We start from the raw sequence: 413,448 nt of genomic DNA, 5'->3' as shown, positions 1-413,448 counted from the left end.
TTTGTGGCGGCGGGGGGCGCGGCGGTGGGGGGGGGGGGGGGGGGGGGGGGCCCGGGCGGCCCGGGCCCCGGCCCCCCCCCCCGGGGGGGCGCCCGCACCCCCCGCCCCGCCCCCACAGCCCGGGTGTCAGCCCTCGTCGGCGGCGGTGGCGGAGACCGTGGTGGTCTTCTTCGCCGTCGCCTTCGCGGCGGCCGTCTTGGCGGTCTTGGCCGCCTTCTTGGCCGTCGTCTTCTTCGCGGCCGTCTTCTTGGCCGCGGTCTTCTTGACGGCGGCCTTCTTCACCGCGGCCTTCTTGGCGGTCTTGCGGGCCGCCTTCTTGGCCGGAGCGGCCTCCTCGACCGGCTCCTCGGCGACCGGGGCCGGGGCCTCCTCCGCCGCGGCCGACGGGACGACCACGACGGCCGCCTCCTCGGACGCGGTCGGCGCGGTGGCCTTGCGCACGGCGCGCCGGCGCGGGCGGGCCGGGGCGGCGGCCTCGGCGGGCGCCTCCTCGACCGGCGCCGGCACCACGGCCTCCGGCTCGGGCCGGGCCACCGGCGCCTCTGCCGCGACCGCGGTCTCGGGCACCGTCACCACGGCCGTCTCGGCTCCCACCGGGGAACCGGCCGGCGCCGACACCTTCCGGGTCGCACGACGGCGTGTACGGCCCTTGGGCGCGGCCTCCTCGACGACCTCGGTCCCGGTCGGGGCCTCGACGACCGACGGCTCGGCGACGGGCACCTCGGCGACCGCCTCCTCAGCCGTGACCTCGGGGACGGCCGGCGCCACGACGGCCGGCTCTTCCACGGCCTCGACCTTCTCGGCCCTGGCAGCCGCCCTGGGGGCCTTCTCCGCCTTCGGCGCGCCCGCCGGAGCGGACGCCCGGCGGCTCGCCCGGCGCCGCGTACGGCCACGGGTGGCCGCCGCCTCCGCCTCGGCGACACTGCTGTACAGCTCCTCGTCGGGGGCGAAGTCGGGCGCGGCCAGCGCGACCGGCTCGGCGACCTCCGCGGCCACCTCGGCGACGGTCTCCGGCTCGACGGCCTCGCCGGTCTCCACGGCCACGGCAGCGGCCTCGTGCACGTGCTCAGCCGCGTGCTCGTGCACGTCAGCGGCCCGGCCGCGCTTCTTGCGCTTGCCGCCACCGCCGCCGGCGGCGACGCTCGGCTGCTCCATGTGCACGATGACACCGCGGCCGTTGCAGTGGACACAGGTCTCGGAGAAGGACTCCAGCAGGCCCTGGCCGACCCGCTTGCGGGTCATCTGGACCAGGCCCAGCGAGGTCACCTCGGCCACCTGGTGCTTCGTACGGTCGCGGCCCAGGCACTCCAGCAGGCGTCGCAGCACCAGGTCCCGGTTCGACTCGAGCACCATGTCGATGAAGTCGATGACGACGATGCCGCCCAGGTCGCGCAGCCGCAGCTGGCGCACGATCTCCTCGGCCGCCTCCAGGTTGTTCCTGGTGACGGTCTCCTCGAGGTTGCCGCCCTGGCCGGTGAACTTGCCGGTGTTGACGTCGACGACGACCATCGCCTCGGTCTTGTCGATCACCAGCGAACCGCCACTGGGCAGCCAGACCTTGCGGTCCAGCGCCTTGGCGAGCTGCTCGTCGATCCGGTACGTGGCGAAGACGTCGACCTCGGAGGTCCACCTCGACAGGCGTCCGGCGAGGTCCGGCGCGACGTGCGAGACGTACCCGTGGATCGTCTCCCAGGCGTCGTCACCGCTGACGATGACCTTGGAGAAGTCCTCGTTGAAGATGTCGCGCACGACCCGGACGGTCATGTCCGGCTCGCCGTACAGCAGCGTCGGCGCGTTGCCGTTCTTGGCCTTCTTCTGGATGTCCTCCCACTGCGCCTGCAGCCGCTCGACGTCCCGGCTCAGCTCCTCCTCGCTCGCGCCCTCGGCGGCGGTGCGCACGATGACGCCCGCATCCTCGGGGACGATCTTCTTGAGGATGGTCTTCAGCCGGGCCCGCTCGGTGTCGGGCAGCTTGCGGCTGATGCCGGTCATGGAGCCCTCGGGGACGTACACGAGGTAACGGCCCGGCAGCGAGACCTGGCTGGTCAGACGCGCGCCCTTGTGCCCGATCGGGTCCTTCGTCACCTGGACGAGCACGGACTGCCCGGACTTCAGGGCGGACTCGATGCGGCGCGGGCCGTTGGCCATGCCCAGCGCCTCGAAGTTGACCTCACCGGCGTACAGGACGGCGTTGCGGCCCTTGCCGATGTCGATGAACGCGGCCTCCATCGACGGCAGCACGTTCTGGACCTTGCCCAGGTAGACGTTGCCGACGTACGAGGTCGACTGCTCCTTGTTGACGTAGTGCTCGACGAGCACGCCGTCCTCGAGGACGCCGATCTGCGTGCGCTCGCCGTACTGGCGCACGACCATCACGCGCTCGACGGCCTCGCGGCGGGCCAGGAACTCGGCCTCGGTGATGATCGGGACGCGTCGGCGCCCCTGCTCACGGCCCTCCCGGCGGCGCTGCTTCTTGGCCTCCAGACGCGTCGAGCCCTTGATGGACTGCACCTCGTCGGACGGCTCGCTGGGCTTGCGCGGCTCGCGGACCTTGACGACCGTACGCTCCGGGTCGCCCTCGCCGGGCTCGGTGTCGACGGAGGTGTCACCGGCGCGACGGCGACGACGACGGCGTCGGCGGCTGCTGGTGCTGGAGCCGGCGGACTCGTCGCCGAAAGCCTCCTCGGCGTCCTCTTCCTCCTGCTCGGCGGTGTCCTCGGCGTCCTGCGCGGCCTGCTCGGCGGCCAGCTCCTCGGCCTCCACGCCCTCGCCCTCGGCGGCCTCACCGCGACGGCGGCGCCGACCGCCCCGACGGCGACGGCGACGGGAACCGGACTCCTCGAAGCCCTCGGCACCCTCGGCCTCTTCGAGATCCTCGACGGACTCGGCGGCCTCCTCGGCCTCCTCCTCCGGCTCCTCTTCCACGGCGGCGGTCTCGACGGCCTGCGGCTCCTCGGCAGCGCCCCGGCGGCGACGGCGGCGGCGCGCACCGGTCTCGGCGCGCTCCTCCGCGTACTCCTCGGTCGCCTCGGTCTCCTCGGCCCCGGCGGCCTCGGCAGCCGCCTCGGCGGCGGCGCGCTCCGGGGTCTGGAACTTCGGCTCGGCGAACACCGGCGCCTGGAACACGGCGACGGCGGGCCGGGCCGGGCGACGCGGCGCCTTGACCTCGGCCTCGGCCTCGGCGGCCTCGGGCTCCTCGGCCTGAGCGGGCCGCGCGGGCTCGGAGAACCCGGACGCGGCACGCACGACCCGACGCCGGGCACGACGCGGCGCGGCCTCCTCGGCGGGGGCCTGCGGCTCCTGGGCGGCGGTGGCGGGCGTGGTCGCGGGAACCTCGGGAGAGGCGCTCACAACAGCCTCCTCCGCCACGACGGCCGCCTCTTCCTGCGCGGCCGCACCGGCGGGCGCGGACACCCGGCGGGTGGCCCGGCGGCGGGTACGACGCGGAGCGGCCTCCTCGACGGCACCGCTCACCTCGGCGGCAGCGGCAGCCTCGGCGGCCGGAGCTTCGGCGGCGACTACGGGAGCCTCCGCGGGAGCGGACTCGGCGGCGGGCTCGATGGCGGCCTCGGTGGCCTGGGGCGCACCGGCGGGCGCGGACGCGCGGCGGGTCGCACGACGGCGCGGACGAGCAGCGGGCGCGGCTTCCTCCACGGCTTCCACGGCGGCGGGCGCCTCGACGACGGGCTGCTCCGGAGCCTTCTCGGCCTCGGCGGTGGCCGGGACCACGGGCTCGGCGACGACCTCGGCGGCCTCAGCGGTCGCGGGGGCACCGGCGGGCGCGGAGGCGCGGCGCGTGGCACGGCGACGCGGACGAGCGGCGGGCGCGGCCTCGGCGGGGACAGCTTCCTCGGCGGACGCGGTGGCCTCGGCCGCCTCCTCGGTCACCGGCACCTCAGCGGTACCGGAAGCAGCTGCGCTGGGCGCGGCGACGCTGCGCGTGGCCCGGCGGCGGGCGCGGCGCGGCGCGGCGTCCTCGCCGACGACGATCTCGCCACCCTCGGCGGCCACGGCGGCGGGCTGCTCGGTCTCGGCGACGGCGGCCGCGGCCGGTACGACGGCCTCGGCGGACGTCGGCGCCCCTGCGGGGGCGGACGCCCGGCGGGTGGCCCGGCGACGCGGACGACCGGCGGCCGGAGCCTCCTCGGCAGGCGGCTGAGCAGCGGCCTCTACGGCCTCAGCAGTCTCAATGGTCTCTTCGCCACCCACCGCGACAAGGGTCTCGTCGGCCTCGACGGCCTCGTCGGTCTCCTCGGCCGGTATGGCCGGAAGGGCCACCTCGGCGGGTGCCTCGCTCGCCGCGCCCGGCGGGCCCGCCGGGCGGGAGGCGGCACGGCGACGCCTGCGCGGCGGCAGGGTGTCGCTGGGAGTGTTCAGTTCGGAACCCTCTACGGGTTCGGTCGGCTCGAGCATGCGGGCGTTTCTCCCGTCAGGCTCCCGGGCGCCGCGCCTGGTCCGGCGACGGCCTCGAAGGGCCGTCCGCCGTTGACGTCCACGGCCCGCGCGATGCGCGATGGCCGCCGTCCGGGGCGCGGGCGCCGCACGGGAGCACTCTGTGTCTTGTCTCGCCGGTTCCGTACGCCTTGTCGGTACGGCCTGGCGAAAGTCTTCTGGTCGGTGCGCTGCCCGACCCAGGTGGCTCCCGAGTACGAGGGCGGCGCTACGACGTCCGTCCTTACGCGGAACCTTCCGGCGTCGGCGCCGTCGCGGCGGCAGCCGGTGCGGCCATCAGGGCCCCGGTTGCCTCGCGGTCGGGCGCGAGCGGGTCGGTCACCGTGCCGGTCTCTTCATCGAGCAGCCCCTGCGCCAGCCTGGTCACCGCTGCGGGGACCGGCGGCGCCAGGTCGGCCACGGCGCGGAGACCGGACAGGACGTCGTCGGGTCGTACGGCAGGCGTCACGTGCCGAACAACCAGCCGCAGTATCGCACAGGGCTGGTCGCTCGGCCTATCAGCCTGCGAACTGTGCGTTTCCAGGGATTCCTGGGATTCCAGGGATACCAGGGATACGACGGCCGGGCGGGCGTCGAAGGTGCGGACGCCGTTCTTGGTCATGCGCTGCACCTCGACGGTCTCGGCCTGGGTGAAGGCCTCGACCGCACGCCCGGCGTCGGCGGGGTCCACGCCGTCCAGCCGCAGCTCCCAGACGGAGGCCGTCAGCCGGTCGGCGAGACCCGAGATCCGCGCCTCGACCGCGTCGACGATGTCGAGCCCGACGGGCAGCGACTCGTCGAGCAGCGCTCTCAGCCGCTCCGGATCCCGCGCCTCGGTGAGCGCGATCTCCAGATACTCCGCCTCACTGCCCGTGCCGGTGGGTGCGGCATTGGCGTACGACACCTTCGGGTGCGGCGTGAATCCGGCCGAGTACGCCATGGGCACCTCGGCGCGGCGCAGCGCACGCTCGAAGGCGCGCTGGAAGTCTCGGTGGCTGGTGAACCTCAGGCGGCCGCGCTTGGTGTAGCGCAGTCGGATGCGCTGCACCGCGGGTGCGGGCGGCGGGCCTTCGGGCTGTCGCTTGCCCAGTGTCCTAGTCCTTCGTGAGAGCGGTCGTACTGCTACCAAGAGTACGTGCAGCGGGTCCCTCAGGTTCCCGCCGGTCCACCGCGGCCGGCTGCCGGGGCTCGCCGAACAGCATCCGCCGTACGTCGGCCCGGGCCTGCCGCACCACGTCCCGCGCGCTGGTCAACGCCCCGCCGACGACCCGCCCCACGGCACGCGCGGCCTGGGCGGCGGGCCGCAGGACGGCGTCCCGGACGACATGGCCGATCGGCGTGAGGACACTGCGGTACACCCAGCGCACGGGCTCCACGAAGATCCACCGGAAGAGGGTCCCGAGCACCCGCCCGACGGCCCGCGAGATCCGCCCGGCGACCCGCCACGCGTGCGTGAGGGCCTCCCCCACCTCCCGTGCCACGACGGCGAGCACCCGCCCGACGGGCACGAGCACCCAGCGCCACAGCGCGAGGGCGGGCAGCACGAACAGCACCCGCAGCACCCAGTACAGGGCGAGGCCGACGCCGGTGGCCAGCGGCGCGAGGACCCAGGTGTACAGCCACCGCGCGGGCACGACGAACAGATACCGCCCCAGCCAGGCGAGGGCGTGCCCGACGGGGGTGAGCACGTACCGGTAGAGCCACGCGGCCGGTACGGCGACGAGCACGCGCGCGAGCCAGCCGATCGCCCGGCCGACCGGCACGAGCACATACCGCCAGAGCCCCACCAGAGGCCAGACGAACAGGACCCGCCCCACCCACGCCAGCGCCCGCCCGAGCGGCCGCAGGAGGGTGTCCAGCAGAAACCGTCCGGCGACGACCAGCGCGTCCCACACCAACCGCACCGGTACGACCAGCACGAGGACGAAGATCCGCACCGGGATGCGGATCGCGACGACAAGACACCCTTCGGGCTGCCGGGGCTGAGGCGACGGCTTCTGCAGTTCCATACCTGTCATGACGCCCGGGCCCCTGCTGCGGATTCCGCTCCCGGGTTGCGATGACATCACGAGCGCCGAGTGCCTCCATGTCCCTTGTGAGCGACAAACCATGACGGAGAGTCAGGGGCGGCTGGGGGCCGAGTTCGGGGTGATCCCCGATGGCCGGGAAGCCGGGGTGCCGGATTCTCGTGGGCATGACCTTCGAGCCGATCACCACCCGCAGTACGACCCCGGCCCTGGAGCGCGGGCGGCGCCGACGGCGAGCATGGGCGGTGCTGTCGTGCGCCGCCGCCACGGCCGTGCTCGTCGGCGCGGCAGCACCGGCGCCGACCGCACCCACCACGCCCGCCAAGCATCCGGTTGCCGCACACCCGCATGCCGGCGCCTCCTCGCTGCCCGAGCTGAACCCGCAGGCGCTCCAGCAGGCGATCTCCAGCGCACCGAGCCGAGTAACGGGTGTCCTGGCCCGGGTGAGCGGACCGGCCGGGCACTGGACAGGGACGTACGGGGTCGCCGACACCACGACGCGACAGCCGGTTCCGGTCGACGGCCGTTTCCGTCTGGGCAGCGTCACCAAGACCTTCATCGCCACGGTGATGCTGCAACTGGCCGCCGAACACCGCGTCGACCTCGACCAGCCCGTCCAGCACTACCTCCCCGACACGCTCCCCGCCGACTACCCGCCGACCCCGGTGCGCACCCTGCTGAACTTCACCAGCGGCCTGCCCGAGCTGACGGCCGACGACCTGCCTTCGACGCCCGAGGCCATCGTCCGGCACCGCTTCGACGATCACCCCCTGTCCGAGCTGGTCGCCAAGGCCGTCCGGCACGACCGGCCTTTCACCGAACCGGGCAGCATGCAGGTCTACGGAGCCACCGGCTACTACGTGGCCGCGATGCTCGTCGAAAAGCTCACCGGACACAGCTACGAGCAGGAGATCACCCGACGCATCCTGCACCCGCTGCACCTGCGGGACACCACCGCTCCCGAAACCGACCCGACGATCCCCGGCCCCCACGCCCATGGCTACCTCGCGGTCCCGCGGCCCGACGGAGGCAGCGAACTGGCCGACGTCACCGAGCAGAATCCGGGCGCCGGCGGCATGATCTCCACCACCGCCGGCCTCGACCGCTTCCTGACCGCCCTGTTCCGGGGCCGGCTCCTGCCACCGGCCCAGATGAAGGAACTGCTCACCGTCCCCGACAAGCCCTACCTGGGCGGCTCCGACAACGACCCGGGCCATGGCCGGGCCTACTACGGCGCGGGCCTGATGCGCGTCACACTGCCCGGCCACGACGGCCGACCGGGCGTGACCGTGTGGGGCAAGACGGGCAGCACCTACGGCTACACAGACGGCCTGTTCACCACCCCTGACCTCCGCCGCCGCCTGACGTACTGCTTCAACCCCGTCACCGGCGGAGGCAACGACATAGCCCTGGTCAACCGGATCATCACGGCCGCCTACACCCCCTGACCGCAGTGGCGGACCAAGTCGATGAGCCGATCAGCCCGGCTCGGCTTGCGCCCCACCCGCACCCGCACGGCATCGGCTCCGCCTCTGAGGACGCTCGTCAGGTCTCGGCATGACTGAAGTCACATGGCGCTGAGTGTCGGCGGCCGCCTTCTCACCGGACCGGCGTTCTTGACCGTCAGAGGCCGCTGCTCTGCTGCAGTTCCTGCTCGGTCCAGATCGTCTTGCCGGCGCGGGTGTAGCGCGTGCCCCAGTGGTGGGTCATCTGGGCGATGATGAACAGGCCCCGTCCTCCCTCCTCATCGCTCGCGGCGTGCCGCAGATTGGGCGAGGTGTGGCCGGTGTCGGAGACCTCGCAGATCAGGGTCCGATCACGGATCAGGCGTACCTGGATCGGACCGCCGACATAGCGAATGGCGTTGGTGACCAGTTCACTGACGATCAGCTCAGTGGTGAACGCCAGGTCGTCCAGCCCCCAGTCGCCGAGCTGCTTGCCGACGGCGGCGCGGATGGTGGCCACCGCCGCCGGGTCCGAGACGACCGCCCACTCGGCGAACCGGTTCCGGTCGAGCAGGCGAGTGCGGACCAGGAGCAGCGTCGCGTCCACGTCCACCGCCCCGGGCAGCAAGGTGGTCACCGCCCCGTCGCACAGCGCCTCCAAGGACGCTCGGCCGTCGGCCAGGACGCGGGACAGCTGCGCGAGCCCGGCGTCACGGTCGTCGGCCGCCTGGAGAAGGCCGGCCGTGAAGAGCGCGAGGAGACTGCCCGGCGCGAGGTCCAGTTCCATGCTCTGGTAGGGCAGGCCATCGATTCCCAGCGGCGGCCCGATGGGCAGCTCCGGACGGTCGACGACGCCCGTGTGCGCCTGGACGACCAGCAACACCAACTCCCCTGCCCGCGCGAGGCTGCACTTCCCCGAGACAGGGTCGTACACCGCGTACAGGCAGCTCACGCCCAGGGCCGCGTCGGCGTGCGGCCTCAGGTGGGCCGGGCCTCGGCCGGCCCCGTCCTCGTGCACGGTCTGCTCGACCAGGTCGGCCAGGCGGGACAGGAGCTCGTCCGGGCTCAGGTCCAGCCGGGCCAGCACGCGCACCCCCGTACGCAGACGTCCCATGGTGGCCGCGGCACGCATTCCGTGACCGAGCACGTCCCCGACGACGAGGCCGACGCGGGTTCCCGACAGGGGAATGACGTCGTACCAGTCGCCGCCCACCCCGGACCCGCTGTCGGCAGGCAGGTAGCGGCTCGCCGAGTCGACGGCCGCGTGCCGCGGCAGGCGGCGCGGAAGCAGGCTCCGCTGGAGCCTGAGGGCCACGCCGTGGCCACGGGTGACCACCGGCATCAGCAGGAGACCGATCAGCAGGGCGCCCAGGCCCAGGACGGTGACCCCGCCCGTCCTGCCGATCAGCGGCAGGTCGACCGCGGTCGTGCCGTACTCGGGGTTCGCGTAGACGGCGAAGGCGGCGTAGAGGAACAGCGAGGCCATCATCAGCCCGCCCAGCCCTGGCAGTACGCCCTTGAAAACCAGGTCCCTGGTACTGCGGGTGAGGACCTTGCGGTGGTACCAGAGGCAGGCGAAGCCGGTCACTCCGTACTGGAACGCGATCGCGAGACCGACCGAGTCGATCGAGTCGGCCAGGATGTTGTGGCTGTACGACGCCAGCAGGACGAACAAGGCGATCGAGGCCGCTCCCATGCCGACCGTGCCCCAGGTCGGGGTAAGAAACCTGCGGTGAACCCGGGCCAACCGGGAGGGGAGCGCCTTGTGGACCGCCATGGAGAAGACGGTCCTGGCCAGAGGCAGGATGGTGGTCTCGGCGGAGGCCAGCGCGGAGCTCAGCACCATCAGGATCAGCAGTCTCGACAGGAACAGCCCGGTGTTCCCACTCCCGAACACGGCCTCGCCCAGTCCGGAGAACACATCGTCCGCGTTGCTGGTGTTGCCGAGTCCGATACCCGAGGTGCCGACTCCCGCGAACGCCTGCGCCGAGGTGGACACCAGGCCGTACATGACCAGGAGCAGCAGGGTGGAAGTGACCGCGGCGCGCCCGGGGATGCGCGTGCTGTCGATGGTTTCCTCATTGACCGAGAACGCGGTGTCCCAGCCCCAGTAGATGAAGACCCCCGCGAGGATGCCCGAGGTCAGGGCCCTCGCCGAGGGCACCTCGAACGGGTTGAACCAGGAGGCGGACACACGGATCGCCGTCGAGGGCGGGTCGGTGTAGACCCTGACCAGCGCCGCAACGGCAAAAAGGAGCAGCATCACCACTTCCAGGCACAGCAGCCAGCGCTGCACAGTCGCCGAGAACTCGATGCCGACGTAGCAGATCGCGGTCAGCACGGCGATCCAGACGATGCCCGCCACGGTGGTCCACAGCCGGTTCTCCGCGAGTCCGTCCAGGCCCACCAGCTGGAAGCCGTAGGCAGCGGCGATCGCGGCGAGGTTCGCCATGACGACGGTGTCGGCGACGATGAGGCCCCAGCCGCCCATCCAGCCCACGCGCGGTCCGAAGGCGCGGGTGGCCCACGTGAAGGTGGTCCCGCAGTCGGCGTTGCTCGCGTTGAGCTCCCGGAAGGCGTACGCGACCAGCAGCATCGGGATGAACGCCAGCATCGTGACGATCGGGGCCTGCAGTCCGACCCCGGCCACGATGACGCCCAGCGTGGCGGTCAGGCTGTACGCCGGGCCGGTGGAGGCAAGGCCCATGGCCACCGAGGAGAACATCCCCAGGGCGTCGGTCTTGAGCCCCTTCCGGCCGGCCCTCGTCCCGGGAGCGGGGCGGTCGGCGGACTCGGCGCCGCCAAAGTGCCTCACACTTGATTGCAACGCCGGGCCTGTGCCTCCGCAACAGCGCAGGGGCGGCCGGAGCGCCGCCGGTCACACCACCGGACAGCGAACCGCCTCGGACCCGGCCGGGAAGGTGCTCTCCCGGGGAGGCCGAAGCGCCTCGATCACCGGTCCACCCGTACCCGCGGTAAGAGCCGATCGGCCCATTGCACCAAGGACCTGCGGCACCCCACCGGGGGCCGACCGCCCCTGTCGACACCCCGCCGCGCGCATCAAGCTGCCCGTAAGGGGGTGAGTGGAGGTGCGCCATGGGCAGGGAAGGCCGGCAGGGGGATGGATATCCACAGGTGAGAGTGTCCGTGGTCCGCCTCGCCGGCTGGACGATCGCCAGCCTGGCGGGCCAGATCGACATCTTCACCGTCCCGACACTGCGTACGGACCTGGCAGCGCTCGTGGCCGACCATGGTGGGCGTCCCCAGGTGATCATCGACCTCGGCGACGTCACCTTCTGCGACGCGCACGGACTGGGCGCGCTCATCGGCGCCCACCAGACGGCCATCCGACGCGGAGGCACGGTGCGCATGGTGGTTCCCAAGGGGCGCGTGCGCAGGCTTCTGCGCATCGCGAGGCCGACCCACGCCCTCGAGGTGCACGAGACGCTGAGCGACGCGGTCGCAGTCGGCCCGCTGTGACGAAGCCATGCACGCTCGCTGGACAATGCCTTCGAAAGAGACGGCCTCAGCGGGTGAACAGGTCCTCGTTCTTACGGACGAAATCGGCCACCCCTGACGCGGACCGCCCGGTGACCTTGCGGTCGTACCGATTCTCCGCATGCAGGCGGGCCATGGCGGAGATGTGCTGGAAGACATGGTCCGGCAGCCCCACGGACCTGAGGTCGTTGTCGATCCATTCCTGCAGTGGGACGTCCGTGTGGCTGACCGGCCGGCCCAAGGCTGAGGAAACCTCCGCGGCCACAACGGTGACTGGGCCGACGAGGTCCGCGAGGTGGCCGACGGCCGTCCGGCGAGCGTGGCCCTCGACCCGATCGGCGGGAAGACTGCGGGGAGCCTCGTGGAACTCCCGGCGCCCGGCGGGAAGCTGGTCAGTTACGGAATGATCGCCGAGGAGCCGATCTCGGTGCATGCATCGACGCGAAGCAGATCGCGCTGGCGCTCACGGAGCAGTTCGACGTGGCCGCCACATACGGCCTCAGCGAGCTGGCTACGGCCGTGGAGCACGCGGTACGGCCCGGCAAGGTCGGCACCGTCCTCGTCCGCCCCTGGTAGCGGCCGCTACCGCGCGTGGTGTCCAGCTGGGACAGCCGGCCGCCCACACCGGCGGCGCTGTCACCACTCGTCGTGGTCGCCGATCACCCGGAAGCTGCCCACGACGCCATCGTCACCGAATACGCCCCCGTGGTCGGTACGGGTCACGACGCCAAAGGTGTCGCCGTGGGGACCCACGGTGGTGACCGGAGCACCGTCGTCGCAGCTAAAGCCCCTGAAGACCTCGACGGTCTTGCGGCTGTCATTGAAAACACTGAAGCTGCTGGAGCCGGTCGCAGCGATGCAGCCCTCGGCGGAGGCGGAGTACGTCCGTTCGTTGAAGTAGATCTTTCCGTCTCCACCATGGCCGTGGTCGCGTCCCTCGCCGTCGCGGCCCTCGTTCTTCTCTCCGCCTGCGCCCCTGCCGCCCACGGAAGCCGCGGGAGGAGCATGAGGAACGGGAGGAGCGGCTCGTTGCACAGGCCGGGCCGCCTGGTGGACAGCAGGGGACGCCGGGGTGGATCCGACGGCCGAGGCGTAGGTGATGCTGGCGGCCACAAGGGCGGTCACGCCCACTCCCGTGCCGACCACAGCAAAGGTACGCGGAGACATGTCACTTCTCTCTGTCGCACGGACGTCGGCCGGGCGACCGATCCTGCGACGAACGTACCGACAGCCCCGATAACCGGCATTTCAGGCAGGTCCCTGGTGTGACGGCATGAGCCCAAACGGGTATCCCGACGATGTGCCGGCCCGTGTGCTCCACGAAGTGGTAGATGGGCTCGTAGACAGGGCAGTTGATCACCCGTCCCAGTCCCACCGCTTCCGGGCGAACTCCGCCAACGCCTCGGCGTACGCGGTGCCGGCCGGGTAGCCGGTGTCGCCACGCGTGACCGCGTCCGTGATGGCCCGGGCCACCGGTTCGGCCAGCAGTACGTCCATCTCGGCCACGAACAGCGGCAGCACGTCGCGGGGATACACGTGCCATTTCTCGCTCGTGCGCAGCCGGAGCTGGTCCAGCGGGACGGCAGGCAGACAATCACGGAGCTGGCCGAACGCGTACGGGTCAGCGTGTCCCGCTGTCAGAGCCGGCTGCGGGATCTCGAACGCTCTGGTGTGATCAGCGGCTACCACGCCACCCTCAACGGCGCCGCCGTCGGGCTGGGCTTCGAGGTGCTGGTCTTCGCCCACCTGCGCCACGGTGACCGCGAGCAGCTCGCGGCTTTCGACGAAGGGCTCGCGGCCATCCCCGAGGTGATCCAGGCGGAGCGACTGTTCGGCACCCCCGACTACCTGCTGCGTGTGGTGACCGAAGACCTCGATGCCTACCAGCGCCTCTTCGAGGACAAGCCGGCCACGCTGCCCAACGTCAACCAGCTGTCCTCGACGATCGTCATGAAGCGGGTGATCGCCACCCGCCCCATGCCCATCTGACAACGCCGACCGAGAGCCAACGGGTCGCCAGGTGAAGCACCGGCCGCAGCCAGCACAGCAGCCGCCGCCTCCTCGCTCGCCCCCGCCAGCGCCTCAATCACCCGATCGAGTACCTAGCTCACCTCAGTGCGCGTGACCGCTCGAAGCCGGCGTCGGACCCGCGTTCTTGACCGTCAGAGGCAGCAACTTCTTGCCGGTCGGGCCGATTTGTATGGCCGTGTCCATCTGCGGGCACACGCCGCAGTCGAAGCACGGAGTCCAGCGGCAGTCCTCGACCTCTGTTTCGTCGAGGGCGTCCTGCCAGTCCTCCCAGAGCCAGTCCTTGTCCAGGCCGGAGTCGAGGTGGTCCCAGGGGAGGACCTCCTCGTAGCCGCGCTCGCGGGTGGTGTACCAGTCGACGTCCACGCCGAACGGGGCCAGGGCCTTGTCGGCGCAGGCCATCCAGCGGTCGTAGGAGAAGTGCTCACGCCAGCCGTCGAAGCGGCCGCCGTCGTCGTAGACCGCGCGGATCACGGCGCCGATGCGGCGGTCGCCCCGGGAGAGGAGGCCCTCGACGATGCCCGGCTTGCCGTCGTGGTAGCGGAAGCCGATCGAGCGGCCGTACTTCTTGTCGCCCCGGATCTTGTCCCTCAGCTTCGCCAGGCGGGTGTCCGTCTCCTCCGCCGAGAGCTGCGGGGCCCACTGGAAGGGGGTGTGGGGCTTGGGGACGAAGCCGCCGATCGAGACCGTGCAGCGGATGTCGTTCGAGCCCGAGACCTCGCGGCCCTTCTGGATCACGTGGGTCGCCATGTCGGCGATCTGGAGGACGTCGTCGTCCGTTTCCGTGGGCAGGCCGCACATGAAGTACAGCTTCACCTGGCGCCAGCCGTTGCCGTAGGCCGTGGCGACCGTCCGGATGAGGTCCTCTTCCGAGACCATCTTGTTGATGACCTTGCGCATGCGCTCCGAGCCGCCCTCGGGGGCGAAGGTCAGGCCGGAGCGGCGGCCGTTGCGGGTCAGCTCGTTCGCCAGGTCGACGTTGAAGGCGTCCACCCGGGTGGAGGGGAGGGACAGGCCGATCTTGTCGTCCTCGTACCTGTCCGCCAGGCCCTTCGCGATGTCGCCGATCTCCGAATGGTCCGCGGAGGACAGGGAGAGGAGGCCCACCTCCTCGAAGCCCGTCGCCTTCAGGCCCTTGTCGACCATCTCACCGATGCCCGTGATCGAGCGCTCGCGCACCGGGCGGGTGATCATGCCCGCCTGGCAGAAGCGGCAGCCGCGGGTGCAGCCGCGGAAGATCTCCACCGACATGCGCTCGTGGACCGTCTCGGCCAGGGGGACGAGGGGCTGCTTGGGGTACGGCCACTCGTCCAGGTCCATGACCGTGTGCTTCGACACGCGCCAGGGGACGCCGCTCTTGTTCGGGACCACACGGGCGATACGGCCGTCCGGGAGGTACTCGACGTCGTAGAACGCCGGGATGTAGACCCCGCCGGTCGTCGCCAGGCGGAAGAGGACCTCCTCGCGGCCGCCCGGGCGGCCCTCGGCCTTCCACTCGCGGATGATCCTCGTCATGTCGAGGACGGCCTGCTCGCCGTCGCCGATGATCGCCGCGTCGATGAAGTCCGCGATCGGCTCGGGGTTGAAGGCCGCGTGGCCGCCGGCCAGCACGATCGGGTCGTCCAGCCCACGGTCCTTCGACTCCAGCGGGATGCCCGCCAGGTCCAGCGCCGTCAGCATGTTCGTGTAGCCCAGCTCCGTGGAGAAGGACAGGCCGAACACATCGAAGGCCTTCACCGGGCGGTGGCTGTCGACCGTGAACTGCGGGACGCCGTGCTCACGCATCAGCGCCTCCAGGTCCGGCCACACGCTGTAGGTGCGCTCGGCGAGGACGCCCTCCTGCTCGTTGAGGACCTCGTAGAGGATCATGACGCCCTGGTTGGGCAGGCCGACCTCGTACGCGTCCGGGTACATGAGCGCCCAGCGGACGTCGCAGCTGTCCCACTCCTTGACGGTGGAGTTCAGCTCGCCGCCCACGTACTGGATCGGCTTCTGCACATGCGGGAGAAGGGCTTCGAGCTGCGGGAACACCGACTCGACAGACATCGGGGGAACCTTCGTGAGCTGACAGGGGTGACCATCAAGCCTAACCCGGCCACGGGCTTCCCCTGAACGCTCAGAAGGACACCCGGGAGCCGATCTCCTGCCACAGGTCCGGCAGCTCCGCCTCCGCCTGTGCCGCGCGCGCCTCCTCCCGCCCGTACAGCAGCCCGTACGTGAACGCGCTCTCCCCCGCCGCGTGCGCCACCGAGGACAGCTCGCGCAGGGTCCGGCGGGCCATCACGCTGTCCTGGTGGTCGCCGAGGAGTGTCGTCATGGACTTCATGTCCCTGGTGAGGCTGCGGGCCGGTTTCCCGAGGGCGTCGGTGGCCGCCTCGGCCGCGTACCGGGTGCGCTTGGCCTTCTTGCGGGCCTCGTGCACGGCGACGTCGCGCTCCTCGCCGGGCGGCCGCTCGAGCGCCTGCCCGACCAGGGCGGACAGGGTCGCCAGGTCCTTGCGTACGGCCTTGTCGAGCACCTTCTCCGGCCGCTTGCCGCCCGCTTTCCGCAGCGGCGGGTCGGCGAGGAGCCTGTCCAGTGTGTCCAGCAGGGTCAGATAGCGGCGGGAGTCCAGGACGCCGGTCACATGGGAGCGTGCGCCGCCCTGCCCGGCCTCGGCCCAGGACGCGAGGCGTTCGCGGACCGGGCCGGTGATCAGGTCGGGCAGGAGGGCGTCGAGGGCTTCCGTGAGGCGTTCGGCCAGCACCTCCCGGTCGCGGCTGACCCCCAGCTCGCCGGCGAGCCACTTCAGCTCCACGCCGATCGGGTCGGTGACGGCTCGGTCGAGGACCGAGCGGAAGCTGCGCAGCGTGCTGCGGGCGCGGCGGGTGGCGACCCGCATGCGGTGCACCGAGTCGGGCACGTCACGGCGGACGGCGGGGTCCAGCTCGATCAGCACGTCCCGCTGGGTGCGGAGGTAGGCGAGGACATGGTCTCCGGCCGTCACCGGTGCCTGCCCGGCCCTGCTCGTCTTACGGCGCTTGCGGCCGGCTGTCTGCTCCAGGGCTCTGGCCAGCTTCGACGGCGACTTCGAGGGGCGTACGCCCGCCTTGCGCAGCCGTTTCTCCACCAGGTCCAGGAAGGCGGGGTCGCCGCCGTCGGCCAGTTCCACCTCGATCTCGGTCCACTGGGCGGCACCGCCCTCGCCGCCGAGCCGCTCGGCGGTCACGGCGTCCACGCTCGCCTCGGCCAGCAGCACGCCGTCGGCGTCGACCAGGTGGCGGACGTCGCGGGCGGAGCGGAGGCGGACCAGCGGGATCAGCTCGGCGTCCCGGACGCGGGAGCGGACGAGGGCTGCGATCTCCTCGGGGACGGTGTCGGAGAGCGGGGCGCGGATCTCGTCGCGGACCCCGGGGGCGACCGGGAACTTCAGGTGCCAGCCGGCGTCCGAGCCTCCGGTGCGGCGGCGCAGGGTGAGCGCGTCGGCGGCCAGGCGTTCGTCGGCGGTGTCGTAGTAGGTGGCGTCGAGCTCGACCACGCCCTTGTCGAGGACGGTCATCACCCCGCCGACGCCGGTCAGGTCGGGCAACCCGCTCTCGTCGGATTCGTACTTGCGCTCGATCTCGCGTTTCTCATCCGCCATGAACCGAATCTAGTGCGACGCGGACCGGTGCGGCAGGGGCCGCTCCGGGTGAATGGCGAGAAAAACCCCGCCAGCCCCCCGGTGAACGACCTCACCATCCTCCCGGTGCACACCGTCACGCCCCACCACGGCCGAACCGTCGGAGGCCTACGCCGACAGGGGTCTCTGCACCTTGATCGACTGCAGCAGTCCCACAGCCACCCACACCACGAACATCGACGAGCCGCCGTACGACACGAACGGCAGGGGCAGGCCGGTGACCGGCATGATCCCGAGGGTCATGCCGATGTTCTCGAAGGCCTGGAAGACGAACCAGGCGACGATCCCGGCGGCCACCATCGTGCCGTACAGCTCGGTCGAGTCGCGGGCGATACGGCAGGCCCGCCACAGGATGATCCCGATCAGGGCGATGATCAGGCCCGCACCGAGGAAGCCCAGCTCCTCCCCCGCGACGGTGAAGACGAAGTCCGTCTGCTGCTCCGGCACGAACTGGCCGGTGGTCTGCGAGCCGTGGAAGAGTCCCGCTCCGGTCAGGCCACCGGAGCCGATGGCGATGCGGGCCTGGTTGGTGTTGTAGCCGACGCCCGACGGGTCCAGGGCCGGGTTGGCGAAGGCCGCGAAGCGGTTGATCTGGTACTGGTCCAGGATGTGCAGCTGCCAGATGGCCACGCAGCCGAGCACGCCGGCGGTGAGCAGGCCGAAGATCCAGCGGTTGGAGGCGCCGGAGGCGAGCAGGATGCCCAGGATGATGGCCACCATGGCCAGGACCGTGCCGAGGTCGGGCATCATCAGCACGATCAGGATCGGCACGGCCGCGAGGCCGAGCGACTGCAGGACCGTGCGGTGGTCGGGGTACGGCTTGTCGCCGGCGTCGACCCGGGCCGCCAGTATCATCGCCATGCCCAGGATGATCGTGATCTTCACGAACTCGGCGGGCTGGATCGAGAAGCCGCCGCCGAAGACGATCCAGTTGCGGCTGCCGTTGATGGTGGCGCCGAGTGGGGTGAGCACCAGCAGCACCCCGAACAGCGAGAGGCCGTACAGGATCGGCACGGCGTTGCGCAGGGCGCGGTGGCCGAGCCAGATCGTGCCGATCATCAGGGCGAACCCGATGCCGAGGTTCATCAGGTGCCGTTCCAGGAAGTAGTACGGGTCTCCCTGGTTGATCTCCGTGCGGTTGCGGGTGGCCGAGAACACCAGCAGCGAGCCCAGCAGGGACAGCGCGAGCGCGGCCAGCAGTATCGGCCAGTCGAGCCGGCGGGTCAGCGAGTCGCGGGCGAAGATCCTGGTCCAGCCCGCCCGCGCCGGGCCGTACCCGGAGACGGAGAAGCTGTTGCCGGTCATGAGGGCATCCTCCGGCTCCCCCGCCCGGGGATCCTGCGTGGCCTCCTGCGGGTGGTGCGGTTACGCGTGGTGGGCGAGGGCGAGGTGGCGGGCTGCTGGTCGGTGCCGTTGCTCGGGTTGTTCTGCTGCGAGGCCTCGGCGTCCTTGCCCGGGTCGCCGGTGACCTTCGGGGCGGCGATCGTGCCGTCCGTGCCGACCTTCGGCAGGGCCTTCTGCGGCTCGGGCAGCAGCGCCTTCTTGGCGTCGATGGAGCCGTCGCCCTGGACGCCGTAGAGCGCGCTGTAGATGTTGCGCACGGCCTCACCGGAGGAACCGGAACCGGTACCGGCCTGGGAGATCGTCATGATCACCGAGTAGTCCTTGGAGTACGTGGCCAGCCAGCCGGTGGTCTGCTTGCCGTAGACCTCGGCGGTACCGGTCTTGCCGTGCAGCGCGATCTTGTCCTGCGGCCAGCCGTTGAACTTCCAGGCCGCCGTACCGCGCGTGATGACGCCCGCGAAGGCGTCGTCCATGCCCTTGAGGGTGGCCTGGCTGACCGGGAGCCTGCGCGCCACCTTGGGCTTGATCTCCTGGACGCTCTTGCCGTCGGGGCTGATGATCGCCTTGCCGATGGTCGGGACGTACTCGGTGCCGCCGTTGGCGACGGCGCCGTAGATCATCGCCTCCTGGATCGGCGTGACGAGCGTGTCGCCCTGGCCGATGGAGTAGTTGATCTCGTCACCCTCGCGCATCTTGTTGCCCTCGAGGCAGTTCTCGTAGGCGATCCTCTCGACGTAACTTCCGTCCTTCTTGCCGGACTTGCACCAGGCGTCCTTGTTGGCCTTCCAGTAGTCCAGCTTCCACTGGCGGTCGGGGACGCGGCCGGTGACCTCGTTGGGCAGGTCGATGCCGGTCTCCTTGCCGAGGCCGAACTGGTGCGCGGTCTTGAAGAACCAGTCCTTCGGCTGGCCCTTCTTGGGGTTGATGCCGCCGTCCTTCTTCCATTCGTTGTCGCCGAGGCCGTAGAAGACGGTGTCGCAGGAGACCTCCAGGGCGCGGCCCAGGGAGATGTCGCCGAAGTTCTCGCCCTCGAAGTTCTTGAAGACCTGGCCGCCGACCGAGTAGGAGCTGGTGCAGGGGTAGCCGCCGTCCCAGGCGTAGCCGGCCTGGACCGCCGCCGCCGTGGAGACCACCTTGAACGTCGAACCGGGGGCCGCCTGACCCTGTATGGCCCTGTTGAGCAGCGGGTAGTCGGAGTCCTTGCCCGTGAGGGCCTTGTAGTCCTTGGCGGAGATGCCGCCCACCCAGACGTTGGGGTCGTAGGTCGGGGCCGAGGCCATCGCGACGATCCGGCCGGTCTTGGCCTCCATCACCACGACGGCGCCGGAGTCGGCCTTGTAGTTCTCGTTGGTGATCTTGTCGAACTGCTGGCGGGCGGCCTTCATGGCCTTGTCCAGCTCGTACTCGGCGACGCGCTGCACCCGGGAGTCGATGCTCGTGACCAGGTTGGAACCCGACTCGGAGGGGGTCGACTTGGCCTTGCCGATGACCCGGCCGAGGTTGTCCACCTCGTAGCGGGTCACGCCGGCCTTGCCGCGCAGCTCCTTGTCGTACTCCCGCTCCAGGCCTGAGCGGCCGACCATGTCGGAGCGCAGATAGGGCGAGTCGGTGTCCTTGGCCTTCTGGATCTCGGCATCGGTGACGGGCGAGAGATAGCCGAGCACCTGCGCGGTGTTGGACTTGCCCGGACCCGCGTAGCGGCGCACGGCCTCGGGCTCGGCGCTGATGCCGGGGAAGTCCTCGGAGGCCTCGCGGATCGTCAGGGCCTGCTTGGGCGTGGCCTTGTCGGTGATCGGGATCGGCTGGTACGGCGAGCCGTTCCAGCACGGCTGGGGCGTTTTCGCGTCGCACAGCCGGACCTTCTGCATGACCTCGTCGGGCTTCATGCCGAGGACACCGGCCAGCTTGGTGAGGACGGCCCTGCCGTCGTCCTTCTGCTTGAGCAGGTCGGTGCGGGAGGCGGAGACGACCAGGCGGGTCTCGTTGTCGGCGAGGGGCACGCCCCTGGCGTCCAGGATGTCGCCGCGCACGGCGGGGTCGACGACCTGCTGGACGTGGTTGCCGGACGCCTCCTTCTGGTACTGCGCGCCCTCGCGGATCTGCAGGTACCACAGGCGGCCGCCGAGCGTGCCGAGGAGGGAGAGGACGAGGATCTGGATCACGACGAGACGGATCTGGACCCGTGGGGTCCGACCGGTCTCGGGGATGTTGGTCACTGCGGCTGCCTCCCCCTCTCAGAGCGCGAATGTGGACGCGGATGCGCGTACGAATGATGAACGACCAGCCTGTGAACCCGCGTTCCTCGAAAGCTGACCCGTTCGGGTGAACTCTGCGCCCGTCACAGCCGCTTGACCCCCTTGATCCGGCCGACCCGGGCCGAGCGGGTGCGGGCCTTGGCCTTCAGGGCGCCGAGACCGCCGCGCTGGCTGCCGATGCGCAGGCCGGTGCCGGAGGAGAGCCAGCCGGACGAGATGTCCGCGGCCTTGGCGGCGGGGCCGGTCTCGGTCAGCGGGTCGTTGTCGGAGCGGCGGGCCAGCCACATGACCGCGGGGACCACGAACGGGGCGAGCAGCAGGTCGTACAGGGCGGCGGAGATGAGCAGGCCGGACAGGCCGACATGGCGGGCGGCGGTGTCGCCGACCAGGGCGCCCACGCCCGCGTACAGCAGCGTGGAGCCGATGGCGGCGGCGACCACGACGGCCATCGGGCCGGTCGCCGACTTCAGCCGGCCGTTCTCCGGTTTGATCAGCCCGGCGAAGTAGCCGGTGACGCACAGCACGAGGGCGTAGCGGCCGGCCGCGTGGTCGGCGGGCGGGGCGAGGTCGGCGAGCAGGCCGGCGCCGAAGCCGACGAGGGCGCCGCCGACATGGCCGTACACCATGGCGAGGCCGAGGACGGTGAGCAGCAGCAGGTCGGGGACGGCGCCCGGCAGATGCAGGCGGGCGAGGACGCTCACCTGGATCACCAGGGCCACGACGACCAGCGCGCTGGAGAGCAGGATCCGGTTGAAGCGCATGGGGAAGTCAGCTCCTAGTGCTGCTGGCCGGTCGAGTCGGTCGCGTTGGCCGAGGGGGTCACCGTGACGGTGACGGTCGGCGTCGGGGTCGGCTTGGACTGGGCCGGGAGCACGGTGTCCCGCGGGTCCTTCCTCGGGGCCTCGACGACCACTCCGACGATGTCGAGCTTGGTGAAGCTGACGTACGGGGTGACGTAGAGGGTGCGGGTCAGGCCGCCGCCGGAGGGGTCGACCCGGGAGACCACGCCGACCGGGACGCCCGGCACGAACGGGCGGTCGTTCTGCGAGCCGAAGGTGACGAGCCGGTCGCCCTTGTGCACCTCCGCCTTGCCGTTGAGCAGTTCCACGCGCAGCGGGCGGTCGCCCTGGCCGGAGGCGAAGCCGAGTTCGTCGCTGCCCTCCATGCGGGTGCCGACGGTGAAGTCGGGGTCGTTGGCCAGCAGCACGGTGGAGGTGTCCGGGCCGACGGTGGTGACACGGCCGACCAGTCCGTCGCCGTTGAGCACGGTCATGTCGCGCTTGATGCCATCGCTGGCGCCGACGTCGATGGTGACGGTCCAGGAGAAGCCCTGCGCCGACCCTATGGCGACGACCTGGGCGCCCTTGATGCCGTACTGGCCCTCGCCGGCCAGCTTCAGCATCGTGTCGAGCTGCTTCAGCCGGCTGCGGTTGCGGTCGTCGCTGCCGAGCTTCGCCTTGAGGGCCGCGTTCTCCTTCTCCAGCGCGGCCAGCCGGCTGTGCCGGCTGCCGGAGTCACGGATCGCGGAAACGGCGTTGCCGACGGGATCGACCGCCGAGGACAGCCCGTTCTCGACGGGGCCGAACACCGCGGCCGCGGCCTGCCGGGCACCGTCGACCGGGGAGTTCCGGCCCCCGCGGATATCCACCGTGATCAGCGCGAACGCGATGGCGACCAACAGGACCAGGAGCAGCCGGCTCTCTTTCGTGTCCCTCACGTGCGGCGGCCGTGCCCTTCCTCAGTAGGAATTCGGTGGCCCCTGTCCGGCGCGGCAGGCGAACTCGGCGCGGTCCGCGACACGCACACCGAAGGGACCCATTTGTGGGAGCTTATGCCTCTATATCAACGATCCGCCGCACGAGAGGAGAACGTCCCGTACGACGGAATCGAAGAGTTACGTCATCTGCGCGGCGCCGCGTCGAGGACCTGCTGGAGCGCCTCGAACTCCTCGACGCACTTTCCTGAGCCGAGCGCGACGCTGTCCAGCGGGTCCTCGGCGATGTGGATCGGCATACCGGTCTCCCGGCGCAGCCGCTCGTCGAGGCCACGCAGCAGGGCTCCACCGCCGGTCAGAACGATTCCTCGGTCCATGATGTCGCCGGACAGCTCCGGCGGGCACTTGTCGAGGGTCGTCTTGACCGCGTCCACGATCGCGTTGACCGGCTCCTCGATCGCCTTGCGGACCTCGGCGGCCGAGATGACGACGGTCTTGGGCAGCCCGGACACCAGGTCCCGGCCGCGCACTTCGGTGTGCTCGTCGGCGTCGAGTTCGTACGCCGAACCGATCGTGATCTTGATCTGCTCGGCCGTGCGCTCACCCAGCAGAAGGCTGTACTCCTTCTTGATGTACTGGATGATCGCGTTGTCCAGTTCGTCGCCCGCGACGCGGATGGACTGGGCGGTGACGATGCCGCCGAGCGAGATGACCGCGACCTCCGTGGTGCCACCGCCGATGTCCACCACCATGTTGCCCGTGGCCTCGTGGACCGGCAGGCCGGAGCCGATGGCGGCGGCCATGGGCTCCTCGATGATGTGCACCTGGCGGGCGCCGGCCTGGGTGGACGCCTCGATCACGGCGCGGCGCTCGACGCCCGTGATGCCCGAGGGCACACAGACGACGACCCGCGGCCGGGCGAGATACCGCCGCTTGTGGATCTTCAGGATGAAGTAGCGGAGCATCCGCTCGGTGATCTCGAAGTCGGCGATCACGCCGTCCTTCAGCGGACGGACGGCCACGATGTTGCCCGGCGTCCGGCCGATCATCTTCTTCGCTTCGGCACCGACCGCGAGGATCCCACCCGTGTTGGTGTTGATCGCGACGACGGACGGCTCGTTGAGTACGATCCCGCGACCCCTGACGTACACCAGCGTGTTGGCGGTCCCGAGGTCGACAGCCATGTCACGGCCGATGAACGACATTGAGTTCCCCATCCGGATTCATCGGGCCTTCCTGCGCTTTTGAGGGCATATCAGGTCGGCGAGGCGGGTGCTGTGACGTGAAGGCTTCCATCGTAAACGCGCCTGCACGGCCACAGCGCGAGGGTCTCCGCCATTGTCACCAGATGGCGGGCCGCCTCGCCCGTGGAGACGGTCCATCGGAGGCACGCGTTCCCCCGATCGGCAAGGCATATGCCAGGGGACGGCCGGAAATGTACGGCCGTCCCTGGTCAGGCGCCGCCGAACACAGCTGACGGCCCCTCAGAAAAATTGGCGAAACCTCCGCGCGCTGTTCAGCCGCGGCCGGGGAAGCAGGTCACGCCTGGCCCGGGAAGAAGATCTTCACCTCGCGCTCGGCGGACTCCTCCGAGTCGGAGGCGTGGATCAGGTTCTCCCGGACGATCACGCCGTAGTCGCCGCGGATGGAACCGGGCGCGGCGGCGATCGGGTCGGTCGGGCCGGCCAGCGCGCGCACGCCCTCGATGACCCGCTCGCCCTCCACGATCAGCGCGACGACGGGACCGGAGGACATGAACTCCACCAGCGGCTCGTAGAACGGCTTGCCGACGTGCTCGCCGTAGTGCTGCTCCAGCGTGGCGCGGTCCAGGGTGCGCAGCTCCAGCGCGGTGATCTGCCAGCCGGCCTTGCGCTCGATACGGCCGATGATCTCGCCGGTCAGGCCTCGACGGACGGCGTCGGGCTTGAGCAGGACGAGGGTGCGCTGGGTCACGAGGTGCTCCTTACGACTGACGTGTGCGGTGGCACGAGATTACAAGAGGCGTGCTCAGCCCTCTGCGGCGAATCTGGCCTTCGCCTCGTCCACCTTCCGGCCGAAGTGCACCGACGCCCACCACAGGCCCGCGAAGACCGCGCCCATGAAGTACATGGTCGGGACGAAGACACCGGAGGCGATCAGCGCGATCTGCAGCACCCAGCCGAGGGCCACCCCGCCCGGACGGGTCACCACCGCGCACATCAGCACGCACAGCAGCATGGCGACACCGCTGACCAGCCACACCGTCGACACCGACAGGCTCGGGTCCTTCATCGCGACCAGTCCGGCGAAGCCGATGATGAAGAACTCGCCGATCAAGGTCGAGGAGCACAGCGTACGCATCGTAGGAGCCTCTAGCCCTTCCCCAGCAGCAGCCGGGCCTCGCCGACAGTGATGACAGAACCGGTGACCAGCACGCCACCGCCCGCGAACTCGCCCTCCTCCTCGGCCAGTGTGATCGCGGCCTCCAGGGCATCCGGCAGCCGCGGCTCGACCTGCACCCGCTCCTCGCCGAACACCTCGACGGCGATCGCGGCCAGCTCGTCCGCGTCCATGGCCCGGTGGCTGGAGTTCTGGGTGACGACGACCTCCGCGAAGATCGGCTCGAAGGCCTCCAGCAGCCCCCGCACGTTCTTGTCGCTGCTCGCGCCCACCACGCCGATCAGCCGGGTGAAGTCGAACGCCTCCCCCACCGCCTCCGCGGTGGCCACGGCGCCCGCCGGGTTGTGCGCGGCGTCCAGCACGACGGTCGGGGAGCGCCGTACGACCTCCAGCCGGCCCGGGGAGGACACGGCCGCGAAGGCCTTGCGGACGGTGTCGATGTCCAGCGGCTCCGCGCGCACGGCGCCGACGCCGAAGAACGCCTCCACGGCGGCGAGCGCGACGGCCGCGTTGTGCGCCTGGTAGGCGCCGTGCAGCGGGAGATACACCTCGGGGTACTCACCGCCGAGGCCGCGCAGGGTGAGCAGCTGCCCGCCGACGGCGACCTGCCGCGCCACGACCCCGAACTCCAGCCCCTCGCGGGCCACGGTCGCGTCGACCTCCACGGCCCTCTTCAGCAGCACCTGCGCCGCCTCGACCGGCTGCTGGGACAGGATCACGGTCGCGCCCTGCTTGATGACCCCGCCCTTCTCGCCCGCGATCTCCGCCGGCGTCTCGCCCAGCCGGTCGGTGTGGTCCAAGGCGATGGGCGTGATCACGGCGACGTCGGCGTCGATGACGTTCGTGGCGTCCCAGGAGCCGCCCATGCCGACCTCGACGACGGCGACGTCGATCGGGGCGTCCGCGAAGGCGGCGTACGCCATGCCCGTGAGCACCTCGAAGAAGGACAGCCGGTACTCCTGAGCGGCGTCGACCATCTCCACGTACGGCTTGATGTCCTGGTACGTCTCGATGAACCGCTCGGCGGAGATCGGGGCGCCGTCCAGGCTGATGCGCTCGGTGATCGACTGCACATGAGGGCTGGTGTAGCGGCCGGTGCGCAGCTCGAAGGCGCCGAGGAGGGCCTCGATCATGCGGGCGGTGGAGGTCTTGCCGTTGGTCCCCGTGATGTGGAGGGACGGGTACGAGCGCTGCGGCTCGCCCAGGACGTCCATCAGCGCGGCGATCCGGCTGACCGACGGCTCCAGCTTGGTCTCGCCCCAGCGGGTGGCCAGCTCCGCCTCGACCTCGCGCAGGGCCTTGTCGACCTCCGGGTCCTCGGGCCGCCCGGGTACGTCGGCGTGCGGCTGCCCGCCCTGGGTGCGCAGGGTACGGCTGCCGGCCTCGATCACCGCGAGGTCGGGGTCGCGGGTGGTTTCCGCCTCGATGAGTTCGTCGAAGCTGTCGAGGGGGTCGGGCTGGTCGTTTTCGTGCGGGAGGTCGCTCACGGTGCCAGTCTACGGAGCCGCACCGACATGGGTGGGCGAAGGCCCCCGAAGCTGTGCAGTTCCGGGGGCCTTCGGCACGCCGTTCACGCCGACGGCAGCCTCTCCAGCTGGGACTGGATCCGCGCGATGTCCTCCTCGGCCTTGGCCAGGCGGGTGCGGATCTTGTCCACCACGTTCTCCGGGGCCTTGGCCAGGAAGGCCTCGTTGCCGAGCTTGGCCTCCGCCTGCTGGCGCTCCTTCTCCGCCGCCGCCAGGTCCTTCGCGAGGCGCTTGCGCTCGGCCGCCACGTCGATCGTGCCGGAGAGGTCCAGCGCCACCTCGGCGCCCGCGACCGGGAGGGTGGCCGTCGCCGTGAAGGTCTCGCCCTCCGGCTGGAGACGCAGGAGCTGACGGATGGCGGCCTCGTGCGGGGCGAGGGCCGTACCGTCCAGGGTCAGGCGGGCCGGGACGCGCTGGCCGGGCTGGAGGCCCTGGTCGGCGCGGAAGCGGCGGACCTCGGTGATGACCGACTGGAGGGACTCGATCTCCCGCTCGGCGGCCTGGTCGCGGAAGCGGCTGTCCTTCGGCCAGTCGGCGATGACGAGCGACTCGCCGCCCGTCAGCGTCGTCCACAGGGTCTCCGTGACGAACGGGACGACCGGGTGGAGGAGCTTCAGCGTGACGTCCAGGACCTCGCCCAGGACGCGCTTGCTGACCTCGGCCGGCTCGCCGCCCGCCTGGAACGTCGTCTTGGACAGCTCGACGTACCAGTCGAAGACCTCGTCCCACGCGAAGTGGAACAGGGCGTCGGACAGCTTGGCGAACTGGAAGTCCTCGTAGTACGCGTCGACTTCGGCGACGACCGAGTTCAGGCGCGAGAGGATCCAGCGGTCCGTCGCCGACATCCGCGACGCGTCCGGCAGTTCGCCCTCCACCGTCGCGCCGTTCATCAGCGCGAAGCGGGTGGCGTTCCAGATCTTGTTGGCGAAGTTGCGGGAGCCCTGGACCCAGTCCTCGCCGATCGGGACGTCGACACCGGGGTTCGCGCCACGGGCCAGAGTGAACCTGAGCGCGTCGCTGCCGTACTTGTCCATCCAGTCCAGCGGGTTGACCGCGTTGCCGAAGGACTTCGACATCTTCTTGCCGAACTGGTCGCGGACCATGCCGTGCAGGGCGATGGTGTGGAACGGCGGGGTGCCGTCCATCGCGTACAGGCCGAACATCATCATCCGGGCGACCCAGAAGAAGAGGATGTCGTAGCCGGTGACCAGGACGGAGTTCGGGTAGAACTTCGCGAGCGACTCGGTCTGTTCGGGCCAGCCGAGGGTGGAGAACGGCCACAGGCCGGAGGAGAACCAGGTGTCGAGGACGTCGGTGTCCTGGTGCCAGCCCTCGCCGCTCGGGGGCTCCTCGTTCGGGCCGACGCAGACGACCTCACCCTCCGGGCCGTACCAGACGGGGATCCGGTGGCCCCACCACAGCTGGCGCGAGATGCACCAGTCGTGGAGGTTGTCGACCCAGTCGAAGTACCGCTTCTCCATCTCCTGCGGGTGGATCTTGACCTTGCCCTCGCGGACGGCGTCACCGGCGGCCTTCGCGAGCGGGCCGACCTTGACCCACCACTGCATCGACAGGCGCGGCTCGATGGTGGTCTTGCAGCGCGAGCAGTGGCCGACGGAGTGGACGTACGGCCGCTTCTCCGCGACGATCCGGCCCTCGGCGCGCAGCGCGGCGACGATCGCCGAGCGGGCCTCGAGCCGGTCCAGGCCCTGGAAGGGGCCGTGGGCCGTGATGACCGCGTGCTCGTCCATGATCGTGATGGACGGCAGGTCGTGGCGCTGGCCGATCTCGAAGTCGTTCGGGTCGTGCGCCGGGGTGACCTTGACGGCGCCGGTGCCGAACTCGGGGTCGACGTGCTCGTCAGCGACGACCGGGATGGAGCGGTCGGTCAGCGGGAGCCGGATGAGCTTGCCGACCAGGTGCTTGTAGCGCTCGTCCTCGGGGTGGACGGCGACGGCGGTGTCACCGAGCATCGTCTCGGCGCGGGTGGTGGCGACGACGATGGTGTCGTCCCCCTCGCCGTACTTCATGGAGACGAGCTCGCCGTCGTCGTCCTGGTACTCGACCTCGATGTCCGAGATGGCCGTCAGACAGCGCGGGCACCAGTTGATGATGCGCTCGGCGCGGTAGATCAGCTCGTCGTCGTAGAGGCGCTTGAAGATGGTCTGGACGGCCTGGGAGAGGCCCTCGTCCATGGTGAAGCGCTCACGGGACCAGGCGACGCCGTCGCCGAGGCGGCGCATCTGGCCGCTGATCTGGCCGCCGGACTCGGCCTTCCACTGCCAGACGCGCTCGACGAACGCCTCACGGCCGAGGTCGTGCCGGGACTTGCCCTCCTTGCCCAGCTCGCGTTCGACGACGTTCTGCGTGGCGATACCGGCGTGGTCCATGCCGGGCTGCCACAGCGTCTCGTAGCCCTGCATGCGCTTACGGCGGGTCAGGGCGTCGATGAGCGTGTGCTCGAAGGCGTGGCCCAGGTGCAGGCTGCCCGTGACGTTCGGCGGCGGGATGACGATCGTGTACGGCGGCTTGTCGCTCTTGGCGTCCGCCTCGAAGTAACCGCGCTCTACCCAGCGCTCGTACAGCGGGCCCTCTACATCGGCCGGCGCGTACTGGGTCGGCAGTTCGGAGTCGGGCGCGGGTGGCTGCTGCTGAGCGTTCTCGGTCACGGGGGTCAGTTTAGAGGTGTTACGGCGCGGTCCCGAAACGCGTTTGTTGTGTAACGGTGCGGCCCCCGGTGCCGTGCGCTTCCCGTGCCTGGTCCAGGATGTCAGGAACACATAAGCGTCCTAGGGGGAACCCAGAAATGAGCAACAACCAGCCGGGCCCGTACGGCCAGCCGCCCCAGCAGCCGGGTCCCTACGGCCAGCCGGGGCAGCCGGGTCCGTACGGCCAGCCGGGAGGCTACGGCCAGCCTGGCCCGTACGGCCAGCAGCCGCAGGCTCCGCAGCCCGGCTACGGCTACCCCCAGCAGGCCCCGCCGGCGGCCCCGCCGCAGCCGGGTTACGGCTACCCGCAGCAGGGCGTGCCGCAGCAGCCGAACCCGTACGGGCAGCAGCCGCCCACCCCTTACGGCCAGCAGCCCTACGGCATGCCGCAGGCTCCGCAGGCGGGCGGCGGCAAGAAGAAGACGGGCCTAATCATCGGCGCGGTGGCCGTGGTGGCGGCCGTGGCGGTGGGCGCGTACTTCGTGATCGGCGGGGGCGGCGGCGGTGGCGTGGCGGACGACGGGCCGCACAAGCTGGTCGCGCCGCAGTCGGTGATCAACGGGACCTACACGAAGTCCGCCGACTCGGGCTCCTCAAGCGACATGACCGCCTCCGACCGCTCGGACTTCGAGAAGTGGGGGGTGAAGAACCCGACGCAGGTCCAGGCCGGCTACGAGAGTGGCACTGGGCTGACCAAGAAGGGGCTCTCCTTCAAGGGCGTCTACGGGACCATCAGCGATCCCGAGGCGGTGGTCGACGCCATGTTCGCCAAGGCCAAGGCGGGGTCCGAGAAGGACCAGAGCGACTCCGACTTCAAGGGCAAGCTGATCGGCAGCCCCCAGACCGTCAACCCGTCGGGCTTCTCCAACGGCATCATGAAGTGCCAGATTGCCCAACTCGACACCACCGGCTCCGGCGAATCCGGGGTGCCCAAGACCTTGAAGATGCCGGTGTGCATCTGGGGTGACCACAGCACCGTCGCCCTGGTCACGGCGTACAGCGTCGCCTCCCTCGCCTCGGGCGACGGCGGCACGGTCGACAACACGGCGGAGATCGCGGCCAAGCTGCGCAACGACGTGCGCGTGAAGATGTGACCTGTCTCCACCCGTAGCCGCCCGGCCGACTCCGCCGGGCGGCTGTGGCTGGGTGACGCTTCTAGGCGCGCTCACAAGCCGTAAATGCGTCTGACGTCTTGACGCCCGCCTTGACAAGCCCATTAACGCACAGGGGATTGGGCCCGGGAATCCACGGGACCCGCCGGTTTTCACACGCCGCAGTTACCTTGGGTCCAACGTAGTAACCCACCTCGGCCAAGTACGCCCGACAGTCCGGAGAGTCGGCTGAAGCTGGCGTGGCCGCCATCATCGGGACAGCTCCCGCTACTGCAATTACCCCGATCCCCGCCAGAGCTACCTTGATCTTGCGCAAATTCACGTTGGACACTCCCGTTTCACTTCCGGCAACGACTCGAACAAGTGGCCGATATGGTCAAACTCATTCGATCACGGGAGGGAGTGCGTCGACCAAGACTTGACGTGAACCTGGCGTGATTTGAGCGTTCTGCGACGCCCCGAGAAGACACTGACGTCTCAGGCATGCAACTCGTTCCACGAGTACAGCCGTCCGACCACAGCCGCCTCGGGCACCACCAACAGAGCCGTCGACGAGACCGGTTGGGGGCCCTCGCGCGCCGGCCAACGTACGCCAAACAGGCCCGGCACCACGTCTTGTCGCGCCGATAGCGGTCGGGCAATACACCCAACCCAACCGCCAGGGGGCCACTCATCACCATGCGCCGAGGCGGCGCAATTGAACAGATCTTGGGCCTCGTCGCCGTCATGGTCCATCGCGCACCCTCACGCCCGTATCTGCACTGCCATCCCCCGTACGCCAAGCGACTCGCCCGGTGCGGACCAACGAGCGGCTTCCGCAAGTCTTACGCGCCGGGCCCCCTGCCACCCGACCACGCCATGCGCGCCTTCATACTGAGCGTCGCCGCTGCCATATTGGCGTCCCACGCCGGACCGCAAGCAATCGTCTGGACGGCGACGGTCTCTCCTTCGTCGCCGAACTCACCTCGCCCTCCACTCGCGACGACGACCTCACCGACAAAGTCGAGCGTTATGGGAAGTCAGGTGTGCCGGTCTACCTCCTGCTCGACATGCAGGAGGAACTCGCCACTGTTTACTGGTCGCCGACCCCCAAGGGTTACGCGTTCCATCTCACCGTTCCGTTCGGCGAGAAGCTCCGCGTTCCGGCGCCGTTCGACTGCACTCTCGACACGACCGGATTCCGGGCGCCTGACGAGGATGACGAAGACCCCCGTACCTGATGGGAGCTGCAGGCGGCGGACACAGGAGAGGGGCTCCCGGCGTAGTTCTCGCCGGGAGCCCCTCGTACTCGTAGTACAGCCTACGCCGACTTCTGCTCGCCCGAGCCCCGCCCCCGCGAGTCCCTCGGGATCAGCGTCGGGTTGACGTTGGAGAGGACCACGTCGGCCGTGATGACCACGCGGGCCACGTCCTTGCGGGACGGGACCTCGTACATCACGCCCTGGAGGACTTCCTCCATGATGGCGCGCAGGCCGCGGGCGCCGGTCTGGCGGAGGATGGCCTGGTCGGCGATGGCCTCCAGGGCCTCGCGCTCGAAGTCGAGCTCCACACCGTCGAGTTCGAAGAGGCGCTGGTACTGCTTGACCAGGGCGTTGCGGGGCTCCACCAGGATCTTCAGGAGGGCCTCGCGGTCGAGGTTGTGGACCGAAGTGATCACCGGGAGGCGGCCGATGAACTCCGGGATCATGCCGAACTTGACCAGGTCCTCCGGCATGACGTCCTCGAAGACGTCCTTGGCCTCCAGCTCGCGCTTGGAGAGGATCGTGGCGCCGAAGCCGATGCCCTTGGCACCCGCGCGGGCCTCGATGATCTTCTCCAGGCCGGAGAAGGCACCGCCCACGATGAACAGGACGTTCGTCGTGTCGATCTGGATGAACTCCTGGTGCGGGTGCTTGCGGCCGCCCTGCGGCGGGACCGAGGCCGTGGTGCCTTCCAGGATCTTCAGCAGCGCCTGCTGGACACCTTCGCCCGAGACGTCTCGGGTGATCGACGGGTTCTCGCTCTTGCGGGCGACCTTGTCGATCTCGTCGATGTAGATGATGCCTGTTTCGGCTTTCTTGACGTCGTAGTCCGCCGCCTGGATCAGCTTCAGGAGGATGTTCTCGACGTCCTCGCCGACGTAGCCCGCCTCCGTGAGCGCCGTCGCGTCGGCGATCGCGAAGGGCACGTTCAGCATGCGTGCCAGGGTCTGCGCGAGGAGGGTCTTGCCGGAGCCCGTGGGGCCCAGCAGGAGGATGTTGGACTTCGCCAGCTCGATGGCGTCGTCACGGCCGCTCGCGCCGCCGTTCTCGCCCGCCTGGACCCGCTTGTAGTGGTTGTACACCGCGACGGAGAGGGCCTTCTTGGCGGCCTCCTGGCCGACCACGTAGCCCTCGAGGAACTCGTAGATCTCGCGGGGCTTGGGCAGCTCCTCCCAGCGCACCTCGCTGGTCTCCGCGAGCTCTTCCTCGATGATCTCGTTGCAGAGATCGATGCACTCGTCGCAGATGTACACACCGGGCCCTGCGATGAGCTTCTTGACCTGCTTCTGGCTCTTGCCGCAGAACGAGCACTTGAGCAGATCGCCGCCGTCACCGATGCGTGCCACGGTGTGCTTCCCCTTCGCCTGGGAGCCGCCTGGACGCTTTCGAATCCAGCGGCTCCTGGTGCTGCCTTATGTCCGACGGTACCTTGCCGGGCCCGGTGTTAGGGCCCCCCTTGGCAGGGTTCACTTTGACGTGCGCCCTGCCAAGGGGGGCCGGGAATCCTGCGCTCCGGGTCAGCGGACCGAGGAGTTGTTCAGCTTGCGGGTGGAGATGATCTGGTCGACGAGGCCGTACTCCAGCGCTTCCTCGGCCGTGAGGATCTTGTCGCGCTCGATGTCCTCGCGGACCTTCTCGATCGGCTGGTTCGAGTGCTTGGCCAGCATGTTCTCGAGCTGCTCACGCATCCGGGTGAACTCGTTGGCGATGATCTCCAGGTCGGAGAGCTGACCGCGGCCGGTGGAGCCGGCCGGCTGGTGGATCAGCACCCGGGAGTTGGGCAGCGCCATGCGCTTGCCCGGGGTGCCGGCGGCGAGCAGGATGGCCGCGGCGGAGGCCGCCTGGCCCATGCACACCGTCTGGATGTCGGGCTTCACGAACTGCATCGTGTCGTAGATCGCCGTCAGGGCGGTCATGTCGCCACCGGGGCTGTTGATGTAGATCGAGATGTCCCGGTCCGGGTCCATCGACTCCAGGCACAGCAGCTGCGCCATGACGTCGTTGGCGGAGGCGTCGTCGATCTGGACGCCCAGGAAGATCACGCGCTCCTCGAAGAGCTTGGCGTACGGGTCGTACTCGCGGATGCCCTGGGAGGTGCGCTCGACGAAGCGCGGGATGACGTAGCGGCTGTCGGGGCGAGGCCCTTCGTACATGCCGCTGGCGGCGCCGGGGAAGTTGCTCATGGGGTTCACCGTCCTGGTGGCGTTCGGGGGGCTGGGGTCTCGGCGGTGCGTGGCGTGGCCGGGCCGGTCAGGCACCGGTGCCGCCGCCTCCCGGAACACCCGAGGCGTGCGTGATGATCTCGTCAATGAGACCGTACTCCTTGGCCTCTTCCGGGGTGAACCAGCGGTCTCGGTCGGCGTCGCGGAGGATCGTCTCGACGCTCTGGCCGGAGTGCAGCGCGGTCAGCTCGGTCATGGTCTTCTTGGTGCGCAGCAGGTACTGGGCCTGGATCTTGATGTCCGAGACCGTACCGCCCAGGCCCGCGGAGCCCTGGTGCATCATGATGTCCGTGTGCGGCAGGGAGAACCGCTTGCCGGCGGTACCGCCGGTGAGCAGGAACTGGCCCATCGAGGCCGCCATGCCCATGCCGATCGTCACCACGTCGTTCGGGATGTACTGCATGGTGTCGTAGATCGCCATGCCGGCCGTCACCGAACCGCCGGGGCTGTTGATGTAGAGGTAGATGTCCTTGCCGGGGTCGGCCGCAAGGAGCAGCAGCTGCGCGGTGATCTTGTTGGCGATGTCGTCGTCAACCTGCTGGCCGAGGAAGATGATCCGCTCGCCGAGCAGCCGGTTGTAGACCTGGTCGCCGAGGCCACCACCGATGGAAGGCTCGCCGGCGGCGGAGGGCATCAGATTCGTCACGTATCCACCTGCTCGTCTACGACGGCGCCGGGCCGTCTCATTGTTCTGCCTTTCATGGACCCTAACGCGATGGTCCCTTCCGGGAATCCCGCAGATGACGGTGTTCGCCGGGGGCGTAGCGCCGTTCGACACCGGGTGCGTCGCCCCGCACCTCCAGGTTGGCCGATCCCCCTCGGTACTACAAACGGGCCCCGGGGAGAGTCCCCAGGGCCCGTCGTACGCGCTTCAGAGGCGCCGTAGGGCTGCTCAGCCCTCCGCGTTCTCCTCGGAGGTCTCCGACGCCTCAGCGGCCTCGGTCTCGTCCTCCTCCTCGTCGTCCAGGTCGACGATCTCGCCGTTGGTGTCCTTGACCGTGGCCTTCTCGACCACGACGGCCAGGGCCTTGCCGCGGGCGACCTCGCCGACCAGGAGCGGCACCTGGCCGCCCTCGACGACGGCCTGGGCGAACTGGTCAGGGGACATGCCGGAGGAGGCCGCGCGCCGCATGAGGTGCTCGGTGAGCTCCTCCTGGTTGACGTTGAGCTTCTCCTGCTTGACCAGCTCGTCGAGGACGAACTGGGTCTTGATGCCCTTGACCGCGGCCTCGCGGGTCTCGGTGTCGAACTCCTCGGCGGTCTTGCCCTGGATCTCCAGGTACTTCTCGAGGGTCAGGCCCATCTGGCCGAGCTGGTGGTGCTCCAGGTTGTGCTTGCGGGTGTTGATCTCGTCCTCGAGCAGCTTCTCGGGGACCGGGACCTCGACCAGCTCGAGGAGCTTCTCCAGGACGCGCTCCTGGGCCTGGGTGGCCTGGTCGAACTGCTTCATGTTGGCCAGGCGCTTGCGGCTGTCGGCCTTCAGCTCGTCCAGGGTGTCGAACTCGGAGGCGAGCTGCGCGAACTCGTCGTCCAGCGCGGGCAGTTCGCGGGCGGCGACCTGGGTGACCTTGACGGTGACCTCGGCCTCCTGGCCCGCGGCGGAGCCGCCCTTCAGCTCGGAGGTGAAGGTGGCCTCCTCGCCGGCGGACTTGCCCTTGACGGCGTCGTCGATGCCGTCGAGCAGCTCGCCGGAGCCGATGGTGTACGACACGCCGTTGGCGATGCCGTCCTCCAGCACCTCGCCGTCGACCTTGGCCTCCAGGTCGATGGTGACGACGTCGCCGTCCTCGGCGGCACGCTCGACCGGGGAGGTCGAGGCGAAGCGCTCGCGCAGCTGTTCGACCGACTTCTCGATGTCCTCGTCGGTGACCTCGACGGCGTCGACCTCGACCTCGATGCCGGAGTAGTCCGGGATCTCCAGGGCCGGGCGGACGTCGACCTCGGCGGTGAAGTTCAGCGTCTCGCCGTCCTTCAGCTCGGTGATGTCGACGTCGGGCTGGCCCAGCGGGTTGAGGTCGGCCTCGTTGACCGCCTCGGTGTAGAACTTCGGGAGCGCGTCGTTGACGGCCTCCTCCAGCACCGCACCGCGACCGAACCGCTGGTCGATGACGCGGGCCGGGATCTTGCCCTTACGGAAGCCCTTCACCGTGACCTGCTGGTTGATCTTCTTGTACGCCGCGTCGAGGCTGTCCTTGAGCTCCTCGAAGGGCACCTCGACAGTGAGCCGAACCCGGGTCGGGTTCAGGGTCTCCACGGCGCTCTTCACGGTTCGGTCTCCTTGTGGCTGACTTCTTGGTTTCTGCCGGAGCCAGACAGGTCCGGCGGATTCGCCGCCCGGAGGAGTACGTAGGCCGCGGGGGCCAGGACACACGGGCGCGCAGCTTGCATAGTAACCGCAGCCGCTCAGCGCCCCAAAAGGCGATCACCGAGGTGATCATCGCCGTGATCATCACAGTGACGTGAGCCGGTGGTCGGGGTGGCGGGATTTGAACCCACGGCCTTCCGCTCCCAAAGCGGACGCGCTACCAAGCTGCGCCACACCCCGTCTGGTGCGACACGTAGGGTACATGCCCGGGGCGTTCGCGGCGGCCGGATTCTTCCCGCGCCTTCCGCCTACGCCTTCTTTCCGGCGGCGCGTGCGGGCTCGCGCGCGACTCCCGGGACGAACTCGTTGGCCTCGGCGCGGGGCGACCCGCTACGATGCCTCCAGTGCCGCGGTCACCGACCTGCGGCGCGCTCCTGCGGGCGTAGCTCAATGGTAGAGCCCTAGTCTTCCAAACTAGCTACGCGGGTTCGATTCCCGTCGCCCGCTCTGATCGATCAGATCCCTCCAGAGGCCCGGCCTCCGCTTCGGCGGCGCCGGGCCTCCGGCGTGTCCGCAGGCCGCCGTCTTCGCCGGGTCAGAACTTGATCGAGTCGATGGAATGGGCTATCGAGTCCAGGAAGCGGGTGATCGAGGGGGCCATGCCGGTCGAGGCGAGGAAGAAGCCGAAGAGGACGGCGACGATGGCCGGGCCCGCCTTGATGTTGCCCCCCCGGATCAGGACCACCAGGATGATCGCCAACAGCAGCACCACAGACAGTGAAATGGCCACAACTGATCACACCCTAGGTCGGTCCGCTCTCCCGGCCCGGAGGTACGGTCCGCGCACCCCCCGCCAGAACCATCGTGCCACCAACCCGGCCGCCTCATGCGGCCCGTGACGCAACGTCGGGGATACGTCAGGGGTACGCCGTAGGGCACGGAACCGGCTCCGGCGGCGCTCCGTGCGGTAGTTCGGCCGGGCCGGTGGGTGATTTTCCATGGAATTGCGCCAGTTCGTTTCCGGTCCCAAACGCCTTACGTTCCTGGCTCACCTTGGCCGAGGCCGAGAAGTGCGCGCATTCCGGCGTACTTCTCGGTCAGTCGTTTCCGGGTCGGCTCGTTCAGGACCGCCAGCCGCCGCGGGTCGGCGTTGTGCGCGAGGTCGGCCTCCTTCACCAGCCGGGCGCCCGGGGTGGCGAGGATGCGCCGGGCGTACGCCGCCGGCTCCTCCCCCGTCCGCTTGGTGAGGGCGTCCACGATGGCCTTGGTGCGGGGGGTCAGGGCGGCGGCGGCCAGCCACTCCCGGGTGAGCGCGTCGTCCTCCACGGCGTCGTGCAGCCAGGCCGCCGCGATCTGCTCGGCGTCGCCGCCACGGGCACGCACGCCCGCGGCGACGGCGGCGAGGTGCTCGGCGTACGGCCGCCCCGCCTTGTCGGTCTGGCCCTCGTGGGCGGCGCGGGCGAGGGCCTCGACCTCGGCGAGCGTGAGCAGAGGCGTGGAGTCGGGCGTGGGCTGTGTCATCGCCCCAGTGTCTCCCGTGCCTGGCGACGCGGGGCCGCGTGGGCCGGGAGGCCGGGCACCAGCACCTCCAGGCCGATCTGCGTAATAATCACTCGCGGCATGCACTTATTACATTGACTGGGGGTTGCTGTGCCTTTCGAGAGCACCGAGGACGCCGTACGGGCCTGGGTCCACGGGTGGGTCGTATCCCGCGGGGCTGCCGAACCGTCGGACCGATCCTGGGGATTCACCGTTGACGTCGGGCATTCCAGGGAGGTCGCCCGGCATGTCCTGACCTCCGCCGACGAGGCGACCGTGCGGCGGCTGGCCGAGAGCAGCCCCGGCGGTGTCGCGCTGAAGGTGTTCGTACCGGCGCCGGTTCTGGAGGCGTGGCTGCCGCCCGGCTGGGGGCTGCTGGACGGTCACGACTCCCTCATGGCCGTCTCCCTCGGTCACGTCGGGGCCGCGCCCGTGCTTCCCGACGGTTACCGGCTGAGCAGCTGGCACCGGGGCGGGGTCACCCGGGTGCTGGTGCGGGCCGCCGACGGGGGCTTCGCGGCGCGTGGCCAGATCGCCGTCACCGGGACCACCGCGGCCGTCGACCAGGTGGAGACCGACCCCGCCCACCAGCGGCGGGGACTCGGACGCGTGGTGATGAGGACGCTCGCCAGGACCGGGGCCCAGCAGGGGGCAAGGGCCGCCGTACTGGGCGCCACCGCGGAAGGCCGGGCCCTGTACGAGAGCGTGGGCTGGCGGGTACTCGCTCCGCTGAGTGCCGCCGCCCTGCGGACACCGGAGGGGGGCACCGACTGAGGGCGGCTCGCGAGCAGGGGCACAGGCTGCGGGTGGCTCAGCGGGCCATGAACGCCGGCTGAGGCGGCCAGCGGGCCAAGGACGCCAGCCGTAGGCGGCCAACGGCCCAAGGCACCGGCCGCGGGCGGCCCAGCAAGCCCAGGGCCACCGGCCGAAGGCAGCCAGCGAGCCGGAGGCACCGGCCGAAGGCTGCTCAGCGCGCCGAGGCTGTCGACTGGCGGCAGATCAGGAGGAGGGCCCGGTCGTCGTTGACGTCCCTGGCCACCGCCTCGATCAGGTGCCAGGCGGCGCCGTGGAAGCCGCCGGCGACATAGCGGTCGGCCTCGCCGGTGAGGCGGTCCATGCCCTCGACGATGTCCCGGTCGGAGGTCTCCACCAGGCCGTCCGTGAAGAGCATCAGGACGTCACCCGGGCGCAGCGAACCCTTCACGGGGTCGAACTGGGCACCGTCGTACACCCCGAGCAGCGGGCCGTCGGCGGCCTTCTCCTCCCAGCGGCCGCTGCCGGCCGAGAGCTGGAGGCCTGGCGGGTGGCCGGCGGTGTACAGCTCGTAGTCCCCGGAGTCGAGGTCCAGGACGAGGTGGATGGAGGTCGCGAAGCCCTCGTCCCAGTCCTGGCGGATGAGGTAGCCGTTCGCGGCGGGGAGGAAGGCGTGCGGGGGCAGGGAGCCGAGCAGGCCGCCGAAGGCGCCCGACAGGAGCAGGGCGCGGGAGCCCGCGTCCATGCCCTTGCCGGAGACGTCCGTGAGGACCACCTCCAGCGTGCGTCCGCCGTTCGTCCTCGCGGCCACCACGAAGTCGCCGGAGAAGGACTGGCCGCCGGCCGGCCGCAGCGCCATCTCGTGGTGCCAGCCCTGCGGCAGCTTCGGCAGCTTGCTCTGCACCCGGATCCGCTCGCGCAGGTCGAACAGCATGGTGCCGCCGCGCCGCCAGGGCACGCCGACCCGGCTGCGGAACTGGGCCGTGAGCAGACCGAAGAAACCGCAGGCCGCCACGACCAGGACCACGCCGGGGGTCACGCGCGACGGCCCTTCCGTGTACGGGCCGAGCCGTACCGACTCCACGATCAGTGCCGTGGCCCCGGCCGCGTACAGCCCGAGCAGGCTCGACGGGCGCAGCAGCAGGCCGCCGGCGATGATCGGCAGCACCAGGGTGGCCGGTGAGCACCACACCGAGTCGGCCAGGGTCATGGCCATGAGGACCGGGATGGTCAGCAGCAGTCCGGCGAAGGCGATCCAGTCGGAGCCGTCGCCGCGGAAGTAGTCCACGGCGCTTTTGCGCAGGCCGGTGCGGACCCGGTGCCACTGCATCTTCCACCGGGCCGTGAACGTCTCGGCCTTCGCGCGCCGCTCTCGTCCTGCTGCCATTAGTTCGGGACCCTATCCATCGGACCGGCTGCTTGGCACGGGAGGTCCCACTTGTCCCCCCTGCGGGGCTCCACTTCTCAGGTGGTCCTCACAGTGAACGGCACGAGCGGCCGCCGCGTTGCCGCCCCGGACAAATTCACTGGCTCGTCCCGTACCGCCTTGATAGGCATGGCCCATGGGGACAGAGCAGACTGATCGCGTAACCGAGTTGACGGTGCTGCGGCCGGAGGACTTCGACCGCTGGTGGGACGGGCTGGTCCGGGCCTTCGGCGGGGTCGCCGCGGCCGATGAACGCGAACTGGACCGCTCCCTCACGGAGTTCGACCGCTCGCTGGCCGCCCGGGACGGGGACGAGATCGTCGGGACGGCCGGGGCGTTCAGCTTCCGGATGACCGTGCCGGGCGGGGCCGGGGTCCCGGCGGCCGGCGTGACCATGGTGAGCGTGGCGGCCACCCACCGCCGGCGCGGGGTGCTGACCTCGATGATGCGCCGGCAGCTGGACGACGTCCGCGCGCTGGGTGAGCCGCTGGCGGTGCTGTTCGCGTCCGAGCCGGCCATCTACGGCCGCTTCGGCTACGGTGCGGCGGCCTTCCAGCTGTCGGCCGAGATCGACACGAGCCGGGTCTCGCTCACGCTGCCGGCCGGCACGGAGGACGTGCGGGTGCGGTACGCGGAGCCCGCCGACGTCCTCGACGCGTGCGAGGCGGTGTACGCGGCCCTGGTGCCGGGCCGCCCCGGGATGCTGGCCCGGCAGCCCGGCTGGGAGCGGCAGGGTCTGCTGGACCCGGAGAGCGAGCGGGAGGGCGCGTCGGCGCTGCGGTGCGTGGTCGCGGAGCGGGACGGGCGGGTGACCGGGTACGCCCGCTACCGCACCAAGCTCGGCTGGGGGCCCAGCGGGCACGACGGCACGGTGACGCTGGAGGACCTGGCCGCGCTGGACCCCGCGACGGACGCGGCGCTGTGGCGCTTCCTGTTCGGCATCGACCTGATGTCGACGCTGAGCGTGCGCAGGCGCCCGGTGGACGACGCCTGGCAGTACCTGGTGAACGACATCCGCCGCTGCGGCACCCGCCTGCGGGACTCGGGTCACGTCCGCCTGGTCGACGTGGGTACGGCCCTGTCGGCCCGCACCTATCAGACGCCCGTGGACGTCGTGTTCGAGGTCGAGGACGCCTTCTGTCCCTGGAACACGGGCCGTTGGCGGCTCACGGGCGACACGAAGGGCGCGTCCTGCGAGCGGACGACGGACCCGGCCGATCTCGCGCTGTCGGTACGGGAGTTGGGGGCGGCCTATCTGGGCGGCGTGAGCCTGCTGTCGCTCGCGGCGGCCGGGCGGGTACGGGAGCTGCGGGCGGGGACGCTCACGGAGACGTCGGTGGCGTTCGGCTCACCGGTGCCGCCGTGGCTGCCGCACGGCTTCTGAAAGCGCTCAGCGCTTCTGGCAGGTGGGGCACCAGAAGAGGTTGCGGGCGGCGAGGTCGGCGGTGCGGATCTCGTCGCCGCAGATGTGGCAGGGCTGGGTGGCGCGGCGGTAGACGTACACCTCGCCGCCGTGGTCGTCCACGCGCGGCGGGCGCCCCATCGCCTCCGGAGTGTGCTCGGCCCGGACGGTGTCGATGCGGTTGTTCCGGACCCCTTCGCGCATCAGCGCGACGAGGTCGGCCCAGAGGGCGTCCCACTCGGCCGAGGTGATGTCCTTGCCCGCCCGGTATGGGTCGATGCCGTGCCGGAAGAGGACCTCGGCGCGGTAGACGTTGCCGACGCCGGCGACGATCTTCTGGTCCATCAGCAGGGCGGCGATCGTCGTACGGCTGCGGGAGACACGGCGGTACGCCGCGCTCGGCTCGGCGTCCTCGCGCAGCGGGTCGGGGCCGAGGCGGTCGTGTACGGCGCGCTTCTCGTCGTCCGTGATCAGTGCACAGGTGGTGGGGCCGCGCAGGTCGACGTGGGCGGCGTCGTTGACGAGCCGGAGCCGGACGGTGTCGGTCGGCGGGGGCGCGGGGGTGCCGCCGAAGCCGACCTTGCCGAAGAGGCCGAGGTGGATGTGGACCCAGTCGGTGTCCCGGAAGCGCAGGAAGAGGTGCTTGCCGTGGGCCTCGGTGGCCGTCAGCTCGGCACGGTCCAGCAGGGCGGCGGCGTCGGAGAACTTGCCCTGGGGGCTGGTCACCCGCGGGGCGGTGCCCCGGAAGCGCTCGGCGTAGTCCTGGGCCAGCCGATGAATGGTGTGCCCTTCCGGCAAGGCTGGGCTGTCCTTTCACTACGTCTGCCCACCCGCCCACCGGGTCCGGTGGAGGGGTGGGCGAAGGCGGGGGTCCGGGGCGGAGCCCCGGGCGGCTACTGCTGCGGGTGGTGGGCCGGGATCGGGGGGAGGTCGCCTGTCGTCTCGTAGGCCGACAGCATGTCGATGCGGCGGATGTGGCGCTCGTCACCCGAGAAGGGGGTGTTGAGGAAGGTCTCGATGAACTTCGTCGCCTCCTCCTGCGTGTGCATGCGCGCGCCCACCGCCACCACGTTGGCGTTGTTGTGCTGGCGGCCCAGCGACGCGGTCTCCTCGCTCCAGGCCAGCGCCGCCCGCACGCCCTTGACCTTGTTCGCGGCGATCTGCTCCCCGTTGCCGGAGCCGCCGATCACGATGCCGAGGGACTCGGGGTCCGCGGCCGTACGCTCCGCCGCGCGGAGGCAGAAGGGCGGGTAGTCGTCCTGGGCGTCGTAGATGTGCGGCCCGCAGTCGACGGGCTCGTGGCCCGCCTCCTTGAGCCACTCGACGAGGTGGTTCTTGAGTTCGTAGCCCGCATGGTCGGAGCCGAGATACACGCGCATGCCATGAGTGTGACACGGCCGATCCGGGGCAGCAGCCTCGGGTAGCGACGCCGGACCGACGGACCGCCAGGCCTCGGAAAATGTGAGTGAAACCATAGAACCTCAAGGAAACCTCAAGTAACGATCCCGTTTCGGAGGTTCCGCAATCCGTTCGCCTCCGTTTCACTGGACCGACTCGTACACCGCTCGTGCGAGCCGCTCCACCTGGCGTAAAGGAAACCGTCCATGACCCCTGGTTCGGGCCTCCAAGCAGGACTCAAGAACCGCCATCTGTCGATGATCGCGATCGGTGGTGTGATCGGCGCCGGTCTGTTCGTCGGCTCCAGTTCCGGTATCGCCACCGCGGGACCGGGCATCCTCCTGTCGTACGCGCTCGTCGGCACCCTCGTCGTCCTCGTGATGCGGATGCTGGGCGAGATGTCGGCCGCCAACCCCGCCTCCGGCTCCTTCTCCGCGCACGCCGACCGCGCGCTCGGCCGCTGGGCCGGGTTCTCCATCGGCTGGCTCTACTGGTTCTTCTGGGTCGTCGTGCTGGCCGTCGAGGCCACCGCCGGCGCCGGGATCCTCCACGGCTGGGTGCCGTCCGTGCCCCAGTGGGCCTGGGCGCTCATCGTGATGAGCGTGCTGACCGCGACCAACCTGGTCTCCGTCGGCTCCTACGGCGAGTTCGAGTTCTGGTTCGCCGGCATCAAGGTCGTGGCGATCGGCGCGTTCATCGTCATCGGTCTGCTCGCGGTGTTCGGCGTCCTGCCGGGCGTGCACGCCGACAAGGCGTCCTTCGGCAACCTGACCGACCACGGCGGCTTCCTGCCGCACGGACCCGGCACCATCCTCACCGGTGTGCTGCTCGTCGTCTTCTCCTTCATGGGCAGCGAGATCGCGACCCTGGCGGCCGGCGAGTCGGAGGACCCGCAGCGCGCGGTCACCAAGTCCACCAACAGCATCATCTGGCGGATCGGCGTCTTCTACCTCGGCTCGATCCTCGTCGTGGTCTCGCTGCTGCCGTGGAACGACCCCTCCATCAAGAAGGAGGGCTCGTACGTCGCCGCCCTGGACTCCCTCGGCATCGCGCACGCCGGCGAGATCATGAACGTGATCGTGCTGACGTCGGTGCTGTCCTGTCTCAACTCCGGTCTCTACACGGCCTCCCGTATGGCCTTCTCGCTCGGCCAGCGCGGTGACGCCCCGAAGGTGTTCGCCCGTACCACCTCCCGGGGTGTGCCGATGGCGGCGATCCTGGCGTCGGTCGTCTTCGGCTTCGTGGCGGTCTTCTTCAACTACGCCTACCCGAACACCGTCTTCCTCTTCCTCGTCAACTCCTCCGGCGCGGTTGCCCTGTTCGTGTGGCTGGTCATCTGCTTCTCACAGCTGCGGATGCGCAAGATCATCCAGCGGGAGGCGCCGGAGAAGCTCGTCGTGAAGATGTGGCTGTACCCGTACCTGACCTGGATCACGGCCGCCTTCATCGTCTTCGTCCTCGGCTACATGCTGACCGACACGAAGGGCGAGAGCAGCGGCCGTACGACCGTGCTGCTGTCGGTCGGGGTGGCGGCGGTCGTGGTCGTGATCGCCCTGGTGAAGCAGAAGGTCGAGTCGGGCCGTGCGGCGACCGTGCCCGCCGTCGAGGCGGCCGAGAAGGTCACCACCGGCTGACGCGACGCAGCGGACACCGGTACCGAACATCGGTATATGGCCGCACAATCCGACCGTACGTGTCGGGTTGTGCGGCCATACTGCGTCCCATGACCAACGTCACCGATGCCTTCCTCCGCCCTGGCGACCGGGGCTACGACGACGAACTCGCCGGCTTCCAGCTCGGTTTCACCCAGCGGCCCGCGCTGGTCGCGCCCGTCCGCTCGACGGCCGAGGTGGTGACCGCCGTACGCCACGCGGCCACCGAAGGGCTGCCGGTCGGGGTGCAGGCGAGCGGGCACGGGCTGCCCGGCGGCTACGAGGGCGGGCTGCTCATCAGCACCCGGCGGATGGACGGCGTCGGCGTCGACCCCGGGGCCCGTACCGTCCGGGTGCGGGCCGGGGCGCGCTGGGGGCAGGTGGCCGCGGCCGCCGAGCCGTACGGGCTGGCGCCGCTGAACGGCTCGGCGCCGGGTGTGGGCGCGGTGTCGTACACCCTGGGCGGCGGACTCGGCATCCTGGCACGGGAGTTCGGGTACGCGGCCGACCATGTGCGGTGGCTGGAGGTCGTCACGGCCGACGGCGAACCGCGCCGGGTCGGCCCGGACTCCGACCCCGAGCTGTACTGGGCGCTGCTCGGCGCGGGACACACCCTCGGTGTCGTCACCGAGCTGGAGATCGGACTCGTCCCGGTGCGCACGCTGTACGGCGGCTCGCTCGCCTTCGACGGGCGCGCGGTGGACCCGGCGGCCGTACTGCGGGCGTACGAGGCCTGGACGCGGACCGTGCCGGACGGGCTGACCTCGTCCTTCGCCGCCGTACCGTACCCGGACCAGCCCGCGCTGCCCCCGCCGCTGCGCGGTACGTACGTCGTCTCCATCCGGGTCGCCCACACGGGCGCCGACGGCGACGCGCTGGTCGCCCCGCTGCGGGAGATCGGGCCGGTGCTGTCGGACTCGCTGCGCGAGATGCCGTACGCCGAGAGCCACACCATCCACAGCGACCCGGACTTCCCGCACGCCTACTACGGCGACAGCGCGGTGCTGCGGGAGCTGGACCTCGAGCGGGCCGGGCAGCTGCTGCGGGCGACCGGGCCGGAGGCGCCCGCGATGTGCGTGCTCCAGATCAATCACCTGGGCGGGGCGCTCGCCCGGCCGGCACCGAACGCGGTGCCGTGGCGTGACGGGCGGTTCCTGGTACGGCTGTTGACCGTCGGGGAGCGGGAGCGGGCGCGGGCCGTACTGGACCCGGCGTTCGCGCTGCTGGCCGAGGACGCCCTCGGGCGGTCGCTCAACTTCGCGTTCGGGGCGGGCGACCGGAGTGCGGGGCTGTACGACCCCGATACGGCGAAGAGGCTCGCCCGGGTCAAGGAGGCGTACGACCCGGCGAACCTCTTCCGCAGGAACTACGGCGTCAGCGCTGCCGGTTGACCAGCTTCCAGGCGGTGGGCAGCGCGCCCATCGCCAGGGCGGCCTTGAGGGCGTCGCCGATCAGGTACGGGGTGAGGCCGGCGGCGACGGCCTGGGAGAGGGAGAGGTGGGCCGCCAGGGCCAGGTAGGGCACGCCGACCGCGTAGATGATCGCCTCGCCGAGGATCATCGCGCCCGCCGTGCGCCACGGGGAGCGGTCGGCGCCGCGCCGGGCCAGGGCACCGACGGCCGCCGAGGCGAGCAGCATGCCGATGATGTAACCGAAGGAGACCATGCCGGCACCGGAGGCGCCGTCGGCGAACCACGGCACACCGGCCACGCCGGCGAGCGCGTACAGGGCGAGGGAGAGGAAGCCGCGGCGCGCACCGAGGGTGGTGCCGACGAGCAGCGCGGCGAAGGTCTGGCCGGTCACCGGCACCGGGGAGTGGGGCACCGGGATCGCCACCTGGGCCGCGATGCCGGTGAGCACGGCGCCGCCGAGGACGAGGGCCGCGTCGCGGACGCGGGACGCGGGGAGCAGGTCGGCGAGGACTGCGCCGGGGCGAGCGGTGGCGGTGGCGGTGCTCATGGGGACTCCGCGGGGTGGTGTGGACACGTCGGGACACCGTGACGCTATACCGCGCCGCTCGCGTCGATCACCGTCACCGGTCGACAAAGGCTCGAGCCAGGGTTTGGTGGGCTCCGCACAAAGGGTGTGGGTTACACCCGGTACGACGTGATACCGGTCACTGAGGTGGAGTGGCCTGCGGTACCTCGTCGCCTGACGGCGCGTCTGTAGGTTCCCGCCAATGCCCGCCGGGTCCGTCTCGCCCGTCGGTCGCCTTCTGGGCAGCGCGGAGGCCTTTTGCTAGCTTCGAACGCATGGTTGCCCAGGCCCGGTACTTCACGTCGCGTCGCTATGTCGACCTGCGACGCCAGGGCACGGCCACCTGTCGCCGCCCCGGGTAGGGGCGCACCGCTCGGCACGCCTCTTCGATCGAGCCCATCGAACTCCGAGACGTGTCGGCCCCGTTCCCGAGGACGGTTCTCCATGCCCCGTACCGCGGCATCCATCCTTGCCTCGCCCGTTCCGCGTGCCACCGACAGCGACCGGCGGCGCACCAGCGCCAGTGCCGTGCTGCGGTCCGTGCTGGAGCACGGACCGGTGGCGCGCAGCACCATCGCCCGGCTGACCGGGCTGTCACCCGCGTCGGTGACCGAGCACTGCGCCCGGCTCACCGGTCTCGGCCTGATCCGGGAATCCACCGCGCCGCGCCGCTCGAACGGGGTCGGGCGGCCGCATGTCCCCGTCGATCTGGACGACACGGGGTTCCTGGTCGGCGGGGTGCATGTGGCCGTGCCGTACACCACGGTCGCGCTGCTGGATCTGCGCGGCCGGGTGGTGGCCCGGCGCGAGCTGAAGCACGAACGGACCGATCCCGGCTGGGTGCTGGCGCGCGCCGCCGAGGGGCTCGCGGGGTTGCTCGCCGCAACACCGGGCCGCCGGCCGCTGGGGGTCGGGGTGGCGGTCGGCGGCTGGGTGGACCGGGAGACGGGCAGCGTGGTCGAGCACGAGCTGCTGGGCTGGCGCGAGGTGCCGGTGCGGGAGCTGCTCGGCGCCCGCACCGGTCTGCCGGTCCATGTGGACGGACACGCGCGGGCGCTGGTGAACGGGGAGCGGCTGTTCGGGCGGGCCCGGGGCAGCCGGAGCGTGCTGCATCTGTTCGTGGGCAACGTGGTCGACGCGGCCTTCGCCACCCACGACGAGGTGCACCACGGACCGCGTTCGGCGGCCGGGGCGATCGCCCATCTGCCCGTGCCGGGCGGCACCGAACCCTGCCCGTGCGGCCGCACCGGCTGCCTGCAGGTGGAGCTGAGCGAGCGGACGCTGTGCCGGCGGGCCCGCGCGGCCGGGGTGACCGGCTCGGCCAATCCGATGCGCGTGGTGGCCGCGGCGACGGCCGGGGACGCGGCGGCCCGACGGCTGCTGGTGGAGCGGGCCCGCACGACCGGGCGGGCGGCCGGGCTGCTGCTGGACGTGCTCAATCCTGAGACCGTCGTGGTGACGGAGGTGGGCGTGATCCATGTCGAGGACTGCCTGAGCGCGCTGCGGGAAGCGGTCGGGATACGCCGTGCGGCAGCCGTACTGCCGACCAGTTTCCCGGATTCCGTGCTGGCGGTCGCGGGCGGATCGGTGGTTCTCGACGTGCTGTTCCGGGACCCGCTGAGTGCCTCACCTGAGGGTATTTAATTCAGAAACTCGGAATGTTGACATGGCTCGATGGATGGCCGGAACATGCTGGTCATGAGCCCGCTTATGAGCTGTCGCACCCTTTGTTGCTGACACGTTGCCGCGCGTGAAGCGCGCGTTTCCGGCTCCGTCTTCTCTTTTTCTTCCGGCTTCCCGCTCCGGAATTCCTCCTGCCTTCCCGCCTGTCTTTCCTCCTTCCTTCCGGGGAGTACTCGTATGCACCGTCGTGTCTTTCTCACCTCTCTGCTGGGCGCGTCCGCCGCCGTGGCGGGCCTCAGCGGCTGCGCCAAGGGGGACGCCTCCGCCGACGCGGCCGGCGCCGCCACCAAGCCGCTCGCCGACAAGGTCCCGGCGAACACCAGCCTGAAGATCGCCTCCTACCTGGGCCAGCAACAGCTGCAGTTCAGGCTGGCGAAGCTGCCCAGGCTGCCGTTCACCGTGTCGAGTTGGCTGAACATCGGGGCGGGCCCGGACGTCATCAACGCCTTCCGCGCCAAGTCCCTGGACCTCTCCAACAACGCGGGCATCCCGCCGATCCAGGCGCACTACCAGGGGTTCGCCGCGAAGATCGTGGCGATCGACCTCACCCGCAAGCCCAACTACCTCTTCGCCACCAAGCCCGGCAGCGACATCCGCACGACCGCCGATTTCAAGGGCAGGAGACTCGCCTTCTCGCAGGGCCAGGCGCAGGGTGTCGTTCTGCTGCGGGCGCTGAAGCGGGCGGGTCTGTCGTACGACGAGGTGAAGCTGGTGCCGCTGACCAGCAACCAGTTCTTCACGGCGCTTCAGTCCGGGCAGGTCGACGTGGCCCCGCTCGCCATCAGTCAGGCCCCCGCGTATCTGAAGCAGTACCAGGCGAAGGGCGCCCGCACCATCCCCACGGACGTCGTCGACCTGCTCAACCTGCTGTGGGCGCCGCAGTCCGTGCTGAACGACCCCGCGAAGGCCGCCGCGATCGCCGCCTACATCCCGCAGTGGGCCCAGGGCCTGGTGTGGCAGTACGAGCACCCGGACGCCTGGAACGAGGAGTTCTACGTCAAGACCCAGAACCTGACGCTGGAACAGGCCCAGGGCATCACGAAGCTCGCCAACAAGCCGCTGTTCCCGCCGAGCTGGGACGAGGCGATCACGTGGGAGCAGGAGACCGCCGATCTGCTCGCCGAGGGCGGCTTCGTGAAGAAGTTCGACGTCTCCTCGCTCTTCGACCACCGCTTCGAGGCGATCGCCGCCCGGGCCGTACCCGAGGAGTACCGGAAATGACCGCCATGACCACGACGACGGCCACCGCGGCGACGACCGGCGCGGAACGTCCCCAGGTCCGCCGGCGCCGCCGGCTCTCCCCCGGCCGCAGGCTGCCCGCCGCCCGGCTGATCGGCCCCCTCGTCGTCCTCGCCCTGTGGGCCGCCGCCTCGGCCGCGGGCACCCTCGACACAGGTGCCGTACCGGCGCCCTGGACGGTGCTGCGCACGGCCGGTCATCTGTGGACCGACGGCACCCTGTCCACCGACATCCTGACCTCCCTGAAGCGGGCCGGATACGGCTTCGCGATCGGCCTCGCCGGCGGCGTCCTGCTCGCGCTCGCCGCCGGGCTCAGCCGGACCGGGGAAGCGCTGATCGACGGGACCGTGCAGCTCAACCGGGCGATCCCGACCCTCGGCCTGATCCCGCTGTTCATCCTCTGGCTGGGCATCGGGGAGACGTTCAAGGTCGCGATCATCGCGATCGTCGTCTACGTCCCGGTGTATCTGAACACCCATGCGGCGCTGTCCGGCATCGACAGCCGCTACGTCGAACTCGCCGAGGTACAGGGCCTCACGCGGCTCGCCTTCGTCCGGCAGGTGGTGATCCCCGGCGCGCTGCCCGGATTCTTCGTGGGACTCCGGCTCGGGGTGACCGGCTCCTGGCTGGGTCTGGTGGTGCTGGAGCAGATCAACGCCACCAGCGGCCTCGGCTACCTGATGTTCCAGGCGCAGAACTACGGCCAGACCGACGTGATCCTGGTCGGCCTGCTGATCTACGGCGTCTTCGGCCTGGTCTCCGACAGCGCGGTCCGTCTGATCGAACGGAGGGTGCTGTCATGGCGCCGCACACTGAGCAGCTGACGTGGCCGGCCGTACGGCTGCGGGGCCTGACCCGGTCGTTCGACGGCCGTACGGTCCTCGACGGCATCGACCTCGATCTGCCCGCCGGCCAGTTCACGGCCCTGCTCGGGCACAGCGGCTCGGGCAAGAGCACCTTGCTGCGGGCGATCGCCGGGCTCGACCACGGGGTGGCGGGCGGCGGTCGGATCACCGCACCGGAGCGGGTGTCGGTGGTCTTCCAGGACTCCCGGCTGCTGCCCTGGCGCCGGGTGCTGGACAACGTCCTGCTGGGCACGGACGGCAAGGGCGCCGTCGAGCGCGGCCGGGCCGCTCTCGCGGAGGTCGGCCTGGAGGGCAGGGAGCGGGCCTGGCCGGGCGAGCTGTCCGGCGGCGAGGCCCAGCGGGCCGCGCTCGCCCGCTCCCTGGTCCGGCAGCCCGAACTCCTGCTGGCGGACGAGCCGTTCGGGGCGCTGGACGCGCTCACCCGGATCAGGATGCACCACCTGCTGCGCGACCTGTGGACACGCCACCGGCCGTCCGTGCTGCTGGTCACCCACGACGTGGACGAGGCGATCGTGCTCGCCGACCGGGTCCTCGTCCTGGACCAGGGCCGGATCGGCCTCGACCTGACCATCGACCGCCCCCACCCGCGCTCCTACCGGGAGCCGGTCCTGGGCGAGTACCGCGAGCGGCTGCTGGCCGCCCTGGGCGTCACGGAGGATCACCGGTGACACAGAGAAGACTCCATCTGAACGCGTTCCTGATGAACACCGGCCACCACGAGGCGTCGTGGCGGCTCCCGGAGAGTGATCCGTACGCCCATGTCGACCTGAGGCATTACGTGCGGCTCGCCCGGATCGCCGAGCGCGGCACCTTCGACTCCCTCTTCCTCGCCGACGGCCCCCAGCTGTGGGGCAACCTGGCCCAGCGGCCGGCCGGCGCCCTGGAACCGCTCACCCTGCTGACCGCGCTGGCGACGGCGACGGAGCGCATCGGGCTGATCGCCACCGCCTCCACCTCCTACAACTCCCCCTACAACCTGGCCCGCACGTTCGCCTCCCTGGACATCATCAGCGGCGGCCGGGCCGGCTGGAACATCGTCACCACGGCGGGAGCCGAGGCCGCCCGGAACTTCGGGCTCAGCGAAGAGCCCCCGCACGCCGAGCGCTACGCCCGCGCGGCCGACTTCCTCGACGTGGCGCTGAAGCTGTGGGACAGCTGGGAGGACGACGCGATCGTCGCCGACAAGGCGGCCGGCGTCTGGGGCGACGACAGCAAGATCCACCCGCCCCGGCACCGGGGCCCGTACTTCAGCGTCGCGGGCGCCCTCAACGTCCCCCGTACCCCCCAGGGCTACCCGCTTCTCGTACAGGCGGGCTCGAGCGAGGACGGCAGGGCCTTCGCCGCCCGTTACGCGGAGGCGGTCTTCACCGCCCAGCAGACCCTCGCCGACGCGCAGGCCTTCTACGCCGACCTCAAGTCGCGCACCGCGCAGGCGGGACGGAACCCCGAGCACATCAAGGTGCTGCCCGGGATCGTGCCCGTACTGGGCTCCACGGAGGCGGAGGCACGGGCGGCGGAGCGGCTGCTGGAGAACCACATCGTGTACGACCACGGGGTGGTCCGCCTGGAGAGCCTGTTGCAACTCCCGCCCGGAACACTGGAGTTGGGCTCGGAACTTCCCGCCGACCTGCCGCCCGAGTCCGCCGTCGAGGGCGCCAAGAGCCGCTACACGCTCGTGGTCGAGCTGGCCCGGCGCGAGCGGCTCACCGTGCGGCAGCTGATCGGCCGGCTCGGCGGCGGGCGCGGCCACCTCACCTTCGCCGGGACGCCCGAGCAGGTCGCCGACCAGATCGAGACCTGGTTCACCCGGGGCGCCGCCGACGGCTTCAACATCATGCCCGCCGTGCTGCCCTCCGGCCTGGACGCCTTCGTCGAGCACGTCGTCCCGCTGCTGCGCGCCCGCGGCCTGTTCCGCGAGGAGTACGGCCCCCACCAGACCCTCCGGGAGCGCTACGGCCTGCCCCGCCCCGCCAACCAGCACACCGCAGCCCTCGTCTGACCGCGTCCGAAAGGAACCGCCATGTCCATCGAGATCACCAAGGTCACCGCCCGCATCGGCGCCCGCGTCACCGGCGTCGACATCACCCGGCCGCTCGCCCCGGAGGAGGTCGCCGCGATCCGCGAGGCCCTCAACGTGCACAAGGCGCTCGTCTTCGCCGCCGACGGCCTGGACGACGCCGGCCAGCAGGCCTTCGCCCGGCACCTCGGCGACCTGACCACCGCCCACCCGACGGTCGGCGCGGTCGACGGCGCCCCGAACGTGCTGCCCGTCGACAGCGAGCGGGGCCGGGCCAACCACTGGCACACCGACGTCACCTTCGTCCTCAACCCGCCGCAGGCCAGCACCCTGCGCTCGCTCACGATCCCGCCGTACGGCGGCGAGACCCTGATCGCCAACGCGGCGGCCGCCTACCGTGATCTGCCCGAGCCGCTGCGCCGCTTCGCCGACACCCTGTGGGCCGAGCACACCAACGACTACGACTACGCCGTGCCGGACGAGGAGATCGACACGGAACGGGCCGCCCAGCGGGCCCAGTTCACCTCCATCACGTACCGCACCGCCCACCCGGTGGTCCGCGTCCACCCGCTGACCGGCGAACGCGGCCTGTTCATCGGCGGGTTCGCGCAGCGGATCGTGGGCCTGTCCGCCAACGAGTCCCGCAAGCTCCTGGACCTGCTCCAGGCGTACGTCACCCGCCCGGAGAACGTTCTGCGCCACCGCTGGGCGGAGAACGAGCTGGTGCTCTTCGACAACCGGATCACCCAGCACTACGCCATCGACAACTACGACGGCCTGCCGCGCCGGCTGCACCGGGTGACCGTCGCGGGTGACGTACCGGTCGGCATCGAGGACAAGGAGAGCTACTCGATCGAGGGCGACGCCTCGCACTACACACCGGTGCTCACCACCGCGCAACCGGCCGCGTAACCGACGGTTCACCCTGCGTAGGACCAGTGTCCGGATAGTGGGCGGCCCGTTCGCTGAGCGGACGGGCCGCCCAGACTGGCGGAGTTTTTGCCCGCCCATTGCAGGGGAGAGCCGCGCCCATGCCCAGCAGCACGACGACCGAGACGCCGCCACAGCGACAGAGCGGCGCCTCCCTCTCCCACGGCCTCAAGCAGCGCCATCTGTCGATGATCGCCCTCGGCGGTGTGATCGGCGCGGGCCTGTTCGTCGGCTCCGGTGCGGGCATCGCGGCCGCCGGCCCGTCCATCGTGATCGCCTACACGATCTCCGGCCTGCTGGTGATGCTGGTGATGCGGATGCTGGGCGAGATGTCGGCCGCGTACCCGTCCTCGGGCTCCTTCTCCGCGCACGCCGAGCGGGCGATCGGCCCCTGGGCGGGCTTCGCCGCCGGCTGGTCCTTCTGGATCCTGCTGTGCACGGCCGTCGGCCTGGAGGGCATCGGCGCCGCGCACATCGTCTCCGGCTGGCTGCCCGGCACGCCCGAGTGGATGTGGGTCGCGCTGTTCATGGTGGTCTTCTGCGGGACGAACCTGGCCGCCGTGAAGAACTTCGGCGAGTTCGAGTTCTGGTTCGCCGCGCTGAAGGTCGGCGCGATCTCCCTCTTCCTCATCCTCGGTGGGCTGGCCATCGCGGGCGTCCTGCCCGGCACGGAGGCCCCCGGCACCTCGAACCTGACCGACTTCCTGCCGCACGGCAGCAACGGCCTGATCATCGGCCTGCTCGCCTCCGTCTTCGCCTACGGCGGCCTGGAGACGGTCACCATCGCGGCGGCCGAGTCGGAGGACCCGGTGCGCGGGGTGGCCTCCGCCGTGCGCACCGCGATGTGGCGTATCGCCCTGTTCTACATCGGCTCCATGGCGGTCGTGGTCACCCTCGTCCCGTGGAACTCCGAGGACGTCGTGACGAAGGGCCCGTACGTCGCCACGCTCGACCACCTGGGCATCCCGGGCGCGGGCCGGGTCATGAGCGTGGTCGTCCTGGTCGCCCTGCTCTCCGCGATGAACGCCAACATCTACGGCTCCTCGCGCATCGCCTACTCCCTGGTCGAGCGCGGCCAGGGCCCGAAAGCGCTGTCCCGCCTGTCCGGCGGGGTGCCGCGCATCGCGGTGCTCACCTCCTGCGTGCTGGGCTTCGTCTGCGTCATGCTCAGCTACTGGCGGCCGGACGACGTCTTCAAGTGGCTGCTGAACATGATCGGCGCGGTCATCCTGGTCGTCTGGATCTTCATCGCCGTCTCCCAGCTCCTGCTCCGCCGCCGCATCGAACGCGAGACCCCCGAGAAGCTGGTCGTCCGCATGTGGGCCTTCCCGGTCCTCACCTGGGTCGCCCTGGCGGGCATGGCCGCGATCTTCGTCCTGATGGCCCGGGAGGCGGACACCCGGGTGCAGCTGTACTCGACGGGCGGCATGACCCTGGCCCTGGCGGCCATCGGCTACGCCTGGCAGCGGGCCCGCGCCAAGAGCTGACGCCCCCTTCGTTCCGGGCCCCGGCAGCAACGTCCCGGCATGCGAGGGACGGGCGTGAGGCGCACGATGAAGTCATGTCCGCCAACGACCTCGCGCCCGGCGGCAAGCGGCGACTCGCCCGGGCTGTGGCCACGATGGCGCTGGCCGCGTCCGCGCTCCTGACGAGCGCCGGTTCCGCACCGGCCGCGCCGCAGGACGACACGATCGCCCTGCGGACGCTCAACGACATCGTCAAGGGCGACTACGCCGCCGCCACCGTCCACTTCGACGCGACCGTGCGTGGTCAGCTGACGCCGGACGCGCTGAAGCAGGCGTGGACGAACTACCAGGAACAGTTCGGGCGTTACACGTCCCACCAGCAGCCCAGGGACGCCAAGGCCGGCGGGTTCACCGTGGTCAGCGTGCCCCTGCGCCTGGAGCGCGGGCCCGGTGAGTTCCGCGTGAGCTTCGACAACGGCGGTGCCATCTCCGGCCTGTTCTTCCTCAGGCCCGGCGTACCGCTCTCGTAGTCACCGGTCTCGAGTCCGGGCCCACCCACCACGGGCCCTACAGGTTGCTGAAGTCCGGCCCCTTGGTGCGGGTCCGCTTGATCTCGTAGAAGCCCGGTACCGAGGCCACGGCGATCGTGCCGTCCCACAGGCGGGCCGCTTCCTCGCCCTTCGGGGCGGGGGTGACGACCGGGCCGAAGAAGGCGATCTGCTCGCCGTCGGAGCCGGGGACCGCGATGACCGGGGTACCGACGTCCTGGCCGACCTTGTCGATGCCCTCCTTGTGGGAGGCGCGCAGCTCGGCGTCGTACTCGAAGTCCTGCTGGTCGGCGTAGTCGATCAGGTCGGCGGGCAGGCCGACGTCCGCGAGGGCGCCGGCGACGGCCTCCAGGGTCGGGCCCTCGCCGTTGTTGTGGATGCGGGTGCCGAGCGCGGTGTAGAGCGGGCCGAGGACGTCCTCGCCGTGCTTCTGCCAGGCCGCGGTGACCACGCGGACCGGCTGCCAGGCCTTGGTCGCGAGCATGTCCCGGTACTCCTCGGGCAGCTCGTCGAGCCTGTTCTCGTTGAGGACCGCGAGGCTCATGATGTGCCAGCGGACCTCGATGTCGCGGACCTTCTCGACCTCCAGCACCCAGCGGGAGGTCATCCAGGCCCAGGGGCACAGCGGGTCGAACCAGAAGTCGACGGGGGTCTTGCCGGAGGACGGCGCGGTCTCGGACATGGTTCTCCTCAGCGAAACGGTCTTTTGAAGCCTCAACAAGCGCCAACGACGTCGGTGCGACCAGGATTCCCCGCTGAACCCCTGATTCCCTGCTGACCCGTGTCAGGGGCACATGGCAGGATCGGCCCTGTCCACATACCGAACAGCAGCCAAGGAGTGCCGCCCGTGCCCGGTGAGAATCTGTCCCGCGACGAGGCCCGGGAGCGGGCCGCCCTGCTGTCGGTCGACGGGTACGACGTGTCCCTGGACCTGAGGTCCGCCGTCGGCGACGGGAACGGCGAGGTGCGCACGTTCCGCTCGGTGACCACGATCCGCTTCCGCTGCAACGAGCCGGGCGCCGCGAGCTTCGCGGATCTGATCGCACCGAGCGTGACGGCCGTCTCGCTCAACGGCCGGGATCTGGACCCGGGCGAGGTCTTCGACGGCGCGCGGATCGCGCTGGAGGACCTGGCCGCGGAGAACGAGCTGGTGGTGGACGCCCAGTGCGCCTACTCCCGCACCGGCGAGGGCATGCACCGCTTCGTCGACCCCGAGGACGGCGAGGTCTACCTCTACACCCAGTACGAGCCGGCCGACGCCCGCCGGGTGTTCGCGAACTTCGAGCAGCCGGACCTGAAAGCGCCGTACCGCTTCGAGGTCCAGGCTCCCGAGGGCTGGACGGTGTGGAGCAACGGCGCAGGCGAACTGGCCGACGGCGTCTGGAAGTTCGCGGAGACGAAGCCGATCTCGACGTACATCACGTGTGTGGTGGCCGGGCCGTACCACTACGTCACCGACTCCTACACCCGTACCTTCGAGGACGGCACGAAGCTGGAGATCCCGCTCGGCGCGATGTGCCGCAAGGGGCTCGCCCCGCACTTCGACGCCGACGACGTCTTCCTGATCACCAAGCAGGGCCTGGACTTCTTCCACGACCACTTCGACTACCCGTACCCGTTCGGGAAGTACGACCAGGCGTTCGTGCCGGAGTACAACCTGGGCGCGATGGAGAACCCTGGTCTGGTGACCTTCCGCGAGGAGTACATCTTCCGCGGGAAGGTGACGCAGGCGTCGTACGAGGCGCGGGCGAACGTCATCCTGCACGAGATGGCGCACATGTGGTTCGGCGACCTGGTCACCATGGAGTGGTGGGACGACCTGTGGCTGAAGGAGTCCTTCGCGGACTTCATGGGCTCGTTCGCCAACGTGGGCGCGACGCGCTTCACCGGCGCCTGGATCACCTTCGCCAACCGCCGCAAGGCGTGGGCGTACCGCGCGGACCAGCTGCCGTCCACGCATCCGATCACGGCGGACATCCGTGACCTGCAGGACGCCAAGCTGAACTTCGACGGCATCACCTACGCCAAGGGCGCCTCCGTGCTGAAACAGCTGGGGGCGTACGTCGGCCAGGAGGCGTTCCTGGAGGGCGCCCGCCGCTACTTCAAGCGGCACGCGTACGGCAACACGCGCCTCGGCGACCTGCTGTCGGTGCTGGGCGAGACCAGCGGCCGGGACATGTCGGCGTGGGCGCGCTCCTGGCTGCAGACGGCCGGGGTGAACTCGCTGACCCCGCAGGTGCTGCTGGACACCGACAGCGGCCGGATCGAGGAGCTGGCGGTCGTCCAGGAGGCCCCGGAGTCACACCCGGAGGAGCGTCCGCACCGGATCGCCGTCGGGCTGTACCGGCGTACGGACGAGGGCGCCCTCGAGCGGTACGCGCGCGTGGAGACGGACGTGGAGGGCCCGCGTACGGTCGTCGCGGAGCTGGCGGGCGCCGAGGCGCCGGAGCTGGTGCTGGTCAACGACGACGACCTGACGTACTGCAAGATCCGCTTCGACGCGACCTCGCTGGACACCCTGCGCGCGCACCTGGGCGAGCTGACGGATCCCCTCGCCCGGGCCCTGTGCTGGTCGGCGCTGTGGAACATGACGCGGGACGCGCTGCTGCCGGCCCGGGACTTCATCGCCCTGGTGCTGACGTTCGCGGGCCGGGAGTCGGACATCGGTGTGCTGCAGATGCTGCACGCGTGGGCGGAGTCGGCGCTGACGCACTATGCGGCGCCCGAGTGGCGGACGGCCGGCGGTGAGCTGCTGGCCGAGGGCGCGCTGCGGGAGCTGCGGGCGGCCGAGCCGGGCAGTGAGCACCAGCTGGCCTGGGCGCGGTTCTTCGCGCGCGTGGCCTGTGCCGAGCCGGACCTGAAGCTGCTGACGGACCTGCTGGACGGCACGTCGGCGATCGACGGGCTGGCGGTGGACCAGGAGCTGCGCTGGGCGTTCCTGGAGCCGCTGACGGCGCACGGCGCGGCGGACGAGTCGGTGCTGGCGGCCGAACTGGCCCGCGACGACACGGCGTCCGGCAAGCGCCACCAGGTCCGCTGCCTGGCCGCGCGCCCCTCGGCGGCGGTCAAGGCGCAGGCGTGGGCCCAGGTCGTGGAGTCCGACACGCTGTCGAACGCCCTCGTCGAGGCGACGATCTCCGGCTTCGACCAGGCCTCGCAGCGGGAGCTGACCGCGCCGTACGCCGAGAAGTACTTCGCGGTGATCGAGCGGGTGTGGGCGGAGCGGTCGATCCAGATCGGCATGGACGTCGTACGGGGGCTCTTCCCGGCGTACCAGGACCGGCCGGAGACGCTGGCGGCGACGGACGCGTGGCTGGCGGAGCACGAGGACGCGGCGCCGGCGCTGCGCCGGCTGGTGCTGGAGGCCCGGGACGACCTGGCGCGGGCGCTGCGCGCACAGGAGTGCGACGCGGCGGCGGGCGTGACGGCTGACGCCGGCTGAGCTTTGGCCTGAGCTTGCCCGGTAGGTGACCGTTACGAAATTCGGTCAAACATAGCCGTAACCCCTGGTCCACCCCGTTCGGACCAGGGGTTTTCGCTGCCTACTCGGCATCCGAACACCTGACCTTTAGTCCCGCCTTGTCCGCATTCCTCAACGGCCGTGTAACAGCGGTTAAAGGTGGGACGGGGCGCGGGAATCCCGACGCCATGACGCACAACACCCCGCTCTCCCCCCGCCCCCTCCGCGACCTCTCCGAGGTCCACCGCCGCGTCCTGACGACGGCTCAGCTGCGCGCCCATGGCGTGACGACGGCCGAGCTGAACGAGCAGTGCCGCCCTCGCGGCCCCTGGCAGACCCTGCTGCCGAACGTGGTCCTGCTGCACCCCGGCCCTCCGACGAGCGAGGAGCGTCTGCACGGGGCCCTGCTGTACGCGGCCCGCGAGTCGTCGGCGCCGGGCGTCCCGGCCCAGCCGACGGCGGAGGAACCGCACGGCCCGGTCTACGCGGAGGCGATGATCACCGGCCTCGCGGCCCTGACCCTCTACGGCTTCTCGGCCACCCCGCCGCTGCTCTCCCTGGACCACATCGACGTCCTGGTCCCCCGCCAGCGCCGCCTGCGCCCCGCGGGCTACGTCCGCGTCCTGCGCACCCCCGTCCTGCCCACGCCCCGGATGGTCACCGGCCTGCCCGTCGCCCCCGTACCCCGGGCACTGGCGGACGCGGTCGCGGAACTGACCGACGCGGAGGCGGTACGACGCCTGCTCACCGAGGCGGTGCGCGCAGGCCACTGCGAACCGGCCGCCGTGGTACGGGAGTTGACCCAGGCCAAGCTGCTGAACCGGCCGCACGTGGTGGACGCCGTGGACTCACTGCTGGCCGAGGGCCGCTCGATCGCCGAGGACCGGCTGTACCGGATGGTCCGCGAGTACGGCCTGCCCGACCCGGTCTGGAACGTGGACCTGCGCCTGCCCGGCGGCCCGCACCTCGGCGGCCTGGACGCCTACTGGCCCGAGCAGGCGGTGGCGGTCGAGCTGGACACCCGGGCCCCGCGCCAGGACGAGGACGCGCTGTGGTCCGAGTACGCCCGCAAGCGCGAACACCTGGAACGCCTCGGCATCACGGTCGTGTACATCACGCCGAAGAAGCTCCGGAAATCGCTCGAACAGCAGGCGGCGGTGGTCCGTACGGCCCTGATGGCGTCCGGCGACCGCGACCCGGCCGCCTATGTCGTGGTGCTCCCCAGGTAGTGACGGACCGGGAGGCATCAGGAGGGCAGCGGGGAGCCCTCAGGAGGGGAGAGGAGGGACCACCGGACCGATTCCGGTGGCCCCTCCTCGTGTCTCTTCGTCTCTCCGCGTCTTCGTGACGCCGCGCTTTCACCCGGGTGGAGGAAGCCGGTGGGCGGTGCCGATCGGGCCGCGATAGACCAAGACGTATGCGACACACCAGGACAGCCGCGTGCTCGTCCGCCCTCCTGCTCGCCACGGCCGGCCTCGTCGCCGCGCCCGAGACGGCACAAGCGGCGCCCCGGACGCCGGCCGTGGGCTATGTGGCCCTCGGCGACTCCTACTCCTCCGGTGTCGGCGCCGGCGACTACCTCCCCGGCCGGACGGACTGCAAGCGCAGCAGCAGGGCCTACCCCTCCCTGTGGGCGGCGGCGCACCAGACGGCGGCCTTCGCCTTCCCCGCGTGCAACGGCGCCCGGACGAACGACGTCCTGACCGACCAGCTCGCCCCGCTCGGCCCCCGTACCGAAATGGTCACCCTCACCGTCGGCGGCAGCGACGCGGGTTTCGGCACCGTCATGACGACCTGCGCGCTGGGCGGCACCACCCGCTGTCTGTCGGCCGTCTCCCGCGCCCGCTCCGTCATGGACGGAACCCTTCCCCGCGACCTGGACCGTCTCTACACGGCCATCGGGAACCGGGCTCCCGCCGCCCACGTCGTGGTGCTCGGCTATCCGCACCTGTACCAGCTCAAGGGCACCTGCCGAGCCGGCCTGGAGGACGCCGCCCGCGCCGCGATCAACAACGCCGTGGACCACCTCGACACGGTGATCGCCAAACGCGCGGCCGACCACGGGTTCACCTTCGCCGACGTCAGGTCCGCCTTCACGGGCCACGAGATCTGCTCCCGAATCCCCTGGCTGCACAGCGTCGACCTGCTCTCGCTGACCGAGTCGTACCACCCCACGGCCCCGGGACAGTCGCTCGGCTACCTTCCGGCCCTCAACCGGGCGTCCTGATCCGCCCGGTTCCCACACCGACCACAACAGAGCCGATAGGGTTCCTGGCCCATGACCGCTGAACCCGTGACCCTCCGCCCCATCGGCGAGGCAGACCTCCCCCTGCTGGAGCGTTTCGTCTCCGACTCCGACGCCGCCGGCCCCTTCCAGTGGTACGGCTTCGCCGACCCGCGGCGGTTCCGGCGGCGCTGGGAGGAGGACCGGCTGCTCGGCGCGGACGGCGGCCAGCTGGTCGTCACCGACGGCGGCGAGCCGCTCGGGTTCGTCGGCTGGCGCAAGGTCGTCGTGTCGCCGTCGACGTACTGCTGGAACGTCGGCGCCCAGCTGCTGCCCGAGGGCCGTGGGCGGGGCGTCGGCAGCCGGGCCCAGCTACAGCTCGTCCGCTACCTCTTCGCCCACACCCCCGTGATGCGGATCGAGGCCGACACCGAGGCCGAGAACATCGCCGAGCAGCGGGCCCTGGAGAAGGCCGGCTTCACTCGCGAGGGCGTACTGCGCGGCATCGTCTTCCGGGACGGGCAGTGGCGCGACGGCGTCGCCTACAGCGTGCTGCGCGACGACCCGCTGCCCGCCGACGTGTGAGGCGTACACCTCGTCGAGCAGCGTCGCGTACGCCGCGATCATCCTCGTACGGCTGAACCGCTCGCGGCTGAGCTCCAGCGCCGGGCCCAGGTCGGTGCGGGACGCGAGGGCGGCGGTCCAGCCGAGGGCGATCGCGGCCGGGTCCGGCGGGGTGACGAAGCCGAGGCCCTCGACGATGGACGCGCTGTCGCCGACGTCGGTGGTCACCGGGACCGCGCCGCACATCATGCCCTCGATCAGGCACAGCGGGGCCGCCTCGCCGGAGACGGAGGTCAGGGCGACGACGTCGGAGCCGGCGTACACGGCCTCCATGTCGTGCCGTACGCCGAGGAGCCTGATCCGCTCCGCCAGGTGCAGGTCCTCGCCGAACGCGACCTCGATGTCGGCCCACAGGGCCGGGTTCTCGTCGGTCATGCCGGCGCCGCACATCAGGACCTGGCCCTCGGGCTCGCGGGACAGCCAGGCGCGGGCCGCCCGGAGGAACAGCGGGACGTTCTTCATCTGGGCGTAGCGGGCCGCGAAGACGACCACGGGGGCCGTGGCGGCGATGCCGAGGGAGGCGCGGAAGGCGAGCCGTACGGCGGCGTCGGGGCGGAAGCGGAGGAGGTCCACCCCGTTGGGGATGACGTGCAGCACCTCGCCGGGGATGCCCGCCGCCTCGTACGCCGCCCGGGTCGACTCGGCGCAGCACACGCACGCCACCACCGTGCCGTCGGCGATGGCGGCCTTCAGCTCGTCCAGCGCGGGGCCCTGGTTCTCCGGGTCGGAGCGGTGCAGGCAGACCACGACCGGGCGGCGGGGCAGGCCGCCCTGGTTGAGCAGGGCGAGCGGCTGCTCCTTCAGGGAGAGGATCACATCCGCGCCGGCCATGGCCCGGGCCGTTTCGGCCAGCTCGGGGCCGCTGAAAACGTCCGCCGCGACCGTTCCGTCGACCAGCCCGGCGCTGCGGCCGAGCGAGGTGACACCGACCCTGGCGGCCGTCAGCGCCCGGTAGCAGGCGTCGTCCTCCATGCGCTGCGAGGTGGCCTCGCGGCGGACCTCGCCATGGATGCTGAGCACCCGGTGGGACTGGCCGCCCTCGGCCAGTCCCAGTACGACGTCGCTGTGCACGATCCGGGCCCCTCCGGAGAAGAAGCCCTCGTAGACCGACAGCACACGCAGTTCGTGCGAAGCGCGCACGCGACCACCCGCCTTGCATAAATGATCGAGAAGATCGAGCCATCCCCGTACACAGCGGGTTAGCCGATATGAGGCGGTACGGACATTGCGTGCGCGTTAACAGCGAATGACGCGGGTGAAACGGTGACTAACAGAATTCCCCTTCCACGATCGCCTGCGCGTCCCCGGTCCAGTCGCCGTTGAAATTGAAGGCCAGGGAATGCCGGCCGTCGGCCGTCGTCACCGCCGTCGACGCGGAACCGTGGATTCCGCCGTCATGCCCCCAGACCACAACCCCGCAGGTCAGCGGGGTCTCAAAGAGGCCGAGGCCATAGCGTTCCCCGTGCGGCGCATCCTTGACCGCCACCGTGGTCTTCATTTCCTTCAGCTGGTGCGGCGGAAGGAGCTTTCCGCCCAGCAGCGAGCCGTAGAAGCGGTCCAGGTCGGCGGAGTCCGAGATCATTTCACCGGCGGAGGAGGCGATGGAGGGGTTGAGGTTCGTGACGTCGTACGTCGGACCCTTCGGGTCGGTGAATTTCGAGTAAGAATTGCTGCTCGGCTGTGGCATGGTGACCGTCGTACCGGGCAGGGACGTGCCCGTCAGACGCAGCGGGCGGATGACGCGCCGCCTGATCTCGGCGGCGTACGAGTGTCCCGTCACCTTCTCGATCACCATGCCGGCGAGAACGTAGTTGGTGTTGGAGTAGTGCCAGGACGTGCCCGGCGCGAAGTCCGGCTCGTGCCGCATCGCGATCGCCACCAGTGCGCGCGGGGTGACGGTGTCGTAGCGATGCCGGTCGAAGCCGTCCTTGGTGAAGTAGTCGCGGTCGAAGTCCTCGTCCTCGGTGTAGTTGTGGATGCCGCTGGTGTGGTTGAGCAGCTGGCGGACGGTGATACGGCGGCCGTCGTGGCCGTGGCCGCTGACGACGCCCGGCAGCCACCGGTCCACGGTGTCGTCCAGCGACAGCCGGCCCTCTGCCTCCAGCTGGAGCAGGACGGTGGCGACGAAGGTCTTGGTGATGCTGCCGACCCGGTACCGGTCGGCGGTGGAGCGCGGCCTGCCCGTGCCGGTGTCGCCCACGCCGGCGGTCGTGGACCAGGTGCCGTGGCCGTCCTTCGCGGTGACGGTCACACCGGGCACCCCGGCCGCGACCGCCGCCTCGACCGCTTTGCGGGTCGCGGAGTGGGTGCCGGTGCCGGCCACGGCGGGTGCCGCCAGGGCCGCCGGGACGAGCAGGGCGGTGGCGCCCACCAGAGCCGTCCCCAGGGTCGTGCGTACGCGCATGTCTTCCCCCAACCTGTGATGGCACCTCTGATGCGGGTGCGGTCGGGGGAAGAAACCCGTGCCGGATGCGCGAAGGTTGCTTTCCTGTGGGCCAGTTGGGTGAGTTTCAGCCCTTCTTGAGCACCAGTTCCGTGTTCCGGTGGACCGCGGTGTTCGCCAGGGTCCTGCTCGCGCCGGGGGCGTTGAAGGCCAGCTCGCGGTAGAGGGCGGCGAGGCCGGTCTGGGAGAGGTCGGCGAAGTCGGTGCGATGCGGGGCGGCGGACTCGATCAGCGTGGTGAACAGGGAGATCGTGCCGTCCTTGTTGTCCACCAGCTCGATGATCCGGGCGAGGTGGGGGAAGTCGACGTGCGAGGCGGTGGAGATCTCCCAGAAGGAGCGACCGCCGGAGACCTTGTGCGGGGTGATGACGTTCTCGTGGACGTGGCCGTTCACCCAGGCCAGCACGTTCGCGTGGGCGGACAGGACCGAGAGCACCTCGGCGCCGGTGTGGCGCTTCTCGCCGGGGCGGGCCGGGTCGGGCCAGGTGTTGTTCATCGTCGTGCTGGTGTGGTGGCTGAAGACGACGGCGTGGGAGTCCTTGTTGTCCTTCAGCGTCTTGTCGAGCCACTTCAGCTGCGCGGTGCCGATGGAGCCGTTGGGCATGCCGCAGGCGTCGGTGGTGTCGAGGCTGATGCCGATGACGTCGGCGGAGATGCGGAAGGCGTAGTACTGGGTGCCCGCGTCGAGGTTCGCCGAGGAGTAGCCGTGCCCGGTCGGACCGTGGCCCCGGTAGGCGGGGTCCAGGTGGGCCTTGAGGTAGTCGGCCGGGGTGTAGGGGGCCCGCTTCTCGTCCGGGGTGACGGAGCGCATCTCGCGGGCGTGCGCCTTGAGCAGGTCCCGGTAGCCGACGCCGTGGGGGTCCTTGTTGTCCCTGATGGCGTCCTGGAGCTTCTTGCCCTCGGCGGCGGAGAGGCTCATCAGCTTCTTGCCGCCGATCGCGAACTCGGCGAGGTAGGGGTCGCCGTGGATGCCGAAGCAGCCGAGGGCGAGGGCGTCGTGGTTGCCGACGGTGGAGTACCAGGGCAGGTTCAGACCGGGGCTGTTCACCTCGCGGATCGCGGCGGCCAGGAAGCCGTTCAGGTGCGGAAGGCCCAGTGCCTTGTCGTTGTCGCGGGCGGTGGAGTCCGGCTGCCAGTACAGCTTCAGGCCGCTGTTCTGCACGCCCTCGTAGTGTCTCGGGTCCCCGGTGTTGGGGGTGATGCGGCCGCCGCTCATCACCTGCATGAACCATTCCAGTTCGGAGCCGGCGTTGTTGTCGGTGTTGTCGCCGGTGGTCATGACGAAGCCGAGCGGGGCGCCGGTGACGGGGGCGCCCTTCAGGGCGTTGACCCGCTCGACGAGCGAGATGGCGCCCTGCACGGTCAGCGCCTCGTGCGGGCGCCAGGCGTGGATGGAGTTGGAGCGCAGGAACTCCGCGCGCAGCGGGTTCTGGACGTCCTGCAGATGCAGGTCGGTGAACTGGACGAACGCGGCGAGCGTCCTACGACGGCTCGCGCGGCCGGACTTGGGGGTGGCCAGCTCGCTCCGCACGACCCGCTGCCAGCCGGGCCCGTCGCCGAGGCGCTGGTAGCCGGAGCTGTTCCGGGGCGTCGCGACGGAGGCGAGGGTGGTGCCCTTGGTGTAGGGGGCGAGGGCGGTGCCGGCGGCCTGCCGGGAGTGCGCGACGGGCGCCTCGGCGGGGGTGGCGGCCTCGCTGTCGGTGGGGCGGAGGACGTAGCCGATGCCCGCGGAGAGCGAGACTGCTCCGGCGGCGGCGAGGACGGAACGGCGGTTGACCTCCGGAGCGGAGGTGGCGACAGAGCGTGTGCGCGACATGGCGCGATCTCCCCGAGTGCGAACGCGTCGGCAGTGGTCGCGGGTCGATCGCAGGAGCGAACGCCCCGCTCGCTCTGGATGCTTGGCACCGGGAATGACCTGCGCGTGAACGCGGCCGCAACGCGCGGCGCCGATCACCGTACGTGGATCACGAGGGGGCACAGCCGCCGTGGAGTGGACCGGGAGTGGATCGCGGGCGGCCGGGGGCCGGTCACTCCTTGTTCATCTCGTTGGGTAGGGGAGGCTCCTCCAGCCGTCCGTGGAGCGGGCGTTCGCGCCAGAGCCGCAGCGCGGTGTCGACCAGGGGGATGCGGTTCAGTCCGGGGACGGCCTCCAGCGGCTGCCAGGCGGCGAAGTCGGTGGAGCCGTCGATCTCGTACCGGAGCTCGCCGCCGGTGATCTCGCCTTCGTAGACGAACCGCACGGCGTGGTGGTCGGTGCGCCCCACGGTCACCCGGTGCGAGTCCACGCCGAGGAGACCGGTCACCTCGATGTGGTAGCCGGTCTCCTCGGTGACCTCGCGGCGGACGGTGTCGTACGGATCCTCGCCGTGCTCCATGCCGCCGCCCGGCAGCACCCACTCGGGCGTGCCGTCGGGCCCCGGGGAGCGGGCGAGAAGGAGCTGTCCGTCGCGGACGCACACGGCGTAGGCCGCCACCCTCAAGTTCCGTCGCATGCGCGGACGTTAGCGCGCGATGTCCGGGTTCGCCGGTGAATATTCGGGCGCGGACCAGCGCAGGGGCAGGGCGGCCGGGGCCCACAGGGCCTCGGCGAGCGTGAAGCGGACCGTGCGGATGCCTCCGCCGGTGAACTCGGTGTGCGCCTCGCCGGTGAGCTGAAGGGTGGTGCCGGTGGTCCAGTCGAGGAGGAGCAGTCCGGCACGCGGATCGGTGCGGAGGTTGCCGAGGGTGAGGAACATGGCGTTGCCGGGGTAGTCGGGCCAGGTCAGTTCGCGCGGTGAAGTGACCTGCACGAAGCCGGGGTTGCCGCCGCGGTGACTGACGTCGGCTCCGCCGGGGTGCACGGTGGCCAGGAAGAAGGTGTCGGCCGCCTGGATGAACTCCCGTTGTACCGGGCCGAGTTCGGTGAGTCGGCGCGGGCTGTCCGGTGTGCGGTCGGGGACCGTCTCGTACGACTCCCTGCGCTGGATGTACTTGGGGCAGTTGGAGAAGACCTGGTCGGCCTCCACGGCGAAGCCTCCTGCCGTGGGCCGTAGCCGGCCGTTGAGGCGCATGCGCCGGCGGGTTCGGGGGTCCAGGGCGATGGTGCCCAGGTGGGTGCCGGGGGTCGTAAGGGCCGTGGTGAGCGGGTCAGCCGGAGAGGGTCCACTCACCACGGACATCTGCCTGGGGCCCGTCGCCCGGACGAACCCCGGTGTGCCCGTCAGCGCCGACGCCCACACCCGCCCCGTCGCCGGGTCCGCCGCGCCCGCGATCAGCAGGGGCTGCAGCTCCAGGAAGGCCGCCGCGACCGGCTTGATGTCCTGGCCCAGGGAGCGGCCCACGTGGTCAGCGCGGTCGCGGACGCCCATCAGTTCCTGTACGGCGAGCGAGCCCGCGTGATAGGCGCCCATGGTTAGAAGAAACCGCAGGTCGGAGCGGAGTCGTGCGGGGCGGGGGCGCCGTCCGGGCCGAGGGGGGCGTTGATCTCCAGGCGGATGCCGTCCGGGTCGTGGAAGAAGATCCCGCCCGAGGTGCCGCCCTCCCGGTGGGCGACCACGCCGTCGTAGGCGAAGTCGACACCGGCGGCCCGCAGCGCGGTCTCGTACGCGCGGACCTCATCGACCGAGTCCACGGTCAGGGCGAGGTGGTGCAGTCCGGGACGCCCGCTGTCGTACGACCCCCGCGCCTGCTGCCAGAGGGTGACGAGCGGGGCGCCGCCGGGCTCCCCCAGCATCGCCCAGCGCTGGTCGTCCTCCTTGCCCTCGGCGAGCACGGCGAAGCCGAGGAGGTCGCGGTAGAGGGCGAGGGAGCGGTCGAGGTCGGTGACGTTCAGGCCGGTGTGCGCGAGGCGCGGAGCCATGGCTGTTCTCCTTCGAAGTCTTCGGGGTGTCGTGCCTAACCTTCGTCAATCACATTAGGAGGTTAGATGCGCGAGAGTCAACCGGTCACGTACCCTTGAGTGGTTAGAGGAGAAGGAGAGCCCATGTCCGCCGCCCGCGACCCCCGCCCGCTCACCGGCGAGCCCCTCGCCCTCGACCTGCTCAACACCCGCTGGAACCGGGAGGGCGAGACCCAGGACCTGCTCGACGGCACCGAGGGGCTGGCGGCGTGGCTCGTCAGTAACGGGCTGGCCGGCGCGTACCCCGCCGACGCGGTCGTACTGCGTCATCTGCGCCAGGCCCGCGAGGCGCTCCGGGCCGCCGTGCACGGCTCACCGGACGAGGCGGCGCCGCTCGTGGACGCCGTACTGGCACACGGGCGGATCCGCGCCCGGCTGACCCCCGACGGCCCCGGCGAGGAGCCCGAGTTCGCCGACCCGGCGTGGGGCCCGGCCTGGCTCGCCGCCCGGAACTATCTGGAGCTGCTCACCCGCGCCCCGGAGCGGATCCGCACCTGTGCCGGCGGCGGCTGCATCCTGCACTTCTTCGACACGTCCCGGAACGGCACCCGTCGCTGGTGCTCGATGGCCGCGTGCGGCAACCGCGCGAAGGCGTCCCGGCATTACGCGCGCTCGAAGGAGGGCTGACCGGCCCCCTCACCGTGCGTCGCACGTGAGGTGCCCGGACGCGGGCAGCGCCTCGGTGATCCAGGCCCGGTTGACGGCGACGCGGGTGTCTCCGACGGCCCACAGCCTCGCGTTGCGCTGCTCCAGGCCGACCGTGACGAGCACGTGCTGTCCCGTGCGCGGGGCCGGTTTCGCGCCGCCGTCCAGCAGGAAGCTCACCTCGGCCGGGCCGTGCGCGGGCTTGTACGACCGGATGACGGTGAGGGTGATCCGGCTCCAGTGGGACGGCTTCTGCGGCTGCACCCCGGCCACGGTGCCCTCCACGACCAGCCGGGAGCAGGCGAGTGTGAGGGCCGGGCCGTCCGGGCGTCCGCTGTCGCCGGAGACCTTGGCCGGAGCCCGGCCCGCTGCCTTGCCGGCGGAGGCCGCGGTGGCACTGTTGTCCTCCGAGCCGGTCGTGTGCGTCACCATCCAGCCGAACCCGACGACCAGCGCGAACGCGGCGGCACCGGCGAGCGAACCGAGTGCGATGCGCAGGGCGCGGCGGCGGCGGGAGGGGCGGCCGGGGCGGAGCGGCCGAGCGGTATGTGCGCTGCCCTCCTCCTGCGCCTCGCTCGCCGCCTCCCCCGTCAACACCTCGGCCAGCAGAGCGAGTTGCTCCCTCAGCACCGCCACATCGGCCTCGGCCGCCCGGTGCTCGGCGCGGAATGCGGGGTCCCGGCGGGCCTCCTCCGGGACCGGTTCCCCGGTGATGGCGGCCATCAGGGCGTCCATACCGTCGTCGTCCGGAATGCTCTCGTGCCCGGCGGTCACGTCACACCACCTCGTCCTCGTGCAGCCGGTCGCGCAGTGCGCGGACCGCCGTGTGCAGCCTGCTCTTGACCGTGCCCTCGGGGATGCCCAGTTCCTCGGCGATGCCCCGCACGGGCAGATCGGCGAAGAAGCGCAGTACGAGCACCTGCCGCTGGGCGGCGGGCAGTTCGTCCAGGCCCCGGGCCACGGCGAGGGAGAGCAGGCTGGCCTCCTCGCCGGAGGGGAGCGCGGGTTCGCGCAGCGCGGCCAGCCGCTCCCCCAGCCGTTCCTGGCGGCGCTTGGCCCGGTGCCAGTCCATGGCGAGACGGGAGGCGACGACCGCCGCCCACGCCGACACGTCCCGCGGGGCCTCCCTGCCGCTCGCGGTCCGCTCCAGCAGCCGCAGCCGGACCTGCTGCACCCCGTCCGGCAGGTCCGACTGCGGCACCCCGCCGAGCGCGAGCACCGCCCGCACCCGGCGTTCCTGGGCCGCGTCCAGCGGGTCGTCGGCGGTACGGTCGTCCGTACCCGCCGCATACGACACCTGGTCGCGGCGCACCCCTCCGCGCAGCACAAGCCACCCCCTCACGCGTTTCCCCTATGACGCGGGAGCCGGTGAGAACGTTCGCTGCACGTGGGCGAGGCTGAACCGGCGCGCACGGTTCGAGGCGTACGTCACACCGGCGCACGGAGCTGCACGGCTTGCGGCGAAGGGCGATCGTGGAACGAATTTCTCCAGCTCAGAAGGGGTGCGGCGGGAGTTCCGGAACCGCCCGTCGCGCTCGGGTGTCCCAGTACTCGGGCATGACGCGCAAAGAATTGGACAGGCGGACCGGGGTCGGCCGCATGATGGAAAAGCCGCGGACACGCAGAGAGCACCTAGAGGGAGTCGCCGTGAAGGTCGGAATCGTCGGAGCCACCGGTCAGGTCGGCACGGTCATGCGCAGGATCCTCGCGGAGCGGAACTTCCCGGTCACGCAGCTGCGCCTGTTCGCCTCGTCGCGCTCGGCGGGCACCGTGCTGGACGGCGTGACGGTGGAGGACGCGGCGACCGCCGACTACACCGGCCTCGACATCGTGCTCTTCTCGGCGGGCGGCGCGACCTCCAGGGCGCTGGCCGAGAAGGTCGCCTCCCAGGGCGCCGTCGTGATCGACAACTCCTCCGCCTGGCGCAAGGACCCCGAGGTCCCGCTGGTGGTCTCCGAGGTGAACCCGCACGCGATCGCCGACCGCCCCAAGGGCATCATCGCCAACCCGAACTGCACCACCATGGCCGCGATGCCGGTCCTGAAGCCGCTGCACGAGGAGGCCGGGCTCGAGGCGCTGGTCGTCGCCACCTACCAGGCGGTGTCCGGCTCCGGTCTCGCGGGCGTGGCGGAGCTGCACGGCCAGGCCCAGAAGGTCGTCGCCGAGGCCGACAAGCTGACCCACGACGGTGCGGCGGTCGACTTCCCCGAGCCGCAGGTCTACAAGCGTCCGATCGCCTTCAACGTGCTCCCGCTGGCCGGCTCGATCGTCGACGACGGTCTGAACGAGACCGACGAGGAGCAGAAGCTGCGCAACGAGTCCCGCAAGATCCTGGAGATCCCGGGCCTGAAGGTCTCCGGCACCTGCGTACGCGTCCCGGTCTTCTCCGGCCACTCCCTCCAGGTCAACGCCCGCTTCGCCCGCCCGATCTCCCCGGAGCGCGCGACCGAGCTGCTGGCCGGGGCGCCGGGCGTCGCCCTCTCCGACATCCCGACCCCGCTGCAGGCGGCCGGTCAGGACCCGTCGTACGTCGGCCGCATCCGCCGCGACGAGACGGTGGACAACGGCCTCGCGCTGTTCGTCTCCAACGACAACCTCCGCAAGGGCGCCGCGCTGAACGCGGTCCAGATCGCGGAGCTGGTGGCGGCGGAGCTGTCCGCGAAGTAGGACACCTTTCCGGCGGGGGCGGTCACGAGCGCGTGGCCGCCCCTCGCATGTCCGCGACCGCCGCCGGCAGGGCGAGGACCGCGCCCGTGCCCAGGACGGCGGTCAGCCCCGGCCCGTCCGCGAGCCGCCCGCCGACGAGGGCGCCGAGTGCGACGGCGGTGTCGAACACCCCGGCGCAGAGCGCGCCGGCCACCTCTCGGACGCCGGACACGGCCACCGTGAGCCTGCTCTCCCGGCGGGGACCAGCAGCAGGACGACGGCGCCGGTGGGGGAGGCGGCCGAGCCCCGGCCTTGCGAGCCCTGAAAAGATCAGGGCATGACTCAGTCACCCATGCGGATCAATGCCCTCATCGTCGATGCCACCGACCCCGAGCGGCTTGCCGCGTTCTGGTCGGAGCTGCTCGGCCGGCCGGTCGTGGGCCGCACGGGACCGTACGTCTGGCTGCGCCGCGAGAACGGCCTGGGCCTGGGCTTCCAGCGGACTGCCGAGCCCACGTCGGGCAAGAACCGCCTGCACGTCGACATCTCCTCACCCGACCCGGCCGCGGAGCAGCGACGGGTCGAGACGCTCGGCGGGCGCAGGCTGGAGGAGTATGCCGAGGGCGGGTTTCTGGTGATGGCCGATCCCGAGGGCAACGAGTTCTGCATCATCCCCGAGGGCCCCTTCGAGCTCGACGACGAGGGACGCGCGAACTACCTCGGCTGACCGGCATTCCCGCACCCACGGCCCTTCGGGACCGCGCGCTGCAGAACCTGCGGGCCGTCCGTGTCGACCGGCACAAGGTGGTCAGGGACGGGAACGGCTCTCACGTGGACGTGCTGACGGGCGGCTCGTACTTCGTCGCGAGCCTCGCGCTGATCCTCGACGAGGTCGTACGCCGTCACACCAAGGACGCATCGGCGCCGGACGGCATCCTGGTCGCGCTGCCGCACCGGCACCAACTCGCCTTCCACGTCGTCCGCGGTGGGGACGTGACTCCCTCGCTGCACGCCATGGCCCGGTTCGCCGCCGCGGGCTTCGCGCAGTCACCGGGCGCCGGCCTGTCCTGATCACCGGCCCCGCCGCACCTCGTACAGAAAGCACCCGTACTCCACCGCCCGCACCTGCACCACCGCCACCTCCGGGTCGGTGAAGGCCTCCGTGAGGGCGGACGGGAAGTCGGCGTCCACCAGCCGGCCGCCCAGGATGTGGCCCTCGGCGGAGTAGCGGCGCAGGACGCGGTGGGCGTTGGTGAACGGCAGGGTGGCGGGGTCGGCCGGGCCGGGGCACTCCTCGGCGTGGACGAAGACCGGGCCCTGCTCGTCGTACGCCCCCGGATCGGCGCCCGTCTCGGCCGCCCAGCGGCGCAGGGGCGCGTACGCGACCAGGGCGATCCGCTCGCCGGGCGTGCTGGGGCGCAGGCAGCAGCGCAGCGGGGCGCCGCCCTCCTCGTCGGTGAAGGGGGCCAGGGGGCGGCCCGCGTCGTCGGTGGTCCGCAGCTCCTTCAGAACCCGGGCCGGGATCGGGCGTGCCGTGTATGTCGTCATGCGTTCAGCGTCCGCTTCCGGCGGCGCGCTCACCGGCGGGAACCGGACATCGCGTTCCCCACGGATCCCGTGGAAGGATGGCGCAACCGACACATAACGAGGAGATGACCGCGTGCCTGGCACAAACCTGACTCGCGATGAGGCGCAGCAGCGGGCCGACCTGCTCACCGTTGACTCGTACGAGATCGATCTCGACCTCTCCGGCGCGCAGGAGGGCGGTACCTACCGGTCCGTGACCACGGTGCGCTTCGACGCCGCCCGCGGCGGCGCCGAGTCCTTCATCGACCTGGTGGCGCCCACCGTCCACGAGGTCACCCTGAACGGTGACGCGCTCGACCCGGCCGAGGTCGTCGCGGACTCGCGGATCGCGCTGCCGGGCCTGCTGGAGGGCCGGAACGAGCTGCGCGTGGTCGCGGACTGCGCGTACACCAACACCGGCGAGGGCCTGCACCGCTTCGTCGACCCCGTGGACGAGCAGGCGTACCTCTACACCCAGTTCGAGGTGCCGGACGCCCGCCGGGTCTTCGCCTCGTTCGAGCAGCCCGACCTGAAGGCGACCTTCCGGTTCACCGTGAAGGCGCCCGAGGGCTGGACGGTGATCTCGAACTCGCCGACGCCCGAGCCGAAGGACAACATCTGGTCCTTCGAGCCGACCCCGCGCATCTCGACGTACATCACCGCGCTGATCGCCGGCCCGTACCACTCCGTGCACAGCGTGTACGAGAAGGACGGGCAGAGCGTGCCGCTGGGCATCTACTGCCGCCCCTCGCTCGCCGAGTTCCTCGACTCGGACGCGATCTTCGAGGTGACCCGGCAGGGCTTCGACTGGTTCCAGGAGAAGTTCGACTACGCGTACCCCTTCGCGAAGTACGACCAGCTCTTCGTGCCGGAGTTCAACGCGGGCGCGATGGAGAACGCGGGTGCCGTGACCATCCGCGACCAGTACGTCTTCCGGTCCAAGGTGACCGACGCGGCGTACGAGGTGCGGGCGGAGACGATCCTGCACGAGCTGGCCCACATGTGGTTCGGCGACCTCGTCACCATGGAGTGGTGGAACGACCTGTGGCTGAACGAGTCGTTCGCCACCTACACCTCCATCGCCTGCCAGGCAGTCGCCCCGGGCTCGCGCTGGCCGCACTCGTGGACCACGTTCGCCAACTCGATGAAGACCTGGGCGTACCGGCAGGACCAGCTGCCGTCCACGCACCCGATCATGGCCGACATCCGCGACCTGGACGACGTCCTCGTCAACTTCGACGGCATCACGTACGCCAAGGGGGCCTCCGTCCTCAAGCAGCTCGTCGCGTACGTCGGCGAGGATGAGTTCTTCAAGGGCGTGCAGGCGTACTTCAAGGCGCACGCGTACGGCAACACGCGCCTGTCCGACCTGCTCGGCGCGCTGGAGGAGACCTCCGGGCGTGACCTGAAGACCTGGTCGAAGAAATGGCTGGAGACGGCGGGCATCAACATTCTCCGCCCGGAGATCGCCACCGACGCCGACGGGGTCATCACCTCCTTCGCCGTCCGCCAGGAGGCCCCGGCGCTGCCCGCCGGCGCCAAGGGCGAGCCGGTCCTGCGCCCGCACCGCGTCGCGATCGGCCTGTACGACCTCGACGCCGACTCGGGCAAGCTGGTGCGCACCGAGCGGGTCGAGCTGGACGTCGACGGCGAACTGACGGCCGTACCGCAGCTGAGCGGCAAGCGCCGCCCGGCGGTGATCCTGCTCAACGACGACGACCTGTCGTACGCCAAGGTCCGCCTGGACGAGGAGTCGCTGGCGTTCGTCACCGAGCACCTCGGTGACTTCGACGCTTCCCTCCCGCGCGCCCTGTGCTGGGCGTCGGCCTGGGACATGACACGGGACGCCGAGCTGGCCACCCGTGACTACCTCTCTCTGGTCCTGTCGGGCATCGGCAAGGAGTCGGACATCGGTGTCGTGCAGTCGCTGCACCGCCAGGTGAAGTTGGCGATCGACCTGTACGCCGACCCCACCGCCCGCGAGTCCCTGCTGACCCGCTGGACCGACGCCACGCTGGCCCACCTGCGCGCCGCCGAGCCGGCGAGCGACCACCAGCTGGCCTGGGCCCGTGCCTTCGCGGCGACGGCCCGTACCCCGGAGCAGCTGGACCTGCTGGAGGCGCTGCTGGAGGGCACGCAGACCGTCGAGGGCCTGGCCGTGGACACCGAGCTGCGCTGGGCGTTCGTGGAGCGGCTGGCGGCGGTCGGCCGCTTCGACGAGGCGGAGATCGCGGCCGAGTACGAGCGGGACAAGACGGCTGCCGGTGAGCGCCACGCGGCGACGGCTCGCGCGGCCCGCCCGACGGAGGAGGCCAAGGCGGAGGCCTGGTCCTCGGTGATCGACTCCGACAAGCTGCCGAACGCCGTGCAGGAGGCCGTGATCGGCGGCTTCGTCCAGACCGACCAGCGCGAGCTGCTGGCGCCGTACGCGGACCGGTACTTCGACGTCCTCAAGGGCGTCTGGGACTCCCGTTCGCACGAGATCGCCCAGCAGATCGCCATCGGCCTCTACCCGACGGTCCAGATCTCCGAGGCGACCCTCGCCAAGACCGACACCTGGCTCTCCGCAGCCGACCCGAACGCGGCCCTGCGCCGCCTCGTCTCCGAGTCCCGCGCGGGCGTGGAACGAGCACTGCGGGCGCAGGCCGCGGACGCGGAGGCTGCCAAGTAGTACGGCTTGGCCGAGCAGTACGGCGGTGAGGGCGCCCGGACTTTGTGCCGGGCGCCCTTTCGCTGTGCTCGGCTACCGGTGACCTCGTATGCGTGCCGCGGCTTGACCCCCCGAGTGGCCACCGGTGCCCGCCGCACCCCTGAGCGCCTCCAGCACCCGGCTCACCGCCCGCCCCGCCTCCCCGCCCCTGCGGACCGCCGCCGTCACATGCCGTACCGGGCCGTCCGCTCCCAGGTCGCGCATCACCACCCCGGCCCGGCGGGCCGCCGCCATCCCTGGTACCAGGGCCACGCCCATGCCCGCCTCCACCATGGCGAGGATGGCGGTCCAGCCGGAGGCCGAGTGGCCCTGGTGGGGAGTGAAGCCGGCGGACTCGCAGGCGCGGCGGGTGATGTCCGACCAGGGGCCGCTGCCGCCGAAGATCCAGGGTTCGGCGGCCAGGTCGGTCAGGGTCAGGCTCTCCGCGCGGGCGAGGGGGTGGTCGGGGGGCAGAGCCAGGGCCAAGGGGTCGGCCAGCAGCGGGACTTGGGTGAAGCGGGGGTCGGTCGCGCTGGGGGCCGATGCCGCCAGGGACAGGGCCACGTCGACGTCGCCGGTGGCCAGGAGGTCGTAGGCCTCGGCCGCCTCCGCCTCCCGTACGTGGACGGTCACCCCGGGGTGCATCGCGCGCAGGGTGCGTACGGCCGGTACGACCAGGGCGGGGATCGATGTGGCGAAGGCGCCTATCCGGACCTCCCCTGCCTCCCCCTCGGTGTACGCCGCCAACGCCGCCTCCGCACGCTCCAGTTGCTCGAAGACCGGCTCCGTCTGCGCCAGCACCAGCCGGGCCGCGTCGGTGAGCCGCACCCGGCGCCCCCGCGCCTCCAGCAGGGGCACGCCGAGCTGCCGGGAGAGGTTGGTGAGCTGCTGGGAGACCGCGGACGGGGTCATGTGCAGGGCCTCGGCCGTCGCGGTGACCGTCTCCCGCTCGCGCAGGGTGCGCAGGATCTGCAGCTTGCGGATGTCCCAGTCGGCCATGCCGGAAAGCTACACGGCAGCCCGAAGGAGGCCACACGTCAACGCCGGGCACCTGCTCCCAGCACCACCCCGCCCAGGATCAGCGCCATGGACAGGAACTGGGGCAAGGTCGTCCGCTCGTTCAGGACGAGCCAGGACAGTACGGCCACGCAGACCGGCTGGAGGTAGTAGACGATGCCCGCGCGGGTGGCGCCGATCAGGGATATGGCCTTGTTCCAGGCGAAGAAGGCGACCGCGGAGGAGGCCACGCCCACGTAGAGGAGCGGGAGGACCGTGCCGGGGGTCGGGGTGAAGCCGCCCTGGACGGCGACGCTCGCGGCCTGGACGGGCAGGAGGAGGACCGTGCCGATCAGGAACGTGGTGAACAGGAAGGGAGCGCCCGTCAGTTCGGCCGGCTTGCGGCGCAGCAGCGCGCTGTAGCCCGCGAAGCAGCAGGCGGCGGCGATCATCCACAGGTCGCCGGCCGAGAAGCGGGCGGTTCCGCCGACCAGCAGTGCCACGCCCGCGCAGGCGGTCAGCAGTCCGGTGGTGCGCCGCGCGCCGAGCCGTACGCCGCCCAGCCGTTCGAAGACCGCCATGAGGACCGGCGAGGCGGCCATGATCATGCCCATGGTGGCGGCCGGGGTGGTCAGTCCGGCCTGGTTGACGAGGGTGTTGTAGACGGCGACGCCGAGGAACGAAGCGAGGAGGACGTAGCGGGCGTGGTGGCGGATCAGCGCGCGCCGGCGCCAGGCCTGCCGGGCGCCGAAGGGGGCCACGGCGATCAACGCGATCACCCAGCGCCAGAAGGCGTGCTGGACGGGCGGGACGCTGTCGTGCAGGCCGCGGGAGGTGACGAAGCTGCCGGACCAGACGACCGTCGCGAGCGCGGCGCAGGCCAGTCCGAGGAGAGGCGTAGGGGTGGTGGTGGCGGTCCGGGGCAGGACGGCTGACAAAGGGGTCCTTTCACGGTGCGGTCGGGGTGGTGTGCCCTACCGTCGCAGCGGCCGACCTGTCAGGTCTATCGAAACTTGACGACCGTTCTTTTCAGGAGAACTGAATGATTGGCCGCCGCGGCCACCGAGCTGTCCCGCCAGCGTCGCCCCGAACGCCAGCGCCATGCCCGCCACCTGGACCGGAGTCAGGGACTGCCCGAGCGCCGCCCAGCCGACGACGGCCGCGGTCAGCGGGGACAGCGGGCCGAGGAAGGCGACCTGGGTGGCCTGGAGCCGGCCGATGCCGCGGAACCAGAGCCAGTAGGCCACCGCCGTGTTGGCCAGCGCCAGGTAGAGGTAGCCGCCCACGGCTCGGGCGTCCAGGGCCGGCGGGGCGCCCTCCGCCAGGAGGGCGACCGGCGCGATGAGCAGGCCGCCCGCGGTGAGCTGCCAGCCGGTGAGGGCCAGCGGGCCGACGCCGTCCGGGCGGCCCCACCGCTTGGTCAGCACCGTCCCGGCGGCCATCGAGGCGGTGGAGGCCACGGCCGCGAGCACACCCGTCGCGTCGAGGGCGCCGGTTCCCTGGAGGACGACCAGGCTGACACCGAGTGCGGCCACGGCACCGGTGACCAGCGTGCGCGCGGCCGGGCGCCGGCTCAGCAGCAGAGCCGAGAGGCCTACGACGAACAGCGGCTGGACCGAGCCGACGACCGCGGCCATCCCGCCGGGCAGCCGGTACGCCGAGACGAACAGCAGCGGGAAGAAGGCGCCGATGTTCAGTGCGCCGAGCACCAGCGCCTTCCACCACCAGGCGCCCTTCGGCAGCACCCGGGTCAGGGCGAGCAGCAGCAGGCCGGCGGGCAGGGCGCGGGTCAGGGCCGTGAACAGCGGGCGGTCCGGCGGCAGGAACTCGGTGGTCACCGCGTAGGTGGTGCCCCAGGAGACGGGGGCGAGGGCGGTGAGCGCGATGGTGGCTGCGGAGCGTTTCACGGCCGGGATCCTTCGGGGACGGGGGTGAGTTCGACGGGGGTGAGTTCGACGGGGGTGACGTCGGGGGTTGTCGCGGGGGTGAGAGGAGCGCTGCCGCCGGTCACCGTCACCGGCAGTGGCCGTACCGCCTCCGCCGGGAGCCGGCGCTCCACCCGGACCAGGAGCATGGCGGCGAGCGCCGACGTCACGACGAGGACCGCCCACGGTGCCCGGCCGTCCAGCGCGAGCAGGGTCGTGAACAGGGACGGCGCCACCGCCTTCGCCAGCGACCAGGACATCTGGTACGCCGCCAGATACCGGCCGCGCACCGCCTCGGGCGCCGCCGAGACGGCCAGCACCTCGGCGGCGGGGCTGTGGATCAGCTCGCCGAGGGTGTAGACGACGACCACGGCGGCCATGGCGGTGCCGAGGACCGTGACCGAGCCCGGCCGCAGCGTGCCGAGCACGATCTGCGCGGCGAACGCGGCCGCGAACAGGGAGCCGCCCAGCGCCGCCGCCCGGGTGCGCCGGGCACCCGTACGCCGGACCCGCGCGCCGACGGCGACACCGGCCACCGCGCACAGCACGGTGTTGAGGGTGAACGCGGCGCCGGTGAGCACCGTGGGCCCGCGCAGCCACTCCACCATGAACAGCGGGAAGAGCACCGAGAGGGCCGAATAGTTCAGCGCGTTCAGGAAGTTGGCGCCGGTGACGACCAGGAAGGGCCGGTCGGCGAGGACGAGCCGGTAGCCCGCGCCCGACCGGCGCACAGCACCCGCCCGGTCCGCCGTGCGCACCGGCTTCAGCGGGCGCAGCAGCAGTGCCGCGAGGGCGAAGGTGAGGGCGTTGCCCCAGGCCGCGTAGGCGTAACCGGCGCTGCCCACAAGGGAGATGACTAGCGTGGCCAGCAGCGCGCCGGCGCCGTTGCCGGCGTTCTGCAGCGCGCGTGTCGCCGCCTGGAGCCGGTCCCGGTCGGACCCGCGCGCCACCTCGCCGATCAGGGACTGCTGGGCGGCGGGGAAGGCCCGGTCGGCGGCCGCGGTGACCAGGGCCACGGCGGCGAAGGCGGGGAGGGACTGGGCGAAGGGGTACAGGGCGAAGCCGGCGACCCGGACGCCGTAGATGACGTGGAGCACGCGCTTCGCGCCGTACCGGTCGACCGCCGTCCCGGCGAGCGGCAGTACGCCGATGCCCGCGAGGCCGGTGGCGGTGAGGACGGCGCCCACGACCGGGAAGGACAGCCCGGTCACGGTGTGGAAGAAGACCAGCGTGAACGGCACGTACATGCCGGTGCCGACGCCGTTGACGGCGGCGGTGACGGGCAGCACCCAGTCCGCCGGAAGCCTTCGTCTCATCGTGCCGACCCCCCGTGAGTAGCTCATGTAGCTTGATGGAAAGTAGCTTAGCACTAAGCTACTTTTCCGCAAGATACTTTTGGCTCAGCTACTTTCTGGCGAGCTACTTTCTTGCGGGTGATCAGCGGGCACGCGATACTCGGCCCATGACCGAAGACCGCCCGCAGCACCGGGATCCCGTCGACGCGATCATCGACCAGTGGGCGGCCGTCCGGCCCGACCTCGACACCAGGGCGATGGAGGTCTTCGGGCGGATCTACCGCCTCTCCCGCGCCATGGGCGACCGCATGGAGAAGGCGTACCAGCCGTACGGCATCTCGCGCGGCGAGTTCGACGTGCTGGCGACCCTGCGCCGCTCCGGCGAGCCGTACACCCTCGCGCCGCGCCGGCTCGCGGCCACCCTGATGCTCACCACCGGCGGCATGACCGGGCGCCTCGACAAACTGGAGAAGGCCGGCCTGCTCCGCCGCTCCCCCGACCCCCACGACCGCCGCGGCCTCCAGGTGACCCTCACCGACAAGGGCATGGACATCATCGACCAGGCGGTCGGCGCCGGCCTCGCGGTCCAGACGGAGGCCCTGACCTCCCTCGACGACCAGCAGGCCGACCAACTGGCCGACCTGCTACGGGAGTTGCTGGCGGGGACGCGGGAGGCGGAGCACTAGGCCCAGGGGAGCGGCAGATCCCTGGTGCCCTGCGTACGGACACGTACAGAAAAAACACCGGGGGCGCGCGCCTCACCCCGGTACGGCGGATGCGCGTACCGACGGGAGGGCGGGCGCCCCCGGTGGGAGAACCGGGGTGCGGTCAGGCCTTGGCGCCGGACTTCGCCTTGGCGGCGGCGGGCTTGACGGTCCTGATCTTGGACTTGTCCAGCGCCATGACCAGGCCGGCGATGACGGCGAACAGGGCGAGCGGGATCAGCACGTAGAGGCCCAGCGTCTGGGCGACGCTCAGGGGCTTGCCGGGGTCGTCACCGTCGTCGCGGGTCAGCGCGAGCGCGGGAGACGACATGAGCAGCATCATCAGCGTCGTACCGGCGGCCAGGGCGCCGGCGCGCAGGGCGTTCTTCTTGTCCACGTTCTCAAGTTAGCGAATCGCCCGGAAGGCCGCGCGGCCGGGGTCCCGTACCCGCGACTCACCCGTCCCTGACCTGCGCGAACACGGAGAGCAATGCCCACAGCCGGGGTGACGCCGTCAGTTCCTCCAGCGGCACCGGGCGGCCCTCGCGGTCGGCGATCGGCAGCCGCCAGTTGGGGTACTGGTCCCAGGTGCCCGGCAGGTTCTGCGGGCGCCGGTCGCCCACGCCGTCCGGGAGCCAGACGCCGATCAGCCGGGCCGGGGTGCGCAGCAGGAAGCGGTGCACGGCACGGATCTCCTCCTCCTCGTCGGAGCCGGGCGGTCCGGCCGCCGGCCGGTCCAGCAGGCCCAGGCTGCCGAGCAGGGCGAGCCACTCGGCGGTGTCGGCGTCGGCCTCCGCCCGCTCCTCGGCGGCCGGGCGGGCGAGGAGGCCCAGACGGTCGCGCAGGCCGACGTGGTCGCCGGTGAGACGGGCGGCGGTGGGCGGGAGGTCGTGGGTGGTGGCGGTGGCCAGGCAGTCGGCGCGCCAGCGCTCGGGCGGCAGCGGGCGGCCGTCGCCCTCCCAGTCCCGTTCGAACCACAGCACCGAGGTGCCGAGCACCCCGCGCCGCTGCAGGGTCTCGCGCACGCCCGGCTCGACGGTGCCCAGGTCCTCGCCGATGACGACGGCCCCGGCGCGAGCGGCCTCCAGGGCGAGGATCGCGAGCATGGCGTCGGCGTCGTAACGGACGTACGTGCCCTCCGTGGGCGCGCTGCCCCGTGGCACCCACCACAGCCGGAACAGGCCCATGACGTGGTCGATGCGCAGGGCGCCGGCGTAGCGGAAGAGGGCGCGCAGCAGGTCGCGGTAGGGGGCGAAGCCGCAGGCGGCGAGCCGGTCGGGGCGCCAGGGCGGCAGGCCCCAGTCCTGGCCGCGGGCGTTGAAGGCGTCGGGCGGGGCGCCGACGGACATGCCGGCGGCGAACACGTCCTGCTGCGCCCAGGCGTCGGCGCCCTGCGGATGCACGCCGACGGCGAGGTCGTGCACGATCCCGACCGCCATCCCGGCCTCCGCCGCGACCCGCTGGGCGGTGCGCAGCTGGCCGTCGGTGAGCCAGGCGAGGCGGGTGTGGAACTCGACGCGGTCGGCGAGGTCCGCCCGCGCCCCGGCGGTGGCGGGCGAGCGGGGGTCGCGCAACCCGTCCGGCCAGGTGTGCCAGTCGGAGCCGTGGATCTCGGCGAGGGCGTACCAGGTGGCGTGGTCGGCGAGTGCCTGGCCGTGGGCGGCGCGGAAGGCGTCGTAGGCGGCCCGGCGGCCGGGCCCGAGCGGGACGGCCGCCACGAGTTCCAGGGCCTCGCGCTTCAGCTCCCAGACGGCGTCCCGGTCGATGAGGGCGCCCTTGTCGAGGACGGCGGCACGCAGCCGCCCGGCCCGCTCCAGCACCCCGCCGAGCCGCTCACGGTCCTCGACGTACGCGTACTCGGGAATGTCCTCGATCCGCAGATGCACCGGGTCCGGGAAGCGGCGGGAGGACGGGCGGTACGGGGAGGGGTCGGTGGGGGCGCCCGGTACGGCCGCGTGCAACGGGTTGACCTGTACGAATCCGGCACCCGCCGTACGCCCGGCCCAGCCGGCCAGCTCGGCGAGGTCACCGAGGTCGCCCATGCCCCAGGAGCGGTGCGAGAGCAGGGAGTACAGCTGGACGAGGAGGCCGTGGGCGCGGCCGGCCGGGGTGGGCAGCCGGTCGGGGGCGACGACGAGGTGGGCGCGGCCGGTACGTCCGTCGGGGGCGACGGCGGTCAACCGATGCATGCCGAGCGGGAGTTCACCGATGCCGTACTGCTCCTCCCCCTGCTCGGTCTCGACGGTCAGCCGGGTGCCGGCGGGCAGTGCGGCGAGGGCGGCCGGGGGCGGGGCGCCGGTCCAGTGGACCAGGGTCGGCGGCAGCAGGCGCTCGCGCAGCTCGCGTTCCCGGGCGGCGAGCGCGGCCCGTACCGCGTCCGGTGCGCCCGCGCCGATGTCGACACCGAGGGCGGCCAGCGCGGCGGCCACGGCGGAGGCGGGGACCGGGACGGTACGGCCGGGGGCGGGGCTGTAGGAGGTCGCGACCCCGTACAGCTCGGCGAGCCGGGCCAGCGCGGCCATCTACACCCCCGCGCCGAAGGAGTCCGGGACCGGGTCGGACTCGCTGGTCAGCGGGGCGGCCTCGGCGAGCGGGGGCTCGCTGGTCAGGGGCTCGGCGTCGGGCAGCGGCGGTTCGCTGGTGAGCGGTGCCTGGGTGCAGGCGCTCTCCGCACTGAAGGCGCACACCGGCGCCTCGGGTTTCCACTGAGCCGGGATCGGGAGTCGGGCCGGTGCGGTCACGGGGGTCTCCTTCGTGTTCTGCAGGCCGGTCGCATGGTGCGGCTTTGAACGGGTTACGGCAGGCCTACCCCGCGACGGCGCCCGCACTCTCGACAGCCGCTCGAACGCCGGAGCACGTGAAGGGGCGGCCCGTGATCCGGCGCGGGACCGGTGCTCGACAGAGACGGCGTGAGACTGTTCCGGGTCTGGGCGCAGTGGAGCCTTGCCCTCACCCGCTGCGGTACGGATCCGCTCGCGCGGACAGAGGAGTGACGGGAATGGCGCCGTCGTGGGCCCGTGCCGGAATGGCGCTCGACGAAGGTCTTTCTGGAAGGGGCCGCCCACACGGGGCCCGGACCGTTCGGCTGAGCACGTCATGCCGTCCGGGCCGCATGTCCACGACATGCGGCCCGGCGAGGCGCGGGCATACGCAGAGGCCCGGATCTAGGCAGAGATGCCGTCGATCCGGGCCAGAGCATCGTCCGCGCCGTACGGCTGCAAGTAGGGCAGCCAGCGCGGGTCCCTATGGCCGGTGCCGATGATGCGCCAGGCCAGGCCGGTCGGCGGAGCCGGTTTGTGGCGCAGGCGCCAGCCCAGCTCCACGAGGTGGCGGTCGGCCTTGACGTGGTTGCAGCGACGGCAGGACGCCACCACGTTGTCCCAGACGTGCTTGCCCCCGCGGCTGCGCGGGATGACGTGGTCGACGCTGGTTGCGACGCCACCGCAGTACATGCACCGGCCCCCGTCGCGGGCGAAGAGCGCACGGCGGGTGAGAGGAACGGGCCCCCGGTAGGGAACCCGTACGAATCGCTTGAGCCGGACCACGCTGGGTGCGGGGACTGTGACGGTCGCGCTGTGCATATAGGCGCCGGATTCCTCGAGGGAGACTGCCTTGTTCTCCAGGACGAGGATGAGCGCGCGGCGGAGCGGTACGACGCCGAGCGGCTCGTACGACGCGTTGAGGACCAGGACATGCGGCACGGGTGCCTCCTTGGGCGTCGGCGGCGCGTGGCTCGCGCCGGGACGATCTGCAGTCAGTCTCCCCTCATGCCTGGTGAACGCGCCACCATGTCCCGGTAACGGGCTGGGAGTGTTTTCGACCACATCCCATACATCCCCCGGAACACGGCCTGTTCAAGCCAGGGTGAGTCCCGTCTCTCCTTCGCCGCTCCTCGGCGGATCCGCCCGGGGCACACGCGATGCCCCGTTAGTGTGGTGGTCATGTCCGTCCGGTGATCTTTTCGTGACCCCCGCCGGTACGGGACCCGCAGCACAGGAGGTACCTGCCGTGTCGTCCTTGCCCGTCGTCCTGCTGGCCGCCGGTGCGTCGCCGACCCCGAATCCGTCGCCCTCGGGCTCCACGGAGCCGGCCGTGCCGTCGCTCCAGGACGCCCAGCAGAGCGCGACGAACGCGGCGAGCTGGGTCGAGCAGAACTGGTCGACCTGGCTCGCGATGGGTCTGCAGATCCTGCTGATCATCGTGATCGCGGTCGCCCTCAGAGCGATGGTGCGGCGGGCGATCACCAAGCTGATCGAGCGGATGGGCCGCACCGCGGAGGCCGTGGACGGCACCGCGCTGGGCGGGCTGCTGGTCAACGCCGAGCGGCGGCGGCAGCGGTCGGCGGCGATAGGTTCCGTACTGCGCTCGGTGGCGAGCTTCCTGATCATGGGTACGGCGGCGCTGATGGTGCTGTCCACCTTCAAGATCAACCTGGCGCCGCTGCTGGCGTCGGCCGGGGTGGCCGGTGTGGCGATCGGTTTCGGCGCGCGGAACCTGGTCACGGACTTCCTGTCCGGCGTGTTCATGATCCTGGAGGACCAGTACGGCGTCGGTGACGTGATCGACGCGGGTGTGGCGACCGGCGAGGTCATCGAGGTCGGGCTGCGCGTGACCAAGCTGCGCGGTGCGGACGGTGAGATCTGGTACGTCCGCAACGGCGAGGTCAAGCGGATCGGCAACCTCTCGCAGGGCTGGGCGACGGCCGGGGTCGATGTGACCGTGCGCTCCGGTGAGGACCTGGACAAGGTCAAGGAGACCCTGGACGTGGTCGCCGAGCACATGAGCAAGCAAGAGCCCTGGAACGAGCTGCTGTGGGGCCCGATCGAGGTCCTCGGCCTGGACTCGATGCTGATCGACTCCATGGTGGTGCGGGTCTCGGCGAAGACGATGCCGGGCAAGTCGGTGTCGGTCGAGCGGGAGCTGCGCTGGCGGATCAAGCGGGCCTTCGACGCGGCGCACATCCGCATCGTGGGCGGCGACCCGACGGCCACGGAGGACCCGGACACCCCGGACCCGACCTCCGCGGTGGCGGCCCCGTCGGCCTTCTCCAACGCGGACTCCGCGCAGGCGAAGGCCACGACGCCGATTCCGCCGCAGTCGCCCACGGATACGGGCAAGTAGCCGAGCAGCGAGCGGAACGGTTCAGCACGCTCGTTCGAGTGAACAGATGGGGCATTCCGGCGCGAGGGCGCGTGGGGTGCCCCATCGTTCTGCGCGTGAGCATCGACCGTCCTGTCGAACTGGACCTCATGGCACGCATGGAACCCGTCCGGCTCCTGGCAGCGTACGAGGAGGTCTCGCCCATGCCCGTGTGGCCCGAGTTCCTCGAGGGTCAGGCCTGCATTCCGCAGTCACCGCCCGATCACGGGCACAGCGAGGCGGTCATGAGCCTGTTCCTCCAGTTCCGCTCTGCAGCGGTCCCGCACGTCGGCACGGGCAACGGCTACCGGTGCACCGACAGGACCGGAGCCACCACAGCGCTGCTCATCCCCGACCTGTACGTAAAGCGCCGCAAGCCGACCCGTGCGGATGAGGCGCACTACACCGCGCATCCGGGCTGGTACCCCATCGCCATGCTCGCCCTCGTCGGCGAAGTCACCTCCACCAACCACGAGACCGACACCGGCCCCAAGTTCCGCACCTACGCCGCCGGCATCCCCCTCTACGTCCTCATCGACCGCCACTCCAAAACGGCCCACTGCTACACCGACCCCGTCCTCCCCGGCGACGACCCCACCGAGGCCTACTACGCCACCGACACCAAAGTCACCCTCGGCGACCCCCTCCTGCTCCCGTCCCCCTACCCCACCCTCGACACCGCCCCCTTCGTCACCGGCTGACCGCTCACGCCACCCTCTGCCGCCGCGCCGCGAGGAGGGCGATGTCGTCGTCGCAGATGCCGCTGGTCAGCTGGGCCAGGACGGTGTCGAGCAGGTTCTCCAGCGAGTCGTCCGCCGACAGGCCCAGCTCGGTGAGGGCGCGCACGGAGTCGTCGATGTCCACGCCGCGTTGTTCCACCAGACCGTCGGTGTAGAGCAGCAGCACGGAGCCGGGCTCGAATGCGAACGTTGTCATCTCGTAGTCGCCGAGTTCCGTGCCGATGGGAGGCCCGGCCGGGAGGTGCATCAGGCCGGTGCTGCCGTTCGGGCGGATGACGAGGGGCGGCAGATGTCCGGCCGTGGCCGCGGTGCAGGTACCGGCCCCGGTGTCCAGGAGGACGAGCAGGCAGGTGGCGACACGGTCGAGGCCGATGCGTGCCGCCGTGCGGTCCGCCTCGGCGAGCATGGCGTCCACGGGCAGTCCGGCGGCGGCGACGGTGCGCAGGACGGAGCGGTAGTGGCTCATGGCCACCGCGGCCTGGAAGCCGTGCCCCATCACGTCGCCCATGACCAGCAGGGTGCGGCAGTCCGGGAGCGCGATGGAGTCGTACCAGTCGCCGCCGACGAGGACGCTGCGGCCGGACGGCAGATAGCGGGTGGCCACCTCGACGGTGGGGTGCGGACGGTCGGGTTCGGACAGCAGGGCCCGCTGGAGTTCCAGCGTCATCGCGTGCTCCTGGCTGTACCGGTGGGCGCTGTCGATGGAGACGGCGGCCCGTGCGGCCACTCCCTGGGCGGTCAGGACGTCGTCCTCGCTGAAGGGCGGTGACGCCCCGACGCGCATCAGCCAGACGATGCCGACGCAGCGTCCCGCCGTGGGCAGGGGAACGAGCAGCACCGAATGGACGCCGGCCGTGTGGAAGAGCCGTACCCGCTCGGGATGGACGATGATCTTCTGGAGGGTCTCGTCGGAGGCCAGGTTGCCCAGCCACGGCCGGCCGCTGTCGATGCAGCGCCGGGGCACCGAGTCGCGCGGGAAGTCCGCGTACGACTCCGCGCCGCCGAGTTCGCGCAGGGGCCGGAGGGTCTCGGGCGGTCCCGAGAGCTTCATCTTGCGCAGCCGAAGGATGCCGGGAGGCGGCGGGGGCACGCCGAAGAACTCCTCCTCCACGATCGCCACCCCGGCCACGTCCGCCAGGGCGGGCGCGAGGAAGTCGCCCAGCTCGGTGCAGGTGGCCTGCACGTCGAGGGTGGTGCCGACCCGGGTGGCGGCGGCATCCAGCAGGGCGAGCCGCTGGTGGGCGTTCTCCAGGTCGTCCAGGTACTGGCGCAGATTGCTGACCTCGACGGATATCCCGCACACCCCGACGACGCGGCCCTGCGCCTCGAGCCGGTGGAAGACCGCGCGCCAGAGTCTGCTGCCTACGGGCGAGGGGACGCGTGTGGTGCCGTTCAGGGTCACTTCCCTGGGCTGCCCGTCGGCGAGCACCTCGATCAGCACGTCGTCGGGCGCCTGTACGTCCGGCAGCACCTCTCCGATTGTCCTGCCGAGGAACATGTCGGCGGGGACCCCGGTGACCTGGGCCCAGGCCGGGTTGACGTAGAGGTAGCGCAGGCGACGGTCCAGGATGACCACGGGTGCGGAGGTGCCTTCGATGATCCCCCGCAGAAACCCGCACTCACAGGGCGCCGGACCGCCGTCGGCCGCCAGTGCCAGCGTGGCGGCCTCCCCGCTGTGCGGCGCCTGGGCCCGGGCCTGGGGAAAGAGCCACGACGGCGGGAGTTGTTCAGCGTTCACCGGCTTCTCCTGCTGTAGCGGCGAGGTCGGCCTCCTTCCCATCGTGGCGGGGCGGCAGATTCGACGCATCTTGGCCGACCAGCCGCACGATCTGGCACAGCGCGACGAACGCGCTCGCCCCGCGCAGGCCCGGGCGGCCCATCAGAGCCTTGTCGGCCTCCAGGCGGAGGCAGCCCTCTCCCGAGGTCTCGTCGAAGGTCACGGAGCCCATGACGGACCGCCGCCCCCGGAACGGGCGCCAGCGGAAGTGGAGTTGGTCGCCGCTCACCACGTCCCACGCCCGGTCGGACGTGGACAGGCCGGACCTCAGGCGCACGGCCCGGTCGGACGGGACGGTGTGTTCCTGGGTGGGCGCGAGGGCCTGTGCCGTGACCGGGATGCCGGTGCCGCGCGCCCGGCGGAGCAGGGTGCCATGGACATAGAGGGCGAGGAGGAGGCTGACGAAGGCCGTGACGAAGGGCTGCAGGGCGACCTCGCCGGCCGTCGCCCAGGACAGTCCGTCGTTCACCACGATCTTCAGGGGCATCAGCACCATCAGCGGCAGGAAGCCGGCCATCGTCGCCAGCCACAGCTTCCCCAGCAGTCTTCGGTCGAACACGGTGTGAATCTACGGCCCCGGCGCCCCGTACCGGCACGCGCCCAGGTAACGACTCCGTCTCCTCGGGTGCGTTGTCTATTGACGCCCCCTTCGTCCTGGGCTTACGTTCCTCCCACCCCAATAGGAAAGTTTCCTAACAGTGGTCTCCCGGCCGCCCAGCGATCAAGGCTGGACGTCCGGCCAGGTCGCTGAGAAGCTGGGCGGCTGGAAAGGCAGGTGTCGACGCCATGGCAGGAACCGCCGGTACGCCGGGCACCCCGCGCGTCCTGCGCGCCATGAACGACCGCGCCGCCCTGGACCTCCTGCTGGAGCACGGGCCGCTGTCGCGCACCCGGATCGGCAAGCTCACCGGCCTGTCCAAGCCCACCGCCTCCCAGTTGCTGGCCCGGCTGGAGGCGGCCGGACTGGTCCGGGTCACCGGCACCAGCGAGGGCCGTCCGGGCCCCAACGCCCAGCTGTACGCGGTCAACCCCGCTGCCGCCTACGCCGCCGGGCTCGACGTCGCCCCGCACCGCATCCGCGCCGCCGTCGCCGACCTCACCGGCCGGACCGTGGGCGAGTACGAGCTGCCCACCCCCGGTCGGCATCCCGCGCAGCCCGTCGTCCGGCAGGTCACCGACGCCCTCGACGGGGCCGTGAAGGCGGCCGGGCTCGCGCGGTCCGACGTACACCGGCTCGTCATCGGGACCCCCGGCGCCTTCGACCCGAACACCGGGCGGCTGCGCTACGCCTCCCACCTGCCCGGCTGGCACTCCCCCACCCTCCTGGACGAACTCGCCGCCGCCCTGCCGATGCCGGTGGAGTACGAGAACGACGTCAACCTCGTCGCCCTCGCCGAACAGCGGCTCGGCGCCGCCAAGGGCCACGGCGACTTCGTCCTGCTGTGGAGCGAGGGAGGACTCGGCGCCGCCCTGGTCCTGGGCGGCCGGCTGCACCGGGGCTGGACCGGCGGCGCCGGCGAGGTCGGCTTCCTGCCGGTGCCGGGCACGCCCCTGGTGCGCCAGGTGACCAAGGCCAACAGCGGCGGCTACCAGGAGCTGGCCGGCTCCCAGGCCGTACCGAAGCTGGCCCGGGAACTCGGCATCACCGACCTCCCCTCGGGGCCGTACGCCGAGGTCGCCGCCGAACTCGTCGCCCGCGCCGCCGATCACGCCTCCGGCCCCTACCGGGAGCTGCTGCAGGCCTACGCGACCCGGCTGGCCACCGGTCTCGCCTCGCTCGTCTCCGTCCTCGACCCCGAACTCGTCGTCCTCAGCGGCTCCGCCCTGACCGCCGGCGGCGAGGTGCTGCGCGGCCTCGTCCAGGCCGAGCTGGAGGAGCTGGCGGCGGCCCGGCCCCGGCTGGTCGTCGGCGACGTCCACGAACACCCCGTCCTGCGCGGCGCGCTCGAGTCCGCGCTGGTCACCACCCGCGACGAGGTCTTCGACACCTCGCGCTAGCCAGAGCGCCCCCCACTCCTCTTTCACCGACCCCGTCCCCCTGGGAGACCTCGCCATGCCCGAAGTCATACCCTCGGCTGTCCGAAAGACGGCTTTTGCCCTCACTGCCTCCCTCGCCCTGCTCGCCACCGCCTGTACGGGCCAGTCCGGCTCCGGCGCCACGGACGACGCCTCGAAGGACACGACGATCAACTTCTGGCACGCCTGGAGCGCGCAGAACGAGGTGCGGGCGGTCAAGAAGCTCATCGCCGGCTTCGAGAAGGCGCACCCCAACATCCACGTGCACATCGTCGGCGACATGACCGACGACAAGATCAACCAGGCGCTGCGGTCCGGCGGCAGCGACGCCCCGGACGTCATCTCCTCCTTCACCACCAACAACGTGGGCAAGTTCTGCTCCTCGGGCGCGCTGGTCGATCTCAACCCCTTCTTCAAGAAGTCCGGGATCGATCCCGACACGACCTTCCCGAAGACGATGAACGAGTACACCCAGTTCGAGGGCAACCGCTGCACGGTGCCCCTGCTGGGAGACGCGTACGGGCTCTACTACAACAAGACCGCCTTCAGGAAGGCCGGTATCGCCAACCCGCCCAAGACCTGGTCCGAGTTCGAGGCCGACGCCAAGAAGCTGACCGTTCCCGACGGGGACTCGTACAAACAGCTCGGGTTCATGCCGGATTACCACGGCTGGGAATCCACCACCGAGCACTACTTCGCGCAGTTCTCGCCGACGTACTTCGACAAGGACGGCACGTCGAACCTCGCCAAGGACCCCGCCTTCGAAAAGGGGTTCAGCCTGCAGAAGCGGCTCGTGGACGAACTCGGCGGATTCCAGAAGCTGGAGAAGTTCCGCGCCACGCTCGGTGACGAATGGGGTCCGAAGCACCCCTTCCACACCGGCCAGGTCGCCATGCAGCTCGACGGCGAGTGGCGGCTCGGCATGGCCCTGGCCGCCAAGCCCACCTTCGACATCGGCGTCGCCCCGCTGCCCGTGCCCGACGACCAGGCCGCCCAGTACGGCAAGGGCTACATCACCGGCACCATCGCGGGCATCGCCGCCGCCGGCCACAAGCAGAACGCGGCCTGGGAACTGGTGAAGTACATGACCACCGACACGGACGCGGTGGTCGGCTTCTCCAACGACCTGCACAACGTGCCGTCCACGCTCGCCGCGCTGAAGTCCCCGAAGCTGACCTACGACCCCCGCTTCAAGACCTTCCTGGACATCGCCGCCAACCCGAACTCCGCCACCAGCCCCGCCTCCATCAACGGCGGCCAGTACCTGGTGACGATCCAGCAGTTCGGCTACGACTACGAGAGCGGCAAGGTCACCGATCTGACGTCCGGCCTGAAGAAGACGGCCGCGCAGATCGACACCGACATCGCGCAGGCGAAGTAGCCCATGAGTACGGTCACGCTCGCCCCGAAGCGCCGCAGGGCCGGCCTCGCTGCGAAGCAGCGGAAACAAGCACTGCGTACGGCCGCCTTCATGTCGCCCTGGCTGATCGGCTTCGCGGTCTTCTTCGCGTACCCGCTGATCTCGACGGTCTACTTCTCCTTCATGCACTACGACGGCTTCAGGCCGCCGACGTGGAGCGGGGGCAAGAACTGGACCTACGTCTTCGAGCACTACCCCCTCTTCTGGCCCGCCCTGCGCAACACCCTGTGGCTGGTCGTGGTGATGGTGACCCTCCGGGTGGTCTTCGGCCTCGGCATCGGGCTGCTCATCACCAAGATCAAGACGGGTACGGGTGTCTTCCGCACCCTCTTCTACCTGCCGTACCTGGCCCCGCCGGTCGCCGCCACCATGGCCTTCGCCTTTCTACTCAACCCCGGTACCGGGCCGGTCAACTCGATCCTGGAGAAGATCGGCATCCCGGCCCCGGGCTGGTTCAACGACCCCACCTGGTCCAAGCCGGCCCTGACCCTGCTCGCGCTGTGGGGCGTCGGCGACCTGATGGTCATCTTCATGGCCGCGCTGCTCGACGTACCGGTGGAGCAGTACGAGGCGGCCGAGCTGGACGGCGCGTCGGCGTGGCAGCGCTTCCGGTACGTCACGCTGCCGAACATCTCGCCGATCGTGATGTTCGCCGTCGTCACGGGGGTCATCCAGACGATGCAGTACTACACCCAGCCGCTGATCGCCGGGAAGGTCGCCTCGGGCGTGATCCAGGGCGCAGGCACCCAGTTCGAGCCCGGCTACCCCGACAAGTCCACGCTCACCCTCCCCCAGCTCGTCTACAACCTCGGCTTCCAGCGCTTCGACTACGGCTCCGCGTGTGTCGTCGCCCTCGTCCTCTTCGCCCTGTCGATGGTGTTCACCGCGTTCCTGATGCGGCGCCGGGGCGGTCTCATCCAGGCAGGTGACTGACCATGACCCAAGTCCTCGACAAACTGGTCGAGTTGAGGCCGCGAGTGTCGGCCGCCGAGCGCACCGCCCGCCGCAGAGCACTGCTCGAATGGGTGGCGGTGCACTCCCTCGGCATCGCCGCCGCGCTGTTCTTCACGCTGCCCTTCGTGTTCGTGCTCCTCACCTCGCTGATGAGCGACAGCCAGGCCCTGAGCCGGGATCTGGTCCCGCACACGTGGGAGTGGGGCAACTACCGGAAGGTCTTCGACACGCCGGGCTTTCTGACGTGGTGGAAGAACACCCTGATCTACGCCGGCCTCGGCACGGTGCTGACCGTCGTCTCGTCGATCCCGGTGGCGTACGCGCTCGCCAAGTTCCGCTTCCGGGGCCGCAATCTGTCGCTGATGCTGGTCATCTCGATGATGATGCTGCCTCCGCAGGTGGTCATCATCCCGATGTACCTGTTCTGGGCGAAGCAGCTGGATCTGTCCGGCACGCTGTGGCCGTTGATCATCCCGATGGCGTTCGGTGACGCGTTCTCCATCTTCCTGCTGCGCCAGTTCCTGATGACGATCCCGAACGAGTACCTGGACGCGGCGAAGGTCGACGGCTGCGGGGACTTCAGGACACTGATCAGGGTGGTCCTGCCGATGGCCAGGCCGGGCATCTCCGCCGTGGCCCTCTTCCAGTTCTTCTACGCCTGGAACGACTACTTCGGCCCGCAGATCTACGCGTCCGAGAACCCCGGCGCCTGGACCCTGTCCTACGGCCTGGAGTCCTTCAAGGGCGCCCACCACACCGACTGGAACCTCACCATGGCCGCGACCGTGCTGGTCATGGCGCCCGTGATCCTCGTGTTCTTCTTCGCCCAGAAGGCGTTCGTCGAGGGCGTCACGCTCACCGGAGTGAAGGGTTAATCCCGATATGAAACTCACCGTGGTCGGCGGCGGCTCGACCTACACCCCCGAACTCATCGACGGCTTCGCACGCCTCAGGGACACCCTGCCCATCGAGGAACTGGTGCTGGTGGACCCGGCGGCCGAGCGCCTCGAACCGGTCGGCGGCCTGGCCCGCCGGATCTTCGCCAAGCAGGGCCACGACGGCCGTATCGTCACCACCTCCGACCTGGACGCGGGCGTCGACGGCGCCGACGCCGTGCTGCTCCAGTTGCGGATCGGCGGCCAGGCGGCCCGCGAGCAGGACGAGACCTGGCCGCTGGAGTGCGGCTGCGTCGGCCAGGAGACGACCGGCGCGGGCGGCCTGGCCAAGGCCCTGCGCACGGTCCCGGTGGTGCTGGACATCGCCGAACGGGTCCGCCGTACCAACCCGCGCGCGTGGATCATCGACTTCACCAACCCGGTCGGCATCGTCACCCGCGCCCTGCTCCAGGCCGGGCACCGGGCGGTCGGGCTGTGCAACGTGGCGATCGGCTTCCAGCGGAAGTTCGCGGCCCTGCTCGGCGTGGCTCCGGCGGACGTCCATCTCGGCCATGTCGGGCTCAACCACCTCACCTGGGAGACGGGCGTCCGGCTGGGCGGCCCGGAGGGCGAGAACGTGCTGCCCAAGCTGCTGGCCGAGCACGGCACGGCGATCGCCGACGACGTCCGCCTGCCCCGCCCCCTGCTGGACCGACTCGGCGTGGTCCCCTCCTACTACCTGCGCTACTACTACGCCCACGACGAGGTCGTACGAGAGCTGCGTACGAAGCCGTCCCGGGCGTCCGAAGTGGCGGCGATGGAGCGCGAGTTGCTGACGATGTACGGCGACCCGGCGCTGGACGAGAAGCCCGCGCTCCTCGCCAGACGCGGCGGTGCCTTCTACTCGGAGGCGGCCGTGGACCTGGCGGCGGCCCTGCTGGGCGGAGGGGGCAGCCCGTACCAGGTGGTGAACACGGTCAACAAGGGCACGCTGCCGTTCCTGCCCGACGACGCGGTGATCGAGGTCCAGGCGGCGGTGGGACCGACAGGCCCCGTTCCCTTGCCTGTCGGTGACGTGGATCCCCTCTTCTCGGGTCTGGTCGCGAACGTGACGGCGTACGAGGAGCTGGCCCTGGAGGCGGCGCTGCGCGGCGGCCGGGACCGGGTCTTCCGCGCGCTGCTCTCCCACCCCCTGATCGGCCAGTACGCGTACGCCGAACGCCTCACCGACCAGCTGATCGCACACAACCGGGAGCACCTCGCGTGGGCCTGACCTCACCTGTTCCCGCAGGGGTGCTCGCCATCGACGCGGGCAACAGCAAGACCGACGTGGCCGTGGTCACCACCACCGGGGAGGTCCTGGCCACGGCTCGCGGCGGCGGCTTCCGCCCGCCCGTGGTGGGGGTGCCGGCGGCGCTGGACGCGCTGGCCGACCCGGTCGCGCGGGCCTTCGCCGACGCGGGCGTGGCCTCCGTCGCGCATGTCTCGGCCTGCCTCGCCAACGCCGATCTCCCGGTGGAGGAGGAGCAGTTGGCGACCGCGCTGCACGCGCGCGCGTGGGGAACGTCGGTGGAGGTCCGCAACGACACCTTCGCGATCCTGCGGGCGGGCGTGGCCGAGCCACGGGGAGTGGCCGTGGTGTGCGGCGCGGGCATCAACTGCGTCGGCATGCGCCCCGACGGCCGTACCGCCCGCTTCCCGGCCCTCGGGCAGATCTCCGGGGACTGGGGCGGGGGTTGGGCCCTGGCCGGGGAGGCGCTGTGGCACGCGGCCCGCGCGGAGGACGGCCGGGGCGGGCCGACGGCCCTGGCCCGCACCCTTCCCGGCCACTTCGGCCTGCCGACCATGTACGCACTGATCGAGGCCCTGCACCTGGACCACATCGACCACGACCGCCGGCACGAACTGACGCCGGTCCTGTTCGCGACGGCCGCCGAGGGCGACCCGGCGGCCCGCGCGATCGTCGCCCGGCTCGCCGAGGAGGTGACGGCGATGGCCACGGTGGCCCTGACGCACCTGGACCTCCTCACCGAGCAGACGCCGGTCCTCCTCGGCGGCAGCGTCCTGACGGCCGGTCACGCCCTCCTCGACGACGCCGTCCGCGACCTGCTCTCCGCCCGCGCCCCCAAGGCCGAGGTCCGGGTGGTCACGGCAAGCCCGGTCCTGGGCGCGGCCCTGCTGGGGCTGGACCGGCTGGGGGCGGGGGCTGAGGCGCAGGAGCGGGCGCGGGGGTACTGGGAGCGGTAGCACAGCCGCTGGGGAACCGAACAGCTGCACAGGGCGTATTCATGGGGGGCGCACCCCACGATTCATGTGGGGCACACTGCGATCCAATCAAGATCCAGTGAAGGCCGGTGCGGATGCCGGTGCGGGCCGCGATACTGGGCGGCGACGTAAGGACCCTGGGGGAGGTCGAGTGACACACCCGCCGAGAAGCAGTACGGCACCGCCACCGGCGGGCCCCGGCATGCCCGCCGCCCCCGCCGCTCCCGGCATTCCCCCGCAGCCCGGCCGTCCCGCACCCGCGCCCGGCGCGCCCGCCCGGCGCACCGCCTTCGCCGAGGGTGTCGACCGGCTGAAGGCCGCGGCCACCACCGAGCCGGGCCGGCTGCGGATCATCGGCGCCGTACTGGCGCTGCTGGTCGTGGCGTTCGGGGCGGCCGCCGCCTGGCAGGCCGACGCACGCTCGGCCGCCGCCGACGACGTGCTGCACCGCAGCCAGCCGCTCAGTTCCGGCGCGGCCGACATCTACCGTTCGCTCGCCGACGCCAACACGGCCGCCTCCAGCGGGTTCCTGGCGGGAGGGCAGGAGACGGCCGCCTCCCGCGACCGGTACGAGAAGGACATCCGTACGGCTGCCGCGGGCCTGGTGACGGCCGCCGCCAACGCCGAGCCGGGATCGGCCTCCGAGGCGGCCATCGCCAAGCTGAACACGCTGCTGCCCGAGTACAAGGGGCTGGTGGAGCGGGCCCGGACCTACAACCGGCAGGGCTATCCGGTCGGCGGCGCCTATCTGCGCTACGCCAACGAGAAGATGCAGAAGGAGATGCTCCCGGCGGCGGAGGATCTCTACACCACGGAGAACGGCCGGCTCGACGCCGACTACGGCGACGCCACGCCGTACCCCTGGATCGCGATCGGGCTCGGCGTGCTCGCGCTGGCCGGGCTCGGCTGGGCCCAGCACCGCACCTACCGGCGCACCAACCGCGTCCTCAACCACGGCCTGGTCGCCGCCTCCGCCGCCACCACGGTCGCCCTGCTGTGGCTGGTCGTCGGGCACGCGGTGGCCCGCACGGAGCTGAACGGCTCCTACGACCACGGCGTCCGCTCGCTGACCGTGCTGCACGACGCCCGGATCGCCTCCCTGAAGGCGCGCGGCAACGAGAACCTGAGCCTGGTGGCGCGCGGCGCCGAGACGGTCACGGTCGACGGGCAGACGTACGACGCCTACTACTACGACTTCGACAAGGACATGACCAACCTCGGCACGAGCCTGACCCGGGCGAGCAAGCTCGCCGACGACGGCGGCGGCAGTACCCCGGTGAAGGCGGCCGAGAGCAACATGGCGGTGTGGAAGCAGCGGCACACCGCCGCCCGCACCGAGGACGAGAACGGCAACTACCAGCAGGCGCTGGACAAGGTCATCGGCGCCAAGGACAGCACCGGCGAGTGCTTCGACGGCGTCGACCGCGCTCTCGCCCAGGCGATCGGGCACGAGCAGGACGAGTTCGCGCGGGCCGCCGGTGACGGGCGGGACGCGCTGGCCGGGCTGCCGGCGGGCGCGGCCGTGCTCGCGGTGCTCGGCGCGGCCGGTGCGGTGGCCGGTATCGGGCGCAGACTCTCGGAGTACCGGTGACAGGGGGCAGGACGATGTACGCGAGCCGTGTACGGGCCTCCCTGCGGGGCTGGGGCGGGGTCGGCGCGATGGCGGTGCTGTGCGCGCTGGCGCTGGGCCTCGTCCTGCTGCTGCCGTGCACCCAGCGGGTCCCGGACCACGCGCCGCGCACCGGTCAGCCGGTCGCCGACGGCGTCCAGGCCCGCGCCGGAAGCTGCAAGGACTCCGAGGCACAGGACCAGACCCTGTCGCCGTCCGGCGCCGACGGGCCGACGATCGACGCGATCAAGTCCCGTACGGGCGAGCGGCGCAAGCTGATCGTCGGCGTCGACCAGAACAGCTACCACTGGGGCTACCGCAACCCGAACACCCAGGGCGCGGAGCTGGAGGGCTTCGACATCGACCTGGTGCACCGGATCGCGCAGGACATCCTCGGCGACCCGGACGCGGTGCAGTTCAAGGCGATCCCGACCAGCCAGCGCATCTCGGCGATCCAGGACGGCCGGGTGGACATGGTCGTCCGGACGATGACGATCACCTGCGGCCGGCTGTCCCAGGTCGCGTTCTCCGCGCCCTACTTCAAGACCGGCCAGCAGGTCCTCGCGCCCAAGTCGTCCTCGATCACCGGCTACAACTCCACGCTGGCGGGGAAGAAGGTCTGTACGGCGGCCGGTTCGACGGCGTACACCAAGCTGGACGCCGACAAGAAGGGCGGCACGCTGCCCGCCTCCACCGACATATCCACCACCGTCCCGAACCAGCTGGACTGCCTGGTGCGGCTGCAACTCGGCGAGGTGGACGCGGTGGTGACCGACGGTGCGCTCGCCGCCAGCCAGGCCGCGCAGGACCCGACCGTCGAGCTGAAGGGCGCGGCGTTCACCACCGAGTACTACGGCGTGGCGATGAAGCAGGACGCCACCGATCTGGTACGCCGGGTCAACCGCGTTCTCGTGGACTACCGGTCGAGCGGCTGGCAGAAGTCGTACGACACCTGGCTCTCGGCGACACTCGGAACGGACTCGGCGGCCTCCGAGCCCCCCGCACCGCGCTATCTGCGGGCCGGTTGAGCCATACACATCCCGAACAGACTCAAGCGCGAGAGGTGATCGATGGGCGTCACGGACCCCGCCGGGCCGGTGATGGACCGGGACGAGGTGGACCGTGCGCTGGCGCGGCTCGGCCAGGAGCACGAGGCGATCGAGACCTCGCTGCTGGCCCTGCAGGACCACGCGGGCCGCAGACTCCTCGAGGGCGCCGCCCTGACCGGTGTGACCAGGGAACGCTGGCAGGCCACCGAGGCGCGGATCACCCTGCTGTGGTCGTACTTCGACGCCTACACCGCCGTACTGCGGGGCGCCCGCGAGATCCGCGCCCGGCGCCGCTGGTCCAGCCGCGACGACCTGACGGAGCTGACCGAGGTGCTGCGCGGCGAGTCCGTCTCGGTCCCCGGTTCGGGGAAGCTCAGTGAGACGTTCTCGCTCAGCACCCTGGTCGACCGGATGAACGAGCTGTACGCGACGAGCCTGGACCTGGTCGTCGCCGCCGACGCCGTGTGGTCGGCGCTGCCCGCGCGGATCGATTTACTCGCCGCCGAGCTCCAGCGCACCCGCAAGCTCGCGCACTCCGTCGGCGTACGCCCCGGCGAGCACCCGGCGGGCGACGATCTGGAGCGGATCACGCGCATACTGACCAAGCTGCGCGAGGACGTCGTCTCCGACCCGCTCGCGTTCTGGGTGGCGGCCGAGGGCAGTTCGGCGCCCGGCGGCGGCCGCCCGGACACCACGGTGTACGACCGTGAGGCGCGCGCCCTGGAGGACGTGCGCCGGGAGATCGACGCCGTGCTGACGGTCCGGCAGGACGCCGAGCAGCGGCTGATCCGGCTGCGGGACGTGCTCTCGCGGGCCGACCGCACCCTCGCCGAGGCCCGCACGGCGCGCGGCGAGGTGCTGGCGAAGATCGCCGCGACCGAGGTGCCGGTGGTCAGCGGCCCGCCGACCGCGCTCCAGGAGCAGCTCGCGGCGGCCGCCGAGTACCGCAGGCAGGCGCAGTGGCACCGGCTCTCCCCGCTGCTGGAGTCGCTGGAGGAGAAGGCCGAGGACGAACTGCTGCGCGCCCGCGAGTCGTTGACCGCCGTCACCGCGCCGCTCGCGGTCCGCGCCGAGCTGCGCGGCCGGCTGGACGCGTACAAGGCGAAGGTGGCCCGGCACGGGCTCGCCGAGGACCCGTTCCTGGTCGAGCGGTACGACGCGGCCCGGCGCATGCTGTGGAGCGCGCCCTGCGATCTACGGGTGGCCGAGCAGGCCGTGCTGCGCTACCAGCAACTGGCGGCCGATCTGCTCGGGCAGCGGGGGACGCCTCAGGACCACAGGGGGGACCAGTCATGAGTCAGGCGGGGCAGCGCTGTCAGCGGCCGGGCTGCGAGGGGTCGTACGAGGACGTCGGCGGCGGTGAGCTGTACTGCGACACGTGCGGTCTCGCACCGGTCGTCTCGGCGAGCGGGATGGTCGGCTCGACACCGACCGGGATCACCAAGGGGTCGGTGGAGAGCGGCGGTTCGCGGTCCTCCTCCCAGTCGTCCAAGTCGCGCCGCTCGGTGTCCGGGCGGCTGTCGCGGTCCGCTTCGGGGCGGTCCACGAGCCGTTCGGTGTCGGTGCGCAGCTCCGGTTCGTCGTCGGGGGCGTCGGGGCGCGGGCGGCTCGGCGCCGGGCTGGTGAGCGTGCCGCAGGTGCCGCGGCCCGACCCGCGCGCGATGGTGCTGGAGAACCCGGAGGTGCCGGAGCGCAAGCGGTTCTGCTCGCGCTCGGACTGCGGGGCGCCGGTCGGGCGGGCCCGGGGTGAGCGGACGGGCCGTACGGAGGGTTTCTGCACCAAGTGCGGGCATCCGTACTCCTTCGTGCCGAAGCTGAAGGCCGGGGACGTGGTGCACGGCCAGTACGAGGTCGTCGGCTGTCTCGCGCACGGCGGTCTGGGCTGGGTCTACCTCGCCGTGGACCGGGCCGTCTCCGACCGCTGGGTGGTGCTGAAGGGCCTGCTGGACACCGGTGACCAGGACGCGATGGCGGCGGCGATCTCCGAGCGGCGCTTCCTCGCGGAGATCGAGCACGCCAACATCGTGCGGATCTACAACTTCGTGGAGCACCTGGACCAGCGCACCGGCTCCCTCGACGGCTACATCGTCATGGAGTACGTCGGCGGCAAGTCGCTGAAGGAGATCGCCAACGCCCGCCGTACGCCGGACGGCCGCCGGGACCCGCTGCCGGTGGAGCAGGCCTGTGCTTATGGCATCGAGGCCCTTGAGGCCCTCGGCCACCTGCACAGCCGTAACCTCCTGTACTGCGACTTCAAGGTCGACAACGCCATCCAGACCGAGGACCAGCTCAAGCTGATCGACATGGGCGCGGTGCGCAGGATGGACGACGACGAGTCGGCCATCTACGGCACGGTCGGCTACCAGGCGCCGGAGGTCGCGGAGGTCGGCCCGTCGGTGGCGAGCGACCTGTTCACGGTCGGCCGCACCCTCGCCGTCCTCGCCTTCGACTTCCAGGGCTACACCAACGTCTACGTCGACTCCCTGCCCGACCCGGACACCATCGAGGTCTTCCGCCGCTACGAGTCCTTCTACCGGCTCCTGGTCCGCGCCACCGACCCCGATCCGGCCCGCCGCTTCGGCTCCGCCCAGGAGATGGCCGAACAGCTGACGGGCGTGCTGCGCGAGGTCGTCTCCCTCCAGACCGGCCAGGCCCGGCCCGCCCTGTCGACCCTGTTCGGCCCCGAAACGAAGGTCACCGACCGGGAGTTGTTCCCCCGGCTGGACGGGGACGTGTCGCGGCTGGGGGCGCGGGAGGTGCGCAGGACCACGCCCCCTGTCCCGGCGCTGCCTCCGTCCGCCCTCGTCAAGCCCGTCGACGCCCCCGCCGCCGCGCTCGCCCTTCCCGTGCCGCTGGTCGACGCCGGTGACCCCGACGCCGGTTTCCTGGCGGGGCTGCTGGCCTCCGCGCCGGCCGAGCTGATCAGTGCGCTCGACGCGGCGCCGACGCGGAGCGTGGAGACGCGGCTGCGGCAGATCCGGGCCCGGCTGGAGAGCGGGGAGCGGGAGACCGCCCTGATGAGCCTGGCCAAGCTGGACGAGGAACGGCCGGACGACTGGCGGGTGGTGTGGTGCCGGGGCCTGGCCGCGCTGGTCACCGGTGACTTCGAGGGCGCCGCGCTCGCCTTCGACGCGATCTACGACGCCTTCCCCGGCGAGGCCGCGCCCAAGCTGGCGCTCGGTCTGTGCGCGGAGGTGCTGGGCCAGTTGGACAACGCGGCCGAGTACTACCGGCTGGTGTGGGCGACCGACCCGAGCTTCGTCAGCGCCGCCTTCGGGCTCGCCCGGGTGCGGCTCGCGGCCGGGGACCGGCACGGGGCCGTGCGCACCCTGGAGTCGGTGCCGGAGTCCTCCATCCACTTCACGGCCGCCCGCGTCGCCGCCGTACGGGCCCGGCTCAGACACCGTACGGCGGGCGCGGGCGACGTACCGTTCCTGGACGACCTGACCGCCGCCGCCGGGCAGGTCGAGGCACTCGAGGCGTACGGCCTGGACCCGGCGCGCCGCGAGCAGTTGGCGGCGGAAGTCCTCGGCTGTGCGCTGGACTGGATACTCTCCGTGGGCCAGGGCACTCAGCCCGCCGCCGGCGGACGGGTGCTGCTGGGCAGCGGTCTGGACGAGCGGGGCCTCCGCTTCGGCCTGGAGCGCGCCTACCGCACGCTGGCCCGGCTGGCGACCGGCGGCGAGGAGAGGATCGAACTGGTGGAACGGGCCAACCGTTACCGCCCCCGGACGTGGGTGTAGTTGATGTCGCAGATGCCCCAGCAGGCCGCACTGCCGAAGTGCCCGAGCTGCGCGGAACCCGTGGAGCCGGGTGACCTCTTCTGCGGAGTGTGCGGGTACGACCTCTCCGTCGTACCGGCGCCGCCGCAGGACCATCCGACGCTCACCATGACCGGCGCCGCCGCCGGCGACGACGGTCCGCCGGGCACGGACGCGGGAGAACCCGACGCGCACGCCTCGGCGCGGCCGGCCGGCTCCGGGGTGCGCTTCGACCGGCCCGCGGAGCCCGAGGAGTACCCGCTGCAGGCGCCCGACCCGCGGATCGCCGCCGAGGCCGTCGTACCGGAGGAGCCCGCGCAGGTGTGCGTGGCCTGCCGGGCGGGGCGGGTGGACAGCGACGGCTACTGCGAGAACTGCGGACACGCCCAGCCCCGCGAACGCGACCACGTGGAGCGGGAGTCGGGCCCGGTCGCCGCCGTCAGCGACCGCGGGCTGCGCCACCACCGCAACGAGGACGCCTTCGCCGTCGGCCACACCGCGCTGCCCGACGGCACCCCGGCGGTCGTCGCGATCGTCTGCGACGGCGTCTCCTCGGCGACCCGCCCCGACGACGCCTCGCTGGCCGCGGCCCGGACGGCCGGGGACACGGTGCTGGCGGCCCTGCCGCGCGGCACGCACCCACAGGCGGCCCTGCACGAGGCGATCGTCGCCGCCGCGCAGGCCGTCAACGCCCTGGCCGACGAGCCCGCCACGGCCCGCGAGCACGCCCCGCACCAGAACGCCCCGGCCTGCACGATCGTCGGCGCGGTGGTCACCGCCGGGCTGCTGGTGGTCGGCTGGGTCGGCGACAGCCGCGCCTACTGGGTGCCCGACGACCGTACGGCTCCCCCGGCCCGGCTCACCGAGGACGACTCCTGGGCCGCGCAGATGGTCGCCGCCGGGCTGATGAGCGAGGCCGAGGCGTACGCCGACGAGCGCGCCCACGCGATCACCGGGTGGCTCGGCGCGGACGCCTACGAACTGGAGCCGCACACCGCGTCCTTCAAGCCGGACCGGCCCGGAGTCGTCGTCGTGTGCACCGACGGCCTGTGGAACTACGCCGAGTCGGCCGGGGAGATGGCCGAGGCCGTGCCCGCCGACGCGGCCGAACGCCCGCTGCACAGCGCCCGGGTGCTGGTCGGTCATGCCCTGGACGGCGGGGGCCACGACAACGTAACAGTGGCGGTCGTGCCGTTCCCGGCGCCGCCCCAGGGGGCAGGATCGGCCTGAGGGCGCGGACCGGAGGGGACCGGTCGGGCCGCCGGGGGACGGTCTGTCCAGACAGCCATGCCCTGTGTCAGCAGGGCGGTCAAGGGGGATTTGAGTACCTATGGCGAATTTCGCGAAGTCGCACGTGCCGCAGTTCTCCATGGACGTCTACCAGAACGAGTACCTGCCGGAGGGCGGGCGTGAGGTCAACGCGATCGTCACCGTGACCGCGACCGGCGGCGGCACGATCGGCAGCGCCGCCGCCCCGGTGTACGCGCACGGCCGCGGCCCGTCCGCCGCCGTGGCGATCACGGTGGACTGCTCCGGCTCCATGGACTACCCGCCGACCAAGATGCGGGGCGCCCGCGACGCCACGGCCGCCGCCATCGACGCCCTGCGCGACGGCACGCACTTCGCGGTGATCGGCGGCACGCATGTCGCCCAGGAGGTCTATCCGGGCGGCGGGCGGCTCGCGGTGGCCGACCGCACCACCCGCGAGCAGGCCAAGCGGGCGCTGCGCAAGCTGACCGCGGGCGGCGGTACGGCGATCGGCACCTGGCTGCGGCTCGCCGACCGGCTGCTGTCCTCGGCGGACGTCACCATCCGGCACGGCATCCTGCTCACCGACGGCCGCAACGAACACGAGTCGCCGGAGGACCTGCGGGCGACGCTCCAGGCCTGTGCCGGACGGTTCACCTGTGACGCGCGCGGTGTCGGCACCGACTGGGAAGTGAAAGAAGTCACAGGCATCGCCTCCGCGCTGCTCGGCACCGCCGACATCGTCGCCGACCCGGCGGGCCTCGCGGCCGACTTCACGCGGATGATGGAGACGGCGATGGGCAAGGAGGTCGCCGACGTCGCCCTCAGGGTGTGGACGCCGCTCGGCACGACCATCCGGTACGTCAAGCAAGTCGCGCCCACCGTCGAGGACTTGACCGCCCGCCGCACCGAGGCCGGGCCGCGCGCCGGGGACTATCCGACCGGCTCCTGGGGCGACGAGTCCCGCGACTACCACCTGTGCGTGGAGGTCCCGGCGGCCGGGATCGGCCAGGAGATGCTCGCCGCACGGGTCTCGCTCGTGGTCCCCCAGCCGGACAGATCGGTACAGAACCTGGGCCCGCAGGGGCTCGTACGGGCGGTCTGGACCGACGACATGACGGCCTCCACCTCGATCAATCCCCAAGTCGCCCACTACACCGGACAGGCCGAACTGGCACAAGCCATCCAGCAAGGGCTCGACCTTCGCAAAGCGGGCGATTTCGACGGCGCAACGGCCAAACTGGGACGGGCCGTTCAGCTCGCCGGCGCCTCCGGGAACGCGGATACTGCGAAACTGCTTGCGAAGGTGGTGGACGTGGTCGACGCCGCGACAGGTACTGTGCGGTTGAAGACGAAGGTCGCGGAGGCGGACGAGATGACTCTGGAGACCCGGTCCACAAAGACTGTTCGTGTAAAGAAGTGACCCTGAACGCGTAGGAGAAGGGGAAGCGCCGACATGCCGACCTGCCCGAACGGACACCAGTCGGGTTCCGACGACTGGTGCGAGGTCTGCGGTCACCGCATGGCCGGTGCCGTACCTCCGCCCCCGCCGCCGCCCCCGCCCGCGGGTGGTTACGGCTTCCCGCCGCCCGGCGGTCCCGGTGCCCAGGCCGGCGCCGGACGCCCGCCGGCCGCGTCGGCCCCCGAGCCGGAGCTGTGCCCGCAGTGCCGCACGCCCCGCGAGGGCGGCGCGCCCTTCTGCGAGGAGTGCCGGTGGAACTTCCTGACCAACACGGCCACCTCGTACACCCCGGCCGCCCCGCGCCCGCCCCAGCCCCGCTTCCAGCCGCCGAGCGCGACCTACGGCGGCGGTGACGGGTACGAGTACCAGGGCTCGCGGCCCTCGCAGATGAACCGGCCCGCCGAGCCGATCCCGTCCTTCGGCAGCGAGCCGTCGGGGCCGACGCCGTTCGGCGGCGAGCGCCCGCCGACAGGGCCGCCGACGACTCCTGGGCCGTCCGGTGCGTCCGGCCCCTCCGGCTTCGGTGGTCCGTCCGGTCCTTCCGGCTTCGGTGGTCCTTCTGGTTCTTCCGGCTTCGGTGGGGGTCCGGGGCAGGGCCCGCAGGGTCCGGGGCAGGGTCAGGGTCCCGGTGGGCCCGCCGGTCCGCCGTCCTTCGGCCGGGAACCGTCGGCCGGTCCCGGTGCCGGTCCCCACAACCCCTTCGGCCGTGAGCCCTCCGCTCCCGGTGCCCCCTTCGGCGGCGACCCGTCGCGTCCGGTGCCTCCGCCGCCCGGGCCGACCCCGCCGGCCGGTCCCGGTGCGGGTCCCGGCGGTGCCCCGCAGGCGTTCCAGCAGTCCGGCCCGTCCGCTCCGCCCGCGCCGCCCGCGTTCCCGCGCGAGAGCGGCCGGCCCCCGGTGGGCGGTCCGCCCGGCGGCGGTCCCTCGTTCGGCGGCGGTGACGACGACTGGGTGATCTCCCCGCCGTCGTCCACCGGTCCCGCCGGAGGTCCCGGTGGGCCTGGTGGTCCCGGCGGCCCGGGCGGTGGCTACGGCTACCCGCAGCCCGGCTCGACCCAGGCCCCGCCCCCGCCGCCCGGCCCCGGTTTCCCGCAGCAGCCCGCGGGTCCGGTGACCTGGACGGCGACCATCGGCCCGGACCGCGAGTACTTCATGGCGATGATGCAGCGCTCGGGCCCCGAGGCCGCCGGGCTCAACCTGCCCGCCTACTCGCCCGAGCAGCAGCGCACGCTCAGCGGCAACCAGGTCACCATCGGCCGCCGCCGGCACTCCACCGGCGACACCCCCGACATCGACCTGGCGGTGCCGCCGGAGGACCCGGGCGTCTCGCACCAGCACGCGGTGCTGGTGCAGCAGCCGGACGGCAGCTGGGCGGTCGTCGACCAGAACTCGACCAACGGCACCACGGTGAACGGCTCCGACGAGCCGATCCAGCCGTTCGTGCCGGTCCCGCTGCAGGACGGCGACCGGGTGCACGTGGGCGCCTGGACGACGATCACCGTCCGCCGCGGCTGAGCCCGGTTCGGGGAGCGGTCAGGGGAGGGGCCAGACGTACGGCCCCTCCGGGTCGTCCAGCCACGCCCAGGCCGCCTCGCCGCCGACCGTGACGCCGTACCGCTCGCGCCCCGGCATGCCCTCGCGCTCCCACAGCGCGCAGGCCTCCCCGGGGTCGAGGGTGCGCCGGGTCAGGGCGAGCAGGAAGCGGAACGACTCCTCGTCACGGACTCGGCCCGGCAGCCCTGCCGGTGACACCCCCTGCGGCTCCGGCCGGCCCTCGCCGCGCAGCGGGACGAAGTAGGCGGCCGTCGCCAGGAAGCGGCCCTCGGCGTTGGCCGGGTCCCGGACCGTCAGCGCCAGCAGACCCGTGGCCAGCGGGGTGAGGATCCGGGCGCCGGGGCGGCACTGGGCGAGCCAGGCGCGCGGCACCGTGGGCAGCGCGCAGGTGGCGATGATCCGGTCGAAGGGGGCGCGTTCGGGCACCCCGCGCGCGCCGTCGCCGGTGACGACGACCGGGCGGTGACCGGCCGCCTCCAGATGCCGGCGGGCCGACTCGGCGATCTCCGGTTCCAGGTCGATCGTGGTGACGAGGCCGTCGTCGCCGAGCCGGTGGGCGAGCAGGGCCGCGTTCCAGCCGGTGCCGGCGCCCACCTCCAGCACCCGGTTCCCGTCCTCGACGCTCAGCGCGACCAGCATCCGGGCCATCAGGGACGGCTGGCTGCTGGAGGAGAGCAGCTCGCCGTCGCGCAGCCGGGTGACGAGCGCGGTGTCGTCGTAGGCGCCGCGCAGCCACTGCTCGCGGGCCCGCGGATCCGGACTCTCGCCCCAGCGGCGCTCATAGCCGCGTGGCCCGGCGACGTGGTAGTACGGCACGAACAGATGCCGGGGCACGGCGGCGAACGCCTCCCGCCACACCGGGTCCCCGTCCCAGACCCCGCCGGCGTCGATCTCCCGCACCAGCCCGGCCCGCGCGCCGGCGGCCAGAACGTCGGTCTCGGTGTCGTAGGCGCCCATGGACTCAGAGTAGGGGCGGGACGTCCGTGGGGGTCCTAAGCCTTGAGTCCTGGGTCACCCGGTCTGAGACGATGGACGCGTACTGCAATTCCCGGGGGACACCCCCCGGACCCCCGGCCGAACAGCCTCGGGGTGGACCGGCAAGAGAAGTGAGGCTATCCAACGTGACCGAGATTCGGCGCGGCACGCTTCAGGAGCAGACCTTCTACGAGCAGGTCGGCGGTGAGGAGACCTTCCGTCGGCTCGTCCACCGTTTCTACGAGGGAGTCGCCGAGGACCCGCTTCTTCGGCCGATGTACCCGGAGGAGGACCTGGGCCCCGCCGAGGAGCGGCTGGCCCTGTTCCTGATGCAGTACTGGGGCGGCCCCACGACGTACAGCGAGAACCGCGGCCACCCCCGGCTGCGCATGCGGCACGCGCCGTTCACGGTGGACCGGGCGGCGCACGACGCGTGGCTGAGGCACATGCGGGTGGCCGTCGACGAGCTCGGGCTGTCCGAGGAGCACGAGCGGACGCTGTGGAACTACCTGACGTACGCCGCCCAGTCGATGGTCAACACCCCGGACTGAACTCCGAGAGGACTCAGCGGACGCTGACGCCGAGCGGGCCGAGTCCGGCCCGCCGGACGGCGACGGAGCCGTACGGGGTACGCAGCCGCAGCCACGCCCCGGACGAGAACAGCCCGGTGTCGGCGGCCTCGGTCCCCGGCCGCAGGAAGCCCAGCGACTGGGCCGCGTGCACGGCCCGCACCGGGAGACCGGTCCGGCCGATCTCCCGGGACCAGATGTCCCGCCCGATCCGGTCCAGTTCGGCGCGGGTACGACCCTCCGGCGCCAACTCCTCGGTACGGGACCGGAATTCGCCGACCGCGGCGGCCACGGTCGCCCGCAGCGCGTCCGGGGCGGGCAGTCCCGGCTCGGGCTGCCAGCCGCCGCGCGGCGGCAGCACGCCGGCCCACGGCGGTCCGGTGACGGCGGCCGGGACGGCGGCGGTGGCCGCGCGCTCGTCCACGGACTCCAGCAGCTCACCGGCGGAGACGGTCACGTCGAGGGCGACGTCGAGCCCGTCCTCGTACGGCTTCGCCAGCCGCACCGCGCGCACGGCCAGCACCTCGAAGGACGGGGGCCGGCCGAACACGGCGAGCGCGGTGCCGGCCGCCTGCAGGCGCACCGCGGCTCCACGGTCGTAGTGGAGCAGCCGGGAGAGGAAGGCGGCGAGGTCGGCCGCCTCCGTCTCGTCGGCGAGGTGCAGCACGGTCATGCGGCGACGGCCTCCCCGGCGCCGTCCGTGTACTCCTGGAGGAACTCACGCTCCTCGGCGGTGATCCGGCGCGGCCGCTCGGCCTCGAAGTCGAACGGCACGACCACCGTCGAGGCCCGTACGTAGACCAGGTCGTCGTCCTTCACCTCGTAGGCGATGGTGAAGGACGCGGCCCTGATCTCGGTGATCCACAGCTCGATGTCCACCGGGTGGTGCCGGTGCACGAGCTGCCGCTTGTAGTCGATCTCGTGCCGCGCCACCACGGACCCCTGCTTGAAGTCCTTTTCCGGGCGGAACAGGAAGTCGATACGGGCTTCCTCCAGGTAGCGGATGAAGACCGCGTTGTTGACATGGCCGTACGCGTCCATGTCCGACCAGCGCAGGGGGCAGCGATAGATGTGGCGCAAGACCGATCAGCCCCGGGTCAGCTTCTTGTAGGTGGCGCGGTGCGGGCGAGCCGCGTCCGCACCGAGCCGCTCGACCTTGTTCTTCTCGTACGACTCGAAGTTGCCCTCGAACCAGAACCACTTCGACTCACCCTCATAGGCGAGGATGTGCGTGGCCACCCGGTCGAGGAACCACCGGTCGTGGGAGACGACCACGGCGCAGCCGGGGAAGTCCAGCAGCGCGTTCTCCAGGCTGGAGAGGGTCTCGACGTCGAGGTCGTTGGTGGGCTCGTCGAGGAGCAGCAGGTTGCCGCCCTGCTTCAGGGTCAGCGCCAGGTTGAGCCGGTTGCGCTCACCACCGGAGAGGACACCGGTCGGCTTCTGCTGGTCCGGGCCCTTGAACCCGAACGCGGAGACGTACGCCCGGCTCGGCATCTCGACCTGGCCGACGTTGATGTAGTCGAGCCCGTCGGACACGACCTCCCACAGCGTCTTCTTCGGGTCGAGGTTCTCGCGGCTCTGGTCGACGTAGGAGATCTTGACGGTCTCGCCGACCTTGATGTCGCCGGAGTCCGGCGTCTCCAGGCCCTGGATCATCTTGAAGAGGGTGGTCTTGCCGGCGCCGTTCGGGCCGATGACGCCGACGATGCCGTTCCGAGGCAGCGTGAAGGAGAGTCCGTCCACGAGGACCTTCTCACCGAAGGCCTTGTTGAGCTTGTCGACCTCGACGACGATGTTGCCGAGCCGCGGGCCCGGCGGGATCTGGATCTCCTCGAAGTCCAGCTTCCGCATCTTGTCGGCCTCGGCGGCCATCTCCTCGTAGCGGGCGAGGCGGGCCTTGGACTTGGCCTGGCGCCCCTTGGCGTTCGACCGCACCCACTCCAGCTCTTCCTTGAGCCGCTTCTGCCGCTTGGCGTCCTTCTGGCCCTCGACCTTGAGACGGGTGGCCTTGGTCTCCAGGTACGTGGAGTAGTTGCCCTCGTACGGGTAGGCACGCCCGCGGTCGAGTTCCAGGATCCACTCGGCGACGTTGTCGAGGAAGTACCGGTCGTGGGTGATGGCGACCACGGTGCCGGCGTACTTGGCGAGGTGCTGCTCCAGCCAGTTCACCGACTCGGCGTCGAGGTGGTTGGTGGGCTCGTCGAGGAGGAGCAGGTCAGGGGCCTCGAGCAGCAGCTTGCAGAGCGCGACACGGCGCTTCTCACCACCGGAGAGGTTGGTGACGGGCCAGTCGCCGGGCGGGCACCCGAGCGCGTCCATGGCCTGCTCGAGCTGAGCGTCGAGGTCCCACGCGTTGGCGTGGTCCAGCTCCTCCTGGAGCTTGCCCATCTCGTCGAGCAGCGCGTCGGAGTAGTCGGTCGCCATGAGCTCGGCGATCTCGTTGAACCGGTCGAGCTTGCCCTTGATCTCGGCGACACCCTCCTGGACGTTCTCCAGGACGGTCTTCTCCTCGTTCAGCGGGGGCTCCTGCAGCAGGATGCCGACGCTGTAACCGGGCGAGATGAAGGCGTCACCGTTGGACGGCTGCTCCAGCCCCGCCATGATCTTCAGAACGGTCGACTTACCGGCGCCGTTCGGACCGACGACGCCGATCTTCGCTCCCGGCAGGAAGTTCAGGGTGACATCATCGAGGATCACCTTGTCGCCGTGCGCCTTGCGCGTCTTGCGCATGGTGTAAATGAACTCAGCCAAGAGAAACCGTCCGGCAGCTTGAAATCTGGCAGTGGGCAGATACACCCCATCTTGCCTGAACGCCAGGCTTGGGTGTTAACCCGTTTGGTTGGGGGGCTGTGACCTGGGGTTTCGTGGCTGGGGGCTGCGGCTCGTCCGTCACTGTGGGTCGCCGTTGATCGGCCTCGGGTGCCCTAGCCCGGCCCGGGGACGGCCCAGGGGCGATCACTCGTGATCCGCGGGCCCGGCCCCTGACGTCAACGGCAGTCGTTGACCCAATCACCAGGCAGCGCGTCGCGGACCCGATTCAGTGCCTCCTCGCTGCGCGCGCGAACCGAGAGGCATTCCCCGCCCTCCTCCCGCAGGATCACATCCGATCCGGCGAACCAGCGTCCCCACTCCCCGGACTCTCCCGGGTAGGAGGGACACGGCAACAGCACAAAGCGGTTGTCCAACGGCTCGTCGAGGTCCGGCAAGAAGTCACTGAGCTCCTCCGGCGCGTGCAGCGACTCCGACAGGACGATCTCGACCCAGGCCAGGGAACACCGTTCCATCCACTCCCCCCAGCGCTCGGCCGCCTTGTCGGCCAAATCGAGCTTCATCACCACAGGAGGATCGGCCTTGTCGAGATCAGCGAGCCGGACGCCCCACGACGATGCCCCTTGGTTCTCATGCCGGAATACCAATACCTCGCCGCGATCATCGACGTACAGCTGATCCGGCCTGAGTAGGTGGTCGTGGTTGCTCGTCAGATCCTGTCGGCCACCTATGAGCTGGTATCCCTGACGAAGTGCCGCAGGCAGGGTGAGACCGAGTCTGGTCTCCGCACCTGCCAGCTCCGCATCGTCGCAGCCATCGCCCTCAGCCAGTGGCGTCACCCAGTGCGCGGCGAATCCGCGAATGAAGCGCCAGGCCTCGGCGGAGTCGGCCACACCCGGCCTCAGCTGGCTGACGAGGTCACATGATGAGGTCATGCGGCGGACGCTATAGCAGGGACCGCCAACCTGAGACCGGCGCGCCCTCCGCCACAGAACTGATGATCAGCCAGGAAGCCGCTGACCGCACGTCCAACTTCTCGCATGCCGCCCGCAGATCTGGCGTCCCCCAGGTGCGTGGGCTGACTCCCACGGTCACAGCTCCCACCACAGGTCCATGTTCTGGTGGACGCGCTCGCGCAGACAGCTTGAGTGGGAGTACACGAGCTGCCGCACGTTGCTGGAGTGCGCAGGACCAAGCCGGAGCTCATTCGCATCCTGGTCCTGCTCCAGATCGACGACGAGCCAGCAGAAGCAACAGGTGGGGTTCCGGTCCAACGGCGCGCTCCCTCGTAGTCCCGCCAACAGCACAGAGCATGGGACGGAAACTGTGTCGGACGGCTAGTCAGCAGTAGAAGTTTTTCTGGCTTTTCTCAGTGCCGGATCAGCGAACGCCGCTTCATGACCAGCGGCTGCCTAGGAGGCGAGGGGAGGGCTTCCCCTTCGAGTCCTCGTCTCGCTGGTGACCGTCAGAACTCGGCGGCATCACCTGGAGCCCCACCCTCCGCGCGGGGCGGGCGATGGTCACCCGCCGACGGTCATGAACCGTTTGGCTCTTCCCGCTTGCGCAGCACCACCAGCACCGCCCCGCCGATCACCACGAACCCGATGGCCGCGCCCGCGATCAGCGGAGTGACCGCCGAGCCGCCCGTCGCGGCGAGGTTGGTGTCGGGGGCCGTGGTGCCGCCCACTGTGGCGGGGCGGGGGTCGTTGTGGGGCTTGGCCTGCTCGGTTGTGATCGCGCCCTGGGTCTTGCAGTCCAGGACACCGGTGAAGCGCCGGCTGAAGCCGTTCGGGCCGGTGATCGTGAAGTCGTAGGCCTGGTCCTCCTGGAGGGGGACCGTGACCGTGCGGGTGGTGCGCGCGGGGATGGTGTGCTCGGTGTCCATCAGGGCGAAGGTGAAGGGCTTGTCGCCCTTGTTCGCCACGATGATGTCCACCGCGCCCTTGGCGCAGTCCTTGTGCGCCGAGACCGCCGGTATGGCGCCCTCGGCCGCCCAGGCGGCGCTCGCGGTCGCGGAGACCGTGGACTCGCTGGAACCGGCCAGGATCTGGGTCTGGCTGCGACTGTCGGAGGCGAAGGCACGGCCCACCGGGACGGTGGTCGACGCCTGTACGGTCAGCTGTGCCGTACCGTCCGAGGCGTCCTCGGGAATGTCGAAGTACAGCTTGCTGCCGTTCTTCGCGGTCGTCAGCACCTTGCCGGTCTTGTCGATGATCCGCACCCCGGTGGTCGCGGCGTCCGCCGGCCCGCTGACCGTGACACCGGCCGCGTTGGTGTGCACCGTCACCGGGCCCAGCAGGTCACCGGGCCGGCCGGAGACGGCGGGCGGGTCCAGGGTGAGCGAGGCCTGCGGCTCGGTGAGGTCGCGGGCGCTCTTCTCCAGGTAGTCGGCGAGCTTCTCGGCCTGCGGGTCGACGGCGTCGACCTTCGCGCCGTCGGAGTAGCGCCAGATCGCCACCTGGGTGCCGGCCGCCGCGTCCTGCTCGGTGAGGTTGCCGGCGCCGGCCTTGCGGGCGAGCGCGGCGAGGTTGTTGACCTGGGGGTAGGAGTTCTGCAGGATCCAACGGATCTTGCCGGCGTTCTTGTTGGTGCCCAGCGAGGTGCTGCTCCAGGAGGTCTCCTGGTAGTGGGCGTCGCGCTGGGTGGGGTTGTGCAGGTCGACGCAGTAGGTCTGCAGGGTGCCGCCGCCGTCGACGGACATCTCGAACAGGCCCGCGGCCACCCGCTGCTCGCCGCCGGCCTCGTGGACCACGGCCTCGCCATAGGTCTTCAGGCCGTTGATCGTGGCCGTCGCCCCGCCCTGGGCCTGTGGTGCCCCCTCGGCCACGGCCGTACCGGCGCCGGAGAGCACACCGGCCGCCGCGATGCCCGACACCGTCGCGGCGGTGGCCAGGCGGGCCGCGAGGGCGGACCGGCGGAACCCAGAGAACGCAGCAAGCACAGAATTCCCCTTCGAGCAGGACCCGTTGGACATGGGGGACGGTCCCACCAGCAGAATCGGCGGCCCCGAGGGGCATGCCCGGCATCCTATGGATCACTCGGAGCCTCTCCTGCCGGTCGGATGATCCGATGGCCGATCCGATCCGGAATCGTTATCGCCGGGACCGTCCATGAGCTGGGCATATCGACAAATCCACCGGTTCGTGTGGAGTGTTGGGCGCGTCCAGTGGCGCCACTTCGTGCCCATCCGCATCCGCTGACGTCACGTCACCAGCGCTGGTTCCTGGGTCGGTTGAGGCTGCTCCTGTTCCGTGTTTGCTTCGGGCGGGCGCGGTGTCTCCCAGTTCGGCTCCGGCCTCGTCGTCGTCAGCTGCGTCTCCGGCTTGGCCGCGCGCTGGAAGGCCGCCGTACCCCGCGCGAGGTCGTGGCCGATCGCCACGGCGTCGATGTCGGCGGACGCCCACTGCTGCTGTCCGTCGCGCACCTCCGTGCGCACCTTCAGCCGGCCCTGGACGACGACGGGCTGGCCCACCTCGACCGACGCCTTCACGTTGACCGCGAGCTGCCGATTGGCCCACACCGTGAAGAAGTTGGTGTGCCCGTCCGTCCAGGTGCTCTTCTCCCGGTCCCAGTAGCGCGCGGTCACCGCCAGCCGGAACCGGACCGAGGGACCTGCCGCCAGCTCCCGGTACACCGGCTGGGTCGCCACGTTGCCCACCACGCAGACGATGGTCTCGTTCATGTCCTCGCTCCCCTCCCCCGCCCGGCGTCCTCCGGCCGGCGGGCGGCACGCGTACGGGCCCGTCCCGTACGGCTGTGTCTGGTACGTCCCGGCGACCGCACCGCGATCGCCGCGACCCCCAGACTGCCGCCGCCGGGCCGGGCCCGCTCAGCTCTGTGGACGACCACCCCACCTGTGGAAAACTCCATCACCCGGACGAGTGAATCCCGTCCACAGCCCCCTCGCTCACACCCCGGAACAGGGGAAAACCCCGGTTTTCACCCCGCTCACACCCCGGCCCGCACCACCCTCCCGTACTGCTCCCGCACCTCGCGGTACCGCAACAGCTCCGCCGCCACCGGATCCAGCACCCGGGCCCGCCCGCAGCTTGCGGCCGCCTCCCGCAGGCGCCGTTCCGCGTCCTGGCCGTAGCGGCGGGCCGGGCCTCTCGCGGCCATCCGGCAGCCCCACTCCACGAGCGGCCCGCCGAGGATCCCGCACACCATCAGCAGCACCGGAATCCCCAGGTTGGGCGCCACGACGCCGACGATCTGCCCCACCAGCCACAGGCCGCCCACGACCTGCACCAGCGTCATCGCCGCCTGCGCGAGCACCGCCGCGGGCCACCATCCGGGCCGCGGCGGGCGCCCCGGCGGCAGACCGGCCCGCTCGGCGAGTTCGTCGAGTGCCTCGGACAGCCCCTGGGATCCGCGTACGGCCGCCTCGCGCACCGCCTGCGCCCAGGGCACGGGCAGTCCGGCCGAGGCCCGGTCGGCCACCGTACGGACCGCCTGTTCCACGCGCTGGCGGGCCGTGGACTCCTCGTCGGCCTGCTGGGTCCGGACGAGGTGCCGGCCGGTGCTGGACTCGCCGCGGTGCTGGTACCAGTTCCACAACCGCAGCCAGGGCGTGCCGCAGGCGCGGTTGGCGTTGCGCAGCCAGGCGCGCTCGGCAGCCTCGCCCGCCGCGGTGGCGCCCACGGCGTCCGCGAGCCGCACGGCGAACTCCTCGCGCGCCTCCTCGCTGAGGCCGACGCGCCGCCCCGCGGCGTAGACGGGCCGCAGTTCGGCCGCGGCGGCGTCCACGTCGGCCGCGACCCGGCGGGCCGCCGCGCCCCGCTCGGCCACGAACTGGCCCAGCGAGTCGCGCAGTTCGCCGACGCCCTCGCCGCTCAGCGCGGACAGTGCGAGCACGGTGGCGCCGGAATCGCCGTAGTCACCGAGTGCGACGCCGTCCTCGTCCAGCAGCCGCCGCAGGTCGTCCAGGACCTGGTCGGCGGCGTCGCCGGGCAGCCGGTCGACCTGGTTGAGGACGATGAACATGACCTCGGCATGGCCGGCCATGGGCCGCAGATAGCGCTCGTGCAGCACGGCGTCGGCGTACTTCTCCGGGTCGACCACCCAGATCACCGCGTCGACCAGTTTCAGGATGCGGTCGACCTGCTGGCGGTGCTCTACGGCGGCGGAGTCGTGGTCGGGCAGGTCGACCAGGACCAGCCCGCGCAGCTGCGCCTCGGCCTCCGGGGTCTGCAGCGGACGGCGGCGCAGCCGGCCCGGGATGCCGAGGCGGTCGATGAGGCTCGCGGCGCCGTCGCTCCAGCTGCACGCGATGGGCGCGGCCGTGGTCGGACGCCGTACCCCGGTCTCCGAAATGGCCACTCCGGCGAGGGCGTTGAACAGCTGCGACTTGCCGCTGCCGGTCGCGCCCGCGATGGCGACGACGGTGTGCCGGCCGGACAGCCTGCGGCGGGCGGCGGCCTCGTCCAGGACCCGGCCGGCCTCGGCGAGGGTATGGCTGTCCAGCCGGGTGCGGGAGAGCCCGACCAGCTCGCGCAGCGCGTCCAGGCGGGAGCGCAGCGGGCCTTCGTACGCCAGCGGGGCGGGGGTCGGGCTGCCCGGGCCGCGGACGCCGCTGTCCAGCACGGAGGCGCGTTCGGCGGCGAGGGCGGCGGCGGTGGCCTCCGTGACCCGCCGGGCGATGAGCCCGTCGTCCCAGGCCTCGGCCGACTCCGCCGAGTCCGTGGAGTCCGTCGGATCCGTCGGGTCCGGGTCCGTCGGTGCGGCCGAATTCGCCGGTTCGGCCGACCGCACCGGCTCGGGTCCGGGTTCGGCGGCCGCGGCGCGCTCGCGGGGGGTGAGACCGAAGGGGGTACGGGGGTGCGGGGGCGGGAGGTGGAACTGGAGTGACGGGACGGCGGCCGTATCCAGGGTCTTCTCCAGGTTCAGGCGCTGAGGCGGGTTCAGGTCGGCGCCTTCGCCGGTGTCCTGGCCCTCGTCCTCCTCGTAGGCGTCGTGGTCGTACACGGTGTCCACGCCGTCCCGTACGCGCGCGTACGGCTCGTCGTCCCGCACGCGCGCGTACGGCTCGCTCACCACGTCCTCGGCCTGGGTCTGGGTCTGGGCCTCGGTCTCGGTCTCCGCGCCGTCGCCGCCGATGCGGCCGTCCGCCGCGGCCACCGCGCCCTCTCCGTGCTCCACGCGCCCGCTGGTGTGGCTGTTGCTGTCGCGCTCCATGCGCCCCATGTGGTCGATGTGATCCATGTGGTCCTGGTCAGTGACGGCGGTCACCGGTCACCTCTCCTTCTGCAGTACGGACAGCGCGGCGATGAGTTCGGCCTGGGGCTCGGGGTGGACGTCCAGGGCGTCGAGCGGGGCGAGGCGCCGCTCGCGTTCGGCGTGCAGGACGCGGTCCACGTGGTCGCCCAGGAGCCGTCCGGCCCGGTCGCGCAGCCGCAGCGCGCCGTGGGCGCCGAGCCGCTCGGCGAGCCCCTCGCCGGCGGTGCGTGCCCGGCGGCCGCCCAGCAGCGCGGTGGCGACCAGCGCGGCGAGGGCCTCCGGATCGGGGGTGGTGGAGCGCTCCAGGTCGCGCGACTCCTCCTCGGCGTACTCCTCCAGCTCGCGCCGCCAGCGCCGTACGGCGAGGCCGATGCGGTGCTCGGCGCTCTCCACGGTGGACTCGCCGGCGGCGAGGGCCGGGTCGGCGCCGGCGGGCTCACGTCGCCAGGCGTCATCGACGCGTTCGTCCGCGGCGGTGACGGAACACAGCAGCAGGGCGACCAGGCTCTCCACGAGCGCGTCGAGGAGTTCCCCGGCGGTGCAGTCCAGCGGGAAGGCCCGCCAGCGTTTGAGGGCGTCCCCGGCGAGTACGGCGCCGGACTGGAGCCTGCCGCGTACGCGCGCGTGCTCGCTGTCGTAGGCGGTGTCGACGGCGGAGGTGAGGCGCAGGGCGGCGGCGTACTGGGCGGCGGCTGCGCCGGCCAGCTCGGGCATGCGGGAGTTGAGCGAGTCGAGCAGGCCGTAGGCGGTACGGGCCATGACCTGCCGGCGGGCGGCGGGCTCCTGGGCGTGCTGGACGAGCCAGTGCTTCAGGGGCGCGACGGCGGTGGCGGGCAGCAGTCCGGCGCCCCAGGCGGACTCGGGCAGTTCGGGCACGGTGAAGCGGGGTACGTCGCCGAGCCCGGCCTTGGTGAGCAGGGCGCCGTACTGCCGGGAGACCTCGGAGACGACCTGGTGGGGAACCCGGTCCAGGACGGTCACGAGGGCGGCGTCGTACTCCTTGGCAGTGCGCAGCAGGTGCCAGGGGACGGCGTCGGCGTAGCGGGCGGCCGTGGTGACCATGATCCAGATGTCGGCGGCGCAGATCAGTTCGGCGGCGAGGACCCGGTTGTCGGCGACGAGGGAGTCGATGTCGGGGGCGTCGAGGAGGGCGAGTCCGCGCGGGAGGGTCTCGGCGGTCTCGAGGCGCAGCACGCGCGCGGGGTTCTCACCGGGGAGCAGGAGGTCGTCCACGGCATCCGGCCGGGGCGACCACGCGCGCGCGAGGTCGGGCAGGACCCGCATCCGGCTGAACCAGTGCTGATCGTCGGGATGGCAGACGAGGACCGGTGTCCGGGTCGTCGGCCGCAGCACGCCGGCCTCGCTGACCTTGCGGCCGACGAGGGAGTTGACGAGCGTCGACTTGCCGGCGCCGGTGGAGCCGCCGACGACGGCCAGCAGGGGCGCCTCGGGTTCTCGTAGCCGGGGTACCAGGTAGTCGTCGAGCTGCGCGAGGAGTTCGTCGCGGTTGGCACGCGCGCGTGGGGCCCCGGCCAGGGGCAGCGGAAAGCGTGCGGCGGCGACACGGTCGCGCAGCGCGGAGAGTGTGTCGAGCAGTTGAGGCCGTACGTCCAAGGTCACCACATGCGAAGAATGCCCAATTTTGAGGGAATTCTGAAGCATATGGACATGTCTGCGCGCCGACGGAACAGAACAGACAGACGGGACTACTGGGGCGCGGGCACAGTCCAGGCATAACGAGTGCACAACACCCGGTGCGTCGGACGCCAAAAGCGGTGCACGATTCGTACCTGCCTGCGATTATCAGGACCGCTTCACCGAACCTCCACATCGAGCCACGGAGGCGAAGCGACAGGGTCGAGGAACAGGGAGCCTTTATCCTTGGTCCCGCCACCAGGCCCCCGTAGCTCAGTGGATAGAGCAGGCGCCTTCTAAGCGCTTGGCCGCAGGTTCGAGTCCTGCCGGGGGCGCCCGAGCCCTCCCTCGGGAGGGCTTTTTGCTGGTCAGAGACGGTTTCACGCGACACAGGTCAGCCCCGGAGACCCCCTTGGTGATCAAGGGCGCGGTCCGGGGCTGTCCGGCTGTCACCGGGTTTTCGCGGGTGGCCGTGTCGAATACGTGTCGAAGTTCTCGACCGGTGGAAGATCAGCCAGCGCCCGGCACCTCCGCCTCAGGAAGGTCGCCCGCGGCTTCCAGCCGCCGTTTGAGATCCGGCAGCTGCCCGTCGACGCATCGGGCGTAGGTCGCCAGGAGCACGGCGACGCTGTTCCCGGCCCACTCGGCCACCTGGGCGGGCGGGATGCCGTCGTTGAGCCACTTCGTCAGACGCGTGTTCCGGTCCCGCCGGACAGGCCGGTGACGCGCCTGCCTTCGCTGACGTGATGGCACGGCTGCGTGTTCCCCGACGGCGTGGACGGCCCCGGACCCGGCCAGCGGCAGTCCTCGCAGACAAGGCGCGTCCGGACGACCTACGAGTTCCTGGCCGACGGCCGGCCGGTGCAGCTGTCGACGAGTTGGGAGCCGTATGACCTCACCGCCGGCACTCTCGTCGTACTCCCCGAGGGAGGGCCGCACGCTGGGGCAGGTGTCGTGAACCGCATGGCCGCGATCGGCGTCACCGTCAGCCACGCCGTGGAGCAGCCGGAGCCGAGGCAGGCGACCGCCGAGGAGGCATCACTCCTGGGCATCCAGAAGGCCGCCCTCGTCACGCACACCCGGCGGACGTACTACAGCGACCAAGGGCGGCCCGTGGAGACGGCGGACATCGTGGTGCCCGCCGCCCACTGCGAGATCGTGTACGAGATCCCGATCAACCGCTAGGATTTGTCCCCGTTTTGACACCCCTTACCGTCGGAGAGACGCTGGAGGGCAGGGGCCGAAGGGGGACGAGCCACGTAGGAGCCTTCCTATGAACGGTCGATGCGTACGCCTGGCGGTGCTGGTCCCCCTGGTGGTGTCGTCGTTGACAGCGGGGGCAGTGGAGCTTGCCGCCTCGCCGGCTGCGGCGGCGTCGCCCACCTGCGGTGTCTCGCGGGCCGACGGTCGGGCGAGCCTGGCGGTCGTCGGCGAGGGCTTCGAGCCGGACAAGGCCGTATTCATCGAGTCCGCGCACGGGGCCCAGGGCACCGAGCGGACGGACGACGGCGGAAACTTCTCCGCGACGATCACCAATGCCAGCGGCACCATCACTGCCCAGCAGGTCGGCGGCCCCGAGGTCAGGTGCGGCACAGCCGAGCAAGGGGGACGCCAGAGCGCCCAGGAGCAGTACGCGGCAGGCTACAAGGCGGGTTACGCGGCCATGAAGAGCGACTGCGACGTGCAGCAGCTGCAGCGCGTCACGGTCAACGCGAACTTCCGGGAAGGGTTCAGGGACGGCGCGGCCGCGGCGGAGAAGAAGTTCTGCGGGGACTAGAGCATGTCTCAGCCGCTGCTCACAGAGCGACTTCTGACATCCACGTCTGACATCACCCCCCCGGGGAAGGGCTTCGTGCTGGTCAGGGCGGGTAGTACTGACCACGACGAAGCCCCGTACGCCCTCTTGATGATCAAGGGCGGAGTGCGGACGGGGGCCCGCTCCCCGTTACGCCTCCGCCTCGGCCTTCACCCCGGCCAGGGTCCGTTCGATGCCGGTGCGCAGCAGGGCGAGGCGGCCGTCGATGATCTGTTCCTCGCGGTCCGGGTACCGCTCGACCGCGTCGTGCATCGGGCCGCGGGCCGCGCCGAAGCGCATGCCGTGGCGAAGGCGGGTGCCGGAGCCGTCCGCGAGGGGTTCCAGGGTGTACGTCCAGACGGCCAGCGGCTCGCCGTGGCGCCGGTCGTTGTAGCGGACGACCTCCCACTCGAAGAGGCGCTGCTCCGACATCTGGGCGACCCGGCTGACGGTACGCCACTCCCCCATCCCGCTGTTGCGGTTGCGGCCGGAGAAGCAGGCGCCGACCGCGGGCCCCTCGGCTCCGTCGAGCCACTCCACCTCCTGCAGTTCCGGGCTGTGCCGGGCCGAGGTGGAGATGTCCGAGACCAGTTCCCACACCCGCTGCGGCGCGGCTTCGATCTCGGTCACGCACTCCACACGGGCATCGGCGAGACGCATCGTTTCTTCCTCCTGGACATGGTGGGTTGATGGGAAAACAGGGGTGGGTCGCGGGGCTCAGGCCGCGGGGTGTTCGCCGGGCGGTGCGGCGCGGGAGGGGTGCTGTCCGGACTTCCAGGCGGCGGCCGCCTCCGCCACGACCGCGGTCGCGATCACGCCATCGGCGACGCGCCACCGGCCCGAGACGGCGGCGAACGGGCCCGGCCGGCGCACCGCGGCCGTGACGCCCCCGGAGGAGCCGTCGCCGTCCACCTGGAAGGCCACCTCCGCCTCCAGGAAGCCGAGTTCGGTGTGGGCCAGCGGGTACCACGCCTTGAAGACCGCCTCCTTCACGCAGAACAGGACGGTCCCCCAGTGCACCCGCGGCCGGCCGCCGGCCAGCATCGCCACATGCGCGCGCTCGGCGGGGCTCGCGACCATCTCCAGCACGTCCGGCGAGAGCGGGGCGTGCGGCTCGGCGTCGATGCCGAGCCCGGCCAGGCCCGCCTCGGGGCGGGCGACCACCGCCGCCCGGTAGCCCGCGCAGTGCGTCATCGAGCCCACGACACCCGCCGGCCAGCGCGGTTCTCCGCGCGGGCCCGGCAGCACGGGCACCGGCGCGTAGCCGAGGACCCGCAGCGCGCGCCGGGCGCACACCCGTACCCCGGCGAAGTCCCGCCGCCGTTTGGCTCCCGCGCCCGCCATCAGCCGTGCCTCGGCGGGCAGCAGCGCTCCCCACCAGTCCTCGTCCCCGTGCCCGAACGTCTCCGCGGCCACCACCCGGGGCGGCAGCAGCGAGGCCATCAATCCCCCTCCCGTGCCTGCGAGTTCAGGAGCGGCGGACACCGGGCGCAGCAGCACGCCTGTCTGCTGGTACGTCGTCATCGCCTCACTCCTTGATCGCGCAGATCGCGGCGTCGGCGGTGAGCGCCACGCCGGGCCGGACCAGGAGATCGACGACCGTACCGGCCTTGTGGGCGGTGATGGGCTGCTCCATCTTCATCGCCTCCAGGACGACGACGAGGTCACCCGCGGCGACCGTCGCGCCCTCCGCCACGGCGACCTTGACGATCGTGCCCTGCATCGGGGACGTCAGCGTGTCGCCCGAGACGGCGGAGCCCGCCCTGCGGCCACCGGGGCGGCGCCTGACCTGGCGCGCGCCTCCTGGTGCCGTACGCGCCCTCGGCACGCCCAGCGACGCGGGGACCCGGACCTCGATCCGCCGGCCACCGACCTCGACCGCGAGGGTCTCGCGACCGTCCGGCCCTTCCTCCCCGCCCTCCGCCGCGGGGACGAAGGGCTCGATGTCGTTGCCGAACTCGGTCTCGATCCAGCGGGTGTGCACCGTGAACGGGCCGTCCGAGCCCGTGAGTTCGGGGGCGAACGCCGGGTCCTTCACCACCGCGCGGTGGAAGGGGAGCGCCGTCGCCATGCCCTCGACCCGGAACTCGGCGAGCGCCCGGCGGGCCCGCTCCAGGGCCTCCTTGCGGGTACGGCCCGTCACGATCAGCTTGGCCAGAAGCGAGTCCCACGCCGGACCGATGACGCTGCCGGACTCCACGCCCGCGTCCAGGCGGACACCGGGGCCCGTCGGCGGATCCCACCGGGTGACCGTGCCGGGAGCGGGCAGGAAGTTACGGCCCGGATCCTCGCCGTTGACGCGGAACTCGAAGGAGTGGCCGCGCAGGGGCGGATCGTCGTAGCCGAGTTCCTCGCCCGCGGCGATGCGCAGCTGCTCACGGACCAGGTCGATGCCCGCGACCTCCTCGGTCACCGGATGCTCCACCTGGAGCCGGGTGTTGACCTCCAGGAAGGAGATCGTGCCGTCCTGCCCGACCAGGAACTCACAGGTGCCGGCGCCGACGTAGCCGGCCTCGCGCAGGATCGCCTTGGAGGCGGCGTACAGCTGCTCGTTCTGCGCGTCGGTCAGGAACGGCGCCGGGGCCTCCTCCACCAGCTTCTGGTGCCGGCGTTGCAGCGAGCAGTCACGCGTCGACACGACGACCACGTTGCCGTACCGGTCCGCCAGGCACTGGGTCTCCACGTGCCGGGGGCGGTCCAGGTAGCGCTCCACGAAGCACTCGCCCCGGCCGAAGGCGGCCACCGCCTCACGCACCGCCGACTCGTACAGCTCCGGCACTTCCTCCAGGGTGCGGGCGACCTTCAGACCGCGTCCGCCACCTCCGAAGGCCGCCTTGATCGCGATCGGCAGACCGTGCTGCCCGGCGAACGCCACGACCTCCTCGGCGCCGCCCACCGGGTCCGGCGTACCGGCCACCAGCGGGGCACCGGCGCGTTGCGCGATGTGCCGGGCGGCGACCTTGTCACCCAGGGCGCGGATCGCCTGCGGGGGCGAGCCGATCCAGGTCAGGCCCGCATCCAGGACGGCCTGGGCGAACTCCGCGTTCTCGGAGAGGAAGCCGTAGCCGGGGTGGACCGCGTCCGCGCCGGACTCGCGTGCCACGCGCAGGACCTCGTCCATGCGGAGATAACTGGTCGCCGGGGTGTCACCGCCCAGGGCGAAGGCCTCGTCGGCCGCGCGGACGTGCAGCGCGTCCCGGTCGGGCTCGGCGTACACGGCGACGGAGGTGATCCCCGCGTCCCGGCAGGCCCGGGCGACCCGGACCGCGATCTCGCCGCGGTTGGCGATCAGTACCCTGCGTATCGCGCCGCCCCCGGTGAGCGTGGCCTCAGTCGATTCCGCGCTGGATGTGGGGCTCATCGCCACCGTCCTCCTCCCCTGCCAGCAGCGCCTGCGGCGGCGCGGGCCGCCCCGTGGGCTGGATCGGCGTTCCGGCCATGTCCATCTCCTCCAACTCCCCTTCCATGTCGGTCACTTGTCTCCTCCGGCTAGCGCCGCCAGCTGACCGGGCGGTACGACGCGTGGCGCTCCGGGCGGTCCCACAGGGGGACGGGCGGGGCGGCGGGGGTGCCCGCGCCGGCGATCACGGCCCGGGAGAGCAACGCCACGGTCAGGGCCGCGAGTTCGTCGTCGGAGGGCAGGCCGCGTTCCACGCGGACCAGAGGGGCCGGGGCGGTGTGCTCGATGGCTGTGGTCACCTGGATCAGCTCCGTTCGGGTGGGTGCGGGGTCACTGGGGCGGGTTGCCGTGCTTGCGCGAGGGCAGGTCGGCGTGCTTGGTCCGCAGCATCGCCAGGGACCGGATGAGCACCTCGCGGGTCTCGGCGGGGTCGATCACGTCGTCGACCAGGCCGCGCTCGGCCGCGTAGTAGGGGTGCATCAGCTCGGCCTTGTACTCCTTGACCATGCGGGCCCGCATGGCCTCGGGGTCGTCGGCGCCGGCGATCTGGCGCCGGAAGATCACGTTCGCGGCACCCTCGGCGCCCATCACCGCGATCTCGTTGGTGGGCCAGGCGTACGACAGGTCGGCGCCCACGGAACGGGAGTCCATGACGATGTACGCGCCGCCGTAGGCCTTGCGCAGGATGAGCTGGATGCGCGGGACGGTGGCGTTGCAGTACGCGTACAGCAGCTTGGCGCCGTGCCGGATGATGCCGCCGTGCTCCTGGTCGACGCCCGGCAGGAAGCCGGGGACGTCGAGGAGCGTCACGAGCGGGATGTTGAAGGCGTCGCACATCTGGACGAAGCGGGCGGCCTTCTCGGACGCGTTGATGTCGAGGACGCCGGCCAGCGACTGGGGCTGGTTGGCCACGATGCCGACGGTCTGGCCGTCGAGGCGGGCCAGGGCGACGATGACGTTGCCGGCCCAACGCTCGTGGATCTCGAGGTACTCGCCGTCGTCGACGAGCGACTCGATCACCGCGCGCATGTCGTAGGGGCGGTTGCCGTCGGCGGGCACCAGGTCGAGGAGTTCGTCGCAGCGGCGGTCGGCCGGATCGTCGGCCGTCGCGGCCGGGGGCCTCTCCCGGTTGTTCTGCGGGAGCAGCGACAGCAGATAGCGGACCTCGGCGAGACAGGTCTCCTCGTCGTCGTACGCGAAGTGGCACACGCCGGAGGTCTCCGCGTGGACGTCGGCCCCGCCGAGCCCGTTCTGGCTGATCTCCTCGCCGGTCACGGCCTTGACCACGTCCGGGCCGGTGATGAACATCTGGGACGTCTCACGGACCATGAACACGAAGTCCGTCAGGGCCGGCGAGTAGGCCGCACCGCCCGCGCACGGGCCCAGCATCACGCTGATCTGCGGGATCACTCCGGACGCCCTGGTGTTGCGCTGGAAGATGCCGCCGTACCCGGCGAGGGCGGTGACACCCTCCTGGATACGGGCGCCCGCACCGTCGTTCAGGGACACCAGGGGCGCGCCCGACGCGATGGCCATGTCCATGATCTTGTGGATCTTCTCGGCGTGCGCCTCACCGAGCGCGCCGCCGAAGATCCGGAAGTCGTGCGCGTACACGAAGACCGTACGGCCTTCCACCGTGCCCCAGCCGGTGATGACACCGTCCGTGTGCGGCTTCTTCGCCTCCAGGCCGAACCCGGTGGCCCGGTGCCGGCGCAGCTGCTCGACCTCCTGGAAGGACCCCGGGTCCAGCAGCAGCTCGATGCGCTCCCGCGCCGTCAACTTGCCCTTGTCACGCTGGCGTTGGGTGGCAGCCGGGTCCGGGCCCTCGGTGATCTCGCGCCTGAGGCTCGTCAGCTCCTCGACACCACTACGCATCAGGTCCTCCCCCGTCGTTCTTCTCCGTGGTCGTCATCGCGCGCCCACCAGCACGGGCTCAGCGGTCGTGGCGGCCTCGACCAGGACGCGGTCGAGGTCCTCCGGGACGCCCAGGGCGACGGCGCGTGCCTCGGGGCGGGCCCGCTGGAGCAGGCGGGTGAGCGGACCCGCCGGCGCCAGCTCGATGTGCAGCGCGTCGGGGGCATGGCGGGCGATCGCCCGCGCGCACAGGTCCCAGCGGACCGGCGAGGTGATCTGGGTGATCAGCCGGCGGCGCAGGTCCTCCGGGCCGGCGAGCAGCGCGCCGTCGCCGTTGCCCAGCAGCGCCGAGGCCGGTTCCGTGATCCGGACTCCCTCGATCGCGCGGGCGAACCGCGCCACCGCCGGCGCCATGGCCTCGGTGTGGAAGGCACCGGCGACGGCGAGCGGCGAGACCCGGGTGCCCGGCGGCGGGGCGTCGGCGAGGGCCTCGACCAGGTCGGCCGGTCCCGCCGCCACGAACTGGTGGCTGCCGTTGAAGTTGGCCACCGTCAGGCCCACCGCGGCGACCGCGGCGACGATCTCCTCGTCCGAGGCGGGGTTCCGCTTGGACGGCATCACCGCGGCCATGCCGGTCGGCGCCACCGCGCAGGCCGCCGACATCGCCGCGCCGCGCACCCGGGCGAGGGCGACCGCGTCCCGCGGGCTGAGGCAGCCCGCGCCCGCCGCGGCGGCCAGCTCGCCGACCGAGTGGCCCGCGAAGAGCACCTCGCCCGCGCCCGACGGCAGCCTGTCGCGGAGCAGTTGGTGCGCCAGCAGGGACGCGGCGACGATCAGGGGCTGGGCGTAGGCCGTGTCGGCCAGCAGGACCTCGTCACGGCCGGCCTCGACCAGGTCGAAGCCCGCGGCCCGCGACCAGTCGGCGACGAGGGCGGGTGCCCCGGGGACGGCGTCCAGCCAGGGATCGAGCATCCCGGGCCGCTGGACTCCCTGTCCCGGGGCGGTCACGACGTAGTGGTACACCACCGAATCCTCCGTTTCGCAGATCTCGTAGCTGTCAGCTGCCGCTGTCCGCTGGGCCCTCGAACGAGTCGGCGGGGCGCAGCAGGGTGATGGCACGTTCGACTTCGAGGACGGTGCGGCCGTCCCCGGCCCGGGACACTCCGGAGAACGTGGCCGTCTCCTCGTCCCGGTCGATCAACTCCACGGAGTGCACGAGCAGTTCACCGGCCTGTACGGCGTCGGTGACCCGCACCCCGCGCGCCGACCCGAAGATCAGCAGCTGGCGGTCGCCCGGGTCGGACTCGCGCATCAGGAGCAGCCCGCAGGCCTGGAGGAACGACTCCAGGGTGAGGCTGGCGGGGAACCGGCCCGGCCGGGAGCGGCCCAGGTGGGCGTCCAGCTCGTGGTAGGTCACGGCCTTCGTGGCCTCGAGGGCGCCCGGCGTGTGCCGGACGATCCGGTCGACCTGGAGGGCCGGGTAGCCGTAGGGCAGCAGGTCCCCGGGGTCGGGCAGCGCCGGGTTCTCGGTCCGCGTCGTCATGTCCGGCTCCTCCACGTCGCGGTGATGCGGGCGAGGCGCTGACCGCCGCTGCTGCACACCGCCTTGGTGACCAGGGCCGTACGGTCTCCGCTGACCGCGACCTCGAACACCACCGCGTCGCCGGCCAGCGCCGGGCGGCTGAAGCGGACCGAGCCGAGCTCCACCAGCTCGATACCTCCCAGGGCGCCGTCGAGGTGCAGTTCGAGCATCTGCTGGAGGCTCTCGATCAGGAACACACCGGGATACACCGTCAGGGACGGGAAGTGCCCGGCGAGATAGGGGTCGGCGGTGGTGACGGTCTTGCGGCCGATGAAGCCTCCCTCGACCGCCTCGACGTCGTCCACGGCCACCAGCGGCATCCGGCGCGCGTCGGACCGTACGGGAATCGTCGTCGCGCTCATCACACGCCCATGCCGACGCCGCCGCCGATCGGGATCGAGGCGCCGGTGATGAACCCGGCGTCCTCGGAGACGAGGAAGGAGACCAGGGCGGCCACCTCCTCGGGCCGGCCGGTGCGGCGCAGCGCCGTCTGGGAGACGATCTCCTTGCGCCGCCGGTCGGACAGCTCGGCGATCATGTCGGTCTCGATCAGGCCCGGCAGGACGACGTTGGAGGTGATCCCGGCGCGTCCGAGTTCCCAGGCGAGCGAGCGGGCGACGCCGATCAGGCCGCTCTTGGAGGCCGAGTAGTTGACCTGGCCGGGCGAGCCCCACAGCGCGACGATGGAGGAGACGAAGACCAGGCGGCCCCACTTGTTGGCCATCATGTCCGGCACGGTCTCGCGGGCCACGTTGATGGAGCCGGTGAGGTTGGTGTCGAGGACCTCCTGGACGCCCTCCTGGGTCTGGGTGAGCAGCAGGCCGTCGTTCATGATGCCGGCGCAGTTCACGACGATGTCGATCTCGCCGACGATCTCGCGGGCCTGCTCCACCGCCGTGCGCACCGACTCCGGGTCGCGGACGTCGCACTGGACGAAGGAGACGCCCTCGAGGTCGGGCCGGGTGGTGCGGGCGGTGCCGACGACGCGGTAGCCCTGCTTGTTCAGATCGCTCGCGATCGCCGCGCCGATGCCCCGGCTGGCTCCCGTGACGAACACCGATCGACTGGTCATCAGGCTGCTCCTTGGTGTGATACGAGGTGTTGGGGTGCGCCGGAGCGCACGATCGAGTCGATCCGCTCGATGGCGGCACGCGTGGACCCTCCGCCGCCGAGCACGCCCACCCAGCCCGCGCGCCGCGCGCCGGCGACGTTGTCGTCCAGGTCGTCGACGAGGACGTTGGACTCGGGGGGCACGCCGGAGCGGGACTCGGCGTGGCGGAACATCCCGGCGTCGGGTTTGCGGGCCTGGAGGTCGCAGGAGAGCAGGACCTCGTCGAACAGCCCGTCCCAGTCGAGGAAGTCCGCGAAGTGGTCCTTCCAGTCGACGGGGAGGTTGGAGATCACGCCCACGAAGGCGCCCGCCTGCCGCCATGAGCGCAGGGCGGCGAGCCACTCGGGGTCGATCCGGCGGTCGCTCCACCACTCGGTGCCGAGGCCGGACAGATCCGCCGCCACGCCGAACCGGGCGGACAGCTCCCGCTCGATCTGAGCCGTCCACTGGCGCTCGGAGAGGATCCCGGAGTCCAGTACGGCCATCCCGTCCGGGCTGCCGTGACGGTCGGCGAGGGCGCGCAGGCACTGCCCGAGCTGTTCGGGGGTGAACGGCTTGCCCTCGCAGTAGGCGCGCAGTCCCTCCCGCAGCGGCGGGGTCAGCACCCCGCGGAAGTCGGTCCAGATCGCGGTCCTCATCGCGCCCGCCCCTCACCGGCGGGGGCGGGGGCCAGCGCGAGAGACATCCGGGTGACGACCAGGTCGTCCTGGACGCAGTTCACGTCGACCCACCGCTCGCCGTGCCGGGCCACGAGCCGGATCGGCGCGTCGAGTTCGGCGAAGTTGTCGAAGGTGGCGCGCACCGCGGTGACCAGGTGCCCGGCGGGGTCCGGCGTGCCGGACAGCGCCAGCTGCCGGCCGGCCTCGATGAGCACCATCGCCGGATAGTGGTCGTAGTCGTGGTCGAAGAGGCTGGCGTTGGCGAAGTCCGGGGCGAGGTCCGCGACCAGGGTGCCTCCCTCGGACCGTACGCCGGCGATCGCCACGTTGGCGGCCTCGGTACGGCCCACGCTCTCCGGCGAGCCGAGGGCCGGCCGGGGGCCGGCGCCGGAGCGCAGGCCCGCGGTGGTCGGCGCGGCCGAGCCGCCCCGCTGGTAGGCCCGCAGCTCCGGGTAGCGGCCCTTGGGCAGGCCCTGCACCGCCATCGACGTACGTACGACGGTGCGGCCCGAACTGTCCGTGCCGCGCTGGTCGTACGTGATCTGCTTCGGCGAGCCGTCGCCGCGCAACCGGAGTTCCCCGAACTCCGACAGGATCGTCAACTCATCCTTGAGGAGCGCCAGTTGCTCGGCGTCGGTGATCTCCATCTCGATCGAGTTGAAGAAGAACGCGATGTCGGGCGAGAGGTCCTCGAACTCGTGCGCCGCGCTGAGCGCCGCCTGCCGGCAGGCCTCGATCAGCAGCAGGGCGTCCAGCCAGTGCGTTCCGGGGTGGTCGCGGTAGTACGGGCTGAGGGCCGTCGTGACCGTCGTACCGCCGTATCCGCCGTCCCCGGCCCGCCAGGGCGGCGAGACCAGGATCTCCTGCTCGTTGGCGCGGTGGACCAGCTCCCGGCGAACCCGGGCGGGGGCGGTCAGGGCGCTCATGCGCGCTCCTCGATGGTGAGCACGGCCGCGGCCACCGCCCCGGATTCGTCGATCCCGGTGAGGAGCACGCCGGTGCCGGGCCGGCCGAGGGCCACCGCGGCGGCGAGCTGCATGGCGCCGAGCGCGCCGCCGCACTCGCCGACCGCGGCCCGCACGTCCACGCGCTCGGCGTCGAAGCCGTCGAGGGCCGACTCCTCGGCGCTCTGCAGGGCCGTTCCGACGTTTCCGGGCAGGACCAGGCCGATGGTGGTGCCCGCGGCCTCGGCGGCCGTCCGCGCTCGGTCGGCCGCGCGGCGCAGCGCGGCGGTGTAGCCGGCCTGGGTGCGGTCCGGGGCGAACATCACCTCGCAGGCCGTCACCGTGGCCACGGCCGGCGGTGCGTCCGCTCCGGCGGGTTCGAGGGCGACCAGGGCGGCGCCCTCGCCGATGAGGACGGACTCCTGGACCTCCTTCTTCAGCCGGATCCCCCACGCGGTGTGCGGGGACAGCTCCTCGACACCGCCGACGAGCATCCGCCCGGCGTGCCCGCAGCGGATCAGCCGGGCCGCGTAGCGCAGCGCGGACAGGGCGCTGACCGTGCCGTTGGCCAGGGTGGAGTTCGGGCCGCGGAAGCTGTGCCAGATCGCTATCTGGCTGGCGCAGCAGTTCATCGTGGTGTTGGGGAAGACCGCCGGGTTGACGAGGTCGGTGCCCTTGCCCTCGATGATGTCGATGTCCAGGTCGACGCTGCTGCGCAGGCTGCCGACGACCGTGCCCATGGCGATCCCGGTGGACTCCCAGGAGGAGTCGGGGATCTCGGCCCGCTCGCTCAGCGACCGCTTGAGCAGGGTGGCGGCGGCGAGGCCGAGTTTCGTGGTGCGGTCGAGGTTCTTCGTGCCCTTGCGCGGCACATAGTCGGTGATCGTGAAGTCCGGCACGGCCGCGACCTGGCCGGGCAGGCCCTCGTAGGCGGCGGTGTCCTCGGCGGGGGCGCCGCCGGGGGCCGCGCCCGGCTCACGGAGCCGGGCGCGCAGGGCGTCCAGGCCGACACCGGCCGCGGACAGCACCGACACATCGGAGATCTGGAGTTCTGCTGCCGCGCTCATCGCGGTCCCTCCCCCGCACCGACGGGCTCGCCGTCGGCATAGGCGCCGAAAATGGTGATGGCGTTGTTGCCGCCGAAGGCGAAGCCGTGGTTCTGCGCGACGCGCACCGCGGCTCCCTTGGCACCGTTGCCGACGAAGTCGATGCCCTCGCCGAACGCCGGGTCGACGGTGCGCAGGTTGATGGTGGGCGGCAGGAAGGCGTCCTCGATCGCCTTGCAGCAGGCGATCGCGCCGAATCCGCTGGCCGCGCCCATCGTGTGGCCCAGCATCGACTTGATGGAGCTCATCGGCGGGTGCTCGTCGCCGAACACCAGCCGGGTCGCGGTGACCTCGGTGATGTCGTTGGTCGGCGTGCCGGTGCCGTGGGCGCAGATGTAGTCGACGTCCTCGGCGACGATGCCCGAGTTGGTGTGTGCCCGCCGGATGCAGGTGGCGATGGACTCCGCGTCCGGGTGGACGATGTGGTGGGCGTCGCAGCTGAGCCCGTAGCCGAGGAGTTCGGCGTAGATGTGGGCGCCGCGCCGCCGGGCGTGCTCCAGTTCCTCCAGGACCAGCACCGCGCCGCCCTCGGCGGTGACGATGCCCGAACGGTCCTGGTCGAACGGCCGGGGCACCCCGTCGGCCACCGCGCCGAGGCTGAGGAACCCGGCGTGGGTGAAGCGGTTCACGCTGTCCGCGCCGCCGGCCACCATCACGTCGGCCTCACCGGCGATGATCTTGTCGGCGGCGCTGCCGATGGCGTAGTTGGCGGCCGAGCACGCCGTCGGGATGACGACGGTCTCGCCGTACAGGCCGAGTTCCGTGGCCGCGGCGGCGGCGATGTTGCCGGCCGGGACCCGGCGGGCCACGTCGGCGGAGAGGGTGCTGGGGCCGCCGTCCAGCCACTGGTGGGTCAGGGTGTCGACGGAGGGCGCCTCGCCGTTGGTGGTGCCGATGATCGCGCCCGCCGTCGCCCTGGTCTCCTCGTCGAGGTCGAGTCCGGAGTCGTCCAGCGCGAGCCGGGCCGCGGCGGCCGCGAAGTGGGCCGTACGTCCCCAGTCGTCGAGGTCGATGTTCTTCACGATCGAGGCGGGGTCGAAGCCGTGCACCTCGCCGGCCAGCCGGACCGGGAAGTCACCGGCGTCGAAGGAGTCGATCTCGGAGACTCCGCTGAGACCGGCCTTGATGCCCTCGGTGAACTCCTCGACGCCGGTGCCGATGCTGCTCACACATCCCATGCCGGTGACGACGACCCGGCGTGCCGGGCGCGTCACTGGTCGCCGCCCTTGCCGTCACGGATGTCGATGACGCGCTGCACGAGCAGCTCGACGGTGCGCAGGTCGACGGCCTGCTCGCGGGGCACCCGGATGCCCAGCTGCTTGTTGACGCGGGCCAGGACCTGGATCAGGCCGAGGGAGTCGGCGCCGTAGAACTCGATCAGGTCGGCGGCGCCGTCGACCTCGTCGGCCTCGACGTCCAGCTCCAGCTCGTCGACGATGATGTCGAGGGTGGTCTCGCGGATGGTCTCGTCGGAAACAAAAGCAGTAGTCATTTTTCTTTTTCCTTCTGGGAGATGTGTCTTCTTCTTGGACGGGTGGGTCAGGCGACGGACTCCAGCACCAGGCAGGACCAGGTGTAGCCGCCGCCCGCGTTCACGACGACGGTGATGTCGCCGGGTTCCAGGGCGTGTTCGTCGCGGGTGTCCTCGATGTTCGCGCCGACGTCGGCGACGCCCAGGTGGGCGGTCCGGTCGCCCCACCAGACCAGCTTCTCCGCGCCGAAGAGCGGGGCGAGCTGGGCCCGGTAGACGGTCTCGAAGATCTTGCCGCTGAGCCGGGGCACCGAGACGACGCGGATACGGCTCTCGGTGCCGTCGAGTCCGGCGTCCTGAAGGGCCTGGCGCACGCATCCCGTGAGGGCCTCACGGGAGCGGCCCATGAACCCCTCCATGCCGTACTGCGTGAGGTACGCCTTCTTGGCCGCCTTCAGATCCACCCGGCCGCCGTCCCGCAGCGCGGGTCCGGGGGTCGCGGTGTATCCGGCCCGGTTCATCTCCTCGAGCTCGGGGGCCGCCTTGCTGGCGATGGAGACGATACGGAACGCGTTCCGCGCGGCCGGCTCCCGCGAGACCAGCATCGCGGTGCCCGCGTCGCCGTGCACGCAGCCGTAGTTGAGGTTCCAGCGGTCGACCTGCGGGAACTGCATGGCGTCGGCCGCCGTGACGGCGCCGGTCCGGATCGCGTCGTCGGCCCGCATCGCCCGGACGGTGAGTTCGAGCGCCGCCATGGGCGCGTTGCACCCCTGCGAGAGATTCATCGGGACGGCGCCCAGGGCGCCGGTCTGGTGCGCGACGTAGTGCGCCGCGCTCCAGATGTCGAAGCCCTGGTGCCACCAGCCGCAGTGGATCAGCAGGTCCACGTCCGAGGCGTCCGTGCCGGTCGACTTGAGCGACTGGCGCAGGGCTTCTACGGCCATGTCGGCGGCCGGCGCTTCCGCGTCGAACACGGGCACGTCCGGGTTGCCGATGGTCTCGTCGACGTCGCGGACCAGCCCTTGCGCCAGTGCCTCGGCCACCGGGACGCGCGTGGCGGGATAGGACACCGCGCAGCCGTTGAGGTACAGGTCGCCGATGAACATGTCAGTCCCCGGTCTTCTGGGTGAGGGCCGCGCCGCCGAAGAGGAGGAGCAGGGCGCCGACCACGAGGTAGGCCGCGGTCACGGTGACGAACCCGAGGTTCATGTCGCCGCCGGCGGCGAAGCTGATGAACACCTGGCCCAGGACCGCCGTGCCGACGGCGACCGAGGTCTGCTGGGTGGTCGACATGATCCCGCTGCCCGCGCCGGCCTGGTCCGGCGGCAGGGCGGTGAGGATCGTACGGAACACCGGCGGGATGAACAGCCCGTTGCCGACACCGATGAGGAACATCGCGACGACCAGCTCGTAGAAGTGCACGTGCGGCCACCACGCCTTGGCGGCGACGATCAGCAGGGCCAGACCGGCGACGAGGAAGCCGCCGCCGACGTTCACGGTGCGCATGCCGAACGTGCCCATGACCTTCGGCGCCCGTAGCGAGCCCAGGAAGGCGCCCACGGCCAGCGGGGCCACCGTCAGACCCGACTCCACCGCGCTCATGCCGTTGCCGTCCTGGAGCGCGAGCGGGACCGCGAAGGAGAAGCCGCTGAAGACCAGGAAGCCGGAGCCGAGGACGAGCAGACCGCGGTTGACCGGACGCAGCCGGACCAGGGACGGCGGGATCAGCGGGGTGCGCCCCTGCTGCTCCAGCTTGCGCTCGTAGCGCCACAGTACGACGCCGGCGACCACCGCGAGCGCGATCAGCGCCCAGCACCACACCGCCCAGTGCACCTGCCGGCCGATGCTCAGCGGGATCAGCAGCGCGAGCACGCCGACGCCGAGGAGGACCGTGCCGCCGAGGTCCATGGGCTGGTTGGCGGCGGCCTTGGTGTCGGGCACCTGGGCCTTGGCGCCGATCAGGGCCAGGATGCCCAGCGGCACGTTCACCAGGAAGATGGGCCGCCATTCCAGGCCCGCGATGTTCGCCCAGACGAGGACGCCGCCGAGCAGCTGGCCGGCCGCGGCCGACAGGCCGCCGATCGCGCCGTACAGGCCGATGGCGCGGGTCTTGGCCGAGTCGGCCAGGGAGGTCTGGATCGTGGAGAGCGCCTGCGGGAGCAGGAAGGCCGCCGATCCGCCCTGCAGGACCCGGGCCACGATCAGGGAGTCGATGTTCGGTGCCAGCCCGCAGGCCAGCGAGGTCAGGGTGAACGCCGTGACGCCGACCTGCAACAGGCGCCGGCGGCCGTAGCGGTCACCGAGTTTGCCGCCCAGCACCAGAAGGATGGCGTAGGCGATGACATAGCCGCTGACCACGAACTGCGACACCGAGGCGTCGGTGTGCAGGGTCGACTGGATCGACGGCAGGGCGACGTTGACGATCGACGCGTCGATCATCGTCAGGGCCGCGGCGACCAGGACGATGGTCAGTCCCAGCGTGCCCATGGTCGATTGCGTCTGGCGTGGGGGGGCTTTCGACACCACGGTCGACATGAGGAATTCCTTTTCTTGGGGGGATGAGAGCTAGAGACGGTCTCCGCTGGCGGCGGCGAGATGTTCGCGCAGCCGCGGACTCATGGCGTAGGCCTCCTGTTTGGCGAGGTCGAACATCACCATCCGGCTGACGGCCTTGACGCTCACCTGCCGGGAGTTGTCCAGGATCCGGAAATTGAACTCGAAGCTGGACCGCCGCACATTCGAGGTCCACACCTCGACGTTGACCGGGTCGAGCGAGTACTGGAGCGGACGCAGATATCCGATCTCATGCGCCGCGACGACCGCGGTCTCCCCGTCGAAGACCCCGCTCGACATGAGCCATCTCATGCGGGCTTCTTCGATGATCCGGACGACTTCACAGTTGTTGACGTGACCGTAGGAATCCATGTCGCCCCATCTGAGCGGGATCTCCACGGGCAGCGATTTCGTGCTCATCGGCAGGCCTGGTAGACGAACTGCCGCAGGCGGTTGGTGACCGGCAGCGTCCGGGACGGGAACAGCTGCGGGGAGACCAGGGCGGCGACACCGGACGCGGGGTCGACGAAGAAGTTGGCGCTGCTCATCGAGAGCCAGAAGTACTCGCCCTGACGGGTCAGCAGATGGGTCTCGCGCGGCGACTCGACCGTCATGAAGCCCAGTCCGAAGCCGGCGCCGGGCATCAGCTCGTTGACGGCGGGCACCGCCCAGTTGCCGAATCCGCCCAGCGTGATGTTCCCCGGCAGGTGGTTGCCGCGGATCGACTCGACGGTCAGCGGCGACAGGTAGAAGTCGGAGCCGCCGGCGATCCTGCCGCCCGCCGCCAGCATGCCGAGGAACTTCATGTAGTCGGCGACCGTGGTGTAGATACCGCCGCCGCCCGACAGGAAGACCGGCTCCTCGGTGGGGTAGGCGCTCGCCTGCGGGTTGTGCTCGATGCCGCCGTCGGCGGTGGGGCTGTAGATCTCGGCGTAACGGTCCTTGTTCCGCGGGTCCACGCGGAAGCCGGAGTCCTTCAGGCCCAGCGGCTCGAAGAACGACTCGCGCATGAAGACGTCGAGGCGCTTGCCGGAGACCACCTCGATGACCCGGCCCAGGACGTCGGTGCTCACGCCGTAGTTCCAGCCCGTGCCCGGCTGGAACCGCAGCGGGAAGGAGGCCCACGCGTCGACGGCCTCGGCGAGGCTCGTGCCGGCCGGGGGCTCGACCGTGTAGCCCTGGCCCACGTACAGGGTGTCCACGGCGTGCGACTGGTGGGCGCCGTAGCCCAGGCCCGCGGTGTGGGTCAGCAGGTGCCACATCCGGATGGGCTCCAGCAGGCCCTCGGTGACCGGGGCCGCGGGGAGTCCGGTGCGGTAGACGCGCTGGTCACGGAAGGCCGGCAGATAGTCCGCCAGCGGGTCGTTCAGACCCACCAGGCCGTCCTCCACGAGCTTCATGAAGGCCACCGAGGTCATCGGCTTGCTCAGCGACCAGGTACGGAAGATGCTGTCCGCCGTCATCGGAATTCCCTCGGCTATGTTCGCCATTCCGCCGGAGGACTCGTACTTCACCTCTCCGTGCTGTGAAACCATCGCCGAGTATCCGGGAATCCTTCCCTCGGCTGTCAGCCGGCCGAAGTACTTTCCCAGACCGTCCAGACGATCCGCCCTGAGTTCCATGTCTTCTCATTTCCTTTCCGTGGACCGGGAATTGTGTTCTCGACCGCGAGCTCTACATTACGAGGGGTTCGGGCCCCCTGGCCGGGAACTGCACCCTAGGGTGCAGTGGAAATCTCGTTGATCATTTCTGCTAGCCTTCCGGCCCGAACTCAACAGCTCTGGGGGGGAACATGCGGAACATGACCGAGACCCGTGCCGCGCTGATACTCGTCGACCTGCAGCACTGGATCCTGGGAATGCACCCGTGGGAACCGACGCCCGCCCCGGCGCTCGTCGATGCCTGTGCCCGGCTGCGGACGGGCTTCACCGATGTGGTGCTGGTCCGTCACCTGCATGCCGACGGCTCCGGCGGCGGGCCCGAGGCCCCCGCCAACCAGCTGCACGAGCTGATCGCACCGGGACCGGACGACCTGCTGGTCGTCAAGCACGGCCTCGACGCGTTCGAGGGGACGGATCTGGATGCGCGGCTGGCCGCGCTGGGGATCACCGACGTGGTGATCGCCGGCCTGTCGACGGCGCACGGCGTCGCCGCCACGGCCCGGACGGCGCTGGCATCGGGCTACCGGGTCACCCTGGTCTCCGATGCCACCGCCACGGTCTCGGCCGCCGAACAGGACCGGGTCCTCGGTCGGTTCGCCCGCGCGGGTGCCGCGGTGCGCACGACCGAGGAGGTCCTCGCCGGGCTCGTCACTGGTAGCTGACGGCGGTCGGCCGGACCACGTACACCACGCGGTCCCTGACGTCCGAGGGCAGCCGGCCGCCCAGCTCCCTGCTGTAGCGGTCGGCCAGTTCGACGAAGAACGCGCCGGAGGAGTCGTCGTCGACGCGCTCGACGACACCGCGGATCTCCAGATAGCGGTACGGCTCCTCCGGATCGTTGATGGACACCGCGACCCGCGGATCGGCCGTCACGTTCCGGTACTTGAAGCGGGTCCGGGTACTCGTGAACCGCAGATGGGTGCCGTCCCAGGAACACCACATCGGATTCACCTGCGGACCGCCCTGGCCCGCCCGCGTCGTCGCCAGGTGGGCGAAGAGCGGCCGCTCCAGCAGGTCGCGGTGACTTTCGGGTATGAGACTCATCAAGTGCCTTTGTTTCAGGGTGAGTTGGGAAAGCGATCCGGGGGCGGCATCAGCGCGCCGGGCCGAACCAGGTCGTCAGCGCGTGCGGCAGCTCCACGTCGGTCGGGGCGGCCCACGCCACATAGCCGTCGGGGCGCACCAGCACCGCGTCCACGCCGTCCAGGCGCGCGTCCGCGTGCCGCGCCGGTACGAGGTCCACGCGGTCGGCCCAGCCGGCCGCGGCGGTACGCAGCGCGGGGTCCTCGGTCAGGTCGAGCAGGACGCCCCGGCCGGAGTGCAGCAGCCGGGACACCCGGGTGTCGCCGTCGGAGGTCTTGAGGTCCGCGTCCGGCATCCGCGCCCCGGTCAGCGGGTGGGCGCCGGCGATGGGGTAGCGCACGTCGAGCGCGCTGACCAGGCCGGTCAGCCGGCGGTTGACCTCCTCGACGCGGATCAGCTCGGCGAACAGCTCCCGCAGCGCGTCCACCGCGTGCCCGGGGCGGCTCAGCGCGACCTGTGCGTGGGTGTTCTGCAGCACGCGCGCGCCGACCGGGTGGCGCTCGGTGTGGTAGCTGTCCAGCAGGTCCTCGCCCGTCTGTCCGCGGACGGCGGCGGCCAGCTTCCAGCCGAGGTTCACCGCGTCCTGCACCCCGAGGTTCAGGCCCTGTCCGCCGGACGGGTTGTGGATGTGCGCGGCGTCCCCGGCCAGGAACACCCGGCCCACCCGGTAGCGGTCGGCCTGCCGGGCGGCGTCACCGAACCGGGAGACCCAGATCGCGTCGCGCATGCCGTGGTCGGTGCCGGCGATCCGCCGGAAGGTGGCCCTGAACTCGTCGAAGGTCACCGGGACGTCCGGGTCGGCCACCGTGTCGTACTCGATGGTCATCGCCCGGTACATGCCCGGCTGGTACTCCAGCACCCCGGCCTGTCCGCCCGGGTGCCGGGCCAGCAGCGCCGGCGTGGCCGGGGGTTCGTCGAGGCTGACGTCGGCGATCGTCGCGGTGAGCGTGGCCGGGGTGCCGGGGAAGTCCACGCCGAGCAGCAGGCGCACGGTGCTGCGGCTGCCGTCGCAGCCGACCAGGTAGCGGGCCCGCAGCGGCGCCCCGCCGGCCACCTCGATGTCGACGCCGTCGGCGTCCTGGGCGAGGCCCGTGACCTCGGTGCCGTACCGGATCTCCACGCCCAGTTCGGCGGCGCGCTCGGCGAGCAGCCGTTCGGTGTGCGCCTGCGGGATGAGCAGCATGTACGGGTGCCGCGTGGCGGAGGCGTCGAACTCCAGTGGCCGCAGCCCGGCGAAGTGCGTGGTGGGCGCCCGCTTGTGCCCCTCCAGGAAGCGCTCCGCGATGCCGCGCTGGTCGAGCACCTCCAGGGTCCGCGCGTGCATGCCCAGCGCCTTCGAGTGCGGCACGCGCTCGGTGAGCCGTTCCAGCACCAGTACGTCCACTCCGGCCAGCCGCAGCTCGCACGCCAGCATCAGTCCCACCGGGCCGCCGCCCGCGATGACCACGTCCGTCATGGCCCACCTCCCCAAACCTTCGTCGGTCCAATGGCGTCAAGGCTTCGGTGCACGCCTCGGACGGTCATGGTGACGGCTTCCGGGGCCGGGACACGGCCGATACGGGGCCGACTGCAACCAAGGAACCATGCGGGGAATTCGGGGGGATGCACCCTAGGGTGCAGATGCCGCACCCGGCGCCGGAGAGCCTCGTAACGTGATCGTCGTGGCCGAGATAACCGACGGAATACTCATCTCCAAGGCGCGACCCAACCTCCTCATTCGCTACGCACGTCTTTCTCTGGTTGAGGCGCGCCCGACCGTTCAGATCGTCTTCCTTCTGCGGTACGCATTGGGCACCGCATTCACCTCGCGTCAACACGAGCCGAACCCCGGGCAGTTGGTCGTCGGCGCTCTCGCCTGGTGGCTGGCGGTGGTCGCCGCCTACCTCATCAATGGTGTCCTGGACGTCAAGGAGGACCGTGCCAATGGGTCCGTCCGGCCGATCGCGCGGGGGGATCTGCCGGAAAGGACGGCCGCTTTCATCACGGCGGGCGCGGCGGCGGGTTCGCTGCTCCTTTCGCAATTCGTTCCCGGACTCACGATCTGGACCGCCGCATTCCTCTTGCTGGGCTGGATCTATTCGGCGCCGCCTTTTCCCGCGAAGCGCTGGAGCAGTGCGTGCGCGGTGGTGGTGTTCGGTCTCGGCTGGACCTCGTTCGCGGGCGGTGCCGCCACCGCCGGCGGCGGGCTGGACACGGCCGGGCTCGTCTTCGCGACCGTCATGAGCGCCTGGATGGCCCTGGTGGGATCGGTGGTCAAGGACCTCAGCGACGTCGACGGGGACGCCACCGGCGGCCGCCGTACCGTGGCGGTGCGCCATGGCGCCTGGCTGGCGCGGGCGCTCGGTGCGGCGGGCGCGCTCGCCGTCGGTGCGGGCGGGATCCTGGCGGCGCTGCACTGGGCGCCGTTGACACTGGTGGCGATGGTGCCGGTGGCGGTCGGGGCGGTCTGCGTGGTGGCGCAGATCGTGCGTACGGCCCGCATCCAGGGCGCGGACAAGCACACGCGCCGCAGCGCCTACCGCGCCTTCATGCGCACCCAGTACACGGCGAACCTCGTCATGGTGGCGGCCCTGGTGCTGCACGCGACGACGATGCGGTGAGCCAAGGGCTCACGCCAGGGCCTGCTGCCGGGCCGGACACACCGAAGCCCCGGCCGGGGCGCGGGAGATGACCCGCCCGCCCGGCCGGGGCCCGGCCGTTCCGCACCCGGTACGGCCCGCCGGCACCTCGGAGCAGAGCGTCTCAGCGTCGTCCGTAGGCCTTGTTGATGGCGTCGATCCGGGAATCCGCCTGGAGCTTGGCGTAGATGTTGTTGAGGTGCCGCTTCACGGTCGCCGTCTCGATGCCGAGGTCACGGGCAATCTGACTGTTGGTCATGGCTCGCGCCACTCTCTCCAGCACCTGTCTCTCGCGCTGCGACAGCCCCGCGCAGGCGGCCGACTGCACCGGGGTCTCGCCGGGCGCGTCGGAGCCGGGCTCCTCCTCCTGCACCTCGTCGGGCAGCTGGGGCGGAGCGGCGTCGTACCCGACGGCACCGGCGTAGAGCCGGCTGCCCGAACTGGCCCGGAACACCGTGCTGATCAGCAGCAGCGCGGAGGTGCGCCGGGCCGCCGCCTCGCAACTCACGGCGCTGCGCACGGCGGGCTGCATCGCGCTCCACAGGATGTCCACGGCACGCACCGACTCCGCCACGGCGATCCCCTGCGTGGCCCGGTCGACGCCCACCCGATGCGAGTACCTGCGGGCCTCGGCGGGCGGCGACGGCTGCTCACCCATCAGCGCCGTGACACAGTCCTCGACGATCGCCTGGGCCTGGTCGCGGCACTTCGGCCACGCCTCCTTGCGCGTCGCCAGCGGGCTGCGGACCGCCCGCAGCGCGCTCTGATAGGAGCGGATGATGTCGGGAATCGCTGTGCGCAGAAACTGCGCTGCAGCCGGATAAGGCACGGGTCCCCCTGTCTCGATGCCGGAAGTGGCAACCTCCTAAGGTAGCGCCGCACAGATCGTCTTGATATTGCCTTGTGATCCGCCTCACGAACGAAATAGGGATGCAGGTTCCGCATCCGCACGAACCACCCATCCCCCGCATTGCCGCTTTCCCGCGCGTTACAGTCGCGGCGGGGAAAGGAGAGTCGACGTGCGACTTCGCTGTGCGGTACTGGACGACTTCCAGGGTGTGGCCACCCGGTTCGCGGACTGGTCGGTGATCGAGGACGAGGTCGAGGTCGTCCCGCTGCCCGAACACCTCGCCGCCGAGGACGACCTCGCCGCCGCCCTCGCCGACTACGACATCGTCGTCACCCTGCGCGAGCGGGTCCCCTTCCCCGGCACGCTGCTCGCGCGCCTGCCCCGGCTGAAGCTGCTCATCGCCTCCGGCATGCGCAACACCGTCATCGACTACGCCGCCGCCGAGCGGCACGGCGTCACCGTGTGCGGGACGCAGAGCTCGGGCATCCCGCCCGCCGAGCTGACCTGGGCGCTGCTGCTGGGGCTGGCCCGCGGGATCGTCCAGGAGAACACCGCGCTGCGCGAGGGCGGGCCCTGGCAGTCCACCGTCGGCGCCGATCTGCACGGCGCCCGGCTCGGCGTGCTCGGCCTCGGCCGGATCGGCGGCCGGGTGGCCCGGGTCGGCCTCGCCTTCGGCATGCGGGTCAGCGCCTGGAGTCCCCGCCTGACCAAGGAGCGCGCCGCCGAGCACGGTGTCGAACTGGCCGCGTCCAAGGAGGAGTTGCTGGCCGACAGCGACTTCGTCTCCGTACAGGTGCCCGGCGGGGACGCCACCCGCGGCCTCATCGGCGCCGCCGAACTGGCCCTGATGAAGCCGACCGCCTATCTGGTCAACACCTCCCGGGCGTCGGTCGTCGACCAGGACGCGCTGCTGGCCGCGCTGCGCGAGGGCCGGATCGCGGGCGCCGGCGTCGACGTCTTCGACATCGAGCCGCTGCCCGCCGACCACCCGATGCGCACCGCGCCCCGCCTGCTCGCCACGCCCCACCTCGGCTATGTCTCACGGTCCAACTACACGACGTACTACGGCCAGGCGGTGGAGAACATCCGCGCCTATCTGACGGGCTCCCCGGTACGGCTGCTGCCTTGAGGCCGGCCGGCCCTGCGGGGGCCGCGGAGTACGGGCGGCCAGGAGCCGTGCGCCACGGCCACCCGCGGGACCGGAACCATGCGCTGTGGCAGATGCCGGACAGCAACCTCACCCTGCGGTATCTGCCATCGCTCCGCCCCCGGTGAAACTGCCGTTAAAAAGGAGATCGCGTCCCCCATCACATGCCCCATGTGGCCCCCGCCCGTTTCCCTACCCGTGTCGCGCAGCCGTCGGCCGGGCCCGATGTCGCCCACCGCCGCCCTGGTCGCCTCCAGCGGCGCGCGGTACGACGTGTAGTGGTCCGCCTTGCTCGGCCAGGTGCCGTCGGTCCGCCGCATCAGGTGCAGCGGCCGTCCGTCGATGGTGATCCGCCAGTCGCCCCCGCTCGCCTCACGGCCCCCGACCGGCACCAGCACGCCCTGGATACGGCAGCCCCGGTAGGTCTCGTCGAAGCACGTGCCGTCGGTGCTCTGCGCATGGTGGCGCTGGCCGTGAGGCGGCAACGACGACGGGGCCAGGGCGGTGACGGAGGCCAGCAGCAGCCGCGCCGATGACCATCGCTCGTTCCTCCGTGCTCAGCAGTCTCTGATCACATGTTCGCGATCAGGCCTTTGTGACCAGATATTCGTTACCGGCTCACCGGCGCGGAGCGGAGGGGCACCGCCTGAGAGCCATCCGTGAGTACGGCGGCCCGGGCGCGGGGAGTCCACGGCCCCCGGCTCCGTGCTCTCCGGGTCTACAGTCCCGGCCCGCTGCTCAGGTTGGCGCCCGCGACCGTCTGGAGGGCCGGGGCGAGGACGCCGGCCTCGGGGAGCTTGAGGTCCGGGAGGCCGAAGTTGCGCGGGTCGGGCTGGGTCAGGGGCGCGTCGACGTTCATGCCGGGGCCGAGGGTGCGCAGGTCGGAGGCGGGGGCGTCGATGCCGACGTGGTCGAAGCGGTCATCGAGGAGCTGCGGCAGCGGTGCCCGCAGGCCGGCGCCGGGCAGCGCGCCCTTGACGGGCACCTGGGGCAGCGTCCGGTCGGGCAGGAGGTGCCCGGTGACATAGCGCGGACCGTCGGGCGTGCCCGGGGTCAGCAACGGCAGCTCCAGGCCGGCCTTGGGCACCTCCATGCCGAGGGACTGGGAGACGCCCTCCAGCGGCACAGGGACGGGGACCGTGCCGACCGCGGCGGCGGGGGTGGCCGCTGCCCCCGCGGCGGCCACGGCGCCCGTGATGACGGCAACAAGGGTTCCTCGGGTGGTCGACTTCATGTCAGGTACGGTCCCTTTCAGCATGCGGGGTTGCGGGAATTCGACGTCCGTACCGCGTAACGAGCCGGGAAACGGCTTCAGTTCACCATTCCCCCGACTGCCGTAACAGTCGGCTGGTCACTCTTCAGCTGGTCCAGAAGTCCCACCAGCGGGTCAGGACGAGCATGCCGATCACGCCGATGTGCAGCACCGGGAGCACCCAGGTGAACTCGGCGAAGAACCGCTTCAGCCAGCCGGGGGCGGGCACGTAACCGGTTCTGACGATCAGCGAGGTGGCGTACCAGAACATCAGGATCGTGGCGACCCATGCGAGACAGCACCACAGGCACAGCGCGTTGATCCGGTACAGGGACTCGAACTGGAGCCAGGACACGAACCCGACGCCGAACAGGCAGCCGGCCTCGAACGCCAGCCAGTACCAGCCAGGGAAGCGGGCCCCGGCCAGCAGGCTCATGCCGACGCACACGACGACGCCGTAGGTCACCAGGCCCAGCATCGGGTTGGGGAACCCGAACACCGAGGCCTGGGCGCTCTTCATCACGCTGCCGCAGGACACCACCGGGTTCAGGCTGCACCCGGGGACGAAGTTCGGGTTCTTCAGCAGCTTGAACTCGTCGAGGGTGATGACCCAGGAGGCGAGCAGGCCGGCCGCTCCGGCGAGCACCAGCAGCAGCCCGAACCCCCGGCCGCCGGCCAGGGCCCTGACCATCAGCGGCGCACGCTGCCGACCGGCAGGACGACGTGCGCGGCGGCCTTCAGGGTCTCGTCGGCACCGGCGAAGGCGGCCAGGTCGGCCGGCTCGACGGTCTTGCCGGGCTCGCCCTCGGGCCAGGCGCGGGTGGTGAACACGAGGTAGGCGTAGCCGCGCTCGGCGACGGCGGCGAGCCACTCCTTGGGCGCGTCGGCCTGGGCGACCAGCTGCGGCATCCGTACGACGGCCTGGCCGGCCTCGACCAGCAGGCTGACGGGGAGGCTGGGCCGGCCGTTGCCGTCGACCAGGTCGCCGCCGACCGGCAGTCCGTTGGCGGTCAGCAGCTTCTCGACGGCGGCCGCGGTGGTCTGCGGGCCGCCCTCGGCGTCACCGAGGGAGTAGGCCAGCAGGTAGGGCATGTCGGCGCCGTCGGGGGACTCGCCGCTCCAGGCCAGGAGGACGAGCGTGCCGAGGTCGGCCGGGCGGAGGTCGCTTGAGGTTGAGGTCACCGCGCGACCTTATCGACGCGTCCGCGCGCCACCGGGCGGCTTCTCACCCTTCCGGACCAGTGCCCGGCCCCGCTCCACACGAACGAGGGAAGCGGGGCCGGAACGTCGCGCGCGGGGGCGAACGGGGTGTCAGCTCTGCAGGGGCAGTCCGCCGAGCAGCGGGTTGTGCTGGTTCACCGCGCCGGTCACGCGCTTGACCGTGTTGAGCACGGAGTGCTTGTTCTCGGTGTTGAGCGCGTCCGACTGGTGCTGCAGCGGCATCGCGTCGTCGAGGGTGAGCGGAGCCTTGGTGAGCTGGTTGACGGCGCCGTTGAGGCTGGTGGGCGTCACGTCGGCGGCGTTGTAGGCGAACGCGGGCGCGGCGACGCCTGCGAGGGCCACGGAACCGGCAACGACAGCGGCAGCCTTCAGGGACTTCATCGTGTTCCTTTCTTCGGCAACTCAAGTCACCCCAGGGAGTTCTGGCGCCGTGCCTAACGAGACCCGGCCGGGCCGGAAACCCCGCGCCGAGAAGACATATGAGCGGGAAAAGCTCTCAGCCGCCGCGTCCGGACGGGGCACGGCGGCTGAGACGGTGGTGACGGCCGGGGGTCAGCTGGTCGCGGGCAGGGCCGGCAGCGACGGCGCGGACGGCAGCGAGGCCGGGGAGGTCAGGCTCGGGGAGGGCAGGCCGCTGCCGAGGAGCGTGTTCGTCAGAAGGTTGACCAGGCCGGACACCACGCCGGTGGCGGACGAGAGCACCGCGGACAGGTCGGAGGTGACCGCCTTCACCAAGTCGTCGACGGCCTTCTCCAGATTGGCCAGCGCGTCGGAGGTGAGGTCACGGAACGAGAGCGGTTTCCCGTCGTCGAGGTACTTCGCGGCCACCGGAACGGCCGGGGTCGCCGGGAGCTTGGAGGTGGCGGCGGAGGGGAGCGCCGACGTCCCGGCGGACGTCGAGGGGACGGCGGACGTCGAGGGGACGGCGGACGTCGAGAGAAGGGTGGACGGGACGGCGGACGTGGACGGGACGGCGGGGGTCGAGGGGACCGCCGCAGCGGTGGGCTTCGCAGGCTTCGATGGCTTCGCGGAAACCGACGGCACGGTGCTCGGGACGGCAGGAGCCGTGGGAGTCGCGGTCGCCGTGGGGACGGCCGGCTTGGACGCGGCCGATGCGGTCGGCTTGGACGCGGCCGGCGTGGTCGGCTTGGCGGCTTGGCGGCTTGGCGGCTGACGGTACGGCGGACGCCGACGGCTTGGCGGACGGGACCGTGGCCGCCGAAGGCTTGGCCGCGGCAGACGTGGTGGATGTCGATGGCTTGACCGCCGTCGGCACCGTCGAAGCCGACGGCTTGGACGCGGCAGGCGCCGTAGGCGTGGACACGGCCGGGGCGGTGGGGGTCGAGGGCGCGGTGGGTTTCGCGGTTGTCGTGGGGGTGGCGGGCGTCGTGGGCTTCGTCAGCGAGGCCGGGTCTGACGTCGCCGCCTCGGCGATGGCCTGGTGGGCCGCATCGCCGAGCTTCCTGCCCTCGTCGGGCGGCAGCTTGCCCTTCTGCAGGGACACTTCGAGCAGGTCGACGACCGGCTGGAGGACGGAACCGGTGTTGTCCACGTTCAGGGCTCTGACCTGGGCGAGCAGCTGCTCCGCGCCCGGCACGGCGGGTTGGGAGGAGCTGTGGGCTCGCTCTCTGGCCGAATCGGCGGCGACGGCTGCCGGGGGCCGGTGATACCGACCAGGACGGCGGCGCAGAGAGTGGTGGACGCAAGGCGCCGCGCGGGCAGACCACGCATGGGTGTTCCTTTCGGCGAACTTCGGGACATCAGCCCACCGTCGACTCGCTGGCAGCTCACCGCGACCACTCGAACACGCATCGTGATCCATCTGGGTGAGCGCAAAACCGGCCGCCCACCCCGAAGCGCTGACGCGGGGCAGGCGGCCGGCCGAAGGGTGGCGCCCGAACGTCAGTGGTTGACGCAGGTGTTGCCGAACGCCGGGTTCAGCAGACCGATGACGTCGACGGTGTTGCCGCAGACGTTGATCGGAACGTGGATCGGAACCTGGACGACGTTGCCCGACAGCACGCCCGGGGAGTTGGCGGCGGCGCCGAACGCGCCGGAGTCGGCGGAGGCCGCACCGGCACCGCCGGCGACGGCCGCGACGGCGGCGGAGGTCAGGACCAGACCCTTCGCGATACGCGACATGGAGAGGTGCTCCTTGGAATCGACACAAACATCCGGGCGGATGCCCGGCGCTGTGTCAACGCGCAACAGCGCCCGGAGTTGTGCCGCCAAAGGGGTGACGTACCAGAAGAGGAAGCTTTCACCATTTCAACACCTATATTCTGTTTCTCCAGATTAATGCGTATAGCCACTAGAGTTGCGGATCTCTCCAGCACGTGCGAAAGGGCCCGTCAGTCATGCGCAAGTTCCTCGGTCCGCCGCGCTCGCCTGTCGTTCGCCGAGCGTCATCACGCGCTGCAGTACGGTGGTTTCGTCCGACATGTTCGACGTCGACGTCGACAGCGACCCCCACGCCTACAACTCCTCCCGAGCCGAGGTCCGCGTCCCCGAGGGCGGCCGGGTGGCCTACGCGCGGCCGTACTGGGGCGGCAATCTGCGCGTCGGTCTTGCAGCCGTCACCACCGAACACTCCCTGGGCCACCCGCAGATGGAGGGTCGGTCGCTCACCCCGAGGGTGCGCGGGCTGTATCCGCTGGGCGAGCGGCTGGGCCGGTCCACAGTCGACGTCTCCCCCACGGTCGCCGCACGGCTCGCCCGCTGGGGGTGCCAGAGCCGCGGATCGCGGTCGTGCCCAACGACATCGGCCTGGTCCGGTTCGCCTTCGACCCGGCGGCCCGGGGGCGCACCCTCGACCGACTCGGGCTGCCCGCCGACGCGTTCGCCATCGGCGGCATCGGCCGGCTCGCCCCCGGCAAACGCTTCGACGTCCTGACCGCGCCCTACCCCAACTACCGCCCGACTCCCGGCTGTTGCCGGTTGGGGGCAGCCCAGAGGAGGGCCGCTGCGGCAGGCCGCCCGGGAGTCGGGGGGTCGCCGACCGGGTGCTGTTCGCCGGAGAGCGGCCGTACCTCGGCGACGACTCATCCGGCCCGGTCCTGCCCGCGCCGGCCTCGGCGATGGACATGCTCGCCGCGCCTTCCCCGGAGGAGACGTTCGGGCTCGCGGTCGGCGAGGCGCTCGCCGCCGGGCTGCCGGTGCGCTACACCTCCTGCCAGGCCCTGCAGGACCTCCCGCCCGAGGCGGCCCCGGACGCGGTGCGCCTCCCCTGCGACGCCGACGCCTACGCCCCCGCGCTCGCCGAAGTCCGCGCCGCCGGACCCGGCCCGCGCACCGCCCCCGAGGCGGCCCACCACTGCTGTATCACTCGCAGCGCCGCCCGCCTCATGGACGTCCACACGGCGGCGCTCACGACCCCGCAGGTCCCCTTCCGCGCCCCCGTCCAGCAGAGAGCGAAGTCCTCATGACCGACAACCACCGCAGCTCCCGTCCCTTCCGTCTCCGCGCGCTCCCGGCCTGGTCGCTGGTGGCGGCCGGGGTCGTCGCGGGCGGGCTGCTCGGCGTCGAGTACGGCGTCGTGAGGCCCCCGGCGTACACGGCGACCAGCTATGTCATCGCCGTCCACACCAGCAAGGCGGACACCGCCTCCGCCCTCGGCTTCGCACAGGCCTACGGCCGGGTCGCCACTCAGCTCGCGGTGCTCGCCGACGCCCAGGTGTGGGCCGGGGTGCCGGTGAACACCCTGCGTGACAACGTGCACAGCGAGACCTCGCCGGACGCCCCGATGGTCGCCGTCTCCGCCACCTCCGTACGGCCGGCCCTGGCCGCCGACATGGCCAACGCGGTGGCCCGCGCGCTCACCCGGCACGCTGACGACATCGCGGCCGAGACGCACGTCCAGCTCCTGCAGTTCTCCCGTGCGGTGCAGCCGACCGCGCCGAGCTCGGCCTCCGTCAAGGTGACCGCTCTGGTCGGAGCGAGCGCGGGCGGACTGCTCGGCACGCTCGGGCTGCTGGTGCGGCCGAGGCGCCGGCCGGAGGAGGAGCAGCCCGCACGCCCGGCCTCGGTGCCCGGCCCGGCCGTCGCAGCAGACGCACACGGCAAGGTGTGACAGCCACCGGGACGGTGCGCCCCGGCAGCACCACCGGACTCGTCACAGAACTCGTCACCGACGAGTTCTGGCTTCGCCGCGCCGGCACCGGCCTGGGCGGGGCTGTACGGGCGGTGCGCCGCCGCGACCCCGTTCCAGAGCCACGCCTGGCTGCACTCCTGGTGGCTGTCCTACGGCGGGCGCGGCCGGCTCCGGCTGCTGCTGGTCCGCTCCGGCGGCGAACTGGTGGCCGCAGCGCCGCTGATGCTGGTCCGTGGCCGCTGCCCGCGCTGGTGCCGCTCGGCGGCGCGATCTCCGGCTACGCGGACATCCTGCTGGACGACGCCGACAACGGGCGCGCGGCCGGCGCGCTCACCGAGGCACTGGAGGACGCGGCGCGCACCGCGCTGATCGACTTCCGCGAGGTACGGCCGGGCGGCGCGGTGGAGCGGATCTACGACCACGGGCGCGGCCCGCGCCGCACGGTGGCCGACTCCCTGTGCTGGAGCTGCCCACCATACCCATGGACGGGCTGGTGGCCCGGCTGCCCTCGAACAAGGCCCGGCAGTGGGTCCGCGCCACCCGGGACCGGCTGCGGCTGCGCTCCCCTGAGCTGCGGGCCCTGCTGGCCAAGGGCGCCGGAGGTGGGCCTGGAGTTCGAGTCGTCGTACCCCGGTCTGTTCCTGGCCTCCGGTCACGGCCGCGGGCTCCGGCCCGGCGATGCGGTTCGTGCACGGCGCGACCTTCACGGTGGGCACGCTCGCGCCGGGTGACGGCGGCTGCGCGCGGGGTCGGCGGGGCGGCGGATTCCGGTGGGCCGTTGCTTTGACGGGCCGTCGAGCGTCTGCGGGTCAGTTGTGGCTGGGCGTGCCCAGGCGGCGGTGGCCCCGCCTGTCAAACACAGCCCGCGCCCCTTCGGAGCGCGGGCTGTGTGCCGGACACTCGGGGTCCGGCACCCGGCACCCTATCGGCGGGCGGCGGCTCGGCCGCGACGGTACAGGACCGTTCCGGCCGCCATCAGCGCGGCGCCGGCGGCCGAGGCCGCGAGCATGGCCGGGCCCTCACCACCGGTGTGCGCAAGGGTCGGCGGCTGCGCTTGGTGGTGCTCGCCGGCCGGCGGAGTGGCCTCGCGCCCGCCGGTCGGGGTGGTGTGATCGCCGCTGGAGGGTGTGCTGTGACCACGGCGGGGGGGTGCCGACTTACCGCCGCCCGGAGGTGTGTTACTCCGGGGAGGCGTCGAGTCGCCACCGCGCGGGGTGGTCCCGCCACCGCGCGGGGTGGTCCCGCCACCGCCGCGGGGCGGTGAGGTGGTCTCGCCTCCGCGGTTCGGAGGTGGCGAGGTGTCACCGCCGTTCGAGGGCGGGGTGGTATTGCTTCCGGTACCCGGCTGGTCGCTTCCGCCTTGGCGCGTCGGTGAACCCTGTTCGTTGGCACAGGAGTTGCCGAACGCCGGGTTCAGTGCCCCGACCACGTCCACGGAGTTGCCGCAGACGTTGACCGGGACGTTCACCGGTGCCTGGACGCTGTTGCCGGACAGCACGCCGGCCGAACCCTGGGTGATGCCGTTCGCGTTGGAGTCGGCAAGCGCGGAGCTGCCGCCGTACAAGGACAGCATGCCGGTCGCGGCGGCGGCCACGACCATGCCCTTGCTGAGAGTCTGTCGCAATCTCGTTGTCTTCCTGCTCGAAGCAGATGGAAAGGCCGGCCCCGGGACGAACAGGATCGGAGGATCGACGATCCGGGGCCAGCCAGAACACAGCCGGTGGGCTGAGGGTTTGCTTACGCCGTCAGTGGGCGGTGCACACGTTGCCGAACGCCGGGTTCAGCAGCGCGATGACGTCCACCGTGTTACCGCAGACGTTGACCGGAACATGCACCGGAATCTGGAGCACGTTGCCGGAGAGGACGCCCGGGGAGTTGTTGGCAGCACCGTTGGCCCCGGCGTCGGCGAATGCCGGGGCGGCCCCGCCCAGCGCCAGGATCGCGCCGGCGATGACAGCAGTGCTCTTCTTCATGACATTTCCCTTCTCTGCGGTCATGCCCCTATGACGGCCGAAACCGAGCGAGCACAACTGGAACGGCTCGCACCATGACCGGCTGGTTGTAGAACGAGGGATAGACGGCCGAAGAAACTCTGGAACGTGCACCGTCCCGGAATTCACTCGAACGCCTCCACAGAATTGACACCCGGCGGAAGGCGTGCAGGCCGGGCAGAGAAACGCTTCTGCAGGAAGGCGGGCAAAAGCCGCCCGGGCGACGGCACGGAGAACCGGCGCGCCGCCCGGGCGGTGGGGGAAAGCGGCGTGGGTCAGCCGTTGCCGGTGCCGTTGCCCGCCAGGACGGAGATGTCGTCCACGATGTGCGAGAGGGGCTCGTCGCCCTTGGCCTGGGTGGAGTTCTCGGTGCACTGCTGGTTCTGCGGCGCGGACAGGACCGGCACGTCCTGGAGCACACCGACGGCGCCGACGCCCACCAGGCCCTGCAGGTTCGCCTTCGCTGGCAGGCCGACGCAGAGCTTGTTCAGCGAGCCCTGGACCAGCGTGGCCTGCGGGCTGAGGTCGCCCCCGGTCACGTTGTTGCCGAACGCCTCGCTGGCACCGTTGCCGCTGGACGACGTGGTGCCCGTGTCGTTGCCGATGGCAAGCGCCTGCGGGGCTGCCGCCGCCGACACACCGATGACGGACGCGGCGACCGCCGCCGCGGCCATTGCCTTCTTCAGCATTTCGCTTTCCTTTCCTGGATCCTCGCCAAGACGCACGTTCCTGCCCCCGCATCAACCGGCTCCCGGAGGTTTGGTTGCGGGGCATCACTCGATCGGATCGTTCGGTTCGACGGCATCGGTGGAATTCCTCGACCGGCGCACCGGGCGTGTTCACACGCCCCTACGTGGGCCATCGGAGTGAACCGGAGCAACCATTCACGGGATGGGCAGTTGAACCAGGCGCTCCGGTGGACGGGGTTTCTTCAGAAGGGAATGCGCAAGTGATCAAGAAGGTTCTGGCTACCGCCGCGGTAGCCGCCTCCGTCGTCGGTGCTTCGGCCGCCGTCGCGTCGCCGGCCCTGGCCATCGGCAACGACACGGGCACCACGTCGTCCAGCGGCAACGGCGCCGCGCAGGCGTTCGGCAACTCCACGACCTACGGCAACATGAGCCCGCAGATGGCACTCATCCAGGGCTCGCTGAACAAGCCGTGCATCGGCCTGCCGGCGAAGCTGAACCTCCAGGGCCTGGTCGGTGTCGCCGCCGTCGGCGTGCTCCAGGACGTGCCGATCCTGTCCGCGCCGCAGAACCAGCAGTGCACCGAGAACTCCACCCAGGCCAAGGGCGACGAGCCCCTCTCGCACATCCTGGACGACATCTCCGCCCTGTCCGGCAACGGCACCAACAACCACTGATCCGGACAATCCCCGAGCCCGCACGGGCCCGTCCCGAAGGGCCGTCGGCTTCCAGGCGGCCCTTTGGTCTATCTCCGGGGCACCCCTTGAATCAAGGGGCATTCATGAACTCACCGGACTGCACTGGTCCGATCGGGGCAAGGAACGCAACTCGGGGCGAGTCGGCAGCGTTGACGATCACGCAGCTCCTCCCCGGAGTCCGCCTTTCGAAAGGGAACGAACATGAAGAAGCTGTGGGCAACCGCGGCCGTCGCCGCCTCCGTCGCCGGGCTCGCCGGTGTGGCGGCCCCCCAGGCCCTCGCCATCGGTGACGACCACGGCACCACGTCGCTCAGCGGCAACGACGCGCAGCAGTCGTTCGGCAACTCGGCCACCTTCGGCAACATGAGCCCGCAGCTCTCGCTGGTCCAGGGCTCGCTGAACAAGCCCTGCGTCGGCCTGCCGGCGAAGGCGAACCTGCAGGGCCTGGTGGGCGTCGGCGCCGTCGGTGTGCTCCAGGACGTGCCGGTCCTGTCCGCGCCGCAGAACCAGCAGTGCACCGAGAACTCCACCCAGGCCAAGGGCGACGAGCCCCTCTCGCACATCCTGGACGACATCTCGGCGCTGTCCGGCAACGGCACCAACAACGGCTGATCGAGTCCCTCCGCGGCGGCGGGTCACCGGTTCCCCCGGTGGCCCGCCGCCGTTTCTGCTTCACCTTCAGCGAGCAGGACGTCCTCGTAGCCGGACCGCTAGGACACGATGTCCTTGCGGGCGAACCCCCGGAAGGCCAGGGCGAACAGCACCAGGGCGTACGACACGGAGAGCGCGGCGCCCTGGATCATGCCGGACCACTCGGCGTGCGGCTGGACGGCGTCGGCCCAGGCGAACTGCCAGTGCGCGGGCAGGAAGTCGCGCCAGTGACCGAGGGCGGTGACGGCGTCCAGGACATTGCCGACGATGGTCAGGCCGACCGCGCCGCCGACCGCGCCGAGCGGGGCGTCCGTCTTCGTGGACAGCCAGAACGCGAGTCCGGCGGTGACCAGTTGGGAGACGAAGACGTACGCCACGACCACCACGAGCCGCTGGGCCGCCGTGCCGGTGTCCAGCGCGCCGCCGGTGGGGATCTGCAGCGGGCCCCAGCCGTAGGCCGCCGTGCCGACGGCGAGCGCCACGACCGGGAGCAGCACCATCGCGCCGAGGCTGAGCCCGAGCGCCACGGCGAGCTTGGACCACAGCAGCCGGGCCCGGGGCACGGGCGCGGCCAGCAGATAGCGCAGCGAGGACCAGCTGGCCTCGGAGGCGACCGTGTCCCCGCAGAACAGGGCGACCGGGATCACCAGCAGGAAGCCCACCGACACGAACAGGTTGACCGCGGCGAAGTTGGCGCCGGACGCGGTGGCCGTGTCCATCAGGGTGATCCGGCCGCCCCGGTCGTGCGGGGTGCCGATCGCGAAGGCGATCGCCAGCACGAACGGCAGCAGGAAGAGGACCGCGCCCATGACGAGCGTGCGGCGCCGCTTGAGCTGGCGGACCAGCTCGACCCGCAGGGGCAGCGTGTGCCGGGTCTGATAGCCGGAGGCGACCTCGGTGAGCGTGCTCATGCGGAACCTCCTATCAGGGTCAGGAACGCGTCTTCCAGGCGGCGGTGCGGGCCGACCGAGGCCACCGGCACATCGAGGCGGACCAGCTCCACGACCAGCCGCTCGGCCGTGCCGCCCGGCTCCAGCCGGACCAGCAGTCCGTCGTCGGTGCGCACGGCGGAGGCGACGCCGGGCAGCGCGCCGACCTTCTCCACGACCGGCTCCTGCACGGGCACGGCGGTGCCGACCAGCAGGGTGTCGCCGGAGCCGACGATCTCCCGCACGGGGCCGGCCTGGACGAGCCGGCCGCGGTCCATCACCACCAGGTGGGTGCAGGACTGCTCGACCTCGGCGAGGAGATGGCTGGAGACGATCACTGTGCGGCCGCCGGCCGCGTAGCGGATCATCACCTCGCGCATCTCGCGGATCTGCGGCGGGTCGAGGCCGTTGGTGGGTTCGTCGAGGATGAGCAGGTCGGGCAGGCCGAGCATGGCCTGGGCGATGGCGAGGCGCTGGCGCATGCCCTGGGAGTAGGTGCGCACCGCGCGGGCGAGGGCGTCGCCGAGTCCGGCGATCTCCAGCGCCTCGTCCAGGTGGGCGTCCTCCGGCGGGCGGCCGGTGGCCCGCCAGTACAGCTCCAGGTTCTCCCGGCCGGACAGATGCGGCAGGAAGCCCGCGCCCTCCACGAAGGCGCCGACTCTCGACAGCACGGGCGCGCCGGGCCGGATGGCGTGGCCGAAGACCCTGATCTCGCCGTCGTCCGGGGTGATCAGGCCCATCAGCATGCGCAGGGTGGTGGTCTTGCCCGCGCCGTTGGGTCCGAGCAGGCCGAGCACCTGGCCGCGCTCCACCCGGAAGGAAAGCTCGCGCACCGCGTACCGGTCGGTGGACTTCGCGTACCGCTTGCTCAGGTCCTTGATGACGAGCGGGACGTCGGCCAGCTCCGGGTCGGGTGCGACGGCGGTCGTCCGGCGGCGGCCGGTGAACAGCAGGGCGAGCGCGAGGGCCGCGCCGGCCGCGGGCAGCCACCACACCCAGGCGGGCAGAGCCGCGGCGGCGGTGGTGACGGCGGGGGCCGTCGGCACGCTCAGGGCGCCCTTGAGGGAGACGGTGTAGGTGGCGGGGGCGGCCGGGGAGGCGTAGCCGAGGTCGGTGGAGGCGAGGACCAGGCGCAGCCGGTGGCCCTTCTGCACCTTGTGGTCGATCGCCGGAAGGGTGACGGTGACGTCCCTGCCGGCCTTGGCGCCGGTCACCCGGAAGGGGGCGACCAGCTGGGACGGCAGCACCTGCTGGGTGCCGTCGGGACCGACGTCGTAGACCTTGCCGAACAGGACGGCGTCGTCGCTGGTCGAGGTGATGTGGACGGTCGCCGTCGGCGCGCCGGTGATCTGGAGGTCGCGGGTGAGCCGGGCGGAGTCGAACCTGGCGTACTGGCCGGGGAAGTCGAGGGAGATGCCGACGCCGAGCGCGGACAGCTGGGACAGGCCGCCGGAGCCGCCGAGGCCGGGCAGCGCGGAGACGCCGGGCGGGCTGGCGCCGGCCGGGTTGGCGACGTGCTGGGTGCCGCCGGTCAGGGCGACGGACCGCTGGTCGTCGTGCAGTCCGGGGTAGGCGGAGGCGCCGGCGCCGCGCAGCTGGGCGGTGCCGTCGTTGGAGTTCACGCCGCCGGTGCGGGTGACCCGGAAGGCCGGGCCGGTACCGACGTTCTTGTCGCCCTTCAGATAGCGGTCGAACCACGCGCGTACGCGTGCCTGGACGCGGCCGCTCTCCATGTCGCCGCCGTCATGGCCGCCCGCGATCCAGTCGACGTCCACGGGGGCGCCGTTGGCCCGGATCGCCTGCTGGGCGGCGTCGGCCTGGCCGAGGGGGAACAGGGAGTCCGTCTGGCCCTGCACCAGCAGTGTCGGCACCTTGATGCGGGCGGCGACGGCGGACGGCGAGCGCTCCTCCAGCAACTGGCGGGCGGCCGCGTCCGGGGTGCCGGACTCGGCGACCCTGTCGTACATCCGGCACAGCTCGGGCGTGAAGTGGTCGCAGCCGCCGCCGGTGTTGAAGAAGATGCCGGCCCACAGCTTCTTGAACACGCCGTTCGGGAAGAGGGCGTCGGCGAGGTTCCAGTAGGTGATGGCCGGGGCGATGGCGTCCACGCGGTGGTCGTATCCGGCGGCGAGCAGGGAGATCGCGCCGCCGTAGGAACCGCCGGCCACGCCCACGCGCGGGTCGCCCGGTTTGTCGAGCTGGACCTGGGGCTTGTGCGCCAGCCAGTCGATGAGCCGGGAGACGTCGGCGACCTCGCCCTTGGGGTCGTTGAGCCCGATCTTCCCGGTGGACCTGCCGAAGCCGCGCGCGGACCAGGTCAGGACCGCGTACCCGCCCCGGGCGAGGTCCTCGGCCTGGCCGCGCAGGTCGTCCTTGCTGCCGCCGAACCCGTGCGCCAGCAGAACGGCGGGGTGCCGTCCGGCGGTGGCCGGGGTGAAGAACGACGTGTCCAGGCGGACGCCGTCGACCGCCAGGACCTGGTCGCTCACGCGTACGGTCTGCGGGTCGTCGGAGGCGGCGGCCACCGTCCACGTCCCGGCGCCCGCGAGCACCACGACGGCGGCCGCGGCGGCCGTAAGCCGCCGCGGCCCCTTGAACAGCCCTCGCAGCGAGAGCCGGCGAAGATCCATGGCTCAACGGTACGGGCCCGCACTGACAACCGATGGCTCCCCCGGGCTGAACCCCGGCCCCTCCTTGGGAACTACGGGCCGGGGTCGCCGTACTTCGGACGCGGTACGAAGGCCGGACATTACGCCTGCGCGCCCTCCGGGACCTGGCTGTCCTCCGGGACCCGCACGTCCTCCGGCAGCGACACCAGCCAGCGGGTCTCGCGGCGCGGGCGGAGGTAGAAGGCCCAGTAGAGGGTGGCGACGGCGGTGATGCCGCCGGTCCACAGCAGGTACGTGGTGTCCTGCTCCACGAGGATGTAGAGGAGGACGGCGATGAGCAGGACCGGCATGGCCGGCCACAGCGGCATCCGCCAGGCCTGCCGACTGCCGTGCGACCCGCGCCGGGCGAGCAGTGCGGCGATCGCGACCAGCAGGTACAGGCCGGTGACGGCGACGCCGGTGACGCCGTACAGCGTGTCCAGGTTCACGAAGCAGAGGAAGGCGCCCGGCACGCCGACGACGAGGGTGGCGACCCAGGGGGAGCCGAACCGGCCGAGCTTGGCGAGGGCGTTGTTGACCGGGGCAGGCCAGGCCTTGTCGCGGGCGGAGGCGAACAGCACGCGGGAGTTCTGGATGACCATGACGATGCCCGCGTTGATGATCGCGAGGGCGACGCAGAGGCTGACGAAGGTGCCGACGGCCGAGTTGCTCCAGGCGATGACCATGCTGGAGATGTCGCCGCCGGTCAGGGTCTTCAGGTCACCGGCGCCCAGGGTGATCGCGACGACCGGCACCAGGATGACCACGCTGGAGATGGCGAGGGTGGCGAGGACGGTACGGGCGACGCTGCGGCGGGGGTTCTCCAGCTCCTCGGAGAGGTAGATCGCGGTGGAGAAGCCCTGGGTGGCGAAGAGGGCGATGGCGAGTCCGGAGAGGACCATCATGGCCGTCACGGGGTTCATGTGCGCGTCCTCGCCGGCCACCTGGAGCGAGTTCACGAGGCTGCCGGCGCCCCGGTGCGCGTGGGTGAAGCCGAGGACGGCGACGACACCGGCGGCGACGACCTCCAGGACCAGGAAGATGCCGGTGATCCAGGCGTTGGCGCGCAGGTCCAGCAGACCGGCGAGGGTGGCCGCGATCATCACGCCGGCGCCGGTCCAGGACGGGTCGAGGTGGACGACCGGGGCGAGGTAGTCGGCGGTGCCCATCGCGATGACCGGAGGGACGATCATCACGACGAGCAGGGACATCACGAAGGCCAGCCAGCCGACGAGCCGTCCGGCGAGGGTGGAGACGATGGCGTACTCGCCGCCGGCGCTGGGGATGAGGGTGCCCAGCTCCGAGTAACAGAAGGCCACGGGGATACAGAGCAGCGCGCCGATGGCGATGCACAGGGCCGTCGCGGTGCCGAGGCTGGAGAACAGGTCGGGCACGATCACGAAGAGCGTCGAGGCGGGCGTGACGCAGGACAGCGTCAGCAGGGTGCCGCCGACCACGCCGATGGAGCGCTTGAGCGTCTGAGGGCTGCCGGACGTGTCCGGGACAGCCGTCCCGGCAGGACGGAGCGTGTCGGTCATGCGGCGGTTCCGATCGACTCGTGTGACTGAGGGTGGGGTCGGGAGCGCTATCGCCTCCGGCGGATCGTGGTGCGTGTGTCTTGTCCGCTCCCGGCGGTGCATAGAGAACCCCGACGAAAACCGCCGCGTCAATGGGTGTTCACCTACGAAATCCGCAGCAAAAAAGCGATCGACAACCGATTCCCGTATCAACGCTCCATATACGCGGGCCCTTGCGGCCGTACGAGAATCGCAGCGCTCCGGCGCAAAAAAACAGGGCCGTCCGCATAGCGGACGACCCTGTCAGGCCCTGTCAGTCGCTCAGTGGTTGCGCGGGAAGCCCAGGTCCACGCCCGCCGGGGCGTCGGCCGGGTCGGGCCAGCGGGTGGTGACGACCTTGCCGCGGGTGTAGAAGTGCGTGCCGTCGTTGCCGTAGATGTGGTGGTCGCCGAAGAGCGAGTCCTTCCAGCCGCCGAAGGAGTGGTAGCCCACCGGCACCGGGATCGGCACGTTCACGCCGACCATGCCGGCCTCGACCTCCAGCTGGAAGCGGCGAGCCGCGCCGCCGTCCCGGGTGAAGATCGCGGTGCCGTTGCCGAACGGCGAGGCGTTGATGAGGGCCAGGCCCTCCTCGTACGTCTGCGCGCGCAGCACGCACAGCACCGGGCCGAAGATCTCGTCCTGGTAGGCCTTCGCGCTGGTCGGCACCTTGTCGAGCAGCGAGATGCCGATCCAGTGGCCGTCCTCGAAGCCCTCGACCGTGTAGCCGGTGCCGTCGAGCACGACCTCCGCGCCCTCCGCCGCCGCGCCCGTCACGTACGAGGCCACCTTGTCGCGGTGGGCGGCGGTGATCAGCGGGCCCATCTCGGACGTCGGGTCGTTGCCGGGGCCGATCTTGATCTTCTCGGCGCGCTCGCGGATCTTCTCCACCAGCGTGTCGCCGATCGAGCCGACCGCGACGACCGCGGAGATGGCCATGCAGCGCTCGCCCGCGGAGCCGTAGGCCGCGGAGACCGCCGCGTCGGCGGCCGCGTCCAGGTCGGCATCCGGCAGGACCAGCATGTGGTTCTTGGCGCCGCCGAGGGCCTGGACGCGCTTGTGGTTCGCGGAGGCGGTGGTGTGGATGTAGCGGGCGATCGGGGTCGAGCCGACGAAGGACACGGCCTTGACGTCCGGGTGCTCCAGAAGGCGGTCGACGGCCACCTTGTCGCCGTGGACGACGTTGAAGACGCCGTCCGGCAGCCCGGCCTCGGCCAGCAGTTCGGCGAGCTTGACGGACGCCGACGGGTCCTTCTCGCTCGGCTTGAGCACGAAGGTGTTGCCGGTCGCGATGGCGATCGGGAACATCCACATCGGGACCATCGCCGGGAAGTTGAACGGCGTGATGCCCGCGACGACACCGAGCGGCTGGCGGATCGAGGAGACGTCCACCCGGCTGGCGACCTCGGTGGACAGCTCGCCCTTGAGCTGCACGTTGATGCCGCAGGCCAGGTCCACGATCTCCAGGCCGCGCGCGACCTCGCCGAGGGCGTCGGAGTGCACCTTGCCGTGCTCGGCGGTGATCAGCTCCGCGATGGCGTCCCGGTTGGCGTCCAGCAGCGCGCGGAACGTGAAGAGGATGTTCGTGCGCTGGGCCAGCGAGGACTGGCCCCAGGTCACGAAGGCCTCCTTCGCGGCGGCCACGGCGGCGTCCACCTCGTCGACCGAGGCGAACGCGACCTTGGTGGTGACCGCGCCGGTCGCCGGGTCGGTGACCGGCCCGTAGGTACCCGACGCGCCTTCGACGGTCTTGCCGCCGATCCAGTGGTTGACGATCTTCGTCATGCCCTAAGACTCCTTACTACAGATGGCGGCGTCGGGTCGAGACGTGCCGTTCGTACAGCTCACGTGCCTTGACCGCCGACGGGCGGGTCGCGGTCTCGGCCACAGGAACATCCCACCAGGCCTGCGCCGGGGGCGCGCCCGACACAGTGTCGGACGTTTCGGTCTCCACGTAGACACATGTGGGAGTGTCGGCGGCCCGCGCCTCGGCGAGCGCCTCGCGCAGGTCCCGTACGGTCTTCGCGCGCAGCACCCGCATGCCGAGGCTGGCCGCGTTGGCGGCGAGGTCGACGGGCAGCGGGGCGCCGGTGAAGGTGCCGTCGTCCGAGGTGTAGCGGTAGGCGGTGCCGAACCGCTCGCCGCCCACCGACTCCGACAGCCCGCCGATGGACGCGTACCCGTGGTTCTGCACCAGCAGGATCTTGATCGCGATGCCCTCCTGCACGGCCGTCACGATCTCCGTCGGCATCATCAGGTACGTGCCGTCGCCGACCAGCGCCCACACGTTCCGCTCGGGAGCGGCCATCTTCACGCCGATCGCGGCCGGGATCTCGTAGCCCATGCAGGAGTAGCCGTACTCCAGGTGGTACTGGTCGTACGACCGCGCCCGCCACAGCTTGTGCAGGTCGCCCGGGAGCGAGCCGGCCGCGTTGATGATGACGTCCGACTCGTCCGCCAGGGCGTCCAGGGCGCCAAGGACCTGCGGCTGGGTCGGCCGTACGTCTATCTCGTCGGCCTCGTAGCAGGCGTCGACGCGCTGCTCCCAGCGTTCCTTGTCCTCGGTGTACTCGGTGACATAGGAGTCCTCGACCCGGTGGCCGTGCATCTGCAGGGCCTCGGTCAGCTCGCCCAGGCCGCTGCGGGCGTCCGCGATCAGCGGCAGCGCGCCCAGCTTGTGGCCGTCGTAGGGGGCGATGTTGAGGTTCAGGAAGCGCACGTCCGGGTTCGCGAAGAGGGTGCCGGAGGCGGTGGTGAAGTCGGTGTACCGGGTGCCGACGCCGATCACCAGGTCGGCGGTGCGGGCCAGTTCGTCGGCGGTGGCGGTGCCGGTGTGGCCGACCCCGCCCACGTCCTGCGGGTGGTCCCAGCGCAGCGAGCCCTTGCCGGCCTGGGTGGAGGCGACCGGGATCCGGGTGGCCGACGCGAACTCCGCGAGGGCCTCCTCGGCACGGCTGTGGTGGACTCCGCCGCCCGCGACGACGAGGGGCCTGCGGGCGGCACGGACCGCCCGGACCGCCTCGGCCAGTTCGACGGGGTCCGCGCCCGGCCGGCGTACGGTCCACACGCGCTCGGCGAAGAACTCCTCCGGCCAGTCGTACGCCTCGGCCTGCACGTCCTGCGGCAGCGCGAGGGTGACGGCGCCGGTCTCGACGGTGTCGGTGAGGACCCGCATGGCCTGCAGGGCGCTCGGGATCAGGGCTTCCGGGCGGCTGATGCGGTCGAAGTACTTCGACACCGGGCGCAGCGTGTCGTTGACCGAGACATCGCCCGCGTACGGCACCTCCAGCTGCTGCAGGACCGGGTCGGCGGGGCGGGTCGCGAAGACGTCGCCGGGCAGGAGCAGGACCGGCAGGTGGTTGATGGTGGCGAGGGCGGCGCCGGTGACGAGGTTGGTCGCGCCGGGGCCGATCGACGTCGTCACCGCGTGCGTGGACAGCCGGTTCGCCTGGCGGGCGTAGCCGACGGCCGCGTGCACCATGGACTGCTCGTTGCGGCCCTGGTGGTAGGGCATGACGTCGGCGTACTCGATCAGCGCCTGGCCGAGCCCCGCGACATTGCCGTGGCCGAAGATGCCCCAGGTGGCGCCGATCAGCCGCTGCCGCACGCCGTCGCGCTCGGTGTACTGGACGGCGAGGAAACGGACCAGTGCCTGGGCGACGGTCAGCCGGATCGTCATCGGTAGCCCCCTGTGGTCTCGGTGTGGTCGGGGTGGAAGCAGATCCGCCACTCCCGGGTCTCGCCCGGGCCCGCCATGACGTTCAGGTAGTACATGTCGTGGCCGGGCTGGGCGATCGACGGGCCGTGCCAGCCGTCGGGGACGAGGACGGTGTCGCCGGAGCGGACCTCGGCGAGGACGTCGGAGCCGCCCTCGCGTGAGGGGAACACGCGCTGATAGCCGAGACCGTTCGAGCCGTCGATCTCGAAGTAGTAGATCTCCTCCAGCTCGGACTCCTCGCCCGGCCGGTGCTCGTCGTGCTTGTGCGGCGGGTACGAGGACCAGTTGCCGCCGGGGGTGATCACCTCGACGGCGATCAGCTTGTCGCAGTCGAACGAGTCCGCGGAGGCGAAGTTGCGCACCTCACGGGCGCAGGCGCCGCTGCCGCGCTGCTCGACGGGGACCTCCGGCGCGGGGCCGTAGCGGGCGGGGAGTCGTCGCTCGCACTTCGCTCCTGCCAGGGCGAAGCGGCCTCCCGCGCCGGAGGCGATCTGGACCCGGGTGTCCCGGGGAACGTACGCGAAGTCGGAAGCCTTCGCGAACACGCTCTCCCGACCCAGGAGTTGGAACTCGTCCTTCTCAGTTGATGCGGTATCGATTCGCACGGTACATCCGCCTTCCAGCGGAAGCACGATCCACTCACTGTCCCCGGTGGTGAACGTATGTGTCCCGCCCGGCGTCAACTCGACCACCCGCAGACTGCTGTGGGTCCAGCCGGCCAACTTGGGGTCGATGTCGACGGCGTACTGGGCGTTCGCGGTCGCGCCCCTGGGCAGATGCAGGTCGGTGCTGGTCATGCGGCCCTCACAGCATTCCTACGGCGGTGTCCACGGCGGCGGCCACATCGCCGTCCGCCGGGTACAGCAGCGAGCGGCCGACCACCAGGCCGCGCACGGTCGGGAGTTGCAGCGCGCCGCGCCACTTCTCGTAGGCGGCGACCTGGTCCTCGGGCGAGTCGCCGATGTCACCGCCGAGCAGCACCGCCGGCAGGGTCGAGGTCTCCATGACCCGGGCCATGTCGTCGGGGTTCTCGGTGACGGGCACCTTCAGCCAGGTGTAGGCGGAGGAGCCGCCGAGGCCGGAGGCGATGGCGATGGACCGGGTGACCGCCTCGGCGGACAGGTCGTTGCGCACCTTGCCCTCGGGGGTACGGCGGCTGATGAACGGCTCCACGAACACCGGCAGCCGGCGTGCCGCCATGTCGTCGATGGCCCGGGCGGTGGACTCCAGGGTGGTCAGCGAACCGGGGTCGTCGTAGTCGATCCGCAGCAGCAGCTTGCCCGCGTCGAAGCCGAGCCGCTGGATGTCCTCGGGGCGGTGGCCGGTGAACCGGTCGTCCAGCTCGAAGCTCGCGCCCTGCAGTCCGCCCCGGTTCATGGAGCCCATGACGACCTTGTGCTCGAGGGCACCGAGCAGCAGCAGGTCGTCCAGGATGTCGGCGGTCGCGAGGACGCCGTCGACGCCGGGGCGGCTGAGCGCCAGGCACAGCCGTTCCAGCAGGTCGGCGCGGTTGGCCATCGCGAGCTTGCGGTCGCCGACCCCGAGGGCGCCCCGGGCGGGGTGGTCGGCGGCGACGATCATCAGCTTGCCGTTGTCGTTCAGCAGCGGGCGGCGGGCCCGGCGGTTGGCGGCCTCCGCGATGGCCTCGGGGTGATGGGTGCGGATGCGGACCAGCTCGGCGACGTCGACACGCGGCTGCCGCCCGGCGTCCCCGCCCTCGGCGTGGGTGCCCGTGACGCGGCCGGCCCTCACAGCACCGCTCCTGCCTGGAGTGCGGCGGCCACCTCGTCCGGGGTGGGCATCGCGGAGGAGCACTCCAGCCGGGAGGCGACGATGGCACCGGCCGCGTTGGCGTGCCGCATGATCGTCTCCAGGTCCCAGCCTTCGAGGAGTCCGTGGCACAGGGAGCCGCCGAAGGCGTCACCGGCGCCGAGTCCGTTGAGGACGTTGACCGGGAGGGGCGGCACCTCGGCGGAGTCGCCGTCGCGGCTGACGGCGAGGACGCCCTTGGGCCCCTGCTTGACGACGGCGATCTCGACCCCGGCGTCGAGCAGCGCCCGCGCGGCGGCATGCGGCTCGCGCACCCCGGTCGCGACCTCCACCTCGTCCAGGTTGCCGACGGCGACGGTCGTGTGCCGCAGGGCCTCGGCGTAGAAGGGGCGGGCCTGGTCGGGGTCGGTCCAGAACATGGGGCGCCAGTCGAGGTCGAAGACCGTCGTAGCGGACTTGGCGCGGTGGGCGAGGGCGGCGAGGGTCGCCGTACGGCTCGGCTCCTCGCTCAGCCCGGTGCCGGTGACCCAGAAGACACGCGCGTCCCGGATCGCGTCGAGATCGAGCTCGTGGGCGTCGATCTCCAGGTCGGGCGCCTTGGGCTGCCGGTAGAAGTAGAGCGGGAAGTCGTCCGGCGGGAAGACCTCGCAGAAGGTGACCGGGGTCGGCAGGCCCGGGACCGGGGTGACCCAGCGGTCGTCGACGCCGAAACCGCGCAGCGCCTCGTGCAGATAGGCACCGAACGGGTCGTCGCCGGTGCGGGTGATCACGGCGGTGCGCCGGCCGAGCCGGGCGGCGGCGATCGCGACGTTCGTCGCCGACCCGCCGAGGAACTTGCCGAAGGACGACACCTGGGCGAGCGGGACACCGGTTTGCAGCGGGTAGAGGTCCACTCCGATCCGCCCCATGGTGATCAGGTCGTAGGCCATCGACTTCCCTTCGTAACGGCTCTCCCCGGCTTTCTAGTCCCGCACGCCGAGCCCTGTCAATACTTTGTCCAGACATTCGGACCAGCTCTTGACACCGCTTTCCATGCACCCGCAGGCTGACGCCCATGACGTCGTTGTCACCCTCCTCACTCTCCCGTATCCGGATCGGATCGGCGCCCGACTCCTGGGGCGTGTGGTTCCCCGACGACCCGCGCCAGGTCCCCTGGCAGCGCTTCCTCGACGAGGTGGCCGACTCCGGCTACGAGTGGATCGAGCTGGGCCCCTACGGCTATCTGCCGACCGACCCGGCCGTGCTCGCCGAGGAGACCGCCCGGCGCGGCCTGAAGGTGTCGGCCGGCACGGTCTTCACCGGCCTGCACCACGGCACCGACGTCTGGGACACGACCTGGGCGCACGTGTCGGACATCGCGGCCCTCACCCAGGCGATGGGCGCCCGGCACCTGGTCGTCATCCCCTCCTTCTGGCGGGACGACAAGACCGGTGAGGTGCTGGAGCCCTCCGAACTGACCGCCGGACAGTGGCGGAACCTCACCTCGCTGACCGAGCGGCTCGGCCGGGAGGTGCGCGAGCGGTACGGCCTGACGATCGTCGTCCACCCGCACGCCGACACCCACATCGACAGCGAGGAGAACGTCACCCGCTTCCTCGACGGCACGGACTCCGACGACGTGTCCCTGTGCCTGGACACCGGGCACTACGCGTACTGCGGCGGGGACAGCGTCAAGCTGATCGAGACGTACGGGGAGCGCATCGGCTATCTGCATCTGAAGCAGGTGGACCCGGAGATCCTGGCGGACGTACGGGCCAAGGGGACGCCGTTCGGGCCGGCGGTGGCGCGGGGCGTGATGTGCGAGCCGCCGAGCGGGGTGCCCGAGCTGGGGCCGGTGTTGCGGGCGGCCCAGCGGCTGGACGTCGACCTGTTCGCGATCGTCGAGCAGGACATGTACCCCTGCGAGCCGGACGCTCCGCTGCCGATCGCCAGGCGGACCCGGGCGTTTCTGCGGTCCTGCGGGGCGTAAGGACACTTTTGCGGTAGCTGTGTCACAAACGCACCGCCTGTGTCACATGTGTCATGTGTACGCGGGTTGTGCGTCACACCCAGTCGACAGGCACTTTCCCCTGCTCACTCTCTGTCGTTCACCGGGCACAGGCTTGGTGATCGCCAGCGCGGTGCCCGGCTCCCCCGACGGCCGTCCCAGGCCGCCGCCGTGGCATGCGCAGGGAGGTGCGACTCATGACCGACCGAAGGCTCTGGTCCTACAAAGAGATCGCGGCGCACATCAACGTGCAGCCCGACACCGTACGGTCCTACCGCAAACACGGGTTGCTGCCCGCGCCCGACCATGTGGAGGGCGGCAAGCCCTACTGGTACGCCGACACCGTCCGCGCCTGGGTCGCCTCCCGGCCCGGCAACCGCGGCCGCAGAGGATAGAAAAACCGACTGTGCCCCTCCTGCCGCATGGGGCACAGTCACCCCATGAGCTTCTCCGTCAAACCCACCCTGACCGGCCGGAAGACCGTCCTGCGGCCCTTCACCGAGGCCGACGCCGACGTCATGTGGGAGATCATCGCCGACCCCGAGGTCCTCCACTTCACCTTCAGCCCGTCCGAGGAACTCACCCTGGAGCGGCTGCGGTCCTGGTACGGCTCCCGGGCCACCGAACCCGACCGTCTCGACCTGGCCGTCACGGACCCCGGGACCGGCGAGGTCCTGGGCGAGGTCGTCCTGTACGAGGTCGACGAGTACGCCCGCAGCTGCACCTTCCGCACCCTGATCGGCCCGCACGGCCGGGGCCGGGGCGTCGGCACCGAGGCGACCCGGCTGATCGTCGGCCACGGCTTCGAGCAACTCGGGCTGCACCGCATCCAGTTGGAGATGTACGGCGACAACGACCGGGCCCGGCACGTCTACGAGAAGGTCGGGTTCGTGGTGGAAGGGGTACGCAGGCAGGCACTGCCCAGGGACGGCGGCTGGGTCGACGAGGTCCTGATGGCCGTCCTCGACCATGAGTGGGCCGCCCTCAGCCCCACGGCTCGATGACGGTGACCCCGGCGCCCGGTGCCGTCCCCATCGCCTCAAGGGCCGCCGGCGCCGCGGCCAGCGGGATCGTGGACGTCACCAGCCGGTCGGGGCGCAGCACTCCGGAGCGGACCAGACGGAGCATCTCGGGATAGGCGTGGGCGGCCATGCCGTGGCTGCCGAGCAGTTCCAGCTCCAGGGCGATGGCGCGGGCCAGCGGGACAGGGGTGGTGCCGTCGGCCGAGGGCAGCAGGCCGACCTGGACGTGCCGGCCGCGGCGGCGCAGGCTGTTCACGGAGGCGGCGCAGGTGATCGGGGAGCCGAGGGCGTCGAGGGAGAGGTGAGCCCCGCCGTCGGTCAACTCGCGGACTGCGGCGGCCGTGTCGGACACCCCGGTCGCGTCCACGCACTCCGCCGCCCCGAACTTCCGTGCCAGCGCCAGGGCTTGGGGCGCCACGTCGACGGCTACCACCCTCGCCCCCGAGGCCGCCGCGACCATCACCGCCGACAGCCCGACCCCGCCGCAGCCGTGCACCGCGACCCACTCCCCCGCCGCCACCCGGCCCTGCTGCACCACCGCGCGGAAGGCGGTGGCGAAGCGGCAGCCGAGGGCGGCGGCGGTGGCGTACGCCATGTCGTCCGGGATCGCGACCAGGTTGACGTCGGCGTGGTTCAGCGCCACGTACTCGGCGAAGGAGCCCCAGTGGTGGAAGCCCGGCTGGGTCTGGCGCTCGCAGACCTGCTGGTCGCCCGCCGCACAGGCCGGGCAGGTGCCGCAGGCGCAGACGAACGGCACGGTGACCCGGTCACCGGGCCGCCGGCGCGTGACCAGGGAGCCCACCGTCTCGACGACACCGGCGAGTTCGTGCCCGGGCACGTGCGGCAGCGTGATGTCGGGGTCGTGGCCCATCCAGCCGTGCCAGTCACTGCGGCACAGGCCGGTGGCCTCGACGCGCACGATCACTCCGTGGGGGGCGGGGTGGGGGTCGGGCAGCTCGCGTACCTCGGCCGGCTCCCCGTACCGCTCGAACACCACCGCGCGCATCCGTGCCTCCCTTTCCAGCTGGCCTTCTCCTGCGGAACGCTAGCTTTCCACGGGGGATGCCGGTCGTCGGCTGGGGGCGGTCTGTGGCTGGTCGCTTCCCCAGTTCTCGGCTTCGCTCGAACCGGGAGGGACCCCCATCGCGGCGGAGCCGCCGACCGGCACGGCCCCGCGCCCCCGAAGGGGCGCGTCCGACTCGCCCTCGCTCAAACCGAACCGCGCGTGCAGCCTCCGCAAGGGCGCCGGTGCCCACCACGTCGCCCTCCCCGTCAGCCGCATGATCGCCGGGACCAGCAGGCTGCGGACCACCATCGCGTCCATCAGGACCGCCAGGGCGATGCCCAGGCCGAGCATCTTGGTGTTGGTCACGCGGGAGGTGCCGATGGCGACCATCACCACGGCGAGGATGACCGCCGCGGCGGTGATCAGTCCGCCGGTGCGCTGGAGTCCGTGCCGTACGGCCGTGTCGTGGTCGCCCGTGCGGTCGTACTCCTCCTTGATGCGGGAGAGCAGGAACACGCCGTAGTCCATGGAGAGCCCGAAGGCCACGCAGAACATCAGGACGGGCAGGGTGGTCTCGATTGAGCCGGGGCTGGTGAAGCCGAGCGGGCCGGAGAGGTGGCCGTCCTGGAAGACCCAGACCACGGCGCCGAACATCGCCGTCAGGCTGAGCGCGTTCAGGACCACCGCCTGGATCGGTATCAGGACACTGCCCGTGAGGAGGAAGACCAGGAGGAGGGTGACCACCGCGATGAACGCGGCTGCCCAGGGCAGGCGTTCCGCTATCGCGTGCTTGGTGTCGACCAGGACGGCCGCCGTGCCGGTCACCTTCGTGTCGAAGGGCGCGCGCAGTGCGCGTATGTCTCCCGCCAGACGCTGGGCCCCGTCGCCCACGGCCTCGCCCCTGGGCTGCACCACGAAGTAGGCGGCGTCGCCCTTCACCAGGGGGCCGTCGACGCGGACCACTTCGGGCAGAGCGGCCACCTGTTGCCTGTAGGCCGCGTACTGCGTCCCCGTGGCCCTGCCCTCGGCGAGGATCTCCAGGCCGCCGCCGGGACTGCCCGGGAAGTCCTCGCGGATGTGCTGCTGGACCACGTGGGACTCGGCGGTCGAGGGGAGCTGGCGGTCGTCGGCGGTGCCGAACCTCACGCCCAGGAAGGGCAGTCCGAGGGTCACCAGCAACACCGTGGTGCCGAGGGCGAAGAGGGGGGCGCGGCGCATCACCAGGGCGGCCGTCCGTGCCCAGCCTTTCCCCTCGGCGGGCTTCCGCTCGCGGCCCCTGCGCAGCAGGCGGCGCAGGTCCAGGGAGTTGACCCGGTGGCCGAGCAGGACCAGGGCCGCCGGGAGCAGGATCAGGGCGGCGGCCGCGGCGAGCAGGACCACGGCGATGCCGGCGTAGGCGAAGGAGCGCAGGAAGTACTGCGGGAAGACCATCATCGCGGCCAGGGACACGGCGACCGTGAGGGAGGAGAAGAGCACCGTGCGGCCCGCCGTGCGCAGGGTCGTGCCGACCGCGGTCAACGGGGAGGCGCCCGTGGACAGTTCTTCGCGGTACCGGCGGACGATGAACAGGGCGTAGTCGATGGCCAGGCCGAGGCCGAGAGCCGTCGTCAGGTTGAGCGCGAAGACCGAGACGTCGGTGAAGGCTGTCAGACCGCGCAGGACGGCGTTGGTGCCGACGATGGCGACGATGCCGATGCCCAGCGGCAGCAGGGCGGCGACGGCGCTGCCGAAGACCATGACCAGCAGCACCAGCGTGATCGGCAGGGCGATCAGCTCGGCGCGGGTCAGGTCCTCCTTGATGATGGTCTGCATCTCGTGCCGCACGGCGACGATGCCGCCGAGCTTCACCTGGACCGGGCCGTGCGTGCCCCGGTAGTGCGGGGCGATGCGGTCCAGGGTCTTGGCCATCGCGTTCTCGTCGCCGGTGACGCGGGCGGCGATCAGCGCCTCGTGGCCGTCCTTGGCGCGCAGCTCGGGCGACTTCGACTGCCAGTAGGAGCCGACGCCTATGACGCCCTTCTCACCGGCGAGGCGGGCGGTGAGGCGCCGGGACTCGGCGGTGACCGAGGGGGCGTCCACCGAGGAGCTGCCGGTGTCGACCAGAAGCAGCAGATTGGGCTGCGAGTCCGGGAACTCACGCTCCAGCGCCCTGGTCGCGTACGTCGACTGGGCGGCCGGGTCCTCCCAGCCGCCGCTGCCCAGGCGGTCGGCCACTCCGCTGCCGGCCACCACGGCGAGCGCGGTGAGCACCAGGGCCGCGAGCAGCGACAACCGTGGGCGGGCGGTGACGAATCGGGTCCAGCCACCCAGTCGCGGCGGCTTGTTGACTTCGGTCATCGTGCGGTGTCCCCTTCACCGTGGAAACCGTAAAATCGCAAACACGAGAGATCACTCGCGTTTTCCAAGAATGCGAGCGACCACTCGCATTTGTCAATGACCTTCGGAGAGTTGGGGATAAGTCGTGCCCGGCACCCAGGACACCCAGGAGCAGGAGGCGCAGCCCCGGCGCCGCCAGGCCCGCGGCCAGCGCCGTATCGCCCAGCTGCTCGAAGCGGCCGCCCAGGTCTTCTGCACCACCGGCTACACCGCCGCCAGCACCAACGCGATCGCCCGCGAGGCCGGGGTGTCGCCGGGCACGCTCTACCAGTTCTTCCCGAACAAGGAGGCCATCGCGGTCGAGCTGGGCGACCGGCTCATCCACGAGATGCGCGAGGCCTACGGCGAGGCGCTGGCGCCGGTCGACCCCGCCACCCCGCTGGAGGAGGCCATCGGTTCCGCCATCGACCGGTTCATCGCCTTCAACACCGAGCACCCGGTCTTCTTCGCGCTGATGCACGGCCCCGACATCCCCGGCCGGATGGCCGAGGCGCACGACCAGCTGCACGGGACCCTGATCGGCCGGATCGAGGCCCTGCTCGCCTCCCTCATGCCCGGTGCCGCCCCGGCCGACGTCACGCGCACGGCCCACGTCTGCCTCGGCATCTACAAGTCGGGCCTGGAACTGGTCCTCGCCAGCGAGGGCGCCGAGCGCACGGCGTACGTCGAGGAGATCAAGAACGTCCTGGTCCGCTACCTGGAACCGCTGGTGGGCGACCGGCTCGGCCGTATGTGAGCCGTACGTGAGCCCTCCGTGAGCCGTACGTGAGCCGCGTGTAACCCCAGGGAGTCTCCCGGACTGCGCCGACCGCCACTCGTGCCTAAAGTGCGGATAAATCGCCCAGCAGCCGCACAGCCGCCCGAGGGGACCCCCGTGACGCACGCCCCGCCGCCCGGCACACCCAAGGCCCGCATCCCCGGTCCCCAGCAGCCTCCGCCGCCGTACCCCCGCATCCGCGCGGGGCTGTGGCGGCGGTGTCTGGGCGGCGGGCTCGCCCTGTGGGCACTGACGGCGTGGGTGACGCACGAGACGCGCGACAGCACGCTGCTGCCGACACTGATCCTGCTCGGCAGCTTTCTGGTGCCGGTGGTCTTCGTGCTGTGGGCGTACGAGCGGCACGGCCGTGACCTGGGCGTCAGCGCGATCCTCGGCTGTTTCCTGGCGGGCGGCACGCTCGGGGTGCTCGGCGCCGCGCCGACGGAGTCGCATCTGCTGCGCCCCTCCCTCGGGACGTTCCTCGGCGTCGGCCTGATCGAGGAGGCGGCCAAGCTGGCCACGCTGGTGTTCGTGCTGCGGAGCCAGCCCGGGATCCGCGGCACGCGCGCGGGGCTGGTGCTCGGCGCGGCCGTCGGCTTCGGCTTCGCGGCCCTGGAGAGCGCCGGGTACGCCTTCAACGCGGCCGCCTCCACCGCGGGCGTCAGCCTGCGCGCGCTGCTGGAAACGGAGATCCTGCGCGGGGTCCTGGCACCCTTCGGGCACGGCCTGTGGACCGCTATCACCGGCGCCGCCCTGCTGTCCCGGCGCCGGCTCAGCGGCCGCTTCCGCGTCACCGCGCCGATCGCCGGCACCTGTCTGGGCGTCTGTCTGCTGCACACCCTGTGGGACTCGACGCACGGCCTCGCGATCTGGGGGGCGGCCCGGCTGACCGGCGCCGGACTGGACCAGCCGCTGTTCACGCAGCCGTACCTCGCCCGGCCGAACGGCATGCAGGAGCACCTGTTCACACTGTTCTCGGTCGGCGGGCTGGCCCTGGTGGCGCTGGCCGGGGTCGGCTGGGTGCGGTCGCTCACACGCCGGGATCTCTCTTGAGGAATACCCCCTAGGGGTATAGTGTCAAGAAACATGAGGGTTACCCCGTGGCCCCAGCGGCTCATGGGCACCCCTCTGGCCCCCTACGCCTCGACGAGGAGTAACGACATGACCGCCCACACCGACACCCCGGGTTCCGTGACCACCGTCTACAAGGTGACCGGCATGAGCTGCGGCCACTGCGAGGGAGCCATCACCGGCGAGGTCTCCCAGATCCCCGGCGTCACCTCGGTGAAGGCCGTGGCGTCGACCGGCGAGGTGACCGTCGTCTCCGCGGCCCCGCTGGACGACGAGGCCGTGCGCGCCGCCGTGGACGAGGCCGGTTTCGAGCTGGCCGGCAAGGCCTGAGCGCCACCCTCCCCTTTCCCGACCGGGCCGTACCGACCAGCTGATACTGGCTCCGTACGGCCTGGTCCGATGTCTGGAGTCCGGACATGACCAGCACCACCGCAGACACGGCCATAGCCCCGGGTGCGGCTTCCGAGGTCGAGCTGCTCATCGGCGGGATGACCTGCGCCTCCTGCGCCGCGCGCGTGGAGAAGAAGCTCAACCGGATGGACGGCGTCAGCGCCACCGTCAACTACGCCACCGAGAAGGCGAGGATCTCCTTCGGCGAGGGCGTCCGGGTCGCCGACCTGATCGCCACCGTGGAGAAGACCGGCTACACCGCCGAGGAGCCCGCCCCGCCGCAGCCCGAGCCCACCGAGGAGACGTCCGGGTACGACCCCGAACTCACCGCCCTGCGGCAGCGGCTGCTCGTCTCCGCGCTGCTCGCGCTGCCCGTCGTCCTGCTCGCGATGATCCCGGCGCTGCAGTTCGACAACTGGCAGTGGCTGTCCCTCACCCTCGCCGCGCCCGTCGTCGTCTGGGGCGGCCTGCCCTTCCACCGAGCCGCCTGGACCAATCTCCGGCACGGTGCCGCGACCATGGACACGCTGGTCTCGGTCGGCACGCTGGCCGCGTTCGGCTGGTCGCTGTGGGCGCTGTTCTTCGGTGACGCCGGCATGCCCGGGATGCACGACGAGTTCCGCCTGACCATCTCCCGGATGGACGGCGCCTCGACGATCTATCTGGAGGTCGCCTCCGGAGTCGTCGCGCTGATCCTGCTCGGCCGCTATCTGGAGGCCCGCTCCAAGCGGCGCGCGGGCGCGGCCCTGAAGGCCCTGATGGAGCTGGGCGCCAAGGACGTGGCGGTGCTGCGGGAGGGCCGTGAGGTGCGGGTCCCGGTGTCCGACCTGGCGGTGGGCGACCGGTTCGTCGTACGGCCCGGCGAGAAGATCGCCACCGACGGCACGGTGACCGAGGGCGTCTCCGCGGTGGACGCGTCCATGCTGACCGGCGAGTCGGTGCCGGTGGACGTGGGGCCCGGCGACCGGGTCACCGGGGCCACGGTCAACGCGGGCGGCCGGCTGGTGGTGGAGGCGACCCGGGTCGGCGCGGACACCCAGCTCGCCCGGATGGCGAAGCTCGTGGAGGACGCGCAGAACGGCAAGGCCGAGGTGCAGCGGCTCGCCGACCGGGTCTCCGCCGTCTTCGTGCCCGTCGTCATCGGCATCGCGGTCGCCACGTTCGGCGGCTGGCTGGGCGCGACCGGGGACGCGGTCGCCGCGTTCACCGCCGCCGTCGCCGTCCTGATCATCGCCTGCCCGTGCGCGCTGGGCCTCGCCACGCCGACCGCGCTGATGGTCGGCACCGGCCGCGGCGCCCAGCTCGGCATCCTGATCAAGGGCCCCGAGGTGCTGGAGTCCACGCGCCGCGTCGACACGATCGTCCTCGACAAGACCGGCACGGTCACCAGCGGCCGGATGACGCTCCAGACGGTGTACGTCGCCGACGGCGAGGACGAGAAGGAGTTGCTGCGGCTCGCCGGCGCCCTGGAGCACGCCTCCGAACACCCCGTCGCCCGCGCGATCGCCGCCGGCGCCGGGGAACGCGCGGGAGCCCTGCCGCCGGTCGAGCACTTCGAGAACGTCCCTGGGCGGGGCGTACGCGGACGCGTGGACGGCCGTGAGGTGGCCGTGGGGCGCCTGTACGACGAGCTGCCGCAGGAGTTGACCCGGGCGGCCCGCGAGGCCGAGGAGCAGGGCCGTACGGCCGTCGTGGCCGGCTGGGACGGGCGGGCGCGCGGTGTCCTCACCGTCGCCGACGCGGTCAAGGAGACCAGCGCGGAGGCGGTGCGCGAGCTGCGCGCGCTGGGCCTCACGCCCGTCCTGCTGACCGGCGACAACCGGACGGTCGCCGAGGCGGTCGCGCGGACGGTCGGCATCGACCCCGCGCACGTGTACGCCGAGGTGCTGCCCGAGGACAAGGTGGACGTCGTACGGCGGCTGCGGGACGAGGGACGCGCCGTGGCGATGGTCGGTGACGGCGTCAACGACGCGGCCGCGCTGGCCACCGCCGATCTGGGGCTCGCGATGGGCACCGGGACGGATGCGGCGATCGAGGCGAGCGATCTGACGCTGGTGCGCGGGGATCTGCGGGTGGCGGCGGACGCGATCCGGCTGTCCCGGCGGACGCTGGCCACGATCAAGGGAAACCTGGTGTGGGCCTTCGGCTACAACGTGGCCGCGCTGCCGCTGGCCGCCGCCGGGCTGCTCAACCCCATGATCGCGGGTGCGGCGATGGCGTTCTCGTCGGTGTTCGTGGTGACCAACAGCCTGCGGCTGCGCCGCTTCCGCTGACATCGTGAGGTAAGAGACCTTCCAGAGCCCCTGGAGTCGGGCGCGCGCCTCACATAAGCTCTTCACAAGGCTCGCGCATCATCCTTACGCTTGGGTCCCGATCGCCGTATCGGGGCTCTTACGCACCTAAAGGACATATGCAAGAGACGCAGATCACAGTGATGCGAACGTAACCATCGAAGGGGTTCGAAGGTCTAAGTTGGCGATGTCGGTTCGGCGTCTTGGGGGGCGTCAGCCGGCATCTGGGGATGTCTTGGGGGACTTCCTCAGAGATGCGTTGCCGGGGCACGTACACCGGGGAGCTTTGAGCGGCCCTCCCAGCGTGCGTTGTCCCGGCAGATCGCACCGCATCACTGGAGTGGGACGAGTTTTGCTCGTTCTGCTCGACAGACAGCGATTCAGGCGCTGTCCTCTCCGAGCGCCCGGCCGGATCCCGTGGGGGGAATCCGCACCGGGACATGGGAAGGCGCCCTGGACGTCGGCCCGTGGGGGGACCGGCGCCAGGGCGCCTTCCGCTTGTGCGTTCCTACGACCATGCGCCTACGGCCGCACAAAGAGCGTGAGCCATCAGCCGCCCCCGCTCCTTCAGCGGCAAGCTCTCGGGCGAACGCCCGGCGAAGCCCATGAGCACAACTCCGGTGACGGGACGCCAAGAACGCGGCGCCCCTCACCGGCAGGTGTCAGCGCTCCTCGACCGGCACGAAGTCGCGCTCGACGACGCCCGTGTAGATCTGGCGCGGGCGGCCGATGCGGGAGCCCGGCTCCTTGATCATTTCGGTCCATTGGGCGATCCAGCCCGGCAGGCGGCCGAGGGCGAACAGGACCGTGAACATCTCGGTCGGGAAGCCCATGGCCCGGTAGATCAGACCGGTGTAGAAGTCGACGTTGGGGTAGAGGTTGCGCGAGACGAAGTAGTCGTCGGAGAGCGCGTGCTCCTCCAGCTTCAGCGCGATGTCCAGCAGCTCGTCGGACTTGCCGAGCGCGGAGAGGACGTCGTGCGCGGCGGCCTTGATGATCTTGGCGCGCGGGTCGAAGCTCTTGTAGACCCGGTGGCCGAAGCCCATCAGACGGACGCCGTCCTCCTTGTTCTTCACCTTGGTGATGAAGGAGTCGACGTCGCCGCCGTTGGCCTGGATGCCCTCCAGCATCTCCAGCACGGACTGGTTGGCACCGCCGTGCAGGGGGCCCCAGAGCGCGGAGATACCGGCGGAGATCGACGCGAACATGTTCGCCTGGGACGAGCCGACCAGACGGACCGTCGACGTCGAACAGTTCTGCTCGTGGTCGGCGTGCAGGATCAGCAGCTTGTCCAGCGCGGAGACCACGACCGGGTCCAGCTCGAACTCCTGCGCCGGCACCGAGAAGGTCATGCGCAGGAAGTTCTCGACGTAGCCGAGGTCGTTGCGCGGGTAGACGAACGGGTGGCCGATCGACTTCTTGTACGCGTACGCCGCGATCGTCGGAAGCTTCGCGAGCAGGCGGATCGTGGAGAGGTCGCGCTGCTTCTCGTCGTGCGGGTTGTGGCTGTCCTGGTAGAACGTGGACAGCGCCGAGACGACCGACGACAGCATGGCCATCGGGTGGGCGTCGCGCGGGAAGCCCTTGTAGAAGTTCTTGACGTCCTCGTGCAGCAGCGTGTGCCGCGTGATCTCGTTCTTGAACGTGGCCAGCTCGTCGACGGTGGGCAGCTCGCCGTTGATCAGCAGGTACGCCACCTCGAGGAAGGTGGAGCGCTCGGCCAGCTGCTCGATGGGGTAGCCGCGGTAGCGGAGGATGCCCGCCTCGCCGTCGAGGTAGGTGATGGCGGATTTATAGGCGGCCGTGTTGCCGTATCCGCTGTCCAGAGTCACCAGACCGGTCTGGGCGCGGAGCTTCCCGATGTCGAAGCCCTTGTCACCGACGGTGCTGTCGACCACCGGGTAGGTGTACTCGCCGTCGCCGTACCGCAGTACTACAGAGTTGTCGCTCACGTCTTCCCTCACCGACGTAGTGCCTCATCTTCGAGGTGCCCTGACTGTCTCTACCATCCCCCATTTGGCTCAGGAGAGTGCACTCGGGGTCGACCATTGGGCCTATTGGCGGCACTCAGTGCCGCCAACTTGCCCATCCTGCCCCCTGGGAGGGGCATCCGGAAGTGCTCTGTGACCTTCATGACTCATTTGATCGATCATTTTTCGCGGTCAGCCTGAAGTCCAGTGCCGTACAGCGCCGTCCGGCCGACACCGTGCGCACCGCCTGGCCGATCGCCTTGCGTGAACCGACGAGGACGACCAGCTGTTTGGCCCGGGTCACGGCGGTGTACAGCAGGTTCCGCTGGAGCATCATCCATGCCCCGGTCGTGACGGGAATCACCACCGCGGGATATTCACTCCCCTGCGAGCGGTGAATGGTCACCGCGTACGCGTGCGCCAGTTCGTCCAGTTCGTCGAATTCGTACGGAACCTCCTCGTCCTCGTCCGTCAGCACCGTGAGCCGCTGATCGACCGGATCGAGCGAGGTGACGACGCCCACGGTGCCGTTGAAGACACCGTTCTTCCCTTTCTCGTAATTGTTACGAATCTGGGTGACCTTGTCGCCCACCCGGAAGACCCGCCCGCCGAACCGCTTCTCGGGCAGATCGGGCCGCCCGGGTGTGATGGCCTGCTGCAACAGCCCGTTGAGTACGCCCGCCCCGGCCGGCCCCCGGTGCATCGGCGCGAGGACCTGGACGTCCCGGCGCGGATCGAGCCCGAACTTGGCCGGAATCCGCCGCGCGGCCACGTCCACGGTGAGCCGCCCGGCCTCCTCGGTGTCGTCCTCCACGAAGAGGAAGAAGTCCTTGAGCCCGTCGGTGAGCGGATGCTGCCCGGCGTTGATGCGATGCGCGTTGGTGACGACACCGGACTGCTGGGCCTGCCGGAAGACCTGGGTGAGCCGGACGGCGGGGACGGGGCTGCCGTCGGCGAGCAGGTCTCTGAGCACTTCCCCGGCACCAACGCTGGGCAGCTGGTCGACGTCCCCGACGAAGAGGAGGTGCGCGCCGGGCGGTACGGCCTTGACGAGCTTGTTGGCGAGGAGGAGGTCGAGCATGGAGGCCTCGTCGACGACGACCAGGTCGGCGTCGAGGGGCCGGTCCCGGTCGTACGCCGCATCCCCGCCGGGTTTGAGCTCCAGCAGCCGGTGCACGGTGGACGCCTCGGCGCCGGTCAGCTCGGCCAGCCGCTTGGCGGCCCGCCCGGTCGGCGCGGCGAGCAGCACCTTGGCCCGCTTGGCCCGGGCCAGCTCCACGATCGAGCGCACCGTGAAGGACTTGCCGCAGCCGGGTCCGCCGGTGAGCACGGCGACCTTCTGGCTGAGCGCGAGCTTCACGGCGGCCTCCTGCTCGGGAGCGAGGTCGGCACCGGTGCGTGTTCTCAGCCAGCCGAGGGCCTTGTCCCAGTCGACGTCCTGGAAGCCGGGCATGCGGTCCTGCTCGGAGCGCAGGAGGCGCAGGAGCTGGGCGGAGAGGGAGAGTTCGGCGCGGTGGAAGGGGACGAGGTAGACGGCGGTGACGGGTTCGTCCCTGTCGCCCTCCGGCCCGGGCACCTTCTCCCGCACGACGCCCGGGTCCTCGCCGTCCTCCGCCGGCTCGGCGAGTTCGGCCAGGCACTCGATGACCAGCCCCGTGTCGACCTGGAGCAGCTTGACCGCGTCGGCGATGAGCCGCTCCTCGGGCAGGAAGCAGTGTCCTTGGTCGGCGGACTGGGAGAGGGCGTACTGCAGGCCGGCCTTGACCCGCTCCGGGCTGTCGTGCGGGATGCCGACGGACTGGGCGATCTTGTCGGCGGTCAGGAAGCCGATGCCCCAGACGTCGGCAGCCAGCCGGTAGGGGTGGTTCTTCACGACGGAGATGGACGCGTCGCCGTACTTCTTGTAGATCCGCACGGCGATGGACGTGGAGACCTCGACGGTCTGGAGGAAGAGCATGACCTCCTTGATCGCCTTCTGCTCCTCCCAGGCGTCGGCGATCTTCTTTGTCCGCTTGGGCCCGAGCCCGGGGACCTCGATGAGCCGCTTGGGCTCCTCCTCGATGATCCGGAGGGTGTCGAGCCCGAAGTGCTGGGTGATCCGGTCGGCGAAGACGGGTCCGATGCCCTTGACGAGACCGGAGCCGAGATAACGCCGGATGCCCTGGACGGTGGCGGGGAGGAGGGTCGTGTAGTTCTCGACATGGAACTGCTTGCCGTACTGCGGATGCGACCCCCAGCGGCCCTCCATGCGCAGCGACTCCCCCACCTGGGCGCCGAGCAGCGCGCCGACGACCGTGAGGAGATCGCCGGCGCCTCTGCCCGTGTCGACCCGGGCGACCGTGTAGCCGTTCTCCTCGTTGGCGTACGTGATGCGTTCCAGCACGCCGTCGAGTACGGCCATCCGCCGCTCACCGCTCGTGGGGGTCCCCGCCTGTTGAGCCATGATCCGACGGTACCGGTGGGGTGTGACAGCGGGTGGGGGCTACGACGTCATCCGGCATGCCCGTCAGCGGGGTGGCGCGGCCGAAGCGGCCTCCCGTCCGACCCCGATTCCTGGCGTTGGATCCCCGAAGAAAGGTCTTGTCGCGAGAACGCTGCCGTCCGGACTTTTGATGAAGAAAACGGGGTGCCAGGCGCGTTGATACCCGTAACTCGGCTCGGCCACCGCGACATAGTCCGTCACCGTGTCCGAATCATAGAGCAAGGTGCCGGTGTTGGCGCTACCACTTGAATCGGCAAGTTGCCCCGTGTCGTTGTAAACGGTGTACCAGGCGATAATGCAATTCTTGCCCTGGAAGCCATTGAAGGCGGTCTGGATGAAAAAGACCCAGCCGGCCGAGGTTTGGCTGTACAGCGAGAGCTGGTTGATGGTTGCGCCCTGGGGCCCTGCCGGGCCGATGCTCTGAGCTGGTGACGAGGCGGTGATGGCCGGCCCGGGACTGTTTTTGGAGGAGCACTGACTGAAGATGCCCGCGATAATCGCAGCAAGCAGGGCTGCTGCGCCAGATGTCAGCCAGAACGTGCGAATCGGTCGTCGCTGGGAGTTCTTGTGCTTGCTCGGCGTGGAGCCGTTGTGCGTGGCCACGACTGTCCCTCTGCGCGATGCCGACCTCCTCCGGAATGCCAAGCGTAGGCCTTCGGATACTCTTCAGCTGAACCCATGAAGTGAATTCTCGATAATTCACCTGTTGGGCGGATGTACGGAGTGCTGCTGCTTCAGGTCTTCGAGGAAGGTGGTGAAGGTGGGGGTGGGGAAGGTGAGGGTGGCGCGAGTGGGGGCTTTGGAGTCGCGGATGGTGGTGCGGGTGGGGGTGGTGGCTATCTCCACGCACTCGTTGCCGTCGCCCTCGCCCGAGAAGGAAGACTTCCGCCAGTTGTCCATGGGGCCTCACAGCTCCTTTGTCAGCCGGTGAATGAAGTCACGGGACTCATCCGGTTCGAGTGATACGGCCTCCACCATACGGAAGCGCGTTCGATAAATGTTGAGCTGAGCCTCGGAGTCGATGAGGACTGTGCCATGAGGCGCGTCCCGTACCACCGTGTCCAGCCTGGGCAGGGGGCCACCCGCGTACGTCATCGCACTTGAGGCGGCAAAGCCGTCCCGGTCGAAGGGAATGACGCGCATGGTGACATGGTCCGCTTCGGAGAGCTCGAGGAGCCGGGCGAGTTGGGCCTTTGAGGTGGCTCGGTCGCCGACCCTGATGCGAAGTGCCGCCTCATGGATCACCGCTTCGTACGGGACGGTGATCTTCTGTCGAGCCTTTCGGTGCCGGATGCGCAACTCACGTTCTTCACGGGTGAGTTCGGGCAACCTGGACGAGAAGACGGCACGGGCGTAGTCCTCGGTCTGCAGCAGGCCGGGTACGTACAGGATGGCCACGTGGCGCAGGAACCGGGCATGGTGCTCCAGCTCGGACAGGTCCAGGAACGACGTGGGCAGCGAGCCCCGGTACTCCTCCCACCAGCCGTGTGTCCGGTCGGCGGCCATCGCCACCAGGGCGTCGATGAACTCCTCGTCGGTGCAGGCGTAGTGGGAGGCGAGGCGACGGAGTCGCTGCTCGCTCACGCCCGCGAGGGCGGACTCGATATGGGTGATCTGGGCGGGGGCCACACCGAGCAGGGCCGCCGCCTGGCGGGAGTTGAGACCCGCAGCCTCACGGAGTCTGCGCAGTTCGGTTGCCAGTCGCATCTGACGTGCCGTTGGTTCGCGCCTCTTCACCATCGACCGGCCCTCCTCACAACTCGATCGGCGTCAGATTACGCGACCGGCTTGCTGCGTCCCTAGATTTAGATCTACCGTCGGTGACGTACCGCACACGCAGCGGAAGTGCACCGCGTCTGCGGCGTTGCCACCCTGCGCCCAAAAAACCCTTCATCCCACCGGAATTGATGACGCATGCCCGAAACCTGGGACTACACCCTCCAGATCCCCAACGACCTCAGAGCCGTCACCATCGCCCGCCGCACCCTGCGCCTGATCCTCACCCTGCACGACCTCATCGGCCTCGTCGACACCGCCGAACTCCTCGCCACGGAACTGGTCTCCAACGCCGTACGACACACCAAGGGACCCGCCGCACTCAGGGTCCGCCGCTCCCCGGAGGGCATGGTGTGGATCGGCGCCTGGGACACCGACCCTGCCCCACCCGACCCGCCACGCCCGCTCGAGCAGGTCGCCGAGCTGGAGGAAGGGCGGGGATTGGGCCTGGTCATCGCGTGCGCGGAGTACTGGGGGTGGCAGCCGGCGGCACGGTTCGGCAGTCGGGGGAAGTACGTGTGGTGCGAACTTGCGGCGGCCTAGCTCGTTGATGGTCGGCTCGTCGCATGAGGCGCTGCACCGGATCTTTCAGAAGGATCCGACGCTGCTGACGAAGGCGTTACAACGCGTCCTGCACGTGCCCTTCCCTGAACCGAGGGAGATCGTGGCGCTGAACGTGGACCTCACGGAGATCGAACCGGTCGAGCGCCGCGTGGACACCCTGTTGCGGGCGGAGACGGACGAGGGCACCTACCTGCTCGTCGTCGAGTCACAGGGGAAGGTGGACGAGCGGAAGCGGGACAGCTGGCCCTACTACCTGTCCTACCTGTACGAGAAGTACCGCTGCGAGCCGGTCCTCATCGTCATCACCCAGAGCAGCCACACGGCCAAGTGGGCCTCGCGTCCCATCCGGCTCGGCTTCCCGGGCTGGGAGTCCCTGACGGTACGGCCGCTCGTACTCGGCCCGGACAACGTCCCGGTGATCGCGGACGAGAAACAAGCTGCACTTGACGTGCCCCTTGCGGTGCTCTCGGCCATGACACACGGGCGCGGACCCCAGGCTCCGGCCATACTGGAGTCGCTGGCCGCCGCCCTGCGGACCATCGACCCCGACAGTGCCGCAGTCTTCGTGCAGTTCGTCGACTCGTGCCTGGCCGACCCCCAGGCGAAGCAGATGTGGAGGGATCTCATGACGGCGATCCAGTACTTCTGGCGGCACCCGCTTGCCGAGCAGGTGCGGGAGGAGGGCCGGGTTCAAGATCGCCAGGAGATGACGCTCCGCATCCTCGAATGGCGCGGCATCCCGGTCCCCGACTCAGTCCGTGAGCGAGTGATGGCCTGCACGGACCTCGACCAGCTCGAGGTCTGGGCCCAGCGAGCCGTACACGCCACGGACGCGGCGGAGCTGTTCGACGCGGAGTGAGCAAGTGGCCGTTGGGCCGCTCGCTTCCTCTCAGTGTCGTGCCTCCACGGCCCGCCTCAAGGGCGCTCCTCGCGGAAGCACGACACTCGCCGAGAAGCGGGCGGTCCCACGGCACCCTCACAGCCGACGTCCACCCGCGAGAAGGCCGTACCTCCGTTCCCCCACCCCGGTCACGATTAGGTTTCGGACAACCTTCAACCTCTTGCATCTCGCCATGTAATCGTTTCCAATCCTTCTTACGGCACGGCATGGAATCGATTACACGACTCCACGGTTACACAGCCGTCCGTTCCACCAGGGAGTCTCACAAGGAGGTGAGCCGGCGTTGGCGAGTATCAAGGATGTCGCCGCCTCGGCCGGGGTGTCCGTGGCCACGGTGTCGCGTGTCCTGAACGCACACCCGTCGGTCAGCGCGGACGCACGCACGCGTGTGCTGGCCGCCGTCGAGGAGCTGGGGTACCGGCCCAACGTCGTCGCCCGCTCCCTGCGGACCGACCAGACCCGCACCCTCGGGCTCGTCATCAGCGACGTGCTGAACCCCTACTTCACCGAGCTGGCCCGCTCCGTCGAGGAGGAGGCCCGGGCGCTCGGGTACAGCGTGATCATCGGGAACGCCGACGAGCAGCCCGAGATCCAGGATCACCACGTGCGGAATCTGCTGGACCGGCGGATCGACGGGCTGCTCGTCTCCCCCACCGACGGGGGGTCGCCGCTCATGCTCGACGCCGCCCGCTCCGGGACGCCCATGGTGTTCGTCGACCGGTGGATCCCGGGCGTGGACGTGCCCGTCGTACGGGCCGACGGGCGGGCCGCCGTACGGGATCTCGTCACCCATCTGCACTCCCTCGGGCACCGTCGGCTCGCCATCATCGCCGGGCCCGCCGCCACCACGACCGGCAGTGAGCGCGTCGAGGTCTTCAGGGCCGTGCTGGCCGAGTACGGGCTTGCGCTCCCCGACGCCTACATAGGCCAGGGCGACTTCCAGGCCGAGAGCGGGCGGCGGGTCACCGAGGGGTTCCTGGATCTTCCCGAGCCGCCGGACGTCGTCTTCGCCACCGACAACCTCATGGCACTCGGTGCCCTGGACGCCGTACGCGCGCGTGGGCTGCGCGTGCCGGACGACATCGCGCTGGCCGCGTTCGACGACATCCCGTGGTTCGTGCACACCGATCCGCCCGTCACCGCGATCGCCCAGCCGACCGGTGAGCTGGGGCGGGCCGCCGTACGGGCCCTGGTCGACCGCATCGAGGGGCGGACCCCCCGGTCCGTCACCCTGCCCGCCCGGCTCGTCGTGCGCCGCTCGTGCGGTGAGCCGGCCACCACTCCAGTCCCATCCCCCACGCAGTCCCCCTCCCCAGTGCAAAGGAGCACGTCGTGAGCAACCCGGACGAGTTGCTGCGCATCGAGGGCATACGCAAGACCTTCCCCGGCGTGGTCGCGCTCGACGGCGTCGACTTCGATCTGCGCCGGGGCGAGGTCCATGTGCTGCTCGGTGAGAACGGCGCCGGCAAGAGCACGCTCATCAAGATGCTCTCCGGGGCCTACACGCCCGATGCCGGCCGGATCCGCGTCGACGGCCAGGAAGTGCGCATCCATGGCGCACAGGACGCCGAGCGGCTCGGAATCGCCACCATCTACCAGGAGTTCAACCTCGTTCCCGATCTGACCGTCGCCGAGAACATCTTCCTCGGGCGGCAGCCCCGGCGCTTCGGGATGATCGACCGGAAGCGGATGGAGGCCGACGCCGAAGCCCTCCTCGCGCGCGTGGGCGTCAATGTGTCGCCACGCGCGCGTGTACGCGAACTCGGTATCGCCCGGCTGCAGATGGTCGAGATCGCCAAGGCGCTCAGCCTGGACGCGCGCGTGCTCATCATGGACGAGCCGACGGCCGTACTCACCTCGGAGGAGGTGGAGAAGCTCTTCGCCATCGTGCGCTCGCTGCGCGAGGACGGTGTCGGGATCGTCTTCATCACCCATCACCTCGAGGAGATCGCCGCCCTGGGGGACCGGGTCACCGTCATCCGGGACGGCAGGAGTGTCGGGCAGGTGCCTGCCTCCATCCCGGAGGACGAGCTCGTACGGCTCATGGTCGGGCGGTCCATCGAGCAGCAGTATCCGCGTGAGCGGCCGGACCGCGGTGCCGCGTTGCTGTCCGTCGAGGGGCTCACCCGGGACGGGGTGTTCCATGACGTGAGCTTCGAGGTGCACGCCGGGGAGGTCGTCGGGATCGCCGGGCTCGTGGGCGCCGGGCGGACCGAGGTCGTGCGGGCCGTGTTCGGGGCCGATCCCTACGACGGCGGGGCCGTCAGGGTCTCCGGCGCCCAGCTCAAGCGGCATGACGTGAACGCCGCCATGGCCGCCGGGATCGGGCTCGTGCCCGAGGACCGCAAGGGGCAGGGGCTCGTCCTGGACGCCTCCGTCGAGGAGAACCTCGGGCTCGTCACCATGCGCGCCGCCACCCGGGGCGGGCTCGTCGACCGCAAGTCGCAGCACGTCGCCGCCGAGCGGATCGCCCGGCAGCTGGGGGTGCGCATGGCGGGTCTCGGGCAGCACGTACGGACCCTGTCCGGCGGCAACCAGCAGAAGGTCGTCATCGGCAAGTGGCTGCTGGCCGACACCAAGGTGCTGATCCTCGACGAGCCGACGCGCGGGATCGACGTCGGCGCCAAGGTCGAGATCTACCAGCTGATCAACGAACTGACCGCCGCCGGGGCCGCCGTCCTCATGATCTCCAGCGATCTGCCGGAGGTGCTCGGCATGAGCGACCGGGTACTGGTCATGGCCCAGGGCCGGATCGCCGGTGAGCTGACGGCCGACGAGGCCACCCAGGACGCCGTCATGTCCCTCGCCGTCTCCACCCCCACCACCGAGAAGACCCAGAAGGAGGCCAGCCGTGGCCACTGACACGCTCACGAGCACGACGGGCGCGACCGGCGCCCCCGGCGGCCCCGGCGGCCTGCGCCGGCTGCTCCTCGACAACGGCGCGCTCACCGCGCTGATCGTCCTGGTCATCGCCCTGTCGGCGCTGTCCGGCGACTTCCTGACGACCGACAACCTGCTCAACATCGGCGTCCAGGCCGCCGTGACGGCGGTCCTCGCCTTCGGTGTGACCTTCGTGATCGTCTCGGCCGGTATCGATCTGTCGGTCGGATCCGTGGCCGCGCTCTCGGCGACCGTGCTGGCCTGGAGCGCGACACAGCACGGGGTGCCGGTGCCGGTCGCCGTGCTCCTCGGCCTCGGCACCGGTGTCGTGGCCGGGCTGGTGAACGGTTTCCTCATCGCGTACGGCAAGCTGCCGCCGTTCATCGCGACGCTGGCGATGCTGTCCGTGGGCCGTGGTCTGGCCCTCGTCCTCTCGCAGGGCTCGCCGATCCCCTTCCCCGACTCCGTCTCGCACCTCGGTGACACGCTCGGCGGCTGGCTGCCGGTGCCCGTGCTGGTCATGGCCGTCATGGGGGTCATCGCCGCCGTCGTCCTCGGGCGGACGTACATCGGCCGTTCGATGTACGCCATCGGCGGCAACGAGGAGGCCGCCCGGCTCTCCGGTCTGCGCGTGTCGAAGCAGAAGCTCGCGATCTACGCCCTGTCCGGACTGTTCGCGGCCGTCGCCGGCATCGTGCTGGCCTCCCGGCTCTCCTCGGCGCAGCCGCAGGCCGCCTCCGGCTACGAGCTGGACGCGATCGCGGCGGTCGTCATCGGTGGTGCCTCGCTCGCGGGCGGCACCGGCAAGGCGTCCGGCACGCTGATCGGCGCGCTGATCCTGGCGGTGCTCCGCAACGGCCTCAACCTCCTGTCGGTGTCGGCGTTCTGGCAGCAGGTCGTGATCGGTGTCGTCATCGCGCTGGCGGTGCTGCTGGACACGGTGCGCCGCAAGGCCGGGGCGACTCCGGTGGCGACCGGCGGTGCTCCGGGCGGCAAGGGCAAGCAGGCGGCGACGTACGCCCTCGCGGCCGTCGTGACCGTGGCGATCGTCGGCGGGACCTCCTTCCTGCACACCGGCTCGTCGTCCTCCACGACCCCGCGCATGGGTCTGTCGCTGTCCACCCTCAACAACCCCTTCTTCGTGCAGATCCGGGCCGGTGCCCAGGCCGAGGCGAAGAAGCTGGGCGTGGACCTGACCGTCACCGACGCCCAGAACGACGCCTCCCAGCAGGCCAACCAGCTGCAGAACTTCACCAGTTCGAGCCTGGGCGCGATCATCGTCAACCCGGTGGACTCGGACGCGGCGAGCAACTCGGTCAAGGCCGCCGACAAGGCGAAGATCCCGGTCGTCGCCGTCGACCGGGGCGTCAACAAGGCGGACGTGAACGCCCTGGTGGCCTCCGACAACGTGGCCGGCGGTGAGCTGGCGGCCAGGACGGTCGCCGAGAAGCTCGGCGGCAAGGGCAAGATCGTGATCCTCCAGGGCCAGGCGGGTACGTCGGCGGCCCGGGAGCGGGCGCAGGGATTCGCGAACGGCCTGAAGGCCTACCCGGGCATCCAGGTGGTGGCCCAGCAGCCCGCCGACTTCGACCGCACCAAGGGCCTCGACGTGATGTCGAACCTGCTCCAGGCCCACCCGGACGTGCAGGGCGTCATCGCCGCCAACGACGAGATGGCCCTCGGCGCGATCAAGGCGCTCGGCTCCAAGGCCGGCACGTCGGTCCAGGTCGTGGGCTTCGACGGCACCCCGGACGGGCTGACGGCGGTGAAGGACGGCACGCTGTACGCGTCGGTCGCCCAGCAGCCGAGCCAGCTGGGAAGGATCGCCGTGGACAACGCGCTGAAGGCCGTGCAGGGCAAGAAGGTCGAGTCGACGGTGAAGGTGCCGGTGAAGGTGGTCACGAAGGACAACGTGGCCGGTTTCAGCGGCTGACGGAGCACGGCTCGGGCGGGCGGCCGTACACCATGGGCACATCGGGAGCTCGGGGTGGCGGCCGTCCGCCCCGGGTCGTCTCAGGGGAGTCACGGGGAGCAGAGGGAGTCAACTGATGTACGACTACGACCTGTTGGTCGTGGGGTCGGCCAACGCCGACCTGGTGATCGATGTCGAGCGGCGGCCGGCCGCAGGCGAGACGGTGCTCGGCGGTGACCTGGCCGTCCACCCGGGCGGCAAGGGCGCCAACCAGGCGGTCGCCGCCGCCCGGCTCGGTGCGGGTACGGCGCTGCTGGCGCGGGTCGGCGACGACGGCCACGGCCGGCTGCTCCTCGACTCCCTGCGCTCGGCGGGCGTCGACACGGTCGGCGTGCTGGTGGGCGGGGCGCCGACGGGCGTGGCGCTGATCACCGTCGACCCTGAAGGGGACAACAGCATCGTGGTGTCCCCGGGCGCCAACGCCCGGCTCACCCCGGGGGACGTCCGCGCGGCGGGCAGCCTGTTCCACGCCTCCCGGGTGGTGTCGGCACAGCTGGAGATCCCGCTGGAGACGGTCGTGGAGGTCGTACGGAACCTGTCCCCGGACAGCCGTTTCGTCCTGAACCCGTCGCCGCCCCGGCCCCTGCCCACGGAGGTGCTGGCGGCCTGCGACCCGCTGATCGTCAACGAGCACGAGGCCCGGGTCATCCTCGGCGACGCGTGCGTCAGCGAGGAGCCCGAGGACTGGGCGAAGCTGCTGCTGGCCAAGGGCCCGCGCTCGGTGGTCGTGACCCTGGGGGCCGAGGGTGCGCTGGTGTGCGACGCGTCCGGGGTGACACGGGTGGCGTCCGTGAAGGTGGACGCGGTGGACACGACGGGGGCGGGCGACGCCTTCACCGCCGCCCTGGGCTGGAAGCTGGGGTCGGGTGCGGATCTGGCCGAGGCGGCGGGGTACGCGGCCCGGGTCGGCGCGGCCGCGGTGACCAGGCGGGGCGCGCAGGAGTCGTACCCGACGGCGGAGGAGGCCGAGGCCCTGTGAAGAAGGCAGGAATCCTCAACCGTCATCTGGCCGGTGCACTGGCCGAGTTGGGCCACGGGGACGGGGTGCTGGTGTGTGACGCCGGTATGCCGATCCCGGCCGGGCCGCGCGTGGTGGACCTGGCGTTCCGGGCCGGGGTGCCGTCGTTCGCCGAGGTGCTGGACGGGCTGCTGGCCGAGCTGGTGGTGGAGGGCGCCACGGCGGCGCAGGAACTGCGCGGACCCAACCGGACCTTGCTGGACGGCCACTTCCGGGACCTGGAGCTGGTCCCGCACGAGCGGCTGAAGGAACTCTCGGCGGGCGCCCGGCTGGTGGTCCGCACCGGGGAGGCCCGGCCGTACGCCAATGTGCTGCTGCGGTGCGGGGTGTTCTTCTAGCGGGTGTTCTTCCAGCGGACCGGGTCCGGGGCGACGAGTGCGCGCTCCCAGTGCTGGGTGTCGGCGTACTCGCGCATGCCGGTGATCTTTCCGGCGCGGACGGTGAAGACGCCGATGTTGTGCTCGTGGTAGGGCCTGCCGGTCCTGCCGCCACAACCTCCAGGCCGCTCATCTCACCGAAGCCGAGTGGCGTGTGCGGTGGCAGGCCGAGCGCCGCTTCCTCCAGGCGGACGGCGAGTCCGGCAAGCGGTACGGCAACGAGACCATCCGCGTCACACCGGACGGCGAAGTCTCGCTCAAGCTGCCCGCCCCTTTGGCGCACCTGGCGAACGCCCCGCACGGCCGGTACGTGCTGGCCGCGAAGGTGTCGTTCAAACATCGGGGTGAGCAGTGGGCCGACCGCGTCGCCGCGAACCGGGCGGTCGCCTACCGCATCCACGAGGACACGGCGCGCGGGCGCTGGTACCTGACCGCGTCCTGGACGATCCCGCCGGTCAAGACCGTGCCGCTGGCGGCGGCCCGCGCGCACGGGCTGGTCGGCGTCGACACCAACGCCGACCTCCCCCACGCTCGGCTTCGCTCGCGCGGGGGGACCCCCACCGCCGCCTGGCACCTGGACCGGCACGGCAACCCCATCGGCGAACCCCTCCGGTTCGGCTACGGCCTGACCGGCACCGCGAACCATCGCGACGCCCAGGTCCGCCACGCGCTGATTCGCCTGCTGCACTGGGCCAAGCGCCATGGGCTGTCGATCGCGGTCGAGGACCTCGACTTCAGCGCCGAGAAGACCCGCGAGAAGCACGGCCGCCGCAAACGCTTCCGCAAGCTGATCTCCGGCATTCCCGTCAGCAGACTCCGGGCCCGGCTCGTCAGCATGGCAGCCGAACTCGGCATCCCCGTCATCGCCGTCGACCCCGCCTACACCAGCAAGTGGGGCGCCCAACACTGGCAGAAACCCCTCACCAGCAAGAACCGCAAGACCACTCGCCACGACGCGGCCGCCGTGGCCATCGGCAGGCGCGCCCTGGGACACCCGATCCGGCGACGGACGGCACCGCCCCGCACCCACCAGAGCGATGGGTGCGGGCATCGGACCGTCCAGGCCGAATGGGGTTTCCCGGGGCGTGAGGCGCTGTCCATCAGCGGCCTCCGGCCGCGGGCCGCCCCCGCATTCCCGGACCACGGACAGGATCCGTGCGCGCCGGATGCGGAACGAACGCGGTGGACCAGGACGCCCAACACCGTTCGGGGCGTCCGGCTGAGCATGAGTTCTGGCAACAGGACTCACTCCCGCTCAGTCTCTAGGAACGGTGTCCTGCAGCGAGCTGTGCGCCGGGCTGGGTACGGGCTCGAAGCTGACGTGGCGGCATGCGCCCACGACGAGATCGACCAGAGGCGGATTGTTGCGCCGCGCTGTCAGGTACAGCGGCAGAGCGGCCAACTCGCCCGTTCCATGGCCCTAGCTGAACAACCGCCCGGCGGACGGTCAGAGCCGGCCTGCCACGAAGCCCGCCACCTGCGTGCCGAGTTGCTGTCCCGCGCGGTTGTCGAGAGAGGTGTGCTGGCCGGCCCAGATCCGGCTGAGCCACGCTTCGGTGGCGGCGTCCTGGAAGCCGGCGAAGGTGCGGGTGATGCCCTTCGACGTCACCGTGAGCCGGTGCCGCGCACCGTAGAACTCGGCGAGCGTCGTTGCCGCCGCCTGGCTGAGGGCGGCGTGAGCGCTGGGGTAGGACGGATCCGGGGCGGTCTTCAGCAGGGGGGTCCAGTTGGGGTCGCCGACGATGCGCGGGTTGTAGTGCGTACCGCCGAGCCGGATGGCGGTCACGGGCCGCCACACGCGGTAGGTGTACTTGGCGTCGTACGTCGCGATGGTGGTGTCGGCGAGGGAGAGGTCGAGCCGGGCGAAGACCTTCACCGTCTGCTCCAGGCTCGTGTTCTGGGAGGTGACCAGGTTCTGCGCGATCTGGTTCCAGACGTTCCAGACGGGCGCCGCCGACCAGAACGTCGCGGCCGCGGTCTGATCGGCGGTGCGGGTGGTACTGGTCTTGCTTCCCAGGCTCTTGACCTCGTTCAAGGTGGTGGCGTACGCGCCGCTGCTCACGGCCGGCGGTGCTGCCGGGCGGAACTGGCGTCCGCTGGTCAGCACGAACGGCTTGACCGAGCCCCAGTTGATGAACACCGGTGCCGGGAAGTCGGGAGGGGTGGGCCGGTAGTCACCGGGCTTGTCGCCGGGGCGGAACGGCGGCGGCTTCGCCGAGGACCCGTCATCCGACCGCAGGCTGATCAGCCGGCGGGCGACCGCGGTCCCCACAGCCATGCCCGCCTGCTTGCCCGGGCCGGCCGGAATCGCGGACAACTGGCTGCTCAGCCGCTGGTCCACGCCTGCGCGCTTGGCCGGGTACAGGGCGACCAGCACATCGTGGGCCGCCTGGTCCGCCGCGGCGTCCGCACGAGCGCCTCGCGGCGCCGACACCGAGAACAGGTACGCGGGGCCGGTCCGGGTGATCGACACCACCGCGTCGTACTCGGCGGCCTGGAGGAGCGCGAAACCCCGCGTGGGATGGACGGTGGCCGGCTGCGCCTTCGGATCGCTGAGGATGGTGATGAGCTCACGGTTCCATTCCACGACCGAGGTCCCCGAGGCCGTGGCCGACGCCGTGGGCGAGGGGGCGGCTCCGGCTCCGAAAGCGGGGCTGGTGAGTCCGGCTGCCAGCGCGATTCCGGTCAGTACGGCGAGTGTCTTCCGCAACCCGATCACCTCTTCACGTCATCAAGGTCGCTCGCCGGATCCAGCCTGCGGGGACCCGATCCGCGCCGCAACCCCAGCATCGTGGTCCGCCCGGCCAAGCCGTGCGCCCCCTGCTCTCCGCGATCCGCTTGACATCCGTCAGGGACTCACTGAGCCGCCGGGCCAGATAGCGCAGTTCCGCGCTGGTCAGCCTCTGCTCGGCGAGGAGTTCGGCCGCGTGGTCCAGCAGACCGTCCGCCATACCCAGCTGCACGCTCTCGATCTGGTCCGCGAGTCGGGAGACGTATCCTGCGCCGTCCCCCACAAGGTAGCAGGGCTTGCCGTCCGCACCGGCCCAGGGAAGCAGGCGCCCGCTCATACGTAGGTCTCCACGAGGTCGAGGTAGAGGCGGACGAGCGGGCTGTCCTCGCCGCGCAGGGGGCTTCGTGTTTGCGGTACATCGTCGAGCGGCCGACGTACGGGCACGAGTACGGGGACACGAGCGGTACGACCGGCCTACGGCGCCGTCGGCCTCGGGCGGGCAGGAGGAGCCGGAGCAAGGGCTCGACAGCGCCTTTGTCAGGAATGGGAGTTGGCGGATGAGCGTTGACGGCAGGCCGCGCACGCCGCGTGAGAAGTACGGGGAGGAGCTGAGGCTGCGGCGGATCGCGGCCGGGCTCACACAGGAGGAACTGGGCAACCGGGTGGTGTGCTCGCCTACGCTGATCAGCCATTACGAGGCGGGGAGGCGGCTGCCCAAGCCCGATGACGCGCGGCGAATCGACCAGGCACTGAAAACGGACGGGTTCTGCGGAGCTTGAGCAACAGGCCACGTTGATCTAGTTCCTCGTCAACCGAACAAAGCGAGGCCGGCTCCTCGACGGCCCCGCGCAGCCGGTCATCTGGACGCTGCTCGACGAGTCGGTACTGCGGCGCCGAGTCGGCGGCTCCCAGGTCATGGCCGCGCAGCTGCACAAGGTCGCGGACATGGGCGAGGCAGGGAGGCTGCGGCTTCGTGTGCTTCCGTACGGTGTCGGAGCGCACGCTCTCCTACAGAGCTATCTCACGCTCATGAGCTTCGATGAATCCGCACCCGTGGCCTACGTCGAAGGCTTTCTCACCGGCAACTTGATGGACGATCCGGCGCTGGTGAGTGCCAGCCAGACCGCCTACGCTCTGGCCTTGAGCGACGCGTTGTCGCAGCAGGAGTCACTTGCCGTCGTCAGAGCGGCAGCGGAGGATCACGCACATGGCGAGCAATGAACACGCCTTCACAGGCTGGTACAAGTCCAGCTACAGCAGTGGCGCCAACGACGACTGCGTGGAGATCGCCTGCGGCCACGCCGTCGTACCCGTCCGCAACAGCAAGGCGGGGTCCACCGGCCCAGCGCTGGTCTTCTCGGCGGGCGGCTGGGCCGCGTTCGTCGGGGCCGTGCGGGACGGGCGTATCAGTAGCTGACACCCCGGAAGTGCAGAAACGCGGTCCGCAGTTCGGAATCGCGGAGGAGGTCGAGGACCTCCTCCTCCCCCGCGAACAGGGCATCGGCCGCCGGATGGCCGGACTGGTGGAACATGGCGACCAGGACATCGACCAGGGGGCGGTTCCAGGAGACACGGACGATCTCCGTCGCCTTGTCACGTTGCCCCTTGTCCATGGCTATGCGCCACAGCTCGATGGAGTGCCTGGCCGTCGCATAGGCGTCCGTGCGTCCCTTGACCAGGACCGCTCTTTTGTTGAGGCCGAACACGTCGATACAGGCCCGCCCCCGGTCGGTCAGCCCTCGGTACGTTCCGAGCGGGAGCACCAGCCGTAGGTGGTCCAACGGGTCCTCGGCCGTCGGGTCGACGAGCAGGGGGCTGCCGTCGGCCGCGGTGGGGAAGAGGTTCCGTTTCTGGTTGCTGTTGCAGAACGAGCAGGCCAGCAGATGGTTGAGCCAGTCGAAGGTACGCAGCGGAGCGAGGCTCTTCGGCTCGAAGTGGTCAATGTCCGTGCCCTGGCCGTCACCGCAGTACATACAGCGTTCGCGGCCGGGAGCCATCTCCGCGAGCCCCGCGCGGAGTGCGGGGCGGACCTGTCGGCGATTCGACCAGAGTTCCTTCGCCCTGTCCTTGCGTTCCTGCTCCGTGGCCCGCTGCCGGATGTCGTCGGTGTAGTCCCTCAGTCGTTCCGCTGTGTCCGCCGACAGGACGGCACGCCGAAGCCGGATCACTCCGCTTCGTCCTTGATCTCCTCCGCGATCCGTCGGAGGTGCGCGCCCACCTCGTCCACACGGGCCGACGGCGAGCTGGCAAGCCGCTCCTTGAGTTCCCGGTAGCGGGCGAGCGACTCCCGTGACGAGGCCCCGTCGTAGATCTCCGCCTCCAGCTGCACGAACTCGGCCCTCACCTGCTCGGCCCGCTCGGAGTAGGGCGTGTCGAGACCGAAGAGGTCGGAGAGAACCGCGTCGTCGCCGCTGCCGTACACCACCCGGTCGTACAGATCCTGGTCGATGACCTCGGGCGGGCGCGCCTCGTCCACGCCCGGCAGCCGGATCAGGCCGCCGGGGTCGGCGGCCTGGCAGATGTAGGGGCTGTGGGTGGTGACGATGAACTGGATGCGGGGGAAGTGGGCGGTCAGCCAGGGGCCGATCCGGCGCTGCCAGGAGACGTGCAGATGGGCGTCGATCTCGTCGATGATGACGACCCCGGGCGTCATCAGCGCGATCGACTTGCCTCTGGCTTCCCAGGGACCGGACTCCCACAGGTCGTCGCCGAACACGTCGTGCAGCTGCTTGAGAATGTCGACGACAAGCGCCGCCACCGTACGGAACCCGTCGCTCATCTCCCGCAGTGGGAAGCGGCTGTCGTGCCGCTCGACCCACAAACCCTCGGAGTCGACGTCGTCGATCCGGTACCCGTCCGGCAGCAGTCCGTCTCCGAGCAGCGCCAGTGCGAACGTCTTCAGTCCCCGGGCGCCCCCTCTGCCTTCCAGCGCACGCAGATGCTGCTCGATCAGCCAGGTAACCCCCTCGGCGAGTGAGGCGTCCTCGTGGAAGAGGCTCGTGTGCCTGGCCACGGGCCCTGACGCCAGCATCAGCCGTTGCACCTCGCCCGAGCCACCGGCCATCCGCCGGAACGGCCCGTAGGCCGCGGAGAACCAGCCGGCGGGATTGTCCGCCCACGGACCACGGCGGGCGATGCTCGTCTGCGCCTTGGTGTACCTGATCTCGTCGAGCCCGGACAGGACGCCCCGGCGGATCGGAACCCTGCCTGCCGAGCCGTCGCGGGGCGTCTTCCAGCGAAGCCCGGCCCAGAAGGCACCGGCGGGCGGGCGGCCCTGCGAGAACCGGTCGTGCTGCGCGTCCCGGCTGATCTCGACCTCGACCTCACCCGCCGTGCTCTGTTCGGTCACCCAGTTCTCGAACACCGGCACCAGGCTGCGGGCCACCCCCGGCCCACTGAGCGCCAGCGCCATGGCCCGCAGCAGCGTCGTCTTGCCCGAGCCGTTGCGCCCGGCGAGCACCGTCCACCCGGCGTGACTGCCGTCGGGGCGGGTCAGGGTGAGGTCAACTGCGCGGGGGCCGTAAAAGGACTTGATGTCCTTCACGATGATCCGGCTGACGTACATGGGCGTCGGCGTCCGTTCATTCGGGTGTCGCACCCGATCTTAGGGCCGTGGCCTGCCCGTCAGCGCGGGAAGCGGGCAGGCCGCGGATCCTTCAGTCCGCCATGTGCTCCACGAACCGCTCCGCCGTCTCCGCCAGCACCTCTCGCCCGTCCCGGGCCCACAGCGCGTCGTTGAACAGCTCGACCTCGATCGGGCCCGTGTAGCCGGCCGCCTCCACGTAGCCCCGCCACTCCCGCATGTCGATCGCGCCGTCGCCGATCTGGCCCCGGCCGTTGAGGACGCCCTCGGGCAACGGGGTGGTCCAGTCGGCCAGTTGGAAGGTGTGAATGCGGCCGCCCGCGCCTGCCCGTGCGATCTGGGCGGGGGCCTGGTCGTCCCACCAGATGTGGTACGTGTCCACCGTCACCCCGACCTGGTGCGCCGGGAAACGCTCGGCGATGTCCAGGGCCTGGGCCAGGGTGGAGACCACGCAGCGGTCCGAGGCGTACATGGGGTGCAGGGGCTCGATGGCCAGGCGGACACCGTGCTGCTCGGCGTACGGCCCGAGTTCGGCCAGGGCGTCGGCGATGCGTTCGCGGGCCGCCCGCAGGTCCTTGCTGCCGGCGGGGAGGCCGCCGGAGACCAGGACCAGGGTGTCGGTGCCGAGGGTCGCCGCCTCCTCGATGGCGCGCCGGTTGTCGGCCAGCGCCGCCGTGCGGGCCTCCGGGTCGATCGCCGTGAAGAAGCCACCCCGGCACAGGGTCGTCACCGTCAGGCCTGCCTCACGGATGAGCTTGGCCGTCGCCTCCACGCCGTACGCCTGGACCGGTTCGCGCCACAGGCCCACCTGGCTCACGCCCAACTGGCCGCAGGCATCGGCCAGTTCCGGCAGGGACAGCTGCTTCACCGTCATCTGGTTGATGCTGAACCGCGAGAGATCGGTCATCGGTCCACCCCGTACAGCGACAGCAGGTTCTTCATCCGCTCCTCCGCCAGCTTCGGGTCCGGGAACAGGCCCAGGCCGTCGGCGAGTTCGTAGGCGCGGGCCAGGTGCGGGAGGGAGCGGGCGGACTGGAGGCCGCCGACCATCGTGAAGTGCGACTGGTGGCCCGCGAGCCAGGCCAGGAAGACCACGCCCGTCTTGTAGAAGCGGGTCGGGGTCTGGAAGAGGTGGCGGGAGAGGTCGACCGTCGGGTCCAGCAGGGCTCGGAAGCCGGTCACGTCGCCCGTGTCCAGGAGTCGTACCGCCTGCGCCGCCAGCGGGCCCAGCGGGTCGAAGATGCCCAGCAGGGCGTGGCTGAAGCCCTGGTCGTCGCCCGCGATCAGCTCGGGGTAGTTGAAGTCGTCGCCGGTGTAGCAGCGGACGCCCTTCGGGAGGCGACGGCGCAGGTCGATCTCGCGCTGGGCGTCCAGGAGGGAGACCTTGATGCCGTCCACCTTGTCCGGGTGCGCGGCGATGACCTCCAGGAACACCTCCGTCGCCGCGTCGAGGTCGGCCGAGCCCCAGTAGCCCTCCAGCGCCGGGTCGAACATGGGGCCCAGCCAGTGCAGGATCACCGGCTCGGCGGACTGGCGCAGGAGGTGGCCGTAGACCTCCAGGTAGTCCTCGGGGCCCTTCGCCGTGGCGGCGAGCGCGCGCGACGCCATCAGGATGGCCTGTGCGCCGGCCTCCTCCACGACCGCCAGCTGCTCCTCGTAGGCCGCGCGGATCTCGGCCAGGGTGCCGCCGGTGATCTGGTCGGTGCCGACTCCGCAGGCGATACGGCCGCCGACGGCCCTGGCCTCCGCCGCCGACCTGCGGATCAGTTCGGCCGCGCCCGCCCAGTCCAGGCCCATGCCGCGCTGGGCGGTGTCCATCGCCTCGGCGACACCGAGCCCGTGGGACCACAGATGGCGGCGGAAGGCGAGGGTGGCGTCCCAGTCGACAGCGGCCGGTGAGTCGGGGGACACGTCCGCGTAGGGGTCCGCGACGACGTGGGCCGCCGAGAAGACCGTACGGGAGCTGAAGGGGGTGCCAGACGAGAACAGGAGGGGTTCGGTGCGCGGCTCGTACGTCTGCAACGTGCCGTCCGCCGACGGGAGTTGGATGGTCACAGCGAGATCTCCGGCACCTCGAGGCGGCGGCCCTCGGCGGAGGACTTCAGGCCCAGTTCGGCGAGTTGTACGCCACGGGCGCCGGCCAGCAGGTCCCAGTGGTACGGCGCGTCGGCGTAGACGTGCTTGAGGAACAGCTCCCACTGGGCCTTGAAGCCGTTGTCGAAGTCGCCGTTGTCCGGCACTTCCTGCCACTGGTCGCGGAAGACCTCGGTGGCGGGGATGTCCGGGTTCCAGACCGGCTTGGGAGTCGCCGACCTGTGCTGCGCCCGGCAGTTCCTGAGGCCCGCGACCGCCGAGCCCTCGGTTCCGTCGACCTGGAACTCCACCAGCTCGTCGCGGTTGACCCGGACCGTCCAGGAGGAGTTGATCTGGGCGACGGCGCCGCCCTCCAGCTCGAAGATGCCGTAGGCCGCGTCGTCCGCCGTCGCGTCGTAGGGCTTGCCGCCCTCGTCCCAGCGCTGCGGGATGTGGGTGGTGGCGAGGGCCTGGACGGAGGTCACACGGCCGAACAGCTCGTGCAGGACGTACTCCCAGTGCGGGAACATGTCGACGACGATGCCGCCGCCGTCCTCGGCGCGGTAGTTCCAGGAGGGGCGCTGGGCCGGCTGCCAGTCGCCCTCGAAGACCCAGTAGCCGAACTCGCCCCGGACCGACAGGATCCGGCCGAAGAAGCCGCCGTCGATGAGCCGCTTCAGCTTCAGCAGGCCCGGCAGGAAGATCTTGTCCTGGACGACGCCGTGCTTGATGCCCTTCGCGTGCGCGAGACGGGCCAGGTCCAGGGCGCCCTCCAGCCCGGCGGCGGTGGGCTTCTCGGTGTAGATGTGCTTTCCGGCCGCGATCGCCTTCTTGATCGACTCCTCGCGGGCCGAGGTGACCTGGGAGTCGAAGTAGATGTCCACCGACGGATCGGCGAGGACCGCGTCCACGTCCGTCGAGACGTGCTCCAGGCCGTGGCGTTCGGCGATCTCCCGCAGCGCGTGTTCGCGGCGGCCCAGCAGGATCGGCTCCGGCCACAGCACGGTGCCGTCGCCCAGGTCGAGACCGCCCTGGTCACGCAGGGCGAGGATCGACCGGACGAGGTGCTGGCGGTAGCCCATGCGTCCGGTCACGCCGTTCATGGCGATACGCACCGTCTTGCGTGTCACGTCAGTCCCTTCCATACGGGTACAGCAAGCGCTTTCTATCTCTTGAGAAGCTAGCCTCTGAACAGTGGTCTGTACAAGACCGTTGCCCCTTCGAGTTGTTCGAGGGGGCGAACATCCGGGGTCCATGGCTTTAAGGTCTGCTCGACGGTTTCTCGGAACCAGCGGCACGACCTGGCTGTCTACGAGGGCGTACGACACGAAGCGCGACCGGAGGACGACGACATGACGGTGACCCTGGCGGATGTGGCGGCCCGCGCCCAGGTCTCCCCCGCGACGGTGTCGCGCGTACTGAACGGCAACTACCCCGTCGCCGCCTCCACGCGCGAGCGGGTACTGCGGGCGGTGGACGAGCTGGACTACGTCCTCAACGGGCCGGCGAGCGCGCTGGCCGCCGCCACCTCCGACCTGGTCGGGATCCTGGTGAACGACATCGCCGACCCCTTCTTCGGGATCATGGCGTCCGCGATCCAGGCCGAGATCGGGGGCACGGGCGGCGGCCGGGCGGGCGGTGAGCGGCTGGCCGTCGTCTGCAACACCGGGGGGTCACCCGAGCGGGAGCTGACGTATCTGACGCTGCTCCAGCGGCAGCGGGCGGCGGCCGTCGTGCTGACCGGTGGCGCGGTGGAGAACGTCCCGCACGCGGCGGCGGTCACGGCGAAGCTGCGCAAGCTGGCGGAGGCCGGGACCCGGGTGGTGCTGTGCGGACGGCCGCCGGTGGCCGACACCGACGCCGTCGCGCTCACCTTCGACAACCGTGGGGGCGCGCACCGGCTGACCGAGCATCTGATCGGTCTCGGGCATCGCCGGCTCGGCTATATCGCGGGCCCCGAGGAGCGGACCACGACCCGGCATCGGCTGGAGGGACATCGCGCCGCGCTGGCCTCGGCGGGGATCGAGGAGGATCCGCGCTGGACGGTGTACGGCCGCTACGACCGCCGGTCCGGGTACGAGGCCACGCTGGAGTTGTTGCGCCGGGAGCCTGCTCTTACGGCGATCGTCGCCGCGAACGACTCCGTCGCGCTGGGGGCGTGTGCGGCGTTGCGGGAGGCGGGGTTGCGGATTCCTGAGGATGTTTCCGTTGCCGGGTTCGATGATCTGCCGTTCAGTGTGGACGCGGTGCCTTCGCTGACGACGGTGCGGTTGCCGTTGGCGGAGGCGGGGGCGCGTGCTGGGCGTATTGCCATGGGGCGGGAGGAGCCGCCGCCGGGGGGTGTCGCCGCGGTTCGGGGGGAGCTGATGGTTCGGGGGTCTTCCGGCGTGCCCCGGGCTTGAGCGACCGCCCCTGGGGGCTCCGCCCCCAGACCCCCGGCCTATGCCCACCCGCCACCCGTTTACTGTCGGTCGAGAAGTGACCGGCCCGGCGCCGGTTCAATGTCGGCCGGGAAGTGGGCCACCGCCACCGTTTGCTGTCAGCCGCGAAGTGGGTCACCTTGCTGTCAGCCGCGAAGTGGGTCACCTGCCAGCCGTTTACCTGTCGGCCAGGAAGTGACCCACCCCGCGCCCGTTCACTCCCGGCCGAGAAGTGACCGGCCCGGCGCCCGTTTATTCTCGGCCGAGAAGTGACCCACCCAGCCCCCGCCTACTCCCGGTCAGGAAGGGACCGCCCCAGCAACGGCAGCGGTGCCTCTCCCCTTCTTCTGTCCTGGTACCAGCGGCGGCCCATGTCGTAGGCCAGGCGGGCCTTGCGCAGGGTTTTGATCTGGGTGGCGAGGTGGACCTGGTAGCGCCAGGGGGACTGTTTGCCCGTGCGGACCGACATGGCGTAGGCGAAGGAGACCGGGTCGCGGTCCAGGTAGTCGTCCAGCTGCTCGAACCAGGCCATGCTGGAGCGGGCGCCGGCCTGGATCGGGTGGAGTTCCGCGCGGCGGTGCTCGTCGTACGCGCGCAGCGCCAGCCGTGGGTCGGGGTACTGCGCGAGGCTGTGGGCCAGCACGATCGCGTCGATCATCGCGAGCCGGGTGCCGGATCCGAGGGTGAAGTGGGTGGTGTGCGCGGCGTCGCCGGCCAGGACGACGGGCCTGCCGTCGGTGGAGTCGACCCACGTCTTGTTGCTGATGTGCGTGAAGTGCTGCCACTGTGCCGGTGCGCCGCGCGACCGGCTCATCAGGGAGTGGCCGTCGAGCGCCCGGTGGAAGATCTTCTCCAGCAGCGGGACGGCCTCCTCGGGCTCCATCGCGTCCAGGCCCAGGCCCTGCCAGGTCTCCGGGGAGCACTCCACGATGCAGGTGCTGATCCCCTTGATCGACGGGTAGGCGTGGAACCAGATCCAGCCGGCCTCGGTCTCCTCGAAGCAGAAGACGAAGCTGTCGAACTGCCGGTCCGTGCCGAGCCAGATGTAGGGGTTGCAGCCGGTCTCGATCTTCGTACCGAAGTGCCCGGCGCGGCTCTGCCGGATCCGGCTGCCGGCGCCGTCGGCGGCCACGATCAGGTCGGCGTCGGGCAGCTCGGCGGGGTCGGCCAGACGCTCTCCGTGCCGTACGTCCACGCCGAGGGACTTCGCCCGCCGGGTCAGCGCGTCCAGCAGGGCGGCGCGGCCCATGCTGTAGCCGTAGCCCCCGAAGTACGCCGTACCGTCGTGCCGGCTGCCGTGCAGGTGGATCTCCTGCCCCTCCCAGAGCACGGAACCGGCGCTCACCGCCCGTGCGCTCTCGGGGTCGTTGCCGTGCAGGATGTCCAGCAGGTCGTTCCAGTACACGACGCCCCAGCCATAGGTGGCCTCGGGCGGGTCGCGTTCGATCACCGTGATCTCGTGCCCGGCGTCCCGCAGCTTCGCCGAGATCGAGAAGTACAGCCCGGCCGGGCCTCCGCCCACGCAGACGATCCTCATCCGGTCACCGCCTTCACAGCCATGGGATTGCTCGTGCGGATTGCACAGGAATCCGGGTGCCCATGGGGTCGGGCACCCGGATCCACCCTTCGTTGTCGTCAGGGGGTGTCACGTCAGGCCTGGTGGTCAGTCGCCCCAACCCCAGCCGCCGCCGTCGCCCCAGCCCCAGCCGCCGCTGTCTCCCCAACCCCAGCCGCCGCCGTGGTCTCCCCAACCCCAGCCGCCGTGGTCTCCCCAGCCCCAGCCGCCTTCGTCGCCCCAGCCCCAGCCGCCGTGGTCGTGCGCGACGACGTTGGTCGGAGCAGCGGTGGTGGCGGCGCTGGCGGCTCCAGCTCCGGCCGCGAGTGCCAGGATGGGAGCCGAGCAGACAGCGATAGCCACTCTCTTGATACGGGTGGTGTGCGCGCGCATGATGTGTGCCCCTCTCCGAGGATGTGGGTTTCTTTCGGCGGCCGCGAACGGGGCCGTCCTCGAGCGCTCCAGAGCCTGCGCGCAGCTCCGAGCGGGGTCCGCCGCCCGCGAGGGCGGTCTGCGGCGGATCCGTCACTTCCGGTGCCAAACGGACATAAGTGACGTTCGTGTTAAACCTACGATGAGAGGGCGGGGAAGTCAAAAGCAGGCGGCCGGGGGTAAGTAGATAACTGATAAAGGAAATCAGCGTAGTTGAGTCTTTCAACCATCGGGGCCCCGCCATGACCGTCCAGGACATCATCGAGTGCCGAGTACTGTACGAACTCGCGCGTTCCACGGACAGCGACGAGGCCGGGCTGTGGACCCAACTCGGGCTGGACGCCACGCACTTGAGCCGGACACTCGACGCACTCGCGGCGGCCGGACTGGTCGAGCGGGCCCCCGGGGCGCACGTGGCGCTCACCGCGCGCGGACGGGCCGCCGCCGACGTCGTACTGCGCGAGCCCCGGCCCGGCGACCTCGGGTGGATCGTGCAGCGCAATGCCGCCCTGTACGCCGCCGAGCACGGCTGGAACACCGACTACGAGGGGCTGGTGGCCCGGATCGTGGCCGACTTCGCCGAGGATCACGATCCCCATCTGGAGCGGGTCTGGATCGCCGAGGCGGCCGAGCGGCCCGTGGGGTGCGTGATGTGCGTACGGGACGACGCCCCGGGCACCGCACGGCTGCGGCTGCTGCTGGTCGAGCCGCAGGCGCGGGGGCTCGGCATCGGGGACCGGCTGGTCGGCGCCGTCGTGGACTTCGCGCGCGGGGTCGGCTACCGGGACCTGGTGCTGTGGACGAACGACGTGCTCGGCGCCGCCCGGCGCCTCTACCAGCGGCACGGTTTCGTGCTCACCGCGGAGAAACCGCACCGCTCCTTCGGCAAGGACCTGATCGGCCAGGACTGGCGCCTGGATCTGCACCGATCGGGCGAGTGACGAGTAGGGTCCGTGACCATGAAGCTAGCCTTCTCCACCCTCGGGGTTCCCGGTCTGCCGGTGCCGGACGTACTGGCGCTCGCGACCGCGCACGGCTACCACGGCGTCGAGCTGCGGGCACATCCGGAGGAGCCGGTGCATCCGGGTCTCACGGAGGCCCAACGGGCGGACGTGGCCGCCGAGTTCAAGGCGGCAGGGGTCGAAGTCCTGGGCGTCGCCGGGTATGCGCGGATCGCGGCGCCCGGCGAGGACACGCCGGTCGTCGACGAGGTTCGCCAACTCCTCGGCCTGGCCCACGACGTGGGCGCGTCCTTCGTCCGCGTCTTCCCCGGCGCCGACCCGTCCGTACCCACCGCCGAGTCCGACGCGCTCGCCGCCCGGCGGCTCGGCACGGTCGCCGAGGACGCCGCCGCGCTCGGCGTACACGTCCTGCTGGAGACCCATGACTCGCACCGCACCGGCGCCGATGCGATCCGCGTCCTGGGACCGGTCGGACACGGCCACGTCGGCGCGCTGTGGGACGTGATGCACACCTGGCTGGGCGGCGAACAGCCCTCGGAGACGTACGCCGCGCTCGCCCCGCATCTGGGATACGTGCAGGTCAAGGACATCGCCTCGGCCGATGACACCACCCCGCTGCCGCTGGGCTCGGGGGTGCTTCCGCTCACCGAGTGCGTGGACGTCCTGTGCCGGCACGGCTGGGACGGGTGGCTGTGCTGGGAGTACGAGAAGCGGTGGTACGAGGCTGCTGCGCCGCTTCCGGAGTTGCTGAGCGGGGGGAGGGAGCATCTGCTGAGGTTGCTCGACGAGGCCGCGTAGGTTCAGCCGACCCCGCTCAGCTCCGCGAACGCCTCGTGGAAGCCCGGGAAGGTCTTCCGTACGCAGCCGGGGTCGTCGTACGTCAGGCCCGGTGCACGCAGGGCGGTCACCGCGAAGGACATCACGATGCGGTGGTCGCCGTAGGACGTGATCCCGACGTTCGGCAGCGGGACACCGGGCTGGATCTCGATCCGGCCCGCCGCTGGGGGTACCCCCCTCTGGGGGAGTGCGTGCCGGGGCCCACGTCGCCGACAGGATCCAGAAGAGACCCCCTGCGACCCACCCGGTAAGCCGAGCCGGGTGAGGCCCTCGGCGAAGCCCTCGGTGTCGTCGGAGCGCAGGGGCCGGACGAGGGTGCTGACGCCGTCGGCGGCGGCCGCGAGGAAGAGGGCGCGGGCGGTGATGGACTTGGATCCGGGGATGTCGACTGCGGGCATGGCCACCATGATGGCCGTGCGACCGCATGCCGGGACGCGATGTTCATGAGCTGGGATGCCAGGGGGGGCGGGAACCGACCCGGACCCCGGCCCGTCCAACGGCCAGGTTGCCGGACGAGTCCCCGTGGTGCGGTGTCGGCCTGCACGCCTGGCAGCGGGCGCCGACTCTCCCTCTCCGCCGCATCCGGCCGACAGCCCGTCGCCATCGGCGTGCCCCCCTCAATGCGCCGATGGCGACCCCTCTCCCGGTTACTGTGCACTCCCTTGACGGAAAGAAACTTCCCGGATATTGGTGACCCCTCGGAAGTTTCCTTCAGCGGTTCCCCTCTGGAAGGAGCGCACGTGTCCGACCCCAGCAGACCCTCCAGACGCACCGTCCTCGCCACCGGCGCGGGCCTCACCGCCGCGCTGACCGTACCGACCGCCGCCGCCCACGCCACCACCCCCGCCGCTCCCCCCGACGACCGCCTGCTGCGCGCCCTGATCTCCCGCATGACGCTGGAGGAGAAGGTCGGCCAGCTCTTCGTGATGCGGGTCTACGGGCACTCCGCCACCGCCCCCGACCAGGCCGACATCGACGCCAACCTCAAGGAGCTCGGCGTCCGCACCGCCGCCGAGCTGATCGCGACGTACCGGATCGGCGGGATCATCTACTTCTCCTGGGCCCACAACACCCGTGACCCGCAGCAGATCGCGGACCTGTCCGACGGCATCCAGAAGGCCTCCCTGGGCCAGCCACGCGGTCTGCCGGTGCTGATCGCCACCGACCAGGAGCACGGCGCCGTCTGCCGGATCGGCAAGCCCGCCACCCTCTTCCCGGGCGCGATGGCCCTGGGCGCGGGCAGCTCCCGGTCCGATGCCCGGACTCTCGGCCGGATCTCCGGCGCCGAACTGCGCGCGATGGGCGTCAACCAGGACTACTCCCCCGACGCCGACGTCAACGTCAACCCGGCCAATCCCGTCATCGGCGTACGGTCGTTCGGCGCCGACCCGGAGGCGGTGGCGGGGCTGGTCGCCGCCGAGGTGAAGGGCTACCAGGCGTCCCGCGTCGCGGCGACCGCCAAGCACTTCCCGGGCCACGGCGACACCGCCACCGACAGCCACACCGGCTTCCCGGTCATCACCCACAGCCGGGACCTGTGGGAGAAGCTGGACGCCGTGCCGTTCCGGGCCGCGATCGCCGCCGGCATCGACTCGATCATGACCGCGCACATCCAGTTCCCGGCCCTGGACGACTCCAGCGACCCGGCCACCCTCTCCCATCCGATCCTGACCGGCATCCTGCGCGGCGAACTCGGCTACGACGGCGTCGTCATCACCGACTCCCTCGGCATGGAGGGCGTGCGCACCAAGTACGGCGACGACCGGGTGCCGGTGCTCGCCCTGAAGGCCGGGGTGGACCAGCTGCTCAACCCACCGTCGATCGACGTCGCCTGGCACGCCGTGCTGAAGGCCGTCCAGGACGGCGAGCTGACCGAGTCCCGCCTGGACGCATCGATCCTGCGCATCCTGCGGCTGAAGTCCCGGCTCGGCCTCTTCGACCAGCCGTACACCACCCGGGCGGCCGTGCGGCGCACGGTGGGCACCACGGCGCACCTGGCCGCCGCCGACCGCGTCGCCGAGCGGACGACGACCCTCCTGGTCAACGAGGACCGCACCCTACCCTTCACGCCCCGCACCGAGCGCCGGATCCTGGTCGTCGGCGCGGACCCGGCCTCCCCCTCCGGCACCACCGGCCCGCCCACCGGCGTCCTGGCCGCCGCCCTGACCGAACTGGGCTTCACCGCCACGCCCTTGTCCACCGGGACCTCGCCCTCCGCCGCGACCGTCGCCCAGGCGGTCACGGCGGCGCGGGACGCGGACGCGGTCGTCGTGGCGACGTACAACGTGACGGCAGGCAGCGCCCAGCGGACCCTGGTGGAGCAACTGCTCGCCACCGGCAGGCCGTTGGCGGCGCTCGCCATCCGCAACCCCTACGACGTGGCTCAACTTCCCTTCGTCAAGGCCTGCTTGGCGTCGTACGGCTGGACCGACGTCGAAGTGCGGGCAGCGGCCCGGGTGATCGCCGGGCGCGTGTCGCCGCGCGGGAAGCTGCCGGTGCCGGTGCAGCGGGCGGACGATCCGGCGCAGGTGCTGTACCCGATCGGGCACGGGCTGACGTACTAGGCGTACGCCACACACCGGGCGTACCACCATCGAACACCGGAAAACCCCCGAACCGGCTGGCGTGGCGCCGGCGCCCGGGGTCACGCTGGGCGGGGGTGTGTCCGGGGGGGTGGCGATGCGTGGGACAGGTGCCGTAGGGCTCGCGTGCCTGCTGCTGGCCGCTCTGCTGACCGGCTGCCGGGGCTCGGCGGGCACCCCTGTGGGCGACGCCCGCCCCACGGGCGGCGGATACGGCGCCGAGTTCCTCGCGGTCGGCATGTGCAGCTCCTTCGGCACGACCGACTTCACCGAGGTGTCCTGCACGAGCGAGCGGGCGGCGGCCAGGGTCGTCGCCCGCTACGACGGCGCGGCCGCCGACGGCCCCCTGTGCCCGGCGACCACCGACTTCGTGCTGCACATCGGCACCCAGGGCTACGCCTGCATGCGCGACCTGGAGCCCCCGCACCCCGGCGACCCCGGCGGCGGAGGCGGCCCGCGCACGATCCCGGGCGACTGCGTGTACGCCTCCGGCGCGGGCCAGGTCCGCGAGACCCCGTGCGACGGCTCGGGCGCGCACCGGCCGCAGTACCGGATCACCGGGGCGGCCGCGACGCGGGCGGAGTGCCCCGCGTCGACGGCGTTGTACGTCCAGCTGGGCGGGAGCAAGCCGGTGGGCTGCGCCCGGCGGCTGTGACCCCTCAGCGCGGGCTCAGCACAGGATCCAGCCCGAGCTGACCGACCCCCGCCCCACCGAGCCCTTGATCCACACGCAGCGGTGGCCGGCGTGCACGGTGACGGGGCCCGCCTGATATCTGTAGGTGCCCTGGTCGACGACCGGGCGGTTGCCGCGCGCCTGAACGCTGACGGACATCGACTGGGCGGTGCCGGCGCGTCTGGCGACGGTCATGGCGCAGATGTAGCCGTTGCTGTTGTAGATGTGTGTGACACCCGTATCGAAAGGCAGAGTCCGCACCTCGCGCCCGGCGCAGCTGTTCCCCGCGTCCGCCTGCGCGGTGCCGGACGCCACGAACGCGAGCGCCCCCGACGCCGCCAGCACGGCCGCACCGAGCGCCAGACGCCGGCGTATCCCACCACTGTCCACAGTTGTCCTCCCCGTACCGCTCCCCGTATGGCGGCGGCCCTCCCCCGACGGCCGCACTGATGTACGGACGCACGAGTGTGTTGGATGGTTGCACGACCGTCAGCGGAACGCCTCAGCGGGCCGCCGATACCGGCTCCTCCGGTTCGGCACCGCCCACGAAGGTCCGCCACAGCTCGGCGTACCGGCCGCCGAGGGCGAGGAGTTCGTCGTGGGTGCCGTCCTCCGCGACCCGGCCGTGGTCCATCACCACCACCCGGTCCGCGCGGGCCGCCGTGGTCAGGCGGTGGGCCACCACCAGTGTCGTACGACGGCCCGCCAGGCGGTCGGTGGCCTGGTTGACCTGGGCCTCGGTGGCCAGGTCCAGGGCGGCCGTGGCCTCGTCCAGGAGCAGGATGTCGGGGTCGACCAGTTCGGCGCGGGCGAGTGCGATCAGCTGGCGCTGACCGGCGGAGAGATTGCGGCCGCGCTCGGCGACCTCGTGGAGGTAGCCGCCCTCCAGCCCGGCGATCATCTCGTGCGCGCCGACCGCGCGCGCCGCCGCCTCCACCTCGGCGTCGCTCGCGTCGGGGCGGCCGTAGGCGATGGCGTCGCGGACGGTGCCCTGGAAGAGGTACGCCTCCTGCGGGACCACCCCGAGCCGGTGCCGGTACGAGGTGATGTCGAGGGCGCGCAGGTCCGTGCCGTCGGCGGTGACCCGGCCGACGGTGGGGTCGTAGAACCGCGCGACCAGCTTGACCAGGGTGGACTTGCCGGCTCCCGTCTCGCCGACGAAGGCCACCGTCTGCCCGGCGGGGATCGTCAGGTCGATGCCGGTCAGCGCCTCCTCCTCGGCGCCGTACGCGAAGTGCACGTTCTCGAAGGCGATGTCGCCGCGCAGGGACAGGACGTCGAGGGGCTCGTCCGCCGACCTCGTGGACGTCGGCTCGCGCAGCAGCTCCTGGATGCGGCCGAGGGAGACCGTGGCCTGCTGGTAGCCGTCGAAGACCTGGGACAGCTGCTGGACGGGCGCGAAGAACAGGTCGATGTAGAGGAGGTAGGCGACCAGCGCGCCCGTGGTCAGCGTGGCCGCCTCCACCCGGTGCGCGCCCACGATCAGCACGGACGCCGAGGCGACCGAGGACAGCAGCTGCACGAAGGGGAAGTAGACGGAGATCAGCCACTGACCGCGGACACGGGCCTGGCGGTAGCCGTCACTGCGCCCGGTGAACCGCGCACCGCCGTCCCGCTCGCGCCGGAAGGCCTGCACGATCCGCAGCCCGGCGACCGACTCCTGGAGGTCCGCGTTCACCACCGACACGCGCTCGCGGGCGAGTTCGTACGCCTTCACGCTCGCCCGGCGGAAGAAGACCGTCGCGACGATCAGCGGGGGCAGGGTCACGAAGACGACGAGCGCGAGCTGGACGTCGATCACCAGCAGGACGCCCATGATGCCGAAGAAGGTGACGACCGAGACGAACGCCGTGACCAGACCGGTCTGCAGGAACGTGGACAGGGCGTCGACGTCCGTCGTCATCCGGGTCATGATCCGGCCGGTCAGCTCGCGCTCGTAGTAGTCGAGGCCGAGCCGCTGGAGCTGGGCGAAGATCTTCAGCCGGAGCGTGTACAGGACGCGTTCGCCGGTACGGCCGGTCATCCGGGTCTCGCCGATCTGCGCGGCCCACTGGACGAGCACCGTCAGCAGACCCAGCAGGGACGCCGCCCATACGGCGCCGAGGGCCGTCCTCGTCACACCCTGGTCGATGCCGTGCCGGATCAGCACCGGCAGCAGCAGCCCCGCGCCCGCGTCCACGGCGACCAGCCCCAGGCTGATCAGCAGGGGCGCGCCGAAGCCGCGCAGCAGGCGGCGCAGCCCGTAGGAGTCCTCACGCCGGACCGCCCGGGCCTCGTCGACGTCCGGGGTGTCGGTGGCCGGGGGCAGCGCCTCGACCAGGGCGAGGAGTTCGGGCGTGGCGGGAGTGCCGGACAGGGCCAGGTCCTTCGGCTCCCGGTCGCCGGTCCACAGCCGTGGGGTGACGCCCCGCTCGGCGTCGAACTCGGCGTCCAGCTCCTCGCGTACGGACGTGTCCTCGGCCGGTACGGCGGGCTCGGCGCGGCCCGGGGAGACCCCGCCCAGCTCGTCGGGGTCGGTGAGCAGCCGGCGGTAGAGGGCGGACCGCTCCTGGAGTTCGTCGTGGGTGCCGAGGTCGGCGAGCCGGCCGCCGTCGAGGACGGCGATGCGGTCGGCGAGGTTGAGGGTGGAGCGGCGGTGGGCGATGAGGAGGGTGGTCCGCCCCTCCATGACGTGCTTCAGCGCCTCGTGGATCTCGTGCTCGACCCGGGCGTCCACAGCTGAGGTGGCGTCGTCCAGGACCAGCAGGCGGGGGTCCGTGAGCAGGGCGCGGGCGAGCGCGACGCGCTGGCGCTGGCCGCCGGAGAGGGTCAGGCCCTGCTCGCCGACCTTGGTGTCGTAGCCCTCGGGAAGCTCCGCGATGAAACGGTCCGCCTGGGCGGCGCGGGCGGCCGCGCGGATCTCCTCGTCGGTCGCGTCGGGGCGGCCGTAGGCGATGTTGGCGCGGACGGTGTCCGAGAAGAGGAACGAATCCTCGGGGACGAGCCCGATGGCGGCCCGCAGGCTGTCCAGGGTCAGCTCGCGGACGTCGTGGCCGCCGATCAGGACGGCGCCGTGGGTGACGTCGTAGAAACGCGGCAGGAGCAGGGAGAGGGTGGACTTGCCGGAGCCGGAGGTGCCGACGACGGCGAGGGTCTCACCGGGCCGGATCTCGAAGGTCAGCCCGTCGAGGACCTTGGCTCCGCTGTCGTAGCCGAAGGACACGTCGTCGAACTCGACGGTCGCGGGCGCGTCGGCGGGAAGGGTCTTGGTGCCTTCGCGAAGGGTCGGCTCGGTGTCGATCAGCTCCAGCACGCGCTCGGTGCCGGCGCGGGCCTGCTGGGCGACGGTGAGGACCATCGCGAGCATGCGGACCGGGCCGACCAGCTGAGCGAGATAGGAGGAGAAGGCGACGAAGGTGCCGAGCGTGATGTGCCCGCGCACGGCCAGCCAGCCGCCGAGGGCCAGCATGGCGACCTGGCCGAGGGCGGGGACGGCCTGGAGGGCGGGGGTGAACGTGCTGTTCAGCCGGATGGTGCGCAGCCGCCCCGCGAAGAGCCGCCGCCCGACCTCCCTCAGTTTCCCGGTCTCCTGGTCCTCCTGCCCGAAGCCCTTCACCACGCGGACGCCGCTCACGGCACCGTCGACCACGCCCGCGACGGCGGCGCCCTGGGCCTGGGCGTACCAGGTGGCGGGGTGCAGCTTGCTGCGGCTGCGCTTGGCGATCCAGCCGAGCGCGGGCGCGACCGCGAGGGCGACCAGGGTCAGCGGCAGCGACAGCCACGCCATGATCACCAGGGAGATCAGGAAGAGCAGGACGTTGCCCAGGGTCATCGGGAGCATGAAAAGAAGCCCCTGGATCAGCTGGAGGTCACTGGTGGCCCGGCCGACCACCTGCCCCGTGGACAGCTCGTCCTGGCGCCGCCCGTCGAGCCGGGTGATGGTCTCGTACATCTCCGTCCGCAGGTCGTGCTGGACGTCGAGGGCGAGGCGGCCGCCGTAGTAGCGGCGGACGTAGGTGAGGGCGTAGACGAGGACGGCGGCGGCGATCAGGGCGCCGGCCCAGGGGGCCATGGAACGGGTGTGGTTCCCGATCACGTCGTCGATGATCACCTTGGTGAACAACGGGACGACGGCCAGCACGGCCATGCCGGCGAGGGACGAGCCGAGGGCCAGGATCACGTCCTTGGGGTAGCGCCAGGCGTACCCCGCCAGTCGTTTCGCCCATCCCCGTTGCGCTGCCACGCCGGTGCCTTCCGTTCGCCTGACCTGCTCTTCCGGAAGGCACCAACGCCGGCGGGGGCGGATTTCATCCCGCTGCAACAAAACGCTCCGCGGGGTCCGGCCGTATGCCGTGTGCCGTGCCTCAGCCCTGCGGCGGTACGGCGACGAAGGCCTCGCTCGGCCGGCTCGTCGGGACGTAGACCTTGGTGGTCGTCGTGGTCGGCACGAGGTCCTTGTGGATGGCCTTGGCCACGTTCTGGATGGTCGTGACGCCGTAGTCCATGGTGCTGTTGTCCTGGGTCAGCACCGAGATCATGTAGTCGTGACCGGCCCCGTTGAAGGTGCCGAGGCTGTGCACCCGCCAGCCGTGCGTCGAGCGCTGCAGCCAGCCGTTCTTGACGTGCACGGAGACGGTGGACGGGGCGCCGGCCGGGGTGCCCCAGCGCTGCGAGGGGATGACCTGGCCCATCAGCTTCAGGATGTAGGCGCGGGAGTTGTCGCTCAGCACGCTGTTCCTGGCGGTGACGAGCTTGAGCAGCTTCTGCTCGTCGGTCACGTTCTCCTGCGTCAGACCCCAGTAGCCGCCCGTGCCCGGCACGGTCTTCGTCATCCCGGCGGCGGACAGGAAGCCCTTGATCTTCGTCATGCCCAGCTGCTTCCACAGCTTGCTGGTCGCGGTGTTGTCCGACTGGGTGATCATGGCCTTGGCGAGCGACTGCTCGGTGCTCGTCAGATACCGGTTGTGCTTCTTGGCGTCCCACAGCAGCGTGGCGAGCACGGTGACCTTGACGGTGCTGGCCGAGTCGTAGGCGCTGGTGGCACGCAGCGTGCAGGTGGTGCTGGTGCTGCGGTCGTACAGCCCGAGGGCGACCGTGCTCTTACGGCCCGCCAGGGCGGCGGTGATGTCCTTCTGCAGCTTGGCCGCGAGGCCCGCCTTGGCGGACGTACAGCTGACGGCGGGCGTGACGGCGGCGGCCGGGGTGGCGGTGGATACGGCGGTGACGGCGGTCACCACCGGTATGAGCAGGGCAGCGGCGAGTGCGCTGGTACGTCTCCATGTCCGGTGATTCATACCCCAGTTGACTCGCGGGGACGGCCGAATGGTTGCACATCTGTTCTTACCAAGGGAGTTCGAGGCCATACCCCGCTTTCACCGACCCACAGCTTCCGCCCAGGTGCGGCACAGCGCGTACCCATCGCCGGTCTGCATGGTGCAGTGGTGACCTCTGCCACCGATCCCCGCCCCCACACGACGACCTCGGCCTCCGGTCCGCCGTCGCCGGACGCCGCCGTACCGCCGGAGCCCGCGCCCCGCTGGTCGTTGCCCGCGCTGCTCGCGGTCCTGCTGCTGGCCGCCGTGCTGTACACCTGGAACCTGTCCGGCTCCAGCCTCAACAGCTTCTACAGCGCGGCCATCTACAGCGGCACGCAGAACTGGAAGGCCTGGTTCTTCGGTTCGCTCGACGCCGGGAACTTCCTCACCGTCGACAAACCGCCGTTCGCCGACATGGTCATGAGCCTGTCGTGCCGGATCTTCGGCTTCGGCACCTGGCAGATGATGCTGCCGGAGGTCGCGGCCGGGCTCGGCGCGATCTGGATCCTGCACTCCTCCGTGAAGCGGACGTTCGGGCACGCGGCGGCGGCCGTGGCCGCGCTGGTCCTCGCGCTGACCCCGATCACGGTCGCCATCAACCGGGACAACAACCCCGACACGATCCTCGTCCTGCTGATGGTCGGCGGCGCGGCGCTCGCCCTGCGCGCCACGCGCAACGGCAGGCTGCTGCCGCTGCTCGGCTCGGCGGTCTGCTTCGGCCTCGCCTTCAACACCAAGATGCTGGCGGGCTACATCGCGCTGCCCGCGGTCTTCGCGGTCTATCTGCTCGCGGCCCGGCCGACGCCGCTGAAGCGGATCGTGAACCTGCTGATCGCGGGCGTGGCCCTGGCGGTCTCCAGCTTCTGGTGGGCGATCGCCGTGTCCCTCGTCCCCGCCTCCGAGCGGCCGTACATCGGCGGTTCGACGGACGGCACCGCCTGGAACCTGATCACGGGCTACAACGGCCTCGGCCGGATCTTCGGCGGCGAGGGCAACGGCGGCGGTGGCGGGGGCGGCGGAGGCGGCTTCTCCGGCTCCGCGGGCCTCGGCCGGATGTTCAACGCCATCCTCGGCGGCCAGATCTCCTGGCTGATCCCCTTCTCGGCGGTGGCGTTGGTCGCCGGCCTGATCCTGTGCGGCCGCGCCCCGCGCACCGACCTCACCCGGGCCGCGCTCATCCTCTGGGGCGGCTGGACGGTCCTGCACTACGTCACCTTCGCGACCGCCGAGGGCACGATGCACCCGTACTACACGACCGCCCTCGCCCCCGGGATCGCGGCGCTGTGCGGAGGCGGCGGCGTGATGCTGCTGCGCGCGTTCCGCACCGACAAGCGGTGGATGTGGGTGCTGCCGGTCGGTCTGGCGGTCACGGCCGTCTGGGCGATCGTGCTGCTGCGCCGGGCCTCCGGCTGGAACACCTGGCTGTGGCCGGTCGTGGGTGTCGTGATGGCGGCGGCGATCGTGGGCCTGTTCGTCTTCCGCTCCGGGGCTCGCGTCCGGCTGTTCGCGGCCTCCGTGGCAGCGGCGGTCGTGGCCGCGGTCGCGGGCCCGGCGGCGTACGCCTGGTCGGTGCCGTCCGGTTCGGGCGGTGGCATGAGCGGGGTGAACCCGACGGCCGGTCCGTCGACGGGCGGCGGCATGGGCGGTCCTGGCGGGGGCGGCGGCCGGGGCGGTTTCCCGGGCGGCGGCCGGAACGCGGAGGCGGGCGGCATGCCTGGGGGTGGCTCGGGCGGGGAGATGCCGGGCGGCGGTGGCCGGCAGGCCGGTGGCTTCCCGGGCGGCGGCACGGGCAAGGGTGAACTCCCCAGCGGCCAGGGCGCGCCGGGCGGTACGACGCCGGGTGGCAACGGTGCCGCGAACGGCGAGTCGGGGCGCATGGGCGGCCGTATGGGTGGCGGCGGCATGGGCGGCGGCGGCATGGGCGGCGCGAACAGCGACCTCATCGCCTACCTCAAGAAGCACCAGGACGGCGCCACCTGGCTGCTCGCGGTCTCCAACTCGCAGAGCGCGGCCCAGATCGAGCTGAGCGCCAAGGTCCCCGTCATCTCCATGTGGGGCTTCACCGGCACCGACAAGGGGATGACCGTCGCCAAGCTCGAGGAACTGGTCAAGAAGGGCCGGCTGCACTACATCCAGCTCGGCGGCGGCATGATGGGCGGCGGCCCCGGCGGCGACAACAACAGCGTGTCCTCCGAGGTCACGGCCTGGGTGAAGAAGCACGGGACGCTGGTGAAGGAGAGCGCGTACAGCAAGACCGTGAGCTCCTCGGCTTCCTCCACCTCGTCCGGCAAGGCGTCGTCGCAGACCAGCCAGTCGACGATCTACCGCCTGGATCCGTCGGACGTGAGCTGACGCGACAGCCCGACGGCCCCCGACCACTCGGGGGCCGTCGTGGCAACGGCAGCAACCCGTCAGTCGTGCCGGCCCCAGTGCCCGCGATGGACGACCTCCTCCGCGCCGCGCCGGCGCTCCGCGATCCGGGCGCTCTGCGGGGGCAGGTCGTCGGCGCGGTAGCCGACCGTGATCCCGCCGATGGGTGCGTACTCGTCGGGTACTCCGAACTCGGCGCGGAAGGGCTGCAGATGCTCGGGCATGATGCCGAAGAAGCAGGCCCCGAGACCTTCGTCGACGGCGGTCAGCAGCATGAGGAGCGCGGCCATGCCGGTGTCGATGTACCAGTACGGCGCGGGCCAGCGGGCCTCGGCCCGGTCCTCCCACCCCTTGTCGGGTTCGGCGTAGCGCTCCAGGTAGGCCGCCTTGTGCGCCAGCGGCACCACGACCAGCGGCGCGTCCTGCATGGTCGGCGTGTTCTCGACCCTGGTGGGCACGAACGGCCAGAAGCGGGCCCGGTCGGCGGGATCGGTCAGCGCGAGGAACGCCCACCCTTGCGAGAACCCGGCCGAAGGCGCCCGCAGAGCGGACCCGAGGATCCGCTCGATCACCTCCGGGGACATCGGTTTGTCGGAGTAGTGCCGGACCATGCGCCTGCGACGGACCACCTCGGCGAATTCCATGGCGTGAGATCCTGCCATGGGCGTCAACTGGCGTGCCATGGAAGGCCGTACGCCAGGTCATGCGCTTCAGCTGTGCCGCAGCGCGAACCACAACTCCATGCGGACGTCCGGGTCGTCCAGGTCGGTGTCCAGCAGGGCCGCGCAGCGGGCGATGCGTTGCCGTACGGTGTTGCGGTGCACGTCCAGGGCCACCGCCGTGCGGTCCCAACTACCGTGCAGCGAGAGCCAGTTGCGTAGGGTCTCGGTGAGTTCGGGCCGAGCGGCGAGCGGGGCGAGCAGGGTGCGGGCGTGGGCCTCGGCGTCCGTGGGTGGCACCAGGTCCGCCAGTCCCGGCCGGGCGCCGTGCCGGACGAGTGGGGTGCGGGTGGCGCGGGCGCGGGTCAGGGCGCGGGCGGCCTGGGTGTCGGCGGCCGGCCACTCACGCGGCTCCACGGCGGCACTCACCCCGAGCGTCCAGCCCGGCTGCGGCTCCGGCTCCCGCGCGCCCGGCACCAGCACCCGTACGACCTCACGCCCGAGGTCGACCAATGGCGAGCCCAGCGCCGCGCCGAGGGCGGAGGCGGCGACGGCGTCCGGGAGCTGCGCCTCGGGCCGGGCGTGCACGACGACCCAGCCGCCCTCCCCGAGCAGCGGCGCGACCTCCTCCGGCGCCGAGCCGAACAGGAGCCGTACCAGCGCCGAGGAGCGGGCCGCCCCGGCCCCGCTCTGATGCTCCCCGGTCAGCAGTGACAGCAGGACGGAGGCCACGGAGGCGATGGTGTGGTCCCCGGGTTCGCGCCGTGCGCTCGCCACCGCGAGGACGAACCCTTCACCGGCCCCCAGGGCATACGCGGCGAGGTGTGTGTCGCCGAGGGTGTCCGTGGCGGACGTGGGGCCCGGGGTCCCGGTACCTCCGGGTCGTACCACCCCCGCCAGGTCCGTCAGCGCCTGTCGCACCCCCGCCCCCGGCTCCCGGCCCGCCGAGGCGACCTCCGTGCCGTCGGGCCCGTAGAGCACCGCGCGGCCGGACAGGCGCTGGGCCAGCTGGCGCAGGACCGAGGGGACCGGGTCGGGGCGGGCGGCGGCAGAGGCGAGGCTCTGCTGGGCCTCGGTGACACGGCGCAGCTCGGCCAGCCGGGCCTGCGCCATCAGCTGCCACACCGCGCGGGCCACGCCGGAGAACGTGGTCTGCGGGGGGACCTCCAGGAGCGGGAGGCCGTAGCGCTCGCACGCGGCGACCAGGGCGCGCGGGACCGTGTCGTGGACCGGCGCCAGACCGAAGCCGAGGGCCGCGCCGCCCGCCGCGACGATCCGGGAGACGTAGTCGTCGAAGTACGTCCCCGAGCCCGCCGCCTCCGGGACGTGCACCCCGGCCGTGAGCAGCAGCTCGCCGCCCAGCAGGTAGGGGTACGGGTCGGCCATCTCCGAAGTGTGTGCCCAGTGGATCACGATCGACGGATCCGCCGGGCCCGCGATCTGCCTCAGCGCCAGGTCCTCGCGGGCCAGCAGCGCCGAGAGCGGTACCGGTGGGGTCGGTGGGACGGCTGGGGTCACGGTCTCCGGCATGATGTGCGTTTCCTCCACCCCACCCCGTTCGTATGGATGAAACGTACACTTCGCAGTCGCTTTCCGGCCACCTAGTGTCGATGCACATCACCCGCCGGCGATCCCCAGTACGACTTCGAGTGGAGGAGGGCCCCATGGCCGTCGACTACACCGTGATCGTCGTCTATCTCACCGCCATGCTCGGCATGGGCTGGTGGGGCATGCGCCGCGCCAGGTCGAAGAGCGAGTTCCTGGTGGCGGGCCGCCGCCTCGGGCCCGCCATGTACTCCGGCACCATGGCGGCGATCGTCCTCGGCGGCGCGTCCACCATCGGTGGCGTGGGGCTGGGATACCAGTACGGGCTGTCGGGCGCCTGGATGGTCTTCACCATCGGCCTCGGGCTCCTCGCCCTCTCGGTCTTCTTCTCCGCCCGCATCGCCCGCCTGAAGGTCTACACCGTCTCCGAGATGCTCGACCTGCGCTACGGCGGCCGGGCCGGCCTGATCTCGGGCGTGGTCATGTGGGCGTACACCCTGATGCTGGCCGTCACCTCGACGATCGCCTACGCCACGATCTTCGACGTCCTGTTCGACATGAACCGGACCCTCGCGATCGTCATCGGCGGCTCGATCGTCGTCGCCTACTCCACCCTCGGCGGCATGTGGTCGATCACCCTGACGGACATGGTCCAGTTCGTGGTGAAGACCATCGGCGTGCTGCTCCTGCTCCTGCCGATCGCCGTGGTCAAGGCGGGCGGCTTCAGCGAGATGAAGGCCAAGCTGCCGACCTCGTACTTCGACCCGCTGGGCATCGGCGGCGAGACGATCTTCACCTACGTCCTGATCTACACGTTCGGCATGCTGATCGGCCAGGACATCTGGCAGCGCGTGTTCACCGCCCGCGGCGACAGGACCGCCAGGTGGGGCGGCACGGTGGCCGGAACCTACTGTCTTGCCTACGCCCTCGCCGGCGCGGTGATCGGTACGGCCGCCAAGGTGCTCTACCCCAGGCTGGGCAGCCCCGACGACGCCTTCGCCACCATCGTCAAGGACGAACTCCCCGTCGGCGTCCGCGGGTTGGTGCTGGCCGCCGCCCTGGCCGCCGTGATGTCGACGTCCTCCGGCGCCCTGATCGCCTGCGCGACGGTCGCCAACAACGACATCTGGTCGCGGCTGCGGGGGATCACCGGGCGGTCGTCCGACGATCACGACGAGGTCGGCGGCAACCGCGCCTTCATCCTGATCATGGGCGTGGCGGTGATCGGTACGGCGATCGCACTGAACAACGTGGTCGAGGCGCTGACCGTGGCGTACAACCTTCTCGTCGGCGGCCTGCTCGTCCCGATCCTCGGCGGCCTGCTGTGGAAGCGCGGCACGGCACCGGGCGCGCTGGCCTCGGTGACCGTCGGCGGCCTGGCCGTGATCGGCCTGATGGCGGGGTACGGCATCCTCGCCAACGAGCCGGTCTACTACGGCCTGCTCGCCTCCCTCGTCGCCTACCTCGCCGTGTCCCTGGCCACCAGGCCCACCGACGAGACGGTCCTCGCCACCTGGCGCGAGCGTCTCGCCGGGCGGTCCCCCGAACTCGCGTCCGAACCGGTCCCGGCTCACCAGTAGAGTCGTAGGAAAGCAGTACATGCGCGATGAAGCGCAGGAAAGAAGGCATTTCACCATGAGCAGCAACGAGACGCCCCGCGGTCCCGTCGACTCCTCCCGCATCCCGCGGTACGCCGGCCCCGCGACCTTCGCCCGGCTGCCCCGACTGGACGAGGTCGGCACCGCCGACGTCGCCGTGGTGGGCGTGCCGTTCGACTCCGGCGTCTCGTACCGGCCGGGCGCCCGCTTCGGTGGCAACGCCATCCGCGAGGCGTCCCGGCTGCTGCGCCCGTACAACCCCGCACAGGACGCCTCCCCCTTCGCCCTGGCGCAGGTGGCGGACGGCGGTGACATCGCCGTGAACCCGTTCAACATCAACGAGGCCGTCGAGACGATCGAGGCCGCGGCGGACGAGCTGCTGGGGACCGGGGCGCGGCTGATGACCCTGGGCGGCGACCACACGATCGCCCTCCCGCTCCTGCGCTCGGTGGCGAAGAAGCACGGCCCGGTGGCCCTGCTGCACTTCGACGCCCACCTGGACACGTGGGACACGTACTTCGGCGCCGAGTACACCCACGGCACCCCGTTCCGGCGCGCGGTGGAGGAGGGCATCCTCGACACCTCGGCCCTCTCCCACGTGGGTACGCGCGGCCCGCTGTACGGCAAGCAGGACCTGACGGACGACGAGAAGATGGGCTTCGGCATCGTCACGTCGGCCGACATCTACCGCCGGGGCGCCGACGAGGTGGCCGACCAGCTGCGCCAGCGCATCGGCGACCGCCCGCTGTACATCTCCATCGACATCGACTGCCTCGACCCGGCCCACGCCCCCGGCACGGGCACGCCGGAGGCGGGCGGCATGACCTCGCGGGAGCTGCTGGAGATCCTGCGGGGCCTGGCGTCGTGCAACCTGGTGTCGGCGGACGTGGTCGAGGTGGCGCCGGCGTACGACCACGCGGAGATCACGTCGGTCGCGGCCTCCCACACGGCCTACGAACTGACCACCATCATGAGCCGCCAGATCGCGGCGGCCCGGAAGGACTCGGAAGCGAAGTGACTCACGACCACGACCTGGTACTCCGCCCGACCGATCGGCAGACGGCGGCCGCGCTGAATCCCCCTCCCGGCCGCAGCGGCGGAGACCTGGTCGTGGAGACGCTGGCCGGGCTGGGCGCGACGACGGTCTTCGGCCTGCCCGGCCAGCACGCGCTGGGCATGTTCGACGCCCTGCGCAGGTCGTCGCTGCGGTACGTGGGCCTGCGGGTGGAGAACAACGCGGGCTTCGCGGCGGACGCGTACGGCCGCATCACGGGCGAGGCGGCGCCTTTGCTGCTCTCGACGGGCCCGGGTGCCCTGACGTCGTTGGCGGCTCTCCAGGAGGCGGCGGCGGCGTCGGCTCCCGTGCTGGCGATCAGCAGCCAGATCCCGACGGCGGGCCTGGGCGGCGGCCGCCACGGCTACCTCCACGAACTCCCGGACCAGTCCGCCTCCTTCCGGGGCGTGGTCAAGTCCGTCCACACGGTCCGTACGCAGTCCCAGATCCCGTCCGCGATCGCGGAGGCGTGGAAGTCGGCGCTCACGGTCCCGCACGGTCCGGTGTGGGTGGAGATCCCGCAGGACGTACTGCTGTCCCCGACCGCGCTGCCGGTGGTGACGGCGGTGGACGCGACGCCGGAGGAGGTGGTCCCGCGCATCGAACTGACGGCGGTGGCAGCCGACTTGCTGTCGCACGCGTCCCGCCCGGCGATCATCGCGGGCGGCGGGGTCGTACGGTCGGACGCGTCGGGCAAGCTGCGCCAACTGGCCGAAAAGCTTCAGGCACCGGTGGTGACGACCTTCGGCGGCAAGGGGGCGTTCCCCTGGGAGCACCCGCTGTCCCTCCAGTCCTGGCTGGAGGACAGGCATACGACGGACTTCCTGGAGGACGCGGACGTCCTGCTGGTGGTCGGCTCGGGCCTGGGTGAACTTTCCTCCAACTACCACACGTTCAGGCCCAAGGGCCGGTTGATCCAGATCGAGGCGGACCTCGGCAAGCTGGAGTCCAACCACCCCGCGCTGGGCATCCACGCGGACGCGCGACTGGCGCTGCAGGCACTGCTGGAGACGGTGGAGGAGCGGACGGACGAATCGGTACGGGGTCGGGTGCGCGAGCTTCTGGCGAAGGTCGGGTCCCGCATCGCATCGCAGGAACTCACCCTGGAGCAAGGGGTACTGGCCGCCGTCCGCCGCGCCCTGCCCGCGGATGCGCCCTCCTTCTGGGACATGACGATCCTCGCGTACTGGGCCTGGTCTGCCTTCGACCCCCGGGGTGCGAACACCATGCACTCGGCCCAGGGCGCCGGCGGCCTCGGCTACGGCTTCCCGGCGGCCCTCGGCGCGGCGGCCGCCGAACCGACCCGCCCGGTCCTGGCCGTCTCGGGCGACGGCGGCGCCCTGTACTCGATCGCCGAACTGGCCACGGCGCGCCAGTACGACCTCCCGGTCACCTGGCTGATCGTCGACGACGGCGGCTACGGCATCCTCCGCGAGTACATGACGGACGCTTTCGGCCAGGCGACGGCGACGGAACTGACCCGCCCGGACTATGTGGCCCTGGCGGAGTCCTTCGGGGTACCCGGGGTCCGTACGACGCCGGAGACCCTGGAGGAGGACCTGAGGAAGGCGTTGGCGGCCCCGGGCCCGTCGGTGGTCGTACTTCCGGCGGTACTGCGGATGTTCGCGCCGACGCATCTGGGTTAATCGGAGTGGACGAAGATCTCCTTCAGCTCCCGGTCCAGGTCCCGCCCGAAAACGGGGATGAGATAGCCCTCCTGCGCGTACTGGACACAGCGGTGGCCGCCGCCCTGTGTTTGGTACACCACACCGGTCTCGCCCGCGACGATGACGAAGACCCAGCCTTGGCCGGTTCCTGTGCCGTCAGGGTCGAGGTAGATGTACCGACGACCGTCCTCGTCGCCGTCAGCCATGAGGCTTCTTCAGGGCGTCGATGAAGGGGGCGAAGACGGTGGCGGGGAAGGTGAGGGTGCCGAGGGTTGGGGCTTTGGAGTCGCGGATGGCTATGTGGGACTCCAGGTCGGCGACTTCGACGCAGTCGTTCCCCTCGCCTCCGCCGGAGAAGGACGACTTCTTCCAAGAGGTGGGGGTGATCATGCCGGTCCTCACAGCTCCTTAGCCAGCTGGTGGATGAGATCGCGCGACTGCTCGGGGGACAGCGCCTGTTCCTTCACCTTACGGAAGAGCTTTCGAAAGTGCTCCAGTTGGGCCTCGGAGTCGACGAAGGCCGTACCGTGCGGAGCGTCGCGTACGACGGTGTCCAGCCTGGGGACCGCTCCACCCAGATGCACCATGGCGCTTCCGGCACCAGCGAAGTCGTCCAGCGCGAAGGGGATGACTCGCACGGTGACGTGGTCGGCCTCGGACACCTCCAGGATGCGGCTCAGCTGAGCCCGGGAGGCTGCCCGCCCGGCCACCCGGATGCGGAGCGCCGACTCATGGATCACGGTCTCATACGGGATCGGGTCGGCGCCGTCGATGACGACCCTCCGCTTCATCCGGTGCTCCACACGGAGGTCGACTTCGCTGTCGGGGAACTCGGGGTTCATGTAGGCGAACAGGGCTCGGGCGTAGTCCTCCGTCTGGAAGAGCCCGGGCACGTGGATGACCGCCACGTCGTTGCGGAACGTCGCGTGATGGTCCAGCTCGGCGAGATCCTGGTAGGCGGCGGGGAGGGCGCGCCGGTATTCCTCCCACCACCCCCGGGTACGGTCGGTCGCCATAACGGCTAGCGCGTCGATCAACTCGGCGTCCGAGCAGGCGTAGTTGGCGGCGAGCCGTCGCACCCGCTGCTCACTCACGCCGGCGATCCCGGACTCGATCTGACTCATCTGGACGGAGTTTGTCCCCAGCAAACTCGCAGCCTCGGTTGCTTTGAGCCCGGCGGCCTCGCGCAGCCTGCGTAGCTCGATGCCCAGGCGTACCTGGCGTGCTGTGGGGTGCCGTCGTGCTGGCACGGCGTCCTTCTTTCCTCAACGGCCCTGGTGAGGTGACTCGTTCGGGGGCCAGGTTACGTGACCTGCTTGCAGCGAATGAAATTTATGCCCTACCGTCGGTGACGTACCGCACACGCAGCGGAAGTGCACCGCGTCTGCGGCGTTGCCACCCTGCGCCCAAAAATCCCTTCATTCCACCGGAGTTGATGACGCATGCCCGAAACCTGGGACTACACCCTCCAGATCCCCAACGACCCCAGAGCCGTCACCATCGCCCGCCGCACCCTGCGCCTGATCCTCACCCTGCACGACCTCATCGGCCTCGTCGACACCGCCGAACTCCTCGCCACGGAACTGGTCTCCAACGCCGTACGACACACCAAGGGACCCGCCGCACTCAGGGTCCGCCGCTCCCCGGAGGGCATGGTGTGGATCGGCGCCTGGGACACCGACCCTGCCCCACCCGACCCGCCACGCCCGCTCGAGCAGGTCGCCGAGCTGGAGGAAGGGCGGGGATTGGGCCTGGTCATCGCGTGCGCGGAGTACTGGGGGTGGCAGCCGGCGGCACGGTTCGGCAGTCGGGGGAAGTACGTGTGGTGCGAACTTGCGGCGGCCTAGCTCGTTGATGGTCGGCTCGTCGCATGAGGCGCTGCACCGGATCTTCCGGGAGCGGTGGCCCGCGGAGCAGGTGGGCCACCACTTACCGGGGCCTGGTCACGCGAGGCCGGCCGCCGTCGCGCGAGCGAACCCCTCCGGGTTGTCCAGCATGATGTTGTGACCGCAGTCCGGCACCCGTGTCACGGTGACACCGGCCGCCTCCAGGGAGTCGATACCGGTGAGCTCCCGGTCGTCCTCGGGCACGAGGAAGGTCCGGGGAATGGTCAGGCCGACGAGCAGCTCGCGCATGGTGGGGGTGGTGCCGCGGACCAGATGCGCGGCGCTGCGGTACAGGCCCTCCCGGCCGGCCAGGCGCATGGTGGACCACCAGTGCGGGCCCACCCGATCGCGGACCTCCTCCCAGCCTCCCGCCAGGAACTCCTCCTCCGAGTAGTGGGCGATGCCGCTGCTGCCGGCCCAGTTGGGCCGGGGCTTGAGCGGATCGAGGTTGGCGTCGATCAGTACCAGCCGGGACACCAGCTCCGGATGACGCGCGGCCAGCACGATCGCCACGGAGCCGCCCATGCTGTGCGCGACGAGTTCGGCCCCCGTGACACCGGCGGACGTCAGGGCGGTGGCCAGCGTGTCCGCGTGTGACTCCAGCGTGTAGTCGAAGTCCGTCGGGCGGTCGCTGATGCCGTGCCCGAGCAGGTCGATCAGCAGCGAACGGCGGCCGGTCAGCAGCGGATGGACGGCGGCCTCGGCGAAGTAGGCCGGCGAGGTGGCTCCCAGACCGTGCACGTACACGCGTGCCGGTTCCTCGCCGGGCAGTTCCACCCAGCGCATCAGATCACCGGCGGGCGTCACGGTGGCGGCACGCATGTCTGCTGCTCCCCTACTCAACGGCACAAAGGAAGGAAGAGTAAGGCCATTCGGCCTGCGATGGTATCCCTCACAATGGGAGGCATGCCGATACCCGGGACACCCAGCCGTGCGCAGCTTGTCGACCATCTGGTGAGGACCCGTATCGCGGGGGACGTCGCCACGCCCCGCGAGAACAACCTCTCCCACTACCGCAAGCTGGCCAACGGCGACCGTAACTACTGGCTCGGTCTGGAGCTGGGCGACCGCTGGACGGACGAGCAGGACGTGCTCGCCGTCATGGCGGAGCGGGTCGGCGTCAACGACGACCCCGAGTACCGGTACGGCCAGGACACCATCGACCCCGAGCTGACCGTGGACGCGCTGGAACGGATGGCGGCGCGGCTGCGCAAGGCGGCGGAGGGGCGGCAGCGGGTGTTGTTCGCCACCGGGCACCCGGGCGGTCTGCTGGACGTGCACCGGGCCACGGCCGCCGCGCTGCGCGGCGCCGGCTGCGAGATCGTGGTCGTCCCGGACGGGCTGCAGACGGACGAGGGGTACGTCATGCAGTTCGCGGACGTGGCCGTGCTCGAGCACGGGGCCACGCTGTGGCACACCCACTCCGGTGAGCCGATGCGGGCCATTCTGACGGGACTTGAGCGTGCGGGGCGGCCGCTGCCGGACCTCGTCGTCGCCGACCACGGGTGGGCCGGGTACGCCGGACAGCACGGTGTCGACTCCGTCGGGTACGCCGACTGCAACGACCCCGCGCTGTTCCTCGCCGAGTCCGAGGGCACCCTCCAGGCCGTCGTACCGCTGGACGACCATGTCCCCAGCCCGCGTTACTACGACCCGCTGACGGCCTATCTGCTGGCCGAGTCGGGGCTTCTGACGGGCTGACAGCGCTGTGCGGCTCCTCGCGCGCGGAGCCGCACAGTGTGGACGCTGTCCGCGTCAGTGGTCAGCGGCCGTTGTCGCCGCCACCGTTGCGGCCGTTGCGGCCGTTGTCGCCGCCACCGTTGCGGCCGTTGTCGCCGCCACCGTTGCGGCCGTTGCGGCCGTTCTCGCCGCGACCGTGGTGACGGCCGCCGTGATGGTGTCGACCGCCGCAGTCGTGGTGCCGGTGGTGGCCGCCGCGGTGGCCCTCGGGCGCCGCCGAAGCGGTGCCGGCCGCGCTGATCGAGGCTCCGCCGGCCAGCATCAGGCCGGCGGTGGACAGGACGACATAACGCTTAACGCGCTGTGCTCGCATGGGTTGTACCCTTTCGTTTCCATCATCTGCCGCGTCTCCCAGGGGAGGGGCGGCTTGGATGGTCGGGCGCCGCGCTCACGGAGAGGGAAGGCACGGCGCGCTCTTCAGGTGTCACCGCAGAGGTTGGCCGCACGGCCAATGCCTTCCACTCCCGTTCCGTCTGCACGGAACGTGTCCAGTCGGTCACGCTGTGCGCTGCGGCTTCACTGAAAGAGCGTAATAGCCCATCCGCCATCCGGCATCTCGGGACGAATCAGCCGCGCGGAACGCGGACCACGCCCTCCTGGATGACGGTGATGGCGAGTTGGCCGTCCCGCGTGTAGATGCGCGCCTGACCGAGGCCCCGGCCGCCGTGCGCGGACGGGGACTCCTGGTCGTACAGCAGCCATTCGTCGGCGCGGAAGGGGCGGTGGAACCACATCGCGTGGTCCAGGGAGGCGCCCACGACATCGCCCACCGCCCAGCCGCCTCGGCCGTGCGCCAGCAGGACCGAGTCGAGGAGCGTCATGTCGGAGACGTACGTCGCGAGGACGACGTGCAGGAGAGGGTCGTCGTCGAGCTTGCCGCTGGTGCGGAACCACACCTGGCTGTGCGGCTCGCGCGGCGCGCCGAACTGGCCGTACGGCGGCTCCTCGACGTAGCGCAGATCGACCGCTTCCCGTGCCTCCAGGAACTTCTCGACCACGGCCGGGTCGAGATGGCCGTAACCGCGCAGCCGTTCCTGTGAGGTGGGCAGGGTCTCCGGGTCCGGGGCGGGGGGCATGGGGGTCTGGTGGTCCAGGCCCTCCTCGTACGCCTGGAAGGACGCCGAGAGGTGGAAGATCGGCTTGCCGTGCTGGACGGCGACCACGCGGCGGGTGGTGAAGGAGCGGCCGTCGCGGATGCGGTCCACCGTGTAGACGATCGGCGCGCCGGGGTCGCCCGGGCGCAGGAAGTAGGCGTGGAGCGAGTGGGCGGGGCGGTCGGCGGGGACGGTCCGGCCGGCGGCGACCACCGCCTGCGCCGCGACCTGCCCGCCGAAGACGCGGGGTACGACGGCGGAGCGGGACTGGCCGCGGAAGATGTTCTCCTCGATCTGCTCGAGGTCGAGCAGATCGAGGAGGTCCTGGAGTGCCTGGCTCATGGGTGAGTTGTACCGGCCAGTGATTGCGTCGGGTTTCGTGGGCCTTACAGGCCCATGTCCTTGGCGATGATCGTCTTCATGATCTCGCTGGTGCCGCCGTAGATGCGGTTGACGCGGTTGTCCGCGTACAGGCGGGCGATCGGGTACTCGTTCATGAAGCCGTAGCCGCCGTGCAGCTGGAGGCAGCGGTCGATCACGCGGTGGGCGACCTCGGTGCAGAACAGCTTGGCGCTGGCGGCCTCGGCAGGGGTCAGCTCACCGGCGTCGAGGGCCTCCGTGGCGCGGTCGGCGACGGCCTCGGCCGCGTCCACCTCGGCCTGGCAGGCGGCCAGCTCGAACTTGGTGTTCTGGAAGGCGGCGACGGGCTGGCCGAAGACGACGCGGTCCTGGACGTACTGCTTGGCGAACCGGACGGCGGCCTTGGCCTGCGCGTACGCGCCGAAGGCGATGCCCCAGCGCTCGGAGGCCAGGTTGTGGCCGAGGTAGTAGAAGCCCTTGTTCTCCTCGCCGAGGAGGTCCTCGACCGGGACCTTGACGTCGACGAAGGCCAGCTCGGCGGTGTCGGAGGTCTTCAGGCCGAGCTTGTCGAGCTTGCGGCCGACCGAGTAGCCCTCGGCCTTGGTGTCCACGACGAACAGGGAGATGCCGTGCCGGCGGTCCTCGGCGGTGGGCGCGGAGGTGCGGGCGCAGACGATCATGCGGTCGGCGTGCACGCCACCGGTGATGAAGGTCTTGGCGCCGTTGAGGACGTAGTGCGTGCCGTCCTCGGAGAGCTTGGCGGTGGTCTTCATGCCCGCGAGGTCGGAGCCGGTGCCCGGCTCGGTCATCGCGATCGCCCACATCTCCTCACCGGAGACGAACTTCGGCAGGTAGCGCTTCTTCTGCTCGTCGTTGGCGAGCAGCTTGATGTACGGCAGGCCGAGCAGGACGTGCACGCCGGAGCCGCCGAAGGACACGCCCGCGCGGGCGGTCTCCTCGTACAGGACGGCCTCGAACTTGTACGAGTCGATGCCCGCGCCGCCGTACTCCTCGTCGACACGGATGCCGAAGACGCCCAGCTCGGCGAGCTTGTAGTAGAAGTCGCGCGGCGCCTGGCCGGCGGCGAACCACTCGTCGTAGACGGGCACGACCTCGGCCTCGATGAAGGCGCGGAGGGTCTCCCGGAACGCCTCGTGATCCTCGTTGAACACCGTACGGCGCACGGCCTACCTCCACGTACCTCGGCATGACATCGGCATGTCTAAGCGCTTGCTCAGACTCGAAGATACCGGCGAGTACGGGGACGCGTCCAGAGACGCAGGTCACTCCCCCGCGGGCCCCCGGGCCCCGGGGGCCCTCACTCCTCCCCGGCCGCCTCGAACGCCCCGCACGCCATCCGGTGCAGCAGGGCCGCCGTGGCGGTCCGGCCGGGCAGGGTGCCCGCGCGGCCGAGGTGGGGGGTGGAGTTCAGCAGGCCGAAGACCGAGTGGACGGCCGAGCGGGCGGCGGGCTCGCTGAGGGCCGGGTAGACCTCGCGGACGACCTCCACCCACAGCTCGACGTACTGCCGCTGGAGCTGGCGCACCAGCTTGCGGTCGCTGTCGCGCAGCCGGTCCAGCTCGCGGTCGTGCAGGGTGATCAGCGGGCGGTCGTCCAGGGCGAAGTCGATGTGGCCCTCGATCAGGGAGTCCAGGATCCGGCGCGCGGGCACCCCGTCGGCCTCCGCCAGGCGCCGCTTGGCCCCCGTCAGCAGCTGGCCGCTGATGCCGACCAGCAGCTCGGCGAGCATCGCGTCCTTGCCCGGGAAGTGGCGGTACAGACCGGGGCCGCTGATGCCGACCGCGGCGCCTATCTCGTCCACACCGACACCGTGGAAGCCGCGCTCCGCGAAGAGCCGGGCGGCTTCCTTGAGGATCTGCTCGCGCCGCGTGGGGGCGTCGGTTCTGGTGACCATGCGAGTAATTCTAGACAGCGAGGTTAGCGGTCGTTAACCTGAAGGAAATGGTTAACGCTCATTAACAGGCGATCTACAGGTTCGACCACTGGGTGAGGGGACCGCAGGATGCACGAGGCACCGGAGCTGACGAGCGCGGCCGATCCCGCGTCGGAGGCCTGGCGGGCCAATGAAGAAGCCCACCTCGCACTCGTCGGGGAGCTGCGCGCCAAGCTGGCCACGGCCGCGCTCGGCGGCGGCGAGAGGGCGCGGGCCCGGCACACCGCGCGCGGCAAGCTGCTGCCCCGGGACCGGGTGGACACGCTGCTCGACCCGGGCTCGCCGTTCCTGGAGCTGGCCCCCCTCGCGGCCGACGGGATGTACGACGACCAGGCCCCGGCCGCCGGGGTGATCGCCGGGATCGGGCGGGTCAGCGGGCGCGAGTGCGTGATCGTCGCCAATGACGCCACGGTCAAGGGCGGGACCTATTACCCGATGACCGTGAAGAAGCACCTGCGCGCCCAGGAGGTGGCCCTCGACAACCGGCTACCCTGCGTCTACCTGGTCGACTCCGGCGGCGCCTTCCTGCCGATGCAGGACGAGGTGTTCCCGGACCGCGAGCACTTCGGGCGGATCTTCTACAACCAGGCGCGGATGTCGGGGGCAGGGATCCCGCAGATCGCGGCCGTGCTCGGGTCCTGCACGGCGGGTGGCGCGTACGTGCCCGCGATGAGCGACGAGGCGGTGATCGTCCGCAACCAGGGCACGATCTTCCTCGGCGGGCCGCCCCTGGTGAAGGCGGCGACGGGTGAGGTCGTCACGGCGGAGGAGCTGGGCGGCGGCGAGGTCCACTCCCGGATCTCAGGTGTCACCGACCACCTCGCCGAGGACGACGCGCACGCGCTGCGGATCGTCCGGAACATCGTCGCCACGCTCCCGGCCCGGCGGTCCCTGCCCTGGGAGGTGCGGCCGGGTGCGGAGCCCAAGGTCGACCCGTACGGGATCTACGGCGCGGTCCCGGTCGACTCCCGTACCCCCTACGACGTACGCGAGATCATCGCGCGCGTGGTCGACGGCTCCCGGTTCGCCGAGTTCAAGAGCGAGTTCGGGCAGACCCTGGTCACCGGTTTCGCCCGGATCCACGGCCACCCGGTGGGGATCGTCGCCAACAACGGCATCCTCTTCTCCGAGTCCGCCCAGAAGGGCGCCCACTTCATCGAGCTGTGCGACCAGCGCGGGATCCCCCTGGTGTTCCTGCAGAACATCTCGGGGTTCATGGTCGGCAGGGACTACGAGGCGGGCGGTATCGCCAAGCACGGCGCCAAGATGGTCACGGCGGTGGCCTGCACGCGCGTGCCGAAGCTGACGGTGGTGGTCGGCGGTTCGTACGGCGCGGGCAACTACTCGATGTGCGGCCGGGCCTACTCCCCCCGCTTCCTGTGGATGTGGCCCAACGCCAAGATCTCCGTGATGGGCGGCGAGCAGGCGGCCAGCGTCCTCGCGACGGTCAAGCGGGACCAGCTGGAGGCGCGCGGCGAGGAGTGGCCGGCCGAGGACGAGGAGGCCTTCAAGGCGCCGATCCGCGCGCAGTACGAGCGCCAGGGCAACGCCTACTACGCCACCGCCCGGCTCTGGGACGACGGCGTGATCGACCCGCTGGAGACCCGTCAGGTGCTGGGCCTCGCCCTGACCGCCTGCGCCAACGCGCCACTGGGAGACCCCCAGTTCGGCATCTTCCGGATGTGAGGAGGGGACCTATGTTCGACACAGTGCTCGTCGCCAACCGGGGCGAGATCGCCGTACGCGTCATCCGTACGCTCCGCTCGCTGGGCGTGCGCTCGGTGGCGGTCTTCTCCGACGCCGACGCCGACGCGCGGCATGTCCGGGAGGCCGACACGGCGGTACGGATCGGCCCGGCGCCGGCCGCCGAGAGCTATCTGTCGGTGGAGCGGCTGCTCGAGGCCGCCGCCCGCACCGGCGCCCAGGCGGTGCATCCCGGGTACGGCTTCCTCGCCGAGAACGCCGCCTTCGCGCGCGCGTGCGAGGAGGCGGGGCTGGTCTTCATCGGCCCGTCGGCGGACGCGATCGCGCTCATGGGCGACAAGATCCGCGCCAAGGAGACGGTGAGGGCGGCCGGGGTGCCGGTGGTGCCCGGCGGGCGTGACCCCGAACTGGCCGAGGCTGCCCGCGAGTTGGGGGCTCCTGTACTGCTGAAGCCGTCGGCCGGCGGTGGCGGCAAGGGCATGCGGCTGGTGCGGGACATGACGGTCCTGGAGGAGGAGATCGCCGCCGCCCGCCGCGAGGCCCGCGCCTCCTTCGGCGACGACACCCTGCTGGTGGAACGGTGGATCGACCGGCCCCGGCACATCGAGATCCAGGTGCTGGCCGACGGGCACGGGGGCGTCGTCCATCTGGGCGAACGCGAGTGTTCGCTCCAGCGGCGGCACCAGAAGATCATCGAGGAGGCGCCCAGCGTGCTCCTCGACGAGGCCACGCGCGCGTCGATGGGCGAGGCGGCGGTGCAGGCGGCCCGCTCGTGCGGGTACCGGGGCGCGGGCACGGTGGAGTTCATCGTGCCGGGCGGCGACCCGTCGTCGTACTACTTCATGGAGATGAACACCCGTCTCCAGGTGGAGCACCCGGTCACCGAACTCGTCACCGGGCTCGATCTGGTCGAGTGGCAGCTGCGGGTGGCGGCCGGGGAGAAGCTGGGCTTCGCGCAGTCCGACATCTCGCTCACCGGGCACGCCGTCGAGGCCCGGATCTGCGCCGAGGACCCCTCCCGCGGCTTCCTCCCCTCCGGCGGCACGGTCCTGCTCCTCGACGAGCCCCAGGGCGACGGCGTCCGCACCGACTCCGGGCTCAGCGAGGGCACCGAGGTGGGCAGCCTGTACGACCCGATGCTGTCCAAGGTCATCGCGTACGGCCCGGACCGCGCGACGGCGCTGCGCAAGCTGCGGGCGGCCCTCGCGGAGACGGTCACGCTGGGTGTGCCGACCAACGCGGGCTTCCTGCGGCGGCTGCTCGCGCATCCGGCGGTCGTGGCGGGCGAGCTGGACACGGGCCTGGTCGAACGGGTCGTGGACGAGCTGGTCCCGACCGAGGTGCCGGAGGCGGTCTACGAGGCGGCCGCCGCCGTTCGTGCGAAGGCGCTGGAGCCGCGCGCGGAGGGCTGGGTCGACCCGTTCTCGGTGCCGAACGGCTGGCGGCTCGGCGGCACCCCGAAGCCGCCGGCCTTCGACCTCCGGGTGCAGGACCCGGTGACGTACACCCCCCGGGGTACGGCCACCGTCACCGACGACACGGTGAGCGTCACCCTCGACGGTGTCCGCCACACCTTCCACCGGGCCGGTGACTGGCTGGGCCGGGACGCCGACGCCTGGCAGGTGCGCGATCACGACCCGGTCGCCGCTTCCCTGACCGGGGCCGGGCACGCGGGCGCCGACTCGCTGACCGCGCCGATGCCGGGCACGGTGACAGTGGTGAAGGTCGCCGTCGGCGACGAGGTCGCGGCCGGGCAGAGCCTGCTGGTGGTGGAGGCGATGAAGATGGAGCACGTCATCTCCGCCCCGCACGCCGGCACGGTCGCCGAGCTGGACGTCACGCCGGGCACGACGGTCGCCATGGACCAGGTGCTGGCCGTGATCGCACCACACGATGACGAAGGGGCGGTGGCGGAGTGAGCGTGGCGGGACTGCCCATGGCCGTTCCGGCCCAGGATCTGCCCGCGCGGGTGCGGATCCACGAGGTCGGGGCGCGTGACGGGCTGCAGAACGAGAAGTCGTCCGTGCCGACCGAGGTGAAGGCGGAGTTCATCCGCCGGCTGGCCGAGGCGGGCCTGACGACGATCGAGGCGACGAGCTTCGTGCACCCCAAGTGGGTGCCCCAACTGGCCGACGCCGAGCAGCTGTTCCCGATGGTCAAGGACCTTCCGGGGGTCGCGCTGCCGGTGCTGGTGCCCAACCAGCGCGGCCTGGACCGGGCGCTCGCCCTCGGTGCCGAGCGGGTCGCGGTCTTCGCCAGCGCCAGCGAGTCCTTCGCGCGGGCCAACCTCAACCGCTCGCTGGAGGAGGCGCTGGGCGTGTACGAGCCGGTGGTGCGCCGCGCGAAGGAGGCGGGCGTGCACGTGCGCGGTTACGTCTCGATGTGCTTCGGCGATCCGTGGGAGGGCGCGGTGCCGATCCACCAGGTGGCCGCCGTCTGTACGGCCCTGAGGGACATGGGCTGCGACGAGCTGAGCCTCGGCGACACGATCGGCGTGGCCACCCCGGGCCATGTCCACGAACTGCTGAACGTGCTCAACGAGGAGGGCGTGCCGACCGACGAGATCGGCGTGCACTTCCATGACACCTACGGCCAGGCGCTCGCGAACACCTACGCGGCCCTGGAGCACGGGGTGACGACGGTCGACGCCTCCGCCGGCGGGCTCGGCGGCTGTCCGTACGCCAAGTCGGCCACCGGCAATCTCGCGACCGAGGACCTCGTCTGGATGCTGCACGGACTCGGCATCGAGACCGGGGTCGACCTCGGCCGTCTGACCGCCACGAGCGTGTGGATGGCCGAACAGCTGGGGCGGCCCAGTCCGTCCCGTACCGTCCGCGCTCTCTCCCACAAGGACCAGTGATCAGCATGGACCACCGCCTCAGCCCCGAGCTGGAGGAACTCCGCCGTACGGTGGAGGAGTTCGCGCACGATGTCGTGGCGCCGAAGATCGGCGAGTTCTACGAGCATCACGAGTTCCCGTACGAGATCGTCCGCGAGATGGGCCGTATGGGCCTGTTCGGGCTGCCGTTCCCAGAGGAGTACGGCGGCATGGGCGGCGACTACCTGGCCCTCGGCCTCGCCCTGGAGGAGCTGGCCCGGGTCGACTCGTCCGTGGCCATCACCCTGGAGGCGGGCGTCTCGCTGGGCGCGATGCCGCTGCACCTCTTCGGCACGGAGGAGCAGAAACGCGAGTGGCTCCCCCGGCTGTGCTCGGGCGAGATCCTGGGCGCGTTCGGTCTGACGGAGCCGGACGGCGGCAGCGACGCCGGGGCCACCCGTACGACGGCCCGCCTGGACCCGGACACCGACGAGTGGGTCATCAACGGCACGAAGTGCTTCATCACCAACTCCGGTACGGACATCACCGGGCTGGTGACGGTCACGGCGGTGACGGGCCGCAAGCCGGACGGCAAGCCGCTGATCTCGTCGATCATCGTCCCGTCGGGCACGCCGGGCTTCACGGTGGCGGCGCCGTACTCGAAGGTCGGCTGGAACGCGTCGGACACCCGCGAACTCTCCTTCTCGGACGTCCGGGTCCCGGCGGCCAACCTGCTGGGCGAGGAGGGCCGGGGCTACGCCCAGTTCCTGCGCATCCTGGACGAGGGCCGCATCGCCATCGCGGCGCTCGCGACGGGCCTGGCGCAGGGGTGTGTGGACGAGTCGCTGAAGTACGCCAAGGAGCGTGAGGCGTTCGGCCGCCCGATCGGCGCCAACCAGGCCATCCAGTTCAAGATCGCCGACATGGAGATGAAGGCCCACACGGCCCGCCTGGCCTGGCGGGACGCGGCCTCCCGGCTGGTCGCCGGGGAGCCCTTCAAGAAGGAGGCGGCCCTGGCCAAGCTGTACTCCTCCACCATCGCGGTGGACAACGCCCGCGACGCCACCCAGATCCACGGCGGCTACGGCTTCATGAACGAGTACCCGGTGGCCCGCATGTGGCGCGACTCCAAGATCCTGGAGATCGGCGAGGGCACCAGCGAGGTCCAGCGGATGCTGATCGCCCGGGAGTTGGGGCTGGTGAGCTGAAGGGGCCCTGCAACGGCTCACCCGCGGGCGTTCACTTCTCGCGGGTGAGCTTCACGCCGATGCCGCACGGGTCGTCCGGGTCGCTGGTCTCGCACAGGCTCTTCCCGCCGCCCACCACGGCCAGGTCGACGTTGCAGGGGAACTCCTGGCTGTCGTCGCTCTTGAACGACAGCCCGATCCGGTCTCCCGAAGCCGCCGTTGCCCGGCTCGGGCCCGGCGTCGTCGTAGTAGAACGTGGCGTCCTTCTTCGCGTACTTCGCGTCCATTCCCTTCTCCCTGGCCTGGCCCACCAGCGTGCTCCGCCACTCCGAGAAGGTCGGGTCGACCGCCAGGCTCGCCGTGAAGGCGTCGCCGCCGCGGAACTCCTGGTTGCTCTTGAGCGGAAACCCGCCGCCCCACAGCCGGCCGAAGAACAGCGAGCGCGAGGTCTCCCACCCGTTCTTGGCCTTCGGGTCATGGACCATGCCGTCGCCCCGGGCTGCCAGACCTGGCCCGTGCCGACCCAGCCGCTGGGGTTGGGAACTGTTGCCCGCCACGGGACTCACGGGCCTTGCAGGCATACATGCGTTTGTTCATCGAATGCGTGACCTTTGCCGGTGGTGGTCGTTATGTGCTGCACCAGCGTCAACCCGCCCGACTCGTCCGGTCGGGCGGGCCGTCTCTCGTCGCGGGTTGGTCCGATTGATCGGATATACCGGTGAGTCACGCCGGGACGTTCCGGGCGGCGGCAGAGCCGAGGTTATGAATGCGTCACCTGACCATCCATGAGCATCAACCTCAGGAGCCACACGATGCGCCCCATCAGAGCAGCCTGTCTCGGCACGACCACTGCGCTGGTCGCCCTTCTCGCCTGCGCCCCTGTCGAGGCCGCCGCGACGGACACCGGTTCCGCCCACGCCAAGGGCGGACACCGGGTCATCACACTCATCGGCGTGCTCAAGGAGCAGACGCGCTTCCCCGTCACCCCAGGCGGCATCCCCGCCGCCCAAGGCGATCGAACCGTCTTCCGCTCGGACCTCCTCGACCAGAACCGCAAGAAGGTCGGCGAGACCGGCGGCACCTGCACCACCACCCGGGCCGTCGACGGCGGAGCGGAGGAGTGCACCGTGACCTACACCCTCCCGGGCGGCCAGCTCTCCGCGCAGGGGATGGTCTTCGGCATCCTCACCCAGGGCCGCCCGACGACCCCTCCCCCTCCGTTCGACAACGCGATCACCGGCGGCACCGGGAAATTCGACCGGGCTCGTGGCCAGATCCACGCCGAAACGATCGCTCCGAACACGAGGCGCTTCACGATCGACCTCGACTGACCCACCCTGCCCCCGCCCGGTGAGAAGGCCGGCGGGGGCTCCTTTGCATGACGCAGCTCTCGGCAGTCCGATCCCAGACGTCGCCGCGTACGGCATGGCCGGCCCTCGCCAACCCGCCTCCGCACCAACAGCACCCGGCCCTCACGGCCCCCGAGCACGGCGGCGTCTCCCGGTATCCGCCCCGCAGCACATCGTGCCCTTCCTCGATGGGTGCCGCATTCACGGACCGCCGGACCGGTCAAGGTGGAGCGCCCGCAGCCGAAGCCGAGGACGAATGACCGACTTCGCGCCGGACAGCTCCCACGCCTTGCAGTCGTTGCGGTTGCCGGGCAGCGGCCGGCCGACAGCGACCACGAAAGCGCGGCCGGGCCGAACTCCCGGCCTGGAAAGAGGAACACAACGCGTCCCACCGCAAGGTCCGCGCACGCGTCGAACACGTCTTCGCGCGGATGAAGGCATGGAAGATCCTTCGCGACTGCCGTCTGAAAGGCGATGGCGTTCACACCGCCATGCTCGGCATCACCCGGCTGCACAACCTCGCCCTCGCGGGGTAACTCACGCCCCATACGAGATCAGAGAGGCCCAAGGGATGTGGCTCCCACCTCCCCGGCTCGAAGAATGTTCAGTCGATACAGAACTCGTTGCCCTCGATGTCCAGCATCGGGATGCACGACTCGTTTTCCTCATCGGCATACAGCGTTTGCACATGGGTCGCACCGAGCGCGACCAGCCGTGCACACTCGGCTTCGAGCGCGGCGAGGCGCTCGTCCCCCACGAGCCCGGTGCCGACCCGGACGTCGAGATGCACCCGATTCTTGACGATCTTGCCTTCAGGGACGCGCTGGAAGTACAGGCGCGGGCCCACGCCTGAGGGATCACTGCAGGCGAACCATGATCCCTGCTTCTCAGGAGGCAGGGTGCGGTTGAAATCGTCCCAGGTGGTGAACCCCTCAGGTGGCGGCGGCGTGACGTACCCCAACACTTCACACCAGAAGCGAGCGAGGCGCTCAGGTTCTGCGCAGTCAAAGGTGACTTGGAACTTCTTGATCTCTGACATCGGCGCACCGTACCGCGTACCAGGGGACCCTGTCGCTCATTTTCCCAGGCGGATCCGCCCGCCACCCGTCGCATCCTGGGCCGCCTTGGACACCAAGTGATCAAACCGAACAGTCCAGGAGAACGACGCGACCGTGGCGGTGGAGCGCCCCAGTGGTCCCCAGGATTCACTCCTGACCAACCACCTTCAGACCAAGATCAGTTGCCGGACAGCTCTCGGGCGTGGTGAGCGAGGCTTCGACCGACACAGGGATGGGGGTAAACGCATGGGCGGGCTGCGGGAGTTGGCAGCGCCATTCGTCGCCCTGGGACCGCTGGACCATGACAGCGGGCGGTGGGCCGAGCGTAAGCGCGTGCTGACGCGGGAGTCCTCCTCCCGGTGGGCCGGGTCGATCACGAAGGCCTCTCACGATCAGTGCGCGCCGGCCCGGCGCGGCCAGCTCACACACATCCACAGCCTGGAAGCCGGGATCGCGACGATCGCGCACCGGCCGTCCCTGCCGGTCGGGGAGAAGGGCGGCAAGGGGGCGCCGGGCGGTTATCGCAGCAGGCGGGAGTGGCATGCGAAGGCGCGCCGCCTGCGCGTGCCGGCCGACCGGCTGGATGCCGCGCGGGTGGAGTGGCAGGCCGGTGTCGTGCGCGTGGTGCGCGGCGGCAAGCCGCTGCTGAACACCCGCCACCACCTGGAAGCCGCCCGTCTCACCGAGGAGCGGTGGCGTGTGCGGTGGCAGGCCGAGCGCCGGTGTTGTTCGTCGCAAGAGGCAACCAAGCAAAGGCAAATGGACGGAAAAGCGCACACACTGACCGTCGGGCACGGGACCTCTGGACATCAAGTGAGGTTAGGCTAACCTTGCTTTCGCTCCTGTCCGGCGGGCGCCTCGCCCCGTTCGAAAGCAGTCACACCCATGCCCCATGCCCGTGCCCTCCACCTCACCCGCCGTGGCATCCTCGCCGCGGGTGGCGCCATCGGACTCGGCGCCGCGCTCGCCGCCTGCGGGGACGACAAGGGCGAAGACAGCGGCTCCGGCGGCGGGACGAAGGCCGGCACGTCCGGCCCCTGGTCGTTCAAGGACGACCGCGGTACGACCGTGAAGCTGGACAAGGTCCCCGCGAACATCGTCGCGTTCACCGGTGTCGGCGCCGCGCTCCACGACTACGGCGTCCAGGTCAAGGGCGTCTTCGGCCCGACGACGACCAAGGAGGGCAAGGCCGACGTCCAGGCCGGCGACATGGACGTCAGCAAGGTGACCGTCCTCGGCAACACCTGGGGCCAGTTCAACATCGAGAAGTACGCCTCGCTCGCGCCGGACGTGCTGATCACGACGATGTTCGACAACGCGGGCACCCTCTGGTACGTCCCGGAGGAGTCGAAGAAGAAGATCGCCCAACTCGCCCCGAGCGTCGGCGTCTCCGTCTACGACCGTCAGCTCACCCAGCCGCTGCAGCGCATGTGGGACCTCGCCGAGTCGCTCGGCGCGGACATGAAGGCCGCCAGGGTGACCGACGCCAAGCAGCGCTTCGAGGCCGCCGCCGCCCGGCTGCGCGCCGCCGCCAAGGCCAAGCCCGGCATCAAGGTGATGGCCGGCAGCGCGAGCGACCCGCTCTTCTACGTCTCCGGCACCAACCTCTCCGTCGACCTGGAGTACTTCAAGGCCCTCGGCGTGAACTTCGTCGAGCCCCCGGAGAGCGCCAAGAAGCAGGGCGGCGGCTGGTACGAGTCGCTGAGCTGGGAGAACGTCGACAAGTACCAGGCCGACATCATCATGATGGACGACCGGTCGTCCGCGCTCCAGCCCGCCGGCATCACCAAGCCGACCTGGAAGAAGCTGCCCGCGGTGAAGGCGGGACAGGTCATCGCGCGCTCCCCCGAGCCGATCCTGTCGTACGACAAGTGCGTGCCGCTGCTCACCAGCCTGGCCGAGGCGCTGGAGAAGGCCAAGAAGGTCAGCTGACCACCCACCTGACGTCATTTCAGGAGCTCACATGACGACGGCCGTAGCCGCCCCGTTCCGTTTCTTCTCCCTCCAGGTCGTACGGACGAGGCGGCTGGGGCCGTCTCTGGTCCGGGTCACCTTCGGCGGAGCCGATCTGCACGCGTTCCACTCCGACGGGCGCGACCAGTCCCTCTCCCTCTTCCTGCCGCACTCGGGCCAGCCGGAGCCCGTCGTACCCCTGGACCTGGGCGACAACTGGTGGCAGGCCTGGCGTGAACTTCCGGACGACGTACGGGCGGTGATGCGGTCGTACACCCTGCGCGCCCTGCGCCGGGCCCCCGACGAGATCGACATCGACTTCGTCCTGCACACCCCCGCCGGTCCCGCCTCCCGCTGGGCCGCCCGCGCCGCCGCCGGGGACCGGGTCCTGGTGCTCGGGCCCGCCCTCGCCGACAACCGCGCGATCCGCTTCCGCCCGCCCGGGGACGCCGATCTCGTCCTGCTGTGGGGCGACGAGACCGCCGTACCCGCCGCGACCGCGATCCTCGAGTCGCTGCCGGCCGGCACCCGCGCCCGCGCCTGGCTGGAGGTGCCGCACGCCGGAGACATCCAGGACGTGCGCACCGAGGCGGACGCGGACATCACGTGGCTCGTACGGCACGACGGGTCCCCCATGGCCGTCGATGCCGTACGGGCCGCCCAACTCCCCACCGCCGAGCGCCCGTACGTCTGGATCGCGGGCGAGTCGGGACAGGTGAAGGCACTCCGGCGGCACTTCGTCGGCGAGCGCGGCGTGGACCGGCGGCGGGTGACCTTCGTCGGGTACTGGCGGCAGGGGATGACCGAGGAAGAGCTGCGGGCGGCGGAGTAACACACCGTCACGTGAGGCTGTCACGGGTGACGTATGCCGTGATTCAAGGAACTTAGGTTAGGCTAACCTAAGTTCGACACCTGGACCCCAAACCCCCCGCACGGACTGTCCCTCGGAGGACCCCCACATGCGCTCGCACCTGCTCAATGGCCTCACCGCGGAGCACTACCGAAGCTCCGTGACCGAAGGAGTCGAGCGGGTGGCGGCCAAACTCGCCACCACCGACCGTCCGTTCACCGGCGTCACCGTGGACGCCCTCGCCCCCCGCGTCGACGCCATCGACCTGGACCGGCCGCTCGGCGACACCGCCGCCGTCCTGGACGAGCTGGAGGACGTGTATCTGAAGGACGCGGTCTACTTCCACCATCCCCGCTACCTCGCCCACCTCAACTGCCCGGTCGTCATCCCCGCGGTGCTCGGCGAGGCCGTGCTCTCCGCGGTCAACTCCTCCCTCGACACCTGGGACCAGTCGGCCGGCGGCACCCTCATCGAGCGCAAGATCGTCGACTGGACTGCCCGGCGGATCGGGCTCGGACCCGCCGCCGACGGCGTGTTCACCTCCGGCGGCACCCAGTCCAACCTCCAGGCGCTCCTCCTCGCCCGGGAGGAGGCGAAGACCGACTCCCCCGCGAAACTGCGCATCTTCGCCTCCGAGGTCAGCCACTTCAGCGTCAGGAAGTCCGCCAAACTGCTCGGCCTGGGCCAGGACGCGGTCGTCGCCATCCCCGTCGACCACGACAAGCGCCTGCAGACCGTCGCCCTCGCCCGCGAGCTGGAGCGCTGCACACGGGACGGCCTCGTCCCCATGGCCGTCGTCGCCACCGCCGGCACCACCGACTTCGGCTCCATCGACCCGCTGCCCGAGACCGCCGAACTGTGCGCGCGGTACGGCACCTGGCTGCACGTCGACGCCGCCTACGGCTGCGGACTGCTCGCCTCCCTCAAGCACCGGGACCGCATCGCCGGCATCGAGCGCGCCGACTCGGTCACCGTCGACTACCACAAGTCCTTCTTCCAGCCGGTGAGTTCGTCCGCCGTGCTGGTGAAGGACGCGGCCACGCTGCGCCACGCCACCTACCACGCCGAGTACCTCAACCCGCGCCGCATGGTGCACGAGCGCATCCCCAACCAGGTCGACAAGTCCCTCCAGACCACCCGCCGCTTCGACGCCCTCAAGCTGTGGATGACACTGCGCGTGATGGGCGCCGACGGCATCGGGCAGCTCTTCGACGAGGTCTGCGACCTGGCGGCCGAGGGCTGGAAGCTGCTCGCGGCCGATCCCCGTTACGACGTCGTCGTGGAGCCCTCGCTCTCCACCCTCGTCTTCCGCTACATCCCGGCGGCCGTCACCGACCCGGCCGAGATCGACCGCGCCAACCTCTACGCCCGCAAGGCCCTGTTCGCCTCCGGTGACGCCGTGGTCGCGGGCACCAAGGTCGGCGGCCGCCACTACCTCAAGTTCACCCTGCTCAACCCCGAGACGACCACGGCCGACATCGCCGCCGTCCTCGACCTGATCGCCGGCCACGCCGAGCAGTACCTGGGAGAGTCCCTTGACCGCGCTTCCTGAAGCCAGCCGCACCCATGACTTCGTGGGCATCGGGCTCGGCCCCTTCAACCTCGGTCTCGCCTGCCTCACCGAGCCGATCGCCGAACTGAACGGCGTCTTCCTGGAGTCCAAGCCTGACTTCGAGTGGCACGCCGGGATGTTCCTGGACGGCGCCCACCTGCAGACCCCGTTCATGTCGGACCTGGTCACCCTGGCCGACCCGACCTCGCCGTACTCCTTCCTCAACTACCTGAAGGAGAAGGGCAGACTGTACTCGTTCTACATCCGCGAGAACTTCTACCCGCTGCGGGTCGAGTACGACGACTACTGCCGCTGGGCGGCGGGCCGACTGAGCAGCGTCCGCTTCGGCACGACGGTGACCGAGGTGACGTACGAGGACGAGCACTACCTCGTGCGCACGGAGGCCGGAGACGTGTACCGCGCCCGCCACCTCGTCCTCGGCACGGGCACCTCCCCGCACTACCCGGAGGCGGTGCGCGGCCTGGCCGGCGACCACTTCCACAACTCCCGCTATGTACAGCACAGAGCGGAGCTGCAGCGGAAGGAGTCGATCACGATCGTCGGCTCCGGCCAGTCCGCCGCCGAGATCTACCACGACCTGCTCAGCGAGATCGACGTCCACGGCTACCGGCTGAACTGGGTGACCCGCTCCCCGCGCTTCTTCCCGCTCGAATACACCAAGCTCACCCTGGAGATGACCTCCCCGGAGTACATCGACTACTACCGCGAGCTCCCGGAGGCCACCCGCTACCGGCTCACCGAGCAGCAGAAGGGCCTCTTCAAGGGCATCGACGGTGGCCTGATCAACGAGATCTTCGACCTGCTCTACCAGAAGAACCTCGGTGGTCCCGTGCCCACGCGTCTGCTGACCAACTCCGCCTTGAACAGGGCGCGTTACGAGAACGGCACGTACACCCTCTCCTTCCGCCAGGAGGAGCAGGAGAAGGACTACGAGATCGAATCCCAGGGCCTGGTCCTGGCCACCGGCTACACGTACGCCGAGCCGGAGTTCCTGGCCCCGGTCAGAGACCGCCTGCGCTACGACTCGCACGGCAACTTCGACGTGGCCCGCAACTACACGATCGACGAGACCGGCCGGGGAGTCTTCCTCCAGAACGCCGGCGTGCACACCCACAGCATCACCAGCCCCGACCTGGGCATGGGCGCGTACCGGAACGCGTACATCATCCGTGAGCTGCTCGGCACCGAGTACTACCCGGTCGAGAAGACCATCGCATTCCAGGAGTTCGCCGTATGACCTTCACGTTCCGACCGCTGGACCCCCTGAAGGACGCCGAGCTCCTCCACTCCTGGGTCACCCATCCCAAGGCGGCCTTCTGGATGATGCAGGACGCGTCGCTGGTGGACGTCGAGCGGGCCTACATGGAGATCGCGGCCGACGAGCACCATCACGCGCTGCTCGGACTCCAGGACGGCGAACCCGTCTTTCTGATGGAGTACTACGACCCCCGGCACCGCGAACTGGCCGGGCTGTACGAGCCGTTGCCCGGTGACATCGGCATGCACTTCCTGACGCCGGCGACCGACAGCCCCGTCCACGGGTTCACCAGGGCCGTCATCACCGCCGTGCTGGCCCGGCTCTTCGAGGACCCGGCTGTGGCACGTGTCGTGGTCGAGCCCGACCTCGCCAACACCGCCGTGCACGCTCTGAACAAGGCCGTCGGGTTCGTGGCCGAGCGGGAGATCCAGAAGCCGGAGAAGAAGGCGCTGCTGAGCTTCTGCACGCGGGAGCGGTTCGAGAAGGCGGTGTCGATATGAGCCTCGCCGACGCCGTGGCCCACCTCTCCCCCGAGCGCTGGGCGACCGCCAACCGCCTGCTGGTCCGCAAGGCGCTCGCCGAGTTCGCGCACGAGCGGCTGATCACGCCGGAGCGAGACGGTGACACGTACGTCGTCCACAGTGACGACGGGCTCACCTCCTACCGCTTCACCGCCACCCGACGTGCCCTCGACCACTGGCAGATCGACGCCGACTCCCTCACCCGGCACCACGACGGCCGTGAACTCCCGCTCGCCGCACTCGACTTCTTCATCGAGCTGAAGGACTCGCTCGGGCTGAGCGACGAGATCCTGCCGGTCTATCTGGAGGAGATCTCCTCCACCCTCTCCGGCACGTGCTACAAGCTGGCCAAGCCCCGCGTCACCTCCGCGGAACTCGCCGTCGGCGGCTTCCAGGCGATCGAGACCGGGATGACCGAGGGACACCCGTGCTTCGTGGCGAACAACGGCCGGCTCGGGTTCGGCATCCACGAGTACCTGTCGTACGCCCCCGAGACCGCGAGCCCGGTACGGCTGGTGTGGCTGGCCGCGCACCGCTCGCGGGCCGCGTTCACGGCGGGCGTCGGCGTCGAGTACGAGTCCTTCCTGCGGGAGGAGCTGGGCGAGCCGACGCTGAACCGTTTCCGTGCCACCCTCACCGACCAGGGCCTCGACCCCGCCGACTACCTCCTCATCCCGGTCCACCCCTGGCAGTGGTGGAACAAGCTCTCCGTCACCTTCGCCGCCGAGGTGGCCCGACGGCACCTGGTCTGCCTCGGCGAGGGCGACGACGAGTACCTGGCCCAGCAGTCCATCCGGACCTTCTTCAACACCTCCCATCCCGGGAAGCACTATGTGAAGACGGCCCTGTCCGTCCTCAACATGGGGTTCATGCGCGGTCTTTCGGCCGCCTACATGGAGGCGACCCCGGCGATCAACGACTGGCTGGCCCGGCTGATCGAGAACGACCCGGTGCTGAAGTCGACGGGCCTGACGATCATCCGGGAGCGGGCGGCCGTCGGCTACCGGCACCTGGAGTACGAGCGGGCCACCGACCGCTACTCGCCGTACCGCAAGATGCTGGCCGCGCTGTGGCGGGAGAGCCCGGTGCCCTCGCTGAAGGACGGCGAGTCCCTCGCGACCATGGCCTCCCTGCTCCACGTGGACCACACCGGCGCCTCCTTCGCGGGCGCGCTGATCGAGCGCTCCGGGCTCCCGCCGGTGGAGTGGCTACGGCACTACCTCCGGGCGTACTACACCCCGCTGCTGCACAGCTTCTACGCCTACGACCTGGTGTTCATGCCGCACGGCGAGAACGTCATCCTGGTGCTGGAGGACGGGGTCGTACGGCGGGCGGTCTACAAGGACATCGCCGAGGAGATCGCGGTGATGGACCCGGACGCCGTACTGCCGCCCGAGGTACGGCGGATCCGCGTCGAGGTCCCGGACGACAAGAAGCTGCTGTCGGTCTTCACCGACGTCTTCGACTGCTTCTTCCGGTTCCTCGCCGCGAACCTCGCCACGGAAGGGGTCCTGTCAGAGGACGAGTTCTGGCACACGGTCGCCGAGGTCACCCGCGAGTATCAGGCTGCGGCGCCCGAACTGGCCGGGAAGTTCCGGCAGTACGACATGTTCGCCCCCGAGTTCGCGCTGTCCTGCCTCAACCGGCTCCAGTTGCGCGACAACCGGCAGATGGTGGACCTGGCCGATCCGTCCGGCGCGCTCCAGCTCGTCGGCACACTGCGGAACCCTCTCGCTCAAGCCACCGGCCAGGGCACCTGCGGCGACCGGTAGTAGCTCATCCCGAGGGCGTCCCAGCGGGGGGCCTGGGCGGCCAGCCGTACCTTGTAGGTGTCCCAGTCGTGCGTGGCCGCCGGGGACCAGCCCAGCTCGGCCGCGCCCGGCAGGCGGGGGAACGCCATGTACTCGATGTCGGCGTTCGTCTTCAGGGTCTCGGACCACAGGGGTGCCTCCACGCCCCGGATCGCCGAATCCGGGGCGCCGGGAAGGTAGGTGCCGGGATCCCAGTCGTACGACCGCCGTACCTCCACCAGGCCCGCCCAGGTGAGGCCCAGCGTGGTGTTCTTGGTGTACTTCATGTCGAGGTAGACCCGGTCGGCCGGGGACAGGATCAGTCCGGTGCCGTTCTGCGCGGCCTTCACCACCTGGGCCTTGTCGGCGGCGCTGGTGGTGTCCAGGCCCCAGTACTGGGCGAGGGCGCCCTTGGCGGGGTGGGCGCCGGTGAGCTGGTGCCAGCCGATAGCCGTCTTGCCGTACGTGGCCACTATGGGCTGCACGCGGTCCATGAAGGTCACGTAGTCGGGGTGGCTGGTGGAGTGGGCCTCGTCGCCGCCGATGTGGAGGTAGCGGCCGGGGGTGAGGGCGGCCAGCTCGCGGACGACGTCGTTCACGAAGTCGTACGTCACCTGCCGGGGCACGCACAGCGAGCTGAAGCCGACCTTGGTGCCGGTGTACAGCGGGGGTGCGGTGCCGTCGCAGTCGAGCTTCGCGTACGAGGCGAGGGCCGCGTTGGTGTGGCCGGGCATGTCGATCTCGGGGACGACCTCGAGGTAGCGGGAGGCGGCGTACCGGACGATCTCCTTGTACTGGGCCTTGGTGTAGTAGCCGCCCTTGCCGCCGCCGACCTCGGTGGAGCCGCCGTAGGTCGCGAGGCGCGGCCAGGAGTCGATGGCGATGCGCCAGCCCTGGTCGTCGCTGAGGTGCAGGTGCAGCTCGTTGATCTTGTACATCGCCAGCTGGTCGATGTAGCGCTTGACCTGGGCGACGGTGAAGAAGTGCCGGGCGACGTCCAGCATGGCGCCGCGGTAGGCGTAGCGGGGGCGGTCCTCGATGGTGCCGCCGGCGATCCGCCAGGGGCCGGGCTGGACGGTCTTCCTCTCGACGGCGGCCGGGAGGAGCTGGCGCAGGGTCTGCACGCCGTGGAAGAGGCCGGCGGGGGCGCTCGCGGTGAGGGTGACGCCGGCCGCGTCGCTGTGCAGCCGGTAGCCCTCGGCGCCGTAGTCGCCCTGGGCGAGGTGGAGCCGGATGCCGCCGGGGCCGTGGCCGGTGAGGGGCAGCGGGTAGCCGGTGGAGGGCCGCAGGATGCCGGTCAGGTACGCGCCGATGCGCCTCACCTCGGGGGTGGCGTCGACACGCACGCCGGTGGCGCGGGTGATGCGGTACGGGGTGCCGCCGGGCTGGACGGCGGCGGGGGCCGGGATGACCTGGTTCAGTGGCGTGGGGGTGGCCGCTTGTGCCGTGGGGGCCGCGCCGAGGGTGAGGATCCCGGCCGCCGCGACCAGAAGCAGTGATCCGAGGATGCGAGGTGTCCGGGGAGTCGTGCTGTGGTTCCGTCTCACATGCGCTCCCTTCAGATGTGACCGACCATCAGACGTGACGGTCAGTCATGACCGTCGGATGGTGGTCGAGACCACTGTCCCGCAGATCCGGTGAAACAATCCCTCCATGGCGGAAATCATCCAGAAGGACGGCACCTGGACGTTCGACGGCGACGCCCTGCGGCTCACCCCGGGCCGGGACAAGAACGTGAGTCCGCTCCGCCGGGAGCTGGGCGAACTCGTCGTCCCGCTGGGGGCGTTGGCCGGTGTCTCCTTCGAGCAGGGGCGCAGGGCGGGGCGGCTGAGGCTGCGGCTGCGCGACGGTGCGGACCCGCTGACGCAGGCCACCGGCGGCCGGCTCGCCGAGGGGGACGACCCGTATCAGCTGGCGGTGCAGTCCGACCGGTACGGCGTCGCCGAGTACGTCGCGGACGAGGTGCGCACCGCGCTGCTGCTGGACGGGGTCTCACCGGACCCGGTGGACGGGTTCCTGCTGCCGGGCCCGGCGCTGCCGGTGTCCGCCTCCGCCGGGGACGGCACAGCGGGCTTCGACGGGGAGCGGGTGCGGCTGGAGTGGAACTGGAAGACGGAGGACGCCAAGGCCGCCACCGGGCCCCGGACGATACCCCTCACGGAGATCACCGGCGTGGAGTGGCAGCCGGCGGCCGGGCTGGAGAACGGGCACCTGCGCTTCCTGGTGCGCGGCGCCCCGGTCACGGCACCGCCCAAGTACGACCCGAACGCCGTCGAGTTGTGGGGCTTCAGGAAGGACCCGCTGATGGCGCTGGTGGCCGCCGCCGTACAGGCCCGGCTGCCGCATCCCGCCACGGTGGAGGCGGACGTACGGCGGGATCCGCCGTCGCTCGAGAAGGCGCCCGCCGGGGACGACCACGACGCCCTGCTGCGCCGCCTGCGCGAGCTGGGCGAACTGCACCGGGACGGGGTGCTGACGGAGGAGGAGTTCACGCTGGCCAAGCAGGCGGTCCTCAAACGCCTGTGAGAGCGCGTGCGAGGACCGCCCGGCCCGGACCGGGGAGCTACTTCGCCCGGCGGGACACCGTGAAGTGGTCGATGCGGTCGCCGGTCTCGGCGATGCCCGACACCGTCAGGGTGGTCTGGCGGCCGCGCGGCGCGGGGGTGACGTCGACGCGGAGGAAGGAGTAGTTGAGGTAGCGGACCCGGGACCAGGTGACGGTCTCGTTGACCTTGCCGTCCTTGGTGTTGATGAAGGACGCGACCGAGTCGACCTCGTGCTCGTGGCCCTCGTAGGAGTCCGGGGCGCTGAACGCGTACAGGCTGCGGCCCGCGGCGCCGGCGGTGACGTAGACGACACCCTCGGTCTCGGGGTAGGCGGTGCCGCCGATCGGGAGCTTCTTGGTGACCTTGTTGTCCTTGATCACGTCGGTGCGCTCGTACTGGTGGTTGTGGCCGTTGATGACCAGGTCCACCTGGTACTTCTCGAACAGCGGCACCCACTCCTGGCGCACGCCCCCCTCCGAGGCGTGCGCCGTGGACGTGCAGTACGCGCAGTGGTGGAAGAACACGATGACGAAGTCGATGTCGTCACGGGCCCGGAACTTCTTCAGCTGGGCCTCGAACCATGTCGTCTGGGTTCCACCGGATATGCCCAGGTTCGCCGGGATCTCGAAGGAGATGTCGTTGGGGTCCAGCGAGACGACCGCGGTGTTGCCGTAGACGAAGGAGTAGACGCCGGGCAGGTTCTTGGCGTCCGGGCCGTTGTCCGGCAGGGTCCAGCGGGCTTCCTCGCCGCCGTAGCCGTTGGGCGAGTACCAGGCCTCCATGTCGTGGTTGCCGTACGAGACCATCCACGGGATCTGCTTGGCGACCGACTCGGTCTGGTAGAGGAACTGGTCCCAGGTGCGCGAGTCGAAGCCCGTGTCGGTGGCCTTGCCCTGGCCGGCCGGGTCGCCGTAGGCGATGTCGCCCGCGTGCAGGTGGAAGGCCGGGTTCTGGCCGAGGATCAGGGCGTTGTTGGCCAGGCCGTGGTAGCTCACGCCCTCGTCGCCGAAGGCGGTGAAGGTGAACGGCTCGCGGTGGGCCGGGGCGGTGGTGAAGGTGCCCAGGGTGCCCAGCAGGTGGGGCTCGGCCGGGTCGAAGCCCTCGTGGCCGACGCCGTAGTAGTACGTCCTGCCCGGGCGCAGGTGGGTGAGCTTGGCGTGCAGGTAGTACTGCGTGTGGTCGCCGCTCGCGCCGACGCCAGCCGGGGTGTAGAGGGTGCGGACCTCGGCCTCGATCTTGCGGGAGAGGTCACAGGGGTGGGCGCCGATCCGGATGAACGGCTTCTTCACGGCGACCGGGACCTGCCAGGAGACGGTCATCTCGGTGCGCGGGTCGGCGCCGAAGGCGAGGTGCCGGCCGAAGGGGGCGACGAGGGCGCCGTCGACCTGCTCGTGGGCGGAGGCGGTGCTCCCCCACTTCGTGGGAGGTACCCCCAGCGTCGGTACGGCGGCCTGGGCGGTGGCACCCGTCACATACGCGCCACCCGCGACGGCGCCCAGCGTGACGGCGCCGCCTCTGATCAGGTTCCGGCGCGAGAATCTCGCGCGCAGGTACTCATGCTGCTCGGCCATGCTCATGCGCTCGGCGAGCTTCTCGGGTACTCCCATACGAGGAATGTCCATGGCGTCCGAAACTCGTGGGTCCGGGCAACGAGACGCAGGACACAGGATGGACGGCTTGCGAACAGAGATCCAACAGCCCCACTGAAGGGGGCGTGCCCGAAATCGGGCACGTTTCTTGCGAAACCGGCGCCGGTGGCCGAGGATCTACCGGGTGCACGACGAACTTGTTGATCATCTGACGCGGTCCACGCCCCTGAACCGGGGCGAGGCGCTGCGGGTGGTCCAGGACGTGCTCGCCTACTTCGACGAGACGACCCAGGACTTCGTCCGTCGCCGCCACCGCGAACTCCAGACCCAGGGTCTGGTCAACGCGGAGATCTTCGGACGGATCGAGGCGGACCTGAAATACCGGGCGGTGGCGCCGCCGGAGCTGACGCTCAGGCAGCTGCGCCGCATGGTCTACGGCTGAGACGCCAGGCTGAGAGATACCTGTATATGTGCGGAATTGTCGGATACATCGGGAAGCGTGACGTGGCCCCCCTCCTCCTGGAGGGCCTGCAGCGGCTGGAGTACCGCGGCTACGACTCCGCGGGGCTGGTCGTCACCTCCCCGAAGGCGCCCGGCCTGAAGATGGTCAAGGCCAAGGGCCGGGTGCGCGACCTGGAGGCCAAGGTCCCGGCGCGCTTCAAGGGCACCACCGGCATCGCCCACACCCGCTGGGCCACCCACGGCGCCCCCTCCGACGTCAACGCCCACCCGCACATGTCGGCCGACGACAAGGTCGCCGTCGTGCACAACGGCATCATCGACAACGCCGCCGACCTGCGCCGCAAGCTGGAGGCGGACGGCGTCGAGTTCCTCTCCGAGACCGACACCGAGGTCCTCACCCACCTCATCGCCCGCTCCACCGCCGAGAAGCTCGAGGACAAGGTCCGCCAGGCCGTCCGCGTGATCGAGGGCACCTACGGCATCGCCGTCCTGCACGCCGACTTCCCCGACCGCATCGTGGTGGCCCGCAACGGCTCCCCGGTCGTCCTCGGCATCGGCGAGAAGGAGATGTTCGTCGCCTCCGACATCGCCGCCCTGGTCATGCACACCCGCCAGATAGTGACCCTGGACGACGGCGAGATGGCCACCCTCAAGGCCGACGACTTCCGCACCTACACCACCGAGGGCACGCGCACCACCGCCGAGCCCACCACGGTGGAGTGGGAGGCCGAGTCGTACGACATGGGCGGCCACGACACCTACATGCACAAGGAGATCTTCGAGCAGGCCGACGCCGTGGACCGCGTGCTGCGCGGCCGCATCGACGACCGCTTCTCCACCGTGCACCTCGGCGGCCTCAACCTGGACGCCCGCGAGGCCCGGCAGATCCGCCGCGTGAAGATCCTCGGCTGCGGCACCTCGTACCACGCGGGCATGATCGGCGCCCAGATGATCGAGGAGCTGGCCCGCATCCCCGCCGACGCCGAGCCGGCCTCCGAGTTCCGCTACCGCAACGCGGTCGTGGACCCCGACACCCTGTACGTCGCCGTCTCCCAGTCCGGTGAGACGTACGACGTCCTCGCCGCCGTGCAGGAGCTGAAGCGCAAGGGCGCGAAGGTCTTCGGCGTCGTCAACGTGGTCGGCTCGGCAATCGCCCGCGAGGCGGACGCCGGGATCTACGTCCACGCGGGCCCCGAGGTCTGCGTGGTCTCGACCAAGTGCTTCACCAACATGACGGTCGCCTTCGCGCTGCTCGCCCTGCACCTGGGCCGTACCCGTGACCTCTCGGTCCGTGACGGCAAGCGGATCATCGAGGGCCTGCGCAAGCTGCCGGACCAGATCACCGAGATCCTCAAGCAGGAGGAGCAGATCAAGGAGCTGGCCGAGCTGTACGCCGACGCCCGCTCGATGCTCTTCATCGGCCGCGTCCGGGGCTACCCGGTGGCCCGCGAGGCCTCCCTGAAGCTCAAGGAGGTCTCCTACATCCACGCCGAGGCCTACCCCGCCTCCGAGCTGAAGCACGGCCCGCTGGCCCTCATCGAGCCGGCCCTGCCCACGGTCGCGATCGTCCCCGACGACGACCTGCTGGAGAAGAACCGCGCCGCCCTCGAGGAGATCAAGGCCCGCAGCGGCAAGATCCTGGCGGTGGCCCACCAGCACCAGGAGAAGGCCGACCAGACGATCGTCGTCCCGAAGAACGAGGACGAGCTCGACCCCATCCTGATGGGCATCCCGCTCCAGCTCCTGGCGTACCACACGGCGAAGGCCCTGGGCCGGGACATCGACAAGCCGCGGAACCTCGCCAAGTCGGTGACGGTGGAGTAGTTCCCGCCCGAGACAGAACGGACCCCCACGTGGCCACCAAACACGTGGGGGTCCTTATCTGTGCTGCTCCGAATCAGCCGGCGGCCGTCACCCCCCGGCCCGCAGCACGCCTCGGAAGAGCGGTCGGCCAGTGCGCCACCGCGGCCGTAGCCGCGTACCACGCCACCGCACCCGCGACGGCCGCGACCCAACCCCCGACCTTGGTCAGCGAGGAGCTGTCGGCGAAGGCCGCGACGGCCAGCACGAGCATCGCCAGGAACAGCAGCCCGTGCATGACCTGACCGAGGCTGTCCCCTCCCGCGAGGGTCAGGGTGAGCGCCACGAGGGCGAACAGGAGAAGGAAGAGCCCGGCCGCGTGGGCCGACGAGTGACCTCCGACGGCCCAGGTGAACCACAGCGCGCCGAGGGCCACGAAGCCCGTCCCTGAGGCGCTGTCACGGTCACGGAAGGCCAGCAGGCCGACGAGGAACAGGGCAGCTCCGCCCACATAGTGGGCCACTGACACGGCGTCGGACGCTGCCACGCCATGGATCACGCCAGTCGTACCGAGGCCGAACGCCAACAGGGTGATTCCCAGGGCGAGTCGGCCCACCACCGTAGTGTTTCCGCTTCCCGCGGAGACGTCGTTGTCCACGGCGGGCTCCCTTCATGCTGTGCTGTTGCGCGGTGACCGATATATGCCCTTCACAAGGGCACAAACCACCTCTACGCGCGAGTAGTTTCGCGCTGCACAAAGGGAGTTGGCGCAGTCGGGGAGCGTCAGGGAATGACGATCACGGGCCGTTGTGCCCGCTTGGCGAGGCGTCCGGCGACGGAGCCGAAGATCCGGCCGACGATGCCGTGCGTGGAGCCGACGACGATCGCGTCCGCCTCGTACTCCCGCCCCACCTCTTCGAGTTCGTGGCAGATGTCCCCGCCCCGCTCGACCAGGATCCAGGGCACCTCGGCCAGATAGTCCGCACAGGCCAGTTCCAGCCCGAGGACCTCCGTGCGGTGGTCCGGCACGTCGACGAAGACGGGCGGCTCGCAGCCGGCCCACACGGTGGACGGCAGCCGGTTGGCGACATGGACGATGATCAGGCCGGAGTGGGAACGGTGGGCCATGCCGATCGCGTAGGCGAGGGCACGCTCGCTGGAGGTGGAGCCGTCGAAACCGACGACGACTCCGTGCCGGAAGGCAGGGTCGCAGGAGGGGCGTGACTCTTCCGCCGCCAGGGGCTCGGACGCCGTGTGATCGGCGACGGGCCGCTTGCGGTCCGCGGGTTCGAAGAATTCGTGACCGGCCATGGCTGTCTCGGCGTTGTGATCCTTTATGGGTGGGGACGACAGTGTGCGACGGAACGGTGTCACGGAGCTGTGTCCGGGAAACATCTTCCCAACCCCATACCCCCAAGGGTACGGCGGCACGCCTCCTGAGCACAGATCCCGCGCACGCTCCGTAAGCGGTCCCCCGACGTCCGTAGGGGTTCCCCGGAGCATGCACGAGCGGCGCCCGTAACGCAATGGTTGCTGTCCCGTACAGGCGGTTTGCACGGACTTCACTCCGTACGGCGGGTGACCGGCCGGTGACCGAGCGGTCGAACGGTCGTTGAACCCGGCGGGCGGGGCGGCAGACGTCACACTCGGGGGTGAACCCGGGGACAGACACCGGTCGATTGACCTGTTTCCGTACCCCCGAAGGTTTCTTTTCAGCCAACTTCCCCATGTCGCCCCGGGGGGTCCCGAACCACCCCCCAACCCCCGTTTGACCTGCACGGAAAGGGCCCACGGGCGGCTGCGCACCCTACGCGCTTCGGCCACCGCGACAAGGCGTACTTCCCTACACCCCCCGCGAGTGCAACGCTTCGTGATCGAATGCTTCACGCCAAGTTGTCATGTCGACAATGTCCGGCGTGTCGAACCGGCCACCGTGAGACCGCGGTAGCCAGTAGATTCGATCTTGACTGTCTTTACGGCGGGGGACTCGTGCAGGACCGAGGGGAAACGTGCAGGAGCGACACAACCGAGGAGCCGCGACCACCGAGGGGGGCTTAGCAGTATGAGCCACGACTCCACTGCCGCGCCGGAAGCCGCGGCCCGGAAACTCTCCGGGCGCCGCCGCAAGGAGATCGTCGCGGTGCTGCTGTTCAGCGGCGGCCCCATCTTCGAGAGTTCCATTCCACTGTCGGTGTTCGGCATCGACCGCCAGGACGCCGGCGTGCCGCGCTACCGACTGCTGGTGTGCGCCGGCGAGGAAGGCCCGCTGCGGACCACAGGGGGCCTGGAACTCACCGCACCGCATGGGCTGGAGGCGATCTCCCGCGCCGGGACCGTCGTCGTACCGGCCTGGCGGTCGATCACCGCGCCGCCGCCGGAGGAGGCGCTCGACGCCCTGCGCCGGGCGCACGAGGAGGGGGCCCGCATCGTAGGGCTGTGCACCGGCGCCTTCGTCCTCGCGGCGGCGGGCCTGCTGGACGGCCGCCCGGCGACGACCCACTGGATGTACGCGCCGACGCTGGCCAAGCGCTATCCGTCGGTGCACGTCGATCCACGGGAACTCTTCGTGGACGACGGCGACGTGCTCACGTCAGCAGGTACGGCGGCCGGAATCGACCTCTGTCTCCACATCGTGCGGACGGACCACGGCAACGAGGCGGCCGGCGCGCTCGCCCGCCGCCTGGTGGTCCCGCCGCGCCGCAGCGGCGGTCAGGAGCGCTACCTCGATCGGTCTTTACCAGAGGAGATCGGCGCCGACCCGCTCGCCGAGGTCGTCGCCTGGGCGCTGGAACACCTCCACGAGCAGTTCGACGTGGAGACGCTGGCGGCACGCGCGTACATGAGCCGCCGTACGTTCGACCGCCGTTTCCGGTCCCTGACGGGAAGCGCGCCGCTGCAGTGGCTGATCACCCAGCGGGTCCTCCAGGCGCAGCGTCTGCTGGAGACGTCGGACTACTCGGTGGACGAGGTGGCGGGCCGCTGCGGCTTCCGCTCGCCGGTGGCCCTGCGCGGCCACTTCCGCCGCCAGCTCGGCTCGTCCCCGGCGGCCTACCGCGCCGCCTACCGGGCCCGCCGCCCCCAGGGCGACAAGCCGGGTGAACCGGAGACCCCGGTCCCCGCGCCCGGCGCCCCCGCGGGCCTGCCCGGTCCGGGCCCGGTGGGCCACGTACCGGCCCTCCTGCACCCGGACAGCGGCGTGCCGATGCAGAGCCGGCGCGCTCCGGCGGGAGCGGTGAGCCTGCTGCCGGGGCCCAGGCACGGGAGCTGAGCGCAGTGTGAGGGGGGCGGGACCATCCCGCCCCCTGTCTTTCCGTGCCCCGAAGGACGCAGGAGCTTCTCGCGAAGCGACCCGCAGGGGGGCCGAAAAGCGCAGGCCCGCCTTAGGGTGGTCGCATGAACGATCGCATGGTGTGGATCGACTGCGAGATGACCGGCCTCTCGCTGTCCGACGACGCTCTCATCGAGGTGGCCGCCCTCGTCACCGACTCCGAGCTGAACGTACTCGGCGAGGGGGTGGACATCGTCATCCGCCCGCCGGACCAGGCGCTGGAGACGATGCCGGAGGTGGTGCGTCAGATGCACACCGCGTCCGGGCTGCTCGCCGAGCTCCCGAACGGCACGACCCTCAAGGACGCCGAGGAGCAGGTCCTCGCGTATGTGAAGGAGTGGGTGAAGGAGCCCGGCAAGGCCCCGCTGTGCGGGAACTCCGTCGGCACCGACCGCGGCTTCCTGCTGCGGGACATGCCCCGCGTGGAGGACTACCTGCACTACCGGATCGTGGACGTCTCCTCCATCAAGGAGCTGGCCCGCCGCTGGTACCCGCGGGCGTACTTCAACAGCCCGGAGAAGAACGGCAACCACCGGGCCCTCGCCGACATCCGCGAGTCGATCGCCGAGCTGCGCTACTACCGCGAGGCCGTCTTCGTCCCGCAGCCCGGCCCGGACTCCGACACGGCGAAGACGATCGCCGCGAAGCACGTCCTGCCCCCGCAGTAGCGCCCGGTAAAGGTGCTCGCGAAAACGTGTGCGCGAGCACCCCTTCGGACCCTGTAGACTTCTTCTCGGCCGGTCGGGGAAACGACAAGTTCCACCACCGGTCGTGGTGGGTGTAGCTCAGCTGGTAGAGCACCTGGTTGTGGTCCAGGATGTCGCGGGTTCGAGTCCCGTCACTCACCCTGCTGATCAAGGCCCCTGACCTGGGAAAAGGTCAGGGGCCTTGGCGTTTGCCCAACTCACGGGAGCACGACGGGAGCGCGGAACACGCGGCCCTGCCGCCGAAGCGCAAGCCGGGCGGCCTCACTCCTGCCAGCTGTGCGCGGTGCGAAACCCGTGCCGCCGCTCCAGCCGCTGCCACCGCGCGGAGCCCGCACGACGGCGTTGTTCCGCGGCGGGCGGCTGCGGCCGCGCGGCGGCACGTGCGAGCAGCACCGCGGTGAGCGCGGCGAGTTCCTCGTCGCTCGCATCGCCCTTCACCACCCGTACGACGTTCTCAGCGTTCACGCCTGTCTCTCCTCACTGGGGCGGATTGCCGTGCTTGCGCTGCGGCAGCTCCGCGTGCTTGGTCCTGAGCATCACGAGCGAGCGGATCAGCACCTCACGGGTGGTGGCGGGGTCGATGACGTCGTCCACCAGACCCCGCTCGGCCGCGTAGTACGGGTGCATCAGTTCGGTCTTGTAGGCCTTGACCATCTCGGCGCGCCTGGCGTCCGGATCATCGGCTTCGGCGATCTGCCTGCGGAAGATGACGTTGGCGGCGCCCTCGGCGCCCATCACAGCGATCTCGTTCGTGGGCCAGGCGTAGGTGAGGTCGGCGCCGATGGACTGCGAGTCCATCACGATGTACGCGCCGCCGTACGCCTTCCTGAGCACCACGGAGATCCTGGGCACGGTGGCGTTGCAGTACGCGTACAGCAGCTTGGCCCCGTGCCGGATGATCCCGCCGTGCTCCTGCTCCACACCCGGCAGGAAGCCCGGGACGTCCAGTAGCGTGACGATCGGGATGTTGAAGGCGTCGCAGGTCTGGACGAATCGTGCGGCCTTCTCACTCGCCTCTATGTCCAGCACACCGGCCAGCGACTGCGGCTGGTTGGCGACGATGCCCACCGCCTGGCCGTCCAGACGGCCCAGCGCGCAGATGATGTTGGTGGCCCAGCGCTCGTGGACCTCCAACACCTCGCCGTCGTCGACCAGTTCGGCGATCACCTCGCGCATGTCGTAGGGGCGGTTGCCGTCCGCGGGCACCAGATCCAGCAGCGCCTGACAGCGCCGGTCGACGGGGTCCGCCGACTCCGCGGCCGGCGGGTTCTCCCGGTTGTTCTGCGGCAGCAGGCTCAGCAGGTAGCGGACCTCTTCCAGGCAGGTGACCTCGTCGTCGTAGGCGAAGTGACACACGCCGGACTTCTCCGCGTGCACGTCCGCCCCGCCCAGCGCATTCTGGGTGATCTCCTCGCCGGTCACGGCCTTGACCACGTCCGGGCCGGTGATGAACATCTGCGAGGTGTCACGGACCATGAACACGAAGTCGGTCAGCGCCGGCGAGTAGGCCGCACCACCCGCGCACGGTCCCAGCATGACGCTGATCTGGGGTATGACGCCGCTCGCCTTCGTGTTCCGCTGGAAGATCCCGCCGTACCCGGCCAGGGCCGACACGCCCTCCTGGATGCGTGCGCCGGCGCCGTCGTTGAGGCTGACCAGCGGTGCCCCGGCCGCGATGGCCTTGTCCATCAGCTTGTGGATCTTGTTGGCGTGTGCTTCGCCCAGCGCACCGCCGAAGATGCGGAAGTCGTGGGCGTAGACGAAGACCGTGCGCCCGTGGACGGTGCCCCAGCCGGTGATCACGCCGTCGGTGTACGGCTTCCTGGCGTCCAGTCCGAAGCCGGTCGCCCGGTGCCGCCGCAGCAGCTCCAGCTCGCAGAACGACCCCTCGTCGAGGAGGAGGTCGATGCGCTCGCGGGCGGTCAGCTTGCCCTTGGCCTTCTGGGCCGCGGTGGCCTGCTCGCTCGGACCGGCGTACGCCTGGCGGCGCAGGGCCGAGAGTTCCGCCGTGTGGATGGTGGCCAATTCCCCTCCTGGGCTTCGCGTGCGAAGGTGGACGGCCCGTCGGGCCCCCGTCACAGGAACAGACCCGCACCACACCGGCGTGGATACAGCCGGCGCTGCCTTCCGTCACCCGGGGATGCCGCGCTGCCCCGTCACCGAGTGCACCTTGCGGATGCGGCCCGCATCGTCGAACTCGAAGACGTCGATGCCGCCGACGATCCGGTCCGGGCCGATGCGCAGGTTCCACAGCGACACGGCGAAGTCCGTGGCAGGGTCCACGAAGTTGCGCACGAGGGTGAATTCCAGGTCGTTGTCGAATGAGGCCCGGAAGTCGCGGACGAATGCCTTCAGTTGTGCGGGATCGGTGATGTCGTCCCCGTTGTGGGTCGAAACGTCCCGGCCGAAGTGGATGGTGAACTCGGGAGAGCAGATCTCGTCCGCGAAGGCCAACTCGCCATTCCACATGTCATTCCACAGAACCAGCTTCCGCAACTCGGTCATTTTCGAAGGCCACCTTCTCGTGTCGATGCGTACCGTTCGCGTGTGCGGCAAAGGAACTCCGCCTCACGCGTCTTCGCCACCCGCGCCGCCGTCGAGGGCACCGTGGTGAACGCGTGGGCCGCTCCGGCGAAGATGTCCAGTTCCGTCGGCGCGTTCCATCGCCACCGCGCCTCCATCGCCAGGGTCTGCGGGAGCAGCGCGTCGCCGGTGCCGACGCAGAATCGGGCGGCCGGGACGCCGGTCAGGTCGGCGAACAGCGGCGAGGCGGCCCGCCGGTCCGCGGCACCGGCGCCCGGCATCAGGAGCGCGAGCGCGCGGTCGAGCCCGGCCGTGAGGTCGAAGGCGCCGTAGTTGAGCGAGACCGCGGAGAAGGGCTGCCGCCCCAGTCGTTCGGGCAGTCGGGTCACGGTCAGGGCGGCGAGGTGGGCGCCGGCGGATTCGCCTCCGATCGCCAGGAAGCCCGCGTCCGCCCGCTCGCTGACAGCGCGGGCGACCGCGAGCACGTCGTCGAGACACGCCGGGTAGCGATGTTCGGGCGCCATCCGGTAGCCGACCGACGTGACCGTCAGCCCGGTACGGTCGGCGAGGCGTTGCAGGGTCTCGTCGTGCATCGTGTGGCTGCCCAGACACCACCCGCCGCCATGCAGATGCAGGTACTCGCCCCACGTGGGGCCGTCGGGGGTGAACGAACGGACGGGCACACCCTCGATCGTCAGATCCCGCGCGGTCGGCACCGTCGCGTCGTCACCGAACCGGATCGTCGCCCGGTACTGCGCGAAGGTCATGCCCGGCGGCACGTCGTACAGCGTCGCCAGCCTGGACTTCAGCTGCTCGCCGGCGCGTACGGATTCCTGCGCGTACTCGTGCCCGATCGTCGCCAGGGCCAGGGGCTCGTCGGGGAGTGCGGTCATCGCGCCGCCTCCAGGGCCACCACCGAGGACTGACTGCCCAGCGCGAACGCGAACGACAACGCGGCGGATATCTCGGCATCGCGCGCGCTGCCGAAGACGGAGTCGACCCCGCACTCGGTGTCGGGCTGCGCGCTGTTGGCCGTCGGCGCGATCGTCTGCGCGTTCAGCATGGAGGCCGAGGCCGCGATGTTGACCAACGACGAAGCCCCGAACAGATGCCCGAAGATCGGTTTCACCGACGTCAGCGGCACATCGGTGTGGTCACCGAACACGCGGCGGACCGCCCGGCTCTCGGCGATGTCGTTGGTCCGGGTGCCCGTACCGTGACCGCACACGTGACCGATGTCGCCGATCGACAGGTTCGCCTTCTTTATCACGCGCTCGGCAAGCGCCGCGGTCTTCTCCCCCGACAGCTCCATCGTCGTCGGGTGAGCCGCTTCGTTGGCGACGCCGGTCGCCAGCACGAACGCGTAGATGTGCGCGCCGCGGGCCACCGCGTCGGCTTCGCGTTCGAGGACGAGGGTGACGGCTCCCTCGCCGAGCACGGTGCCGTCGCGGTGGGCGTCGTAGGGACGGATCGATTCCGCCACCGTGGTTCCCAGGCTCAGCACCCGTGACTTCGGATCGGTGTACACCCGCAGCAGGTTGGCGGTCAGCGGAAACTCGTGCCCTACGACGATCATCACGTCGGCTTCGTCGGACCGCAGCTCCGCCGCCGCCGACCGCAGTGCGTGGGTGCCGCCGACACAGGCCGACGACACGGTGGAGACGTAACCCTGGACGCCGGTGCGGATGGCCGCGATGCTCGCCGGCGCGCCGGGCAGACCGCCCAGTACCCGTCCGATCCCGGACGCTGAGGCGAAGTCGCGTTCCCACCACTGCAGCGGGCCGCGCGACGACGAGGCGATGACACCGGCGCGGTGCGGATCGAAGTCACCGACACCGGCGTCGGCGAGTGCCTCGTCGATGCTCGCGAGCGCCGCGAGGATCTCGCGTGAGTACTTGCTCGCGTGTTTCGGATCCAGCCCCTCGACCACCGGGTCGTGCGTGAGCTGTCCCGCCATCACGGTCGGCACTCCGCGGTCGTTGAACGCCGAGTGCGGCGTGAGCGCCGATTCCCCGGCACGCACGTGTCGCCAGAAGTCGTCCGCGGTGCGGACCCCGCCCGGCAGCGTGAACCCCATCCCGGTGATGGCGAGGCGCGTCATGCCGCACGCTCCTGCGGCACCTGCAGTACGGCGCACGTGTAGGAGTAGCCGCCGCCGGCCCCCAGGACGAGCACGATGTCGCCCGGCGCGAAGTCGCCCGCCGTCTCGGCGTCGGCGATGTTGGCGAGGAAGTCTCCCGCGCCGAGGTGGCCGGTCGCGCTGTAGTGGCAGACGATCCGGTCGCTGTACTTCTCCTCGATCGGTCCGATCATCAGCTCCCGCACCTTGTCGCTCAGCCGCGGGGCGAGCACCGCGGCGATCCGCGGATCACCCGGCGACAGCCGGGCGCGGTCGAGGGCCTTGTCGACCGCCTCGGTGATGCACTCGTGCGACACCGCGCGCAGCCGGGGCCGCCCGCCCTCGTCGGAGAACTTCTCGGTCGGCATCGCGTTGATGTACGGCGGCGCCGCCGCCGGTTGCGGGCCGAAGCCGTCGTAGTCGTCGCGGGTGCGCCACAGTTCCGGCGCGGCGACGTGCTCGATGGCCAGCAGGTGGAACGCGTCGCCGGGGGTGGGCCGTCCGACGACCGCGGCCGACGCGCCGTCGCCGTAGGCGAGCATGATGTGGCTGCGCCAGTGGTCGACCGCAGGGGCTCCGAACCGGTCCGCCGCGACGATCAGCGCGTGGGAGTGCTCGTCCAGCCGCAGTTGACCGGCCGCCAGGGAGAAGGCCATCGCCGCCCCGTTGCAGGCCTGCTGGACACCGACCGGCGCACACGAGCGCGGGAGCCCCAGCCCCTCCGCGACGCAGTGCCCCGCGGTGAAGAAGGGATTGCCCTGGTAGTTCGTCCACGCGTAGGCCAGCAACCCGATGCCGTCGGCGGGCACGCCCGACGCCGACAGCGCCGCGCGGCCGGCGGCCACGGCCATCGCGGGTGCCGACTCGGTGTCCCACCCGCGGCTGATGTGCAGCGTCACGTCACCGTGCCGGGCCGCCTGCTCGGCGGTGAGGTTCCCGGTGCGCACCATGTCCCTGGGCGTACGAGTCTTCTCCGGGAACCAGCAGCGTGCCGCCCGGACCCCGAGCAGCGGCTCGGGCGTCTCTGAATGCAGTGCCATGGGATGCTCCTCGTTGGTCTGGGATGACGGCGGGGGGCTTAGGTCGTCCTGGTGACGGCGCCCTGGGACCAGCACTCGGTGATCTGCAGCGACTCGTCGACCCGGAAGATGTCGACCCCGACGAAGATCGCCTCCTGGCCTGGGATGTCCTGCGGCCAGCCGGTGGCACCGGTCCAGGTCCCGGTGCCGATCCAGCGGTAGGCGAAACGGCGCTCGGACTCGTCGACGAACGGTCCGAAGTCCGTGGAATACCGCAGCGCGTCGAACTTCCGGGTGAAGCCGGACACCCATGCCGACATTTCCGCAGGGCCCGATATCGTCGACGGGTCGATCGTGGCGCCGACGTCGGGCAGGTGCAGCACGTAGCCTTCCGGGGAAATGATGTCGTGTGCGATGTCGGAATCCTCGTTCCACATGCGCAGCCAGTTTTCCCAGATCTTGTGCGCGGCGGACGTGTCCAAGGTGAGCATGTGCCGATTTCCTTTTATTCAGTGGGAGAGGTGGCCGTCGGGCGGGAACCGGCCAGGGCGATACCGGCCGCGACGACGGTGAGCACGGCGGCGACGATCCATGCTTCGCGCAGGGCCGGCACCGGCGACGTCCCGCCGTGGGCGGCGCTGTCGTGGATCACGAGGAGCAGGGCGACACCGATCGCGATGCCCATCTGCTTGGCCATCGTGTGCACGGCCGAGCCCGAGGCGTAGAAGGCCTGCGGGATGGTTGCGGACACGCGCCCGGCGAACGCCGCCATCGCCACGATCGTGCCGATGGAGGTGAGCATGGAGCCCGGCATGATCGCCAGCACGTAGGGCAGCTTCGTCGGGGCCGTGACCGTCCACCACACCATGCCCAGGCCGAGGACGACGCAGCCCAGAGCCGCGGTCCTGGGCAGACCGATACTCTTGCCCATCCGCCCGGTGAGCATGGCGAACACCGGCATCAGCACGGTGCCCGGCGCGATGGCGAGACCCGTCTGGATCGCGGAGTAGCCGCGGACGTTCTGCGTCCACAGGACGACCGAGAGAAGCATCACCGCGAAGGCGGCGCTGTAGATGAACGCCGCGATGTTCGTCCGGACGTAGACGGACAGCGCGAGCAGTTCACGCGGAATGACGGGCGACGCGTGCCGCAGGTTGCGGACCACGGCGACGACGAGCATCACCACGGCGCAGGCGAACGCCGACAGCGTGGTCGCCGAGCCCCATCCGGCGTCCGGCGCCTCGACGAGCCCGAAGACGACCGCACCGACGAACAGCGCGACGGCCAGAGCACCGATCAGGTCCGGGCTCGGCGCCGAGGAGCGCTTCGCCGAGGCGGGCAGCACGCGCAGCCCGACGACCGCGGCCAGGGCGCCGATCGGCACGTTGATCAGGAAGATCAGCCGCCAGTCGGACTGGACGAGCAGGCCGCCGACGATCGGCGCCATAGCCGCGGCGATCCCGCCGGCCGCCGTCCAGCTGCGGATCGCGCGCTGCTGCAGCTCGGGCGGGTTCACCTGCAGCAGCAGGCCCATGGACGTCGGGGTGAGGGCGGCGGCACCGAGCGCCTGCAGGGCTCGTGCCGCGATCAGCACCGGCAGGCTCGGCGCGAACGCGCACAGCGCGCTGGCCAGGGTGAAGAGCACCAGCCCGCCGAGGAACACCTGCTTGCGGCCGAGATGATCGGCCAGCCGGCCGGCCGGGATCAGCGCGGCGGCGTAGAGAATGGTGTACGCGTTCAGCGTCCAGCTGACGACAGCGTTGCTGTAACCGGGAAAATCGTGCTCGATCGCCGGGAAGGCGACGTTCACGATCATCATGTCGAGGCTTGTCAGCACGAATCCGCAGCACAGGACGGCGAAGACAATCCCTCGGCGGCGGTCGGTCGCCGTGTCCACCGGAACGGTGGCGGTGGCGGCGGGCGTGTCGGCGCTCATGAGCGGTTCTTTCGGTTCGCGTTCGGATGGTTGCATCAGTGCGGCCAGGTCATCGGATGACGCCCTTGGTTCTCATCAGGTGTTCGGACAGGTAGCCGTCGTGCGGCACTCCCGGTTTCATCCATGTCGTGGTGTGGGCGCCGACGTAGACGTTGGCGATGCTCGGCTCGTCGAGCAGTTGCTGCGCGAACTCCAGGTCCTCGGTGATCGCGGCGACGACCAGCGAGGAAGTCAGCGGCGCGATCCCGTCGGCTCGGCTGAACGGCGCGATCCAGACACACGGGAAGGGCAGTTCCACGCCCAGCACCGGTGCCTCGGCATCCGGCGCGACCCGGACGACCGGGTGCAGTACGGCGGTTCCCGGCCGGACCGTCTCCACGATGTCGTCCCGACCGAAGCTCGTCGTGCCCGCACCGGCCTTCTCGACGTAGTCGGCGAGTTGACGGGCCGTCTCCACGGGCAGCTCGGTGCGGTGCTTGCCGACCTCCAGCTCGGCGAGGCGGTCGGCCAGGGCGGCGGCGAACGCGTTCGCCACGGCGGCGTCACCTTCGACGAGCACCGCGGTGGTGCAGGTGCAGGCGGCGCCGCCGAGGCCCGCGACCGAGGCGGCGATGGTGTCCAGGTGCTCGCGCCAGTCGACGTCATCGGTGACGACCGTCTTCGAGCGCCCCGGCCCCTGCGTGAGCACCGCCGGGTTCGCGGCGTACTTGTCGACGACGGCCTGCCCGCCGTAGACCAGCGCCCTGTCGGCCTGCTCGACGAGCACGTCGGCGACGTCGTGGTCGGTGGGCAGCAGGGCCACGTTCGAGGTGAAGCCCGCTTCCCGGAACGCCCGCACGAGCCGTTGCGGGGTGAAGGGTTCACGGCTCGACGGGCGGACCGCCACCGCGTATCCGAGCGCCAGCGCGCTGGGCCACAGACTGTGCACGCCCGGGGTGTTGCCGGAGGCGTGGACGGCGAGCGTCCTGCCGCGGCGCGCCCAGTACGCCGCGCCCTCCCGCACCCGGGGGTCGTCGACGCTGGTGACGGCTCCGGTCGGGATCTCCTGGGCCAGCGTGTCCGGCAGCGCGCGCAGGGTCCGCGCGATGGCGGCGATCGAGGCGTGCGCGATCACGCGCGGCACGCCGGCGCACAGGCTCACCAGGTCGAGGTAGTCGTCGATCGACTGCCCCGCGAGCGTGGCGTTCTCGAACAGGTCCGCCGCTTTGGCGAGCATCTCCAGCCGTGTCGCGTACGGCAGTACCGGGGCCTGGGCCAGCCGGGCGAACGCGCGGGTGACGTACAGCCGGGGAACCTCGGAGATGGCGCCGATCTCACGGCCGTCCGGCAGGCGGAGCGGCTTGCTCGCCCGGGCGCGGTACTCGCCCGTGTCGGTGATCGCGTCGACGTGGGCGAACACGGGCGCGCCTTCGGGGACACTCATCGTCAGTAGACCCCTTCGGTGACGGTCGTGCCGCCGAACGACTGCACCGGCGCGACGTCGGCGACCGCGTCGCCGATGTGGCCGTCCTCGGCCTGCACCCGGATCGCGGTGTCGCGTTCCAGGTTGTTGGGGATGAAAGCGAACTTGGTGATGTGGTTCATCACGATCTGGCCGCGCTCGCCGTGGGCGACCGGTCGGCCGGTCTCGGGGTCGACGACCCGGAAGAACACGTACGGGGAGAACGGGTCGAAGGTCGCCAGTCCGGAGGGCTGCTCCTCCTTCCGTTCCACCGCGACGCTGAGGATCGTCGTGCTGCCGTAGCCGCCGACGATCGGGATGCCGGGGAACACCTCCTCGCGCAGGATGGCGCGGGTGTCCGGATCCATGTGCGCCCCGCCCCAGGCGATGCGCTTGACCTTGGAGCGGACGAGCTCGACGAGTTCGGGGCGTTCGGCGATCTTCGTGAGCAGGATCGGAATGGTCTGGATCATCCCGATGTCCTGGGTCGCCAGGATGTCGGCGGTCTGGTCGACGAGGTGGTCGACGTAGGCGCGTAGCTCGTCGGTCTGGCCGCGCTCGATGAGCTTCTTGACCCACCGCGGGTCGATGTCGATGGTGAACCGCTTGCCGCCGAGCGCGTGCGACTGCCGGACGGTGACCTCGCCGATCATGTGCGGGCCGGACGGCGTCGTGGCCAGCAGGTTGATGCCCGATCCGCCGAGGCCCGACGCGGCCTTGCGGCCCGCCCAGGCCAGGTAGCGGGAGAACCAGTCCTCGAACATGACGAACCGCTTGGGCCGGCCCGTCGTGCCGCCGCTCTCGAAGATGGCCGCGATCTTCGGCGAGTCGCCGAGGCCGCGCGGGACCAGCTCCTCGGCGGCGATGTCGCGGAACTCGTCGACGACATTGGGGAACAGCGCGAGATCCTCCACGGACTTCACGTCGGTGAGGGGGTCGAAGTCCAGGGTGGCCCTGCGCTTCAGCCAGAAGGGCGACCCCGTCTCGGGGCCGAAGTGCCACTGCATGAGCGTACGCACGTAGGCGTCGGCATCGGTGACGGTCTGCTGCAGCGGGTCGACATCCAGGATCGACCAGTCGCGGGCGCCGGGGACAGACATCGTGGGTCCTTTCACGGTGTGAAGGTGTTGCTGGGGAGGGGGTGAGCGGTCAGGTCCGCGGGGCCGACGGGCCCACCTTCTGCACGAGCGCGGCCGACCAGGTGAACCCGCCGCCGCCACCGACGACGAGCGCGTACTGCCCGTCGGCGAGGAGATCGGTGCGCCGCAGGTGGTCCAGGTTCGCGAGGAAGTCGCCCGCGCCCAGATGCCCGGTCGTGTCGCGCTCACAGTGCAGCGTCGGCACGAGTCGAGGGTCGATCGCGTCGCGGTACATGAGGTCGAGCACCTTGGGGCTCAGCCGCGGGAGCATCGTCGCCGCGACGTCGTCGGTGCCGACCCCGGCCGTGTCGAGGACGCCGGCGACGAGTTCGCCGATCGTCTTCACGGCGGCGTCGCGGAACGCGGCGGTCCCGCCGGAACGCTCGAAGAAGGCGCGTTTGGTGGCCTTCACGTCGATGGTGGGCCGCAACGCGTGGGGGGTGGTGCCGAAGGGGTCGCCCTCGCGGTACATGGCTTCGAACTGCGGCCGGGCGCGCGAATCCAACGCGACCAGGCGCAGGCTGGGCACCCGCGTGCCGTCGGCCTCCGGGGAGAGGATCACGCAGGTGGCGCCGTCGCCGTACACGGTGTCGTAGTCACCGCCCCACCGGTCGAAGCCGGTGCCGCCGAACGTGTCCGCCGTGGTCACCACGCTCAGGACCGGCTCGCCCGGGACCGTGCGCCGCACCCGCTCGATGCCGATGCCGAGCGCCGCGGCGCCGCCGTTGCACATCTGCCCGACGGACATCGGAACGCACTGCTCGAACCCGGCTTCGTGGGCGATGAAATGCGCGGGTGACCAGAAGTCGTGGCCCTGGTAGTAGATGTGAGCATGCATAAGGTGACCGACGCGGTCGGGCTCGACACCCGCCTCGGCGGCGGCGGCGCGGGCCGCGGCGGCGGCGAGCACGGGCGCCGGCTCGGCACCCACGTGCACGCTCGTCACGTCCAGCCGTGCGCGCTCCTCCTCGGTGATCCGCCCCGCGCGCACGGCCCCGGCGGCGGACACCACCGCGGCGGGCAGCACGACGGCGCTGCCGATCACGAAGGCGCTCGACTCAGCCGGCGGCCGCATGCGACGGCTCCTGTCGTGTGCCGGCGACGGTGATCTTCTTCTGCATCAGGATCGGGCTCCCGCCGGGATCGTCGCGCCGAGCTGGCCGTACAGGTCGAGCTGGTCGTCGCTGAGCCAGTACTCGGCGATGCGCCGCTTCTCCAGCCGCAGGATGTCGACGCCGCAGATCGAGACCTCGGTACCCGGAGCCGCGGTGGCCGTCGCGGGTACACCGCCCTGCCACGTCCCGGTGAAGCGCCAGCGCGCCACGACGAACGTGTCACCGACGAGCCACGGCCCGAGTTCGGCTGCGAACCGCGCCCCTGGTCTGTAGCAGCTCCGGAATCCCTCGATCCAGCGCGTAACGTCGTCGCGAGTCGTCAACGACGTCGAGGGCGGCATCCCGAACGTCGGCAGGTGCACGGTGACATCATCGGCGATGAATTCGGCCGGGTCCGTGCCGCCGGTGCCGTTCCATAAACCGGTCCAGGCATCCCAGATCTGCTGTCCGAGGTCCGTCGACGGATTTCCCGCAAAAGAGGGTGTCGGTCGCATCGTCATTCTCCTTCGGTACCGACGGCCGGAATCATCACCGCGCGCCGCCGTCGGACTCGACAGGCGAAAGAGGTGAATTGGTTTTCCATCCCCCAGCTCACGCCTCCCGTGAACGCCGGGCCGCTCCGCGACGGGCGGCGGCCCTCTCGCCCGCATCGGGGCGGCCTGGCCGCGCGAACGTCGGCAAGCAACGGCGACGCGTCGTCCGGCAGGAGTGACCATAGCCCAGCCCGACACCCTCCGCAACCCTTAAGTAAGTGGTCACATACAAACGAGCCAGATCCACACACAGCATCTTGAGCTGGGAAAACATGGGGATCAACGGAGCCGCCCGAAGCCCCTGCAGGTCAGGTTAGTTAGTGCTAGCATCCAACCGGCGACGTGATCGCGCCAAGGGGAGCCGCCGAGCCGGACGCGGCGCGGAACCCGACACCGAGCCGGGGAGCCCGGCGGCGAGGTGTGCCACACTGAACTATGCAAAGAATCCGCATGTCAGCAGCAGAGCGACGGGCACAGATTCTGAATATCGCCATGCTGGAGTTCTCCCGAACCGGGCTTTTCGGAACCCCTGTCGATGTGATCGCCAAGGCGGCGGGTGTGACGCAGCCCTACGTTTTCCGGCTGTTCGGCAGCAAGACCAATTTGTTCACCGAATGCGTTCGCATTTCGTTTGCCCAGTCGACGGTGCGCATGCTGGATGCGGCGGAAGGTCTGTCCGGGGTCAACGCGCTCATTGCGATGGGTAACCAGTACCGGTCAAACCTGGAGAACAATCCCGATGTGCTGATCCAGGTCCAGGCCTTCGCCGCTTGCGCCAACGACGAGGTGCGCGAGGCCGTCCGGGAGGCCTACGGCGACCAGTGGCAGCAGCTTTCCAAGCGAGCCGGCGTGGAGCCGGTGCAGATGAAGATCTACATGGCCCTGGGGCTGCTGCTGAACAACCTGACGATGATCGGTGCCGACTCTTCCACCGGTACGGACGAGCAGTGGGTGAGCGATGCCTACACCGTCATCGGCACCTCGGTCTTCGCCGCTCTGGGGACGCTGGGCGGCACCGACATGTGAGCGTGCCCTTCCCTCGCCCTCCGCCCTCCAGAAAATCCCCGCCCCCGCGGTGTATCCGACGGCACCCTCCGCAGCCTCTGTACGAGGGCCGGTGGGACGGCACCCGGACGGGACGTCCCCCGGTGACCGGACCGTAGGGGCCGTGGGCGGCCCCGTCTCCGTGGGGAGACCGTATGTGGAGGGAGCCGACGTCATGCCGGACCACCAGCGCCGAGTCGTCATCGTCTCGGGGGGATCGCGCGGCATCGGACGCGCCATCGCCGTCCAACTCGCCGCGGAGGGCTACGACATCGCCTTCTGCGGCCGCAGCCAGTCCGCCGCTGCCGAGGAAACAGCCGAACTCGTCCGCGCGCAGGGAGCGGCCTGCTTCCACGCGCCCTGCGACGTCGCGGACCACCAGGCCGTGGAGACGTTCGTCAAGCGGGCCGAGCACGAACTCGGGCCCGTGTACGGCCTGGTGAACTCCGCGGGCATCGTCCGCGACAGCCACCTGGTGATGATGCCGGTGGAGGACTGGGCGGCGGTCATCGACGCCAACCTCACCGGCACCTTCAATTTCTGCCGCACCGTCGGCTTCGGCATGCTGAAGCGGCGCGAGGGCGTCATCGTCAATGTCTCGTCCGTGGCCGGTGTCTACGGCCACGCCACCCAGGCCAACTACGCGGCGTCCAAGGGCGGGGTGAACAGCCTGACCCGCACCCTCGCCAAGGAGCTGGCCCGGCACGGTGTCCGGGTGAACGCGGTGGCCCCGGGATTCATCGACACCGACATGACCGACGGGCTGAGCGAGAAGGCGCGCAAGGAGGCCGTCGCCGCGGTCCCGCTGCGCCGATTCGGCACCGCGCAGGAGGTCGCCGACCTCACCGCCTTCCTGCTGTCGGACAAGGCGGGCTACATCACGGGACAGATCCTCCAGGTCGACGGCGGCGTGGCCCTGTGACCCAGGCGCGCGGGCGTCCACTGTCCGGCGAGCTGCACGTGTGGTGGCTTCCGGTGCCGCCGGGCGCGTCCTCGGGGCGCGCCCGCTCGGTGCTGGACGCGGCCGAGACCGCGCGCGCCGAACGGCTGCGCAGGCCGGAACGCCGGCACCGCTTCGTGCTGGCGCACGCCGGACTGCGCCTGCTCTGCGCCCGGTACCTCGGCACGGGGCCGGGCGAGGTGGCCTTCGAGCGCGCGCCGTGTCCGCGCTGCGGGCACGGCCACGGCCGGCCCCGCCTGCGCGGCGGTGACGGCCTGGAGTTCTCCATGGCGCATTCCGGAACCGCCGTCCTCTACGCGTTCGCGACCGCCCCCGTGGGAGTGGACCTGGAGACGGCGCCGGCCCGGCCGGGCCTCGAACGGATCGTCGGCGGGTGGTTGCACCCCGGCGAACGGCGGACGCTCGACGAGCTCCCCGACGCCGAGCGGCCGGACGCGTTCCTGCGACTGTGGGTGCGCAAGGAGGCCTATCTGAAGGGGACCGGCACGGGCATCGCCCATGGAGTGGACGGCCCGCCCGGCTCGTACGACGATGCGTGGACGCTGCTCGACCTCGGTGCGCCCGACGGATTCGTCGCCGCCGCGGCCGTCCGCGACGGCGCGCCCCGCACGCTGCGCAGCAGCACACTCTCGCCGTCGGTGGTGGCGACAACGACTCGCCTGTGAGGAGACACGCGATGCAGCACAGCCGCAAGCCCGACACCCCGCCGGACGAGACCTCGCCCCTGCCGGACGGCTCGTCGGGGCCTGAGGCGTGGCTGATGGGGGCAGTACGGGAGGCGGTCGGGGAGGTTCCGCCACGGCTGCTGACCGAGGTGGCGAGCTGGCCGGCCCCGGCCCCAAAGACCTGACGGTCCGTTACATTTCCGCGGCGGTCAGCACGCCCCGGGCCTGAAGCCGATCGGCGAGCCGGCGCAGGGCGCGGCCGCGCAGCGGTCCGACGGAGCCGCGGGCAATGCCCAGACGGCGGCTCACCTCGTCGTAACCGGGAGCGGGGTCCGCGCTGAGCAGGGTCAGCAGCGCCCGGTCGCGGGCCGGCAGCGTGGACAGCGCGAGAAGGACCTCGGACCGGCGTTCACGGGAGAGCAACGCACCCTCGGGGCCGTGGTCGGCGGCGGGACGGTCGAGGACCGAGCCGTTGCCGACCGGCACGTACCGGCCGGTTCTCTGGTACTGCTTGAGGCTCTCCCGCCGGGCGCAGGTCGTGATCCAGGCGGGAAAGCGGTGCGGTGAGTGCAGCCGTGCCAGGCTCTGATACACCCGCAGCCAGGTCAGCTGGTACACCTCCTCGCAGTCGGAGGGGGCGAGGCGGTGCGAGCGAGCCACCGTCCACACCAGCGGTGAGTACTGTTCGACGAGCGCCGCCCACGCCCGCTGGCTTCCCGCCAGGCAGTCTGCGACGAGTTCTGCGGGGCCGGCAGCGACAGGGGAGCCGGTGCGCGGGGCGGGGGCGGCGGATGTGCGCGGCACGGGAACGGTTTCCTTCCAGCCGTCGGGCGACGAGGCCGCCGCGAGGGCGGCGAGACGGCTGCCGGACCGGGCGGGTCCGGCAGCCGTGGGGACAACGGCGTCAGCCAACGCTGCCGGCCTCCAGGACGGCGCAGCCGACGTTGCCGTCCCGGGCCACGGCGGTGACCAGGGCGAGCTCGCCCTCGGAGGCCGCGGTGTGCCGCCACGCCCCGATCAGTCCGGCGATCTGCAGGACCCCGGCGGCGCTGAAGCACTCACCGGTCGTCTCCTTCACCCGGACGCCGCGGCCGGGTGACCTGCCGCCGAGGGCCGCCCGTACCGCGCGCTCCTCGACGCGGTCCAGGCCCGTCAGCCCGGTGGCTCCGTACGACACCGCGCCGACCTCCTCCGGCCGCCGGCCGCAACGCTCAAGGGCCGCGGCGACGACCGAGGCCAGTGCGTCGGAGAGGCCACCGGGAGCGCCGTATCCGGTCTCGCAGGCGAGCACCCGGGCGAGCACCGGACGGCCGGCGGCCGAGGCCTCCGCCTCCTGCTCGACCATCAGCATCGCCGCTCCCTCGCCGACGGGTACGTCGACGTCGAGCGCACCGGAGAGATGCCAGCCCCACGCGCTCTGCGCGCAGAACTCCTCCACCCCGCCGACCAGGATCCGGTCGGCGTGCCCCTGGCGCAGGGCGTTGCGCGCGTACCTGAGGGCCTGGACGCCGGAGAGGTGGCCGCCGGCGATCGTGGCGTTCACGCCGTGCAGCCCGTGCCGGATGGCTATCTGGCCGGCCGCGCAGTTCATCACCGTGTTGGGGAAGAGGCTGGGGTTGACCAGATAGGGCCGCTCCTGGCGCAGCGTCTCCAGGGAGAACTCGCTGGAGCTGCGGATGCTGCCGGTGCTGGTGCCCAGGACGACGCCGGAGCGCTCACCGACCTGTCCGGGATGGACGTCGAGCGCCAGTCGGCAGGCCACCAGCGCCAGTTTCGTCGTTCGGTCCAGGTGCCGGGTGCCCTTGCGGCCGATCAGTTCGGCCACGGGCAGTTCGGGGACCACCCGCGCCGGGCGGGGCGGCAGGGTCTCCTCGCTCAGGCCGACCGGGTCGGCGTGCCCGGCGATGCCCTCGACGACGGCGCGTCCGAGCGCGTCCAGGCCGATGCCCGCGGCGCTCACCGCACCGACCGCGGTGACGGCGAGCGGGGTCGCGGGCAGCCGAGGGAAGGTGGCGACCGGGGCCGGGACGGCTGCTGCCGAGGTCATGCGACGCTCCCGAGAATCGTGATGGCGTTGTTGCCGCCGAAGGCGAAACCGTGGTTCTCCACGATGCGCGGACGTGCCGTACGCGCCCGGCCGGGCACCGGATCGACGCCCGGACCGAGGTCGGGGTCGGTGCGCTCGACCCCCGCCGTGGGCGGCAGGAACCCGTCGTACAGCGCCCGGCAGCAGATGAGCGCGCCGAAGCCGCTGGCCGCTCCCATGGTGTGGCCGATCATCGACTTGATGGAGCTGATCGGCGGGAGCCGGTCGCCGAACACCTCGCGGACGGCGGCGACCTCGGTGGCGTCGTTGGTGCGGGTACCGGTGCCGTGAGCGCAGATGTAGTCGATCTGCTCGGGCTCGACCCCGGCGCTGCGGTGGGCCGCGCGGATGCAGGCGGCGATGCTCGTCGGGTCCGGGTGCACCATGTGCTCGGCGTCGCAGTTGACGCTGTAGCCCAGCACCTCGGCGTAGATGCGGGCGCCCCGTGCGACGGCCCGCTCGTACGGTTCGAGGAGCAGGGCGACCCCGCCCTCGGCGGTGAGGATGCCGCTGCGGTCGGCGTCGAAGGGGCGGCAGATCTCCTCCGCCAGGGCGCCGAGCCGGTAGAAGCCGGCGTGGGCCCAGCGGTTCAGTGAGTCCGCGCCGCCCGCCAGCATGTACTCGGCGTCGCCGCAGGCCACCATGTCGAACGCGTAGCCCAGGGCGTAGTTGCTCGCCGAGCAGGCCGTGGCCAGGGTCAGCGCCTCCCCGGTCAGGCCGAGTTCGCTGTTGACGGCGGCGGCGATCCGGCCCGCCGGCACTGAGCCCACCAGGTCGGGCGGCAGGGACTTGAGGCCGTCGGCCGCCCAGGCGTCGACGAGTTCCTCGATCACGGCGGACTCGCCGCTGGTGGTGCCCATCACCGAGCCGGCCCGGGTGCGGGCCAGCTCGTCGGCGGACAGCCCCGCGTCCTGGACCGCGAGCCGGGCGGCCGAGGCCGCGAACTGGCTGCTGCGCCCCCACTGCGCGGGGTCGATGCGCTCCAGCCACCGGCGGGGCTCGAAGTCGTGCACCTCACCGGCGTGGACGTGCGGGAACCCGGACGTGTCGAAGGCCCGTACGGGGGAGGTGGTGCGCCGCCCGGACCGGATGGACGCCGTGAACTCGTCCGCGCCCATCCCCGCGCTGCTCACCGCGCCGAGGCCGGTGACGACCACCCGCCGTGCGCCCCGCTCAGACATCGCGCGTCTCCTTCAGGCTTCGGGACACCACGGCGCGCACGCCGTCGAGGTTGGTCATCTCGGTCAGGTCGTCCTGCGGGATGGTGACGCCGAGGTCCTTCTCGATCCTGGCGAGGATCTCGATGGCGAGCAGGGAGTCGGCGTCGTGGTCGTCGATGAAGCTGCTGGTGTCGGTGAGCTCCTCGGGCTCCAGCTCCAGGACCTCTATGACGATCGCGCGGAGGAGTTCGTCCTGCTCGGCGGTGAGAACGGAAGCGGTGCTCGGCATGACGGATGCCTTTCGTGACAGGGGTGATGTGCGGAAGCGGTGCACGGGCTCGGTGCCCACGCGGTGCGGCTGGCGACGGTGGCAGCGCGCACGGACGGCCGCCGGGTCCGCGTTCGGGGCGCCGGGCGCCGTCGCGGACCGTGGGCCGGACAGGTGGCGCAATCAGCGGGTCCGGCCCGCGCCGGCCACCGCCGGCCGCGCGGCCGTGCCGCGGTGGCGGATGTTGACCACCGACGCCTTGGCCAGGGCCAGCGGGTTGAGGAAACGCAGCGGGCCGATGAGGCGGGAGGCGAACATGTGCATGTGCCGGGCCATCGCCTCGTCGCGGGCCGCGGCCGAGAACATCAGCCTCTCGAAGGGGTTGAACGGACGGCTCTTGGCATAGTCGGCCGCCAGGTGCTGGTGCCCGCCCAGGGCCCGGCGGTGCCGACGCCGGTAGGCGGTGAGGGCGGCCGAGAGGTCCCCGCGTCCGGTCACCGCGTCGCCCGCCGCCTGGGCGAGCCACTGTGCGGACTGCAGGGCCCAGCCGCAGCCGACGCCCCACAGCGGGTCGCCGCACAGGGCGGCGTCCCCGATGAGGGCGACGCCGGGCGCGGTCGGACGCCTGCTGTGCAGCGGGTAGTTGACGGTTCCGGTGACCTTGCCGATCCGCTGCGCGCTGTCGATCGGCGGCGCCTGCGGCAGGTCCCTGACGAACTGCAGGAAGCTGCCCTCCAGATCCTCCCGGAACGCGGGGAGACGCTTCTTGTCGGGGATCACCGCGACCACGGTGACGCCGTCGTCGTTGGGCATGGCGTAGGCCATGTCCGGCTCCAGGAACCAGGAGTGGGTGATGCCGTCCTTCAACTCCAGGCCCCGGAAGTGCGCGAAATAGCTGAACCGGCCGTTGTCGTAGGTGTGGCCGGGCACACCGGCGAACTTGGCGACGGCCGAGTCCTTGCCGTCGGCGCCGACGACGAGCCGGGCGCGGATCTCGCTCTCGCCCTCCTCCTTGCCCGTGACGCGCACGCCCACGACGCGGCCGTTCTCCTTCACCAGCCCGGTCACGGTGTGCCCGAGCAACAGGTCGACACCCGGCGTCTCGGCGGCGCGGCGGCGCAGCATCGGGTCCAGCGTGCTGCGGCGCACGTTGTAGGCGTACGGCAGCTCCGGGCCGCCGGGGGCCGCCTTGGGCTCGATCCAGCCCCAACGGGTGTACCAGCGCGCCTCGTTGCGCACCGCGCCCACCTTCTCCAGCTCCTCGATCAGGCCGAGCTCGTCGAGCACCGGGTAGGCGCACGGCTGGAGGTAGTGGGTGCACAGTACTTTGTGTGCGGCGGGGTCGGAGCGCCGCTCCAGCAGGGCGACGCGGGCTCCGCGACGGGCCAGCAGCACGGCGGCGGCACTGCCGGCGATGCTGGCGCCGCTGATGACGACGTCGTACGAACGGTTCTGCGGGGTCATGCGCTGACTGCCTCCGTGTCGGGCTCGTACAGACCGAGCCGGCTGAGGAATTCGACGATGTGCGCCGCCACCGCGTCCGGCGCCTGGACCTGGCAGAAGTGCCCGAACGACGGATCCTGCCGGGCCTCGGCGCCGGGGATGCGCCGCAGGAGTTCACGCACCGCCTCCGGCGGCGCGGACGGGTCGTGGTGACCGCTGACCAGACGCACCGGGGAGGTGATCCGGTACGGCGGCAGCTCCGCGGCGCGCGCGAGCGTGGCGTAGAACTGCAGGAAGCCGTGCGGTTCCACGCGTTCCCTGACCTTGCCGCTCATCGCCTGGAGGATGTCCGCGGGCACGGTGGCGGCCCGCCGCCCCAGCCGGGTGCGCAGGCCCTCGCCGAGCACGCCGCGGAACCGCCGTACGGCCTCCGCGTAGAACTCCGGGTCCAGTGGCCGATCGTGCGGCCGGTACACGGGGGCCACCAGGACCGCCGGCGGCTGGGCGTCGGCCGTGCGGCGGGCGAGCAGGTTGAGCAGGGTCGTGGCGCCGAACGAGTGGGCGACGATCGCGTCCGGCGGGCTCGGCAACAGGCCGAGGGCCCGCTCCAGCCAGAGAGCCGATCCGCCCTCGTCGGCCCAGCGGTGCGGGGAACCTGAGCACCAGGGCAACCGCAGGGCATACAGGTGCAGTTGCCCGGGGAGCCGCCGGGCCAGCGGCAGCCAGGTGTCAGGGCTCTCCTCGAAGCCGTGCACCAGCACAAGAGCCGGTGCGCCGGGCGAGACGGCCGGCCGCTCCAGCACCCGCAACGACTCGCCGCCCACCGCGCGCTCGGTGACCAGCCGCCATGCCTCACCGTTCGGTGGGCCGTGGTCTGCCATCAACACTCGCATCACTCCTAGAGCGGGGCCCCGGGGTGGGCGTCCCGACGGAATCGGACATGCCGAACGTACGAAGGACGGTCGCCGGGAAGGGAGCTGCGTAGCGTGGTCGTGGAGCGGCGCTTTAGAACGGCTTTGGAGCCACTGGCGGAAGTGACAGCTCCGCTTGGCGGGCGCGCCCGTGAGCGCGGCCACGGCGGGGTGCGACCGATCCGTGCCAAGAAGGGATCAAGTGTCGGGAAACCGCCCGGGGGGAGGAAGCGGACGGTGTCGCGGTTCGGCCATGATCAAGAATGATCAAGACTCGACCAAAGGTCGTTGACATCCGCTGGAGCGGATTTCTAGGCTCTAGTAAGTGGTAAGTAACCACTAAGCACTCGGGGGAACTGTGAACATCTCCATACTTGGACCTTTCGACGCCCATGTGGCGGGCAGAAGGATCACGCCCACCGCGGCCAAACCCGCCACGTTGCTGGCTCTGCTGGTCGTCGAGAGGGGACGGACCATCGCCCTCGACGACTGCATCCGCGAACTGTGGCCCGACCGCGTGCCGCGTACGGCCAACGCCGCCATTCACACCTACATCAGCAAGCTCCGCGAGACACTCACCGCCGCCGCACCCGGCATGGATCCCAAGACCGTCCTCAGGACCAGGCCCGGCGGCTACCTCCTGACCCCGCACACCTGGAGCAGCGACCAGGAGGGGTTCGAACGGCTGACCGAGCGCGGGCACCGGGCCGCCGCAGCCGGTGACGACGCGGCGGCCTCCGTCCAGTTCCGCCGCGCGCTCGCCCTGTGGAAGGGCACGGCGCTGTCCAGCATCGAGACCGGACCCCTGCTGCAGCGGTGCCGGGTCGAACTGGAGGAACGGCGCAAGGCCGCATACGCACGCTGCGTGGCCGCGGAGCTGCGCCTGGGCCTGCACTACGAGCTGCTGGGCGAGCTGGTCGCCCAGGCCGCGGCCGACCGTACGGACGAACAGCTGCACGCCAACCTGATGCTCGCGCTGTACCGCGTCGGACGCCGGGTCCAGGCCTTGCAGGTCTACCGCAACCTGCGGCACCAGATGGTGACCGAACTCGGCCTCGAGCCCTCCCCCGGGGTCCGGGCGCTCCAACGCGCGATCCTCAACGCGGACAGCTCGCCCCATCTCGTCGGCAACACCGCTCAGGACCGCCGCACGGCGTAGGGCGCCGACGCACGCCCGCGAAGGGGCGGTGGCCGGCAGGTGTATCCGTCGGCGTGTGCGCGGGCTCTGTGTCACGGGAGCGCGGCGTGTCGGCCCGTCCGGAGAACCGTGCCGGACGGCCGGCCCGCCCACCCAAGGCCCCGCCGAGGGCCCAGGAGGTAGGACCTCTTGCGGCCATCGCGCAGGCCCTCGCCGACTGTTGGGGGCAGGCTGACCAATCGGGGTTGTCTGCGGGGCCGGTTCGTACAGCACGCTCGGCCGGACTTCGGGCTGATCGACGTGGCCACAGCGGTGTGGACAGGACACCCACTTCCAGGGGCCGGGCACGCGGAGCGCACCGGGACTCGTGGGCGCGGTCGGGGTCGCCGCCGGCGCAGCACCGTCGGCCGCACCCCCGAAGCCCGCACCCGGTGCACAGGCCGAAGGCGCCGCGGTAGGGGCCGCAGCGTTCGGCCTCGATGGCGGCTGTCCCGCACGGGAGCACGGGGTGCGGGTAGGGACGTCCGCTGCCGGCGAGCGGGCTGCCGTCGGCGGGGTCGTACTCGAGTCCCCTCACTCACCCTGATCAGTTCGGCCGGTGGCCCGTGAAACGGACCACCGGCCGAACTGTTTCCTACGTCACCTCAGGGCTACCGGCCCCGCCCGTACGCCGGTTCGCATCACCCTCCCGGCAACAGCCCGATGTCGGAGACCGGGCCGAGGTGGACGAGCTTGTCGGGATTGGTCAGGGCGTGGATCGCCCGGATCCGGCCGTCGGCGATGTCGAGTTCGACCACGCTGGCCACCCGCCCCTCGGCGTCGTAGGCCACGGCACCCGGCCGGCCGTTGACCCGGGCCGGCCGGAAGGCGGCCCCGAGCATCCGGACCCGGCGGAAGCCGCCGACGAGCATCCGGACGACGCGCCCCGGCTCGGCCACCGACGTCCCGAACGCCTGCGCCCTGCCGCCGCCGTCGCCCTGGAACACCACGTCGGGAGCGAGCATGCCGAGCAGCGCGTCCATGTCACCGCTGTCGGCGGCCTCGAAGAACCTGCGGGCCAGCTCCGCACCCTCGGCCCGCCGTACCGGAAGCACCGGCGCAGGGCCGTCCGGCCGCCCTTCGGGGGCGACGCGCCTTCGGGCGCGGGCGAAGATCTGCCGGCAGTTCGCCTCGGACTTGCCGACGATCCCGGCCACGTCCGCGTAGCCGTACCCGAAGACCTCGCGCAGCACGAACACCGCCCGCTCCACCGGGGTCAGGACCTCCAGCAGCACCAGGAACGCCATCGACAGCGCGTCGGACAGCTCGGCGTGCTCGGCCGGTGCGGACCGGTCGGCGGTCACGACGACCGGCTCGGGCAGCCAGTCGCCCACATAGGTCTCCCGGCGTACCCGCGCCGAACCCAGGTGGTTGATGCCGAGCCGCGTCACCGCCGTGGCCAGATAGGCCTTCACATCGGCGATCACCGTCCCCGCCCGGCGCGCGCGGGTCAGGCCGAGGAAGGCGTCCTGCACGAGATCCTCGGCGTCGCCCACGGAACCGGTCATCCCGTAGGCGATCGAGAACAGCAGCGGCCGGTATCCGTAGGCGTCCGCCCCCACGGTGACGCGCATCACATCTCTCCCTTTCACAGGACGCCGAGGTCTCTTGTCTTAGAGGGGCGACAGCACACGGGCAACCACCCAGCAGGGAGAAACCCCATGAACGTCGCTCTGTGGATCGTCGCCGGACTGCTGGCCGCCGCCTACTTCTTCGGCGGCAGCTACAAGCTGGCCACGCCGAAGGAGAAGATCGCCGCCGCCGGAGCCGCCGGGGAGTGGGTCGAGGACTTCAGCTCCGGCGGCGTCAAGGCCATCGGCACCCTGGAGATCCTCGGCGCGGCGGGCCTGATCCTGCCCGCCGCCCTCGGCATCGCCCCGGTCCTGGTCCCCGTGGCCGCCGCCGGCCTGGTCCTGCTCATGACCGGCGCCGCACTCACCCGCATCCGCCGCCACGAGTTCCACCTCGTCCCGGTGGACCTGCTCTACATCGCCCTGGCCGTCTTCGTGGCCTGGGGCCGTTTCTGACCGGAGTCCCACACCGAGCAGGGCTACGACGACGCCCGCACCACCAGCTCCGTAGCCAGCACCGCGTGCCGTCGTTCCAGTCCCCGGGACGCGGCCGGGCGGCGGTCGGCGATCTCCGCCAGGAGGAGGTCGATCATCGCGCGGCCCATCTCCTCGATGGGCTGGCGGACGCTGGTCAGGGGCGGGTCCATGTGGCGGGCGATGGCGGAGTCGTCGTAGCCGATCAGGGCCACGTCCTCGGGGATGCGGCGGCCCGCCTCGCGCAGTACCCGGCGGGCGCCCGCCGCCATCACGTCCGAGCCGGCGAAGACCGCGTCCAGATCCGGGTGCCGCTCCAGGAGCACGGACATGGCCCGGCGGCCGCCCTCTTCCGTGAAGTCACCCGGTTCCACGAGGAGTTCGTCCAGCTCCACCCCCGCATCGCGCAGGGCGTCGCGGTAGCCGTCGACGCGGCGCTGGGCGCCGTAGACGTCCGGGCGGCCGGTGATGTGGGCGATCCGGGTGCGGCCCCGCGCCAGCAGGTGCTCCACCGCCGAGCGGCCGCCGCCGTAGTTGTCGGAGTCCACCGAGGTGAGCGTCTCGCCGGCCGAGCGCGGGCCGCTGATCACGGCCGGGATCTCCAGCTGGGCCAGCAGATCGGGGAGCGGGTCGTCGGCGTGGACCGAGACCAGCAGGACGCCGTCGACGCGGTGCGCCGCCAGGTACTGGGCCAGACGCTGGCGGCCCCGGTCGTTGCCCGCGAAGGTCAGCAGCAACTGCATCTCGGTGTCGGCGAGTTCGGCACCGACACCGCGCAGCATGTCCGAGAAGTACGGCTCCGCGAAGAAGCGGGTCTCGGGCTCGGGGACGACGAGGGCGATCGCGTCCGTGCGGTTGGCGGCCAGGGCGCGGGCCGCGGTGTTGGGGACGTAGCCGAGTTCGGCGACCGCCGCCTCGACCGCGGCGCGGGTGGCGTCGCTGACCCGGGGCGAGCCGTTGATCACCCGCGAGACCGTGCCCCGGCCGACCCCGGCCCGGGCGGCGACCTCCTCGAGCGTGGGCCGACCCCCGCCCCGGCACCGCGCTCCCTGGCTTGCCATGGGCTCCGCCTTTCCGCCGCATCCTCTGTGCTGGCCGAATGTAACAGCACCGCTCACTGTGGTGACCGTTCCCTGGAGGCTGCCGCCCCCGGGCCCCCGCCAGCTGGTTTGTGTCGACCGGCGCCGTCGGCTCCCGTCGATTAACAGCCCGATAAGTCAACTATCCGTCGCTAGAGCAACGGGCTTGCACAACGGGCGCCACTGGCGGTGGCGCTGCGTTTGCGTCCAGCCCCGTCCCGCTGACGCGGTGGTGGGGCAGGGGCCGTTGACGGGGCCCCGCGTCGCCACAACTCCCACGCTCTGGCACGGATGTTGCGGGAGCCGTTCCGATCCGCGTGATCAACGAATCCGCAGGACCGGCACGCGAAGCAGGCCTGCGAGACCCGGTTCGCCTTGCCGATGTACCCGCACTCGGCACAGGTGCGCGAGGTGTACGCCGGATCGACGTACACCACCGGCACCCCCGCCCGGCGGGCCTTGTACGCGATGAACGACCCCAGCTGGGCGAAAGCCCAGCTGGAGTGGGCGGCCCGTTGGGGCTTGCGAAGCCGTACCCGCTCGCGGATGCCCGTAAGGTCTTCCAGGGCGATCCCGCGACCGGTGCGTTCAGCCTCGGCCACCACATGTTTCGCGATCTTGTGGTTGATGTCCTTCGCCCGCCGCGCCTCCTTACGGCGGCGTTTCTTCAGCCGGCGCTTGGCGGACGGGGTGTTCTTTTTCTGCAGCTTGGTACGAAGCTTCCGCTCCCGCGCGCGGATGCGGTTGAGCTCGCGCCCGGCCATGATCTCGCCGTCACTGGTGGTGGCGATGTTCACGATGCCAAGATCGATGCCGCGGAAGTCCACCGGGTCGGAGTTCGCCGGTGCTTCGGGCACCTCACAGGTGGCCATCAGAAACCACATGCCGTCCCGCCACACCAGGTCGGACTCGCCTTTCCGGTACAACGCCAGGGTGGCCAGCTGCTCCGGGGACGCGGTGAACGCCACGTCTTTCACCCGCCCCTGCACGGTCCAGACTGAGATCCGGCGCTGGTCGATCTGCCAGGACAGCATCCGGTCGTCGTACGGTTGTGCCCCCTGTACACGGAAGGCGATCGGCTTCTCCACAGCGCGGCGGTACCGTTTCGAGCCCGGCCTGCCCAGGTTCCCGGCCTTCAGACTGGCCCTCAGTGTGGCGTACGCATCGCACACCTTCTTGATCACGTGCTGGGCGGCCTGTGCACCCAGCCCCCACCGGGCCTTGATCTCGGCGTAGGTGTGCTCGCGCAGCGCGAAGTTTCTCTTCACATCCTTCGCGAAAGCCACGCCGCTGACCCAGCCGGCGGCCTCGTTGCAGGCGCGCAGGGTCGCCTCAAGTGCCGCCGCCTGCACGGGCGTCGGCAGCAACTGGACTTGCACCACCAGCTTCACGATCACCGAACGTACACACCCGTACGACTCTCCACTGCACGTTCCCCTCTCCTCACCCGACAGAGTGAAGCTGAACGCGCTCCTCCGCGTCATCTCCCTTGACACCCCGCCTCGAACCGACGACTCTTCAACACATCACTTGTGGGAGCGCTCCCACACTACCTGGCACATACACATCCCGCACGTTCCCCGCCCGAGCCGCAGCGAGCAACAGACGGGCCCAACAGTGCAGTTGGCCGGGGGGTCGGCACGTCAGGCAACAGGAGGACGCAATGCGCACGAGCATCCGCCGGTCCCGCAGGCTGGGGGCCCTCGCGGCCGTGGCCGCGCTGACCACGGGGCTGCTGGCCGGCTGCGCCAAGGACAGCGGCAGCAAGTCCGACACCTCGGGCGATGGCGGCGGCAAGGGCAAGACCACGATCACCCTGGGTCTGTTCGGCACCATGGGCTTCAAAGAGGCCGGCCTCTACACCGAGTACGAGAAGCTGCACCCGAACATCTCGATCCAGGAGAACGTGATCGAGAAGAACGAGAACTACTACCCGGCCCTGGTCAACCACCTCACCACCAACAGCGGCCTGCAGGACATCCAGGCCGTCGAGGTCGGCAACATCGCCGAGGTCGTCCAGACCCAGGCGAGCAAGCTGGAGGACCTCTCCAAGGTCCAGGGCGTGAACAAGACCAACTGGCTGGACTGGAAGTGGCAGCAGGCCACCACCAAGGACGGGCAGACGGTCGGCCTCGGCACCGACATCGGGCCGATGGCGATCTGCTACCGCAAGGATCTGTTCAAGTCGGCCGGGCTCCCCACCGACCGCGACCAGGTGTCCAAGCTGTGGGCCGGTGACTGGAGCAAGCTCGTCTCCACCGGCGAGCAGTACAAGAAGAAGGCACCCAGCGGCACCACCTTCATGGACTCCCCCGGCGGTCTGCTCAACGCGATCCTCAGCAGTGCGAGCCAGAAGTTCTACGACGCCTCCGGCAAGGTCATCTACAAGTCGAACCCGGCCGTGCGGAACGCCTTCAACCTGACCGCCCAGGCCGCCAAGGACGGGCTGGTCCAGTCGCAGCCGCAGTTCCAGCCGGGCTGGGACCAGCTGATCTCCAACAGCAAGTTCGCCTCCGTGGCCTGCCCGCCGTGGATGCTCGGCTACATCAAGGGCAAGTCGAAGGCGGACACCGCCGGTCAGTGGGACGTGGCCCAGGCGCCGCAGGCCGGCAACTGGGGCGGCACCTTCCTGGCCGTGCCCAAGTCCGGCAAGAACGTCACCGAGGCCGAGAAGTTCGTGACCTGGCTGACCGCGCCCGCCCAGCAGGCCAAGCTCTTCGCCGTCCAGGGCAGCTTCCCGAGCGCGCCGCCCGCGTACACGACGTCCCAGGTCACCGGCGCGAAGAACCAGATGACCGGGGACGCCCCGATCGGCACGATCTTCGCCCAGGCCGCCAAGTCCATCCCGACCCAGCCGATCGGCCCGAAGGACCAGATCATCCAGCAGGGCCTGACGGACAACGGCGTCATCCTCGTCACCAAGGGCAAGTCGGCCGAGGACGCCTGGAACACGGCCTCCAAGACCATCGACAACAACTTGGAGAAGTGACCGGCATGGCCACCCGGCACGACGCCGCCGCGCCCCCCGTCAAGGAGGGGGGCGCGGCCCCGGCCCGCTCCGGCGCCGGATCCGGCATGTCCGGCGGCGACGAGCGGCGGCGGGCGCGGCTGTCCCGCCGCTGGCAGCGGGACGTGCGCTTCAGTCCGTACGCCTTCGTCTCCCCGTTCTTCCTGCTCTTCGTCGCCTTCGGCCTGTTCCCGCTGATCTACACGGGCTGGGCCTCGCTGCACACGGTGGAGCTGACCGCGCCCACCGACATGCAGTGGGCGGGGCTGCACAACTACACCCGGATCTTCGACGACGACTTCTTCTGGAACGCGGCGAAGAACACCCTGACCATCGGGATCATCTCCACCGTCCCGCAGCTGGCGATGGCGATGGGGCTGGCCCACATCCTCAACTACAAGCTGCGCGCCTCGACCTTCTTCCGGGTCGTGATGCTGGCGCCGTACGCGACGTCGATCGCCGCCGCGTCGCTGGTCTTCGTGCTGCTCTTCGGCCGCGACTACGGCATGATCAACTGGGCGCTGCACTCCGTCGGCGGCGGCCACATCGACTGGCAGAACGACAAGTGGCCCTCGCAGATCGCGGTCTCCTCGATCGTCGTCTGGCGCTGGACCGGCTACAACGCGCTGATCTACCTCGCGGCGATGCAGGCGGTCCCGCAGGATCTGTACGAGTCGGCGGCGCTGGACGGCGCCAACCGCTGGCAGCAGTTCTTCCACGTCACACTGCCGCAGCTGCGCCCGACGATCCTGTTCACCTGTGTCGTGTCGACGATCGGCGCCTCGCAGCTGTTCGGCGAGCCGCTGATGTTCGACGCCAACAAGGGCGCCTCCGGCGGCGCCGAGCACCAGTTCCAGACGCTCGGCCTGTACCTGTACGAGCAGGGCTGGGTCAACCAGCACCTGGGCCGCGCCTCCGCGATCGCCTGGACGATGTTCCTGATCCTCATCGTGATCGGGATCGTCAACTACGTCATCTCGCGCCGCCTGCGCGAGAGTAGTTAGGAGTACGGCCGTGACGACGACCCTGACCCCGACCACCGAGGCGGCGACGGACAAGGAGCCCAGGCGGCTTCGGCGGCCGAAGGCGGCGCGGGCCGGCGGGACGCTGCACGCGGGCCCGCTCGCGTACGCGGTCCTGATCCTGTTCTCGCTCGGCTCGCTGTTCCCGCTGGTGTGGACGGCGATCGCCGCGTCCCGCGACAACAACCGGCTGGCCGAGACCCCGCCGCCGTTCTGGTTCGGGTCCAATCTCGCCCACAACCTGGACATCGCCTGGAACGACGCCAACCTGGGCAAGGCGTTCGTCAACACCACGTTCGTGGCCGGTGTTTCGGCGGGGACCATCGTCTTCCTGTCGACGATCGCCGGGTTCGCCTTCGCCAAGCTGCGGTTCAAGGGCCGCAACGCCCTGATGCTGATCGTGATCGGCACGATGATGGTGCCGCCGCAGCTCAGCATCATCCCGCTGTACATGATGGTCGCCAAGCTGGACTGGACCGACCAGCTGCAGGCGGTGATCCTGCCGTCGCTGGTGAGCGCGTTCGGGGTGTTCTTCATGCGGCAGTACCTGATGCAGGCGCTGCCGGACGAGCTGATCGAGGCGGCCCGGGTGGACGGCGCGAGCAGCTGGCGCGTGGTGTGGCACATCGTGTTCCCGGCGGCCCGGCCCGCGATGGCGGTCCTCGGGATGCTGATGTTCGTCCAGACCTGGAACGACTTCCTGTGGCCGTTCCTGGTCCTCACCCAGAACGGCAATCCGACCGTGCAGGTCGCGGTCTCGGCGCTGGGCCGCGGCTACACCCCCGACCAGTCCCTGATCATGGCGGGCGCGCTGCTCGGCACGCTGCCGCTGCTGCTCGTGTTCGCGGTCTTCGGCAAGCAGATCGTGGGCGGGATCATGCAGGGCGCGGTCAAGGGCTGACCGCCTTCCGCGCAAGGGGCCGGGTCAGCGTCGTCCCGGCCCCTCTTCTCTCCTTCACTTCACCGGTCTCCTACGACCCTCTATGGGAGCGCTTCCATGCCTGACTCCGTGTCCTCCGTGTCCCCCGTGAGCTTTCCGCCCGCCTTCCTGTGGGGTGCGGCGACCTCGGCGTACCAGATCGAGGGGGCGGTACGGGAGGACGGCCGTACCCCCTCGATCTGGGACACCTTCAGCCATACGCCGGGCAGGACGGCCGGCGGCGAGACCGGTGACATCGCTGTCGACCACTACCACCGTTACCGCGAGGACGTGGCGTTGATGGCGGAGCTGGGCCTGACGGCGTACCGCTTCTCGGTCTCCTGGTCCCGGGTGCAGCCGACCGGCCGTGGTCCGGCGGTGCAGCGGGGTCTGGACTTCTACCGCCGGCTGGTGGACGAGCTGCTGGCGCACGGCATCAAGCCGGCGCTCACCCTCTACCACTGGGATCTGCCGCAGGAGCTGGAGGACGCGGGCGGCTGGCCGGAGCGGGACACCGCGCTGCGGTTCGCCGAGTACGCGCACCTGGTCGGGGAGGCGCTGGGCGACCGGGTGGAGCAGTGGATCACCCTCAACGAGCCCTGGTGCAGCGCCTTCCTGGGCTACGGCTCCGGCGTCCACGCCCCCGGCCGTACCGACCCGGCGGCCTCGCTGCGCGCCGCCCATCACCTCAACCTGGCGCACGGTCTGGGCACGTCGGCCCTGCGTGCGGTGATGCCCGCCCGCAACCAGATCGCCATCAGCCTCAACTCCTCGGTGGTGCGGCCGCGTTCCGAGGACCCGGCCGACCTGGCCGCGGCCCGCCGGATCGACGACCTGGCCAACGGGGTCTTCCACGGACCGATGCTGCACGGCGCGTACCCCGAGTCGCTGCTCGCCGCGACGGCCTCGGTCACCGACTGGTCGTACGTCCTCGACGGCGACCTGCGCACGGCGAACGCGCCGCTGGACGCGCTGGGCCTCAACTACTACACCCCGTCGCTGGTCTCGGCCGCCTCCGACGAGGTCACCGGTCCGCGGGCGGACGGCCACGGCGCCAGCGACCACTCCCCCTGGCCGGGCGCCGACGACGTGCTGTTCCACCAGACGCCGGGCGAGCGCACCGAGATGGGCTGGAGCATCGACCCGACGGGCCTGTACGACCTGATCACGCGCTACACCCGCGAGGCCCCGGGCCTGCCGCTGTACGTCACCGAGAACGGAGCGGCCTACGACGACAAGCCCGACCCCGACGGCCGCGTCCACGACCCCGAGCGCATCGCCTACCTGCACGGCCACCTCTCGGCGGTCCGCCGGGCGATCACCGACGGCGCCGATGTGCGGGGCTACTACCTGTGGTCGCTGATGGACAACTTCGAGTGGGCGTACGGCTACGGAAAGCGGTTCGGCGCGGTCTACGTGGACTACGCGACGCTGGAGCGCACCCCGAAGTCGAGCGCGTGGTGGTACAGCGAGGCGGCGCGTACGGGGACCCTGCCGCCGGTGGGCTCCGCCGCCTGAAAGACGGGGGTGCGGCCCGCCGTGGGGGCGGGCCGCACCTCTTCCGCACGCGGATGTGCTCGATGCCGCCGCCCGCGGCGGTGAGCTTCGACGGGCCCTTCTGTACGGCGTCCTTGGTGGTGAGGGTGCCCAGTTGTTGGCGGACGCGCCCTGTACGGCCAGGTCAGTTGAAGGCGCCGAAGGCCTTCGAGAAGGCGAATGGGTCCTGGACGATCGAGCTGCACGTGGGGTCGGCGGAGTTCTTCGCGCCGCCGGCGCACTGCTTGTCGCGGGCGGCCGACCACATCGACAGGCCGCCGAGGCCCTTGGACCTGGCGAAGCCGGCCAGCTGGGTGGCGTCGTCGACCTTGAAGATCTCGGAGGAGACGTCGTTGACGCCGATCATCGGGGTGATCGCGACGGCCTTCCAGGCGGCGGAGTCCGACAGCTCGAGGACGCCCTTGATCTGGGCCTGGGTGGCGGTGGCGGCCTGCTGGGCGTAGTCGCCCATGTCGCCGTTGTACGAGGCGCCGTAGTCCATCGCCATGATGTTGACGGTGGAGATCTTCACGCCGTTGGACCTGGCGTTCGACAGCAGGTTCACGCCGTCCTGGGTGAGACCCTCGGGCATCACCGGGAGCGTGAAGGAGACGTCCAGGCCCGGGTGCTGTGCCTGGAGCTTCGCTATCGCCTTCGCCCGCAGGGTGTTCGCCGCCGTGTTGGGCAGCGCGCCGCCCTCGACGTCGAAGTCGACCTTGGTCAGCTTGAACGTGTCGATCGCCTTGCCGTACGCCGCCGCCAGCGCGTCGGCCGAGGAGCAGGTGGTGGCCAGCTCGGAGCCGGAGGCGCCGCCGAAGGAGACCCGGACGTCACCGCCCTTGGCGCGCAGGGAGCCGATCTGCGCGGCCACGGCGTCGCCGGTCAGGTCGGTCACACCGCCCCACTTGGGGGTGCAGCCGCCGCCGTCGGTGACGAAGGCGAGGTTGAAGTTCTTCACCCCGGTCGCGTTCGCCGCGCCGACCAGGTCGAAGGCCGGGTAGAGGGAGGTGTCGACGTAGGGGGCGAAGCCCGCGGAGGTGGTGGTTCCGGAGCCGCTGCCGGTACCGGTCGTGCTGCTGGCGGTCGGGGCCGGCGTGGCGCTCTGGGTGGGGGTGGAGGTGCTGGTGGCCGTCGGGGTGGGGGTCGGCGACTGGGACGGGGTCCCGGTGGGCCGGCCGCTGGGCTCGGGGGTGGCGCCGCCGTCCGCGGAGCACTGACTGTTGTCGATACGACAGCCCGTCGGGTCGCCGCTGCCGTCCACCACGAAACCGACGGTCACCGACTTCCCCGGGGCGAGGCCCTCGGTGTCCCACTTCGCCGGCTTCACGGTGACGTGCGAACCGCTCACGCTCGACTCGCCGTTCCACAGCGAGCTCAGCCTGGCGTTCGCCGGGAGGTCGAACTCCAGCGTCCAGCTCTTCTCCTGCGAGCCGCTGTTGTTGGTGACGACGTACTGGGCGGTGTAACCGGTCGACCAGTCGCTGGTCTTCGTGTACGCGGCGTTCACCCCGGCCGCGTTCGCGGTGCCGGTGAGCAGGACCGCGCCGCCGCCGACGACGGCCGCGGCCACGAGGCCTCCGATCGCCTTGTTCCTGCCACTGATCCTGCGCCGGTGCGTGCTCATGCGCCTGCCTGCCTTCGATGGTCACGGGGGTGGGGTGCGGCAGCACGCTAGCGAGCCGGAATCGGACAAACGGCCTGATCGGGACGTCGGTTGCAGACCTTAGGGTGCGCTTAAGGAAGGGATCGGGGACGGTTAATGGTCGAGACCAGTCGGGACCGGTTTGCCCGATCGGCGCCGGCGCACCCTGCCGCGGTGTCCCCGCACCGGCGTCCGGCGTCCGTCCAGCTGGAACCAGATCCGCACCTCGGTGCCGCCCAGCACCGAGGAGCCGATGCGCACGTCACCACCGGTGGACTCGGCGAGCCGGCGCACGATGTCGAGGCCCAGCCCGGTCGAGCCGGCGCTCCCCGAGCCACGCCCCCGGGCCATCGCGGCGTCCGGGTCGGATATGCCGGGGCCCGCGTCGGAGACCAGCACGATCACCGCGTCCTCGGCGTTGTGCACGTCGACCGCGAAGGCGGTGCCCTCGGCGGTGTGCCGGAAGACGTTGCCGAGCAGGGCGTCGAGCGCGGCGGCCAGATCGGCGCGGGCCACGGGTATCCGCACCGGTCTCTCGACGCCGGCCACCCGCCACTTGCGGCCCTCGTCCTCGGCGAGCGCGGACCAGAACTCCATGCGCTCGCGGACCACTTCGGCCGCGTCGCACCCGGCGCCGGGCCCGGCGGCGGCCGTCTGCGGCTTGGCCTCCCGGGCCGTACGGATGATGGTGTCGACCTCGCGCTCCAGCTGGGCGACGGCGGCCCGGGTCTGCTCGGCGGCCGGTCCGGCGCCGAGGGAGGCGGCGTTCAGCCGCAGGACCGTGAGGGGTGTGCGCAGGCGGTGGGAGAGGTCCGCCGCCAACTCGCGCTCGTTCGCGAGCAGTTGGACGACCTGGTCGGCCATGGAGTTGAACGCGACGGCGGCGAGCCGCAGTTCGGTCGGGCCGTCCTCCGGCACCCGCGAGCCCAGTTGGCCTTCACCCAGCTCGTGGGCGCCCTGGACCAGCCGCCGCGCGGGCCGCACCATGCGCACCCCGAGCCGGTCGGCGACGGCGACCGAGCCGACGATCAGTGCGAGGCCGACGCCCGCGAGCACCGCCCAGGCCGTGCCGACGCCGTTGGTCACCTCGGACTCGGGGACGTAGACCTCGACCACCGCTATCGTGCCGGAGCCGAGCGCGACCGGCTGGAGCAGCGTCGAGCCACCGGGGACGGAGGTCGTCGAGGCCTGGCCCATGCTCCGTACGGCCTCGATGTCGCGGCCGGCGGCGCGCTGTTTACCCAGGTCGAGCGCGGAGCGGCCGTCGGCGGCGGGCAGGTGCACGGCCATCCCGGAGTCGGCGCCGGCCGAGGCCACCACGCGCTCCAGCTTGTCCCGGTCGGTGGTGATGGACAGTGCGGGCGCGACGGCGGCGGCTTCCCGCTCGGCGTTGGAGAACGCCCGGTCGCGGGCCATCTCCCTGACGACCAGTCCGAGCGGCACGGCGAAGGCGACCACGACCATCGTGGTGACCGCCAGGCAGACCTTGACCAGGGCCCACCTCATCGGGCCGGCCCGTCCGCAAGGGGGTCCGCCGGGGGTTCGAGCTTCACGCCCACGCCCCGGAGGGTGTGCAGATAGCGGGGCCGGGCGGCGGTCTCCCCCAGTTTCCGGCGCAACCAGGACAGATGGACGTCGATGGTCTGGTCGTCGCCGTAGGACTGCTGCCAGACCTCGGCGAGGAGTTCCTTGCGCGGGACGACGACCCCGGGCCGGCCGGCCAGGAAGGCGAGCAGGTCGAACTCCCGGCGGGTGAGGTCGAGGCGGATCCCGTCCAGCTCGGCCTGCCGGCGCAGCGGATCAACGGTCAGGCCGCCGACCCGGAGGACCGGCGAGGGCGGGGTCTCGGCGCCGGTGGAGCGGGCCCGGCGCAGCACGGCCGCGATGCGGGCGGAGAGGTGCTCGACCGAGAACGGCTTGGTCAGATAGTCGTCCGCTCCCGCGTTCAGCAGCCGGACGATCTCCGTCTCGTCGTCCCGGGCGGTGGCGATGATGACCGGCACGTCGGTGATGCCGCGCAGCATCTTCAGGGCCTCGGAGCCGTCCAGGTCCGGCAGTCCGAGGTCCAGGATGACCACGTCGAAACGAAAATGGGCGACCTCGCGCAGCGCCTCCAGCGCCGTACCGACACTGCGCACGGTGTGCGCGGCGTCGGTCAGATGCCGGATGAGCGCCGAGCGTACGAACTGGTCGTCCTCGACCACGAGCACACTTGCCATGCGCCGCACCGTACGCCATGCGGCCGGACCTGATCGGGGCCTGTGGACAACTCGGGGTTTGTGGACAACCCGTGTGGGTGGTGAGGCAGTATGGCCCGCGATGCGCAGAGGACTCGTACCGGTGATGGCGTGGCTGCTCGCGACGGGAGCGGCGGTCACGCTGTCGTGGTGGGGTGTGCACACGGTCATGGCCGGGACGGCGTACGACCCGCCGCGCGCCCTGCCGATCACGGCGGCCGACGCGAGGGACCGAGCCACGACGCCCGCGCCCCCGCCGCCGCCGTCCGCCTCCCCCACCCCCTCACCCCGCCCGACCCCCACTCCTGCACGCACCCCGAGCGTATCCGCCACCGCCTCCGGCCAGGTCAAGGCGTACGACACCGACGGCGGCCGGGCGGTGTTCGACCTGGGCGCGTCCAGTGCCACGTTCGTCTCGGCGACACCGGGGTCCGGCTGGTCGATGCAGGTGTGGAAGACCGACACCTGGATCCGGGTGGAGTTCAGCCGGGGCGCGGACCGGGTGTCGGTGTTCTGCACCTGGCACGACGGTCCGCCGCATGTGGAGGTGGGCACCTACTGAACGGCCGCCCGGCCGGAGCACGGCGGGGGCGGCCTTCATGGTCGAGCGGAGCGCTCAGCGGAACACCGAGGGCGGTGGTGCCGGGGAGGCCGCCGCCGTATCGTCCGTCACCGGCAGCGCGCCGCCCGTGAAGTCCGTGAGCGGCTTGCCGTGTTCGACCCGGCCCGGGTGCGGGTCGGAGGCGGCGCGGCGGGTGAGTTCGGCGAGCGGGAGCGGGGCGTCGGAGGCGACCAGGATCGCGTTGCCGAAGCGTTTTCCGCGCAGCACGGCCGCGTCGGCGATCAGCGCGAGCTCGGCGAACCGGGCGGTGGCGGTGGCGATCTGGCCGCGCAGATGCGCGAGCGGCGGGCCGTCGGCGAGGTTCGCGGCGTAGACCCCGGAGGGCTTCAGCGCCCGGCGGACCTCGTCCAGGAACTCGGTGGAGGTGAGGTGGGCCGGGGTGCGCGCGCCGCTGAAGACATCGGCGATGACCAGGTCCGCCCACCCGTCCGGCACTTTGCCGAGCCCCACGCGCGCGTCCACCGCACGCACCCTGATCCGGGCGTTCGGATCCAACGGCAGCTCCCGGCGCACCAGTTGCACCAGGCTCGCGTCCCGCTCGACGACCTGCTGGGTGGAGCGGGGCCGGGTCGCGGCGACATAGCGGGCGAGGGTGAGCGCCCCGCCGCCGAGGTGCACGGCGTGCACCGGCTTGCCGGGCGCGGCGGCGAGGTCGATGACATGGCCGAGGCGGCGCTGGTACTCGAAGGAGAGGTACGCCGGGTCGTCCAGGTCGACGTGCGACTGCGGGGCGCCGTCGATCAGCAGGGTCCAGGCCCGGCCGCGGTCGGGGTCGGGGACGAGCTCGGCGAGCCCGCCGTCGACCGCCTCCACGACGGCCTCGGCGGCCGCCGACCTGCGCCGCGTGTTGTTCCTGGACCTGCCCACCGGCCCATTTTCGCAGGTACCGGGGCCGGGTGCCTCACCGGCGGCTGTCGGCCGCCTCGATCAGCCGGGCCGCCTCCCCGAGCGCCTTGCGCAGCACCACCGGATCGGTGGCGAGGTCGGCCTCACCGGGCGGCAGCAGCCAGTCCGAGCCCTCCACCGGCGGCTCGGGGGTCAGTCTCATGCCGCGTCCGTCGGTCTCCGTGCAGGTGCTGCCCGGCACGTCCCAGCAGGCCGCGGTGCCGGCCGGGACCAGGAAACCGAGGGTGTCGCAGCCGTCGTCGTGCAGGACGGGGCCCATCGCGTCGCCGGAGCCGCGTCGCAGGATGTCGACCGCCTCCAGTCCCTGCCGGGCGGGCACCGTCACGAGGTCGCACACTTCCGCGCCCGCGTCGTCCGCTGCGTCCGACGACGGCGACGTACAAGGTTCGTTGCTCTGGCTGGTCTCCATCCCGGCCTCCACCACACAGCACTGTTGCGGGTCCAACCGGACCAACGCGCGAGTCCGTCAACGGCTACGGCACAAGTGCGCCGCAAAGGATGGCACTTCATGGCAGATCGTGGATGAGATATCCGGTTTGTAGCCAAACACCGCGTGGCGGGTCCGTCACAGCAGGTACGTTCATGCCCGGTTCGACGGTTCGCACGAGAGGACCCGGCCATGGCGTCGTCAACCGTGACCTCGTCACAGCCCGAACGGCCACTACGGCCCAACCTCGCCTTCCGGCAGTTGCGCGGCAGGCGCTCACCGGCCGAGTTCGCGGCGCTCGTACGGCGCGCCGCGCGCGAGATCGGTGAGCGGGTGAGCTGTGACGCGCGTTACGTCGGCAGGGTCGAGGCGGGCGAGATCCGCTGCCCGAACTACGCGTACGAGCGGGTGTTCCTGCACATGTTCCCCGGCCGCACGCTCACCGACCTCGGCTTCGCGCCCCGCTCGTCCGTCCGCGGCCGGGCGGCGCGCCCCGCCGCGGACGCGCCCGGTGAGTCACGGGGGGCCTTCGAACCGTATGACCCGCACGAGCCGTACGAGAACGACCACCTGAACCACGAGGAGAGCGACGTGCTGCGTCGCGCATTCATGACCGGCGGAGGCGCCACGGTGGCCGCCGTCACGCTGGGCCCGCTGGGACCCACCACGGACGCCGCGGCCGCGGTCGGGCGCCCCGGACGGCCCGGCACGTCCGAGGCGACCGCCCTGGAGGAGGCCGTGCGCCGCATCCGGCTGCTCGACGACCGGCACGGCGCGGACGGGCTCTACCGGCGCGCGGCGGCTCCGCTGCGCGCGGCCTACGAGCTGCTGGACGCCGGCGCGACCCGGCAGACCACCGCCGACCGTCTGCACTCGGGCGCCGGTGAACTCGCCATCTCCGTGGGCTGGCTGGCCCATGACTCCGGCCGTTTCGACGATGCCCGCTCGCACTACGCGGAGGCGCTGGCCACGGCCCGCATGACCGGGGATCCGGGGCTGGAGGCGCACGCCTTCTGCAACACCGCGTTCCTGGCGCGGGACGCCGGCCGGCCCCGGGAGGCGGTCCGCGCGGCGCAGGCCGCCCAGCGCGCGGGCGCTCCGCTGGGTTCCGCGCGCCTGATGTCCCTGCTCGCGCTGCGCGAGGCCGGCGGCTGGGCGGGCCTCGCCGACCGCACCGGCTGCGAACAGGCCCTCGCCCGGGCCCAGGCCCTCTTCGCCCGCGGCCACTCGGACGCCGACCCCGAGTGGATGAGCTTCTACGGCGAGGCCGAGCTGGAGGGGCTGGAGGCGCAGTGCTGGTCCATGCTGGGCGACTGGCGGCGGGCCTCACGGCACGCGTATCGCGCCACCGAGTTGCAGGATCCTCACTTCACGCGCAACATCGCGCTCTACACGGCCGAGTTGGCGGACGACCTCGCGCGTGAGGGGCGGCCGGACGAGGCGGCGGCCGCCGGGATGCGTGTGCTGTCGCTGTTGGACCAGGTCCAGTCGTCGCGGATCCAGAGCATGTTGGCGGGCACGGCGCGGGTTCTGCTGCCGCACCGGCGGGCGTCCGGGGTCTCCGAGTTTCTGGATCGGCATGCTTCTGTGCCGAGAACAGGGAGGGTCTGAGGATCGTTCAGGACGTCAGATGTCCCAGATCGTTCCAACTCTCGATCGCCGGCTCCCCGTACGCCCAGCCGAGCACGGACAGCGACGTCGGGTTCAGGCGTATCCGCGCGGCGAAGTCCAGCGGCAGGCCCAGCCAACGCGCGCCTATGGAGCGGAGGATGTGGCCGTGGGCGAAGATCAGGACGTCGCGGTCGGCCGAGCGTGCCCAGGAGACCACCTCGTCCGCGCGCGCGGTGACCTCGGCGATGGTCTCGCCCTCCGGGACGCCGTCGCGCCAGATCAGCCAGTCCGGGCGCTGGGCGTGGATCTGGGCCGGGGTCAGGCCCTCGTAGGCGCCGTAGTCCCACTCCATGAGCGTGTCCCAGGCGGTGGCCCGGTCGCCGAAACCGGCGAGTTCGCAGGTCTCACGCGCGCGTACCAGCGGGCTGGTGCGCACCTCCGCGTCCGGCAGGCCGTCCAGCGGAGCGCGGTGCAGGCGCTCGCCGAGCAGCTTGGCCCCGCGCCGGCCCTCCTCCAGCAGCGGGATGTCCGTCCTGCCGGTGTGCTTGCCGGACAGTGACCATTCCGTCTGTCCGTGCCGGGCCAGCAGGATGCGCGGTGCCATGGGAGACCTTTCCGGATGCGAAGGGAACCCCTCCATCATCGCTCACCGCGCGCCGGGGCAACCCGGCGGTCGCTCCCGGCGTCTTGGAGGGCTGAGCGCCCCACGCGGGCGCGTGCCTGGGCGAACGCTCGGGCGGCCCTCGAGCGAGGAGGGAGCGACCGCGTGGGCGATGTACGGACACCGTAAAGTGGCACGGTCGCCCGCCGGGGCGCACCGCACAGCATGACGAGGGGGAGGGCGATCGGATGCCGCAGACCGAGACACCGGGCACCGAGGCGGTCCCGCGTACCCGGCTGCGCTGGTGGACCGAGCTGCCGCTGATCCTCCTGGTCTACGGCTGCTACTCGGCCGGACGCCTCCTCGCGCGCGGTGACGTCACCTCCGCCGTCGACCACGGACTGGCGATCCTGCGCCTCGAGAAGGCGCTGCACCTGAACGCCGAGCACCCGCTCAACCGGCTGTTCACGCGCGAGCCCTGGCTCGGCGTACCGGCGGACTTCTGGTACGCCTCGCTGCACTACCTGGTCACGCCCGCCATCCTGATCTGGCTGTTCCGGGCCCGCGCCGAGCACTACCGGCGGGCCCGCACCTGGCTGATGACGTCCACGTTCATCGGTCTGATCGGCTTCACCCTGCTGCCGACCTGCCCGCCCCGACTGCTGTCCGCCGGGCACGGCTTCGTGGACACCATGGCGCACTTCAGCTCGTACGGCTGGTGGGGCGGCGAGGCCAGCGCGCCGCGCGGCATGGGTGGGATGACCAACCAGTACGCGGCGATGCCGAGTCTGCACGTCGGCTGGGCGCTGTGGTGCGGGGTGATGCTGTGGCGGCACGGCGGCACGCGCGTAGCGAAGGCTCTCGGTGTCGCCTACCCGCTGGGCACCGCGCTGGTGGTCATGGGCACCGCCAACCACTACCTGCTGGACGCGGTCGCGGGCATCGCCGTGATGGGCGTCGGCTCTCTGCTGGCGCCGCGTGTGATGCGGGGCCTGGACCGCCTCCGGGCCCGCCTGTTCCCGCGCACCACAGCCGTCGCGGGTGCCACGGGTTCCCCGATTGTCAGTGGCGGATGCCAGACTTCCGCGGGTGAGCGAATTCCACGGCAGCGCCAGTCGCAGCTCGACGCCGGGGCCGGATCGGACACCTCCCCCAGCGACGAGGGGGAAGGGGCTCGGGCAACGGCTCGCTGAGCTGCGCGGTCCCGACGTACCGGCCAAGGCCCTGGACGCGCGCGCCCTCGCGGCGCTCGCCGCCAACCCCGGGTGCCGTCGGCGGGCGATCCTGGACGGCGCCGGGGTGGACAAGGCGCGGCTGGCGAGCGCGCTCGGCGCGCCGTCGGGTTTCGGGCAGTCGCAGTTCGCGCTGACCCGGGGCAACGCGTTCGAGGCCCGAGTGAAGGCGGACGGCGGCGCGGAGCTGCTGCGCCTGGCGCACGCCCGCCTCGACCCGGGCGCCGAGCCGCCCGAGGGGGCCGCCGTACCCGACCTGACCGCACACGGCCCCGAGGGGCGTACGGCGCGTACGGCGCTGGCGTTGCGCGAGGCCACGCGCGCGGGTGGCTGGACGCTCCTCGACCATCCGATGCTGGCGCTGGACGTGGCGGGCTCGCTCGCCTTCCTGGAGCCGGACGCGGTGGTGGTGCACCCGGACGGCAGCTGGTCGGTGGTGGAGATCAAGTCCTTCCCGATGCTGGACGGCGCGGCGGACCCGGCGAAGGTCGGCGCGGCGGCCCGCCAGGCGGCGGTGTACGTGCTGGCGCTGGAGGAGGTGGCCGCCCGCCTCGACGCGGAGCCGGAGGGGCTCGCCGGTGACAGCGCCCCGGCCCCGCGCGTACGGCACCGGGTGCTGCTGGTGTGCCCGAAGGACTTCTCCAACCTGGCCGCGGCCTCCGCCGTGGACGTGCGCAAGCAGCGCGCCGTCACCGCCCGCCAGCTGGCCCGGCTCACCCGGATCGAGGAGATCGCCGAGGCCCTGCCCGAGGGCACGTGCTTCGCGCCCGACCGGCCCTCGGAAGAGCTGTCCGCGGCCGTGGCGGCGGTCCCGGCGACGTACGCGCCGGAGTGTCTGTCGGCGTGCGAACTGGCCTTCCACTGCCGGGAACGCGCGCGTGAGGCGGACGCCGTCACCCGCCTCGGCCGGCCGCTGCGCGCCGAACTGGGCGGTCTGGCCACCGTCGGGGACGTCCTCGCGGCGGCCCGGGGCGAGAGCGGCGACCCGGACGACCCCGCGGTGTCGGCCCTGCGCCGGGCGGCCGCGCTGCGTGCCGAGGCGCTGGAGGGGGCAGCCGCGTGTCGCTGATCACCACCCTGGCCCGGCTCGAGGCCGTCGACACCGGCCGGGCCCAGCCCGTCGCGACGGTCCGGCACCGGCATCTGTCCGACCGCCCGCTGGTGTTCGTGCCGCTCACCACCGCCGGTGAGGCCGGTGCCCCGCTCGGCGCGCTGGTCGGCACGGACCGCGACGCGCCCCGTCTGCTGGTCGTGCCGCAGCCGCGCGACCGCGATCTGCGGTTCGGGTTCCTCGCCGACCTGGCCGACGTCGTCCTGCCGTACATCGACTCCTACGCCCAGGCGGTGGAGGCGGCCGAGCGCACCGAGACCGACGCGGAGACCGGCAAGCGGGTCAAGGTCGAGGTGGAGCTCTGCGCGGACGCGCCCCAGCTGATCATGCCGAGCCGCGCGGGCCTGGACTTCGTACGGCTGCTGGGCCGTTCCACGCGGTTTCGCCGTACGGCCGAGCAGGACCCGGAGACGCCCCATCCGGCGCCGCCCCACATCCCGTTGCTGGGCCGCTGGCTGACCCACTACGGCGAGCGGGCCCGGGTCCCCGACTCCTCGCTCCTGCTCGCCCTCACCGACGTGCTCTCCCGGCACTGGGCGACCGGCCAGTCCAGCCTGGAGGACCAGCACCTGGGCGCGCTGCTCGCGTGGATCGACCCGCCGGAAGGCACCTCCGGCGCCGAGGCCGCGCGCGAGGCCGAGCTGGCGCGGGACGCCGACGGCCAGCTGCGGTGCCCGCCGGCCGGCCCGGCCACCGACCCGGCGTTCGACAACAGGCTGCTGGCTCCGGCCATCGAGCGCTACGACCGCGCGCGTGCCGCCCTCGCCGCCGCCGAGGACGCCGTGGCCGCCGACGACCGGCTGGCCGCGCTCACCGCGGCCGAGCGGGAGATCCGCGACCTGGTGGAGAGCCGCACCCGGCCCACCTGGGACGCGGTGTGGCGGGGCCTGGACCTGCTGCGGGCACTGCCGGAGGGCGCACATGCCGAGGAGCGCTGGACCCGGGACCGCTGGTCGTTCACCGGCCACCGGGACCGGGTACTGGCCGGCGAGCCCCCGCAGCCACGCCGGGACGACGCGGTGACGGCGGCGAACAAGCTGGCCACGCGCGAGCGTGAGCAGGCCCGGCTGGAGGCGCAGGAGGCGCTGGACGACCCGCTGGTGATGGCCGGGCGGCGGCTGGCCGGGGAGGCGTTCGCGGGCGAGGTGATCGATGTCGTCATGGCGTACAGCGAGGGCAGGCGGCCGAGCCCGCGCCCGCTGGTGACGGTCCGCACGGACGACCGGCCGCATCTCGCGGAGCGGGCGAAGGTGTACCGCTCGCTGGGCGGAAAACCGCAGGCGGCAGAGTTCGTCGGGTATGAGACCGAGGGCGTGCTGGTCCTGCGGGTGCTGGACAAGATGGGCCGTGGCAAGGAGCCCGAGCCCGGGTCGGTGCCGGAGAAGGGCGACCGGATCTGCTGCACGCTCTTCGAGCACGAGCAGCGCGGCGGCGCGAAGCTGCCCGACCCGGAGGAGACCCCCTGGACGCACGGCGGCCCGCCGGGTGAGGCCGTACCGGAGGCGCCCGACGCCGTCACCGAGGAGGACATGCTGTGAGTCCCGTGAGCCCTGTGCCGGCGGTCGGCCTCGCCCCCGGAGCCGCGGCCGCCCGCGCCACCGACGCGATCCTGCGCGACACCCTGCACGGCACCGAGCGGGGCGTGGTCGTGGACTCCCCGCCGGGTGCCGGCAAGTCCACGCTGGTGGTTCGCGCGGCGCTCGAACTGGCCGACGCGGGGCGCCCGTTGATGGTGGTGGCGCAGACGAACGCCCAGGTGGACGACCTGGTCCTGCGCCTCGCCGAGAAGAACCCGGAGCTGCCGGTCGGCCGGCTGCACAGCAGCGACACGGACGCGTACGACCCGGCGCTGGACGCCCTGCCCCAGGTCCGTACGTCGGCGAAGGCGGCCGACCTGAACGGCCTGCCGGTCGTCCTCTCCACGGCGGCGAAGTGGGCGCACGTCAAGGTGGACGAGCCCTGGCGGCACGCGATCGTGGACGAGGCGTACCAGATGCGCTCGGACTCGCTGCTGGCCGTGGCCGGGCTGTTCGAGCGGGCGCTGTTCGTGGGTGACCCGGGGCAGCTGGACCCGTTCGCGATCGTCGGCAGCGAGCAGTGGGCGGGCCTGTCGTACGACCCCTCGGCCTCGGCCGTCACCACGCTCCTGGCGCACAACCCGGCCCTCCCCCAGCACCGCCTCCCGGTCTCCTGGCGGCTCCCGGCCTCGGCGGCCCCGCTGGTCTCGGACGCGTTCTACCCGTACACCCCGTTCCGCAGCGGCACCGACCACGGCGACCGCCGCCTCGCCTTCGCCGTCCCGTCGGACGGCTCCGGCCCGGACCGGGTGATCGACGAAGCCGCCGGGTCCGGCTGGGGCCTGCTGGAGCTGCCCGCCCGGCACACCCCGCGCACGGACCCGGAGGCGGTCCGGGCGGTGGCGACGGTCGTCCGCCGCCTGCTGGACAGAGGCGGCGCGGCCACCTCGGAACGCTCACCGGATCCCACCCCCCTCACCGCCGACCGCATCGCCGTCGGCACGGCCCACCGCGACCAGGCGGCGGCGGTCCGCGCGGCGCTCGCCGAGCTGGGCGTGGCGGACGTGACGGTCGACACGGCGAACCGGCTCCAGGGCCGCGAGTACGACGTGACGGTCGTCCTGCATCCTCTCTCCGGCCGCCCCGACGCCACCGCCTTCCACCTGGAGACCGGCCGCCTGTGCGTCCTGGCCTCCCGCCACCGCCACGCGTGCATCGTGGTCTGCCGGGCGGGGGTGGGCGACCTCCTGGACGACTACCCGTCCACGGAACCGGTCCAGCTGGGCACGCTGGTGAAGTTTCCTGACGGCTGGGAGGCGAACCACGCGGTGCTGGCCCACCTCGGCGAGCACCGGGTGGTCTGGCGGCCGTGACGGGCCCCTTGCGGGGGCGCGGGACAATGGACGGTGGCCCACCTGAAGGCGGTGCCCCAGCGCGACGTACGAGGAGGAGACAAGACATGGCGGAGCCCACGCCGCGTCGTAACGAACCGCGGCTACGCCCCGCGCCCCTCATCTTCGAGCCCGCGGAGGCGGCCGGCGATCCCGAGCACTTCTTCGACCTGGAGTCGATCGAGGATCCGCGGGCGCTGCTGGCCCGGGCGACGGAGCTGGCCCAGGCGTTCCGCGCGGCCGCCGACCGGGCCGTGGAGTTCCAGGCCGTCGCGGCGGCCCAGCTCGCCGACCCGCGCCGCTTCGACCGGCTGACCCCCGCGGACATCGCCGAGCGCGCGGAGTGGACCGAGGACTACGCGAAGAAGATGGTCGAGTTCGGGCGGGACCTGATGCGGGGCAACGGCGAGGGGCGGACGTCCCCCGACCCCGTATGACGCGTTGAGTCAACCCGCCTGGCATATGCCGGGCGGGCAAGATACTCCTCCCCCACCCTCGTTGTCCCGTCTTTCGGCAACTCAGCAGAACCGCCCGCTCACACCCGGTACATGTAGGTGGCATGAGCAGCGCACCGAACGCCACCCGAGTCACCTCCGACGGCGTCGCCTGGCTCGCCTCGGCGGGAACGTACCCCCGGAGCACGCTGGCGCGCTGGGAGCAGTACCCGGACGCTCCGGTCGTCCTGCCCTGCGGCACCGCCTTCGACGTGGTGAGCGCCCCCGCGATCTTCGGGCGCCGGATACTGGACCAGTTGTGGGACGAGGGGCCGGGCTCGGGCCCGGTCGCCATGTTCCGGGGCCGCATGCTGCTGTTCGCCGCCCCGGGCACGGCCCAGCGGCTGCCCTCGCTGCTGGCCTGGGAGGAGTGGGGGTCGCACCGTACGGACGCGGTGCCGCCGCTGCTGTGTCACGGCACCGGCGACGCGGTGACCGTCCCGGCCCCGGCGGGCGAGGGCCCCGGTGCGGGCGACTGCCGCTGGCTGGTGGCGCCGGACGAGCGTCATCCCTGGTTGCCGGGCCCAGAAGTCGTGCTCTGGGCGGCCGTGCGGGCGGCCAGGGCGGCGGTGCGGATATCGATTTTTCCTCCCGCCGACCAGGATGCTAATGTCTACGACGTCAGCAGGCGCCGCTAGCTCAGTTGGTTAGAGCAGCTGACTCTTAATCAGCGGGTCCGGGGTTCGAGTCCCTGGCGGCGCACGCGAAAGAGGACGGCGGGTCCGATTCGAAAGAATCAGGCCCGCCGTTTTCGTATACACACGGCACTCGCGCACACGGCACTCGGCCCTCAGTCCCCCTTCAGTCCCGGCGTGATCTTCACCGTCCACGCCCCGGACGCCGTCCGGCCCTCCACCTCCACCTTCGCGCCCTCCCCGGGCACGGTGAAGCTCTCCCCCAGGGCGACCGGGGCGTCGGCGAGGGGTGGGTAGACCGAGTTCTCCCAGCAGGCCGCGGTGTGCGGGTGGGCGTCCACGACCTCCACCGGGCCGGCGCCGGACTCAGCGCCGCTGGTGATCCGGTACACCAGCACGCCCTCCCGGCAACCGGCCCGGTCGTTGCCGGCCCGGATGCGCGCCTCGAAGCCCAGGGCGCTGTCCGGGCCGGTGCGTACGAGCGCCAGCTTCACGCCGTGCCCGAGACCGAAGGCCGGGGCGCCCGCCGTGCCCTGCACCGGGACGCCGGGGCCGGCCTCCAGCGGCTCCAGGGTCAGCCGGGTCGCCCTCGTGCCGCGTACGCACACCACCTGGCGCGGATCCAGCCAGCCCAGTTTCCACTTGTGCCAGGCGAACAGGTCGGGCGAAATACCGAACTGGCTGCCCATCAGGTCCCAGTCGCCGACGTAGGTGTCCCAGTCGCCCTTGCCGTCGACCGGGCGGTGGTAGAGGTCGGGCAGGTCGAAGACGTGGCCGGTCTCGTGGGCGAGGACCAGGCGGTCCGGCGGGTGTTTCTCGAAGACCGTGACGACCCGGCGGACGTCCGTGCCGTCCACGTGCACGGGCGTGTCGAGGTTCACCACCTTCGTGGCGTCCGAGTCGACGCCGGGCGCGTCGGGGTCGGCGACGAAGTACACGACCTGGTAGCGGGAGAAGTCCACCTCGGGGTCGGCGACGGTGAACGCGTCCCGCAGATAGGCGGCGCGGTCCTCGGGGCTCCAGTCGCGCTTCATGGCGTACGCCGAGGACGGCTTCGGCATGCGCAGCCAGTGGTTCAGCGGGTGCGGGCGCAGGGTGAAGCGGCCGTAGGAGGCCTGCTCGTAGTAGCGGCTGGTGGCCGGGAAGTGGTCGGCGGTCAGCTGGGCGGGGGTGGTGCGCGGGGCGGCGTCCGGGAAGGAGAGGTAGACCAGGACGGCGTCGAGGGTCCCGGTCGGGCGGGTGTAGTCCGGGTTCCAGGTGTCGAGGCCCTCCGAGTGGTGGGCGTCGGTGCGGTGCAGGGCGCAGGGGGTGGTGGAGAAGGGCTCGGCGGCCGAGGGGCCGGAGAGGATCGAGGTGGCGGCGAGCGCCGACAGCGTGGTGCACACGGCGGCGGTGCTGCGCAGCTTGGCCACGGACTGACTCCTCCGGACGCGGTTCGCGGGACCCGCGTTCCAGGCTGAGGGAGTTTGTTGCGTATTGCCCTGTTTTCCGGCACCAGAAGGGTGAGCGCGCCCTCAGGCGCTCCGGCGTGCTCCGGCGCCCGACACCCCGAAACACTCACGGAACGTCACAACTGGTCGGGGGCCTGAAGAAGCCGTCCAGGTGCGGGCAGAAACGATCTGTCAGAAAGTGTGCTCGATCCGGGACACTGGAGAGTGGCTGGAAGCCCTTGGGGCCAGCCTCTATGATCGGCACACTTTCCGGCACGGACAGGCACGGACAGGCACGACAGAGATCGAGTGCACTGCGGGAGCGAGCGGTGAGCGGAACGTCCGAAGGGCCGACGCCCGCGGCAGACCTCGACCGGTCAGCCGTAACAGACAGTGACCACACCACCTACCACCGTGTCTTCGCGGCCGCCCCGCTCGCCATGGCCGTCGTGGACCGCGCGGGACTCGTCGTCCGTGCCAACGCGGCCTTCGGGGAGCTGCTCGGCACCGACTCGGAGACCCTCACCGGCCGGGTCGCCGCCGATCTGGTGGACCTGGCCTCGGACGCCCGCAGTTGGCACGCCTACCGCGAGGTCCTGCGCGGCCGGCAGGCCCGGCTGCGCTGCACCCGTCGGCTGAAGCACCCCGAGGGGCACTCGGTGTGGGTGCAGGTGACCGTGGCCCCGTTGAGCGGCGAGCCCGGCGTGCCGCGCACGGACGGCGAGCCCGGCGTCCTGCTGACGGTCGCCGACATCAGCGCCCGCCGTGAACTCCAGGCGCGGCTACGGCACTTGCAGATGCACGACCCGGTGACCCGGCTGCCCAACCGCACCCTGTTCTTCGAGCGCCTCTCGGCCGCGCTGGAGGCGGAGTCGTACGAGCAGAGCGGCACCGGCCGGATCGGCCTGTGCTATCTGGACCTCGACGGGTTCAAGGCCGTCAACGACACCCTCGGCCACCGCGTCGGCGACCGGCTGCTCGCGGCCGTGGCCGAGCGCCTGACCCGGGTCGCCGACGAGGCGGGGTACGCCCGCGCGGCCACGCCCCTGGTGGCCCGCCTGGGCGGCGACGAGTTCGCCCTGCTGGTCGAGGACTCCACCGGCACCGAACAGCTCGCGGATCTGGCCGAGTCGGCGCTCAAGTCCCTGGAGGCCCCCTTCGACCTGGCGGGCCAGCACCTGTCCCTGACGGCGTCCATCGGGGTCGTGGAACGCCACGCGGCCGGTACGACGGCCACCGGTCTGATGCAGGCGGCGGACACGACCCTGTACTGGGCGAAGGCGGACGGCAAGGCCCGCTGGACCCTGTTCGACCCCGAGCGCAACGCGCACCGGATGACCCGTCAGGCCCTCTCCTCCACCCTGCGCCCCGCCATCGAGCGCGGCGAATTCGTGCTGGACTACCAGCCGTTGGTGGGCATGGAGGACGGACGCCTGTCCGGGGTCGAGGCGTTGGTGCGCTGGCATCACCCGCAGTTCGGCACGCTGACGCCGAATCGGTTCATCGGACTGGCCGAGGAGGACGGCTCGATCGTGCAGCTCGGCCGCTGGGCGCTGAACACCGCCTGCCGGCAGGCCCGCCGCTGGCAGCTCGACCACCCCGGCGAGCCGCCCATCTTCGTCAGCGTCAACGTGGCCGTACGGCAGGTGTGGGACTCCGACCTGGTGGCCGACGTGGCCGAGGTGCTCGCCGAGAGCGGCCTGGCCCCGCATCTCCTCCAACTGGAGCTGACCGAGTCTGCGGTGATGGGCTCGGCGGGACGCCCGCTGCAGGCACTGCAGGCGCTCAGCGACATGGGCGTGCGCATCGCCATCGACGACTTCGGCACCGGCTACTCCAACCTCGCCTACCTCAGCCGCCTGCCGGTCTCCACACTGAAGCTGGACGGCTCCTTCGTGCGCGGCTTCCAGTACGAGGGCGACCCGAAGGCGATCGCCCCCAACCCCGCGGACGAGGTCATCGTGGAGGCGATGATCCAACTGGCCCACCGCCTCGGCATCACGGTGACCGCCGAATGCGTGGAGACCTCCGCCCAGGCAACCCGGCTGCGCCGCATCGGCTGCGACACCGGCCAGGGCTGGCTGTACTCCCGCCCGGTGCCGCCGGATCGTATCTCCGAGCTGCTCACCCAGGCCTGCCCTCAGGCCTGACCCAGGGCGGCGAGCCGGTCGTCGGCCGCCGGTCAGGCGCTCGGCAGGCCGTAGGCGTCCGCAATCAACTCGTAGGAGCGCAGCCGTAGTTCACCCCGGTGGGCGTGGCTGACCAGCATCAGTTCGTCGGCTCCGGTGCGCTTCTGGAGGTCGTCCAGGCCGGAGCGGACCTCGTCGGCGGTGCCGTGCACGATGTTGGCGGTCCAGGAGGTGATGAACTCCTCCTCCATCGGGCTGAACTCGTGCTTCTCGGCCTCGTCCGGGTCGGGGAAGAGGCCGGGGCGGCCGGTGCGCAGCCGGAGCATGTTCAGGGCCATCGCCCGGGTCTGGCGGCCGGCCTCGCGCGGGTCGTCCGTGGCGAGGGCGGAGACGCCGATCAGGGCGTACGGCTCGTCGAGGACCGCGGAGGGGCGGAACGTCTTCCGGTACAGGTCGAGGGCCGGGACGGTGTTCTGCGCGGAGAAGTGGTGCGCGAAGGCGAACGGCAGGCCCAGCATCCCGGCGAGGCGGGCGCTGAAGCCGGAGGAGCCGAGCAGCCAGACCGGCGGCCGGTGCGGGGACTGGACGCCGCCGGGGGCGGTGGCCTGGACGGGTCCCGGGATGGCGTGGATACGGCGGTACGGGTGCCCGTCGGGGAAGTCGTCGTCCAGGAAGCGGATCAGCTCGGCGAGCTGCTCCGGGAAGTCGTCGGCGCCCTCGTTGAGGGTGTCGGTACGGCGGAGCGCGGCGGCCGTGGCGCCGTCCGTGCCCGGCGCCCGTCCGAGGCCCAGGTCGATCCGCCCCGGCGCCATCGCCTCCAGCGTGCCGAACTGCTCGGCGATGACCAGCGGGGCGTGGTTGGGCAGCATCACGCCGCCCGAGCCGAGCCGGATGCGGTCGGTGTGGGCGGCGAGGTGGGCGAGGATCACGGCGGGCGAGGAGGAGGCGACCCCCGGCATGGAGTGGTGCTCGGCGACCCAGTACCGGTGGAAGCCACGGGCCTCGGTGAGCCGGGACAGCGCGACGCTGGTGCGCAGGGCGTCCCCGGCGGTACTGCCCGCGCCGACCGTCACCAGGTCCAGTACGGAGAGGGGGACGGGGGCGGTGCCGAGCGTCGTACCCCGGATCTCGTCTGCCTCGTCTGCCGACACGGTGTGGCCTCCTGTTTGTGGCATGGCTGTCCTGGCGAGCTAACAGGAGGCGGTCTCCGCTTATTCCCCGCCGATCATCGGACCTGCACGATCGGCTCCCTCGTGAACAGCGCCCCCAGCCTCGGCGCGTTCACCCGCCGGTCCGCGAGCCGCAGCCCCTCCCACACCGTGACCTGGTTGGCCGTGAGCACCGGCTTGCCCAGCTCCTTCTCCAGCTGCGGCAGATACGCGGCCGTGTGCAGGGCCGTGTCCGGGAGCAGGACCGCCCCCGCGTCCGGAGAGTCGGCGGAACGCGCCAGCGCCAGCACCTCCGCCTCCCCCCACGTGCCGACCTCCGCCGCCGTGACGATCCCCGACGCGCGCACCCCCGTCACCTCCAGGCCGCCGGCCCGCAGGAAGTCGGCGAACAGTCCGGCCACGTCCTCCGGGTAGGTGGCGCCGACGGCGACCCGTCGTACCCCGATCTCCTGGGCCGCGTGCACGAAGGCGAACGACGTCGAGGAGGCGGGCATCCCGGCCAGCAGGGCCAGGGTGCGCACCTGGTCCCGGGCGCCCTCCCAGCCGTGCACGAAGCTGCCGCTGGTGCACGCCCACACCACCGTCTCCGCGCCCGTGAGCCGCAGCTCCTCCACCCCGGACGCGAGCCGCCGCTCCGAACCCATCTCGCGCAGCGCGTCCACCCGGTGCGCGTCCTCGCCGATGTCGGTGTGGACCAGGTCCAGCCGGACGTCGCTGCCGAGGAGCTGCTCGATGCGCGGGTAGTCGTCCTCGCCGGAGTGGCCCGGGTACAGGAATCCGAGTGCGGTCATGACGCCCCTTCCTGGTGTTCCTGCTGCTCTTCCGGCAGTACGGGGGGCCACGCACGCGCCGACTCGTCCAGCAGCGCCTGATACGGCCCCACCGCTCGGGTACCCAGCCTGCGCAGCGCCGCCCACATCGTGACCTGGTTGGCGGACAGCACCGGGATGCGCAGCTCGGCCTCCAGCTGGGGGATCACGTCGTACGTCGGCAGATTGGTGCAGGAGATGAACAGCGCGTCGGCGGCGCCGGGCCGGACCGCCTGCCGGGCCATGGCGACGACGTCCCGGTACGGCACCCGCCAGATCTCCCGGGTCAGCCCCATGAAGGCGCACCCGGTGACCCGTATGCCGGCCTCGGCGACGTACTCCTCCAGCACCCGGGTCACGGACACCGTGTACGGCGTGACCAGCGCGACCCGCCGTACGCCCAGCTCGGCCAGCGCCTCCAGCAGCGCCCCGGAGGTCGTCACCGAGGCCGGTGCGCCGGCGAGGCTCATCGCCGCGCACATCGACCGCTCCCCGGCGATCCCGCCGACGAAGCTGCCGGAGGCGCAGGCGTAGCCGATGACCTCGGGGGCGACGGCGGTCAGCGCGCGGACCGCGTCGCCGAGGGTCTCGTGCTCGCTGACCAGCCGGGCCAGGTCCAGGCTCACCTCGACCGGCACGTACGGGGTGCGGGTCAGATGCAGCGACACCTCGTCCGGGACCCAGCGCCACAGCTCCCGGTCGAGGGCGAAGTCAAAAGGGGCGACGACACCCACACCGCGCTGCGGGCCGGGCCCGCCGAGAAAGGAGACGTCCATGGCTGGCACCGGCCTCACGCTGGGTGGACGAGGGGGCAACGGATCGCGGATGCGCCCGTGTTGACGAAGGTAGGTTCGGGTGCGAGCGTGGTCAATCCGCAGATAATCCGCCCATGTCAGACGCGTGATCCCCGCGCGTCGGACGCCTGGTCCGCGCACGTCGGACGCTTCATCCGCGCATGTCAGACGCCCGGAGCCGCCCCGTATGACGACCACCCTTCCCACGCTCCTCGTCCTGGACGCCGAGCCGCCGCCCCGGCTCGGCCGCCTCACGGGCCGCGCCCGGATCATCCACACGGACGCGGCGCACCTGGCCGAGCGGCTGCCGCGGGCGGACGTCCTCCTGGTCTGGGACTTCACCTCGCACGCGGTGCGCGAGGCCTGGCCGGGCGACGGGCCGCGCCCCCGCTGGGTGCACACGGCGAGCGCGGGCGTGGACCATCTGCTGTGCCCGGAGCTGGCCGCGTCCGACACGGTGGTGACCAACGCGCGCGGGATCTTCGACCAGGCGATCGCCGAGTACGTGGCGGCCCTCGTGCTCGCGGTCGCCAAGGACCTGCCGCGCACACTGGACCTCCAGCGGGAGCGGAGCTGGCGGCACCGGGAGAGCCGGCGGGTGGCGGGCACGCGCGCGTGCGTGGTCGGCTCGGGCCCGATCGGCCGGGCGATCGTACGGATCCTGAAGGCGCTCGGCGTGACGACGGCGCTGGTCGGACGGGTCCCGCGGACCGGCATCCACGGCCCCGCCGACCTGGACCGGCTGATCTCCCGCGCGGACTGGGTGATCGCCGCCGCACCGCTCACCGAGCAGACGTACCGCATGTTCGACACCCGCCGCTTCGGTGTGATGCAGCCGTCGGCGTTCTTCGTGAACGTCGGCCGCGGCCGGCTGGTCGACGAGGACGCCCTGGCCCAGGCCCTGACCCGCCGCTGGATCGCGGGCGCGGCCCTGGACGTCTTCACGACCGAACCCCTCCCCGAGGACAGCCCGCTGTGGGGGCTGCCGGGACTGATCGTCTCTCCGCACATGAGCGGCGACACGATCGGCTGGCGGGACGAACTGGGTACGCAGTTCGTGGAGCTGTACGAGCGGTGGGCGGCGGGCAGATCACTGGTGAACGTCGTCGACAAGAAACGCGGCTACGTCCCCGGCCGCTGACACCTCCGGGAGGGTGCATGCAGCTCACCGACCTGACCGCCGTTCAGCTCCTCGACGGTTACCGCAAGGGCGAGTTCAGTCCGGTGGAGGCGGCCGAACGGACCCTGGAACGGGCCCGGCGGATCCAGCCGGAGGTGAACGCGTTCGTCCGGCTCACCGAGGAGGACGCGCTGGCCCGGGCGCGGGAGTCGGAGGAGCGCTGGCGGCGCGGCGAGCCGGCCGGCCTGCTGGACGGGGTGCCGGTGACGGTGAAGGACATCCTGCTCCTGCGCGGCCACCCGACGCTGCGCGGCTCCAGGACCATTCCCGAGTCCGGGAGTTGGGAGGAGGACGCCCCCTCGGTGGCGCGGCTCCGCGAGCACGGCGCGGTGTTCCTGGGCAAGACGACGACCCCCGAGTTCGGCTGGAAGGGCGTGACGGACTCCCCGCTGACCGGCATCACCCGCAACCCGCACGACCACTCCCGCACCGCCGGCGGCTCCAGCGGGGGCAGCGCGGCTGCCGTGGCGCTCGGCGCGGGCCCGCTGTCGCTGGGCACGGACGGCGGGGGCAGCATCCGGATCCCGGCCGCGTTCTGCGGGATCTTCGGGCTGAAACCGACGTACGGCAGGGTGCCGTTGTACCCGGCGAGCGCGTTCGGCACCCTGTCGCACGCGGGCCCGATGACCCGGGACGCGGCCGACGCCGCCCTGCTGCTGGACGTCATCGGCACCCCGGACGCCCGTGACTGGTCGGGCCTGCCGCCCGCGCCGGGCTCCTTCACGGAGGGGCTGAGGGACGGCGTGCGCGGTCTGCGGGTGGCGTACTCCCCGTGCCTCGGCGGCCAGGTCGCGGTCCAGCCGCCGGTCGCCGCGGCGGTACGGCGGGCGGTGGCTGCCCTCGCCGACCTCGGCGCGTACGTGGAGGAGACCGACCCGGACTTCAGCGACCCCGTGGACGCCTTCCACACCCTGTGGTTCAGCGGCGCGGCCCGGGTCACCGAGCGGCTCTCCGCGCGCAGGCGGCAGCTGCTCGACCCCGGCCTGCGGGAGATCTGCGTGCAGGGCGCCCGCTACAGCGCGCTGGACTACCTGGCCGCGGTCGACGTCCGCATGGACCTCGGCCGGCGCATGGGCCGCTTCCACGAGCGCTACGACCTACTGGTCACCCCGACCCTGCCGGTGACGGCGTTCGAGGCGGGCGTGGAGGCGCCGAGGAACTCGACCCATCACCGCTGGACGGGCTGGACCCCGTTCACGTACCCGTTCAACCTCACCCAGCAGCCCGCGGCGACCGTCCCGGTGGGCACGGACGGGGACGGGCTCCCGGTGGGGATGCAGCTCGTCGCGGCCCGGCACCGGGACGACCTGGTGCTGCGGGCGGCGCATGCGCTGTACGAGGCGGGGGCGGTTTCGGCACCGCCGGGCACCGCCTTCGCAAGGGCGTAGCTTTCGCCCTGGCCCGTACCGAGGGCGGCGAGCCGGTCGGCATGAGGACGGACACCGCACCTGCCTCACTCCCTCCGAAACCCCAGCCGCTCCCCCTCCGCCCCCCTCCGCCACAGGTCGTTGCACGCCTCGGCCATCGCCTCCAGCCCCTCCACCACCTGGCCCCAGACGATCCCGGGCACCCAGCCCACGTCGCCGTTCAGCAGCAGGTTGTTGCGTTCGTAGAACAGGGCCAGGTCGACGACCGTGCTGCCGGGGCGGACCTCGTGGTCGTAGCCGTAGGCCCGCGTGGCCAGTTCGGTGCCCGCGAAGGAGAAGTAACAGAGGTCGCCGGGAATCGGGGTGACCGTCGGGTTCTCCAGTGGGGGTTCCGTGGAGGTGAACGGCGGGAAGAGGGCGTAGATCTCGTTGCGGGCGTATTTGGCGTGGTGGACGTCGCCGGACAGAGGCAGGGCTTCCCACACCGCTTCGCAGGTCAGGGGCGCGCGGTCGGCCAGGAGACGGGCCGTGCAGTGGACGTTCCGCCGCTCCAGCGAGACTGTGACGAATCGATCGGCCATGTCATCCAGGGTGCATAGCCCGAGTGCGCTTGGGTAGCCGCGCCGCCATGGCTCCACCACTTGGGAACGACGTACACACCATCCGGTCGGAACACAGACACAGCCGGCGGTCCGTGCTCGGCGGTCTCGGCGGGCTCGCCGCCCTCGGGGCGCTGGGGGCCGCCGGGTGCACGCGGGTGGCCGCCGCGTCCGGCAAGAAGGGCGGTGACCTGCTCGAACGGCTCCGGGCTCAGGGGGTCGTACGGCTCGGCATCGCCGGGGAGATCCCCTTCGGGTACATCGACAAGGACGGCCATCTCACCGGTGAGGCGCCCGAGTTGGCCAAGGTCGTCTTCAAGCGGCTCGGGGTCGACCGGGTGCAGCCCGTGCCCACCGAGTTCGGGTCGCTCATTCCGGGCCTGAACTCGCAGCAGTTCGATGTCGTGGCCGCCGGGATGTACGTCAATCCCGAGCGCTGCCAGCAGGTGATCTTCGCCGATCCGGACTACCAGATGCTCGACTCGTTCATCGTGCGCAAGGGCAATCCGCTCGGGCTGCACACCTACAGGGACGTCGTCGCGAAGAAGGCCAAGTTCGCCACCGGCACCGGGTACGCCGAGATCCAGTACGCCGTCGAGGCCGGGTACAAGGAGAGCGACATCCTCATCGTGCCGGACCAGGTCGCCGGGCTGAACGCCGTCGAGGCCGGGCGCGTCGACGCCTTCGCCGGTACGGCGCTCACCACCCGGGAAGTGGTGAAGAAGTCCGGCAAGGCGGAGGCCACGCCCGCCTTCGCGCCGCTCGTCAAGGGCAGGCCGCACGTCGACGGGGGCGCCTTCGCGTTCCGGCCCACCGAGACGCGGCTGCGGGACGCCTTCAACACCGAGCTGCGTCAGCTGAAGAAGAGCGGGGAGCTGTTCCGGATTCTCCGGCCCTTCGGGTTCACCAAGGCCGAGATGACCGACCTCACCGCGAAGGGGCTGTGCGGCGGATGACCACGGGACTCTGGGAACTCGTACTGAAGGGTGTCTGGACCACCGTCCAGCTGCTCGTGTTCAGCGCGCTGCTCGCGGCGGCCGTCTCGTTCGTCGTCGGCATCGCGCGCACGCACCGGCTCTGGATCGTGCGCTTCGTCGCCGGCTTCTACACCGAGGTGTTCCGCGGCACCTCGGCGCTGGTGATGATCTTCTGGGTGTTCTTCGTGCTGCCCATCGCCTTCGGCTGGCAGCTGGTGCCGCTGTGGGCGGGCACGCTGGCGCTCGGGCTGACGTACGGCGCGTACGGCTCGGAGATCGTGCGCGGCGCGCTGAACGCGGTCGACCCGGCGCAGAAGGAGGGCGGGGTCGCGCTCAGCTTCACGCCGGCGCAGCGGCTGAGGCTGATCGTGCTTCCGCAGGCCGTGCCGGAGATGATCCCCTCCTTCTGCAATCTGCTGATCGAGCTGCTCAAGGGCACCGCGCTGGTGTCGGTCATGGGCATGGGCGACCTGACGTTCAGCGCCAACCTGGTGCGCCTCGCGTTGCAGCAGAGCGCGGAGATCTACACGTACGTGCTGCTGATCTACTTCGTGATCGCCTTCGTGCTCACCCGGCTGATGCGCGCCCTGGAGAAGCGGCTGAAGGCCGGGCTCGGCAAGGGTCCCGGGACCGAGTCGGCGGCGCGTGAGCTGAAGCGGGCGCAGACGACCGGAGTGGGCGGTGGTGTCGCGTGAAGTGGGACTGGAATGCCGTGAGTGACTTCATGCCGGAGTTCCGGCAGGGGTTGCTCGTCACCCTGGAGGCGGTGGCCCTGGGCTCGCTGCTCTCCTTCACCCTCGGCCTGGTGTGGACGCTGCTGATGCGCACGCCGACCCGGTGGGTGCGCTGGCCGGTCGGGGTGGTCACGGAGTTCGTGCGCAACACCCCGCTGCTGGTCCAGCTGTTCTTCCTGTTCTATGTGCTGCCCGAGTGGGGCCTGACCTTCTCGGCCCTCTCCACCGGCGTCTTCGCGATCGGCCTGCACTACTCGACGTACACGATGCAGGTCTACCGCGCCGGTATCGAGGCGGTGCCCGTCGGCCAGTGGGAGGCGGCGACCGCGCTGAACCTGCCCCGGCGGCGGACCTGGACCGCGGTGATCCTGCCGCAGGCGATCCGCCGTGTGGTGCCCGCGCTCGGCAACTACGTGATCGCCATGCTCAAGGACACCCCGATGCTGATGACGATCACCGTGCTGGACATGCTCGGCCGCGCCCGGCTCTTCTCCCAGCAGCACTTCCAGTTCACCGAGCCCCTGACCGTGATCGGAGTGGCCTTCATCGTCATCTCCTACCTGGCCTCCCTTCTCCTGCGAGCCCTGGAGCGTCGCCTTGTCCGTTGAAGCCCGTACGAAGTCCCCCGCCGCCGGCACCGCGCCGGGCGAGCTGGTCCGCCTGACCGACGTCACCAAGCGCTTCGGCTCGAACACCGTCCTGGACCACCTCGACTTCTCCGTCGACGCCGGCAAGCACGTCACCCTGATCGGCCCCTCCGGCTCCGGCAAGACCACGATCCTCAGGCTCCTGATGACCCTCACCGAGCCGGACGAGGGCACGATCACCGTCGACGGGGAGCAGCTGTTCCCGGCGCCGGAGAAGCAGGTCAGGGAGGTCCGCAAGAAGATCGGGATGGTGTTCCAGCAGTTCAACCTGTTCCCGAACATGAGCGTGCTGCGGAACATCACCGAGGCCCCGGTGCAGGTCCTCGGGATGTCCAAGGACGAGGCCGAGGCGCGCGCCCGGGAGCTGCTGGAGCTGGTGGGGCTCACCGACAAGTGCGACGCGAAGCCGACCCGGCTGTCCGGCGGGCAGCAGCAGCGGGTGGCGATCGCCCGCGCGCTGGCGATGCGGCCCCGGGTGCTGCTGCTGGACGAGGTGACCTCCGCGCTCGACCCCGAGCTGGTCGCGGGCGTGCTCGATCTCCTCAGGGACATCGCCCACAGCACCGACATCACCATGCTCTGCGTGACTCATGAGATGGGCTTCGCCCGGGACATCTCCGACCAGGTGCTGATGTTCGACGGCGGCCGGATCATCGAGTCGGGCCCGCCGGAGCAGATCTTCGGCGACCCGGAGCAGGACCGCACCCGGGAGTTCCTGGGCGCGGTCCTCTGATGGTGCCCATGGCATATGCCAGAGGGTTAGCACCCCAGTTGGGAGAGGGCGGCCGGCACCACAATCTCGCCAAGACCCTCTCCCCAACCACCCTTTGCCCGATATCGTGGTAACGATCCGCCGATCCGGATCTCGCGGCCGAACAGACGAGCACTGACTGGCGAGCCAGGGGGGAACACCGTGGCGCTGATGCACGAGCCGACCGCCCCGTACCACTCCGCTCAGGACGCACTGCGCGTCCTGGAGACCGTGGCCCGCCACTCGGCCGGCGTCACCGACACCGAGCTGGCCCGCCAGACCGGCCTCGGCGCCGAGCGGCTCACCGTGCTGCTGCGCATGCTGCGCCGCGAGGGCTACGTCGAGCAGATCACCGACGGGGCGTACGTCACCGGCGACACCCTGCGCCGCCTCACCTCGGCGCACGACCGCGAGCGGGCCCTGCGCGAGAAGCTCCAGGCGACCCTGGACCGGCTGCGCGACTCGGTCGGCGCGGCGGTCTACATCAGCCGGTACGTCGACGGCGAGGTCAAGGTCACCCAGTACGCCGCCGGACCGGGCACCCCGGCGGTGAACGAGTGGGTGGACTTCCGCTACTCCGCCCACGCCACCGCCGTGGGCAAGAGCCTGCTGACCCAGCTCGACCACAACGCCCGCCGCGACCATCTCTCCCGGCACAAGATGGCCCGTCTCACCTCGCGCACCATCACCAGCGACAAGCTGCTGCTCTCCCGCCTGGAGTCCCAGCCGCCGACGGTGCCGATGCTCGACCTGCAGGAGTACGCGATCGGCACGGTCTGCGCGGCCGTCCCGATCACCGCGGGCTCCTCCGTGGGCTGCCTGGCGCTGTCGCTCCCGGTGGAGCACGCGCACCGGCTGAAGCAGGCCGCGGAGGCGCTCAACCGCAACGCGGCGCCGGTGCTGCTGTCCCTCACCCTCTAGGTGATCGCGAAGGTGGTCACCAGCACCCCTCAGGACCAGGTAGTATTTTCTTCGTCGCCAGCCGCGGAGGACAAAATCCGCAGCAGGCGAGAGTCATGCGCCGCTAGCTCAGTTGGTTAGAGCAGCTGACTCTTAATCAGCGGGTCCGGGGTTCGAGTCCCTGGCGGCGCACGATGACGATGACGAGTCATGACCGCAAAAAGCGCGGTCCTGACTCGTCATCGTCGTTTTTGCGCGGCTTCGCCGCGCGTCCTCGGGAGTGAGTCGGCGATACGAGGCCTCCCCCGGCGGCCGCCACCACACCGGGTCGGCGCACGCGTACCCCTCCCGTCGCAGCAGCGCCCGGTGGATCTTGTTCGTCGCGGTCACCGGCATCCGCTCCACCACCCGGACGAACCGGGGTGCCATCTTCGTACCCAGGTCGGGCTGGGCGGCCAGGAACTCGGCGAAGTCCGTCGGATCGAAGGCCCCGGCGATCGTCGCCATCACCTGGTCCCCGGTCACCGGATCCGGCACCCCGTACACGGCGACGGCCACCGCGCCCGCGTACCGGGCGACGATGTTCTCGATCATCGCGGCGGCCAGGTTCTCCCCGTCGACGCGGATGCGGTCGTCGGTACGACCGGCGAAGTACAGATAGCCGTCCGCGTCCCGGTAGAAGAGATCACCGGTCCAGTACGCCCCGCCCCGGCGCCGCTCGGCCTCCGCGGCGGAATTGCGCCAGTACCCCTCGAAGGGATTCGGGGCCCGGTTGACCAGCTCGCCTATGGCCTGCTCCCCGTTGAGCAGCCGCCCGGAGGCATCGAGGACGGCCGGCGGGCACTCCCGCCCGGTCGCAGGGTCGAGTACCACCAGTCCGGGCTTCGCCGGGCCCACCGCGCCCGCCGGGGTCCCCGGCGCCCACTGGATCGCCGCCCCGCCCTCGGAGGAGCCGTAGCCCTCCACCAGCCGCACCCCGAACCGCCGCTCGAACGCCGCCGCGTCCACCGCACCGGCCTCGGTGCCGAAGCCGAGGCGCAGGGGGTTGTCCCGGTCGTCCGCCCGCTCCTCGGTGGCGAGGAGGTACTGGATCGCCCGGCCGACGTAGGTGAAGTAGGTGGCCCGGTAGCGGCGCACGTCGGCGAGGAACCCGGACGCCGAGAACCGGCGCCGTAACGCGACCCCCGCCCCCGCTGCCAGCGCGGGCGCCCAGTCGGCGATCACGGCGTTGCCGTGGAACATCGGCATGCAGATGTAGTGCACGTCCTCCGCGCGGACCCCGAACTGCCGGACCAGCGCCTGCCCGGCCGCCGCCAGCCGGCCCTGGGAGCAGATCGCGGCCTTGGGGGCGCCGGTCGAGCCGGAGGTGAAGTAGAGGAGAAGCCGGTCGGCGGGGGTGGCCCGGGACGGGTCGGGTACGGCGTCGGCGTAGGGGGCGAGGAGGGTGGCGTACTCGTCGTCGTCCGTCACGAGGACGCGCACTCCCCCACGCTCGGTTCCGCTCGCGCGGGGGGACCCCCATCGCAGCTCCAGCCCCGCCAGCAGCGGCAGGTGGGCCCGCTCGGTGACGAGGAGCGGGCACTCGGTGTGCAGGATGTCCCGGGCCAGTTCCGGGCCCCGGCGGGTGGGGTTGATCCCGGCGACGGCCGCACCGGCCAGGGCGGCGGCGCCGAGCCAGAGGGGGAACTCCTCGGTGTTGTCGAGGAGCACCCCGATGTGCGGTACGGCGTCCGGGGGCAGCAGGTCGGCCAGCAGAGCCGCCCGCGCGGCGGCGCCCCCGGCCACCTCGGCGTGCGTCAGCACCCGCTCCCCGCACCACAGCCCCGGCCGGTGGTCCTGCCGGCGGGCCGCGATCAGTTCGGCGACGGTGCGTGTCGTGGACTCCATGGAGGCGCACGGTAACTGACGCTCCGTCAGACTGGGAGGGTTACGGCATGAAGTCGCCCGTGCCCGAGAAGACCCCGTGGGCGCTGATCATGAAGGCTATGCAGCCGGCGACGAAGACGCCGAAGAACGTCAGCAGGAAGCCCGTGCCCGCCGCGAGCCTCCCGTGCGCCGGAGGCTTGGCGGTGGCCTTCTCCGGGCGGTCGGCCACGTAGTGCACGGTGACGATGTCGCCCTGGACGACCGTGGCGGGGCCGCCCCTCTCCGTGAACCGGACGGCACGGCCCTCGCGCGTCGTGAACTCGTAGACGTGGTGCAGCGTGGTGTGCACCGGGCCTTCCCCGCCACCGCTGGTCCTGGTGTACGCGTTCAGGCAGCGCGCCTCGGCCGTGAGCCCGCTCCGCCAGGCCCTGCCGATCTCACGGGAGCGGCCCAGCACCCGGTAAGCGGCGAGCAGCACCATGGCGATCATGAGCGCGGGCAGGATGGAGAAGAAGGCTTCCATGAGGTCCCCCGGTGGTCGTACGCCGCCCGTCGGATCGGCGTGGCGAGAACGTACCGCCACCGGAGGCCGGATTTGCTCAAGGAGGGCTCAGAACCTGACGTCCGAGCAGGCGTAGAACGCGTTGCCCGTGTCGGCGATCGTCCAGACCGCGAGGATGACGTGGTGTCCGCTCAGGCCGGACGGCAGGGTGCCGCTGTGGCTGAGGGTCTGCGGCGGGCGCTGGCCGTTGTACGGGACCGTCAGGAACGGGGTGAGGTTGAGGTCCGAGCGGGACAGGGCGTGGTTCTGGTCCCAGCCCTGCCTGGTGACGTAGTACCTGAAGTCGGTCGTGGCGTGCATGGCGGTGAACTGCCAGCGGAAGGTGTACGTCTGACCGCCCGTCACCCTGGTGGTGGGCCAGGCCGCACCGGACGGCGTGACCGGCGAGCTGAGCTGGGCGAACCGGCTCAGGCCGCCGTTGCAGATCTGGCCGTCGGCGGGTCCCGCGGCCGGGAAGCCCTTGGGGCCCTCGACGCTCTGCGGCTCCCACTGGATGTCGCCGCAGCCCGTCACCGCGCCGTTGGCACAGAGCTTCTGCCTGCTGACGGGGAGATCGGTGTAGCCGTGCCCGCTGGCGCCGCCGGCGGAGAGCGCGAACGCTCCGGCGGTCACCACCCCGAGCACGACCGCGGACAACGTGGTCCTGGTACGCATGCTGCCGCTCCTCGAGAACGTGGGGAGTTCGGTGAGCCGTGCAGATAGTGCGAGTAGGTCTAGACCAAGTCTCAGATTATTGCCGCCCCTTGAACATGTCCATCCCCATCACGGCGGTGTACTACGACGGCTCCCCGCGCCCCGAGCAGAACGCGACCGTCAGGTCCCGCACCAGCACCTTCCGCTCGTAGTCGTCGAGTTCGACCAGACCGCGCACGGTCAGCCGGGTCACCGTGTCCTCCACCGAGTCGACGACCGAGCTGAGCATGCTGGCCCGCTGCCGGGCGTCCAGCCGGGCGATCCGGCGCCGGTGCATCGCGGCGGCGACCTCGGGGGCGTACTCCACCCGGACCGGCTGCACCGAGAACACCTCCACGCCGACCGGCGCGGTCTCCGCGGCCACCAGCCGGGTCAGCGCGTCCCCGGCCGCCGTCACCCCGCCCCGCTTCCCACCCGCCGGCTCCACCGGCACCCGGGCCAGCGCCGCCTCCACGCACTCGCGCAGATACGTCTCGTGGTCCTCGATGCCGAGCAACGCCCGCGCGGTGTCCCGCACCCGCCACACCACGAGGACGACCACCCGCAGCGCCATCCCGTCGGGATCCGCCGCCGGCATCGCCTCGCTGCGCCAGTGCCGCAGCCGTACGTCCACCCGGCGGCGCGGCAGCAGCGGGTTCACCCAGAGCAGCCCGGTGCGCCGGACGGTCCCCCGGTAGCGGCCGAACAGACCGAGCACCCAGGCCCGCCCGGTCCGCCCCCGGGCCAGCCCGCCGAAGCCGAACGCCCCGAGCATCCCGGCACCGGTGTACGCCGCCCACTGCGCCGGACCGAAGCCGGCGCCCGCGTACGACGGCAGCCGCAGCGCCTCCACCGCGAGCGGGGGCAGCAGCCCCGCCCACCACGAGGTCGCCACGCACCCGGTGACCCCGGACACCCCCGCGAGCACCCCGGCCGCCCCCGGCAGCACCCGCGCCGGGCGCTCGGTCAGCTCCGGGTCGACCTCCGGCAGCGGCCGGCCGCGCACCGGTGCCGGGCGCCGGGCGCACGGCTGCTCGCCGGCGCCCTGCCGGCGGGTGACCACGGCGGGCTTGAGCGGCACCTTCACCGGGTTCACCGGGTCGGGGTCGTCGCGGAAGAGCAGATGGACGGGGATCTCGGTGGTCACCTCGTTCTGGATCAGCCGGGCCGGCCGCCCGCCCGGATCGGCGGTGCCCTCCGGGTGGCCCTCGGATTCGGACGGCGTGTGTGACGTGGTCGTGCTCATGCGTGCCTCCAGCCTCCGCGCCAGATGCGTGACGAACAGGGGGACGTACAAGAGGGACGGGTGGCGGTCACAGGCCCGTCACGCGTTCCGGGTCGGCGGCCGTGAACAGCCGGCGCCAGGTCTCCGGGCCCGGGTAGCCGTCCGCCGCGCCGCCCCGCCAGCCCTGGGCGCGCTGGAAGGCCGCCACGGCGCGGCGGTCCGCGTCGCTCCAGGCCGGGCCGGGCCCGGTGGCGTAGAAGCCGCCGAAGCCCTTCTCCACCAGGCGGCGGCCCAGTTGGGTGACGTACGGGTTCTCCGCGCCCGGCAGGAAGAAGTTCCGGCCGGGATAGCCGGGCACTCCGTGCGAGGCGGGCCGTACGGCGGTGCCGGGCACGGCCGCCGTGCCGCCGACGCCCTTGCCCTTGCCGGTGACGAGCAGCTCCCAGGTGCGCGGGCCGGGCAGCCCGTCGGCGCCGGCGCCGGTCCAGCCCTGGGCGAGCTGGAAGGCCTCGGTGGCCCTGCGGTCGGCCTCGCCCCAGGTCGGGCCGGGACCCTCGGAGTAGGAGGAGCCGCCGCCCCGGGCCACCAGCATCCGGCCGAGCCGGGTGACGTACGTGTTGCCGGCGCCGGAACCGAAGGCGGCGGCTCCGGGGTAGGGGATCTCCTTGCCGGCCGCCGGTGCGCCCGCCGTGACCGGGGCGGCCACGCCCTTGTAGCGGTAGGGGACGTACTTGTCGGTGTGGCTCCAGTACGGGTAGGGCGTGGCCTGGCTGCGGGTGCGCGGGGGTGTCTGCTCGTAGACCGTGTAGTAGCCGTGCGTGTAGTCGGTCCAGCCGCCGAAGATCACCACATGGGAGCCTCGCTCGGGGTTGTCGGGGTTGTGGTAGAGCAGGATGTCGCCGGGTTCCAGCTGCTCCTTGGTGATCTTCACGCCGAACTGATCGAGGCTGCCGGTCCACTCGTTGGTCCCGAGCCCCCAGGCCATGGAGACATAGCCCGAGCAGTCCTGCCGGTACCCGTCGGACCAGTAGTCGCTCATGCTGTACGGCACCTGCGCCGCCAGCCAGGCCTTGGCCCGCTTGATGATCTGGGTGCGGGTGGCGGCGGGGATCCGGGCGGCACCGGGCTTGGTTGGCCTGCCACCCGGACCGTGCAGCGGGGCCTTGCCGCCCTGAGGGGTCTCGGGCTCGTCGCTCCCGGGGACGTGGGGACGGTGGACGGCGGGCCGGCCGGCGCCGAGGGCGGCGGCCGGGGTGACCGCGCCGAGGACGGCGGACGCGGCGGCGACGACCACCAGACCGCAGGCGGCCGGGGCGCCGACCCGGCGGCCGGGCAGCGCACGGCGACCCGTCCGGCCCGACCGGCTCGTCCGGCGCGCGCGAACGCAGCCCGGACAGTCGCAGTCGCTCGCGGGGTCGAATTCCTCGAAGACCGGAGTGCTCATGCGATCTGCCTCACATTCGGTGGGATATGTCCGGTAGTGTGCACGTTGATCATTTTCCCAACCGTCCACCGGACCACCACTTTGACGGTCCGAATGATGTACACGCCCCCCGGGCCGTCCGCCGATCACCCAGGGGTGGTCGGAAGCACCCCTCCAGGTCAGGTAGAGTTCTCTCTGTCAGCAGGCGCCGCTAGCTCAGTTGGTTAGAGCAGCTGACTCTTAATCAGCGGGTCCGGGGTTCGAGTCCCTGGCGGCGCACCGACCGGAAGGCCCCTCGCGAAAGCGGGGGGCTTTTCGTATGCCCCGATTGGCCGCACACCCTCCGGACACGGCAGCACCGGGAGATCCTGGACGCACCCCGGCGCACCTCGGCCTCCCGAGAGCACCGCCGCACCCCAGCCCCCCCCCGGGGAGCAACGGCGCGGTGCGACCCTCCGAGACCACCGGCGTGCCCCGGCTCTCTTGGATCACCGGCGCACCCCAACACCCCGAGCCCCACACGCGCCCCAATAGATGGGTTTGACCGGTAAACACCAGGTTTCGCTTCTTGCGATCATGCTGAGCGGCGTACAACCCTGGATGTCCAAGCTGTCGCCGATTGGCGGCAGTTGGGGGGATGTAACCGGTTGCTGACGGGCGGGGAGGGGGCCCCGCCGCGCACCGGTACCGGGCACACCGGGAACGGACGGACACGCGGTGACCCGCGTGTGGGGGGAATGACTCATGACGTCGACACCGACGGGCGCCGGGCACAGCCACGACCGGTCACAGTACGCACATGATCGATCACAAACCATACAACTGAGAGCACTCGGCCACCGCTCCGCCAGGAAGAGCCTGCCGAGATACGACTACGAGCACTACAGCCGGCTCGCGGGCCCGCTCACCCAGCCCGATCCGACGAAGCCGTACCGGGTGCAGTACCGGTCGCTGCTGTCGCAGGAACCGCATCGCATACGCGCCGCGCTCATGCTGGGCGCGGCCCCGGTCCTCTCCCTGGTCCTGCTGTTCTGGCTGCTGCGTCCGGCGCACTGGACCCAACGCGACTATCCCGCCTACGACTTCCTGCCGACGCTCGACACGGTCATGCTCGTCTCGATCGGTCTGATCGAGTTCTTCCGCTGCATGAACGTGCTGTCCAACGCGCACGCCACCCTGGTCGCCCGCGACCCGGTCCCGGTGGTGCCCGAGACCGGCACCCGCGTCGCCTTCATCACCACCGTCGTGCCCGGCAAGGAGCCGCTGGAGATGGTGACGAAGACCCTTCAGGCGGCGGTGAGACTCCGCCACCGGGGCCTGCTGCACGTGTGGCTGCTGGACGAGGGCGACGCCCCGGCCGTCAAGGAGGTCTGCGCCCGGCTCGGCGTGCACCACTTCTCCCGCAAGGGGGTGGAGAAGTGGAACCGGCCCAAGGGCCCGCACCGCGCGAAGACCAAGCACGGCAACTACAACGCCTGGCTGGAGGCGCACGGGGACAGTTACGACTTCTTCGCCTCCGTCGACACCGACCATGTCCCGCTGCCCAACTACCTGGAGCGGATGCTCGGTTACTTCCGCGACCCGGACGTCGGCTTCGTCATCGGCCCGCAGGTCTACGGCAACTACGACACGTTCGTCACCAAGGCGGCCGAGTCCCAGCAGTTCCTCTTCCACGCCCTGATCCAGCGCGCCGGCAACCGCTACGGCGCCCCGATGTTCGTCGGCACCTCCAACGCCGTACGGATCAGGGCGCTCAAGCAGATCGGCGGGCTGTACGACTCCATCACCGAGGACATGGCGACCGGCTTCGAGATGCACCGCGCCAAGAACCCGGCGACGGGGCGGAAGTGGAGGTCGGTCTACACCCCGGACGTGCTCGCGGTCGGCGAGGGGCCGAACGCCTGGACCGACTTCTTCACCCAGCAGCTGCGCTGGTCCCGGGGCACGTACGAGACGATCCTCAAGCAGTACTGGAGGGGCCTGTTCACCCTGCCACCGGGCAAGCTCTTCAACTACACGATGATGATCATCTTCTATCCGATGTCCGCCCTCAACTGGATCCTCGCGTCGCTGAGTTGCGCGCTGTTCCTGGGCCTGGGCGCCTCGGGCGTGAACATCGACCCGACCGTGTGGCTGATGCTGTACGGCAACGCCTCCGCGCTCCAGATCGGGCTGTACATCTGGAACCGGCGGCACAATGTCTCCCCGCACGAGCCGGAGGGGTCGGGCGGTGTGGCGGGCATGGTGATGTCGGCCCTGTCGGCACCCGTCTACGCCCGGTCCCTCATGGACGCCGTACTGCGCCGCAAGAGCAGGTTCGTGGTGACGCCGAAGGGGGAGTCGGCCAGCCCCGACACGCTGTTCGGGACCTTCCGCATCCACTGGTTCTTCATCCTGGTCTTCGGCGGCTCGCTCGCCGCCGGCTTCGCGCTCGGCCACTCCCAGCCCGCGATGATCGTCTGGGCGACGCTCGCCCTGCTGATCACCGCCTCGCCGATCTTCGCCTGGCGGTACACGCTGCGGCAGGAGAAACGGAAGGCGAAGCAGGCGGGCCCCACCGGGGCCGCCGGGCCGCGGCCGCCCGCCCCGCCTGCCGCAGCCCATGTGCCACAGCAGCGGCCCACCTGGGCGATCGCACTCGGGGGGCGTGACGAATGAAGGACCAGTCCGGCCGCCGTCGTGTCCGCCGGCTCGCGATCGGTACGGCGGTGGTACTCGCACTGGCCGGGATGAACGGGCCGTGGATGTACCGCTTCGGCACCGCGCAGTACCACCAGTACAAGATCAACAGACCCGAGTACAAGGCCGAGAACGGCCACTGGGACATCATCGAGTTTCCCAAGGAGTTCCGGCAGGACACCATCCACGCGACCCTGCTGCGCACCGGGAAGATCCTGATGATCGCAGGCTCGGGCAACAACCAGGACAACTTCGACGCCAAGAAGTTCGACACCCGGATCTGGGACCCGGTCAGGGGCACGATCAAGAAGGTGCCCACCCCGGCCGACCTGTTCTGCACCGGCCACACCCAGCTCGGCGACGGCAACATCCTGATCGCCGGCGGCACCAAGCGGTACGAGAAGCTCAAGGGTGACGTCAAGAAGGCCGGCGGCGTCATGATCCTCTACAACGAGAACCCGGACAAGCCGATGACCCTGCCGGCGGGCACCCGGTTCACCGGCAAGCAGAACGGCAGGACGTTCGCCTCCCAGGACCCGGTCCTGATCCCGCGCGCGACGAAGGTCTTCGACCGGACCGGCACGTGGCTGCGGAACAACCCGGGTTACGGCCGCGTCTACGTCGAGGCGCAGCGCGAGGGCAGCCAGTACGAGACCGGCACCCAGGACAACTACACGGTCCAGGGCCTGACCGGCGCCGACGCCCGCAACACCTACGGCATCGCGCAGAAGCTCGCCCTCGACAAGAAGGACTTCGAGGGGATCAAGGACACCTACGAGTTCGATCCCGTGGCCGAGCGCTACATCAAGGTCGACCCGATGAACGAGGCCCGCTGGTACCCGACGCTCACCACGCTGTCCGACGGAAAGATCCTCAGTGTCTCCGGGCTGGACGACATCGGTCAGCTGGTGCCGGGCAAGAACGAGACCTTCGACCCGGCGACGAGGAAATGGACGTACACGAAGAAGGTCCGGCAGTTCCCCACGTATCCGGCGCTGTTCCTGATGCAGAACGGGAAGATCTTCTACTCGGGGTCCAATGCGGGGTACGGACCGGACAACATCGGCCGGGATCCCGGGATCTGGGACATCGACAGCAATGCCTTCGTGAAAATTCCGGGGCTCGGTGATCCGAACATGATGGAGACCTCCGGGACCGTGTTGCTGCCGCCGGCGCAGAACGAGAAGTTCCTGGTGATCGGGGGCGGGGGTGTGGGTGAGTCGAAACTGTCGAGCAAGCGGACGCGGTTGATCGACCTGAAGGCCAGGGATCCCCGCTTCACGGACGGGCCCGAGCTGGAGAAGGGGACCCGGTATCCGCAGTCCTCGATCCTGCCGGACGACACGGTGCTGGTGTCGGGCGGTTCGGAGGACTACCGGGGGCGCGGTGACTCCGACATCCTCCAGGCGCGGCTGTACCACCCCGACAGCAACAGCTTCACTCGGGTCGCCGATCCGCTGGTGGGCCGGAACTACCATTCCGGGTCGATTCTGCTGCCGGACGGGCGGGTGATGTTCTTCGGGTCCGACTCGCTGTACGGGGACAGGGCGAACACCAAGCCGGGGAAGTTCGAGCAGCGGATCGAGATCTATACGCCGCCGTACCTCTATCGGGGCTCGCGGCCTTCGCTGAGCGGTGGTCCGCAGTCGATCGCCCGGGGCGCGTCGGGGACGTACACGTCGAAGCAGGCGGCCGGTATCAAGAAGGTGCGGTTGATCCGGCCGAGCGCTTCGACGCATGTGACGGACGTGGATCAACGGTCGATCGCGCTGGACTTCAGGACGTCCGGGGACAAGGTCACGGTGACGGTGCCGGAGAATCGGAATCTGGTGCAGTCCGGGTGGTACATGCTGTTCGCGGACGACGATCAGGGAACGCCGTCCGTCGCACAGTGGGTCAGGGTTCCGTAGTCACGTACCGCTCAGGTCACTTGCTGTTCCGGGCGAGGCCGAGTGCGTAACTCGCCCACCAGTCACCCGCCTTCGGCCCGCCCTTGCACGTCCCGTCGGACTCCCCCGGGCGCTTGACCCACAGGTAGGCGTCCACGAGGGGGTCCGACGTGTTCGTCGTCGGGGTCTCGCCCAGGGCGCGGCCCGGCGGGTTGCACCAGCGCTGGGCCGGGTCGCCGGAGGTGTAGGGGCCGTTGCCGTTTCTGCTGGTGTCGATGACGAAGTGCTTGCCACCCACCTTGGACGAGAGCTGCTTGCCGTAGGCGAGGGAGTCCTGGGTGGAGTAGAAGTTGGAGACGTTGACGGAGAAGCCGTCGGCCTGGTCGACGCCGGCCTGCTGGAGGGGCTGGAAGATCTGGTCGGGGTGGCCCCAGCCGGCGTTGCCCGCGTCCAGGTAGACCTTGGTGTTCTTCAGGGACTTGAGCTTGGCGATCGCGCCCTTGAGGAGGTCGTAGCGCTCCTCGTGGAACTGGTTGGGCGTGCAGCCGTCCACGAGGTGGAGTACGGCGTCCGGTTCGAGGATCACGATGGCGGAGCGGTCCTGGATGCCCCGGGCCACGCCGTCGATCCAGGCGCGGTAGGCGTTGCCGTCGGCGGCGCCGCCCTGGGAGTACTGGCCGCAGTCGCGGTGCGGGATGTCGTAGAGGACGAGCAGGGCCGTGCGGTCGGCGTGCTGGGCGGCCTCGGTGAAGCCGCGGGCCTCCTGCTCGGGGTTCTCCGGTCCGATCCACTCCCCCACCGGCTGCTCGGCGATCTTCCGGATCTGCTCGGCCTCGGATGTCCTTCCGGCCTTCGTGTAGGCGGCGAGCTGGCGGGCCGCGGTGCCGTCCGGGTTCACCCAGAACGGGTCGGCGGACTTGGGAAGTTGGGTGATCGGAGCCCCCGGGCCGCCGCTCTTGCCCCCGCCCCCGCCCCCGCCCCCGCCCCCGCCCCCGCCCCCGCCTCCGCCTCCGGACGAGCAGCCGGCGAGTAAGAGTGCCGTCCCCAGCACCGCCACCGCTGCGGACGCCCGCGCGCTCGACCGGGCCCCCCTGCTCTCGTACATGACGATTCCCCCCTGGTTCCCCTGGGCGCACTGGTCCGGGTGCCGCCCCATGCTGGCATATCGGGACGCTTCACCACGAGGTCGCGCAACGGGGCGTACGGGGTCAGTGGGTGGTGCTCGTGAGGTAGGCGACGGCGATCACTTCGTGATGCCCGTGAGGTAGGCGTTGACCACCACGTTGGCCGTATAACTGCGACTCACACGGTCGAAACTGCCCCCGCAGGTGATCAGCCGGAGCTCCGCCCGGCCGGGCCGGTGGGGGCCGTAGGCCTGGTGGGCGTCGAAGGCGGTGCGGGGCAGTACGCGGATGTCGTCGACGGTGAACTCGGCGACCTTACCGTCCGAGCGGACCACGCGGACCGTCGCGCCCGGCGTGAGCGTGCTGAGCTTGTAGAAGACGGCGGGGCGGGTCTCGGTGTCGACGTGTCCGACCAGCAGGGCCGGGCCCTGGGCGCCGGGTTTGGGGCCGGCGCCGTACCAGCCGACCACGCCCGGCTGGTCGAAGGGCGGCGGGTCGACGGCGCCCTGGGCGTCGAGGCCGCGGGCGACCACGGGTGCCTGCACACCGAGCCGGGGGATGTCGATGCGCTGGGGTACGGCGTCCCCGATCGGCGCGACCGCGCGGGGCAGCAGGGCGGGGTCCGCGGCTCCGGCGGCCCATACGTCACCGGTGGCCGGGGTGTCCGTGCGGTCCGGCAGGCCGGTGATCTCCCGCCCCCACAGCCACAGCCCGAGCAGCAGCAGCGCCCAGGCCAGGGCGGTGATCAGCCGCCCTGTGCCGGTGGTGGCGTGCGGGTACTCGCGGTCGCCCGTCATACCGGACCGTCAGCCGCTGTTACGGCTGTCACGGCTGTTGCGACTGGTGCGGCCCCGGTGGGCACGGAGGCCGACGGCCAGCGCGGCGATCCCGGCCAGGCCGAGGCCGGTGATCGTCTGGGCGGTGCCGGGGCCGGACTCGCTGGTGGCCACGGTGGCGAAGTGGGTGGCCGTACCGCCGCCGCCCGCGTGGACCGGGGCGACGGGTGAGGCCGCGTCACCGGGCGGCCGCATGGGCTGCTGGTTCTCCGCCTGCCCGGTCCCCCGGTCGGCCCCGGTGCCCGGGTCGGTTCCCCGGCCGGCCCCAGTGCCCTGGTCGGCTCCCCAGCCGGACCCCCGGTCGGCACCCCCGTCGGTTCCCCGGCCCGCACCGGTTCCCCGGTCGACGCCCCTGTCAGGGATCGTGATCCTGCCGTTGATGACGAAGTCGGCACAGGTGATCCGTACGTCGTAGGCGCCCGGTCTGAGGGAGGAGCGGACGCGGGTCTCGCCGGACAGGGTGCCCTGTCTGCCGCTGAGCCGGGCGTCGGAGACGAACGCGGCGGAGACGGCGGTGCCCTCGGGCCCGGAGCAGCCGTTGACCCGCAGGGACACGTCGGCGCCGGGGGCCGGGGAGTCCGGGGTCACGGAGACCGAGCCGCCGTCGACGGCGTGGGCCGCGTGCGCCGACGGCGTGCACGCGGCGACGGCCAGGATTCCGGTACAGAGAGTGAGGCGAAGTGAGCCCATCGTGAACCTCCAGTTATCTGGAGGCTCCCCCGCACCGGGCGCCCCCGCATCCTCGGAGGGCGCCCGATTGCTCCATACGGGCGAGAAAAGGTTTGAGAATCCCTGGTCAGACGAGGTCGACCAGGTCCGCGATGGAGTCGACGATCTTCGAGGGCCGGAACGGGTGCACGTCGATGTCCTCGGGCTGGGTGACCCCGGTGAGCACCAGGAACGTACGCATCCCGGCCTCCAGGCCCGCGAGCACGTCGGTGTCCATGCGGTCGCCGATCATCGCGGAGGTCTCGGAGTGCGCGCCGATGGCGTTGAGCCCCGCCCGCATCATCAGCGGGTTGGGCTTGCCGACGAAGTACGGCTTCTTGCCGGTCGCGGCGGTGATCAGGGCGGCGACCGAGCCGGTGGCGGGCAGGTCGCCCTCGGTGGAGGGGCCGACGTTGTCGGGGTTGGTGGCGATGAACCGGGCGCCGTCGTTGATCAGCCGGACGGCCTTGGTCAGGGCCTCGAAGGAGTAGGTGCGGGTCTCGCCGAGTATCACGAAGTCGGGTTCGTGGTCGGTGAGGATGTAGCCGATGTCGTGCAGCGCGGTGGTGAGCCCCGCCTCGCCGATGACGTAGGCGCTGCCGCCGGGCCGCTGGTCGTCGAGGAACTGGGCGGTGGCCAGGGCCGACGTCCAGATGTTCTCCTCCGGCACGTCCAGGCCCATCCGCCGCAGCCGGGCGTGCAGGTCACGGGCGGTGTAGATGGAGTTGTTGGTGAGCACCAGGAAGGGCCGCCCGGACTCGCGCAGCTTCTTCAGGAAGGCGTCGGCGCCGGGGATCGGAACGCCCTCGTGGATCAGGACACCGTCCATGTCGGTGAGCCACGACTCGATCGGCTTGCGTTCTGCCATGTTGTGCGTCTCCTGGCGTACGTACGGTCACGAAAGCAGGGGCGGGAAAGGGGGCGCCGGAACCACGGCGTACCGGCGCCACCAGCCTAGTGTTCGATGGCCTGATCCTGACCCTGCCGTCCACCTGTCGATCGGCTCAGCTCCCGGTCGCCGACTTCCAGTCCTCGACGTACGACGTGAGGTTCGTGTTGATGTCGGTCCAGTCGGGCTCGAAGACGTCCACGCCGTCCATCAGCCTGGTCAGGGCGATGGCGTTGGTGTCGGTGGCCTTGACGTCCTGGCGGGCGCTGAAGCCGCCGCCGATGGAGCTGACCTCCTGCTGCTGCTTCCGCGCGAGCATGAAGTCGAGCAGCTTCCTGCCGTTCGCGCCGTGCGGGGCCTTGGTGACCAGGCCGGCCGCGTAGGGCAGGGCGAAGGTGGAGGGCTTGCCGTCCTTTCCCGCCGGGAACCAGATGCCGAGGTTGGGCATGGTCCGGGACTGGGCGTAGTTCATCTGCACATCGCCGTTGGCGACGAGCAGCTCGCCCTTGTCGACCTTGGGCGCGAGCTTGCCGGTGGAGGCGGACGGGCCGACGTTGTTGGCCTGGAGCTTCTTCAGATAGGCGAGGGCGGCGTCCTTGCCGCCGAAGTCGTGGACGGCCTTGATGAGGACGGCGGTGCCGTCACCGGCGACGCCCGGGGTCGAGTACTGGAGCTTGTTCTTGTACTGGGCGTCGAGCAGCTCGTCCCACGTCTTCGGGGCCTGCTTCAGCTCCTTCTTGTTGTAGACGAAGCCGAAGTAGTTGTTGACGACCGGGATCCAGGTGCCGTCCGTGGCCTTGTCGGCGCCGCTGACCTGGCCGGCGTCCTTCACCTCGTACTTCTGCAGCAGGCCCTTGGCGTCGGCCTCCTGGATGAAGGGCGGCAGGGTGACCAGCACGTCGGCCTGCGGGTTGCTCTTCTCGCGGACGGCGCGCTGCACCATCTCGCCCGAGCCACCCTCGACGTACTTGACCTTGATGCCGGTCTGCCGGGTGAAGTCGGCGAAGACCTTGTCGTACCAGCCGTCGCCGTTCTCGCCCTTCAGGCCGTCGGCGCTGTAGACGGTGACGACCTTGGCGTCGGAGGCGGAGGAGGAGCCGCCGCAGGCGGACAGCGCGGGGGTGGCGAGGACAGCGAGGGCTGTGGCGAGCGCGAGGCGGTTTCTGGGCATGGCGAGGCCAACTCCTGGCGTTTTCAAGGGGGTTACTGACTTACGTGGGTCAGCGGTGCGACGCCCGGGTGCGGACCCGGGAGACGGCGAACAGGACGAGCAGGGTCGCGGTCATCAGGACGACGGCCACGGCCGAGCCGGTGAACAGGGCGCCGCGGTCGGTGGCCGCGTAGATCAGGACGGGCAACGGGGTCCAGTCGGGCGGGTAGAGCATCATCGTGGCGCTCAGCTCGCCCATGGACAGGGCGAAGCAGAGGCCTGCGGCGGCGGTGAGGGAGGGCAGGAGCAGGGGGAGGCGGACCCGCCACAGGACATGGGCGGGGCGGGCGCCGAGGGAGGCGGCGGCCTGCTCGTAGGCCGGGTCGAGGCGGGTGATCGCGGCCGACACGGACTGGTGGGCGAAGGCGGTGACCAGCACGGTGTGGGCGAGGATCACGATCCACCGGGTGCCGTTGAGCAGCAGGGGCGGCTTGGAGAACGCCACCAGGACCGACAGTCCCACGACGACGGAGGGCACGGCGACCGGTAGCACGAACAGGGCGTCCATGATCCGCCGGTACCGCTGCTTCAGCGCCGCCCCGGCCAGCGCTGCCCAGGTGCCGACGGTCAGCGCGAGCAGGCTGGCGGCGGTGGCCGTGAGCAGGCTGGTGGTGAGCGCCTGGAGGGCCTCGCCGCGGGTGGCGGCGCGGTAGTTGGCGCCGGTCGGGCCCGAGGGCAGGACGCCGGACCAGTGGGTGGCCAAGGAGGCGCCGAGGACGACGAGGAGGGGCAGGGCGAACAGCGGCAGGAAGAGGACGAGGAACACCGCCCACACCACCCACCTGGCCCTGCGGCTATGCACCAGCACGACGGCTCACCACCCGGTAGAGGCCGTACAGCCCCACGGAGATCAGGACGTTGACGACGGCGACCACACACGCGCCCGGGTAGTCGGACTCCAGGATCGCCTTGCTGTAGACGAGCATCGGCAGGGTGGTGACCCCCTTCGCGCCGGTGAACAGCACGATCCCGAACTCGTTGAGGCAGAGCACCAGCACGAGACTCCCGCCGGCCGCGAGCGCGGGCAGCGCCTCCGGCAGGATCACCCGCCGTACGATCCGCGGCGCCCGCGCCCCCAGCGAACTGGCCGCCTCCAGCTGCGCGGTGTCCAGCTGCGAGAAGGCGGCGAGCAGCGGTCGCATCACGAACGGCGTGAAGTACGTGACCTCCGCCAGCAGCACACCCCAGGGCGTGGTGAGGAACGGGAAGGAACCGATGATCCCCGTGGTGCCGTAGATGAACAGCAGCGCCAGCGTGATCAGGAAGGACGGGAAGGACAGGTACACGTCGATGAACCGCGCCACCGCCTTCGCCCCGGGAAACGGTACGAACGCGATGACCAGCGCCAGCAGGAACCCGAGGACCAGACAGCCGAGGGTGGAGGCGAGGGCCAGCCACACCGTGGTCCACAGCGCGTGCCGGAAGGCCTCGGAGGCGAAGACGTCGGCGTACGGCTGGAGGGAGGTGCCGCCGGTGTCGGGCTGGAAGGACTGCCGGCCGACGAGGGCGAGGGGATAAAGGAAGAAGAGCGCGAGGAGGGCCACCGGGGGCAGGGCCCACAGCAGACGCCTACTCATGGGTGACCCCTGCGGGCAGCAGCACCGCGTCCTCGGGAGCGAAGTGCAACGTCACCGAGTCCCCGTGGACCGGCGGATCCCTCAGCTCACGCACGTCCGCCATGACAGTGTGCCCGTCGACCTCGACGTACAGCCGGTGCGTGGCCCCCCGCCACTGGATCTCCCGTACGACGCCGGTGAGTTGGTTGACCCCCGGCCCCTGTTCCGGCCCCGGCTCCAGCCCGACGACATGCGGCCGTACGCACAACGTGGCCCGCGCACCCGCGACCACACCCCGCGTGTCGACCTTCAGCTCCGTGCCCGCGAAGGAGACTCCGCCGGAGCCGACGGTCACCGGCACCAGATTCGCGCCGCCCACGAAGGAGGCGGTGAACGCGTCGGTGGGGGCCCGGTACAGCTCCCTCGGCGTGCCGCACGCTTGCAGCCGCGCCTTGTCCATGACGGCGATCCGGTCGGCCAGCGTCAGCGCCTCGACCTGGTCGTGGGTGACGTACAGCATGCAGACGTCGGGCAACTCCCGGTGCAGCCGGGCCAGTTCGGCCAGCATTCCGGAGCGCAGCTGGGCGTCCAGTGCGGACAGGGGCTCGTCCAGGAGGAGGACGTCCGGCCGGATGGCCAGCGCGCGGGCGATGGCGACCCGCTGCTGCTGTCCGCCGGACAGTTCGCGCGGGTGGCGGCGGGCGTAGGCGGCCATGCCGGTCATCTCCAGCGCCTCGGCGACCCGTTGCCGTGTCTCGCCCTTGCTCACGCGCCGGGCCCTGAGCCCGAAGGCCACGTTCTCGTCGACGCGCATGTGCGGGAAGAGGGCGTACTGCTGGACCACCATGCCGATGCCCCGCCGGTACGGCGGCAGGTCCGTCACATCCCGGCCGCCGAGGAGCACCCGCCCGGCCACGGGCCGTACGAACCCGGCGACCGCCCGCAGCGCGGTGGTCTTGCCGGAGCCGGACGGCCCGAGCAGCGCCATGACCTCGCCGGGCTCGACGGTCAGGTCGAGAGCGTCGAGGACGACGTTTCCGTCGTAGGCGACGGTGACGGAGTCGAAGCGGATGCCCATGTCACTCGGTTCCTGTGATCAGGGCGGGCAGGTCGGCGACGGAATCGAGGACATGGGTGGCCCCGGCGGCCCGGAACTCCGCGTCCCCGTGGGCGCCGGTGCGTACGCCGGCGACCAGGCCGGCGCCCGCCCGTACCCCGCTGAGCACGTCGTACGAGGTGTCCCCGGCGACGGCGATCTGTGTCACGTCCTCGGCGGCCTTGGTGCGGACGAAGGCCGCCAGGACCATGTCCGGGTACGGCCGCCCGCGCCCGCCGGCGTCGGCCGGGCACAGGGTGAGCGGGACGAGGTCGCGCCAGCCGAGGGCGTCGAGGATCGCGTCCTGGGTGACGCGGGCGAAGCCGGTGGTCAGGACGACGGTGCGGCCGCTGCCGGTGAGTTCCTCGATGGCCTCGCGGGCCCCGGGGACGGGCGCGATCAGACCGGCGTCGACCAGTTCGCCGTACGCCTTCTCGAAGGCGGTGTTGGCCCGTCGGGCACGTTCCTCGTCGCCGAACAGGTGCCGGAAGACGGAGATCTTGGACTCGCCCATGGTGGCCCGGACGTACGCGAGGTGCTCGGCGTGCTCGGCCGAGCCGGGTTCGACGCCCAGGTCGGCCGCGGCGGCGGCGAAGGCGCGCTCGACGAGGCCGCCGTCGGCGACGGTCGTACCGGCCATGTCGAGCACGACGAGACGGATGTCCGCAGTGTTCATCGGGGTTCTCACCAGCCCAGTTCGTTCGCGGTGGTCTCGGCTATCGCGGGGGAGCAGGTCATGCCGCGCCCGCCGGGCCCGGTGACCAGCCACACCCCGTCGCTCACCCGCTGCCGGTGGACGACCCGGCCCGGGTCGGTGCACTGCGCGTACACACCGGCCCAGCGGCGGCGGATGCGCGGCAGCGGGCGCCCGAGGAGGGACTCGACGACCCCGGTGAGGTGCTCGTACGGCTCCTCGACGGTGTCGAAGGCGAAGGGGTGCTCGTACTCGTGGGTGTCGCCGATGGTCAGTCCGCCGTCGGCGCGCTGCACCATGAGCAGCTGCATGCGGTGTGCGGCGGCGGTCTCCGGCTGCGGCCAGCCGGCGTTGAGCGCGTCCAGTGCCGGGGAGGCGTAGGCCGGGTAGTAGCGGAAGCTGTCGGCGTCCGCGACCGAGGTGGTCAGCGGTTCGCCCAGCGGGTCGGTCTGCATCATCTGGAGGCGGACCCGGCGCACGGGCAGGTCGGGGCCGGCCAGTTCGCGGACGAGTCCGCCGAGCCAGGCGCCCGTGCACAGCACGACCGTGTCGGCGTGGTGGACGTCTCCGTGGTCGTCGCGGACGGCTCCGGCGCCGACCACCTCGCGGACCTCGCGGCCCGGCAGGAAGGTGTAGTTGGGGGACTTCAACAGCTCTTCGCGCAGGGCCAGTTGGGCGGTACGGGGCTCGACGGCCGCGTCCCGCTCGCAGTACAGGGCGGCGGTGAAGTCGCCGCGCAGGGCGGGGTTGAGGGCCCGCGCCTCGCCGGGGGTCAGCAGCCGGTAGCCGCGGGCGGCGGCGTCCGGGCGGGCCACGGCGGCCTCGGCGACGGCGCGTTCGAGGTCGCCGTGCACCGGGGTCAGCGACCCGTTGGCCCGAAAGCCCAGCTTCGGCACGCGGGCGCCGATGCCCTCCCACAGCTCCCGCGCCCGCAGCGCGGTCCGCAGCTCTTCTCCGCCGGCGCGGCCACTGACCCAGATCTGTCCGAAGTTGCGCAGCGAGGCGCCGCGCGCCTCCGCCTCCCGCTCGATCTGGACGACCTGGTGGCCGCGCTCCACTGCCTGCCAGGCGTGCATGGTGCCCACCACGCCTGCTCCGACGACTGTCACTCTCACGGCGGCAACGCTCCTCGGGATCGGGTAACCGGAGACATCCGGCTGACAACGAGAGCGTGAACGACCCATCACGTTTGGGCTAGACCCGTTATCTTTTCGTGATAACTCTGAGAGTGTCCGAGTGATCGTTTTTCAGCCGCGCAGATGGGTGGTGAAGGAGAACCGGTCCCCGCGGTAGAGCGAGCGCACGCGCTCCAGCGGGCGTCCCTCCGTGTCCCGGGAGACACGGTGGATCAGCAGCATGGGCAGGGCCGGCGGGGTGCCGATGAGCAGGGCCTCGCGGGGGGTGGCGAGCACGGTCTCGATGCGCTCGTCGGCGTCACCGAAGGCGACGCCCTGGGCGGTGAGGTAGCCGTAGAAGGAGGAGTCGGGGTCGAAGTCGGCGTCCAGCCGGGGCACCCGGGCGACGGCGACGTACGTGCTCTCCAGCCCGACCCGCTCCTCGTCGGCGAGCAGCACCCGCTCCAGGTGCCACACGGGCTCGCCCCGGGTGAGCCCGGTCTCGGCGGCGAGGGCGTCCGGGCAGGGGAAGCGGTCGAGGGTGACGAGGGTACGGCCGGGGGTACGCCCCTGGCGGCGCACGCCCTCGGTGTAGCTGGCGAGGGACAGCGGCTGTTCCAGCTTGGGCCCGGCGACGACGGTCCCGCGCCCCTGGCGTCGCAGCCGCCCCTCCAGCACCAGCTCCCGCACCGCCTGCCGCACGGTCTCACGCGCGACGTCGTACCGCTCGGCCAGATCCCGCTCGGTGGGGATGGACCTGCCCTCCCCCAGCTCGTCGAGGAGCGCGGCGATCCGAGCCTTCACCGCGTAGTACTTGGGGATGCGCCCGTGCTCGGGGATGCCGGAGCGGACGGGGGCGCCGGGGGCCTGGTCGTTCGGGTAGTCCACGCAGGGATCGTCGCAGACGGGGTGCGGTTTCCCGAACGGGGCCCGGATACGGGACCCGGATACGGGACCCGGATACGAGACCCCGGCTTCAGCGGCGTCGGCGGGCGAGGAGGAACGCGCCGCCGCCGACGGCCACCAGGGCGAGGACGGCCGCGAACAGCCCATGGGCGAGCCCGAGCCCGGTACGCGACAACTCGCGTGCGCGCTCGCCGGCTTCCTGCGCCGTTTCGGCGAAGGGGAAGGCGGGAGCAGGGGTACGGGCATGGGTGCCGGGGGTGGGGGCGGGCGGAAGGGCTCCGCCGTCCTGGGTACGGCCGGGTTCGGGCGTCGTGAGGTCGGCGTCCCCCTTACCGCCCTCCTCGATCGCGAACCGGTACGCGTTGGACTCCCCGACCCAGTCCCCGTCCGCGCCCCTGCGCTGGACCACGGCGGCGCTGGCGGTGACCTGGTCGGCCACGGCGTCGGAGGTGAGCGCGAGCCTCACCTTGACGCTGACGGTCCGCCCGGCCGGTACGGCGAACCCGGCGAACCCTGCCCCGTCCAGCACCCCCACCAGCTCCTGCTCGTCGGTGCTCTCGAACGACACCCGCCGGGCCCGGGCGCCGTCGTAGAAGTCCAGCTGGGGCTGGCCGGGCTTCAGCGCGCGTTTGCCGTCGACGAGGACGACGACCGGGTGGATGCCGGTGCAGGTGTGGCGGGTGGTGTTGGTGAGGTCGATGTACCAGGTGCCGTAACCGCCCCCCGGCTCGTACGACCCCGGTCCGCCACGAATCCGCGCGGAGAGCGGGAACGCGTGCGCGTCCGTACCGACACAGGAGGGGGAGGGGGTGGGGTGGGCGGGGGTGGGCGACACGAGAACGGTGGCCGCGGCTGCCGTGACGACGAGCACGAGGCGGAGGGAGGAGAACCCGGGTGGGGACGGGGACTGGGGTCGGGACGTACACCATCGCATGAACACATGACCATGCCGGATGTCCGGGGGTGTGCAGGGGTGCCGCTCCGGGGACGGGCGGGAAGTCCGCTCGATCAGCCGACCCGTGGGGAGCCGACAGACAGCGCGGTCGGCCCTGAGGCCGGTGGCCGACCGCGGGTCCGCACCCACCGGTCGACCCGGCCCCAGCGCAGGCCCCCTCACCCCTCCCCCCGCCCGAACAACGGCGCCAACAGCAACTGCGCGGCCCCCTCGGCGACGACCCGCTCCCCGCCCGCGGCCAGGCGGACCGGTACCGATCCCCCACCGGCCCCCTCCCGCCGGGCCCGGGCCTCCAGCACCTCACCCACCCCCCGCACATAGACCTCCGGCGCCGCACCCACCGTCCGCCCCCCGAGCAGCACCGCATCGATGTCCAGCAGCCCCACCAGATTCGCCGCCCCCACCCCCAGGACCCGCGCCGCCTCCCCGGGCTCACCGCGCCCCACCGCCGCGAGGCACAGCGCCTCCACGCACCCGCGGTTGCCGCACGAGCACGGCGGACCGTCCAGCTGGATCACCTGGTGCCCGAACTCCCCCGCCCCGGTCCGCGCCCCTCGGTGCACGTTCCCGCCGATCACCAACCCGGCCCCGAGCCCCGTACCGAGATGCAGATACGCGAAGGATCCACAGACGCCCTCACCCCCGACCGAGAGCCCAAGCGCCGCGGCGTTGGTGTCCTTGTCCACCACCACCGGCACCCCCAGCCGAGTTTCCAGCACGTCCCGCAACGGAAAGCCGTCCCACGAAGGGAAACCGGTCACCCGGTGCAGCACGCCCCGCACATGATCGAGCGGACCGGGCAGCGCCACCCCTACCCCGAGCAGCGACCCGACCCCGGAAAGGCCGCCCTCGTCCCCGGGGCCCAGGCCGTCCCCCACCAGCTCCTCCACCACCCGGAGCACCATCCCGAGCACCGCCTCCGCCCCGGCCCCCAGATCCAGCTCCGCCCGCCGCTCCGCCACCACGGCCCCGTCCAGATCGACGAGCACCGCCCGCAGCGCGTCCCGCTCCAGATGCACCCCCACCGCATGCCCGGCCTCCGGCACCAGCCGCAGTACGGTCCGTGGCTTGCCCCCGGTCGACGCCCGGCGCCCGGCCTCCGCCGCGTACCCGTCCTCCCGCAGCCGCGCGGTGATCTTGCTGACGGCCTGCGGGGTCAGCCCGGTGCGCTCGGCGAGTTCGAGCCGGCTGATGCCCTCCGCCCCGGCGTCCCGCAGCAGCCCCAGCACCAGGGCGGTGTTGTGCGACCGCACCGCCCCCAGATTCGCCCCGGTCGGCAGACCGCTCCCCATCCCCGTGCTCGTCCTGTTCACGCCACCCATTGTCCCCGTCACTTGCACTTTGGCAACAGCGTTGCGAAAGTAGGACCCATGGCTGAACCCATGACTGCTGCCACCCCCCTCCGCGTCGGCCTGATCGGCTACGGCCTCGCCGGCTCCGTCTTCCACGCCCCGCTGATCGCCGCCACCGAGGGCCTCGCCCTGGACACCGTGGTCACCTCGAACCCCGAGCGGCAGGAGCAGGCCCGGTCGGAGTTCCCGGACGTCCGCACGACCGCCGCCCCCGAGGAGCTGTTCGACCGCGCCGACGAGCTGGACCTGATCGTCATCGCGTCCCCGAACAAGACGCACGTCCCGCTCGCCGGCACCGCCCTCAAGGCGGGCCTGCCGGTGGTCGTGGACAAGCCGGTCGCCGGTACCGCCGCCGAGGCCCGTGATCTCGCGGCCCTCGCCGAGGAGCGCGGCCTGCTGCTGTCCGTCTTCCAGAACCGCCGCTGGGACAACGACTTCCTGACCCTGCGCCGGCTGATCTCCCAGGGGGATCTGGGCGACGTACGGCGCTTCGAGTCCCGCTTCGAGCGCTGGCGACCGCAGCCGAAGGGCGGCTGGCGCGAGTCCGGCGACCCGGCAGAGATCGGAGGTCTCCTCTACGACCTCGGCAGCCACGTCGTCGACCAGGCCCTGGTCCTCTTCGGCCCGGCCACCGAGGTGTACGCCGAGACGGACATCCGCCGCCCCGGCGCCGAGACCGACGACGACACCTTCATCGCCGTCACGCACGCGAGCGGCGTCCGCTCCCACCTCTACGTCTCCGCCACGACCCCCCAGCTCGGCCCCCGCTTCCGCGTCCTCGGCTCGCGGGCGGGCTACGTGAAGTACGGCCTGGACCCGCAGGAGGCCGCCCTGCGCGAAGGCCTGCGGCCGGGCCCGCAGTGGGGCGCCGAACCCGAGTCCCTCTGGGGCCGTATCGGCGCGGGTGAGTCCCCGCTGACCGGTGGCGGCACCCCCGTACCGACCCTGCCGGGCGACTACCCCGCCTACTACGCGGCCGTCGCCGCGGCCGTGCGCGGCGCCGCCCCCAACCCGGTGACCGCCCTGGAGGCGGCCGCCGCCCTCGACGTACTCGAAGCCGCCCGGCGCTCCGCCCGCGACAAGGTGACGGTGACCCTCTGATGCCCCAGATCTCCCCCCGGACCACCCCCGAACTGACCCCGTCCGTCGAGGAACTGGCCGCACAGGAACGCCGCCTGGTCTTCCGGCAGTTCACCCACGACGACGCCTGGGCCCTCGGCTCGCTCCTGGTCGAGCTGGCCCGGGAGCGCCAGGCGCCGGTCGCGATCGACATCCACCGGGCCGGCCAGCAGCTCTTCCACGCGGCCCTGCCCGGCTCCACCCCGGACAACGACGCCTGGATCGCCCGCAAGCGCCGGGTGGTGGAACGCTACGGCGCCTCCTCCTACCTCGTCGGCGCCCGCTTCCGCGCCAAGGGCACGACCTTCGAGGACTCCTCCCGCCTGGACCCCGACACCTACGCGGCCCACGGCGGCTCGTTCCCCATCACCGTGGAGAACGTGGGCGTCATCGGCGCGGTGACCGTCTCCGGCCTGCCCCAGCTGGACGACCACCGGTTCGTCGTGGCGGCGCTGGAGGAGTTTCTGAAGGTATGACACCTGGCGGGAATCCGTGGCGGTGTCCCTCCGGTTGGGAATGGCTGCAGACGTGACGATCAAGGCCCCATCCGGAGGGACAGCCCCATGAGCACCGCGAGCACGTTGAAGGACAGCATCGGCCGGTACGGCATCTGGAACATCGGCCTGCGCGCGGAGGATCCCTCCCGGCGCGGCGAACTGGCCGAAGCGGCGGCCGAGTTGGAGGAACTCGACTTCGGAGCCGTGTGGCTGGGCGGCAGCAGCGCCGCCCGGCACGCCGTACCGCTCCTCGAGGCGACCGGCACGCTCACCGTCGGCACCAGCATCCAGAGCATCTGGCAGTACGACGCCCAGGAGAGCGCGGCCGCCTTCGCCGAGGTGGACGCGGCCCACCCCGGCCGTTTCGTGCTCGGCCTCGGCGTGAGCCACGCCAAGCTCGCCGAGCAGTACCGCCGCCCGTACTCGGCCCTGGTCGCCTACCTCGACGCCCTCGACGCGGCCGGCGTGCCCGCGAACCGCCGGGTGCTGGCCGCGCTCGGCCCGAAGACCCTGGAGCTGTCCCGGGACCGGGCGGCGGGCGCGGTGCCGTACCTGGTCACCGCGGAGCACACCGCCCGGGCCCGCGAGATCCTCGGCGAGGGCCCGCTGCTGGCGCCCGAGCTGAAGGTGGTCCTGGAGCCCGACCCGTCCCGGGCCCGCTCCCTCGCCCGCGACACCCTCGCGATGTACCTCGCGCTGCCGAACTACACCGACAACTTCCTCCGCCTCGGCTTCACCGAGGACGACCTGGCCGACGGCGGCAGCGACCGCCTGGTCGACGCCGTCTTCGCCTGGGGCGACGAGAACCGCGTCCGCGACCGCATCGACACCTTCCACCAGGCCGGCGCGGACCACGTGGCCCTGCAGATCGTCGCCGGCGGCGAGAGGGAGTCCCTGCCGAGGGAGGAGTGGCGCAGGCTGGCTCACCTGCTGAAGTGACGCCTACGCGTCCTTGAGCTCCTGCCGCTGACGGCCGAGCCCGGCGATCTCCAGCTCCACCACGTCCCCGGCGCGGAGATACGGCTTGGGCTCGGGCCGTCCCATGGCGACCCCGGCCGGCGTGCCCGTGTTGATGACGTCTCCGGGGTACAGGGTCATGAACTGGCTGACGTACCGCACGACTTCGGCCACCGGGAAGATCTGCTCGGCCGTCGTGCCGTCCTGCTTCAGCTCGCCGTTCACCCACAGCTTCAGTGACAGACTCTGTGGGTCGGCGACCTCGTCGGCCGTCACCAGCCAGGGCCCCAGCGGGTTGAACGTCTCGCAGTTCTTGCCCTTGTCCCAGGTGCCGCCCCGCTCGATCTGGAACTCCCGCTCGGAGACGTCGTGGGCGACGGCGTACCCGGCGACGTGCCCGAGCGCCTCCTCGGCCGACTCGACATAGCGGGCCGTACGTCCGATGACGACGGCCAGCTCCACCTCCCAGTCGGTCTTCACCGACCCGCGAGGGACGAGCACGGTGTCGTTCGGCCCGACCACCGTGTCCGGCGCCTTGAAGAAGACGACCGGTTCGGCGGGCGGCTCGGCGCCGGTCTCGCGGGCGTGGTCGTGGTAGTTGAGCCCGATGCACACGATCTTGCCGATGCGGCCGAGCGGCGGACCGATCCGCAGCCCGGTCGCGTCCAGCGCGGGCAGCTCACCGGACTCGGCGGCCGCCCGTACCCGGGCGAGGGCGGCCTCGTCGGCGAGGAGCGCGCCGTCGATGTCGGCCACGAGGCCCGACAGGTCCCGCAGGATCCCCTCGGCGTCGAGCAGCGCGGGCCGCTCCGCTCCCGCCGTACCGACTCGCAGCAGCTTCATGGTCACCATCTCCCTCGATCGCGGGCGCCCGGCCGATGGGTGCAGCCATCGGAGGACTGGCCGATCCTCCAATCCCACGGTCCACTCCGCAAGACCCTGTTCACGTACTGGACCGTAACCGCACCCCGCTACCGGTACAGCGCGGCCCGCTCCACGGCGCTCCAGGTCGTGCTGGTGACGACGTACAGCGCGGCGGCGAGTGGGACGACCGCCACGGTGACGAGCGTGAAGAACGACATGAACGGCATGAGCTTGTTGACCGCGCCGAGCCCCGGCACCTGCTCGCCCGCGCCGCCCACGGCGACCGGGTTGCTCGCCATCATCCGCTTGGTGCGCCGGAAGTTGAAGGCGGCGACGGCCGCGACGAGCGCGAAGAGCCCGAGGTAGACCAGTCCGGCCGGCCCGAACGGCCCGCCGTCGCCGAGCGCGTCGGCCCAGCGCCCGCCGAGCGGCGCCGCGAACAGCGCGTGGCCGAGCAGCCCGTTGCTCTCGCCGCCGATCGTGGAGCTGGAGAAGAGGTGGTACAGGAGGAAGAACGCGGGCAGTTGGAGGAGGCTGGGCAGGCAGCCGGAGAGCGGTGAGACCTTCTCCTCGGCGTGCAGTTCCAGTACGGCCTTCTGCAGCCGCTGCGGATCCTTGGCGTGCTTCGTGCGCAGCTCGGCGATCCTCGGCTGCAGCTCGGCCCGGGCCCGCTGGCCACGGGCGGCGGCGCGGGACAGCGGGTGGACGAGGAGCCGTACGAGCGCGGTGAACAGGACGATCGCGGCGGCGGCAGCGGAGGCGTGGAACAGCGGGGTGAGCAGGTCGGCGAGGTGCTCGACCAGACGGGCGAAGACAGCGAAAACGGACATGGGTGGGTGAGCCCTCCGAGGGTCTCGTCGTGCCGGAAAAGATCAGAACGGCATGACGACCCGCGCGGGGTCACGTACAGGAAGAGCGCGCGTGCCCTACGCGGCGGTCGCCGGGAGGGCGTGTCCGGGTGCCCTGGGCCGTCGGCGGCCGGGCGCGTCGGGATCACACTGGGGCAGGAAGGCCGTACGCCTGGCCCGGTCCCGGATCGCCGTACGCACGCGCGTGGGCGGTACGGCCGGGGCGCTGCGGGCGGCGAGGAGGGCGCAGACGGTGAGCGCGGAACCGGCGGCGGCGGTCGCGGCCAGCGCCACGGTCGCGGAGAGGTTGCCGGTGTCGAGCAGCAGGACCGGCAGCAGGACGAGCAGCAGCGAGGCGACCGTACGCGACGACACGAACCCGCGCCTCATCCTGTCCCTCCCCGTGAGCAACCACCGGTGTCTGTATGCCCTTTATACCTGAGAGTTCATATGATCGACTCGACCGAGGGGGAGTCGTGGGGGGAGTACGCGCGTGCCTCGCACACCGAGCTGCGTCCTGACCGGTTCATCCGTCGCGCGGGTCAGCGACGGCCACGCGGTGGACCGGTACGTCGAGATCGGCTCCTTCACCAAGGTGCTCACCGGCACCGCCCTGATGCGCATGGCCGCCGCGGGCCTGCTCGACCCGGACGACCCGCTCGAGCGCCATCTCCCCGCCGCTCCCGCCGGCACCGGCATCACCCTGCGCAACCTGGCCGACCACACCTCCGGACTGCCCCGCCTCCCGCCCGGGACGTCCGTCCGGGATCCGTACGCCGGCTTCGACCGCGACGCCCTGCACCGGCTGCTCGGCCGGCTGGACAGGGTCGTGGTCAGGCCGCCGGGGCGGGAGGAGGAGTACTCCAATCTGGGGTACGCGGTGTTGGGCGCGGCCCTGGTCGCGGCGGCCGGTGCGCCGTACGAGGAGCTGCTCGCCGAGCATGTCCTGCGGCCGCTGGACGTGGCCGAGGTGAGCGTGCGGCCGGACGCGGAGCGGCGGCTGCTCGCCCCGGGGTGGTTCGGCCGGGACCGCCGGCCCTGGACGATGAACGGAGCGATCCTTCCGGCGGGTGGACTGTGGGCCACTCCGCGCGCGGTCGCCGATCTGCTGGTCCGGCTGGCGGTCGAGCGCCGGCTGGGCGATCCGGCCCCCTCGTGGCAGACGTCCGGGCCGCTGCTCTGGCACAACGGGGCGACCCGGGACGCCTCGCTCTTCGCCGGGGCGATGGCGGACGGCCGGTGGGTGGTCGTCCACCGGCTCAATACCGACCCGGAGGAGACCGACCGGGCCGGGATCGACATCCTCAGAGAGCGCTCCTGAGGAACGTCACACAGAAGCGGTTTCCATCGGCTCCAGGGGCTCCAGCAGCCGCTTCGGCTTCAGCAGAGCGCGGCTGACCGGGTCGGCCGGGTCCCGGTCGAGCCCCGGACCGGGATGCATGACCACGTCCCCGACCGGTACGGCGGCCCCGCACGCGGGACATTCGCCGTACGGCCCGAGTTCCGTACCGCAGTCCACGTGCCGGAAGGTGCGCAGCCGGGTCTCGGTGAGGTGCTCGCGGGCCCACAGTCCGAGGGCGCGCAGGGTGGGCCACAGGGCGATCCCGCGCTCGGTGAGGACGTACTCGTCCCGGGGCGGCGACTGCTGGTACCGGCACTTCTCGAGGATGCCCTCTTCGGTGAGCATCCGGAGGCGGGCCGAGAGGACGGCACGCGGGATGCCGAGGTGGACCAGGAAGTCGTTGTAGCGCCGCACGCCGTACAGCGCGTCCCGGACGACGAGCAGCGTCCAGCGCTCGCCGACGATCTCGAGTGCGCGAGCGATCGAGCACTCCTGTGTCGCGTAGTCCTTGCCCAGTGCCATGCCGTCCACTGTAACGACTTTCCGACTCCTTGGTTCGGTGACCGAACCTACATGTTACGGTGGCCGGGACAGCTAGGTTCAATGACCGAACCGAACTTTCCCGGAGGGACAGGACCTGCCATGACCGGGCTCGACCCCGTCACCACCCCCGCATCTCCCGCATCCACCGGCACCGGAACCGCCCGGGACGCCCCCGTACGCCCCCGGGCCACCCTCGCCCTGACCAGCGCGGCCACCGCCGTGGCGCTGATGACGTACACGGCCCCGATGGTCACGCTCCCGGACACGGCGCGCGCCCTGCACACCCCGCTCTCCGGCCAGGCCTGGCTGCTGAACGGCACCCCGCTGGGCCTCGCCGCCCTCCTGCTGGTGGCCGGCAGCCTCGCCGACGACTACGGCCGCCGCCGGCTCTTCCTCAGCGGCACCCTGGCCCTCGGCCTCACCACCGCCCTCGGCGCGTTCACGACATCCACCTGGCAGTTCACCCTGGCCCGCATCGCTCAGGGCGCGGCCAGCGCGGCCCTCCTCGCGAGCAGCCTGGGCCTGCTGGTGGCCGCCTTCCCCTCCCCGCGCGGCCGACTGCACGCGACCGGCGTCTGGGGCGCCTTCGTCAGCGGCGGCATCGCGGCCGGCCCGCTGGTCTCGGGCGCGCTACCGAACTGGCGGGTGGCGTACGGCATCCTCGGCGCCGCAGCCGTTGTGGTGGCCGCACTGGGCACCCGCGCGCTCACCGAGTCCCGCGCCCCGCGCGGCGGCCGCCCGGACGTCCTCGGCGCACTGACCTTCGGCCTGGCCCTGGTCTCCCTGGTCGCGGCCCTGACCCTGGGCCGGGACGGCTGGCTGCGCACACCGGTCGGCCTCCTTTTCGCGGCCACGGTCGTCCTGATCGCGCTCTTCGTGGCGGTGGAACGCCGGACCCGCACCCCCATGATCGACCTCGGCCTGCTGCGCCACGCCCCCTTCCTGGCCTCCTCGGCAGGCGGTCTGTTCACCGGCCTCGCGGTGATCGGCATGTTCAGCTTCCTGCCGACCCTGCTCCAGCAGACGCTCCACCTGTCCCCCCTGAACACGGCCTGGCTGTTCCTGCTCTGGTCCGGCCTGAGCTTCGCGGTCGCCCTCCAGGTCAAGCACCTGGCCGGCCGCATCGCCCCGCGCGCACAACTGGCCGTCGGCTTCACGCTCCACACCATCGCCGTCCTGACCATGCTCGGCACCCTCGGCTCCGGTTCCTGGACCCGGCTGCTGCCCGGCCTGATCATCGGCGGCGTGGGCAGCGGCCTGCTCAACGGCGCGCTGCCCCTGCTCGCCGTGGACTCGGTCCCGCGCGAACGCGCCGCCATGGGCTCCGGCGCCCAGCAGACCTTCCGCTACATCGGCTCCTGCGCCGGCGTCGCCCTGACCATCGCCCTCGCCACCTCCTCCGGCCCCCTGGCCCACGGCGCGAATCTCGCCCTGCTGGTGTCGGCGGGGCTGGCGGCGGTGGGGGCGGTGAGCGTGGTGGCACTGCGGGAGCGGGCGTAGCGGAGCTAACGGGGCCGCATGGACACCAACGTCCCCCAGACCACCATCCGGTAGCGCGAGGTGAACTCGGGGGTGCAGGTGGTCAGGGTGATGTAGTAGCCGGGGGCGTCGTAGCCGTAGGACGGCCGGACGAGGGAGCGCGGGACGGGCCGGACGACCCCCGAGTCCGTGGCGGAGGTCTGCGGCAGGATCTGGTCGACGTCGTACGTGTACGTCGCCGTCCGCGTCTCCACCTCGATCTCGTCCCCGCGCCGCAGCCGGGGCAGATACCGGAAGGGCTCGCCGTGCGTGTTCCGGTGCCCGGCGAGCGCGAAGTTCCCCGCCTGGCCCGGCTGCCCGGTGCCCCGGTAATGGCCGACGTACCCCTTGTTGAGGACGTCGGCCTTGCTCACGCCCTCGGCGACGGGGACGCGCAGTCCGAGGCGGGGGATGTCGAGGACGGCGTACGCCTGGGAGCGTGGGGGGAGGGCGGCGACGGGGACGTACGAGGGCTGCGGCGTAGGGGACTTGGCCCTGCCGGGGTCGGCCGAGGGGGTCGTGGGCGAGGGGACCGGTCCCCCACTGCCGGTACCGGCGCCGGCACCGGACCCCGGGTTGCCCCACTCCCGCTCCAGGGCCTGCACCTGCCGTTCGGCGCCGCGCCGGGCCTCCAAGTTGGTCCACCACAGCTGGTGCACGACCAGCAGCATGAGCAGCACCCCGACGGTGACGAGCGCCTCGCCGCCGCCCCACAGCATCCGCCGGCGCCGGACACGCCTGCGCCGGTCGCTGTGCCGTACGACCCGCACACCCGACGCCGCGAGCATCCGCATCCACCTCCGACCCGCCTCCACGGGAGCCGCCCGCACGATAGGCGCAGTGCGCACAACTGGCCATAGTCACCAGGCGTCCGGGATGTGACGCGGGCTTCCTCAATGGGTTTGAGAAAGTACTGTCAGAACTCTCGACAGCCTCACCCGCCACCCCCGATGCTTCCTGCCGAAGTCGCAACGGAGAAGCGAAGAAGCGAAGAGGCGGAGAACCCATGATCCGACGCAGAACACTGTTGGCCGCGGCGGGCGGCGGCATCCTGGGCAGCGCCCTGGCCACGGGCACGGCGCGCGCGGACGCGACGATATCGGTCAACCCGTCCGCCACCTACGGCACGTGGGAGGGCTGGGGCACGTCCCTGGCCTGGTGGGCGAACGTCTTCGGCGCGCGGGACGACTTCGCCGACATCTTCTTCACGACGAAGACGACGACGTACAACGGCACGGCCCTTCCCGGCCTGGGCCTGAACATCGCCCGCTACAACCTGGGCGCGTCCAGCTGGAACAGCGTGAGCGGCGCGTCGATGGTCGCCTCCCCCAACATCCCGAAGTTCAAGCAGATCGAGGGGTACTGGCAGGACTGGACGAGCGAGGACCCGACCTCCTCGTCGTTCAAGTGGACGGCGGACGCGACCCAGCGCGCGATGCTGGTGAAGGCGACCCAACGCGGTGCGACCACCGAGCTGTTCGCCAACTCACCGATGTGGTGGATGTGCCTGAACCACAACCCGTCCGGCGCCTCGGACGGCGGCAACAACCTCCAGTCCTGGAACTACCGCCAGCACGCCTCCCACCTGGCCGCGGTGGCGCTGTACGCGCAGCAGAACTGGGGCGTGAGCTTCTCCACGGTCGAGGCCTTCAACGAGCCGTCCTCGTCCTGGTGGACGGCGACCGGCACGCAGGAGGGCTGCCACATGGACGCCACCGTCCAAGCGGCCGTACTGCCGTACCTGCGCAGCGAGTTGGACAAGCGCGGCCTGACGGGGACGAGGATCTCGGCGTCGGACGAGACGAGTTACGACCTGGCCCGCACCACCTGGGACTCCTTCTCCGCCACGACGAAGGGCTACGTCGACCGGGTCAACGTCCACGGCTACCAGGGCTCGGGCGGCCGCCGCGACCTCCTCTACTCGGACGTGGTGACGACGTCCGGCAAGGCCCTGTGGAACTCCGAGACCGGGGACAGCGACTCGACGGGCCTCACCCTGGCGAGCAACCTCCTCTACGACTTCCGCTGGCTGCACCCCACCGCCTGGGTGTACTGGCAGGTGATGGACCCCAGCTCGGGCTGGGCGACGATCGCGTACGACGCCTCGACCCTCCAGCCGGGCGCGATCCAGACCAAGTACTACACACTGGCCCAGTTCACCCGCCACATCCGCCCGGGCATGACGATCCTGGACACGGGAGCCAGCTACGCGGTGGCGGCCCTGGACAGGACGGCGAAACGCCTGGTCATCGTGGCCGCGAACACGTCCTCCTCCGCCACGACCCTGACCTTCGACCTGTCGGGCTTCTCCTCGGTGACGGGCGGCACGGGCGGCCTGGTCCCCCGCTGGAACACGGTGACGACGGGCGGCGCGGACCTGTACACGTCCCACTCGGACACGCACCTGTCCGGCAAGACGGTCTCGGTCCCCTTCGCGGCGAAGTCGGTGCAGACCCTCCAGGTGGACGGGGTCACCGTGTGACGGTCGAGCCCAGCGGAAGGGCGTCCTGGTAGCCGTTGAGCGGCCGGGCGATCTTCTTCACCGTCAGGGCGTCCAGCGCGACCGGCGCGGACCTGGTACCCAGCCGCCCGCCGGGGTGCCAGGTCCCGGTGACCGACACCCAACTGTTGGCGGGCGGCACGGTACCGCCGTAGATCCGCACCTTCACGGACTGGGCGTCCGCGGCACAGCAGTTGATGATGATCCGCGTCAGATCCCAGCTGCCGCCCCCGTGCGGCGTGACGATCCCGGTCATCAGGACGGTCCGCCCGTTGATGGCCTGCCCGCGGTCCTGCTGCACCCGGCTGGTGAAGTCGGAGAGGGTCATGGGCAGCGGCGAGGTGCTCGGCAACGGATCGAAGTCACTCCGCTGCGCGATGACCTTGGCCGGCTGCCGGGCGGCGGTGTAGGCGCCGAGGGCGGGCGGGGCGTAGAAGAGCAGGCTGAGCGCGGGGAGGAGGAGCAGCCAGGAGACACGGGGAAGACCGGAGTGGTCGTGCCCGTGATGATGCTGCTCCTCGTCCCCCTTCCGGCGATCGAGAAGGGCGCCGGCGATACCGAGGAGGACCAGCACGACCCCGGAGGCGATGAGCAGGGGCCGCATGCCCTCCTTGACGTACCGCAGGCACAGGTCGGTGAAGAGGGAGATCTGGAGCAGCCCGAGCCCGCAGAGCAGGAGCAGCCCCGCCTGAAGCGACCTTCTCACAGCAGGAACCCCCCGATCAGCGCGCTGCACGCGACGGCGACGACGACGGTGGCGGCGGAGAACCGCACGGCGAAGGCCCGCCCGAACGTCCCGGCCTGAAGGGCGATGAGCTTCAGATCGACCATCGGCCCCACCACCATGAACACGAGCCGCGCCACCGCCGGAAACCCGGTGAGAGAGGCGGCGAGAAAGGCATCGGCCTCGGAACAGACAGCGAGCAGCACGGCGAGCCCGGCCAGAAAGATCACGGACAGCCAGGTCGACCCGGCGAAGGTGTCGAGCACGGACCGCGGAACGGCGACGTTGAAGGTGGCCGCCGCCATGGCCCCGAGCACGAGAAACCCACCGGCGTGCAGAAAGTCGTGCTGGAAACCACTCCGGAACTCGTCCCACCGGCTGCGCCCGTCCCGGTGCCCGGTGTGCTGCTGCCGTACCGCGGGCCTGAGCCACTCCGCCCGCCCGAACCGCAACCACAGCCACCCCATGACGACAGCCGTGGCGAGCGAGGCGAGCAACCGGGCCAGCACCATGACGGGCTGCCCGGGAAACGCGACCGCGGTGGCGGTGAGAACAACGGGATTGATGGCGGGCGCGGACAGCAGAAACGCGAACGCGGCGGACGGGGGTACTCCTCGGCCGATCAGACTGTTGGCGACCGGCACGGAGGCACACTCACACCCCGGCAGCACAACCCCGGCAACCCCGGCCACCGGAACGGCGAGAACGGCCCGCCGGGGCAGGAACCGCTGAAACACCCGCTCGGGCACGAACGCGTTGATCGCCCCGGACAGCGCGGTCCCGAGCAGCAGAAAGGGCATCGCCTGCACGGTGACGGCAAGACACACGGTCCGCCAGGCCTGCACGGCAGGGGCATCCCCCCACCGCCCGATGAGGAAGAGGAGGGCGCCGGGCACGACAGCGGCGCCGACGAGCAGCAGCGGCCAGTACGGAGGCAGCGGGGCACCCTGCTCACCCTCGACAGCCTGCTGACCGCTCTCGGCCTCGACCACCCCACCGGCGCTCTTCACGCAACCCCCACTGGATGCCCATACCTGAGATCACGCACGACGATAGCGGGCCCTCCTGTACGCCCCCACCGCGCCTCACTTTTGTCAGCGCCCGGCAGTACGGTGTCCCTCATGCGCCCCGACACGCCTGCCGAGAACGTCGACCACACCGCCGAAGCGGCACGCCTGGAGCGAACCGCCGGCCTGTATCCCGAGGACGCCGAAGCCCTGCTCCTGCGCGCGGCGGCCCACCTGGAACTCTCCGGCGACCGCCCCGCCGCGACAGCCCTCTACGACCGCCTGCTGAGCTCCGCGGAAGGTCTGGACAACCCCGCCCTGGTACGGGCCCTGAAGGCGTCGAACCTCTGGGAGTACGGCCACGAGGCGGAGGCGAGGGCGATCATCGACGGCCTCCGGGTGGCGGCCCCCCGCGACCCGTCCCCCTGGCTGATCATCGCGGAGTCCCTGGAGGCCCACGACGAGCTGGAGGCGGCGGAGGCGACCTTCACGGAGGGAGCCAGCCTGCTCCTGCCGACCGACCAGGAAACGGACCCGGCGACCTCCACCCACCCCCTCCTCTACGGCCGCCACCGCGTCCGCCGCATGCTGGGCCTGCCGCACGACACCTGGGACACCCTGGCGGACACCCTCCACACCGCCCCCGTGTCGTTGGACGAACTCCACGACCCCAAACGCGTCTGGTCCCTCGGCTCGGACAACCCGGCGGAACTGGCGGCAGAGATCTCCCGCCTCCAGGCCGAACTGGGCGCCTACAGGGAGGCTCTCTCCCGCCCGTTCCCGGTGGCGATCCTCCACTGGCCGGCGCCGGAACTGACCGAGCTGCTGTCGGCGTACCCGACCCTGTCTGCGGAGTACCCCTCCCACGAGGGACACCTGTCGACCATAGAGTCCTCGCTGCGCGAACTGTCCGGCTCCGGCACGGGGAACCTGGGCATCGTGACGGGCACGGTTCCGTCGTACGAGGCGTTCGCGGCGTCGGAGGGGGCGTCACCGGGGGACGTGACGTTGCTGCCGCAGTACGCGACGACGTTGGCGGCGCGGGGGAGGGCGGTGGCTTGGCCGCCGGAGCCGGGGGCGGGGTGTTGGTGCGGGTCGGCCGAGGGGTACGACGGCTGCCACGGCGGCTCGGGGGCCTGAAGCCCGGTGCGGTAGCGCTCGCCCCCGTGATGGAATCGACACGACAGCCGCGGTCCGACGATTCGATCGCCACGGACTCGGCTGTCGTCGGGACCGAGCCACGATCGTGAGGCACAGCCGCCTTGAGCACAATGAAGCCGTCGTCGCCCTCCGTCTCCGCCCGCATGAGCAGGCAGGCGAGCAAGGATACGGCGGCCGAACTGCTGGTCCGACGCCTCCTGCACGCGGCCGGCCTGCGCTATCGCGTGGAGTACCCGGTGCCGGGCATGGCGCGACGCCGGATCGACGTCGCCTTCACATCGGTCAAGGTGGCCGTCCTCATCGACGGCTGCTTCTGGCACGGCTGCCCCGAACACGCGACGCAGCCAAGGGCGAACGCAGAGTGGTGGCGCCAGAAGCTCGACCGCAACATGGCGCGTGACGTGGAGACTACGGAGCACCTCGTAAGCGCCGGGTGGGAAGTACTGCGCTTCTGGGAGCATGAAGCGCCGGCCGACGTGGCGCTTCGTGTCGCAGCGGCGGTCGAGCGGCGGCGGGCCCAGCAGAGACGGGGGAAGCATCGTTGAGCGGACTGACCTTTGTCGATGTATGCGCGGGGGCCGGCGGACTCGCTCTGGGGCTGGAGCGGGCCGGGTTCGAGCCGCGACTGCTGCTCGACGAGGACGACGACGCCTGCAGAACCCTGCGGTCCAATCGTCCGCATTGGAATGTGCTCCAGGCAGACCTGTTGGACTTCGATCCGAGCGAGCACCCGCAGAGTTACGACGTCGATCTGCTGGCGGCCGGTCTCCCCCGGGTGAAGTCGAGCGCGACAGTGACCCGCCGATCGTCCGACACCGAGCTCCGCCTCATCGAGGCGACCGCCTATCTGATCCACGCCGTCCAACCACGAGCGCTGATCATCGAGAACGTGCCCACCTTGGTCGACGAGGACTCCTTCGCGCCGATACGGGACTTCCTCCGCGAAGAGTTGGAGCACCTCGGCTACGAGCCGGCCTGGTTCGTCCTGAACGCCTCCGACTTCGGAGTCCCCCAGGACCGCATGCTGGGCATCCTCGCGGCCGTCAAGCAGGGGTGGGCGGGCGCCTTCCGGCCGCCTCGGCCCACCGTCCACGAGCACGTGTCGGTCGGAGAGGCGCTGGCGCCGTCGATGCGTTCCGGCGGCTGGCCGGACGCCGACCGCTGGGCAGCCCAGGCGACGAGTGTGGCGCCGACCTTGGTGGGCGGCTCCAAGGCGCACGGAGGCGCGGACTTCGGGCCGAGTGGTACGAAGGCCAAGTGGCGACGGATGGGGGTCTACACCAAGTCGTTCGGGAACGAGCTGCCTGACCGTGACTTCAAGTGGGATCCGTCACTCGGGGACGACGGACTGGTACGGATCACAGTGGACCAGACGGCCATCCTCCAGGGCTTCCCCGAATCATGGGAGATCGCCGGGCTCAAGACCGCCCGGTACCGCCAGATCGGGCACGCGACACCGCCGCCTGTCGGAGAGGCGCTGGGACGGGCCGTGGCCGAAGCACTGAACGGGGATCCGGCTGTCCCCGCGGCTGGCTAGACTTCCGCCACATGACCAGCACGGCGCACCACCAGTCCATCCTCGACAAGCCTTTTGTCCTGGATCTCTTCGCAGGGCCCGGAGGGCTGGATGTCGCTGGGCACGCGCTCGACATCCCGAGTCTCGGCATCGAGTGGGACAAAAGTGCGTGTCTGACGCGGTACGCGGCCGGGCTGGACACCCTCCACGCCGATGTGAGCGCGGTGCGCAGGGATGCCTTCGAGTCACTGCCGCCAGAGATCAACGTACTCGCCGGTGGCCCGCCGTGCCAGACGTACTCGGTGGCCGGGCACGGCGCCGGGCGCCAAGCCCTGGACAGGGTCAAGGAGTACATCGAGCGGCTGATGGCGGGCGACACCGACCAGGAGATCGATGAGGACCTGAAGACTCTCACCGATCCACGCACCGCACTGGTCCTCGAACCTCTCCGATACGCGATTCAGGCGACCCGGAGCCCGAACCGGGAGAACCGACCGTACGACGTCATCGTCCTCGAGCAGGTCCCCGCGGTGGCCCCGCTCTGGGAGCACTACGCCAAGGTGCTGGAGGAGACAGGACTCCCCGACAAGACCAAGTACAAGGTCGTCGTCGACGTCCTCGACACCGAGACCTACGGGGTGCCGCAGACGCGATCCCGCGCGGTGTTGATCGCTCGGCGTGCAGGGCTCGGCGAGCCCTCGCTTCCCCCACCGACTCACCGTTCCTACGAAGCGAAGGAATGGAACCGGAGGAACGGAACGAGCGAGGCCGACCAGGCCGCGGAGCAGGTCCATCAGCCGACCCTCTACGAGGGCACAACCGCATCGAAGAGCGACACGGACCTGCGACCCTGGAGGTCGATGCGTGATGCCCTCGCGAACCCGGTGGGCTCGCATCCGGGGCGTGTCACTCCCTTCTTGGTCCGCTCGAACTACGGCAGTTCCGGGAACCCGGGGAGGCGTGGAGTGCGGACCGACCAGCAGCCCGCCACCACCGTCACCGGCCGTATCTCCCGCTTCGTGGTCTTCGAGCACCTCGATGAGAACATCGTCTACGAAGGCCCGCGGTTCAGCATGAACGAGGCGGGGATGCTGCAGAGCTTCCCGCCGGACTATCCCTGGTCCGGTACGGCGCAGGCCCAACAGGTGGGCAACGCCGTACCGCCCCTGTTCGGTGCGCACCTGCTGAGCGCCGCTCTCGGCCTACCCAGGCCGGCCGCGGAGACACTGTGGAAGCCGTGGCAGCCGGCCACGGAGGAGCAGCGGGCCAAACTGCGAAGCAACGGCTGCGGGGCCGCTAACGACTGCACCGACAGGTGCCCGCGACCCAAGGACCAGGTGGCGCCCCCCTCTTCCGTGCGCCCGCGCAAGAAGAAGGCGTCGGCGCAGTAGTTCGAACCCGCCGGAGGGCTCTGCGGCAGCCCTCACAGCACCAGGTCAGTCCCCGCCCTTCCTGCCCCTGACCGGCGCCGTCTCGAACAGTTCGGCGAAATAGTCAGTGAGCGCGACCACGGACTTCTCCGGGACGGGGTCCTCGTCGGGCCCCTTCGGGAGTTCGTACCGCTCGACCGGTGGCGCTGATTCCGCTTCTGCGATCCAGTCCCGCAGATGGACGGGGTTGCGGGGTCGATCCGGCGCGAGGGTGTCGTAGATCAGGGTTGCACCGGCCGCGTTGATCGCGACGCTGAGGCCATCGACCTCTCGCCCGGTGGTGACCAATCCACTCTTCAACAGGCGGACGATGGCCTGAGCAGTGGGACGGTGGTCGATTATCTCCTTCTTCAGAACACTGTGGATGAGGTCCTGATTTCCACAGGCTGCCTCGACCGGTTCGTAGTCCGCCCCGTTCCTGAACAGCTCTGCTGCCCACCACAGGCGTGAGAAACACTGCCGGTCAGCAGACCCCCGGAAGCGCTCCGCGGGGACGCGCCTTTCCGGCTTCTTCGCCGTCGGTTCCGAAAGGTGACGCCAGACCACGTAGTCGGGAGCCACCGCCAGTGCGAGGTGGTTCCACAGACGCTTGTCCGCCGCCTCCCGCCGTGTCAGGCGCAGCGTGGCATGGAGCCGTGGCGCGAGCCATGCGTCGGCTCGGGTGCGGTCCTCCCGAAACTCGAACATGGCGTCTTCCACCAGGCTTCGGATCGGTTCGACCCACCATCTGGCGTCGTCCTCGGGAAGCGGATCGACGACCTTGGCGAGATCGATGCCGCCGTGCACCTGTTCACCTTTGAGCAGTTCCTCGGTAAGGAACGGATCGACCGTCGAGGTGGCGAGCAGCCCCAGGCGCTCCGGTACATGGTTCGGCTGGGTGATCACGTTTCACTCTCCCGGTTCATCTGTTCCAGACTGCGAATGACATAGGCGAGCGCCTTGGTGGCATCGGCACGGCGGACCGCCGCATAGTGGATACGCGTCTGGAGCTCCACCCAGCCCGAGTCGCCGGTGCGCCGGCGATGAACCTGTCGTAGTGCCTCCTCGACATGGACGCCGGGAATCACGTCCGGGAGCATCTCCCGCAGTACCTCGCCCTGCCAGTCGGTCGGGAAGACCGGGCCGCCGCCAGGTTCCACCTCCAGATCACCGATGGCACCGTGGAACACCGCGGTCCAGACGTCGGTGGCCATCTGAGCGACCAGGAGGTCACGCACCTTGCTCTCCACACCCGAGCCGTTGCTGTCCAACAGGCCGATGACACCCTCGACATCGGTGTTCACGAACACGGTGGGTACTCTCGCCGAGGCGTCCACGATCCAGGGCGCGTCAGCGTAGGCCTGGAGCCACTCGCGGGAGCTTCTCTTGAACGATGCTGTCTGGACGTCCAGTTGGAGCCCACGGACCGGCTCATCGGAGACCGTGTCGATGATCCAGTTCCGGTCGGTCTCGGCGATCGACCGTCCACGCACTCCGTCCACGGTCCCGACGGCGTACACGGCGAGGGAGGCTCGCCCCAAGTGGTCGTCACGGAGCACTTCCACGGAGCCCGACCAGTCCCGGCCGTCCTGCGCGTCGCGTGTGAGCTCCGTGGACGTGCGGATATTGGTCTCACCGTCCGTCAGCACAGCGAGGACACACAGATCGGACCAGGCCGCGTCCGGCGCGTTCGCCCCGGGCGGCAGTGTCGCCGAGAGGGCGATCGTGGCGCTGACCCAGTCGGTGTGGCCCGCGATGCCGAGCGCGACGGCCTGCTGCTGGGTCGAGTACGCGGTGGTCTCCAGTTGGTCACGAGTGCCGTCGGAGAGCTTGAGGGATACCGAGGTCACCCTGAGCGTGACCGGCCGGTTGAGCCGCTTGTACGGGTAGATCTTCACGCGTCACTCTCCCTTGCCGGCACGGAGTTCGAGGACGAGGCGCGTGAGTGTGGTCCTGACCGGATGGCTGGTGACGTCCGTGGATCCTCGGAACTTCGCGCGACGGGTGCCGGGCGGGAAGAGAAGGGTCCCGTCCTCCACCTCGCAGCCCTCGACGGCCACGAGTTCCGCCCAGTCCAGCTTCGGACGGCCGCCGGAACGCACGTCCAGTTGTGCGACCGGCACCATCGGGACGATCTCGTCGCCACGCGGGATGCTCACTTCGGCGGTGATCCGCCATTCCCCGTCGTCGCCGACTGTCGCGTCGAGCTTGTCCAGCACCGGAACCACCGGCCCGGCCGGCGCCTTGGCCTTGGGCCTTGTTTTCACGGTCAACGCCTTGCGTACGGCCTCACCGCCTTCGCGGCTGCTGCGCTTCGGCCGTGCGACAAGTTCCCTGACCGCACTGTTGGCCTCGGCGGTCAGCGCGTTGATCCGCCGGTATGCGGACGGCGACCAGCGCAGAGTCAGCTCCTCCGTCTGTCCCCAGCGGTCATGCTCAGGCGGCTCCGCCGCACGCAGGAATTCCTCAGCCTCTTTCGCGAAGGGGGCCGCTTCTCCGGCTGCCTCGCCCAACAGCAGAACGGCCTGGAAAGGGTTGGTGTTGAGCGGCAGCCTCGGGACCCCGGTCCTCTTGACGGTCATGCGGTTGCCGCGCAGTGAGTGCACCTGGTTCTTCCCCCCGTCCCCGTCCTTGTCCCCCTCGGCCTCGGTGACCAGCAGGACCGCTTGGTGTGTGCCGAGCGTCCCATGAGCGCCGCCTGAGAGCGGCAGCTTCAGCGGAACGCTCCGCGCCGCCACCTGCCCGGCCTCGGTGAGGCGATCCACCGTGGTGCCCTCGTAGTGCGCCCTCAGGGCACGAGTCCGGGCGGGCTGCTCGACAGACGGGTCCACCTGCTTCTCCGGCACGACCTCCTTGCCGTTCCGTAGGGCACGGACAGAGACCTCCAGAAGGGGGAGCCTGCTGCCCCCGCCGGTCATCGCAGCCCAGAAGTCACGTCCCAGCGCCTCGACCAGACGGCCGTGCATCTTGCTGATGTCACGCGTGTCCTCGTCATCGCCCTCCTTGTCACCGACGAACTCGTCGTCGGCGTCGGACTTCCCCTCAAGGCTGGCCACGTCGTGGGCGCCGACGATGAGGAAGGACGTACCGGGTTCGTCGCTCTCCCTGGCCAGATGCAGGCGTGCCACGGTCTCCTCGTCCGCCCACCATGAACGGGCGACCATGGCACTGGGCGAATCGGGATCGGGACGCCCGAACCATGCGGGGCCCGCGTACGGCTCGCCGTCCACCTCACGCCACGGCAGTTCGAGACGGCCGATGACCCGTCGCTCGGTACGTCCCTCGTGAGGCACAGACAGAGTGGAGTTGATGAGCACGAGTCCGAGGGCGCTGGTGGCCCACAGCGTCGCCTTGCCCAGGCCGTACGAACCACCCGCGCCGGGACCCGACTTGAGGCTCTCAAGTTGACGCCTGACCACGGCGGCAAACTTGCCGTCCGCGTAGTCGTCGCCGATGAGCCCGGAAGCGTTGTAGTCGTCGATCCGCAACAGGACCAGGCGGCCCTTTTCGTACATGTCGCGGACCCCGGCGTCCACGACTCGGCCGACCTTCTGGTTGGCGGCGGTCTCCGAGACGGCGGAGTAGTGCGGAAAGAGATCGTTCCAGAGGATCGCCTCGCGGAAGGCGTCCAGGGCCTCGCCGGTGAGCTCGTGGAGGGTGTAACGAACCCGGACCGGGCGGCCGTTCTCCGTCAGGCGCTCGTCGAGACTGTTCTGGCAGGTCTCGCGTGCGAGGACCTGTACGTCGGCGTCGAAGGCGAAGGCGGCGGCATTGCCCAGGTCGCGGCCGCCGTCGGGGTAGCCGGGGCGGTGGTACCAGGTGACGGGGAGGCCGGCCTGGGTGTCGGTGGTGCGGGTGTGCACCGTACCCACATCCGTGCCGAGCGCCTTGGCGATGTCGGTCATCACGGTCGGGCGAGGAGTCGACCTGCCAGTGATCCACGCGGACACAGCGGCACGAGTCAACTTGAGCTCGTCGGCCAGTTCGGCCTGCGTCTTCCCTGCGAGCCTGAGCTGTCGAGCCAGCCAAGGCCCGAACTCCTCACCTGTCTCCACGTGCCACCTGCTCTTTCCCTGGGTTCCATGCGGATCGCATGGTGGACACCGAGGTTAATTTGACACAAGCACTAGCGTCAACCAGCAGTTGATCGGACTCGACCCGGTCGCACGGTTTCAACTCGGCACCCGAATTGCCCAGAATGGGCACTTTGCGCCACACGGCGAAACTTTCGCAATCGGAGCGGTCAACTCCCGCCAAAGAGGCGGGAGTTCGGTTGACGCGTTCGAGTGGCTGTCGCTAGCGTTGTTGACGATGGGGTTCCCATCTCGCTCACGAAACCCGAACCCGGGAATATTGGGCGGCCGGGGGAGAGCTGTACCCAAATTCAACCCCGCACAACAACAGAACGATGCGCACACCAAGTCGTCACCGCGACACAAAGCGTTTCCACAAAGGGCTGGCAACACGGGACCGACATCCGCTATTGTGATCAGCCAAAAAGAACTTCACTGAAGTATTCACTATCCATTTTCGCGGGGGAACGTGTGCCCAATACACCCCTGTGCAACCTGAATAGGGGTGTGCCGTTTATGATCGAACAGGGATACAACGACTTCTTGATGTCATCTCGGGAGATGAGCTCATTCGAACTGAACATCGGAGTAGCAAAGACCAAGGCCGAGGTCATGAAGGTTCTTGAGGATTACGACCTGTCCGAGAAGGACTTTCCCGATGGGAAGATCCCGGGCTGGCCTCCGGATGAGCCCACGGCAATCTGAGATAGCTAAAAGACCAGGTCATGCCCCTGAGTCTCTCCTCCCAATAAGGCCCAACCCGACGCCTTCCCACCCGCTCGAAGGCACTGCGACGCCGATACAACCCAAGTATCACGCGGGCACGCGCCGGCTGACAGTCAGCCGGCGCGGCCAGCCCCGTCTCGTACATTTCGCTCGAACTTTTACAACTCAGGAGTGCAGAGCAGTGCCGTCTTCGTCCTCTTCCGTAATTCAAACCGTTCTCGAACAGTCGTCGCGCGTCCTGCAGACTTACGCAGTGGACCCCGGCCTCGTAGCCGAGCACGCCAATGGCGAGCGCCGAATCGCTCAAGGTGGATACGGCGACCGTCAGCTTTTCGAGCTCGTCCAGAACGCGGCCGACGAAATGACGGGGGAATCAGGCGGACGAGTTCATGTTGTCCTCACAGACACCCACTTGTACTGCGCGAACGAGGGAAATCCGGTGACTGCGGAGGGTGCGGAGACAATTCTTCGAATGAGCATGTCGAAGAAGCGTGGAGGGCAGATCGGACGTTTCGGGGTAGGCGTCAAGTCGGTCCTCGTGGTGACCGACGCACCGGAATTCTTCAGCCGCGACGGAAGTTTCGGATTCGACCGCGCCTGGTCGTACGAGCAGATCAAGGCCGTGCCCGGCGTGACGGCGCGCTACGGCCCGGAGTTCGATGCCCCCGTGCTGCGGATGGCCCGGCCTCTCGACATGCAGGCCGAGCGCGCCTCAGATCACGTCCTCAACGAGCTGCTGAACTGGGCCACCACCGTCGTTCGCCTGCCCCTTCTTCCGAGGGCTGCCGACCGGCTGGGCCGGGACATGCACGGCGGTCGCGCCAAGGACCATGGTGAACCTCGCGAGGAATTCCCGGTCGGCTTCCAGCTTTTCTCGCCGCACGTCGCGAAGGTTGTACTGGAGGACCGTCGGCCCCGGCCCATGGCTCGGCGGACACTGACCGCCCAGCAGGCCGGCGACCTCCACACCGTGGTCGAGGAGCGAACAGGGAAGGCCGTCGCCACCGACCGATGGCGTGTGTTCACAACCACCCACGAGCCCGGACCGGCGGCCCGCGCCGACGCCGGAGAGCTGCACGACCGGCTCTCGCTCGACCTCTCGTGGGGGGTCCCCGCCCTGGAGAAGGATCCGGAGAACGGCCTGTACGTCAGCCCGCGATCGCGTGGTCGCGGCAAGTTCTGGTCCTTCTTCCCGACCAAGTACGAGATGTCGCTGAGCGGAATCCTCAACGGCGCCTGGAAGACGAACGAGGACCGGCAGAACCTGCTGGACTCCTCTCCCTTCAACCAGGAAATGATCCGGGTGTCGGCCAAGTTGGTCGTCGACTCCCTCCCCGCCCTGGCACCTGCCGAAGACCCGGCCGCCTACCTGCCCCTGCTGCCCGGCCGTGTCAAGGAGTCGATCAGCTGGGCCGACGAGTTCCTGACCCGGGAGATCTGGGCCCGCACCGCAGACCGTCCGTCGCTGCCCGACCAGGACGGCGTCCTGCGTATCCCCACGGAGCTGCGGATCCACCCGCGGCTCGACAAGGACCTGAAGAAGCTGTCCAGTTGGCTGCGGATGTGGCACGCCTGCCCCGGACGCCCCTCGAACTGGCTGCACCCGAGCGCCGAGGCGGACGCCCTCCGCTCCGGAAAGGTCGAGCACATCATCGGCGCCGCCGGTCACGGGCGGACCGACGTCCGGGAGTGGCTGGAGGCCCTTGTCGAGAGCGGCACGCCCGAGGCGTCGGCGGTGGCCGTTCGCATCCTCGCGGACATGATCGAGAACCACTCCCCCTATGTCGAGGAGGCCCGCAAGGCCCGCGTCGTGCTCACCGAGGAGCACGGTCTTGTCGCCCCCGTGCACGGCAAGGTGTTCCGCCGTGCCGACCAGGGCGGACTGCGCGAGGCCCTGGTCTACGTGGTCGATGACCTCGCCCAGGACCCGTCGCTGGCTCACGCGCTCAACATCCTGGGCATCCGGGAGGCCGATGTCGAGGGCCGGTTCGTCAGCGTCCTCGATCAGGGCTTCGACCACTACAGCGACTCGGACTGGGAGCGGTTCTGGGAGCTGTTCCGTCAGGCGGGGATCCGTCGCCTGGCCCACAAAGTCCTGGAGCGGGTGCCCGCTGCGCGCTCGACGCTCCGAGTGAGGACCGCCGACGGTCGGTTCCGGCTGGTCGAGGACTGCATGCTGCCAGGTGCCGTCGTCGACGCGAAGCGCGACCCGAGCATTGCCGTCGACATGGCGTTCCACTCCGACGATACCCCCTTCTTCTCACAGGTCGGCCTGCGCGAACGACCGTCCGGCGGGGTGCAGCCCCAGGCGGATGAGGCGTGGTTCGAGGAGTACCGCGAAGCCCTCCACGCGGCCTACCTGCGTGGCCTGGACAGTCGTGCCCCACGCCCCGCACTGAACCGGATGAAGGTCGAAGGCGCCGCGATCGGCGGCCCGCTCCACCTCTTCCGCGCCCTCTCCGAGGAATCCCGCGCCGCCTTTCTGAAGGTGTTGCCCGACGACGCCGTGGTGGACAACTGGACGCGCCAGATCGGCGCACAGACCAACACCCGTCAGGCGGTGCCCTCGCCGATCCGTTGGATGCTCAGGAAGTTCGGCACGATCGCCACCTCCCAGGGGATCAAGCCGCTGAAGGAGGCCGTCGGCCCCCAGCTCGCCGACTACCAAGACGTGCTGCCGGTCGCCGACATCTCCCCCGAGAAGGCCCGCAGGCTGCGGCTACCAACCACCGTCGACGAGGTTCCCACCGACCGCTGGGACGCACTCCTCGACGAGGTCACCCGCAGCGAGGACGACTCCTTCGTCGGCGCCACCTACGTGATGCTGACCCGGTTCGGAGCGGACTTCCCCGAGGACTCCCTGACCCGTTGCCGGATCGGCGACGTCTGGGGCACCCGGCCCGACGACGAGATCACCCTCGCCGTCGGCGCCGCTCAGTACCGGGCGCTTCGCGCCGAGCAGCTACCGGCGCTGCTCGTACCGACCGCCGAGGACGCCGAGCTGATGATCGAGAAGTGGGGCATGCTCCGCTACGCCGACGTGATCAGCCGGGAGACCCGTGAAGTCGCGGAGGGCGACCCCGTCCCTCTGGTCGAGCTGTTCCCTTCCCTGCGGCAGCGCCTGAACAGCGGGAACCGGAACAGCATGGTGCAACGGTGCAGCGAACTGGAGGAAGTCACCCGTACTCCCAACGGCACGCACGCCTCCCCTCTGGACGCGGTGCGCCAGGACGGCACCGTCAAGGTCCGCGTGCCGCTGGAGCCCGAGCCGATGCTGCGCCTGATCGACCGTGAGCTCGGCCTCGGCCTCGGTGCTGCCGGCTGCCGCGCAGTGCTGGAGCACCAGGACCGCATGGCTCGGGACAGCGAGCTGAAGGCAGCGCAGAAGGCGGTGCGCGAGGCCGAAGACGTGGTGACCAAGATCGAGCTGCTGATCGGTGCCGACGCGCTCCGCGCCGGTCTCCCCGAGGGATTGATGGAGGCCGAGCTACAGGCGACCGACGGCGTGGAGCCGTCCGGGCGCCGGATCGCACAGATGGCGTTCAACGCGCACGGTGACGGAGTGCTCCAGCAGCACGCCCGGGACATCCAGGCACGCTTTCCCAACGCGCCTGTCGCGTACGGGGGTTCGTCGGCGGCCGTCGCCTTCGTCTCGGAACTTAAGCTGCCTGTCGCGTTCGCCGGTTCGAGGACGCCGTCCCCGCCCGCGTTCGAGACCGTCGAGGGTCCTCGGGACTTCCCGAGTCTCCACGAATACCAGGAGGACCTGGTCCGGAACATCTCCACGATGCTCGACCGGCTGGCCCCGCAGCGCGGGATGCTGTCCCTGCCGACTGGCGCCGGCAAGACCCGGGTCACCGCCGAGGCCGTGATCCGTTGGGTGAAGCGGGTCGGTGACCTCAAGGGTCCCCTCTTGTGGATCGCGCAGACCGAGGAACTGTGCGAACAGGCCGTCCAGAGCTGGAAGTTCGTCTGGACCAAGGTGGGCGCCGAGCGCCCGCTCACCATCAGTCGGCTGTGGAGCACGAACGAGGTCGGGAATGTCGTCGACCACCCGCACCTGGTGGTCGCCACCGACGCCAAGCTGGAACGGTGCCTGAGCACCGACCAGTACGCCTGGCTGCGGCAAGCCGCACTGGTGATCGTGGACGAGGCGCACACCGCCATCTCCAAGCGGTACACCGAGATCCTGGGCCAGTTGGGACTCACCCAGTACGAGACCGGCCGGCATCTGCTCGGCCTCACCGCCACCCCGTTCCGGAACACCAACGAGGAGGAGACCCGCCGCCTGGTCAGCCGCTTCGGCAACCGGCGACTCGACCAGGGAGTCTTCCCGTCAGGCGACCCGTATCGCGACCTGCAGGACTGGGGCATGCTCGCCCAGGTCGAGCACCGCACCCTTGAGGGCGGCCGTATCGAACTCACACGGGACGAGAAGACACACGCCGATCGCATGGCCGTGCTTTCCCGCTCCGCCGAACAGCGGCTCGCTGACGACCACGCGCGCAGTCGGCGCATCGTCGACTCGGTGGCCGAACTCCCGGACGACTGGCCGACGTTGCTCTTCGCCACCTCTGTCGACCATGCCAAATACCTGGCAGCCATGCTCAACGACCGGGGCGTCCCGTCCGCCGCCGTGGACTCGACGACCAGCGCCCAGGACCGTCGCAATCGCATCGAGAACTTCCGACGCGAACGCATCCGGGTCCTCACCAACTACGGTGTGCTCACTCAGGGGTTCGACGCGCCGGCCACGCGTGCCGTGGTCGTGGCCCGGCCGGTCTACAGCACCAACGTGTACCAGCAGATGATCGGTCGCGGACTGCGCGGACCGCTGAACGGCGGAAAGAAGAGCTGTCTGATCCTCAACGTCAGCGACAACATCGCCAACTTCGACACCCACCTCGCCTTCACCCAGTTCGAGCACCTCTGGAGCCGAAAGTGACCGACGTCTACCAGGACAGCCCTCCGCTCACCGACGAGCAGCTGGCCGTGGTCGAGCAGCCCTGGGACGCGCGTGTCCTGGTCACCGCAGGCGCCGGAGCGGGAAAGACCCACACCCTGGTGCGCCGGCTCGACGCGCTGTGCGGCCACGACGACTCCGAACAGGCGCTGGAAGCGGACGAGATCCTGGTGCTCACCTTCTCCCGGGCCGCCGCCCGAGAACTGCGCGAACGGATCTCCCGGCATGGAGAGCGAGCCCACCGGGTGCGTGCCCGTACCTTCGATGCGTGGGCCTACGAGGTGCTCCTCCAGGCGCATCCGGACGGCGAGTGGGGAGCGGTCGGTTTCGACGAGCGGATCGCCGCCGCGATCCGCGCGATCGAGCAAGGTGCGCTGGAGATCGGCGACGCGATCCCGCCGGCCCATGTCGTGATCGACGAGGTGCAGGACCTGTTGGGTGGTCGCCGCGAGCTGGTGGAGACGCTTCTGGATCGGTACCAGGACAGCTGCGGCTTCACCGTCGTCGGAGACGCCGCCCAGTCCGTGTACGGCTTCCAGATCGAGGATCTGGGCAAACGCATCGACGAGACCGGCCGGTTCTTCGACTGGCTGCGCTGCTCCTACCCCGACGACCTGGTAGAGCTGCACCTCACCCGGAACTTCCGGGCGACTACCACCGAGGCCCGAGTCGCACTGGCGCTCGGCCCCCGGCTCCAACAGCTGAGCGATCCGGACGAGGCGAGGAAGCTCTACGACGAACTGCGCGACCTCCTCTTGAACCCGGCGAACGGCATGGGTGACCTCGACGACGAGTTCACGCTGGACGGCCTCCGGGACCTCTCCGACACATGCGCCGTCCTCACCCGTGACAACCAGCAGGCCCTCGTGGTCTCCGGCCTTCTGCACGCACACGGTATCGACCACCGGCTACGGCGCCCGCTGGAGGAGCGTCCTGTGCCGTACTGGGTGGCCGAGTTGCTGCGCCGCACCGAGGCGACCGGCTTCACCGAGGACCGGTTCCGTACGCTCCTCTCGGAAATCCCTCTTCCGTACGAACCTGACGCCGCCGCCCTGTGGACGGCCCTGCGTCGGGTCGCGCGCGGAGCAGGGCGGGGTGTGCTCGACCTGGGCCGGCTGCGCCGCGCGGCCGCCGACGGCAGGTTTCCCGACGACGCGGCTGACCCGGAGACCGCCCGCATCGTCGTCTCGACGGTGCACCGGGCCAAGGGTCTGGAATTCGACCGGGTGATCGTCCTGACGCCACCGACTCTCGCCGAACTCCACAAGCGGTACCAGGACGAGCTGGACCTTCCCGCCGAGGCCCGTGCCCTGTACGTGGCGATGACGCGCGCCCGCCAGGACCTGTACCACGTGGTCCCTCCCGAACTGCCGCACTTCAAAAGGGCGGGGGGGCAGCGCCACGGCCGCCGCTACCTCGGATCGTGGCGGTCGTACGACAGGTACGGGATCGTCGCCGAGCCGGGCGACGTGAACCGGGATGACCCGCCCGGCCCGGAGACAGACGCGATGGCCACGCAGGCGTATCTCGTGGAACAGGTCCGTCCCGGCCAGGAGGTGCTGCTGCGCAGACGCCACGACCTGCCGATGGGCGAGACGGAGAGCCCGCCGTACGCCCTGGTGCACGAAGGGCGGGAGATCGGCGAGGCCTCACGGAGGTTTCGCGAGGAGCTGTTCCAGGTGCAGAAGGTGAACCGCACCTGGGACCCTTGGTGGCCCGACGAGATCCACGGCCTGCGGATCGACACCCTGGAGACCGTGACGGGCAGCACCGCCGCCGGCGCCAACGCCGGTCTCGGTGAGCGAGGCGTGTGGATCGTCCCGCGGATCACCGGCATCGGCCGGTACCGGAGAGCCGACAACTACGAGGAGCAGCGCGCATGACGCAGGTGGCAGGCCGACACTCCGAGCACTACCGGGTCCGAGATGAGGAACTCCTCGTGGGGCTCCGCCGTGAGCTCCTCGGCCCCGCCGAGGACGCCGTGCCAGACGATTGGGACGAGGTACTCACCCAGGACGCGCCGATCGACCGCTACTTGACCGGCGTGCTGTATCCGCGTGCCACGAAAGAGCGGCAGGAGGAAGAGGCCGCCAAGCAGGACGGTCCGGACGACGCTCCCGTCAACACCCGCGGCGACGGCGAGGAGTCCGGTACCCCGCCGGAGGTCGGTGCCTCGGGGGACAGGCGGCCCTCCTCGATGGGCCTGACCTTCGCGGTCAAGCCGGCCATAAGCGACACGATCGTGGTCTCGGCGCGTGCGGCCGTCTACGAGCCCACGGACGCCGCCGGCAAGCGCATCCCGGCCCGCCGCGCCGAGGCCCGTACTGTCGCCGACCAGCGTGAACGGTGGCGCCGGCGGGAACTCTCCTTCCCCGACCAGCGCTTCCTCGTGACCGAGACCGCTCCGAAAGATCCGATCCCACTGAGCGACGAAGCGTCACTGCACGTAAACATCCGCCGCCTTGACAAGACCACCGGGACAGTCACGATCACGGTCACTCTGATCAACACACAGAAGATCGGAGAGTGGGATCTACAGGACGCGTTCTCCCTCTTCCAGTGCGGGCTGGTAGTCCGGGCCGCCAACGGCTCCGACGCGTTCGTCGAACGCCCGGCTCCGGACGCCGCCCACGACCCGGAGGTCGCCACGAGCCGGCTGCTGCACCGCCACGCCCCGACCTTCGCTGTCGGGCACGGCTGTGCCGCCGAATGGGACTGGAATCCGTGGCCGATCGGCATGACCGAAACCGCCCCGGAGATCGCGGTCCCCGAGGTGCGGAGCCAGTTCGTGCCGACAGTGGAGGTGCTGCTCACCGATTCCAACCCCGAGATCGACAGCTCGGCGCTGTCCATGCTAGGTCTGGCGGAGAAGTCCGACGCCGAGATCCTGACCGCTCTGGGAGGGCTCGCCGACGGGTACGAACGCTGGATCGACCGCAAGGCGGCCGAGACGGAGGATCTGGCCGGTGGGACGCACGAGGAACCCGCGCGGGAGCAGGTCAAGGCCTGCCGCGAGGCACTCGACCGTATCCGCGAGGGCATCGAGCTGTTGCGGACCAAGCCCGATCTGATGAAGGCTTTCCGACTTGCCAACCGCGCCATGGCCGACCAGCGTGCCCGCAGTGCCTGGGTGAAGGGCGGACGCGTCAGCGTCCCCGACCCGACCGCCGGACGCTGGCGTCCCTTCCAGATCGCGTTCGTACTCCTGTGCCTGGCCGGCATCGACGACCCCGAGCATCGTGATCGGAAGATCTCCGATCTGCTGTGGTTCCCCACCGGCGGTGGCAAAACCGAGGCCTACCTCGGTCTGATCGCCTTCACCTCGTTCCTGCGCCGTATCCGCAAGGGCGCGGACGGCGGCGGTGTCACCGTCCTCATGCGCTACACGCTGCGGCTGCTCACACTCCAGCAGTTCGAGCGCGCCGCGGTCCTTCTCTGCGCCATGGAGCACATGCGGCGTCGAACACCCGAGTTGGGCCACGAAGAGTTCTCCGTCGGCATGTGGGTGGGCCGCTCGGCCACCCCCAACACGCTGACCGAGGCAGGCTTGAAGCTCGACGAACTCCGCGCGAACCTCGACAAGCGCCTCGCCACCGAGAATCCCGTCCAACTGCACGCCTGTCCTTGGTGCGGAACCCGCCTCGACGCACGGAACTACGAAGTCGACGAGGACGCGAAGCGGATGCACGTCCGATGCCCCGGCGCTGACTGCGACTTCGCCGACGGCCTGCCCGTCCACCTGATCGACGAGGCGGTATACGACGCACGACCGACACTCGTGATCGCCACTGTGGACAAGTTCGCGTCGATGCCGTGGCGTCCGGCGACCTCCGCGCTCTTCAACCGCGACGACGACCCGGACGGCGGCACCCCGCCCCCGGAATTGATCGTCCAGGACGAACTCCACCTGATCTCGGGCCCGTTGGGAACACTCACCGGCCTCTACGAGACCGCCGTGGACGCACTCGCCGGCCGACCCAAGGTGATCGCCTCCACAGCCACCATCCGTCGCGCAGCCGACCAGGGACGCCACCTCTTCGCCCGCGAAGTACGGCAGTTCCCGCCCGCCGGCCTCGACGCCCGCGACTCGTGGTTCGCCGTGGAGACACCGCGCGAGGAAAAGGCGAGCCGCCGCTACGTCGGTCTCCTGGCCCCCGGCACCAGCCAGGCCACCCTCCTGATCCGCACGTACGCCACCCTGCTGCACCGCGCCAAGCAGGCGAAGACCGAGGATGAGGTGCGCGACGCCTACTGGAGTCTCGTCGGCTACTTCAACAGCCTCCGGCTACTGTCCGCGGCCGAACTCCAGGTCCACGACGACGTGGTGGCCTATCTGGAGGTGCTCGCTGAGCGCGAGGGGGTGGAAGTCCGCTCGGTCGTCAACTACTCGGAGCTGACGAGCCGTATCGACGCCAGCGAGATCCCCACCCGCCTCAAGGGCATCGAGAAGCGGCTGCCCGACGAGGACACCGTGGACGTCCTCCTGGCCACCAACATGATCGCGGTCGGCGTGGACGTGGACCGCCTCGGTCTCATGGCCGTGATGGGCCAGCCGCAGACTACGGCCGAGTACATCCAGGCCACGAGTCGGGTCGGCCGCGCGCACCCCGGCCTGGTCGCGGTCATGCTCAACTCCACCCGGTCTCGTGACCGTTCCCACTACGAGAGCTTCCAACATTTCCACTCGGCCCTGTACCGCGAGGTCGAGTCCACCTCAGTCACACCGTTCTCCGCACGTGCCCGCTACCGGGGCCTGCACGCGGTGATCGTCGCCCTCGCCCGCATCATGATCCCTGCCGCCCGCCCCAACGATGGCGCCGGCAAGGTCGAGTCATACGAAGACGTGCTCCGTGGCCCCATCAAGACGATCCTCCTGAAACGCGTGGACGCGGTCACTCGGGAGGAGACCAACGCCGTGTCCTGGGCCTTCGACGAGTTCGTCGACTGGTGGTGCGACGAGGCCGACATCCATAACGGCCTGCTGTTCGAGCCTCAGAGGGGCAGTCGCGCACCTTCGCTCCTTAAGGCCTATGACGACGAGTCCGAGAGCACCGAGGCATATCCCACGTTGTGGAGCCTGCGTGACGTCGACGCCGAGACCGCCCTGTTCATGGAGGGAACCCGATGACCCCGCCTCCTGCCCGCCGTCGCCGTACCGGCGCGGACGGCGCCGCACCCGCCCACAACTTTCCACGGCGTGGTGCGGTCCGCCGTGCCCAGGCGATCACCACGTACGGCGTCGGGTCGCTCATCGCCGTCGACCATGAGTCCTTCATCGTCTCGGGACTCGACGAGGCCGAGCAGAGCTGGAGCCGTGATGAGTCCCCGCAGATCCACGAACGGCGGCTGGCCCGAGTGCTCGGCGTCGACTACTTCCGGCTGCCGCCCGCTTCCGACGACACCAGCAAAGACGGTATCCGGGTCCGACGTTTTCCCTTGATGCACTCCTGCCCCGAGTGCAACGACCTGCAACGACATCGCGACTTCAACCCACCGGCCGGTCGAAGCGTCTGCGGCACGTGCGAGGTCGACCTGGTCCCCTCCCGCTTCGTCGTCGCCTGCGAGGCTGGGCACCTCGACGAGTTCCCATACTGGCAGTGGGTGCACCGTTCCACGGACCGTGGTGCCTCTACGGCGGCACAGTGCGGGGGGAAGCTCAAGATGCGCACGTCCGGGCGTACTTCCTCTCTGCGCTCCATCCTCGTCTCCTGCACCTGTGGGCAGGCTCCCGAGGTCTCGATGGAAGGCTCCTTTCGGAGGAGAGCGCTCAAGGACTTGGGCCTCAAGTGCCGAGGCTCCCGTCCGTGGCTCGGTGCGTCCGCCGCCACGGGCGGATGCGGACTCCCCCTGCGCACACTGCAGCGCGGTTCGTCGGCAGTCTGGCAGCCGGTGTTGAAGTCGGCGCTCTCCATCCCGCCGTGGAGCAATGGCCGCGCGGATCCGCTGGCCGAGCACTGGGACAGACTTCGCAACCTCAACGGTCGGGCGGAGATCGAAGGCGTCCTGAAGTTCCTCTTCCCGGACGGAAGTCCGGTCCCTGTCGACGAGGTGATGACACTCCTCGACGCGGAGCGCGAGGAAGACCCTCACGGCGAGGACGCCCCAACCTTTGACCACCGCTACCGCGCCCTGCGCAACAAGGAATACGAGCGTCTCCGCTCCGGCAACGACAAGAGCGAGCACTCCCGTGACGAGGAGTTCGTCTGCGAGACCCCGCTGGGCGACCAGAGCGTGCTCGACCCGCTCGGCGTCACCGGCCCGATGCTGGTCAAGAAGCTCCGCGAGGTGCGCGCCCTGAAGGCGTTCACCCGGCTCGTCAACGCCGAATCGACGACCGATCCCAAGGAGATGCCGCTGTCCGAACGCTCCCTACGTTGGCTTCCGGCCATGGAGGTTCGGGGCGAGGGAGTCTTTCTCCGTCTGAACGAGGATCGACTCGGCGCCTGGGAGAAAACCACAGCGGTGGCGGCCCGGATCGAACGGATGCGTACCGCCCACCAGCGGCTGCTGGAGCAGCGCGCCGAAGACCCGAGCCGCGTCGTCGCCTCCCCCGCCACCCCTCGCATGGTGCTGCTGCACACCCTGGCCCATGTCCTCATCAACGAGTGGAGCCTGGAGGCGGGCTACCCGGCCGCGTCCCTGCGCGAGCGTCTGTACGCCGCCGACGACATGGCCGGGGTGCTTGTCTACACGGCGACGAGCGACTCCGCGGGCAGTCTGGGTGGCCTGGTCGCTCAAGGTGAGCCGGGGATTCTCGCTCGCACGGTCCGTTCGGCCGTTCGTCGCGCCGAGTGGTGTTCCTCGGACCCGCTCTGCATGGAGACCGAGGCGTCCGGCACCGGCGGAATCAACCTGGCGGCCTGCCACGCCTGCGTGATGCTCCCGGAGACGAGCTGCGAGCACAACAACATCCTGTTGGACCGCGCCCTTCTCGTCGGCATCCCGGACGATCCCGACCTCGGATTCTTCGCCAACGTTCTGGGCCGGTGACACCGGGACGACAGACAAGACGGGAACTGGTGTCTCGTGCGCGCCGCTCCCGACTTCGGAGCCAGAGCGTCTGCCACGACGGCTCCGAAGTCGGGAGGGCCCACCCCAGCACACGATGTCGATCACCGAGCGCTGCGCTCCATGTCCGCCTCGAACCGCGACTGGGCCCGGTCGAGCACCTCGTCCGCGTCATGGCCGTGTGCCCGAAGCCAATGAAGGAGATCGGCGATCGCCTCGACCGCCGCCGTCTCCGCGGCAGTGGCGATCAGTCGGCCGGAGGCGGCCGGACGTACAGGGTGACGCATTTGGTAGAAGCCAAGGACGTTTTCAGCCCTTGAGACGTGCACGCTGCGGCTATGACCATGGGGTGTACTCAGACTGGTCGCGAGTTCCACCCAAGTGACCTTGCGATCGTGCAGGAGCTGAACACCCCAGCGGTCGCAGTGTGCGGTCACGAGCAGCATGCCGCGTCCCGACTCGGCGTCATCGGCAGCCTCGACCAGCGTCGGCAAGACCTTGGTGCCCGCGTCCTGGATCTCGATACGGAGGTACGTACCGCTCATGGAGACGGCGAGCGTCGCCGGAGCGCCCCGACCGACGTGAGTGATCACGTTGGACACGAGTTCGCTGACACAGAGCTGAGCCGCGTCAGTCAGCTCCGACAGGCCCCAGAGGCCCAAACTGGTCCGTAACACGCGCCGCAACGCTGCCACTTCCTCCGGCTCGGCGAGAAACGGCAGTTCCCAGGGCTTTCTCGGCGTACAAGCACTGCAATCCACGTCCTGGCTCCTCCTCTTCCGCTGGTTGTCTGCGCTACCCGGCAAGCAGTGGCCTGTCGCCCTGGCGCAGCCCACCCCTCCCAGGGCAGGAGAGATCAGGCAGGCGTGCGCGATGCGCTTCTGCTCGTCGTGCGTAAGCGGCGCGAGATTCAAGCTAGGAGAGGACTGGGTAAATTTACCAGCCACTTCGACAAATTAGCTCGATCGTGGATTCAGTCGCGCAGACACGGCAGACTGCGCGTGAGCGCACAGGAAGGAACGGCATGTCCCCGAAGCCAGCCCCAACCCAGCGGCAGAAGCGTCTCGGTCACGAGCTGCGCAGGATGCGAGTAGCGGCTGGCATTTCCGCTGAGGATGCTGCGAAGCTCCTGGGCGTCGACCGGGGGAAGATCTCCTACATGGAGTCAGGGGTCCGGAACATCAGCGAGGAACGTCTTCGCACCCTGGCCCATCACTGCGGGTGTACCGACGAGAAGTACGTGAGCGCCTTGGTCGACATGGCCTCAACAGGCGTACAAGGTTGGTGGGAGCAGTACCGGAGTGCGCTGCCCCAAGGTCTCTTGGACATCGCCGAGTTGGAGGCGCGGGCCGTTCGCATGCGTGCGTCGTGCACAGTGCATGTCCCCGGACTGCTCCAGACAACGGACTACGCACTCGCCGTCTTCCGCGCGGTCCTGCCGCAACTGCCCGAGCACAAGGTGACCATGAGGGCCGCCCATCGCAGTCGGCGACAAGAGGTGCTGTCCGCTGATGGCGCCCCTCGCTTCACCGGCATCATCCACGAGGCCGCGCTTCGAATGCAGTTCGGAGGTCACCGGGTAGCCCGCGAACAGCTCGAATATCTGCTCGCCCAGTCCGAAAGGGACAGCGTGACCGTCCTGGTCGTCCCTTTCACCCATGGCGCGTTTCCCGGTGCAGGTCAGACCGTCCTGTACGCAGAGGGAGCTACGGAACAGCTCGACACCGTGCAGATCGACAACTCCCACGGCCCAGACTTCCTCTACGGAGAGGGCGAGTTGGCCAAGTACCGTGCTCACTTGGATCGGATGGAAGCCCTGGCTCTGTCCCCCGACGACTCAAGGGACTTCATCCGCTCCATCGCACACGGACTCCAGGAGGCGTCATGACCGAGATCCAGTGGGAAGAGCCGTTCTGCGGGGAAGGCAATTCGTGCTTCCGGATGGGCGTGGACGGCTCCGGCAACGCGTACATAGCCGTGAACGGCCAGGAGGACCGTTTCATCACGGACAGCCGGGAGGCCCTCCGGACCATGATCCGCGACATCAAGGCCGGCAAGGCAGACCACCTACTGAGGTGAGGTTCCCCGAGGACCGACGTCAGACCTCGTCGGATCGGAGTCAGGAACTGAGTTTTAACGAAGGTCGATCGACGGACGCGGTTTGGACAGGAAGGAATGTCTGACACGCATGCTGTTCAGCATGCAGGATGCTCGCCGTGATCCGCTCATCACGCACATCGCAGACGACACCGTCCTCACACGCGTCACCGGGCAGGGGCCGCTCGCAGAGCGTGCAGTGAACGTATGGACCGTGCGGTCACCAGGCCCGCCGACTACTCTGTGGCAACAGGCAGTGACGGGCTGGAGGGGGCAGGTTCGTGGATCCGGAGACGGCTGTGCTGGCGGGTACAGCAGGGACAACCTTGGTGACCTTGTTGACGACCGAAGTGTGGCAACGCGCCAGGGACGGTATCGCCTCGTTGTGGCGCCGTGCTGAGCCAGGGCGGGCCGAGGCGATTTCCGCCGAGCTCGACGTGACCCGAGGAGACCTGCTGGCTGCACAGGCCGGCGGCGACCTCGAATCCCGCAGCGAACTAGGTACGGAGTGGCAGGGCCGCATACGGCGACTGCTCGCCGCACACCCTGAGGAAACCGAGGCGCTGCGGGCGCTGCTAAATGAACTGGCCCCGTACACGCCCGCAGACTCGTCGGTGACGCAGCACGCCACCGCCTCCGGTCACGCTCGGGTTTACCAGGCCGGCCGTGACCAGAACTTCGGCCACCGGTGAGCGGCCACAACGATGCCCGGGCCGATGGCCAGGGCCGCATCTACCAAGCAACCGGTGACCAGTACATCACTGAGCACCATCACCACGCCCCCGACTGGTCCGGACCGGACTCCGTGCGCCGCCCAGCGGTCGGCCACACCCCCTTGGTGCTCCGCGACCGAGTCGGAGAGATGGACCGTCTGCGCGCCGCCGTCGAACCCGGCGTCGGCAATCGTGCCTATGTTCTTCACGGTCTGGGCGGCTGTGGCAAAACAGCCGTCGCCTACACCCTCTTCCAGTACGCCACCAACCAGGCCGGCCGGCTTGGGTTATGGGTCAACGCTTCCGACCCGGCCTCTCTACGTGCCGGCATGCTCGCTGTTGCAGCCGATCGCGGAGCCACAGACGGTGAACTGGTGGGGGCACGCAGCGGTCTGCGTCCTGCCGCCGATCTCGTTTGGCACTACCTCGACCGCTCCGACCACCCCTGGCTCCTGGTCCTCGACAACGCCGACAATCCCGCCATCCTCCACGACGGCGGCTGGCTGCGTACCAGCCCCACTGGCACTGTGGTCGTCACGACCCGGCAAGCAGCGACCTACTGGTGGCCCGGTGCAGAACTGCTCCAATTCGGTGTGCTCCCACGTGAGGATGCCGCCCTCGTTCTGCGCGACCTCGCACCGCATGCCGGGTCGATCGAAGATGCCGCGGAGGTCGCTGACCGCCTTGGGCGTCTGCCTCTGGCACTGACCCTCGCCGGCGGATTCCTCGCCCACCAGGTGATCGAGTCATGGAGCCTTGCCGACTACGGCCGCCGACTCGACGGCAGCACAGGGCTCGACCCCATCGGCCTCATCGAGCAAGGCGCCACAGCCATCGGCGGCGATTCTCGACACCTGCCCAGCCGCACCTGGCAACTCTCCCTCGATGCCCTCGCCGCACAAGGCCTGCCCGAAGCAGGCCACCTTCTGCGCCTACTCGCCTGCTGGTCCAGTGATCCATTGCCGCTGTCCGTCCTGCTCGGGGCCGAACTCGGCCCGACGCTCCCGGCATCTCACGTCGAATCGGCTCTGCGCGGGCTCATCGATCACTCCCTCACCGAGCTGGCGCCTGGGCAGATGCGCTGCCTACGCACCCACGGCGTACTCCTCGACAGCGTGGCCCGAGCCACACCGGCTGACCAGCACGAACAGCTCTCCTCTGCTGCTGCCCGCCTATGTCTCGCTCTATTGCCAGAGGTGCCTGACCGAGGGACGCAGGACCCCCGGGTGAACCTGCTCGCACCGCATGTGATCGCGCTGTTGCGGAGAACGGCGAGTTGGGCGACCAGCCAATCGACAGTAGAAGCTGCGGCGGAGTGCGCTCTTCGGCTTGTTGTCGCGGTTCACAGGGCCGGCGACTACGCCTCAGCATTCAGCTTCGGCAGCGACGCTGTGGAGCTACTGAAACCCCGGCTCGGCGAAGATGGCATTTTGCTCATCAGGCTGCGTCAACGCGTTGGGCGGACCCTGTTCCGGCTTGGACGGTTCGAGGAGTCCGAGGCCCTGTTCCGGAAAGTCCTGGAAGACTGCGAACGGACACTTGGCCCAGAAGCACCGGACACGCTATCGGCTTGCAGAAGGCTGGCCAGTCCACTCGTCATCCTTGACCGAAGACCGGAAGGCATCTCACTGTTTCGGCGAGCAGCAGAGGGATACGCTCAAGCACTCGGCCCCGCGCACCCCGTTGCACTTCTCGCGCGATCGGACATCCTAGAGGTATCCACGGAGCCGACAGACGTAGACGCAGGGCCGGGCTTGGTCATGGAATGCCGCCGCGAGGTCGGAGAAGATCACACCGTTACGCTCGGCGCAGAACTCAACTGCGCTTTCACACTTAATCGCGCTGGTCGACCGACAGAGGCCTTGCCGTACATTCGCTCCGCCTTCGCAAAGTTTGCGCGACGTTTTGGCTCCGATCATCCCATCGCATTGAACGCTCGGCAAACTCTTGGTGCGACCCTTCGCGCACTTGGTCAAAATACTGAAGCAATCGCGCATCTAGAAGAAGTTACAGAAGGTCGAGCGATGGTACTCGGACCGAACCATCCGTGGACGCTCCACGCCGAGGAACTCCTGAACCAATACCGAGGCTCACAGAGGGCATCCTGAAACATCGAACTGTCCCGACACGCCCTCGAGTCTCGCCATCGGAGGCACCGCCACCCCCGGCGCCGCCAGCAGCAGCGGCTTGTCGTACACGGGGAATCGCGGGAGAGCCACCGCCCCCGCCTCCGTTGCGATCAGGTACGCCGGCAAGCCGTCCACCGCGTGGAACTCGCCGATGGCCGCTGCCGTGGCCCGGCCCGCCGCCACCTGGGAGAGGGAGAGGGAGAGGGCCGTGGAGCCCATCACCCTTGTTGTGCAGTGACGGTGGGACAGGGCCGACAGGAGGGGGTCCAGGCCTGGCCAGTGGGTGTGGGCTGCCCATTCGGTGAGGAAGAGGTGGCCGGTGAGGGTGGTGTGGGCGCCGGCCTGGATCGGGGTGCCGTTCAGGTGCGCGCCTCTTCCCCGGATCGCCGTGAAGGTCTCGCCCCGCCAGAGGTCGGCCACCACGCCGAGCACGGGCGTGCCGTCGGGGGCCACCAGGCCCAGGGAGAAGGAGCATCAAAGGGCGATCCTCCGCTCCAGCGAGCACTTTCGAGAGATCAACTACCCCACAACAGGAATATTTCCGTGGCGTCATGGACGGTCTCTACGTAGTCGTCCTAGCGTCGTCTCCGAGGCAGGTATCGGCCCTGCCCGACACACAGGGGGCACCATGGCGCGTGAAGGTCTGACTCGGCTGACCGGCAATGGGAACGGGGAGTGCGGGGGCGACGACTGCCCCAACGTGTACCGAACCAACTCGGGGTCGTTCGTGGTCCAGGGGAACCTGTCGAAGGCCTTCGACCCGCCGGAGGGAGAAGCGCTCGTGGAGATCCCGGAGTCGGTCCTGAGGGAGGCTGTCCGTGCTCTTGGCTGGTGAAGACTGGCGGAAGACGTTCGACGCCATGCGAGAGGAGGCGTGGCGTCTGGAGACTCTGCCCGTCTACCGTGTGCCGCAGGAGGAAGAAGCATTCCGTCGATTTCTGGCCGGTGAGCCCGTGACGCGTGAAGCGACACAGCCTTGGTTCGATCGAGTCAAGGCGTACGCGGCCAGCGGTCGTAAGGTCGGGCGAGTACACATCGTCGCTCAGCCTCTCTCGGACTATCTGCGCTTCGAGTTCGAGTACTACCGCCACAACGTCGAAGCCGGCGAGGCGATCCGCATACTTGACGTGACCGACCGGCCCAACCCTCTCGAGGGCGTTCAGGACTTCTGGATGTTCGACCGTTCCCGGATCGTGCTCATGAACTACGAGCCGGACGGAACGCAGATCAACCGGGAAGTGTACGAAGGCGACCCGGCGCCGTACGGGGAATATCAGCGCATCGCCGTCGCAGAATCGGTGCCCTTCGAGGAGTACGTGAAGGGCCTTGACGCTTGATCCTGAGCAGCTGGGGCAATCGAAAGCCGACCTGGCCGAGACACTGAGAACGCTGCGCAAGCGAGCCGGACTATCCCAAGTCCGGCTCGCCAAGCGCTGCAATGTGTCGCAGTCCAAGATCAGTAAGATCGAGACTGCCGAGATCACGCCGAGCCTGGTCGACGTCGAGCTCATCCTGCGAGCACTCGATGCCCCCGAGCAGCTGGTTGCCGAAATAACGTCGCTGGCACGGCTCGCGAACACCGAATGGCAACCCATCCGATCCTCCTGGCGGCGCGGCCTCGAGAAGCGTCAGGCAGAGTTGGCAGGCCTGGAGACCGATGCCACGGAGCTTCGTTACTTCCTGCCCGCGATGATCACTGGCCTGCTGGCGACCCCCGAATACATCCGGGCCAGCCTCGAGTACTCGCCGGGAGACGTCGGGAAAACGGTGGCACGGAAGCTGGAGCGGCAGTCGGTGCTGTACGACACCACAAAGCGCTTCACCTTCCTGATCACAGAGCAGGCAGTGCGATGGGCCGTGATTCCTCCTCCCGCCATGGCAGTACAGATCGATCGGCTGGCCTCACTGTCTCACCTCCCCAACATACGAATAGGTCTCATACCTATTGGCACGGTCATAAGCCGTGGCCCCATGAACACTTTCACGGTCTACGACGACAGGCTTGCCACTGTCGAAACGTTCACCGGTCGAACCGTCTTCCGTGACTCTCGTGACATTGCCGAGCATCTGGAAGTGTTCAAGCAGTACGAACAGAATGCCAAGTTCGGGGACGCAGCCCGGATCCTTCTTCGAGAATGGGCGAGCCTCTACCGTTGATCTTTAGTAGACAACGAGAATATGGCTCGGCCTCGCAATCCCCTCGGTAGATCATGTGTGAGTCATGAAAACCGGGGAGGATCAGTGGATGGTGCGCGCAAGCCTAACGGGTACGGACTGACCGAACTTCCGTCGGAACCGAAAGCAACACCCGGATGCAGCACGTGTCTCGACATTTGTGTGCGGCGCGAGAACGCGCGCTCCAGACGTGATTACAGCGCCATTTCCGATGCGAATGTGGAATTGCGACGGCACCAGGCAGAGGCGCACCCGTGTGACCTCCCCCATGAACTCCCGCCCACCAAGGGCGGCGGCGGTCAGTCATGGCCGCGTCAGTTGAGCAGGAAGGTGCAGTGATGCTGGACGGAACCAAGCTGTACGGGCTCGACATCAGCGGGGCCTCCTTCGTGAAGGCCTGCGGAGGACCCTGCACCGAGGGGTGCGTGACCCTCGCCCGGATCGGGGACGACGCCTGGGCGCTGGGTGACAGCAAGCGGCCGGACATGGAGCCGCTGCGGTTCACCACGGAGGAGTTGGCCGTGGCCGGTATCGAGCCGGCGCGGTTCGGGCTGCCCGTCTGATCCGCCCCGACCGGTCCGGGCTCCGTATGGGAGTCCGGACCGGTCTCCATCGATCTTCGATGCCCGACGACGGGAACTACTGGTGCATCACCACGGCTATCTATGGGTGGGCGCGAAAGAGCGTTTCGACCAGGAGGCCCTGCGGCGGCCTCCGTATCCCGAGCCGCCACCGGCCGGATGCAAGCCGGAGCTGATCCAGCGGTATCGCGAGGTCGCGTCGGAGTTCCCGACTGTGGACCTTCCTCCGTTGGAGACGGCGTATTGGCTCGTCAAACCGCCTTCCCTGGTTCGTGGCACCTGGGACGAGGCGAAGGACGGAGCCGCCTGGGTCGGGGCGCGTGTGGCCGAGTACGCGCCCCGGTTTGCCTCCGAATGGGAACGGGACTTCATCGATCTGGTGGCTCTGGTCAACTCCACTGCTGAGACGCTGGGTTCGGGAGGCGATGTGACGCTCGGGTTCTACCTTGAGCGACCCTCGTACCTGTCGCTTGCGGTGGTGACGTGTTCTCCCAACCGTGCGAGACCTGAACTGGCATGTCCCCTTGAGCGAGGAGAGGCATTTTGACCAGCTTGATTCCCTGGCAGCAGCGGCTTTCCACCGGCACGGAAGACATCCAGGACGAAGTGATCCGCTGGTACCAGCAGACACGGCACGGCACGGCGTACGTCCCGCACATGATCTGGGGCACGCTTCAGACCGAGGCCTACGCGAACGTGATCCTCCGCAGGGTCGTCGATTTCCTCGGCGTACCCGATGACGTGGCTGCGGGCGTGGCCAAGCGCATGGAGCGTCAGCAGGTTCTTTACGACGGGGAGCACCACTACGACGTGATCCTCGGCGAGCAAGCCCTGTACACGAACGTCGGCGGGCCGCAGGTCATGCGTGGGCAGATGGAACGCCTGCTCCGCGACATCGAACTGCCCTCGCTCGCCCTAGGCATCCTCCCGACCACCGCCGAAGTGAGCGTGGTCCCCATGCCCGGCTTCGACTTGTACGACGGCGGGCGAGCCCACTACGAGCTCGTGTCGTCCGGCGTAGACATCACGGACCAGGATGAACTCACCCTCCATGAGAAGGCGTTCGACGCCCTGAGCCGTGCGGCCAGTCACGGCGATGCCGCCAGCAGTCTGATCAGCAAAGCACTGGTCTTCTGGAGCCAGGATTAGGGATCGATGAGCGGCACTTGCGAAGCTGGAGGGGCGGTGTTGCACCTGCCGTCCGCCGTGAATGTGCCGTAGGCCGCCCAAGGAAAGCGGGGCCCATCTGGGTGAGCCCCTGGGCTGGGTGGTGGGCCAGGGTGTGGTTGGGGGGACTCTGCCCAGGGGCTGGTGCGCGGCGCCCCGTAGGGCCTCGTTAGCCTCGACCCCATACAAAAGACAACAGAGGAGGCAAGTCATGGCCAAGGTTCCCAGCGCGGTCATCGCCGCCGGCGGGCTCGTCGGTGGATACGGCGTCGCCCGGTGGACCAAGAAGCGGCAGCTGGGCGGGGCCGTGCTGGCCGTCGCGGGCGCCGCGGCCGCTCAGCAGTGGCGGAAGCAGGCCGGGGGGAAGGCCGCGGGGGCGTTGAGTGCCGCGTATGTCGCCGCGTTCGCCGGGTCGCATCCGCTGGCCAAGAAGGTCGGCGCCTGGCCGTCCGTGATCGGTGTCGCCGGCGCCGTCGCCCTCGCCTCCTGGGCCGTCGCCGACCGCAAGGCCTAGGCCAGGCCTAGCCGGACGTAACCACGCCTGTGTCCATGTCACGTGAACGTGCAGACGCTTCTAGGATCACGGTCATGGACATAATGGGTTCCCTCGCGCTGGCCCTGGCCGTGCTCGGCTGCATCGCCACCGTCGAGAGCCGGTCCGTCCGGGCCGACCGGCGCCTCGCGCGCGTCGAGCGCAAGCTCGACCTGATCATGGAGCACCTGGACCTGCGCGAGGAGTACCCGCGGATGGACGAGGTGGCCGCGCTTGTCCGCGAGGGGAAGAAGATCCACGCGATCAAGGTGTACCGGGAGAGTACGGGCGCCGGCCTGAAGGAGGCCAAGGAGGCTGTCGACCGCCTCGGCTAGGTCCCGGCCAGGTCCCAGCTTTCGCCTGCTACAGGGTCCCCGCCCTGAACGACCTCCGGTACGCCTGCGGGCTCGTGCCCACCACCCTGCGGAAGCGTTCGCGGAAGGCTGTCGGGGAGCCGAAGCCCGTCTGGGTTGCGATGCGTTCTACGGGGTACGGCGTTGTCTCCAGCAGGTGCTGGGCACGTCGTACCCGGGTCCGGTGCAGCCACTGGAGAGGGGTCGTGCCGGTCTGTTCGCGGAAGCGGCGGTTCAGGGTGCGGGTGCTCATGCCCGCCTTCGCCGCGATCTCGTCCACCGTCAGGTCCTGGTCGCAGTTGTCCTCCAGCCAGTGCAGCAACGGCTCCAAGGTGGCGCCCGAGGGCGTCGGGGGCAGGTCGTGGACGATGAACTGGGCCTGGCCGCCCTCCCGTTCCAGCGGCATGACCGACATCCTGGCCGCGTGTGCGGCGACCGCCGAGCCGAAGTCCTTGCGGATCATGTGCAGGCACATGTCCAGCGCCGCCGCCGCGCCCGCCGAGGTCAGGAACTGGCCGTTGTCCACGTACAGGACGTTCGGGTCCACCGTCACCTTCGGGTACCTCGCCGCCAGGTCCCCCGCCGCGTACCAGTGCGTCGTCGCCCGCAGACCGTCCAGCAGGCCCGTCGCCGCGAGCAGGAACGCCCCCACGCAGATCGACGCGATCCGGGTGCCCTGTGCCGCCGCCTCCCGCAACGCCTCCGCCACCCCCGGCGGCAGCTCCTCCGGCAGCTCCTGCACGCCCGGCAACACGATCGTGTCCGCCTCCGCCAGCGCCTCCAGGCCGTACGGCGCCTTCACCGTGAACGCCCCCGCGCTCACCTCCTCCCGCACCGAGCACACCCGCACCCGGTACGGCACCCGGCCGTCGGGCAGCCGGGCCCAGCCGAAGGTGTCGATGGGGGCGGACAAGTCGAACGGGATGACCCCGTCCAGCGCCAGTACGGCCACGGTGTGCATGGCGGGATCCTAGGCCTACGACCAGTTCCCGCCAACCGCCCCCATCAGCGCCGTAAGTCAGGACTCCGTCCGCCCTCCCTCTGGCGGGAATCCGTTGAACACTGGCACTTCCGCCACTTCTCCAAGATCCCCACCCCGCCTACCGTCACCCGCGTGACCAAGTTCCTCCTCGCCGTGCACGTCCTCGCCGCCATCGTCGCCATCGGGCCCGTGACCGTCGCCGCCAGCCTCTTTCCGCCCGCCGCCCGCCGGTCCCTCGCCGCGCCCGAGGACGAACGCGCCACCGGCGCCCTGCACCTCCTCCACCAGATCTGCCGCGTCTACGCCGTCGTCGGCGTCGTCGTCCCCGTCTTCGGGTTCGCCACCGCCGGCCAGATGGGGGTGCTCGGGAGCGGCTGGCTGATCGCGTCCATCGTGCTGACCGGCCTCGCCGCCGTCGTCCTCGGTGTGCTGGTCCTGCCCGCCCAGGGCGCGATCGTCGAAGGCGAAGGCCGAGGAACCGACACCGCACGGCTCGCCATGTTCACCGGCCTCTTCAATCTGCTGTGGGCCGCCGTGACCGTCCTGATGATCGTCCGGCCCGGTTCCAGCACCGGCGCCTGAGCAGCGCCCTCACCGCCCGCGCGCCACCGCCGTCAGCGGGCGGGCGATGTCCTCCAGGGAACGCCGTTCCGCCCGTACGGCCAGGAAGGCGGCGACCAGGCCGGCCGCGCACATCAGGGCCGCGCCGATCGAGAACGCCAGGACCGTGTCACCGACCCTGCCCGTGCCCGTGAGGTCGGCGAAGAGCAGGGGGCCGCTGATGCCGCCAGCCGCCGTGCCGAGGGCGTAGAAGAAGGCGATGGACATCGCCCGCGTCTCCAGCGGGAAGATCTCCGACACCGTCAGGTACGCGCTCGACGCGCCGGCCGAGGCGAAGAACAGCACCGCGCACCAGCACGCCGTCAGCGTGCCCGCGCTCAACGCGCCCCGGCCGAACAGCCACGCCGTGCCGAACAGCAGCAGGCCCGACAGGACGTACGTCGACGAGATCATCGCCCTCCGGCCCACCGTGTCGAACAGCTTCCCCAGCAGCAGCGGGCCACAGAAGTTGCCCACCGCGATCACCGCGAAGTAGTAACCGGTGCGGTCGGCGGGGACGGCGTAGAACCTGGTCAGGATCGCGCCGAAGCCGAAGGTGATCGCGTTGTACAGGAACGCCTGACCGATGAAGAGGGAGAAACCGAGCACCGCCCGCCGCCGGTACCGGGCGAACACCGTGTGCGCGATCTCCCTGAACGTCACGCTGCTGCGCTGGTGGATCCTCAGCTCCTGCGACGGCTCGGGCAGCCGTACGCCCTTCTCCCGCTCCACCCGGTGCTCGATGCCCGAGACGATCTCCTCCGCCTCCCCCTCCCTGCCGTGGATCAGCAGCCAGCGCGGACTTTCCGGGACATGGCGTCGTACCAGAAGGATCACCAGGGCCAGGACCGCGCCCAGCGCGAAGGTCAGGCGCCAGCCGAGGTCCTTCGGCAGCAGGGCCGTGTTCAGCGCGACGATGGAGAGGAGCGAGCCGCCTACCGCGCCCAGCCAGAAGCTGCCGTTGATGATCAGGTCGACCCGGCCGCGGTGGGCCGCCGGGATCAGCTCGTCGATCGCCGAGTTGATCGCCGCGTACTCGCCGCCGATGCCGAAGCCTGTCAGGAAGCGGAACAGGAAGAACCACCAGGCCTCCCAGGAGACCGCCGTCAACGCCGTCGCCGACAGGTACACCGCCAGGGTGATCATGAAGAGCCTCTTGCGGCCGTAGCGGTCCGTCAGTCGGCCCCAGAAGAGCGCCCCCGAGCAGGCGCCCGCCACGTACAGCGCCGCGGCCGTGCCCGTGATCTGGCCCGAGGTGATCGACACCCCGCTGCCGGGCTCCGCCAGACGGCCGGCGATGTTGCCGACGACCGTGACCTCCAGGCCGTCCAGGACCCATACGGTGCCCAGACCGATCACGATCGTCCAGTGCCAGCGGGACCAGGGCAGACGGTCCAGCCGGGCGGGGATGTCGGTCGTGATCGTCCGGCCGGCGGTCCGGGGCGCCGGTGTCCCGGCTGTGGCCATGGGACCCTCCTCCTCGAAGGACGTCCCCCTGACGGCGGCTCACGCCCCCAGCGTCCGCGTCACCACATAGATCAGCAGCCCCGCCAGGGACCCCACCACCGTGCCATTGATCCGGATGAACTGCAGATCGCGGCCGATGTGCGCCTCGATCTTCCGGGTGGTGTGCTCGGCGTCCCAGCCGGCCACCGTGTCGGTGATCAGCGAGGTGATCTCCTTGCGGTACGTCGTCACGACGTGCACCGCCGCGCCCTCCACCCAGCTGTCGACCTTGTCCTGCACCTTCGGCTCGGCCGTCATCCGCTGGCCCAGCGACAGCAGCGCGGCCCGCACCCGCAGCCGCAGCTCGCTGCGCTCGTCCTCGGCCGCCGCCACGATCATGGACCGTACGGCCGTCCAGGCGGACGCGATCAGATCCTGCACCTCGCCCCGGCCCAGCACCTCGCCCTTCAGCCGCTCCACCCGCGCCCGCGTGTCCGTGTCGGACTGCAGGTCGGAGGCGAAGTCGGTGAGGAAACGGTCCAGGGCGCCCCGCGCGGGGTGGGTGGGCATGTCCCGCATCTCGGCGCAGAAACGCAGCAGCTCCTTGTAGACGCGCTCGCCGACCCGCCGGTCCACGAATCTCGGCGTCCAGCCCGGCGCCCCGCCCTCCACCGCCACCATCACATCGTCCCGGTGCAGCACCAGCCAGTCGTGCGCCCGGCCCACCACCAGGTCCACCACCCGCCGGTGCCCGCCGTCCGCGACGACCTTCTCCAGCATCTTGCCGATGCCGGGCGCGATCTCCTGGGCGTTCGCCCGCCGGGTGATCGCCTCACCGACCACCGCCTGCACATCCGAGTCCCGCAGCACCGTCAGCGCGCCGCGCAGCGCCGTCGCCAGCTCCGCCGTCACCCGGTCCGCGTGCTCCGGCTCCGCCAGCCAGGCACCCAGCCGGCTACCGATGCCGACGGCACGCAGCCGCTGCCGCACGACGTCCTCGGAGAGGAAGTTCTCGCCGACGAACTCACCCAGCGAGACGCCCAGCTGGTCCTTCTTGTTGGGGATGATCGCGGTGTGCGGGATGGGCAGGCCGAGAGGGTGACGGAAGAGCGCGGTGACCGCGAACCAGTCCGCCAGCGCACCCACCATGCCCGCCTCCGCCGCCGCGGCCACATAGCCCGCCCACGGACCCGCACCCTCGTGCGTGGCAAGCCTGGCGAGAACGTAGACCAGCGCCACGAACAGCAGCAGGCCGGTCGCCGTGAGCTTCATCCGGCGCACCCCGCGCCGACGCTCCTCGTCGGCCGGGGTGAAGGCCGTCATGCTCTTGTACGACACACCCCGCGCCCGCGCTGTTTCCGTCTCGGTCGCTTCCATCAGCTCCACCCGTTCCGGTCCACCCGTGCGGTGATCCTCGGAGATCCCGCACACAATTGTCCCTTCCTGACCGACTCCCGGAGCGGAACAAGAGTTCCCGCCCTCTGCCGGAGTTCTGAGCAGGGGAAGGAATACTGGCGGGCATGACCCGCCTGATCCTCGCCACCCGTAACGCCGGAAAGATCACCGAGCTGAGGGCCATCCTCGCCGCAGCAGGCCTGACCCACGAACTGGTCGGCGCCGACGCCTACCCCGACGTCCCCGACGTGGCGGAGACCGGCATCACCTTCGCCGAGAACGCCCTCCTCAAGGCCCACGCCCTCGCCCAGGCCACCGGCCTGCCCGCCGTCGCCGACGACTCCGGCCTCTGCGTCGACGTCCTGAACGGCGCCCCCGGCATCTTCTCCGCCCGCTGGTCCGGCAAGCACGGCGACGACAGGGCCAATCTGGAGCTGCTGCTGGCCCAGCTCGCCGACATCGCGGAGGTGCACCGGGGCGCCCACTTCGCCTGCGCGGCGGCGCTTGCCTTGCCGGACGGTCGTGAGCGGGTGGTCGAGGGCCAGCTCCGGGGCGTCCTGCGGCACGCCCCCGCCGGCACGAACGGGTTCGGGTACGACCCGATCCTCCAGCCGGAGGGCGAGACCCGGACGTGTGCCGAGCTGAGCCCGGAGGAGAAGAACGCGATCAGCCATCGGGGGAAGGCGTTCAGGGCGTTGGTGCCGGTGGTTCGGGAACTGCTCGGCTGAACTCTGGTGCGGCCGGAGGGACTCGAACCCTCACGGGAGTTACCCCACTGGGACCTAAACCCAGCGTGACTGCCAATTCCACCACGGCCGCCTGATACTGCCCGGCCATGCTAGCGGCCGGGCAGCGCTTTCAGATCCCCAGATCCTTGATGATCTTGGCCACGTGGCCGGTGGCGCGGACGTTGTACAGGGCTCGTTCGACCTTGCCGTCCTCGTCCACGATGATCGTGGAGCGGATGACGCCCATGTAGGTCTTGCCGTAGTTCTTCTTCTCGCCGTAGGCGCCGTAGGACTCGGTGACCTTCTTTTCCGGGTCGGCCAGCAGCGTGACCTTCAGGGATTCCTTCTCGCGGAACTTCGCCAGTTTCTCCGGGGCGTCGGGGCTGATGCCGATGACGTCGTAGCCCGCGCCGGCCAGGAGCGACAGGTTGTCGGTGAAGTCGCAGGCCTGCTTGGTGCAGCCGGGGGTCAGGGCGGCCGGGTAGAAGTAGACGATGACCTTGCGGCCCTTGTAGGTGGAAAGGGAGACCTCGGTGCCGTCGGCGTCCGGGAGGGTGAAGGCGGGGGCCACGTCCCCCGGCTGGAGTCGCTCGCTCATCGGGCCAGCGTAACCGGGGGGCCTTGCGGTGCGGTGGGAGCAAGAGCTGACAGACTGTCCGGGACAGCATCACAGACTTCGGAGGCCGTACGGTGGCGGACACGTCGGACACCAGAACCCCGGCGCAGATCGAGGCGGACATCAAGCGCCGCCGTGAAGTGCTGGCCGAGACGCTCGACGAGATCGGGGTGCGGGTCCATCCGCAGACGATCATCGGGGATGCGAAGGCCAAGGTCGTCGCCAATCTCGATCACACCGTCGGGCGCGCGTATGTGCAGGTCAATCGCGTCATCAGTGACGTTCGGGCGCAGTTCGTCGACGACGAGGGCGCGCCTCGGCTGGAGCGGGTCGTGCCCGTCGCGCTGCTCGCCGTCGGGGTCGTCGGGCTGCTCGCCGTGGGCAGGAAGCGGCGCCGGGGCTGACCCGGGCGGGGACGTGCGGGGCGAAGGCAGGTAGGTTCGAGGCGTGAGCGCGAACAGAAACGAGCAGGGCACCCCTCATCACGACAAGCTGCCCATCCGGATGCTGCACGACCGGGTTCTGGTCAAGCAGGACGCCGGTGAGGGTGAGCGGCGGTCGGGAGGCGGCATTCTGATTCCCGCCACGGCTGCGGTGGGCCGGCGGCTGGCCTGGGCCGATGTCGTCGCGGTCGGGCAGAACGTGCGGACCGTGGAGCCGGGTGACCGGGTGCTGTTCGACCCGGAGGACCGGGCCGAGGTCGAGGTGCGGGGCGTGGCGTACGTGCTCATGCGCGAGCGGGATCTGCATGCCGTGGCCGCGGACCGGTTCGAGGGGTCCGAGGATTCCACCGGCCTGTATCTGTAGTACTTCCAGTTCAACGGCCTGAGGGGCTGGTGACCGTCGTCACCGGCCCCTTTGTCGTTTCTTGCATCGGGGCGGCCGGGGCGGCGGTGCTCGGCATGGTGGTGCTGGGTGAGCCGGTCACCGCCGCCCGGATCTTCTTCGTCTGTTTGCTGCTGGTCGCCGTCGTGGGGTTGAAGGCGACCAGCGGGCACTGAGACCTCGGGCGGCAGACGTCAGGCGCCGGGGCCGCCTCCCGCGCCGGCGGGTGTTCCTGTCGTACCGCCACCGGTGGTCGTGTCGCCGCCTCCGGTGGTTCCGCCGCCGGTGGTCGTCGTACCGCCACCGGTCGTGCCACCGCCTCCGGTGGTGCCGCCGCCGGTCGTCGTACCGCCGCCGGTGGTGGTGCCGCCGCCCGTGGTGCCGGTGCCGCCGCCGGTCGTCGTGCCGCCGGTGGTGCCGGTGGTGCCGCCCGTGGTCGTACCGCCGTTGGTCGGGGTGCCGCCCGCGCCGCCGGTGGTCGGGGTGGTGGTCGTGCCGCCGGTGGTCGGGGTCGCGGTGGTGCCGCCGGTGGTCTGGTCACCGGTCGTGCCCGGCTGGGCCGAGGAGGTGGCGCTGGGGGGCTGCGGCTGGTCGGCGCCCTGCTGGAGCTGGAGGTCGAAGTCGGAGGCCGGGGTGCCGGTCAGCGCGTCGTGCGTGTACTGGGCCCAGATCTGGGTGGGCGCGCCGCCGCCGTTGATGCGGGGCAGGCCGAGGGCGCCGTACAGCGGCATGTGCTTGGCCGTCACCGGGTCCTGGCCCATGACCGAGACCACCGTGGCCAGGTCGGGGGTGTAGCCCGCGAACCAGGCGGCGGTGTCGTTCTCGGCGGTACCGGTCTTGCCGGCCGCCGGGCGGCCCGCGGCCTGGGCGGCGGTGGCGGTGCCGTTGTCGACCACGCTCTGCAGCATGGAGGTGGTGGTGTCGGCGGCCTCGCGGCTGACGGCCTGCTTGACCTGCTGGTCGGGCAGCTTGACGTCCTCGGTGCCGTCCTTGGTGATCTTCTCGATCAGGGTGTACGTGCCGTGCTTGCCGTGGTTGGCGAGCGTGGCGTAGGCCTCCGCCATGTTCAGAACGCTGGCGTTGGCGGTGCCGAGGGCGATGGACGGGTACGGCTGCATGTCCGGGGTGTCGGGCTTGAGGCCGAGGTCGACCGCGGTCTGCTTGACCTTGGACGGGCCGACGTCGACGGCCATCTGCGCGTAGACGGCGTTCACGGACAGGTCGGTCGCCTTGGTGACGGTGATCTGGCCGTACGACTTCTGGTCCTCGTTCTGCGGGGCATAGGGGCCGCCGGTCCAGCCCTGTACGGGGCGCTCGTTGGTGCCGTCGTACATGGTGTTCGGGGTGATGGTGCGGCCGTCCTGGGTGGTCGAGCCGTTCTGCACCGCCGAGGTGAAGACGAAGGGCTTGAAGGTGGAGCCGACCTGGAAGTCACCGCGGGTGGCGCCGTTGGTGTACTGCTTCACGTAGTCGATGCCGCCGTACATGGCGACGACCTTGCCGGTCTTCGGGTCGACGGAGGCGCCGCCGGCGCGGACGTAGCTGTCGACCTTGTTGTTCTTCTTGTCCAGCTTGGAGATCAGCTGGTCGTTGACGGCCTTGACGAAGGCGTCCTGCCTGTTCTTCTGGATGGTGGTGGTGATGCGGTAGCCGCCGGCCGCGAGCTGGTCGTCGGTGAGGATGTTGTTGGTGGTCAGGTAGTGCTTGACCGCCTCGACGAGGTAGCCGCGCTGGCCGGACATGCCCGTGGAGACGGTCTGCTCCTTCGGCATCGGGAACTTCATCCCGGCGCGCGTGGACTCGCTGAGCCAGCCCTTCTTGACCATGCCGTCCAGGACGTAGTTCCAGCGGGCGACGGCCGCGCTCTTGTTCTCGGGGTGGGCCACGACGTCGTACTCGCTGGGCGCGTTGACGAGCGCGGCGAGGTAGGCGGCGCGGGCCGGGTCGAGGTTCTGGGCGTCCACGCCGTAGTAGGCCTGGGCGGCGGACTGGATGCCGTAGGCGTTGCGGCCGAAGTAGCTGGTGTTGAGGTAGCCCTCGAGGATCTCGTCCTTGGACTTCTGCTGGTCCAGCTTGATCGCGATGAAGAACTCCTTGGCCTTGCGGGTGACCGTCTGCTCCTGGGCCAGGTAGTAGTTCTTCACGTACTGCTGGGTGATCGTCGAGCCGGACTGGGTGCCCTTGCCGGTCGCGGTGTTCCAGGCGGCGCGCAGCATCGCCTTCGGGTCGACGGCCGACTCGGTGTAGAAGTCGCGGTCCTCGGCGGCCAGTACGGCGTGCTGGGCGTCCTTGGAGACCTGGGCGAGGGTGACGTTCTCGCGGTTGATCTGTCCGTCGCGGGCGATCTGGGAGCCGTCGGCGTAGAGGTAGACGTTGGCCTGCTTGGTGGCGAGGGCGTTGGCGGGCGGGATGTTGACCATGGAGTAGCCGAGGAAGAACAGCCCGATGACCAGCAGCACGGCGAAGAGGAAGGTGCCGAGCACCATGCGCCAGGTGGGGATGATCCGCCGCCATCCGGTCCGCTTGGGCCGCTTCCCCTTCTTGCCCTTGCCGCCGTCACTCGGCCCGCTGGGGGTGGTGGCCGCTTCGGGGGATTCGCCGGGGGTCCGGGTGGACTGGCCGGGGATCTGCGGGGAGGCGGTGGTGGGGGGGGTACGGGGGGTGCTGCCGGTGGCGTTGCCGGGGCGGGGGCCGTTGGCGTTGCCGGGGCGGGGGCCGTTGGCGTTGCCGGGGCCGCGGGTGCCTGCGGCTGCCGCGCCGGCGGCCGCCGCGCCCGCCTGGGATGCCTGGCCGGCGGCGTTCGCGGCACCGGCACCGGCGGCCGCAGCCGTACCGGCGGCGCCGAGCGCTCCGGCCGTGCGGGCAGCGCGGTTCGCGCCGCCGGGCCGGCCGGTTCGGGGTGCGGTGTCCTGGGTGTTCGTACGAGGGGTACGGCCAGGGGCGTCCGACTCGGTGGCCGCCGTCCTGGCGGGGTCGCCGGGCTCGCCCGCGCGGGGTGCGCCGATCCGCCGGAGGACCTGGGTGGTCTCGGGCGCCGGCGTCTCACCGGAGCCCTGACCTGCCCCGGCCGACTTACCCGACTGCTCGCCCTGGGGACCCCGGGGCGCGTAGACCCGCCGCAGCACCTGCGTGCTCTCGGCGGACGGAGCCTGCTCGGCACCGGAGCCGGTGCCGCTGCCGCTGCCGCTGCCGCTACGGGACGCGGCCGGACCGGAAGCACCGCGAGCTGCCCCAGCGCCGGTCGACTGCGCAGCAGCGCCAGAACCGGTACCGCCGCGGGACGCGGTCTGGCCGGAGGCCGGGATGCCGTCCGAGCCGACCCCGCCGGATGGCGAAGCCCCGCCCGTCGTCGAGGCAGCGCGGGAACCGGCGCCTGCGCGCGGCATGTCCTGGCCGGAGGCGTCATCGGCGGCAGCACTGCGAGCCGCCGCACCCCCGGCGGAGCGCGAAGCGGTACCGGAGCCGGCGTCGCCACGCGATGCGTCCCCGCCGGAAGCGGAGGCCGGGGCGCCATCGCCGGCGGAAGCCTCACGGGCCGCCGCCGCGCCGGCATCACGAGCCGCCGCAGCCCCACCGGACCCGGAGGCCTCAGCCGACGCCGAAGCCCCGCCGGGCCTGGAAGCCGAGCCGGACCCGGGGGCCCCAGCCGACGCCGAAGCGCCACCTGACCCGGAAGCCGTACCGGACGCCGAAGCCCCGCCGGGCCTGGAAGCCGTACCGGGCCCGGAAGCCCCACCAGACCCGGAAGCCGTACCGGACCCAGGCGTCGTCGGTCCCTCCTGTTCCGCGCGTCCGCCTCGGGCTGCCTGGCGGGCTCGGGCCATGGAGGTCGTGCGGTCCGGGGATGCCGGCGGTTCGCCCGTTCGGCCCTCTCCTGACCGTTCGGTCTCCGGGCCCTCGGCCCTCGACTCTGGGCCGGAGGGCTTGTGTCCCGGGATGCCGGGCCCTTCAGCCGGCAGCGGCTTTTCCGGCGCCACGCCGTCGTTCGGCTGCTGCGGCTGCGGCTCGTCGCTCATGTCGTGCACGGACTCCTGTTTCGCGTCGTACGTTCCCGTACGCCTCGTACGCCTTCTGCCCCCAGTCTGAAGACTCTCGCACCTGGCGTTCCGTTCCCGGATTCCGGCAGGCTTCCGGCACGAAATTGCGTGGCCGGTCGCCGGGCCTCCGGGCTAGGCTCCTGCGCTTCGGTGTCGAGCGGTCCCGGGAGGTTGACTGACGTGGGCGCGGGACGGTTGTACGTGGCCGTCGCGGCGGGGGGGTTCAGACGGTACGCGACGTATCGGGCCGCCACTGCGGCAGGGGTGTTCACGAACACGGCCTTCGGACTGATCCTCGTCTATACCTACAGGGCCCTCTGGGACGCGAAGCCGCACCTCGGGGGGTATGACGAGGCGCAGGTCGTGACCTATGTGTGGCTGGGGCAGGCGTTCCTGTCGACGCTCGCGATCAGCGGCGGGGGCGTCGAGGAGGAGCTGATGGATCGCATCCGTACGGGGGACGTGGCGATCGATCTCTACCGGCCCGTCGATCTTCAGCTGTGGTGGCTCGCCGCCGACCTCGGCCGGGCCTTCTTCCAGCTGCTCGGGCGCGGCCTCGTCCCCTTCCTCTTCGGTGCGCTGTGTTTTCCGGCCTACCTGCCCACCGACGCGGGCACCTGGGTGGCCTTCTTCGTCGCCGTGCTGCTGGCGATGGTGGTCGGCTTCGGGATCCGCTACCTGGTGGCGCTGAGCGCGTTCTGGCTGCTGGACGGCACGGGGGTGAGCCAGATGATGTGGCTGGCCGGGTTCTTCTGCAGCGGGATGCTGCTGCCGCTGAACGTCTTCCCGGGCGCGCTCGGCGAGGTCGTACGGGCCCTGCCGTGGTCGTCCCTGCTCCAGGGGCCGGCCGATGTGCTCCTCGGGCACGCGGATCCGCTGCGGACGTATCTCTTCCAGGGGGCGTGGGCCGTGGCGCTGCTGGGCCTGGGCCGGGTGATGCAGTCGGCGGCGACGCGGCGGGTGGTGGTCCAGGGTGGGTGAGTCGCTGGAGAACGGCCGGCTGGTGGCCGGGGTGCGGGCCTACTTCATGATCGCCGGGATGTGGATGCGGTCCACGATGGCCTACCGGGCGTCCTTCGTCATGACCACGTTCGGGAACTTCGCGGCGACCTCCTTCGACTTCGTCGCGATCATGCTGATGTTCTCGCGGGTGCGCGCGCTCGGCGGCTACTCGCTGCCGGAGGTGGCGTTCCTGTACGGGCTGTCGGGCATGGCCTTCGGGCTGGCCGATCTGGCGATCGGCTCGATGGACCGGCTGGGGCGGCGGGTGCGGGACGGCACGCTGGACACGCTGCTGGTGCGGCCGGTGCCGGTGCTGGCGCAGGTGGCCGCCGACCGGTTCGCGCTCCGGCGGCTGGGCCGGGTGGTCCAGGGCTCGCTGGTGCTGGGCTGGTCGCTGACCCGGCTCGACATCGACTGGACGCCGCTGAAGCTGCTGCTGATGCCGGTGATGGTGCTGAGCGGCTTCGCGATCTTCTGCGCGGTGTTCGTGGCGGGGGCGGCGTTCCAGTTCGTGGCGCAGGACGCCTCCGAGGTGCAGAACGCCTTCACGTACGGCGGGACGACGCTGTTGCAGTATCCGCCGACGGTGTTCGCGAAGGAGCTGGTGCGCGGCGTGACCTTCGTGCTGCCGCTGGCCTTCGTCAACTGGCTGCCCGCCACCTACGTGCTCGGGCGGCCGTACCCGCTGGACCTGCCGGAGTGGGCCGCGTTCACGCCTCCGCTGGTCGCGGTGGGCTGCTGTGCGCTGGCCGGGCTGGCCTGGCGGACGGGACTTCGTTCGTACCGGAGCACAGGGAGCTAGCGCGATGCCGGACAGTGACTTCATCACGCTCGAGAACGTCGAGAAGGTCTTCGAGGTACGCAAGAAGGCCGGGTTCATGAAGCGGGAGCGGCGCGAGGTGCGGGCGGTGGACTCGCTGTCGTTCACCGTGGCGCGCGGGGAGATGGTGGGCTACATCGGGCCGAACGGGGCCGGGAAGTCGACCACGATCAAGATGCTGACCGGCATTCTGACGCCGAGCGCCGGGCGGCTGCGGGTGGCGGGGATCGACCCCTCGCGGGAGCGGACGCGCCTGGCGCACCGGATCGGGGTGGTGTTCGGGCAGCGTACGACGCTGTGGTGGGACCTTCCGCTGATCGACTCGTACCGGCTGGCGCACCGCATGTACCGCATCCCGGAGGCCCGTTACCGGGAGAACCTCGACCGGTGTGTCGAACTCCTGGAGCTGGGTGCCCTGTTGGACGTGCCGGTACGGCAGCTGTCGCTGGGGCAGCGGATGCGCGGGGACATCGCGGCGGCGCTTTTGCACGACCCGGAGGTCCTGTACCTGGACGAGCCGACGATCGGGCTGGATGTCGTGTCGAAGGCCAAGGTGCGGGGTTTTCTGCGGGACCTGAACGCCGAGCGCGGTACGACGGTGCTGCTGACCACTCACGACCTGCAGGACATCGAGCAGTTGTGCTCGCGGGTGATGGTGATCGACCATGGCCGGCTGATGTACGACGGGCCGCTCGCGGGGCTGCACGAGGCCGGGGAGAGCGAGCGGACGCTGGTGGTGGACCTGGAGCGGGAGTTGCCGCCGGTCGAGGTGCCGTGGGCGCGGGTGGTGCGGGTGGAGGGGCCGCGGCAGTGGCTGGCGTTTCCGGCGGGGCAGTCGGCGGCGCCGGTCGTGGCGCATCTCGCGGCGGAGTACCCGCTGGTGGACCTGTCGGTGCGGGAACCGGACATCGAGGCCGTCATCGCCAAGATGTACGCGGAGAAGGCCGTCTCGTAGGCTTCTGTCATGACCGACGACGCAGTCCCGGAAGTCCGGGCTTCCGCTGCCGCCCCGGATCTTCGCGCCTCCGACGCCGACCGTGAGCGGGTGGCCGAGGTGCTGCGGGACGCGCTGGCCGAGGGCCGGCTCGACATGGCGGAGTTCGAGGAGCGGCTGGAGGCGGCCTACAAGGCGCGCACGTACGGCGAGCTGACCCCGATCACCCGCGATCTGCCGGCGGCGGCCACGGCCGCGGCACCGGTCTCGTTCACCAAGTCTCCGGCCGAGAGCGGGAGTTGGGCCTCGCGGATCGTCGGCGGCGAGGGGTCCTCGACGGGCGGGGTCGCCATCATGTCGGGGTTCGAGCGCAAGGGCCGCTGGACGGTGCCGAAGCGGTTCACCTGCTTCGCGTTCATGGGCGGCGGCGAGATCGACCTGCGCGAGGCGAACTTCGCGGACCACGAGGTCGAGATCAACTGCGTGACGATCATGGGCGGGGTGCAGGTCATCGTGCCGCCCGGGGTCGAGGTCGTCGTCCGGGGCATCGGCGTCATGGGCGGCTTCGAGCACCCCCGTGACGACGGCCCGCCCGAGCCGGGCGCTCCGCGGGTGGTCATCGGGGGGTTCGCCTTCTGGGGCGGGGTCGGGGTGACGCGCAAGGCGCCGCGCAAGCTCCGGAAGGAGCGCCGGGAGCTGGGGGACTGAGCGTCGTCGGCGGCTACTTCGTGCAGACCTTGGTGAGTTCGCCGGCGGCGTCCGTCACCGGGCTCACGTCCGGCGTCTTGTCCCCGTTCTTGATGGCCGTTCGCACGTTCCCCACGGCCTTCTTCAGGCCGTCCACCGCCTTGTTCACGTCCGCGTGGTCCGTCCTGTCCCCGATCTTGTCCAGGTTCTTCTCGATGGAGTCGAGGGACTCGTCGGCCTGGGTCGGATCGTTCGCGGCGTTCTCCACGGCCTGTTGCAGGGCGGTGACGCTGTCGGCGATGGAGTCGGCGGTGTGTACGCAGTCCAGGGCCTTGTCGACGCTGTCGCACCCGGCGGTGAGCGCGGCGACGGCCACGACTGCGGCGACGGCGGTGAGATGGCGGCGTCGGCTGACGGCCATGATGGTGGTCCCTCCCCTGGTTAGGCTGACGTACCCGTAGGACGCCGGGGCGGGCGCACGGGTTGCCCGTGTGCGCCCGCCCTGTTGGTCTGTCCTTTACTTACCGCGCTCTACTTACCGCGCTTCACTGGCCCAGCGTGGCTTCCAGCGTGGCGCGCTGGATCGCGGCCAGCTGGTCGCAGCCGGTGACGGCGAGGTCGAGCAGGGCGTTGAGTTCGTCGCGGGCGAAGGGCTCGGCCTCGGCGGTGCCCTGGACCTCGACGAAGCGGCCGTCGCCGGTGCAGACGACGTTCATGTCGGTCTCGGCGCGCACGTCCTCCTCGTAGCAGAGGTCGAGGAGCGGAACGCCGCCGACGATGCCGACCGAGACGGCGCTCACGGTGCCGGTGAGCGGCTGGCGGCCGTGCTTGATCAGCTTCTTGCCCTGGGCCCAGGCGACGGCGTCGGCGAGCGCGACGTAGGCGCCGGTGATCGCGGCCGTACGTGTGCCGCCGTCGGCCTGGAGGACGTCGCAGTCGAGGACGATGGTGTTCTCGCCGAGCGCCTTGTAGTCGATGACGGCGCGCAGGGAGCGGCCGATGAGGCGGGAGATCTCGTGCGTACGGCCGCCGATCTTGCCCTTGACGGACTCGCGGTCGCCGCGGGTGTTGGTGGCGCGGGGCAGCATGGCGTACTCCGCGGTGACCCAGCCCTCGCCGCTGCCCTTGCGCCAGCGCGGGACGCCCTCGGTCACGGAGGCGGTGCAGAACACCTTGGTGTCGCCGAAGGAGACGAGGACGGAGCCCTCGGCGTGCTTGCTCCATCCTCGTTCGATGGTGACCGGGCGGAGCTGTTCGGGGGTACGGCCGTCGATGCGAGACATGGCGACGAGCCTAGCCGCACATGGAGAAGGGGCTCGTCCCGCCTCGGGAAGAGCCCCGTTCCAGGTGAACCGGGGCGGTTCACATCATGTCTTCGATCTCCGCGGCGATCGGGTCGGCGTCGGTGCCGATGACGACCTGGATGGCGGTGCCCATCTTGACGACACCGTGGGCACCGGCGGCCTTCAGGGCGGCCTCGTCGACCAGGGAGGCGTCGGACACCTCGGTGCGCAGCCGGGTGATGCAGCCCTCGATCTCCTCGATGTTGTCGATACCGCCGAGGCCGGCGACGATCTTCTCAGCCTTGCTGGCCATTTCGGTCTCCTCACGCACAGGTGGCCCAATTTCGCGAGCGATTGCGCCGTACGTACCGAAAGATGACGTCACAGCATCCCAATCGTCCGTAACTGGTCTACACCACCTGACAGGCGGTCGCCAACTCATGAGTGCCGAGACCGAGACCCCTGCCGCACGTCGACGGTGGCAGACGGCCTTCCAGGGCCTGCAGAAGATGGGCCGCAGCCTGCAGCTGCCGATCGCGGTGCTGCCGGCGGCCGGCATCCTCAACCGGCTGGGTCAGCCGGACGTGTTCGGCAAGGACGGGCTGGGCTGGACCGACGTCTCCAAGGTGATGACGGGCGCGGGCGGCGCCCTGCTCGACGGTTCCCTCGGCCTGCCGCTGCTGTTCTGCGTGGGCGTGGCGATCGGCATGGCGAAGAAGGCGGACGGCTCGACGGCGCTCGCGGCGGTGGCCGGTTTTCTCGTCTACTACGGCGTCCTGCACCAGTTCCCCCAGTCCTGCCCCGGCGGCTCCACGGCGATCCCACAGGTCGGCTGCCAGGTCAGCAGCGGCGGGGGCGTGGGGGCGGTGACGCCGTTCACCTTCCAGAACCCGGGCGTCTTCGGCGGCATCGTGATGGGGTTGCTGGCCGCCTTCTTCTGGGCACGGTTCCACCGCACCAGGCTGGTGGACTGGCTGGGCTTCTTCAACGGGCGCCGGCTGGTGCCGATCCTCATGGCGTTCGTCGCGATCGTCTTCGCGGCGCTGTGCCTGTGGATCTGGCCGCCGGTCGGGCACGCCCTGGAGAGCTTCAGCCACTGGCTGCGGTCCATCGGCTCCTGGGGCGCGGGCGTCTTCGGGGTGGCGAACCGAGCTCTGCTGGTGGTCGGCCTGCACCAGTTCCTGAACGTGCCCATGTGGTTCCAGTTCGGCAGCTACACCAAGCCGGACGGCACGGTGGTGCACGGCGACATCAACATGTTCCTGGCCGGCGATCCGCACGCGGGCCAGTTCACCTCGGGCTTCTTCCCGATCATGATGTTCGCGCTGCCGGCCGCCGCGCTGGCCATCACGCACTGCGCGAGGCCGGGCCGCCGCAAGGAGGTCGGCGGGCTGATGCTGTCGGTGGCGCTGACGTCGTTCGTGACGGGCATCACCGAACCCATCGAGTACTCCTTCCTCTTCATCGCGCCGCTGCTGTACGCGGTCCACGCGGTCCTGACCGGTGTCTCGATGGCGGTGACCTGGGCGCTCGGGGTGCACGACGGCTTCAGCTTCTCGGCCGGCCTGATCGACTACGTGATCAACTGGAACCTGGCGACGCGACCGTGGGCGATCATCCCGATCGGCCTGGGCTTCGCGCTGGTCTACTACGCCGTCTTCCGCTTCGCGATCACGAGGTTCGACCTGAAGACGCCGGGCCGGGAGCCGGAGGACGAGGTCGAGGACGTGACCAAGGTCTGACCGCCTAGCACACCGGTACGCCGCGTAGCGTTCCGGTAGCGGATTTCGTGGTTCCTTATCCCACCTTCATCGTGCTACAACAGGTCTACACCACTGAGTGGTGTAGACCACCACGCGATGGAGGAACCATCATGAGCACCGCCACCGCCACGGCGGCTCCCGCAAAGAAGCGGGGATCCGGCCTCTTCCAGGGCCTGCAGAAGGTCGGCCGCAGCCTGCAGCTCCCGATCGCCGTCCTGCCGGCGGCGGGCATCCTGCTGCGTCTCGGGCAGCAGGACGTCCACGACAAGCTGCACCTGCCGGACAAGGTCACGGCGGTGTTCGCCACGGCCGGTGGTGCGATCTTCGACAACCTCCCGATGCTGTTCTGCATCGGTGTCGCGATCGGCTTCGCCAAGAAGTCCGACGGCTCGACGGCGCTCGCCGCCCTGGTCGGCTTCCTGGTCTACAGCAACGTGCTGAAGGCGTTCCCGCTGACCCAGCAGCACATCGAGGGCGGCAAGATAGTCGAGGCCACCTACAACAACCCCGGTGTGCTCGGCGGCATCCTGATGGGTCTGTTCGCCGCCGTGCTGTGGCAGCGCTACCACCGCAAGAAGCTGGTGGACTGGCTCGGCTTCTTCAACGGCCGCCGGCTGGTGCCGATCATCATGGCCTTCGTCGGCACGCTCATGGGTGTCTTCTTCGGTCTGATCTGGAAGCCCGTCGGTGAGGGCATCTCCCACGCCGGTGAGTGGATCACCGGTCTCGGCGCGGTGGGCGCGGGTCTGTTCGGTCTGGTCAACCGCGCGCTGATCCCGGTCGGCATGCACCAGTTCGTGAACACCGTCTCCTGGTTCCAGATCGGCGACTACAAGAACTCAGCCGGTCAGATCGTCCACGGTGACCTCAACCGCTTCTTCGCCGGTGACCCGCACGCCGGTATGTTCATGTCCGGCTTCTTCCCGATCATGATGTTCGGTCTGCCGGCCGCCGCGATGGCCATCGCGCACTCCGCCCGCCCCGAGCGCCGCAAGGCCGTCCTCGGCATGATGATCTCCCTCGCGCTGACGTCCTTCGTCACCGGTGTCACCGAGCCGATCGAGTTCACCTTCATGTTCATCGCCCCGCTGCTGTACGCGATCCACGCGGTGCTGACGGCCCTGTCCATGGCGGTCACCTGGGCGCTCGGCGTGCACGCGGGCTTCACCTTCTCCGCGGGCTTCATCGACTACGCGCTCAACTGGAACCTCGCGACCAAGCCCTGGCTGATCATCCCGATCGGCCTGGTCTTCGCGGCGATCTACTACGTCGTCTTCCGCTTCGCGATCACCCGGTTCAACCTCCCCACCCCGGGCCGCGAGCCCGAGGAGGAGCTCGAGGACCTCACCAAGGCCTGACGCCCACGCCAGCATGACGAAGGCCCCGGAACCGACAGGTTCCGGGGCCTTTCGCCTGAGGTGTGGCCTCAGATCTCGTACGTCGTCCGCGGCGCGGCCAGGTCCACCGGACCGTCGAACACCTCACGCGCGTCACGGAGATTGACCTCCGGGTCCGTCCACGGCGGGATGTGGGTGAGGACCAGGCGCCGTGCGCCGGCACGGGCCGCCGTCTCCCCCGCCTCGCGACCGTTGAGGTGCAGGTCGGGGATGGCCTCCTTGCCGTGCGTGAACGCGGCCTCGCACAGGAACAGGTCGGTGTCCCGGGCCAGCTCGTCCAGGGCGCCGGTGACGCCCGTGTCGCCGGAGTACGTCAGGGACTTCCCGGCATGCTCGATGCGGATGCCGTACGCCTCCACGGGATGGCGGACCCGGTCGGTGTGCACCGTGAACGGGCCGATCTCGAACGTGGAGGGCTTGACCGTGTGGAAGTCGAAGACCTCGCTCATCGAGGAGGCGGACGGGACGTCGTCGTACGCCGTGGTCAGGCGGTGTTCGGTGCCCTCGGGGCCGTAGACCGGGATGGGGGCGCAGCGGCCGCCGTCGTGGCGGTAGTAGCGCGCGACGAAGTACGCGAGCATGTCGATGCAGTGATCGGCGTGCAGATGGCTGAGGAAGATCGCGTCGAGGTCGTAGAGACCGCAGTGGCGCTGCAGCTCGCCCAGGGCGCCGTTGCCCATGTCGAGGAGCAGCCGGAAGCCGTCGGCCTCGAGGAGGTAGCTCGAGCAGGCCGATTCCGCGGAGGGGAACGACCCCGAGCAGCCGACGACGGTGAGCTTCATGAAGCAGAAACCTCCGTTGGCGGTGAAGATCAAAACCGAAAGATCGAAAGGGCGGGAAACGGGGGTCGTGCGGTTCGTCGAGCGTAAGGCGCGAAAGCACGGGTCGCTCCTCCGCAAAGGGCCGTTGTGGGCGAACTCACCTGCGCTGTCACCGGTTCGGCTGGACCGGGGGCGTACGAGGATTCGCAGAGGGCGCGCGATGAGCGGCGCGCGCCGGTAACGTCGTCGTATGGACACGTCATGGTGGCTGGCGCTCGCGGCGGTCGTCCTGCTCGCGCTCGTCGCCTCGCTCATCGACGGCTGGGGGCGCGGTCGCCGGCCCGGTGGGCGACGCCTGCGGCCGCCGGGCCGGGCCGGTACGCGCGCGCGTGCCGAACGGCCGGCCCCCGGGGACATCTGGTGGGCCGACGTCTCCTACGAGGACCGCGCCGAGGTGAAAGACCGGCCGTGTCTGGTGCTGGCGGTGCGGGGGAACCGGGCCACGGTCGCGAAGATCACCAGCAAGTACCACGACGAGCGGGCCGGGGTGATCCCCCTGCCCCCGGGCGCGGTCGGCGACGCCCGGGGCAGGCCCAGCTTCCTGGAGACCGACGAACTGCGCGAGGTGCCGTTCGGCGACTTCCGGCGAAGGGTCGGCGTGGTGGACCCGGTTCTGTGGGACCAGGTACGGCACCTCGCGGGCTGACCACCTACTTCACGGTCACCGTCACCATCCACTCCTGGATGCCCTTGCAGGACACCCCGCCCGGTGCCGTCGGCTCGGCGCACAGGGGACGGGACGACGTCAGTTTCTCGGTGCCGGTGGCCACCGCCTGGTACGCGGCCGTGGCGTCGCCGGGCTGGATGGCGAAGCCCGCGTTGATGCCCTTCAGGGCCGTGCCGGTCGCCATGACCGGCTTCCAGGGGCGGGACTTGGTGCCGTCCAGGGTCAGCCGGACCTCGCCGCCCTTGGCCACGCAGACGGTACGGCCGGAGTCGGCCACCTTCAGCTCCACCGTGGCCGCACAGCCGCCGGAGGCCGAGGCGGCGGGTGCCGACGGTGACACCTTGCCGCTGCTTCCCGTGTCCTTGCCGCTGTCGCTGTGCGATCCGCATCCGGCGAGGAGCAGCACCGCACCCGTGAGGGCCGCGAGGGACGTCGTGGTACGACGCATGGGGGTTCGCCTTTCTGCCATGGCCGTGGGGAGTCGGCCGCCTGGTGCAGATGAGACGTAGCAGAACGACGAACGGATCCCGCACACGGAACCTTTCCTTCCGCGTGCGGGATCCCGATTTCAGTCCGTACGGATCAGCTGGTCGTCACGGCCGTGTCGTCCACGACGAAGCTGGTCTGGAGCGAGGAGTCCTCCACGCCCGTGAACTTCAGGGTGACCGTCTGGCCCGCGAACGAGGACAGGTCGAGGGTCTTCTGCGCGTACCCGGAGGCGGCGTTGACGTTCGAGTACGTCGCCAGGGTGGTCGAAGCGGCGGTCACGGTCAGCTTGTCGTACGCGGTGCTGCCGGTCTCGGCGGTGTCGACGTGCAGGTAGAAGGTGAAGCTGGCCTTGCAGCCGGCCGGGATGGTCACCGACTGGGACAGGGTGTCGGTGTGGGAGGAACCGTACCCGTCGAGCCAGGCCTTGTAGGAGCCGCTGTGGGCCGCCTCACCGGTGTCGTTGGTGATGACCCCACTGGACGCGGTCCAGGCGGTGTTGCCCGACTCGAAGCCCGGGTTGGACAGCAGCTGGGCGGAGGTGCAGCCGCCGCCACCGCCGCCACCGACGGTCCAGGTGAAGGAGGTCGAGCCGGAGGCGCCGGTGGAGTCGGTCGCGGTGACCGTGACCTGGTAGGTGCCCGCGGTGGACGCCGTGCCGGAGATCAGGCCGGTGGAGCCGTTGATCGACAGGCCGGTCGGCAGGCCGGAGGCGCTGTAGGTGAGGGAGGCGCTGCCGCTGTCCGAGGCGCTGATCTGGAGGCTGACCGAGCCGCCCGTGGTGGTGGACTGGCTGCCGGGGTTGGTGACGGTCACCGTGTTGCCGCCGGTGCTGCCACCGGAGGTGAAGGCTGCGGTGCCGTTCGGGGTGCCCCAGCCGGTCGGGCCGTCGTAGCCGGTGCCCGCGGTGCAGAAGTACGAGGTGGAGCAGGAGCCGTTGGAGCCGCTCGTCACGTCGTACAGGTTGCTCGTGTGGGAGTACGGGTACTTCGCCGGGTAGTCGCTGGCGCCCGGGGTGCCCGCGAGGGCGTAGACGCTCGCGATGATCGGCGAGGAGGCGCTGGTGCCGCCGTAGACCGCCCAGCCGGAGCCGCCGAAGGTGTCGTAGACCGCCACGCCGGTGGCCGGGTCGGCGACCGCGGAGACGTCGGCCTCCATGCGCTTGGAGCAGCCGGTGTCGGTCTGCCAGCTCGGCTTCGGGTCGTAGGCCGAGCAGCCGGAGCCGGTGCCCTCGGTGGAGCTGGTGTGCCAGACGGACTCGCTCCAGCCGCGGGAGTTGGAGGCGGTGGTGAGCGCGGTGCCGCCGACGGCGGTCACGTACTGGGAGGTCGCCGGGTACTCGGCGCCGTAGGCGGAGTCGCCCGCGGAGACGGTGATCGCGACACCCGGGTGCTTGAAGTACGAGGTGTCCTCGCTGGTCTGCGAGGAGGACTCGGAACCGCCCCAGCTGTTGGAGATGAACTTGGCGCCCAGCGAGACGGCCTCGTTCTCGGCGATGCCGAGGTCGGTGTCGTTCGCGGAGTTGGCCTCGACCAGGATGATGTTGCAGTTCGGGCAGGTGGCGCTGACCATGTCGACGTCGAGCATCTCTTCACCGGCCCAGCCGGTGTCGTTGGTCGGCAGCGAGGTGGTGGAGCCGGTCTGGCTGACCTGCTTGAAGCAGCCGTTGGCCTTGGTGCAGGACGACAGGCCGTACGTGGAGCGGTAAGTGCCCAGGTCCGACTCGGCGTTGGGGTCGTTGTAGGCGTCGACGATGGCGACGGTCATGCCGGAACCGGCCGACGTGGGCAGGTTGTAGGCGCTGTGCAGGTTGGCCGGCGAGAGGCCGGAGGGGGCCGCGGCGGCGACGGCCGCGGCCAGGCGCTGCTTGATGTCGGTGCGGCGCTGGGCGAAGCAGGACGCCTGGCCGGGCTTGGCGGTGGCGCACAGGTGCTGGGTGGGCACCTTCTGGCCGGCCTTGCCGGTGGTGTGGAACGTCTGCCGCTTCGGGTCGGTCAGGGCCTTGCTGTTCTGCGTCACCTTGGAGGTGTGGGGCGCGGGAGCGGTGGCCGCCTGGGCCGCCCCGGCCGTCGGAGCCGCGGTGAAGCCGGCGACGGTGAGGGCGAGGGCGGGGAAGGCGACGGCGACGAGTCTTCGCAGACTGCGTCTCCGGCTGCTCGGGCGTGACTCACGCATGGGGTACTGCCTCCGGTTGAAGTGGGGATTCGCACTGGATTGGCAGGCCCGTGACGCGCGTAGCGGCGGCGAGACCGCGAGTCATGAGCATGACACTCTCAGGCACCTGTCATGACGCCGGGTGAGCGAGACATGACAGGGTGCGGGAGGACGGTAGCTCTGGCCTCGACACCACGGGCAGTGGTGAAAGAATTTCTTTGCCTTGCCATAGGAATGGCTTAGCCCCCTCATAAGAGGGGGCTGGTGACCGCTTGATGCGTGTTAATGCGGTGTTACGCGTGACGTGCTATTGGGTCACGCCCAGAGCTGGCCCTGGAGCGTCTCGATGGCCTCCTCGGTGGTGGCCGCCGTGTAGACGCCGGTGGAGAGGTACTTCCAGCCGCCGTCGGCCACGATGAAGACGATGTCGGCGGACTCCCCCGCCTTGACCGCCTTCCGGCCCACCCCGATCGCCGCGTGCAGGGCGGCGCCGGTGGAGACGCCCGCGAAGATGCCCTCCTGCTGCAGGAGTTCACGGGTGCGGGTGACCGCGTCGGCCGAGCCGACCGAGAAGCGGGTGGTGAGGACCGAGGCGTCGTACAGCTCCGGTACGAAGCCCTCGTCGAGGTTCCTGAGGCCGTACACCAGGTCGTCGTAGCGCGGTTCGGCGGCGACGATCTGGATGCCCGGCCGGTGCTCACGCAGGTAGCGGCCGACGCCCATCAGGGTGCCGGTGGTGCCGAGGCCCGCGACGAAGTGGGTGATCGAGGGGAGGTCGGCGAGGATCTCCGGGCCGGTCGTGGCGTAGTGGGCGCCCGCGTTGTCCGGGTTGCCGTACTGGTAGAGCATCACCCAGTCGGGGTGCTCGGCGGCCAGCTCCTTGGCCACGCGTACGGCGGTGTTGGAGCCGCCCGCGGCCGGCGAGGAGATGATCTCGGCGCCCCACATGCCGAGCAGGTCCCGGCGCTCCTGCGAGGTGTTCTCCGGCATCACGCACACCATGCGGTAGCCCTTGAGCTTGGCCGCCATGGCCAGCGAGATACCGGTGTTGCCGGAGGTCGGCTCCAGGATCGTGCAGCCCGGGGTGAGCCGGCCGTCCTTCTCCGCCTGCTCGATCATGTGCAGGGCCGGGCGGTCCTTGACCGAGCCGGTGGGGTTGCGGTCCTCCAGCTTGGCCCAGATCCGGACGTCGGCGGACGGCGAGAGCCGCGGCAGGCGCACCAGGGGGGTGTTGCCCACCGCGGCCAGCGGGGAGTCGTAGCGCATGCCGGGTCTCAGGCCATGCCGCCGGCCACGGCCGGCAGGATCGTCACGGTGTCGCCGTCGGACAGCTTGGTGTCGATGCCGTTGACGAAGCGGACGTCCTCGTCGTTCAGGTACACGTTGACGAAGCGGCGCAGCTGGCCGTTGTCCACGATGCGGGCCTCGATTCCCGCATACCGGGTCTCGAGGTCGGCGAACAGCTCGGCGAGGGTGTCACCGCCGCCCTCCACCGCCTTCTGACCGTCGGTGTACTGGCGGAGGATGGTCGGGATGCGGACCTCGATGGCCATGGTCGCGGGCTCCTGTCGGGAGGTGTCGTCGGGTCAGCGGGCTCGATCGTCAGCCGAAGGCGAGCACCACAGTCAGAACCATGGGCTCATCGTATCGATTCCCGGTCCGGGGACCGGAGTGTGATCCCACATACCGGATGGAACCCGACCGCAGAGTGAGATCAGTAGGCCTCCACGACCTTGACCTCCTCCTCCGTGACCTCCCCGTCCAGGATGCGGAACGAACGGAACTGGAACTCGCCGAGGCCGTCGGTGTCGGCGGTGGAGACGAGGACGTAGTGCGCGCCGGGCTCGTTGGCGTAGGAGATGTCGGTGCGCGAGGGGTAGGCCTCGGTCGCGGTGTGGGAGTGGTAGATGATCACCGGCTCCTCGTCGCGGTCGTCCAGCTCGCGGTAGAGCTTGAGCAGGTCGCCCGAGTCGAACTCGTAGAACGTGGGCGACATCGCCGCGTTCAGCATGGGGATGAAGCGCTCGGGGCGGTCCGAGCCCGCCGGGCCCGCCACGACGCCGCACGCCTCGTCGGGGTGGTCCTTGCGCGCGTGGGCGACGATCTGGTCGACGAGGGCCTGGGTGATGGTCAGCATGCCCGCCAGGATAAGCAGAAGGGCCGTTCCGTACCGAGGGTTGGTACGGAACGGCCCATATGCCGGACGTCCTGAGCGGCAGCCGCGGCGGGGCACCACGAGAGCCCCGCGCGGCCGGACGTCCCGGGGAGGAGGTCAGCGCTTGACGAAGGCCGCGGCCTCCGGGTTACGACGCTTGAGCGCCCAGTAGGAGACGCCGAGGATCGCGGCCCACAGCGGAGCACAGTACAGCGACACCCGGGCGTCCTTGTCGATACCCATGAGCACGATCACCATGAAGATGAACGCCAGCGCGAAGAGGGAGGTGTACGGCGCTCCCGGCGCGCGGAACTCGCTCTGCGGCAGCAGCCCGCGGTTCGCCTTCGCCCGGTAGCGGATCTGGCAGATCAGGATGACGATCCAGGCCCACATGCCGGAGATGGTCGCGAAGGACACCACGTAGTCGAACGCCTTGCCCGGCCACTGGTAGTTGATCCAGACGCCGACGAGCATCAGCGCGGCGGAGAACGTCGTGCCGACGAGCGGGGTGCCGCTGCGCGTCAGCTTGGTGAAGACCTGCGGACCCTGGCCGTTCTGGGCCAGGTCGCGCAGCATGCGGCCGGTGGAGTACATGCCGGAGTTGCAGGAGGACAGCGCGGCCGTGAGGACCACGAAGTTCACGATGCCGGCGCCGACGGACAGGCCCATCTTCTGGAAGGCGGCCACGAAGGGGCTCACGCCCGGGTGGAACTCGGTCCACGGCACCACCGACAGGATCATGATCAGCGCGCCGACGTAGAAGACGGCGATGCGCCACGGCACGGTGTTGATCGCCTTCGGCAGCACCTTCTTGGGGTCCTTGGACTCGCCGGCGGTCACCCCGACCAGCTCGACGGCGAGGAAGGCGAACATGACCATCTGCAGGGTCATCAGGGTGTTGCCGACGCCGTGCGGGAAGAAGCCGCCGTCGCTCCACAGGTGGCTCACGGAAGCGGTCTTGCCCGCGTCGGAGAAGCCGACGGTGAGGATGCCGGCGCAGATCAGGATCATGCCGATGATCGCGGTGACCTTGACCATGGAGAACCAGAACTCCAGCTCACCGAAGAGCTTCACGGAGATCAGGTTGGCGGCGTACAGCACGATCGTGAAGATCAGGGCCGAGACCCACTGCGGGATGTCGAACCAGTACGTCATGTAGGCGGCCGCGGCCGTGACCTCGGTGATGCCGGTGACCACCCAGAACAGCCAGTACGTCCAGCCGGTGACGAAGCCCGCGAAGGGGCCGATGAACTCGCGCGCGTACTCCGAGAACGAACCCGACACCGGGCGGTACATCAGCAGCTCGCCGAGCGCCCGCATGATCAGGAAGATGACGAGACCCGCGACCGCGTAGGCCAGGATCAGGCTGGGGCCGGCCTTGGAAATGCCCTTGCCCGCGCCGAGGAACAGGCCGGTGCCGATGGCACCGCCGATGGCGATCATCTGGATCTGCCGGGACCCGAGCCCGCGCTGATACCCCTCGCCACTCTCGGCGTCGCCCACGGCCTCATTGCCGTCGCGATGCTGGTCGACCTGCGCTGAGGTCATGTGTGGTGCGCCTTTCTCCATGCCGACCCGGGCCTTATCTCGGCCTCGGATCGGGTTTCGATCCCCCCGGATTGATGGAGTTGTTGCCTGGCCGACGGTCGTCGGCTCGGTGGCGCACCCGGCCGAACATGGGTGGTGTTCGCCGGGCGGTCGTGAAGATTTATCACGGCCGCAACACCGATCGCGGGGGCGCGTTGTGGCGCATCACACAGGAAGAAGCGGACAAGGGCGCACGAATGGAGCAAACCAGGCCGCAACGGTGACGGGATCGTTATGCGGATTTGAGCGTCCGCTGAGCGAACACCTCGCGCACCACAAAACGGGTCGGACTAGGGCATAAGGGTGGTCACCAGGGTCTCCTGGAGCCCGCCCAGCCACAGATAGGCCATCACCATCGGCTTGCGCGGCTCCTCGTCCGGGAGCCGGTAGAGCAGATCGGTGTCGTCCTCGTCGGTGATCTCCAGCCGGGCACCGATCGCGAGCCGCAGGTCGTTCAGGGCGCCGAGCCACTGCTTCGACTGCTCCGGCGCCAGCTTCAGCACCGCCCCGCCCTCGTCCACCGGGGCGAGCGCGTCCAGGGTGCGGATCACCGCGAGCGCGTTCTCCCGCTTGCCCGCCCTGAGGTCGTTCTCGGTGTAGCGGCGGAACTCGGCGGAGTGGGCGCGCTCCTCCTCCGCCGCGACCGGCGAGTCGGGGGCCTTCTCGGGATCGCTGTAGGCGTCCGGGAAGAACCTCCTGAGGACCGGGTCGGCGGGCGGCTCGCTCGGGCCCTCGGCGAACAGCTCGGCCAGCGGGTCCTTGGGGGTGTCCGCGCCGGGACCGGGGCCGACGAGCTCCAGGAGCTGGACGGCCAGCGACCGGATGATGGAGATCTCGACGTCGTCGAGCGCGACGGCCGCGCCGCCGCCGGGAAGCGGTTCGAAGGTTCCGGGCATGGTCTTTTCGCTGCGTCGCGGTCGGGGGGGCAGTCGGCTGGCTACTTGCGGTCCTGCTGAAGGGTCGCCCACAGACCGTAGCCGTGCATGGCCTGCACGTCGCGTTCCATCTCCTCACGGGTGCCGCTGGAGACGACCGCCCGGCCCTTGTGGTGGACGTCGAGCATGAGCTTGGTGGCCTTGTCCTTGGAGTAGCCGAAGTACGACTGGAAGACGTACGTCACATAGCTCATCAGGTTGACCGGGTCGTTGTGGACGATGGTGACCCAGGGGACGTCGGGTTCGGGTACGGCGAAGACCTCCTCCGCCGACTCGGTGCGTTCGATCTCTACGGGCGCGGGTGACGTCACATGGCCCATGCTGCCACGCGCCTCACAAATCGTCACACTGACGCGAAGGGGTGTAGCATCCATTGCCATGAACACAGCGGACCTTGGGCTGCCGGTGGACGTTCCCTCGACGGCGCTCTTCACGGACCAGTACGAGCTGACCATGCTCCAGGCGGCTCTGAAGGCCGGTACGGCCGAACGGCGGAGCGTGTTCGAGGTCTTCACCCGGCGGCTGCCGGACGGACGCCGCTACGGCGTGGTCGCGGGCACCGGGCGTGTCCTGGACGCGGTGGAGAACTTCCGCTTCGACGCGGGCGTCCTCGGCTTCCTGCGTGAGCGGAAGATCGTCGACGAGGAGACCCTGGCGTGGCTCGCCGACTACCGCTTCGGCGGGGACATCTGGGGCTACCCCGAGGGCGAGGTCTACTTCCCCGGCTCGCCGGTCATGCGCGTCGAGGGCACCTTCGCCGAGTGCGTGCTGCTGGAGACGGTGATCCTCTCCATCCTCAACCACGACTCCGCCATCGCCGCGGCCGCCTCCCGGATGGCCTCGGCCGCCGGGGACCGCCCGCTGATCGAGATGGGCGCCCGCCGCACCCATGAGCTGGCGGCGGTGGCCGCGGCCCGTGCGGCGTACGTCGGCGGCTTCGCGACCACCTCCGACCTGGCGGCCGGCTTCCGCTACGGCATCCCGACCGTCGGCACCTCGGCCCACGCCTTCACGCTCCTGCACGACCACGAGCGGGACGCCTTCCGGGCCCAGGTCGAGACCCTCGGCCGGGGCACCACGCTGCTCGTGGACACCTACGACGTCGCCGAGGCGGTCCGTACGGCGGTGGAGGTGGCCGGACCCGAGCTGGGCGCGGTCCGCATCGACTCCGGCGACCTGCTGCTCGTCGCCCACCGGGTGCGCCAGCAGCTGGACGAGCTGGGCGCGGCCCACACCAGGATCGTCGTCACCTCCGACCTGGACGAGTACGCGATCGCCTCCCTCGCCGCCGCTCCCGTGGACGCGTACGGCGTCGGCACCCAGCTGGTGACCGGCTCCGGGCACCCGACCTGCTCCATGGTCTACAAGCTGGTCGCCCGCGCCGAGTCCGGCGACCCGCAGGCGCCGCTGGTGCCGGTCGCGAAGAAGTCCAGCGGCGGCAAGGCCTCCGTCGGGGGCCGCAAGTGGGCGGCGCGCCGGCTGGACGAGGACGGGGTCGCGGAGGCCGAGGTCGTCGGCACCGGGCCGGTACCGGCGGAGCTGGCGGAGCGGCAGCTGCTGGTGGAACTGGTCAAGGGCGGGAACGTCGTCGCCCGCGAGCCGCTGGACGTCCCCCGGGACCGCCACATCGCCGCCCGCGCGAATCTCCCGCTGTCCGCCACCCAGCTCTCGCGAGGGGAACCCGTGCTTCCGACGGAGTACGTCGCCGGGCGCTCGGGTAGCTAGGCCCTGTCGTCCGCCTCTCCCGCACGGGACCGGAAGTCACTAGGCTCAGTTACTTAGCCATCAGTCGAAGGACACCCACATGCGCCGCGCCTTGATCGTCGTAGATGTGCAGAACGACTTCTGCGAGGGGGGCAGCCTCGCGGTGTCCGGCGGCGCCGACGTCGCCGCCGCCATCACGGAACTGATCGGCCAGGCGGCCGGGACGGGATACCGCCACGTGGTCGCCACCCGGGACCACCACATCGCGCCCGGCGGCCACTTCGCCGACAACCCCGACTACGTCCGCTCCTGGCCCGCGCACTGCGTCGCGGGCACGGAGGGCGTCGGCTTCCACCCGAACTTCGCCCCGGCCGTCGCCTCCGGCGCGGTGGACGCCGTCTTCTCCAAGGGGGAGTACTCGGCGGCCTACAGCGGCTTCGAGGGCACGGACGAGAACGACGTCCGGCTCGCCGACTGGCTCCGCGACCGCCACATCGACGAGGTCGACGTGGTCGGCATAGCGACGGACCACTGCGTACGCGCCACCGCGCTCGACGCCGCGAGAGAGGGCTTCCGCACCCAGGTCCTGCTCGACCTCACCGCGGGCGTGGCCGCGGAGACGACGGAGCGGGCACTGGAGGAGCTGCGGGGGGCGGGCGTGGAGCTGACGGGCAAGCCCGTGGTCAGCGGCTGAGGGTCACTGAGCCACCGCCGATCTTCGAAGCAGCGCCCGGATCGGATGCCACAGCTCGGTCACCATGACACCGTTGTCCGCCGGTGCCGTGCGCCATATCAGGCCGTCCGGGTGGTGCAGGACCGCCGTGATCTCGTCCGGTGTGGGAGGGGCCGTGTTCCCCCGGAGGTAGATCGCGCGGAATCCCAGGTTGCGGAGCCTGGTCAGGGCTCGGGCGCGGTTCTGGGCGTGCACGAGTACGCGTACTCCCGCAGAGTCGTAGGGCAGGTTCAGCGCCACCACAACCGTGCCGTTCGGCAGCTTGCAGAAGCCTCCAGCGGCCATGCCGTCACATCCCCGTTCCGGTCGGTGTCAATAAGCGGTCCACAGGACGCACCTAAACACGATCGGCGGCAACCCGCCAAGGGTTTGCCGCCGATACGCTTCTGACCTGCGAAGATGCGCGCTACTTCACGGCGGGGCCGACTTCCAGCTCGATCGTCGAGCCGTCCTTGGCCGCCTTGACGATCTTGATCTTGGTGTTGGTGTCAGTGACCTTGACCCCGCCGGTCGGGTTCGCCGGGTCGTAGTAGGTGCTGGTGTGGTCGTTGAAGACCGGCACCCCCTTCTGCGAGGCGATCCTCGTCGCGACGCCCGCCTTGTGCAGCGTGATCGCGTCCGTCGGCTCCAGCGTGAAGGTGGAGTCGTAGGCCTGCATCCGGTTGCGCAGCAGCGTGCCGTCGGACCAGCGCAGCGCCTTCGGGTGGGCGTCGACCGGCAGGATCAGACCCGTGCCCGGGTGGGCGTTCGCGTTGGTGTTGTCGTCCGCCTGGGAGGTGTCCCACTTCCAGATCAGCAGACCGTTCTGGTACGGGTAGTGCTCCACCCAGTCAGGGCGCTCGGTGCCCTGGTAACCGAAGTTGTACGGGCCGACCTTGAGGGTCTTGTCGTACGACACGTACTGGCGGTTCTCGGCGATGTAGTACTGCTTGTAGTCCTTGGTGAAGGACGCGCCGACGCGGGAGAAGCCCACCGCCGTCCAACCGGCGTCCGCCGCCTCCGCGCTGTCGGAGAACAGCGCCGTCCCGTCCGCGGTGACCGTGATCTCGTCGGCCGCGAAGCCCTTCTGGGCCACCCCGCCGTCGGTCTGGTAGCGGAAGCGCAGGTCGATCTTCTTGCCCGCGTAGGCGTCGAGCGGGTACGACAGCTTCCTGTAGCCGTCGACCGTGCCGGTCAGGGCGGGCTTGTCGGAGCCGTCCCGGGGGATGGCCTTGCCGTCCACCGTGCCGTCCAGGGCGGTCCAGTTGGCGCCGCCGTCGGTCGACACCTCGGTGTAGAGGTAGTCGTAGCCGTTCTCGATGTCGTACCAGCCGTCCAGGCTCAGCGTGGCCGAGGACGTGCCGGTGAGGTCCACCGAGCGGGTCAGCGTGTTCTTGAGGTTGTCACCGCTGCCGCTCCACCACTGCGCGGAACCCTGCGCCGGGGTGACGATCTCGGTCGTGACCGCCTTGTCGGGCAGCGAGACGACCAGCGCCTGGCGGTACTTGGTGTTGTACTCGGCCAGGCCCAGCTTGTGCCAGGAGGAGACGCCCGCCTTGGCGGTGTCGTAGTTCAGCCAGCCCAGCTGGAGCTTGTCCCAGGCGTTCAGGTCGCCGGGCAGGTCGCCGATGGCCTCCTTGCCGGTGCCGAGCCAGGAGCCGGAGGACATCAGGGTCCAGAAGCCGGTGGAGTTGTCGCCGCCCTCGGTGTCGTACTCGTCCGGCAGGCCGAGGTCGTGGCCGTACTCGTGGGCGAAGACGCCGAGGCCGCCGTTCTCCGGCTGGATGGTGTAGTCGCCGACCCAGACGCCGGTGTCGCCGACCTGGGCACCGCCGAGCTTGTTGCCCGCCGGGCCGGTCGCGCCCGCGTCGGTGCCGAAGGCGTACCAGCGATGGGCCCAGATCGCGTCCTCGCCCTGGGCGCCGCCGCCCGCGGACTCGTCCTCACCGGCGTGCACGATCTGGAAGTGGTCGACGTAGCCGTCGGGCTCGTTGAAGTTGCCGTCGCCGTCGTAGTCGTAGCGGTCCCACTGGTCGTACTGGGCGAGGTCCTTCTTGATGTCGGCGTCGGTCTTGCCGGCCGCCCTCTGCTGGGCCACCCAGGCGTTCAGACCGTCGCCGACGATGTTCCACACGCTGGAGCAGGTGTGGGAGCCGCAGGCGTTGTTGCCGTAACGGGCCTCGTTGTAGGGGACCTTGACCCAGTCGGAGACCTCGCCGTCGACCGAGTAGCGGCCCGAGGACTGCTTCTCGTAGTACTTCTTCAGCGACTCGGTCTTCTTGCCGGTGCCGAAGTAGAGATCTTGGAAGTGCTTCTGGTTGTAATCCTGCTGCCAGGCCGTCGAGTTGTCCTTCGTACGGTCCGGCGCGGCGATGGTGTTGTGCAGCGGGCCGGGCGTGCCGCCGTACTTGGGGTCGGTCCCGTCCCCGAACTCCACCAGGATCGTGAAGATCTTGTCGGTCTTCTCGCGGCTCAGCTCGACGTACTTGGCGTCGCCCTTCCGGCTCTTGAGCTGGACGACCTTGGAGCCGCCCCGGTCCTGCGCCTTGGCCTTGCCCGCTATGAGCTGGTTCAGCGCCTCCTGGCGCTGGGCCCGCCGGGTCTTGCTGAGCGGGCCGTCGAGGTCGTGCGCCTCCTGCTTCACCGGGGCCGGGTCGTGCCGGTTCGCGGCGGCGGAGCGGGCCGGCTGGGTGGCGGCCTCCGCGACGGCGAAGGTCGCGAACGTGGCGGAGGCCGCCGCGAGCGTCACGCCGATCGCGGCCGCTCTGAACGTCCAGGATCTGCTGGTCACTTGAGTTCCTCCCCTGCGCCTGTTCGACGCATGTCAAGTGACGTAATTTGACTAGAGGTTTAGAAGAAAAGCCAGATCTTGACTCGCTCAGGCCCATTGCACTATGTCGAGCTGACGTTCCCTTTACGAACCTGCACGCGGACTATGCCACCACCCCATGACCCTGTGCGCCCCCCGTGCACCGGTAGCGTGGGTTAGGTCACGCTTACCAACCGTCCGGCTCGGGCATGCACGCGAAGAGAGTCGAACGGCACCCCCCGAACCACCGACGATCCCCCGAAGACTTCCGAGGACACGATTGCCATGCCTCGTCCGACTGCCGCACAGCTCGCCTACGGTTCCTGCACCGTGATCTTCTCGACGCTCGCCATGCTGCTGCTGTCCCAGACGAGTTCGGGCCTCGGGATCACCGTCATCGCCCTCGCGGCCCTGGCCCTCGGGCTGCTGGTCGCGATGACGGTGCCGCTGCCGAAGGCCCACACGGCCACCACGGCACCGGCCGAGCCCCTCGAGCCCGTCGAGCCCGCGCCGCAGGAGGAGCCGGTCTCCCTGTGAGCGGCGCACACGTGAGCGGCGGACCCGTGCCCTCCGGCACGGACCCGCCGCTCACGTGTGTACGGCGCTCCTGCGTACGGCGCCCTTTCCCACGGCCCTGCGTCAACCGGTGCTGACCACCACCGTCTTGGCCGCCTTGTCGTGCAGGCCCTGTTTGTACGGTTTGTCGAAGTAGCTCCAGCCGCCGCAGATCGCCGTCCAGATGCAGGCACAGCAGAAGGCGAACGGCACCCACAGCACCAGGGAGCGGATCAGCATGGTCTGCACGGAGGGGGTGGCGCCGTCGTCCAGGTTCGCCACCCGCATGTTGAGCCACTTCTTGCCGAGGGTCTGGCCGTACTTGGCCATCATGAAGGTGTCGTACGCGATGTAGAGCACGGCCGCGATGAAGGACTGCCCCACGGACTTGCTGACCTCGACGTGGTCGCCGTTGACGTTGTACTCGCGCACACCGAACGCCCAGGTGAGCAGCCAGACGACGATGCCGACGAGGATCATGTCGACGATCCGCGCGAGTGTGCGCTTGGGACTGTCGGCCAGCGGGGGCATACCGGCCAGCGGGTCGGCGGGGTAACCGCCGGCGCCGGAGCCGTACGGGCCACCGCCGTAGGGGCCGCCCCCGTAGGGAGGAGGCTGACCGCCGCCGTAGGGGGGTGGCTGCTGGCCGCCGTACGGGGGTGGCTGCTGAGGCGGTTGCCCGCCGCCGGGCGGCGGGGGCTGCTGGGCGCCGCCGTACGGGGTGTCGTACGGCGAGCCCGGCCCCTGCCCCTGGTCCGACGGGGGCTGCTTCCTGAACGGGTCGTCCTCGGGGGGCTGCTCTCCGGAGCCGGGGGGCGGTTCGCTGCTCATGGCCCGAGTGGACCGCGAACACCCCGGCTCCGCATCCGGCAGACGGCCGTACGGAGTAGCCGGGGCCGGTTCCGTCAGCCGGCGACGAAGGTGTGGGCCGCCTTGTCGTGCCAGCACTGGTGCCAGGGCCGGTCGAACAGGCACCACAGCACGCCCACGATCCCGATGCCGAGCAGCCCGGGCACGCTGTACACCAGCCAGCGGCGCAACGCCGCGCCGAAGGCGGGCGGCTCGTGCGCCTCGATGTCCCGCACCTCCAGGCCCAGCAGCCGCTTGCCCAGGGTGCGGCCCCACTTGGCGGTCGGCAGCACCTCGTAGCCGACGCCGACGAGGAGGAGGACGGCGACCACGATGCCGAGGCTGGTGGCCGTCGTGCCGTCGAGCAGCCAGACGGTGACCTCGCGGCCGGACACCTTGGCCGCGTCGATCTTCTGCTGGACGTGGTCGGCGACCCGCAGGCCGAGCGGTACGGCGGCGGCGGCCGTCACGAGGCCCACGATCAGGGTGTCGATCAGCCGGGCCGCGAACCGCTTGCCGAGTCCGGCGGGCCGGGCGGCGGCCTGCCGTCGGGCGGCCGCCTGGAAGACGTCCTCCACGGGCGGCTTCCACGGCGCCACGGGCTGCTCGTCCCCGCCACCGGCCAACTGGTGCACCTGCTGCGCCCAGGAGGCCTGCCCACCACCGGGGCCACTGGTCAGCGGGGTGGCGGGGGCAGCGGCCTGCGCGGGGATGGACGGCGCCACGGCGGACTGCGCCGAGTGCGGCGCCTGACCGGCGGCAGCACGCTCGGCCGCCGCCTTGCCGGCCCCGAACCCGGGGCCCGCGGCGGGAGCCGAGGGGGCAGCGCCGACCTGAGGAGCGGGCGCACCGACGGGCCCCTGCGGCCCGAAGCCACCAGGCGCACCGGAGGCGTTCGCCGCCCCGGCGGAACCCGCCCCACCCGGACCTCCCGCGCCCGGACCGAAGCCCGTACCCGGCTGACCAGCCACCGCACCCTGACCGGACGCCTGCGAGCCGGACGCCTGCGAGCCGAAGCCGGAGCTCGCACCCGCCTCCGCACCGGACCCCTGCGGACCGAAGCCACCAGACGCCCCGGCGGAACCCACCGCCCCCTGGCCGGAGGCCTGCGCGTCGGAGGCGGGTGGGTGTGTGCCCGGGCGGGGCTGGCCCGGGACCGGGCGGAAGGTCATCGTGCCGTCGTCCGTGACGGCCGCCGGGCCCGGGACCGGGCGGCGGAAGATGAACGTGCCGCCGTTGTCCGGGGCGTCGCCCTCCGCCGGCGGGGTCTCGGGGCGGCCCGGCGCGGGGATCCTCGGATCGGTGCCCCAAGGGGTGTGCCCGTCGCCGGCGCCCGCCTGCCCCGAGGGCGGCAGGTCCTCGTCGAAGAAGTGCGGACCCGTCTCCTCCACCGCCAAAGGCACGGGCGCCGGGCGGATGCCCGGGGGCGGGGTGAGCGGTTCGCCGTCCTTCGGCGCCGGGCGGCTGGTGCCGGGCACCCAGGAGGCGCCGTTCCAGTACCGGACGTAGCCGGGGATGGACGGGTCCGGGTAGTAGCCCTCGCGGGGCCGGTCGTCACCTGGGGCCGGGGTTGGGGCGCTCATGTCCGTCGTCCCGTATCTGCTCGGGGGTGGGTTGGGGGCCTCCACATCTATCAGACCGGGGCGTCCCTCAGCGCCAGTCCCGCCGGACCCACCCCTTTCCGGGCATCGCCGGACCCCACCCTCACAGGTCCGCGAAAAAAACTCCTCCGAACCCGCGTAATGCTCCGGCCCCTGCCCTCTCTCCCCCGGTGCGGGCCCGTTCCGAGGGCCGCCGA

General features: G+C 70.8%; 378 protein-coding genes, 8 tRNA genes and 14 pseudogenes. 178 read left to right on the top strand and 222 right to left on the bottom strand.

Annotated elements, in window-relative coordinates; all coding sequences use genetic code 11:
* Nucleotides 1–126 precede the first annotated feature (126 nt).
* The 3 genes from ACH47Z_RS09540 to ACH47Z_RS09530 all read right to left on the bottom strand — a co-directional run bounded on the left by ACH47Z_RS09540 (nucleotide 127) and on the right by ACH47Z_RS09530 (nucleotide 6,440).
* Complete coding sequence (locus ACH47Z_RS09540; protein ID WP_399072298.1) at nucleotides 127–4,413, bottom strand: Rne/Rng family ribonuclease; 4,287 nt, start codon at nucleotides 4,411–4,413, stop codon at nucleotides 127–129.
* 262 nt (nucleotides 4,414–4,675) lie between these two features.
* The gene (locus tag ACH47Z_RS09535) at nucleotides 4,676–5,479 is read right to left on the bottom strand and encodes a TIGR03936 family radical SAM-associated protein (protein WP_399072296.1); all 804 of its coding nucleotides are present in this window, start codon (nucleotides 5,477–5,479) and stop codon (nucleotides 4,676–4,678) included.
* A 46-nt stretch (nucleotides 5,480–5,525) separates the two neighbouring features.
* The gene (locus ACH47Z_RS09530) at nucleotides 5,526–6,440 is read right to left on the bottom strand and encodes a hypothetical protein (protein WP_399072349.1); all 915 of its coding nucleotides are present in this window, start codon (nucleotides 6,438–6,440) and stop codon (nucleotides 5,526–5,528) included.
* Nucleotides 6,441–6,625: 185 nt separating this feature from the next.
* On the opposite strand from ACH47Z_RS09530, the gene ACH47Z_RS09525 reads away from it, so the two are divergent.
* Nucleotides 6,626–7,906: a serine hydrolase domain-containing protein gene (locus ACH47Z_RS09525; RefSeq protein WP_399072294.1), complete on the top strand. Its 1,281-nt coding sequence runs from the start codon at nucleotides 6,626–6,628 to the stop codon at nucleotides 7,904–7,906.
* 175 nt (nucleotides 7,907–8,081) lie between these two features.
* Here ACH47Z_RS09525 and ACH47Z_RS09520 read toward each other — a convergent pair whose 3' ends face one another.
* Entirely contained in the window at nucleotides 8,082–10,718 is a 2,637-nt protein-coding gene (locus ACH47Z_RS09520) for an amino acid permease (protein WP_399072292.1), read from the bottom strand.
* 320 nt (nucleotides 10,719–11,038) lie between these two features.
* Between ACH47Z_RS09520 and ACH47Z_RS09515 the strand changes: the two genes are divergently transcribed.
* On the top strand, nucleotides 11,039–11,383 hold the full coding sequence (locus ACH47Z_RS09515; protein WP_399072291.1) for an STAS domain-containing protein: 345 nt from the start codon (nucleotides 11,039–11,041) through the stop codon (nucleotides 11,381–11,383).
* 46 nt (nucleotides 11,384–11,429) lie between these two features.
* On the opposite strand, the gene ACH47Z_RS09510 is transcribed toward ACH47Z_RS09515, so the two are convergent.
* The 3 genes and pseudogenes from ACH47Z_RS09510 to ACH47Z_RS09500 form a co-directional block, all read right to left on the bottom strand.
* Nucleotides 11,430–11,642 (bottom strand): hypothetical protein, encoded by a 213-nt coding sequence (locus tag ACH47Z_RS09510; RefSeq protein WP_399072289.1) that lies wholly within the window; start codon nucleotides 11,640–11,642, stop codon nucleotides 11,430–11,432.
* Between the two features lie 395 nt (nucleotides 11,643–12,037).
* A complete protein-coding gene (locus ACH47Z_RS09505; protein ID WP_399072287.1) occupies nucleotides 12,038–12,388 on the bottom strand; it encodes a hypothetical protein in 351 nt (116 codons plus the stop codon).
* 289 nt (nucleotides 12,389–12,677) lie between these two features.
* Nucleotides 12,678–13,042: pseudogene (locus tag ACH47Z_RS09500) on the bottom strand (pyridoxal phosphate-dependent aminotransferase); the annotation flags it as partial.
* Between ACH47Z_RS09500 and ACH47Z_RS09495 the strand changes: the two are divergent.
* Nucleotides 12,938–13,390 (top strand): Lrp/AsnC family transcriptional regulator, encoded by a 453-nt coding sequence (locus ACH47Z_RS09495; RefSeq protein ID WP_399072285.1) that lies wholly within the window; start codon nucleotides 12,938–12,940, stop codon nucleotides 13,388–13,390. The pseudogene ACH47Z_RS09500 and the gene ACH47Z_RS09495 sit on opposite strands and share 105 nt — an antisense overlap.
* A gap of 123 nt (nucleotides 13,391–13,513) precedes the next feature.
* Here ACH47Z_RS09495 and ACH47Z_RS09490 read toward each other — a convergent pair whose 3' ends face one another.
* From ACH47Z_RS09490 to ACH47Z_RS09440, 11 genes are all read right to left on the bottom strand, one after another.
* Nucleotides 13,514–15,475 (bottom strand): TIGR03960 family B12-binding radical SAM protein, encoded by a 1,962-nt coding sequence (locus ACH47Z_RS09490; RefSeq protein WP_399072283.1) that lies wholly within the window; start codon nucleotides 15,473–15,475, stop codon nucleotides 13,514–13,516.
* Between the two features lie 70 nt (nucleotides 15,476–15,545).
* Complete coding sequence (locus ACH47Z_RS09485; protein ID WP_399072281.1) at nucleotides 15,546–17,051, bottom strand: CHAD domain-containing protein; 1,506 nt, start codon at nucleotides 17,049–17,051, stop codon at nucleotides 15,546–15,548.
* Between the two features lie 147 nt (nucleotides 17,052–17,198).
* Nucleotides 17,199–18,395 carry a rod shape-determining protein RodA gene (gene rodA / locus ACH47Z_RS09480; protein WP_399072279.1) on the bottom strand — a complete coding sequence of 399 codons (1,197 nt, stop codon included), beginning with the start codon at nucleotides 18,393–18,395 and terminating at the stop codon, nucleotides 17,199–17,201.
* Entirely contained in the window at nucleotides 18,392–20,650 is a 2,259-nt protein-coding gene (gene mrdA, locus ACH47Z_RS09475) for a penicillin-binding protein 2 (RefSeq protein WP_399072277.1), read from the bottom strand. Before mrdA ends, rodA begins: the two co-directional genes overlap by 4 nt.
* Before the next feature lie 122 nt (nucleotides 20,651–20,772).
* Nucleotides 20,773–21,450 (bottom strand): rod shape-determining protein MreD, encoded by a 678-nt coding sequence (mreD, locus tag ACH47Z_RS09470; RefSeq protein ID WP_399072275.1) that lies wholly within the window; start codon nucleotides 21,448–21,450, stop codon nucleotides 20,773–20,775.
* 14 nt (nucleotides 21,451–21,464) lie between these two features.
* Nucleotides 21,465–22,406: a rod shape-determining protein MreC gene (gene mreC, locus ACH47Z_RS09465; protein ID WP_399072273.1), complete on the bottom strand. Its 942-nt coding sequence runs from the start codon at nucleotides 22,404–22,406 to the stop codon at nucleotides 21,465–21,467.
* Nucleotides 22,407–22,588: 182 nt separating this feature from the next.
* Complete coding sequence (locus ACH47Z_RS09460; protein ID WP_385847876.1) at nucleotides 22,589–23,608, bottom strand: rod shape-determining protein; 1,020 nt, start codon at nucleotides 23,606–23,608, stop codon at nucleotides 22,589–22,591.
* 334 nt (nucleotides 23,609–23,942) lie between these two features.
* Nucleotides 23,943–24,356, bottom strand: a complete 414-nt coding sequence (ndk, locus tag ACH47Z_RS09455; protein ID WP_399072270.1) for a nucleoside-diphosphate kinase — start codon at nucleotides 24,354–24,356, stop codon at nucleotides 23,943–23,945.
* A 54-nt stretch (nucleotides 24,357–24,410) separates the two neighbouring features.
* A complete protein-coding gene (locus ACH47Z_RS09450) occupies nucleotides 24,411–24,743 on the bottom strand; it encodes a DUF4233 domain-containing protein (RefSeq protein WP_399072268.1) in 333 nt (110 codons plus the stop codon).
* Between the two features lie 11 nt (nucleotides 24,744–24,754).
* The gene (locus ACH47Z_RS09445; protein WP_399072266.1) at nucleotides 24,755–26,269 is read right to left on the bottom strand and encodes a bifunctional folylpolyglutamate synthase/dihydrofolate synthase; all 1,515 of its coding nucleotides are present in this window, start codon (nucleotides 26,267–26,269) and stop codon (nucleotides 24,755–24,757) included.
* 83 nt (nucleotides 26,270–26,352) lie between these two features.
* Nucleotides 26,353–28,977 (bottom strand): valine--tRNA ligase, encoded by a 2,625-nt coding sequence (locus tag ACH47Z_RS09440; RefSeq protein WP_399072264.1) that lies wholly within the window; start codon nucleotides 28,975–28,977, stop codon nucleotides 26,353–26,355.
* A gap of 137 nt (nucleotides 28,978–29,114) precedes the next feature.
* Between ACH47Z_RS09440 and ACH47Z_RS09435 the strand changes: the two genes are divergently transcribed.
* Nucleotides 29,115–30,110: a hypothetical protein gene (locus ACH47Z_RS09435; RefSeq protein ID WP_399072261.1), complete on the top strand. Its 996-nt coding sequence runs from the start codon at nucleotides 29,115–29,117 to the stop codon at nucleotides 30,108–30,110.
* Between the two features lie 926 nt (nucleotides 30,111–31,036).
* Nucleotides 31,037–31,348, top strand: a pseudogene (locus ACH47Z_RS09430) (Uma2 family endonuclease); the annotation flags it as partial.
* A gap of 80 nt (nucleotides 31,349–31,428) precedes the next feature.
* On the opposite strand, the gene clpX reads toward ACH47Z_RS09430, so the two are convergent.
* The 5 genes from clpX to ACH47Z_RS09405 form a co-directional block, all read right to left on the bottom strand.
* The gene (clpX, locus tag ACH47Z_RS09425; RefSeq protein WP_399072260.1) at nucleotides 31,429–32,715 is read right to left on the bottom strand and encodes an ATP-dependent Clp protease ATP-binding subunit ClpX; all 1,287 of its coding nucleotides are present in this window, start codon (nucleotides 32,713–32,715) and stop codon (nucleotides 31,429–31,431) included.
* 171 nt (nucleotides 32,716–32,886) lie between these two features.
* A complete protein-coding gene (locus ACH47Z_RS09420) occupies nucleotides 32,887–33,552 on the bottom strand; it encodes an ATP-dependent Clp protease proteolytic subunit (protein ID WP_399072258.1) in 666 nt (221 codons plus the stop codon).
* 67 nt (nucleotides 33,553–33,619) lie between these two features.
* Nucleotides 33,620–34,225 (bottom strand): ATP-dependent Clp protease proteolytic subunit, encoded by a 606-nt coding sequence (locus ACH47Z_RS09415; protein WP_399072346.1) that lies wholly within the window; start codon nucleotides 34,223–34,225, stop codon nucleotides 33,620–33,622.
* 258 nt (nucleotides 34,226–34,483) lie between these two features.
* Nucleotides 34,484–35,857, bottom strand: a complete 1,374-nt coding sequence (tig, locus tag ACH47Z_RS09410; RefSeq protein ID WP_399072256.1) for a trigger factor — start codon at nucleotides 35,855–35,857, stop codon at nucleotides 34,484–34,486.
* A gap of 202 nt (nucleotides 35,858–36,059) precedes the next feature.
* Nucleotides 36,060–36,136 (bottom strand) — tRNA-Pro (locus ACH47Z_RS09405).
* A gap of 196 nt (nucleotides 36,137–36,332) precedes the next feature.
* Here ACH47Z_RS09405 and ACH47Z_RS09400 point away from each other — a divergent pair.
* A tRNA-Gly gene (locus ACH47Z_RS09400) sits at nucleotides 36,333–36,403 on the top strand.
* An 88-nt stretch (nucleotides 36,404–36,491) separates the two neighbouring features.
* Here the strand turns inward: ACH47Z_RS09400 and ACH47Z_RS09395 are convergent.
* Complete coding sequence (locus tag ACH47Z_RS09395; RefSeq protein ID WP_399072254.1) at nucleotides 36,492–36,686, bottom strand: hypothetical protein; 195 nt, start codon at nucleotides 36,684–36,686, stop codon at nucleotides 36,492–36,494.
* A gap of 245 nt (nucleotides 36,687–36,931) precedes the next feature.
* On the bottom strand, nucleotides 36,932–37,417 hold the full coding sequence (locus tag ACH47Z_RS09390) for an HD domain-containing protein (RefSeq protein WP_399072253.1): 486 nt from the start codon (nucleotides 37,415–37,417) through the stop codon (nucleotides 36,932–36,934).
* A gap of 129 nt (nucleotides 37,418–37,546) precedes the next feature.
* Between ACH47Z_RS09390 and ACH47Z_RS09385 the strand changes: the two genes are divergently transcribed.
* Nucleotides 37,547–38,209, top strand: coding sequence for a GNAT family N-acetyltransferase (locus ACH47Z_RS09385; protein WP_399072251.1), 663 nt, complete (start codon nucleotides 37,547–37,549; stop codon nucleotides 38,207–38,209).
* A gap of 193 nt (nucleotides 38,210–38,402) precedes the next feature.
* Here the strand turns inward: ACH47Z_RS09385 and ACH47Z_RS09380 are convergent, their stop codons facing one another.
* A complete protein-coding gene (locus ACH47Z_RS09380; RefSeq protein WP_399072249.1) occupies nucleotides 38,403–39,575 on the bottom strand; it encodes a PP2C family protein-serine/threonine phosphatase in 1,173 nt (390 codons plus the stop codon).
* 175 nt (nucleotides 39,576–39,750) lie between these two features.
* Here ACH47Z_RS09380 and ACH47Z_RS09375 point away from each other — a divergent pair, with 175 nt between their 5' ends.
* Nucleotides 39,751–40,998 carry a GNAT family N-acetyltransferase gene (locus ACH47Z_RS09375; protein ID WP_399072246.1) on the top strand — a complete coding sequence of 416 codons (1,248 nt, stop codon included), beginning with the start codon at nucleotides 39,751–39,753 and terminating at the stop codon, nucleotides 40,996–40,998.
* A gap of 6 nt (nucleotides 40,999–41,004) precedes the next feature.
* Here the strand turns inward: ACH47Z_RS09375 and ACH47Z_RS09370 are convergent, their stop codons facing one another.
* Both ACH47Z_RS09370 and ACH47Z_RS09365 read right to left on the bottom strand, forming a co-directional pair.
* Nucleotides 41,005–41,814 (bottom strand): Fpg/Nei family DNA glycosylase, encoded by an 810-nt coding sequence (locus ACH47Z_RS09370; protein WP_399072244.1) that lies wholly within the window; start codon nucleotides 41,812–41,814, stop codon nucleotides 41,005–41,007.
* 95 nt (nucleotides 41,815–41,909) lie between these two features.
* On the bottom strand, nucleotides 41,910–42,395 hold the full coding sequence (locus ACH47Z_RS09365) for a ribose-5-phosphate isomerase (protein ID WP_399072241.1): 486 nt from the start codon (nucleotides 42,393–42,395) through the stop codon (nucleotides 41,910–41,912).
* Nucleotides 42,396–42,620: 225 nt separating this feature from the next.
* On the opposite strand from ACH47Z_RS09365, the gene ACH47Z_RS09360 reads away from it, so the two are divergent.
* Together ACH47Z_RS09360 and ACH47Z_RS09355 are read left to right on the top strand one after the other, a co-directional pair.
* Nucleotides 42,621–44,048, top strand: coding sequence for an amino acid permease (locus ACH47Z_RS09360; protein WP_399072239.1), 1,428 nt, complete (start codon nucleotides 42,621–42,623; stop codon nucleotides 44,046–44,048).
* Between the two features lie 89 nt (nucleotides 44,049–44,137).
* The gene (locus ACH47Z_RS09355) at nucleotides 44,138–45,457 is read left to right on the top strand and encodes an FAD-binding oxidoreductase (protein ID WP_399072237.1); all 1,320 of its coding nucleotides are present in this window, start codon (nucleotides 44,138–44,140) and stop codon (nucleotides 45,455–45,457) included.
* Here the strand turns inward: ACH47Z_RS09355 and ACH47Z_RS09350 are convergent.
* Complete coding sequence (locus ACH47Z_RS09350; RefSeq protein ID WP_399072236.1) at nucleotides 45,441–46,025, bottom strand: biotin transporter BioY; 585 nt, start codon at nucleotides 46,023–46,025, stop codon at nucleotides 45,441–45,443. The two genes, ACH47Z_RS09355 and ACH47Z_RS09350, sit on opposite strands and share 17 nt — an antisense overlap.
* A gap of 462 nt (nucleotides 46,026–46,487) precedes the next feature.
* Here ACH47Z_RS09350 and ACH47Z_RS09345 point away from each other — a divergent pair, with 462 nt between their 5' ends.
* The 8 genes from ACH47Z_RS09345 to ACH47Z_RS09310 all read left to right on the top strand — a co-directional run bounded on the left by ACH47Z_RS09345 (nucleotide 46,488) and on the right by ACH47Z_RS09310 (nucleotide 54,774).
* Nucleotides 46,488–47,687 carry an ROK family protein gene (locus tag ACH47Z_RS09345; protein ID WP_399072234.1) on the top strand — a complete coding sequence of 400 codons (1,200 nt, stop codon included), beginning with the start codon at nucleotides 46,488–46,490 and terminating at the stop codon, nucleotides 47,685–47,687.
* A gap of 216 nt (nucleotides 47,688–47,903) precedes the next feature.
* Nucleotides 47,904–48,947 carry an ABC transporter substrate-binding protein gene (locus ACH47Z_RS09340; protein ID WP_399072232.1) on the top strand — a complete coding sequence of 348 codons (1,044 nt, stop codon included), beginning with the start codon at nucleotides 47,904–47,906 and terminating at the stop codon, nucleotides 48,945–48,947.
* Nucleotides 48,944–49,789, top strand: coding sequence for an ABC transporter permease (locus ACH47Z_RS09335; RefSeq protein WP_399072230.1), 846 nt, complete (start codon nucleotides 48,944–48,946; stop codon nucleotides 49,787–49,789). The genes ACH47Z_RS09340 and ACH47Z_RS09335 overlap by 4 nt, the downstream gene beginning before the upstream one ends.
* On the top strand, nucleotides 49,765–50,499 hold the full coding sequence (locus ACH47Z_RS09330; RefSeq protein ID WP_399072228.1) for an ABC transporter ATP-binding protein: 735 nt from the start codon (nucleotides 49,765–49,767) through the stop codon (nucleotides 50,497–50,499). Before ACH47Z_RS09335 ends, ACH47Z_RS09330 begins: the two co-directional genes overlap by 25 nt.
* Entirely contained in the window at nucleotides 50,496–51,830 is a 1,335-nt protein-coding gene (locus ACH47Z_RS09325) for an LLM class flavin-dependent oxidoreductase (protein WP_399072226.1), read from the top strand. The genes ACH47Z_RS09330 and ACH47Z_RS09325 overlap by 4 nt, the downstream gene beginning before the upstream one ends.
* A 21-nt stretch (nucleotides 51,831–51,851) precedes the next feature.
* On the top strand, nucleotides 51,852–52,760 hold the full coding sequence (locus ACH47Z_RS09320) for a TauD/TfdA dioxygenase family protein (protein WP_399072224.1): 909 nt from the start codon (nucleotides 51,852–51,854) through the stop codon (nucleotides 52,758–52,760).
* A gap of 119 nt (nucleotides 52,761–52,879) precedes the next feature.
* The gene (locus ACH47Z_RS09315; RefSeq protein ID WP_399072222.1) at nucleotides 52,880–54,265 is read left to right on the top strand and encodes an amino acid permease; all 1,386 of its coding nucleotides are present in this window, start codon (nucleotides 52,880–52,882) and stop codon (nucleotides 54,263–54,265) included.
* A 74-nt stretch (nucleotides 54,266–54,339) separates the two neighbouring features.
* The gene (locus ACH47Z_RS09310) at nucleotides 54,340–54,774 is read left to right on the top strand and encodes a DUF3887 domain-containing protein (protein WP_399072220.1); all 435 of its coding nucleotides are present in this window, start codon (nucleotides 54,340–54,342) and stop codon (nucleotides 54,772–54,774) included.
* A 37-nt stretch (nucleotides 54,775–54,811) separates the two neighbouring features.
* On the opposite strand, the gene ACH47Z_RS09305 is transcribed toward ACH47Z_RS09310, so the two are convergent.
* The gene (locus tag ACH47Z_RS09305) at nucleotides 54,812–55,474 is read right to left on the bottom strand and encodes a DsbA family protein (RefSeq protein WP_399072218.1); all 663 of its coding nucleotides are present in this window, start codon (nucleotides 55,472–55,474) and stop codon (nucleotides 54,812–54,814) included.
* 165 nt (nucleotides 55,475–55,639) lie between these two features.
* On the opposite strand from ACH47Z_RS09305, the gene pepN (ACH47Z_RS09300) reads away from it, so the two are divergent.
* The 4 genes and pseudogenes from pepN (ACH47Z_RS09300) to ACH47Z_RS09285 form a co-directional block, all read left to right on the top strand.
* Nucleotides 55,640–58,234 carry an aminopeptidase N gene (gene pepN, locus ACH47Z_RS09300; RefSeq protein WP_399072216.1) on the top strand — a complete coding sequence of 865 codons (2,595 nt, stop codon included), beginning with the start codon at nucleotides 55,640–55,642 and terminating at the stop codon, nucleotides 58,232–58,234.
* Between the two features lie 206 nt (nucleotides 58,235–58,440).
* Nucleotides 58,441–59,481 carry a hypothetical protein gene (locus tag ACH47Z_RS09295; protein WP_399072214.1) on the top strand — a complete coding sequence of 347 codons (1,041 nt, stop codon included), beginning with the start codon at nucleotides 58,441–58,443 and terminating at the stop codon, nucleotides 59,479–59,481.
* Between the two features lie 188 nt (nucleotides 59,482–59,669).
* A complete protein-coding gene (locus ACH47Z_RS09290; RefSeq protein WP_399072212.1) occupies nucleotides 59,670–60,479 on the top strand; it encodes an SGNH/GDSL hydrolase family protein in 810 nt (269 codons plus the stop codon).
* 51 nt (nucleotides 60,480–60,530) lie between these two features.
* Nucleotides 60,531–60,899, top strand: a pseudogene (locus ACH47Z_RS09285) (GNAT family N-acetyltransferase); the annotation flags it as partial.
* Here ACH47Z_RS09285 and ACH47Z_RS09280 read toward each other — a convergent pair.
* From ACH47Z_RS09280 to ACH47Z_RS09255, 6 genes are all read right to left on the bottom strand, one after another.
* Nucleotides 60,849–62,216 carry a glycosyltransferase gene (locus ACH47Z_RS09280; RefSeq protein ID WP_399072344.1) on the bottom strand — a complete coding sequence of 456 codons (1,368 nt, stop codon included), beginning with the start codon at nucleotides 62,214–62,216 and terminating at the stop codon, nucleotides 60,849–60,851. The pseudogene ACH47Z_RS09285 and the gene ACH47Z_RS09280 sit on opposite strands and share 51 nt — an antisense overlap.
* Nucleotides 62,217–62,367: 151 nt before the next feature.
* Nucleotides 62,368–63,504, bottom strand: a complete 1,137-nt coding sequence (locus tag ACH47Z_RS09275; protein ID WP_399072210.1) for a serine hydrolase domain-containing protein — start codon at nucleotides 63,502–63,504, stop codon at nucleotides 62,368–62,370.
* Nucleotides 63,505–63,610: 106 nt separating this feature from the next.
* Nucleotides 63,611–65,359, bottom strand: a complete 1,749-nt coding sequence (locus tag ACH47Z_RS09270; protein ID WP_399072208.1) for a TIGR03767 family metallophosphoesterase — start codon at nucleotides 65,357–65,359, stop codon at nucleotides 63,611–63,613.
* Between the two features lie 211 nt (nucleotides 65,360–65,570).
* Entirely contained in the window at nucleotides 65,571–66,035 is a 465-nt protein-coding gene (locus ACH47Z_RS09265) for an NUDIX hydrolase (RefSeq protein ID WP_399072206.1), read from the bottom strand.
* Between the two features lie 9 nt (nucleotides 66,036–66,044).
* Entirely contained in the window at nucleotides 66,045–66,932 is an 888-nt protein-coding gene (locus ACH47Z_RS09260) for a pyridoxamine 5'-phosphate oxidase family protein (protein WP_399072204.1), read from the bottom strand.
* 2 nt (nucleotides 66,933–66,934) lie between these two features.
* Nucleotides 66,935–67,381 (bottom strand): VOC family protein, encoded by a 447-nt coding sequence (locus ACH47Z_RS09255; RefSeq protein WP_399072202.1) that lies wholly within the window; start codon nucleotides 67,379–67,381, stop codon nucleotides 66,935–66,937.
* Nucleotides 67,382–67,504: 123 nt separating this feature from the next.
* On the opposite strand from ACH47Z_RS09255, the gene ACH47Z_RS09250 reads away from it, so the two are divergent.
* The gene (locus tag ACH47Z_RS09250) at nucleotides 67,505–68,047 is read left to right on the top strand and encodes a CGNR zinc finger domain-containing protein (protein WP_399072199.1); all 543 of its coding nucleotides are present in this window, start codon (nucleotides 67,505–67,507) and stop codon (nucleotides 68,045–68,047) included.
* 9 nt (nucleotides 68,048–68,056) lie between these two features.
* Here ACH47Z_RS09250 and ACH47Z_RS09245 read toward each other — a convergent pair whose 3' ends face one another.
* Both ACH47Z_RS09245 and ACH47Z_RS09240 read right to left on the bottom strand, forming a co-directional pair.
* The gene (locus ACH47Z_RS09245; protein WP_399072196.1) at nucleotides 68,057–68,839 is read right to left on the bottom strand and encodes a hypothetical protein; all 783 of its coding nucleotides are present in this window, start codon (nucleotides 68,837–68,839) and stop codon (nucleotides 68,057–68,059) included.
* Between the two features lies 1 nt (nucleotide 68,840).
* On the bottom strand, nucleotides 68,841–69,392 hold the full coding sequence (locus tag ACH47Z_RS09240; RefSeq protein WP_399072341.1) for an RNA polymerase sigma factor: 552 nt from the start codon (nucleotides 69,390–69,392) through the stop codon (nucleotides 68,841–68,843).
* Nucleotides 69,393–69,712: 320 nt separating this feature from the next.
* Between ACH47Z_RS09240 and ACH47Z_RS09235 the strand changes: the two genes are divergently transcribed.
* On the top strand, nucleotides 69,713–70,732 hold the full coding sequence (locus tag ACH47Z_RS09235; protein WP_399072194.1) for an aspartate-semialdehyde dehydrogenase: 1,020 nt from the start codon (nucleotides 69,713–69,715) through the stop codon (nucleotides 70,730–70,732).
* Between the two features lie 22 nt (nucleotides 70,733–70,754).
* Here ACH47Z_RS09235 and ACH47Z_RS09230 read toward each other — a convergent pair whose 3' ends face one another.
* Nucleotides 70,755–70,943: a hypothetical protein gene (locus ACH47Z_RS09230; RefSeq protein WP_399072192.1), complete on the bottom strand. Its 189-nt coding sequence runs from the start codon at nucleotides 70,941–70,943 to the stop codon at nucleotides 70,755–70,757.
* A 105-nt stretch (nucleotides 70,944–71,048) separates the two neighbouring features.
* On the opposite strand from ACH47Z_RS09230, the gene ACH47Z_RS09225 reads away from it, so the two are divergent.
* Together ACH47Z_RS09225 and ACH47Z_RS09220 are read left to right on the top strand one after the other, a co-directional pair.
* On the top strand, nucleotides 71,049–71,438 hold the full coding sequence (locus tag ACH47Z_RS09225; RefSeq protein WP_399072190.1) for a VOC family protein: 390 nt from the start codon (nucleotides 71,049–71,051) through the stop codon (nucleotides 71,436–71,438).
* A gap of 104 nt (nucleotides 71,439–71,542) precedes the next feature.
* A complete protein-coding gene (locus ACH47Z_RS09220) occupies nucleotides 71,543–71,782 on the top strand; it encodes a hypothetical protein (RefSeq protein ID WP_399072188.1) in 240 nt (79 codons plus the stop codon).
* Here the strand turns inward: ACH47Z_RS09220 and ACH47Z_RS09215 are convergent, their stop codons facing one another.
* Nucleotides 71,783–72,259: a DUF1203 domain-containing protein gene (locus ACH47Z_RS09215; protein WP_399072185.1), complete on the bottom strand. Its 477-nt coding sequence runs from the start codon at nucleotides 72,257–72,259 to the stop codon at nucleotides 71,783–71,785. It lies immediately after the preceding gene.
* Nucleotides 72,260–72,371: 112 nt separating this feature from the next.
* Here ACH47Z_RS09215 and pepN (ACH47Z_RS09210) point away from each other — a divergent pair, with 112 nt between their 5' ends.
* Entirely contained in the window at nucleotides 72,372–74,948 is a 2,577-nt protein-coding gene (pepN, locus tag ACH47Z_RS09210; protein ID WP_399072183.1) for an aminopeptidase N, read from the top strand.
* A 72-nt stretch (nucleotides 74,949–75,020) separates the two neighbouring features.
* On the opposite strand, the gene ACH47Z_RS09205 is transcribed toward pepN (ACH47Z_RS09210), so the two are convergent.
* From ACH47Z_RS09205 to ACH47Z_RS09190, 4 genes are read right to left on the bottom strand one after another with little or no spacing between them, the layout of a single operon-like run.
* Nucleotides 75,021–75,965, bottom strand: coding sequence for a LysR family transcriptional regulator (locus tag ACH47Z_RS09205; RefSeq protein ID WP_399072180.1), 945 nt, complete (start codon nucleotides 75,963–75,965; stop codon nucleotides 75,021–75,023).
* 38 nt (nucleotides 75,966–76,003) lie between these two features.
* Complete coding sequence (locus ACH47Z_RS09200) at nucleotides 76,004–76,900, bottom strand: DMT family transporter (protein ID WP_399072178.1); 897 nt, start codon at nucleotides 76,898–76,900, stop codon at nucleotides 76,004–76,006.
* A gap of 36 nt (nucleotides 76,901–76,936) precedes the next feature.
* On the bottom strand, nucleotides 76,937–77,869 hold the full coding sequence (locus ACH47Z_RS09195) for an EamA family transporter (protein ID WP_399072176.1): 933 nt from the start codon (nucleotides 77,867–77,869) through the stop codon (nucleotides 76,937–76,939).
* Nucleotides 77,866–79,203 (bottom strand): MFS transporter, encoded by a 1,338-nt coding sequence (locus ACH47Z_RS09190; protein WP_399072174.1) that lies wholly within the window; start codon nucleotides 79,201–79,203, stop codon nucleotides 77,866–77,868. Before ACH47Z_RS09190 ends, ACH47Z_RS09195 begins: the two co-directional genes overlap by 4 nt.
* Nucleotides 79,204–79,349: 146 nt before the next feature.
* Here ACH47Z_RS09190 and ACH47Z_RS09185 point away from each other — a divergent pair, with 146 nt between their 5' ends.
* Entirely contained in the window at nucleotides 79,350–79,868 is a 519-nt protein-coding gene (locus ACH47Z_RS09185) for a MarR family winged helix-turn-helix transcriptional regulator (protein ID WP_399072172.1), read from the top strand.
* 142 nt (nucleotides 79,869–80,010) lie between these two features.
* Here ACH47Z_RS09185 and ACH47Z_RS09180 read toward each other — a convergent pair whose 3' ends face one another.
* The 4 genes from ACH47Z_RS09180 to ACH47Z_RS09165 all read right to left on the bottom strand — a co-directional run bounded on the left by ACH47Z_RS09180 (nucleotide 80,011) and on the right by ACH47Z_RS09165 (nucleotide 83,587).
* On the bottom strand, nucleotides 80,011–80,283 hold the full coding sequence (locus ACH47Z_RS09180) for a hypothetical protein (protein WP_399072170.1): 273 nt from the start codon (nucleotides 80,281–80,283) through the stop codon (nucleotides 80,011–80,013).
* A gap of 58 nt (nucleotides 80,284–80,341) precedes the next feature.
* A complete protein-coding gene (malQ, locus tag ACH47Z_RS09175) occupies nucleotides 80,342–82,408 on the bottom strand; it encodes a 4-alpha-glucanotransferase (protein ID WP_399072168.1) in 2,067 nt (688 codons plus the stop codon).
* Nucleotides 82,409–82,627, bottom strand: coding sequence for a hypothetical protein (locus ACH47Z_RS09170; protein ID WP_399072353.1), 219 nt, complete (start codon nucleotides 82,625–82,627; stop codon nucleotides 82,409–82,411). It lies immediately after the preceding gene.
* 423 nt (nucleotides 82,628–83,050) lie between these two features.
* On the bottom strand, nucleotides 83,051–83,587 hold the full coding sequence (locus ACH47Z_RS09165; protein ID WP_071377809.1) for an HNH endonuclease: 537 nt from the start codon (nucleotides 83,585–83,587) through the stop codon (nucleotides 83,051–83,053).
* A gap of 307 nt (nucleotides 83,588–83,894) precedes the next feature.
* Between ACH47Z_RS09165 and ACH47Z_RS09160 the strand changes: the two genes are divergently transcribed.
* Both ACH47Z_RS09160 and ACH47Z_RS09155 read left to right on the top strand, forming a co-directional pair.
* Nucleotides 83,895–85,007 (top strand): mechanosensitive ion channel family protein, encoded by a 1,113-nt coding sequence (locus tag ACH47Z_RS09160; RefSeq protein WP_399072165.1) that lies wholly within the window; start codon nucleotides 83,895–83,897, stop codon nucleotides 85,005–85,007.
* A gap of 95 nt (nucleotides 85,008–85,102) precedes the next feature.
* Nucleotides 85,103–85,726: a Uma2 family endonuclease gene (locus tag ACH47Z_RS09155; RefSeq protein ID WP_399072163.1), complete on the top strand. Its 624-nt coding sequence runs from the start codon at nucleotides 85,103–85,105 to the stop codon at nucleotides 85,724–85,726.
* Between the two features lie 4 nt (nucleotides 85,727–85,730).
* On the opposite strand, the gene ACH47Z_RS09150 is transcribed toward ACH47Z_RS09155, so the two are convergent.
* Both ACH47Z_RS09150 and ACH47Z_RS09145 read right to left on the bottom strand, forming a co-directional pair.
* Nucleotides 85,731–87,503, bottom strand: coding sequence for a SpoIIE family protein phosphatase (locus tag ACH47Z_RS09150; RefSeq protein ID WP_399072161.1), 1,773 nt, complete (start codon nucleotides 87,501–87,503; stop codon nucleotides 85,731–85,733).
* Complete coding sequence (locus ACH47Z_RS09145; protein ID WP_399072159.1) at nucleotides 87,493–88,101, bottom strand: hypothetical protein; 609 nt, start codon at nucleotides 88,099–88,101, stop codon at nucleotides 87,493–87,495. Before ACH47Z_RS09145 ends, ACH47Z_RS09150 begins: the two co-directional genes overlap by 11 nt.
* A 227-nt stretch (nucleotides 88,102–88,328) precedes the next feature.
* On the opposite strand from ACH47Z_RS09145, the gene ACH47Z_RS09140 reads away from it, so the two are divergent.
* The 13 genes from ACH47Z_RS09140 to ACH47Z_RS09080 all read left to right on the top strand — a co-directional run bounded on the left by ACH47Z_RS09140 (nucleotide 88,329) and on the right by ACH47Z_RS09080 (nucleotide 105,713).
* The gene (locus ACH47Z_RS09140) at nucleotides 88,329–89,540 is read left to right on the top strand and encodes an ROK family protein (protein ID WP_399072157.1); all 1,212 of its coding nucleotides are present in this window, start codon (nucleotides 88,329–88,331) and stop codon (nucleotides 89,538–89,540) included.
* A gap of 55 nt (nucleotides 89,541–89,595) precedes the next feature.
* Entirely contained in the window at nucleotides 89,596–90,939 is a 1,344-nt protein-coding gene (locus ACH47Z_RS09135) for an ABC transporter substrate-binding protein (RefSeq protein WP_399072154.1), read from the top strand.
* Between the two features lie 3 nt (nucleotides 90,940–90,942).
* Nucleotides 90,943–91,911, top strand: coding sequence for a carbohydrate ABC transporter permease (locus ACH47Z_RS09130; protein ID WP_399072152.1), 969 nt, complete (start codon nucleotides 90,943–90,945; stop codon nucleotides 91,909–91,911).
* A gap of 2 nt (nucleotides 91,912–91,913) precedes the next feature.
* Nucleotides 91,914–92,807 carry a carbohydrate ABC transporter permease gene (locus tag ACH47Z_RS09125; protein WP_399072150.1) on the top strand — a complete coding sequence of 298 codons (894 nt, stop codon included), beginning with the start codon at nucleotides 91,914–91,916 and terminating at the stop codon, nucleotides 92,805–92,807.
* 7 nt (nucleotides 92,808–92,814) lie between these two features.
* Nucleotides 92,815–94,080 (top strand): 6-phospho-beta-glucosidase, encoded by a 1,266-nt coding sequence (locus ACH47Z_RS09120; protein ID WP_399072148.1) that lies wholly within the window; start codon nucleotides 92,815–92,817, stop codon nucleotides 94,078–94,080.
* Nucleotides 94,071–95,054, top strand: coding sequence for an N-acetylglucosamine kinase (locus ACH47Z_RS09115; protein WP_399072145.1), 984 nt, complete (start codon nucleotides 94,071–94,073; stop codon nucleotides 95,052–95,054). The genes ACH47Z_RS09120 and ACH47Z_RS09115 overlap by 10 nt, the downstream gene beginning before the upstream one ends.
* Before the next feature lie 220 nt (nucleotides 95,055–95,274).
* Nucleotides 95,275–96,663 (top strand): hypothetical protein, encoded by a 1,389-nt coding sequence (locus ACH47Z_RS09110; RefSeq protein WP_399072143.1) that lies wholly within the window; start codon nucleotides 95,275–95,277, stop codon nucleotides 96,661–96,663.
* A gap of 14 nt (nucleotides 96,664–96,677) precedes the next feature.
* On the top strand, nucleotides 96,678–97,709 hold the full coding sequence (locus ACH47Z_RS09105) for a glutamate ABC transporter substrate-binding protein (RefSeq protein ID WP_399072141.1): 1,032 nt from the start codon (nucleotides 96,678–96,680) through the stop codon (nucleotides 97,707–97,709).
* Nucleotides 97,710–97,751: 42 nt separating this feature from the next.
* The gene (locus ACH47Z_RS09100) at nucleotides 97,752–99,026 is read left to right on the top strand and encodes a hypothetical protein (RefSeq protein WP_399072139.1); all 1,275 of its coding nucleotides are present in this window, start codon (nucleotides 97,752–97,754) and stop codon (nucleotides 99,024–99,026) included.
* On the top strand, nucleotides 99,023–101,473 hold the full coding sequence (locus tag ACH47Z_RS09095; protein ID WP_399072137.1) for a tetratricopeptide repeat protein: 2,451 nt from the start codon (nucleotides 99,023–99,025) through the stop codon (nucleotides 101,471–101,473). The genes ACH47Z_RS09100 and ACH47Z_RS09095 overlap by 4 nt, the downstream gene beginning before the upstream one ends.
* A 3-nt stretch (nucleotides 101,474–101,476) precedes the next feature.
* Nucleotides 101,477–102,721 (top strand): PP2C family serine/threonine-protein phosphatase, encoded by a 1,245-nt coding sequence (locus ACH47Z_RS09090; RefSeq protein ID WP_399072135.1) that lies wholly within the window; start codon nucleotides 101,477–101,479, stop codon nucleotides 102,719–102,721.
* Between the two features lie 100 nt (nucleotides 102,722–102,821).
* Nucleotides 102,822–104,162, top strand: coding sequence for a VWA domain-containing protein (locus ACH47Z_RS09085; RefSeq protein WP_399072133.1), 1,341 nt, complete (start codon nucleotides 102,822–102,824; stop codon nucleotides 104,160–104,162).
* Between the two features lie 33 nt (nucleotides 104,163–104,195).
* Nucleotides 104,196–105,713 carry an FHA domain-containing protein gene (locus tag ACH47Z_RS09080; protein ID WP_399072131.1) on the top strand — a complete coding sequence of 506 codons (1,518 nt, stop codon included), beginning with the start codon at nucleotides 104,196–104,198 and terminating at the stop codon, nucleotides 105,711–105,713.
* Nucleotides 105,714–105,731: 18 nt separating this feature from the next.
* Here the strand turns inward: ACH47Z_RS09080 and ACH47Z_RS09075 are convergent, their stop codons facing one another.
* Entirely contained in the window at nucleotides 105,732–106,709 is a 978-nt protein-coding gene (locus ACH47Z_RS09075; RefSeq protein ID WP_399072129.1) for a methyltransferase domain-containing protein, read from the bottom strand.
* Between the two features lie 164 nt (nucleotides 106,710–106,873).
* On the opposite strand from ACH47Z_RS09075, the gene ACH47Z_RS09070 reads away from it, so the two are divergent.
* Nucleotides 106,874–107,278 (top strand): globin, encoded by a 405-nt coding sequence (locus tag ACH47Z_RS09070; protein ID WP_399072126.1) that lies wholly within the window; start codon nucleotides 106,874–106,876, stop codon nucleotides 107,276–107,278.
* Between the two features lie 13 nt (nucleotides 107,279–107,291).
* Here ACH47Z_RS09070 and ACH47Z_RS09065 read toward each other — a convergent pair whose 3' ends face one another.
* The 9 genes from ACH47Z_RS09065 to ACH47Z_RS09025 all read right to left on the bottom strand — a co-directional run bounded on the left by ACH47Z_RS09065 (nucleotide 107,292) and on the right by ACH47Z_RS09025 (nucleotide 117,904).
* A complete protein-coding gene (locus ACH47Z_RS09065) occupies nucleotides 107,292–107,969 on the bottom strand; it encodes a hypothetical protein (protein ID WP_399072124.1) in 678 nt (225 codons plus the stop codon).
* Nucleotides 107,966–108,376 (bottom strand): acyl-CoA thioesterase, encoded by a 411-nt coding sequence (locus ACH47Z_RS09060; protein ID WP_399072122.1) that lies wholly within the window; start codon nucleotides 108,374–108,376, stop codon nucleotides 107,966–107,968. Before ACH47Z_RS09060 ends, ACH47Z_RS09065 begins: the two co-directional genes overlap by 4 nt.
* Nucleotides 108,377–108,382: 6 nt before the next feature.
* Nucleotides 108,383–110,047: an energy-dependent translational throttle protein EttA gene (gene ettA / locus ACH47Z_RS09055; protein WP_399072120.1), complete on the bottom strand. Its 1,665-nt coding sequence runs from the start codon at nucleotides 110,045–110,047 to the stop codon at nucleotides 108,383–108,385.
* A gap of 236 nt (nucleotides 110,048–110,283) precedes the next feature.
* Nucleotides 110,284–111,000 carry an SMI1/KNR4 family protein gene (locus tag ACH47Z_RS09050; RefSeq protein WP_399072118.1) on the bottom strand — a complete coding sequence of 239 codons (717 nt, stop codon included), beginning with the start codon at nucleotides 110,998–111,000 and terminating at the stop codon, nucleotides 110,284–110,286.
* A 156-nt stretch (nucleotides 111,001–111,156) separates the two neighbouring features.
* On the bottom strand, nucleotides 111,157–111,339 hold the full coding sequence (locus tag ACH47Z_RS09045; RefSeq protein ID WP_075025312.1) for a hypothetical protein: 183 nt from the start codon (nucleotides 111,337–111,339) through the stop codon (nucleotides 111,157–111,159).
* Between the two features lie 260 nt (nucleotides 111,340–111,599).
* A complete protein-coding gene (locus ACH47Z_RS09040; protein ID WP_399072116.1) occupies nucleotides 111,600–113,006 on the bottom strand; it encodes a Cys-Gln thioester bond-forming surface protein in 1,407 nt (468 codons plus the stop codon).
* Between the two features lie 261 nt (nucleotides 113,007–113,267).
* A complete protein-coding gene (locus ACH47Z_RS09035) occupies nucleotides 113,268–113,747 on the bottom strand; it encodes a single-stranded DNA-binding protein (protein ID WP_399072114.1) in 480 nt (159 codons plus the stop codon).
* 266 nt (nucleotides 113,748–114,013) lie between these two features.
* Entirely contained in the window at nucleotides 114,014–116,293 is a 2,280-nt protein-coding gene (locus ACH47Z_RS09030) for a GTPase (protein ID WP_399072112.1), read from the bottom strand.
* Between the two features lie 3 nt (nucleotides 116,294–116,296).
* Complete coding sequence (locus ACH47Z_RS09025; protein ID WP_399072110.1) at nucleotides 116,297–117,904, bottom strand: dynamin family protein; 1,608 nt, start codon at nucleotides 117,902–117,904, stop codon at nucleotides 116,297–116,299.
* Nucleotides 117,905–118,178: 274 nt separating this feature from the next.
* Between ACH47Z_RS09025 and ACH47Z_RS09020 the strand changes: the two genes are divergently transcribed.
* A tRNA-Arg gene (locus ACH47Z_RS09020) sits at nucleotides 118,179–118,251 on the top strand.
* A gap of 175 nt (nucleotides 118,252–118,426) precedes the next feature.
* Here the strand turns inward: ACH47Z_RS09020 and ACH47Z_RS09015 are convergent.
* Entirely contained in the window at nucleotides 118,427–118,669 is a 243-nt protein-coding gene (locus tag ACH47Z_RS09015; protein WP_399072108.1) for a hypothetical protein, read from the bottom strand.
* On the opposite strand from ACH47Z_RS09015, the pseudogene ACH47Z_RS09010 reads away from it, so the two are divergent.
* From ACH47Z_RS09010 to ACH47Z_RS09000, 3 genes and pseudogenes are all read left to right on the top strand, one after another.
* Nucleotides 118,624–118,737, top strand: a pseudogene (locus ACH47Z_RS09010) (IS5/IS1182 family transposase); the annotation flags it as partial. The gene ACH47Z_RS09015 and the pseudogene ACH47Z_RS09010 overlap by 46 nt on opposite strands.
* A gap of 1 nt (nucleotide 118,738) precedes the next feature.
* A pseudogene (locus ACH47Z_RS09005) lies at nucleotides 118,739–119,101 on the top strand (UTRA domain-containing protein); the annotation flags it as partial.
* Between the two features lie 88 nt (nucleotides 119,102–119,189).
* Entirely contained in the window at nucleotides 119,190–119,693 is a 504-nt protein-coding gene (locus ACH47Z_RS09000) for a hypothetical protein (RefSeq protein WP_399072106.1), read from the top strand.
* A gap of 168 nt (nucleotides 119,694–119,861) precedes the next feature.
* On the opposite strand, the gene ACH47Z_RS08995 is transcribed toward ACH47Z_RS09000, so the two are convergent.
* The 19 genes from ACH47Z_RS08995 to ACH47Z_RS08905 all read right to left on the bottom strand — a co-directional run bounded on the left by ACH47Z_RS08995 (nucleotide 119,862) and on the right by ACH47Z_RS08905 (nucleotide 136,013).
* Entirely contained in the window at nucleotides 119,862–120,371 is a 510-nt protein-coding gene (locus ACH47Z_RS08995; RefSeq protein WP_399072104.1) for an SRPBCC family protein, read from the bottom strand.
* 57 nt (nucleotides 120,372–120,428) lie between these two features.
* The gene (locus tag ACH47Z_RS08990; RefSeq protein WP_399072102.1) at nucleotides 120,429–121,235 is read right to left on the bottom strand and encodes a 4'-phosphopantetheinyl transferase; all 807 of its coding nucleotides are present in this window, start codon (nucleotides 121,233–121,235) and stop codon (nucleotides 120,429–120,431) included.
* 4 nt (nucleotides 121,236–121,239) lie between these two features.
* Nucleotides 121,240–123,015, bottom strand: a complete 1,776-nt coding sequence (locus tag ACH47Z_RS08985) for a biotin carboxylase N-terminal domain-containing protein (RefSeq protein ID WP_399072338.1) — start codon at nucleotides 123,013–123,015, stop codon at nucleotides 121,240–121,242.
* Between the two features lie 25 nt (nucleotides 123,016–123,040).
* Nucleotides 123,041–123,187, bottom strand: a complete 147-nt coding sequence (locus ACH47Z_RS08980) for a hypothetical protein (protein ID WP_399072100.1) — start codon at nucleotides 123,185–123,187, stop codon at nucleotides 123,041–123,043.
* A 13-nt stretch (nucleotides 123,188–123,200) separates the two neighbouring features.
* On the bottom strand, nucleotides 123,201–123,410 hold the full coding sequence (locus ACH47Z_RS08975) for an acyl-CoA carboxylase subunit epsilon (protein WP_399072098.1): 210 nt from the start codon (nucleotides 123,408–123,410) through the stop codon (nucleotides 123,201–123,203).
* Between the two features lie 31 nt (nucleotides 123,411–123,441).
* Nucleotides 123,442–124,986: an acyl-CoA carboxylase subunit beta gene (locus ACH47Z_RS08970; RefSeq protein WP_399072096.1), complete on the bottom strand. Its 1,545-nt coding sequence runs from the start codon at nucleotides 124,984–124,986 to the stop codon at nucleotides 123,442–123,444.
* Nucleotides 124,987–125,019: 33 nt separating this feature from the next.
* A complete protein-coding gene (locus ACH47Z_RS08965; protein ID WP_399072094.1) occupies nucleotides 125,020–125,988 on the bottom strand; it encodes an ACP S-malonyltransferase in 969 nt (322 codons plus the stop codon).
* 34 nt (nucleotides 125,989–126,022) lie between these two features.
* On the bottom strand, nucleotides 126,023–126,508 hold the full coding sequence (locus ACH47Z_RS08960) for a 3-hydroxyacyl-ACP dehydratase FabZ family protein (protein WP_399072092.1): 486 nt from the start codon (nucleotides 126,506–126,508) through the stop codon (nucleotides 126,023–126,025).
* The gene (locus tag ACH47Z_RS08955) at nucleotides 126,505–126,909 is read right to left on the bottom strand and encodes a hypothetical protein (protein ID WP_399072090.1); all 405 of its coding nucleotides are present in this window, start codon (nucleotides 126,907–126,909) and stop codon (nucleotides 126,505–126,507) included. Before ACH47Z_RS08955 ends, ACH47Z_RS08960 begins: the two co-directional genes overlap by 4 nt.
* Complete coding sequence (locus ACH47Z_RS08950) at nucleotides 126,909–127,619, bottom strand: SDR family oxidoreductase (protein ID WP_399072088.1); 711 nt, start codon at nucleotides 127,617–127,619, stop codon at nucleotides 126,909–126,911. The genes ACH47Z_RS08955 and ACH47Z_RS08950 overlap by 1 nt, the downstream gene beginning before the upstream one ends.
* Complete coding sequence (locus tag ACH47Z_RS08945; protein WP_399072085.1) at nucleotides 127,619–128,296, bottom strand: HAD-IA family hydrolase; 678 nt, start codon at nucleotides 128,294–128,296, stop codon at nucleotides 127,619–127,621. The genes ACH47Z_RS08950 and ACH47Z_RS08945 overlap by 1 nt, the downstream gene beginning before the upstream one ends.
* Entirely contained in the window at nucleotides 128,293–129,243 is a 951-nt protein-coding gene (locus ACH47Z_RS08940; protein ID WP_399072082.1) for an AfsA-related hotdog domain-containing protein, read from the bottom strand. The genes ACH47Z_RS08945 and ACH47Z_RS08940 overlap by 4 nt, the downstream gene beginning before the upstream one ends.
* Complete coding sequence (locus tag ACH47Z_RS08935) at nucleotides 129,240–130,328, bottom strand: beta-ketoacyl synthase N-terminal-like domain-containing protein (protein WP_399072080.1); 1,089 nt, start codon at nucleotides 130,326–130,328, stop codon at nucleotides 129,240–129,242. The genes ACH47Z_RS08940 and ACH47Z_RS08935 overlap by 4 nt, the downstream gene beginning before the upstream one ends.
* Nucleotides 130,325–131,581: a beta-ketoacyl-[acyl-carrier-protein] synthase family protein gene (locus tag ACH47Z_RS08930; protein ID WP_399072077.1), complete on the bottom strand. Its 1,257-nt coding sequence runs from the start codon at nucleotides 131,579–131,581 to the stop codon at nucleotides 130,325–130,327. Before ACH47Z_RS08930 ends, ACH47Z_RS08935 begins: the two co-directional genes overlap by 4 nt.
* Nucleotides 131,578–131,859: an acyl carrier protein gene (locus ACH47Z_RS08925; RefSeq protein ID WP_399072075.1), complete on the bottom strand. Its 282-nt coding sequence runs from the start codon at nucleotides 131,857–131,859 to the stop codon at nucleotides 131,578–131,580. Before ACH47Z_RS08925 ends, ACH47Z_RS08930 begins: the two co-directional genes overlap by 4 nt.
* A 47-nt stretch (nucleotides 131,860–131,906) precedes the next feature.
* Nucleotides 131,907–132,944, bottom strand: coding sequence for a ketoacyl-ACP synthase III family protein (locus tag ACH47Z_RS08920; protein WP_399072073.1), 1,038 nt, complete (start codon nucleotides 132,942–132,944; stop codon nucleotides 131,907–131,909).
* 1 nt (nucleotide 132,945) lies between these two features.
* The gene (locus tag ACH47Z_RS08915) at nucleotides 132,946–134,325 is read right to left on the bottom strand and encodes an MFS transporter (RefSeq protein ID WP_399072071.1); all 1,380 of its coding nucleotides are present in this window, start codon (nucleotides 134,323–134,325) and stop codon (nucleotides 132,946–132,948) included.
* A gap of 78 nt (nucleotides 134,326–134,403) precedes the next feature.
* A complete protein-coding gene (locus ACH47Z_RS08910; protein ID WP_399072069.1) occupies nucleotides 134,404–134,811 on the bottom strand; it encodes an acyl-CoA thioesterase in 408 nt (135 codons plus the stop codon).
* The gene (locus ACH47Z_RS08905) at nucleotides 134,808–136,013 is read right to left on the bottom strand and encodes a serine hydrolase domain-containing protein (protein WP_399072067.1); all 1,206 of its coding nucleotides are present in this window, start codon (nucleotides 136,011–136,013) and stop codon (nucleotides 134,808–134,810) included. Before ACH47Z_RS08905 ends, ACH47Z_RS08910 begins: the two co-directional genes overlap by 4 nt.
* A gap of 179 nt (nucleotides 136,014–136,192) precedes the next feature.
* Between ACH47Z_RS08905 and ACH47Z_RS08900 the strand changes: the two genes are divergently transcribed.
* Nucleotides 136,193–136,714, top strand: a complete 522-nt coding sequence (locus ACH47Z_RS08900; protein WP_399072066.1) for a cysteine hydrolase family protein — start codon at nucleotides 136,193–136,195, stop codon at nucleotides 136,712–136,714.
* Here the strand turns inward: ACH47Z_RS08900 and ACH47Z_RS08895 are convergent.
* On the bottom strand, nucleotides 136,701–137,096 hold the full coding sequence (locus tag ACH47Z_RS08895; protein WP_399072064.1) for a PPOX class F420-dependent oxidoreductase: 396 nt from the start codon (nucleotides 137,094–137,096) through the stop codon (nucleotides 136,701–136,703). The genes ACH47Z_RS08900 and ACH47Z_RS08895 overlap by 14 nt on opposite strands.
* A gap of 49 nt (nucleotides 137,097–137,145) precedes the next feature.
* On the bottom strand, nucleotides 137,146–138,591 hold the full coding sequence (locus ACH47Z_RS08890; protein ID WP_399072061.1) for an FAD-dependent monooxygenase: 1,446 nt from the start codon (nucleotides 138,589–138,591) through the stop codon (nucleotides 137,146–137,148).
* 196 nt (nucleotides 138,592–138,787) lie between these two features.
* On the opposite strand from ACH47Z_RS08890, the gene ACH47Z_RS08885 reads away from it, so the two are divergent.
* Entirely contained in the window at nucleotides 138,788–139,735 is a 948-nt protein-coding gene (locus ACH47Z_RS08885; RefSeq protein ID WP_399072059.1) for a UbiA family prenyltransferase, read from the top strand.
* 142 nt (nucleotides 139,736–139,877) lie between these two features.
* On the opposite strand, the gene ACH47Z_RS08880 is transcribed toward ACH47Z_RS08885, so the two are convergent.
* Entirely contained in the window at nucleotides 139,878–140,582 is a 705-nt protein-coding gene (locus ACH47Z_RS08880) for a response regulator transcription factor (protein ID WP_399072057.1), read from the bottom strand.
* 190 nt (nucleotides 140,583–140,772) lie between these two features.
* Between ACH47Z_RS08880 and ACH47Z_RS08875 the strand changes: the two genes are divergently transcribed.
* Nucleotides 140,773–141,732: a D-2-hydroxyacid dehydrogenase family protein gene (locus tag ACH47Z_RS08875; protein ID WP_399072055.1), complete on the top strand. Its 960-nt coding sequence runs from the start codon at nucleotides 140,773–140,775 to the stop codon at nucleotides 141,730–141,732.
* On the opposite strand, the gene ACH47Z_RS08870 is transcribed toward ACH47Z_RS08875, so the two are convergent.
* The 5 genes from ACH47Z_RS08870 to ACH47Z_RS08850 form a co-directional block, all read right to left on the bottom strand.
* Nucleotides 141,696–142,250 (bottom strand): tyrosinase family oxidase copper chaperone, encoded by a 555-nt coding sequence (locus ACH47Z_RS08870; protein ID WP_399072336.1) that lies wholly within the window; start codon nucleotides 142,248–142,250, stop codon nucleotides 141,696–141,698. The two genes, ACH47Z_RS08875 and ACH47Z_RS08870, sit on opposite strands and share 37 nt — an antisense overlap.
* Nucleotides 142,251–142,468: 218 nt before the next feature.
* On the bottom strand, nucleotides 142,469–142,984 hold the full coding sequence (locus ACH47Z_RS08865) for a hypothetical protein (protein WP_399072053.1): 516 nt from the start codon (nucleotides 142,982–142,984) through the stop codon (nucleotides 142,469–142,471).
* Between the two features lie 124 nt (nucleotides 142,985–143,108).
* The gene (locus tag ACH47Z_RS08860) at nucleotides 143,109–143,693 is read right to left on the bottom strand and encodes a vitamin K epoxide reductase family protein (RefSeq protein WP_399072051.1); all 585 of its coding nucleotides are present in this window, start codon (nucleotides 143,691–143,693) and stop codon (nucleotides 143,109–143,111) included.
* Nucleotides 143,693–144,184, bottom strand: coding sequence for a DUF5949 family protein (locus ACH47Z_RS08855; protein WP_399072049.1), 492 nt, complete (start codon nucleotides 144,182–144,184; stop codon nucleotides 143,693–143,695). The genes ACH47Z_RS08860 and ACH47Z_RS08855 overlap by 1 nt, the downstream gene beginning before the upstream one ends.
* A 129-nt stretch (nucleotides 144,185–144,313) precedes the next feature.
* Nucleotides 144,314–144,604, bottom strand: coding sequence for a hypothetical protein (locus tag ACH47Z_RS08850; protein ID WP_270083739.1), 291 nt, complete (start codon nucleotides 144,602–144,604; stop codon nucleotides 144,314–144,316).
* A gap of 49 nt (nucleotides 144,605–144,653) precedes the next feature.
* Between ACH47Z_RS08850 and ACH47Z_RS08845 the strand changes: the two genes are divergently transcribed.
* Together ACH47Z_RS08845 and ACH47Z_RS08840 are read left to right on the top strand one after the other, a co-directional pair.
* Nucleotides 144,654–145,397 (top strand): hypothetical protein, encoded by a 744-nt coding sequence (locus ACH47Z_RS08845; protein WP_399072047.1) that lies wholly within the window; start codon nucleotides 144,654–144,656, stop codon nucleotides 145,395–145,397.
* The gene (locus tag ACH47Z_RS08840; RefSeq protein WP_399072045.1) at nucleotides 145,387–145,890 is read left to right on the top strand and encodes a hypothetical protein; all 504 of its coding nucleotides are present in this window, start codon (nucleotides 145,387–145,389) and stop codon (nucleotides 145,888–145,890) included. The genes ACH47Z_RS08845 and ACH47Z_RS08840 overlap by 11 nt, the downstream gene beginning before the upstream one ends.
* A gap of 235 nt (nucleotides 145,891–146,125) precedes the next feature.
* Here ACH47Z_RS08840 and ACH47Z_RS08835 read toward each other — a convergent pair whose 3' ends face one another.
* Nucleotides 146,126–146,365 (bottom strand): chaplin, encoded by a 240-nt coding sequence (locus ACH47Z_RS08835; protein WP_399072043.1) that lies wholly within the window; start codon nucleotides 146,363–146,365, stop codon nucleotides 146,126–146,128.
* 427 nt (nucleotides 146,366–146,792) lie between these two features.
* Between ACH47Z_RS08835 and ACH47Z_RS08830 the strand changes: the two are divergent.
* The 3 genes and pseudogenes from ACH47Z_RS08830 to ACH47Z_RS08820 all read left to right on the top strand — a co-directional run.
* Nucleotides 146,793–147,648, top strand: a pseudogene (locus tag ACH47Z_RS08830) (glycosyltransferase); the annotation flags it as partial.
* Entirely contained in the window at nucleotides 147,645–148,292 is a 648-nt protein-coding gene (locus ACH47Z_RS08825; RefSeq protein WP_399072041.1) for a lipopolysaccharide biosynthesis protein, read from the top strand. The pseudogene ACH47Z_RS08830 and the gene ACH47Z_RS08825, both read left to right, overlap by 4 nt.
* Nucleotides 148,289–148,866, top strand: a pseudogene (locus ACH47Z_RS08820) (glycosyl transferase family 1); the annotation flags it as partial. The gene ACH47Z_RS08825 and the pseudogene ACH47Z_RS08820, both read left to right, overlap by 4 nt.
* 369 nt (nucleotides 148,867–149,235) lie before the next feature.
* On the opposite strand, the gene ACH47Z_RS08815 reads toward ACH47Z_RS08820, so the two are convergent.
* From ACH47Z_RS08815 to ACH47Z_RS08805, 3 genes are all read right to left on the bottom strand, one after another.
* Nucleotides 149,236–149,937: a chaplin family protein gene (locus ACH47Z_RS08815; protein WP_399072039.1), complete on the bottom strand. Its 702-nt coding sequence runs from the start codon at nucleotides 149,935–149,937 to the stop codon at nucleotides 149,236–149,238.
* Between the two features lie 121 nt (nucleotides 149,938–150,058).
* Entirely contained in the window at nucleotides 150,059–150,286 is a 228-nt protein-coding gene (locus tag ACH47Z_RS08810; RefSeq protein ID WP_399072333.1) for a chaplin, read from the bottom strand.
* Nucleotides 150,287–150,579: 293 nt separating this feature from the next.
* The gene (locus tag ACH47Z_RS08805) at nucleotides 150,580–150,993 is read right to left on the bottom strand and encodes a rodlin (protein WP_399072037.1); all 414 of its coding nucleotides are present in this window, start codon (nucleotides 150,991–150,993) and stop codon (nucleotides 150,580–150,582) included.
* 260 nt (nucleotides 150,994–151,253) lie between these two features.
* On the opposite strand from ACH47Z_RS08805, the gene ACH47Z_RS08800 reads away from it, so the two are divergent.
* Together ACH47Z_RS08800 and ACH47Z_RS08795 are read left to right on the top strand one after the other, a co-directional pair.
* Nucleotides 151,254–151,667, top strand: coding sequence for a rodlin (locus ACH47Z_RS08800; RefSeq protein WP_399072035.1), 414 nt, complete (start codon nucleotides 151,254–151,256; stop codon nucleotides 151,665–151,667).
* Between the two features lie 222 nt (nucleotides 151,668–151,889).
* Complete coding sequence (locus ACH47Z_RS08795; protein ID WP_399072033.1) at nucleotides 151,890–152,300, top strand: rodlin; 411 nt, start codon at nucleotides 151,890–151,892, stop codon at nucleotides 152,298–152,300.
* A gap of 98 nt (nucleotides 152,301–152,398) precedes the next feature.
* Here the strand turns inward: ACH47Z_RS08795 and ACH47Z_RS08790 are convergent, their stop codons facing one another.
* The 8 genes from ACH47Z_RS08790 to iolC all read right to left on the bottom strand — a co-directional run bounded on the left by ACH47Z_RS08790 (nucleotide 152,399) and on the right by iolC (nucleotide 163,889).
* Nucleotides 152,399–153,250, bottom strand: a complete 852-nt coding sequence (locus ACH47Z_RS08790; RefSeq protein WP_399072031.1) for an ABC transporter permease — start codon at nucleotides 153,248–153,250, stop codon at nucleotides 152,399–152,401.
* On the bottom strand, nucleotides 153,247–155,898 hold the full coding sequence (locus tag ACH47Z_RS08785; RefSeq protein ID WP_399072029.1) for an alpha/beta fold hydrolase: 2,652 nt from the start codon (nucleotides 155,896–155,898) through the stop codon (nucleotides 153,247–153,249). The genes ACH47Z_RS08790 and ACH47Z_RS08785 overlap by 4 nt, the downstream gene beginning before the upstream one ends.
* Before the next feature lie 119 nt (nucleotides 155,899–156,017).
* The gene (locus tag ACH47Z_RS08780; protein ID WP_399072027.1) at nucleotides 156,018–157,454 is read right to left on the bottom strand and encodes an APC family permease; all 1,437 of its coding nucleotides are present in this window, start codon (nucleotides 157,452–157,454) and stop codon (nucleotides 156,018–156,020) included.
* Between the two features lie 300 nt (nucleotides 157,455–157,754).
* On the bottom strand, nucleotides 157,755–159,257 hold the full coding sequence (gene mmsA, locus ACH47Z_RS08775; RefSeq protein WP_399072025.1) for a CoA-acylating methylmalonate-semialdehyde dehydrogenase: 1,503 nt from the start codon (nucleotides 159,255–159,257) through the stop codon (nucleotides 157,755–157,757).
* 16 nt (nucleotides 159,258–159,273) lie between these two features.
* A complete protein-coding gene (iolD, locus tag ACH47Z_RS08770) occupies nucleotides 159,274–161,151 on the bottom strand; it encodes a 3D-(3,5/4)-trihydroxycyclohexane-1,2-dione acylhydrolase (decyclizing) (protein WP_399072023.1) in 1,878 nt (625 codons plus the stop codon).
* Complete coding sequence (gene iolB, locus ACH47Z_RS08765; protein WP_399072022.1) at nucleotides 161,148–161,987, bottom strand: 5-deoxy-glucuronate isomerase; 840 nt, start codon at nucleotides 161,985–161,987, stop codon at nucleotides 161,148–161,150. Before iolB ends, iolD begins: the two co-directional genes overlap by 4 nt.
* 7 nt (nucleotides 161,988–161,994) lie before the next feature.
* On the bottom strand, nucleotides 161,995–162,942 hold the full coding sequence (locus tag ACH47Z_RS08760) for a deoxyribose-phosphate aldolase (RefSeq protein ID WP_399072020.1): 948 nt from the start codon (nucleotides 162,940–162,942) through the stop codon (nucleotides 161,995–161,997).
* On the bottom strand, nucleotides 162,939–163,889 hold the full coding sequence (gene iolC, locus ACH47Z_RS08755) for a 5-dehydro-2-deoxygluconokinase (protein ID WP_399072018.1): 951 nt from the start codon (nucleotides 163,887–163,889) through the stop codon (nucleotides 162,939–162,941). Before iolC ends, ACH47Z_RS08760 begins: the two co-directional genes overlap by 4 nt.
* A 125-nt stretch (nucleotides 163,890–164,014) precedes the next feature.
* Here iolC and ACH47Z_RS08750 point away from each other — a divergent pair, with 125 nt between their 5' ends.
* The 3 genes from ACH47Z_RS08750 to ACH47Z_RS08740 all read left to right on the top strand — a co-directional run bounded on the left by ACH47Z_RS08750 (nucleotide 164,015) and on the right by ACH47Z_RS08740 (nucleotide 165,951).
* Complete coding sequence (locus tag ACH47Z_RS08750; RefSeq protein WP_399072016.1) at nucleotides 164,015–164,929, top strand: sugar phosphate isomerase/epimerase family protein; 915 nt, start codon at nucleotides 164,015–164,017, stop codon at nucleotides 164,927–164,929.
* A gap of 215 nt (nucleotides 164,930–165,144) precedes the next feature.
* Nucleotides 165,145–165,342, top strand: a complete 198-nt coding sequence (locus tag ACH47Z_RS08745; protein ID WP_399072014.1) for a helix-turn-helix transcriptional regulator — start codon at nucleotides 165,145–165,147, stop codon at nucleotides 165,340–165,342.
* A 45-nt stretch (nucleotides 165,343–165,387) separates the two neighbouring features.
* Nucleotides 165,388–165,951 (top strand): GNAT family N-acetyltransferase, encoded by a 564-nt coding sequence (locus tag ACH47Z_RS08740; protein WP_399072012.1) that lies wholly within the window; start codon nucleotides 165,388–165,390, stop codon nucleotides 165,949–165,951.
* Here the strand turns inward: ACH47Z_RS08740 and ACH47Z_RS08735 are convergent.
* Nucleotides 165,932–166,975: a zinc-dependent alcohol dehydrogenase family protein gene (locus tag ACH47Z_RS08735; protein WP_399072010.1), complete on the bottom strand. Its 1,044-nt coding sequence runs from the start codon at nucleotides 166,973–166,975 to the stop codon at nucleotides 165,932–165,934. The genes ACH47Z_RS08740 and ACH47Z_RS08735 overlap by 20 nt on opposite strands.
* 39 nt (nucleotides 166,976–167,014) lie before the next feature.
* Entirely contained in the window at nucleotides 167,015–169,312 is a 2,298-nt protein-coding gene (locus tag ACH47Z_RS08730) for an MMPL family transporter (RefSeq protein ID WP_399072008.1), read from the bottom strand.
* 124 nt (nucleotides 169,313–169,436) lie between these two features.
* On the opposite strand from ACH47Z_RS08730, the gene ACH47Z_RS08725 reads away from it, so the two are divergent.
* From ACH47Z_RS08725 to ACH47Z_RS08710, 4 genes are all read left to right on the top strand, one after another.
* Nucleotides 169,437–170,087 carry a TetR/AcrR family transcriptional regulator gene (locus tag ACH47Z_RS08725; protein WP_399072006.1) on the top strand — a complete coding sequence of 217 codons (651 nt, stop codon included), beginning with the start codon at nucleotides 169,437–169,439 and terminating at the stop codon, nucleotides 170,085–170,087.
* A 138-nt stretch (nucleotides 170,088–170,225) separates the two neighbouring features.
* The gene (locus ACH47Z_RS08720; protein ID WP_399072004.1) at nucleotides 170,226–171,161 is read left to right on the top strand and encodes a PrsW family intramembrane metalloprotease; all 936 of its coding nucleotides are present in this window, start codon (nucleotides 170,226–170,228) and stop codon (nucleotides 171,159–171,161) included.
* A gap of 108 nt (nucleotides 171,162–171,269) precedes the next feature.
* Nucleotides 171,270–171,509, top strand: coding sequence for a heavy-metal-associated domain-containing protein (locus tag ACH47Z_RS08715; protein WP_399072002.1), 240 nt, complete (start codon nucleotides 171,270–171,272; stop codon nucleotides 171,507–171,509).
* Between the two features lie 86 nt (nucleotides 171,510–171,595).
* Nucleotides 171,596–173,842 carry a heavy metal translocating P-type ATPase gene (locus tag ACH47Z_RS08710; protein ID WP_399072000.1) on the top strand — a complete coding sequence of 749 codons (2,247 nt, stop codon included), beginning with the start codon at nucleotides 171,596–171,598 and terminating at the stop codon, nucleotides 173,840–173,842.
* 680 nt (nucleotides 173,843–174,522) lie between these two features.
* On the opposite strand, the gene ACH47Z_RS08705 is transcribed toward ACH47Z_RS08710, so the two are convergent.
* From ACH47Z_RS08705 to ACH47Z_RS08685, 5 genes are all read right to left on the bottom strand, one after another.
* The gene (locus tag ACH47Z_RS08705; RefSeq protein ID WP_399071998.1) at nucleotides 174,523–175,812 is read right to left on the bottom strand and encodes a citrate synthase; all 1,290 of its coding nucleotides are present in this window, start codon (nucleotides 175,810–175,812) and stop codon (nucleotides 174,523–174,525) included.
* A gap of 178 nt (nucleotides 175,813–175,990) precedes the next feature.
* Entirely contained in the window at nucleotides 175,991–178,273 is a 2,283-nt protein-coding gene (locus tag ACH47Z_RS08700; RefSeq protein ID WP_399071996.1) for an ATP-dependent RecD-like DNA helicase, read from the bottom strand.
* Between the two features lie 63 nt (nucleotides 178,274–178,336).
* Nucleotides 178,337–178,915 (bottom strand): hypothetical protein, encoded by a 579-nt coding sequence (locus ACH47Z_RS08695; RefSeq protein ID WP_399071994.1) that lies wholly within the window; start codon nucleotides 178,913–178,915, stop codon nucleotides 178,337–178,339.
* Between the two features lie 96 nt (nucleotides 178,916–179,011).
* Entirely contained in the window at nucleotides 179,012–179,212 is a 201-nt protein-coding gene (locus ACH47Z_RS08690; RefSeq protein WP_399071991.1) for a DUF397 domain-containing protein, read from the bottom strand.
* Nucleotides 179,213–179,218: 6 nt separating this feature from the next.
* Entirely contained in the window at nucleotides 179,219–180,052 is an 834-nt protein-coding gene (locus tag ACH47Z_RS08685) for a helix-turn-helix domain-containing protein (protein ID WP_399071989.1), read from the bottom strand.
* A 174-nt stretch (nucleotides 180,053–180,226) separates the two neighbouring features.
* Between ACH47Z_RS08685 and ACH47Z_RS08680 the strand changes: the two genes are divergently transcribed.
* The 8 genes and pseudogenes from ACH47Z_RS08680 to ACH47Z_RS08645 all read left to right on the top strand — a co-directional run.
* Nucleotides 180,227–180,631, top strand: coding sequence for an ATP-binding protein (locus ACH47Z_RS08680; RefSeq protein ID WP_399071988.1), 405 nt, complete (start codon nucleotides 180,227–180,229; stop codon nucleotides 180,629–180,631).
* A 7-nt stretch (nucleotides 180,632–180,638) separates the two neighbouring features.
* Entirely contained in the window at nucleotides 180,639–181,511 is an 873-nt protein-coding gene (locus ACH47Z_RS08675; RefSeq protein ID WP_399072330.1) for a hypothetical protein, read from the top strand.
* Between the two features lie 325 nt (nucleotides 181,512–181,836).
* Nucleotides 181,837–182,889 carry a LacI family DNA-binding transcriptional regulator gene (locus tag ACH47Z_RS08670; RefSeq protein WP_399071986.1) on the top strand — a complete coding sequence of 351 codons (1,053 nt, stop codon included), beginning with the start codon at nucleotides 181,837–181,839 and terminating at the stop codon, nucleotides 182,887–182,889.
* Nucleotides 182,886–184,415: a sugar ABC transporter ATP-binding protein gene (locus tag ACH47Z_RS08665; RefSeq protein ID WP_399071984.1), complete on the top strand. Its 1,530-nt coding sequence runs from the start codon at nucleotides 182,886–182,888 to the stop codon at nucleotides 184,413–184,415. Before ACH47Z_RS08670 ends, ACH47Z_RS08665 begins: the two co-directional genes overlap by 4 nt.
* Complete coding sequence (locus ACH47Z_RS08660; RefSeq protein ID WP_399071982.1) at nucleotides 184,405–186,366, top strand: substrate-binding domain-containing protein; 1,962 nt, start codon at nucleotides 184,405–184,407, stop codon at nucleotides 186,364–186,366. The genes ACH47Z_RS08665 and ACH47Z_RS08660 overlap by 11 nt, the downstream gene beginning before the upstream one ends.
* Before the next feature lie 115 nt (nucleotides 186,367–186,481).
* Nucleotides 186,482–187,384: a ribokinase gene (locus tag ACH47Z_RS08655; RefSeq protein WP_399071980.1), complete on the top strand. Its 903-nt coding sequence runs from the start codon at nucleotides 186,482–186,484 to the stop codon at nucleotides 187,382–187,384.
* Nucleotides 187,381–187,761 carry a D-ribose pyranase gene (gene rbsD, locus ACH47Z_RS08650; protein ID WP_399071978.1) on the top strand — a complete coding sequence of 127 codons (381 nt, stop codon included), beginning with the start codon at nucleotides 187,381–187,383 and terminating at the stop codon, nucleotides 187,759–187,761. Before ACH47Z_RS08655 ends, rbsD begins: the two co-directional genes overlap by 4 nt.
* A 148-nt stretch (nucleotides 187,762–187,909) precedes the next feature.
* A pseudogene (locus ACH47Z_RS08645) lies at nucleotides 187,910–189,066 on the top strand (IS200/IS605 family accessory protein TnpB-related protein); the annotation flags it as partial.
* Nucleotides 189,067–189,247: 181 nt separating this feature from the next.
* Here ACH47Z_RS08645 and ACH47Z_RS08640 read toward each other — a convergent pair.
* Both ACH47Z_RS08640 and ACH47Z_RS08635 read right to left on the bottom strand, forming a co-directional pair.
* Complete coding sequence (locus ACH47Z_RS08640; protein WP_399071976.1) at nucleotides 189,248–190,510, bottom strand: vanadium-dependent haloperoxidase; 1,263 nt, start codon at nucleotides 190,508–190,510, stop codon at nucleotides 189,248–189,250.
* 13 nt (nucleotides 190,511–190,523) lie between these two features.
* Nucleotides 190,524–190,868: a hypothetical protein gene (locus tag ACH47Z_RS08635; protein WP_399071974.1), complete on the bottom strand. Its 345-nt coding sequence runs from the start codon at nucleotides 190,866–190,868 to the stop codon at nucleotides 190,524–190,526.
* A gap of 220 nt (nucleotides 190,869–191,088) precedes the next feature.
* Here ACH47Z_RS08635 and ACH47Z_RS08630 point away from each other — a divergent pair.
* A pseudogene (locus ACH47Z_RS08630) lies at nucleotides 191,089–191,752 on the top strand (Scr1 family TA system antitoxin-like transcriptional regulator).
* Nucleotides 191,739–191,948, top strand: a complete 210-nt coding sequence (locus ACH47Z_RS08625) for a DUF397 domain-containing protein (protein WP_399071973.1) — start codon at nucleotides 191,739–191,741, stop codon at nucleotides 191,946–191,948. The pseudogene ACH47Z_RS08630 and the gene ACH47Z_RS08625 overlap by 14 nt, the downstream one beginning before the upstream one ends.
* On the opposite strand, the gene ACH47Z_RS08620 is transcribed toward ACH47Z_RS08625, so the two are convergent.
* From ACH47Z_RS08620 to ACH47Z_RS08600, 5 genes are all read right to left on the bottom strand, one after another.
* Nucleotides 191,938–192,699: an HNH endonuclease gene (locus tag ACH47Z_RS08620; RefSeq protein ID WP_399071971.1), complete on the bottom strand. Its 762-nt coding sequence runs from the start codon at nucleotides 192,697–192,699 to the stop codon at nucleotides 191,938–191,940. The two genes, ACH47Z_RS08625 and ACH47Z_RS08620, sit on opposite strands and share 11 nt — an antisense overlap.
* Entirely contained in the window at nucleotides 192,696–194,096 is a 1,401-nt protein-coding gene (locus ACH47Z_RS08615) for an AAA family ATPase (protein ID WP_399071969.1), read from the bottom strand. The genes ACH47Z_RS08620 and ACH47Z_RS08615 overlap by 4 nt, the downstream gene beginning before the upstream one ends.
* 91 nt (nucleotides 194,097–194,187) lie before the next feature.
* A complete protein-coding gene (locus ACH47Z_RS08610; RefSeq protein ID WP_399071967.1) occupies nucleotides 194,188–195,021 on the bottom strand; it encodes a sugar phosphate isomerase/epimerase family protein in 834 nt (277 codons plus the stop codon).
* Nucleotides 195,018–196,169: a dihydrodipicolinate synthase family protein gene (locus tag ACH47Z_RS08605; protein WP_399071965.1), complete on the bottom strand. Its 1,152-nt coding sequence runs from the start codon at nucleotides 196,167–196,169 to the stop codon at nucleotides 195,018–195,020. The genes ACH47Z_RS08610 and ACH47Z_RS08605 overlap by 4 nt, the downstream gene beginning before the upstream one ends.
* Nucleotides 196,166–197,317, bottom strand: a complete 1,152-nt coding sequence (locus ACH47Z_RS08600; protein ID WP_399071963.1) for a Gfo/Idh/MocA family protein — start codon at nucleotides 197,315–197,317, stop codon at nucleotides 196,166–196,168. Before ACH47Z_RS08600 ends, ACH47Z_RS08605 begins: the two co-directional genes overlap by 4 nt.
* 222 nt (nucleotides 197,318–197,539) lie before the next feature.
* Here ACH47Z_RS08600 and ACH47Z_RS08595 point away from each other — a divergent pair, with 222 nt between their 5' ends.
* Nucleotides 197,540–198,589 carry a LacI family DNA-binding transcriptional regulator gene (locus ACH47Z_RS08595; RefSeq protein ID WP_399071962.1) on the top strand — a complete coding sequence of 350 codons (1,050 nt, stop codon included), beginning with the start codon at nucleotides 197,540–197,542 and terminating at the stop codon, nucleotides 198,587–198,589.
* A gap of 307 nt (nucleotides 198,590–198,896) precedes the next feature.
* Here the strand turns inward: ACH47Z_RS08595 and ACH47Z_RS08590 are convergent, their stop codons facing one another.
* Both ACH47Z_RS08590 and ACH47Z_RS08585 read right to left on the bottom strand, forming a co-directional pair.
* Complete coding sequence (locus tag ACH47Z_RS08590; RefSeq protein WP_399071960.1) at nucleotides 198,897–200,144, bottom strand: FAD-dependent monooxygenase; 1,248 nt, start codon at nucleotides 200,142–200,144, stop codon at nucleotides 198,897–198,899.
* 126 nt (nucleotides 200,145–200,270) lie between these two features.
* Nucleotides 200,271–200,555 (bottom strand): hypothetical protein, encoded by a 285-nt coding sequence (locus tag ACH47Z_RS08585; protein ID WP_399071958.1) that lies wholly within the window; start codon nucleotides 200,553–200,555, stop codon nucleotides 200,271–200,273.
* Between the two features lie 281 nt (nucleotides 200,556–200,836).
* Here ACH47Z_RS08585 and ACH47Z_RS08580 point away from each other — a divergent pair, with 281 nt between their 5' ends.
* A complete protein-coding gene (locus ACH47Z_RS08580) occupies nucleotides 200,837–201,535 on the top strand; it encodes a GNAT family N-acetyltransferase (protein ID WP_399071956.1) in 699 nt (232 codons plus the stop codon).
* An 18-nt stretch (nucleotides 201,536–201,553) separates the two neighbouring features.
* A complete protein-coding gene (locus ACH47Z_RS08575) occupies nucleotides 201,554–202,354 on the top strand; it encodes a sugar phosphate isomerase/epimerase family protein (RefSeq protein ID WP_399072327.1) in 801 nt (266 codons plus the stop codon).
* A gap of 2 nt (nucleotides 202,355–202,356) precedes the next feature.
* On the opposite strand, the pseudogene ACH47Z_RS08570 reads toward ACH47Z_RS08575, so the two are convergent.
* Both ACH47Z_RS08570 and ACH47Z_RS08565 read right to left on the bottom strand, forming a co-directional pair.
* A pseudogene (locus ACH47Z_RS08570) lies at nucleotides 202,357–202,530 on the bottom strand (3-phosphoshikimate 1-carboxyvinyltransferase); the annotation flags it as partial.
* Nucleotides 202,531–202,628: 98 nt separating this feature from the next.
* A pseudogene (locus ACH47Z_RS08565) lies at nucleotides 202,629–202,791 on the bottom strand (3-phosphoshikimate 1-carboxyvinyltransferase); the annotation flags it as partial.
* Nucleotides 202,792–203,013: 222 nt separating this feature from the next.
* Between ACH47Z_RS08565 and ACH47Z_RS08560 the strand changes: the two are divergent.
* Complete coding sequence (locus tag ACH47Z_RS08560) at nucleotides 203,014–204,957, top strand: glycoside hydrolase family 3 protein (protein WP_399071954.1); 1,944 nt, start codon at nucleotides 203,014–203,016, stop codon at nucleotides 204,955–204,957.
* Nucleotides 204,958–205,072: 115 nt separating this feature from the next.
* Nucleotides 205,073–205,630: a hypothetical protein gene (locus tag ACH47Z_RS08555; protein WP_399071952.1), complete on the top strand. Its 558-nt coding sequence runs from the start codon at nucleotides 205,073–205,075 to the stop codon at nucleotides 205,628–205,630.
* 15 nt (nucleotides 205,631–205,645) lie between these two features.
* Here ACH47Z_RS08555 and ACH47Z_RS08550 read toward each other — a convergent pair whose 3' ends face one another.
* The 3 genes from ACH47Z_RS08550 to ACH47Z_RS08540 all read right to left on the bottom strand — a co-directional run bounded on the left by ACH47Z_RS08550 (nucleotide 205,646) and on the right by ACH47Z_RS08540 (nucleotide 210,921).
* Nucleotides 205,646–206,038, bottom strand: coding sequence for a hypothetical protein (locus ACH47Z_RS08550; RefSeq protein ID WP_399071950.1), 393 nt, complete (start codon nucleotides 206,036–206,038; stop codon nucleotides 205,646–205,648).
* Nucleotides 206,039–206,150: 112 nt separating this feature from the next.
* Nucleotides 206,151–209,870, bottom strand: coding sequence for an ABC transporter ATP-binding protein (locus tag ACH47Z_RS08545; RefSeq protein ID WP_399071948.1), 3,720 nt, complete (start codon nucleotides 209,868–209,870; stop codon nucleotides 206,151–206,153).
* A gap of 121 nt (nucleotides 209,871–209,991) precedes the next feature.
* On the bottom strand, nucleotides 209,992–210,921 hold the full coding sequence (locus tag ACH47Z_RS08540; protein ID WP_399071946.1) for a serine hydrolase: 930 nt from the start codon (nucleotides 210,919–210,921) through the stop codon (nucleotides 209,992–209,994).
* Nucleotides 210,922–211,068: 147 nt separating this feature from the next.
* Here ACH47Z_RS08540 and ACH47Z_RS08535 point away from each other — a divergent pair, with 147 nt between their 5' ends.
* The gene (locus ACH47Z_RS08535) at nucleotides 211,069–213,294 is read left to right on the top strand and encodes a glycosyltransferase family 39 protein (RefSeq protein WP_399071944.1); all 2,226 of its coding nucleotides are present in this window, start codon (nucleotides 211,069–211,071) and stop codon (nucleotides 213,292–213,294) included.
* 59 nt (nucleotides 213,295–213,353) lie between these two features.
* Here the strand turns inward: ACH47Z_RS08535 and ACH47Z_RS08530 are convergent, their stop codons facing one another.
* Nucleotides 213,354–213,956 carry a nitroreductase family protein gene (locus tag ACH47Z_RS08530; protein ID WP_399071942.1) on the bottom strand — a complete coding sequence of 201 codons (603 nt, stop codon included), beginning with the start codon at nucleotides 213,954–213,956 and terminating at the stop codon, nucleotides 213,354–213,356.
* A gap of 66 nt (nucleotides 213,957–214,022) precedes the next feature.
* Nucleotides 214,023–215,501 carry a PucR family transcriptional regulator ligand-binding domain-containing protein gene (locus ACH47Z_RS08525; protein WP_399071940.1) on the bottom strand — a complete coding sequence of 493 codons (1,479 nt, stop codon included), beginning with the start codon at nucleotides 215,499–215,501 and terminating at the stop codon, nucleotides 214,023–214,025.
* Nucleotides 215,502–215,635: 134 nt separating this feature from the next.
* Between ACH47Z_RS08525 and ACH47Z_RS08520 the strand changes: the two genes are divergently transcribed.
* From ACH47Z_RS08520 to ACH47Z_RS08510, 3 genes are read left to right on the top strand one after another with little or no spacing between them, the layout of a single operon-like run.
* Nucleotides 215,636–217,096 (top strand): sodium:solute symporter, encoded by a 1,461-nt coding sequence (locus ACH47Z_RS08520; protein WP_399071938.1) that lies wholly within the window; start codon nucleotides 215,636–215,638, stop codon nucleotides 217,094–217,096.
* Between the two features lie 55 nt (nucleotides 217,097–217,151).
* Entirely contained in the window at nucleotides 217,152–218,132 is a 981-nt protein-coding gene (gene speB, locus ACH47Z_RS08515; protein ID WP_356312435.1) for an agmatinase, read from the top strand.
* Nucleotides 218,129–219,814: a thiamine pyrophosphate-binding protein gene (locus tag ACH47Z_RS08510; RefSeq protein WP_399071936.1), complete on the top strand. Its 1,686-nt coding sequence runs from the start codon at nucleotides 218,129–218,131 to the stop codon at nucleotides 219,812–219,814. The genes speB and ACH47Z_RS08510 overlap by 4 nt, the downstream gene beginning before the upstream one ends.
* Here the strand turns inward: ACH47Z_RS08510 and ACH47Z_RS08505 are convergent.
* Genes ACH47Z_RS08505 through ACH47Z_RS08495 form a run of 3 tightly spaced genes read right to left on the bottom strand, consistent with a single transcriptional unit; the run spans nucleotide 219,811 to nucleotide 221,085 of the window.
* Nucleotides 219,811–220,041: a DUF6210 family protein gene (locus tag ACH47Z_RS08505; protein WP_399071934.1), complete on the bottom strand. Its 231-nt coding sequence runs from the start codon at nucleotides 220,039–220,041 to the stop codon at nucleotides 219,811–219,813. The genes ACH47Z_RS08510 and ACH47Z_RS08505 overlap by 4 nt on opposite strands.
* Nucleotides 220,034–220,225: a DUF397 domain-containing protein gene (locus tag ACH47Z_RS08500; protein ID WP_399071932.1), complete on the bottom strand. Its 192-nt coding sequence runs from the start codon at nucleotides 220,223–220,225 to the stop codon at nucleotides 220,034–220,036. The genes ACH47Z_RS08505 and ACH47Z_RS08500 overlap by 8 nt, the downstream gene beginning before the upstream one ends.
* Nucleotides 220,226–220,233: 8 nt before the next feature.
* Nucleotides 220,234–221,085 carry a helix-turn-helix domain-containing protein gene (locus tag ACH47Z_RS08495; protein ID WP_399071930.1) on the bottom strand — a complete coding sequence of 284 codons (852 nt, stop codon included), beginning with the start codon at nucleotides 221,083–221,085 and terminating at the stop codon, nucleotides 220,234–220,236.
* A gap of 192 nt (nucleotides 221,086–221,277) precedes the next feature.
* Between ACH47Z_RS08495 and ACH47Z_RS08490 the strand changes: the two genes are divergently transcribed.
* Nucleotides 221,278–221,682 carry an ATP-binding protein gene (locus ACH47Z_RS08490; protein ID WP_399071928.1) on the top strand — a complete coding sequence of 135 codons (405 nt, stop codon included), beginning with the start codon at nucleotides 221,278–221,280 and terminating at the stop codon, nucleotides 221,680–221,682.
* Nucleotides 221,683–221,778: 96 nt separating this feature from the next.
* On the opposite strand, the gene ACH47Z_RS08485 is transcribed toward ACH47Z_RS08490, so the two are convergent.
* Nucleotides 221,779–222,543, bottom strand: coding sequence for an alpha/beta fold hydrolase (locus ACH47Z_RS08485; RefSeq protein ID WP_399071926.1), 765 nt, complete (start codon nucleotides 222,541–222,543; stop codon nucleotides 221,779–221,781).
* An 84-nt stretch (nucleotides 222,544–222,627) separates the two neighbouring features.
* On the opposite strand from ACH47Z_RS08485, the gene ACH47Z_RS08480 reads away from it, so the two are divergent.
* On the top strand, nucleotides 222,628–223,422 hold the full coding sequence (locus tag ACH47Z_RS08480; protein WP_399071923.1) for a phosphatase: 795 nt from the start codon (nucleotides 222,628–222,630) through the stop codon (nucleotides 223,420–223,422).
* Nucleotides 223,423–223,483: 61 nt separating this feature from the next.
* On the opposite strand, the gene ACH47Z_RS08475 is transcribed toward ACH47Z_RS08480, so the two are convergent.
* From ACH47Z_RS08475 to ACH47Z_RS08460, 4 genes are all read right to left on the bottom strand, one after another.
* Complete coding sequence (locus tag ACH47Z_RS08475; RefSeq protein ID WP_399071921.1) at nucleotides 223,484–223,774, bottom strand: hypothetical protein; 291 nt, start codon at nucleotides 223,772–223,774, stop codon at nucleotides 223,484–223,486.
* A gap of 253 nt (nucleotides 223,775–224,027) precedes the next feature.
* A complete protein-coding gene (gene tesB / locus ACH47Z_RS08470) occupies nucleotides 224,028–224,897 on the bottom strand; it encodes an acyl-CoA thioesterase II (protein ID WP_399071919.1) in 870 nt (289 codons plus the stop codon).
* Between the two features lie 44 nt (nucleotides 224,898–224,941).
* Nucleotides 224,942–226,099 (bottom strand): acyl-CoA dehydrogenase family protein, encoded by a 1,158-nt coding sequence (locus ACH47Z_RS08465; protein ID WP_399071917.1) that lies wholly within the window; start codon nucleotides 226,097–226,099, stop codon nucleotides 224,942–224,944.
* 134 nt (nucleotides 226,100–226,233) lie between these two features.
* Nucleotides 226,234–226,830 carry a TetR/AcrR family transcriptional regulator gene (locus ACH47Z_RS08460; protein ID WP_399071914.1) on the bottom strand — a complete coding sequence of 199 codons (597 nt, stop codon included), beginning with the start codon at nucleotides 226,828–226,830 and terminating at the stop codon, nucleotides 226,234–226,236.
* Nucleotides 226,831–226,938: 108 nt separating this feature from the next.
* On the opposite strand from ACH47Z_RS08460, the gene ACH47Z_RS08455 reads away from it, so the two are divergent.
* From ACH47Z_RS08455 to ACH47Z_RS08440, 4 genes are read left to right on the top strand one after another with little or no spacing between them, the layout of a single operon-like run.
* Nucleotides 226,939–228,555, top strand: a complete 1,617-nt coding sequence (locus ACH47Z_RS08455; RefSeq protein ID WP_399071912.1) for a carboxyl transferase domain-containing protein — start codon at nucleotides 226,939–226,941, stop codon at nucleotides 228,553–228,555.
* An 11-nt stretch (nucleotides 228,556–228,566) separates the two neighbouring features.
* Complete coding sequence (locus ACH47Z_RS08450; RefSeq protein ID WP_399071910.1) at nucleotides 228,567–230,492, top strand: acetyl/propionyl/methylcrotonyl-CoA carboxylase subunit alpha; 1,926 nt, start codon at nucleotides 228,567–228,569, stop codon at nucleotides 230,490–230,492.
* A complete protein-coding gene (locus ACH47Z_RS08445; RefSeq protein WP_399071908.1) occupies nucleotides 230,489–231,433 on the top strand; it encodes a hydroxymethylglutaryl-CoA lyase in 945 nt (314 codons plus the stop codon). Before ACH47Z_RS08450 ends, ACH47Z_RS08445 begins: the two co-directional genes overlap by 4 nt.
* Nucleotides 231,434–231,438: 5 nt before the next feature.
* Nucleotides 231,439–232,599, top strand: coding sequence for an acyl-CoA dehydrogenase family protein (locus ACH47Z_RS08440; RefSeq protein ID WP_399071906.1), 1,161 nt, complete (start codon nucleotides 231,439–231,441; stop codon nucleotides 232,597–232,599).
* A gap of 17 nt (nucleotides 232,600–232,616) precedes the next feature.
* Here ACH47Z_RS08440 and ACH47Z_RS08435 read toward each other — a convergent pair whose 3' ends face one another.
* Nucleotides 232,617–233,063, bottom strand: coding sequence for a hypothetical protein (locus tag ACH47Z_RS08435; RefSeq protein WP_399071904.1), 447 nt, complete (start codon nucleotides 233,061–233,063; stop codon nucleotides 232,617–232,619).
* 327 nt (nucleotides 233,064–233,390) lie between these two features.
* Between ACH47Z_RS08435 and ACH47Z_RS08430 the strand changes: the two genes are divergently transcribed.
* On the top strand, nucleotides 233,391–233,909 hold the full coding sequence (locus ACH47Z_RS08430) for a hypothetical protein (RefSeq protein ID WP_399071902.1): 519 nt from the start codon (nucleotides 233,391–233,393) through the stop codon (nucleotides 233,907–233,909).
* Between the two features lie 255 nt (nucleotides 233,910–234,164).
* Here ACH47Z_RS08430 and ACH47Z_RS08425 read toward each other — a convergent pair.
* Nucleotides 234,165–234,263: pseudogene (locus tag ACH47Z_RS08425) on the bottom strand (IS5/IS1182 family transposase); the annotation flags it as partial.
* On the opposite strand from ACH47Z_RS08425, the pseudogene ACH47Z_RS08420 reads away from it, so the two are divergent.
* Nucleotides 234,263–234,463, top strand: a pseudogene (locus ACH47Z_RS08420) (transposase); the annotation flags it as partial. The pseudogenes ACH47Z_RS08425 and ACH47Z_RS08420 sit on opposite strands and share 1 nt — an antisense overlap.
* Nucleotides 234,464–234,531: 68 nt before the next feature.
* Here ACH47Z_RS08420 and ACH47Z_RS08415 read toward each other — a convergent pair.
* The gene (locus ACH47Z_RS08415) at nucleotides 234,532–234,966 is read right to left on the bottom strand and encodes a VOC family protein (RefSeq protein ID WP_399071899.1); all 435 of its coding nucleotides are present in this window, start codon (nucleotides 234,964–234,966) and stop codon (nucleotides 234,532–234,534) included.
* A gap of 265 nt (nucleotides 234,967–235,231) precedes the next feature.
* On the opposite strand from ACH47Z_RS08415, the pseudogene ACH47Z_RS08410 reads away from it, so the two are divergent.
* From ACH47Z_RS08410 to ACH47Z_RS08380, 7 genes and pseudogenes are all read left to right on the top strand, one after another.
* Nucleotides 235,232–235,705: pseudogene (locus ACH47Z_RS08410) on the top strand (hypothetical protein); the annotation flags it as partial.
* A gap of 165 nt (nucleotides 235,706–235,870) precedes the next feature.
* On the top strand, nucleotides 235,871–236,917 hold the full coding sequence (locus tag ACH47Z_RS08405) for an ABC transporter substrate-binding protein (protein ID WP_399071897.1): 1,047 nt from the start codon (nucleotides 235,871–235,873) through the stop codon (nucleotides 236,915–236,917).
* Nucleotides 236,918–236,948: 31 nt separating this feature from the next.
* The gene (locus ACH47Z_RS08400) at nucleotides 236,949–237,770 is read left to right on the top strand and encodes a siderophore-interacting protein (RefSeq protein WP_399071895.1); all 822 of its coding nucleotides are present in this window, start codon (nucleotides 236,949–236,951) and stop codon (nucleotides 237,768–237,770) included.
* Between the two features lie 127 nt (nucleotides 237,771–237,897).
* Nucleotides 237,898–239,340, top strand: coding sequence for a lysine decarboxylase DesA (gene desA / locus ACH47Z_RS08395; RefSeq protein ID WP_399071893.1), 1,443 nt, complete (start codon nucleotides 237,898–237,900; stop codon nucleotides 239,338–239,340).
* A complete protein-coding gene (locus ACH47Z_RS08390; protein WP_399071891.1) occupies nucleotides 239,324–240,598 on the top strand; it encodes a lysine N(6)-hydroxylase/L-ornithine N(5)-oxygenase family protein in 1,275 nt (424 codons plus the stop codon). Before desA ends, ACH47Z_RS08390 begins: the two co-directional genes overlap by 17 nt.
* Nucleotides 240,595–241,119: a GNAT family N-acetyltransferase gene (locus tag ACH47Z_RS08385; RefSeq protein ID WP_399071889.1), complete on the top strand. Its 525-nt coding sequence runs from the start codon at nucleotides 240,595–240,597 to the stop codon at nucleotides 241,117–241,119. The genes ACH47Z_RS08390 and ACH47Z_RS08385 overlap by 4 nt, the downstream gene beginning before the upstream one ends.
* On the top strand, nucleotides 241,116–242,912 hold the full coding sequence (locus ACH47Z_RS08380; protein ID WP_399071887.1) for an IucA/IucC family protein: 1,797 nt from the start codon (nucleotides 241,116–241,118) through the stop codon (nucleotides 242,910–242,912). Before ACH47Z_RS08385 ends, ACH47Z_RS08380 begins: the two co-directional genes overlap by 4 nt.
* Here ACH47Z_RS08380 and ACH47Z_RS08375 read toward each other — a convergent pair.
* The gene (locus tag ACH47Z_RS08375) at nucleotides 242,876–244,477 is read right to left on the bottom strand and encodes a beta-N-acetylhexosaminidase (protein WP_399071885.1); all 1,602 of its coding nucleotides are present in this window, start codon (nucleotides 244,475–244,477) and stop codon (nucleotides 242,876–242,878) included. The two genes, ACH47Z_RS08380 and ACH47Z_RS08375, sit on opposite strands and share 37 nt — an antisense overlap.
* 106 nt (nucleotides 244,478–244,583) lie before the next feature.
* On the opposite strand from ACH47Z_RS08375, the gene ACH47Z_RS08370 reads away from it, so the two are divergent.
* Entirely contained in the window at nucleotides 244,584–245,456 is an 873-nt protein-coding gene (locus ACH47Z_RS08370; protein ID WP_399071882.1) for a DUF4429 domain-containing protein, read from the top strand.
* Between the two features lie 37 nt (nucleotides 245,457–245,493).
* Here the strand turns inward: ACH47Z_RS08370 and ACH47Z_RS08365 are convergent, their stop codons facing one another.
* The gene (locus ACH47Z_RS08365) at nucleotides 245,494–247,083 is read right to left on the bottom strand and encodes a purple acid phosphatase family protein (protein ID WP_399071880.1); all 1,590 of its coding nucleotides are present in this window, start codon (nucleotides 247,081–247,083) and stop codon (nucleotides 245,494–245,496) included.
* A gap of 166 nt (nucleotides 247,084–247,249) precedes the next feature.
* Between ACH47Z_RS08365 and ACH47Z_RS08360 the strand changes: the two genes are divergently transcribed.
* Nucleotides 247,250–247,507: a hypothetical protein gene (locus tag ACH47Z_RS08360; protein ID WP_399071878.1), complete on the top strand. Its 258-nt coding sequence runs from the start codon at nucleotides 247,250–247,252 to the stop codon at nucleotides 247,505–247,507.
* A gap of 26 nt (nucleotides 247,508–247,533) precedes the next feature.
* On the top strand, nucleotides 247,534–249,351 hold the full coding sequence (gene glmS, locus ACH47Z_RS08355) for a glutamine--fructose-6-phosphate transaminase (isomerizing) (RefSeq protein ID WP_399071876.1): 1,818 nt from the start codon (nucleotides 247,534–247,536) through the stop codon (nucleotides 249,349–249,351).
* 73 nt (nucleotides 249,352–249,424) lie between these two features.
* Here the strand turns inward: glmS and ACH47Z_RS08350 are convergent, their stop codons facing one another.
* Complete coding sequence (locus ACH47Z_RS08350; RefSeq protein ID WP_399071874.1) at nucleotides 249,425–249,985, bottom strand: GPR1/FUN34/YaaH family transporter; 561 nt, start codon at nucleotides 249,983–249,985, stop codon at nucleotides 249,425–249,427.
* Between the two features lie 125 nt (nucleotides 249,986–250,110).
* A complete protein-coding gene (locus ACH47Z_RS08345; RefSeq protein WP_399071872.1) occupies nucleotides 250,111–250,638 on the bottom strand; it encodes a universal stress protein in 528 nt (175 codons plus the stop codon).
* A 751-nt stretch (nucleotides 250,639–251,389) separates the two neighbouring features.
* Here ACH47Z_RS08345 and ACH47Z_RS08340 point away from each other — a divergent pair.
* The 3 genes from ACH47Z_RS08340 (at nucleotide 251,390) to ACH47Z_RS08330 (ending at nucleotide 253,502) form a co-directional block, all read left to right on the top strand.
* Nucleotides 251,390–252,595 carry a helix-turn-helix domain-containing protein gene (locus ACH47Z_RS08340; RefSeq protein ID WP_399071870.1) on the top strand — a complete coding sequence of 402 codons (1,206 nt, stop codon included), beginning with the start codon at nucleotides 251,390–251,392 and terminating at the stop codon, nucleotides 252,593–252,595.
* Nucleotides 252,596–252,720: 125 nt separating this feature from the next.
* Nucleotides 252,721–253,323 (top strand): oligoribonuclease, encoded by a 603-nt coding sequence (gene orn, locus ACH47Z_RS08335; protein WP_399071868.1) that lies wholly within the window; start codon nucleotides 252,721–252,723, stop codon nucleotides 253,321–253,323.
* Nucleotides 253,324–253,429: 106 nt separating this feature from the next.
* Nucleotides 253,430–253,502 (top strand) — tRNA-His (locus tag ACH47Z_RS08330).
* Between the two features lie 121 nt (nucleotides 253,503–253,623).
* On the opposite strand, the gene ACH47Z_RS08325 is transcribed toward ACH47Z_RS08330, so the two are convergent.
* The 12 genes from ACH47Z_RS08325 to ACH47Z_RS08270 form a co-directional block, all read right to left on the bottom strand.
* Nucleotides 253,624–253,827, bottom strand: a complete 204-nt coding sequence (locus ACH47Z_RS08325; protein WP_399071867.1) for an acyl-CoA carboxylase epsilon subunit — start codon at nucleotides 253,825–253,827, stop codon at nucleotides 253,624–253,626.
* 12 nt (nucleotides 253,828–253,839) lie between these two features.
* Nucleotides 253,840–255,387: an acyl-CoA carboxylase subunit beta gene (locus ACH47Z_RS08320; RefSeq protein WP_399071865.1), complete on the bottom strand. Its 1,548-nt coding sequence runs from the start codon at nucleotides 255,385–255,387 to the stop codon at nucleotides 253,840–253,842.
* 105 nt (nucleotides 255,388–255,492) lie between these two features.
* Complete coding sequence (locus ACH47Z_RS08315; RefSeq protein ID WP_399071862.1) at nucleotides 255,493–255,867, bottom strand: nuclear transport factor 2 family protein; 375 nt, start codon at nucleotides 255,865–255,867, stop codon at nucleotides 255,493–255,495.
* On the bottom strand, nucleotides 255,864–256,778 hold the full coding sequence (locus tag ACH47Z_RS08310; protein WP_399071860.1) for an alpha/beta hydrolase: 915 nt from the start codon (nucleotides 256,776–256,778) through the stop codon (nucleotides 255,864–255,866). Before ACH47Z_RS08310 ends, ACH47Z_RS08315 begins: the two co-directional genes overlap by 4 nt.
* On the bottom strand, nucleotides 256,775–257,986 hold the full coding sequence (locus ACH47Z_RS08305; protein ID WP_399071858.1) for a beta-ketoacyl-[acyl-carrier-protein] synthase family protein: 1,212 nt from the start codon (nucleotides 257,984–257,986) through the stop codon (nucleotides 256,775–256,777). The genes ACH47Z_RS08310 and ACH47Z_RS08305 overlap by 4 nt, the downstream gene beginning before the upstream one ends.
* Nucleotides 257,983–259,044 (bottom strand): ketoacyl-ACP synthase III family protein, encoded by a 1,062-nt coding sequence (locus tag ACH47Z_RS08300; protein WP_399071856.1) that lies wholly within the window; start codon nucleotides 259,042–259,044, stop codon nucleotides 257,983–257,985. Before ACH47Z_RS08300 ends, ACH47Z_RS08305 begins: the two co-directional genes overlap by 4 nt.
* A 38-nt stretch (nucleotides 259,045–259,082) precedes the next feature.
* Nucleotides 259,083–259,514 (bottom strand): hypothetical protein, encoded by a 432-nt coding sequence (locus ACH47Z_RS08295; protein ID WP_399071853.1) that lies wholly within the window; start codon nucleotides 259,512–259,514, stop codon nucleotides 259,083–259,085.
* Between the two features lie 14 nt (nucleotides 259,515–259,528).
* Nucleotides 259,529–260,959 carry an MFS transporter gene (locus ACH47Z_RS08290; protein ID WP_399071851.1) on the bottom strand — a complete coding sequence of 477 codons (1,431 nt, stop codon included), beginning with the start codon at nucleotides 260,957–260,959 and terminating at the stop codon, nucleotides 259,529–259,531.
* A gap of 49 nt (nucleotides 260,960–261,008) precedes the next feature.
* Nucleotides 261,009–262,382 carry an aldehyde dehydrogenase family protein gene (locus ACH47Z_RS08285; protein ID WP_399071849.1) on the bottom strand — a complete coding sequence of 458 codons (1,374 nt, stop codon included), beginning with the start codon at nucleotides 262,380–262,382 and terminating at the stop codon, nucleotides 261,009–261,011.
* A 2-nt stretch (nucleotides 262,383–262,384) separates the two neighbouring features.
* A complete protein-coding gene (locus ACH47Z_RS08280) occupies nucleotides 262,385–263,500 on the bottom strand; it encodes an AMP-binding protein (RefSeq protein WP_399071847.1) in 1,116 nt (371 codons plus the stop codon).
* 49 nt (nucleotides 263,501–263,549) lie between these two features.
* The gene (locus ACH47Z_RS08275; RefSeq protein ID WP_399071845.1) at nucleotides 263,550–264,614 is read right to left on the bottom strand and encodes a 3-oxoacyl-[acyl-carrier-protein] synthase III C-terminal domain-containing protein; all 1,065 of its coding nucleotides are present in this window, start codon (nucleotides 264,612–264,614) and stop codon (nucleotides 263,550–263,552) included.
* A 45-nt stretch (nucleotides 264,615–264,659) separates the two neighbouring features.
* Nucleotides 264,660–265,148: an ester cyclase gene (locus ACH47Z_RS08270; RefSeq protein WP_399071842.1), complete on the bottom strand. Its 489-nt coding sequence runs from the start codon at nucleotides 265,146–265,148 to the stop codon at nucleotides 264,660–264,662.
* Between the two features lie 489 nt (nucleotides 265,149–265,637).
* On the opposite strand from ACH47Z_RS08270, the gene ACH47Z_RS08265 reads away from it, so the two are divergent.
* From ACH47Z_RS08265 to ACH47Z_RS08250, 4 genes are all read left to right on the top strand, one after another.
* The gene (locus tag ACH47Z_RS08265; RefSeq protein ID WP_399071840.1) at nucleotides 265,638–266,213 is read left to right on the top strand and encodes a TetR/AcrR family transcriptional regulator; all 576 of its coding nucleotides are present in this window, start codon (nucleotides 265,638–265,640) and stop codon (nucleotides 266,211–266,213) included.
* Nucleotides 266,214–266,406: 193 nt separating this feature from the next.
* The gene (gene fabG / locus ACH47Z_RS08260; protein ID WP_399071838.1) at nucleotides 266,407–267,153 is read left to right on the top strand and encodes a 3-oxoacyl-[acyl-carrier-protein] reductase; all 747 of its coding nucleotides are present in this window, start codon (nucleotides 266,407–266,409) and stop codon (nucleotides 267,151–267,153) included.
* Nucleotides 267,150–267,857, top strand: a complete 708-nt coding sequence (locus ACH47Z_RS08255; protein ID WP_399071835.1) for a 4'-phosphopantetheinyl transferase family protein — start codon at nucleotides 267,150–267,152, stop codon at nucleotides 267,855–267,857. Before fabG ends, ACH47Z_RS08255 begins: the two co-directional genes overlap by 4 nt.
* A gap of 11 nt (nucleotides 267,858–267,868) precedes the next feature.
* Nucleotides 267,869–268,042, top strand: coding sequence for a hypothetical protein (locus ACH47Z_RS08250; RefSeq protein ID WP_399071833.1), 174 nt, complete (start codon nucleotides 267,869–267,871; stop codon nucleotides 268,040–268,042).
* A 7-nt stretch (nucleotides 268,043–268,049) separates the two neighbouring features.
* Here ACH47Z_RS08250 and ACH47Z_RS08245 read toward each other — a convergent pair whose 3' ends face one another.
* From ACH47Z_RS08245 to ACH47Z_RS08220, 6 genes are all read right to left on the bottom strand, one after another.
* Nucleotides 268,050–268,661, bottom strand: a complete 612-nt coding sequence (locus tag ACH47Z_RS08245) for an RNA polymerase sigma factor (protein ID WP_399071831.1) — start codon at nucleotides 268,659–268,661, stop codon at nucleotides 268,050–268,052.
* Between the two features lie 100 nt (nucleotides 268,662–268,761).
* A complete protein-coding gene (locus ACH47Z_RS08240) occupies nucleotides 268,762–269,904 on the bottom strand; it encodes a beta-ketoacyl synthase N-terminal-like domain-containing protein (protein ID WP_399071830.1) in 1,143 nt (380 codons plus the stop codon).
* Nucleotides 269,901–271,124 (bottom strand): beta-ketoacyl-[acyl-carrier-protein] synthase family protein, encoded by a 1,224-nt coding sequence (locus tag ACH47Z_RS08235; RefSeq protein ID WP_399071828.1) that lies wholly within the window; start codon nucleotides 271,122–271,124, stop codon nucleotides 269,901–269,903. Before ACH47Z_RS08235 ends, ACH47Z_RS08240 begins: the two co-directional genes overlap by 4 nt.
* A complete protein-coding gene (locus tag ACH47Z_RS08230) occupies nucleotides 271,117–271,392 on the bottom strand; it encodes an acyl carrier protein (protein WP_399071826.1) in 276 nt (91 codons plus the stop codon). The genes ACH47Z_RS08235 and ACH47Z_RS08230 overlap by 8 nt, the downstream gene beginning before the upstream one ends.
* Nucleotides 271,393–271,554: 162 nt before the next feature.
* Nucleotides 271,555–272,835, bottom strand: a complete 1,281-nt coding sequence (locus ACH47Z_RS08225; RefSeq protein WP_399071824.1) for an NAD(P)/FAD-dependent oxidoreductase — start codon at nucleotides 272,833–272,835, stop codon at nucleotides 271,555–271,557.
* A complete protein-coding gene (locus tag ACH47Z_RS08220) occupies nucleotides 272,832–273,695 on the bottom strand; it encodes an alpha/beta fold hydrolase (RefSeq protein WP_399071823.1) in 864 nt (287 codons plus the stop codon). Before ACH47Z_RS08220 ends, ACH47Z_RS08225 begins: the two co-directional genes overlap by 4 nt.
* A gap of 388 nt (nucleotides 273,696–274,083) precedes the next feature.
* Between ACH47Z_RS08220 and ACH47Z_RS08215 the strand changes: the two genes are divergently transcribed.
* Nucleotides 274,084–274,884 (top strand): BTAD domain-containing putative transcriptional regulator, encoded by an 801-nt coding sequence (locus ACH47Z_RS08215; protein ID WP_399071821.1) that lies wholly within the window; start codon nucleotides 274,084–274,086, stop codon nucleotides 274,882–274,884.
* Nucleotides 274,885–275,543: 659 nt separating this feature from the next.
* On the opposite strand, the gene sigJ is transcribed toward ACH47Z_RS08215, so the two are convergent.
* A complete protein-coding gene (gene sigJ, locus ACH47Z_RS08210) occupies nucleotides 275,544–276,476 on the bottom strand; it encodes an RNA polymerase sigma factor SigJ (protein WP_399071819.1) in 933 nt (310 codons plus the stop codon).
* An 87-nt stretch (nucleotides 276,477–276,563) separates the two neighbouring features.
* On the opposite strand from sigJ, the gene ACH47Z_RS08205 reads away from it, so the two are divergent.
* A complete protein-coding gene (locus ACH47Z_RS08205) occupies nucleotides 276,564–276,929 on the top strand; it encodes a DoxX family protein (protein ID WP_399071817.1) in 366 nt (121 codons plus the stop codon).
* 23 nt (nucleotides 276,930–276,952) lie between these two features.
* Here the strand turns inward: ACH47Z_RS08205 and ACH47Z_RS08200 are convergent, their stop codons facing one another.
* Together ACH47Z_RS08200 and ACH47Z_RS08195 are read right to left on the bottom strand one after the other, a co-directional pair.
* Nucleotides 276,953–278,008, bottom strand: a complete 1,056-nt coding sequence (locus tag ACH47Z_RS08200) for a LacI family DNA-binding transcriptional regulator (protein ID WP_399071815.1) — start codon at nucleotides 278,006–278,008, stop codon at nucleotides 276,953–276,955.
* Nucleotides 278,009–278,178: 170 nt separating this feature from the next.
* Nucleotides 278,179–279,417, bottom strand: coding sequence for an RNA-guided endonuclease InsQ/TnpB family protein (locus ACH47Z_RS08195; protein ID WP_399072325.1), 1,239 nt, complete (start codon nucleotides 279,415–279,417; stop codon nucleotides 278,179–278,181).
* Between the two features lie 272 nt (nucleotides 279,418–279,689).
* Here ACH47Z_RS08195 and ACH47Z_RS08190 point away from each other — a divergent pair, with 272 nt between their 5' ends.
* From ACH47Z_RS08190 to ACH47Z_RS08175, 4 genes are all read left to right on the top strand, one after another.
* Nucleotides 279,690–281,015: an ABC transporter substrate-binding protein gene (locus ACH47Z_RS08190; RefSeq protein ID WP_399071813.1), complete on the top strand. Its 1,326-nt coding sequence runs from the start codon at nucleotides 279,690–279,692 to the stop codon at nucleotides 281,013–281,015.
* A gap of 5 nt (nucleotides 281,016–281,020) precedes the next feature.
* Entirely contained in the window at nucleotides 281,021–282,037 is a 1,017-nt protein-coding gene (locus ACH47Z_RS08185) for a carbohydrate ABC transporter permease (RefSeq protein ID WP_399071811.1), read from the top strand.
* Nucleotides 282,038–282,047: 10 nt separating this feature from the next.
* The gene (locus tag ACH47Z_RS08180; protein ID WP_399071810.1) at nucleotides 282,048–282,956 is read left to right on the top strand and encodes a carbohydrate ABC transporter permease; all 909 of its coding nucleotides are present in this window, start codon (nucleotides 282,048–282,050) and stop codon (nucleotides 282,954–282,956) included.
* A 96-nt stretch (nucleotides 282,957–283,052) separates the two neighbouring features.
* The gene (locus ACH47Z_RS08175; protein WP_399071806.1) at nucleotides 283,053–284,492 is read left to right on the top strand and encodes a GH1 family beta-glucosidase; all 1,440 of its coding nucleotides are present in this window, start codon (nucleotides 283,053–283,055) and stop codon (nucleotides 284,490–284,492) included.
* Nucleotides 284,493–284,655: 163 nt separating this feature from the next.
* Here the strand turns inward: ACH47Z_RS08175 and ACH47Z_RS08170 are convergent, their stop codons facing one another.
* From ACH47Z_RS08170 to ACH47Z_RS08160, 3 genes are all read right to left on the bottom strand, one after another.
* Complete coding sequence (locus ACH47Z_RS08170; protein ID WP_399071804.1) at nucleotides 284,656–286,134, bottom strand: cellulose binding domain-containing protein; 1,479 nt, start codon at nucleotides 286,132–286,134, stop codon at nucleotides 284,656–284,658.
* A gap of 132 nt (nucleotides 286,135–286,266) precedes the next feature.
* On the bottom strand, nucleotides 286,267–287,658 hold the full coding sequence (locus ACH47Z_RS08165; RefSeq protein WP_399071802.1) for a sensor histidine kinase: 1,392 nt from the start codon (nucleotides 287,656–287,658) through the stop codon (nucleotides 286,267–286,269).
* Nucleotides 287,655–288,371 (bottom strand): response regulator transcription factor, encoded by a 717-nt coding sequence (locus ACH47Z_RS08160; RefSeq protein ID WP_399071800.1) that lies wholly within the window; start codon nucleotides 288,369–288,371, stop codon nucleotides 287,655–287,657. The genes ACH47Z_RS08165 and ACH47Z_RS08160 overlap by 4 nt, the downstream gene beginning before the upstream one ends.
* 100 nt (nucleotides 288,372–288,471) lie before the next feature.
* Here ACH47Z_RS08160 and ACH47Z_RS08155 point away from each other — a divergent pair, with 100 nt between their 5' ends.
* Complete coding sequence (locus ACH47Z_RS08155; RefSeq protein ID WP_399071798.1) at nucleotides 288,472–288,951, top strand: hypothetical protein; 480 nt, start codon at nucleotides 288,472–288,474, stop codon at nucleotides 288,949–288,951.
* Nucleotides 288,952–289,005: 54 nt separating this feature from the next.
* Here ACH47Z_RS08155 and ACH47Z_RS08150 read toward each other — a convergent pair whose 3' ends face one another.
* Both ACH47Z_RS08150 and ACH47Z_RS08145 read right to left on the bottom strand, forming a co-directional pair.
* Nucleotides 289,006–289,878: a spermidine synthase gene (locus ACH47Z_RS08150; protein WP_399071796.1), complete on the bottom strand. Its 873-nt coding sequence runs from the start codon at nucleotides 289,876–289,878 to the stop codon at nucleotides 289,006–289,008.
* A 34-nt stretch (nucleotides 289,879–289,912) separates the two neighbouring features.
* On the bottom strand, nucleotides 289,913–290,326 hold the full coding sequence (locus ACH47Z_RS08145; protein WP_399071795.1) for a hypothetical protein: 414 nt from the start codon (nucleotides 290,324–290,326) through the stop codon (nucleotides 289,913–289,915).
* A 210-nt stretch (nucleotides 290,327–290,536) separates the two neighbouring features.
* Between ACH47Z_RS08145 and ACH47Z_RS08140 the strand changes: the two genes are divergently transcribed.
* Complete coding sequence (locus tag ACH47Z_RS08140; protein ID WP_399071793.1) at nucleotides 290,537–291,955, top strand: hypothetical protein; 1,419 nt, start codon at nucleotides 290,537–290,539, stop codon at nucleotides 291,953–291,955.
* A gap of 7 nt (nucleotides 291,956–291,962) precedes the next feature.
* On the opposite strand, the gene ACH47Z_RS08135 is transcribed toward ACH47Z_RS08140, so the two are convergent.
* A complete protein-coding gene (locus ACH47Z_RS08135; RefSeq protein ID WP_399071791.1) occupies nucleotides 291,963–292,559 on the bottom strand; it encodes a histidine phosphatase family protein in 597 nt (198 codons plus the stop codon).
* A gap of 245 nt (nucleotides 292,560–292,804) precedes the next feature.
* On the opposite strand from ACH47Z_RS08135, the gene ACH47Z_RS08130 reads away from it, so the two are divergent.
* From ACH47Z_RS08130 to ACH47Z_RS08100, 7 genes are all read left to right on the top strand, one after another.
* On the top strand, nucleotides 292,805–293,749 hold the full coding sequence (locus ACH47Z_RS08130) for a phosphatase PAP2 family protein (RefSeq protein ID WP_399071789.1): 945 nt from the start codon (nucleotides 292,805–292,807) through the stop codon (nucleotides 293,747–293,749).
* Nucleotides 293,646–294,857, top strand: a complete 1,212-nt coding sequence (locus ACH47Z_RS08125) for a hypothetical protein (protein WP_399071787.1) — start codon at nucleotides 293,646–293,648, stop codon at nucleotides 294,855–294,857. The genes ACH47Z_RS08130 and ACH47Z_RS08125 overlap by 104 nt, the downstream gene beginning before the upstream one ends.
* The gene (locus ACH47Z_RS08120; RefSeq protein WP_399071785.1) at nucleotides 294,848–296,437 is read left to right on the top strand and encodes a hypothetical protein; all 1,590 of its coding nucleotides are present in this window, start codon (nucleotides 294,848–294,850) and stop codon (nucleotides 296,435–296,437) included. The genes ACH47Z_RS08125 and ACH47Z_RS08120 overlap by 10 nt, the downstream gene beginning before the upstream one ends.
* A 5-nt stretch (nucleotides 296,438–296,442) precedes the next feature.
* Entirely contained in the window at nucleotides 296,443–297,789 is a 1,347-nt protein-coding gene (locus ACH47Z_RS08115; protein ID WP_399071783.1) for an AAA domain-containing protein, read from the top strand.
* A gap of 86 nt (nucleotides 297,790–297,875) precedes the next feature.
* Nucleotides 297,876–298,244: a hypothetical protein gene (locus ACH47Z_RS08110; protein WP_399071781.1), complete on the top strand. Its 369-nt coding sequence runs from the start codon at nucleotides 297,876–297,878 to the stop codon at nucleotides 298,242–298,244.
* Nucleotides 298,245–298,285: 41 nt separating this feature from the next.
* The gene (locus tag ACH47Z_RS08105) at nucleotides 298,286–298,939 is read left to right on the top strand and encodes a bifunctional DNA primase/polymerase (protein WP_399072323.1); all 654 of its coding nucleotides are present in this window, start codon (nucleotides 298,286–298,288) and stop codon (nucleotides 298,937–298,939) included.
* A tRNA-Lys gene (locus tag ACH47Z_RS08100) sits at nucleotides 298,930–299,003 on the top strand. The genes ACH47Z_RS08105 and ACH47Z_RS08100 overlap by 10 nt, the downstream gene beginning before the upstream one ends.
* An 88-nt stretch (nucleotides 299,004–299,091) precedes the next feature.
* Here the strand turns inward: ACH47Z_RS08100 and ACH47Z_RS08095 are convergent.
* The gene (locus tag ACH47Z_RS08095; protein ID WP_399071779.1) at nucleotides 299,092–300,348 is read right to left on the bottom strand and encodes a M6 family metalloprotease domain-containing protein; all 1,257 of its coding nucleotides are present in this window, start codon (nucleotides 300,346–300,348) and stop codon (nucleotides 299,092–299,094) included.
* Between the two features lie 347 nt (nucleotides 300,349–300,695).
* Here ACH47Z_RS08095 and ACH47Z_RS08090 point away from each other — a divergent pair, with 347 nt between their 5' ends.
* Nucleotides 300,696–302,516: a putative bifunctional diguanylate cyclase/phosphodiesterase gene (locus ACH47Z_RS08090; protein ID WP_399071776.1), complete on the top strand. Its 1,821-nt coding sequence runs from the start codon at nucleotides 300,696–300,698 to the stop codon at nucleotides 302,514–302,516.
* 32 nt (nucleotides 302,517–302,548) lie between these two features.
* On the opposite strand, the gene ACH47Z_RS08085 is transcribed toward ACH47Z_RS08090, so the two are convergent.
* From ACH47Z_RS08085 to ACH47Z_RS08075, 3 genes are read right to left on the bottom strand one after another with little or no spacing between them, the layout of a single operon-like run.
* Complete coding sequence (locus ACH47Z_RS08085) at nucleotides 302,549–303,670, bottom strand: LLM class flavin-dependent oxidoreductase (protein ID WP_399071774.1); 1,122 nt, start codon at nucleotides 303,668–303,670, stop codon at nucleotides 302,549–302,551.
* 50 nt (nucleotides 303,671–303,720) lie between these two features.
* Nucleotides 303,721–304,455, bottom strand: coding sequence for a decarboxylase (locus ACH47Z_RS08080; protein ID WP_399071773.1), 735 nt, complete (start codon nucleotides 304,453–304,455; stop codon nucleotides 303,721–303,723).
* Complete coding sequence (locus ACH47Z_RS08075) at nucleotides 304,452–305,249, bottom strand: decarboxylase (RefSeq protein WP_399072321.1); 798 nt, start codon at nucleotides 305,247–305,249, stop codon at nucleotides 304,452–304,454. Before ACH47Z_RS08075 ends, ACH47Z_RS08080 begins: the two co-directional genes overlap by 4 nt.
* Before the next feature lie 205 nt (nucleotides 305,250–305,454).
* Here ACH47Z_RS08075 and ACH47Z_RS08070 point away from each other — a divergent pair, with 205 nt between their 5' ends.
* Nucleotides 305,455–306,408, top strand: coding sequence for a D-2-hydroxyacid dehydrogenase (locus ACH47Z_RS08070; protein WP_399071771.1), 954 nt, complete (start codon nucleotides 305,455–305,457; stop codon nucleotides 306,406–306,408).
* Between the two features lie 17 nt (nucleotides 306,409–306,425).
* Nucleotides 306,426–307,835: an amidase gene (locus tag ACH47Z_RS08065; protein WP_399071769.1), complete on the top strand. Its 1,410-nt coding sequence runs from the start codon at nucleotides 306,426–306,428 to the stop codon at nucleotides 307,833–307,835.
* Between the two features lie 65 nt (nucleotides 307,836–307,900).
* Here ACH47Z_RS08065 and ACH47Z_RS08060 read toward each other — a convergent pair whose 3' ends face one another.
* Entirely contained in the window at nucleotides 307,901–308,395 is a 495-nt protein-coding gene (locus tag ACH47Z_RS08060; protein WP_399071766.1) for a DUF3830 family protein, read from the bottom strand.
* Nucleotides 308,396–308,442: 47 nt separating this feature from the next.
* Here ACH47Z_RS08060 and ehuB point away from each other — a divergent pair, with 47 nt between their 5' ends.
* From ehuB to ACH47Z_RS08030, 6 genes are all read left to right on the top strand, one after another.
* Nucleotides 308,443–309,369 carry an ectoine/hydroxyectoine ABC transporter substrate-binding protein EhuB gene (ehuB, locus tag ACH47Z_RS08055; protein ID WP_399071765.1) on the top strand — a complete coding sequence of 309 codons (927 nt, stop codon included), beginning with the start codon at nucleotides 308,443–308,445 and terminating at the stop codon, nucleotides 309,367–309,369.
* On the top strand, nucleotides 309,366–310,085 hold the full coding sequence (gene ehuC, locus ACH47Z_RS08050; protein ID WP_399071763.1) for an ectoine/hydroxyectoine ABC transporter permease subunit EhuC: 720 nt from the start codon (nucleotides 309,366–309,368) through the stop codon (nucleotides 310,083–310,085). The genes ehuB and ehuC overlap by 4 nt, the downstream gene beginning before the upstream one ends.
* Nucleotides 310,082–310,732 carry an ectoine/hydroxyectoine ABC transporter permease subunit EhuD gene (ehuD, locus tag ACH47Z_RS08045; protein ID WP_399071761.1) on the top strand — a complete coding sequence of 217 codons (651 nt, stop codon included), beginning with the start codon at nucleotides 310,082–310,084 and terminating at the stop codon, nucleotides 310,730–310,732. The genes ehuC and ehuD overlap by 4 nt, the downstream gene beginning before the upstream one ends.
* A complete protein-coding gene (ehuA, locus tag ACH47Z_RS08040) occupies nucleotides 310,722–311,504 on the top strand; it encodes an ectoine/hydroxyectoine ABC transporter ATP-binding protein EhuA (protein WP_399071759.1) in 783 nt (260 codons plus the stop codon). Before ehuD ends, ehuA begins: the two co-directional genes overlap by 11 nt.
* 180 nt (nucleotides 311,505–311,684) lie before the next feature.
* Nucleotides 311,685–312,443 carry an IclR family transcriptional regulator gene (locus ACH47Z_RS08035; protein ID WP_399071757.1) on the top strand — a complete coding sequence of 253 codons (759 nt, stop codon included), beginning with the start codon at nucleotides 311,685–311,687 and terminating at the stop codon, nucleotides 312,441–312,443.
* Nucleotides 312,444–312,540: 97 nt separating this feature from the next.
* Nucleotides 312,541–312,614: transfer RNA gene (locus tag ACH47Z_RS08030), tRNA-Lys, on the top strand.
* Here ACH47Z_RS08030 and ACH47Z_RS08025 read toward each other — a convergent pair.
* From ACH47Z_RS08025 to ACH47Z_RS08005, 5 genes are all read right to left on the bottom strand, one after another.
* A complete protein-coding gene (locus ACH47Z_RS08025) occupies nucleotides 312,576–314,309 on the bottom strand; it encodes an AMP-binding protein (RefSeq protein ID WP_399072319.1) in 1,734 nt (577 codons plus the stop codon). The genes ACH47Z_RS08030 and ACH47Z_RS08025 overlap by 39 nt on opposite strands.
* 40 nt (nucleotides 314,310–314,349) lie before the next feature.
* Nucleotides 314,350–314,811, bottom strand: coding sequence for a DUF3592 domain-containing protein (locus tag ACH47Z_RS08020; protein ID WP_399071754.1), 462 nt, complete (start codon nucleotides 314,809–314,811; stop codon nucleotides 314,350–314,352).
* 87 nt (nucleotides 314,812–314,898) lie between these two features.
* Nucleotides 314,899–315,504, bottom strand: coding sequence for a lytic polysaccharide monooxygenase (locus tag ACH47Z_RS08015; protein WP_399071752.1), 606 nt, complete (start codon nucleotides 315,502–315,504; stop codon nucleotides 314,899–314,901).
* A gap of 121 nt (nucleotides 315,505–315,625) precedes the next feature.
* On the bottom strand, nucleotides 315,626–316,768 hold the full coding sequence (locus ACH47Z_RS08010; protein ID WP_399071750.1) for an SPFH domain-containing protein: 1,143 nt from the start codon (nucleotides 316,766–316,768) through the stop codon (nucleotides 315,626–315,628).
* Nucleotides 316,769–316,835: 67 nt separating this feature from the next.
* On the bottom strand, nucleotides 316,836–318,191 hold the full coding sequence (locus ACH47Z_RS08005) for a peptidoglycan-binding protein (RefSeq protein WP_399071748.1): 1,356 nt from the start codon (nucleotides 318,189–318,191) through the stop codon (nucleotides 316,836–316,838).
* A gap of 184 nt (nucleotides 318,192–318,375) precedes the next feature.
* On the opposite strand from ACH47Z_RS08005, the gene ACH47Z_RS08000 reads away from it, so the two are divergent.
* The 3 genes from ACH47Z_RS08000 to ACH47Z_RS07990 all read left to right on the top strand — a co-directional run bounded on the left by ACH47Z_RS08000 (nucleotide 318,376) and on the right by ACH47Z_RS07990 (nucleotide 322,759).
* A tRNA-Lys gene (locus ACH47Z_RS08000) sits at nucleotides 318,376–318,449 on the top strand.
* Nucleotides 318,450–318,914: 465 nt separating this feature from the next.
* Nucleotides 318,915–320,828, top strand: a complete 1,914-nt coding sequence (locus tag ACH47Z_RS07995; RefSeq protein ID WP_399071746.1) for a glycosyltransferase family 2 protein — start codon at nucleotides 318,915–318,917, stop codon at nucleotides 320,826–320,828.
* Complete coding sequence (locus ACH47Z_RS07990; protein WP_399071744.1) at nucleotides 320,825–322,759, top strand: galactose oxidase-like domain-containing protein; 1,935 nt, start codon at nucleotides 320,825–320,827, stop codon at nucleotides 322,757–322,759. The genes ACH47Z_RS07995 and ACH47Z_RS07990 overlap by 4 nt, the downstream gene beginning before the upstream one ends.
* A gap of 16 nt (nucleotides 322,760–322,775) precedes the next feature.
* Here the strand turns inward: ACH47Z_RS07990 and ACH47Z_RS07985 are convergent, their stop codons facing one another.
* The 13 genes from ACH47Z_RS07985 to ACH47Z_RS07925 all read right to left on the bottom strand — a co-directional run bounded on the left by ACH47Z_RS07985 (nucleotide 322,776) and on the right by ACH47Z_RS07925 (nucleotide 335,149).
* Nucleotides 322,776–323,843: a glycoside hydrolase family 6 protein gene (locus ACH47Z_RS07985; protein WP_399071742.1), complete on the bottom strand. Its 1,068-nt coding sequence runs from the start codon at nucleotides 323,841–323,843 to the stop codon at nucleotides 322,776–322,778.
* 138 nt (nucleotides 323,844–323,981) lie between these two features.
* Nucleotides 323,982–324,659, bottom strand: coding sequence for a class F sortase (locus ACH47Z_RS07980; protein ID WP_399071740.1), 678 nt, complete (start codon nucleotides 324,657–324,659; stop codon nucleotides 323,982–323,984).
* Nucleotides 324,660–324,668: 9 nt separating this feature from the next.
* Nucleotides 324,669–325,388, bottom strand: coding sequence for a hypothetical protein (locus ACH47Z_RS07975; protein WP_399071738.1), 720 nt, complete (start codon nucleotides 325,386–325,388; stop codon nucleotides 324,669–324,671).
* Nucleotides 325,389–325,494: 106 nt separating this feature from the next.
* Nucleotides 325,495–326,274 (bottom strand): HAD-IIA family hydrolase, encoded by a 780-nt coding sequence (locus ACH47Z_RS07970; protein WP_399071735.1) that lies wholly within the window; start codon nucleotides 326,272–326,274, stop codon nucleotides 325,495–325,497.
* A gap of 136 nt (nucleotides 326,275–326,410) precedes the next feature.
* On the bottom strand, nucleotides 326,411–327,466 hold the full coding sequence (locus tag ACH47Z_RS07965) for a 2-aminoethylphosphonate ABC transporter substrate-binding protein (RefSeq protein WP_399071733.1): 1,056 nt from the start codon (nucleotides 327,464–327,466) through the stop codon (nucleotides 326,411–326,413).
* A gap of 49 nt (nucleotides 327,467–327,515) precedes the next feature.
* Nucleotides 327,516–328,313: an ABC transporter permease gene (locus ACH47Z_RS07960; protein WP_399071731.1), complete on the bottom strand. Its 798-nt coding sequence runs from the start codon at nucleotides 328,311–328,313 to the stop codon at nucleotides 327,516–327,518.
* Nucleotides 328,300–329,082 (bottom strand): 2-aminoethylphosphonate ABC transporter permease subunit, encoded by a 783-nt coding sequence (locus tag ACH47Z_RS07955; protein WP_399071729.1) that lies wholly within the window; start codon nucleotides 329,080–329,082, stop codon nucleotides 328,300–328,302. Before ACH47Z_RS07955 ends, ACH47Z_RS07960 begins: the two co-directional genes overlap by 14 nt.
* Entirely contained in the window at nucleotides 329,075–330,139 is a 1,065-nt protein-coding gene (locus ACH47Z_RS07950; protein ID WP_399071727.1) for an ABC transporter ATP-binding protein, read from the bottom strand. The genes ACH47Z_RS07955 and ACH47Z_RS07950 overlap by 8 nt, the downstream gene beginning before the upstream one ends.
* Nucleotide 330,140: 1 nt before the next feature.
* Nucleotides 330,141–330,833, bottom strand: a complete 693-nt coding sequence (locus ACH47Z_RS07945; RefSeq protein ID WP_399071724.1) for a phosphonatase-like hydrolase — start codon at nucleotides 330,831–330,833, stop codon at nucleotides 330,141–330,143.
* 8 nt (nucleotides 330,834–330,841) lie between these two features.
* Nucleotides 330,842–331,966, bottom strand: coding sequence for a TIGR03364 family FAD-dependent oxidoreductase (locus ACH47Z_RS07940; RefSeq protein WP_399071722.1), 1,125 nt, complete (start codon nucleotides 331,964–331,966; stop codon nucleotides 330,842–330,844).
* A 132-nt stretch (nucleotides 331,967–332,098) separates the two neighbouring features.
* The gene (locus tag ACH47Z_RS07935) at nucleotides 332,099–332,854 is read right to left on the bottom strand and encodes a GntR family transcriptional regulator (protein ID WP_399071720.1); all 756 of its coding nucleotides are present in this window, start codon (nucleotides 332,852–332,854) and stop codon (nucleotides 332,099–332,101) included.
* Nucleotides 332,855–332,942: 88 nt separating this feature from the next.
* On the bottom strand, nucleotides 332,943–333,812 hold the full coding sequence (locus tag ACH47Z_RS07930; protein WP_399071718.1) for a hypothetical protein: 870 nt from the start codon (nucleotides 333,810–333,812) through the stop codon (nucleotides 332,943–332,945).
* A gap of 173 nt (nucleotides 333,813–333,985) precedes the next feature.
* Nucleotides 333,986–335,149: an ROK family transcriptional regulator gene (locus ACH47Z_RS07925; RefSeq protein WP_399072317.1), complete on the bottom strand. Its 1,164-nt coding sequence runs from the start codon at nucleotides 335,147–335,149 to the stop codon at nucleotides 333,986–333,988.
* Between the two features lie 48 nt (nucleotides 335,150–335,197).
* Between ACH47Z_RS07925 and ACH47Z_RS07920 the strand changes: the two genes are divergently transcribed.
* From ACH47Z_RS07920 to ACH47Z_RS07910, 3 genes are all read left to right on the top strand, one after another.
* Nucleotides 335,198–336,280, top strand: coding sequence for a Gfo/Idh/MocA family oxidoreductase (locus ACH47Z_RS07920; RefSeq protein WP_399071716.1), 1,083 nt, complete (start codon nucleotides 335,198–335,200; stop codon nucleotides 336,278–336,280).
* Complete coding sequence (locus tag ACH47Z_RS07915) at nucleotides 336,280–336,774, top strand: heme-degrading domain-containing protein (protein ID WP_399071714.1); 495 nt, start codon at nucleotides 336,280–336,282, stop codon at nucleotides 336,772–336,774. Before ACH47Z_RS07920 ends, ACH47Z_RS07915 begins: the two co-directional genes overlap by 1 nt.
* An 87-nt stretch (nucleotides 336,775–336,861) precedes the next feature.
* Entirely contained in the window at nucleotides 336,862–337,734 is an 873-nt protein-coding gene (locus tag ACH47Z_RS07910) for an LLM class F420-dependent oxidoreductase (protein WP_399071712.1), read from the top strand.
* A 3-nt stretch (nucleotides 337,735–337,737) separates the two neighbouring features.
* Here ACH47Z_RS07910 and ACH47Z_RS07905 read toward each other — a convergent pair whose 3' ends face one another.
* From ACH47Z_RS07905 to ACH47Z_RS07895, 3 genes are all read right to left on the bottom strand, one after another.
* Nucleotides 337,738–338,595 (bottom strand): fumarylacetoacetate hydrolase family protein, encoded by an 858-nt coding sequence (locus ACH47Z_RS07905; protein WP_399071710.1) that lies wholly within the window; start codon nucleotides 338,593–338,595, stop codon nucleotides 337,738–337,740.
* A 128-nt stretch (nucleotides 338,596–338,723) separates the two neighbouring features.
* The gene (locus ACH47Z_RS07900) at nucleotides 338,724–339,446 is read right to left on the bottom strand and encodes a YidC/Oxa1 family membrane protein insertase (RefSeq protein WP_399071708.1); all 723 of its coding nucleotides are present in this window, start codon (nucleotides 339,444–339,446) and stop codon (nucleotides 338,724–338,726) included.
* Between the two features lie 96 nt (nucleotides 339,447–339,542).
* Nucleotides 339,543–339,839, bottom strand: a complete 297-nt coding sequence (locus ACH47Z_RS07895) for a DUF6412 domain-containing protein (protein ID WP_399071706.1) — start codon at nucleotides 339,837–339,839, stop codon at nucleotides 339,543–339,545.
* A 118-nt stretch (nucleotides 339,840–339,957) separates the two neighbouring features.
* Between ACH47Z_RS07895 and ACH47Z_RS07890 the strand changes: the two genes are divergently transcribed.
* Nucleotides 339,958–340,785, top strand: a complete 828-nt coding sequence (locus tag ACH47Z_RS07890) for a serine hydrolase domain-containing protein (RefSeq protein WP_399071704.1) — start codon at nucleotides 339,958–339,960, stop codon at nucleotides 340,783–340,785.
* Nucleotides 340,786–340,791: 6 nt separating this feature from the next.
* On the opposite strand, the gene ACH47Z_RS07885 is transcribed toward ACH47Z_RS07890, so the two are convergent.
* Nucleotides 340,792–341,328 (bottom strand): winged helix-turn-helix transcriptional regulator, encoded by a 537-nt coding sequence (locus tag ACH47Z_RS07885; protein ID WP_399071702.1) that lies wholly within the window; start codon nucleotides 341,326–341,328, stop codon nucleotides 340,792–340,794.
* Nucleotides 341,329–341,448: 120 nt separating this feature from the next.
* On the opposite strand from ACH47Z_RS07885, the gene ACH47Z_RS07880 reads away from it, so the two are divergent.
* Entirely contained in the window at nucleotides 341,449–342,849 is a 1,401-nt protein-coding gene (locus ACH47Z_RS07880) for an MFS transporter (protein ID WP_399071700.1), read from the top strand.
* 5 nt (nucleotides 342,850–342,854) lie between these two features.
* Here ACH47Z_RS07880 and ACH47Z_RS07875 read toward each other — a convergent pair whose 3' ends face one another.
* Nucleotides 342,855–343,655 carry a class E sortase gene (locus tag ACH47Z_RS07875; protein ID WP_399071698.1) on the bottom strand — a complete coding sequence of 267 codons (801 nt, stop codon included), beginning with the start codon at nucleotides 343,653–343,655 and terminating at the stop codon, nucleotides 342,855–342,857.
* A 218-nt stretch (nucleotides 343,656–343,873) separates the two neighbouring features.
* Between ACH47Z_RS07875 and ACH47Z_RS07870 the strand changes: the two genes are divergently transcribed.
* Nucleotides 343,874–345,349: a beta-1,6-galactanase gene (locus tag ACH47Z_RS07870; protein ID WP_399071696.1), complete on the top strand. Its 1,476-nt coding sequence runs from the start codon at nucleotides 343,874–343,876 to the stop codon at nucleotides 345,347–345,349.
* On the opposite strand, the gene ACH47Z_RS07865 is transcribed toward ACH47Z_RS07870, so the two are convergent.
* Together ACH47Z_RS07865 and ACH47Z_RS07860 are read right to left on the bottom strand one after the other, a co-directional pair.
* Nucleotides 345,339–346,073, bottom strand: a complete 735-nt coding sequence (locus ACH47Z_RS07865; RefSeq protein WP_399071694.1) for a TIGR03943 family putative permease subunit — start codon at nucleotides 346,071–346,073, stop codon at nucleotides 345,339–345,341. The two genes, ACH47Z_RS07870 and ACH47Z_RS07865, sit on opposite strands and share 11 nt — an antisense overlap.
* Complete coding sequence (locus ACH47Z_RS07860; protein ID WP_399072314.1) at nucleotides 346,070–347,083, bottom strand: permease; 1,014 nt, start codon at nucleotides 347,081–347,083, stop codon at nucleotides 346,070–346,072. The genes ACH47Z_RS07865 and ACH47Z_RS07860 overlap by 4 nt, the downstream gene beginning before the upstream one ends.
* 129 nt (nucleotides 347,084–347,212) lie before the next feature.
* Between ACH47Z_RS07860 and ACH47Z_RS07855 the strand changes: the two genes are divergently transcribed.
* The 4 genes from ACH47Z_RS07855 (at nucleotide 347,213) to ACH47Z_RS07840 (ending at nucleotide 351,166) form a co-directional block, all read left to right on the top strand.
* Nucleotides 347,213–348,238: a hypothetical protein gene (locus ACH47Z_RS07855; protein ID WP_399071691.1), complete on the top strand. Its 1,026-nt coding sequence runs from the start codon at nucleotides 347,213–347,215 to the stop codon at nucleotides 348,236–348,238.
* 164 nt (nucleotides 348,239–348,402) lie between these two features.
* The gene (locus ACH47Z_RS07850; RefSeq protein ID WP_399071689.1) at nucleotides 348,403–348,804 is read left to right on the top strand and encodes a very short patch repair endonuclease; all 402 of its coding nucleotides are present in this window, start codon (nucleotides 348,403–348,405) and stop codon (nucleotides 348,802–348,804) included.
* On the top strand, nucleotides 348,801–349,796 hold the full coding sequence (locus ACH47Z_RS07845; protein ID WP_399071686.1) for a DNA cytosine methyltransferase: 996 nt from the start codon (nucleotides 348,801–348,803) through the stop codon (nucleotides 349,794–349,796). The genes ACH47Z_RS07850 and ACH47Z_RS07845 overlap by 4 nt, the downstream gene beginning before the upstream one ends.
* 11 nt (nucleotides 349,797–349,807) lie before the next feature.
* On the top strand, nucleotides 349,808–351,166 hold the full coding sequence (locus ACH47Z_RS07840) for a DNA cytosine methyltransferase (protein WP_399071684.1): 1,359 nt from the start codon (nucleotides 349,808–349,810) through the stop codon (nucleotides 351,164–351,166).
* A 45-nt stretch (nucleotides 351,167–351,211) separates the two neighbouring features.
* Here ACH47Z_RS07840 and ACH47Z_RS07835 read toward each other — a convergent pair whose 3' ends face one another.
* From ACH47Z_RS07835 to ACH47Z_RS07825, 3 genes are read right to left on the bottom strand one after another with little or no spacing between them, the layout of a single operon-like run.
* A complete protein-coding gene (locus ACH47Z_RS07835) occupies nucleotides 351,212–352,090 on the bottom strand; it encodes a DUF6339 family protein (protein WP_399071680.1) in 879 nt (292 codons plus the stop codon).
* Nucleotides 352,087–353,082, bottom strand: a complete 996-nt coding sequence (locus ACH47Z_RS07830) for a hypothetical protein (protein ID WP_399071678.1) — start codon at nucleotides 353,080–353,082, stop codon at nucleotides 352,087–352,089. The genes ACH47Z_RS07835 and ACH47Z_RS07830 overlap by 4 nt, the downstream gene beginning before the upstream one ends.
* Before the next feature lie 3 nt (nucleotides 353,083–353,085).
* The gene (locus tag ACH47Z_RS07825) at nucleotides 353,086–355,239 is read right to left on the bottom strand and encodes a helix-turn-helix transcriptional regulator (protein ID WP_399071676.1); all 2,154 of its coding nucleotides are present in this window, start codon (nucleotides 355,237–355,239) and stop codon (nucleotides 353,086–353,088) included.
* Between the two features lie 534 nt (nucleotides 355,240–355,773).
* Here ACH47Z_RS07825 and ACH47Z_RS07820 point away from each other — a divergent pair.
* The 5 genes from ACH47Z_RS07820 to drmB all read left to right on the top strand — a co-directional run bounded on the left by ACH47Z_RS07820 (nucleotide 355,774) and on the right by drmB (nucleotide 367,936).
* Nucleotides 355,774–355,962 (top strand): hypothetical protein, encoded by a 189-nt coding sequence (locus ACH47Z_RS07820; RefSeq protein ID WP_399071675.1) that lies wholly within the window; start codon nucleotides 355,774–355,776, stop codon nucleotides 355,960–355,962.
* 202 nt (nucleotides 355,963–356,164) lie between these two features.
* On the top strand, nucleotides 356,165–360,928 hold the full coding sequence (locus ACH47Z_RS07815) for a sacsin N-terminal ATP-binding-like domain-containing protein (protein WP_399071672.1): 4,764 nt from the start codon (nucleotides 356,165–356,167) through the stop codon (nucleotides 360,926–360,928).
* Complete coding sequence (locus ACH47Z_RS07810; RefSeq protein WP_399071670.1) at nucleotides 360,925–362,829, top strand: UvrD-helicase domain-containing protein; 1,905 nt, start codon at nucleotides 360,925–360,927, stop codon at nucleotides 362,827–362,829. Before ACH47Z_RS07815 ends, ACH47Z_RS07810 begins: the two co-directional genes overlap by 4 nt.
* The gene (locus ACH47Z_RS07805; RefSeq protein ID WP_399071668.1) at nucleotides 362,826–366,074 is read left to right on the top strand and encodes a helicase-related protein; all 3,249 of its coding nucleotides are present in this window, start codon (nucleotides 362,826–362,828) and stop codon (nucleotides 366,072–366,074) included. Before ACH47Z_RS07810 ends, ACH47Z_RS07805 begins: the two co-directional genes overlap by 4 nt.
* Nucleotides 366,071–367,936, top strand: a complete 1,866-nt coding sequence (gene drmB, locus ACH47Z_RS07800; RefSeq protein WP_399071665.1) for a DrmB family protein — start codon at nucleotides 366,071–366,073, stop codon at nucleotides 367,934–367,936. Before ACH47Z_RS07805 ends, drmB begins: the two co-directional genes overlap by 4 nt.
* Nucleotides 367,937–368,058: 122 nt before the next feature.
* On the opposite strand, the gene ACH47Z_RS07795 is transcribed toward drmB, so the two are convergent.
* A complete protein-coding gene (locus ACH47Z_RS07795) occupies nucleotides 368,059–368,868 on the bottom strand; it encodes an ATP-binding protein (protein ID WP_399071663.1) in 810 nt (269 codons plus the stop codon).
* 110 nt (nucleotides 368,869–368,978) lie between these two features.
* Between ACH47Z_RS07795 and ACH47Z_RS07790 the strand changes: the two genes are divergently transcribed.
* The 4 genes from ACH47Z_RS07790 to ACH47Z_RS07775 all read left to right on the top strand — a co-directional run bounded on the left by ACH47Z_RS07790 (nucleotide 368,979) and on the right by ACH47Z_RS07775 (nucleotide 372,872).
* Nucleotides 368,979–369,842 carry a helix-turn-helix domain-containing protein gene (locus ACH47Z_RS07790; RefSeq protein WP_399071661.1) on the top strand — a complete coding sequence of 288 codons (864 nt, stop codon included), beginning with the start codon at nucleotides 368,979–368,981 and terminating at the stop codon, nucleotides 369,840–369,842.
* Nucleotides 369,839–370,033 (top strand): hypothetical protein, encoded by a 195-nt coding sequence (locus ACH47Z_RS07785; protein WP_270083564.1) that lies wholly within the window; start codon nucleotides 369,839–369,841, stop codon nucleotides 370,031–370,033. The genes ACH47Z_RS07790 and ACH47Z_RS07785 overlap by 4 nt, the downstream gene beginning before the upstream one ends.
* Before the next feature lie 299 nt (nucleotides 370,034–370,332).
* The gene (locus ACH47Z_RS07780; protein ID WP_399071659.1) at nucleotides 370,333–370,743 is read left to right on the top strand and encodes a hypothetical protein; all 411 of its coding nucleotides are present in this window, start codon (nucleotides 370,333–370,335) and stop codon (nucleotides 370,741–370,743) included.
* On the top strand, nucleotides 370,740–372,872 hold the full coding sequence (locus ACH47Z_RS07775; RefSeq protein WP_399071657.1) for a tetratricopeptide repeat protein: 2,133 nt from the start codon (nucleotides 370,740–370,742) through the stop codon (nucleotides 372,870–372,872). The genes ACH47Z_RS07780 and ACH47Z_RS07775 overlap by 4 nt, the downstream gene beginning before the upstream one ends.
* Here the strand turns inward: ACH47Z_RS07775 and ACH47Z_RS07770 are convergent.
* Complete coding sequence (locus tag ACH47Z_RS07770; RefSeq protein ID WP_399071655.1) at nucleotides 372,855–373,346, bottom strand: inositol monophosphatase family protein; 492 nt, start codon at nucleotides 373,344–373,346, stop codon at nucleotides 372,855–372,857. The genes ACH47Z_RS07775 and ACH47Z_RS07770 overlap by 18 nt on opposite strands.
* Before the next feature lie 175 nt (nucleotides 373,347–373,521).
* Here ACH47Z_RS07770 and ACH47Z_RS07765 point away from each other — a divergent pair, with 175 nt between their 5' ends.
* The 8 genes from ACH47Z_RS07765 to ACH47Z_RS07730 all read left to right on the top strand — a co-directional run bounded on the left by ACH47Z_RS07765 (nucleotide 373,522) and on the right by ACH47Z_RS07730 (nucleotide 377,683).
* On the top strand, nucleotides 373,522–373,728 hold the full coding sequence (locus ACH47Z_RS07765) for a hypothetical protein (RefSeq protein WP_399071653.1): 207 nt from the start codon (nucleotides 373,522–373,524) through the stop codon (nucleotides 373,726–373,728).
* On the top strand, nucleotides 373,712–374,230 hold the full coding sequence (locus ACH47Z_RS07760) for a DUF6879 family protein (protein WP_399071651.1): 519 nt from the start codon (nucleotides 373,712–373,714) through the stop codon (nucleotides 374,228–374,230). Before ACH47Z_RS07765 ends, ACH47Z_RS07760 begins: the two co-directional genes overlap by 17 nt.
* The gene (locus tag ACH47Z_RS07755; RefSeq protein WP_399071649.1) at nucleotides 374,220–375,050 is read left to right on the top strand and encodes a helix-turn-helix domain-containing protein; all 831 of its coding nucleotides are present in this window, start codon (nucleotides 374,220–374,222) and stop codon (nucleotides 375,048–375,050) included. The genes ACH47Z_RS07760 and ACH47Z_RS07755 overlap by 11 nt, the downstream gene beginning before the upstream one ends.
* Nucleotides 375,051–375,406: 356 nt before the next feature.
* The gene (locus ACH47Z_RS07750) at nucleotides 375,407–375,631 is read left to right on the top strand and encodes a DUF397 domain-containing protein (RefSeq protein ID WP_399071648.1); all 225 of its coding nucleotides are present in this window, start codon (nucleotides 375,407–375,409) and stop codon (nucleotides 375,629–375,631) included.
* Nucleotides 375,632–375,713: 82 nt separating this feature from the next.
* Nucleotides 375,714–376,196 (top strand): hypothetical protein, encoded by a 483-nt coding sequence (locus ACH47Z_RS07745; protein WP_399071646.1) that lies wholly within the window; start codon nucleotides 375,714–375,716, stop codon nucleotides 376,194–376,196.
* Nucleotides 376,193–376,798: a DUF5753 domain-containing protein gene (locus ACH47Z_RS07740; protein WP_399071643.1), complete on the top strand. Its 606-nt coding sequence runs from the start codon at nucleotides 376,193–376,195 to the stop codon at nucleotides 376,796–376,798. Before ACH47Z_RS07745 ends, ACH47Z_RS07740 begins: the two co-directional genes overlap by 4 nt.
* A 229-nt stretch (nucleotides 376,799–377,027) precedes the next feature.
* Entirely contained in the window at nucleotides 377,028–377,330 is a 303-nt protein-coding gene (locus ACH47Z_RS07735) for a hypothetical protein (protein WP_399071641.1), read from the top strand.
* A gap of 74 nt (nucleotides 377,331–377,404) precedes the next feature.
* Complete coding sequence (locus ACH47Z_RS07730) at nucleotides 377,405–377,683, top strand: ribosomal protein L7/L12 (RefSeq protein WP_399071640.1); 279 nt, start codon at nucleotides 377,405–377,407, stop codon at nucleotides 377,681–377,683.
* 28 nt (nucleotides 377,684–377,711) lie between these two features.
* On the opposite strand, the gene ACH47Z_RS07725 is transcribed toward ACH47Z_RS07730, so the two are convergent.
* Nucleotides 377,712–378,662, bottom strand: a complete 951-nt coding sequence (locus ACH47Z_RS07725) for a GlxA family transcriptional regulator (RefSeq protein ID WP_399071637.1) — start codon at nucleotides 378,660–378,662, stop codon at nucleotides 377,712–377,714.
* 153 nt (nucleotides 378,663–378,815) lie between these two features.
* On the opposite strand from ACH47Z_RS07725, the gene ACH47Z_RS07720 reads away from it, so the two are divergent.
* Nucleotides 378,816–379,265 (top strand): hypothetical protein, encoded by a 450-nt coding sequence (locus tag ACH47Z_RS07720; protein WP_399071635.1) that lies wholly within the window; start codon nucleotides 378,816–378,818, stop codon nucleotides 379,263–379,265.
* Nucleotides 379,266–379,274: 9 nt separating this feature from the next.
* Here ACH47Z_RS07720 and ACH47Z_RS07715 read toward each other — a convergent pair whose 3' ends face one another.
* On the bottom strand, nucleotides 379,275–380,750 hold the full coding sequence (locus ACH47Z_RS07715) for an MFS transporter (RefSeq protein WP_399071633.1): 1,476 nt from the start codon (nucleotides 380,748–380,750) through the stop codon (nucleotides 379,275–379,277).
* A gap of 39 nt (nucleotides 380,751–380,789) precedes the next feature.
* Nucleotides 380,790–382,106 carry a DUF445 domain-containing protein gene (locus tag ACH47Z_RS07710; RefSeq protein ID WP_399071631.1) on the bottom strand — a complete coding sequence of 439 codons (1,317 nt, stop codon included), beginning with the start codon at nucleotides 382,104–382,106 and terminating at the stop codon, nucleotides 380,790–380,792.
* A gap of 143 nt (nucleotides 382,107–382,249) precedes the next feature.
* Between ACH47Z_RS07710 and rdgB the strand changes: the two genes are divergently transcribed.
* Complete coding sequence (gene rdgB, locus ACH47Z_RS07705) at nucleotides 382,250–382,852, top strand: RdgB/HAM1 family non-canonical purine NTP pyrophosphatase (RefSeq protein WP_399071629.1); 603 nt, start codon at nucleotides 382,250–382,252, stop codon at nucleotides 382,850–382,852.
* 4 nt (nucleotides 382,853–382,856) lie between these two features.
* Here rdgB and ACH47Z_RS07700 read toward each other — a convergent pair.
* Nucleotides 382,857–382,943, bottom strand: a tRNA-Leu gene (locus ACH47Z_RS07700).
* Between the two features lie 39 nt (nucleotides 382,944–382,982).
* The gene (bcp, locus tag ACH47Z_RS07695) at nucleotides 382,983–383,450 is read right to left on the bottom strand and encodes a thioredoxin-dependent thiol peroxidase (RefSeq protein WP_399071627.1); all 468 of its coding nucleotides are present in this window, start codon (nucleotides 383,448–383,450) and stop codon (nucleotides 382,983–382,985) included.
* A gap of 92 nt (nucleotides 383,451–383,542) precedes the next feature.
* Here bcp and ACH47Z_RS07690 point away from each other — a divergent pair, with 92 nt between their 5' ends.
* The 3 genes from ACH47Z_RS07690 to ACH47Z_RS07680 all read left to right on the top strand — a co-directional run bounded on the left by ACH47Z_RS07690 (nucleotide 383,543) and on the right by ACH47Z_RS07680 (nucleotide 384,469).
* Complete coding sequence (locus ACH47Z_RS07690) at nucleotides 383,543–383,872, top strand: DUF3618 domain-containing protein (RefSeq protein ID WP_399071625.1); 330 nt, start codon at nucleotides 383,543–383,545, stop codon at nucleotides 383,870–383,872.
* Nucleotides 383,873–383,972: 100 nt separating this feature from the next.
* Nucleotides 383,973–384,275 (top strand): GroES family chaperonin, encoded by a 303-nt coding sequence (locus ACH47Z_RS07685; RefSeq protein WP_399072311.1) that lies wholly within the window; start codon nucleotides 383,973–383,975, stop codon nucleotides 384,273–384,275.
* A gap of 29 nt (nucleotides 384,276–384,304) precedes the next feature.
* Nucleotides 384,305–384,469 carry a hypothetical protein gene (locus ACH47Z_RS07680; protein WP_399072351.1) on the top strand — a complete coding sequence of 55 codons (165 nt, stop codon included), beginning with the start codon at nucleotides 384,305–384,307 and terminating at the stop codon, nucleotides 384,467–384,469.
* 18 nt (nucleotides 384,470–384,487) lie between these two features.
* Here the strand turns inward: ACH47Z_RS07680 and ACH47Z_RS07675 are convergent, their stop codons facing one another.
* Nucleotides 384,488–387,418 (bottom strand): transglycosylase domain-containing protein, encoded by a 2,931-nt coding sequence (locus ACH47Z_RS07675; RefSeq protein ID WP_399072310.1) that lies wholly within the window; start codon nucleotides 387,416–387,418, stop codon nucleotides 384,488–384,490.
* Nucleotides 387,419–388,510: 1,092 nt separating this feature from the next.
* On the opposite strand from ACH47Z_RS07675, the gene ACH47Z_RS07670 reads away from it, so the two are divergent.
* The 4 genes from ACH47Z_RS07670 to ACH47Z_RS07655 are packed head-to-tail and all read left to right on the top strand — an operon-like array spanning nucleotide 388,511 to nucleotide 391,794.
* Nucleotides 388,511–389,311: an ABC transporter permease gene (locus ACH47Z_RS07670; RefSeq protein WP_399071623.1), complete on the top strand. Its 801-nt coding sequence runs from the start codon at nucleotides 388,511–388,513 to the stop codon at nucleotides 389,309–389,311.
* A gap of 46 nt (nucleotides 389,312–389,357) precedes the next feature.
* A complete protein-coding gene (locus ACH47Z_RS07665) occupies nucleotides 389,358–390,134 on the top strand; it encodes an ABC transporter permease (protein ID WP_399072308.1) in 777 nt (258 codons plus the stop codon).
* Nucleotides 390,135–390,138: 4 nt separating this feature from the next.
* Nucleotides 390,139–391,107, top strand: coding sequence for an ATP-binding cassette domain-containing protein (locus ACH47Z_RS07660; protein ID WP_399071621.1), 969 nt, complete (start codon nucleotides 390,139–390,141; stop codon nucleotides 391,105–391,107).
* Between the two features lie 9 nt (nucleotides 391,108–391,116).
* A complete protein-coding gene (locus ACH47Z_RS07655; RefSeq protein WP_399071619.1) occupies nucleotides 391,117–391,794 on the top strand; it encodes a DUF1707 domain-containing protein in 678 nt (225 codons plus the stop codon).
* Nucleotides 391,795–391,807: 13 nt separating this feature from the next.
* Here ACH47Z_RS07655 and ACH47Z_RS07650 read toward each other — a convergent pair whose 3' ends face one another.
* The 3 genes from ACH47Z_RS07650 to ACH47Z_RS07640 form a co-directional block, all read right to left on the bottom strand.
* Complete coding sequence (locus tag ACH47Z_RS07650) at nucleotides 391,808–392,194, bottom strand: hypothetical protein (RefSeq protein WP_399071617.1); 387 nt, start codon at nucleotides 392,192–392,194, stop codon at nucleotides 391,808–391,810.
* Nucleotides 392,195–392,318: 124 nt separating this feature from the next.
* Nucleotides 392,319–393,056 (bottom strand): ribonuclease PH, encoded by a 738-nt coding sequence (gene rph / locus ACH47Z_RS07645; protein ID WP_399071615.1) that lies wholly within the window; start codon nucleotides 393,054–393,056, stop codon nucleotides 392,319–392,321.
* 79 nt (nucleotides 393,057–393,135) lie between these two features.
* Nucleotides 393,136–393,369, bottom strand: a complete 234-nt coding sequence (locus ACH47Z_RS07640; RefSeq protein ID WP_030610403.1) for a glucose PTS transporter subunit EIIB — start codon at nucleotides 393,367–393,369, stop codon at nucleotides 393,136–393,138.
* Between the two features lie 127 nt (nucleotides 393,370–393,496).
* Here ACH47Z_RS07640 and ACH47Z_RS07635 point away from each other — a divergent pair, with 127 nt between their 5' ends.
* Both ACH47Z_RS07635 and ACH47Z_RS07630 read left to right on the top strand, forming a co-directional pair.
* Entirely contained in the window at nucleotides 393,497–394,798 is a 1,302-nt protein-coding gene (locus ACH47Z_RS07635) for a PTS transporter subunit EIIC (RefSeq protein ID WP_399071614.1), read from the top strand.
* A 131-nt stretch (nucleotides 394,799–394,929) separates the two neighbouring features.
* Nucleotides 394,930–396,177, top strand: coding sequence for a PTS transporter subunit EIIC (locus ACH47Z_RS07630; protein WP_399071612.1), 1,248 nt, complete (start codon nucleotides 394,930–394,932; stop codon nucleotides 396,175–396,177).
* Between the two features lie 68 nt (nucleotides 396,178–396,245).
* On the opposite strand, the gene ACH47Z_RS07625 is transcribed toward ACH47Z_RS07630, so the two are convergent.
* Complete coding sequence (locus ACH47Z_RS07625) at nucleotides 396,246–396,998, bottom strand: MBL fold metallo-hydrolase (RefSeq protein WP_399071610.1); 753 nt, start codon at nucleotides 396,996–396,998, stop codon at nucleotides 396,246–396,248.
* 229 nt (nucleotides 396,999–397,227) lie between these two features.
* Here ACH47Z_RS07625 and ACH47Z_RS07620 point away from each other — a divergent pair, with 229 nt between their 5' ends.
* Nucleotides 397,228–397,683, top strand: coding sequence for a type II toxin-antitoxin system PemK/MazF family toxin (locus tag ACH47Z_RS07620; protein WP_399071607.1), 456 nt, complete (start codon nucleotides 397,228–397,230; stop codon nucleotides 397,681–397,683).
* A 4-nt stretch (nucleotides 397,684–397,687) separates the two neighbouring features.
* Here the strand turns inward: ACH47Z_RS07620 and ACH47Z_RS07615 are convergent, their stop codons facing one another.
* The 8 genes from ACH47Z_RS07615 to clpS all read right to left on the bottom strand — a co-directional run bounded on the left by ACH47Z_RS07615 (nucleotide 397,688) and on the right by clpS (nucleotide 405,341).
* Nucleotides 397,688–398,152 (bottom strand): hypothetical protein, encoded by a 465-nt coding sequence (locus ACH47Z_RS07615; RefSeq protein ID WP_399071605.1) that lies wholly within the window; start codon nucleotides 398,150–398,152, stop codon nucleotides 397,688–397,690.
* Between the two features lie 134 nt (nucleotides 398,153–398,286).
* Nucleotides 398,287–400,365, bottom strand: coding sequence for a putative Ig domain-containing protein (locus ACH47Z_RS07610; protein ID WP_399071603.1), 2,079 nt, complete (start codon nucleotides 400,363–400,365; stop codon nucleotides 398,287–398,289).
* A 294-nt stretch (nucleotides 400,366–400,659) separates the two neighbouring features.
* Complete coding sequence (locus ACH47Z_RS07605; protein ID WP_356034123.1) at nucleotides 400,660–401,610, bottom strand: cysteine synthase; 951 nt, start codon at nucleotides 401,608–401,610, stop codon at nucleotides 400,660–400,662.
* An 8-nt stretch (nucleotides 401,611–401,618) separates the two neighbouring features.
* Nucleotides 401,619–401,897: a MoaD/ThiS family protein gene (locus ACH47Z_RS07600; protein ID WP_399071601.1), complete on the bottom strand. Its 279-nt coding sequence runs from the start codon at nucleotides 401,895–401,897 to the stop codon at nucleotides 401,619–401,621.
* A gap of 161 nt (nucleotides 401,898–402,058) precedes the next feature.
* Entirely contained in the window at nucleotides 402,059–402,481 is a 423-nt protein-coding gene (locus tag ACH47Z_RS07595) for a Mov34/MPN/PAD-1 family protein (protein WP_399071599.1), read from the bottom strand.
* 135 nt (nucleotides 402,482–402,616) lie between these two features.
* Nucleotides 402,617–404,047 (bottom strand): amino acid permease, encoded by a 1,431-nt coding sequence (locus ACH47Z_RS07590; protein WP_399071597.1) that lies wholly within the window; start codon nucleotides 404,045–404,047, stop codon nucleotides 402,617–402,619.
* A gap of 329 nt (nucleotides 404,048–404,376) precedes the next feature.
* The gene (locus ACH47Z_RS07585) at nucleotides 404,377–404,982 is read right to left on the bottom strand and encodes a DUF2017 domain-containing protein (RefSeq protein ID WP_399071595.1); all 606 of its coding nucleotides are present in this window, start codon (nucleotides 404,980–404,982) and stop codon (nucleotides 404,377–404,379) included.
* A 41-nt stretch (nucleotides 404,983–405,023) separates the two neighbouring features.
* Entirely contained in the window at nucleotides 405,024–405,341 is a 318-nt protein-coding gene (gene clpS, locus ACH47Z_RS07580; RefSeq protein WP_399071593.1) for an ATP-dependent Clp protease adapter ClpS, read from the bottom strand.
* Nucleotides 405,342–405,399: 58 nt separating this feature from the next.
* On the opposite strand from clpS, the gene ACH47Z_RS07575 reads away from it, so the two are divergent.
* Together ACH47Z_RS07575 and ACH47Z_RS07570 are read left to right on the top strand one after the other, a co-directional pair.
* Nucleotides 405,400–406,746, top strand: a complete 1,347-nt coding sequence (locus ACH47Z_RS07575; protein WP_399071591.1) for a nicotinate phosphoribosyltransferase — start codon at nucleotides 405,400–405,402, stop codon at nucleotides 406,744–406,746.
* A 79-nt stretch (nucleotides 406,747–406,825) separates the two neighbouring features.
* Nucleotides 406,826–407,419, top strand: coding sequence for a nicotinamidase (locus ACH47Z_RS07570; protein WP_399071589.1), 594 nt, complete (start codon nucleotides 406,826–406,828; stop codon nucleotides 407,417–407,419).
* A 3-nt stretch (nucleotides 407,420–407,422) separates the two neighbouring features.
* Here ACH47Z_RS07570 and ACH47Z_RS07565 read toward each other — a convergent pair whose 3' ends face one another.
* A complete protein-coding gene (locus ACH47Z_RS07565; RefSeq protein WP_399071587.1) occupies nucleotides 407,423–407,743 on the bottom strand; it encodes a hypothetical protein in 321 nt (106 codons plus the stop codon).
* 121 nt (nucleotides 407,744–407,864) lie between these two features.
* Nucleotides 407,865–410,228 (bottom strand): immune inhibitor A domain-containing protein, encoded by a 2,364-nt coding sequence (locus ACH47Z_RS07560; RefSeq protein ID WP_399071585.1) that lies wholly within the window; start codon nucleotides 410,226–410,228, stop codon nucleotides 407,865–407,867.
* Nucleotides 410,229–410,531: 303 nt separating this feature from the next.
* Here ACH47Z_RS07560 and ACH47Z_RS07555 point away from each other — a divergent pair, with 303 nt between their 5' ends.
* Nucleotides 410,532–410,783: a hypothetical protein gene (locus tag ACH47Z_RS07555; protein WP_399071583.1), complete on the top strand. Its 252-nt coding sequence runs from the start codon at nucleotides 410,532–410,534 to the stop codon at nucleotides 410,781–410,783.
* 102 nt (nucleotides 410,784–410,885) lie between these two features.
* On the opposite strand, the gene ACH47Z_RS07550 is transcribed toward ACH47Z_RS07555, so the two are convergent.
* Together ACH47Z_RS07550 and ACH47Z_RS07545 are read right to left on the bottom strand one after the other, a co-directional pair.
* Nucleotides 410,886–411,632: an RDD family protein gene (locus ACH47Z_RS07550; RefSeq protein WP_399071581.1), complete on the bottom strand. Its 747-nt coding sequence runs from the start codon at nucleotides 411,630–411,632 to the stop codon at nucleotides 410,886–410,888.
* A gap of 74 nt (nucleotides 411,633–411,706) precedes the next feature.
* On the bottom strand, nucleotides 411,707–413,233 hold the full coding sequence (locus ACH47Z_RS07545) for an RDD family protein (protein ID WP_399071579.1): 1,527 nt from the start codon (nucleotides 413,231–413,233) through the stop codon (nucleotides 411,707–411,709).
* Nucleotides 413,234–413,448 lie beyond the last annotated feature (215 nt).

Origin of the sequence: Streptomyces sp. NPDC020192 (assembly GCF_044388685.1) — a bacterium.
In the GTDB taxonomy this organism is placed as follows: domain Bacteria; phylum Actinomycetota; class Actinomycetes; order Streptomycetales; family Streptomycetaceae; genus Streptomyces.
This window is presented reverse-complemented; position numbering and strand designations above follow the sequence as displayed.

What these genes read in the sequence shown, in the direction of transcription:
- ACH47Z_RS09365 (WP_399072241.1), bottom strand. Translation starts at nt 42,395, where the DNA reads ATGCGCGTGTATCTCGGCTCCGACCATGCGGGCTACGAACTCAAGAAC.
- ACH47Z_RS08230 (WP_399071826.1), bottom strand. Translation starts at nt 271,392, where the DNA reads ATGCCGAGCACCGCTTCCGTTCTCACCGCCGAGCAGGACGAACTCCTC.
- ACH47Z_RS08085 (WP_399071774.1), bottom strand. Translation starts at nt 303,670, where the DNA reads ATGCCACAAACAGGAGGCCACACCGTGTCGGCAGACGAGGCAGACGAG.
- ACH47Z_RS09290 (WP_399072212.1), top strand. Translation starts at nt 59,670, where the DNA reads ATGCGACACACCAGGACAGCCGCGTGCTCGTCCGCCCTCCTGCTCGCC.
- ACH47Z_RS09130 (WP_399072152.1), top strand. Translation starts at nt 90,943, where the DNA reads ATGAGTACGGTCACGCTCGCCCCGAAGCGCCGCAGGGCCGGCCTCGCT.
- ACH47Z_RS08460 (WP_399071914.1), bottom strand. Translation starts at nt 226,830, where the DNA reads ATGGTCACCAGAACCGACGCCCCCACGCGGCGCGAGCAGATCCTCAAG.
- ACH47Z_RS07840 (WP_399071684.1), top strand. Translation starts at nt 349,808, where the DNA reads ATGACCAGCACGGCGCACCACCAGTCCATCCTCGACAAGCCTTTTGTC.
- ACH47Z_RS09125 (WP_399072150.1), top strand. Translation starts at nt 91,914, where the DNA reads ATGACCCAAGTCCTCGACAAACTGGTCGAGTTGAGGCCGCGAGTGTCG.
- ACH47Z_RS07575 (WP_399071591.1), top strand. Translation starts at nt 405,400, where the DNA reads ATGAACACAGCGGACCTTGGGCTGCCGGTGGACGTTCCCTCGACGGCG.
- rdgB (WP_399071629.1), top strand. Translation starts at nt 382,250, where the DNA reads ATGACCCGCCTGATCCTCGCCACCCGTAACGCCGGAAAGATCACCGAG.
- ACH47Z_RS08225 (WP_399071824.1), bottom strand. Translation starts at nt 272,835, where the DNA reads ATGACCCCGCAGAACCGTTCGTACGACGTCGTCATCAGCGGCGCCAGC.
- ACH47Z_RS09275 (WP_399072210.1), bottom strand. Translation starts at nt 63,504, where the DNA reads ATGCGCGTACGCACGACCCTGGGGACGGCTCTGGTGGGCGCCACCGCC.
- ACH47Z_RS09490 (WP_399072283.1), bottom strand. Translation starts at nt 15,475, where the DNA reads ATGTCTGTCGAGTCGGTGTTCCCGCAGCTCGAAGCCCTTCTCCCGCAT.
- ACH47Z_RS09190 (WP_399072174.1), bottom strand. Translation starts at nt 79,203, where the DNA reads ATGAGACGAAGGCTTCCGGCGGACTGGGTGCTGCCCGTCACCGCCGCC.
- ACH47Z_RS07820 (WP_399071675.1), top strand. Translation starts at nt 355,774, where the DNA reads ATGATCGAACAGGGATACAACGACTTCTTGATGTCATCTCGGGAGATG.
- ACH47Z_RS09530 (WP_399072349.1), bottom strand. Translation starts at nt 6,440, where the DNA reads ATGGAACTGCAGAAGCCGTCGCCTCAGCCCCGGCAGCCCGAAGGGTGT.
- ACH47Z_RS08585 (WP_399071958.1), bottom strand. Translation starts at nt 200,555, where the DNA reads ATGCGCGCGCACACCACCCGTATCAAGAGAGTGGCTATCGCTGTCTGC.
- ACH47Z_RS07555 (WP_399071583.1), top strand. Translation starts at nt 410,532, where the DNA reads ATGCCTCGTCCGACTGCCGCACAGCTCGCCTACGGTTCCTGCACCGTG.
- ACH47Z_RS08555 (WP_399071952.1), top strand. Translation starts at nt 205,073, where the DNA reads ATGCGTGGGACAGGTGCCGTAGGGCTCGCGTGCCTGCTGCTGGCCGCT.
- ACH47Z_RS08200 (WP_399071815.1), bottom strand. Translation starts at nt 278,008, where the DNA reads ATGGCAAGCCAGGGAGCGCGGTGCCGGGGCGGGGGTCGGCCCACGCTC.
- ACH47Z_RS07615 (WP_399071605.1), bottom strand. Translation starts at nt 398,152, where the DNA reads ATGCGTCGTACCACGACGTCCCTCGCGGCCCTCACGGGTGCGGTGCTG.
- ACH47Z_RS09135 (WP_399072154.1), top strand. Translation starts at nt 89,596, where the DNA reads ATGCCCGAAGTCATACCCTCGGCTGTCCGAAAGACGGCTTTTGCCCTC.
- clpS (WP_399071593.1), bottom strand. Translation starts at nt 405,341, where the DNA reads ATGGGCCATGTGACGTCACCCGCGCCCGTAGAGATCGAACGCACCGAG.
- rph (WP_399071615.1), bottom strand. Translation starts at nt 393,056, where the DNA reads ATGTCTCGCATCGACGGCCGTACCCCCGAACAGCTCCGCCCGGTCACC.
- ACH47Z_RS08290 (WP_399071851.1), bottom strand. Translation starts at nt 260,959, where the DNA reads ATGAGCGCCGACACGCCCGCCGCCACCGCCACCGTTCCGGTGGACACG.
- ACH47Z_RS09225 (WP_399072190.1), top strand. Translation starts at nt 71,049, where the DNA reads ATGACTCAGTCACCCATGCGGATCAATGCCCTCATCGTCGATGCCACC.
- ACH47Z_RS07685 (WP_399072311.1), top strand. Translation starts at nt 383,973, where the DNA reads ATGCTGCACGACCGGGTTCTGGTCAAGCAGGACGCCGGTGAGGGTGAG.
- ACH47Z_RS07870 (WP_399071696.1), top strand. Translation starts at nt 343,874, where the DNA reads ATGATCCGACGCAGAACACTGTTGGCCGCGGCGGGCGGCGGCATCCTG.
- ACH47Z_RS08220 (WP_399071823.1), bottom strand. Translation starts at nt 273,695, where the DNA reads ATGGCAGACCACGGCCCACCGAACGGTGAGGCATGGCGGCTGGTCACC.
- ACH47Z_RS08025 (WP_399072319.1), bottom strand. Translation starts at nt 314,309, where the DNA reads ATGGAGTCCACGACACGCACCGTCGCCGAACTGATCGCGGCCCGCCGG.
- ACH47Z_RS08905 (WP_399072067.1), bottom strand. Translation starts at nt 136,013, where the DNA reads ATGGAACTCAGGGCGGATCGTCTGGACGGTCTGGGAAAGTACTTCGGC.
- ACH47Z_RS08440 (WP_399071906.1), top strand. Translation starts at nt 231,439, where the DNA reads ATGGACCACCGCCTCAGCCCCGAGCTGGAGGAACTCCGCCGTACGGTG.
- ACH47Z_RS09350 (WP_399072236.1), bottom strand. Translation starts at nt 46,025, where the DNA reads ATGAGCACCGCCACCGCCACCGCTCGCCCCGGCGCAGTCCTCGCCGAC.
- ACH47Z_RS07945 (WP_399071724.1), bottom strand. Translation starts at nt 330,833, where the DNA reads ATGAACACTGCGGACATCCGTCTCGTCGTGCTCGACATGGCCGGTACG.
- ACH47Z_RS08500 (WP_399071932.1), bottom strand. Translation starts at nt 220,225, where the DNA reads ATGATCACCCCCACCTCTTGGAAGAAGTCGTCCTTCTCCGGCGGAGGC.
- ACH47Z_RS08890 (WP_399072061.1), bottom strand. Translation starts at nt 138,591, where the DNA reads ATGACGGACGTGGTCATCGCGGGCGGCGGCCCGGTGGGACTGATGCTG.
- ACH47Z_RS09295 (WP_399072214.1), top strand. Translation starts at nt 58,441, where the DNA reads ATGACGCACAACACCCCGCTCTCCCCCCGCCCCCTCCGCGACCTCTCC.
- ACH47Z_RS07600 (WP_399071601.1), bottom strand. Translation starts at nt 401,897, where the DNA reads ATGGCCATCGAGGTCCGCATCCCGACCATCCTCCGCCAGTACACCGAC.
- iolB (WP_399072022.1), bottom strand. Translation starts at nt 161,987, where the DNA reads ATGACCAGCACCGACCTGCATCTGCCCAGGGGCGCGACCGCGAACGCC.
- ACH47Z_RS08740 (WP_399072012.1), top strand. Translation starts at nt 165,388, where the DNA reads ATGAGCTTCTCCGTCAAACCCACCCTGACCGGCCGGAAGACCGTCCTG.
- ACH47Z_RS08345 (WP_399071872.1), bottom strand. Translation starts at nt 250,638, where the DNA reads ATGGCCGGTCACGAATTCTTCGAACCCGCGGACCGCAAGCGGCCCGTC.
- ACH47Z_RS09255 (WP_399072202.1), bottom strand. Translation starts at nt 67,381, where the DNA reads ATGGCTCCGCGCCTCGCGCACACCGGCCTGAACGTCACCGACCTCGAC.
- ACH47Z_RS07590 (WP_399071597.1), bottom strand. Translation starts at nt 404,047, where the DNA reads ATGACCTCAGCGCAGGTCGACCAGCATCGCGACGGCAATGAGGCCGTG.
- ACH47Z_RS08140 (WP_399071793.1), top strand. Translation starts at nt 290,537, where the DNA reads ATGGCGTCGTCAACCGTGACCTCGTCACAGCCCGAACGGCCACTACGG.
- ACH47Z_RS07715 (WP_399071633.1), bottom strand. Translation starts at nt 380,750, where the DNA reads ATGGCCACAGCCGGGACACCGGCGCCCCGGACCGCCGGCCGGACGATC.
- ACH47Z_RS08865 (WP_399072053.1), bottom strand. Translation starts at nt 142,984, where the DNA reads ATGAAGTCGACCACCCGAGGAACCCTTGTTGCCGTCATCACGGGCGCC.
- ACH47Z_RS07790 (WP_399071661.1), top strand. Translation starts at nt 368,979, where the DNA reads ATGTCCCCGAAGCCAGCCCCAACCCAGCGGCAGAAGCGTCTCGGTCAC.
- ACH47Z_RS08920 (WP_399072073.1), bottom strand. Translation starts at nt 132,944, where the DNA reads ATGTTCATCGGCGACCTGTACCTCAACGGCTGCGCGGTGTCCTATCCC.
- ACH47Z_RS08400 (WP_399071895.1), top strand. Translation starts at nt 236,949, where the DNA reads ATGACGACGGCCGTAGCCGCCCCGTTCCGTTTCTTCTCCCTCCAGGTC.
- ACH47Z_RS09120 (WP_399072148.1), top strand. Translation starts at nt 92,815, where the DNA reads ATGAAACTCACCGTGGTCGGCGGCGGCTCGACCTACACCCCCGAACTC.
- ACH47Z_RS08915 (WP_399072071.1), bottom strand. Translation starts at nt 134,325, where the DNA reads ATGGGCACGCTGGGACTGACCATCGTCCTGGTCGCCGCGGCCCTGACG.
- ACH47Z_RS08625 (WP_399071973.1), top strand. Translation starts at nt 191,739, where the DNA reads ATGGCGAGCAATGAACACGCCTTCACAGGCTGGTACAAGTCCAGCTAC.
- ACH47Z_RS07655 (WP_399071619.1), top strand. Translation starts at nt 391,117, where the DNA reads ATGACCGACGACGCAGTCCCGGAAGTCCGGGCTTCCGCTGCCGCCCCG.
- ACH47Z_RS09435 (WP_399072261.1), top strand. Translation starts at nt 29,115, where the DNA reads ATGAGCAACAACCAGCCGGGCCCGTACGGCCAGCCGCCCCAGCAGCCG.
- ACH47Z_RS09035 (WP_399072114.1), bottom strand. Translation starts at nt 113,747, where the DNA reads ATGAACGAGACCATCGTCTGCGTGGTGGGCAACGTGGCGACCCAGCCG.
- ACH47Z_RS07980 (WP_399071740.1), bottom strand. Translation starts at nt 324,659, where the DNA reads ATGACGGGCGACCGCGAGTACCCGCACGCCACCACCGGCACAGGGCGG.
- ACH47Z_RS09185 (WP_399072172.1), top strand. Translation starts at nt 79,350, where the DNA reads ATGACCGAAGACCGCCCGCAGCACCGGGATCCCGTCGACGCGATCATC.
- ACH47Z_RS07730 (WP_399071640.1), top strand. Translation starts at nt 377,405, where the DNA reads ATGGACATAATGGGTTCCCTCGCGCTGGCCCTGGCCGTGCTCGGCTGC.
- ACH47Z_RS08145 (WP_399071795.1), bottom strand. Translation starts at nt 290,326, where the DNA reads ATGGAGACCAGCCAGAGCAACGAACCTTGTACGTCGCCGTCGTCGGAC.
- ACH47Z_RS08280 (WP_399071847.1), bottom strand. Translation starts at nt 263,500, where the DNA reads ATGTCTGTCCCCGGCGCCCGCGACTGGTCGATCCTGGATGTCGACCCG.
- ACH47Z_RS08595 (WP_399071962.1), top strand. Translation starts at nt 197,540, where the DNA reads ATGACGGTGACCCTGGCGGATGTGGCGGCCCGCGCCCAGGTCTCCCCC.
- ACH47Z_RS08010 (WP_399071750.1), bottom strand. Translation starts at nt 316,768, where the DNA reads ATGAGCACGACCACGTCACACACGCCGTCCGAATCCGAGGGCCACCCG.
- ACH47Z_RS09390 (WP_399072253.1), bottom strand. Translation starts at nt 37,417, where the DNA reads ATGACACAGCCCACGCCCGACTCCACGCCTCTGCTCACGCTCGCCGAG.
- ACH47Z_RS08960 (WP_399072092.1), bottom strand. Translation starts at nt 126,508, where the DNA reads ATGACGACGCGGACCGAGAACCCGGCGCTGCCCGACCCCGGGGACCTG.
- ACH47Z_RS08005 (WP_399071748.1), bottom strand. Translation starts at nt 318,191, where the DNA reads ATGAGCACTCCGGTCTTCGAGGAATTCGACCCCGCGAGCGACTGCGAC.
- ACH47Z_RS07925 (WP_399072317.1), bottom strand. Translation starts at nt 335,149, where the DNA reads ATGGGTGGCGTGAACAGGACGAGCACGGGGATGGGGAGCGGTCTGCCG.
- mreD (WP_399072275.1), bottom strand. Translation starts at nt 21,450, where the DNA reads ATGCGCTTCAACCGGATCCTGCTCTCCAGCGCGCTGGTCGTCGTGGCC.
- ACH47Z_RS08275 (WP_399071845.1), bottom strand. Translation starts at nt 264,614, where the DNA reads ATGCGGCCGCCGGCTGAGTCGAGCGCCTTCGTGATCGGCAGCGCCGTC.
- ACH47Z_RS08405 (WP_399071897.1), top strand. Translation starts at nt 235,871, where the DNA reads ATGCCCCATGCCCGTGCCCTCCACCTCACCCGCCGTGGCATCCTCGCC.
- ACH47Z_RS09090 (WP_399072135.1), top strand. Translation starts at nt 101,477, where the DNA reads ATGTCGCAGATGCCCCAGCAGGCCGCACTGCCGAAGTGCCCGAGCTGC.
- ACH47Z_RS07635 (WP_399071614.1), top strand. Translation starts at nt 393,497, where the DNA reads ATGAGTGCCGAGACCGAGACCCCTGCCGCACGTCGACGGTGGCAGACG.
- ACH47Z_RS07990 (WP_399071744.1), top strand. Translation starts at nt 320,825, where the DNA reads ATGAAGGACCAGTCCGGCCGCCGTCGTGTCCGCCGGCTCGCGATCGGT.
- fabG (WP_399071838.1), top strand. Translation starts at nt 266,407, where the DNA reads ATGCCGGACCACCAGCGCCGAGTCGTCATCGTCTCGGGGGGATCGCGC.
- ACH47Z_RS08070 (WP_399071771.1), top strand. Translation starts at nt 305,455, where the DNA reads ATGACGACCACCCTTCCCACGCTCCTCGTCCTGGACGCCGAGCCGCCG.
- ACH47Z_RS07550 (WP_399071581.1), bottom strand. Translation starts at nt 411,632, where the DNA reads ATGAGCAGCGAACCGCCCCCCGGCTCCGGAGAGCAGCCCCCCGAGGAC.
- ACH47Z_RS08745 (WP_399072014.1), top strand. Translation starts at nt 165,145, where the DNA reads ATGACCGACCGAAGGCTCTGGTCCTACAAAGAGATCGCGGCGCACATC.
- ACH47Z_RS07885 (WP_399071702.1), bottom strand. Translation starts at nt 341,328, where the DNA reads ATGGCACTGGGCAAGGACTACGCGACACAGGAGTGCTCGATCGCTCGC.
- ACH47Z_RS08575 (WP_399072327.1), top strand. Translation starts at nt 201,554, where the DNA reads ATGAAGCTAGCCTTCTCCACCCTCGGGGTTCCCGGTCTGCCGGTGCCG.
- ACH47Z_RS07585 (WP_399071595.1), bottom strand. Translation starts at nt 404,982, where the DNA reads ATGCCCGGAACCTTCGAACCGCTTCCCGGCGGCGGCGCGGCCGTCGCG.
- ACH47Z_RS08365 (WP_399071880.1), bottom strand. Translation starts at nt 247,083, where the DNA reads ATGGGAGTACCCGAGAAGCTCGCCGAGCGCATGAGCATGGCCGAGCAG.
- ACH47Z_RS08615 (WP_399071969.1), bottom strand. Translation starts at nt 194,096, where the DNA reads ATGTACGTCAGCCGGATCATCGTGAAGGACATCAAGTCCTTTTACGGC.
- ACH47Z_RS08080 (WP_399071773.1), bottom strand. Translation starts at nt 304,455, where the DNA reads ATGACCGCACTCGGATTCCTGTACCCGGGCCACTCCGGCGAGGACGAC.
- ACH47Z_RS08455 (WP_399071912.1), top strand. Translation starts at nt 226,939, where the DNA reads ATGCACGAGGCACCGGAGCTGACGAGCGCGGCCGATCCCGCGTCGGAG.
- ACH47Z_RS08270 (WP_399071842.1), bottom strand. Translation starts at nt 265,148, where the DNA reads ATGCGACCGACACCCTCTTTTGCGGGAAATCCGTCGACGGACCTCGGA.
- ACH47Z_RS07915 (WP_399071714.1), top strand. Translation starts at nt 336,280, where the DNA reads ATGCCCCAGATCTCCCCCCGGACCACCCCCGAACTGACCCCGTCCGTC.
- ACH47Z_RS09540 (WP_399072298.1), bottom strand. Translation starts at nt 4,413, where the DNA reads ATGCTCGAGCCGACCGAACCCGTAGAGGGTTCCGAACTGAACACTCCC.
- ACH47Z_RS08860 (WP_399072051.1), bottom strand. Translation starts at nt 143,693, where the DNA reads ATGGTCAGGGCCCTGGCCGGCGGCCGGGGGTTCGGGCTGCTGCTGGTG.
- ACH47Z_RS09310 (WP_399072220.1), top strand. Translation starts at nt 54,340, where the DNA reads ATGTCCGCCAACGACCTCGCGCCCGGCGGCAAGCGGCGACTCGCCCGG.
- ACH47Z_RS08810 (WP_399072333.1), bottom strand. Translation starts at nt 150,286, where the DNA reads ATGAAGAAGAGCACTGCTGTCATCGCCGGCGCGATCCTGGCGCTGGGC.
- ACH47Z_RS08835 (WP_399072043.1), bottom strand. Translation starts at nt 146,365, where the DNA reads ATGTCGCGTATCGCGAAGGGTCTGGTCCTGACCTCCGCCGCCGTCGCG.
- ACH47Z_RS08680 (WP_399071988.1), top strand. Translation starts at nt 180,227, where the DNA reads ATGCCCGAAACCTGGGACTACACCCTCCAGATCCCCAACGACCTCAGA.
- ACH47Z_RS09415 (WP_399072346.1), bottom strand. Translation starts at nt 34,225, where the DNA reads ATGCCCTCCGCCGCCGGCGAGCCTTCCATCGGTGGTGGCCTCGGCGAC.
- ACH47Z_RS08580 (WP_399071956.1), top strand. Translation starts at nt 200,837, where the DNA reads ATGACCGTCCAGGACATCATCGAGTGCCGAGTACTGTACGAACTCGCG.
- ACH47Z_RS09105 (WP_399072141.1), top strand. Translation starts at nt 96,678, where the DNA reads ATGTACGCGAGCCGTGTACGGGCCTCCCTGCGGGGCTGGGGCGGGGTC.
- ACH47Z_RS08700 (WP_399071996.1), bottom strand. Translation starts at nt 178,273, where the DNA reads ATGGCTCAACAGGCGGGGACCCCCACGAGCGGTGAGCGGCGGATGGCC.
- ACH47Z_RS08635 (WP_399071974.1), bottom strand. Translation starts at nt 190,868, where the DNA reads ATGAGCGGGCGCCTGCTTCCCTGGGCCGGTGCGGACGGCAAGCCCTGC.
- ACH47Z_RS07595 (WP_399071599.1), bottom strand. Translation starts at nt 402,481, where the DNA reads ATGCTGACCATCACCCAGGCCCTCGTCGACCAGATCGTCGCCCACGCG.
- ACH47Z_RS08675 (WP_399072330.1), top strand. Translation starts at nt 180,639, where the DNA reads ATGGTCGGCTCGTCGCATGAGGCGCTGCACCGGATCTTTCAGAAGGAT.
- ACH47Z_RS08170 (WP_399071804.1), bottom strand. Translation starts at nt 286,134, where the DNA reads ATGAGCACGCACCGGCGCAGGATCAGTGGCAGGAACAAGGCGATCGGA.
- ACH47Z_RS08485 (WP_399071926.1), bottom strand. Translation starts at nt 222,543, where the DNA reads ATGCGTGCCGCCACCGTGACGCCCGCCGGTGATCTGATGCGCTGGGTG.
- ACH47Z_RS09345 (WP_399072234.1), top strand. Translation starts at nt 46,488, where the DNA reads ATGCCCCGTACCGCGGCATCCATCCTTGCCTCGCCCGTTCCGCGTGCC.
- ACH47Z_RS08295 (WP_399071853.1), bottom strand. Translation starts at nt 259,514, where the DNA reads ATGCTCACCTTGGACACGTCCGCCGCGCACAAGATCTGGGAAAACTGG.
- ACH47Z_RS08160 (WP_399071800.1), bottom strand. Translation starts at nt 288,371, where the DNA reads ATGGCAAGTGTGCTCGTGGTCGAGGACGACCAGTTCGTACGCTCGGCG.
- ACH47Z_RS07950 (WP_399071727.1), bottom strand. Translation starts at nt 330,139, where the DNA reads ATGGGCATCCGCTTCGACTCCGTCACCGTCGCCTACGACGGAAACGTC.
- ACH47Z_RS08060 (WP_399071766.1), bottom strand. Translation starts at nt 308,395, where the DNA reads ATGGCCGATCGATTCGTCACAGTCTCGCTGGAGCGGCGGAACGTCCAC.
- mmsA (WP_399072025.1), bottom strand. Translation starts at nt 159,257, where the DNA reads ATGACGAAGATCGTCAACCACTGGATCGGCGGCAAGACCGTCGAAGGC.
- ACH47Z_RS09335 (WP_399072230.1), top strand. Translation starts at nt 48,944, where the DNA reads ATGACCGCCATGACCACGACGACGGCCACCGCGGCGACGACCGGCGCG.
- ACH47Z_RS09085 (WP_399072133.1), top strand. Translation starts at nt 102,822, where the DNA reads ATGGCGAATTTCGCGAAGTCGCACGTGCCGCAGTTCTCCATGGACGTC.
- ACH47Z_RS08925 (WP_399072075.1), bottom strand. Translation starts at nt 131,859, where the DNA reads ATGACTACTGCTTTTGTTTCCGACGAGACCATCCGCGAGACCACCCTC.
- ACH47Z_RS08825 (WP_399072041.1), top strand. Translation starts at nt 147,645, where the DNA reads ATGACCGACAACCACCGCAGCTCCCGTCCCTTCCGTCTCCGCGCGCTC.
- ACH47Z_RS08910 (WP_399072069.1), bottom strand. Translation starts at nt 134,811, where the DNA reads ATGAGCACGAAATCGCTGCCCGTGGAGATCCCGCTCAGATGGGGCGAC.
- ACH47Z_RS08735 (WP_399072010.1), bottom strand. Translation starts at nt 166,975, where the DNA reads ATGCGCGCGGTGGTGTTCGAGCGGTACGGGGAGCCGGCCGAGGTACGC.
- ACH47Z_RS08895 (WP_399072064.1), bottom strand. Translation starts at nt 137,096, where the DNA reads ATGAGTCTCATACCCGAAAGTCACCGCGACCTGCTGGAGCGGCCGCTC.
- ACH47Z_RS08480 (WP_399071923.1), top strand. Translation starts at nt 222,628, where the DNA reads ATGCCGATACCCGGGACACCCAGCCGTGCGCAGCTTGTCGACCATCTG.
- ACH47Z_RS08945 (WP_399072085.1), bottom strand. Translation starts at nt 128,296, where the DNA reads ATGAGGACCGCGATCTGGACCGACTTCCGCGGGGTGCTGACCCCGCCG.
- ACH47Z_RS08385 (WP_399071889.1), top strand. Translation starts at nt 240,595, where the DNA reads ATGACCTTCACGTTCCGACCGCTGGACCCCCTGAAGGACGCCGAGCTC.
- ACH47Z_RS07625 (WP_399071610.1), bottom strand. Translation starts at nt 396,998, where the DNA reads ATGAAGCTCACCGTCGTCGGCTGCTCGGGGTCGTTCCCCTCCGCGGAA.
- ACH47Z_RS08590 (WP_399071960.1), bottom strand. Translation starts at nt 200,144, where the DNA reads ATGAGGATCGTCTGCGTGGGCGGAGGCCCGGCCGGGCTGTACTTCTCG.
- bcp (WP_399071627.1), bottom strand. Translation starts at nt 383,450, where the DNA reads ATGAGCGAGCGACTCCAGCCGGGGGACGTGGCCCCCGCCTTCACCCTC.
- ACH47Z_RS07570 (WP_399071589.1), top strand. Translation starts at nt 406,826, where the DNA reads ATGCGCCGCGCCTTGATCGTCGTAGATGTGCAGAACGACTTCTGCGAG.
- ACH47Z_RS08540 (WP_399071946.1), bottom strand. Translation starts at nt 210,921, where the DNA reads ATGAATCACCGGACATGGAGACGTACCAGCGCACTCGCCGCTGCCCTG.
- glmS (WP_399071876.1), top strand. Translation starts at nt 247,534, where the DNA reads ATGTGCGGAATTGTCGGATACATCGGGAAGCGTGACGTGGCCCCCCTC.
- ACH47Z_RS08265 (WP_399071840.1), top strand. Translation starts at nt 265,638, where the DNA reads ATGTCAGCAGCAGAGCGACGGGCACAGATTCTGAATATCGCCATGCTG.
- ACH47Z_RS09095 (WP_399072137.1), top strand. Translation starts at nt 99,023, where the DNA reads ATGAGTCAGGCGGGGCAGCGCTGTCAGCGGCCGGGCTGCGAGGGGTCG.
- orn (WP_399071868.1), top strand. Translation starts at nt 252,721, where the DNA reads ATGAACGATCGCATGGTGTGGATCGACTGCGAGATGACCGGCCTCTCG.
- ACH47Z_RS08075 (WP_399072321.1), bottom strand. Translation starts at nt 305,249, where the DNA reads ATGGACGTCTCCTTTCTCGGCGGGCCCGGCCCGCAGCGCGGTGTGGGT.
- ACH47Z_RS07610 (WP_399071603.1), bottom strand. Translation starts at nt 400,365, where the DNA reads ATGCGTGAGTCACGCCCGAGCAGCCGGAGACGCAGTCTGCGAAGACTC.
- ACH47Z_RS07605 (WP_356034123.1), bottom strand. Translation starts at nt 401,610, where the DNA reads ATGCGCTACGACTCCCCGCTGGCCGCGGTGGGCAACACCCCCCTGGTG.
- ACH47Z_RS08315 (WP_399071862.1), bottom strand. Translation starts at nt 255,867, where the DNA reads ATGACCGAGTTGCGGAAGCTGGTTCTGTGGAATGACATGTGGAATGGC.
- ACH47Z_RS09110 (WP_399072143.1), top strand. Translation starts at nt 95,275, where the DNA reads ATGCCCGCCGCCCCCGCCGCTCCCGGCATTCCCCCGCAGCCCGGCCGT.
- ACH47Z_RS08995 (WP_399072104.1), bottom strand. Translation starts at nt 120,371, where the DNA reads ATGCGTCTCGCCGATGCCCGTGTGGAGTGCGTGACCGAGATCGAAGCC.
- ACH47Z_RS08530 (WP_399071942.1), bottom strand. Translation starts at nt 213,956, where the DNA reads ATGGAATTCGCCGAGGTGGTCCGTCGCAGGCGCATGGTCCGGCACTAC.
- speB (WP_356312435.1), top strand. Translation starts at nt 217,152, where the DNA reads ATGAGCAGCAACGAGACGCCCCGCGGTCCCGTCGACTCCTCCCGCATC.
- ACH47Z_RS08415 (WP_399071899.1), bottom strand. Translation starts at nt 234,966, where the DNA reads ATGTCAGAGATCAAGAAGTTCCAAGTCACCTTTGACTGCGCAGAACCT.
- ACH47Z_RS07565 (WP_399071587.1), bottom strand. Translation starts at nt 407,743, where the DNA reads ATGGCCGCTGGAGGCTTCTGCAAGCTGCCGAACGGCACGGTTGTGGTG.
- ACH47Z_RS07850 (WP_399071689.1), top strand. Translation starts at nt 348,403, where the DNA reads ATGAGCAGGCAGGCGAGCAAGGATACGGCGGCCGAACTGCTGGTCCGA.
- drmB (WP_399071665.1), top strand. Translation starts at nt 366,071, where the DNA reads ATGACCCCGCCTCCTGCCCGCCGTCGCCGTACCGGCGCGGACGGCGCC.
- ACH47Z_RS07545 (WP_399071579.1), bottom strand. Translation starts at nt 413,233, where the DNA reads ATGAGCGCCCCAACCCCGGCCCCAGGTGACGACCGGCCCCGCGAGGGC.
- ehuC (WP_399071763.1), top strand. Translation starts at nt 309,366, where the DNA reads ATGACCACGGGACTCTGGGAACTCGTACTGAAGGGTGTCTGGACCACC.
- ACH47Z_RS07875 (WP_399071698.1), bottom strand. Translation starts at nt 343,655, where the DNA reads ATGCTCGCGGCGTCGGGTGTGCGGGTCGTACGGCACAGCGACCGGCGC.
- ACH47Z_RS09215 (WP_399072185.1), bottom strand. Translation starts at nt 72,259, where the DNA reads ATGACGACATACACGGCACGCCCGATCCCGGCCCGGGTTCTGAAGGAG.
- sigJ (WP_399071819.1), bottom strand. Translation starts at nt 276,476, where the DNA reads ATGCGCGTCACCGTGGGGGCGGACGCCTACGGATACCGGCCGCTGCTG.
- ACH47Z_RS08300 (WP_399071856.1), bottom strand. Translation starts at nt 259,044, where the DNA reads ATGGCACTGCATTCAGAGACGCCCGAGCCGCTGCTCGGGGTCCGGGCG.
- rodA (WP_399072279.1), bottom strand. Translation starts at nt 18,395, where the DNA reads ATGACCGGCAACAGCTTCTCCGTCTCCGGGTACGGCCCGGCGCGGGCG.
- ACH47Z_RS07975 (WP_399071738.1), bottom strand. Translation starts at nt 325,388, where the DNA reads ATGGGCTCACTTCGCCTCACTCTCTGTACCGGAATCCTGGCCGTCGCC.
- ACH47Z_RS07765 (WP_399071653.1), top strand. Translation starts at nt 373,522, where the DNA reads ATGGCGCGTGAAGGTCTGACTCGGCTGACCGGCAATGGGAACGGGGAG.
- ACH47Z_RS07905 (WP_399071710.1), bottom strand. Translation starts at nt 338,595, where the DNA reads ATGAAGCTGCTGCGAGTCGGTACGGCGGGAGCGGAGCGGCCCGCGCTG.
- ACH47Z_RS08785 (WP_399072029.1), bottom strand. Translation starts at nt 155,898, where the DNA reads ATGGATCTTCGCCGGCTCTCGCTGCGAGGGCTGTTCAAGGGGCCGCGG.
- ACH47Z_RS07665 (WP_399072308.1), top strand. Translation starts at nt 389,358, where the DNA reads ATGATCGCCGGGATGTGGATGCGGTCCACGATGGCCTACCGGGCGTCC.
- ACH47Z_RS09050 (WP_399072118.1), bottom strand. Translation starts at nt 111,000, where the DNA reads ATGACCTCATCATGTGACCTCGTCAGCCAGCTGAGGCCGGGTGTGGCC.
- ACH47Z_RS07785 (WP_270083564.1), top strand. Translation starts at nt 369,839, where the DNA reads ATGACCGAGATCCAGTGGGAAGAGCCGTTCTGCGGGGAAGGCAATTCG.
- ACH47Z_RS07650 (WP_399071617.1), bottom strand. Translation starts at nt 392,194, where the DNA reads ATGGCCGTCAGCCGACGCCGCCATCTCACCGCCGTCGCCGCAGTCGTG.
- ACH47Z_RS08155 (WP_399071798.1), top strand. Translation starts at nt 288,472, where the DNA reads ATGCGCAGAGGACTCGTACCGGTGATGGCGTGGCTGCTCGCGACGGGA.
- ACH47Z_RS08165 (WP_399071802.1), bottom strand. Translation starts at nt 287,658, where the DNA reads ATGAGGTGGGCCCTGGTCAAGGTCTGCCTGGCGGTCACCACGATGGTC.
- iolD (WP_399072023.1), bottom strand. Translation starts at nt 161,151, where the DNA reads ATGACGATCCGGCTGACCGTCGCCCAGGCACTGGTCCGTTTCCTCGCC.
- ACH47Z_RS08175 (WP_399071806.1), top strand. Translation starts at nt 283,053, where the DNA reads ATGCCTGACTCCGTGTCCTCCGTGTCCCCCGTGAGCTTTCCGCCCGCC.
- ACH47Z_RS09315 (WP_399072222.1), top strand. Translation starts at nt 52,880, where the DNA reads ATGCCCAGCAGCACGACGACCGAGACGCCGCCACAGCGACAGAGCGGC.
- ACH47Z_RS08690 (WP_399071991.1), bottom strand. Translation starts at nt 179,212, where the DNA reads ATGGACAACTGGCGGAAGTCTTCCTTCTCGGGCGAGGGCGACGGCAAC.
- ACH47Z_RS09260 (WP_399072204.1), bottom strand. Translation starts at nt 66,932, where the DNA reads ATGGGCGCCTATCACGCGGGCTCGCTCGCCGTACAGGAACTGATGGGC.
- ACH47Z_RS07710 (WP_399071631.1), bottom strand. Translation starts at nt 382,106, where the DNA reads ATGGAAGCGACCGAGACGGAAACAGCGCGGGCGCGGGGTGTGTCGTAC.
- ACH47Z_RS08520 (WP_399071938.1), top strand. Translation starts at nt 215,636, where the DNA reads ATGGCCGTCGACTACACCGTGATCGTCGTCTATCTCACCGCCATGCTC.
- ACH47Z_RS08715 (WP_399072002.1), top strand. Translation starts at nt 171,270, where the DNA reads ATGACCGCCCACACCGACACCCCGGGTTCCGTGACCACCGTCTACAAG.
- ACH47Z_RS07620 (WP_399071607.1), top strand. Translation starts at nt 397,228, where the DNA reads ATGGACACGTCATGGTGGCTGGCGCTCGCGGCGGTCGTCCTGCTCGCG.
- ACH47Z_RS08190 (WP_399071813.1), top strand. Translation starts at nt 279,690, where the DNA reads ATGCGCACGAGCATCCGCCGGTCCCGCAGGCTGGGGGCCCTCGCGGCC.
- ACH47Z_RS09100 (WP_399072139.1), top strand. Translation starts at nt 97,752, where the DNA reads ATGGGCGTCACGGACCCCGCCGGGCCGGTGATGGACCGGGACGAGGTG.
- ACH47Z_RS08130 (WP_399071789.1), top strand. Translation starts at nt 292,805, where the DNA reads ATGCCGCAGACCGAGACACCGGGCACCGAGGCGGTCCCGCGTACCCGG.
- ACH47Z_RS07805 (WP_399071668.1), top strand. Translation starts at nt 362,826, where the DNA reads ATGACGCAGGTGGCAGGCCGACACTCCGAGCACTACCGGGTCCGAGAT.
- ACH47Z_RS08990 (WP_399072102.1), bottom strand. Translation starts at nt 121,235, where the DNA reads ATGACGACGTACCAGCAGACAGGCGTGCTGCTGCGCCCGGTGTCCGCC.
- ACH47Z_RS08020 (WP_399071754.1), bottom strand. Translation starts at nt 314,811, where the DNA reads ATGGAAGCCTTCTTCTCCATCCTGCCCGCGCTCATGATCGCCATGGTG.
- ACH47Z_RS08430 (WP_399071902.1), top strand. Translation starts at nt 233,391, where the DNA reads ATGCGCCCCATCAGAGCAGCCTGTCTCGGCACGACCACTGCGCTGGTC.
- ACH47Z_RS08685 (WP_399071989.1), bottom strand. Translation starts at nt 180,052, where the DNA reads ATGGTGAAGAGGCGCGAACCAACGGCACGTCAGATGCGACTGGCAACC.
- ACH47Z_RS08970 (WP_399072096.1), bottom strand. Translation starts at nt 124,986, where the DNA reads ATGCGTAGTGGTGTCGAGGAGCTGACGAGCCTCAGGCGCGAGATCACC.
- ACH47Z_RS07660 (WP_399071621.1), top strand. Translation starts at nt 390,139, where the DNA reads ATGCCGGACAGTGACTTCATCACGCTCGAGAACGTCGAGAAGGTCTTC.
- ACH47Z_RS09205 (WP_399072180.1), bottom strand. Translation starts at nt 75,965, where the DNA reads ATGGCCGACTGGGACATCCGCAAGCTGCAGATCCTGCGCACCCTGCGC.
- ACH47Z_RS09450 (WP_399072268.1), bottom strand. Translation starts at nt 24,743, where the DNA reads ATGCGTACGCTGTGCTCCTCGACCTTGATCGGCGAGTTCTTCATCATC.
- ACH47Z_RS09460 (WP_385847876.1), bottom strand. Translation starts at nt 23,608, where the DNA reads ATGTCGTTCATCGGCCGTGACATGGCTGTCGACCTCGGGACCGCCAAC.
- ACH47Z_RS09340 (WP_399072232.1), top strand. Translation starts at nt 47,904, where the DNA reads ATGCACCGTCGTGTCTTTCTCACCTCTCTGCTGGGCGCGTCCGCCGCC.
- ACH47Z_RS09525 (WP_399072294.1), top strand. Translation starts at nt 6,626, where the DNA reads ATGACCTTCGAGCCGATCACCACCCGCAGTACGACCCCGGCCCTGGAG.
- ACH47Z_RS09420 (WP_399072258.1), bottom strand. Translation starts at nt 33,552, where the DNA reads ATGAGCAACTTCCCCGGCGCCGCCAGCGGCATGTACGAAGGGCCTCGC.
- tesB (WP_399071919.1), bottom strand. Translation starts at nt 224,897, where the DNA reads ATGAGCCAGGCACTCCAGGACCTCCTCGATCTGCTCGACCTCGAGCAG.
- ACH47Z_RS08205 (WP_399071817.1), top strand. Translation starts at nt 276,564, where the DNA reads ATGAACGTCGCTCTGTGGATCGTCGCCGGACTGCTGGCCGCCGCCTAC.
- ACH47Z_RS09270 (WP_399072208.1), bottom strand. Translation starts at nt 65,359, where the DNA reads ATGTCGCGCACACGCTCTGTCGCCACCTCCGCTCCGGAGGTCAACCGC.
- ACH47Z_RS08285 (WP_399071849.1), bottom strand. Translation starts at nt 262,382, where the DNA reads ATGAGTGTCCCCGAAGGCGCGCCCGTGTTCGCCCACGTCGACGCGATC.
- ACH47Z_RS07735 (WP_399071641.1), top strand. Translation starts at nt 377,028, where the DNA reads ATGGCCAAGGTTCCCAGCGCGGTCATCGCCGCCGGCGGGCTCGTCGGT.
- ACH47Z_RS09380 (WP_399072249.1), bottom strand. Translation starts at nt 39,575, where the DNA reads ATGGCAGCAGGACGAGAGCGGCGCGCGAAGGCCGAGACGTTCACGGCC.
- ACH47Z_RS09305 (WP_399072218.1), bottom strand. Translation starts at nt 55,474, where the DNA reads ATGTCCGAGACCGCGCCGTCCTCCGGCAAGACCCCCGTCGACTTCTGG.
- ACH47Z_RS07630 (WP_399071612.1), top strand. Translation starts at nt 394,930, where the DNA reads ATGAGCACCGCCACCGCCACGGCGGCTCCCGCAAAGAAGCGGGGATCC.
- ACH47Z_RS08435 (WP_399071904.1), bottom strand. Translation starts at nt 233,063, where the DNA reads ATGGTCCATGACCCGAAGGCCAAGAACGGGTGGGAGACCTCGCGCTCG.
- ACH47Z_RS09080 (WP_399072131.1), top strand. Translation starts at nt 104,196, where the DNA reads ATGCCGACCTGCCCGAACGGACACCAGTCGGGTTCCGACGACTGGTGC.
- ACH47Z_RS07900 (WP_399071708.1), bottom strand. Translation starts at nt 339,446, where the DNA reads ATGTCCGTTTTCGCTGTCTTCGCCCGTCTGGTCGAGCACCTCGCCGAC.
- ehuB (WP_399071765.1), top strand. Translation starts at nt 308,443, where the DNA reads ATGGCTCCACCACTTGGGAACGACGTACACACCATCCGGTCGGAACAC.
- ACH47Z_RS07995 (WP_399071746.1), top strand. Translation starts at nt 318,915, where the DNA reads ATGACGTCGACACCGACGGGCGCCGGGCACAGCCACGACCGGTCACAG.
- ACH47Z_RS08110 (WP_399071781.1), top strand. Translation starts at nt 297,876, where the DNA reads ATGGCGGAGCCCACGCCGCGTCGTAACGAACCGCGGCTACGCCCCGCG.
- ACH47Z_RS08940 (WP_399072082.1), bottom strand. Translation starts at nt 129,243, where the DNA reads ATGAGCGCCCTGACCGCCCCCGCCCGGGTTCGCCGGGAGCTGGTCCAC.
- ACH47Z_RS08805 (WP_399072037.1), bottom strand. Translation starts at nt 150,993, where the DNA reads ATGCTGAAGAAGGCAATGGCCGCGGCGGCGGTCGCCGCGTCCGTCATC.
- ACH47Z_RS07910 (WP_399071712.1), top strand. Translation starts at nt 336,862, where the DNA reads ATGAGCACCGCGAGCACGTTGAAGGACAGCATCGGCCGGTACGGCATC.
- ACH47Z_RS07920 (WP_399071716.1), top strand. Translation starts at nt 335,198, where the DNA reads ATGGCTGAACCCATGACTGCTGCCACCCCCCTCCGCGTCGGCCTGATC.
- ACH47Z_RS08505 (WP_399071934.1), bottom strand. Translation starts at nt 220,041, where the DNA reads ATGGCTGACGGCGACGAGGACGGTCGTCGGTACATCTACCTCGACCCT.
- ACH47Z_RS07880 (WP_399071700.1), top strand. Translation starts at nt 341,449, where the DNA reads ATGACCGGGCTCGACCCCGTCACCACCCCCGCATCTCCCGCATCCACC.
- ACH47Z_RS07855 (WP_399071691.1), top strand. Translation starts at nt 347,213, where the DNA reads ATGCGCCCCGACACGCCTGCCGAGAACGTCGACCACACCGCCGAAGCG.
- ACH47Z_RS07725 (WP_399071637.1), bottom strand. Translation starts at nt 378,662, where the DNA reads ATGCACACCGTGGCCGTACTGGCGCTGGACGGGGTCATCCCGTTCGAC.
- ACH47Z_RS07750 (WP_399071648.1), top strand. Translation starts at nt 375,407, where the DNA reads ATGCTGGACGGAACCAAGCTGTACGGGCTCGACATCAGCGGGGCCTCC.
- ACH47Z_RS08795 (WP_399072033.1), top strand. Translation starts at nt 151,890, where the DNA reads ATGAAGAAGCTGTGGGCAACCGCGGCCGTCGCCGCCTCCGTCGCCGGG.
- ACH47Z_RS08240 (WP_399071830.1), bottom strand. Translation starts at nt 269,904, where the DNA reads ATGACCTCGGCAGCAGCCGTCCCGGCCCCGGTCGCCACCTTCCCTCGG.
- ACH47Z_RS08235 (WP_399071828.1), bottom strand. Translation starts at nt 271,124, where the DNA reads ATGTCTGAGCGGGGCGCACGGCGGGTGGTCGTCACCGGCCTCGGCGCG.
- ACH47Z_RS08730 (WP_399072008.1), bottom strand. Translation starts at nt 169,312, where the DNA reads ATGACCGAAGTCAACAAGCCGCCGCGACTGGGTGGCTGGACCCGATTC.
- ACH47Z_RS08955 (WP_399072090.1), bottom strand. Translation starts at nt 126,909, where the DNA reads ATGAGCGCGACGACGATTCCCGTACGGTCCGACGCGCGCCGGATGCCG.
- ACH47Z_RS08340 (WP_399071870.1), top strand. Translation starts at nt 251,390, where the DNA reads ATGAGCCACGACTCCACTGCCGCGCCGGAAGCCGCGGCCCGGAAACTC.
- ACH47Z_RS08380 (WP_399071887.1), top strand. Translation starts at nt 241,116, where the DNA reads ATGAGCCTCGCCGACGCCGTGGCCCACCTCTCCCCCGAGCGCTGGGCG.
- ACH47Z_RS09140 (WP_399072157.1), top strand. Translation starts at nt 88,329, where the DNA reads ATGGCAGGAACCGCCGGTACGCCGGGCACCCCGCGCGTCCTGCGCGCC.
- ACH47Z_RS08900 (WP_399072066.1), top strand. Translation starts at nt 136,193, where the DNA reads ATGACCGAGACCCGTGCCGCGCTGATACTCGTCGACCTGCAGCACTGG.
- ACH47Z_RS08750 (WP_399072016.1), top strand. Translation starts at nt 164,015, where the DNA reads ATGACGTCGTTGTCACCCTCCTCACTCTCCCGTATCCGGATCGGATCG.
- ACH47Z_RS08490 (WP_399071928.1), top strand. Translation starts at nt 221,278, where the DNA reads ATGCCCGAAACCTGGGACTACACCCTCCAGATCCCCAACGACCCCAGA.
- ACH47Z_RS09330 (WP_399072228.1), top strand. Translation starts at nt 49,765, where the DNA reads ATGGCGCCGCACACTGAGCAGCTGACGTGGCCGGCCGTACGGCTGCGG.
- ACH47Z_RS08850 (WP_270083739.1), bottom strand. Translation starts at nt 144,604, where the DNA reads ATGAAGTCCCTGAAGGCTGCCGCTGTCGTTGCCGGTTCCGTGGCCCTC.
- malQ (WP_399072168.1), bottom strand. Translation starts at nt 82,408, where the DNA reads ATGGCCGCGCTGGCCCGGCTCGCCGAGCTGTACGGGGTCGCGACCTCC.
- ACH47Z_RS07970 (WP_399071735.1), bottom strand. Translation starts at nt 326,274, where the DNA reads ATGGCAGAACGCAAGCCGATCGAGTCGTGGCTCACCGACATGGACGGT.
- ACH47Z_RS08790 (WP_399072031.1), bottom strand. Translation starts at nt 153,250, where the DNA reads ATGAGCACGCTCACCGAGGTCGCCTCCGGCTATCAGACCCGGCACACG.
- ACH47Z_RS08610 (WP_399071967.1), bottom strand. Translation starts at nt 195,021, where the DNA reads ATGACCGATCTCTCGCGGTTCAGCATCAACCAGATGACGGTGAAGCAG.
- ACH47Z_RS08250 (WP_399071833.1), top strand. Translation starts at nt 267,869, where the DNA reads ATGCAGCACAGCCGCAAGCCCGACACCCCGCCGGACGAGACCTCGCCC.
- ACH47Z_RS08710 (WP_399072000.1), top strand. Translation starts at nt 171,596, where the DNA reads ATGACCAGCACCACCGCAGACACGGCCATAGCCCCGGGTGCGGCTTCC.
- ACH47Z_RS08935 (WP_399072080.1), bottom strand. Translation starts at nt 130,328, where the DNA reads ATGAGCGCGGCAGCAGAACTCCAGATCTCCGATGTGTCGGTGCTGTCC.
- ACH47Z_RS08450 (WP_399071910.1), top strand. Translation starts at nt 228,567, where the DNA reads ATGTTCGACACAGTGCTCGTCGCCAACCGGGGCGAGATCGCCGTACGC.
- ACH47Z_RS08135 (WP_399071791.1), bottom strand. Translation starts at nt 292,559, where the DNA reads ATGGCACCGCGCATCCTGCTGGCCCGGCACGGACAGACGGAATGGTCA.
- ACH47Z_RS08015 (WP_399071752.1), bottom strand. Translation starts at nt 315,504, where the DNA reads ATGCGTACCAGGACCACGTTGTCCGCGGTCGTGCTCGGGGTGGTGACC.
- desA (WP_399071893.1), top strand. Translation starts at nt 237,898, where the DNA reads ATGCGCTCGCACCTGCTCAATGGCCTCACCGCGGAGCACTACCGAAGC.
- ACH47Z_RS09065 (WP_399072124.1), bottom strand. Translation starts at nt 107,969, where the DNA reads ATGACCGTGCTGCACCTCGCCGACGAGACGGAGGCGGCCGACCTCGCC.
- ACH47Z_RS08560 (WP_399071954.1), top strand. Translation starts at nt 203,014, where the DNA reads ATGCGCCGATGGCGACCCCTCTCCCGGTTACTGTGCACTCCCTTGACG.
- ACH47Z_RS08310 (WP_399071860.1), bottom strand. Translation starts at nt 256,778, where the DNA reads ATGACCGCACTCCCCGACGAGCCCCTGGCCCTGGCGACGATCGGGCAC.
- ACH47Z_RS07955 (WP_399071729.1), bottom strand. Translation starts at nt 329,082, where the DNA reads ATGAGTAGGCGTCTGCTGTGGGCCCTGCCCCCGGTGGCCCTCCTCGCG.
- ACH47Z_RS08305 (WP_399071858.1), bottom strand. Translation starts at nt 257,986, where the DNA reads ATGACGCGCCTCGCCATCACCGGGATGGGGTTCACGCTGCCGGGCGGG.
- ACH47Z_RS09485 (WP_399072281.1), bottom strand. Translation starts at nt 17,051, where the DNA reads ATGGCGGATGAGAAACGCGAGATCGAGCGCAAGTACGAATCCGACGAG.
- ACH47Z_RS08525 (WP_399071940.1), bottom strand. Translation starts at nt 215,501, where the DNA reads ATGCCGGAGACCGTGACCCCAGCCGTCCCACCGACCCCACCGGTACCG.
- ACH47Z_RS08475 (WP_399071921.1), bottom strand. Translation starts at nt 223,774, where the DNA reads ATGCGAGCACAGCGCGTTAAGCGTTATGTCGTCCTGTCCACCGCCGGC.
- iolC (WP_399072018.1), bottom strand. Translation starts at nt 163,889, where the DNA reads ATGGCCTACGACCTGATCACCATGGGGCGGATCGGAGTGGACCTCTAC.
- ACH47Z_RS09265 (WP_399072206.1), bottom strand. Translation starts at nt 66,035, where the DNA reads ATGCGACGGAACTTGAGGGTGGCGGCCTACGCCGTGTGCGTCCGCGAC.
- ACH47Z_RS08370 (WP_399071882.1), top strand. Translation starts at nt 244,584, where the DNA reads ATGGCGGAAATCATCCAGAAGGACGGCACCTGGACGTTCGACGGCGAC.
- ACH47Z_RS07640 (WP_030610403.1), bottom strand. Translation starts at nt 393,369, where the DNA reads ATGGCCAGCAAGGCTGAGAAGATCGTCGCCGGCCTCGGCGGTATCGAC.
- ACH47Z_RS09250 (WP_399072199.1), top strand. Translation starts at nt 67,505, where the DNA reads ATGTCCGCCGCCCGCGACCCCCGCCCGCTCACCGGCGAGCCCCTCGCC.
- ACH47Z_RS08950 (WP_399072088.1), bottom strand. Translation starts at nt 127,619, where the DNA reads ATGACCAGTCGATCGGTGTTCGTCACGGGAGCCAGCCGGGGCATCGGC.
- ACH47Z_RS09360 (WP_399072239.1), top strand. Translation starts at nt 42,621, where the DNA reads ATGACCCCTGGTTCGGGCCTCCAAGCAGGACTCAAGAACCGCCATCTG.
- ACH47Z_RS08065 (WP_399071769.1), top strand. Translation starts at nt 306,426, where the DNA reads ATGCAGCTCACCGACCTGACCGCCGTTCAGCTCCTCGACGGTTACCGC.
- ACH47Z_RS09075 (WP_399072129.1), bottom strand. Translation starts at nt 106,709, where the DNA reads ATGGGCGCCTACGACACCGAGACCGACGTTCTGGCCGCCGGCGCGCGG.
- ACH47Z_RS09375 (WP_399072246.1), top strand. Translation starts at nt 39,751, where the DNA reads ATGGGGACAGAGCAGACTGATCGCGTAACCGAGTTGACGGTGCTGCGG.
- ACH47Z_RS07965 (WP_399071733.1), bottom strand. Translation starts at nt 327,466, where the DNA reads ATGCCCAGAAACCGCCTCGCGCTCGCCACAGCCCTCGCTGTCCTCGCC.
- ACH47Z_RS08655 (WP_399071980.1), top strand. Translation starts at nt 186,482, where the DNA reads ATGTACGACTACGACCTGTTGGTCGTGGGGTCGGCCAACGCCGACCTG.
- ACH47Z_RS09355 (WP_399072237.1), top strand. Translation starts at nt 44,138, where the DNA reads ATGACCAACGTCACCGATGCCTTCCTCCGCCCTGGCGACCGGGGCTAC.
- ACH47Z_RS09320 (WP_399072224.1), top strand. Translation starts at nt 51,852, where the DNA reads ATGTCCATCGAGATCACCAAGGTCACCGCCCGCATCGGCGCCCGCGTC.
- ACH47Z_RS08780 (WP_399072027.1), bottom strand. Translation starts at nt 157,454, where the DNA reads ATGACCGACACGCTCCGTCCTGCCGGGACGGCTGTCCCGGACACGTCC.
- ACH47Z_RS07985 (WP_399071742.1), bottom strand. Translation starts at nt 323,843, where the DNA reads ATGTACGAGAGCAGGGGGGCCCGGTCGAGCGCGCGGGCGTCCGCAGCG.
- ACH47Z_RS08185 (WP_399071811.1), top strand. Translation starts at nt 281,021, where the DNA reads ATGGCCACCCGGCACGACGCCGCCGCGCCCCCCGTCAAGGAGGGGGGC.
- ACH47Z_RS09000 (WP_399072106.1), top strand. Translation starts at nt 119,190, where the DNA reads ATGAACGGTCGATGCGTACGCCTGGCGGTGCTGGTCCCCCTGGTGGTG.